Annotated in this window: 282 protein-coding genes (1 of these 282 cut by a window edge); 140 read left to right on the top strand and 142 right to left on the bottom strand. The window is 71.8% G+C overall.

Annotated features, from left to right (window positions below; translation table 11 throughout):
• From P1V51_02215 to P1V51_02185, 7 genes are all read left to right on the top strand, one after another.
• On the top strand, positions 1 to 2,867 hold a 2,867-nt coding region (locus tag P1V51_02215; protein ID MDF1561827.1), incomplete at its 5' end, for a multiheme c-type cytochrome.
• Positions 2,868 to 2,898: 31 nt separating this feature from the next.
• Positions 2,899 to 3,540, top strand: coding sequence for a hypothetical protein (locus P1V51_02210; protein ID MDF1561826.1), 642 nt, complete (start codon positions 2,899 to 2,901; stop codon positions 3,538 to 3,540).
• Between the two features lie 80 nt (positions 3,541 to 3,620).
• Positions 3,621 to 4,544 (top strand): hypothetical protein, encoded by a 924-nt coding sequence (locus P1V51_02205; protein MDF1561825.1) that lies wholly within the window; start codon positions 3,621 to 3,623, stop codon positions 4,542 to 4,544.
• Positions 4,545 to 4,570: 26 nt separating this feature from the next.
• A complete protein-coding gene (locus tag P1V51_02200) occupies positions 4,571 to 5,731 on the top strand; it encodes a M23 family metallopeptidase (protein ID MDF1561824.1) in 1,161 nt (386 codons plus the stop codon).
• Between the two features lie 187 nt (positions 5,732 to 5,918).
• Positions 5,919 to 6,776 carry a hypothetical protein gene (locus P1V51_02195; GenBank protein ID MDF1561823.1) on the top strand — a complete coding sequence of 286 codons (858 nt, stop codon included), beginning with the start codon at positions 5,919 to 5,921 and terminating at the stop codon, positions 6,774 to 6,776.
• A 2-nt stretch (positions 6,777 to 6,778) separates the two neighbouring features.
• Entirely contained in the window at positions 6,779 to 7,423 is a 645-nt protein-coding gene (locus P1V51_02190; protein MDF1561822.1) for a sigma-70 family RNA polymerase sigma factor, read from the top strand.
• Positions 7,420 to 7,689: a hypothetical protein gene (locus P1V51_02185; protein MDF1561821.1), complete on the top strand. Its 270-nt coding sequence runs from the start codon at positions 7,420 to 7,422 to the stop codon at positions 7,687 to 7,689. Before P1V51_02190 ends, P1V51_02185 begins: the two co-directional genes overlap by 4 nt.
• Here P1V51_02185 and P1V51_02180 read toward each other — a convergent pair whose 3' ends face one another.
• Positions 7,690 to 8,415, bottom strand: a complete 726-nt coding sequence (locus P1V51_02180) for a hypothetical protein (GenBank protein ID MDF1561820.1) — start codon at positions 8,413 to 8,415, stop codon at positions 7,690 to 7,692.
• A gap of 42 nt (positions 8,416 to 8,457) precedes the next feature.
• Here P1V51_02180 and P1V51_02175 point away from each other — a divergent pair, with 42 nt between their 5' ends.
• The gene (locus P1V51_02175) at positions 8,458 to 9,222 is read left to right on the top strand and encodes a hypothetical protein (protein ID MDF1561819.1); all 765 of its coding nucleotides are present in this window, start codon (positions 8,458 to 8,460) and stop codon (positions 9,220 to 9,222) included.
• A gap of 158 nt (positions 9,223 to 9,380) precedes the next feature.
• On the opposite strand, the gene P1V51_02170 is transcribed toward P1V51_02175, so the two are convergent.
• Genes P1V51_02170 through P1V51_02160 form a run of 3 tightly spaced genes read right to left on the bottom strand, consistent with a single transcriptional unit; the run spans position 9,381 to position 12,344 of the window.
• The gene (locus P1V51_02170; GenBank protein MDF1561818.1) at positions 9,381 to 11,015 is read right to left on the bottom strand and encodes a PPC domain-containing protein; all 1,635 of its coding nucleotides are present in this window, start codon (positions 11,013 to 11,015) and stop codon (positions 9,381 to 9,383) included.
• Positions 11,016 to 11,074: 59 nt separating this feature from the next.
• A complete protein-coding gene (locus tag P1V51_02165) occupies positions 11,075 to 11,674 on the bottom strand; it encodes a TetR/AcrR family transcriptional regulator (protein MDF1561817.1) in 600 nt (199 codons plus the stop codon).
• A gap of 52 nt (positions 11,675 to 11,726) precedes the next feature.
• On the bottom strand, positions 11,727 to 12,344 hold the full coding sequence (locus P1V51_02160) for a DNA alkylation repair protein (protein ID MDF1561816.1): 618 nt from the start codon (positions 12,342 to 12,344) through the stop codon (positions 11,727 to 11,729).
• A gap of 49 nt (positions 12,345 to 12,393) precedes the next feature.
• Between P1V51_02160 and P1V51_02155 the strand changes: the two genes are divergently transcribed.
• Genes P1V51_02155 through P1V51_02145 form a run of 3 tightly spaced genes read left to right on the top strand, consistent with a single transcriptional unit; the run spans position 12,394 to position 14,031 of the window.
• Positions 12,394 to 12,966 carry a hypothetical protein gene (locus P1V51_02155; GenBank protein ID MDF1561815.1) on the top strand — a complete coding sequence of 191 codons (573 nt, stop codon included), beginning with the start codon at positions 12,394 to 12,396 and terminating at the stop codon, positions 12,964 to 12,966.
• A 47-nt stretch (positions 12,967 to 13,013) separates the two neighbouring features.
• Positions 13,014 to 13,628 carry a nucleotidyltransferase domain-containing protein gene (locus P1V51_02150; protein ID MDF1561814.1) on the top strand — a complete coding sequence of 205 codons (615 nt, stop codon included), beginning with the start codon at positions 13,014 to 13,016 and terminating at the stop codon, positions 13,626 to 13,628.
• On the top strand, positions 13,615 to 14,031 hold the full coding sequence (locus tag P1V51_02145; GenBank protein MDF1561813.1) for a hypothetical protein: 417 nt from the start codon (positions 13,615 to 13,617) through the stop codon (positions 14,029 to 14,031). Before P1V51_02150 ends, P1V51_02145 begins: the two co-directional genes overlap by 14 nt.
• 24 nt (positions 14,032 to 14,055) lie before the next feature.
• Here P1V51_02145 and P1V51_02140 read toward each other — a convergent pair whose 3' ends face one another.
• Positions 14,056 to 15,141 carry a crosslink repair DNA glycosylase YcaQ family protein gene (locus tag P1V51_02140; protein ID MDF1561812.1) on the bottom strand — a complete coding sequence of 362 codons (1,086 nt, stop codon included), beginning with the start codon at positions 15,139 to 15,141 and terminating at the stop codon, positions 14,056 to 14,058.
• Positions 15,142 to 15,169: 28 nt separating this feature from the next.
• On the bottom strand, positions 15,170 to 15,802 hold the full coding sequence (locus P1V51_02135) for an SET domain-containing protein-lysine N-methyltransferase (protein MDF1561811.1): 633 nt from the start codon (positions 15,800 to 15,802) through the stop codon (positions 15,170 to 15,172).
• 383 nt (positions 15,803 to 16,185) lie between these two features.
• Between P1V51_02135 and P1V51_02130 the strand changes: the two genes are divergently transcribed.
• From P1V51_02130 to P1V51_02120, 3 genes are all read left to right on the top strand, one after another.
• Positions 16,186 to 22,026 (top strand): MG2 domain-containing protein, encoded by a 5,841-nt coding sequence (locus P1V51_02130; protein ID MDF1561810.1) that lies wholly within the window; start codon positions 16,186 to 16,188, stop codon positions 22,024 to 22,026.
• Between the two features lie 15 nt (positions 22,027 to 22,041).
• Positions 22,042 to 24,405: a penicillin-binding protein 1C gene (pbpC, locus tag P1V51_02125; GenBank protein MDF1561809.1), complete on the top strand. Its 2,364-nt coding sequence runs from the start codon at positions 22,042 to 22,044 to the stop codon at positions 24,403 to 24,405.
• 72 nt (positions 24,406 to 24,477) lie between these two features.
• Positions 24,478 to 26,190: a bifunctional diguanylate cyclase/phosphodiesterase gene (locus P1V51_02120; GenBank protein MDF1561808.1), complete on the top strand. Its 1,713-nt coding sequence runs from the start codon at positions 24,478 to 24,480 to the stop codon at positions 26,188 to 26,190.
• A gap of 2 nt (positions 26,191 to 26,192) precedes the next feature.
• Here the strand turns inward: P1V51_02120 and P1V51_02115 are convergent, their stop codons facing one another.
• Complete coding sequence (locus P1V51_02115; protein MDF1561807.1) at positions 26,193 to 26,879, bottom strand: toxin-antitoxin system YwqK family antitoxin; 687 nt, start codon at positions 26,877 to 26,879, stop codon at positions 26,193 to 26,195.
• Positions 26,880 to 26,961: 82 nt separating this feature from the next.
• On the opposite strand from P1V51_02115, the gene P1V51_02110 reads away from it, so the two are divergent.
• The 3 genes from P1V51_02110 to xdhB are packed head-to-tail and all read left to right on the top strand — an operon-like array spanning position 26,962 to position 33,221.
• Positions 26,962 to 29,397, top strand: coding sequence for a hypothetical protein (locus P1V51_02110; GenBank protein ID MDF1561806.1), 2,436 nt, complete (start codon positions 26,962 to 26,964; stop codon positions 29,395 to 29,397).
• Positions 29,398 to 29,454: 57 nt separating this feature from the next.
• Positions 29,455 to 30,912, top strand: coding sequence for a xanthine dehydrogenase small subunit (xdhA, locus tag P1V51_02105; protein MDF1561805.1), 1,458 nt, complete (start codon positions 29,455 to 29,457; stop codon positions 30,910 to 30,912).
• A complete protein-coding gene (xdhB, locus tag P1V51_02100; GenBank protein MDF1561804.1) occupies positions 30,912 to 33,221 on the top strand; it encodes a xanthine dehydrogenase molybdopterin binding subunit in 2,310 nt (769 codons plus the stop codon). Before xdhA ends, xdhB begins: the two co-directional genes overlap by 1 nt.
• Here xdhB and P1V51_02095 read toward each other — a convergent pair whose 3' ends face one another.
• The gene (locus P1V51_02095; protein ID MDF1561803.1) at positions 33,222 to 34,367 is read right to left on the bottom strand and encodes an EAL domain-containing protein; all 1,146 of its coding nucleotides are present in this window, start codon (positions 34,365 to 34,367) and stop codon (positions 33,222 to 33,224) included.
• A 215-nt stretch (positions 34,368 to 34,582) separates the two neighbouring features.
• Here P1V51_02095 and P1V51_02090 point away from each other — a divergent pair, with 215 nt between their 5' ends.
• Both P1V51_02090 and P1V51_02085 read left to right on the top strand, forming a co-directional pair.
• On the top strand, positions 34,583 to 35,098 hold the full coding sequence (locus tag P1V51_02090; GenBank protein ID MDF1561802.1) for an FHA domain-containing protein: 516 nt from the start codon (positions 34,583 to 34,585) through the stop codon (positions 35,096 to 35,098).
• A 33-nt stretch (positions 35,099 to 35,131) separates the two neighbouring features.
• Complete coding sequence (locus P1V51_02085; GenBank protein ID MDF1561801.1) at positions 35,132 to 37,093, top strand: ABC-F family ATP-binding cassette domain-containing protein; 1,962 nt, start codon at positions 35,132 to 35,134, stop codon at positions 37,091 to 37,093.
• Between the two features lie 375 nt (positions 37,094 to 37,468).
• On the opposite strand, the gene P1V51_02080 is transcribed toward P1V51_02085, so the two are convergent.
• The 3 genes from P1V51_02080 to P1V51_02070 are packed head-to-tail and all read right to left on the bottom strand — an operon-like array spanning position 37,469 to position 40,896.
• Positions 37,469 to 38,980, bottom strand: a complete 1,512-nt coding sequence (locus P1V51_02080) for an ATP-binding protein (GenBank protein ID MDF1561800.1) — start codon at positions 38,978 to 38,980, stop codon at positions 37,469 to 37,471.
• Positions 38,981 to 39,721, bottom strand: a complete 741-nt coding sequence (locus tag P1V51_02075; protein ID MDF1561799.1) for a response regulator — start codon at positions 39,719 to 39,721, stop codon at positions 38,981 to 38,983.
• Positions 39,718 to 40,896, bottom strand: a complete 1,179-nt coding sequence (locus tag P1V51_02070) for a protoglobin domain-containing protein (GenBank protein ID MDF1561798.1) — start codon at positions 40,894 to 40,896, stop codon at positions 39,718 to 39,720. Before P1V51_02070 ends, P1V51_02075 begins: the two co-directional genes overlap by 4 nt.
• A 302-nt stretch (positions 40,897 to 41,198) precedes the next feature.
• Here P1V51_02070 and P1V51_02065 point away from each other — a divergent pair, with 302 nt between their 5' ends.
• Both P1V51_02065 and hemN read left to right on the top strand, forming a co-directional pair.
• Positions 41,199 to 42,617, top strand: coding sequence for a sigma-54 dependent transcriptional regulator (locus tag P1V51_02065; GenBank protein ID MDF1561797.1), 1,419 nt, complete (start codon positions 41,199 to 41,201; stop codon positions 42,615 to 42,617).
• 440 nt (positions 42,618 to 43,057) lie between these two features.
• Positions 43,058 to 44,422 (top strand): oxygen-independent coproporphyrinogen III oxidase, encoded by a 1,365-nt coding sequence (hemN, locus tag P1V51_02060; GenBank protein ID MDF1561796.1) that lies wholly within the window; start codon positions 43,058 to 43,060, stop codon positions 44,420 to 44,422.
• A gap of 231 nt (positions 44,423 to 44,653) precedes the next feature.
• Here the strand turns inward: hemN and P1V51_02055 are convergent, their stop codons facing one another.
• The 11 genes from P1V51_02055 to P1V51_02005 form a co-directional block, all read right to left on the bottom strand.
• Positions 44,654 to 45,565, bottom strand: a complete 912-nt coding sequence (locus P1V51_02055; GenBank protein ID MDF1561795.1) for a transposase — start codon at positions 45,563 to 45,565, stop codon at positions 44,654 to 44,656.
• A gap of 101 nt (positions 45,566 to 45,666) precedes the next feature.
• Positions 45,667 to 46,593, bottom strand: coding sequence for an enolase C-terminal domain-like protein (locus tag P1V51_02050; GenBank protein MDF1561794.1), 927 nt, complete (start codon positions 46,591 to 46,593; stop codon positions 45,667 to 45,669).
• A gap of 9 nt (positions 46,594 to 46,602) precedes the next feature.
• Entirely contained in the window at positions 46,603 to 47,526 is a 924-nt protein-coding gene (locus P1V51_02045) for a 1,4-dihydroxy-2-naphthoate polyprenyltransferase (GenBank protein MDF1561793.1), read from the bottom strand.
• Positions 47,527 to 47,531: 5 nt separating this feature from the next.
• Positions 47,532 to 48,272, bottom strand: a complete 741-nt coding sequence (locus P1V51_02040; GenBank protein MDF1561792.1) for an alpha/beta fold hydrolase — start codon at positions 48,270 to 48,272, stop codon at positions 47,532 to 47,534.
• Positions 48,272 to 50,173 (bottom strand): 2-succinyl-5-enolpyruvyl-6-hydroxy-3-cyclohexene-1-carboxylic-acid synthase, encoded by a 1,902-nt coding sequence (menD, locus tag P1V51_02035; protein ID MDF1561791.1) that lies wholly within the window; start codon positions 50,171 to 50,173, stop codon positions 48,272 to 48,274. Before menD ends, P1V51_02040 begins: the two co-directional genes overlap by 1 nt.
• Positions 50,170 to 51,582, bottom strand: coding sequence for an isochorismate synthase (locus P1V51_02030; protein ID MDF1561790.1), 1,413 nt, complete (start codon positions 51,580 to 51,582; stop codon positions 50,170 to 50,172). Before P1V51_02030 ends, menD begins: the two co-directional genes overlap by 4 nt.
• Positions 51,579 to 52,607, bottom strand: coding sequence for a 3-deoxy-7-phosphoheptulonate synthase (gene aroF, locus P1V51_02025; protein MDF1561789.1), 1,029 nt, complete (start codon positions 52,605 to 52,607; stop codon positions 51,579 to 51,581). Before aroF ends, P1V51_02030 begins: the two co-directional genes overlap by 4 nt.
• The gene (locus P1V51_02020; GenBank protein MDF1561788.1) at positions 52,604 to 53,596 is read right to left on the bottom strand and encodes a polyprenyl synthetase family protein; all 993 of its coding nucleotides are present in this window, start codon (positions 53,594 to 53,596) and stop codon (positions 52,604 to 52,606) included. Before P1V51_02020 ends, aroF begins: the two co-directional genes overlap by 4 nt.
• Positions 53,597 to 53,763: 167 nt before the next feature.
• Positions 53,764 to 54,537 (bottom strand): Ig-like domain-containing protein, encoded by a 774-nt coding sequence (locus tag P1V51_02015; GenBank protein MDF1561787.1) that lies wholly within the window; start codon positions 54,535 to 54,537, stop codon positions 53,764 to 53,766.
• 57 nt (positions 54,538 to 54,594) lie between these two features.
• Entirely contained in the window at positions 54,595 to 56,559 is a 1,965-nt protein-coding gene (locus P1V51_02010) for a tetratricopeptide repeat protein (protein ID MDF1561786.1), read from the bottom strand.
• Positions 56,560 to 56,561: 2 nt separating this feature from the next.
• Positions 56,562 to 57,890 carry a nucleotide sugar dehydrogenase gene (locus P1V51_02005; protein ID MDF1561785.1) on the bottom strand — a complete coding sequence of 443 codons (1,329 nt, stop codon included), beginning with the start codon at positions 57,888 to 57,890 and terminating at the stop codon, positions 56,562 to 56,564.
• A gap of 203 nt (positions 57,891 to 58,093) precedes the next feature.
• Between P1V51_02005 and P1V51_02000 the strand changes: the two genes are divergently transcribed.
• A complete protein-coding gene (locus P1V51_02000) occupies positions 58,094 to 60,427 on the top strand; it encodes a sulfatase-like hydrolase/transferase (GenBank protein ID MDF1561784.1) in 2,334 nt (777 codons plus the stop codon).
• Here the strand turns inward: P1V51_02000 and P1V51_01995 are convergent.
• Both P1V51_01995 and P1V51_01990 read right to left on the bottom strand, forming a co-directional pair.
• The gene (locus tag P1V51_01995) at positions 60,416 to 62,389 is read right to left on the bottom strand and encodes a sulfatase-like hydrolase/transferase (protein MDF1561783.1); all 1,974 of its coding nucleotides are present in this window, start codon (positions 62,387 to 62,389) and stop codon (positions 60,416 to 60,418) included. The two genes, P1V51_02000 and P1V51_01995, sit on opposite strands and share 12 nt — an antisense overlap.
• A gap of 17 nt (positions 62,390 to 62,406) precedes the next feature.
• Positions 62,407 to 63,396, bottom strand: coding sequence for an alpha/beta fold hydrolase (locus tag P1V51_01990; GenBank protein ID MDF1561782.1), 990 nt, complete (start codon positions 63,394 to 63,396; stop codon positions 62,407 to 62,409).
• A gap of 90 nt (positions 63,397 to 63,486) precedes the next feature.
• Here P1V51_01990 and P1V51_01985 point away from each other — a divergent pair, with 90 nt between their 5' ends.
• From P1V51_01985 to P1V51_01925, 13 genes are all read left to right on the top strand, one after another.
• Positions 63,487 to 64,515 carry a glycosyltransferase gene (locus P1V51_01985; GenBank protein MDF1561781.1) on the top strand — a complete coding sequence of 343 codons (1,029 nt, stop codon included), beginning with the start codon at positions 63,487 to 63,489 and terminating at the stop codon, positions 64,513 to 64,515.
• A 52-nt stretch (positions 64,516 to 64,567) separates the two neighbouring features.
• Positions 64,568 to 65,143 carry a winged helix-turn-helix domain-containing protein gene (locus P1V51_01980; protein ID MDF1561780.1) on the top strand — a complete coding sequence of 192 codons (576 nt, stop codon included), beginning with the start codon at positions 64,568 to 64,570 and terminating at the stop codon, positions 65,141 to 65,143.
• Positions 65,140 to 65,886 carry a sugar phosphate nucleotidyltransferase gene (locus P1V51_01975; GenBank protein ID MDF1561779.1) on the top strand — a complete coding sequence of 249 codons (747 nt, stop codon included), beginning with the start codon at positions 65,140 to 65,142 and terminating at the stop codon, positions 65,884 to 65,886. Before P1V51_01980 ends, P1V51_01975 begins: the two co-directional genes overlap by 4 nt.
• The gene (locus P1V51_01970; protein MDF1561778.1) at positions 65,873 to 67,042 is read left to right on the top strand and encodes a DegT/DnrJ/EryC1/StrS family aminotransferase; all 1,170 of its coding nucleotides are present in this window, start codon (positions 65,873 to 65,875) and stop codon (positions 67,040 to 67,042) included. Before P1V51_01975 ends, P1V51_01970 begins: the two co-directional genes overlap by 14 nt.
• A complete protein-coding gene (locus tag P1V51_01965; GenBank protein MDF1561777.1) occupies positions 67,039 to 68,202 on the top strand; it encodes a glycosyltransferase in 1,164 nt (387 codons plus the stop codon). Before P1V51_01970 ends, P1V51_01965 begins: the two co-directional genes overlap by 4 nt.
• Entirely contained in the window at positions 68,199 to 68,648 is a 450-nt protein-coding gene (locus P1V51_01960; protein MDF1561776.1) for a DapH/DapD/GlmU-related protein, read from the top strand. Before P1V51_01965 ends, P1V51_01960 begins: the two co-directional genes overlap by 4 nt.
• 51 nt (positions 68,649 to 68,699) lie before the next feature.
• On the top strand, positions 68,700 to 69,713 hold the full coding sequence (locus P1V51_01955; protein MDF1561775.1) for a radical SAM protein: 1,014 nt from the start codon (positions 68,700 to 68,702) through the stop codon (positions 69,711 to 69,713).
• Positions 69,714 to 69,831: 118 nt separating this feature from the next.
• Positions 69,832 to 70,764: a GNAT family N-acetyltransferase gene (locus tag P1V51_01950; protein MDF1561774.1), complete on the top strand. Its 933-nt coding sequence runs from the start codon at positions 69,832 to 69,834 to the stop codon at positions 70,762 to 70,764.
• A gap of 44 nt (positions 70,765 to 70,808) precedes the next feature.
• Complete coding sequence (locus P1V51_01945; protein MDF1561773.1) at positions 70,809 to 71,720, top strand: lysylphosphatidylglycerol synthase domain-containing protein; 912 nt, start codon at positions 70,809 to 70,811, stop codon at positions 71,718 to 71,720.
• A 60-nt stretch (positions 71,721 to 71,780) separates the two neighbouring features.
• The gene (locus tag P1V51_01940; GenBank protein ID MDF1561772.1) at positions 71,781 to 73,214 is read left to right on the top strand and encodes an MBOAT family protein; all 1,434 of its coding nucleotides are present in this window, start codon (positions 71,781 to 71,783) and stop codon (positions 73,212 to 73,214) included.
• Entirely contained in the window at positions 73,189 to 74,220 is a 1,032-nt protein-coding gene (locus P1V51_01935) for a hypothetical protein (GenBank protein MDF1561771.1), read from the top strand. The genes P1V51_01940 and P1V51_01935 overlap by 26 nt, the downstream gene beginning before the upstream one ends.
• Positions 74,217 to 75,953, top strand: a complete 1,737-nt coding sequence (locus P1V51_01930; protein ID MDF1561770.1) for a hypothetical protein — start codon at positions 74,217 to 74,219, stop codon at positions 75,951 to 75,953. Before P1V51_01935 ends, P1V51_01930 begins: the two co-directional genes overlap by 4 nt.
• Entirely contained in the window at positions 75,950 to 76,171 is a 222-nt protein-coding gene (locus P1V51_01925; protein MDF1561769.1) for a hypothetical protein, read from the top strand. Before P1V51_01930 ends, P1V51_01925 begins: the two co-directional genes overlap by 4 nt.
• Before the next feature lie 4 nt (positions 76,172 to 76,175).
• On the opposite strand, the gene P1V51_01920 is transcribed toward P1V51_01925, so the two are convergent.
• The 3 genes from P1V51_01920 to P1V51_01910 are packed head-to-tail and all read right to left on the bottom strand — an operon-like array spanning position 76,176 to position 80,906.
• The gene (locus P1V51_01920; protein ID MDF1561768.1) at positions 76,176 to 78,011 is read right to left on the bottom strand and encodes a tetratricopeptide repeat protein; all 1,836 of its coding nucleotides are present in this window, start codon (positions 78,009 to 78,011) and stop codon (positions 76,176 to 76,178) included.
• Positions 78,012 to 78,024: 13 nt separating this feature from the next.
• Positions 78,025 to 79,377, bottom strand: a complete 1,353-nt coding sequence (locus tag P1V51_01915) for a sigma-54 dependent transcriptional regulator (protein ID MDF1561767.1) — start codon at positions 79,375 to 79,377, stop codon at positions 78,025 to 78,027.
• A complete protein-coding gene (locus P1V51_01910; protein MDF1561766.1) occupies positions 79,374 to 80,906 on the bottom strand; it encodes an ATP-binding protein in 1,533 nt (510 codons plus the stop codon). The genes P1V51_01915 and P1V51_01910 overlap by 4 nt, the downstream gene beginning before the upstream one ends.
• 565 nt (positions 80,907 to 81,471) lie before the next feature.
• Between P1V51_01910 and P1V51_01905 the strand changes: the two genes are divergently transcribed.
• The 9 genes from P1V51_01905 (at position 81,472) to P1V51_01865 (ending at position 92,144) form a co-directional block, all read left to right on the top strand.
• The gene (locus P1V51_01905; GenBank protein ID MDF1561765.1) at positions 81,472 to 82,137 is read left to right on the top strand and encodes a cytochrome c3 family protein; all 666 of its coding nucleotides are present in this window, start codon (positions 81,472 to 81,474) and stop codon (positions 82,135 to 82,137) included.
• 118 nt (positions 82,138 to 82,255) lie between these two features.
• On the top strand, positions 82,256 to 83,233 hold the full coding sequence (locus tag P1V51_01900; protein MDF1561764.1) for a peptidyl-prolyl cis-trans isomerase: 978 nt from the start codon (positions 82,256 to 82,258) through the stop codon (positions 83,231 to 83,233).
• A 47-nt stretch (positions 83,234 to 83,280) separates the two neighbouring features.
• A complete protein-coding gene (locus P1V51_01895; protein MDF1561763.1) occupies positions 83,281 to 84,276 on the top strand; it encodes a hypothetical protein in 996 nt (331 codons plus the stop codon).
• Positions 84,277 to 84,320: 44 nt separating this feature from the next.
• Positions 84,321 to 86,072: a hypothetical protein gene (locus P1V51_01890; GenBank protein MDF1561762.1), complete on the top strand. Its 1,752-nt coding sequence runs from the start codon at positions 84,321 to 84,323 to the stop codon at positions 86,070 to 86,072.
• 178 nt (positions 86,073 to 86,250) lie between these two features.
• Positions 86,251 to 87,111, top strand: a complete 861-nt coding sequence (locus P1V51_01885; protein ID MDF1561761.1) for a hypothetical protein — start codon at positions 86,251 to 86,253, stop codon at positions 87,109 to 87,111.
• The gene (locus P1V51_01880; protein MDF1561760.1) at positions 87,108 to 87,788 is read left to right on the top strand and encodes a cytochrome c3 family protein; all 681 of its coding nucleotides are present in this window, start codon (positions 87,108 to 87,110) and stop codon (positions 87,786 to 87,788) included. Before P1V51_01885 ends, P1V51_01880 begins: the two co-directional genes overlap by 4 nt.
• Before the next feature lie 76 nt (positions 87,789 to 87,864).
• Positions 87,865 to 88,989 carry a cytochrome c3 family protein gene (locus tag P1V51_01875; GenBank protein MDF1561759.1) on the top strand — a complete coding sequence of 375 codons (1,125 nt, stop codon included), beginning with the start codon at positions 87,865 to 87,867 and terminating at the stop codon, positions 88,987 to 88,989.
• Complete coding sequence (locus P1V51_01870) at positions 88,989 to 90,686, top strand: cytochrome c3 family protein (GenBank protein ID MDF1561758.1); 1,698 nt, start codon at positions 88,989 to 88,991, stop codon at positions 90,684 to 90,686. The genes P1V51_01875 and P1V51_01870 overlap by 1 nt, the downstream gene beginning before the upstream one ends.
• Positions 90,687 to 90,728: 42 nt before the next feature.
• Positions 90,729 to 92,144, top strand: a complete 1,416-nt coding sequence (locus P1V51_01865) for a 6-bladed beta-propeller (GenBank protein MDF1561757.1) — start codon at positions 90,729 to 90,731, stop codon at positions 92,142 to 92,144.
• A 23-nt stretch (positions 92,145 to 92,167) separates the two neighbouring features.
• On the opposite strand, the gene P1V51_01860 is transcribed toward P1V51_01865, so the two are convergent.
• The 4 genes from P1V51_01860 to P1V51_01845 form a co-directional block, all read right to left on the bottom strand.
• A complete protein-coding gene (locus P1V51_01860) occupies positions 92,168 to 93,478 on the bottom strand; it encodes an AMP-binding protein (protein ID MDF1561756.1) in 1,311 nt (436 codons plus the stop codon).
• 4 nt (positions 93,479 to 93,482) lie between these two features.
• Positions 93,483 to 93,944 (bottom strand): hypothetical protein, encoded by a 462-nt coding sequence (locus P1V51_01855; protein MDF1561755.1) that lies wholly within the window; start codon positions 93,942 to 93,944, stop codon positions 93,483 to 93,485.
• 32 nt (positions 93,945 to 93,976) lie between these two features.
• Positions 93,977 to 94,771, bottom strand: a complete 795-nt coding sequence (locus P1V51_01850) for a hypothetical protein (protein ID MDF1561754.1) — start codon at positions 94,769 to 94,771, stop codon at positions 93,977 to 93,979.
• Positions 94,772 to 94,906: 135 nt separating this feature from the next.
• Positions 94,907 to 95,206: a hypothetical protein gene (locus tag P1V51_01845; GenBank protein ID MDF1561753.1), complete on the bottom strand. Its 300-nt coding sequence runs from the start codon at positions 95,204 to 95,206 to the stop codon at positions 94,907 to 94,909.
• 59 nt (positions 95,207 to 95,265) lie between these two features.
• Here P1V51_01845 and P1V51_01840 point away from each other — a divergent pair, with 59 nt between their 5' ends.
• From P1V51_01840 to P1V51_01830, 3 genes are all read left to right on the top strand, one after another.
• Positions 95,266 to 95,808, top strand: a complete 543-nt coding sequence (locus P1V51_01840; protein ID MDF1561752.1) for a GyrI-like domain-containing protein — start codon at positions 95,266 to 95,268, stop codon at positions 95,806 to 95,808.
• 137 nt (positions 95,809 to 95,945) lie between these two features.
• On the top strand, positions 95,946 to 96,776 hold the full coding sequence (locus P1V51_01835) for a hypothetical protein (protein MDF1561751.1): 831 nt from the start codon (positions 95,946 to 95,948) through the stop codon (positions 96,774 to 96,776).
• Entirely contained in the window at positions 96,776 to 100,165 is a 3,390-nt protein-coding gene (locus P1V51_01830; GenBank protein ID MDF1561750.1) for a MopE-related protein, read from the top strand. Before P1V51_01835 ends, P1V51_01830 begins: the two co-directional genes overlap by 1 nt.
• Positions 100,166 to 100,181: 16 nt before the next feature.
• On the opposite strand, the gene P1V51_01825 is transcribed toward P1V51_01830, so the two are convergent.
• Complete coding sequence (locus P1V51_01825) at positions 100,182 to 101,249, bottom strand: hypothetical protein (protein MDF1561749.1); 1,068 nt, start codon at positions 101,247 to 101,249, stop codon at positions 100,182 to 100,184.
• 41 nt (positions 101,250 to 101,290) lie between these two features.
• Complete coding sequence (locus P1V51_01820) at positions 101,291 to 103,918, bottom strand: TonB-dependent receptor (GenBank protein MDF1561748.1); 2,628 nt, start codon at positions 103,916 to 103,918, stop codon at positions 101,291 to 101,293.
• Positions 103,919 to 103,967: 49 nt separating this feature from the next.
• Here P1V51_01820 and P1V51_01815 point away from each other — a divergent pair, with 49 nt between their 5' ends.
• The 8 genes from P1V51_01815 (at position 103,968) to P1V51_01780 (ending at position 110,893) form a co-directional block, all read left to right on the top strand.
• Complete coding sequence (locus tag P1V51_01815) at positions 103,968 to 104,732, top strand: glutamine amidotransferase (protein ID MDF1561747.1); 765 nt, start codon at positions 103,968 to 103,970, stop codon at positions 104,730 to 104,732.
• Complete coding sequence (locus P1V51_01810) at positions 104,729 to 105,799, top strand: PilT/PilU family type 4a pilus ATPase (GenBank protein MDF1561746.1); 1,071 nt, start codon at positions 104,729 to 104,731, stop codon at positions 105,797 to 105,799. Before P1V51_01815 ends, P1V51_01810 begins: the two co-directional genes overlap by 4 nt.
• A gap of 204 nt (positions 105,800 to 106,003) precedes the next feature.
• Positions 106,004 to 106,831: a TadE/TadG family type IV pilus assembly protein gene (locus P1V51_01805; protein MDF1561745.1), complete on the top strand. Its 828-nt coding sequence runs from the start codon at positions 106,004 to 106,006 to the stop codon at positions 106,829 to 106,831.
• A gap of 12 nt (positions 106,832 to 106,843) precedes the next feature.
• Complete coding sequence (locus P1V51_01800; protein ID MDF1561744.1) at positions 106,844 to 108,442, top strand: hypothetical protein; 1,599 nt, start codon at positions 106,844 to 106,846, stop codon at positions 108,440 to 108,442.
• Between the two features lie 11 nt (positions 108,443 to 108,453).
• Positions 108,454 to 109,569, top strand: a complete 1,116-nt coding sequence (locus P1V51_01795) for a hypothetical protein (protein MDF1561743.1) — start codon at positions 108,454 to 108,456, stop codon at positions 109,567 to 109,569.
• A gap of 10 nt (positions 109,570 to 109,579) precedes the next feature.
• Positions 109,580 to 110,425, top strand: a complete 846-nt coding sequence (locus P1V51_01790; protein ID MDF1561742.1) for a hypothetical protein — start codon at positions 109,580 to 109,582, stop codon at positions 110,423 to 110,425.
• Positions 110,426 to 110,441: 16 nt separating this feature from the next.
• Entirely contained in the window at positions 110,442 to 110,696 is a 255-nt protein-coding gene (locus P1V51_01785; GenBank protein MDF1561741.1) for a hypothetical protein, read from the top strand.
• On the top strand, positions 110,693 to 110,893 hold the full coding sequence (locus P1V51_01780) for a hypothetical protein (protein ID MDF1561740.1): 201 nt from the start codon (positions 110,693 to 110,695) through the stop codon (positions 110,891 to 110,893). Before P1V51_01785 ends, P1V51_01780 begins: the two co-directional genes overlap by 4 nt.
• Before the next feature lie 23 nt (positions 110,894 to 110,916).
• Here P1V51_01780 and P1V51_01775 read toward each other — a convergent pair whose 3' ends face one another.
• The 3 genes from P1V51_01775 to P1V51_01765 are packed head-to-tail and all read right to left on the bottom strand — an operon-like array spanning position 110,917 to position 114,529.
• Positions 110,917 to 111,390 carry a hypothetical protein gene (locus P1V51_01775; GenBank protein ID MDF1561739.1) on the bottom strand — a complete coding sequence of 158 codons (474 nt, stop codon included), beginning with the start codon at positions 111,388 to 111,390 and terminating at the stop codon, positions 110,917 to 110,919.
• Entirely contained in the window at positions 111,387 to 112,322 is a 936-nt protein-coding gene (locus P1V51_01770; protein ID MDF1561738.1) for a transglutaminase-like domain-containing protein, read from the bottom strand. Before P1V51_01770 ends, P1V51_01775 begins: the two co-directional genes overlap by 4 nt.
• Positions 112,319 to 114,529, bottom strand: a complete 2,211-nt coding sequence (locus tag P1V51_01765) for an efflux RND transporter permease subunit (GenBank protein ID MDF1561737.1) — start codon at positions 114,527 to 114,529, stop codon at positions 112,319 to 112,321. The genes P1V51_01770 and P1V51_01765 overlap by 4 nt, the downstream gene beginning before the upstream one ends.
• A 154-nt stretch (positions 114,530 to 114,683) precedes the next feature.
• Here P1V51_01765 and P1V51_01760 point away from each other — a divergent pair, with 154 nt between their 5' ends.
• Together P1V51_01760 and P1V51_01755 are read left to right on the top strand one after the other, a co-directional pair.
• Positions 114,684 to 116,111, top strand: coding sequence for a hypothetical protein (locus P1V51_01760; GenBank protein MDF1561736.1), 1,428 nt, complete (start codon positions 114,684 to 114,686; stop codon positions 116,109 to 116,111).
• Positions 116,112 to 116,120: 9 nt separating this feature from the next.
• Complete coding sequence (locus P1V51_01755) at positions 116,121 to 117,077, top strand: class I SAM-dependent methyltransferase (protein ID MDF1561735.1); 957 nt, start codon at positions 116,121 to 116,123, stop codon at positions 117,075 to 117,077.
• A 66-nt stretch (positions 117,078 to 117,143) separates the two neighbouring features.
• Here P1V51_01755 and P1V51_01750 read toward each other — a convergent pair whose 3' ends face one another.
• From P1V51_01750 to P1V51_01735, 4 genes are all read right to left on the bottom strand, one after another.
• On the bottom strand, positions 117,144 to 118,028 hold the full coding sequence (locus P1V51_01750) for a hypothetical protein (GenBank protein ID MDF1561734.1): 885 nt from the start codon (positions 118,026 to 118,028) through the stop codon (positions 117,144 to 117,146).
• A 9-nt stretch (positions 118,029 to 118,037) separates the two neighbouring features.
• Positions 118,038 to 119,459 carry an amidohydrolase family protein gene (locus P1V51_01745; protein MDF1561733.1) on the bottom strand — a complete coding sequence of 474 codons (1,422 nt, stop codon included), beginning with the start codon at positions 119,457 to 119,459 and terminating at the stop codon, positions 118,038 to 118,040.
• 136 nt (positions 119,460 to 119,595) lie between these two features.
• Positions 119,596 to 121,287, bottom strand: coding sequence for a hypothetical protein (locus P1V51_01740; GenBank protein ID MDF1561732.1), 1,692 nt, complete (start codon positions 121,285 to 121,287; stop codon positions 119,596 to 119,598).
• Positions 121,288 to 121,375: 88 nt separating this feature from the next.
• Complete coding sequence (locus tag P1V51_01735; protein ID MDF1561731.1) at positions 121,376 to 122,002, bottom strand: NTP transferase domain-containing protein; 627 nt, start codon at positions 122,000 to 122,002, stop codon at positions 121,376 to 121,378.
• 80 nt (positions 122,003 to 122,082) lie between these two features.
• Here P1V51_01735 and xdh point away from each other — a divergent pair, with 80 nt between their 5' ends.
• Both xdh and P1V51_01725 read left to right on the top strand, forming a co-directional pair.
• The gene (xdh, locus tag P1V51_01730; protein MDF1561730.1) at positions 122,083 to 124,722 is read left to right on the top strand and encodes a selenium-dependent xanthine dehydrogenase; all 2,640 of its coding nucleotides are present in this window, start codon (positions 122,083 to 122,085) and stop codon (positions 124,720 to 124,722) included.
• Positions 124,719 to 125,945, top strand: coding sequence for an amidohydrolase family protein (locus P1V51_01725; protein ID MDF1561729.1), 1,227 nt, complete (start codon positions 124,719 to 124,721; stop codon positions 125,943 to 125,945). Before xdh ends, P1V51_01725 begins: the two co-directional genes overlap by 4 nt.
• Positions 125,946 to 125,951: 6 nt before the next feature.
• Here P1V51_01725 and P1V51_01720 read toward each other — a convergent pair whose 3' ends face one another.
• The 8 genes from P1V51_01720 to P1V51_01685 all read right to left on the bottom strand — a co-directional run bounded on the left by P1V51_01720 (position 125,952) and on the right by P1V51_01685 (position 133,737).
• On the bottom strand, positions 125,952 to 126,533 hold the full coding sequence (locus P1V51_01720) for a hypothetical protein (GenBank protein ID MDF1561728.1): 582 nt from the start codon (positions 126,531 to 126,533) through the stop codon (positions 125,952 to 125,954).
• A 132-nt stretch (positions 126,534 to 126,665) separates the two neighbouring features.
• A complete protein-coding gene (locus P1V51_01715; GenBank protein MDF1561727.1) occupies positions 126,666 to 127,553 on the bottom strand; it encodes a hypothetical protein in 888 nt (295 codons plus the stop codon).
• A 39-nt stretch (positions 127,554 to 127,592) separates the two neighbouring features.
• A complete protein-coding gene (locus P1V51_01710) occupies positions 127,593 to 129,062 on the bottom strand; it encodes an outer membrane protein transport protein (GenBank protein ID MDF1561726.1) in 1,470 nt (489 codons plus the stop codon).
• 185 nt (positions 129,063 to 129,247) lie between these two features.
• A complete protein-coding gene (locus tag P1V51_01705) occupies positions 129,248 to 130,489 on the bottom strand; it encodes a hypothetical protein (GenBank protein MDF1561725.1) in 1,242 nt (413 codons plus the stop codon).
• A 184-nt stretch (positions 130,490 to 130,673) separates the two neighbouring features.
• A complete protein-coding gene (locus P1V51_01700) occupies positions 130,674 to 131,372 on the bottom strand; it encodes a hypothetical protein (protein ID MDF1561724.1) in 699 nt (232 codons plus the stop codon).
• A 108-nt stretch (positions 131,373 to 131,480) separates the two neighbouring features.
• Complete coding sequence (locus tag P1V51_01695) at positions 131,481 to 132,446, bottom strand: hypothetical protein (protein MDF1561723.1); 966 nt, start codon at positions 132,444 to 132,446, stop codon at positions 131,481 to 131,483.
• Positions 132,443 to 133,327, bottom strand: a complete 885-nt coding sequence (locus P1V51_01690; GenBank protein ID MDF1561722.1) for an MBL fold metallo-hydrolase — start codon at positions 133,325 to 133,327, stop codon at positions 132,443 to 132,445. Before P1V51_01690 ends, P1V51_01695 begins: the two co-directional genes overlap by 4 nt.
• On the bottom strand, positions 133,327 to 133,737 hold the full coding sequence (locus tag P1V51_01685) for an FHA domain-containing protein (GenBank protein ID MDF1561721.1): 411 nt from the start codon (positions 133,735 to 133,737) through the stop codon (positions 133,327 to 133,329). Before P1V51_01685 ends, P1V51_01690 begins: the two co-directional genes overlap by 1 nt.
• Before the next feature lie 194 nt (positions 133,738 to 133,931).
• On the opposite strand from P1V51_01685, the gene P1V51_01680 reads away from it, so the two are divergent.
• The 9 genes from P1V51_01680 (at position 133,932) to aroC (ending at position 143,011) form a co-directional block, all read left to right on the top strand.
• Complete coding sequence (locus tag P1V51_01680; GenBank protein ID MDF1561720.1) at positions 133,932 to 134,783, top strand: hypothetical protein; 852 nt, start codon at positions 133,932 to 133,934, stop codon at positions 134,781 to 134,783.
• Positions 134,784 to 135,468: 685 nt separating this feature from the next.
• A complete protein-coding gene (locus tag P1V51_01675) occupies positions 135,469 to 136,005 on the top strand; it encodes a F0F1 ATP synthase subunit delta (GenBank protein MDF1561719.1) in 537 nt (178 codons plus the stop codon).
• A 22-nt stretch (positions 136,006 to 136,027) separates the two neighbouring features.
• Positions 136,028 to 137,572, top strand: coding sequence for a F0F1 ATP synthase subunit alpha (gene atpA, locus P1V51_01670; GenBank protein ID MDF1561718.1), 1,545 nt, complete (start codon positions 136,028 to 136,030; stop codon positions 137,570 to 137,572).
• A 3-nt stretch (positions 137,573 to 137,575) separates the two neighbouring features.
• Positions 137,576 to 138,463 carry an ATP synthase F1 subunit gamma gene (atpG, locus tag P1V51_01665; GenBank protein ID MDF1561717.1) on the top strand — a complete coding sequence of 296 codons (888 nt, stop codon included), beginning with the start codon at positions 137,576 to 137,578 and terminating at the stop codon, positions 138,461 to 138,463.
• Between the two features lie 12 nt (positions 138,464 to 138,475).
• Complete coding sequence (gene atpD, locus P1V51_01660) at positions 138,476 to 139,915, top strand: F0F1 ATP synthase subunit beta (protein ID MDF1561716.1); 1,440 nt, start codon at positions 138,476 to 138,478, stop codon at positions 139,913 to 139,915.
• An 11-nt stretch (positions 139,916 to 139,926) separates the two neighbouring features.
• On the top strand, positions 139,927 to 140,322 hold the full coding sequence (atpC, locus tag P1V51_01655; GenBank protein MDF1561715.1) for an ATP synthase F1 subunit epsilon: 396 nt from the start codon (positions 139,927 to 139,929) through the stop codon (positions 140,320 to 140,322).
• Between the two features lie 137 nt (positions 140,323 to 140,459).
• Complete coding sequence (locus P1V51_01650) at positions 140,460 to 141,089, top strand: PKD domain-containing protein (protein MDF1561714.1); 630 nt, start codon at positions 140,460 to 140,462, stop codon at positions 141,087 to 141,089.
• A complete protein-coding gene (locus tag P1V51_01645) occupies positions 141,079 to 141,741 on the top strand; it encodes a hypothetical protein (GenBank protein MDF1561713.1) in 663 nt (220 codons plus the stop codon). Before P1V51_01650 ends, P1V51_01645 begins: the two co-directional genes overlap by 11 nt.
• 157 nt (positions 141,742 to 141,898) lie before the next feature.
• Positions 141,899 to 143,011 carry a chorismate synthase gene (aroC, locus tag P1V51_01640; GenBank protein ID MDF1561712.1) on the top strand — a complete coding sequence of 371 codons (1,113 nt, stop codon included), beginning with the start codon at positions 141,899 to 141,901 and terminating at the stop codon, positions 143,009 to 143,011.
• A gap of 10 nt (positions 143,012 to 143,021) precedes the next feature.
• On the opposite strand, the gene P1V51_01635 is transcribed toward aroC, so the two are convergent.
• Complete coding sequence (locus P1V51_01635; GenBank protein MDF1561711.1) at positions 143,022 to 143,870, bottom strand: NAD-dependent epimerase/dehydratase family protein; 849 nt, start codon at positions 143,868 to 143,870, stop codon at positions 143,022 to 143,024.
• Positions 143,871 to 143,970: 100 nt separating this feature from the next.
• Here P1V51_01635 and P1V51_01630 point away from each other — a divergent pair, with 100 nt between their 5' ends.
• The 3 genes from P1V51_01630 to P1V51_01620 all read left to right on the top strand — a co-directional run bounded on the left by P1V51_01630 (position 143,971) and on the right by P1V51_01620 (position 145,177).
• Positions 143,971 to 144,165 carry an RND transporter gene (locus tag P1V51_01630; protein MDF1561710.1) on the top strand — a complete coding sequence of 65 codons (195 nt, stop codon included), beginning with the start codon at positions 143,971 to 143,973 and terminating at the stop codon, positions 144,163 to 144,165.
• A gap of 96 nt (positions 144,166 to 144,261) precedes the next feature.
• Positions 144,262 to 144,624: a PilZ domain-containing protein gene (locus P1V51_01625; GenBank protein MDF1561709.1), complete on the top strand. Its 363-nt coding sequence runs from the start codon at positions 144,262 to 144,264 to the stop codon at positions 144,622 to 144,624.
• A 214-nt stretch (positions 144,625 to 144,838) separates the two neighbouring features.
• Positions 144,839 to 145,177: a PqqD family protein gene (locus P1V51_01620; GenBank protein ID MDF1561708.1), complete on the top strand. Its 339-nt coding sequence runs from the start codon at positions 144,839 to 144,841 to the stop codon at positions 145,175 to 145,177.
• A gap of 7 nt (positions 145,178 to 145,184) precedes the next feature.
• On the opposite strand, the gene P1V51_01615 is transcribed toward P1V51_01620, so the two are convergent.
• A complete protein-coding gene (locus tag P1V51_01615; protein ID MDF1561707.1) occupies positions 145,185 to 145,430 on the bottom strand; it encodes a hypothetical protein in 246 nt (81 codons plus the stop codon).
• 92 nt (positions 145,431 to 145,522) lie between these two features.
• Between P1V51_01615 and P1V51_01610 the strand changes: the two genes are divergently transcribed.
• The 3 genes from P1V51_01610 (at position 145,523) to P1V51_01600 (ending at position 151,568) form a co-directional block, all read left to right on the top strand.
• Complete coding sequence (locus tag P1V51_01610) at positions 145,523 to 147,757, top strand: radical SAM protein (GenBank protein ID MDF1561706.1); 2,235 nt, start codon at positions 145,523 to 145,525, stop codon at positions 147,755 to 147,757.
• 9 nt (positions 147,758 to 147,766) lie between these two features.
• On the top strand, positions 147,767 to 149,308 hold the full coding sequence (locus P1V51_01605; GenBank protein ID MDF1561705.1) for a radical SAM protein: 1,542 nt from the start codon (positions 147,767 to 147,769) through the stop codon (positions 149,306 to 149,308).
• 115 nt (positions 149,309 to 149,423) lie between these two features.
• Positions 149,424 to 151,568, top strand: a complete 2,145-nt coding sequence (locus tag P1V51_01600; GenBank protein ID MDF1561704.1) for a hypothetical protein — start codon at positions 149,424 to 149,426, stop codon at positions 151,566 to 151,568.
• 10 nt (positions 151,569 to 151,578) lie between these two features.
• Here the strand turns inward: P1V51_01600 and P1V51_01595 are convergent, their stop codons facing one another.
• Positions 151,579 to 151,998, bottom strand: a complete 420-nt coding sequence (locus P1V51_01595; GenBank protein MDF1561703.1) for a cereblon family protein — start codon at positions 151,996 to 151,998, stop codon at positions 151,579 to 151,581.
• Between the two features lie 9 nt (positions 151,999 to 152,007).
• Entirely contained in the window at positions 152,008 to 153,267 is a 1,260-nt protein-coding gene (locus P1V51_01590; protein MDF1561702.1) for a hypothetical protein, read from the bottom strand.
• Between the two features lie 302 nt (positions 153,268 to 153,569).
• On the opposite strand from P1V51_01590, the gene P1V51_01585 reads away from it, so the two are divergent.
• The 3 genes from P1V51_01585 to P1V51_01575 are packed head-to-tail and all read left to right on the top strand — an operon-like array spanning position 153,570 to position 157,885.
• Complete coding sequence (locus tag P1V51_01585) at positions 153,570 to 154,433, top strand: nitrogenase iron protein (protein ID MDF1561701.1); 864 nt, start codon at positions 153,570 to 153,572, stop codon at positions 154,431 to 154,433.
• Positions 154,434 to 154,439: 6 nt separating this feature from the next.
• Entirely contained in the window at positions 154,440 to 156,539 is a 2,100-nt protein-coding gene (locus tag P1V51_01580; protein MDF1561700.1) for a nitrogenase component 1, read from the top strand.
• Entirely contained in the window at positions 156,536 to 157,885 is a 1,350-nt protein-coding gene (locus tag P1V51_01575; GenBank protein MDF1561699.1) for a nitrogenase component 1, read from the top strand. Before P1V51_01580 ends, P1V51_01575 begins: the two co-directional genes overlap by 4 nt.
• Here the strand turns inward: P1V51_01575 and P1V51_01570 are convergent.
• From P1V51_01570 to P1V51_01535, 8 genes are all read right to left on the bottom strand, one after another.
• Positions 157,824 to 158,909, bottom strand: coding sequence for a chorismate mutase (locus P1V51_01570; GenBank protein MDF1561698.1), 1,086 nt, complete (start codon positions 158,907 to 158,909; stop codon positions 157,824 to 157,826). The genes P1V51_01575 and P1V51_01570 overlap by 62 nt on opposite strands.
• Positions 158,906 to 160,345 carry a class I SAM-dependent methyltransferase gene (locus P1V51_01565; GenBank protein ID MDF1561697.1) on the bottom strand — a complete coding sequence of 480 codons (1,440 nt, stop codon included), beginning with the start codon at positions 160,343 to 160,345 and terminating at the stop codon, positions 158,906 to 158,908. The genes P1V51_01570 and P1V51_01565 overlap by 4 nt, the downstream gene beginning before the upstream one ends.
• Positions 160,346 to 160,390: 45 nt before the next feature.
• The gene (locus P1V51_01560; protein ID MDF1561696.1) at positions 160,391 to 161,191 is read right to left on the bottom strand and encodes a U32 family peptidase; all 801 of its coding nucleotides are present in this window, start codon (positions 161,189 to 161,191) and stop codon (positions 160,391 to 160,393) included.
• 183 nt (positions 161,192 to 161,374) lie between these two features.
• Positions 161,375 to 163,264: a hypothetical protein gene (locus tag P1V51_01555; GenBank protein MDF1561695.1), complete on the bottom strand. Its 1,890-nt coding sequence runs from the start codon at positions 163,262 to 163,264 to the stop codon at positions 161,375 to 161,377.
• 66 nt (positions 163,265 to 163,330) lie between these two features.
• Positions 163,331 to 165,313 carry an aconitase family protein gene (locus P1V51_01550; GenBank protein MDF1561694.1) on the bottom strand — a complete coding sequence of 661 codons (1,983 nt, stop codon included), beginning with the start codon at positions 165,311 to 165,313 and terminating at the stop codon, positions 163,331 to 163,333.
• 35 nt (positions 165,314 to 165,348) lie between these two features.
• The gene (locus tag P1V51_01545; GenBank protein ID MDF1561693.1) at positions 165,349 to 165,798 is read right to left on the bottom strand and encodes a hypothetical protein; all 450 of its coding nucleotides are present in this window, start codon (positions 165,796 to 165,798) and stop codon (positions 165,349 to 165,351) included.
• Between the two features lie 11 nt (positions 165,799 to 165,809).
• Positions 165,810 to 166,268 (bottom strand): hypothetical protein, encoded by a 459-nt coding sequence (locus P1V51_01540; protein MDF1561692.1) that lies wholly within the window; start codon positions 166,266 to 166,268, stop codon positions 165,810 to 165,812.
• A gap of 48 nt (positions 166,269 to 166,316) precedes the next feature.
• Positions 166,317 to 166,928: a hypothetical protein gene (locus tag P1V51_01535; GenBank protein ID MDF1561691.1), complete on the bottom strand. Its 612-nt coding sequence runs from the start codon at positions 166,926 to 166,928 to the stop codon at positions 166,317 to 166,319.
• A gap of 86 nt (positions 166,929 to 167,014) precedes the next feature.
• Here P1V51_01535 and pruA point away from each other — a divergent pair, with 86 nt between their 5' ends.
• Both pruA and P1V51_01525 read left to right on the top strand, forming a co-directional pair.
• Entirely contained in the window at positions 167,015 to 168,652 is a 1,638-nt protein-coding gene (gene pruA / locus P1V51_01530; GenBank protein MDF1561690.1) for an L-glutamate gamma-semialdehyde dehydrogenase, read from the top strand.
• Positions 168,653 to 168,746: 94 nt separating this feature from the next.
• On the top strand, positions 168,747 to 169,334 hold the full coding sequence (locus P1V51_01525) for a CoA pyrophosphatase (GenBank protein MDF1561689.1): 588 nt from the start codon (positions 168,747 to 168,749) through the stop codon (positions 169,332 to 169,334).
• Between the two features lie 49 nt (positions 169,335 to 169,383).
• Here the strand turns inward: P1V51_01525 and P1V51_01520 are convergent, their stop codons facing one another.
• Positions 169,384 to 171,336, bottom strand: a complete 1,953-nt coding sequence (locus tag P1V51_01520) for a lamin tail domain-containing protein (protein MDF1561688.1) — start codon at positions 171,334 to 171,336, stop codon at positions 169,384 to 169,386.
• 1,775 nt (positions 171,337 to 173,111) lie between these two features.
• On the opposite strand from P1V51_01520, the gene P1V51_01515 reads away from it, so the two are divergent.
• On the top strand, positions 173,112 to 175,808 hold the full coding sequence (locus P1V51_01515; protein ID MDF1561687.1) for a penicillin acylase family protein: 2,697 nt from the start codon (positions 173,112 to 173,114) through the stop codon (positions 175,806 to 175,808).
• Here the strand turns inward: P1V51_01515 and P1V51_01510 are convergent, their stop codons facing one another.
• From P1V51_01510 to P1V51_01500, 3 genes are all read right to left on the bottom strand, one after another.
• The gene (locus tag P1V51_01510; GenBank protein MDF1561686.1) at positions 175,809 to 176,054 is read right to left on the bottom strand and encodes a hypothetical protein; all 246 of its coding nucleotides are present in this window, start codon (positions 176,052 to 176,054) and stop codon (positions 175,809 to 175,811) included.
• Between the two features lie 90 nt (positions 176,055 to 176,144).
• On the bottom strand, positions 176,145 to 176,363 hold the full coding sequence (locus tag P1V51_01505; protein MDF1561685.1) for a hypothetical protein: 219 nt from the start codon (positions 176,361 to 176,363) through the stop codon (positions 176,145 to 176,147).
• Positions 176,364 to 176,365: 2 nt separating this feature from the next.
• The gene (locus tag P1V51_01500) at positions 176,366 to 178,360 is read right to left on the bottom strand and encodes a hypothetical protein (GenBank protein MDF1561684.1); all 1,995 of its coding nucleotides are present in this window, start codon (positions 178,358 to 178,360) and stop codon (positions 176,366 to 176,368) included.
• 107 nt (positions 178,361 to 178,467) lie between these two features.
• Between P1V51_01500 and hemE the strand changes: the two genes are divergently transcribed.
• Positions 178,468 to 179,514 carry a uroporphyrinogen decarboxylase gene (gene hemE, locus P1V51_01495; GenBank protein ID MDF1561683.1) on the top strand — a complete coding sequence of 349 codons (1,047 nt, stop codon included), beginning with the start codon at positions 178,468 to 178,470 and terminating at the stop codon, positions 179,512 to 179,514.
• Entirely contained in the window at positions 179,511 to 180,938 is a 1,428-nt protein-coding gene (gene hemG / locus P1V51_01490; protein MDF1561682.1) for a protoporphyrinogen oxidase, read from the top strand. Before hemE ends, hemG begins: the two co-directional genes overlap by 4 nt.
• On the opposite strand, the gene P1V51_01485 is transcribed toward hemG, so the two are convergent.
• Positions 180,935 to 181,441 carry a 2TM domain-containing protein gene (locus P1V51_01485; protein ID MDF1561681.1) on the bottom strand — a complete coding sequence of 169 codons (507 nt, stop codon included), beginning with the start codon at positions 181,439 to 181,441 and terminating at the stop codon, positions 180,935 to 180,937. The genes hemG and P1V51_01485 overlap by 4 nt on opposite strands.
• 91 nt (positions 181,442 to 181,532) lie before the next feature.
• Here P1V51_01485 and P1V51_01480 point away from each other — a divergent pair, with 91 nt between their 5' ends.
• Positions 181,533 to 183,416: a histone deacetylase gene (locus P1V51_01480; GenBank protein ID MDF1561680.1), complete on the top strand. Its 1,884-nt coding sequence runs from the start codon at positions 181,533 to 181,535 to the stop codon at positions 183,414 to 183,416.
• A gap of 4 nt (positions 183,417 to 183,420) precedes the next feature.
• On the opposite strand, the gene P1V51_01475 is transcribed toward P1V51_01480, so the two are convergent.
• From P1V51_01475 to P1V51_01460, 4 genes are all read right to left on the bottom strand, one after another.
• Entirely contained in the window at positions 183,421 to 184,134 is a 714-nt protein-coding gene (locus P1V51_01475; protein ID MDF1561679.1) for an MBL fold metallo-hydrolase, read from the bottom strand.
• A gap of 207 nt (positions 184,135 to 184,341) precedes the next feature.
• Entirely contained in the window at positions 184,342 to 185,886 is a 1,545-nt protein-coding gene (locus tag P1V51_01470; GenBank protein ID MDF1561678.1) for a M20/M25/M40 family metallo-hydrolase, read from the bottom strand.
• Positions 185,883 to 187,019 (bottom strand): knotted carbamoyltransferase YgeW, encoded by a 1,137-nt coding sequence (locus P1V51_01465; GenBank protein ID MDF1561677.1) that lies wholly within the window; start codon positions 187,017 to 187,019, stop codon positions 185,883 to 185,885. Before P1V51_01465 ends, P1V51_01470 begins: the two co-directional genes overlap by 4 nt.
• A gap of 55 nt (positions 187,020 to 187,074) precedes the next feature.
• Positions 187,075 to 187,602 carry a gamma carbonic anhydrase family protein gene (locus tag P1V51_01460; GenBank protein ID MDF1561676.1) on the bottom strand — a complete coding sequence of 176 codons (528 nt, stop codon included), beginning with the start codon at positions 187,600 to 187,602 and terminating at the stop codon, positions 187,075 to 187,077.
• Between P1V51_01460 and P1V51_01455 the strand changes: the two genes are divergently transcribed.
• The 6 genes from P1V51_01455 (at position 187,601) to P1V51_01430 (ending at position 194,479) form a co-directional block, all read left to right on the top strand.
• On the top strand, positions 187,601 to 188,746 hold the full coding sequence (locus P1V51_01455; GenBank protein ID MDF1561675.1) for a VCBS repeat-containing protein: 1,146 nt from the start codon (positions 187,601 to 187,603) through the stop codon (positions 188,744 to 188,746). The two genes, P1V51_01460 and P1V51_01455, sit on opposite strands and share 2 nt — an antisense overlap.
• A 54-nt stretch (positions 188,747 to 188,800) precedes the next feature.
• Entirely contained in the window at positions 188,801 to 189,235 is a 435-nt protein-coding gene (locus P1V51_01450) for a hypothetical protein (GenBank protein ID MDF1561674.1), read from the top strand.
• Complete coding sequence (locus P1V51_01445) at positions 189,232 to 190,755, top strand: GMC family oxidoreductase (GenBank protein ID MDF1561673.1); 1,524 nt, start codon at positions 189,232 to 189,234, stop codon at positions 190,753 to 190,755. Before P1V51_01450 ends, P1V51_01445 begins: the two co-directional genes overlap by 4 nt.
• Positions 190,756 to 190,795: 40 nt before the next feature.
• A complete protein-coding gene (locus P1V51_01440) occupies positions 190,796 to 191,329 on the top strand; it encodes a hypothetical protein (GenBank protein ID MDF1561672.1) in 534 nt (177 codons plus the stop codon).
• Between the two features lie 7 nt (positions 191,330 to 191,336).
• Complete coding sequence (locus P1V51_01435) at positions 191,337 to 192,209, top strand: NAD(P)-dependent oxidoreductase (protein MDF1561671.1); 873 nt, start codon at positions 191,337 to 191,339, stop codon at positions 192,207 to 192,209.
• Between the two features lie 80 nt (positions 192,210 to 192,289).
• Positions 192,290 to 194,479: a hypothetical protein gene (locus P1V51_01430; protein MDF1561670.1), complete on the top strand. Its 2,190-nt coding sequence runs from the start codon at positions 192,290 to 192,292 to the stop codon at positions 194,477 to 194,479.
• Positions 194,480 to 194,489: 10 nt separating this feature from the next.
• Here P1V51_01430 and P1V51_01425 read toward each other — a convergent pair whose 3' ends face one another.
• The 6 genes from P1V51_01425 to P1V51_01400 are packed head-to-tail and all read right to left on the bottom strand — an operon-like array spanning position 194,490 to position 200,290.
• Positions 194,490 to 196,655 (bottom strand): radical SAM protein, encoded by a 2,166-nt coding sequence (locus tag P1V51_01425; GenBank protein MDF1561669.1) that lies wholly within the window; start codon positions 196,653 to 196,655, stop codon positions 194,490 to 194,492.
• A gap of 3 nt (positions 196,656 to 196,658) precedes the next feature.
• On the bottom strand, positions 196,659 to 197,441 hold the full coding sequence (locus P1V51_01420) for a hypothetical protein (GenBank protein ID MDF1561668.1): 783 nt from the start codon (positions 197,439 to 197,441) through the stop codon (positions 196,659 to 196,661).
• A 17-nt stretch (positions 197,442 to 197,458) separates the two neighbouring features.
• The gene (locus tag P1V51_01415; protein ID MDF1561667.1) at positions 197,459 to 197,989 is read right to left on the bottom strand and encodes a PEGA domain-containing protein; all 531 of its coding nucleotides are present in this window, start codon (positions 197,987 to 197,989) and stop codon (positions 197,459 to 197,461) included.
• A 37-nt stretch (positions 197,990 to 198,026) separates the two neighbouring features.
• Positions 198,027 to 198,605: a hypothetical protein gene (locus P1V51_01410; GenBank protein MDF1561666.1), complete on the bottom strand. Its 579-nt coding sequence runs from the start codon at positions 198,603 to 198,605 to the stop codon at positions 198,027 to 198,029.
• A gap of 26 nt (positions 198,606 to 198,631) precedes the next feature.
• Complete coding sequence (locus tag P1V51_01405) at positions 198,632 to 198,895, bottom strand: hypothetical protein (GenBank protein ID MDF1561665.1); 264 nt, start codon at positions 198,893 to 198,895, stop codon at positions 198,632 to 198,634.
• A 33-nt stretch (positions 198,896 to 198,928) separates the two neighbouring features.
• Positions 198,929 to 200,290: a CxxxxCH/CxxCH domain-containing protein gene (locus tag P1V51_01400; GenBank protein MDF1561664.1), complete on the bottom strand. Its 1,362-nt coding sequence runs from the start codon at positions 200,288 to 200,290 to the stop codon at positions 198,929 to 198,931.
• Between the two features lie 184 nt (positions 200,291 to 200,474).
• Here P1V51_01400 and P1V51_01395 point away from each other — a divergent pair, with 184 nt between their 5' ends.
• Positions 200,475 to 201,839: a hypothetical protein gene (locus P1V51_01395; protein MDF1561663.1), complete on the top strand. Its 1,365-nt coding sequence runs from the start codon at positions 200,475 to 200,477 to the stop codon at positions 201,837 to 201,839.
• A gap of 37 nt (positions 201,840 to 201,876) precedes the next feature.
• Here the strand turns inward: P1V51_01395 and P1V51_01390 are convergent, their stop codons facing one another.
• The 4 genes from P1V51_01390 to P1V51_01375 all read right to left on the bottom strand — a co-directional run bounded on the left by P1V51_01390 (position 201,877) and on the right by P1V51_01375 (position 220,838).
• Entirely contained in the window at positions 201,877 to 218,307 is a 16,431-nt protein-coding gene (locus P1V51_01390; protein MDF1561662.1) for an Ig-like domain-containing protein, read from the bottom strand.
• Positions 218,308 to 218,470: 163 nt separating this feature from the next.
• A complete protein-coding gene (locus P1V51_01385; protein MDF1561661.1) occupies positions 218,471 to 218,941 on the bottom strand; it encodes a YiiD C-terminal domain-containing protein in 471 nt (156 codons plus the stop codon).
• Positions 218,938 to 220,218, bottom strand: a complete 1,281-nt coding sequence (locus P1V51_01380; protein MDF1561660.1) for an MFS transporter — start codon at positions 220,216 to 220,218, stop codon at positions 218,938 to 218,940. Before P1V51_01380 ends, P1V51_01385 begins: the two co-directional genes overlap by 4 nt.
• The gene (locus P1V51_01375) at positions 220,215 to 220,838 is read right to left on the bottom strand and encodes a hypothetical protein (protein ID MDF1561659.1); all 624 of its coding nucleotides are present in this window, start codon (positions 220,836 to 220,838) and stop codon (positions 220,215 to 220,217) included. Before P1V51_01375 ends, P1V51_01380 begins: the two co-directional genes overlap by 4 nt.
• Before the next feature lie 52 nt (positions 220,839 to 220,890).
• On the opposite strand from P1V51_01375, the gene P1V51_01370 reads away from it, so the two are divergent.
• From P1V51_01370 to P1V51_01360, 3 genes are read left to right on the top strand one after another with little or no spacing between them, the layout of a single operon-like run.
• Complete coding sequence (locus P1V51_01370; protein MDF1561658.1) at positions 220,891 to 222,486, top strand: GMC family oxidoreductase; 1,596 nt, start codon at positions 220,891 to 220,893, stop codon at positions 222,484 to 222,486.
• Complete coding sequence (locus P1V51_01365) at positions 222,483 to 223,724, top strand: hypothetical protein (protein MDF1561657.1); 1,242 nt, start codon at positions 222,483 to 222,485, stop codon at positions 223,722 to 223,724. The genes P1V51_01370 and P1V51_01365 overlap by 4 nt, the downstream gene beginning before the upstream one ends.
• 7 nt (positions 223,725 to 223,731) lie before the next feature.
• On the top strand, positions 223,732 to 225,153 hold the full coding sequence (locus P1V51_01360; protein MDF1561656.1) for a hypothetical protein: 1,422 nt from the start codon (positions 223,732 to 223,734) through the stop codon (positions 225,151 to 225,153).
• 162 nt (positions 225,154 to 225,315) lie between these two features.
• Here P1V51_01360 and P1V51_01355 read toward each other — a convergent pair whose 3' ends face one another.
• From P1V51_01355 to P1V51_01335, 5 genes are read right to left on the bottom strand one after another with little or no spacing between them, the layout of a single operon-like run.
• On the bottom strand, positions 225,316 to 226,134 hold the full coding sequence (locus P1V51_01355) for an enoyl-CoA hydratase/isomerase family protein (protein MDF1561655.1): 819 nt from the start codon (positions 226,132 to 226,134) through the stop codon (positions 225,316 to 225,318).
• Positions 226,131 to 227,198: a thioredoxin domain-containing protein gene (locus P1V51_01350; protein MDF1561654.1), complete on the bottom strand. Its 1,068-nt coding sequence runs from the start codon at positions 227,196 to 227,198 to the stop codon at positions 226,131 to 226,133. Before P1V51_01350 ends, P1V51_01355 begins: the two co-directional genes overlap by 4 nt.
• Positions 227,199 to 228,920 carry a VCBS repeat-containing protein gene (locus P1V51_01345; protein ID MDF1561653.1) on the bottom strand — a complete coding sequence of 574 codons (1,722 nt, stop codon included), beginning with the start codon at positions 228,918 to 228,920 and terminating at the stop codon, positions 227,199 to 227,201.
• 55 nt (positions 228,921 to 228,975) lie between these two features.
• Positions 228,976 to 229,893, bottom strand: a complete 918-nt coding sequence (locus P1V51_01340) for an ADP-ribosylglycohydrolase family protein (GenBank protein ID MDF1561652.1) — start codon at positions 229,891 to 229,893, stop codon at positions 228,976 to 228,978.
• The gene (locus P1V51_01335) at positions 229,890 to 230,285 is read right to left on the bottom strand and encodes an NADAR family protein (protein ID MDF1561651.1); all 396 of its coding nucleotides are present in this window, start codon (positions 230,283 to 230,285) and stop codon (positions 229,890 to 229,892) included. The genes P1V51_01340 and P1V51_01335 overlap by 4 nt, the downstream gene beginning before the upstream one ends.
• Before the next feature lie 501 nt (positions 230,286 to 230,786).
• Between P1V51_01335 and P1V51_01330 the strand changes: the two genes are divergently transcribed.
• The gene (locus P1V51_01330; GenBank protein MDF1561650.1) at positions 230,787 to 231,302 is read left to right on the top strand and encodes a hypothetical protein; all 516 of its coding nucleotides are present in this window, start codon (positions 230,787 to 230,789) and stop codon (positions 231,300 to 231,302) included.
• Here the strand turns inward: P1V51_01330 and P1V51_01325 are convergent.
• The 3 genes from P1V51_01325 to P1V51_01315 are packed head-to-tail and all read right to left on the bottom strand — an operon-like array spanning position 231,288 to position 233,654.
• Entirely contained in the window at positions 231,288 to 231,872 is a 585-nt protein-coding gene (locus tag P1V51_01325) for a hypothetical protein (GenBank protein ID MDF1561649.1), read from the bottom strand. The genes P1V51_01330 and P1V51_01325 overlap by 15 nt on opposite strands.
• A complete protein-coding gene (locus tag P1V51_01320) occupies positions 231,872 to 232,393 on the bottom strand; it encodes a DUF2199 domain-containing protein (protein ID MDF1561648.1) in 522 nt (173 codons plus the stop codon). Before P1V51_01320 ends, P1V51_01325 begins: the two co-directional genes overlap by 1 nt.
• A gap of 13 nt (positions 232,394 to 232,406) precedes the next feature.
• Positions 232,407 to 233,654, bottom strand: coding sequence for an NADH:flavin oxidoreductase/NADH oxidase family protein (locus P1V51_01315; protein MDF1561647.1), 1,248 nt, complete (start codon positions 233,652 to 233,654; stop codon positions 232,407 to 232,409).
• A gap of 201 nt (positions 233,655 to 233,855) precedes the next feature.
• Between P1V51_01315 and P1V51_01310 the strand changes: the two genes are divergently transcribed.
• Together P1V51_01310 and P1V51_01305 are read left to right on the top strand one after the other, a co-directional pair.
• Entirely contained in the window at positions 233,856 to 234,332 is a 477-nt protein-coding gene (locus tag P1V51_01310; GenBank protein MDF1561646.1) for a hypothetical protein, read from the top strand.
• 137 nt (positions 234,333 to 234,469) lie between these two features.
• Positions 234,470 to 235,906, top strand: coding sequence for a thioredoxin domain-containing protein (locus tag P1V51_01305; protein MDF1561645.1), 1,437 nt, complete (start codon positions 234,470 to 234,472; stop codon positions 235,904 to 235,906).
• Here P1V51_01305 and glgP read toward each other — a convergent pair.
• On the bottom strand, positions 235,903 to 237,993 hold the full coding sequence (gene glgP, locus P1V51_01300) for an alpha-glucan family phosphorylase (protein MDF1561644.1): 2,091 nt from the start codon (positions 237,991 to 237,993) through the stop codon (positions 235,903 to 235,905). The genes P1V51_01305 and glgP overlap by 4 nt on opposite strands.
• A 123-nt stretch (positions 237,994 to 238,116) precedes the next feature.
• Between glgP and P1V51_01295 the strand changes: the two genes are divergently transcribed.
• From P1V51_01295 to P1V51_01270, 6 genes are all read left to right on the top strand, one after another.
• Complete coding sequence (locus P1V51_01295; GenBank protein MDF1561643.1) at positions 238,117 to 240,540, top strand: CHAT domain-containing protein; 2,424 nt, start codon at positions 238,117 to 238,119, stop codon at positions 240,538 to 240,540.
• Between the two features lie 38 nt (positions 240,541 to 240,578).
• Positions 240,579 to 241,406: a 2,3,4,5-tetrahydropyridine-2,6-dicarboxylate N-succinyltransferase gene (locus P1V51_01290; GenBank protein MDF1561642.1), complete on the top strand. Its 828-nt coding sequence runs from the start codon at positions 240,579 to 240,581 to the stop codon at positions 241,404 to 241,406.
• 61 nt (positions 241,407 to 241,467) lie between these two features.
• Positions 241,468 to 242,841, top strand: a complete 1,374-nt coding sequence (locus P1V51_01285; protein MDF1561641.1) for an MATE family efflux transporter — start codon at positions 241,468 to 241,470, stop codon at positions 242,839 to 242,841.
• A 122-nt stretch (positions 242,842 to 242,963) separates the two neighbouring features.
• Positions 242,964 to 243,626 (top strand): cytochrome c3 family protein, encoded by a 663-nt coding sequence (locus P1V51_01280; protein MDF1561640.1) that lies wholly within the window; start codon positions 242,964 to 242,966, stop codon positions 243,624 to 243,626.
• Positions 243,627 to 243,731: 105 nt separating this feature from the next.
• A complete protein-coding gene (locus tag P1V51_01275; GenBank protein MDF1561639.1) occupies positions 243,732 to 244,157 on the top strand; it encodes a hypothetical protein in 426 nt (141 codons plus the stop codon).
• Positions 244,158 to 244,220: 63 nt separating this feature from the next.
• Positions 244,221 to 244,901 carry a hypothetical protein gene (locus tag P1V51_01270; protein MDF1561638.1) on the top strand — a complete coding sequence of 227 codons (681 nt, stop codon included), beginning with the start codon at positions 244,221 to 244,223 and terminating at the stop codon, positions 244,899 to 244,901.
• Here the strand turns inward: P1V51_01270 and P1V51_01265 are convergent.
• Positions 244,883 to 247,642 (bottom strand): FlgO family outer membrane protein, encoded by a 2,760-nt coding sequence (locus tag P1V51_01265; protein ID MDF1561637.1) that lies wholly within the window; start codon positions 247,640 to 247,642, stop codon positions 244,883 to 244,885. The genes P1V51_01270 and P1V51_01265 overlap by 19 nt on opposite strands.
• 99 nt (positions 247,643 to 247,741) lie before the next feature.
• Here P1V51_01265 and P1V51_01260 point away from each other — a divergent pair, with 99 nt between their 5' ends.
• The 5 genes from P1V51_01260 to P1V51_01240 are packed head-to-tail and all read left to right on the top strand — an operon-like array spanning position 247,742 to position 253,412.
• Positions 247,742 to 248,686 carry an N-acetylmuramoyl-L-alanine amidase gene (locus P1V51_01260; GenBank protein ID MDF1561636.1) on the top strand — a complete coding sequence of 315 codons (945 nt, stop codon included), beginning with the start codon at positions 247,742 to 247,744 and terminating at the stop codon, positions 248,684 to 248,686.
• A 17-nt stretch (positions 248,687 to 248,703) separates the two neighbouring features.
• The gene (gene hemW, locus P1V51_01255; GenBank protein ID MDF1561635.1) at positions 248,704 to 249,849 is read left to right on the top strand and encodes a radical SAM family heme chaperone HemW; all 1,146 of its coding nucleotides are present in this window, start codon (positions 248,704 to 248,706) and stop codon (positions 249,847 to 249,849) included.
• A gap of 18 nt (positions 249,850 to 249,867) precedes the next feature.
• Positions 249,868 to 251,346: an ATP-binding protein gene (locus P1V51_01250; GenBank protein MDF1561634.1), complete on the top strand. Its 1,479-nt coding sequence runs from the start codon at positions 249,868 to 249,870 to the stop codon at positions 251,344 to 251,346.
• Positions 251,343 to 252,737, top strand: a complete 1,395-nt coding sequence (locus P1V51_01245) for a sigma-54 dependent transcriptional regulator (GenBank protein ID MDF1561633.1) — start codon at positions 251,343 to 251,345, stop codon at positions 252,735 to 252,737. Before P1V51_01250 ends, P1V51_01245 begins: the two co-directional genes overlap by 4 nt.
• Positions 252,738 to 252,752: 15 nt before the next feature.
• Positions 252,753 to 253,412, top strand: coding sequence for a PilZ domain-containing protein (locus P1V51_01240; GenBank protein ID MDF1561632.1), 660 nt, complete (start codon positions 252,753 to 252,755; stop codon positions 253,410 to 253,412).
• A gap of 16 nt (positions 253,413 to 253,428) precedes the next feature.
• Here P1V51_01240 and P1V51_01235 read toward each other — a convergent pair whose 3' ends face one another.
• The 5 genes from P1V51_01235 to P1V51_01215 form a co-directional block, all read right to left on the bottom strand.
• Positions 253,429 to 254,367 carry an ROK family protein gene (locus tag P1V51_01235; GenBank protein ID MDF1561631.1) on the bottom strand — a complete coding sequence of 313 codons (939 nt, stop codon included), beginning with the start codon at positions 254,365 to 254,367 and terminating at the stop codon, positions 253,429 to 253,431.
• 4 nt (positions 254,368 to 254,371) lie between these two features.
• Positions 254,372 to 255,775 carry a phosphomannomutase/phosphoglucomutase gene (locus P1V51_01230; GenBank protein MDF1561630.1) on the bottom strand — a complete coding sequence of 468 codons (1,404 nt, stop codon included), beginning with the start codon at positions 255,773 to 255,775 and terminating at the stop codon, positions 254,372 to 254,374.
• The gene (locus P1V51_01225) at positions 255,772 to 256,845 is read right to left on the bottom strand and encodes a sugar phosphate nucleotidyltransferase (GenBank protein ID MDF1561629.1); all 1,074 of its coding nucleotides are present in this window, start codon (positions 256,843 to 256,845) and stop codon (positions 255,772 to 255,774) included. Before P1V51_01225 ends, P1V51_01230 begins: the two co-directional genes overlap by 4 nt.
• A 74-nt stretch (positions 256,846 to 256,919) precedes the next feature.
• Positions 256,920 to 257,537: a sulfur transferase domain-containing protein gene (locus P1V51_01220; protein ID MDF1561628.1), complete on the bottom strand. Its 618-nt coding sequence runs from the start codon at positions 257,535 to 257,537 to the stop codon at positions 256,920 to 256,922.
• Positions 257,538 to 257,557: 20 nt separating this feature from the next.
• Positions 257,558 to 257,980, bottom strand: coding sequence for a thioredoxin domain-containing protein (locus P1V51_01215; GenBank protein MDF1561627.1), 423 nt, complete (start codon positions 257,978 to 257,980; stop codon positions 257,558 to 257,560).
• A 91-nt stretch (positions 257,981 to 258,071) separates the two neighbouring features.
• On the opposite strand from P1V51_01215, the gene P1V51_01210 reads away from it, so the two are divergent.
• On the top strand, positions 258,072 to 259,712 hold the full coding sequence (locus tag P1V51_01210) for a hypothetical protein (protein ID MDF1561626.1): 1,641 nt from the start codon (positions 258,072 to 258,074) through the stop codon (positions 259,710 to 259,712).
• A complete protein-coding gene (locus tag P1V51_01205; GenBank protein ID MDF1561625.1) occupies positions 259,709 to 260,074 on the top strand; it encodes a DUF2804 family protein in 366 nt (121 codons plus the stop codon). The genes P1V51_01210 and P1V51_01205 overlap by 4 nt, the downstream gene beginning before the upstream one ends.
• Positions 260,075 to 260,077: 3 nt before the next feature.
• On the opposite strand, the gene P1V51_01200 is transcribed toward P1V51_01205, so the two are convergent.
• A complete protein-coding gene (locus tag P1V51_01200) occupies positions 260,078 to 260,845 on the bottom strand; it encodes an ADP-ribosylglycohydrolase family protein (protein MDF1561624.1) in 768 nt (255 codons plus the stop codon).
• Between the two features lie 77 nt (positions 260,846 to 260,922).
• Between P1V51_01200 and P1V51_01195 the strand changes: the two genes are divergently transcribed.
• A complete protein-coding gene (locus P1V51_01195) occupies positions 260,923 to 261,804 on the top strand; it encodes a glycine cleavage T C-terminal barrel domain-containing protein (protein ID MDF1561623.1) in 882 nt (293 codons plus the stop codon).
• Here the strand turns inward: P1V51_01195 and P1V51_01190 are convergent.
• The 17 genes from P1V51_01190 to P1V51_01110 form a co-directional block, all read right to left on the bottom strand.
• Entirely contained in the window at positions 261,801 to 262,253 is a 453-nt protein-coding gene (locus P1V51_01190; GenBank protein MDF1561622.1) for a hypothetical protein, read from the bottom strand. The genes P1V51_01195 and P1V51_01190 overlap by 4 nt on opposite strands.
• 49 nt (positions 262,254 to 262,302) lie before the next feature.
• On the bottom strand, positions 262,303 to 263,235 hold the full coding sequence (locus P1V51_01185) for a FecR domain-containing protein (protein MDF1561621.1): 933 nt from the start codon (positions 263,233 to 263,235) through the stop codon (positions 262,303 to 262,305).
• A complete protein-coding gene (locus tag P1V51_01180; GenBank protein MDF1561620.1) occupies positions 263,225 to 263,809 on the bottom strand; it encodes an RNA polymerase sigma factor in 585 nt (194 codons plus the stop codon). Before P1V51_01180 ends, P1V51_01185 begins: the two co-directional genes overlap by 11 nt.
• A gap of 81 nt (positions 263,810 to 263,890) precedes the next feature.
• Complete coding sequence (locus P1V51_01175) at positions 263,891 to 265,693, bottom strand: serine/threonine-protein kinase (GenBank protein MDF1561619.1); 1,803 nt, start codon at positions 265,691 to 265,693, stop codon at positions 263,891 to 263,893.
• Positions 265,690 to 266,658: a hypothetical protein gene (locus P1V51_01170; GenBank protein ID MDF1561618.1), complete on the bottom strand. Its 969-nt coding sequence runs from the start codon at positions 266,656 to 266,658 to the stop codon at positions 265,690 to 265,692. The genes P1V51_01175 and P1V51_01170 overlap by 4 nt, the downstream gene beginning before the upstream one ends.
• A 97-nt stretch (positions 266,659 to 266,755) precedes the next feature.
• Positions 266,756 to 268,330, bottom strand: coding sequence for an Eco57I restriction-modification methylase domain-containing protein (locus P1V51_01165; protein MDF1561617.1), 1,575 nt, complete (start codon positions 268,328 to 268,330; stop codon positions 266,756 to 266,758).
• Complete coding sequence (locus P1V51_01160; GenBank protein ID MDF1561616.1) at positions 268,309 to 269,154, bottom strand: undecaprenyl-diphosphate phosphatase; 846 nt, start codon at positions 269,152 to 269,154, stop codon at positions 268,309 to 268,311. The genes P1V51_01165 and P1V51_01160 overlap by 22 nt, the downstream gene beginning before the upstream one ends.
• 25 nt (positions 269,155 to 269,179) lie before the next feature.
• On the bottom strand, positions 269,180 to 270,358 hold the full coding sequence (gene metK, locus P1V51_01155) for a methionine adenosyltransferase (GenBank protein ID MDF1561615.1): 1,179 nt from the start codon (positions 270,356 to 270,358) through the stop codon (positions 269,180 to 269,182).
• Positions 270,359 to 270,467: 109 nt separating this feature from the next.
• Positions 270,468 to 272,267 carry a phosphoenolpyruvate--protein phosphotransferase gene (gene ptsP, locus P1V51_01150; protein MDF1561614.1) on the bottom strand — a complete coding sequence of 600 codons (1,800 nt, stop codon included), beginning with the start codon at positions 272,265 to 272,267 and terminating at the stop codon, positions 270,468 to 270,470.
• A gap of 17 nt (positions 272,268 to 272,284) precedes the next feature.
• Positions 272,285 to 272,551, bottom strand: coding sequence for an HPr family phosphocarrier protein (locus P1V51_01145; GenBank protein ID MDF1561613.1), 267 nt, complete (start codon positions 272,549 to 272,551; stop codon positions 272,285 to 272,287).
• On the bottom strand, positions 272,551 to 273,426 hold the full coding sequence (rapZ, locus tag P1V51_01140; GenBank protein MDF1561612.1) for an RNase adapter RapZ: 876 nt from the start codon (positions 273,424 to 273,426) through the stop codon (positions 272,551 to 272,553). Before rapZ ends, P1V51_01145 begins: the two co-directional genes overlap by 1 nt.
• Complete coding sequence (gene hprK, locus P1V51_01135) at positions 273,426 to 274,391, bottom strand: HPr(Ser) kinase/phosphatase (GenBank protein ID MDF1561611.1); 966 nt, start codon at positions 274,389 to 274,391, stop codon at positions 273,426 to 273,428. Before hprK ends, rapZ begins: the two co-directional genes overlap by 1 nt.
• A gap of 3 nt (positions 274,392 to 274,394) precedes the next feature.
• A complete protein-coding gene (locus tag P1V51_01130) occupies positions 274,395 to 274,871 on the bottom strand; it encodes a PTS sugar transporter subunit IIA (protein MDF1561610.1) in 477 nt (158 codons plus the stop codon).
• Between the two features lie 63 nt (positions 274,872 to 274,934).
• Positions 274,935 to 276,413, bottom strand: a complete 1,479-nt coding sequence (gene rpoN / locus P1V51_01125; GenBank protein MDF1561609.1) for an RNA polymerase factor sigma-54 — start codon at positions 276,411 to 276,413, stop codon at positions 274,935 to 274,937.
• A gap of 34 nt (positions 276,414 to 276,447) precedes the next feature.
• Positions 276,448 to 277,203, bottom strand: a complete 756-nt coding sequence (lptB, locus tag P1V51_01120) for an LPS export ABC transporter ATP-binding protein (protein ID MDF1561608.1) — start codon at positions 277,201 to 277,203, stop codon at positions 276,448 to 276,450.
• Positions 277,200 to 277,706: an LptA/OstA family protein gene (locus P1V51_01115; protein ID MDF1561607.1), complete on the bottom strand. Its 507-nt coding sequence runs from the start codon at positions 277,704 to 277,706 to the stop codon at positions 277,200 to 277,202. Before P1V51_01115 ends, lptB begins: the two co-directional genes overlap by 4 nt.
• A complete protein-coding gene (locus P1V51_01110; protein ID MDF1561606.1) occupies positions 277,703 to 278,104 on the bottom strand; it encodes a hypothetical protein in 402 nt (133 codons plus the stop codon). The genes P1V51_01115 and P1V51_01110 overlap by 4 nt, the downstream gene beginning before the upstream one ends.
• A gap of 170 nt (positions 278,105 to 278,274) precedes the next feature.
• On the opposite strand from P1V51_01110, the gene P1V51_01105 reads away from it, so the two are divergent.
• The gene (locus tag P1V51_01105) at positions 278,275 to 279,594 is read left to right on the top strand and encodes a PLP-dependent transferase (GenBank protein MDF1561605.1); all 1,320 of its coding nucleotides are present in this window, start codon (positions 278,275 to 278,277) and stop codon (positions 279,592 to 279,594) included.
• 88 nt (positions 279,595 to 279,682) lie between these two features.
• Complete coding sequence (locus P1V51_01100) at positions 279,683 to 282,346, top strand: ABC transporter substrate-binding protein (protein MDF1561604.1); 2,664 nt, start codon at positions 279,683 to 279,685, stop codon at positions 282,344 to 282,346.
• 82 nt (positions 282,347 to 282,428) lie between these two features.
• Here the strand turns inward: P1V51_01100 and P1V51_01095 are convergent, their stop codons facing one another.
• The 4 genes from P1V51_01095 to P1V51_01080 all read right to left on the bottom strand — a co-directional run bounded on the left by P1V51_01095 (position 282,429) and on the right by P1V51_01080 (position 286,603).
• A complete protein-coding gene (locus P1V51_01095) occupies positions 282,429 to 282,980 on the bottom strand; it encodes a hypothetical protein (protein ID MDF1561603.1) in 552 nt (183 codons plus the stop codon).
• The gene (locus tag P1V51_01090; protein ID MDF1561602.1) at positions 282,977 to 283,855 is read right to left on the bottom strand and encodes an alpha/beta hydrolase; all 879 of its coding nucleotides are present in this window, start codon (positions 283,853 to 283,855) and stop codon (positions 282,977 to 282,979) included. The genes P1V51_01095 and P1V51_01090 overlap by 4 nt, the downstream gene beginning before the upstream one ends.
• The gene (locus P1V51_01085) at positions 283,852 to 285,597 is read right to left on the bottom strand and encodes an acyl-CoA dehydrogenase family protein (protein MDF1561601.1); all 1,746 of its coding nucleotides are present in this window, start codon (positions 285,595 to 285,597) and stop codon (positions 283,852 to 283,854) included. The genes P1V51_01090 and P1V51_01085 overlap by 4 nt, the downstream gene beginning before the upstream one ends.
• A gap of 76 nt (positions 285,598 to 285,673) precedes the next feature.
• Positions 285,674 to 286,603 (bottom strand): lysophospholipid acyltransferase family protein, encoded by a 930-nt coding sequence (locus P1V51_01080; protein MDF1561600.1) that lies wholly within the window; start codon positions 286,601 to 286,603, stop codon positions 285,674 to 285,676.
• Between the two features lie 137 nt (positions 286,604 to 286,740).
• Between P1V51_01080 and P1V51_01075 the strand changes: the two genes are divergently transcribed.
• Both P1V51_01075 and P1V51_01070 read left to right on the top strand, forming a co-directional pair.
• Positions 286,741 to 287,085, top strand: a complete 345-nt coding sequence (locus tag P1V51_01075) for a hypothetical protein (GenBank protein ID MDF1561599.1) — start codon at positions 286,741 to 286,743, stop codon at positions 287,083 to 287,085.
• A 41-nt stretch (positions 287,086 to 287,126) separates the two neighbouring features.
• Positions 287,127 to 289,133: an ATP-binding protein gene (locus P1V51_01070; protein MDF1561598.1), complete on the top strand. Its 2,007-nt coding sequence runs from the start codon at positions 287,127 to 287,129 to the stop codon at positions 289,131 to 289,133.
• Between the two features lie 2 nt (positions 289,134 to 289,135).
• On the opposite strand, the gene P1V51_01065 is transcribed toward P1V51_01070, so the two are convergent.
• Both P1V51_01065 and P1V51_01060 read right to left on the bottom strand, forming a co-directional pair.
• Positions 289,136 to 289,399: a hypothetical protein gene (locus P1V51_01065; protein ID MDF1561597.1), complete on the bottom strand. Its 264-nt coding sequence runs from the start codon at positions 289,397 to 289,399 to the stop codon at positions 289,136 to 289,138.
• Positions 289,400 to 290,568: 1,169 nt separating this feature from the next.
• Positions 290,569 to 293,871 carry a serine/threonine-protein kinase gene (locus P1V51_01060; GenBank protein ID MDF1561596.1) on the bottom strand — a complete coding sequence of 1,101 codons (3,303 nt, stop codon included), beginning with the start codon at positions 293,869 to 293,871 and terminating at the stop codon, positions 290,569 to 290,571.
• Positions 293,872 to 293,967: 96 nt separating this feature from the next.
• Between P1V51_01060 and P1V51_01055 the strand changes: the two genes are divergently transcribed.
• Positions 293,968 to 295,728, top strand: a complete 1,761-nt coding sequence (locus P1V51_01055) for an acetate/propionate family kinase (protein MDF1561595.1) — start codon at positions 293,968 to 293,970, stop codon at positions 295,726 to 295,728.
• A 199-nt stretch (positions 295,729 to 295,927) separates the two neighbouring features.
• Positions 295,928 to 296,389 carry a hypothetical protein gene (locus tag P1V51_01050; protein ID MDF1561594.1) on the top strand — a complete coding sequence of 154 codons (462 nt, stop codon included), beginning with the start codon at positions 295,928 to 295,930 and terminating at the stop codon, positions 296,387 to 296,389.
• 21 nt (positions 296,390 to 296,410) lie between these two features.
• Here P1V51_01050 and P1V51_01045 read toward each other — a convergent pair whose 3' ends face one another.
• The 5 genes from P1V51_01045 to P1V51_01025 all read right to left on the bottom strand — a co-directional run bounded on the left by P1V51_01045 (position 296,411) and on the right by P1V51_01025 (position 303,663).
• On the bottom strand, positions 296,411 to 298,381 hold the full coding sequence (locus tag P1V51_01045; GenBank protein MDF1561593.1) for a PAS domain S-box protein: 1,971 nt from the start codon (positions 298,379 to 298,381) through the stop codon (positions 296,411 to 296,413).
• A gap of 86 nt (positions 298,382 to 298,467) precedes the next feature.
• Positions 298,468 to 299,307 (bottom strand): hypothetical protein, encoded by an 840-nt coding sequence (locus P1V51_01040; GenBank protein ID MDF1561592.1) that lies wholly within the window; start codon positions 299,305 to 299,307, stop codon positions 298,468 to 298,470.
• Between the two features lie 25 nt (positions 299,308 to 299,332).
• Positions 299,333 to 299,998: an SDR family oxidoreductase gene (locus P1V51_01035; GenBank protein ID MDF1561591.1), complete on the bottom strand. Its 666-nt coding sequence runs from the start codon at positions 299,996 to 299,998 to the stop codon at positions 299,333 to 299,335.
• Positions 299,999 to 300,016: 18 nt separating this feature from the next.
• Positions 300,017 to 301,423, bottom strand: a complete 1,407-nt coding sequence (locus tag P1V51_01030) for an FAD-dependent oxidoreductase (protein MDF1561590.1) — start codon at positions 301,421 to 301,423, stop codon at positions 300,017 to 300,019.
• Positions 301,420 to 303,663: a cation:proton antiporter gene (locus P1V51_01025; protein ID MDF1561589.1), complete on the bottom strand. Its 2,244-nt coding sequence runs from the start codon at positions 303,661 to 303,663 to the stop codon at positions 301,420 to 301,422. Before P1V51_01025 ends, P1V51_01030 begins: the two co-directional genes overlap by 4 nt.
• A gap of 96 nt (positions 303,664 to 303,759) precedes the next feature.
• Between P1V51_01025 and P1V51_01020 the strand changes: the two genes are divergently transcribed.
• The 4 genes from P1V51_01020 (at position 303,760) to P1V51_01005 (ending at position 308,436) form a co-directional block, all read left to right on the top strand.
• On the top strand, positions 303,760 to 305,085 hold the full coding sequence (locus P1V51_01020; protein ID MDF1561588.1) for an amino acid permease: 1,326 nt from the start codon (positions 303,760 to 303,762) through the stop codon (positions 305,083 to 305,085).
• A 92-nt stretch (positions 305,086 to 305,177) separates the two neighbouring features.
• Positions 305,178 to 305,645, top strand: coding sequence for a YbaK/EbsC family protein (locus P1V51_01015; GenBank protein MDF1561587.1), 468 nt, complete (start codon positions 305,178 to 305,180; stop codon positions 305,643 to 305,645).
• Between the two features lie 253 nt (positions 305,646 to 305,898).
• A complete protein-coding gene (locus P1V51_01010) occupies positions 305,899 to 307,284 on the top strand; it encodes an endonuclease (GenBank protein ID MDF1561586.1) in 1,386 nt (461 codons plus the stop codon).
• A gap of 252 nt (positions 307,285 to 307,536) precedes the next feature.
• Positions 307,537 to 308,436: an aminoglycoside phosphotransferase family protein gene (locus tag P1V51_01005; protein MDF1561585.1), complete on the top strand. Its 900-nt coding sequence runs from the start codon at positions 307,537 to 307,539 to the stop codon at positions 308,434 to 308,436.
• Here P1V51_01005 and P1V51_01000 read toward each other — a convergent pair.
• Both P1V51_01000 and P1V51_00995 read right to left on the bottom strand, forming a co-directional pair.
• Positions 308,433 to 308,723, bottom strand: a complete 291-nt coding sequence (locus tag P1V51_01000; GenBank protein ID MDF1561584.1) for a hypothetical protein — start codon at positions 308,721 to 308,723, stop codon at positions 308,433 to 308,435. The genes P1V51_01005 and P1V51_01000 overlap by 4 nt on opposite strands.
• 256 nt (positions 308,724 to 308,979) lie before the next feature.
• Positions 308,980 to 311,499 (bottom strand): glycoside hydrolase family 31 protein, encoded by a 2,520-nt coding sequence (locus P1V51_00995; protein MDF1561583.1) that lies wholly within the window; start codon positions 311,497 to 311,499, stop codon positions 308,980 to 308,982.
• A gap of 72 nt (positions 311,500 to 311,571) precedes the next feature.
• Between P1V51_00995 and P1V51_00990 the strand changes: the two genes are divergently transcribed.
• On the top strand, positions 311,572 to 312,597 hold the full coding sequence (locus P1V51_00990) for an aldo/keto reductase (GenBank protein ID MDF1561582.1): 1,026 nt from the start codon (positions 311,572 to 311,574) through the stop codon (positions 312,595 to 312,597).
• Positions 312,598 to 312,692: 95 nt separating this feature from the next.
• The gene (locus tag P1V51_00985; protein MDF1561581.1) at positions 312,693 to 313,088 is read left to right on the top strand and encodes a DUF302 domain-containing protein; all 396 of its coding nucleotides are present in this window, start codon (positions 312,693 to 312,695) and stop codon (positions 313,086 to 313,088) included.
• Here P1V51_00985 and P1V51_00980 read toward each other — a convergent pair.
• Positions 313,085 to 313,702 carry a hypothetical protein gene (locus tag P1V51_00980; protein MDF1561580.1) on the bottom strand — a complete coding sequence of 206 codons (618 nt, stop codon included), beginning with the start codon at positions 313,700 to 313,702 and terminating at the stop codon, positions 313,085 to 313,087. The two genes, P1V51_00985 and P1V51_00980, sit on opposite strands and share 4 nt — an antisense overlap.
• Complete coding sequence (locus P1V51_00975; GenBank protein MDF1561579.1) at positions 313,699 to 315,831, bottom strand: PAS domain S-box protein; 2,133 nt, start codon at positions 315,829 to 315,831, stop codon at positions 313,699 to 313,701. The genes P1V51_00980 and P1V51_00975 overlap by 4 nt, the downstream gene beginning before the upstream one ends.
• Positions 315,832 to 315,962: 131 nt before the next feature.
• Between P1V51_00975 and P1V51_00970 the strand changes: the two genes are divergently transcribed.
• Entirely contained in the window at positions 315,963 to 316,358 is a 396-nt protein-coding gene (locus P1V51_00970; protein ID MDF1561578.1) for an OsmC family protein, read from the top strand.
• Positions 316,359 to 316,362: 4 nt separating this feature from the next.
• Here the strand turns inward: P1V51_00970 and P1V51_00965 are convergent, their stop codons facing one another.
• The 8 genes from P1V51_00965 to P1V51_00930 all read right to left on the bottom strand — a co-directional run bounded on the left by P1V51_00965 (position 316,363) and on the right by P1V51_00930 (position 325,938).
• A complete protein-coding gene (locus P1V51_00965; GenBank protein MDF1561577.1) occupies positions 316,363 to 316,803 on the bottom strand; it encodes a hypothetical protein in 441 nt (146 codons plus the stop codon).
• On the bottom strand, positions 316,788 to 317,306 hold the full coding sequence (locus P1V51_00960) for an HAD hydrolase family protein (protein MDF1561576.1): 519 nt from the start codon (positions 317,304 to 317,306) through the stop codon (positions 316,788 to 316,790). The genes P1V51_00965 and P1V51_00960 overlap by 16 nt, the downstream gene beginning before the upstream one ends.
• A complete protein-coding gene (gene kdsA / locus P1V51_00955) occupies positions 317,303 to 318,133 on the bottom strand; it encodes a 3-deoxy-8-phosphooctulonate synthase (GenBank protein ID MDF1561575.1) in 831 nt (276 codons plus the stop codon). The genes P1V51_00960 and kdsA overlap by 4 nt, the downstream gene beginning before the upstream one ends.
• Positions 318,130 to 319,779, bottom strand: a complete 1,650-nt coding sequence (locus P1V51_00950) for a CTP synthase (GenBank protein ID MDF1561574.1) — start codon at positions 319,777 to 319,779, stop codon at positions 318,130 to 318,132. Before P1V51_00950 ends, kdsA begins: the two co-directional genes overlap by 4 nt.
• Positions 319,780 to 319,788: 9 nt before the next feature.
• On the bottom strand, positions 319,789 to 320,541 hold the full coding sequence (gene kdsB, locus P1V51_00945) for a 3-deoxy-manno-octulosonate cytidylyltransferase (GenBank protein ID MDF1561573.1): 753 nt from the start codon (positions 320,539 to 320,541) through the stop codon (positions 319,789 to 319,791).
• A 75-nt stretch (positions 320,542 to 320,616) separates the two neighbouring features.
• Positions 320,617 to 324,066 (bottom strand): protein kinase, encoded by a 3,450-nt coding sequence (locus P1V51_00940; protein MDF1561572.1) that lies wholly within the window; start codon positions 324,064 to 324,066, stop codon positions 320,617 to 320,619.
• Positions 324,067 to 324,091: 25 nt separating this feature from the next.
• Positions 324,092 to 325,084 carry a cytochrome c peroxidase gene (locus tag P1V51_00935; GenBank protein ID MDF1561571.1) on the bottom strand — a complete coding sequence of 331 codons (993 nt, stop codon included), beginning with the start codon at positions 325,082 to 325,084 and terminating at the stop codon, positions 324,092 to 324,094.
• A gap of 11 nt (positions 325,085 to 325,095) precedes the next feature.
• The gene (locus P1V51_00930) at positions 325,096 to 325,938 is read right to left on the bottom strand and encodes a hypothetical protein (GenBank protein ID MDF1561570.1); all 843 of its coding nucleotides are present in this window, start codon (positions 325,936 to 325,938) and stop codon (positions 325,096 to 325,098) included.
• 239 nt (positions 325,939 to 326,177) lie between these two features.
• On the opposite strand from P1V51_00930, the gene dksA reads away from it, so the two are divergent.
• Positions 326,178 to 326,543, top strand: a complete 366-nt coding sequence (gene dksA, locus P1V51_00925; GenBank protein MDF1561569.1) for an RNA polymerase-binding protein DksA — start codon at positions 326,178 to 326,180, stop codon at positions 326,541 to 326,543.
• On the opposite strand, the gene P1V51_00920 is transcribed toward dksA, so the two are convergent.
• Positions 326,527 to 328,593 carry a TonB-dependent receptor gene (locus P1V51_00920; GenBank protein ID MDF1561568.1) on the bottom strand — a complete coding sequence of 689 codons (2,067 nt, stop codon included), beginning with the start codon at positions 328,591 to 328,593 and terminating at the stop codon, positions 326,527 to 326,529. The two genes, dksA and P1V51_00920, sit on opposite strands and share 17 nt — an antisense overlap.
• A 41-nt stretch (positions 328,594 to 328,634) precedes the next feature.
• Positions 328,635 to 329,804: a peptidoglycan DD-metalloendopeptidase family protein gene (locus P1V51_00915; GenBank protein MDF1561567.1), complete on the bottom strand. Its 1,170-nt coding sequence runs from the start codon at positions 329,802 to 329,804 to the stop codon at positions 328,635 to 328,637.
• 191 nt (positions 329,805 to 329,995) lie between these two features.
• Between P1V51_00915 and P1V51_00910 the strand changes: the two genes are divergently transcribed.
• A complete protein-coding gene (locus tag P1V51_00910) occupies positions 329,996 to 331,252 on the top strand; it encodes a hypothetical protein (GenBank protein ID MDF1561566.1) in 1,257 nt (418 codons plus the stop codon).
• 871 nt (positions 331,253 to 332,123) lie between these two features.
• On the opposite strand, the gene P1V51_00905 is transcribed toward P1V51_00910, so the two are convergent.
• Together P1V51_00905 and P1V51_00900 are read right to left on the bottom strand one after the other, a co-directional pair.
• Positions 332,124 to 332,252, bottom strand: coding sequence for a hypothetical protein (locus P1V51_00905; GenBank protein MDF1561565.1), 129 nt, complete (start codon positions 332,250 to 332,252; stop codon positions 332,124 to 332,126).
• A 34-nt stretch (positions 332,253 to 332,286) separates the two neighbouring features.
• Positions 332,287 to 332,616 (bottom strand): hypothetical protein, encoded by a 330-nt coding sequence (locus tag P1V51_00900; GenBank protein ID MDF1561564.1) that lies wholly within the window; start codon positions 332,614 to 332,616, stop codon positions 332,287 to 332,289.
• A gap of 90 nt (positions 332,617 to 332,706) precedes the next feature.
• Between P1V51_00900 and P1V51_00895 the strand changes: the two genes are divergently transcribed.
• The 11 genes from P1V51_00895 to P1V51_00845 all read left to right on the top strand — a co-directional run bounded on the left by P1V51_00895 (position 332,707) and on the right by P1V51_00845 (position 344,921).
• A complete protein-coding gene (locus P1V51_00895; GenBank protein MDF1561563.1) occupies positions 332,707 to 333,045 on the top strand; it encodes a hypothetical protein in 339 nt (112 codons plus the stop codon).
• Between the two features lie 562 nt (positions 333,046 to 333,607).
• A complete protein-coding gene (locus P1V51_00890; protein MDF1561562.1) occupies positions 333,608 to 334,564 on the top strand; it encodes an SDR family NAD(P)-dependent oxidoreductase in 957 nt (318 codons plus the stop codon).
• On the top strand, positions 334,561 to 334,686 hold the full coding sequence (locus tag P1V51_00885) for a hypothetical protein (protein ID MDF1561561.1): 126 nt from the start codon (positions 334,561 to 334,563) through the stop codon (positions 334,684 to 334,686). The genes P1V51_00890 and P1V51_00885 overlap by 4 nt, the downstream gene beginning before the upstream one ends.
• The gene (locus P1V51_00880) at positions 334,687 to 335,106 is read left to right on the top strand and encodes an AhpC/TSA family protein (protein MDF1561560.1); all 420 of its coding nucleotides are present in this window, start codon (positions 334,687 to 334,689) and stop codon (positions 335,104 to 335,106) included.
• Positions 335,103 to 336,143 (top strand): lysophospholipid acyltransferase family protein, encoded by a 1,041-nt coding sequence (locus P1V51_00875; GenBank protein ID MDF1561559.1) that lies wholly within the window; start codon positions 335,103 to 335,105, stop codon positions 336,141 to 336,143. The genes P1V51_00880 and P1V51_00875 overlap by 4 nt, the downstream gene beginning before the upstream one ends.
• A 29-nt stretch (positions 336,144 to 336,172) precedes the next feature.
• On the top strand, positions 336,173 to 336,454 hold the full coding sequence (locus P1V51_00870) for a hypothetical protein (protein ID MDF1561558.1): 282 nt from the start codon (positions 336,173 to 336,175) through the stop codon (positions 336,452 to 336,454).
• A 62-nt stretch (positions 336,455 to 336,516) separates the two neighbouring features.
• On the top strand, positions 336,517 to 337,395 hold the full coding sequence (locus tag P1V51_00865; protein MDF1561557.1) for a UTP--glucose-1-phosphate uridylyltransferase: 879 nt from the start codon (positions 336,517 to 336,519) through the stop codon (positions 337,393 to 337,395).
• On the top strand, positions 337,392 to 338,141 hold the full coding sequence (locus P1V51_00860) for a hypothetical protein (protein ID MDF1561556.1): 750 nt from the start codon (positions 337,392 to 337,394) through the stop codon (positions 338,139 to 338,141). Before P1V51_00865 ends, P1V51_00860 begins: the two co-directional genes overlap by 4 nt.
• A gap of 14 nt (positions 338,142 to 338,155) precedes the next feature.
• Positions 338,156 to 340,597, top strand: a complete 2,442-nt coding sequence (gene priA, locus P1V51_00855; GenBank protein MDF1561555.1) for a primosomal protein N' — start codon at positions 338,156 to 338,158, stop codon at positions 340,595 to 340,597.
• Positions 340,598 to 340,731: 134 nt separating this feature from the next.
• The gene (locus tag P1V51_00850; protein ID MDF1561554.1) at positions 340,732 to 344,331 is read left to right on the top strand and encodes a response regulator; all 3,600 of its coding nucleotides are present in this window, start codon (positions 340,732 to 340,734) and stop codon (positions 344,329 to 344,331) included.
• A 44-nt stretch (positions 344,332 to 344,375) separates the two neighbouring features.
• Positions 344,376 to 344,921: a hypothetical protein gene (locus P1V51_00845; GenBank protein ID MDF1561553.1), complete on the top strand. Its 546-nt coding sequence runs from the start codon at positions 344,376 to 344,378 to the stop codon at positions 344,919 to 344,921.
• On the opposite strand, the gene P1V51_00840 is transcribed toward P1V51_00845, so the two are convergent.
• From P1V51_00840 to P1V51_00830, 3 genes are read right to left on the bottom strand one after another with little or no spacing between them, the layout of a single operon-like run.
• Positions 344,918 to 345,832: a DMT family transporter gene (locus P1V51_00840; GenBank protein ID MDF1561552.1), complete on the bottom strand. Its 915-nt coding sequence runs from the start codon at positions 345,830 to 345,832 to the stop codon at positions 344,918 to 344,920. The genes P1V51_00845 and P1V51_00840 overlap by 4 nt on opposite strands.
• A 7-nt stretch (positions 345,833 to 345,839) precedes the next feature.
• The gene (locus P1V51_00835; GenBank protein MDF1561551.1) at positions 345,840 to 346,799 is read right to left on the bottom strand and encodes a glycerophosphodiester phosphodiesterase family protein; all 960 of its coding nucleotides are present in this window, start codon (positions 346,797 to 346,799) and stop codon (positions 345,840 to 345,842) included.
• 4 nt (positions 346,800 to 346,803) lie between these two features.
• Positions 346,804 to 348,429, bottom strand: coding sequence for a carboxylesterase family protein (locus tag P1V51_00830; protein MDF1561550.1), 1,626 nt, complete (start codon positions 348,427 to 348,429; stop codon positions 346,804 to 346,806).
• A 147-nt stretch (positions 348,430 to 348,576) separates the two neighbouring features.
• On the opposite strand from P1V51_00830, the gene P1V51_00825 reads away from it, so the two are divergent.
• The 4 genes in view from P1V51_00825 to P1V51_00810 are tightly spaced (at most 58 nt apart) and all read left to right on the top strand, a layout consistent with a single transcriptional unit that may run on beyond the window.
• The gene (locus tag P1V51_00825) at positions 348,577 to 350,769 is read left to right on the top strand and encodes a TonB-dependent receptor (protein ID MDF1561549.1); all 2,193 of its coding nucleotides are present in this window, start codon (positions 348,577 to 348,579) and stop codon (positions 350,767 to 350,769) included.
• Positions 350,770 to 350,780: 11 nt separating this feature from the next.
• A complete protein-coding gene (locus tag P1V51_00820) occupies positions 350,781 to 351,023 on the top strand; it encodes a hypothetical protein (GenBank protein MDF1561548.1) in 243 nt (80 codons plus the stop codon).
• Positions 351,023 to 354,238 (top strand): ATP-binding protein, encoded by a 3,216-nt coding sequence (locus P1V51_00815; GenBank protein MDF1561547.1) that lies wholly within the window; start codon positions 351,023 to 351,025, stop codon positions 354,236 to 354,238. The genes P1V51_00820 and P1V51_00815 overlap by 1 nt, the downstream gene beginning before the upstream one ends.
• A 58-nt stretch (positions 354,239 to 354,296) precedes the next feature.
• Positions 354,297 to 354,995: the 5' portion of a class I SAM-dependent methyltransferase gene (locus tag P1V51_00810; GenBank protein MDF1561546.1), read on the top strand. Its footprint extends 90 nt past the window's final position; only the first 699 of its 789 coding nucleotides appear in the window; it begins with the start codon at positions 354,297 to 354,299; its stop codon lies beyond the right edge, outside the window.

Raw genomic sequence — 354,995 nt, 5'->3', positions numbered from 1 at the left:
ACCCGGCCCTCGACTGTCAGCCCGGCACCGCGCCGGCCGTGGACGACGGGGTCGGCTGCACGATCGACTCCTGCGACGAGGCGACGGACACGATCGTCCACACCCCGGACGACACGGCCTGCGACGACACCCTCTTCTGCAACGGCGCCGAGACCTGCGACCCGGCCCTCGACTGTCAGCCCGGCACCGCGCCGGCCGTGGACGACGGGGTCGGTTGCACGATCGACTCCTGCGACGAGGCGACGGACACGATCGTCCACGGCCCCGACGACACCGCCTGCGACGACACCCTCTTCTGCAACGGCGCCGAGACCTGCGACCCGGCCCTCGACTGTCAGCCCGGCCTCACGCCGTCCTGCGACGACACCGTCTCCTGCACCGTCGACACCTGCGACGCCGGCCTGGACGCCTGCACCAGCACACCCGACGATCTGCTCTGCGGGGGCGGGCAGACCTGCGACCTCTTCCTGGGCTGCATCGGGGGCGGCGACAGCTGCGCGGCGCCCATCGTGATCCCGGGCACCGGCACCTACCCCGGCGACACCAGCACCGGCTTCGCGACCCACTCCGGCAGCTGCGGCGGGAGCGGCGCCGAGCTCGTCTACCAGCTCACCCTCGGCGCCGACTCGGACGTCTACCTCGAGACCGCCGGCTCGGCCCTCGACACGGTCCTCCACCTGCGGGCCGCCGACTGCGACACCGGCGCCGAGCTGCAGTGCCACGACGACGTCGACAGCGCCGACGCCACCTCCCGGCTGCTGCTCCCGGCGCTCGGGCCGGGCACCTACTTCGTCTTCGTGGACTCGGCCTCGGGCGGCGGCGCCTTCACCCTGAACGTCGTGGTCACGCCGGTCGGCATCTCCACCACGCCGGCGGTCTCCGCCGATCCCCTCCTGCGCCTGCCGGGCACCCAGCCCACCGACGGAGTGACCCTCGAGGCGGTCGGCCGCTGCCTCAACTGTCACGACGGCTACGACGCGACCGTCGAGCCCGGCAGCCACTGGAAGGGCACCATGATGGCCCAGGCCTCCCGCGATCCCCTCTTCTGGGGCACCTTCGCCGTGGGCCTGCAGGACTCGGTCTGGCTCATGGGCAACGCCAACGCCGGCGACCTCTGCCTGCGCTGCCACTTCCCCGCGGGCTGGCTGGAGGGGCGCTCCGACCCGCCCACCGGCACCGCCATGACCGGCGCCGACTACGAGGGCGTGAGCTGCGACACCTGCCACCGGATGTTCGACCCCTTCCACGAGGACACCTGGGCGGGCACCCGCGAGGGCAACGACTGGCTGAACTACTGGGACGAGACCAACGCCAGCCTCACGCCGAGCCAGGCGGCCGCCGATGCCACCCGCGCGGCCGACCGGACCGAGGCCGCCGCCCTCACCCTCTTCAACGGCAACCCCGCCTTCGACGGCACCAGCCACCCGGTGAACGCCGGCTGGACCGAGGCCAGCAGCGCCCAGATGTTCATCGCCGGCGTCAACGACAAGCGCGCCTCCTTCGCCGACGCCGCCGCCCGGCACGGGATGCAGTACAGCCGCTTCCACAAGAGCAAGTACCTGTGCGCCACCTGCCACGACGTCTCGAACCCGGTGCTGGCGAACCTCGCCTTCGCCGGGACCCCGCCGGGTGACGGCACCACGATCCTGACCACCGAGGCCCAGTCGGCGTCCTCCTACGGCCACGTCGAGCGGACCTTCTCGGAGTTCATGCTCTCGGCCTACGGCCTCCAGGGCGGCGCGGCCGGCACCGGCCCCTACGCCCCCGGCGTCTTCACCACCTCGAAGGCGAACGACTACATCTCCAGCTGCCAGGACTGCCACCTCCCCGACGGCGTCGGGAAGGGCTGCGACAAGAACGATGGAATCCTGCGGCCGACCGGCAGCGTCGAGCATCCGCAGTGCGGCCAGCCCGTGCACGATCTGACCGGCGGCAACGCCTGGGTGCCCTGGCTGCTCGCCAGCGTCGTCCCCGGCTCGCCCAACTACGATCCGGCCAACGAGGCCCTCCTCGCCCAGGGGCCGGCCGCCCTCACCCTCGACCTGGCCTACGGGCAGCCCCTCGACCCGGGCGATCTCCTCGCGGCCTCCAACCGGGCCATCGCCACCCTGCAGAAGGCCGCGACCGTCGAGAACGTCGCCTACGATCCCGGCACCGGCACCCTCGACTTCCGCATCGACAACCACACCGGGCACAAGCTGATCTCCGGCTACCCCGAGGGCCGGCGCTTCTTCGCCAACATCAAGGTCTACCAGGGGGCCACCCTCCTCCAGGAGGTGAACCCCTACGACGCCACGGTGGGCACCCTGAAGGGGCTGCCCGACCCCGGCAGCCCGGCCCTGGGACCCGGCGAGACCCACGTGGACGCCCTCGTCTACGAGAGCCACCCGCGCAGCAGCCTCACCGGCGAGGAGCACACCTTCCACTTCGTGCTGGCCACCGACCGCTACAAGGACAACCGCATCCCGCCCAAGGGCTTCCGCATCGGCGAGGCCGCCGCCCGGATGTCCGAGCCCGCCTGGCAGGGCAGCATCGACCCCGGCTACTTCACCCCGGCCGAGTACGCCGGCGGATGGGACGACGTGACCCTGTCGGTGGCGCCCGGCGCCGACCGGATCGAGATCCGCCTCTACTACCAGACCACCAGCCGCGAGTACGTCGCCTTCCTCCGCGACGAGATCCTCGGCGTCGGCACCAGCCTGCCCAGCCCGACCCCCTCGGGCCGCGCCCTGGCCTACGTGCTGCAGACCGACCCGGCCTTCAGCCAGCTGGCCGCCTGGGGCGACACGATGTGGCAGCTCTGGGACCACAACAAGGACGCCCCCGGCGCCGCCCCCATCGAGTGCGCCCAGGGCGTCTGGCCCTAGCAGCCCTGATCCGGAGTAGGCTCGACCCATCGTGGGGCTCTTCAGCAAGGAGAAGAAGTACAGCCGGGCGGCGCTGCTCGAGAAGGCGGCGAAGGCGCGCGCCAAGGGCAAGCACAAGGTGGCCGTCGAGGCCTACCGGGAGATCCTCGAGCACGAGCCCGCGGATCCCGAGACCATCGCCCGCCTCGCCGCCAGCCTGGCCGAGCTGAAGCACCCCGAGGCCTGGCCGCGCTTCCGGGCGGCCGCCGACGCCTTCCTGGCGAAGGGCTTCGACAAGAAGGCCATGGCGGTGCTGCGGGACGCGCTCGGCCACGACCCGCGCAACGCCGAGTCCTGGATGATGCTGGCCGAGCTGAACCTGCGCGCCTCGCGGAAGGCCGAGGCGATCGCCCTGCTCCTGGAGGGGAGGTCGTCGCTCTCCCGCCGGAAGGACCGGCCCGACGCCATCCTGATCCTGGTGCGGGTGCTCCAGCTCCAGGCCGGCAACCTCGACGCCGCCCTCGACCTCGCCTGGCTGCTGAAGAAGGAGGGCCGCCGGCGCGAGGCCCTCGAGCTCCTCGAGAAGCGCACCGGGATGCCCGAGGCGAGGGATCGGCGCCGGGTGCGGGCGGCCCTCTTCTGGCTCGCCCCCGGCTTCGGCGCCCTCTGGCGCTGGATCCGCGCGACGCCCTGAAGGGAGCGACGCCCCGGGGATGAGGCTGCTCCTTCCGGTGGTTCAGGCCGGAGTCGGGGTATCATCCCCTCGCGAGGCTCATGAGGCAGCACCTGATCGACGACAAGGAGGACACCAACCCGGGCTTCCGGCTCCGGGCGATGGGTCCGATCGGCACCTACCTGCGCTGGACGGGTGCCTTCGGTCAGTACCGCCGCCTCTTCGTCCCCCTGGGGGTGCTGGCCCTGCTCGCCCTGGGCGTGCACGCCGCCGCCGATCGCTTCGACGACTGGGCCTTCCTCCTCCTCGACTTCCTCGACCGCAAGCTGGAGGAGGGCTACGGCATCATGGCGCGGGCCTTCATGAGCCAGCCCGAGGAGCGCCTGCTCGCCTTCGCCGCGACGGTCGACCTCGAGATGAAGGAGAACGTCGCCCGCTGGATGGCCCTGGGCGTCGAGCTCCTGGTGGACCTGCGCCTGGGGTTCGGCGCCATCGCCGCCTTCCCCAAGGACGAGCTGGGCTACGTGCTGCCCGGCTCGAGGCTCCATCACCGGGTCTGGGCCATCGTCGGCCGGCGCCTCTACGAGCTCAAGCGGATGGGTGTTCACCTGGGCGCGTATCTCAAGCAGCCCTCGGTGGAGAAGATCTACCTGCCCCTGGCCGTCACCCTGGCGGCCCTGGCCGGCTCCCTGGCCCTCTTCGTCGCGGTGGACAACGCCCTCTTCGCCCTCTCCCGCCGCCTGCCCGCCGAGTGGGAGTCCTGGACCTGGCTCTCTCCCTGGCCGGCGGCCATCGCCTCGCTCACCGTGCTCTGGCGCCTGGGGATCCCCGCCATGCTCGGCGCGATGGCGAGGTGCCAGCACGTGGGTGAGCGCGACTGGGCCCGGGGCGAGTCCCTGCCCCGCCGCCTCCTGCGCGGGATCTTCGGCGCCGTGCTCATCCTCCCCCTCCTCGTCGCCGGGCTCTGGGCCGGCACCCCCCTGGGCCGCTGGGTGGAACAGATCGTCCAGCGCCCTGGTCCGTAGAAGGTACGGGACCCTCCGGTAGACGCGTGATTCATCCCAAGGACAGAGGACTGCTCGACTTCCTCACCACCACCGTGGCGGTGGTGGCGGTCTATACCGGCACGCCCCTGGGCGGGCTGATCGACCGCGGGGTGACCGCTCTCTTCGGCTTCGAGGCCGAGCACGCCTCGCTGCTCTCCTACTTCGAGGTGGCGCCCGAGGCGGCCCTGGATCGGGTGGCCGGGCAGGCCCTGGCCGACAAGGCGCTGGCCGAGCTGCAACCCCAGGACGAGTCCCTGGCGAGGGTCGGCCGCAGCGATCTGCGCCCGCCGCTGGCCCGGGCCTTCGCGGTGGTTGCCTCCGGGGGCACCGTCGCCCAGGATCCCGGCGGCACCCTCTGGTACGACCTGCGCTCCCTGCCCCACCACGCCGACGATCGGATCGCGCTGAGGCTGCGACCGGAGCGGACGCCGGCCGAGGCCGGAGACGAGGCCCTCAAGCTGCGCCTGGCCGACGCCCTCGATCTGCTGGCGGCGTACCGGAAGCGCCTCGGCGGGATCGACGCGGCGCTCACCGCCTACGCCCTGGGCCTGCCCGTCGCCCAGCGGGCGGTGAACCGGGCGAAGCTCACCGGCTCGGCCACCCCCGACCGCCTCGAGTCCTTCGCCTCCTACCTGACCCGCAAGGACGTCGAGCGGGCCACCCACTTCGTCTACGCCACCCGCTCCCTCGACACCGCCTACCAGATGCGCTGGCCCCTGGACGGCAAGTACGCCGTCACCTCCGCCTTCGGGATGCGCGATCACCCGACCCTCGGCCGCCGGAAGCACCACGACGGCGTCGATCTCGGCGCGCCCACCGGGACGCCCATCCGGGCCGCCGCCGGCGGCCACGTGAAGTACGCCCAGGTCGACGGCATCAATGGCCTCTACGTGAAGCTCGATCACGGCTACGGCCTCTCCACCGCCTACTGCCACGCCAGCACGCTGCTGGTCCGCGAGGGTCAGTGGGTGAGCCCGGGCCAGGTGATCGCGAAGGTCGGCTCCACCGGCCGCTCGACCGGGCCGCACCTCCACTACGGGGTCTTCGTCGGGACCCGCCCCGCCGATCCCGCCCTCTTCCGCCCCGCCAACCTCTCCCTGGACTACCAGCCGGTGGAGGAGGGCGAGTCCCCCTGGCAGGGCGCCGGCGTGCTGCCGGCGCCCTGATGGGGTCAGACCCCGACAATTGACACTTGGTCTTTGGACCGACTGGCTCGGCGCAAGTGTCAATTGTCAGGGTCTGACCCCGATCAGCCGAAAAAAGCGCGGGCCGGTGTCACGCCTCGGCGGGAAGGGGGTTCTCCCTCGTGAAGGCAGCAGATCGCCGCCCTTTCGAACCCGAAGGGAGAGACCGATGAAGACCACCTCGACCACCTGGCAGACCGCCAGGACCGCCCTCACCACCGTCTGGAACCACAAGATTCTCTGGTTCTTCGGCTTCTTCGTCGCCGCCGGCGGTAGCGGGGGCTTCCAGGCGAGCACCGACGAGGGCGCCGGCGCGGCCGGCGCCACCGGTGCCCTGCAGAGCCTCCCCACCTGGGCCTTCGCGCTCATCGGCGTCGGCCTCCTGCTCGGCCTCGCCGCCCTCGTGCTCAACATCGTGAGCGAGGCCGCCCTCATCGAGGGGGTCCGGGACAGCCGCCAGGGAGCGCGCCCGACCCTGAAGCAGGGCCTGCGTCAGGGCTGGCGGCACTTCGGCAGCCTCCTCGGCCTCAAGCTCCTCACGGCCCTGGCCTTCCTCGCGGGCATCGCGGTGATCGCCGTGGCTCCGGTGCTGGGAGCCCTCGAGGTCCTGCCCGTGGGCCTGGCCCTGGCGCTCGGACTGCCCCTGCTGCTGGTGGGGGTGCCCTACTTCCTCACCGTCTACTTCCTCTATCAGTGGGCCATGCGCTTCCTCGTCCTGGAGGACCGCACGGCGGGCGAGGCCCTGCGCGAGGCGCGCCGCTACCTCCCCGGGCGGCTGCGCGAGTCCCTCGAGCTGATGCTGGTCGGCATGCTGGGCCAGCTCGGCGCGGGCCTGGCCATCGTGGTCGCGCTGATCCCGGCGGCCCTCGTCGGCGGCCTGGTCTACCTGGCGGCGGGCCTGATCCCGGCGGCGATCGTCGGCGGGCTGGTGGTCTTGCCGGTGGGCCTCGCCGCCTCCGGCGCGGGCGGCGCCTTCCGCTCCTCGATCTGGACCCTCCACTTCCTCGGCCAGGAGCAGAGCGCCTGACCATGTGGATCTTCTTCTCGGCGCTGCTGACCGGCCGCCCCCCGGGTCACGAGGACGACCCGGGGGAGGCCGAGATCCAGCGCCTGGTGCAGGCCGCGGCCTCGGGGGACGAGGTCGCGGCCAACCGTCTCTACTCGCTCTTCGTCGCCCGGGTCTTCCGCACCGTGCGGCCCCTCTGCGTCGGCGAGGCCGAGGCCGAGGACGTCACCCAGGAGACCTTCGTGCGGCTGCTCTCGGCCCTGCCGCGCTACCGGCCCCGCGAGGGCGTCCGCTTCGTCTCCTACCTGCTCACCATCGCCCTGAACCTCGCGCGCAACCGCGCCCGCCGGCGGCGGACGCTTCCCACCGATCCGGCCGAGCTAGGGGAGCTGCGCGAGGGCGAGGGCGGCGCGCGGCCCGACGAGGGCGCCGAGCGCCGCCAGGCCGTCGAGCGGCTGCTCGCCGCGATGGAGCAGCTCTCCGAGCGCGACCGCCAGGTCGTCTCCCTGCGCTACGGCGCCGGCCTCGAGGCGGCCGAGGTGGCCGGGCTGCTCGGCCTGCAGACCGCCAACGTCCGGAAGATCTGCGAGCGCGCCCGCGCCCGCCTGCTCGAGCAGCTCGGGCTGGGCGCGCCCGGCGAGCCGGTCGAGGAAGGAGCCCCGGCATGAGCGACCTCACCCACCCCGACGATCGCCTGCTCCTCGAGGCCCTCGAGGCCCTCGAGCCCCTCCCGGCGCAGGTCGCCCGGATGCGCGGAAGGGTCCACGCCAAGCTCGAGGCCGAGCGCGCCTCGCTCCTCGGCGAGTGGCTGGCTCTCCTGCGCGTGCGCCCGGTGGTGCACACCGCCTACCTCTTCGCCGCCGCCGTCGTCCTCCTGGTGAGCACGCCCCTCGGGGCGCTCCTGCGCGCGCTCCTCCTGCCCTCGGCCTCCTGATCAGAGCTCGGGCAGGCGGACGCCGAGGGTGAGGGCCCAGGTGAGCTCGCGCTCGTCGTTGGTGGCGATCTCCAGACCCGGGATCAGCCAGGCCTCCTCGCCCAGCCAGAGGAAGGGCACCCGCAGCCAGCCGCGCCCGCCCACCAGGCCGAGGCTGCCGCCGAGCTGGATCGCCAGCAGCCGCTCGAAGGTCCAGAGCCCCTCCAGCCCCACGAGGCAGAGGGCGGGGTAGCAGCCGGGCTGGTCGAAGACCGAGAGGCGCAGGTGGCGATCGGGGGTACCCAAACGGATCGCGCCGGAGGCGAAGCCCATCAGCTCCTCGAACTGGTTCGTGTTCCCCAGCCAGGCGCCGAGGCTGATCCCCAGGTAGCGCGAGCTCCAGCCGATCGTCCCGCGGCCCAGGCCCGTGAGGCCGACCTCGCTCTCCCCGATCGAGTGGATGCGCAGGTCGCCCGAGGCCGTCCCCTCCAGCCGGTGCTGCCAGGGACCCGACGAGGGGCGAGAGCGCACGACGAGCTGGCCCTGGCCGCCCAGGAAGCCAGCGGTGTCACGGGGGTGGGGGCCGCCGCAGCCCCCGGGTCGGAGCAGAGGCATCCGGCCCACCCCCAGGCCCATCTCCAGGTCCATCTCGACCGGCTCGCCCCGGCTGTCCTGGCCGAGGAGGGGCGCCACCACCCAGGTGAACGCCAGCACGACGATGGTCCGGGTCGCTCGTCTTCCCCGCATGGAACGATTCTAGCGCCTCGCGTTCGCGGTAGGCTCGGGGCGATGGAGGAGATCCGGGAGAGTCCCTGTCCCGCGTGCGGGGAGGCGGTGCTGGAGGGAGAGGAGTTCTGTCCGGGGTGTCTGGCGTCGACCACGGCGCCCAGGGGAGAGGCCGTGGACGTGGACGTGGACGTGCACGGGGAGGTTGGCCCGGAGGCCGAGGTCTTGACGCCGCCCAGAGAGCCTCCACCCGCGATCGGACCGGACCCCGACGCCCCTCGCTGCGAGGCGCACCCCGACAAGCCCATCGCCACGACCTGCGCGCGCTGTGGCCGCTTCCTGTGCGTCGACTGCGAGCCGGGTCTGCTGCGCCGGGAGGAGGTCACCTGCCGGCGCTGCAAGGATCGCGTGAAGCTCGAGGGGGCGCCGGAGCGCCTGCGCCGGATCGCCCTGGAGCTGGCCGTGACCTACGGGGTGATCGGCGGGCTGATCATCCTCTTCGTGACGGTGATGCCGATCGTCACCGGCGCGGCGACCGCCGACGTGCCCGAGGAGGCGCAGGGGTTCGCGCGAGGCGTCTTCGTCGGGGTCGGGCTCTTCTTCTCCCTCCCCTTCTTCGTCACCGGCGCCATCGTCCTGCTCACCCGCAGCGTGATCGCGGCCTGGGTGGGCTTCGGCCTGCTGGTGATGGCGGGCCTGCTGGGCCTGCTCGTCGCCTTCGCGACGGCGCCGATGATGGGCCTCCTGCCCGTGCTGGCGGGGCTGCTGGCCCTCTTCCGCTGCATCGAGCTGACGACCCTCACCGGCCTCTCGAGGCGCTCGTCCTAAACCAGAGATCATGATTCCCGAACAGCGGATGGCGCCGCGGACGTGCCCGGATGCAAGGAAGGGTGAGGGAGCCTAGCCTTAGCTAGGTGACCGAGGCCTGACGCCGCAGGCGGGTGCGGCCTGCAAGCCAGGCGTGATCGGGAATCGTGATTTCTGGTTTAGCGCGGGCTGCCGACGAGCTCGAAGGTCGACTCGGCGGAGTAGCCGCGCACCATCACGTGGATGGTCGTCGGCGCGTCGAGCTCGACCACGCACTTCTCGTCGCTGCCCGTCTTGTAGGGGCGGCAGTCGAAGGCGCTGGTGGTCGGGGCGAGGCCGACCCGCACGTGGAGGTCGGCGTCGCCGGTGCCGGTCATCTCGAAGAGGTAGGCGCCCGCCGGGAGGGTGGGGGTCTCGAAGCGCGCCTCCTCGGCGCGAGCGAGGGTGCCGGACTCGGCGAGGCCGGACCAGGCCGGATCGCCCGAGCCGCCGCCGCCGCCGGGCACGTAGGTGTTGTCCTGCTCACCGGAGACGAGGACCACCTGGGTCGAGGAGATCTTGGTGAAGATCCGCTCGTAGGTCAGGGGCTCGTCGAAGGCGATCAGCGCCTCGACGATCGCCAGGGTCGAGTCGGACATGTTGCTGAAGAAGGAGGGCATCGCGTTGGTGACGATGTCCACGTACTTCGTGCCGACGTCGTCGTCGGGGTTCACCGCGGCGTGGGCGTCGAAGAGGGCGGAGTCGACGTAGGCGTAGGTGTCGCAGCCGTTCATGAAGACGACGGCGTACTGCCCCTGCGCCCAGGAGCCCTTGTTGGCCATGGCCCGGATGTTCGAGCCCAGGCCCGCGTGGCCGTTGTAGGTGATGAGGTCCGCGGTCGGGGTCAGCGCCTCGTAGCGGGCGTCGAACTCGGCGCCGGCGGTCCGCACGTTGTCCACCAGGAGGGTGGTGATGGTGATGGTCTCGCCGCCGGGGAGGGTCGCCTCGAAGACGATGTCGTCCATCGCGATGCCCGGGGCGTCGGGCACGTCGGCCGGGGTGGTGGTCAGCCCGTAGCCCGCGAGCGAGCGCTTCAGGTCGCGGACGAACTCGTTGTAGGCCGAGATGCCGGCGTCGCTGCTGGTCGTCGCGCCGTCCTCGTACTTGCCGAAGATGGCCACCACGTTGAGGGCCCGGTCCTGCCAGACCAGGTCGTACTCCGGGTACTTGCCGGTGGTGCCCAGGTCGCTGACGCTCACCGCGGCCGCGGCCTTCACGATGTCGGCGTCGTCGAGCGAACAGCCGCTGCGCTCGGGGCGGTAGTAGTACCACATGCTCCCGGGGGTCACGTCGTGGGCGCCCCAGTCGACGCAGGAGTGGGAGTACTTCTCGGTGAAGGCGTCCTGGCCGGCGGAGGTGTTGTCCCGGGGCAGGAGCAGGGCGTACTCGGCGGGCACGTCGTCGCGCTTGCCCCAGGCCACCGGCAGCACCGCGTGGTAGGTCGTCAGGAAGCCCGAGCCCTCCGAGACGGTCCGGACGTCGGTGAGCGTCAGCTTGTCGAGGCGGCCCACCGAGGTCTCACCGTTGAGCTGGCCGATCGTGTAGAGGAGCTGATCCTCGATCTGCTGCTCGATGCGCCAGCGCGACGAGGTGTAGACCTCGGCGTCGAACTCGAAGTCGAGGAAGACCGCCACGGCCGAGCTGTCCCACTTGCCGTCGGTCTTGGTGAAGTCGCCGTCTCCGAGCACGACCTGATCCGGCGTGCCCTCGCCGCCGCAGGCCAGGCTGCCGAGCACGAGCGAGAGACCGACGATGGCGATGATCCCGTTACGCATGGGGGCTCCTCCCTCCAAGAGAAACCACCATTCTATCGGGCGGGAACGCCGCCGGCGAGCTACCGGGCGTACTCGGTGAGGATGCCCCCGCCGACGAAGCGCAGGATCTCCCCGGCGAGGTGCTCGGCGTCGAGGTCGTCCCGGTCGTGCCACTCGAGGAGGACCTCCTTGACCAGGCCCAGGGCCATCACCGCGAAGAGGCCGGCGTCACCCTCCCGCACCAGGCCCATGGCCTGGCCGGTGGCCAGGGAGCTCTCGATGAGCTCGAGGACCGCGCCCCAGAAGGCCTCCAGCCGCTCGTCCAGCTCCGGGTCGAGGCCGGCGGCCTGATCCAGGGCCACCTTCAGCATGGCCGGGTTGTCCCGGGCCAGCTCGGTGGAGCGCACCAGGTTGGCGCGCAGCTGATCGAGGGGCGGGATCTCCGAGTCGATCTCGATCGTGTGCACCGCCTCGCGCAGGGCCGCGAAGAACTCGTCGACCAGGGCCTCGAAGACCGAGCGGCGGTCCTTGAAGTAGAGATAGAAGGTGCCGCGGGCCACGCCCGCGCGGCTGACGATCTCGTCGATGGTGGTCCGGGGGTAGCCCAGGTCCGCGAAGACCTGCCCGGCCACCTCCAGGATCTGCGCTCTACGGCGCTCCTTCTGTCCGATCTCCGGCATCGCCGGATCTTCTACTCCGCTTTTCCGGCTTTGACACGCTGCGGCGTGGTTTTCAGTCCCTCAGGGCCACTTTTTGCCGGTCGGAGAGCTTCTTCGTGCTCTCGGTGAGGGTCCGGCGGTGGATCTCGCCCCGGTGCGCCACCAGGAAGTCGAAGACGAGGTCGCTCCCGCCGCTGCGGCAGGCCTCGCGCAGGGCGAAGCGCCGCCGCCAGAGGTTCACCGAGGCCGTCCACTCCAGGAGCCGCTTCACCCGGGCCGGGGGCGCACCGACGAGGAACTCGCCGGCCACCGCCCCGGCGAGCTGATCGACCATCTCCCAGTCGACGCAGGCGTCCACCCAGCCGTCGATGGCCTCCCAGAGCTCTTCGTGCTCGGCGAAGCGCCGGACCCGCTGGAGGAGGAAGACCAGCACCAGGAAGCGCTCGCGGTGCGACCGACGGCAGACGACGTCCATCAGGGCGATCAGCTCCTCGACGGGCGGCTTCTCCCACTCGAGCCAGAGCTCCTTCGCGAGCTGACGGAGCTTCGGCACCTTCGCCCCGAGGATGATCGCGCTAGAGGGGACGAACCTCATCAGCCCCGCGCGATCCGCCTCGTTGCAGAGGGGCGCGATCCGCGCGTCGAGCTCGTCCAGCCTCGCCTTCACCTTCGCCGGGATCCGCTTCGCCATCCCCGGGAGAGTACGAGCGTGGAGGCCGGCGGGACGATAGGATGGGGCGATGCGGCGCCTCCTCCTCTCGACCTTGATCCTGTTGGCGATCCCCGGGAGCGCGGCGGCCGGGAAGTTCGATCGCTCCCTCGCCCCCCACCGCTACACGGTCTCGCTCTCACCCTCGGTGGCCCGGGTCCTGCCCTGGGGGAACACCACCGCCGGCGCGACCCTCGAGGTGGCCGGCGGCGGGCGCTTCGAGCTCGGCGGCCGCCTGGACCTCCACCCGCTGGTGGTGGATCAGCCGGGCAACCTCCTCGGCGTCCTGCAGGGCTTCCTGCGCCGCTACCTCCGGCCCTGGCCCAAGGGGATTCAACCGCGGGTCGATGTCCACGTCGGCCTGGGGATCGGCACCTTCTTCGGCAACGCCTGCACCACCGAGCACGCCTGCGGGGGCACCGCGCCCCGGATGGACCTCGAGGCGGGGGTGCGCCTCGGCCTCGCCGAGCACTGGGATCTCCAGGCCAACGCCCGCCTCGGGATGCAGACCGGCTCGGCCCTGGGCTACGAGCACGCCTTCTCGCCCACCTTCGGCCTGGCCCTGCGCTGGCGCTCCTCGCCCCGCGCCAACAACGCCCGCTGAGGGGTCGGAGAGATGACATACCCAAATCGGGAATGTATATTCCCAATATGGGTAAACCACACCAGGGAGACTCGGGCCTGGCCGGGGCGCTCTTCTCCTCGACCCAGCAGCGCCTCCTCGGGCTCCTCTTCGGTCAGCCCGAGCGCAGCTTCTTCACCTCCGAGCTGATCTCGATGGTCGGGGTGGGTTCGGGATCCGTGCAGCGGGTGCTCGAGCGATGGTCTCGCAGCGGGCTGCTGCGGGTCCACCGGGTCGGTACCCAGAAGCACTACCAGGCGGATCCCTCCTCCCCGATCTTCGAGGAGCTTCGATCCATCGCCCGGAAGACCCTCGGTCCAGCGACGGAGCTCCGGGCCGCACTCTCCACGCTCGAAAGCGAGATCCGCCTCGCCCTCCTCTACGGATCCCTGGCCCGGGGAGAGGATCGCGCGGCCAGTGACATCGACCTCCTCGTCGTATCCGACGGGCTCACCCTCGAGGCGCTCTTCTCGGTGCTGGCGCCGGTGGAAGCGCGCCTCGGCCGGAGTGTCAGCCCCACCCTCTATACTCTCGCCGAGTTTCGAAGCCGGCGTGCGGCCGGAAAGGCCTTCCTGACCCGGGTCCTCTCGGGTGAGACCATCCCCCTGATCGGAGAACCAGACGACCTCGATGAGCAGCGCTGAGCTCGAGAACCTGGTCCGGATCGGACAGCTCCACCCCGAGCCGCCCGACGATGATGAGCTCCGTGGACTGATCCACTCCGGTGCGGTCCGGCTGAAGGATGCTCGAAGTCCACGGCTCTCCGCCGAGAGCCGCTTCGATCTCGCCTACAATGCCGCCCACGCCTTCGCCCTGGCAGCGCTCCGCGCCCGGGGCTTCCGCGCCAGGAGCCGCTACCTCGTCTTCCAGGCTCTGCCCCACACTCTGGGCCTGGAGTCGAGCGATTGGCGAGTGCTGGATCAGGCGCACCGAAAGCGAAACCTCGCGGAGTACGAAGGTGAAGCCGAGATCGACGAGGCCCTGCTCGAGGCCTTGATCCGGGTCGTGACACAGCTCGAAGACCGAGCGAGGGCGCTCACGCCCTGAGGCTCGAAGCTCGCAGCTCGGAGCTCAAGGCCGCTGAACGGCGAGGCCGAGGGCGGCGGCGTATCGCGCGAGGGCCGCGTCGGTGGCCCGGGCGATCTCGGCCTTGCTCGTGCGGTGCAGTTCCGGGCGACCGGCGTCCTCCTCGTGGCGGGCGAGGACCTCGAGGCGGCCCCGGGCGCGGTGGGCCTTGAGATCCAGGCGGGCGACCAGCTGATCGCCGGCCAGCACCGGCAGGCAGTAGTAGCCGTACTTGCGCTTCGCCGCCGGCTTGAAGATCTCCAGGATCTGCTCGAAGCCGAAGAGGAGCTGCACCCGGGCGCGGTCCCAGAGGAGGGGATCGAAGGGCGAGAGGAGCACGCCCACGTCGCGGCGGGGGCGCAGGCGCCGCAGGCGATCGACCCGCTCGAGATCGGCGGGGAGGATCCAGCCGGCCTTGCGGCCGGCGCCGGTCTCCAGGTGGCAGGCGACGAGCTCGCCGCGGGACTCCAGCCTCCGCAGCGCCGCCACCAGCCCCTCCCGGTGGCGGGAGAGGCGCCAGGTCTGGACGAGGGTCGCGGTGCTCGCCCAGCCGTGGCCGCGCAGGGCCAGCAGGGCCAGGCGCTCCAGCGCCGCTCGCTCGCTCACCCGCTCGGCGCGCAGCGCCGCGGGGATCACCCGCTCGGTGAGGTCGAAGCTGCGCTGGAAGCCCACCCGCTCCCGGATGGCCAGCTCTCCCGAGGACCAGAGGGCCGCGGCGACCTTGCGGCTGACCTTCAGGTCCCACCAGCCCCGGCTGCCCCGGCCCTCCAGGTCGGCCGAGCGCAGGGGACCCTCCGCCTCGATGCGCTCCAGCAGGTCCCGGGCGAGCTTGCGATGCTTGCCGATCACGTCCCCCCACCAGGGGTGGTGGCGAAACGCCCGGCGTCGGAACTCGAAGACCGGGAACAAGCGCAAGGGAAGCCACGACGCCTCGTGCCCCCAGTACTCGAAGTGGGGCTCGCCGGGGCGCAGCCCACCCCCGCGCGCGCGCGCGGGAAGCCCCTGCTCCCCGGGCGCCAGGAGCCCGGCAGAGCAGAGGGCGAGGCGGCGGGCGTCCTCGCGATCGAGGACCTCCGCCCCTCGTGCGGTCACGGGCGAGCGTCGAGGCACGCCCGGCAGGCTACCACGCCGGGCTGGCCGCGCCGTTCTCGCCCCGGTGGGCCGCGCCGTTGGCCGCCACCACCCGGTGGACCAGGATGGAGGGCAGGCTCGGCGGATCGGCGATCCCCTTCTCGACGAGCTCCCGCTCCGTCACGAGGTCCCAGAGCGGCTGGGGCACGCGGCTCACGGCCGGGAAGGCGCGCCGCACCATCGCGTCCCACTCGGGGGCGAGGCGGACGAAGTCCTCGGGCTCGACCACTCCCCGGCAGCGGGGCGAGCCGCAGCGGCACTCGAGGCGCTCCTCCAGGTTGAGGGCGCCGTAGTCGCTGGTGAGCTGCTCGCCGACCTCGATGTCCCGGATCGCGATCTCGAAGTCGAGGCCGGGGCTGAAGGTGTTGGCCTCGCAGCTGTGGTTCATGTAGCGGCCGATGTCCCAGCACAGGACGCGCTGACCGCTGCGGTTGATGAAGGTGTACTTCTCCAGGGTGGCCCGGTAGTGCCCGGAGGGCAGCGAGCTCGCGTCGGCTGGCAGCAGCTGATCGAGCGGGTCCTGCACCCAGGTGATGGTTCCAGCAGGTAGCCGCTCGGTGACGATCACTCCGAAGCCGATCTGCTCGTCGATGAAGGACAGACGTGTCGCAGGGTGGATCATGGGATCCGGTTGCTCCTCGACGCGGCTAGATGACCCCGCTTGCGAAGGCAGGCGCGAGGACCTGCTTCCTGGGTGGGGGCCGCCAGGGCCGCAGCCGGGTCGGCAGCCATCAGTCTAGCCAGTCCGTGAACGGTGCACAGAGGGGGGCCGGTCGATTTTCAGGGGTCCGCCACCCTCTACGCCGGGCCCCCCAGGGGGTAGAGTCCCGGCTCGATGCCGGGGTTGGATCGATGCTTGCCTGATGACCGCTCGATGGCGGCGAAGAAGGCCAGATCCGGTGCCTCGCGTGGGCACCGGGCCACGATCCCTGTGTGCCTCCGGCAACGTGATCACCGGCGCGCGCGGTGGCCGCAGGTTCCTCACCCTCCGAAGGAGACGAAGCGATGATGGGCTGGCAATGGACGGGACGGTCCCTTCTCTCGATCTTGGCCCTGGTGCTCCTGGCGAGCGCAGGCTGCCCCGAGAAGAAGGAGGGTGGGGGCGAGGACGCTGCCAGCACCGAGGAGAGCGCCGAGGCGGCCGAGGAGGAGGCCTGGTCCGAGGGATCCGGCGAGGGAGAGGCCGGCGAGGCGGCCGTCGGGGAGGCCGGCGAGGAGGGCAGCGCGCCGGGTGAGGCGCCCGCGGAGGTCGTCCAGCGGCCCCTGACCGCCCAGGACCTCCAGCCGGTGATCCAGGCGGTCGGCACGCCGGGCCTGCCCCCGAGCAAGATCGAGATCCAGTTCGCCCTGCCCGTCGTGCACGGCGGCCGCCGGGCGAACGCCAAGGAGACGAGGCTCCTCATCCAGCCGAAGACCGAGGGTGAGCTGCACTTCACCTCCCCCTCGACCCTCACCTTCACCCCCAAGCAGCCCTTCGCGCCGGGCAAGCGCTACGAGGTCTCGCTGGCCAGCGTCGAGAGCCGCAGCGGGACGATCACCCCGCCCAAGCCCAGCCCCTGGGTCGAGAGCTTCGAGACCCCGGCCTTCGGCCTCGACCGGGCGATGGTCGAGCGGGTCGTCTACGGCCGCCGGCAGGCCTCCCTGAAGCTGCACCTCACCGGCCCCGCCATGCAGAGCGACCTGCAGTCGCGGCTCGCCATCAAGGAGGGCGGCCAGACCCTCACCCCGGTGGTGAAGGCCGAGCGCGGACCCTGGTTCACCCGGATGGGCGCCGACGCGCGATCCTCGGTCTTCAGCGTCACCCTGAGCGGCAGCGCCATCCAGCCGGCGCGCAAGCTGATGCTCGAGCTGGCCGCGGGGCTGCCCATGGCGGGAGAGCCCGAGGTGCAGGCGAAGGCGGCGAGCCGGGAGATCGTCCTCTACGGCGGCGCCTCGATGGACATCCGCGAGGTGGGGATCGCCGAGGGCGGCAACGGCTTCTACCTCGAGGTGATCTGCGACGACGACGCGGTGCGGGGCGATCGCTACTACTACGACCGCAACCTGGGCCGCTCCTACTCCAGCCTCTCGCCTCGCTGCGTCCTCGACGAGGACGAGGCCGCGGAGAAGATCCACATCACCCCCGCGGTGAAGTTCACCACCTCACCCAGCGGCGGCGGCTTCCGGATCTTCGGTGACTTCCAGCGCGGCAGCTACAGCGTGGCCATCGACGCCGGCGCCCGCACCCAGGACGGCGGCGTCCTGATGAAGGACCACCTCCAGACCTTCTCGGTCCCGGCCCGCAAGCCCCAGCTGCGCTTCGTCGCCAAGGGCCGCTACCTGCCGCGCTCGTCCTGGAAGCAGATCCCCATCGCCCACCTGAATCTGGAGAAAGCGACCCTCACCCTGCGGGTGGTGCCGGAGAAGAACCTCACCTTCTGGATGTCCGACTCCTCCGAGTCGGTGGACTACCGCGAGGGCGACCTCGTCGCCCAGCGCACGATCCCCCTGAAGGCCGCGCCGGACGAGCTGCAGACGACCTGGGTGGACGTGAGCGATCTGGTGCCGCCCGAGACCCGGGGCCTGATCGAGCTGCGCCTCGACGCCCCGCAGGTCAGCGACACCTCCCGGATGGTGCTCACCGATCTCCACCTGATCGCCAAGCGCACCGGCGGTGACGAGAAGCACCCCTGGGGCCGCAGCGTCTCGACCTGGGCGCTGGGCGCCGAGGACGGCCGCCTGCGCTCGGGCGTGCGCGTGCAGCTGATCCGGCCCAGCGGCAAGGTGATCGGCGAGTGCACCACCTCCAGCGAGGAGGGCTGCCGGATCGACCTGCCCGAGCCGGGGGTGGACAAGACCCAGCCCTTCGCGCTGATCGCCCGGCACGGCGACGACCTCTCCTACCTGAAGTTCGACGAGCTGAAGGTGAGCATCGAGGACGCCCAGGTCCACGGGGAGCCCTTCCGCTCCCGCCGGAAGTACCGCGCCTACCTCTACAGCGATCGGGGGGTCTACCGCCCCGGTGAGCAGGCCCACCTGATGGGCCTGGTGCGCAAGGAGGCGGGCACCGCGCCCAAGCAGGGGATGCCGGTGCGGATGTTCGTCACCGATCCGCGGGGCAAGAAGATCACCTCGCGGCGCCTGCTCACCGACGCGGCGGGCCTGGTCAGCCTCGACGTGCGCTTCGCCCAGTTCGCGACGACCGGCCACTACAACGTCAGCCTGATGGTCGCGAAGCGCCAGGTCGGCGCCTACGGCTTCCAGGTCGAGGAGTTCGTCCCGGAGCGGATGAAGGTCGAGGCCCAGGGCGCCCGGCCCGGCTTCCTCCAGGGCGAGCCGATCACCGTCGCGGTGGGGGCGCGCTACCTCTTCGGCGGGGTGCCCGCCGACCACCGGGTCGAGCTCTCCTGCAACCTCGTGCCCACCAACTTCTCGCCCGAGGGCGTGAAGGGCTTCACCTTCAGCCGCTGGCTCGGCAACGCCAAGGCGCCGCGGCCCCTGAACCTGGGCGAGTCCTCGGGCGTCCTCGACGCCGAGGGCGGCACCCAGCTCGACTGCCCCACCGCCGCCGAGGGCGGCACCATCGACGGGCCGGCCATGGCCCTGGTGCGGGCGGCGGTCTTCGAGGCCGGCAGCGGCCGCACCACCGTGGGCAGCGCCCGGGTGATGGTGCACCCGGAGAAGTTCTACATCGGGCTCGCCTCCAAGGTGAGCCGGGTCAGCCAGGGCAAGCAGCTCCCGGTCGAGGGCGTGGTCGTCGACTGGGAGGGGAAGCCCTATACCGACCTCGAGGAGATCACCGTCGACTTCTACCGCCTCGAGGACGAGTGGGGCTGGTACTACGACGAGGACGAGGGCTCGAGCTACCGCTACTGGCGCCGCACCGCCCGCGAGGCGCGCCAGCAGGTGAAGGTGGAGAACGGCCGCTTCAAGGTGGCCTGGACCCCGCCGGTCAACGCCCGGGCGTACCTCGTGCGCGCCCACGCCGGCGGCGCCCGCGCCGGCCTCGAGGTCCAGGGCTCGGGGGGCTACTGGTACTACTGGGGTCACGAGGAGAGCGACTCCACCCCGCGGCCGGACAAGCCCTCCTGGCTGGAGATCAGCGGGCCGCCCAAGCTGGAGGTCGGCGAGAAGGCGACCTTCGAGCTCACCGCCCCCTTCCAGGGCCGGCTGCTCTTCACCGCCGAGACCGACGAGCTCGTCCACCAGGAGTGGCGCGAGGTGAAGGCGGGGCCGCAGAGCTTCGAGCTCGACCTCGAGAAGTTCTCCCCCAACGTCTACGTCTCCGCCCTGCTCTTCCTCGATCCGCAGGTGCGCGGCTCGGACGCGCCGAGCACCCGCCGGGCCTACGGCGTGCAGTCCTTCACCGTGCGGCCCACCGAGTTCACCCACGAGCTCTCGCTGATGGCCCCCAAGGAGGTGCGCTCCAACAGCAAGCTCGAGGTCCAGCTCGACCTCGGGCCGCTCGAGGCGCCGGCCCACGTCACGGTGGCGGCGGTGGACGAGGGCATCCTCTCCCTGACCAAGTTCCAGTCCCCCGATCCCCTCCCGGCGATCTTCGTGCGCCGCGGGCTGGGGGTGCAGACCTACGAGACCGTCGGCTGGTCGATCCTCCTGCCCCCCGCCGGGCCCACGAGCAGCACCGGCGGTGACGAGGACGAGGAGGGCGGAGAGGGCGACCTGGGCCGGGTGCAGCCGGTCAAGCCGGTGGCCCTCTGGTCCGGCACGGTGAAGGTCGACAAGAGCGGCAAGGCCAAGGTCGAGTTCGACGTCCCCGAGTACCGCGGCGCCCTGCGGGTGATGGCGGTGAGCGCGGACCGGGAGCGCATCGGCCGGGCCGAGGCCAAGGTGATCGTCCGCGATCCGCTGGTGGTGCAGGCCACGGTGCCGCGCTTCCTCACCAAGGACGACCAGCTGAAGATCCCGGTCTTCGTCACCAACGTCTCGGGCAAGCCCCAGGACGTGAAGGTGAAGCTCGATGTCTCGCCCCTGCGGGTGCCGGGGCTGACCGCCCCCGAGGGAGACCAGACCCGGCCGGTGAAGGTGCTGGGCGACGGCCTGGCGAAGATGAGCCTGAAGGACGGCCAGGGCGACACCGTGGTCTTCGGCGCCGAGGTCCTGGCCGCCTCCGGCGCGGCCCACTTCAAGGTGATCGTCAGCGGCGGCGGGCACAGCTTCGAGCAGAACAACGACGTGCCCATCCTGCCCTCGGGCCCGAAGGTCCGGCGCCTGCAGACGATCGAGCTGGGGCAAGGCGAGACCGACCTGCGCCCCTACCTCGAGGGCTGGGTGCCCCTCTCCGAGCGCAGCACCTTCTGGGTGACCGACAACCCCTACGCGCCGGCCTTCGATCACCTCAAGCACCTGCTGCGCTACCCCTACGGCTGCATCGAGCAGACGACCTCCTCGGCGCGGCCGCTCCTCTACCTGGCCAACTACGTCGACCGGGTGGATCCCGAGCTGGCGGCCACGGCGAAGGCCGAGGACATGGTGATGGCGGGCATCGAGCGGATCTTCTCGATGCAGACCCCCTCGGGTGGCTTCGCCTACTGGCCCGGCGGGACCGATCCCCAGCCCTGGGGCACGGCCTACGCCATCCACTTCCTCCTCGACGCCAAGAAGCAGCGCTTCCCGGTGGACGAGGCGCGGCTGAACGACGCGATCCAGTGGCTCGAGAGCACCGTCGAGCAGTACGGCCGCTTCGATCCGCGGCGCAGCTGGCGCTACTACTGGGGCTACTACGACGAGCCCTACGTCCACTACGTCCTGGCCCTGGCGGGCAAGGGCAAGAAGGCGCGGGCCCAGTCCCTGATCACCCACGGCTGGTGGTGGGAGCCCTGGTGGTGGCAGGGCTCCTACCGGTGGCGCGTTGGCGCCAACGCCGAGGCCATGATGCTCCTGAAGGCCGCGGTCTACCTCTCGGGGGACCGCCGCTACGAGGCGGAGCTCAAGAGCCCCGACCTCACCCCCTACGACAGCGACTACCGCAGCCGGGGCTGGAGCTTCTACTCCGACCGCCGGGCGCGGGCGATCGCGCTGAACATCCACGCCGACCTCTTCGGGGACGACCCCACCGGCGAGCCCCTGGCGCGGGCGGTCTACCAGCGCCTCCAGAACCATCCCTCCGGCTACTACACGACGCAGGAGCTGGCCTGGTCGGTCACCGGCCTGGGCAAGCGGGTGCTGGGGCAGGGCACGAAGTTCGGCAAGCCCGAGCTGAAGGCCAACGGCAAGGTGCTGGGGGCGCAGCCCAGGCCGCAGGCGGACAGGTCCGGCGATCGCTCCTGGGCGGTCTACCGGGCCTCCGAGTACGACAGCGTGAAGCTCACCCTGCCCTCGAAGGAGGAGGGCAAGGTCTACCTGGTGCTCGCCTCCGAGGGCGTGCGCACCGACGAGAGCTGGAAGCTCGGCGGCGAGGGCCTGGCGGTGACCCGCACCTACTACGACGCGAGCGGCAGCCGGATCAGCGAGACCGCGCCCCGGGTGAAGCTCGGGGAGGTGGTCTACGTGAAGCTCACCCTCTCGGGCTCCTACCCCGAGGACGTGAACAACGTGGCCCTGGTCGATCGCCTGCCGGCGGGCTTCGAGATCGAGAACCCGCGCCTCGGGCGCGGCGGGGACCTCTCCTTCCTCGGCGACGCCAACCGCCGCTGGGCCGCCGACCACATGAACGTCCGCGACGATCGGATCGAGGTCTTCGGCACCCTGAGCCGCAACGCCCGGGTGGAGGTGGTCTACGCCGTGCGGGCGACCACCGCCGGGGTCTTCACGATCCCGCCGGTGGAGGCCGAGGCCATGTACGACCCGGAGATCTGGGCCCGGGCCGGCGGCGGCACGCTGGACGTGGCTGGCCCCTGGAGCGAGTAGCGAGCGATGCGGTGGATGGCGGCCAGCACCCGGCGCGGGCTCCTGGGGTGGGGGATCTATCTCTCCCTCGCCCTCGGGGCCGTGGTGCTCGCCGCCCACCTCGTGCCCCTGCCGCCGCGCCTCTCCCTGCCCTCCTCTCAGGTCATCACCTACCGCGACGGCCAGCCCGCCCACGTCTTCCTCTCGCCCGACGAGAAGGTCCGGATCGCGGTCCCCCTCGAGGAGGTGGACCCCGGCTACCTGACGGCGCTGCTGCGCCTGGAGGACAAGCGCTTCTTCACCCACGGGGGCGTCGATCCCCTCGCCGTCGCCCGGGCGGTGTGGGTGAACCTGCGGGCCGGGCGGGTCGTCTCCGGCGGCAGCACCCTGACCATGCAGCTGGTGCGGCTGGCCGAGCCGCGGCCCCGCACCCTGCGCTCGAAGATGGTGGAGGCCCTGCGGGCGGTGCAGCTCGAGCTCTTGCTGGAGAAGCGGGAGATCCTCGAGCGCTACCTGCAGCTGGTGCCCTACGGCGGAAACGTCGAGGGGCTGGAGGCCGCCTCCTGGGCCTACTTCGGGCACGCCGCCCGGCGGCTCTCGGCCGAGGAGATCGCGCTCTTGCTCGCGGTGCCCCAGGACCCCAACGACCGCCACCCCAGCGAGCGCAACGCGAGAAGGCTGAAGGCGGCGCGGGACGAGATCGCCGAGCGCCTCGCGCACCTGGGTGCGCTGCCCGACGGGGAGGGCGAGCCCCGGCCGGTGGCGCAGCGCCTCGAGGAGCTGCGGGCGGTGCCGGTGCCCACCCACCTGACCCCCTTCGCCCGGGAGGCGCCCCACGCCGCCTACTACCTGCGCCAGCGTCACCCCGATCGCGCGCGGCTCATCAGCACCCTCGACCGGGGCGCCCAGCGCCTCGCCGAGGACGTGCTGCAGGCGGCGCAGGCCGAGCTGGCCCCGGCGGGGATCCGCCACGGCGCGATCGTGGTGATCGATCACCGCAGCGGTGAGGTGCGGGCCCTGGTCGGCGGCACCCGCTTCGGCAGCGGCGCCGCCGGGGATCAGATCCCCGCCTTCGACGCGCCCCGCTCCCCGGGCTCGGCCCTCAAGCCCTTCATCTACGCCATGGCCCTCGACGGCGGGCTGGCCCTGCCCGAGCACCTCGTCTCGGACATCCCGGTGGACTACCGGGGCTACACGCCGCGCAACTACGACGGCGCCTTCACCGGCCTCACCCGTATGGAGGACGCCCTCTCCCGCTCGCTCAACGTGCCCTTCGTGAACCTCCTCAAGGAGGTGAAGGTCGAGCGCTTCGTGGGGACGCTGCGGCAGCTGGGGGCGCGGCACCTCGTCGATCACCCCGGCCACTACGGGCTCTCGGCCGCCATCGGCGCGGTGGAGGTCACGCCCCTGGAGCTGGCCGGCTTCTACGCCATGCTGGCCCACGATGGAGAGGGGAGGGTGCCGCGCCTGGTGGTGGACGAGGCGAGGCCCCTGCAGGCCCTCTCCTTGCGCGTCCTCTCCCCCGGGGCGGCCTACCTGACCCGCCGGGCCCTGGCGCGCCGGGACCGGCCCGACTTCCCGGGGAGGCGCCGGGTGAGCCTGCCCCGGGACGTCCACTGGAAGACCGGGACCAGCTACGGCCACCGGGACGCCTGGGCGGCCGGCAGCGGGCCCGAGCTCACCGCCGCGGTCTGGCTGGGCAACCTCGACAACACCCCGAGCGTCGCGCTGGTGGGCGCCGAGGCCGCCGGGCCCCTCCTCTTCGACGTCCTCGAGGGGCTCGCCCGCCGGGGCGTGCCCACCCCGCGCGAGGCCCCGCCCGCCGACCTCGCGAAGATCGAGGTCTGCACCTACTCGGGCCACCTGCCGGGCCCGGCCTGCGAGCACACCACCGAGGTCCTGGGCCTCTCGCGCTCCGTCCCCACCACCCCCTGCCCCTACCACGTCGCCGTGGACGTGGAGGTGAAGAGCGGCCTGCAGGTGCGGCCGGGCTGCCGGGAGGGGAGGGAGTACGTCACCCGCGCCTACCTGCGCTGGCCGGCCAGCGTGCGGCGCTTCCTCTCCCGCGCCCAGCGGGTCCTGCCCGAGCCCCCGGCCCTGGCGCCGGGCTGCGGCGAGGCGCCGGCCGAGAAGCCCCCGGCGATCCTCTCGCCCCCCGCGGGGATGACGGCGCTCCTGCGCCCGGATCTCCCCCTCGACGCCCAGGAGATCCCCCTGGAGGCCGAGAGCCCGGCGGGCGACGGCCTCCTCTCCTGGTTCGTGAACGGCGACTTCCTGGGCCAGGCTCCCGCCCGGGAGCCGGTCTGGTGGCAGCCCCGGGCCGGGCGCCACGAGATCCTGGTCGAGGACGGCCAGGGGCAGAGCGCCACCCGGACCCTCGAGGTCCGGCTGCTGCAGTAGGTCCAGAGATTTCCAGTGAGATTGTGACGCGCTCCCGGGAAACCACTATGATGGCGCTTGCAGGGAGCAGCCGTGGCATCCGGGAAATGCATCGAGAAAGCAGGGCTGGAGTCCGTTCAGGAGCATGAGGGCCTCGACGAGGGAGGCCGCCTGCGCCTGCGCGACGCGATCTTCCAGCACGCCGAGCACGGCCTGGTGATCGCCGACGCGCACTGGAACATCCTCGACGCCAACCCGGCCTTCGGGCGGATGATCGAGCGGCCCATCCCGGAGATCCTCGGCGCCGACCTGCGCTCCTTCCGCACCGAGCGCCAGGCGCCCGCCTTCTTCGAGAAGGTCGAGGCCACCCTGAGGGAGGAGGGCCGCTGGACCGGCGAGGTCTGGATGAAGGCCGACGACGGCCGGATCTATCCGGCGGTGGTGACCCTCTCGGCGGTGCGGGAGGAGGGCGCGGTCTGCTTCTACACGGCCGACTTCGCCGACATCACCAAGCGCAAGGGCCTCGAGGAGGACCTGGCCTTCGCCCACTCCTACGATCGCCTCACCGACCTGCCCAACCGGGGCGTCTTCCAGGAGCAGCTCGACGACGCCGTGCACCGCATCGCCGGCACCGACGACGCGGTGGCGGTGCTCTTCCTGGGCATCGACGACTTCCACCTCGTCAACGAGGCCTTCGGCTACGGGCTGGGGGACCGGGTGCTGCGGATCGTGGGCGAGCGGCTCTCGGAGACGGTGCGCCGCGAGGATCTGGTCGCCCGCCTCGGCGGCGACGAGTTCGTGGTGCTCCTGCGGGACGTCCAGCAGCGCGGCGCCGCGGCGGTGGTGGCCCAGAAGATCTCCCGGGCGGTGGGAGAGGCGATCCAGCTCCCCGGGCAGGAGATCTTCCTCTCCACCCGCATCGGCGTGGGCCTCTGCCCCGACGACGAGACCCACCCCGAGGCGCTGGTGCGCTGCGCCGCCGCGGCGATGACCCGGGCCAAGGACGAGGGCCGCCCCTGGATGTTCTACAGCGTGGATCTCGAGCACAGCCGCCAGGCGCGCCTGAAGCTGGGCTCGGATCTGCACCGGGCGCTGGAGCGGGGCGAGCTCGCCGTCCACTACCAGCCGATCTTCGACGCGAAGACCAGCGAGCTGGTCGCCTGCGAGGCCCTCCTGCGCTGGTTCCACCCCACCGATGGCCCCATCTCTCCGGTCCGCTTCATCCCCGTCGCCGAGGCCACGGGCCTGATCCGGCCGATCGGGCGCTGGGTGATCGACACCGTCGCGAGCCAGTGCGCGCGCTGGAGCGCCGCGGCGCTGCCGCCCTGGAAGATCGCCGTGAACCTCTCGGCGACCCAGCTGGGCGAGTCCGATCTCCTCGACTACGTCGCCCAGACCTTCGACCGGCACGGGGTCGCGCCCGAGCGCTTCGAGTTCGAGGTGACCGAGAGCGTGATGGTCGAGCAGGTGGACCGGGCGATCTCCCGGCTGACGGCGCTCAAGGAGCTGGGCTGCTCGCTGGCCATCGACGACTTCGGCACCGGCTACTCCTCGCTCTCCTACCTGAAGACCTTCCCCGCCGACGTGGTGAAGATCGATCGCTCCTTCGTGAAGGACATCGACCGGGAGGAGCACGGCGACGCCATCGCCGGCGCGGTCATCGCCCTGGCCCACGGCCTGGGCATGAAGGTGGTGGGCGAGGGGGTCGAGACCGAGGGGCAGCGCCGGATGCTGGCGGACCAGGGCTGCGATCGCCTGCAGGGCTTCCTCTTCGGCAAGCCCGGCCCGGCCCAGGAGCTGGGCTAGGTCTAGCCGCCCACCCGCTTGCCGGCCTTCCAGGTGATGCGCTCGATCTCGTTGCCGCTCTTGTCGAAGTGGAGCTCGACGCCGTCGCGCTTCCCGTCGACGTAGGTGCCGGTGATGGCCTTCTGGCCGACGGGGTGCCACGTCCACCAGGGGCCGTGGAGGCGGCCCTCCTCGTATTGAACTTCCTTCTCGGGGACGCCGGTCTGCGAGTAGAAGATCCAGTGGCCCGTGCGCTTGTCGGCGGCGAACTCCCCCTCGTGGGCCTTGGCGCCGCCGAGGGCGTGCTCGACCCACTTGCCCTGCCGCTTGCCCTGCGCGAACTCACCGGCCCGCCAGGGCGCGCCGTTCTCGAAGAAGGTCTTCGAGGGCCCGTGCTTGACCCCCTCCGCGAAGCTCTCGTCCCGGAAGACCTTGCCGTTCTCGTGGTAGGTCAGCTGCCGGCCGTGGAGCTTCCCGCGCGCGTAGCGCTCGTGGAGCTTGAGCTTGCCGGTCTCCCACCAGACCTTGCGCTCCCCGTGGCGCAGGTTCTCGCCCTCGCTCCCGACGATCTCGCACCAGACCTCGGTCCCCTTCGGGGGCGCCTCCCCCTTGAGCATTCCGTCGTCGGGGCAGGTCTCCTGGCACCCCCCCAGGGTGAGACCCGCGAGGGCCGTCAGCACCACCACCATCCCCGGACCAGACCTTCTCATGGCGGCAGTCTCGCACGAGGGCTCCGGAGGGGGCAAAGCCGCGAGCCCGCCCCTTTTGGCCGTGATAGAGTCCGGCGCGGCGATGGGAGGGTCACACAGAAGGGGGCTCGTCGGGGGGCTGAGCCTGCTCCTCCTCCTCTCCGCCTGCCCGGCGCCGACCCTCGACGGCAAGCGGGTGGACTGCGACCACACCCGCGACTGCGAGGAGCGCTTCGCGGCCGATCGCCCCGGGTCGCTCTGGCAGTGCATCCCCGAGGGGCTCTGCGTGGAGCTGCCCTTCTGCGCCGAGCCGCGCAACACCTGCCCGGCGCAGCTGGACTTCGATCCCGGCCTCGGCGCGCGCCCCCTCCCGGGCGTCTTCGAGCACGCCCCGCTGCTCCAGGGCGACCCGCGCAGCATCGAGCTCGAGAGCCAGGATCGGATCTCCTGGACCGCCGGTGCGCGGCTGGGCGACACCCTCCACGAGCGCCTGGACCTCTCGCGGGGCACGGTGCTGGCCTGGATCACCCCCGAGTGGTCGACGGCCGAGCTCCCTCCCGGCGGCGCCGGGCTGATGAGCGTGGCCGGCCTCGGGGTGAGGGTGCTGCCCGACGGCACCCTGCGCCTCGAGCGGCGCAGCGGCGTGCCCGTCGAGTTCACCGGCCTCGCCTCGGGCTGGAGCGCCGGGGAGACCCGCCTCCTCGTGCTGCGCTGGGGCGCGGCCTACACCTCCGGCACCACCGACTTCGTCGCCGACCTCGGCGCCGTGCGGCAGCGGGTCACCACCTCGAACCTCGTCGACATCGACCTCCCCGGTCCGGTGCAGCTGCTGGGCGTCGCCAGCGAGCAGCAGCCCTCCCCGGCGCGGGCCCGGATCGAGGGGCTCCACGTCTACCGGCGGCCCCTCCACGACGGGAGCACCGGCGAGGGGCTGGACCTGGGCCACGGCGACGAGCTCGCGGCGATCCAGGCCGGCCGGGATCCGGCCTCGGTGACCGGCAGCTGGGATCTGCTCTTCGCGCTGCCCACCCGCCAGCGCCCCGGCCGCCTCGGCCAGGAGGGCGAGGCCTACGCGCACCCCCTGGGCGAGGACCTCCTCGCCGGCCACGGCCTCTTCTCCTTCGGCTCCGGGATCCAGGGCTTCGTCATCGACGCCGGCGCGAGCTTCCTGCCGCCGGCCGAGCGCCGCCTGGGCCTCGGCCTCACCCTCACCGTCGCTCAGCCCGGCCAGGGCCTCTCCCACGGCCTGCCCCTGCAGGCCGGGGAGTCCTTCGTGGTGCGGGCCCTCTGCTGGATCCGCGAGGGCAGCACCGGCCAGCCCCGGCTGGAGGTCGCCGCCGACGGCGTGGGCATCGCCTCGATCGAGGGGGTGGGGCTGTCCGGAGGGGCGACGGCCGACGCGCCCGAGGTGCTGCTCTTCACCGGTGACGTGCCCGCGGGCACCGGCGAGGTGCGCCTCCACCTCGGGGTGGGCGACGGGATCGGCTCGATGGGCTGTCACGTCATCGAGGTCCAGAAGAACCTGCTGATCAACCCCTCCCTCGAGCGGGGGGTGGGTGACCCCTGGCAGCCGGAGGGGTGGCAGCACGAGATCGACGAGGTCGCCGTCGAGGCCCTCCGGGAGACCGCCGAGGTCCACTCCGGCCAGAGCGCCCTGCGCTACCTCGCCGACTTCAGCGGCACCGGCCGGGGCGGCTTCGCCCACCTGCGGCAGACGCCCCCCGGGCAGGTGCAGGAGGGCTACTACGCCGCCGGCGGCTTCTTCCGCTGGGTCGGCGGCCAGTCCCCCGGGATCAGCATCACCAACGGCAGCCTCTTCTCCCTCACCCGGCCGGTGAGCGAGGGGCAGAAGTTCTCGGTGAGGGTGAGGGAGCCGAGCGATGGGTGGGTGCACGTCGCCGGCGTCGGCCGCCGGTGGCAGGACTCGACCCTCAACGCCCACAACGACATCGTCCGCTGGGGCGCGCCCGAGCACATGAGCGACGCCGAGCTGGTGGTGGACGACGCCTACTTCCTCCCGCTGGCGGCGGTGCCCCTCGAGCTCTTCCCGGCCACGGTGGCGGGCTCCCATCAGGGCGGCTTCGTCCGCCTCGACGGCGACGACCGGCTCGGGGTCCCGGTGGCTCTCTCGGCGCGGCAGGGCTCGGTGGTCTCGGTCTACCGCCGCGGCCCGGTCCTCGGCACCCCGCTCGCAGGCCGGGAGGCGGCCTGCACCCTCCTCGAGGTCTGGGGGGGCACCGACGACGTCCTGCGGGTCGTCCAGCGGGGCAGTGATCTCGTGCTGGAGGGGACGCTCGGGGGCGCGCCGCAGGCCACCTCCCTCGAGGGCGCGGCGCCCGCCGAGGACGCCGAGCACCGCCTGGCGCTCTCCTGGGAGCGGGATCGGGCCTGGCTTCGCGTCGACCAGGGCGTCGTGCGGGAGGTGCGGCTCGCGGGCGCCCTCGAGGCGGATCCGAGCCTCCTGCGCCTGGGGGAGGACGCCGCCGGTCAGCGCGACTGCGACCTGCTGGTGCTCCTCCCGGGACCCTGGAGCTACTGACTCCCTTCTCTGGCGGCGGCCTTCCCGGTACTTCTCTTCCTTCGAGACGAGGCCATCATGGAGAAGCTGACCTTCTATCTGAACGATCGCCGGGTGGAGATCGACGACCTGCCGCCGACCACCACCCTCCTGGGTTACCTGCGCGAGCACGCCGGGCTGCCGGGCACCAAGGAGGGCTGCGCCGAGGGCGACTGCGGCGCCTGCTCGGTGGCCCTCCTCGATCCCGAGATGAGCGGCGGCCCCGGCTACCGCACCGTCTGCTCCTGCCTGCTGCTGCTGCCGATGGTGCACGGCCGGCGGATCTACACGGTCGAGGGGCTCGCCGGCGCCGACGGCGGGCTGCACCCGGCGCAGGCCGCCATCCGGGACGGGGCCGGCTCCCAGTGCGGCTACTGCACGCCGGGCTTCGCCCTCTCCCTCTTCGAGGCCACCTACCGGGAGGACCTCGACTCGGACGCGCGGCGCGACGATCAGCTCTCGGGCAACCTCTGCCGCTGCACCGGCTACCGCCCCCTGCACGAGGCCCTCGCCCGGGTGGCCGGCAGCCGCCCCGACGATCGCTTCCGCGAGCGCCTCTCCGAGGAGGCCGAGGCGGCCGCCGCGTTCAGCTACCGCGCCGGCGAGAACCAGCGCTTCTTCCGGCCCGTCGACTACGACGGGCTCTACGACGCCCTCGACACCAACCCCGACGCCCGCATCGTCTGCGGCGGCACCGACCTCGGCCTCGAGGTCACCAAGGGCGGGAAGCACCACCCCTGCCTGGTCTCGGTGGAGGCGATCCCGCCCTTCCGGCGCATCGTCCCCATCGAGGGCGGCCACCGCATCGGGTCGACCGTCCCGCTCGCCGACGTCGAGGTCTTCGCGAGGGAGGCGCTGCCCACGCTGGCGCGGATGCTGCGCTTCTTCGGGTCGCGGCAGATCAAGCACCGCGGCACCCTCGGGGGGAACGTCTGCAACGCCTCCCCGGTCGGCGACACGCCGCCGGTGCTCCTGGCCCTCGACGCCACGATGATCGCGCGCTCCCGCCACGGCGAGCGGCGCATCCCGGCCGCCGAGTTCTGGCCGGCCTACCGGACGACCGCCCTGCAGCGCGGGGAGGTCCTCGCCGCGGTGGAGATCCCCCGGCCCTCTCCCCGCAGCCTGCGCGCGGCCTACAAGGTGAGCAAGCGCCGGCAGCTGGACATCGCCACGGTCTCGGCCTGCTTCTTCGTCGACCTCGATCCGGAGGAGCGGGTCACCGAGGTGCGCCTGGCCTTCGGCGGGATGGCGGCGACCCCGGCCCGGGCGCCCCGGGCGGAAGGCCTGCTGCGCGGCGAGCCCTGGAGCTACGAGCGCGTGGCCGCGGCGGCGGCGGCCCTCGACGAGGACTTCACGCCCATCGACGACGTGCGCGGCTCGGCCTGGTACCGCCGGACGGTGGCCCGCAACCTCCTGCTCGGCTTCTTCGACGAGACCCGGGAGACCAAGGTCCCCCGGCTCCCCGATCGGCCCACCGCCACGGTGCAGGTGAAGTGATGAAGAAGGACCGCGCCACGCCCCTCCATCGCCCGGGCCTCCACGACAGCGCCGAGCTCCACGTGCGGGGGACGGCCACCTACGTCGACGACCAGCCCCTGCTGCCCGGCGAGCTCCACGGCTACCCGGTCGTCTCGCCCCACGCCCACGCGCGGATCACCGGCACGGACGCCGGGGCCGCCCGGGCCCTGCCCGGGGTGCACGCCGTGCTCTTCGGCGCCGACGTGCCGGGGCTCAACCAGGCCGGGCCCATCGCCCACGACGAGCCGCTCCTGGCCGACGAGGAGGTGCACTACGTCGGCCAGATGGTCGCGCTGGTGCTCGCCGAGAGCTTCGAGCAGGCCCGCGTCGCCGCGGCCCAGGTGAGGATCGACTACGAGGTGCTCGAGCCCTCGCTGGATCTCGTCGCCGCCATCGAGAAGGATGACTTCCTCGGAGGTCCGCTGAAGCTCGAGCGGGGCGACGTCGACGCCGCCCTCGCCGGCGCCGCCGAGGTCCTCGAGGGGGTCGTCGAGAGCCCGGGGCAGGAGCACCTCTACCTCGAGACCCACGCCGCCCGCTGCGTGCCCGGGGAGGGGCAGACCTACTTCGTCAGCGCCTCGACCCAGCACCCCAGCGAGTGCCAGGCCAAGGCCGCGGAGATCCTCGGCGTGCCCCGCTCGCAGATCGTGGTGGAGAGCCCCCGCATGGGCGGGGCCTTCGGCGGCAAGGAGAGCCAGGGCAACTACCCGGTGGGCCTGGCCGTCCTCGGCGCCCACGCCACCGGCCGCCCGGTGCGCATCCGCTTCGATCGCGAGACCGACATCCGGGTCACCGGCAAGCGCCACCCCTGGCGCTCGGAGTACCGGGCGGGCTTCGACGCCGAGGGGCGGATCCAGGCCCTCGAGGTGAAGAGCTACGCCGTCGCCGGCTTCAGCCTCGACCTCTCGATCGCCATCCTCCAGCGCTGCCTCTTCCACCTCGACAACGCCTACTTCGTGCCCAACGCCCGCTACCAGGGCTGGGCCGTGCGCCTGGACACGGTCTCCAACACCGCCTTCCGCGGCTTCGGAGGCCCGCAGGGGATGGTGGTCATCGAGGAGATCCTCTCCCGCCTGGCCGAGCGCCGCGGGGTCGACGCGGCCGGCCTGCGCGCCGCCAACCTCTACGGCGTCACCGGCGGCACCACGGTCTGGGGGCAGGAGGTCGACGATCGCCTGCCGCGGATCTGGCGAGAGCTCTCGGCCTCCGCCGGATACGAGGAGCGGCGCGAGCGCGTCGAGGCCTTCAACCAGAAGAGCCGCTGGCTCAAGCGGGGCCTGGCCTTCTCGCCGGTGCGCTTCGGCATCTCCTTCACCACCAGCTTCCTCAACCAGGCCGGCGCCCTGGTGCTGATCTACGCCGACGGCTCGGTGCAGCTGAACCACGGCGGCACCGAGATGGGGCAGGGCCTCCACGCGAAGATGCGGGCGATCTGCGCCCACGAGCTGGGCCTGCCGGCCGAGGCGGTGCGGGTGATGCCCACCGCCACCGACAAGGTGCCCAACACCTCGCCCACCGCCGCCTCGAGCGGCTCGGACATGAACGGCCAGGCCGTGCGCGAGGCCTGCGAGCGGCTGCGCTCCCGCCTGCGCCCGGTCGCGGCGGGCCTGCTCGGCCTGCCCGCCGGCCAGGAGGGCGAGGTGCGCTTCGCTGGTGGCGACGCCCTCGTGGCCGGCGAGCCCGACCGGAAGGTGAGCTTCGCCGAGGTGGCCCAGGCGGCCTACCTGCAGCGGGTCTCCCTCTCGGCCACCGGCTACTACGCCACCCCCGACATCGCCTTCGACTGGTCCACCGGGACCGGCCGCCCGGCGCACTACTTCGCCTTCGGCGGCGCGATCACCGAGGTGGAGGTGAGCGGCCTCACCGGCGAGTACCGCGTGAAGCGGGTGGACATCCTCCACGACACGGGCAACTCGCTCATCCCCACCCTCGACCTCGGCCAGATCGAGGGCGGCTTCGTCCAGGGGATGGGCTGGCTCACCACCGAGGAGCTCTACTGGGAGGAGGGCGGCCGCCTCGCCACCCTGGGGCCCTCGACCTACAAGATCCCCGCCGCGGGGGACATGCCCGAGCACTTCGAGGTGAAGCTGCTCGAGCGCGCCTCGCAGCCGGACGTGATCCACGGCTCGAAGGCCGTGGGCGAGCCCCCCTTGATGCTGGCCCTCTCGGTGGTCGGCGCCCTGCGCGCGGCGGTGCAGGCCTTCGGGCCCGCCGGCCGCGAGGTCGAGCTGGCCCTGCCGGCGACCGCCGAGGCCGTGCTGCGCTCGGTGGAGCGCCAGCGCGCCTGACTAGAGCTTCACCTCGGGGAAGGGCACCGCCGGCCGGGCGAAGAAGAAGCCCTGGAAGAGATCGCAGCCCAGCTCGGCCAGGGTGTCGCGCTCCTCGGCGCACTCGATGCCCTCGGCGATGATCTGCATCCCCAGGTCCGAGCAGAGCTGGGTCATCGAGCCCACGAGCCGCTGCTTGGTGGGGTGGGGGTGGACGTCGCGCACCAGCGCCATGTCGAGCTTCACCACGTCGGGCTCGAGGATCGAGAAGGAGTTGAGGCCGGCGTAGCCCGCGCCCAGGTCGTCGACGGCGATGCGGAAGCCCAGCTCGCGCAGGCGGCGGATCTTGCCGCGCAGATCGGGGATGCCGTCGAGGGAGTGGCGCTCGGTGATCTCCAGCACCACCCGCCCGGCGATCTTCGCCAGGGCCGAGTCCTTCCGGAAGAGCTCCTCGTCCTCCAGGTCCTTCACGTGGAGGTTCACGAAGAGCAGGTCCTCCTTCTCGGCGAAGGGGACCGGGGCGATCGCGCGGATGCGGCGGGTCAGCTCGAGGACCCGGGAGAGGCGCTCGGCCGCCTCGAAGAGCGCGCCGGGGTGGGGCATCTTCTCCTCGCTGCTGCGGACCAGCGCCTCCCAGCCGAAGACCTCCCGGGAGGACCAGCGGACGATCGGCTGGTAGTGGAAGAAGAGCGCGTCGAGGGCGCTCTCGAAGACGGCGATGAGCCCGGCCTGGTCGCCGATGCCCTTGCCGAGCACCCCCATCATCTGGAGGGCCTCCCGCTTGAGGCGGGCCATCTGCCGCAGGCGCACGGCCTTCTCGGCCGCCTCGATCAGGAGGGCCTGCCGCACCGGCTTGAGCAGGTAGCGCATGGCGCCGTACTCGACGGCCTGGATCGCCGACTCCATCGTCGGGGCGGCGGTCACCAGCACGATCGGAACGTCGAGGTCGATCCGGCGGATGCGCTGGATCAGCTCGACCCCGTCCATGGAGGGCATGGTCAGGTCGGTGAAGATGGCGTCGGTCGGGTCCGCCTCGAAGAGCTCCAGCGCCGTGGCGCCGTCGGAGCAGGCGGTCACCTCGAAGCCCGCGGACTCCAGGAGCGCCTGCAGGATGTCGAGCAGCGCCTTCTCGTCGTCGACGAGGAGAATGCGTCCCTTCGTGCTCACGCGCCCATCCTAGAGATCCGCCACCTTCAGTCCAGCTTTCCCGACCGGCCGCTCACCGGGTCCCGTCCCGGGGAGAGTCTGATCCTCGGCTGCCCATCATGCCACGCCCCCGGCCGCCAGGGCTCGAATATGGCCTCTCGAGGGGTTCTTTGATCTGTGATCACCGGCACTTCGCCTCGGGCCCGACCCGGTCTATCTTCCCCCCAGGTTCATCGATGAAGACGCTGGGTAGCTATTTCGAGGAGGTCGGCGAGCTCGACCGGGCGGGGTTCCTCGCGCGCTTCCCCCACCCCGTGCTCTTGCACCGGCCGGAGGGGATGCCGGAGCCGCCGGGCTTCCGCACCGACCTGACCGATCCCGGCGCGACCCGCCTGGAGATCGCCACCGACCTGGTGACGCACCCCGACCTGCGGGTGCTGCCGCTCGAGAAGCGCGAGGGCACGCTCTTCGAGCACCGGATCTGCATCGGCCGGACCCGCAACAACGACATCGTCCTGCCCTACGCGAAGATCTCGAAGTTCCACGCCTACTTCACCTGGAGCGAGACCGGCGATCGCTACTTCATCACCGACCCGGGCTCGACCAACGGCACCTTCGTCAACGGCAACCGCCTCACCCAGCTGGAGCGGATCGAGGTGAAGGATCGGACCATCGTCTCCTTCTCCCGCTATCACTTCCGCTTCCACACTCCGGACGGTCTCTTCGAGGCCCTGCAGTCCCTGATGGGCTGACGGGATCGGACCCCGGACGACGCTTCTTGCTCGATGCTCGCTCTCGACGCGATCGCGAAGGGTTTCGCGGATCGGACGCTCTTCTCGCAGGTGAGCTGGACCGTGCCCGTCCAGGGCCGGATCGGCCTGGTGGGCGCCAACGGCTCGGGGAAGAGCACCTTCCTGAAGATCCTCGCCGGGGAGGAGGAGGCCGACGCCGGCCGGGTGATCCGGCCGAAGGGCTTCTCGGTGGGCTACCTGCCCCAGGAGATCGACCGGGCCGGAAGGGGGACGGTCCTCGAGGAGACCCTCTCCGGTGGCGGTGAGGTCCCCCACATCGAGGCGCGCCTCGCGGCCATCGCCGAGGCGCTGACGGCGGGCGGCGAGGAGGGCACCACCCTCGACGAGCTGATCGGAGAGCAGGCGCACCTCCACGAGCGCCTCGAGGCCCTCGGCGGCTACACCCTCGAGGCCCGTGCCCGCCGCATCCTCCGGGGGCTGGGCTTCGCCGAGGAGGAGATGGAGAAGGCGCTCACCGAGCTCTCCGGTGGCTGGATGATGCGGGTGCACCTCGCCCGGCTGCTGCTCTCGGCGCCCGACCTGCTGCTGCTGGACGAGCCCACCAACCACCTCGACCTCGAGAGCCTGCAGTGGCTCGAGGCCTTCCTCGCCGAGTACCCGGGCACCTGGATGGTGGTGAGCCACGATCGCTACTTCCTCGACCGGCGGGTGACGACGATCGCCCAGCTGGGCTCGGCCGGCCTGCTGGCCGTGCCCGGCAACTACCAGCGCTACCTCGAGGTGAAGGCCGAGCGGGACGAGCACGCCCAGCGGCAGCACGCCAAGCGGCAGCGGAAGGTCGCCGAGAGCATGCGCTTCGTGGAGCGCTTCCGGGCCAAGGCCACCAAGGCCCGGCAGGCGCAGAGCAAGCTCAAGGCCATCGAGAAGCTGGAGGCCGAGCCCATCGAGCCCCTGCCGGAGTCCGAGGTCTCCGACATGGTCTTCCGCCTCCCGGAGGCCTCCCGGACCGGCGCCGAGGTGCTGAAGGTCGAGGGGTTGCGGAAGGCCTACGGCGAGAAGGTGGTCTACGAGAGCCTCGACTTCGTCCTGCGCCGGGGCGAGCGGATCGCCCTGGTGGGGGTGAACGGCGCCGGCAAGAGCACCCTCCTGAAGATCCTCGCCGGCGAGCTCGGCTACGAGGGCGGGTCGCGGATCGTCGGCCACAACGTCCAGCTCCACGCCTACGCCCAGCACCAGGCCGAGGCCCTGCCCGTCGACCGCACCGTGCTCGAGTACCTCTGGGGCCTGATGCCCCAGGAGAACGAGACCCGGGTGCGCTCCTCCCTCGGCGCCTTCCTCTTCCGGGGGGACGACGTCGACAAGCCCATCCGGGTGCTCTCGGGGGGGGAGAAGGCGCGCCTGGCCCTGGCGGCGATCCTCACCCGGCCCGTGAACTGTCTTCTCTTCGACGAGCCCACCAGCCACCTCGACCTGCGCAGCCGGGAGGTCCTCGAGCAGGCGCTCGCCGACTACGACGGCGCGCTGATCTGCATCTCCCACGATCGCTACTTCGTGAACCGGGTCTGCACCCAGGTGGTGGAGGTGTGGCCGGGGGGAGAGATCGCCCGCTACCCCGGCGACTACGACGACTACCTCTGGAAGCGGGAGCAGGAGGTCGCGGCCGGGCTGCGGGCCGAGGAGGGCGGCGCGGCGGCGGCGCCCGCAGGGGAGGCCGGGGACCGGGCCAGCGAGAAGCGGGAGCGGATCGCCCGCCGGGAGCAGGAGAAGGAGGAGCGCAAGGCCGCCGAGCGGGAGGAGCGCCGGAGGACCCGGGCGCTCGAGGAGGTGCAGGAGAAGATCGAGGCGGCCGAGGCGAGGATGGCCGAGCTCGACGAGCTCCTCTGCGACCCCGGCATCCACGCCGACCCCGGCCGCCTCGGCGAGGTCAGCCGGGAACGCGAAAAGACCGAGGCCTCGTTAGCGCTTCTTTACGTGGAGTGGGAAAAACTCGGGTGATATCGCCCACTTGGTGCACCTGCTGCGTGCGGTTGGCGGGGCGACGCAGAGTTTTCTCCGAGCGGATCGGTCGAGATCTTGATTATTCAATGATTTCAGATGGATAGATCGGTCGGAGGGGTGCGAAAAAAGCGTGGATCGCTTCTTGCTATGTCTGGGAGCTGAATACGTACCAGCGGGGTTCTTCACGCTCCCCGACGGCCAGGATCCAGCACCTTCCCTTTGACCGGCAAGGCCCCCACCAAGCGGATCGGGGTGAAGGTTTCCATAAGCGCCGTTGTGAAGGAACCTGCTCGCCCGTCCGCTCTCGAGCGGACGGGCGTTTTTCTTCCGTCGTCCGCCGATCTGCCAAGTGCCTGGCACCTAGTTGGGCACCTAGTTGGCGCCGGCGACCGTCGGCGGTGTCTCGGGGAGGAAGACCTCGACCTGGGTGCCCTCGCCCTGGCTGTGGACCTCGATGGTCCCGCCGTGGACGCTCACCAGGCTGTGGACGATGGCCATGCCCAGGCCGGTGCCGCCCGGCTTGGTGGAGAAGAAGGGCTCGAAGATCCGGCTCAGGTTCTCTTCCGGGATGCCCGGGCCGTTGTCGTTCACCCGCAGCCGCGCGCCTCCCTCGGCCTCCTCGAGGATCACCTCGACCTGCCCGCCCTCGCCGCGCATCGCCTCGACGGCGTTGTGCACCAGGTTGAAGAGGATCTGGTAGACCTTCTCCCGATCGGCCTCGATCTCGAGCGGCCCCTTCGGCAGCTGGAGGTTCACCGTGACCCCGGCCTCCTCGGCGGCCGGGCCCTCCAGGCCGACGACCTTGGTGGCCACCGAGCCCAGCTCGACCCTCATCGTCTGCAGCTCGCCGGGCCGGGCGAAGGTGAGGAACTCGTGGAGCAGCCGGGAGAGGCGGCCCAGCTCGTCCTGCACCAGCCCCAGGGGCTCGGTGAGGGGCTCGGCGGCCTCGTCCAGGCGCCGCAGCCCTCGCTCGAGCAGGCGCAGCTGCAGGGTCGCGGCGTTCAGCGGGTTGCGGATCTCGTGGGCCAGGCCGGCCGCCAGGGTGCCCACCGCGGCGAGCTTCTCGGTGACCCGCGAGCGCCGCTCCAGGCGCTTCACCTCGGTGGTCTCGATGCCGGAGGCGTAGATCCGCACGCCCTGACCGGGCTCGGCGTCCTCCTCGTGGAGGCGGGAGAGGGTCCAGCTGACCCAGCGCTCGCGGGTCCGCCCGCCGGCGGAGCTCACGATGCGGCTCTCGCGGTGGATCTCGGCGCCCTCGCCGGCGACCCGCCGCAGGAGGCCGATGGCCTCGCGCCACTCCTTCTCGGGGATGAACTCCTCGATCCAGTTGCGGCCGAGGAGATCGCCGCTGGTGATCCCCACCGCGTGGCAGGCGGCGGGGTTCGCCTGGAGGATCACCCCCTCGGGATCCATCTCGATGAGCAGGGCCTGCACCGTCTTGACCAGGATCCGCAGGCGGGCCTCGCGCTCGCCGAGGGTCTGGCGGAGGGTCTCGGCCTCGCGGGTGCTGCGGACCTGCCGCAGGGCGCGCTCGACGTCGACCAGCAGCTCGTCGGGGTTGAAGGGCTTGAGGACGTAGGCGTAGGCCCCGGCCTTCACCGCCTCGATGGCGTCCTCGATGGAGGCGTGCCCGGTGACCAGGAGGATCTCGGCCAGGCCGTCGCCGGCCGCCCGCAGCTTGGGCAGGAGCTCCAGGCCGGTCGCGTCCGGGAGCTTCACGTCGAGGAGCGCGACGTCGAAGGGGGTCCTCGCCAGCTCGAGGGCCTCGGCCCCGGTGCGGGCGTGGGCGACGGTGGCGCCGACCCCCTCGAGGATCTCCATGAGGTCCTCGGCGAGATCGATGTGGTCGTCGATCATCAGGATGCGAGATTCCGAGAGCGCCATCTAGAGGATCTCCTCGATCACCGCCAGCAGCCGCTCGGGCGGGAAGGGCTTCTCCAGGAGGTGGACCGCCGGCGAGGCGAGCACCTCCTGGAGCGCCGCGTCGAAGTCCCCCCGGTGGCCGGTGATGTAGACCACCTGCAGCTGCCCCTCGCCCTGCTGCGCGAGGAGCCAGGTGCCCAGGTCGAGGCCGTCCTCGTCGGGCAGGCGCAGGTCGAGGAGGGCCACCGAGAAGGCCCGGCCCTCGCTGGTCCGCCGGGCCTCGGCCCCGTCGGCGCAGCTGAAGATCTCCACCGGGCAGGTGCGGGAGAGGGCCTCGACCAGGGTCTCCCGCAGGTCGTCGTCGTCCTCCACCAGCAGCACCGGGCGGTCGGGGGGGCAGAGCTGGGCCACCGACTCCAGCAGGTCATCGAGGTCCAGGGGCTTGGAGAAGATCGCGTTCGCGGCGGCCTCGCCCTCGGCCGCCCGGGCCAGGAGGTCCTCCTGGGCGTAGGCGGTCATCAGGATCACCGGCAGCTCCGGCCAGTGGGCGCGTACCCGCTCGAGCACCTGTACCCCGTCGAGGCCGGGCATCTTCAGGTCGGTGATCACCAGGGAGAAGCAGTCCTCGGCCAGCCGGGCCAGGGCCCGGGAGCCGTCGAGGGCCACCTCGGCCCGGTAGCCCAGATCGCCCAGGATCTCGGCCAGGTTCTCGGCGAGGTCCTTGTTGTCGTCCACGATGAGGACCCGGGCACCGACGATCACGGCCGGCCCCCTTCCTGGCCCGCGGCGGCCCCCTCCCGGGGGAAGAAGAGGCGGACGCTCGCGCCGCCTTCCTCCCCGTTGAGGGCCCGGGCGTGCCCCCCGTGGCGCTCGACGATCCCGCGGGCGATGGCCAGGCCGAGGCCGACGCCGCTGCTGCGGCCGGTGACCAGGGGCTCGAAGGCCTGGGTCAGCAGCTCGGGAGGGAAGCCGGGGCCGTCGTCGCTGACCCGCAGCTCACAGCCCTCCTCCCCGGCGTGGGCCGAGAGGACGATGGTCCCCTTCGCCCGGCCGATGGCCTGGCGGGCGTTCGCCACCAGGTTGCAGAGGGCCTGGGTCGCCAGGCTCTCGTCGCAGACGAGGCTCGCGCCGGGCTCGATCTCCAGCTTCACCTCGAGGTTCTCCGGCAGCTCGGACTGCTCGAGGACCCCCGCGAAGAAGGCCTCGAGCTCCACCGGGCCCAGGGTGGGCTCGCGGCCGCGCACCAGGTCGAGGAGGTCGGTGATGATGCGGTTGCAGCGCTCGACCTGCCGGTGGATCTTCTGCAGGTGCCGGCTGGCCCCGTCCTCCTCGCTGACCTTGCGCCGGAGGAGGAAGAGGGAGGACTCGATCACCCCCAGGGGGTTGCGCAGGTCGTGGGCGATGCTGGCGGCGAGCTCGCCGATGGTCGCCAGGCGCTCGTGCCGGGCCAGCCGGGAGAGGCTGTCCTCGCGGTAGGTGTCGAGCATGATCGCCAGCTCGAGGTCGAGGAGGCGGTCGAGGGCCCGGGAGGTGGCGAGCCGCGCCTCGCCGGCCCCGGCGAGGGTCTCCTCCAGGATCTCCCGCAGATCCTGGCGCAGCCCGTTCATGGCCGTGACCATCAGGTGCTGGGGAAGCTCGATCTGCACGTGGACCCGGCCGATCCGGGCCCGCGCCTCGAGCCAGGAGAGGTCGTGGGGGCCCGAGAGGCCGGAGACGATCCACCGGACCATGGTCACCTTGAGGCGCTCGGCCCGGGCCTCGCTGCCCCCGAGGGTGGCGAAGGCCTCCTGGTCGGCCACGATCCGGCCGTAGAAGCGGTCGGCCAGCTCCCGGGCCCGGGGCTCCACCGCCGGCAGCAGCCTCGAGAGGTGGTCAGCGTCCTCCTGGGTGAAGCCGGTCTGGGCCATCAGGCGGGTCAGGAAGGCGGAGTCGGTCACGAGGACGGACCTTACTCCCGCCGTCCCGCCTCGCCCACACCTCTTCCGGGCCAAAAGGGCGTGAGATCCCCCAGGTCACGCAACCGATGCCTGCCCCCCCGGGTATCTGGAAATTCCTGCGTGAGTGTTTACCCGGTGATCACGTGGGACGGTTCTGAAAATCGCACGAATAACGTCGTGTTACATGGCAACCGCGACACGGCGCGATATCGGCACAAAGGATGCAGCAATTCTTGCGCTTAACCTTCCAGGGGAGCACCATGGCCGCACAGGACCGATTCTTCGAGCGGGGAAGGGACGGCATGTCGCTGGACTCACGCACCGATCATCAGGGAACGCATGAGGCGCGGGTGCTCGTCGTCGAGGACGAGGCCAACGCCCGCTCGGCGCTCGTCAGCCTGCTCACGGCGGACGGCTTCGAGGCCCTCGGGGTCGAGAGCGCCGAGGAGGCCCTCGAGGCGATCGAGAGCTTCCCGGCCGAGGTCTTCCTGATCGACGTGAAGCTGCCGGGGATGAGCGGGCTGGATCTGATCCCGCGGATCAAGGCGCGGGTCCCCGAGTCTCTCTGCATCGTCACCACCGCCTTCTCCTCCGTCGAGAGCGCGGTCGAGGCCATGCGCCGCGGCGCCGAGGACTACCTGGTCAAGCCGCTCAACCCCGACGAGCTCGAGCTGAAGATCGAGCGCGAGCTGCGCAACCGCTCGGTGGCCATCGAGGCCAAGCGCCTGCGCGAGCAGATCACCGCCCGGGAGGGGATCCCGGGCATGGTCGGCGCCAGCGTGGAGATGAAGGAGGTCTACCGCCTCATCTCCCGGGCCGCGCCCTCGCGGGCCAGCGTGCTGATCACCGGCGAGAGCGGCACCGGCAAGGAGCTGATCGCCCGCGCCCTCCACTCCCTCTCGCCCCGGACGAACGGCCCCTTCATCGCCGTGAACTGCGCGGCGCTGCCCGACACCCTCCTCGAGTCCGAGCTCTTCGGTCACGAGAAGGGCAGCTTCACCGGCGCCATCGGCCGCAAGGCCGGTCGCTTCGAGCTCGCCGACGGCGGCACCCTCTTCCTCGACGAGATCGGCGAGATGCCGCCGCAGACCCAGGTGAAGCTGCTGCGCGTGCTCCAGGAGCGGACCTTCGAGCGGGTCGGCGGCACCCAGACCATCTCGGTGAACGTGCGGGTGATCGCGGCGACCAACCGGGACCTCGAGGTGATGGTCACCGAGGGTCGCTACCGCGACGACCTCTACTACCGGCTCAACGTGGTGACGATCCACGCGCCGGCGCTGCGCGAGCGGCGGGCGGACATCCCCATCCTCTGGGAGCACTTCATCCGCAAGTACCAGGAGCTCGAGGGCAAGGAGAACGTCTCCACCGACCCCGAGGTCCTGCTCTGCCTCTTCGCCTACGACTGGCCGGGCAACGTCCGTGAGCTCGAGAACGTCGCCGAGCACGCCGTGGTGATGGGCCGGGGCGAGCACCTCACCCGGGAGAACCTGCCGCCGCGGATCGGCGGGGGCGACCCCGCCAAGGATCCCCTGGCGATCCGGGTGCCGGGGATGACCATGGCCGAGGTCGAGCGGGCCGCCATCCTGCGGACCTTCGAGGCCATGGATCACTCCACCCGCCGCACCGCCGACGCCCTGGGCATCTCGGTCCGGAAGATCCAGTACCGGCTCAAGGAGTACCGCGCCGAGGGCTTCCTGGCCGGCGTCACCAGCCTGGACTAGGGATCATCCCCCATCAGGCAGGCCTTGCCGATCGGGGTGGGGATCCCCCGGTAATTTCTGCGCTGATTCACGGCCCAGGGACGGGCGTTCGCCTCGTGGAGGCGTGAATACGGCCGCTTAGCGAATCGTCGGGACAGGGCATGGTCGTTGCTTTGGTTTCCCGGGTCCGATATTCGGGGACCCGGACGACCCGGAAACGCAGCTCGAGAGGTTTGACGATGGATCGGCTCTACACGGTGATGGCGCTGACGGTGCTGGCCGGCATGGCGGCAGCGGTCTGCGTGCCCCTCCTGCTCTCCTGAAGACCGGGACGAGCGCCCGAGGACGCCTGACGCGAGGACCCCCTGGCAGTCGCCGGGGTGGCCGATGGTGTCCTTAAGGGTCAAACTTGAGGTAGAGACCCCTGGGGCCCTGAAGGGGAATCATCCGGAGCATCCATCATGGTCGAGTTGACGCCAGAGCTGATCACCCGCCTGGACCGCCCAGGTCCACGCTACACCTCCTACCCCACGGCCAACCTCTTCAGCGAGGTCTTCACCGAGGAGGCCTGGAAGAGCGCGCTGACCGAGGCGGGCAAGAGCCGTGAGCCCTTCTCGCTCTACGTCCACCTGCCCTTCTGCGAGCAGCTCTGCACCTACTGCGCCTGCAACGTGGTGGTCCGGAAGAACATCCGGCTCGCCGGCGACCCCTACCTCGAGCGCGTCTTCAAGGAGGCCGAGATGGCGGTGGCGCTGGTGGGGGACCGCCCCGTCGGGCACCTCCACCTCGGCGGCGGCACGCCGAACTACCTCGAGAAGGATCAGATGGAGGCCCTCATGGGGGGCCTCAAGGAGCGCTTCAACTTCCTCCCCGACGCCGAGCTCGCCATCGAGGTCGACCCCCGGCACTTCGAGGAGGGGCAGCTCGAGTGGCTCCACGCGCTGGGCTTCCGCCGCGCCTCCTTCGGGCTGCAGGACGTCGAGCCCTCGGTGCAGGTCGCCATCGGCCGGGAGCAGACCGTCGAGCAGACCGAGCGCGCCTTCAAGGCCGCCCGCAAGGCGGGCTTCGGCTCGATCAACATGGACCTGGTCTACGGCCTGCCGACCCAGACCCTCGACTCCTTCCACCGCACGGTGAAGAAGATCGTCGAGCTGGGCCCCGACCGGCTGGCGATCTTCTCCTTCGCCTACGTGCCCCAGGTGAAGCCGCACCAGACCAAGCTCGACACCGGCGCGCTGCCGGCCGCGATGGAGAAGGCCTCGATGCTGGCCGACTGCGTGGCGACCCTCACCGCCAACGGCTACGTGCAGGTGGGGATGGACCACTACGCCAAGGAGGGGGACGCCCTGGCGACCTCCTTCAAGGACGGCACCCTCCAGCGGAACTTCCAGGGCTACGTGCCCGGCCCGCGGATGGAGATCCTGGGCCTGGGCGCCACCGCCATCTCCGACTTCGGCGGCGCGTTCGCGCAGAACCACCACAAGATCAAGGACTACGACGCGGCCATCGACTCCGGCCACCTGCCTCTGAGTCGCGGCTGGACCCGCACCTTCGAGGACGAGGTGCGCCGCAGCGCGATCCACGATCTGATGTGCACCTTCCGGCTGGACTTCGGCCGCCTGAAGGAGAAGTTCGACGTCGATCATGACACCTATTTTGCCGACGTGCTCCCCGGCCTCGACGCCGTGCAGGAGCAGCAGCTCATCGAGCGCGACGAGGCGGGCATCAAGGTCACCGAGCTCGGCCGCCTCTTCGTCCGCAACGTGGCGATGCTCTACGACGGCTACCTAAAGACCCGCCCCGGCAACTTCTCCCGGACCGTCTAGACCGGAACCAGGATAGTTTCGGGAAGGAGCCTGCCGGGCCGTGGGCTCTGCCGTACCAGGCGTCTATGCGAGCCCGATTCCTCTCTCTTCAGCGGGAGAAGGAGCGGAGTCGATCCGTTTTCGGCCAGTGCGACGCGGTGTCGCGGGTCTCCACCGGTCACAGAACGTACGGGACCCCGTTCCGCCACCCGGATGGGATACCAATCGGATCTGAAATCAGCGGGGCGGAACCTATCCGGTATCGGCACACGCGACGCCGTACCTGACTCGCATCAGCCAGGTGCCAGCGGGAAAGACCGCGCCGGTATGCCCCGAAAGATAGGCGGCCTTGGCCTCCCGGTAGGCTTCCAGGAAGGAGCGGAGTCGCGACAGCGTCTCGATTCGCTTCCACTTGTCGCGGCCTGCAGTGCGGGGGTTGATTCGAAAGCGCGACTCCCTGGAGTCGGGCCTGTCGAAGGAACTCTGGTCGCGAATGGCGCGTCTTCCCAGGAACTTCCTACCCTCTGCCGCGATCCGGGAACGCGCCGCATCTTCTTGGGCCTCGACAGCGGCAGCGATGCAGGAACGAGCATCCTCTCCGGACAGATCCTCAAAAGGAGGCAGAGCGATCTCGAGCGCGATCTCGGCCGGGAGAGCTCCGTCCTTCCGGAAGAACTGAAGAGGGCGCTGGACGACCAAGACTCGCGAACCGACATCTTCGGGCAGGTTTCGTAGGCCAGGCCACGACCTGCCCGTCTGCACCAGGCCGGCGGAGACGGGGTTCGCCAGGGTGTAGGCGATCTTGTCGATGATCGCATCATCATCGGGGAGCTCCACGGCGCTGTACGTGCCCTGGGCCCAGAACGACTCGAACCTCCCGAGGAGGGAGTTGATGGCGCGCGAGGTCAGCTGGTTGAGGAGGTGCATGAACAGAGGCAGCTCTCCTCGCTGGTCAGTGATCACGAGGTGATAGTGATTCGACATCACGCAGAAGGAGTGAACCGCGACCCCAAAGCGCTCTGCCGCAGCTGCCAGGCAGTAGAGGAAGACCTCGTTCACCTTCTTGGATGGCCGCAGCAGGAACATCCGCAGCAGGCATCTGCGGGAGACCATGTAGGTCTTGCCCGGAAGGACTTGGCGTGGCTTTCCCATGCCAGCGGCCATCAGCAGAACCCGTGCCGTCGTAGGGATCGGGGCAGGAGCCCCGGTGCAGGGGCATTGGGACCATGGCGTGGGGCCGAGATTCGGACCGTGCGTCCGCCAAACTATCCTGGTTCGGGTTGGAGGCCGCAGGCGAGGCGGAAGGGGGAGAGCGCGCGGGCGACCTGCCGGGCGTGCTCCAGCGCCACCGCTCCATCGGCGGCGTGGGTGATCACCACGTCGAGGCCCTCGGCCCGGGCGCGCATCGCCAGCTCGAGGGTGCGGTGGATGCCCAGGGCGCCGGGCTTGAGCACCCAGACCTCGGCGCGGTGGCTCTCGAGGAGCGCGTCGGCCAGGGCGGGGTCGGCCAGGGACTCGTCGGCGCCCAGGGGGATCGGTGACGCGGCGAGCTCGGGCAGATCCGCCGCGGGCACCGGCTGCTCGAGGTACTCGAGCTCGAGCGCTGCGAGCTGCTCGAGGAGGGCGGGCGCCTCGGCGAGGCTCCAGGCGCCGTTCACGTCGGCCCGCAGCTGCACCCGCGGGCCCACGGCCGCGCGCAGCGCCTCGAGCCGGGTGAGCTCCTCCTCGAAGGAGCGGCGGCCCAGCTTCACCTTGAGCGTGGTGAAACCGGCGGCGATCGCGGCGGCGGCGGCCGGGACGAGATCGACGTCGTCCGGCAGCAGCGCGTTGTGCTCCGGCACGGGAGGCGGATCGTCGTCGTCCTCGGGATCCTCGCCCCGCAGCAGCGCCCAGATGGGCCGGCCGGCCCGCGCCGCGGCCAGGGCGAGCAGCGCGCACTCCAGGGCGAAGGTCGCCACCGGGTAGTCGGGCCCGAGCAGCGCGTGCGCCTCCCTCGCCCGGGCGAGGGGATCGCCCGAGAGCTCCAGCGCCTCGATCCAGCCGAGGGCCGCGGAGAGATCCTCGCCGCCCCGCTCCACCAGGGGGAAGCCCTCGCCGACCCCCTCGGATCCCTCACCGTCGCGCGCGACGATCCGCAGGCCGGGGCGGGGGGTGTCGAGGGTGGTGACCTCCAGCTCGAGCGTTCCGGGCACGCCGGTAGCCTAGAGCATCGGGGCGATCAGCGCCGCCGCCAGCGAGAGGCCGTAGAGGGTGAGCAGCTTGCCGGTGGCGGCGAGCTCGGCGTTGAACTCGGGGCCGGTCTCCACCCGGCGCAGGCGCAGGTGCCGGCGGGCGGCGACGGGCGCGGTGCCCAGGGCGATGAAGGTCAGGGGCAGGTCGAGATCGATCAGGGTCCCGGCGGCGCCGTAGGCCAGCGTCAGCAGCAGGGCGTGCTCGAGGAGCGCGCCGCGGCGGCCGAGGAGGACGGCCAGGGTGTTCTTGCCGTTGCCGCGGTCCTCGTCCACGTCGCGCAGGTTGTTCACCACCAGCAGGGCGGTGGAGAGGGCGCCGACGCCCAGGGCCAGCGGCCAGGTGGTCGGCGGCAGGGTGCCGAGCTGCACGAAGACGGTGCCGCCGACGGCGACCCCGCCGAAGAAGATCAGCACGAAGAGATCGCCCAGCGCGTTGTAGGCCAGCGGGAAGGGGCCACCGGTGTAGGCGAGGCCGGCCAGGAGAGAGGCCACGCCGATGGCGATCACCGGCCAGCCGGCGACCGACACCAGGTAGAGGCCGGCGAGGGTGGCGAGGCCGAAGGCGACGCCGATGCCGGCGCGCATGGCGCCCGGGGTGATCACGCCGGCTGCGACCATCCGCCGCGGGCCCTTGCGCTCGGGGCCGTCGGCGCCCTTCTCGGCATCGAAGACGTCGTTGGCGAAGTTCGTGCCCACCTGGATGCAGAGCGCCCCGAAGAGGGCGGCCAGGGCGGCGCCGAGGTGCAGGCCTCCCAGCACGAAGCAGAGGGCCGAGCCCACCACCACCGGGACGGCGGCGGCGGGGAGGGTCCGGGGCCGCATGGCCTGGAGCCAGGCGTCCACCGAGCCCGCCGTCGGCAGCCCGGCGAGCTGCGTCTCGCTCGAGGTCTGCACGTCGGTCAGCTCCCGGGAGGCTCGGGGAAGGGCTGGTCGAGGAGGGCCGCCACGGCGGCGGGATCCTCGAGGAAGGGGTTGTGACCGCAGCCGGGAACGACGACGGCGCGGGCGGCGGGCATCAGCGCGGCCATCTCCTCGGCGATCCGCTGGAACTTCGTGTCGAGCTCGCCCGCGGCGAGCAGGGTGGGGGTACGCACCTCGCCGAGGCGCGGCCAGAGGTCGGGCATCACCGAGACGCCCAGCGAGCGCATCGCGCCCGCGAGGTGGAGGGGATCGTGCGAGCGCCGCAGCGCCCGCTGGGTCAGCCGCATCTCCTCACTCTGGCTCAGGAAGATCGGCTGCCGCTCCCAGGCCTTCACGAAGGCCTCGATGCCTTTGGTCTCCAGCAGGTCGACCCACTTGTGATCCCACTGGGCGCGGGCCCAGCGCTCGTGACCCTCGGGCATCCCCGGCCGGCCGCCCACCAGGATCGCGCGGGCGACCTTCTCCGGGTGGCGGATCATCAGGCCCAGGCCGAGGCGCGCCCCCTGGGAGTAGGCCATCAGCACCACGGGCCTCCCCGCCGGCAGGCCCGCGGCGATCCGGTCGACGGCCTCTTCGAAGGTGTCCACCGCGGGCTCGTCCCCGTGGCCGGGCAGGAAGGGGGCGAGCTCCTCGCGGTCTTCCGGGAGATGCTCGCGCAGGGCGTCGAAGGAGGCCGGCGTCTGGGAGAAGCCGTGGAGCAGCAGCAGGGGATGGCTCATCAGGCGCTTCTATCTCGAAGTGCCGCGAGAAAGTCACGGGCCGCGTGCGCCGGGACGACGGCCTCGACGAGGCGCGAGCCCCCGCTCGCCGAGAGGGCGCCGGCCAGGGCGGCCCGATCCTCGACCCGGTGGTAGGCGAGGCCGAAGTGCGCGGCGGCCTGCTCGAAGGAGCGCGCCCCGGGCATCACGAGGTGCTGCTCGACGGCGGCGGAGAGCTCGGCGCGGGTCCCGGCGGGGAGCAGCTCGAAGATCCGGCCCCCGCCGTTGTTCGCGACGACGATCGTCACCGGCGCGGCGCTGCGTGCGGCGAGGCCGAGGCTGCCCAGGTCGTGGGCCAGGGAGAGATCGCCCAGCACGCAGACCACCGGCCGCCCGCTCGCGGCGGCCACCCCCGCGGCGCCGGCCACGGTGCCGTCGATGCCGCTGGTGCCGCGCTGGGTGTGCACCCGGCAGCGGGCCAGCGCGCCGGAGCCGCAGAGGTCGGCCATCCGCAGGGTCAGGCTGTTGCCCAGGTAGAGCTCGGCGCCGGCGGGCAGGTGCTCCAGCACCGTCCGCAGGGTGGCCGCCTCGTCGAGGACGCCCCGCGCCAGCACCCGCGCGAGCTGCTCGCCGGCCTGCCGGTCCGCGGCTCGCCAGCGCTCCAACCACCTGGAATCAGGGGCCTCCTCCTGAACCAGGATAGTTTCCAGGGCGGCCAGGCTCTCGCCGAGCGAGCCCTCGACGATCCCCGCGCAGCGGTTCTCGCCGTCCGCGGCGAACCCCTCGCCAAGCAGCCAGACCTCGCTCTCGAGGCGCCCCAGCCAGGCCGCGAAGCCCAGCGGAGAGGGCTCGGCCCCCAGGCGCAGGATCAGCCGGGGCTCGAGCTCCGCGGGGATCCCGCGGGCGAGGAGCGCGGGGAAGTGATCGATCCGCTCGTCACGGGCCTCGCCGTCGAGGCGCAGCTGGCTGCCCGCCTCGGCGGCGACGGGGTAGCCCGTGAGCTTCGCGAGGCGCCAGAGCGCGTCGCGGGCCGGGCCGGAGAGGTCGCGCAGCGCGCCGGCCACGATGAGCCCGCGGGGCTGCTGGCGGCAGCGTGCGGCCAGCAGCTCGAGGGCCTCGGGCGCGGGCCGCGGCGCGCCGGCGAAGAAGCGAGGCGGCGGCGGCAGGTCGAGCAGGCGCATCGCCCGCGCGCCGGTCGTCGGCTCCAGGGGCTTGCAGAAGGGGGCCACCACGTGGACCGGCCCCGGGCGGGGCGCCCGGGTCTCGAAGAGGGCGCGCGCGGCGAGGTGCGCCACCCCCCGCATCGCGTCGGGGTGGGGATCGGGCAGGCCGAGGAGGTGGGTTGCCCGGCAGACCTCCCGGAAGAGGGCGCCCTGATCGATCGTCTGGTGCGCGCCGCGGCCCTGGGCCTCGGGCGGACGGTCGGCGGAGATCACCAGGAGGGGGAGCTCGGCGTGGGCCGCCTCCAGGACCGCCGGGTGGTAGTGGGCCGCGGCGGAGCCCGAGGTGCAGATCAGGGCGGGCGCCTCGCCGCTCGCCCGGGCGAGGCCCAGGGCGAAGAAGGCGGCGCTGCGCTCGTCGACGATGTCGTGCAGCACCAGCCCGCCGGCCGCGGCCCGCTCGGCCGCCGCCAGCACCAGGGGGGTCGAGCGCGAGCCCGAGGAGATCACCACCTGGCGCAGCCCGCTGCGCTCCAGCGCGCCGAGCAGTACGTGGGCGTGGTGGCGGGCGAGGTCGCCCGCCTCCTCGGGGGCGTTCGCGGCGCGCCCGCCGGAGAGGCCGAGGGCGAAGGGGGGCTGGTAGCCCGGCGAGTCGGGCTGGGGCTGCTCGGCGGCCGTCGCGGAGAGGGTGAGGCCCGCCGGCGCGATGGTCCGCGCCTTCGCCGGCAGCGCGCCGGGCTGCATGGAGATGGGGCGGGTCATGGCGCCACCCCCAGCGCCTGGCAGAGGGCGCGCTCCTTGAGGCGGGTCTCCTCGTACTCGGCGTCGGCGCGCGAGCCCGAGACCACGCCGGCCCCGGCGAAGAGGTGGGCCTGCCGGCCGCGCAGGAGCCCCGAGCGCAGCCCCACGCAGAGCTCGCCCGAGCCCTCGGCGTCGAACCAGCCGATCGGCCCGGCGTACCAGCCGCGGTCGCGGCCCTCGCAGGCGCCGAGGATCGCGCGGGCCTCCTCGGTGGGCGTCCCCGCCACGGCGGGCGTGGGGTGCAGGGCCGCGGCGACCTCCAGGAGGTGCGCGTCGCGGGAGAGCAGCCCCTCGATGGGGGTATGCAGGTGCAGCACGTGGCGCAGCTGACGGACCTCGGGCACCTTGGCGATCTCGAGGATCGGGCAGAGCGGGGTCAGCGCCTGGCGGATCGCCTCGACCACGTACTCGTGCTCGGCGCGATCCTTCAGGCTGGTGCGCAGCCCCTCGGCGGCGCGCTCCAGGGCGCTGCTGCTCGCGCCGCGGCCGGGCACCCCGGCGGTGCCGGCCAGGGCGTCGACCTGCACCCGGCGCCGGTCGAGGCGGACCAGGCGCTCGGGGCTCGCGCCGACGAAGGCCGCCTGGGGCGCGCCCTCGCGGCGGGCGCTACGCAGCCCGAAGCAGAAGCAGTCCTGATGCTCGGCGGCGAGGCGGGAGAGGATCGCCCGGGCCGAGAGGGGCACGGGCAGATCGAGGACGCTCTCCCGGGCCAGCACCACCTTCGAGACCACGCCGCTGCCGATCGCCGCCTGCACCCGGTCGATCCAGTGGGACCAGGTCTCGCGGGGCAGCCGCTCGATGTGCGCGGGCCACAGGCCCTGGGGCGCCACCGGGGCGTTGGTCTCGAGGGCCTCGCGCAGGTGAGCGACGCGGGCCTCCAGGGCGCCGGGGTCGTCGTCCGGCCGGCGCACCACCACCAGCCGCGCCTCGCGGGTGCCGGGCAGGTAGGTGAAGCGGGGCAGGACGAAGCGGGCCGGGCCGAAGTCCTGCCAGAGCGAGGAGCGGCCGCCCTCGGGATCGAAGGCGAGGCCGCCGATCAGGCGCAGGCTCCCCTCGAAGGGCAGCTCGAGGCCGGCGAGGAGCTCCCGGGCCTGATCGGCCAGGGACTGGAAGCGGCTCCGTCCTCCGGCGGTGATCGCCAGGGCCTCGCCGACGCCGGAGAAGCGCTCGCCCGAGGGCGCGCGCCAGAAGGCCGCCGGCTCGTCGGGGAGGGCCTCCCAGAGGACGAGGGGATCGGCGAGGGGGACGGGGTGGGCCTCGAGGACGAGGCCGCCCGCGGCGTGCCGCGCCCGGGCCGCGGCGGGGCTCGCCTCGATCGGCGCCGCCTTCGCGCGGGGCGTGGGCCGGGGGGCGTGGGGGAGGACGCTCACGCTGCACCTCCTGCCGCGCGCCGGGCGTCGGGCTCGTGCCGGGGCATCACCGCGGCGGCGAGCGCGCCGAAGCGATCGAGGGGCACGGCCTGGGGGCCGTCCGAGCGGGCGTGGGCCGGGTCGGGGTGGGTCTCGAGGAGGAGGCCCGCCGCGCCGGCGGCGAGGCCCGCCCGGGCGAGGGGGGCGATCAGATCGCGGCGGCCGGCCGCGTGGGAGGGATCGACCACCACCGGCAGGCCGTGGACCTCCGAGAGGAGGGCGACCGCGCCGAGGTCGAGGGTGAAGCGCTGGCTGGGCTCGAAGCCCCGGATGCCGCGCTCGCAGAAGATCACGCCGGGGGCGCCGTGGTGCAGCAGGTACTCGGCCGCCAGCAGCCACTCCTCGATCGTGGCGGCCAGCCCGCGCTTGAGCAGCACGGGCTTCCTCGCCTCGCCCGCCGCCTTGAGCAGCGGGAAGTTGTGCATGTTGCGGGTGCCGATCTGCACGAGGTCGGCGAAGAAGGCCACGACCGGCACCTCCTCGGGGGCCATCGCCTCGGTGACGACGCCGAGGCCGTGCTCGTTCGCGGCCTCGCGGATCCACTTGAGGGCGCGCTCGCCGTGACCCTGGAAGGCGTAGGGCGAGGTGCGGGGCTTGAAGGCGCCGCCGCGCAGCAGGCCCACGCCCTGGGTCCCGAGCTCGCGAGCCACCTCGTGGATGCGGGCCTCGGACTCGATGCTGCAGGGCCCGGCCAGCAGCACCGGCGGGCGGCGGGCGCCGAAGGTCACCCGGCCGACCTCGAGGACGCGGGGCATGGCGTCGAGGGCGGGGTGGGGCGAGGCCGCGTGGTGGACCTCGGCGACCTCCTCGAGGGCGGCAATGAAGGCGATCGTCTCAGGGCCGGCGTGGGCCGAGTGGGCCTCGACCTGCAGGACCGTATGCCGCGGCCCCGGCGAGGCCGAGGACCAGAGGCCCAGGCGGGCGAGCTCGCCCTGCACGCGCTTGGCGTCCGCCCCCTCGATCAGGGAGATGAGGAGCGCGCTCACGACAGCCGCTCCACCGCCTTCTCGGCGTGACGGGCCAGCTCGAGGCGGGCATCGCAGAGGGGGAGCTGCTCCAGGCTGGCCTTGGCCTCGTCGACCAGCTCGCGGGCGCGCGCCACGCAGGGCTCGACGCCGTGCTCGGCGACCAGCCGCAGGGCGTCGGCCAGGGTGCTCTCCGGGGCGTCGCCCGAGAGGAGCTGCGCCACCACCTCGCCGCGCTCGGGGCCGAGGGCGTCGAGGGCCTCGACCACCGGCAGGCTGGGCACGCCGGCCAGCAGGTCCAGGCCCGGGCGCTTGCCGGTGCGGGCCTCCTCCCCGATGACGTCGAGGAGGTCGTCGGCGATCTGGAAGGCCAGGCCTACCGACTCGCCAAAGGCGGCCAGGGCGGCGACCTGCGCCTCGGGGGCGCCGGCCGCGCGGGCGCCGAGCTCGAGGGCCGCGGCGAAGAGGGCGCCGGTCTTGGAGGTGGCGTAGTGGAGGTAGCGGTCGCGGTCCACGCCGGGATCGCGGGTCAGCTCGACCTCCATCGCCTCGCCCACCGCGACCCGCTCGGCCGCGCGGGCCAGGGCGCTCACCGCGGCCGGGTCGCCCGGCGAGGTGATGTGCATCAGGCAGCGGGCCAGGAGCAGGTCACCGGAGAGGACCGCCTCCTTGGGGCCGAAGCGCCGGTAGGCTGCCTCCTGCCCGCGCCGGAGGGTCGCGCCGTCGATGAGGTCGTCGTGGAGCAAGGTGGCCGTGTGGAGGTACTCCACCGCGGTGGCGTAGACCCCGCAGGTGGGCCAGCCCTCGGCGTCTCCGCCGCAGGCCTCGTGGGCGAGGTAGACCAGCTGGGGCCGCACCCGCTTTCCGCCCGCGGCGATCGCCTCCCGCGCCACCTCCCCGAGCACCCCCGGGGCCAGCGCGAGGTCGCGCCGCATGTGGTCCTCGAGGACGGTGAGCGGATCGGGCGGCGTCGGGGTCGACTTCGAGGCCTGGGCCAGGGCGGGGGACATGCTGCCTCCGGGAAAAGGGGTTCGCCCCTTGCCCAGAGCAAGGTCGGGACCACCCTCGTGCGCACGCACGCGCACGCGATCTCGCGCACTTGCGCGCCCCGCGAGCTCCTCCGCTGTCACCGCCGTCGACGGCGGGTGTCAACGGCGTTGACGGTTCCCCTGGGGGGCTACTGCGCCGCCGCCGTCGTGAAGCTCCAGCGGAAGGGCTCCGCGGGGATGCCCGCCTCGTCCTGGAAGTTCTTGAACCTCTCCGAGTTCAGCCAGATCACGTAGGTCTTCCCCGGCTCGAGCGTCGCCTCGATCGAGTTCTTCGTGAAGCTCTCGTCGAAGGAGGGCTCGCCGATCGGCGCGGGGAAGTCGGCCTTCGGCTCCATCACCCAGGACCAGCCCTTGTCCTTCATCTTGCGATCGAAGGTGGCGGTGAGGGTGGTCTTGCCCGGCGGGACGTCGACGGCGCCGTTGGCCGGCGAGGTGGCGGTGACCTTCGGGGCGTCGACCTTCGCGGCGGGCGCCGCGTCGGGGGCGCCCTCACCGGCCTTCGCCTCACCCTTCGTCCGGAAGGTCCAGCGCACCGGCACCAGCACGTTGCCCGAGACGTCGGCGAAGTTCGAGAACTCCTTGCTGTTGAGCCAGATGACGTACTCCCTGCCCGGCTCCAGCGTCACCGGCACCGTGTTGATCCGCCCGGTGGGATCGAACTTTGGCTCGCCGCCCAGCTTCGGGGCCGTCTCCGGGCTCTCCTGCACCCAGGACCAGCTGCTCCCCTTCATCGACTCGTTGAAGGTGACCTTCAGCTCCTTCAGCGCCGGATCCACATCCGTCGCCCCGATGGGCGGAGAGAGCTTCACCACCTCCGGCGGCGTCGTGTCGGCCTCCGGCCCCGAGGGGCAGCCGGCGATCAGCAGGAGGGGAGCGAGCAGGGCGAGCAGGTGGTGGTTCATCGGGAGACTCCTTGGGGGGCAGGTGTGCCCTCGCTTCTTCCCGTCGTCAATGCCTCATCAGGGTGAGAGCGCGGCGATCCGTTGCTGCACCTGGGTGCGGCATCGGTCGTCGGGGCAGAGCCCCAGGACGCGCTGGAAAGTCGAGCGAGCCTCGCCCTGCTGGCCGCTCTTGAGCAGCGCCAGCCCGAGGTTGTAGGTGATGCTGAAATTGGCTGGCTCGACGTCCAGAAGATCCCGGTAGAGGGGGATCGCCTCGGCGAAGCGGCCCGCGCTGTGTAGGCACAGGGCCAGATCACCCCGGAGTCGCACGGCGGCGGGATCGAGGGCGATGGCGCGCTGGAGCAACTCCACGCCCTGATCCGCCTGGCCCCGTGCAGTCGCGATCCGGCCCAGGCCCGCCAACACCCGGGCCGGGGGCTGCTCCATGTTCTGGAGGTAGGGCAGATAGATGGCCTCGGCCTCGGCCAGGCGGCCCATCTTCTCGTAGACCTCGGCGAGCTCGATGTTCATCTCTCCCTTCGAAAGGAACCGGGGGTCGTCGCTGTCGATGATGCGCTGGAGCTCCCTGGCGGCCAGCTCGAACTTGCCCTGCCGGTGGTGCAGCCGGGCCAGAACCGAGAGCCCACCGACTCGCTCCGGGCAGAGCTCGGTGGAGCGCAGCGCGGACTGCTCTGCTTCCTCGAGGCGCCCCTCGGCGGCCAGCGCCTCGGCGTGGCTCATCCAGCCGTCGCAACTCTCCGGGTGCTTGCGGGTGGTGTTCTCCCAGAGGGCAGTGCTGGTGCGCCAGACACCATTTTGCCCGAGGGTCACCACGAGCAGGGTCCCCAGGATCGCGCCGGAGCCGAGGCGGAAGGGGAGCGGGTTCGCCTCCCTCTCTCGCAGGCGGATCTCGAGAATCTGCAGGCTCGTCGCGGCGGCCAGGGCTACACCCACCATCGCCAGGTAGAGGCGGCGCTCGGCGGCCACCATGTTGAGGGCAATGAACGAGGAGGTGGGTGCCAGCGCAAAGGCGAACCAGGCCGCCCCGAGGGTCACCCCTGGCGCCCTGCGACGAAGCAGGAACGCACCGGTGATCACTCCGACGATCACGAGCGCCGAGAGGAGAAACACTCCCGAGGACACACTCTCGATGGCAGGCACGTGCCGGTAGAGGGCGAGGTCATCGGGCCAGACCAGCGAGCGCAGGTAGCCGGCAACCGCGACGGTTTGCACCAGCAGGTTGTCGCCCATGCTCCGCAGGCGTTGACCTCCTCCGGAGGAGGTCGAGGTGAAGCGCAAGGCGATGGGGACCAGCGATAGCAGGAGGATCGGCAGGACGAGGGGGAGGTCCCGACGCAGGCCGCGCCTCCAGGTGGCGCCGTCCAGGTAGAGGCCGGTGGCGATCAGCAGGCCCACGATCACCGGCGCGCTCTCCTTGGAGCCGAAGGCGGCGAGCGTGAATATCCACGAGAGGATCACCCAGCGGTCGATCCGGGGCCTTCCCTCGCTCGGCCGTACGGCTCGATGGCGCAGGTAGGCCAGGACGGCGGCGACCAGGAAGAGCGTGAGGAAGAGGGAGGAGCGGGCGTTGATGTAGTCGACCGCCTCCGTCTGGATGGGATGCAGGGCGAAGAGCAGGGCACCAGCGGCCGCCGGCCAGCGGGCGCTGGCTTCACCAGGCGCGCGGACCTGGAGGAGCGAGAGCAGGAGCAGGAAGACCATCGCCGAGGTCAGCGCGTGGGCGCCGACGTTCGTGAGGTGGTAGGGGCGAACCTCGAGCCCACCCATGGCGTGGTTCAGGGCGAAGCTGACCATCACCAGCGGCCGGTAGATCCGCGAGTCCTCCGAGGAGGAGGAGAGCCCGGGATCCACGAAGAAGCGCGGGAGGTTCCCGAGATCCCGGACGGCCAGATTGTCGACGAGGTGGTGACGGTCGTCGAGGTGGAAGGCCCCGTCCAGCGAGTTCGCATAGGCCACGCACGCCGCCAGGGCCACGCACGCCGCCAGCAGCCAGCGCCGGTCCGGGAGCACCGGCCCGGGCACGATCAGGCCTTCACCACCCGGGACCGCGGAGCATCGACGCGGGCCATGGCGTTGCGAGTGTCGACGACCAGCTTCGTCTCCGCGCCCACCAACCCGTAGTCGACGTCGCGGTGATCGGTGACGATCAGCACCAGGTCGGTGGCCTGCAACCGGGCTGCGTCCAGATCGACCGACCGCCGCTCCCGCTTGTGCTTCCGGGAGGGCTTCAGGAGCGCCACGTGGGGGTCGTGGAACTGAACTTCCGCGCCCTTCTCCTCGAGCAGCTTCATGATCGGCAGCGCCGGGGACTCGCGCATGTCGTCCACGTCGGGCTTGTAGGCCACGCCGAGCACCAGCACTCGCGAGCCCTTGAGGGCCTTGCCCTCGTCGTTCAGCGCGTCGGTGCAGCGGTCGACCACGTAGGCGGGCATGGCGTTGTTGATCTCGCCGGCCAGCTCGATGAAGCGGGTCGAGATCCCGAACTCCCGGGCCTTCCAGGTCAGGTAGAAGGGGTCAATCGGGATGCAGTGGCCGCCGAGGCCCGGCCCCGGCGTGAAGCGCATGAAGCCGAAGGGCTTGGTGGCCGCCGCGTCGATGACCTCCCAGACGTCCATCTCCATCTTGTCGCAGAGCACCTTCAGCTCGTTGACCAGGGCGATGTTGATGGCCCGGAAGACGTTCTCGTAGATCTTCGCCATCTCGGCGACCTGCGCCGAGGAGACCGGGATGACCTCGTCGAGGGCGAGGCGGTAGAGGGCCGTCGCGGCCTCGCAGGTCGGCGCGTCGAGACCGCCCACCAGCTTGGGGATCCGCTGGGTGTCGAAGTCCGGGTTGCCCGGATCCTCGCGCTCGGGGCTGTAGGCCAGGAAGAGCTCCTCGCCGACCTTCAGGCCGCTGCCCTCCTCAAGGAGGGGCCAGAGCAGGTCCCGGGTGGTGCCCGGGTAGGTGGTCGACTCGAGGATCACCAGCTGCCCCGGGCGCAGGTGAGGCGCCAGGGCCCTCGCCGTGCCCTCCACGTAGCTCATGTCGGGCTCGCGGTGGCGGGTCAGGGGCGTGGGCACGCAGAGCAGGAGGGCGTCGCACTCGCCGGCCCGGCCGTAGTCGGTGGTCGGGGAGAGCATCCCGGCGCCGACGAGCTCGCCGAGATCCTCCACCGGCAGGTGTTCCAGGTAGGAGCGGCCGGCCTCGAGCGCCTCGATCTTCTTCGGATCGATGTCGAAGCCGACGACCTTCACGCCCTTGCGGGCGAAGGTGAGGGAGAGGGGCAGGCCGACGTAGCCGAGGCCGACGACGCCGACGACTGCCTTGCCTGATGCGATGCGGGAGGAGAGTTCGTCTCGGGCGTGGCTCACGGGGGTTTCGTCCCACGGGGCCTGGGGCCGGTCAAGGCGATGAACGCGAGAGCCCGATACTCGGCCGTGGTGGCCAAGACGGTCCGGCCAAGCGTAGTCTCGGCCGGCCTCGCGGGGGGAGGCTGGAGAGCTTCGAGATGAAGAGACACTTCGAGAGCGGTTCGAAGGGAGCGCGGACGTGGCAGGCCAGGCTGGTGCTCGGGATGTCTCTCGTCCTTGCCGCAGGATGTCCTCGGGAGGAGAGGCCGGAGGCGACCCGGCAGGCGGCTCAGGAGGTCAGGTCTCCTGCCGCGACGAAGACACCCCGAGATATCCTCCTCGTCACCCTCGATACCGCCCGCGCCGATCACTTCGGCCACGCCGGCTCGGACGTCGCCACTCCGAACATCGACGCGCTGGCCCGGGAGGGGGTTGCCTTCCTCCAGGCGGTCGCACCGACGCCTACCACGCTCCCCTCCCACTCCTCGCTCATGACCGGCCGGATCCCACCGCAGCACGGCGTGCGGACGAACGGGACCTTCAAGCTCGGTGAGGAAGAGGAGACCCTCGCCGAGCGCCTGAAGGCGGCGGGCTGGAAGACGGGGGCCTTCGTCGCAGCCTCGGTGCTCGATCGGAAGTACGGGCTCGACCAGGGCTTCGACGCCTACGATGACGACGTGGGGATCGCCGGAGGCTCGGGGCTCTTCCAGTATCCGAGGCGGGACGGCCGGGTCGTGGTCGAGCGCGCCCTCACGTGGCTGGGGGCGCAGGCCGAGACCCAGCCGACCTTCGTCTGGGTCCACCTCTTCGATGCCCACGCACCCTACGAGGCTCCCGAGCCCGAGCGCAGCCGCTACCCGGGGCGCCCCTATGCGGCGGGGATCGCCTATGTCGATCGCGTCGTCGGCGAGCTCGTCGCAGGCTACCGCAGGCTCGGCCGCTACGATCGGGCCGCGATGGTGATCACCTCGGATCACGGGGAGAGTCTGGGCGAGCACGGTGAGGCCACGCACAGCGTCTTCATCTACGATGCGACCCAGAGGATCCCCCTGGTGTTGCGGGGTCCTGGGCTGCCGGGCGGCCGCCAGGTGGAGACGCAGGCACGCCTGATCGATGTGATGCCCACGCTCCTCGCGCTGGCCGGCCTCGAGGTCCCGGCGCGCGTTCGGGGTCGTGACCTGCGTGGGCTGATCGAGGGGTCGGACCAGGAAGAGCCGGCCTACATCGAGAGCTGGGTGCCGCGGCTGCAGTACGGATGGCACGAGCTGACCGGGCTGCGGACCGGTGGATGGAAGCTGATCTCCGGGAGCGAGGACGAGCTCTACGACCTGAAGGGCGATCCCCGGGAGAAGGAGAACCTCTTCAGCGTACAGAAGGAGAAGGGCGAGAAGCTCCGAGGCCTCCTGGGGAAGCTCACGCGGGCGCCAGCAGGAGAGGAGGCTGCGCTCGAGCTGGATCCGGGCACCCGCGAGGAGCTCGGCGCCCTCGGGTACATCTGGGTGGACATGTCCCAGGTCCAGGAGAAGCCAGATGCGCCGCTCCTGGATCCGCGGGTGGGGATCGTGATTCAGGGAAGGATGGACCGGGCCGACGGCCTGTACACCGCCGGGCGCCGCGAGCAGGCCTTCGAGCTCTACCGCGCGGTGCTCGCCGAGAACCCCGCCAACGACTTCGCTGCCAGACGCTTCGGCGATCTGCTGGTCCTGTCCCGTGGCTGTGAGGAGGCGGTGAAGGTCTACGATCGTCTCCTGGCCCGCGCCGGGTCCGAGGATGCGCGCGGGGCGCTCCTGAACCTCGGCCGGTGCTTCCGCTCCAGCGGCAGCCCCGATCGGGCGATGCGGTGGATCGAGCGTGCCGCCGAGGCGTTCCCGGACGATCGGGAGGTGCGCCAGGAGCGCTGGCTGATCCTCCGGGCCACCGGGCGAGATGCCGTCGTGGCGAGAGAGGCGCGGGCCGCCGTTGGAGAGGACGCGCTCGACGGCGCGGCACAGGCCGAGGTTGCGCTGGCGATCCTGACCGAGGAGGGAGAGGCGGCCATGGTCGCGTACCTCGAGTCAGCTCTCGAGAAGGCGCCGGAGAGCACGGAGCTGCACTTCCTCGTCGCCACTCACTTCCTGAAGGCGGGACGCCTCCCCGAGGCCGACGCTGCCTACCGGAAGGTGCTGGCGCTCAAGGCGGATCATGAGGGAGCTCTGATCTCCCTCGGGCGGATGCTCCTCGACGCGAATCGGATCGCCGAGGCGCACGCTCTCCTCGAGGTCCAGGAGGGCTCACCCCTGGCCACCGCGAAGGTGCTGGCTCAGCTCGCCGAGGCCAAGGCCCGCTCGAATCGGTTGGAGGACGCAGTGCCCGTCGCGAAGCGGGCCGTCGACATCGATCCGGGCTCGGTCGAGGCCTGGCGTGCGCTCGGATCCATCCAGCTCAACCGGGGTGCCGTCTCCGAAGCCATCGCTGCCTATGAGCGCGCGCTCGCGCTCGCTCCGAAGGACGAGACCACTCGCGCGAACCTCGCCACGGCCCGCAAGTTCGCGGCGGGTGCGAAGGCCTCAGGGCGCTGAGGCTTCGAGGGCGCGGGCGTCGGCCTCGCGCCCAAGGCGACGGTAGATCTTCACGAGGCCCTCTCGCAGGTCCGGATCCTCCGGATGTTCGATTCGGGCCCGCTCGAGGGCGGCCGCGGTCGCCGGCAGCCCCTTGTCTCCCTCTCGCGCGAGGATGAGGAAGAGGCGCGCCTCGCCGTCCTTCGGATCCGCCGCGAGCGCGGCCTCGGCCTCGGTGATGGCTGCCGCACGCCGGCCGGTGCTGAAGAGGATGTTCCAGCGATTGCCCCGGGCGGCATGGTGCCCGGGGTCGAGCTCCACCGCTCGACCGAAGGCTGCCTCGGCGTCCTCCAGCTGCCGGAGCTGGACGAGCAGCTGACCGAGGTTGTGATGGAGCGAGGCGTCTGGCGGGGAGAGCGTGATCGCCTCCCTCAGGGCTCTGGCAGCTTCCGGTAGCCTGCCCAGCGCACGCAGCGCGGCTGCTCTGCTGCGTGCGGCGATGGCATTGCGTGGCTCGGCCGCGAGGATCTCCTCGTAGATCGACAGGGCCCCGGCCCAGTTCCCCCGGGCTGCGGCCGAATCACCGTCGGAGAGGCGGTTGAGCGTTCCGATTCGATCCCGAGGATCGGCGAGGGGCGCCGTCTCGCTGGCCGGTCCGGGGTCGTGCCAGACATAACCGAGCGCCCCGAGCTCCTCCTGGGTGGCGGAATCCGGTGCCAAAGACTCCTCGGACGAGGGAGGACGGTGCTCGAGCTCGAGGTGGGCTCGCAGCTTCTCGGCGACCTCGGAGCCCTTCACTTCCAGCCCCTTTCGCTCCGCGGGATCCGCCTCGAGATCGTAGAGCTCTTCGACGGCGCCGCGCACCAGCTTCGACGTCCCGGAGCGGGCCGCGACCAGAGGATGCCAGCCATACTGCAGTCTGGGAGCGTAGCTCTCCATGAGGAGGATGCGTTCGGGGAGCCCCTCTCCCCGCAAGGCCGGGCCGAGGTCGATTCCGTCTGCGCCCTCGAGGCGCGGAAGCTCCAGGGCCGCGAGCAGGGTCGGTGCGAGGTCAGCGAGCTGGATCGGCGCATCGATGCGAAGACCACCGGCGGTGCCGGGCAGCCGCAGGATCAGGGGGACGTGCTGGGTCGCCTGATAGAGAAAAATCCCGTGGGTGCGCTCACCATGCTCACCCAGGCTCTCGCCGTGGTCGGAGGTCAGGGCGATCACGGCTCGCTGGTAGCGCCCCAGGCGCCGGTAGCCCTCCAGGAGTCGCCCCACCAGGTGGTCGATCCACTCGATGCATCGGCCGTAGTCGGTGGTGGCCCGGGAGATCCCTGGCGCCTTCGGACAGGCGTAGGGGTGGTGAGCATCGAAGAGGTGCACCCAGGCGAAAGTGGGTCTCTCCTCGGGCTGCGCCTCCAGCCAGCGGGCCGCCGCGGCGATCACAGCGGTGCCGGGACGCTGGGCGTTTCCCCAGACGCCGGCCTGGGCGTGGTCGCCGACCTCGTCGTCGTAGTGATCGAAGCCATCGTCCAGGCCGAAGCGGGCGTCGAGGACCGCCGCAGCGAGGAAGGCTCCGGTGGTGTAACCCGCCGCCTTCAGGCGCTCGGCCAGGGTGGGGAGGGCATCGTCCCACTGGTAGGCTCCATTGACCCGAAGGCGGTGGTGCTCGGGCAGGCGTCCCGTGAGGATCGTCGCGTGGGAGGGGAGGGTCAGGGGGACCGGCGCCTGGGCGTTGGTGAAGAGCGCACCCTCTCGGGCCAGGGTTGCGAAGACCGGGGTCGAGGCCAGGCGGGCCTCGGACGAGGTGGCGTCGGTCGAGAAGTGGTCGGCCCGGGCAGTGTCCAGGGTGATGAGGAGGACATCCGGCGCGCGCGATGCAGCGGGCGCCGGAGCCGAGGGTCCGGGGCTCCTGGAGGTCGGCTCGCTCTTCGGGCAGGCGGCCGTGGCGAGGAAGAGTCCGAGAAGGACCGAGGCGCGCAGAATCCTTTGAGGCATGGGTCTCTCCGCGGCTCTCAGTTCCGAGCACCCAGCAGCCAGTGCCCCAGCGGCTCGAAGACCTGGGCCCGGGCGTGATTCGAGACGAAGAGGTCGGCGTGAGCAAACCAGGTCTCGTCGTCCCCGACCTCCAGCAGCTCGACCGACCCGTGATCGACGATCTTCTTCACCGAGAGCGCTGCCTCGGGAGTGACGATGCCGTCCGCGTTGGCGAGGATGCAGAGGATGGGGAGCTCGAGGCCGGTGAGGGCCTCGGAGGCGTTCACGCCCTCGACCACCAGGTCTTTCTTCACCACCCAGCTGGCGATCTGCCGGTTGAGCTCCGGGTTGGGGTCCTCGACCGTGAGCACCAGCTCGTCGGCGGCCTCCATGTCGATGATCGAGGCGTTCATGTAGATCGCCGCGAGCTTCGGGAGGCGCTTGATGAGGGGCATCGCGGTGGCGGCCAGCTTGCGGGTGCCGGCCATGGGGATGCTGCCGACCAGCCGGGGGCTGCCGAAGGCGACCCGCAGCAGAGGGTGGATCTTGTCCCAGCGCAGGGGGCCACCCACCGCCACCATGCTCTGCAGGGGATGATCGTCCCGGTGGTGGGCGAGGTAGGCGTAGACCAGCGAGGCGCCCAGGGAGCAGCCGATGGGGGTGAGGGTGTTGGCCTCGGTCTTCGTCCGCTCGAGGACGGTCTGGAAGGTGACCGGCAGATCGGTCAGCGCCAGCTCGGGGAAGCCGTAGCGCCGCCGGCCCGAGAGCCGGGCGCTGCGGCCCTGACCCCGCAGGTTCGCGGCCCAGACCTCGAAGCCGCGGCCGCAGAGGTGCTCGGTGAGTGACTCGCCGGTGGGGTGGTAGGTCAGGGGGTGGGTGTTCATCCCGTAGCCCGGGATCATCACCAGGGGAGCGAGCTTCGGGTCGAAGGCCTCGGGGTCACGGAAGACGCAGAGATCCAGCAGCCATCCGTCGCCCGTATCCGGCGCGTAGCACTCGTGGGGGAGCTTCTCGCGGGCGTATCCCATCCGGGCAGCCTACCCCAAACGCGGCACCTGCTCCCCTGCTTCGACCAGGGTCCTTCGCTGACGCGAGTTTCTCGGATAGGTTGCCCGGCCGTGGACACCCCCACCGAACCTTTCGCACCCCTGAACGACACCGAGCTTGCCGTCCCGGTAGGCGGAACCCTCTGCGTCATCCTCCCGGCCCTGAACGAGGAGGCCACCCTCGGAGAGGTCATCGACCGCATCCCCGCGATCGACGGGCTCGAGGTGAAGGTCATCGTGGTGAACGACGGCTCCACCGACCGCACTCCGGAGATCGCCCTGGAGAAGGGCGCTCAGGTGATCTCTCACTCCCGCCCTCGCGGGGTCGGTGCGGCCTTCCACTCGGGCATCGAGGCGGCCCTCGAGGCCGGCGCCGACTACGTGGTCAACATCGACTCGGACGGGCAGTTCTCCCCCGAGGACATCCCCAAGCTGCTCGAGCCGGTACGCCGGGGTGAGGCCGACTTCGCCACCTGTTCCCGCTTCAAGGACAAGGCGCTCGTCCCCCAGATGCCGGTGGTCAAGCGCTTCGGCAACGCGGCGGTGGCCTGGATCGTCAGCAGCCTGATCGGCAAGCGCTTCTACGATGTGGCCTGTGGGTTCCGGGCGTTCCATGCCGATGCGGTGATGCGCCTCAACCTCTTCGGGGAGTTCACCTACACCCAGGAGACCTTCATCGATCTCGCATTCAAGGGCCTGAAGATCGTCGAGGTGCCCCTGAAGGTGAGGGGCGAGCGGGAGTACGGCGAGAGCCGCGTGGCCTCCAGCATCCTGCGCTACGCGAAGAACACCTCCCGGATCATCCTCTCGACCTTCAAGGACTACCGGCCCTTCACCTTCTTCTTCGCGCTCTCCGGGCTCTTCGGGACCCCGGGGCTGGGCCTGGCCTCCTTCTTCGTCTGGCACTTCCTCTCGACCGGCCACTTCTCCCCTCACCTCTGGGCGGGCTTCCTGTCGGGAGCCCTGCTGGGGACCTCCCTGGTCTTCCTGGTCATCGCCATCACGGTCGAGTCCCATGCCCGTCTGCGCCTGACCCTCGAGCGGACCCTCTATTTCCAGAAGAAGCAGTATTACGAGGGTTTACGGTCGAACAGGCCCTGATTTCGGATCAAATACCTGGACGACTAACGAGTAAGTTTGCTACTCGATAGCCGTGCTGGACGCGATCATCGGCTCCAAGACCCGCATCGGGATCCTGGTCAAGCTCTTCCTGAACCCGGCCACCCGCGCCTACCTGCGGCAGCTGGCCACCGAGTTCGACGTGAGCACCAACGCCGTGCGCACCGAGCTGAACTCCCTCACCGAGCACGGCCTGCTCACGAGCGAGAAGGACGGCCGGAGCATCTACTACCGGGCCAACCGGAAGCACCCCCTCTTTCCGGAGCTCGCCTCCGCCGTCCGCAAGATGACCGGCATCGACAGCCTGGTCACCTCGGTGATCGAGCGCCTCGGCGAGCTCGAGAGCGCCTGGCTGGTCGGCGATTATGCGGAGGGCAAGGACACCGGCGTCATCGACGTCGTCCTCGTCGGCCAGATCGACCAGCAACAGCTCCAGGACGTCATTGCCAAGACCGAGCGCTACATCCAGCGCAAGATCCGTCCCCTCATCATCACCGCGGGGGAGTTCGAGGCCTTCCGCGATCAGGGCACGCTGGGCAGCGTGATGTGCCTCTGGTCGAGGGAGTCCGGGACCGTCTCCGCCATCGACACCAAGGAGCAGGAGTCGTGAAGCTCAAGGGCATCATCCTCGCTGGCGGCCTCGGCAGCCGCCTCGACCCGCTGACCAAGGCCACCAACAAGCACCTCCTCCCGGTCGGGCGCGAGCCCATGCTCTTTCACCCCATCCGGCAGATGGCCTCGGCGGGCATCGACGAGATCCTGGTGGTCACCAGCACCGAGCACATGGGTGACGTCGTTCGTTGCCTGGGCAGCGGCGCGGTCTTCGGGGTCTCCCTCACCTACCGGGTGCAGGAGACCGCCGGCGGCATCGCCCACGCCCTGGCCCTGGCCGAGAACTTCATCGGCGACGACCGGATGTGCGTCATCCTCGGGGACAACGTCTTCGAGCGCACCATCGCCCCCTACGCCGATGCCTTCCGGAAGCAGGAGAAGGGTGCGCGGGTGCTGCTGAAGGAGGTCGGGGATCCCGAGCGCTACGGGGTCGCCGCCCTCGACGAGCACCAGGTCATCGAGATCGAGGAGAAGCCGGCCCAGCCCAAGTCGTCGCTCGCCGTGGTGGGCCTCTACTTCTATGGCGCCGAGGTCTTCGAGATCATCCGGGGCATCGAGGCCTCGGATCGCGGGGAGCTCGAGATCAGCACCGTGAACAACGTCTACATCGAGCGCAAGGAGCTCGAGTACGACGTCTGCCGGGGCCGCTGGACCGACGCGGGCACCTTCGAGTCGCTGGCCGAGGCCAACCAGATCCTCCTCTCGAACGCCAACGAGATCCTCCTCCATGAGCAAGCCTGAATCGAAGCCCGACTTCATCGTCTTCGGCGCGCCCCTCATCGGGGAGGAGGAGATCGAGGAGGTCGTCGCGACCCTGCGCTCGGGCTGGATCGGCACCGGTCCGAAGGTGAAGCGCTTCGAGGGTGAGTTCGCGCGCTACAAAGGAGTCGAGGACGCCGTCGCCGTGGCCTCATGCACTGCCGCGCTCCACCTCTCGCTCCTGGACGCCGGGATCGGGCCGGGGGACGAGGTGATCACCACGCCGCTGACCTTCTGCGCCACGGTCAACGCGATCCACCACACGGGGGCGACCCCGGTGCTCGTGGACGTCGACCCGGTGACCCAGAACATCGATCCGGCGAGGGTGGCCGAGGCCCTCACCCCCAAAACGAAGGCGATTTTGCCGGTCCACTTCGCCGGGCGCCCCTGCGAGATGGACGCCCTCACCACGCTCGCCGAGGACGCGGGGCTGCTCCTCATCGAGGACTGCGCCCACGCGATCGAGACCGAGTACCACGGCCGCAAGGCCGGCACCTTCGGGTCCTACGGCTGCTTCTCCTTCTACGCGACCAAGAACCTCTCCACCGCCGAGGGTGGGATGATCCTCGCCGCCGACCCGGAGCGGATGGCGCGCCTCCGGCAACTGGCCCTCCACGGCATGTCCAAGGACGCCTGGAAGCGCTTCGGCGGCGAGGGCTTCCGGCACTACCAGGTGGTCGAGTTCGGCTGGAAGGCCAACATGACCGACCTCCAGGCCTCCATGGGTGTCCACCAGCTGGCCCGCCTGGAGGAGTGCTACCTCCGCCGGCAGGAAGTCTGGAGCCGCTACGACCAGGGCCTGGCCGGACTGCCCCTAGGCACTCCGGCGCCTCCGGACGAGGACACCCGCCACGGCCTCCACCTCTACACGATCCGCGTCGACGAGGAGGCCTGCGGGCTCTCCCGGGACGCGCTCCTCGATGCGCTCACCGCGCGGGGGGTCGGCACCGGCGTCCACTACCTCTCGGTCGCCGAGCATCCGGTCTATCAGGAGCGGCTCGGCTGGAAGGCCGAGGAGTGGCCGGAGGCCCTGCGCATCGGCCGGCAGACCCTGAGTCTCCCCCTCTCGGCCAAGCTCACCGACAGCGAGGTCGAGCACGTCCTCTGGGCGGTGAAGGACGCGCTGGCCGGCGCTTGAAGTCGAGTGAAGTCGTGCACCTCTGCATCATCACCAGCTCCTACCCCCTGAACCCCGAGGACTCGCGGGCCGCCGCGGGGCTCTTCGTGCAGGACTTCGCTCTGGCCGTGCACGAGCTGGGGCACGAGGTGACGGTGCTGACCCCCGACAAGCGACCGGGCCAGAAGGTGAGCGCCCCGGGGATCAGCGTGGAGTGGTTCCCCTGGCTCGGCGGGGCCAAGACCCTCTCCTCGATGAAGCCCTGGCAGCCCCTCGACGCGGCCTCCATGGCGAGCCTCTTCCCCGCGGGGATCTGGGCGCTCGAGCGGCTCCATCGCGAGCGGCCCATCGATCGGGTGCTGGCCATGTGGGCGGTGCCCTCGGGCTTGCTGGCGAGCTGGCTCAAGCACCGGGCCGGTGTGCCCTACGACACCTGGTGCCTGGGCTCGGACATCTGGACCTACGGCAAGCTCCCGGGCCTCCGCCGGGCGGTCGCCGCGGTCCTGCGCGACAGCGACCGGGTCTTCGCCGATGGCCTGAAGCTCGGCCGGGACGCCGCGGCCCTCGGAGGGGTCGAGGTCGACTTCCTGGCCAGCAGCCGCCGGCTGCCCCGCCCCGAGGTGATGCCCGAGGAGAGAGAGGGCTTCGCCTTCGTCGGCCGCTATGCCGAGGTGAAGGGGGTCGACGTGCTCCTGCGAGCGATGCGCCGCTACCTCGACGCCGGGGGCACCCAGAGCCTGACCCTCCACGGCGGTGGTCCAGAGGAGGCTACCCTGCGCTCGCTGATCGACGAGCTGCGCCTGGGTGAGCACGTCACCCTCGGCGGCTTCGCCGACGAGGCCCGAGTGGTCGAGCTCTTCTCGTCGGCCCGCTGCGTCGTCATCCCCTCCCGGATGGAGAGCCTCCCGGTGGTCCTCTCCGACGCCGCCCAGCTCGGAGCACCGGTGATCGTCACCGAGGTGGGCGACATGGGTGAGCTGGTCTCCCGTCACGGAGCCGGAAGGGTGGTGGACGCCGAGGACGAGGCAGGACTCGCGGAGGCCATGCTGGAGATGGAGCGCGGAGATTCCGCCGACTTCGAGGCCGGCGTCGCCAGTCTTGCCGCCGAGCTCTCCATCGAGACCTCGGCGCGGAGTCTTGCTGGTCAGTGGTCTGCAAAGAACAAGGAGAGGGCCCAGTGAAGATCCTGTTCAGGAAGCTCAGGCATCTCGCCGGACTGAGCGCAACTCTCTGCCCCCTTCCGGGTCTCCGGATGCGGCTTTTCCGCTTTTCCGGCGTTCAGATTGGAGCGGACTCCTACGTGAACATGCAGGTCCGGATGATCCTCGATCTGGAGGCTGGAGCCACAGTGGTGATCGGCCGGAGAAATGGGATCGCGCCGGGCGTCGTGTTGGCGGCCTCCTCGAACCCCAACAAGAGCAGGGTGGCCGAGTTCATGCCAGGCAAGAGCGAGACTATCTGTCTCGAGGACGACGTCTGGATCGGGGCCAATGCCGTGATCCATCCAGGTGTCACGATCGGTCGAATGTCGGTGATTGGTTCGGGTTCTGTCGTGACCAAAGATGTGCCGGCCGGAAGTGTGATGGCCGGGGTTCCTGCCAGATTGATCCGGAAGTTGCCCATCTAGAGGCGGTTTCGAGAGGCAGTCAAACCGCACTTTGATGCAGGAGTCAGTTTCATGAAGATCACGGTCCCTCATTTCGTTCGGTTGCTGGAGTTCCGGCGAGACCTGCCGTTTCCCAAGACGGTCACGATCGACACCACGAACTTCTGCAATCTCAAGTGCTCGATGTGCGCGCACAAGGAGATGCAGCGGGAGCAGGGAAGAATGGAATGGGGGCTCTACACCAAGATCATCGACGAGATCGCGGCGAAGGCTCCGGATACCAGGGTGTTGCTGGCCTTCTTCGGCGAGCCGTTGTTACTGAGGAAGCATGATGAAGGTCGAGAGGACCTTCGCTCGATCGACTCGATGATTCGATATGCCAAGGATGCCGGGTGCGAGGATGTTGCCATCAACACCAATGGAGTGTTGCTCGATTCTGAGATGGCGCACCGTTTGACCGGGGCCGGCCTCGATCGAATGTACGTCGGTATCGATGCTACGACATCGGAGACCTACGACAAGGTGAGGGTCGGGGGGGTCTACTCGGAGGTCGTGGCTAACGTCCGGAACTTCCTGGAACTGCAGCAAAAGCAACCTGGAAATAGACGCTGCTATGTGCAGGTGCAGTTCATAGAGATGGACGAGAACGCCCATGAACTCGAGGGCTTCATCAAGTTGTGGAAAGGTAGTGGTGCTGACATCAAGGTCCGGAAGAAGGTGACCTGGACCGGCATGGTTGATGCGGTCTCGGGAGGTGCCGAGAAGGGGGACCGTCACCTCTGCTACTGGGCGATGAATACGTTGGCGATCACCCACGTGGGTGATGTGACCATGTGCTCGGCTGATCCGGAGGCCCGATTCGTTGCTGGAAACGTGCGGGAGCAGAGCCTCGAAGAGGTCTGGACAGGGAGAATGAAGGAGTTGCGACAGCAACACCGACGTGGAGAGTGGGGCGCGCTTCCTTTTCCCTGCAACGACTGCGACGACTGGTCTGTTTCGTTCGATGACGAGTATGAGATTGAACTGGGAATAGAGGGGTTGAGGCGGTTGATCGGGTTGGTCAGGCGGAAACTCGGCAGGCAATAGGCGGTCTCGCGTGAGTGATTCGAGTGCTTGGGCGATCGAGGTGGCATCGCCACGTGATTCGAGATGGGGGGGGTTGCTGGAGCGGGGCCCGCATCTGGTCTTCCATGAGCCGAGGTGGTTGGCGGTTCTGAAAGAAGGGCTAGGGGCGGAGCCTGCTGTTCTGTTCTTCAAGCAGAATGGAGAAGCGATCGGAGGAGTGGTTGGCTTCTCGAAGCGTATCCTCTGGGTGAAGCAGTTTTACTCGAGTCTCCCCTATGGCGGAGTGGTGGGTGTCGCCCCACCGGCTCAAGTGGTGGTCCGGTTACTTGAGTCGAGCCTGCGGGGGCGCGGATTCAGTCGAGCCCGGTTCGTGGATCAGCCCAACGGTGGAATGGTGCTGGAGCCTCCATTCGAGGCGATCGAGGGTGAGACCCATGTTCTCGATTTCGAGGGGAGAACCAAGGAGGAAGTTTGGGCCGGTTTTCGTCGAAACATCCGTCGCGATGTCAGAAAGGCCAGGAGGGGCGGTGTCGAGGTGATGGTGGGGTTGAGCGATCGGGACTGTATGGACTTCTATTCGCTGTACCTGGAGTCGATGGAGAGAAACAGGGCGATTCCGAAATACAGCTTGAACTTCGTGCGGGCGGTGCATCGTCACCTGTGTCGCGAGGGGCGCGGTGTTCTGCTCTTGGCCCGTCGGAACACACGTCCGATTGCCGGGATTCTCGCGGTGGACTCTCGATCCCGGCGGCACTATTTGATGGGTGGATCAGCGACCGAGGGCCTGGCGTGGTGTCCAAATGACCTTCTCCTGCACACGGCCATCGAGCAGGCCATCGATCGGGGTTTGCATAGTTTCGATTTTCTGCCCTCCGGGCCGGGAGATGCAAAATTGCAACGGTTCAAGGCCAAGTGGGGGGCCTCTCCTCAGTCTTGTCCGAGCTTTGATCTCGAGCTGCGGCGGGGACACATGAGGGTGCTGGATCTGGTTCTCCGGGCCGCGGGAACGGGACCTGGGCGGCGCATGGTGAAGACCCTGCGGGCGATCCAGAGCGGGTCGGCCAGGCCATGAGCGATCGGGGGAGCGGGGAGTCGCGCGGATCGACTCGGCTGCGAATGCTTGGAAGGATTGCGAAGCACGGCATCGCGGTTGCTGTCGTCGTCTTCGTGTCTCAGCACATTGCGGCCAATCTATCGGACCTCGAGGAGGGTGCATTCAATGTGGATCTCCCTGGATTGGCTTTTTCGCTCGTTGTGGTTTCGGTATCGGGTGTTCTCGGGGCGCCTATCTTGCGGGTCCTTTTCTTGGCCGTAGATGTGTCTGTTCCTCTGCGGAGTTCTGTAGTTCTCGCGACGGTTCCGATGCTGGGGAAGTACATTCCAGGCAGGGTGCACACGACGATCGGGTTCATCTGGCTTGCCTCCAGGCTAGAGGGGGTTTCGCCGGCGATCTCGTCCGTGACTGTGTTCTTCTACAGTGTGATCATCGTTGGTTCCTCGTCCATCACGGGGGTGCTGTTCCTGGGTGCGGTCGACTCCGGGAGTCCGTTGATCCTGCCGATGGCCGCTCTCTTCGTGGTGGCCGTGGCCGTCTTGGCGACTCGGCACTCCCTCCTGCCTCTGAACCTCCTCCTCCGGGCCTTGGGCAGGAATCCGATAGAAGCGATTCCCGATCGGAGAAGGCTGGCGGGGGCCTTCGGGTTGGCGATTGCTCAACACCTGGTTGCTGTTCTCGCGTTCGTGATCTTGGTCCACTCCCTGCTCGATGTGCCAGCCAGTCTTTTTTTCCAACTCGGGGGAGCGTTGATCGTCGCAGGGTTGAGCGGTGTCTTGGCCTTCTTCGCCCCCGCTGGGCTGGGTGTCCAGGAGGGCACCATGTTGCTCTTGCTCAGCAGTTGGATGCCGCCGGAACAGGCCGCAATGCTCGCGGTCGCAACCCGCCTTTGGCAGGTCACCATGAATCTGGCGGTGGCCCTCCTGGGCCTTCTCCTTCTGCCAAAGAGGGCGCCGGAAGACATGATGAACTGAACAACCACTCCGAGGAGTGGGCTCAGCGGTAGGGGCGCGTCTACAGCATTTTCCTCACGATTGGTTCGGAACTTGGTCTTCAACTCCTACACCTTCGTCGTCTTCTTCGCGGTCGTCCTGGGCCTGCATCATCTGCGGCTGCCCTGGTGGACCAGGAAGCTCAACCTGCTCCTGGCCAGCTACCTCTTCTACATGGCCTGGAACCCGCCCTTCGTGCTGCTCCTGTGGGTCTCCACCGTCGCGGACTGGTACATCGCCCGGGGACTCCAGCGGACCGAGGCGCCGGGCCGCAGGAGGCTCCTCCTCCTGGCCACCCTGGGAGTGAACCTCGGGCTGCTGGTCTTCTTCAAGTACGGCAACTTCGCCCTGGAGAACTTCACCTGGCTGATGGGGAGCCTGGGGGTGAGCTACTCGCCGGTGGCCCTCGATATCGTCCTGCCGGTGGGCATTTCCTTCTATACCTTCCAGACCCTCTCCTACACGCTCGACGTCTACCTCCGGCGCGGGAAGCCCTGGCACTCCTTCCTCGACTACGCCCTCTACGTCACCTTCTTCCCGCAGCTGGTCGCCGGCCCCATCGTGCGTTCCGCGCAGTTCCTCCCCCAGTGCGTCGAGCCTCGCCGGGCCACGGCGCACGAGCTGGGCTGGGGCCTGGCGCTCATGGTCCTCGGGCTCTTCGAGAAGGTCGTTCTGGCCGACGGCTTCCTCGCTCCGGTCGTCGAGGTCTACTACGACGCGGCCGTCCTCCCGGACGCTGCGGGGGCCTGGATCGGCACCCTGGCCTTCGCCGGTCAGATCTTCTGCGACTTCGCCGGCTACTCGACCATCGCCATCGGTAGCGCGATGTGCCTGGGCTTCGAGCTGCCCGACAACTTCCGCTTCCCCTACGCGGCGATGGGCTTCTCCGACTTCTGGCGGAGATGGCACATCTCGCTCTCGACCTGGCTGCGCGACTACCTCTACATCCCCCTGGGCGGGAACCGGCACGGGCAGGTCCGCACCTACGTGAACCTCTCCCTGACGATGTTGCTCGGGGGCTTGTGGCACGGGGCGTCCTGGAACTTCGTGGTGTGGGGAGCCCTCCACGGCCTCTATCTGGTACTCGAGCGAGGGTTGAAAGTCCTGCTGGTGAACGCGGGATGGGCCAAGAGCGGCCTGGCGCTATCGCTCGGCCGCATCGGGACCTTCGTGCTGGTCTGCTTCGCCTGGATCTTCTTCCGCGCCGACACCCTGCCGCGTAGCACCGGAATCGTCGCGGCGATGGTGGGATTGGGTGAGACCACCGCAGTCCTGCCCATATCGGATGCTGCCTGGCTCGGCCTCGGTGTCGCCCTGGGGGTCGTCGCACTCCAGTGGGCCATGAAAGACGCCACCGTCGAGACCGTGGCGGCGAGAACGCCCTGGTGGGCCCTGGCCTTCGGTCTGGCCATCATGCTGGCTGGCATCGTCATGATGCCGGGAGAGGATCGTGCCTTCATCTACTTCCAGTTCTAGACAGAGGGTCCCGCCGCTGCCGGCGTTCCGGCTCTGGGGGCTGACGGCCCTCCTGGCGCTCTCGATCCTCGGGGGCGCCGAGGCCGCCTGGCGCTCCGTCGGGCATCTGCCGACGGTCACCGACGATCCCGCGCTCTGGGCGGTCGAGCGCAGCCGCGTCTACGGGGAGAAGGTCGTGGTGCTCCTCGGGGCCTCCCGGATCCAGCTTGGTTTGGACCCGTCGGAGATGGAGCGGCTCCTGCCTGATCACACGGTGTTGCAGCTGGCGATCGATGGCTCGGCGCCCTTCGCCACGCTCCGGGATCTGGCCGAGGACCCGGACTTCAGGGGAACTGTCCTGGTGTCGGTGGTGCCTGGCGGCCTTCGCGCCGATCGGATCGAGAGCCAGCAGGCCTGGGTGAAGGCCTACCATGACCAGAAGAGCCCCGACGCCTTCTTGAATCGCCGGCTAGCCTCCCTGGCGCAGGAGCGCCTGACGGTCCTGAGCCCCAGCCTCAACCTCCGCCGGATCCTGCTCTCCCTCCTCGCGGGTGAGGGCGTGCCGGCTCCCTTCTATCTGCGCACCCTGGCCAACCGGACCCGCGAAGGGGACTACCGGATGATCGACCTCGCCCGGTACCGCATGGGCCGGATCGCTCGCGTCCAGCAGGTCTACGCCCAGCGGGGCCGGGTGCCCTTCGAGGCGTGGCGTGTGGCGGCTCGCACGGTCGCGCCCTGGGTGAAGGCGATCCAGGAGAGGGGTGGACGGGTGGTCTTCCTTCGCTTCCCGACCCAGGATCAGCACTGGGTCCTCGATCAGGCCTACTACCCCCGTGCGATCTACTGGGACGCCCTCGCAGCCGAGACCGGCGCCGAGACCCTGCACCTCTCCGACGTTCCCGCGCTGCAGCGCTACCGCCTGCCCGACACTTCGCACCTGGACTACCGGGACAAGCGAGAGTTCACCCGCGAGCTCGTCGAGGCGCTGCAGCAAGGAGGTCTCCTTGCCGGAGGAGCGGAGGAATGAAGCGGCCGGGCATCCTCTTCTGCGCAGTCCTGCTGGTGGTCGGGGTCGCCCACGGCCTGGCGCTCCAGGCTCCCTTCCAGTTCGACGATCTCCATCAGATCGCCGGCAACCCCGCCTTCCTGGATCTCGCCAGCCTCCCCCGCTTCTTCGTCGATCCCTGGTTGGGATCGACCTCGACCCACACTCCCTTCTATCGGCCCGTCCTCTTCACGACCTTCCTCTTCGACGGGTTGATCGGCCAGGGCGCTGTCTGGCCCTATCGCCTGACCTCGCTCCTGCTCCTGCTCTTCCTGGGGTTGGCGGCGGCCCGCTTCACGCGGCTGCTCCTGCCTCGGCTGATCTCCGGGGTCGATGACGAGCTGGCCCGGCGGGCGGGCTTCTGGACCGCGCTGATCCTCGTGGCCCATCCTCTCCTCTCCGAGTCGATCCTGCTGGCGACCGGGCGCTCGTCGCTCCTGATGGCGCTCTTCGGCCTGCTCGCGCTCACCGGTCTGCTCCGGTGGGAGGAGCTCGAGCGCAAGGCCAGAGTGCTCGTGCCCCTGTTGGTCCTCCTGGCGCTCCTCACCAAGGAGGAGGCCGTCGCCCTGGCGCTTCCAGCCCTGCTCCTGACGCAGCTCACCCGGAGGGAGCTCGTCTGGTGGAGGCGGCCGCTGGCGGCCTGGCCGGTGCTGTTGCCCATCGGGCTCTATCTCGTCTTCTTCCTCTTCCTGCGGCCGGAGCTGATCGAGGCGACGCGGCCCGAGGCGCTGGCCTCGGCCACGGGTGCCCGCGCGTGGAGTCAGAAGGCTCCGCTCTTCGACCGGCCGCCGCAGGGCGGTCTGGCCCTCCTCGGCCTCCTGCGCCTGGCCGTGGTGCCCTGGGGGCTCTCCCTGGTTCACGAAGTTCCACCACCGACCGGGCTCCAGGCTCTCGTGGGGTGGTCGGTCTGGCCGGCCCTGGCCGCGCTCTGCTGGGGGCTGCTCCGCCGCGAAGGCCTGGCGAAGGCGACCGGTTTCTCCCTGGCCTGGTTCTCGCTCTCCCTCGTGCTCATCCTCGTCTATGGCCTCAATACTCCCATGGCCGAGCACCGCCTCCCCCTGGCGATGGTGGGTGGCGTACTCGTCGTGGGTCTCGGGGTGGCGAGGCTCGAGCGAGGGCGCGGGCTGGCCGGCGGGGGCCTGGTGGGCCTGCTCGCGCTCCTCTCCCTGCTCCAGGCCCTGCCCTGGTCCGGGGCGAGGACACTCTGGGAGCACGAGGTGAAGGTCTCACCGAAGAGCGCCCGGGCCTGGAGCTTCCTCGCCCGGGCGATGGAGCTCGAGGGCGACCTCCGGGGTGCGAAGGCCGCGCTGGCGCCGGTGGTGGTCTCGAACCCGGATCATCCCCTCTACCTGGCGCAGGCGGCCTCCGTTGCCCTCGAGCTGGGCGAGGTCGCCACCGCGGGTGACTACCTTCGGCGATCGCTCGCGGTGGACCCCGCCCAGGCCGGCACCCAGGCCCTGCAGGCTCGGTGGCTGGCCACGGTGGGGCGGCTGCTCGAGGCCGAAGCGGCCGCGGAGCGAGCCGTCGAGCTGGCGCCGTCGAGCAGCGCCTACTGGAACACCCTGGGGACGGTCCGCTTCATGCGGGGCCTGCCCTCCGCCCACGAGGCCTATCGTCGGGCCCTCGAGCTCGACCCGGCCAACGAGGAGGCGCGCCACAACCTCGGTCTGGTCGAGAGGCGCTTCGGCCCGGGGCGTGCTAGATCGGCCCCATGAAGAAGGCCGCTCTCATCCTCGTGGCGCTCATCGGGCTTGCCGGTGGGATCCTCTACTTCACCAGCGACTACTTCCGGGCCTGGGTGCGGCGACCCGCCTACATGTACGACTGCAAGGTGAAGCAGGGGCTGCCCGACTCGGTCTGCATGGCGGGGGGTGCCCTCAAGGACTTCTTCGGTGCCCAGAAGAAGCAGGCCGAGAAGATGATCGGCGACTGAGGTGTCAGGGCGCTGCCAGGTTCCCAAGGCGGCGCTCCACCTCGGCACGCTGTGGCGCCAGCTCGGGGCCGGCCAGCCTCAGGAAGTGCGTCCAGGCCTCGCGGGCACCGCTCCGATCACCGAGGGCGAGCTTGCCGAGGCCCAGGTTGTAGAAGGTGGTGGCGTTCGAGGGATCGGCGAGGGCCGCGCGGGACCAGAGGACAACCGCTCCGGCGGTATCCCCCTGGAGGTGGCGATAGCTGCCCAGGTCGCCGAGCGCGCCGGCGTGGGCGGGATCGAGGGCCAGGGTCTTCTCCCAGTGGGGCCGGGCGTCCTCGAGCCGCCCGAGGTCGCGGTAGAGGCTGGCGAGCTCATAGTGGGAGGCCGGGTCGTCGCCCCGCAGCTCGACGACCCGCCTCAGCGCGGCCTCGGCCTCGGCGAGGCGACCCAGGCCGCGCAGCGCCGCCGCACGACCCCGGTGGGTCTGGAAGGCCTCGTCGTGAATGGCCAGCGCCCGGGCGAAGGCGGCCTCGGCCTCGGCGTGGCGTCCCTCGGCCATCGCTCGCTCACCGAGCTTGTGGTGAACCTTCGCCGATCCCGGCACGGCCCGGGCGGCCCAGGCGAAGAGCGTGGCCTCGCTCTCCCAGGCGGCGGAGTAGTGCAGGTTCCTCGCCGACCAGGCGAGCAGGAGGCCTGCCGCCAGCGCGAGGATCGCCTTGCCCCGAGGCCGGGCGATGCCGAGCTCCGCGGGGAGCAGTGCGGCCGCGGCCAGGGCGATGCCGGCGCTCGGGAGATAGAGCAGGCGCTCTCCGTAGATGGTTCCGATGACCAGCAAGAGGTTCGAGGTCGGGAAGATGGCTCCGGCCCAGAAGAGCAGGCCGGCGGTGACGGCGGGCCGTGCTCGCCAGTTGCGCGCCGCCAGCCAGGTGAGCAGGCCGAGGAGGAGGAGGCTGCCCACGAAGCCGGGGTCGAGCGCCGAGCGCACCACTGGCAGCGCATCGAAGGAGTAGTCGGGAGAGAGGGTCGTCGGCCAGACGAGGGCTCCCAGGCCCCGGCCGAGCACCGCCAGTGCGGTCATCCAGCGCCCGGTGAGGCTCGCCTCGACGAGGGGGTTGTCCAGGAAGGGAACCACGGTGGAGGCGAGCGCGCCGACGACGCTCCAGCGTGCCGCAGCCCAGCCGAGGGTCACCAGGGCGTAGGCGCCATAGAGGGCCGCGAGACGTCGCCACCGGACCGGCTCTCTCCGGTCGATGAGGAGGTCCTGCAAGGGCAGCAATCCGAGCCCGACGATCGCGTTCTCTTTCGAGAAGAGCCCGGCGGCGAGGAAGAGGGGTGCCAGCAGGAGCCAGCGCGCGTCGCCACCACGGCGCCACCGCGCGTGGGCCAGGAGGGCCGCCAGCAAGAAGACCGTCACCAGGACGTCCTTGCGGCCGGCGACGTGGGCCGCCACCTCGACGTGGATGGGATGCAGGGCGAAGGCGAGGCCCGCGAGACCCGCAGGGAGCGCAGGCAGCCGCCAGGTCCAGGCCAGCCAGAGCAGGAGCAGGGCGGCCAGCGCGTGGAGCAGCAGGTTCGTCAGGTGATAGCCGAGGGGATCGAGCCCCCAGAGGGCGTGGTCCAGAGCGTAGGTGGCGGCCGGAATGGGGCGATAGAGATCGGCCCGCAGACCGGCGCCCTCCCAGTGACTGGTGGAGAAGAGGCGCGCGAGGGAGCCCTCATGGACGACCTCGTTGCGGACCACCAGCACGTCGTCGTCGAAGACGAAGCCGTGGCCCAGGGTCGGCAGGTAGACCGCCACCGCTGCCCCGAAGACCGCCAGTGACCACCAGCGTCGCAGCTTCGTCTCGCGGTCGGATGTCATCGAGACCCCGACCTCACATCCCGTGCTTCTTCAACCGGTACCGCAGCGTGTCGCGCGAGAGGCCCAGCGCCCGCGCGGCCTTGGCCTGGTTGCCGCCGGCCCGCTCCATGGCGCGGCGGATGAGCTCGCGCTCGACCTCGTCGAGGGTCATGCCCTCGAAGGCGAGGGTGGTGGGGTCGGGCGCGGTGGAGGCGCGGGGGCGGGAGACGGCGACGTCGGAGGGCTCGATGCAGCGGCCGCCGGCGAGGATCATCGCGCGCTCCAGCACGTTGCGCAGCTCTCGGGTGTTGCCGGGCCAGTCGTGCTGGCGCAGGCGGGCGAGCACGGCCTCGGTGAGGGGCTCGCAGCGGGCGCCGAGCTCGGGGGCCAGCTCCTCGAGCAGGCTCCGGGTCAGGGCGGGCAGATCATCCAGCCGATCGCGCAGGGGCGGCAGGTGCAGGGGCACCGAGGAGAGCCGGTAGTAGAGGTCCTCGCGGAACTTGCCCTCCTCCACCCGCGCGGCGAGGTCCTTGTTGGTGGCGGCGACGACCCGCACGTCCACCGCGAGGGAGCGCACGCCGCCGACCCGGCGCACGACCCGGTCCTCGATCACGTCGACGAGGCGGGCCTGGCAGATCAGCGGGAGGTCGGCGACCTCCTCGATGTAGAGGGTGCCGCCGGAGGCCCGCTCGATGAGCCCCCTTCCCGCGGCGGCGGCCGAGGGGACGGCGGCCTTCTCGAAGCCGAAGATCTCCCGCTCGAGGACGTCGTCCTCCCGCCCCACCGAGGTCAGCCGCACGAAGGGCTCGGAGTGGCGGCGGCTGCCGAAGTGGAGGATGTGAGCGACGAGGCCCTTGCCGCTGCCCGACTCGCCGGTGACCAGCACGCCCCGGGCATCCGAGTCGGCCACCCGCTGCAGGAGCTGCCGCAGCTCCTCGGTGGCGGGTGAGTCTCCCGAGAGACGATTCACCTGGAAGGCGGCCTCGGCCTGCGCCTGCTGGCGGGCCAGCTCACGGGTCGCGACCCGCCGGTCGAGGGAGCGGGCGACGACGACCTCGACCTCGTCGGCGTCGAAGGGCTTCTTGATGAAGTCCTCGGCGCCCCGGCGCATGGCCTCCACCGCGGTCTCCAGATCACTCTGGGCGGAGATCACGATCACCGCCGCGTCGATCTGCCGCTGCTCGAGCTCCGAGAGGACGGTGAGCCCGTCCATCTCGGGCATCTTCAGGTCGAGGAGGATGGCGTCGGGCAGCTCGGCCTCGGCGATGCGCAGGGCCTCGACCCCGTTGGTCGCCTCGAGCACCTCGTGCCCGGCGCGGGACATGGTCTCGACGAGGGTCCAGCGGATCAGCTTCTCGTCGTCGACCACCAGGACGCGCTTCTTCATGAGTCTTCTCCCGTATCGAGCCCGCCCTCGTTCGCCACCTTCGCCTCGGCGACGGCGCGGGGGAGCAGGTCGATCCTGACGGTGGTGCCGACCCCGACCTCGCTCTCGAGGGTGAGCCGGCCGCCCACCTTCTCGACGATGCGGCGGGCGATGGCGAGGCCGAGGCCGGTGCCCCGGATCTTGGTCGTGTAGAAGGGCCGGAAGATCAGCTCGAGGCGCTCGGGCTCGATGCCCGGGCCCGTGTCGCGCACCGTGGCGCGCACACCGGGCCCGCTGGGCGGGCCGGACTCGCCGGAGGGGCTCTCGGGGTGCTCGACGGCCTCGGTGACGATGAAGAGCTCGCCGCCCCCCTCCTTCATCGCCTGCACGGCGTTGAGGCAGAGGTTGAGCAGCACCTGCCGGAACTGCTGGGGATCGAGGAGCACCTCGGGCAGCGCCTCCTCGAGCTGGGTGTGGATCGCGATCCTGCCCTTGCCGGCGAGCTGCTGCTCGAGGAAGAGGGCCACCATCCGGGCCAGCTCGTTGAGATCGGTGGGCTGGAGCTCGGGGTTCGACTGCCGGCCGAAGCGCAGCAGCTCGCGCACGGTGTTCGAGAGCCGCCGCACGGTGGCGTCGAGCTCCTCGAGGATCTCCTTGCGGTGGGCGAAGGCCGGATCCCGCGCGAAGACCTGCAGCGCCCCCGAGAGGCCGGCCAGGGGGTTCTGGATCTCGTGGGCCATGGTGGAGGCCAGCTCGCCCACCGTGGCCAGGCGGTCGGCCCGCACCAGGTCGTCCTGGTGGTGGTGCTCGAGCTGCCGCCGGGCCTCCTTCAGGTGCCGGGTCATCTCGTTGAACGAGGCGGCCACCTCCCGCAGCTCGGCCGGGGCCTCCAGGCTGATCTGGGTGGAGAGGTCGCCGCCGGCCACCGACTTCATGGAGGCGCCGAGCTCGGAGAGGGGCCGCAGGACCATCCGGCGGGCCAGCAGCCAGAGGACCCCGAAGATGAGGAGGACCCCGAGCCCCACGTGGAAGAAGACCACGATCCGGTTGGACTGCAGCTCTTGCACGGCCCGGGCGGCGTCGAGGCGCACCTCCATGATGCCGTTGACCTCCCCCACCGGGTGGCAGGCCCGGCAGCGGGGGGCGTTGGCGATGGGGGAGAGGGCGTCGGCCACCGGGCGGCCCCCCACCTCGCTCCGGATGACCCGGACCTCCCCGGGCTTCAGGCCGCTGATGTTGCGCAGGGGGGTCTGCTGGCCGATCTCGGCGCTCGCGGAGGAGTGGCGGACCCGCCCGGAGGTGTCGAGGACCCGCACGTGGTCGATCTGCGGGTTGTCGGCGGCCATCGTGAGGATCTCGTCCACCGAGGCCGGCGCCTCCTGGCGCATGGCGAGGAGCATCAGCTCGAAGGTCTGGCTGGAGAGGAGCTGATAGCGGGCCTGGAAATCGGTGCGCACCCGGCGCTCGTGGACGGTCTGCTCGATGACCAGGGTGATGAGGGTGATGGCCAGGAGGGAGGCCACCAGCAGGGCTCCGAGCCGTATCCCCACGGAATCCCAGCTTCTGGGTCGTTTTCCGGGCTTCTGGGGTCGATCAGTCAAGCTGCCCCGGCCTCGCGCATTTCATGCGTAAAAAAGTTTCGACAACGCAGACTCGGCACTTGCCCGGGGTGGATCGCTGTGCCTCCGGCCGGATCCAGGATGGCCTCCAGAACCCCTTCAGGATCGAAATTCGAGCTTTCCGCCCGGTTCGGGGTCATGGGTCGTCGGTGGGCCATATGCCCCACCGAGCGCAACGCACGTGCCACGGAGAGCCGGATCACCAGCCGCCAGCCTTACCAGCGCCAGATCGCCCGCGAATCAGCGATCGGGTGATATGCCCCTATTTTTCTCCCGCGGCTCCGGCTTGCCACAGTGCGTCAATCGGCGCGGCGCTCCGGGGCCCCCATTTCAATCACGCTGGACTCCTGAACCGCACCTTCGACCCGATCTGGCATGACCATTGCTTAGGGACAGGGTGCGTCGAGGGCCCGCTCCCGGACTCCTCGGGCAGTCGAATCGGAAGAAATTCCAAAAAACACCACGTAAAGCCCCGTTTTTCCGGGGAGGAAACACAATGAAGCATCTCAATCGCATCCTGGTCGCCGTCGCCGCCATCGGCTTCGCCACCTCCGCCTTCGCTCAGGACAACGTCGTCAACACCCCCCACAACCTCTCCTCCACCGGCGCGGTCAACAACTTCTACGTTGCCGACACCGACGAGGTCTGCGTCTTCTGCCACACCCCTCACGCCGCCGACATCAGCATCGGCGTCGCCCTGTGGAACAAGGGCCCGACCGGCGCGATCTACACCATGTACTCCAGCTCCACGATGGACATGGCCGTCGCCCTCGCTCCGGCGAACGAGTCCATGGCCTGCCTCACCTGCCATGACGGCACGGTCGCGATGGACACCCTGGTCAACGCTCCGGGCTCCGGTAACTACACCCTCGGCGGCGCCAACATGGCCTGGACCTGGACCGCGGGCACCGAGCTGCTGACCGGCGTCGCCAACGTCGCCACCGACCTGAGCAACGACCACCCGATCGGCATCACCTACGACAACACCCTCGACACCGCCTTCAACTCGATCGCGGCCGTGACCGGCGCCGGCATCCGCCTCTTCACCGGCAACACCGTCGAGTGCGCCTCCTGCCACAACCCGCACGAGGGCAACCTGCCGACCTTCTACCGGGTCACCAACGCCGGTTCCGCCATGTGCACCGCCTGCCACATGAAGTAGCGGCAGCACCCGTGGCGCAAGCCATGGACTGGCAGTTTCGGAGCGCCGCCGGGGTGTCCACCTCGGCGGCGTTCCTGTATTCCCCGGATTCCACTTCTTCGCCCCTCGGGAGCACATCATGGGAATGCGAGCACCGCTCTCCGGTCTCACTCTCGCACTGGCCGCCGCCTTCCTGCCGGCGGCGGGACGGGCGGCTCCGGCGGCAACGCCGGCCCTCGAGGTCGGAGCCCTGAAGGTCAGCGAGGAGGAGCTCCAGGGGGCGATCGCCCTGGACTTCACCCTCAACAGCTTCCACAAGACCCCGGACGCGGCGGCGGTGGCCGCGGCCCGCAAGAAGGTCGCCGGACAGCTCTCCGTGGAGATGCTCCTCGCCTCTCTCGCCGCTCGGAGGAAGCTGCCACTGGATGAGACCCGGGTGGCGGCCCGCTACGCGGCGGTGGAGAAGTCCTATGGCGGGGCGCGGGGCTTCGAGAAGCTCCTGACGCGGGCGAAGACCAACCCGGCCTTTTACCGCCGCCAGCTCGCCTGGCAGGTCCAGGCGGACGCCCTGGTCGAGGCCGAGGCCCGGAGGGCCGGTGAGCTCCCGGAGGCCCAAATTCGCAAGCACTTCGACGACAACCGCCAGCGCTACCAGATGCCCGCCTCCTTCCATGTGGTCGCGGCCCTGGTCAAGCTCGATCCCGGCCGGCTGAGCCAGCAAGGCTACCGGGACACCCTCCAGGCCACCGCGGCGAACATCGCCGAGCGGATGCGGGCCGGAGAGAGCATCGAAGCCCTGGCGAAGGACTACACCATGGCCGAGATCAAGGATCTCGGCTTTGCCCACACCGGCGCCCTCGTCCCCGAGCTCGCCGAGGCCGTGGAGAAGCTGGAGGTCGGCAAGGTCGCCGGCCCGATCAAGGCCTTCCAGGGCTACTTCGCGGTCAAGCTCCTGGGGAAGAAGCCGCCGCAGCCCCTCGCCTTCGAGCAGGTCCGGGGAGCCATCTCGGCCGAGCTCGAGAAGTCGCGCAGGGCCGCCTTGCGGCTCGCGCTGATCGAGGAGGCGAGGGCGAAGTTCGAGGTGAAGCAGTCGTCCGGGGAGCCGGAGGCTCGGTGAGTCCTCCGCGTTGGCCAGGGGGCTCACCCCCAGGGACAGCGCTCTGGTTGGCGGTCGCGCTCGTGCTGGTGCCGGGAGTGGTCCGGGCCGCCGCGACCCCCGCCGATGGGCGCGGCATCCTCTCCATCCCCCTGGCCGACACGGTCGAGAAGGGGCGCATGGAGGTCGGGCTCTGGTTCGCCGGCGTGATCGACGGGCGAGGCGGGGCGGCCGTCGGCGGTCCGATGGGGGCCGCGCTGGGCTTCCACGAGCGGGGCGAGGTCTCCCTCTCGACTCGCATGGATCCTCCGAGCAGCGACGAGCAGAGCTGGCGGGGTCCCGATGCGGTCCGCGCTGCTCTGAAGTGGCGCTACCTGGACGAGGAGGCGCTGCGGCCGGGGGTGGCCGTGGACTTCGGGCTCCGCTACGTCGCCGGCACCATCGACCTCGCGCCGCGGGTGGTGGTGCAGAAGAGCTACGCGCCCTTCCAGGGCGTGGTCTCCCTGGGCTACGACGCGGCCACCGGGCGCCTGGGGGATCAGCGCCGGGGTCTCACCTTCGGGGTGGGCGCCCAGGGGACCTTTCACGAGTGGCGGCCCCTGGCCGAGGTGGGCTTCCGTCTCTCCGAGAGCCAGCGCTACGGTCTCGGCGCCCTCCACTTCAGTGCGGGTACGGCCTACGAGGCGGGTCAGGGCGTCCAGCTCTCCCTGGCCCTCACCGGAGGGATCGGACCCGAGGCGGCGAGCTTCCGGGTGAGCGTGGGCCTGATCTACGGCACCGCGAAGGAGCGGGAGGTCGACCACGACTCCGACGGAGTGGCCGACCTCATCGACCGCTGCCCCTTCGAGCCCGAGACGATCAACCGGATCGATGATGAGGACGGCTGCCCCGACGGCCAGCCCGTGATCGATCCCGAGACCGGCGAGTCTCGGATTCCTCGCTTCACCACGCCGACCCCTCGCTTCCGGATGCGCATCCGGCCCACCTGGTCCGGTCAGGAGGAGGCGCCGCCCCCGGCCGCCAAGGAGAAGGCCGGGAAGCCCGCGCGGGAGGGAGTCGAGTGAGCGGCTTCCTTCCACGAGCTCTCCGCACGCTCAGGCCCGCCCTGGTGGCGGCCCTGGTGGCGGCCGGCGTCTGGCCCGCCCCCGCCAGCGCCGCCGGGTCTCGCCGGAGCGAGCGGATGATCGAGGGCTTCAGCGCCAACGGCGCGCTGCGCCTCTCCCTCCAGGGCTACGAGACCCGGCTGGGGCCGAACCGCTCCACCAGCACGCTCCTCTCGGAGCTCGCCGAGGGGAGCGGGCGAGGCTACATCTGGCGGCCCCGCTTCGCCCAGGTCCGCCTCGGCCTGGAGGCGGGGACCCTCCAGCGCTTCTCCCCGGACCACTATGCTCCCGGCCGGCTGGCGAGCTTCGAGGCCGAGCTGGCTCTCCTGCCCGTGAGTGTCTTCCCCCTCCGGCTCGAGTTCGCGAGCCGCCAGCGCGTCCTCTCCACCACGACCCTCCCCGGGCAGGACTATCGCTCGCGCACCCTGGGGCTCTCCTGGAAGTTCCTGGCGCCCCGGCTCTTCCCCCGGCTCTGGCTGAACCTCGCCGAGCACAGCTTCGTCATGCACTCCGACTCGGTCTTCCTGCCCGATCAGACCGGCCTGCGCCGGGGGCAGGACTTCGCCGGCCGGATGCGCCTCGGCTCCTTCGAGTTGATGCACAACGACGCCGCCTCCCGGATCTTCGCGCAGTACCGCATCCGGGAGCGGAAGGAGGATCGGGTCAACTCGCTCACCGGGGCGGTGGAGAGCCGCACCATGGTCATCGAGGCGGTCAACCTGCAGGGGGCGGCGAACCCGAGCAGCCGGCTGCGCCTCGCCCTCGACGGGAACCTGCGCAACACCCGGATGGAGGGCTTCGAGAACCGCCGCTACAGCGCCCGCGCCCACCTCCGCTACGAGCCCGAGGAGCGCTTCTTTACCAGTGCGAGCTACGCCTTCCAGGGCGAGTCCCTCTTCGGCAGCGCCAGCCACAACGCCAGCGCCTTCGGCGGCTACCAGTACTCCGACGCCTGGAGCTTCCGGTCCATGCTGAACGTGGATCAGAGCCGCTTCGCGGAAGGGGCCCCCTTGCGCTCGCGCACCCAGGAGGTCCTCTCCCTGGGCACCTCCTGGAACGAGAGCTTCGGCGCGCATCGGACCTCCCTCTCCGAGACCTTCCGGGCGGGCGTCGCCCAGGCCGATCCGGGAGAGGCCGGGATCATCGTCTCGAACGGCCTCCATGCCAACCACTGGATGCCCCTGGCGAGGGGGCACGACCTGGCCCTGAACGCCGGGATCGAGAACGCAACCGATCGCTCGAGCTTCGGCAGCACCACGGCGGCCTACAACCTGGCGGGCAACTGGACCGGGCTCCTCCCGGCCCGGATCCAGGCCTACGGCACGACCCGCTTCTCCCACTCCAGGCGCAGCGGCGGCCCCCAGGGCTTCCTCCCCGACCGGCAGTCTCGCTTCGACACCTGGGTGGGGGGGAGGAGGGACTTCCAGTACGCGCTCAAGCTGAACGGCCGGTTGGGGTGGTCCACGATCCACTCCTCCCGGGCTGCCCAGACCACCAACACCGCCGTCGCCTCGGCGGGCCTCTCCTGGCTGCCCTACCGGACCCTGACCCTGGGGGGGCAGCTCGGCTGGCGGGTGGTCCTCGTGGGGGCCGGGACCCGGACCTCCTTCGACACGACCCTTTCCCTGCGCTGGCGGATCCGCTCCCTGGTGCTCAGCGCGGCCTACCGGCTCAGCCTCACCAACCAGCTGGGACTTCCCGGCCGCACGCAGGTGCTGTTGATCGATCTGCGAAGGAGCTTCGGTGCTTCCTTCTAGCTTCGAAACCGGCGCTCGACGCCTCCTGCTGACCTTCGCGTTGTTGCTGACCGCTTGCGGTCACGGGCGGATGCCCGAGCTTCCCCGAGACCGGTGGGGGGAGGCGCCGGCCTGGCCGAAGCCCCCCGCGAAGGCGAGGATCGTCCAGGTCGGAAGCCTCCGCTCCTCCGAGGAGATCGTGGCCTCCAGGGGGGCGCTGGACTGGCTCGGCAGGGTCTTCCTCGGGAGCAAGGAGCCCCAGACGCTCGTGCGCCCGGCGGGGGTGGCGGTCGACGGCCGGGGAACCATCGTCGTGAGCGATCCGGGTCAATCCGCCCTGTTCATCTTCGAGACCTCTCTGGGGAAGGTGCGCAGGATCGAGGCGATCGGCACGCACCGGCTCGTCTCCCCCATGGGGGTGGCCCTGGACCGGCAGGGACGCCTGCTCGTCACCGACTCCAGCCTGGGGCTGCTGGCCCGGATCGATCCGGGGGGAGAGGGAGAAGCCGAGGTCCTCGAGTCCTTCGAGCGCCCGACCGGAGTCGCGGTCCACCCCCGGACCCGGGAGATCTTCGTCGTGGACACGCTGGCCCATCAGGTCTTCGTCCTCGGGGACGATCTGAACCTGATCCGGAGCTTCGGGTCCCGGGGGAGCGAGCCCGGACAGCTGAACTTCCCCACCTACCTGGCCTTCGATCCCGATGGGGATCCCTGGGTCGTCGACGCCATGAACGGCCGCATCCAGCGCTTCGACCTGGAGGGCGCCTTCCTGGCTTCGGTGGGCCGGCCGGGGGACAGCGCCGGGACCTTCGCCCATCCCAAGGGCATCGCCTTCGACGAGGAGGGGCACCTCTTCGTGGCCGACGCGCTCTTCGGGAACGTGCAGATCTTCGAGCGGGACGGCACCCTCCTCCTCTACTTCGCCGAGACCGGCTCGGGGCCGGCGCAGCTGGATCTGCCCTCGGGGATCGCCGTCGATGGAGAGGGGAGGATCTTCATCGCCGACAGTGCTAATCAGCGAGTCCAGATCTTGCGCTATCTGGAGATCCACGACCCGTGAGTCACCTCCGCCTCATCCTGACCTTCGCGGCCCTCTTGGCCGTCCCGGCAGTCTTGCGGGCTGGTCCGGCCGCGATCGCGGAGACCCGTCACAACCTCTCCGTCAGTGGTCCGGGCCCGATCCGGGCCACCAACGAGACCCGGATCTGCGTCTTCTGCCATACGCCGCACACCTCGAAGGCCGAGGTGCCCCTCTGGAACCGGGACCTGCCCGACAAGCCCTTCCTGCAGTACACCTCTCCCTCGAGCGACGCGGAGGACCGCGAGCCCGTCCGCCCCCTCACGGGGACCAGCCGCCTGTGCATGGCCTGCCACGATGGGACCATCGCCCTGGGGGCCGTCAAGAGCCAGCGGGAGACCATCTCGATGATCGGGACCGAGGCCGGCCGGATCCCCTCCAAGTCGGCCTCGGCCCTGGGGCATGATCTCTCGGGCTCTCATCCCGTCTCCATGCAGGTCACCCCGGGGCAGATCTCGGCCAACAACGCCCGGGACAGCCTGCTCGTCCCCCTGGAGTCCATGAAGGCGGACTCCGAGGTGCGGCTCGATGGGAGCGATCAGCTCCAATGCACCACCTGTCACGACCCCCACGACGACTCGAACTTCGCGGGCAGTGGCGTCCACTTCTACCGGAAGGCGAGCTTCTCCGATGTCTGCACCGTCTGCCACAAGCTCTGATCCGCTCCGGCGAGACGGCTCCGGGTGGCCGAGGGGCGTCCTCCTGGCGTTGCTCGGTGGGCTGAGCCTGTCGTCGATGCCTGCCGCGGCCGAGAAGGGAGAGGCACCTCACCTGGACGAGCGGGTGCTGACCCGGGGGTGTGGAACCTGTCATCGGGGGCACGGGCGGTCGGGAACTCCGATGCTGATGGAGAGCACCGAGGAGACCTGCCTGATGTGCCACGGCGGAGTCGATCCCCGGATGCGAGACCACATCGCGCCGGAGTCCCTCCGTCGGCTGAAGGATCTGAGGCCGCAGTTCGAGGCCCCCTATGGTCACAAGCTCGGGACCGCCGAGATCCACCGGCGGGGCGAGGAGCTCCCCGAGGTCGATCCGAACCTCGCCCGCCACGTCACCTGCCTGGACTGCCACGACGCCCACCGGACCCTTCGTTCGCCCGCGCGGCTCGAGGGCTCCAATGACCAGGCGCCGAGCACCCTGAAGGACGAGGCCTTCCTCCACGACGTGTGCCTGCGTTGTCACGGGGACAGCGCGAACCTCCCGGTCGGGGCACGCAACATCCAGAGCCTGCTCCATCCGGCGAACCGCTCCTACCATCCGCTCCTGGGGCCAAGACGGGGCATCGTGGACTCACCCTCGCTGCGGGCCCCCTGGAGCACCGGAGGCCAGCTCTCCTGCCTGGACTGCCACGGCAGCGGAGATGATCGGCCGGGCGCCCACGGCTCCCAGAACCCGAGCTTGCTGCGCGAGACCTACCACATGGTCGATGCTGCCGGAGAGAGTGAGCTTTCCTATCGTCTCTGCTATCGGTGTCACGCTCGGCAGAGCATCCTGGCCGACGAGAGCTTCTCCATGCATCGCCTCCACCTGACCTCACCTCGGGCCCAGACCTCCTGCCGCACCTGTCACAACGCTCACGGCAGCCGGGAGTACGATCACCTGATCGAGTTCGATCCGATGATCGTCCGGCCGACCCGGGCGGGCGAGCTGGAATACGACGGCACCGGCGGCCGGCAGGGGACCTGCCGCCTGACCTGCCACGGTTTCGAGCACGCTCCGGGGCGCTACTGCCCGCCCGAGACCCCCTGCGATCACGGGAAGGTCGTGGAGGTCGGCGAGTCGAGCGGGGCTCCACGCCCCTTCCCCGCCGACCGTCCCATCGTCCCGGACTTCGGACCGGGGTGGGGAGGCGCTCCCTGATGGCCAGGGGGCTCAAGGGGGCCATCGGTGCCTGGGTGATCCTCGGGGCGATCTTCGCACCGGCCGAGCTTCGGGCTCAGGAGCGAGGCTGCGCCGATCAGGGGTGCCACGCGACCGTCCTCCTGCAGGTCCACAAGCACACGGCCCTCGAGGATGGGGACTGCACGGACTGCCACGATGGCAACGAGGACGCGTCCGCCCGGTGCGGCTCCGGGCTGGTCTTCGAGCGCCACGAGGATCCAGACGTCTGCCTCGGGTGTCACGACGATCCCCGGATCGAGGGCAAGACCCACGCGGCCCTCCTCGACGGTTGCATGAACTGCCACGGACCCCATGGGGGCGAGAACGCCTTCAACCTCGAGAAGTCGACGGTCCAGGACATCTGCGCCAAGTGCCACGATCCCTTCGAGGGCGACTCGACCCACAAGCCGGTCGACGAGGGCCGCTGCACCGGCTGTCACAACCCCCACGCCTCCGAGTTCGCACCCCTGCTGCGCGCCAGCCGCAAGGAGCTCTGCTACACCTGCCACGAGGTCTCGACCCTGCGGCCCACCTCCGAGAGCGGCTACGTGGTCAAGCACTACCCGGTGGAGGGAGGCGGCTGCCTCTCCTGCCACAAGCCTCACACGGCAGACGAGAAGCCCCTGCTGCGGGAGACGGGGAACATCCTCTGTCTGAACTGCCACGCTGCGAACAAGACCTCCGCCGAGACCAGCCTCAAGGGGATCCGCAACGACGCCGAGGTCGTTCATGAGGCCCTCGAGGCAGGGACCTGCTCGAACTGCCATGGGCCGCACGGCGCGGGCCAGCCGGCCCTGCTCAAGAAGAAGCGCCCGGAGCTCTGCTACGAGTGCCACGACGAGATCGAGCGCACCTTCCTTCACTCGGCCGTGCGGACCGGGCGCTGCAACGAGTGCCACGATCCCCACGGAGAGGACCGGGAGACCCTACTGAAGGCCGACGGCTCGGGCCTGTGCTTCCGGTGCCACGAGGACGACCTCACCGGCCGCCCCTTCCAGCACGCCCCAGCCGAGGCAGGCGCCTGCATGGCCTGCCACGATCCCCACGGCGCGAAGAACCCGATGCTCCTCTCCCGCGGCGAGGGTCAGGAGACCTGCCTGAGCTGTCACGGCGCGGAGGGGGAGTCGAAGCTGAAGTTCGCCTTCGAGGGGCAGAAGCACGCCGCCATCGATCGCTTCGGCTGCACCATCTGCCACGACCCCCACGGGGGGGACAATCCGAAGCTCGCCCCGAAGGAGCCCAACTCGGTCTGCATCGGGTGTCACGAGAAGCAGAAGTCGGGTTCGCACATCTTCACCAGCTTCTCGGGCCAGCCCCATCCGGTGAAGGGACCCAGGGATCCGCAGCGTCCCGGTCAGGCGCTCGGCTGTGTCTCCTGCCACCAGCCCCACGGCAGCCCCTACCCCAACCTCTGGTGGGGGGGCGAGCGCCGGGATGCGATGTGCAAGCGCTGCCACCAGGGCGGCCGGGTGCTCTACCTGAACCCCGAGGTGGACGAGGATCCGAAGGCACCCGGCGGCGAGATCGTGACGGCCTCCCGGGACGAGAAGAAGAAGGATGGGGGCGCCGGAAAGGCCGACGCCAAGAAGGCCCCCGCCAAGAAGACCGACGAGAAGAAGGGGGAGCCCGCCGCGAGCAAGACCAAGCCTGGCGGTACCCCCCTCTCCTCCAGATAGGGAAATCACGAAGAGCTCGGTGGAGCTCTAGGGAGCGAAGAGATGTTCGATGTCCGGTGGAAGCTCTGGGGGGTCCGGAGCCTGAGTGCCATCCTCCTGATCACCCTCATGGGGGCCTGCGCGGGCAAGCAGAAGGTCGAGGAGGAGGTGCCAGAGGCGCTCACCTGGCCGCCCCCTCCGGAGCCCGCGCGCATCCGCTTCCTGGACAGCTACCGGACGGATCTCGACGTCGCCAAGGAGAAGTCCTTCTGGGACAAGGTCAGTGACTTCTTCGCCGGTCAGAAGGCACCAGTCGCCTTCAAGAAGCCCCTGGTCGTCCACGGGGACGCCAGGGGGAGGATCATCGTCGGCGACAGTGGCTGGGACCGGCTGCACGTCTTCGATCCGGAGAAGAGGGAGTTCGCGATCTGGGGAGAGGGCGGACCCGGCACCCTGAAGCTGCCCACCGGGATCACCTCCGACTCCGAGGGCCGGATCTACGTCGCGGACGGCGTGCAGGCCCGGGTGGTCGTCTTCACCCCGGAAGGAAGGTTCGCGACGGCCTACGGGATGGTGGGCGACCTGAAGAAGCCGACCGGGGTAGCCATCGACGAGGAGCGCAAGCGCCTCTACGTCGCCGACACCGGGAACCACGCCATCGCGGTCTTCGAGCTCGGGAGCCCCGGGAAGAAGGAGACCATCGGCCGACGGGGGGCGGGACCCCGGGAGTTCAACTACCCGACCCACCTGACCATCGATCCTGAGGGCAATCTCTACGTGATGGATGCGATGAACTTCCGCATCCAGATCCTCTCCCCTGACTACGATCTGATCCACAAGTTCGGGGAGAACTGCGACAAGATCCCCTGCATGCCCCGGGGCAAGGGGATTGGCCTCGACTCGGATGGGAACATCTACGTCGTGGATGCGGCCTTCAACGCCGTGATGATCTTCGACAAGCAGGGACAGCTCCTCCTCGTCTTCGGGGGCACCGGTCGGGATCCCGGGAGGATCATGTTGCCCGCCGGGCTCCACGTCGATCAGTGGGATCGGGTCCTGGTTGCGGACCAGTACAACGCCCGGATCACCCGCTACGAGTACGTCTCCGAGAAGGCCGCACTCGGAGTCGATCGCAAGCCGCTGGTGAAAGAGGACGAGGAGGTCGAGGTCTCGGAGGACGAGACGCCGCCGATTCCCTCCGCGGACGATGAGGTCGAGGACGCCGACGACACCGTGGAAGACGGTGAGGCGGAGGCCGGGGACGAGGCTGCTCCGGAGGAGACGCCGGACATCCCCTCGGCCGAGGAGAGCGCGGAGGGCGACGCCTCTGCCGATGAGGGCGCCGCAGCAGAGGCCGACGCCGACGCCGAGGCGGAGGCGGCTCCGGAGGAGACGCCGCCGATCCCCGAGGCCGAGCCGGAAGAGACTCCGGAGGAGACGCCGCCGATCCCCGAGGCGGGGGCGGACGACTCCGAGTAGGCGGTGAGCCGCGCTGGCCGGGGTCAGGCCTCGGTCAGCAGCTTGCGCAGGGCCGGCCGATCGAGCTTGCCGCTGGGGGTCAGCGGCAGGCTCTCGAGCTGGACGAGGCGGCGGGGGCGGCGGTGGCCGCCGAGGTGCTCGCGCAGGTGGGCCTCGAGGGCCTCGGCGCTGGTGCCGGGGCGCGCCACGACGGCGGCGGCGACGACCTGGCCGTACTCTGGATCGGGGAGGCCGACGACGGCGGCGGCCTCGATGGCGGGGTGGCGCAGGAGCACGGCCTCGACCTCGTGGGGGTGGACCTTCTCGCCGCCGGTGACGATCACCTGGTCGGCGCGGCCGAGGACGTGGAGGTTGCCTGCCTCGTCGAGGCGGCCGAGGTCGGCGGTGACGAGCCAGCCTCCGGTGTCGAGGGGAGGGTCTCCGTCCTCGGGCAGGTAGCCCTGGAAGAGGGTGGGGCCGCGCACCCGGAGCCGGCCCTCGGGGGTGAGGTCGACCTCGAGGCCGGGTAGCGGTCTCCCCGCTCCGTTGCTCGCGTCGGGGGGCGTGCCGGGGGTCACGGTGCAGACCTGGCCGCAGGTCTCGGTGAGGCCGTAGGTGGGAAGGACGGGGTAGCGGGCCTCGCCCGCGGCCTCGAGGGTGGCCGGATCGACGCCGGCCCCGCCCAGGAGGACGGCCCGCAGGTGCGAGGGCGGACGCCAGCCGGGCAGCCCGGAGAGCAGCCGGTGCAGCAGGGTCGGGACCAGCGAGGCGAGGGTCACCCGCTCGCGCTCGACGGCCTCGGCGAAGGCCTCCACCTCGAAGCGGGGAAGCAGCACGCAGGGGCGGGCGGCGGCCACGGCGCGCAGGGGGATCGAGAGGCCGCCGAGGTGGGAGAGGGGCAGGGGGCAGAGCCAGACGTCCTCGGGCAGGGTGCGCAGGTGCGCGGCCGAGGCGCCGATCGCGGCCTCGAGGGCGGCGCGGGTCAGGCGCACCCCCCGGGGGCGGCCGGTGCTCCCGGAGGTCGGGACGACGAGGGCGGTGGGCTCGCTGGCCGCGGGGAGCGGCCGGACGGCGCCGAGGTGCGCGGCGAGCTCGGCGCGCTCGGCGGGTTGCAGCTTCTCCGAGAGGAGGAGGCGAGGCTGGCCCCGCTCGAGGCTCGCGAGGAGCTCGACCACGGTCTCGAGGGAGGGCTCGGCGACGAGGGTGCGCAGGCGATCGTCGCGCTCGAGCCGGGCGCTCACCCCGGCGACCTCGGCGGCGAGTTCCCGGTAGGTGAGCCGGCGGCCGCCCGGGCCGGCCTCGATCAGGGCGGGCGTGTCGGGGGCCTCGCGGGCCGCGCGGGCCAGATCGATCATCGCCCTACTTCTGCAGGTAGCTGACGAGGGTGACGACCGCGGCGGAGATGGCGAGCAGGTGGTAGAGGACCAGCACGGCGCGGCGGGCGGCGTCGTGGCCGCCGCGGCGGGCGCGGCCGCCGATTAGCTTCGAGCCCGTCACTCCGAAGCCGGAGAAGAGGGCGAGGGTGGTGAAGAAGCCGGCGGCCTGCACCAGCGAGGGCGGCTCCTTCCAGAAGATGGTCCGGTAGAGGACGAGGAGGACGCCGGAGGCCAGCAGGCTCGAGAGGAACGAGGCCAGGTAGGCCTTGCGGGTCAGCAGGGCGGCGGCGAGGCCGTTGGCCACCGGCACGGCGAAGAGGATCACGCCCCAGTGCAGCTCGCTGCCGCCCAGGCGCACGAGCACCAGGCTGGCCTGGAGGTAGGCGACCACGAGGACGGTCCCCACCGCGAGGAGGAAGACGGGTAGCTGGAGTCCCTTGCGCATCGGCGTGGCGCAATCTGCCACGCCCGCGGAGGTCAGTCGATCCAGTTGGCGGCGGGCGAGAGGCTGGCGACGGAGAGGCGGCGCAGGAGGAGGCCGGCGGGCAGGAGCGCGCGGAGGCCGTCGGCGGCCCGGCGGGCGGCGGCGGCCCGGGGGGTCCAGGGGATGCCCGCGCCGTCCAGCTCGGCGGGAAGGCCCCGCTCCCCCCGGGCCTCGAGGGCGAGGCGCAGGGCCGCGGCGGCGTGCTCGGCGCCCTCGTGGATCAGCTCGGGGAGCGTGGTGCCCTCCTCGACGCCCGGGAAGGGGAGGATCTTCGCCAGCCCCTCCTCGGGCTCGGCCTCGAGGCGGGAGAGCTCCCAGCGCCGGCGATCGGTGGACTCGGCGGCCCCGGCGGCCCAGGTCGCGAGCTCGGCGGCCCAGGTGAGGAGGGCCCGCGGAGAGGGGTGGTGGCGGTCGACCTCGTCCTCGAGCTCGTTCACCGCCTCGAGGAGGTCCCAGAGCTCGTCCATCCCCACCTCACCCCGCAGCCAGCCGGGCAGGCGCTCGAGGAGCTCGGCCAGGGGGGCGGGCAGCTCGAGGCCGGCGGCGGCCTCGGAGAGGGCGGAGAGGAGGACCCCCACCAGGACCCGGCGGTCGGCGCCGAGGAGCCAGGCCAGCCGCAGCATCCACTCGGGCCGGCCGCTGCTGACCCAGGCCAGCTCGATCCGGCTGCCGGCCGAGGTCAGGGCCGAGATCTCGTCGGAGCCGGCCCCGCTCTGACGCATCAGCTCGAGGGCGGTGGGGAGATTACGGGTGTTCGACGTCGGGAGAATTGCGAGGGGGTTGGCCATGTGGGGGACCCTAGCAAGGGGGTCTGACATGGCGGTGTGCACCCAGGGAAAGGCCGTGAACGTGTACGTGCACGTGTACGTCGACGGTCGTGCACGTCCACGTACACGTACACGGGTGTTCCCCGGGCTCGACGTTCAGGGCGCCCCCAACCCCCCCTGCACCGTCGCCATCCACATCAGGAGCAGCGCCAGCCCGCAGAGCAAGAGCGCGATCGCCGAGGCCCAGATCGACCACCGCCCCATGAAGACCCTCGCAGGAGGAGGAAGCTCCTCGGCGGCTGGCTCGCCCTCCTCCGGCAGGACGGCACCTCGCCTCCGCCTCCGCCTCCTCCCCGACGATCCCCCCGCCACCTTGTACTGGTAGTAATTCGCCAGCCCGAGGAAGACGGCGAAGAGCACGACGATCAGGATCGTCTTCTGGAAGGCGGCATCCATCGGCTTGTCATCGTGGTGGCGACCTGCCTACCCTACTTCCGATGGGAGGGGAAAAGACGATGAGACTGCTCGCTTCCGTCCTGCTCGTGGGCCTGCTCCTCTTGCCCGGCTGCCCGAAGAAGGCGAAGCCCGACGAGGAGCCCACGGCCACCGGCCTGAAGGTGAAGGTCGTCGAGGAGGAGGGCTGGGTCGCGGTCGCCCGCCCGGTCGAGGACGATGCCTCGGTGGAGGCGGGCCTGGGCATGGCCCTGCGCGAGGCCGTGGAGCTCAAGCTGGCCCCCGACGGCAACCCCCTGGTGGTCTACGAGGGGGAGGGCCACCGGGTGATCGCCTTCCCGGTCGCCGGCCCGGCCCGGCTGGAGCGGCCCTGGTTCATGCGCAACGTCGAGGGGGGGCAGTACGCCTCCGCCGAGGTCGAGGGGGGGCTGATGGCCGCCGCGGCCCGCAACGAGGACTTCCTCTACGAGATCCGGGCCAGGGGCCTGATGATCATCGGCCCGGTCTACCACCGCATCCTGGACGACCCCCGGGTGACGGCGCCCGAGGAGATGCGGGTGCAGCTGCTGGCGCCGATCTCGCCGGTGCCGCCGGACGAGGAGTAGGCCCCCCTCGGATGTGATCTCCGCCCTATCGAGGGGGCGGGCGGCCTTTGCTAAGCTCTGCCGGTGGATCGGGCCTCCTTGCAGGCATCCGGTCCCGAGAGGGAGAGACGACACAGGCAGGAATCAGAGGGGTCGCGGTGGCGACAGGACTGGCGGTGCTCTGCGCCGCGCTCCCGCAGGGCCTCCGCGCCGAGGAGAAGGCCAGGGAGGCCGCGCGGATCCGCATCGCGGTCACCGACTTCGCCATCCGGGCCGACGACCCCTCCAAGGGCCTCGAGGGCCTCGGGCTGGTCGTCGCCGCGCACCTCGAGTCGCGGACCGGCGCCGAGGTGATCACCCCCGCGGACGTCGCGGCCCTCCTCGACCTCGAGGGGCAGCGGCAGATCCTGGGCTGCGACGACTCGGCGGCCTCCTGCCTGGCCGAGATCGGCGGCGCCCTCGGCGCCAACTACGTCCTCTCCGGGCAGATCGCCCGCATCGGCAGCAAGTACGTGGTCAGCCTCTCCCTCATCGACGTCGCCGGCTCCACCATCGCCGGGCGCACGACGAAGACCGCCAACGACGAGGACGGCGTCCTCGACGCGGCCTCCGCGGCGGCCGACGAGCTGGCGGCGGTGATCGTCCCGGGCGCGGGCGTGACCCGGATCGACCCGGCCCCGCCGAAGCGCCGCGGCGGCCTGCTGCGCACCGGCTCGATGATCGGCGGTGGGGCGCTGGCCCTCGGCGGCCTGGCCCTGATGGGCTCGGGCTACGCCACCTACGCCGGGCGCGGCACGCCCGACGCCCCCGAGGTGACCTACTCCCAGGCCCAGGCGGCCGACACCCGCTGGGGGGTGGGCATCGGCCTCGCCGCCGGCGGGGCGGCCCTGCTGGTGGGCTCCTTCCTGATGCCCAAGGGCGAGAAGGGCGCGGCCATGGGCCTGGCGCCGATGCCCAACGGCCTGCTCTTCGTGGCGGAGGTCTGGTGATGCGGCGGCTGCTCTCGATCGTCTTCCTCGCGTCGCTCCTCTCCTCCGCCGGCTGCCTCTTCTCGGGCACCGAGGACTTCGCCTGCAGCAGCAGCGACACGGCCTGCCCCAACGGCCAGATCTGCGACGTGACCCTCGGGCGCTGCGTCCCCGCGGGGGGCAGCGACGGCGGGGGCTGCGTCCCGACCGCCGGGGACTGCAACGGCGAGGACGACGACTGTGACGGCGCGACCGACGAGGCCGACGAGCTCACCGGGGCCCCGGAGTGCAGCCGCACCCAGGGCGTCTGCTCCGGCGCGGTGAAGCGCTGCGAGGCGGGGGGCTGGGTGGACTGCGACGCGGCGGGCTACGAGCCCTTCGAGACCCTCTGCGACGGAGAGGACAACGACTGCGACGGCTCGATCGATCTCGGTCCCGGCGGGGCGCCGCTGCGGCAGGCCTGCGGTACGACCGGCGGGGTCTGCAAGACCGGCACCGAGGAGTGCCTCGGGGGGCTCTGGGGCGCGTGCAGCGGCGTCGAGCCGAGCGACGAGCTCTGCGACGGCCTCGACAACGACTGCGACGGCCAGACCGACGTGGGCGTCGATCCGATCGGCTGCTTCTTCAACCTGGGCGTCTGCGCCGGGGCGCAGGTCGCCTGCAACCAGGGCGTGTTCGGCTCGTGCATGGAGGCCTACGGCGTCGACTACCAGCCGGTCGAGACCCTCTGCGACGGGAAGGACAACGACTGCGACGGCCTCACCGACGAGGACGCCGACGGCAACCCCCTCACCCGCCTCTGCGCCAACCAGAAGGGGGTCTGCGCCGGCTCGATCACGGCCTGCTCCGGCGGGGGCTATCCGACCTGCGACGCCAGCAACTTCACCGCGAACAGCAGCGACTACGATGCCACCGGCGACGCCACCTGCGACGGGCTGAACAACGACTGCGACGATCTGACCGACGAGGACTACGTGCCCACCACCGGCTGCCACGCCCTGGGCACCGACGGGGTCTGCGCCGACGCCGTGAGCGTCTGCGCGGGCGGCGTCGTGACCTGCCCCGACCCCCTCAACTTCGAGGCGGACGAGACCTCCTGCGACGGGCTGAACAACGACTGCGACACCGAGACGGATGAGAACTGCGGCTGCACCGTCGGCGACCCGGACCAGGCCTGCGGCAGCGACGAGGGCGAGTGCGTCGCCGGGACCCAGGCCTGCGTGGCCGGGACCTGGGGGACCTGCAGCGGGACCGGGCCGGCGGCGGAGGCTTGCGACGGCCTCGACAACGACTGCGACACCCTCACCGACGAGACCTTCGAGATCGGCAATCCGTGCACGGTCGGGGTGGGCGCCTGCGCCAACACCGGCGTCTGGCAGTGCGTGGCGGGGGACCCCACCGCCCGGGAGTGCACGGCCGTGGAGGGCACCGGCTCCAGCGAGACCTGCGACGGCACCGACGAGGACTGCGACGGCGCGACCGACGAGGACCAGAATGGTGACGCGCTGGTGACCGCCTGTCCGTACCCCGACGGGGTCTGCGCCGGCAGCACCACCACCTGCGCCGGCGGCGCCTTCCCCGACTGCATCTACCCGGGGACCTACCAGACCGTCGAGCAGACCTGCGACGGCCTCGACAACGACTGCGACGGGCTGACCGACACCCAGGACGCGCTCGTCGAGCCCTGCGACAACCAGAACGGGGTCTGCCTGGGCAGCACCAAGGCCTGCGGCGGCGCCGGCGGGTGGCTCACCTGCGGCGAGAGCCGCTTCTCGGCCAACAGCAGCGACTACGAGCACGTCAGCGAGCTCTCCTGCGACGGCCTCGACAACGACTGCGACGGCCTCACCGACGAGAAGTCGGACAGCACGCCGCTGACCCAGGCCTGCGCCCAGACCCAGGGGGTCTGCGCGGCGGCCTACCGGCAGTGCAGCAACGGTATCTATGGCAGCTGTGTCTACCCCTCGACCTACGAGACCACCGAGACCACCTGCGACGGCCTCGACAACGACTGCGACGGGCTGACCGACGACGCCGACCCCGATCTGAGCTGCGCCTGCCTGGTGAACGACGTCCAGAACTGCCCCCTTCAGCAGGGGGTCTGCGCCGGCGCCCAGCAGACCTGCGACGCCAACGGCAACTGGTCGAGCTGCGCCTACGGCACCGACTACCAGACCACCGAGACGGCCTGCGACGGCAAGGACAACGACTGCGACGGCGTCACCGACGGCACGGTCGACAACGGCACCCTCAGCCGGACCTGCCCCAACCAGGACGGGGTCTGCGCCGGCACCCGCGAGACCTGCACCGGGGCGAACACCTGGTCGGGCTGCGACTACGCCACCCAGGTGAACGAGTACGAGCAGCCCGAGGTCTCCTGCGACGGGCTGGACAACGACTGCGACAAGACCATCGACGGCCTCGCCGTCAGCGCCGCCTGCCCCCAGGGGGGGCTCTGCGAGTACGGCTTCTGCCAGGGGGCGAGCTGCCAGATGGCGAACCGCTCCTCGGGCAGCAGCTGCGGCGTGGGCTGCCAGTGCGGCTCCAACGGGGTGGCCCTCGAGACCGGCTGTGTCGATGGCGTCGACAACGACAACGACGGCCTGACCGACTGCTACGATCCGAACTGCGCCTTCGAGTTCGACTGCCAGCTCCGCTGCGGTGACGCCCGCTGCAGCGCTCCGATGGAGTGCAACAAGTGCCAGGAGTGTGCGCGCAGCGACCTCTGCTCCAACGTGACCTGTGGGGACGGCTACTGCGACCTCTTCGGCGGCGAGTGCGGGGTCTGCACGGCCGACTGCGGCTCCGGCGGCACCAGCGTCTGTGGGAACGTCACCTGCGCCCTGGGGCAGTGCCGGCCGGACGACGGCATGTGCACGGCCGGCTGCTCGAGCTGCGCCTCGTCCGCGGCCTGCCAGCCCTCGAACAGCTGCACCGACGGGGTCTGCAACGTGGTCTCGGACGAGTGCGATCGCTGCTCGCAGCTCACGCAGGACTGCCCGCTCTTCGTCCCCCGTCCGGCGGTCTGCCAGGCGCCGAACTGCTACGACGGCGTCTGCGCCGCCGAGATCGGCGAGTGCCGGATCTGCAAGGATACAGGCCAGGACTGCCAGAACCACCCCTACTGCAGCGGGACCAACTGCGGTGACGGGATCTGCAACGTCGCACTGGGAGAGTGCACCTTCTGCAACACCGTCGGGGACGACTGCGTCGTTCCGATGTCGAGCAACCTGGTGGGCGCCTGCGTGGGGGCGAAGGACTCCCCCGCGAACTGCGCCGCCAAGGTCGACGGGGACGGCGACGGCCTCGCCGGCTGCGAGGATCCCGACTGCGAGGGCGCGACCTGCGGCACGAGCTGCGGCTGCAGCAACGGCCGCTGCGAGACCCTCCAGGGCGACGCCTGTCCCTGAGGCGGGCCCGCCCGCTTCAGGGCCCGACGGTGATCTTCAGGCGAGTGAAGTCGACGCCGCCGCGGTTGTCGCGGAGGACGACCCAGAGCCAGTGCACGCCCATCTCCTCCGGCTCGGTGGGGGCGCTCCAGTCGGTGTAGGCGCCGAAGTCGCGCTCGGGGACGGTCTGGGAGAGGGAGAAGTCGCCGGCGGTGGAGAACCAGTTGAGGACCAGCAGCTCCTCGTAGTCGTTGACCACGATCTGCTCGGTCGACAGATCGATGCCCAGGGTCTGGTAGGCCTCGACCGCGTCGGCGTCGATGTCGGGGTGGATGCGGATCGTCGTGCCGGCCGCGACCTCGAGCCCCTCGGCGGGCACCGGCGTGGGATCCTCGCCGTTCTCGGCCTCGCGCATCCCCTGCCAGGAGAGGGAGGTGAGGACGGGGTTCGAGTTGGGCACCTTGGTCCGGTACTCCAGGCAGCCGGCGGGCTGGCCCTGGGCGTCGCAGATGGGGATGCCGAGCTCCCCGAGGGCGACGCGGTAGAAGACGTCGGGGTAGGAGATCTGGAGGCGCTTGAAGGCGACCTCGTAGTGGCTCTCGAGGGTCGGCGAGTCGACCGAGAGCTCGAGGGCGGGGCGGGCGCCGGCGATGCCCGCGAAGCCCACGTCCTCGATGAGGCGGTTCATCGTCGCGGCGGGGTAGGCCCGCAGATCGGTGGGGAGCAGCTCGGGCGCCCCGGGCTCGGCGGGGAAGGCGAGGCGCTCCCGGCGCTCGGCCATCAGCGGCTGGTAGAGGGGATCGGAGGCGTCGGCCGGGCTGCTCTGGCAGGCGCTGGAGGAGGGGCTCGGGCAGCCCCGGAAGGCGAGCTCGATCTCGCCCCGGGCGGGGTCCACCACCAGCGCGGTGGAGAGCACCTCCACCGGCGGCGCGGCCGGATCGAGGGGCACCTCGATCTCGGGGGGCTCCATCTTCATGGCGAGGACGCGGAGGTCGTGGACGTGATCCTGGCGGTCCGAGGGGCCCGGGAAGCAGGCGGAGAGGAGGGTGATCAGAGCGAGCCCGATGAAGATCTCGAGGCTGCAGATCTGTCCGACACGGCTCACGGCTGACGGCTCACGGCTCACTGCTGCTCGCTTTGCTCGCATCAGAACTCCCCCCGCACACCGAGCACCGGGAAGATCGGCAGCCCGTAGAAGTTCACCTTCTCGCGCTTGCGATACCCGTACTGGAAGTCCTCGGCGTTCTTCGCGTTGTAGGCGTTCAGCAGATCGAGGAAGTAGGAGACGGTGAAGAGGTCGTAGGTGGAGGTGTACTCCGCCCGCAGGTCGAGCTGGTGGAAGGTCGGCATCCGCTCGGAGTTCGGCTCGCCGCGGATCGAGGGCCAGCCGAGGGTGTCGAGGTCGTGGGAGGCGCCCTCGATGGGGGTGTAGGGGTTGCCCGTGACCAGGCGGAAGCGCAGGCCCACCTCGAAGGGCCGCCAGGGCCGGTAGGAGCCGATGACGGTGAGGATGTGGGTCTGGTCGTGGTCGGTGACGATGAAGGGGTCGCCGGGGTGGCTGCGCTCGGTGGAGCGCATCAGGGTGTAGGCGACCCAGCCGAAGAAGCGCTCGGAGAGCTTGTGACGCAGGAGGAGCTCGGCGCCGTAGGCGCGGCCGAGGCCGTCGTTGTTGTAGTTCTCGACGATGGCCTCGCCATCGACGATCTCGACCCGGTTGGAGCTGACCACCCGGTGGAAGCGGTCGTTGTAGAAGAGCTCGAGGTTCAGATCGATCAGCTCGGTGAGTTGCTGCTCCCAGCCGACGACGTAGTGGAGGGCCGCCTCCGGCTCGATGAGGGGGTTGCCGGTCTGCTCACCGATGGCGAAGACGTCCGGGGCCTGGCGGTAGTGCCCGACCGCGAGCTTGGCGGCGCTGCCCTCGCGCACCTTCCAGCGGACGGCCAGGCGCGGCTCGAGGGTGGGGTGGGTCTTCTCGGGGAAGAAGTAGAGCTCGGTGCGCAGGCCGGGGGTGATCGACCAGTTCTTCGACGGCTTCCAGGTCGCCTCGATCCAGAGGCCGTCGCCCATCCCGTCCTCGTCGACCCGGAACTCCTGGTTCTCGGAGAGGGGCTGCTCGGGGGCCGGGAAGGCGATGATGTCCCCGCCGATGGGCGCCTCCACCACCGCCCGGGCGGCGAGGTAGTAGAGGTCCAGGCCCGCGCGCAGGGTGAGCCGGTCGGAGAGCTCGTAGGTCAGCCGCTCGCGCAGCCCCGCCTCCCAGTTGGTCAGGCGCAGCTCGATCTGCAGCCCACCGCCGGTCTGGCCGACCTCGCCCCCGCCGACGCTCTGGAGGGTGACCCCGACCCAGGGGCGGCTCACCAGCGTCAGCTTCGGAGAGAGGCGGTAGACGTGGCTGCCCATCAGGCGGTGGAAGCCGATCCGTAGCTTCAGCTCGAAGCCGGCGTCGCGCTCCTCCTGGGGGGCGATGACCTTGAAGGTGTCGTTGCTGCCGAAGAGGAAGAAGGAGACGTCCTGATCGGGGGCCGCGTCCCAGTCCACCTTCAGCTGGTAGTCGGTGTACTGGGGGGCCAGGGTGATGCCCTCGGCGCCGGCGGCCTTCAGGAAGATCGGCAGGAGGGCGTCGACGTAGGAGCGCCGGAAGGCGACGCCGACGGCCACCTTCTCGGTGATCGGCCGCCGGTAGAAGAGGGCGGTGTCCATCAGGTCGATCTTCACCGACCCCCGCGCCAGCTTGCCGGTGAGGCGCCGGCTCTCCACGTCGACCACGCCGGCCGTCGCCCGGCCGTACTCGGCGCCGAAGCCGCCGGGCTGGAAGTCGATCTCCTCGATGAACTCGGCGTTGACCACCGAGGTCAGGCCGCCGAAGTGGTAGAGGATCGGGATGCCCACCCCGTCGAAGTAGACGCCGCTGTCCTCGGGGTTGGCGCCGCGCACCAGGAGCTCGCCGCCGATGATCCCGGAGCGGGCCATGCCCGGCAGGTTCTCGAGCACCCGCAGGGGGTCGCCGAAGGTGCCCGGCACCTTCTGGAGCTCGGCCCGCGCCAGGACGACCTGCGAGACCTCCTTCTTGGGCTTGGGCGCCCGGATCACGGTCTCGTAGGGCGTGCCCGAGCGCTTGAGCAGGTAGTAGGTGACCTCGGTGGCCTCGCCCTCGACGATCGTCTCCTTCGTCTCGAAGTCGAAGAAGCCGGGGGCCTTCACCGTCACCGGGTGGTCGCCGACCGGCAGGGGCAGGGCGAAGGCCCCCGCCGCGTCGGTCTGGGTGGAGAGCTCGCCGCTGACGACGAAGGCGCCCTCGAGGGGGGTGCGTCGGCCGCGCAGGCGCACGACGCCGCGCAGGGTGTCGGGGGGCGGCGGCAGGGGCTCGTCGGCCTCGGGAGGCGGCGGCTCCGGGACGCTCAGGGTGAAGGCGAAGCGAAACGCGATCTGCACCGGCGAGGGCACGTGATCGACCTCGGCCGGGCTGAACTTCAGCCGCAGGCCGGCCTGCTGGGCGTTGGTGTCGAGGTGGGGGTGCAGGCCCTCGAGGACCACCGCCTCGCTGACCTCGCCCCGCTCGTCGATCGTCAGCTGCAGCACGACCTCGCCGGCGACGCCCTCCGCCTGCATGTCTTCCGGGTACTCGGGGTCGACGAACTCGAGGAGCTCGGGGGCCTTCGTGAGGACCGGGACGTGCTCGGCCGCGGCCTGCTCCTGCTCGGCGTCCTCCCGATCGGGCTGGACGCCGCCGATCTGCCCGGCCAGGAGCAGCAGGATGAGGGGGGAGACGCTCACGGCAGCAACGGTCTATCACGATCGAGAGGGCCGTTTTAGATTCGCGGGCATGGCGAGCGGCCCCATCGTGATCCTCAAGACCGGCGAGACGGTGCCCGAGGCGCGGGCCATCGCCGGCGACTTCCCGGAGATCTTCCAGCGCGCCCTGGGCGACTGGCCCGGGGGCTACCGGGTCCTCGATCCCACCCGGGGCGAGCTCCTCCCGCCGGCCCGCGGGGTGGCCGGGATCCTGGTCACCGGCTCGGCGGCCTCGATCACCGAGGATCCCGGCTGGATGGGGGAGGCCGGGGGCTGGCTGCTGGGCGCGGCGCAGCTGGGGGTGCCGGTGCTGGGCATCTGCTTCGGCCACCAGCTCCTGGCCGACGCCTTCGGTGGCGTCGTCGAGCGCTCCCCCGCGGGCCGCGAGTCGGGCACGGTCGAGGTCGCCCTGAGCGAGGCCGGCCGGGCCGACCCCCTCTTCGCGGGCCTCGGCGAGACCCTCCTGGTCCAGCAGGCCCACAGCGACGCGGTGACCACCCTGCCGGCGGGCGCGGTGGTGCTGGCGAGCAACGCCCACACCCCGAACCAGGCCTTCGCCCTGGGGGAGAGCGTCCGGGCGGTGCAGTTCCACCCGGAGTTCGACGCCGCGCTCTCGGCGGCCTACGTCGAGGCCCGCGCCGACCTGGTGCGGTCCTCGGCGGAGGGCCTGGGCGAGGAGGGCGAGGCGGCCCTGGCCAGGGTGCGGGCCTCGATCCGGGAAAGCAGCGACGGCGCGCGGATCCTCTCGAACTGGAGGTACTATTATTTGGAGTCCGGCGAGAGGAGATCAGCGTGACCGAGCAACAGCTGCAGGGCATCCTGGAGACGGCCGTCCGCAACCAGGCCTCCGACGTCCACTTCGAGGTGGGCTACCCCCCGGTCTTCCGGGTGCTCGGAGATCTGGTCGCGGTGAAGGGCCCGGCGCTGACCCCGGCGGACACCACGAGCGTGGCCCGCTACGTCCTGGCCGAGGAGGGCGAGGGCGAGCGCCTCGAGAAGATCAACGAGCACGACACCTCCTACGCCATCCCCGGCGTCTCCCGCTTCCGGGCGAACGTCTTCCGGCAGCGCGGCGAGCTCGGGGTGGTGATGCGGATCATCCCCTTCCACATCCGCAGCCTCGAGGAGCTGCAGCTGCCCCGCGTGCTCACCGACATCGCGCTGATGCCCCGGGGCCTGATCCTCGTCACCGGCGCCACCGGGATGGGCAAGTCCACGACCATCGCGGCGATGCTGCAGCACATCAACCAGAGCCGCCGGGCCCACATCGTCACGATCGAGGATCCGATCGAGTTCCTCTTCCCGGCCTCCCGGAGCCTGGTGGTGCAGCGGGAGGTGGGCTCCGACACCGACAGCTTCCAGCGGGCGCTGCGCTCGGTGCTGCGGCAGGACCCGGACAACATCATGGTGGGCGAGCTGCGCGATCGCGAGAGCGTGGACATCTGCCTGAAGGCGGCCGAGACCGGCCACTCGGTGGTCAGCACCGTGCACACCGTCGACGCCCGCCGCACGATCACCCGCCTGGTCGGCCTCTACCCCGGCGACGAGCAGTCGAGCGTCCGCCTGCGCCTGGCCGAGTCGCTGATCGCGACGGTCTCCCTGCGCCTGATCAAGGGGGCGCAGGGCGGCATGATCCCGGCGGTGGAGATCATGCGGACCACCCGATCGATCCAGGAGTGCATCAAGGACCCGGAGAAGCTCGACGAGCTCGAGCACCACATCTCCCAGGCCTCCGAGCTGGGCTGCCAGACCTTCGATCAGCACCTCTACCGGCTCGTCCGGGAGGCCCGGATCACCGAGGCGACGGCCCTCCTCCACGCCTCCCGGCCCGCGGATCTGAAGCGAGAGCTCTCTCTGGGCTGATCCGGACCCGATCCCCTCTCTCCGGCCCGGGGGGTGGGTGAATGTAGGTGTTTTCCCACCCCGGCCCACCGCTCGGTCCACCTGACCGATGGGTCGCGGGGGGACAGGCGGTACACTGGAACTGCTCGAATTCCGGCCAGAAGACCCGATTGTGGATCGGGTCGACGGCGGCGGGGATCCAAGGGGAGTTCAGCGATGAACTGGATGCGAAAGAGACGAGGTCGCGCGCGGGGTGAGGACGGCCAGGCGATGGTCGAGTCCGCCATCGTCATCCCGATGTACGTCTTCTTGATCCTGGGACTGCTCCAGCTGGGGCTCATCCACCAGGCGCGCCTGATGACCAAGTACGCCGCCTACAAGGCGGTGCGGGCCGGGGCGGTGCACAACGCCAACGTGCGCGAGATGCGCCGCACGGCGCTGTGGACCCTGCTGCCCCTGATCTCGAAGAGCAGCAGCGGTACCGAGGTCATCACCCCGGTCACCGAGCCCTCGGACTACCTGATGAAGTGGTTCAGGCACGGGCTGCTCGACGGGATGATGCTCGACGCGCCGATCTTCAAGCACGTGGAGGTGGCCATCTGCGGCCCCACCCAGGCGGCGATCCAGTGGAAGACGAACGAGGTCGACTTCGACGATCCCCAGATCAACACCGCCAACGTCGCCAACCGTGACGACGCCAACTGGAAGAAGTTCGACCGCACCAAGCTGCGGATCCAGGTCACCTACAACTACCGGATGCCGATCCCCTTCGCGAACCAGATCTTCCACAACATCGCCCTGGGCAAGGACATCTCCCGCGCCCTCTACATGGGCGGTGAGACCGCCATCGACCGGATGCGGGGGATGCAGCGGCGGATGAAGGCCTGGCAGGACGGCCTGATGATGTACGACATGCTCGGCGAGATGGGCATCTACATCTGGCCGATCCGGGCGTCCTATTCGATGCGAATGCAGTCCAACCTCTACAAGAGCAATCTGCCGGCCAACGACAGCTCGGGCATCAACGGCGACTGCGAAGCCCGCTGGCTCTAGGGGGGAATGAAGATGCTGAAGAACGCACTGCGAGATCCCAGGGACGGCCAGAGCGGACAGGCGCTGGCCCTGGGCGCCGGCTCCATGCTCGTCCTGGCCCTGATGCTGATGTTCTCGTTCAACATCAGCCAGGCCATCCACGAGAAGATCCGCATCCAGAACTACGCCGACGCCCAGGCCTACTCGATGGCCGTCCAGGAGGCGCGGGCCTTCAACTACATCGCCTACACCAACCGGGCGATGGCCGCGGCCTACGTCTCGGCGATGAGCCTGCACGCCTACATGTCGGCGGCGAGCTCGGTGCCGGCGATGAGCCAGCGGGCGGCCTACAACTTCCTGATCATGGCGGCGATCGAGTTCGGCCTCTGCTGTGCCTGCACCTACTGCTCCTGCGTGCAACACTGCATCGAGGGCATCGAGGACATCGGCATCGCCTTCGACTACTTCGACATGGCGGACGAGAAGGCGGACGACGTCAAAGACCTCGAGAGCTCCTTCCGCTTCGCCATGCAGATGCTGGAGTTGATGATCAACGTCATCCACTTCTCCCAGCTCTCGATGCTCACCCGGACCTCCGACGTCCTGCTGGGCACCGACGGGACGATCTCCTTCCAGTCCAAGCTCAAGGGACAGACGGGGGCCGAGCGGGACACCGACGAGCAATACGCACCCCACGCCTCCGAGCTGCCCATGGGCGTCGGCGCCTACAACGTTCGGGAGCTGGCCTGCGCGGTCGAGAAGCCGCCCCTCCTCGACATCGCCGCCATCGGCTGCCCCTCGGTCGACGACGAGAACCGGGCGAAGGTGATGGCCGAGGTGGCCAACGGCACCCGGCCCGAGTGGCCCGCCGAGCGGCCCTTCCTGCCCCTCCTCTTCCTCTCGCCGACCTGGAACATCGACTTCATGACCGACGTCCCCGACGACGGCATGTCGATCGCCCTGATGCACGACGGCACGGCGAAGCTGATCGACAGCAAGAGCACCGGTCAGCTCCACGACGGCCGCTCGATGCGCAAGGGCACCACCATCGGCGCCGACGACCACGGCTGGGTCTTCTCCTGGAAGGACCACGCCGCGATGATGCTCCCCTACGAGGCGTCGATCTTCTCGGACGAGAACGGCGGCGACCACGACCCGAGCGACGCCCACGAGGACGACCACGACTTCGACGGGGTGAACGCCGGCGGGGGCTTCTCCTGCCTCTTCCAGAACAACTGCTTCATCAAGTTCCGGGCGAACGACAAGAAGAGCGCCGACTGGGGCCAGCCCTCGGTCTACGCCTACACCACCCAGGATCTGCGCCTGCGGGGCATCGGTGAGTCCGCCGCCAAGCCCTGGGAGATCACCGACTCCGGTGAGCTCACCCTCACCCACGGCGCGCAGGGCGACGCCACCGTGCGCCTCGCCCCGGGCACCGGCAGCGCGATGAGCAAGGCGCTGGTCTACTACCACCGCCTGGGTGACTGGAAGGAGCAGCCCAACCTCTTCAACCCCTACTGGCGGGCGAAGCTCCACCCCTTCGACACCCTCGACGCGGCCATCGTGCTGGCGGCCGCCGGTGAGGTCGAGTGGGCCATTGTCTCTGCCATCCCCACCGTTCCCAAGAACTAGGAGAGACGATCATGCGATACCTTCCTCTCCTCTCCCGCTTCACCGACGAGCGCGGCGGCGCGATGGTCGAGATGGCGATCTCGATGATCGTCTTCGTGCCGATGATCCTCTACGCGCTGCTCCTCGACGACCTGCTGCGCTACAAGCTGAACCTGCAGGAGACGGTGATCTCGGCTCAGTGGGACCTGACCGCCCGCGACTACGAGAAGGGCAGCAACCACGCCAACAGCGTCGGGGCCGCCAACCGGCTCCTCTACTGCGATCACAGCGCGGCCTACAACGCCTACTCCGCCGGCACCGACTGCGACGACGAGACCCACCACCTCGCCCTCTCGGCTCACCAGTGCTGGCTGCAGGGCGGGGGGTCGGCCAACCAGGTCGCCTGCGAGCTGACCGACGACAGCTTCGCCGCCGACGTGCCCATGGACTTCCTGGGGCCCTCGGGGGCGCTGATCGGGGAGATCCAGAACGGCGCGCACGGAGGCTTCTTCACCTGCAAGGCCCAGCTCTCGGTCATCAACGACCGGATCTCCTCGAAGTTCATGCAGCAGTTCTCGCAGCACGACATCCTGGAGGGCGACGACAAGGGCGCCGGCGGGCTCTCGGAGGTCCACCACGTCAACAACGGTCTCCAGGGTGACGCCCACGGGGTGAGCGGCGGCTTCTTCCAGTACCCGCCCTACCGCACGGCGATCCTCACCGACACCTGGGCGCTCAACGACGTGGCCGACCAGGACCAGGAGAACGAGTCGGGGAACTTCTTCGACCGGGTCGACAAGGCCTACACCGGCAGCATCATCTACTGGGGCTACTTCGGCGGCTCCATCGCCTTCCTGGCCCAGGCCTGGGGCAACGAGCTCCTGATGCCGGGCTACGGCTGGTTCTTCGGCGACAACCTCTTCGAGGCCGACCTGGCCGTCCGCCACGGCCAGCTCAAGCAGCGCTACGGCGTGGGCTCGGGCAGCAGCTCGCAGACGCCCAAGAACAACGTCAGCGAAGAGGGACAGAACCGGAAGTACTTCGTCACGCCCTGGAAGGACGGCGACGGCGACAAGTACGAGAACACCTACAAGAACTCGGACCGCGGCAAGTGGTACATGGGCTGCAAGGACGCGGAGAGCTGCTAGCAGGGACGTCATGCCGGGCTGGCTTCGAACCATTCTCCTGGCCGCAGTGGCCGGCACCGTCCTCGGCGTGGGGCTCGGCTTCCTGCGCTCGGAGACGGGGCCCGCCGAGCTGGAGGTCCTGGAGGTCGGCGCCCTCGAGCCCCTCGACGTGCCCCCGCGCCCCATCTCGGAGAAGGAGAGCGGCATGCCCGCCTACGCGGACGCACAGCTGAGCGCCTTCAGCGATCAGATGAACGTCCAGGGCGTCCCCATGTCCACCGGATGGTTCACCGCCCCCGACCCGATCGAGGTGGTGCAGCAGTTCTACGAGACCCGGCTCTCCGAGGCCGGGATGCAGCTGGTCTCCAAGCGCTTCGAGAGCGGGATCGGCTACGTGGGCTACCGCGAGAAGATGACCGACCTGCAGCACACGGCCACCCTGATCCCGCAGGGGGACGACTCCACCCTGGTCTTCGTCTCGACCTCCAGCGCCCCGGACGTCATGCGGAGCATGCAGGAGGCCCGGGTGCCCGAGGTCCTACCCCACCCGCCGAGCGCCACCCACACCGCGGTGATGGGCGCCGGCGTCGAGGGGATCGGCCAGCAGTGGGTGACGGCCACGGTGCCCGATCTGACCCTCGGGCAGCTGATTGAATACTACGAGGCGGCCTTCGTCGAACGAGGCTGGCAGCGGCCGAGCGTGACGATGGGCAAGGACGGAAAGAACGCCTGGATCAAGGCGCGGAAGAGCCAGCTGGAGGCGCAGGTCAGCCTGCGCCACGACCCGCTCTCCCAGCGTCCGGGCATCCAGGTCTTCTCTCTGCTATCCGATCACAGCAAGCCCGCGGGGGCCGCGCCCCCGGCGGTGGCGAACTGAACTCCTGGAGGAAGGTATGAAGACGATTCGAGCTCTGGCGATCTTTGGCCTCCTGGCCGGCGCACTCGTGCTCCCCGGCCAGGCGATGGCCTACGACGACGTGATGGAGTGCGAGGTCCGCTGCGAGGAGCGCACCGAGAAGTGCGAGGAGGCCTGCGACGAGTACGCGGGCCGCGGCGCCGGCAAGTGCAAGGGCGCCTGCAAGACCGTGGAGGCGAAGTGCAAGCAGAAGTGCTCCTCCAAGGGCAACTGCCAGGGAGAGCAGCCGTGATCTCCCGGCTGCGTGAGCTCTGGCGCAAGGCCGGCGCGGCCGTCGAGGCGGGGCAGGCCTCCTCCGAGTACGCGATCATCTCCGCGATGATCCTCGGGGGCGGGGCCCTCTCCTGGCCCTTCCTGATCGACCTCCTCGAGGCGATGAACACCTACTACGGGTCGATCTACGCGGCGATCCAGTGCCCGATCCCCTGATCGGGCCGGCCTGACGACGGCCTTCAGTCCGCCGGGCCGCCCGCCTTCAGCGGCGCCCGCCCGAAGGGGTGCCGGGGCAGGTGCTCGTGGGCCCAGATCGCCGGGCCCGCGACCAGGGAGAAGTCGGACTCCCGCAGGACCCGCTCGCCCCGGGACTCCGCGAGCTCCTCTGCCCGGGAGAGGCGCCGCGCCTCGTGGTCGACGATGATGTTGCCGTCGTTCGCCCAGCCGACGATCCCCACCCCGGTGAGGGAGAGGACCAGGAAGAGGGGCAGGTAGACCGAGAAGAGCCCCCGGGCCCGGGACATGCGCCCCTCGGCGTAGATGAGGAGGGCGGCGAAGAAGAGGATCGGCAGCCACCAGGAGAGGCGCAGGAGTCCGTCCACGATCCCCAGCGGATCGGCCGCGGCCCGGTAGCGCAGGTAGAGGGCCGGGACGAAGAGCAGGGCCGAGCCGGCCAGGGCGATGCTCATCAGGGTGTGGGCGATCGTCTTCATGCCTGGAAGCGCCCCTTGCGCCGGGCCATGGCGGCCTCCTGCTGGAGGGCCTGGTAGAGCTTGCCGGTCCGCGGGCCCAGCTCCAGGCAGTGCTCGAGGTCCAGGGCCGCCAGGGGGTGGGCCCCCAGCCGGGCGTAGAGGCGGGCCCGATCCCGCAGGGCGGGGATCGAGTCGGGGTTGAGGGCGACGACCCCGTCCTGGGCCCGCAGGGCCCGCACGATGTCGCCGGCGAGGAGGTGGCTGCGGCGCAGGTTGAGGTAGAGGCGGGTCAGCACCTCGAGCTCGGTGGCCGGCTCGAGCATCGCCTCGTCGAAGGTGTGCTGCCCCTCGGTGATCTCCTCGAGGAGCTCCTCGCAGTCGGCGCGGTCGAGGAGGCGCCCACCGTTGAAGGGGTCGATGACCAGGAAGCCGTCGTCGAGCTCGCAGCGGACCAGGAAGTGGCCGGGGAAGGCGACGGGCTGCGCCTCGATCCCCACGCGCCGGGCGACCTCGACGTAGACGACGCAGAGCAGGAGGGGCAGCCCCATGCCGGTGGCCATCACCCGGGGGAGCAGGGCGTTGTCGATGGCGTAGTAGTCCTCGTGGTTGCCGCAGAAGCCGGCGTCGTCGAAGAGCACCTGGTGCAGGGCGGCGAGGCGCTCCGGCGACGAGGCCCCCGGGGAGAAGGTGTGCCGCACCCGGGTCGCCAGGTGGTCGAGCTCCTCCAGGCTGGCCGCCTCCTCGTCCTCGTCCAGGTCGCCGTCCAGCTCGTCCCGGGTGATCAGCAGGCAGGCCTGCGCCAGATCGATGGCGGCCTTCGGACCGTCCATGAGCGCGACCAGCTCGTGGCGAGCCTCGGTGCGGGTGGTCAGATCCAGCACCTCGATGGGCTCCTCGGGCCCGCGCACCTCGCGAAGGAGAATCTCGCTCTCGTGCCTGGGGCGCTTGCTCATTCCACCCGCGATCCTAGCCCGTTTTCCTCCCCGGCGGGGGAGTCGCTCGCCGGAGCCCGCGGGCGGTAGGCCAGGTGGAGCAGGGCCGGCAGCAGGGCCAGATCGGCCACCAGCGCGAGGCCCAGGGTGAGGGCGGCCAGCGCCCCGAAGCGCGCGGTGAGCATGAAGGTCGAGGTCGTGAGCACCAGCATCCCGGTTCCGAGGACCACCGAGGTCAGGACGATGGCCTGGCCGGTCCCCTGCATGGCCCGCTCGAGGGCGAGGGTGGGATCCTCGCCCTCGCGGCGCTCCTCCTGGAAGCGGGCGATCACGTGGATGGTGTCGTCCACCGCGAGCCCCAGGGCGATGGAGAAGATCACGACGTTGGTGACGTCGAGGTCCAGCCCCCACAGGCCCATCACGCCCAGGGTGACGATCAGGGGCAGGGCGTTGGGCCAGACCGCGAGGAGGGCGAGGCGCAGGCTGCGGAAGGCCACCAGCAGCACCACGAAGATGAAGCAGCTGGCCAGGGAGAGGGAGCGGAAGAGGTCGCCGATCAGGGCGGTCATGTTCCGCGACGCGACGTAGGCGTCGCCGGTGAGGGTCACCTCGACCTCGCTGGCCTCGCCGAAGATCCCGGCGGCGAGCTCCTGGATCCTCCCCTCGAGCTGGCCGGCCCGGCGGCCGCCGATGTCGGCGGTGCGCAGGAAGATCCGCACCAGCCTCCCCTCGTCGGCGAGGTAGCGCTCGAGGGGCAGGGTCTCCGTGCCCATCTCCGAGAGCAGCCACTCCTGGGCGAGGAGCTCCCGGGTCCCGGGCAGCTCGGCGGAGCCGGGGCCGGCGCCGGTGAGCGCGCGGTGGAGGCCCGCCACGAAGTCGACCACGCTGCGGGCGTGGGTCACCCCGGGGAGGGCCTCGACCTGCTGCTGCAGCGCCTGCACCTGCTTCAGGCGCTCGGGATCCCGCTCCGCCTCCGCTTGCGGGAAGCGCACCAGGAGGTCCATCGGCAGCACCCCTCCGAGGTGCGTATCGAGGGTCGCCTGCAGGGTGCGCACCGGGTGCTCGGGCCCGTAGACCTCGGTGAGGCGGACGTTGGGGTGCACCCGCAGGAGGCCGATGGTGGCCGCGCCGAGGGTGAGTAGGGCGCTGGCGATCACCGTCGCCCAGGCGTGGCGGATACAGAAGCCCGCGGTGCCGGTGGCGAGGAGGGAGGCGAAGCCCACCGCCGAGGTGATGCTGGTCAGGAAGCAGGCCGCCGCGATGCGCCGCACCGCCCGGTCGAGGCCGACCTTCGGGTCGACGCCCCCGGCCGTCTCGGCGTGCGCCCGGGCCATGAGGTGGAGCCCGTCCGAGAGGCCGATCACCAGCAGGAGGGAGGGCACCACGTTGTTGATGATGTCCACCGGCGTGCCGGTCAGCGCCATCACCCCCGTGGTCCAGACCACCGCCAGGCCCACCGTGGCCAGGGGCAGGAGCATCCGGGTGACGCTGCGGAAGATGAAGCCGAGCAGGGCGAGGAGCACCGCCAGGGTGATCGGCATGAACTTCAGCTGGTCCGCCCGCAGGGAGTCCGCCACGTCCACCCGGATGTAGGGGATGCCCGCGAGGTGGACCCTCGCCGGCGCCGGTGGGGGGTGCGCCTCGAGCCAGGCGGCGACCCCCTCGACCATCGGCCGCAGGTCGTCGACCTGCCGCCGGCCGGGGTCGAGCTTCAGGAGCGCGACCGCCAGCTTGCGATCCTGCGAGAAGAGGCTGCCCCGCAGGATGGGGTCGTTCGCCAGCTCCTCGGCGTCGAGCTCGGAGGCGTCGAGGACGTCGAGGGACTCGCCGTCGCCCCGGATGGTGGTCATCCGGGCGATGGAGCTCTGCTCCACCACGTCCGGGTTCTCCTCCATGGCCTCGGCGAGCTCCCCCAGCCAGGCTCGGTGCTGATCGTCGAGGACGTCGGCGGCCTCACCCAGGGGCCGCAGGTCGAGGACCACGAAGAGGGTGAGGTCGTCCCGGCCGAAGATCTCGATCGTCTCCTGCCACACCCGCCAGGCCGGGTCCTCGTCCACCGTCTCGAAGAGCTGCTGGGGCGAGAAGTCGAAGCGCAGCTCGCTCGACGCGTGGGCCAGGGTGATGCTGGCGGCGAAGAGCACCAGCAGGATCGGCACCCGGTAGCGCAGCAGCCAGGAGAGGGAGCGGCGATCGACGCCCTCGTATCCGTCCTCCTCGTGGCCCCGCATGGCGCGAGTATAGCTCCCGGATGGGGTCAGACCCCGACACTTGACACTTGGCAGCCCGGAAGTCGCTTCGATACCAAATGTCTAGTGTCGGGGTCTGACCCCATCAGAGGCGCGTGGCTGGCGCTGCCGGTGGGTTCGTGGTCTTTGATCGGCCATGCGCTCGATCTTCCGCCGCCTGCCCCCCCTGATCCTGGGGGTGGCGCTCGCCGCCGGCCTCGGCGCCGGCGGGCTGCGCCCTCACCCCGGGCTCGGCAAGCTGCGCTGGGTCGGGCTGGGCGGTGGCTCGAGCCCGGACTCCAACCAGCTCTCGATCGAGCAGGATCTCGAGCTGGCCCGTGCGGTCCTCGGGGAGCCGGTGGCGCTCCTCTACGCGGGAGGCGCCGGGACCCGGGCGGTGCAGGTGCGGGATCCGGAGGTGAAGGGCGATCCCCTCGTCGCCCGCCTCGGTCACCTCTTCGCTCCCCGCGGCGGCCGCGACGCCCGCTACCAGCCCACGAGCCTGAAGCCCAGCGGCCCGGCCCGGGCCGACGATCTGGAGGAGGTGCTCGCCCTGGAGCTGAAGCGGGAGGGCACCACCACCCTCTACGTCGCGGCCCACGGCGAGAGCAGCGAAGCCCCCGCCGACGCGCTCATCCGCCTCTGGGGCGGCTGGTCCGTCGGGGTGCCGGACCTGGCCGCGGTGGCGGACGCGGCGCCCGAGGCGGCGACCCTGCGGCTGATCCTGACCTCGTGCTACTCCGGGGGCTTCTCCGAGGTGCTCTTCCGGGAGGGCGACGCGGCGCAGGGGCCGGGGCCGGGCGCCCTGCGCTGCGGCCTCTTCGCCACCACCTGGGAGCGGCAGGCCTCGGGCTGCGATCCCGACCCCGATCGCCGGGTCCACGAGGGCTACGGCATCCACTTCCTCCACGCCCTGAAGGGTGAGGACCGGGAGGGCAAGCCCCTGGAGCCCGGGCTCCTCGACCTCGACGGCGATCGCCGGGTCTCGCTCCTCGAGGCCCACACCCGGGTGCGGCTGGTCTCGAAGACCCTCGACGTGCCCACCACCACCAGCGAGCGCTGGCTACGGCAGGCCGCCCCCGAGCGCGGCCCCTCGAAGGAGGTCGACCTCCCCGAGGAGCGGCGGGTGGTGAAGGCCCTCGAGGCCTCCCTGGGCCTCGACGCCCGCGCGGCCTCCCGGAAGCTGGAGGCGGCGCGCCTGCAGCTGCAGGCGCTGGAGCTGCAGGCCGAGCGGGCCCGGCAGGAGACCGACGAGGCCTGGTGGGATCTCTCCGGGCTGCTCCTCTCCCGCTGGCCGGTGCTGGACGATCCCTACCACCCCGCCTACCCCGCGCTCCTCGCGGAGGAGCGGGAGGCGATCCTGAAGCTCCTCGACACCCACCCCCTCTCCCGGGCCTACCAGACCAAGCGGGCCGTAGAGCGGGGCGTCGACGCGAAGATCGACGCCCTCCTCCTCGAGTCGGCGGGCTGGGAGCGCCTCGCGCGCGCCGCCGAGAACCTCGAGCTGGCCGGCCGCCTCGCCGCGGCGGGCGGCGAGGACTGGGAGCACTTCCAGCGCCTGCGGGCCTGCGAGCGAGGACTCTAGATGGAGAGGATGGACGACTTCGTCGGCCGGCTGCGCAAGCAGCAGAAGAAGCTGCGCAAGTGGGCGAAGCGCACGGGGACCGACGCCTGGCGGGTCTACGATCGTGACATCCCCGGGCACCGCTACATCGTGGAGTGGTACGCGGGGCAGGTGCGCCTGCTCTGGCTGCCCTCGGGTCAGGAGCGGCGGGGCGTGCCCACCGGGGGCGAGGCGCCGGCCCGGGAGGCGATCGCGGCCTGCGCCGAGGCGCTGGAGGTCCCCGAGGAGGCGGTACACCTCGCGATCAAGGCGCCGAAGGCCTGGCGCCAGGAGCAGTACGAGGTGCGGGCCCGCACCGGGAGGCGCCACGTCGTCACCGAGGCGGGCCTGAAGTTCTGGGTGAACCTCGACGACTACCTCGACACCGGCCTCTTCCTCGATCACCGGGAGACCCGGGCGCGGGTGGGCGCCGAGGCCCGCGGCAAGCGGGTGCTCAACCTCTTCTGCTACACCGGCAGCTTCTCGGTGCACGCGGCGGCGGGCGGGGCCCAGCGGGTGACCTCGGTGGACCTCTCGAACACCTACCTGGACTGGGCTGAGGACAACTTCGCCCTCAACGATCTCCCCACCGAGACCCACGACTTCCTGCGCTCGGACGTCCTGCGCTGGCTCTTCCAGGGGACCGACCGCTACGACCTGATCGTCCTCGACCCGCCGGCCTTCTCCGCCAGCAAGAAGATGGAGAGCGACTTCGAGGTGCAGCGCGATCATCAGGCCCTGCTGCGGGGCGTGCGCCAGCGCCTGGAGGGCGCGGGCACCCTCTACTTCTCGGCCAACTACCGCAGCTTCGATCCCGCCGAGGGCGCCTTCGACGACTTCGAGATCGAGGAGCTCACGCCGGGGAGCATCCCGGAGGACTTCCGGGACAAGAAGATCCACCGCTGCTTCCGCGGCACGCCGAGGAAGAAGGCTGGGGTCAGACCCTGACAATTGACATTTGGAGCTGCTCGTCCGGTCTCGACCCCAAATGTCAATTGTCGGGGTCTGACCCCATCAGAACAGGGTGAGCGCGAGGCCGGCGGCGGGGAAGACGGCGAGGCCGCCCAGCTCCGCCGCCTCCCCGTAGACCGTGCTCGGCGCATACGCGTAGCCGGCGTGCACCTCGACGTAGAGCCGGACCATCTTCGGCCCGAAGGCCAGCCCGCCCATCACCCCGCCGTAGTGGAGGGTGCCCTTGAGGTCCTCCTCGTGGACGAAGGGAGCGGCCGGCGGCGGCAGGGTGTAGGTGAGGGTCAGGGGCAGGGAGTAGATGCCGACCCGGTACTCGAGGGCGGCGTAGGGGACGAAGAGCTTCGCGATCTTCCCCGAGAGGAGCAGGCGCAGATCGAAGTCGTGGCGCTGGGGGCTGTCCAGGCTCACGTAGTCGAAGATCATCGAGATGTCCTGCTGCAGGTACTGGTCGAGCTCGAAGAGGCGCACGTCGAAGGTGTAGAGCTCGTAGCCCGCCAGCAGCGCGACGTGGACGCCCTTCCCCTCGCCGCCCCGCAGCCGCAGCTTGCCGTCGATGCGCCAGGAGGAGGTCGACCAGGCGAAGCCCACGTCGAAGCCCTCGGCCAGGCCGAGGCGCAGGCCTCCCTGGGCGACGGGGGCCGGGGTGAGCACGGCGAGGGAGGCGGCCAGCTCGATGATCCGCCGCTGAGTGGCCGCGTCCGGGGGCGTGCCGCCGGTGCCGTCCTGCACCGCCTGGAGGTTCGCGGCCTCCTCGTCGGCCAGGGCCTTGGTCTCCTGCACCTGCCCCACCGGCAGGTAGATGCCGCCGCCGATCGCCGGCCGCACCTGCATCGGCTTGAGGGTCTCGGCCGACTGCAGGGTCGAGAGGTTGGTGGCGCAGCCGGTGCCGGCCAGGAGGAGGGCGATGGACGTGAGGAGCCGACGCATCCCCTCAGTCTAGCGCGCCTCGGCGACGTGCGCCGGTGTCAGGCGCTCGGCCCGGCGGCCGCCGACCCACACCCCGACGATGCGCCGGGTGTCGGTGATGTTCTCGAGGGGGTTGCCCTCGACCAGGAGCAGATCGGCGAGGTGGCCCCGCTCGACGCGGCCGCGCTTGCCCTGGGGCTCGAAGAAGGCCGCCGGCCGGGAGGTCGCCCGGCGCAGGACCTCCAGGGGCGGGAGGCCGAGGGCCACCAGCGCCTCCAGCTCCCGGTGCAGGGCCGGGCCCTGGTAGAGCCCCGGCACGCTGGCGTCGGTGCCCACCAGCTGGGGGATGCCGGCCTCGAAGAGGCGGAGGAGGTTCTCCCCCAGCCGGCGGTCCCAGACGGCGAGCTTCTCGAGGTACTCCGGCGAGAAGACCTCCTCCCGGTAGCCCCGGGGCTTGGGCCCCAGCCGCGCGAGGCGCTCGGGGTCCGCCACCGCCTGCTCGAGCTCGAAGGGGTCGAGCTCGCCGCGCACGGCGCGGTCGACGGAGCCCTGGATCTGGGAGGTGGTGATCACCGGGGCGCCACCCTCCTGCAGCGCCAGGAGCACTGTCTCGGTGAGCTCCGCGGTCCAGGGGGTGTGCATCAGGAGGTCGGCGCCGGCGGCGGCCGCCTCCTTCGCCTCCCGGGGGGTGCCGACGTGGACGCCGACCCTCCGCCCACCGGCGTGGGCGGCCAGGATGAGCGCCTCGAGCTCCTCGAAGGAGAGGTGCGCCGCGTCGTCGGGGATCGAGTTGTAGACGATCTTCACCCAGGGGGTCTGGCTGCTGGTGATCTCCCTCGCCACCGCCGGGCCCGCCTCCTCCACCGAGTCGATCTCCCGCACCGAGCGCTTGATGCCGATGGACGAGACCGGCCAGGGGAGGAAGGTCCGGATGAGGGGGATCGGGTGCCCCTCCTTCTTGGTGAGGACCCGGGAGAAGGAGATCAGGTGGGGGCCGACCACCTTCCCGCGGCGGATGCGCCGGTGGAGCTTCTGGACGTCGAGGCTGCGTCCGGCGTCCACCGCCGAGGTCACCCCCGAGTAGACCAGGCCCTCGAGCTGACGGCGCAGGTCCGGCAGGCGGGCGTCCCAGGGCAGCTCACCCTGCGCGCCGCCGAGGTGGAGGTGGCTGTCCCAGAGCCCCGGCAGGAGGGTGCGCCCGGCTCCCGGGATCCTCGTCGCGCCCTCGGGGGGCGGCACGGTCCCGGCGGGGCCGACGAAGGCGATCTTCCCCTTGCGGACCAGCACGTCCTGCGGTCCCGGGAGGAGATCCTCGCCGTCGAAGACCCGCACCCCCTCGAAGAAGATCGTCCCCGGCTCCTTGGCCGGGAGCTTCACCAGGCGGGGCAGATGCCCCGCGCAGCCCAGGGTCACGAGGAGGGGGACGAGAGCGAACAGGCGGGCACCGATCATGCTCCTGTTCTACTCCTAAGCCTCCGCCTCAGCCTAAGCCTCAGCGGTTTCTCCCTGGTTCCCCGGACGCATCCGGGCACACCATGGAAAAGCCGCTGAGGCGGAAGCGGAAGCGGAGGCTGAGGTCGGCTCGCGCCTAGTTGCGACTCGCGTCGAAGGAGCCGGTCACGGGCTCGGCCGAGCCGTCCACGGTGATGGTGCCGGTCCAGACGCCGTTCTGCAGCTTGTCGACCAGGAGGTCGGCGTTGAGATCGACGATCTCGGCGGCGCCCGTGAGGCTGACGTTGCTGTTCACCGAGTTGGCCAGCTGGTCGAGCTTGCCGTCGATGACGCCGCCGACCGCCGAGAGGCCCTGGCCGCAGTAGCCCTCGAGCTGGGCCACGGAGAGGGTGGTGACCACCACGTCGATCTGCCCGTCGTCGTTGCCGTCGACCTCCTCGACCCACTCGGCGACCGCGTTGCAGTCGATCGCGTTGGCGAGGATCTGCCCCGTGCCGGTCGCGCCGGGGACGAGCTCCGGATAGACGACCTGCAGCAGGAAGAGGTGGAAGAAGCGGGCGTAGGGCACGCTGCGGGTGTGCTCGCCGGCGCGGAAGACCAGGTTGTCGCGGGTCACCGCGTAGGTCATCGTCTGCTCGCCGATGCGGGTGTTGCGCAGGGCGATGCGGCGCTGGTCGCAGAGCGGCGAGGTGGCCGGATCGCACTGGCCGCGCCACTGGAAGACCACGTTCTGCCAGACCTCGGTGGCCTGCAGGCCGCCGCTGCCGTCGTCGGCGATGGTGAGGGTGCCCTCGACGGTGAGGTTGGTGACCACCCGGGCGGCGTCACCGATCCAGGTGAGCCAGTTGAGGAAGGTCTCCGGCAGGTAGGAGGTGATGAGGTTGTTCACCGCGTTGGCGGCGGCGTCGATGATCCACCCGGGGAAGTCGCCCGGATCGGCGACGAGGTCCTCGATCTTCAGGACGATGTAGAGCCCGGGGTCGCTCGAGATGGCCGCGACCTCGCTGACGATGTCGCCGAAGACGCCGGGGATGGCGTTCGCCATGTCGAACTCGCTGGTGTAGTCGTAGGTGCCCTGCAGGCGCAGGGTGCGCGCCGCGAGGGTGACCATCACCGGGTTGTCCTGGCCGAGCACCACGTCGGTGGCGGCGACGCAGCCGTCGGCGACCTCGGCGGAGTTCACGTTCTTGCCCACCGCCAGCACGGTGACCTGCTGGCCGCCCTGGACGTCGGTGAACACCACGCTGCTGGTGATGTTGCTGAGGACCTGGGAGGAGAGGGCCGTCGGCGGGGTCGCCGCGTTGAGGGCGTCGCAGGTGACCGTGCCCTCGTGGATCGAGATCGTCGCCGTCTGGATCGGCTGGGTGGTCTGATCCGGATAGGCGATGCTCACCGTCACGGTGGTGCCGGTGTTGTTCGCCGCGCGCACCTGCACGTCGGCGTACATCAGGTTGGTGTACTGGCTCTCCATCGCGATGCGGAAGGTCGCCTCCTCGGCCCCCGCGATCACCTCGACCGAGGCCTCACCGGTGCCGGAGGTCGCGGCCCGCAGGGCGCCCACCCGTCCGCCGCCGCTGGCGCCGTCCACCGCGAAGGCCACGTTCGCGCCGGCCACGCCAACGTCCTGGCGCGTCAGGCGGACCGTCAGCAGGCCGGTGGTCGAGGTCTGCAGGACCATCGGCATCGGGGTGACGATCTCGAGCTTGTAGCCCTCACCGTTGTATTCGGGCTTGTCCCCTCCGGGGATGTCGACGAGGCCGGGGTCGCCGCAGGCGGCGGCGAAAGCGAGGACGAAGATCGGCAGGACGCGAGAAAGTCGCGTGGTCATCACGGGGTCCCTCCAGACGAGAAAGCGATTCGATCGAAGGATAACCCGAGGCGCGGGGCGCTTGCCACAAAGCCCCCTCGCGATCTCTTCAGTCGTGTAGGTCGAGGTAGGCTCGCCACGCACCCTCGGTGTTCAGATCGAGGAGCACGTCTCCGTCCGGGACGGCCAGCCGCCGGACGGCTCCGCGCCCGGCCCAGGCCGAGAGCTGCCGGTCGAGGCGGGCGTCGGGCCCGTCGGCGACCGCCAGCAGGTTCTCGGCGATCGGCCGGGGCAGCCAGACGGGGTGCCCGCCGCGGCCCTGGTGGGTGGGGATGGCCGCGTGGGTGCCGCCCCCGCCCTCGCGCAGGATCTCGAAGACCCGGCCGCTCGGCACCGGGACGTCGAGGGGCAGGACGAAGAGCCCCCCGGAGAAGCCGCGATCCTTCAGGCAGAGCTCGAGCCCGCACTGGAGGGAGGAGAAGGGACCACGATCGGGATCCGGGTTCCGGACGATCCTCGCCGCCGCCCCGGCCAGCGCCCCGGCGTAGGCCTCGTGGTGGAAGCCGGTCACCACCACCGGCATCAGCCCCAGGGTCCGCAGGGCCTGCACCTGCCGCAGGAGGAAGGGCACCCCGCGCAGCTCGACCAGCCCCTTGGGTCCCAGCAGCTCGCCGGTCCGGCGCGAGCGTCCACCCGCGAGGAGGATCGTGAAGAGGGAGGGGGCCGAGCCGGGCATCTCTACCCGGATATTCTACCACCCGCAGATGAGGGAGGCGCCTGCCCGCCCCGACCATTGTTGGTAGAGTCCCACCCACCTTGGCGATCCACTTCGAGCTCAACGGAACGAGGCAGGAGGTCGAGCCCCGCGAGGGCGAGTCCCTCCTCTCCCTCCTGCGCGATCGCCTCGGCCTCTCCTCTCCGAAGAACGGCTGCGAACCCCAGGGGCAGTGCGGCTGCTGCCTGGCCCTGATCGACGGCCAGCCCAAGACGACCTGCACGATCCCGGCGCAGAGGGCCGACGGCAAGGCGATCGTCACCCTCGAGGGGGTGCCCGAAGAGGAGCGGCGGCTGCTCGCCCGCAGCTTCGTCGCGGCCGCCGGCCTGCAGTGCGGCTTCTGCATCCCCGGCATCGTCCTGCGCACCCACCACCTGCTCGCGCAGAGCCCCGATCCCTCCCGGGAGGAGATCGCGAAGGCCCTCGACGTCCACCTCTGCCGCTGCACCGGCTACCTCAAGCTCTTCGAGGCGGTGGAGCTCGCCGCCCGGGCGCTGCGCGGCGAGGTGGACCCGCAGCCCCTCGCCGCGGGGGGGGTGGGCGAGGCCGTGGCCCGCCACCAGGGCGAGGCCCTGGCCCTCGGCGAGCGCCCCTACGTCGACGACCTGCGCCGCGAGGGGATGCTCTTCGGCGCCGTGCACCTCTCGGCCCACGCCCGGGCGACGGTGCGCGCCATCGACACCCGCGCCGCCGAGGCGATGGAGGGCGTCGTGCGGGTGGCCACGGCGGCGGACGTCCCGGGCGAGCGCTTCCACGGCCTGCTGCACCAGGACTGGCCGGGCTTCGTGGCGGTGGGCGAGACCACCCGCTGCGTCGGCGATGTGCTGGCGGTGGTGGCGGCCCGCGATCCCCAGACCGCGCGCCGCGCCGCCGCCGCGATCGCCGTCGACTACGAGGTGCACCCCCCCGTGGTCGACGTGCACGAGGCGATGCGGCCCGACGCCCCGAGGGTGAACGATCGTCACCCCGGAAATCTCCTCTCGATCTCGAAGATCGTCCTGGGCGACGCGGAGGCCGCGCTCCGGGGCAGCGCCCACCGGGTGGAGGGCACCTGGCGCACCCAGCGCATCGAGCACGCCTTCCTCGAGCCCGAGGCCGCCTTCGCCGAGCCGCGCGAGGACGGCACCCTCTACCTGGCCACCCAGGGCCAGGGGATCTTCGACGACCGGCGGCAGGTGGCGGCCTTCCTCGGGGTGCCCGAGGCGGAGGTCTTCGTCGAGCTCTTCCCCAACGGTGGCGCCTTCGGCGGCAAGGAGGACCTCTCGATCCAGCCCCAGACGGCGCTGCTGGCGCGGCTCACCGGGAGGCCGGTGAAGCTCACCCTCACCCGCGAGCAGTCCATCCGGATGCACCCCAAGCGCCACCCGATCGAGCTGCGCTACGAGGCCGGCTGCGACGCCGAGGGGAGGCTGACGGCGGTGCGGGCGAGGCTGATCGGTGACACCGGGGCCTACGCCTCGGTGGGGGAGAAGGTCCTGCGCCGGGCGGCGGGCCACGCCTGCGGCCCCTACCGCGTGCCCACCCTCGACGTGGAGGCCGCCGCGGTGATGACCAACAACCCGCCCTGCGGGGCGATGCGGGGCTTCGGGGTGAACCAGGCCTCCTTCGCGATGGAGGGCGTCCTCGACGCGCTCGCCGAGGCCGCCGGCCTCGACCCCTTCGAGCTGCGCCGCCGGAACGTGGTGGAGGTCGGCGACACCCTCACCAGCGGGCAGCGGCTCGAGAAGTCGGTGGGCATCGGCGAGTGCCTCGAGCGCCTGCGGCCCGCCTACGAGGCGGCCCGGGCGGCCGGCAAGGCCGTGGGGGTCGCCTGCGGGATCAAGAACAGCGGCATCGGCAACGGCGCCGTCGAGCACGGCCGCACCCGCCTGCGGGTCGAGGCGGACGGCACCGTCGCCCTCTACAACGGCTTCACCGAGATGGGGCAGGGGCTCTCGACCCTGCTCCAGCAGTTCGCCGCCGAGGTGACCGGGCTGCCCTCCTCGCGCTTCGTGCCCCGCACCGACACCTCCTTCGAGCTCGGCTGCGGCCAGACCACCGGCTCGCGGGGCACCCTCCTCTCCGGGAGGGCGGTGATCGCGGCGGCCGAGCAGCTTCGCGACGACCTCGCCGCCGGGGCGACCCTGGAGAGCCTGGCCGGGAAGACCTACCGGGGCGAGATCGAGATCACCGACACCCACCCCCTGGGCAAGAAGGTCGAGCGCCCCAAGACCCACACCACCTACGGCTTCGCGGCCCAGCTGGTGATCCTCGACGCCGAGGGCCGGCTGGAGAAGGTGGTGGCCGCCCACGACGTCGGGCGGGTGGTGAACCCCGACCTCTGCGTGGGTCAGATCCAGGGCGCGGTGCACATGGGCCTCGGCCACGCCCTCTCCGAGGAGCTCCCCTGCGTGGACGGGATGCCCATCGCCACCCGCCTGCGGGAGATCGGCGTGCTGCGCGCCCGGGACATGCCCGAGGTCGAGGTGCACCTGGTCGAGGCCCACGAGCCGGAGGGCCCCTTCGGCGCCAAGGGGGTGGGGGAGATCGGGCTGGTGCCCACCGCCGGCGCGGTGGCCGCGGCCCTCTTCGCCTTCGACGGGGTGCGGCGCCGCACGCTGCCGATGAAGGACTCGCCCGCCGGGCGGGCGATCACCGTGGGGAGGATCCGCGCGCGGATCCCCCGGGAGGAGTGGAGATGAGCGAGCGCTACCTCGATCTCGGCGCGGGCCGGGGTCTGCACCTGAAGGACGGCGTCATCGCCGCGGTGGACGTCTTCGTCCCGGGCCAGGGCTCGAAGGTCGAGATCCTCGACGCCCGGGGCGGCGCCCTGACCGCGGGAAGGGTCTGCGCCCACACCCACCTCTACTCCGGGCTGGCCCCCTTCGGCCTGCCGGCGCCCGAGCCGAAGCCCGAGAGCTTCGTGCAGATCCTCGAGCGCCTCTGGTGGCGGCTCGATCGCGCCCTGGACGCGCCCAGCCTCCGGGCCTCGGCCCGCTACTACGGGGCGATGGCCCTGCTCTCGGGCACCACCACCCTGATCGATCACCACGAGTCGCCGGCCTTCATCGAGGGCTCCCTCGACGTGCTGGCGGACGCCTCCCGGGAGCTCGGCTTCCGCCTGCTCACCGGCTACGGCGCGACGGATCGCAACGGCGGCCCCGAGGAGGGCGCCCGGGGCCTGGCGGAGTGCGCCCGCTTCTTCCGCGCCGTCGAGGGCGAGGATCGCCTGGTGGGCACCGTCGCCCTCCACGCCTCCTTCACCTGCAGCGACGAGACCGTCCGCGCCGCCGGCGAGCTCTGCCGGGAGCTCGGCGCGGTGATGCACGTGCACCTGGCCGAGGACGGCGCCGACGTCGAGGACGCGAAGGCCCGCGGCCACGCGGGCGTGCTGCAGCGGCTGCTCGCGCTCGAGGCCCTGCCGCCGGGGTCGATCCTCGCCCACGGGATCCACCTCTCGGAGGAGGAGGTCGAGCAGGCCGCGGAGGCCGGCTGCTGGTTCGTGCAGAACCCCCGCTCCAACGAGGGCAACGCGGTGGGCTACGCGGCGAGCCTCATCGCGGCCGAGAAGGTGGCCCTGGGCACCGACGGCTACCCGGCGGTGATGGGGGAGGAGGAGGAGGCGCTCCTGCGCCTGGCCGCCGAGCAGGGCGAGGAGGAGGTGGGCGAGGCCCACCTGCGGCTGGAGAACGGCCAGTGGCTGGCCTCGGAGCTCTTCGGCGGCACCTTCGGTGATCTCGCCGAGGGCGCCCGCGCCGATCTCGTCGTCTGGGAGGACGATCCCGGCGGCGCGGTCCGCCACGTGCTGGTCGCCGGCGAGCCCGTGGTGCTCGACGGGCGCCTCGTCGGAGCCAAGCTCGAGGCGATCGAGGAGGAGGCGCGGCGCGAGGCCGAGCGGCTGTGGGCGCGGATGCGAGCGCTCTAGGGGCGCCTATGCGCCGCCGTCGGTGGCCTCGTCCTTGCCGCCGCCGCAGACCAGGCCGCCGACGTTCACGTCCACCTGGAAGCGCAGGCTGGCCTCGATGGTGGTGCGCTCGCGGGGCCGGCGCCCCTGGACCTGGGTGGTGATCGCCATGGAGGGCGCGGTGACGTAGGGGGCGAGATCGACGTCCTCGACGTCCAGGTTCACCGCGGTGAGGTCGGCCGCGAAGGGGCCGCCCGCGGCGAGGAGCTCGGTGGGCAGGCCATCCGACTCGACGAAGAACTCCAGGCGGTCGATGAAGGTGAAGTCCTGACCGGAGGGGGGAGCGGTGATCTGCAGGGCGAGCTCCTGGAGATAGACGTGGTCGATCTGGTGCTTCTCGATCCCCTGGTTCTGGAGCTCCTGGTTCTGGGAGAGGTCGAGGGTCGCGAACTGGGAGAAGCCGAGATCGCCGACCAGGTTCTCGAGGAGGGTGCTGGGGGGGATCTCGGCGGTCGCGGTCTCGCGGATCCGGATCCGATCGATGCCCCCGCAGGTCGCGGCGCCAGTGGCGAAGATCAGGAAGGCGAGGGTCAGGGGGCGGATCTTCATGCGGGGAGTCTGTGATCCCGGGCGCGTACTTGCAAGCGGACGCCCGGCCCGGAGAAGCAAAGAGCCCGGCTCCCCTCTCGGGGAAACCGGGCTCTCGCTCGCCGCCGGGTGGCGGCGGATCGTGCCTCGGGCCTACTGGCAGACGAGCATCACGACGAAGACGCTGCCGGCGGCGGTGGCGGCCTGCTGGCTGGCGCAGGTCATGCCGGCGATGTTGCCGCCGTACTCCTGCAGCGGGGCGCCCTCGACGAGGAAGATGCCGGCCGGGGAGGTGTTGCCGTCGGTCTCGGTGCCGACGATGGCGCCGGTGGTGCCGTCGACCGCGAGGTAGTGGATGCCGGTGGTGTAGGGGGCGCCGTTGCCGTCGACCAGCTCGACGCCGTCGATCGGGGCGCCGGCGGCGGTCACGAACATGCCGAAGATCCAGCCGGCGTCACGGAGGTAGCCCGGGGCCTGGCCGATCTGGGTGGAGAAGTAGGCCTCGGTGGTGGTCGCCACGGCGAAGGCGGGGGTGGCCACGGTCAGGTCGGCGGTCTGCGGGCCGCCGGCGAGGCCCATGGTGGTCTTCTCGTAGCTGGCGCCGGCGATGTCGGCGTCGTCGAAGGTGGCCACGAGGCCCAGGGCGATCGCCGAGGTGTCGACGTCGGCGAACGCGTAGTTCGCGGTGGTCTCGGCGCCGGAGTTGGCGGTGAGGGTCACCGTCGCGGAGGTGCAGTCCGCCTTCTCCAGGGTGCCGTCACGGCCGGCGAGGACCTGGACCGGATCCTCGAGGGTCATCGAGACGTTGTTCATGGTGAGGGTCGGCTCGATGGCCGCGCTCACGGGGTGCACGGAGGCGACGCCCGAGACGGCGATCAGGGTGTCGCTGCACTCGGCGTCGCAGGCCGCGGTGTCCAGGCAGCTGGTGCTGCCGTCGCTGCCGCCACCGTCGGGGGTGTCATCGCCGTTCTCGCCGCAGGCGGCGGTGAAGGAAAGGCCCGCCATCAGCGGGAGGATCATGAGCCAGGTGAGCTTCTTCATCGTTCGTTCTCCAAGAGTGGGAGGAAAAGAGAGAGAGGATCAGTCCGCGGCGAGGAAGTGACCTTCCACGCCGAGGATGAAGAGGGTGTAGTTCGCCGCGTAGGTGCCGTTGCCGACCATCGAGCCCTCGTAGGGCGGGAAGCCCGGCGGGGGCGCGGCGACCTGGGGGACCTCGGAGGTGGTCACCTCGACGGTCTTCTGGAAGATGCGGGTCGCGGCGGCGTTCACCGTGATGGGCCCGAGGTCGTAGCTGGCGCCCAGGGTGAGCTGGTTGCGGGGCGCGGAGATGAAGTCGAGGGCCATCGTGGAGTCGGGGATGGCCCCGGTCTCGAAGACGTAGCCGGCCCGCACGGTCAGGGGCAGGTCCTTGCCGAGCAGCTCGCCGAGGGCGAAGGCGCCGCCGAGGCGGAAGGAGAGGGTGTCGTCCCAGTTCTTGGGGATCGAGATCGGCGGGACCTCGATCTGCTCGTCCCCCATCCAGACCACGATCTCGTCGGTGGTGACGTCGAAGGCCTCGACCCGGGACCAGCCCTCGTAGGTGCCGCCGATCTCGGCGAGCCAGCCCTTGCCCCGGTAGGCGACGCCCAGCCGGATCACGTCGGGGAAGTCGTTGTAGAAGGTCGTGGTGTTGCCGGTCTGCTCGAGGTCCTGACCCAGCAGCTCGGCCAGGCCGGCCAGCCCGTCGGAGAACTGCAGATCGAGGGTGCCGTCGGAGGCGACGGTGAAGCCCGGCCGCCAGCTCACGCCGACCGAGAGCTCGTCCAGCGGGTGGACCTGCAGGCCGAGGATCGAGGTGAAGGTGGGCCGGGCCTTCACGTCGAGGGAGCCGATGGCGTCGCTGGCCGGATCCTCACCCGCGGCGAGGCCGGCGTAGAGGGCCATCGAGAAGGAGGTGCCGCCCATGAGGGCCTGGCCGGTGGCGCCGAAGGAGACCCACTTCACCGGCCGGTAGGCCACGGCGATGGAGGGGAAGGCCAGGAGGATCGAGGAGTCGATCAGGTTGTAGCGCTGGGGCGCGCCCTGCTCGGTCGCCGTGTAGTCGGTGGGATCGTTGCTGTAGTCGCCGTCCCAGGCCGTGGGCTGGAGGTCCCGGGGATCCGGGTAGCGCTGCCAGGCGAAGGCGGAGGGCCCGTAGCCGGCGATGCCGACGGTCAGCCCGTCGAGGACCTGGTAGCTCACCGCCCCGAAGGGAGCGACCCAGGGGTTGCGGGAGTTGCTCACCTGCTGGCCGACGTTGACGAAGTTGCCGCTGCCGTCGTCCGCCTTGCGCTGGAAGGAGGTGCTCATCAGGGCCAGCTCGCCGTCGAGCATCAGCTGCAGGCCGTCGAGGTCCGCGAGCCCGGCCGGGTTGTAATAGATCGCCGAGGTCCCCTCGGTGGCGGCGACCGCGCTGCCCCCCCGGCTCATGGCCGTCGCGGCGTGGTCGGGGAACTCGAAGCCGCCCGCGCTGGCCACGGTGGCCTGCAGGCAAAGGGCAATGATCGCGGTCCGAAGCGGAGCCTTCCGCATGCGTCCTCCCGGCTGTCCCCGGCGGTCTCTCTTCTTCCGCGCCCTCCCCGGGGCGGAAACTCGCGACAGCCTACACCAGCGGGCCGCAGGAGCAAGATGCCGTGCCCTGCCCGGAGAACCAAAGGAAGAGCGCGGTGGACCGGGTCGATCCACCGCGCTCCGGGACCCCTTTCGGGGGGAGGAAGCTAGTTGCCCTTGGCGGGGGTGGCCGGCTCGAGGCGGATCTTCGCGCCCTTGGCCGGCGACTCCTTCTTCTTCTTCAGGCCCTGCGCCTCGCGCTCGTCCTTGTCACCCTGCTTGGCCCGCTCGGCCTTCGCCGGGCCGAGGTGGCGCACGCCACCGCTGCGGGCCGGGGTGGTCGCCGTGCCGCCGGTGGGATCCTGCGGCTGGCGCCAGCGGGGGTCGACCCGGTTGCCGGGCTGGGAGACCGGCGAGCGGCTCTGGTCGACCGGGGTGGCGCCGAAGGTGGGGCGGGGGTCGGCGCGGGTGGCCGAGGGCGGCACGGGCTGCGCGCCGTAGTTGGGGCGGGCCGGGACGGCGGTGCGGTCCTCGTTCACCGGGGTGGCGCCGTAGGTGGGGCGGGGATCCGCCCGGGTGGCGGCGGGGGTCACGCCCGAGGCGCCGTAGGTCGGACGGGGGTCGGCGCGGGTGGCCGCCGGCTGGGCCGGGGTCGCCGGGATGTAGGTGCCGCCGCGGTCCGAGGCGGTGCCCAGGTCGTAGGAGGGGGTCTCCCCGTAGCGGCGCACCGGCGCGGGGTTGGCCCGCGGCTCGTGGCCGACGCCGTTGCTGTGGCCGGGCTGGTGGCCCTGGCCGCGGGTGTTCGAGTGCCGGTCGTCGGCGGGCGCGGGCTGGCCACGGGGGGCCGGGGTGGCGGCGTGGCCGGTGGGGCCCATCGCCGTGCCGCGGACGGGCTCACCGCGGGGGTTGCGGTCGGCCCAGGCGGGCTCGGCCGGGTGCGGGTCGCGGCGGGGGCTGCGGTCGTCGTACCAGTAGTAGCGGCGGCTGCGGTGGTACTGCCAGCCGCTGCGGTTCCCCGGGTGGTAGCGGTGGACGTGGCGACCGTGGAGGTTGCACCAGCCGTGGCCGTGGCCCGCGGGGATGGGGTGGTAGCCGTAGAAGTAGAAGCTCACCGGCCCCTGGTACTGGTAGTAGCCGCCGGCGTCGCCGTAGTAGCTCGGGTAGTCCGGGGCGTAGCCGTGGTGGTGCTGGCCGGTGACGAAGCACCAGCCGCCGCCGTGCACGTCGGGGATCACGTGGCCGCCGACGTAGGCGTAGCTGGTGGTGTAGACCGTCCGGGTGCGCGACTGGGTCTCGTAGAAGTCGTCCCGGTGGTCGTAGGTGTGGATGATGCAGCCGGAGCTGAAGAGGACGACGGCGATCGCGCCGCTCAGCTGCCACACTCGATTGTTTCGCTTCTGGTTCTTCATGGTCCGTCTCCCTGTTCGGGGGAATCACTCACCTGATTGGACAGCAAGCGGGATGCCAGATTCAAGAAAAAGATAACCCGCTGGAATCATTGAAGACTCCAGCGGGTCTCGGGGTGTGGTGATCGGCCTCCAGGGGCACCCCCCTGTGAATCGGAGGCACGATCGGGCCACCCGGCCCGGTGGATCAGCCCCCGGCGGCGCCGGCGGCGGCCTCGAGCACGTCGAGCCGCACCTCGGGCTGCAGGGTGGTCTGCACGTGGAGGAGGCCGGGCAGGTTCTGCATGGCGCTGTCCGGGAACTCGACCGTGGCGGCCACGTCGGCCCGCACGGCGGTGCCGTTGTTCACGCCGTCGACCATCTTCTGGAGCAGCGCGCCGGAGATCTCCTTGCGCACCGGGCCGTTGGAGAGGGCGAGGATGTCCTCCCGGGTGAAGAGGTCGGCGCCGTCGACGTTCACCGAGAGCGAGGTCAGCCGGGTCTCGATGTCGATGGCGGCGTCGTTCTCGTCGGTGAGGGAGAAGTCCTTGATCAGCAGGGCCGCGCTCTCGAGGCCCTCGATCTGCATGCCCTGGAGCTTGGCGCTGGCCTGGCGGGCCTCGGCCTCGTCGAAGAGGACCATCTGCGGCTGGACGAAGGCCATCTGGCAGCCACCGGTGGTCTTGGTGATGTTCACCGTGAGGGTGTCGCCGGTGCGCTGATCGGTGATGTTCCGGGTCCCCTCCGGGCAGGCCTCGAGGGCCTGGGAGCCGATGGGGTACTCGCGGTCGATCTGGAACTCGGGGATCTCGCCGTCACCGAGGGTGATGGTGGTGAGGTTCGAGAGCGCGCCGCAAGCCGCGAGGAGCAGCAGCGACAGGGTGAGAGCCGACAGTGACTTGAGCATCTTCCCCTCCAGGAAGCAGGTCGATGAAAGGCGTCCGAAGCCTCATTAATAGCACGCCCGATGCGAGCCGGGTGTGCGCTGGAGCACAGGATGGCCCGGCCCCGGCCTTCAGGCCACGGTCTTGACCATCAGCAGGACCCGCGGGCCCGGATCGGCCTCGCCGCCGCCCTCCGCGGCCGCCTTCAGGGCCGAGAGGAGGCTGCGGATCAGCTGGGCATCCGGCTCGTAGCGGGCCTTCCGGGCGACCTCCAGCTGGTGGGGCAGGAGGGGCTCCCCCGGGGGCGGGACGGTCCCGATGGCGGTCTCGAGCTCGGGCTGGAGCACCTTCACCCGCCAGAGGGCGGCCCGGGCGCCCAGGGCGTCGGCGCCCCCGACCTCCTCCAGGCCCTTCTCGAGCAGCCGGAGGCGCTCCCGGGCCTCCCCGGCGTCGAGGACCACCGGATCGCCGAAGAGGGGGGGCAGCACGCCCGGCAGGCCCAGGCCGGCCAGCATGGCGCCCACCCCGGGGCCGGGGTCGGTGCGCCCCTGCACCCGGATCACCGCCGAGGTGCTGGCGCCGGGCTTCTCGAGGTTCTGGATCAGGATGCGGGTGACGTGCTTGGGCAGGCGCCGGCCGCTGGGGTTCGCGCCCTGCAGGGCGGCGGCGGCGGCGGCCGGGGAGAGGACGAAGAAGCCGTAGGCGATCCGCTGGGGCACCGAGAAGGGGAGGGGCTCGGGCTCACCTCCCCCGGCCGGCTTCGCCAGGGGCTGGGCCAGAGGGTCGTGCTGGCCGGTCAGGGCGTCGTTCATCTGCTGCAGCATCGCCAGGGTCTGCTGGGCCTGCTGCTGGAGGCCCTGGGCCGCCGGGGGGGTGCCCGGCGCCGCCCCCGCGTCGTCCGGGTCGTCGTCGGCCGGCAGGGTGCCGGTGGGCAGGTTCCAGGAGCGGGAGGGATCGGCGGCGCCGCCGCTGCCCGCGAGGTCCTCGACCTGCCGGGCCTCCTGCTTCTTCGCCTCGAGCATCAGGAAGACCGAGGCGATGGAGAGGAGCATCCCCAGCACCATGGCCCCGATGGGCCACCAGCGGGGGAGCTTCATCGCGCCAGGCGCAGCTCCACGCCCTCCCGGGCGGCGAAGACCTCGAGCTCCTCGCTGCCGCGCGCCGCGCGGGCGCGGCAGTCCTCGACGATGTTCTCCACCTCGCTGTCGGTGTGCATCGGGTCGTGGTGGTAGAGGGCCAGGCGCTTCACGCCGGCGCCGAGGGCCGCGTCCACGGCGGTGGAGGCCCGGGGGTGACCCCAGCCCACCTTGAAGGGGTACTCCTCGTCCGTGTACTGCGAGTCCATGATGAGGAGGTCGGCGCCCCGGGCGAACTCGAGGAACGCCGGCCGCACCGGCCGCAGGGCGTTGGGCTCGCGGGAGGGCAGCTCGGTGTCCTCGAGGTCCTTGTCGAGCTCGTGATCCGTCGCGTAGACGATCCGCACCCCGTCCTTCTCGAAGCCGTAGGCCCAGGAGGCGCCCGGGTGGGTCTGCTCGAAGATGGTGACCGCGATCCCGTCCACCTCGAAGTCGCCGGTGACCGCGTGGTTCACCAGGGTGGCGCCCAGGTCCCGGAACTCGACCGGGAAGTAGGCCGCCTGCATCTGGTTGCCCAGGAGCCCCTCGAAGCCCCGGCTGTCGCCGGAGGCGTCGTAGATGTGGATGGTCGAGCGGGGGTCGTAGACCGGCGGGAAGAAGGGGAAGCCCTGGATGTGGTCCCAGTGCATGTGGCTGAAGAAGAGGTGCGCCTCGACCGGGCCGCCGCCCCGGCGCTGCAGGTCGATGCCCAGCTCGCGCAGGCCGGAGCCGCCGTCGCAGATGAGCAGGGTCTCGCCGAAGCGGATCTCCACGCAGGAGGTGTTGCCGCCGTAGCGCCGGGTCCGGGGTCCGGGGGTGGGGATGGAGCCCCGGGTCCCCCAGAACTTCACGAAGATGCCCATCAGCGGGTCTCCCGGAAGAAGAAGATGACGCTCCCGAGCTGCAGGACGTCCCCGTCCTGGAGGGTCGCGGAGGCGATCAAGGTGCCGTTGAGGTGGACCCCGTTGCGGCTGTCGAGGTCTTTGCAGTGGTAGAGGTCGCCGTCCCGGTAGAGCAGCATGTGCTTGCGGGAGAGGTCGGCGGCGTCGATCTGGATGTCGGCCTCGGTGGAGCGGCCGACGATCGTCTGGTCGCCCACCAGCATGTGGTCCTGGGGGGCGTCCGGGCCGGTGTCCTGGTGCAGGACGAAGATCCGCGCACCCGTCCGGAGCTGGCCGAGGTCGAGACCGTTGTTCGTCGCGGTCTGGTCTTCCCAGCTCTCGTCCGGGGCCTTCTTGCCGTCCCCGGGATCGTGATCCCCGCCCATCGCCATGGAGTGAAGAGAATACCCGAATCCGCCGGTCGGGAAACAGGCCCGGAGTGATGGGGGGAATCTGGTAGACTCGGGGCGAACCTGGCGAGACGGGAGGGCTGCGTGGATTGGATTCGTGGGTCATCGGGGGGGGCAAGTGGCATGCCAGGTTCGGGCCGCAGGGAGTTTCCTCGAGAGCCCTGGGTTTCCTCATCGTGCTGCTTGCGACCACGAACCTCACCTGCCTTCGGCGAGAAGATCCGCCGCCTCTTCCAGGGTCGGCCCTGGAGTGTAGCGAGCTGCCGGTAGAGGCCTTCCTGTCCAACGCGGCCTGGAACTTTCTGGGCGTCGAGCTCTCCGCGCTTCCTCCGGGAGCGAGCGTCGATGAGGCGCTGACGAGAGCGCTGGGTCTGGGGGAGATCGCCCCGCAGGTCATCGCCCTCGATGACGATCTCCGGAGCGGCTCGCTGGATGCCTCTCGATGGCCATCGCTCGCTGGCCTGCCCGTGGGCGACGCGGAGCGAACCCTGGTGGCGGCCGCCATCACGCTTGCCACCGATCTGGAGTTGCGCTGCGAGTACCTGCGCTACCTACCGGATGGGTCCCCGAGGACCGTCTTGGAGGTGGCGCTCCTCGTCAACGCCAGCCAGGGTCACCCCGTGCCGGACATCGATCTCGTCGGGCAGCGGTTCGCGAAGAAGGGGTTGTCCTGGGAAATCGCCTGCGCGGTCCAGGAAGCACTCGGACAGCCCTCCTGCGGCAGTGGCACGAGCCTCCCGCTGGAGATCGGGCCGCAGACGATCATCGAGTCGCCGGTATTGCAGCTCTACGCCGCGTTCCGGGGAGCACATCGAGCCCAGTGGCCGCCGCAGGAGTCGAAGGACCTGGTGCTCATCGACCCTGGGCCTACCGACCTTTTCATCGCTCGCAGGCCCGCTTCGACGCGCTCACGATCCTGCTCGGAGCCCCCCCCGCGGCAGTCGGCATCATCGGAAACGCCGGCGGTGTCGTGGAGGCCAGCGGGGCCGCGGGTGGCGCCACGGTCACGGTTCCCCCTGGTGCCCTGAGCGAAGAGGTCGCCCTCTTCCTCCGGGTTCCGTCCGACGGTCCCCGACTGGACGAGGACCGGAAGGGCGTGGGGCCCTTGCTGGAGCTCGGTCCGGGAGGCATGGAATTCTCCAGCTCGGTGACCCTGGAGCTGGCCTACTGGCCCGAGCTCGCCCGCTCCCTGCTGGTTCCCGTTTCGGGCGTGCGGTTGGCCACCTTCGACGAGGCCGCCGCCCGCTGGGCGGACCTCGAGTCGGAGACGACGCCTCTGCCGGGGGTGACCGCCGAGGTCTCTCACTTCTCCTACTTCCAGCCGATCGTCCATCAGGAGGTCGCTGCTCGAAGATCTCGGATGGGAGGGGTTCCATCCCGGAGCTCGAGAGCCTCAACTCGTTGCGGGTACGATTCGGCTTGCCCCCGGTTGCCCAGGTCGAGGTCCCCCCCTTGGATCTCGCGAGGTGGCGGGAGGCTGATCATCGGTCTTGGTTGCCGCCTCCGGGCGACTACAAGACCGTGGCCGAGCAGATGGAAGAGTCGCAAAGGACCCGGCAGGGCAAGTAGGGGCCAGCCAGGAATCGCCCCGGATCCGGCGTTCGGGGCTCGTCTTGACCCCTCAGGAGGGCCATGTTACTTGGGCGGCCCCCGAAGGGGTGCGAGCTGCGCCCCACAGGCGATTTTCCTCTGATTTTCAGCAGGTTACGCATCATGCCGATCAGCATCGCTCGACGCTATGCCCGCGCTCTGCACGCGGTGGCGAAAGAGGCCTCCGAGGTCGACGCCACCCTGAAGGCGCTCGAGACCCTCAGCGACGCCATCGCCGAGTCCAGCGACCTCGCGGGAGTGCTCGAGAGCCCGCAGATCACGCGGGATCAGCGCCGGGCCGTCCTCCTCGAGATCGCCTCGAAGGCCGGCTTCGGCCCGCTGGTGCAGAACTTCCTCCAGCTCCTGGTCGATCGCGACCGGACGCCGGAGCTCCCCTTCGTCGCCCGCCTCTTCCGGGAGCTCGCCGACGAGACCGCCGGCCGGGTCCGGGCCGAGGTGACCACGGCCCTGCCCCTCTCCGACGCCGAGGCGAAGGAGCTCGAGGCGGCGCTGGCGAAGGCGACCGGCAAGACGGTCGTCCTCACCCGCCGCGAGGACCCCGAGATCATCGGGGGCCTGGAGGCCAAGGTGGGTGACACCCTCTACGACGGTTCTCTCAAGACTCAGCTCGCCCGGATGCGCACCCGCGCGCTGGGCTGATTTCCACCCTCTGGGAGCATTCATGAGCATTCGCGCAGACGAGATCAGCCGGATCATCTCCGAGCAGATCAAGGACTACGGCAAGAAGATCGAGGTCGCCGAGACCGGCACCGTGCTGTCCGCCGGCGACGGCATCGCCCGGGTTCACGGGCTCTCCGCGGCCCTGGCCGGCGAGCTGGTGGAGTTCGACGGGGGCGTCCGCGGCCTGGTGCTGAACCTCGAGGAGGACAACGTCGGCGTCGCGATCATGGGCGAGTACGAGCACATCCGTGAGGGCGACACCGTCAAGCGCCTCGGCGAGATCGCCGCGGTGCCGGTCGGCAAGGAGCTCTGCGGCCGCGTGGTCGACGGCCTGGGCAACCCCATCGACGGCAAGGGCCCCCTGAACGCCAAGGAGACCCGCCGGATCGAGCTGAAGGCCCCCGGCATCGTCTACCGCAAGAGCGTGCACGAGCCGATGCAGACCGGCCTCAAGGCCCTCGACGCCCTGGTGCCGATCGGCCGCGGCCAGCGCGAGCTGATCATCGGCGACCGCCAGACCGGCAAGACCGCCGTGGCGATCGACGCGATCATCAACCAGAAGAACACCGACGTCTTCTGCATCTACGTGGCCATCGGTCAGAAGCAGTCGACCGTCGCCCAGGTGGTGGACAAGCTCACCAAGCACGGCGCGATGGACTACACCATCGTCGTCAGCGCCTCCGCCTCCGACCCGGCGCCGCTGCAGTTCCTCTCGCCCTACTCGGGCTGCACCATGGGCGAGTACTTCCGCGACAACGGGATGCACGCGCTCATCATCTACGACGACCTCTCCAAGCAGGCCGTCGCCTACCGGCAGCTCTCCCTGCTGCTGCGCCGCCCGCCGGGTCGTGAGGCCTATCCGGGCGACGTCTTCTACCTCCACAGCAGGCTCCTCGAGCGCGCCGCGAAGCTCGACGACAAGAAGGGCGGCGGCTCGCTGACCGCGCTCCCGATCATCGAGACCCAGGCGGGCGACGTCTCGGCCTACATCCCGACCAACGTCATCTCGATCACCGACGGGCAGATCTTCCTCGAGTCCGACCTCTTCAACGCCGGCGTGCGGCCCGCGATCAACGTCGGCATCTCGGTCTCCCGGGTCGGCGGCTCGGCCCAGGTCAAGGCGATGAAGAAGCTGGCCGGCTCGATGCGCCTCGAGCTCGCGCAGTACCGCGAGCTGGCGGCCTTCGCCCAGTTCGGCTCCGACCTCGACAAGGCCACGCAGGAGGCGCTCGCCAGAGGCGAGCGCCTGGTGGAGGTGTTGAAGCAGGGCCAGTACGTGCCGATGCCCGTCGAGCTGCAGATCATCCAGCTCTACGCGGCGACCACCCGGAACGCCGAGGGCGTCAACTGGATCCGCAAGGTGCCGGTCGCCGAGGTGCCCCGCTACATGACCGAGCTCCTCGAGTTCGTCGAGGCACGGCACCCCGAGGTCGCCAAGCAGATCGCCCTGAAGAAGGCCATCGACGACGAGATCGAGAAGGGCCTGCAGAAGATGCTCACCGAGTTCGCCGACGTCTTCCAGTTCGAGGCGGCCGACGCGGCCTAGGTCATGGCGAACCTCAAGGACATCCGCAAGCGCATCGCTTCGGTCAAGAGCACCCAGCAGATCACCCAGGCCATGAAGATGGTCGCGGCCTCCAAGCTGCGGCGGGCCCAGGACGCGATCACCCAGGCGCGGCCCTACGCCGACCGCCTGGAGACCCTGCTGGGGAACCTGGCCGGAGCGAACGAGGGCGGCGACGGCCCGGCCCACCCCCTCCTGCAGCGGCGGGAGCGGGTGCGGGTGGCCGAGGTCCTCGTCCTCAGCTCCGACCGCGGCCTCTGCGGCGGCTTCAACTCGAACATCCAGCGGCGGGCCATGCGCTTCGTCGCGGAGCACCAGCGCGACTACGACGAGATCCGCATCTCGGTGGTCGGCCGCAAGGGGAACGACTTCCTCAAGCGGCGCAAGGGCTTCACCCACGGGAAGTACCACTCGGACCTCCTCGGTGACGTCCGCTACCCCCGCGCTCACCACCTCGCCGAGGATCTCTCCAGCCGCTTCCTGGCTGGTGAGCTCGACGCGGTCTTCCTGCTCTACAACAAGTTCCAGTCGGTGATCTCCCAGGAGGTCACCCTGCTGCAGCTGCTGCCCATCGAGCCGCCCGAGGCGAGGGAGGTGGAGGACGTGCCCCAGGGCGTCGACTTCCTCTTCGAGCCCAGCCAGGACGACGTCCTGACGCGCCTGGTGCCGGCCTACCTGACCACCCAGGTCTGGCGGGCGCTCCTCGAGTCGGTCGCCTCCGAGCAGGGCGCCCGCATGAGCGCCATGGACAGCGCCACCCGAAACGCCGGCGACATGATCGACCGGCTCACCCTCATCGCGAACCGCACGCGCCAGGCCGCCATCACCAAGGAGCTGATGGAGATCGTCTCGGGCGCCGAAGCCCTCAAGTAGGAAAGAAACGACATGGCATCTGCTACCGGCAAGATCACCCAGGTGATGGGACCCGTCGTCGACGTCGCCTTCCCCACCGGCAACCTCCCCGAGATCTACACCGCCCTCAAGGTGACCAACGCGGCCGTCTCCGATGACGAGTGGAACCTCGTCCTCGAGGTCGCCCAGCACCTCGGCGAGGACACCGTCCGCACCGTGGCGATGGACTCCACCGAGGGCCTCGGCCGCGGCCAGCCCGTCCTCGACACCGGCGCCCCGATCAAGACCCCCGTGGGTGACGCCACCCTCGGCCGGATCATCAACGTCGTCGGCGAGCCCGTGGACGAACTCGGCCCCGTCGAGGCGAAGGACCACTGGCCCATCCACCGCCCGGCGCCGAAGTTCACCGACCAGGACGTGGAGACCCGCGCCTTCGAGACCGGCATCAAGGTCGTCGATCTGCTGGCCCCCTACGCCCAGGGCGGCAAGATCGGCCTCTTCGGCGGCGCCGGCGTGGGCAAGACCGTGCTCATCATGGAGCTGATCAACAACGTCGCCCTGAAGCACGGCGGCTACTCGGTCTTCGCCGGCGTGGGCGAGCGGACCCGTGAGGGCAACGACCTCTGGCACGAGATGGCCGACGCGGGCGTCATCACGCCGGGCGACACCAAGAAGTCCAAGGCCGCCCTGGTCTACGGCCAGATGAACGAGCCGCCGGGCGCCCGCGCCCGGGTCGCGCTGACCGCGCTCACCGTCGCCGAGTACTTCCGCGACGAGGGCGGGCAGGACGTGCTCCTCTTCGTGGACAACATCTTCCGCTTCACCCAGGCAGGCTCGGAGGTTTCGGCGCTCCTGGGCCGGATCCCCTCCGCGGTCGGCTACCAGCCCACCCTCTCCACCGAGATGGGCGAGCTGCAGGAGCGGATCACCACCACCCAGAAGGGCTCGATCACCTCGGTGCAGGCGATCTACGTCCCCGCGGACGACCTCACCGACCCGGCGCCGGCGACCACCTTCGCGCACCTCGACGCGACGACGGTGCTCTCGCGCTCGATCGCCGAGCTGGGCATCTACCCCGCGGTGGATCCCCTCGACTCGAACTCCCGGATCCTCGACCCGCAGGTCGTCGGCGAGGAGCACTACGCCGTCGCCCGGCAGGTGCAGTCGATCCTCCAGCGCTACAAGGAGCTGCAGGACATCATCGCGATCCTGGGCATGGACGAGCTCTCCGAGGAGGACAAGCTCATCGTGGCCCGCGCGCGGAAGCTGCAGAAGTTCCTCTCCCAGCCCTTCCACGTCGCGGAGACCTTCACCGGCTTCCCCGGCAAGTACGTCGAGCTGGCCGACACGATCCGCGGCTTCAAGGAGATCGCCGAGGGCAAGCACGACGACCTGCCCGAGCAGGCCTTCTACATGGTCGGCGGCATCGACGAGGCCATCAAGAAGGCCGAGGAGCTGGCCGCCGCGGCCTAGGGGGAAGAGCGATGGCAGAGAAGATTCATTTCGAGTTGGTCACCCCGACCGCGAAGCTCGTCAGCCGAGAGGTCGACGAGGTCCGCATCCCCGGCGGTGGCGGTGGCTTCGGGGTCCGGGCCGGGCACGCCGGCCTGCTCTCCACCCTCGGGGCGGGCACCCTCACCCTGGTGGACGAGGGCAAGGCCGAGCGCTTCGTGGTCATCGGCGGCTTCGTCGAGGCCGGCCCCTCCTCGGTCGTGGTGCTGGCCGCCGAGGCCATCCCCGAGACCGAGGTCGACGCCGCGGGCGCGAAGGCCGAGATCGACTCGGCCCTCGGTGCGTTGGCCGGCCAGGCCGTCGGGTCGGAGGCCTACGGCCTCGCCGACGCTCGCCTGACCCGCGCGCGCGCGATGGCCAACCTCTAGGCCCACGCAGATGGGGTCAGACCCCGACACTTGACACTTGCCGCCGCGGTGCGAGCGAAGTGAAGTGTCAAGTGTCGGGGTCTGACCCCATCCTGGCGTATCGCGGCGCGGATCGCTGGGGTACATTAGCCCGCGAGATGCGCCGCTTCCTTCTCTGCTCGCTCCTCGCCGGAGCCCTCGCTTCCGCGGGCTGCCCGGGCGTGCCCCCGGAGGAGACCCCCGAGAACGTGAGCCCCCGCGCTCGCTTCGTCTCGCCGGCCTGGGTGCAGGCCGGGGCCGCGGCCTCCTTCGACGCCTCGGAGAGCTTCGACCCCGACGGCACCATCATCGCCTACCGCTTCCTCTTCGGGGACGGCAGCGCCGAGGTGGTCAGCGCCTCGCCCCGGGTGGAGCACGTCTACGGCGCGGCCGGCACCTACACCGTCTGGCTGAGCGTCGAGGACGCCCAGGGCGCCGAGGGCCGGGCCGCTCACGGGCTCGGCGTGACCCTCGATGCGCCGGTGGCCTGCGTGGCGGAGGGAGACTGCGGCGCCGGGGAGACCTGCGCCGCCGACGGCCTCTGCTACCGCACGGGCCCCGGCGACGCCTGCGCCGCCGACGAGGAGTGCGTGGGGACCGGCTTCACCTGTCACGGAGGGGTCTGCACCGAGGCCGACTGCGAGAGCGACGCCGAGTGCGCCCCCGCCGAGGTCTGCCGGGTGGGCCGCTGCCAGCCGACCGGCCTGGACGGCGGCGAGGCCGATGGAGGGAGCAGCGATGCGGGCTGAGCGGATCTTCCTTTCAGGCGCGCTGGTGCTCGCGCTCGCCGCCTGCCCCCAGCCCGAGTCGCGGGTGGGGGACGTCTCCCTGGGCGAGTACGACGTGCGGGCGACCCAGGAGATCGCCGACTGCGAGATCGGTGACGTGGTCCAGGACGGAGACTTCGACTTCCGGGTGCGCCTCTCCGGCGACTCGGGGACCGACCGGGTCTACATGATCGTCTCGGTGCCCCCCTCCTACGTCGAGCAGGCCGTCGTCACCGGCCAGGTCGAGTCCGGGGCGCTGGTCTTCTCCGGCCAGAACGCCACCAGCCTGCCGCTCTGCGGCTGCTCGCCCATGGTGGAGGAGCGCTTCGTCTTCGAGCCGCTGCGCGCGGCGGACGGCGGCGATCCCACCGATGGCGGGACGCCGGCCGACGGCGGGGTCGACGACGGGGGCGTGGACGACGGCGGGATCGACGACGGGGGAGCGAGCCCCGACGGCGGCGCGGGGGAGGACGTCCTGGGACTTCCTCCCCTCAGCGAGATCGTCGGCCTCGGCGGCTCCCTGAACTACGCCGTGGACACCGCGCCGGCCTGCCAGGCCCGCGACGCGGACGCGGGCACCGGCTGCACGCTGCCCTGCACGATCCGCTACCTGCTGGCGGGGAACCTCCGGTAGAGCGCCGACCGGTTTGATTGACCGAGCAAGGCCGCCTAGTTACGAGTAGCGCAAGGCGGACGACGAAGACGGGGTTGGGCCCCGTCGAGGAGGACAACGCAGCGATGCGAAGGAAATCGGCGGTCTTGCGACCGAAATCAAGCCGGTCGGCGCTCTCGTGAACACCTTCGGGCGCCTCTTCCGGGTGAGCACCTTCGGGGAGTCCCACGGGGCGGCCCTCGGCTGCGTGATCGACGGCTGCCCGGCCGGGCTGGCCCTCGACCTCTCCGCCCTGCAGGCCGAGCTGGATCGCCGGCGGCCGGGGCAGGGCGCCGGGGCCTCGCCCCGCCAGGAGGGCGACCGGGTCGAGCTCCTCTCCGGGGTCCACGAGGGGCTCACCCTCGGCACGCCCATCGCCGCGCTGATCCGCAACGAGGACGCGCGGCCCAGGGACTACGAGGCCCTCGCCGGGCTCTACCGACCCGGCCACGCCGACTACACCTACGAGGCCAAGTACGGGCACCGCGACCCCCGCGGCGGCGGCCGGGCCAGCGCCCGGGAGACCGCGGCCCGGGTGATCGCCGGCGCGGTGGCCCGCCAGTGGCTCGCCAGCCTGCTGCCCCTGGAGGTCGTCGCCTGGGTGCAGGCCGTCGGCGAGGTGGAGGCCACCGGGGTCGATCCCGAGCGCGTGAACCAGCACGAGGTCGACGTCAGCGAGGTCCGCTGCCCCGATCCCCTGGCCAGCACCCAGATGATCGACGCCATCGACGCCGCGCGCGCCGAGCGGGACTCGCTGGGCGGGGTCGTGGTCTGCGTCGCCCGGGGGCTGCCCCCCGGCCTCGGCGAGCCGGTCTTCGACAAGCTCCCGGCCCGCCTGGCGGCGGCCGCCCTGAGCCTGCCGGCGAGCCGCGGCTTCGAGATCGGCGAGGGCTTCCGCGCGGCCCGGATGAAGGGCAGCGAGCACAACGATCCCCTGGCCTTCGAGGAGGGGAGGGTGCGCAGCCTCCCCAACCGGGCGGGCGGCGTCCTCGGCGGGATCAGCACCGGCGAGAGCCTCCTCTTCCGGGTGGCCTTCAAGCCGGTGGCGACCATCGGCCAGCCGCAGAGCACCATCGACCGCGAGGGGGTGGGCGCGACCCTCGAGGCCCGCGGCCGCCACGACGCCTGCGTCCTGCCCCGGGCGGTGCCCATCGTCGAGGCCATGACCTGCCTGGTGCTCGCCGACCTCGTCCTCGAGCAGCGCGCCCGCGCCGGCGGCCTCGGCCCGCTGGGCGGACCGGGCGCCAGCTGAAGCCGGACGATCAGGGGGCCGCGGCCATCCCCTCCCGGTAGGAGGGGTAGCGGGGCGCCCAGCCGGTGCGCTCGCGCAGGCGCGCGCTGCGGACGAGCTTGCTGCCCTGCAGGGTGAGGGGGGCCTCCTCCAGCGGGGCCTCCGGGGGCAGGGGTAGCTCCAGCCGCTCGCAGAGCCAGGTGACGATCTCCCGCAGGGTGCAGGGGTGGTCGTCGGAGAGGTTGTAGACGCCCGCGGCGTCGGCCGGCGCCTCCATCACCGCGAGGATCGCGCCGACGATGTCGTCGACGTGGATCCGGTTGAGGAGCTGCTCGCCGCCTCCCCAGAGCCGGATCCGGCCGGCCTCCAGGCTCCGGTGCAGGCCCCGGCCGTGGCCGTAGATCGCCGGGAGGCGCAGGGCGAAGAAGGGGGCGCCGGCGCGCTCGCAGGCGCCGGCGAGGGTCGCCTCCATCTCCCGCCGGCGAAGGGCCGCCGGGGTGTCGGCCAGAGGGCTCTCCTCGTCGACCTCGCCGCCCCCGACCTCGGCGTAGACCCCGGTGGAGGAGAGCAGGATCACCCTCCCGGGCCGGGCGAGCTCCACGGCCTGGGCGAGGGCCCGGGCGCGCAGCCCGGAGCCGTCCGGGGGGAGGGTCACCACCAGGTGCTCGCCCTCTTCGAGCAGGGCGCCGAGGGAGGCGGCCCCGGCGTGCTCGTCGAGGTCCAGGGGGACGCAGTAGAGGCCGGCGTCCCGCAGGAGATCGGCCCGCCCCGGATCGCGCACCGTGCCGCGTGCGGGCAGACCATCGGCGCCGAGGGTCTCGAGCAGGCGCCGGCCGACGTGGCCCACGCCCAGGACCCGGGTGGAGGGGGGGGTCGTCATGGGGGCGTCCCGAGAGGATAGGACGGCTTCACCCCTGGCGACGAATCCTTTCTGCTCCCGGCGGCTCTCGATCGTCACGATGGTCGAGTGGATCCAGAAGATGCCGTGGGAGTTCGTGGTCGTGGCCTGCCTCACCCTGGGGCTCGCCCCCTTCGCGCCCCCCCACATCGTCGAGAAGCTCCAGATGCTCTTCAAGGGCACCCTGAAGCGGCCCATCGACGTCTTCGACCTCCTCATGCACGGCATCCCCTGGGTGATCCTCATCGCCAAGGCCGCCCTCACCCTGCGCAAGTAGGAGGGCGGGGACGGGAGTGGGAGCGGGGCCTACCGGGCGGCAAAAAGTTGACCCGGTCCGATCCGCTGCGAGCATGGGCTCGAAAGGAACGGACCCATGGACGCGACCCTGCCCTTCGAAGATGCCCTCCAGACCCGCACCTCACGCCCCTCCGGCTGGAGGGGCCGCCCCCCGCGCGTCGGAGGGGCGCTCCGGGTCCGGGTGCCCACCCGCCGCGGCGAGCGCGAGCTCGAGGCCTGCAACCTCTCCCTGACCGGCGTCTACCTCACCGGGGTGAAGGCGGCGGTGGGGCAGGTGGTCCCCCTCACCCTCACCATCCCCGAGCTCGACGACGAGCTTCGGCTCTCCGGCCGGGTCGTCCGCTGCGACGAGGAGGCCCCGGGCGTGGCCCTGACCTTCTCCCGCATCGGCTGGGAGGACATGCTGGCCATCGCCCGCTTCCTCGCCCCCCGCCTCTAGGGCCAGGCCTTGGGCGGAAGATCCCGTTTGCGATCCCGATTCGCGGATCCCTACAATGAGCCCATCCGGGGGGTCCTCCCCGGAGGTCGTAGGTAGTGTGAACAACCGAGCAGCAATCGATCGGGGAAGCACGGCCCCTCGGTCCCACGAGCGGGTCCTCAGCCGACGTGATCTGATCGGTGGACTGCTCGGCGCCGGCTCGGCCGCGATCCTGGTGGGTGCCCTGCAGCTCGAGTCCCTCGGTCCAGCGGCGCTCGGGGCGCGCTCGATCTTTCGCTGGCGGCGCCTCGCCCGGCAGCGGCCACGGATCACCGCGGAGCTGCGCGTCGAGCGGATCTCCGCCACCGAGGTCGAGGTCTCGACCGCCGCGGGCGCCCGCCTGCGGCTCAACGAGACGGCCCGGGAGATCCTCGAGCTCTGCGACGGTGAGCGCAGCGTGCGGGCGCTCGGCGCTTCGCTCGCCGGCCGCTACGAGGTCAGCCTCGCTCGCCTGCGGCCGCAGGTGGCCGACACCCTGGTGCTGCTGCGCCGGGCCGGCGTCGTCGCCTGGTGACGCCGCGTCAGTTGCGGGGCCCGCAGCCCGCGGGTCCGCAGCTCGGGGGCGGCATGACCGGACCGCAGACGTTGGGTCCGCAGCCCTGGAGGTTGGGCGGGCAGCCGGCCGGTCCGCAGGCGGGGCTGGCCTGGAGGGTCGGCAGGGCGAGGGTCCGGATCTTCGGCGCGAGGTAGCGGCGCAGGCGCTTGCCCCGGCGCACCGGGTCGGCCGCCTCCTCGGTGGGTGGCTTCAGGTCTTCCTTCTTCGCCAAGGGGTTGGGTCCTCTCTCCAGCCGAAGATGACAGGCTTTCGGGTCGTCCTGCAACCGCATCCTGCCGACGGCGGCCTATACTGCCAGGTCGTATGAGGGCGGGATCCAGCGCGCCGGCAGGGCGCGGCGAGGGAGGGCTCGAGTTCGCCTGGCTCGAGCTCACCCACGCCTGCAACCTGCGCTGCGAGCAGTGCTACACCCACAGCACGCCGGAGACGCCGCACCGCAGCCTGCCCACCGAGCGCTGGCTCGAGCTCCTCGACGAGATCGTCGCCGCCGGCGGCAGCTCGGTGCAGTTCACCGGCGGCGAGGCCACCGCGCATCCCGACTGGCGGCGCCTCGTGGAGCACGCCAGCCGGCGCGGGCTCGCCATCGAGCTCTTCACCAACGGGACCCGGCTCTCCGACGACGACCTCGCCTTCCTCGCCCGCCACGGCGTCGCCCTGGCCATCTCGCTCCACTCCGCCCGCGCCCCGGTGCACGACGCCGTCACCGGGGTCGAGGGCAGCTTCGAGGCCACCGTGGAGACGATCCGCCGGGTCTGCGCCGTGGGCCTGCACCTGCGCGTCGCCACCGTCCTGACCGAGGGCAACGCCGGCGACGCCGCCGCGGTGGAGAGCCTGGTGCGGCGGCTGGGGGTGCTCACGCCCCTCTCGGTGGATCCCGTCCGTCCGACCGGGCGAGGGCGCACCGCCTCCCGGCCGGGGGACGTGCCCTCCTGCACCGCCTGCCGGGACTCGGCCTGGGCCACGCTCCACGCCCCCGGGGGCAACGCGGCGCAGGCGACCTGCTGGGACGGGAAGCTCGCCATCGACCCCTCGGGCCGGGTCACCCCCTGCATCTTCTCCCGCTCGGCGGTGGTGGGAAACGTGGCCGAGACGCCGCTGCCGCGGGTGCTGGCCGAGGGGCCCCTCGCCGGGCTCTGGGCGCTCACCGTCGACGACGTCGAGGACTGCCGCGGCTGCGATCGCAAGGCCCAGTGCTTCGACTGCCGCGCGCTGCCCCTCACCGAGCTCGGTGACGCGAGAGCGAAGAACCCCCGCTGCGACTACCTCCCGCCCGGCGAGCCCGGAGCGCCGGCCCCGGAGGCGGCGCTCCACCTCGCGCCCGGCGTCGAGTCCTTCGACTGCGGCGAGGAGCGGCTGCTCCTGCGGCGGGGCGCCGGCAAGGTCCACCTCCTCAACGCCACGGCGGCCGAGGCCCTCGAGCACTTCGCCGCGGGGGAGGGCGTGGAGGCCACCGCCGCCCACTTCGCCCGGGCCTACGGCGAGCCCGGCGGCGAGGCCGCCTTCCACGAGGATCTGCGCGAGGTCCGCTCGGCGCTGACGCGCGAGGGCCTGCTCCTGGAGCAGGCGCCGCCCGCCCCGGAGGCGCCGCCCGCCCCGGAGGCGCCGCCGCGGCGCTGGCCCCTCGGCGAGCCCGGGGAGCGCCCCCTGGACGCCCCGCCCGCGCGGCCCGGGCTCTTCCTGCGCGAGTCGCTCGGCGCGGGGGCCGTCCTCTCGGCCCTGCCGCAGCTGCGCGGCCAGGTCTACCTGGAGGCCAGCCCCGAGGCCTGGGCCCTCCTCTCGCCCTGGCTCTCCGCCCACCTCCTGCCCGAGGCGGCGGACGGGCGCGGGGAGATCCTGGGCTGGATCCAGGTCCACAGCCGCCGGCCCTCCCCCGAGGCGCTGACCCGCCACTACCTCCTCGTCGACGGCGAGCCGGCGGGCGACGCGAACGCCTCGAGCGCCCTGCGATCCCTGGTGGAGGCCGCGTGGTGCGGGCTGACCGGCGCCGGGCGCGAGCCCCTCTTCCACGCGGCCGCGCTGAGCGGCCCGGCCGGCGCGGTGGTGATCCCGGGCGTCAGCGGCGCGGGCAAGAGCCTGCTCTGCGCGCACGCGGTCGCGGCGGGCGCCGGGTACCAGAGCGACGAGCTGGTCGCGCTCGACCCCGGCGGCGAGGTGCGGGGCCTCTCCAAGCCGGTCACCGTGAAGGGGGAGGGGGAGCGCCTGCTGCCACCCGGGCTGCGGCTGGAGCTGACGGCGCGCGACCCCGCCGACCCCGACGCCCTGCGCTGGCTCTCGCTCCCGGCCGAGGGCCCGGCTCCCCTGCGGGCCCTGATCCTCCCGGACCGGACGCAGGCCGGGGGCCTCGAGGCCCTCCCGGCCGCCGAGGGTGCGGCCGCGCTCCTGCAGAGCTGCCTCGAGCTGCCCTCCCTCGATCGCCCGGACCTCGAGGCGCTGATCGCCCGCTGCGAGCAGGTCGAGGTCTTTCGCCTGGGCACCGCGGACCTGCCGGCCGCGGGCGCCGCCCTCGCCTCGCTGGTCCACACCCCGAAGGGAGACTAGAAGGTAGCCATGGAGCCGACCCGCCAGGCCGAGATCCAGCTCGGGCACATGTGCAACAACCGCTGCGTCTTCTGCGTCAGCGGGCAGCGCACCTCCTGGGGCGAGGCGGGGCCGATGCCGGTGGAGCCGATCCTGGAGCACATCGAGGCGGCCCACGCCCACGGCCTGCGGAAGATCACCCTCCTGGGCGGTGAGCCCACCCTCCAGCCCGGCTTCAAGGCCGTGCTGCAGCGCTGCGCCGCGCTGGGCTTCGAGGAGGTGGTCCTCTTCACCAACGGCGTGAAGACCGCGCGGGGCAGCTACATCGACGAGCTCATCGCCCTCGGCGCACCGCTGCGCTGGCGGCTCTCGCTGCAGGGCGCCACCGCCGAGGCCCACGAGGCCACCACCCGCCGCCCGGGCTCCTTCGGCCGGATCCTCGCCACCCTCGAGGGCCTGCGCGAGCGGGGGGAGCGGGTCTCGGCGAACATGTGCGTGGTGAAGAGCAACGCCGCCTCCGTGCAGCACTTCCCCGAGCTGATCGAGCGCTACGGGATCGACCAGCTCCACCTCGACATGATGCGGCCGCGGGACGCCGGGGTGCGCGAGGAGGAGGAGCTGCGGGCGATCCTCCCGAGCTACGCCGAGCTGCGGGGGCCCCTCACCGCCCTGGCGCAGGGCGTCGCCGGCGACTTCGATCTCAACATCGGCAACCTGCCCTACTGCGTGGCGCCGCACCTCGCCCGGTGGATCCACCACGACGGCGAGATGACCTACACGGTCTCGGTCGACGGTGACGACGCGCTCTCCGCGCCCTGGGACAAGTACGAGGACAAGCGCACCGACAAGCTCAAGACCACCGGCTGCGCGTCCTGCGTCTTCACCGCGCGCTGCTCGGGGACCTTCGAGACCTACCGGGACTTCTACGGCCTCGAGGAGCTCGAGCCGGTGAACGTCGAGCAGCTGCGCGAGGCCGACCCGAACCGGCGCGTGCTCTGGCCCCACCTCTGGGCCGCCGGTCAGCGCGCCGCGGCCCTCGGCCCCCTCGCCGCCTTCGGCGCGGCGGCGCCTTCGCTCACCGCCGACAACGAGCTCGAGCTGCACCTCGAGGGTGAGCCCGGGGAGCTCGTCTTCGCCCTGCGCCCCGCCTCCGAGGTGGGCCTCTGCGGCTTCGCCGACTTCTCGATCCACCTGCGCTCGGCGCCCGACGACGAGGCGGGGGTCTACGAGGCGCTGCTGGCCCTCTTCGAGGGGCTGCTCGCCGGCGGCGAGCGGCCGGTGCACCCGCCGGGCCGCGATCTCCTCGGCCGGGGCGAGCGCCGCCTGCGCGGCCGCCTCGGCCGCCTGCGCGCGGCGGCCCCCTTCGGCGAGCTGCGCTGGACGGCCCTCGAGCTCTCGGTGGACGGCCAGCGGGCCGAGCTCTCCCTCGAGGGCCCCGAGGGCGCGCGGCTGACCTTCTGGCTGGCGCAGGAGCGCAGCAAGCCGAGCGGCGGCTACCGCGTCGAGGGCGGTGAGCCGGGCCCCGCGACCGTCGAGGGGCTGAAGATCCTCATGGGGGTCCTGCGGGGCTGAGGTCAGGTGGTCGGGGGAGAACCCGTGGACGTGTACGTGCACGTCCACGTCCACGTACACGTCCACGGCCTCTCCACGGGAGCTCGGAGGGGCTGCGATGCGCTATGGTTCTCCGATGACTTGGCTCGACCGGGGGATCGCGCTCTCCATCCTCTCGCTCTCGTTCCTGCTGGGTGGCTGCCCGAAGGAGCCGCTCCCCTGCGACTGCACGCAGTGTGTCGTGGGAGAGGTCTGCTACGAGTGCGAGTGCGTGCCGGGCTGCACCTCGAGCAATGACTGCCAGGGGTCCCGCCCGAACTGCGACACTCGCTTCGGCGTCTGCTTCGCCGCCTGCGCGGTGGCGGCCGACTGCATCGATCCCGCCACCCCGGTCTGCGATCCGGTCGCGGGTCTCTGCCGGCCCCCCTGTCCGATCTGGCCCTGCCCCGGCTTCGAGCCCAACTGCGACGAGGCGGCCGGCGTCTGCCTGGCGCCCTGCCCGCAGACCTCCTGCGCCGCCATCGGCAAGGCCTACTGCGGCACCGACGGCCGCTGCTACGATCCCTGCGCGGATCACCTCGACTGCCCGAACGCCGACCTGCCCAACTGCAACCCCGACACCACCGAGTGCCAGGGGCCCTGCGCCCGGGACGCCGACTGCCCGCCGGCCCTCCCGGTCTGCGACCCCGGCACGGGCCTCTGTCAGGGCCGCTGCCCGGGGGCGGCCTGCCCCGACGCCCTCCCGGTCTGCGAGCCGGTGAGCGGCCGCTGCCTGCCTCCCTGCCGCACCAGCAGCGAGTGCCGGGACCTCACCCTGCCCAACTGTGGCCTCGACGGCCGCTGCCACCCGCCCTGCGCCGCCCACGCCGACTGCGAGCTGGCCGACCGGCCGAGCTGCGATCTCGATCCGGCGAGCCCCACCTCCGGCTTCTGCATGCCCCCCTGCGGGACCGACGCCGACTGCCCCGACGGCGCCCCGCGCTGCGTGGCCGAGCTCTGCGAGCCCGGCTGCACCTCGGACGGGCACTGCGCCGGCGGCGAGAGCTGCCACCTGGCGAGCGGGATCTGTCTGCCCTCGAGCTGCGGCGCCGACGCCGACTGCGCGCCGCCGCGCTTCGTCTGTCAGGGCAGCGCCTGCGTGCCGGGCTGCACCTCCCACGCCGACTGCCCGGCGGCGCAGCGCTGCCTCCTCTCGGGGCCCTCGGCCGGCCACTGCGAGGCGCGCGACTGCCTCTCGGACGCGGCGTGCAATCCGCCGAGCACGGTCTGTGACACCGACGGCGGCGGGCTGCCCGAGGCCGGCGGCTACTGCGTCGCGGGCTGCAACCGCGAGTACGACTGCCCCCACGGCCAGACCTGCGATCCCGGCAGCGGGCGCTGCTCGGCGGTGGACTACGGTGACGTGGGCCAGCCCTGCCCCGGCGGGATCTGCACCGCCTGCGCCTCGGGGCTGGGCGTCGACGATCTCGGCGGCGGGACCCTCTGCAGCGCGCAGTGCTGCCGCCAGGCGGACTGCCCGGCGGGCTGGGTCTGCCGCCCGGAGAAGGACCCCGACGCCGCCTGCTCCGGCTGCATGCTGCGCCTCTGCCAGCCCGACGCCGCCCTGGGCCTGGCCGCCCGGGCCCACGCGCCCTGCATCGCCGACGCCGAGTGCCGCAGCGGCGTCTGCGAGGGCGGGGTCTGCAAGGAGAGCTGCTGCACCGGCGCCCACTGCCCGGGGGAGGTCTGCTCGGTGGTCTCCGGCGGGCGCCTGGCCTGCCTGGCCGGCGCGCCGGCGGACGACCTGGGCACCGCCGGCTGCGCCACGCCCCCGGCCGCGCCCACCCAGAGCTGCCGGGCGGGGCTCTGCTCGGCGGTGGTCTCCTACGACACCTCCTGCGCCACGCCCGCGAGCTGTCCGGCCGACGCCAACGCCTGGTGCGGGGACTACGACCGGCAGCAGGACGCCAACGACTGCGTCCTCGACTACTGCACGCTTCCCTGCTGCACCGCCGCCGACTGCGCCGGCGCGGTGAACGGCCGCCGGCACTTCTGCGGCAAGCAGAACTACGGAGCCTACGGCGACTTCGACCTCTGCCTCCTGGCGCCGGATACGGCCACCGGGGTGGTCGGCGCGCCCTGCACCCACCCCGCCGAGTGCGCCTCGGGGGTCTGCGACCTGGGCGCCGGGGTCTGCCTGGCCCGCTGCTGCGTCGACGCCGACTGCAGCGGGGGGCGCCACTGCAAGGTCGAGCCCCACGAGGTCTTCGGGACCACCCGCTACCTCTCGGTCTGCCGCTGAAGCTCGGCCTTCAGGCCTCGGGGGCGTCGCGTAGCTCGGTGATGCGGGGGACGATCAGCCCGAAGAAGCTCCCCTCGCCGGCGAGCTGCTCCCAGTGCCAGCCCAGGTGTCCGCCGCAGCCGCCGCAGTGGGCGTAGCGCCAGGCGCGGCCCGGGAACCAGGTGGCGGTGCGCTCCGCCTCGCCCCGCAGGACGCAGCCCGGCGCCCGGGCGAAGCAGGCGAAGCGGAAGGCGTAGCCGAAGGGGTTCACCCGGACGTGCTCGTGCTCGCCCTCCACGGGGATGCGCTCGCTCCCGCGGGTGAGGACGTGCAGGCAGCCCGCGCAGACGATCCGCGGGCCGGTGGCGCCCGAGAGCTCCGCGGGCTCGAGCTCGGTGGCGGCGCCCGGTGCCCCCTTTGAGCCGGGCCGCTCCTCGAGCAGGCGAAACACCGTGCTCTCCTACACGCAGCAGCCGCCGCCGCAGGCCAGGGGCAGGCCGCTCGCGGGGACGTGCACCCACTCGCTGCAGCCGGCGTCGCCGCAGGCCCTCACCACCATGTCCACCACCAGGCACTGCCCGCCGGTGACGATGGCGGTGTTCTCCAGGATCACGCTGGTGCCGGTGGTCGAGTGGGCGGTCGGGGCGGTGCAGACCCTCGGCGGGCTGCTCCCCACGCAGACCAGGGTGAAGTCGCAGTCGGCGTCGGTGGAGCAGCCGTCTCCCTGGTAGGAGCCGCTGCAGAACCAGCCCACCTCGTAGGAGGTGGCGTCGGTGACCGCGTCCCAGAAGACGCCCCAGCTGCAGACGTCGCCGCTGGCCCGGACCCCGGTGGGGGCGGGCAGGGCCGGGTCGCAGCCGTCGGGGCGGCCGTTGCCGTCGAGGTCGATCCGGTCGTCGAAGCCCGGGCAGGCGTCGCAGGCGTCGGGGACCGTGTCACCGTCGGTGTCGACGCCGTTGGGCCCGGCGGGGCAGAGGTCGCAGTCGTCGGGGATCCCGTCGGCGTCGGCGTCGGTCCGGTCGTCGAAGCCCGGGCAGAGGTCGCAGCCGTCCGGCGCGCCGTCGAGGTCGGCGTCGATCGCGTCGTCGAAGCCGGGGCAGGCGTCGCAGTCGTCCGGCACCGAGTCGCCGTCGGTGTCGAAGGCGGAGCTGCAGGTGTCGCAGCCGTCGGGGATCCCGTCACCGTCGGAGTCGACGCCGTCGTCGAAGCCCGGGCAGAGGTCCACGCTGTCGCAGACCCCGTCGAGGTCGGAGTCGCCGGTCGTGTCGTTCGGGCAGAGATCGCAGGCGTCGGGGGTGCCGTCGCCGTCGGAGTCCTGCCGGTCGTCGCCGCCGGGGCAGACATCGTCGCTGTCGCAGCGGGTGTCGCCATCCGAGTCGTCGGGGTTGTCGAGGGGGCAGCGGTCGCAGTCGTCCGGCATACCGTCGCCGTCCCCGTCGAGGAGGTCGGAGTGGCCGGGGCAGAGGTCGTCGACGTCGCAGGTGCCGTCGAGGTCCGAGTCGTCGGGCCAGTTCAGGGGGCAGCTGTCGCAGTCGTCCGGCACTCCGTCCAGGTCGGTGTCGACCTTGTCGTCGCCGCCCGGGCAGGCCTCGTTCAGGTCGCAGACCCCGTCCTCGTCGGTGTCCGGGCAGACGCCGGTGCCGGTGTCGGAGCAGGCGGCGGCGAGGATCGTCAGGAGGAGGGCCGGGAGGACGAGGGCGAGGGAGAGGCGATGGTTCACCCGGCGATTGTAGCGCATCGAATGGAGGGTGATCTGCTGGGCACCGGGCCTCCGGGGCCCCATACTAAACCAGAAATCAAGATTCCCGGACGCCTCTGGCTTGCAGGCCGCACCCGCCTGCGGCGTCAGGCCTCGGTCGCATAGTTAGGGCTATGTTCCCTCACCCTTCCTTGCATCCGGGCACGTCCGCGGCGCCAGCGACTGTTCGGGAATCATGATCTCTGGTTTAGGATGACCCGCTCCCGGGGAGGCCGGGTGGCCTCGTCGGTGGACGAAACGACCCGCGGATCGGAAAAGGAAGCGTGCGAAGGATCATCCTCTTCGGCAAGGGAGGGATCGGGAAGTCGACCCTCTGCTCGGGCCTCGCCTCGGTGGGCGCGAGCCGCGATCTGCGGGTGCTGCAGGTGGGCTGCGATCCGAAGCACGACTCGACCCTGGCCCATCACCGGGGGGAGCCCGTGCCCACGGTGATGCAGGAGTTCCTCCGCCTGGTCGGGCGGATGGGGCCCGAGGATCTGCAACGGCTCATCGTCTCGACCCCCACCGGGGTCGACGTCATCGAGACCGGCGGGCCCGAGCCGGGGACCGGCTGCGCCGGCCGCGCGGTGAGCCTGGTGCTGGAGATGGTGCGGGAGTCCATGGAGCTCGAGCGCACCTACGACCTGGCCTTCTTCGACGTCCTGGGGGACGTGGTCTGCGGTGGCTTCGCCACGCCTTTGCGGGAGGACATCCCCTCGGACGTCTTCCTCATCACCTCCGCCGAGTACATGGCGCTCTACGCCGCCAACAACATCGCCCGCGGCGTCGACAACCTCTCCGACATCGGCCAGGCCCGGGTCGCCGGGATCATCGGGAACAAGGTGCGAAGCCCGGAGGAGCTGCGCCTCCTCGAGCGCTTCGCCGAGGCCCTGCAGACCCGCCTGGTGGGTCACCTCCCCTTCTCCGAGGAGGTGGTGCTCTCGGAGCTCGAGGGCGAGCCCCTCTTCCGGAGCGGCGAGGGGGCCACCGGCGAGGCCAGCGGAGCGCTCGTGACGATCTTCGAGGCGATCGCCGACGAGGCGGCCCTCGAGCGGATCGTGCCCACCCCGCTCTCCGACGTCGAGCTGCGGGCCCTCTTCCAGGAGCACGCCCGGGCCGCGCGGTCCGGGAGCCAGCGGGGGTCGTGAGCCCAGATGTTCTCGGCACCGCCGCCCCTGGACTCGGTCCTCTCTCACCTCGCCGAGAAGTTCGGCACGCGCAGCGAGGGCCCCGCCCGGCTGCGGCCCACCGCCGAGGGCAGCCTCGAGCTGGCCTGGGGTGAGGGCAGCCACCGGCGGGCGATGATCCTCGAGCTGGCCGGCGCCGCCTCCCGGGAGGGGCCGGTCCTCGGGCTGGGGGCCTGGCGCCTGATCGGCGGCGAGGGCCTGCCCCGGGGGGAGGCGAGCCGCCGCCAGCTGGAGGCCTTCCACCGCCGCCTGACGCAGGCCCTCGAGGCGGGCTTCGCTCCCTGGCTCGCCCCGGAGCTCCCGGGAGAGCCGATCCCCTTCACCCCCGAGGCGATCGGCGACGCCATCGCCGGGCTCCTGCCCCTGGGCCGGCCCTTCTGGTCCGGCTGGTGCTTGAGGGCGCTCGAGGAGGCCGAGGGGGAGGCCGTGCGCTTCCTGCTCGAGGACGAGGGCGGCGCCGCGGGAGAGGTGCTGCTGCGCGAGACCGGAGAGGAGAGCGAGGGCTTCGCCCTCGCCGGTGGCCGGCTGATCCCGCAGGGGCCGCTCGAGGCGGAGGTCTTCACCGCCCTCACCTTCCTGCTCCTGCGCACCCTCGGCGGCCGCCAGGGCTGGGCCCGGGTGCCGAAGGACGATCCCCCCGAGCCGCCCGCCGGCCCACCCCCCGAGGCGCCGGCCAGCGAGCCCTCCCCGGAGTCCGGGGGAGAGCCCGCGCGGCAACGCCAGAGCCTCATCTCGGCCTGCTACCGGGCCGGCGTCGATCCTCACGCCAGCAGCCGCTTCTTCTCCGCCTGGGGCGACGCCGACACCTTTGGCCTCACCGCCGAGGCGAACTTCCTTCGCGACAGCGACCCGATGGTGCTCCACGCCTCGCGGGAGTGCGCCATGGGGACCGGCGCCCTCGGACGGAGCATCGAGACGAGCTTCCGCCCCTGGCGGGGTCACGATCCCCGGGAGCGCATGGAGATCGAGCGGGTGCGGGTCACCGGGCTGGACGAGACGATCTCGGTCACCGGCGGTGAGCGCACCCTGGCGCAGATCGTCGATCAGACCGTGCGCCGCTTCCCCGGCACCCGGCCCCGGGTGATGGAGGGCTGCGAGTTCCACATGGTGGGGGACGCCCCCGAGGCGGCCTGCCGCCGCTGCGTCGAGCCCGCGGCCAGCGACGCGCTCTTCCTGGAGCCGGTGCTCGCCGGCTTCGAGGAGCCGCAGTCGCGCAACTGGTGGCACAAGTTCCTGGAGCGGGTGCAGGCGCAGGAGGGCGCGGCGGCCGCTCTGCAGGGGGCGCCCCGGATCAACCTGGTGGGCTACGGCCCGGCCGAGGCCCCCTGGATCGCGGATCTGGCCGGCACCCTCGAGCGGCACGGCCTCGCCCTGGGGGAGGTCGTGCTCCCCTACCGCGGCGCGGACGCCGAGGCGCGCTTCGGCCAGGCGGCCCTGACCCTCGTCTCTCCCTGGGAGCCGATCCGCCACACCTTCACCCGCTTCCTCGAGGGCTTCGAGCTCCCCTACCTGGAGCTGGCGCTACCCTACGGGCCGCGGGGCCTGCGCCGGTGGCTGGAGGCGATCCATCGCTTCCTCGGCCGCGACCTCGGCGGCGAGGCGGGCGCGGCGAGCGCGCTGCCCGGGCTGCGCGCCTCGGAGCAGCCCATCCGGATCGGCGTGCTCTTCGATCAGGGCAGCTTCGAGGAGGTGCTCGATCCCCGCTTCTTCTACGGCGCCTCGGTGGAGGAGCTCCTGGACTTCCCCGGCGCCGAGCTCGTCCTGGTGCAGCTCGGCGGCGACGACGAGCCCACGGACGCCTCCGGCGGAGGGCCCCGCCGCCTGCGGGTCGAGGACGAGGTCGAGCTCGCCCGGCTCGTCGCCGACGCGTCCCTCGATCTCGTCTACTGCGATCACAACGCCGGCCGGGAGATCTGGGCGGCCGGCGCGGCGCCGGTGGGCATCCAGCTCCTGGAGATGGGGGAGGCCGGCCATCGCCGCGGCCACGGCCGGCTCCGCGGGCTGCTGCGGCGGCTGGACTCGCGCCGCAGGCTGGCGGCCTTCCGCGGACCGGAGGTCAGGACATGAGCGAGGCGCCACCCCGGGACGACACCCTGCGCACCACCCCCTCCTTCATGGACGGGGTCTTCATGGTGGCCGGGGCGATCCCCGACGCGCTGCTCCTCTACCGGGGCTCGTCCTGCATCGAGGAGGCCTTCCGGGCGCAGATGATCGATCACGACCTGCGCCAGACCCTCACGCGCCCCGACGCGCCGAACCGGCTCTGGGTCACCCGGGACCCCTACACCCAGATGGTGATGGGCACCGAGTCCGAGGTGATGAGCACGGCGGACGGCGCCTTCGCCCGGATCGCGCCCTCGCTGGTGCTGCTCTCGGAGCTGCCCCGCTACCTCCTGGCCGGGGAGGATCTGCGAGCGGTCGCCCGGGCCCTGCAGAAGCGGCACGGCGTGCCGGTGCTCGCCGCCCGCACCCGCCACCTCGACCGGAGCTACGAGGACGCCTGGGAGGTGCTGCTGGCGGAGCTGGCCGGCGCCTGCGCCGAGGCCCCGGCCGTCGAGCCGGACACCCTCGGGCTGCTGGGCTACCTGGCGCACCGCAGCGAGGGCGACGTCGAGGGAGACCTCCTCGAGCTGGCGCGCCTGGCCGGGCTCCTCGGCCTCGAGCTCCTTCCCCCCTGGCTCTCGGGCGCGCCCTGGCCCGAGCTGCAGCGGGTGGCGGCCTGCGAGCAGCTGATCGCGCTGCCCGGGGCCCGCAAGGCCGCCCAGCGGCTGCGGCGGGCGAGCGAGACGGCGGCGCTCGAGCTGCCCCTGCCCCTCTCCCTCGAGGGGAGCAGCGCCTGGCTGCAGGCGCTGGGTGAGGCGCGGGGGAGGGGGCCCCACCTGGCCGAGCTCATCGGCCGTGAGCAGGAGCGGATCCTCGAGCGCCTCGAGACGGTCGCCGATCGCCTGCTCGGCCGGCGGGTGATGATCGCCGCCACCCGGGAGTGGCTCCCGGGGATGGTGCGCTGCCTCACCGACGATCTCGGCCTCGAGGTCGACACGGCCTTCTGCCGCAGCCGGGGAGGCCCGGAGGGGCTGCCGGAGCAGGAGCTCGTCGAGGCGCGGGTCGAGCGCCTCCTCTTCGACCCCAGCGTGGAGCGGCTCCAGGCGGCCGTGGAGGAGGCCGAGACGCGGGGTCCCCTCGATCTGTTGATCGGCAGCGCCTGGGAGGCGCGGGCGATCGCGGGCCGGGCGCCCGAGCTGCCGGTGCTCGAGTTCGGCTATCCGCAGGTGGACACCCACCCCCTGCGCCCGAGGCCGCACCTCGGCTTCGAGGGCGTGCTCACCCTGGCCGAGCGGGTCCTCGAGCGGCTCAGCGCTTCCAGTGCACCTCGAGGGCGGCCTCGTGGAGGAGCTCGTAGAGCTCGGTCGTGAGCCGGTCGTCGAGCCCGAGCCTCGTGCCCGCCTCCCGCCAGCTCTCGAGCACCTCGATCATCCGGGCCCGCTGGAAGGGCGTCACCCGCTCCCCCTGCTTCAGCCGGGCGATCTCCTCGACGATGCCGAGCCGGCGGGCCACCGCCTCGAGGATGGCGGCGTCGGCCTCGTCGATCGCCGCCCGCAGCTTCTCGAGCTCGCTGCCGAAGGCCGGCGCCGGCGATTCCGGCCGGCGCAGGATCAGCTCGCCGAGGAGCCGGCCGAGCCCGGGCGGATCGAGCTGCTGCTCGGCGTCGCAGAGGGCCTCGTCCGGCCGGGGGTGGACCTCGAGCATCAGGCCGTCCAGGCCCAGGTCGAGGGCCATCTGCGCGACCTCGCCGACGAGCTCGCGGTGGCCGGCGAGGTGGCTGGGGTCCGCGAAGATCGGCAGGTCGGGCAGGAGGCGGCGCAGCGCCAGGACCAGGCGCCAGCGGGGGCTGAAGCGATAGCGCTCTCCCCGGGGCTGGCCCTCCTGGGAGTGCATCAGGAAGCCGCGGTGCATCCCGCCCAGGCGCGTGAGCCCGGCGCGCTCCAGGCGCTCGAGGGCGCCGAGCCAGAGGCCCAGGTCGGGGCTCAGGGGGTTCTTCACCAGGAGCGAGACCTCGCCGCAGCCGGCGAGGGCGTCGGCCAGCTCCTGCACCGCGAAGGGGCTGCCCACGGTGCGGGTGCCGATCCAGAAGCAGTCGATGCCGGCGGCCAGCGCCTGCTCCACGTGCCGCGGGAGGGCGACCTCCAGGCAGGGCTCGAGCCCCAGTTCCCGGACCTCGGCCAGCCACGCGAGGGCCGGCTCGCCCGCGCCCTCGAAGCTCGCCGAGCGGGTGCGCGGCTTCCAGACCCCCGTGCGAAACCACATCAGCCCCGGCGTCCCCGCCAGCGCGCGGGCCGCCTCCAGGACCTGCTCCCGGGTCTCGGCGGCGCAGGGGCCGGCGATGAGGCGAGGCGTCGAGGCGGCCGGGGTGAAGCCCTTGAGGGGGGTGAGGCTCACGCGATCCTCCGGAAGAGGAAGTAGTTGAACTGCTCGACGCCGGAGGCGTGGGCGGCGCCCTCGTAGGGGACCACCTCCTCCAGGGAGAGGGAGGGCCCGAAGAGCTCACGGGCGTGGGCCTCCGAGAGGCCCCACTCGGGGAGGCCGCCCGGTACGACGAAGACGGGGGCCTCGGGGGCGTGACCCTCGGGGAGCCGGCGGGCGAAGAGGAGGAGGCGGCCCCCCGGGGCGAGGGTGGCCTTCACCCGCTCGGCGTAGCGCCCCCAGCGGGAGGGGGCGAGGGCATGGAGGCAGCCGTAGTCGGCCACCAGCGCGTGGGCGTCGTCGGCCAGGGGGAACTCGAGCACGTCCCCGAGCACCGCCTGCACCGCCGGGTGGTGCTCGCGGAGCAGGGCCAGGGCCGCCGGCGAGCGCTCGATCCCCAGCACCTCGAAGCCCAGGTCCTGCAGGGCGGCGGCGTTGCGGCCGGTGCCGCAGCCGAGCTCCACCGCCCGGGCGTTCGCCCCCTCGAGGGGAGGCTCCCGGCCGGCGAGCTCGAGCAGGAGGGGGTCGGCCTCGGCGTGGTTCCAGGCGACCTCGAGGCCCTGCTCGCGGTAGGCGCTGTCCCAGGCGGGCTCGGCCTCGTCCGGCGGCAGGGAGGCGAAGACCGGCGGGCGGGGGAGGTGGACCTCCCGGTCGAGGTTCCAGCCCTCGGTGTCCTCCGGCTCGGCGTGGTTGGCGTAGAAGAGGCTGGCCCCTCGCGCCTGGTAGGAGGCCCAGACCTTCGTCGAGCCCACCTGCTTGAGGGTGCTCACCTCCAGCTGGGTCTCCTGGCAGTGCTCCCGGCAGCTCCCGTCCCGCCAGAGGAGATCGGTGTTCCCCTCGCTGAAGTTCAGGCCGCAGCGGCGGGTGACGGCGGCCGAGACGTAGGGGCGATAGAGCGAGGTGCGCAGATCGTCGGGCAGGTCGAGGTCGTAGCCCTGCTGCACGTTGTCCAGCTCGATGCGCTGGATGCCCAGGGAGCGCAGCAGCGCCTGGAAGGCGTGGTTGGTCACGTTCGACGCGCGCAGGTGCGCGGCCAGGCCCGGGTGCTCCAGATCCTCGGCGCCGATCCGGGGGTCGCGCTTCACCTTGAGCAGGATCCTCCCCAGGAGGGGGTGGTGACCGGCCTCGCTCACGTCGGGGATCAGCCCCAGGTCGTTCACCACGACCTCGCTGCCCGGCGGGAGGAGCGCGAGGAGGGGGCGGACGCGCTCGAGGCCCACCTCGGGGAGGACGGGCGTGACGAGGGTGAGCGGCAGGCCCTGCAGCTTCGCGAAGTCGAGGGCCGAGCGCAGCTGGAGGGGGCTCGGCATCAGCCAGTGGCAGACCTCGACCCCGAAGTAGATCCGATCGTAGCGCCGCGTGTGGGCGTGTCGCAGATCGTCCAGGCAGGAGACGAAGAGGGCCTGTTCCATCGAGCTACCGTCGCTTCCGGGGTGAGCGGCCCTCGAGGGGTCCGATCAGGCCGCGGGCTCCTTGGCCTCACCCTCGCCGGGAAGGTAGCACTGGTCGGGGGTGCAGGCCCGGCCGAAGGTCTCGGCGTAGCGCTCGCGGGCGAGCGCGTGGAACTCGCCGGCGGGGAGGGGGCCGGCCGCCAGCCGCTCGAGGAGCCCGGCCAGGAAGCTCACCGCCTGCCGCTTGTTCTCGAGCCCCCGATCCCGGCCGACGATCTTCAGGTGCTGCACGCCGGCCTCTCGCAGGGCGTGGAGGGAGCAGGCGCCGCAGGCGTCCTCCCGGAAGCGGAGGGAGAGGTTGAAGTTGCCGGGGCGCTGGTCGGGACCCGTGGCGCCGTCGAGGCGGACGAAGCGGCACTGGTTGGGGAAGTGGGTCTCACCGACCTCCCAGTGGACGAAGTTGCAGAGCCCGTCGACGTTCGGGCAGCGGTCGTTCATCACGAAGGTCTCGAATTCGACCTCGGGGCAGCGCTCGACCAGGGCGGCCATCTCCTCCAGGTGGAGCATCCGCGGGAAGACCACCCGCCGGATGCCGAGGCGGCGCACCAGCTCCACCGCGCCGCTGTTGGAGAGGGCGAGGCCGGTGCTGGCCACCAGGATCAGCTCGGGGAAGCGCTCCGAGAGGAAGCGGGCGAGGCCGAGGTCGGCGACGATGACGCCGGTGAGCCCCGGGCTCGAGACCAGCTGCTGGAGGAGGGCCTCGATGCGGTCCACCACCTCCGGCGGGTTGCTGTGCTCGTTGAGGGTGAGGAAGAGGGATCTGCCCGCGGCGTGGAGCTGGCGCTGGGCCTCGAGGAAGTCCTCCACCCGCTGGAAGTTGTTGCTGGGGTGGGCACGCCGGCTGACCAGGCAGCTCGCGGGATCCGCCGCGGCGTCCTCCCCCCCCGGGGCGAGGCAGGATGAGGCCGGCGTAGAAGGAGCCGGCGCCGGCCTCGACCAGGGGGCCGACCTCGTCCACGGCCTTGAGGGGCACATGGAGGCGGGGGCCGCTCACGCTCCCTCCTCTTCGCCCTGCCGGGGGGGCGCGATGCCCTCGAGGAGCTCGGCGATCCGGTCGACGATCCCGAGGTCCGGGAAGGCGCCGCCGTAGGAGAGCTCGTAGCGGGAGGTGGCGCGGTAGTAGGGCTCGCCCGAGGCCGAGCGGCGCAGGACGAGCTGGGCCGGGCCGCGCTCGGGATAGAGGGTCAGCGCGATGTGCTCCTCGCCGAAGCTCACCTCGACCCCCGGCGGCCAGGTCTCGGCCAGCAGGCGCATGACCTCGTCCCCGATGTCGTTCCAGTCCACCGGGGGAGGTCGGCCCGTGTCCGGGGACTCGAGCTCCGGCTCCGGCTCGGGCTCCGGTTCGGGCTCCGGCTCGGGTTCGGGTTCGGGTTCAGGCTCCGGCTCCGGCTCGTACTCGGGCACCGGCTCGGAGGGGGCCAGCTCGGGGAGGGCCTCGCGCAGGGTGTCGAGGGCGATCGCCTCGGGTTCGTCCCCGGCGGCGATGCGGGCGATGAAGTCGTCCACCAGCCCCGGGTGGGCGCGGTACCAGCGCAGGAGCCGCTCGCCGGGGTCGAGGGGAGCGGAGCGGGTCTCGATGATCTCGAGGACCCGGGCGAGCCCGGTGACCGTCCACACCGAGTCCGGCGCCGCGCTGGGGGTCCGGTAGCAGTAGTAGGGCGGGGCGGAGAGGTGCTCGAGACCCCAGCGGTCGGCGTGCTTCGACATCGAGGTCCCCCGCAGGACCATCAGCGGGAAGATCTGGATCCGGAAGTAGCCCAGGCGGGTCAGGGAGCGCACCAGCTCGAGGAAGGTCTCCGGGGTCTCCGCCGGCATCGGGTAGACGAGCTGGATCGAGATCAGCGTCCGGAGGTGGTCGTCCACCCGGGCCAGGTGCTCCAGGGGATCGGCCGCCCAGGGCCGGTTCACCGCCAGGAGGGTCTCGGGGTTGCACGACTGCACGCCGACGCTGATCCGGCCGACGTTGAGGCGCTCGGTGAGGAGCTCGACCGGCGCCGCGGCCAGGTGCTCCGCGGTGGAGAAGAAGTGGAGGGGGGCGCGGCGGTGCCGCTCGAAGAACTCGATGAAGGTGGTGCCCAGCTCCGGCTCGTTCTCGAAGACCTCGAGGAGGTCGTAGTCCCAGATCGAGAGGCTGTCGACGGCCTCGGCCGAGAGGATGGTCTCCAGCTCGGCGAGGATCGTCGCCGGAGAGCGGGCGCGGAAGCGCTGCTTGGCCCAGAGGCAGTAGGTGCAGGCGAAGGAGCAGCCCCGGGTGGTCATGTAGTTGGCCTGACCGTAGAGCTGCTCGGGGTGCTCGGCGTAGAAGTTGGGGATCTCGTCGAGGTCGAGGGTCTGGAGGTTGGAGCGGTTGTGGACCCACTCGCCCCTCGCGTCCCGGAAGGAGAGGCCCTCGATGCCCTCGAGGGGGGGCTCGCGCTCGAGGAGGGCGTGGAGGGTGCGCTGCAGGGGGAGCTCGCCGTCACCCTCGAGGAGCAGGTCGAACTCCGGGTAGCTCTCGACGAAGCGGGGCCGCTCGTAGATCTCGGGACCCCCGGCGAGGAGGAGGCGGTCCGGGCGCATGGGCCGCAGCGCCCGGGCGAGGTTCAGGGCGCTGTCGAGGTTCCAGACGTAGAGGCTGAAGGCCAGCACGTCGGGGTCCCCGGCCAGCAGCGTGCGCAGGGTGTCGATGTAGTAGGCGTCGCAGTCCTTGAAGCGGCTCTGCCCCGGCTCCTCGATGAGGCGGATCTCCAGCTCGTAGCGCTCCTTCAGGACCGGATCGCTCTCCAGGTAGGCCTTGAGCTGGTAGATCGCCGTGGAGAAGAAGAGCGGCGAGCGCCGGCTCCCCTCGGTGGTAGGCGAGAACTGGACGAAGACCAGCCGTCTTTTTCCCGGCGCGCTCAACAAGGGCCAATCTACTCCTCGCCGTGGCGACGGGCCAGCGAGGTGCCCCGAGGAGCTGCGGTGGAGCTAGGCCAGGAGTGCGTCGGGAGAGACGATGTGGCCGGCGATGGCGCTGGCGGCGACGACGAGCGGCGAGGCCAGGTAGACCTTGCCGGGGCCGCTGCGGCCCGGGAAGTTCCGGTTGATCGCCGAGACGCTCACCGTCTCCTCGCTGTAGGAGACGCCCGGGCCCGCCCGGATGCAGGCGCCGCAGCTGGGGTTGATCAGCTGCGCGCCGGCCTCCTCGAAGACCTCGATGTAGCCCTTCTCCTCGGCGTACTTGCGGATCTTCTGGGAGCCGAACTGGATGAAGAGGTCCACGCCCTCGGCGACCTTCTTCCCTTCGGCCAGGGCGGCCTTGAGCACCGAGGCGTAGAGGTCCATGTCCTCCATCTTCCCGCCGGTGCAGGAGCCGCCGTAGGCGATGTCGATCTTCACCGGGCCGCCCTCGACGGCGTCGAGGGTGGAGAGCGGGATGCCGTTGCGGGGATCGCCGGGGGTGGCGACCATCGGCTCGATGTCGCCGAGGTCCAACTCGACGGTGTGCACGTAGGAGGCGTCCTCGTCGGAGGCGACGATGCCGGCGCGGGCGGCCTCGAGGTCGACGCCCGGGCGGATCCACTGCAGCCACTCCAGGGTCTTCTCGTCGGCCTCGCAGATGCCGGTGAACCCGCCGGCCTCCACGGCCATGTTGGTGAGGGTGGCGCGCTCGTCCATGCCGAGGTCGGCGAGGCCGGGGCCGCAGAACTCGAGCACCTGGCCGATGCCCTTGCCGCTCTTGATGTAGTCCTGGGCCATCACCAGGAGGATCACGTCCTTGGCGGTGACGCCCTTCCTCCGCTGGCCCTTCAGGTGCACCTTGATGGTCTCGGGCACCTTCACCCGGACGTCGCGGGTGTACCAGGCGTTGGCCATGTCGGTGCTCCCGACCCCGAACGCGAAGGCGCCGAACGCGCCGGCGGTGCAGGTGTGGGAGTCGGTGCCCAGGATGATCTGCCCGGGCAGGCCGATGTCCTCGAGGATCGCGTTGTGGCAGATCGCCTCGGAGCCGCCGCCCTCCACCTCACCGTAGAGCTTGATGCCCTGCTTCTCGGCGAAGCCCTGCTGGGTCGTCGCCAGGCCGTCGGCCCGCTCGAGCAGGCCCATCTTCCGCTGCTCCTCGGGCATGACCTGGCCCAGGAAGGTGAGGTGATCCCGGAAGGCGAAGACGCTCTCGGGCTCGCTGACCCTCGCGTCCTCGCCGAGGGACTGCAGGAAGAGGGAGGCCGCCATCGGGGTGACGTACTCGTGGGAGAAGCGCACGTCGGTGCGCACGAAGAGGGCGTCACCGGGCTTCACCGCGGGGATGCCGAGCGCGCCGGTCTTGGCGTCGGCGATGGCGTGCCGGGCGACGATCTTCTCGACCATCGTCATCGGCCGGGCGGCGGTCTCGATCTTCGGCGGGGCGATCTCACCGGCGAGGCGCGCCTCGTTGTAGGGGAAGAGGCCGCCGTGCTCGACGATGGCCGTCGAGATCGGATCCATCCCCCTGGTGAACTCGGAGAGCGGGATCTTCTCGCCGGCGAGGATGCGGGGGACGAGCCCGAAGTCGGTGCTGGTGAGCAGGCCGACGTTCACCGAGTTCTGCCCGTAGATCTTCTCGATGGTCTCGGCGATCACCAGCTTTACGCCTGCCCAGACCTCGGCGTAGGGGGCGGTCTCGCGGGAGGAGCCGCAGCCCTTGGAGAGGCCGGAGACGACGACGTCGGCGCCGAAGGACTTCACCTGATCCTTCTGGACCGCCTTCTCGCGCATCCCCACGTAGACGTACTCGCCCAGGGTCTCGTCGTAGTAGAAGCAGACCCACCCCGGGGTGATCTCGTCGGTGGAGATGTTGTCCATCCGGGGCCGCGCGGGGTCCCAGGGGAGGGTTTCGCCGGACTCGAGCTGCTGCCTGACGAGCGAGGGATCGCCGGTCAGGTAGAGGATGCGGCCGGAGAGCTGGATCTCGGTGGGTCGTCGGTTGGCCATAGCGGAGCAATATGGATCAGCCGACCCGCCTCGCGCTAGGGCTGCTGGACCAGCTCCAGCGGCGTGCTGGTGGTGCAGGCCTGCATCGGGATGTCGAAGACGACCTGACCCTGCACCACCCAGCCGTCCCGGGCCGGGACGAAGAGCCCGGTGAGGCTGAGGAGCACCTCGCCCTGGGCGGTCTGGAGGTAGTGCTCGGGTCCCAGGATCAGGCTGTCGTCCTCGTAGAGGGTGCCGTCGAGCTCCATCCAGCCGCTGGCCGTGAGCTGGGAGCCGGCCTGGGTGATCAGCAGGCGATCGTTCACGCCGGGGAAGGCGACGGCGCCGCAGGGGTTGTCCGGTCCGCCCCCCGAGAGCCCGTCGATGGGCTGGGCCCGGATGAGGTACTCCCCGGCCACCTCCAGGCAATCGGTGCAGGGCTGGATGGGCGGGCAGCCGGCGAGGAGCGGCGCGAGCAGCAGCGCGAGGAGGAGGGAGACGCGCACGGGGGTGCTCGCTACTGGACCTCGGTCATCGTCAGGACCGACCAGACGTCGCAGTCGTGCTCCTGGATGTCGAAGCGCAGGCGGCCCTTGATGATCTTGCGGCCGTTCTCGGGGGCGAAGTTGGCCGAGATGCGCGCGGTGACGGGGCCGACCGGGGTCTCGCCGAAGTCCACCCGGTTGAAGGCGAGGGTGTCGTCCTCGTAGAGGGTGCCCTCCATCGAGAGGTAGCCGGTGAGCTGGAGGGCCGAGCCGCTCTGCTGGAGGATCACCAGGTCGGTGACCCCCGTGTAGTAGACCTCGTTGCAGAGGGCGAGGTTGCCGTTCTCCGACTCGACGGTGGTCTCCTGCGCCACGAACTCGTAGGTGCCCGCGACGTCGGGGCACTCGGTGCAGGGCTCCAGGGGGGCGAGGCAGGCGGTGCTGGCCAGGGCGAGGAGGAGAGCCAGTGGGAGCGGGGAGAGGCGCTTCATCCGGTGAGCATAGCAGCTGTGAGCTGCGAGCTATGAGCTGCGGGCTCTTCAGTCCTTGCGGGTGTACCAGGCGATGGTGGTGCCGGGGTGGCCCATCACGTCCACGGCGTTGACGGCGACGCTGAAGCCGGCGCCGATGGCGACCTCGTCGAGGGGGAGGGTGCAGGCGTAGCCCCCGGAGTCGGGGAGGGCGAGGGCCCAGGCCGTGTAGGTCGGCAGGTTGCAGCTCACCTCCTGGATCGGGAGGGACCCCTCGACGATCTTCACGAAGAGGACCAGGGGAGAGGAGACCGCGGCGTCCTGCGCCGGCTCGAGGATCTCCACGGTGGGGGGGACGCAGGGATCGGGGCAGGTCCAGCCGGCGTCCTCGCCGCCCCCGTCCGGAGCGCCGCCGTCGCTCCTGCCTCCATCCCGATCGCTCCCGCCGTCGGCGTCGGCGCCGCCGTCCCGGCCTCCATCGCCGCCCCCGCCGCCATCCTCCTCGACCGGGGAGGAGGGGACGCAGAAGCCCAGGGAGGCGCAGGTGGCCCCGCCCTCCATCCAGGCGCAGTCCGCGTCGCTGCTGCAGTCCACCGGCTGATCCTGGAAGGTCGGCGGCGAGATGCAGCCGGCCGCGCCGAGGAGGAGGGTCAGGAGACCCAGACGAAGGAGGAAGGTCACGCGCTCCCCAGCCTGACAAATCGGCGCCGGCCGCGTCAATTCGGCCCCCGTTGATCGCTCCCCCCGAAGCGATAGACTCCCCGGCCATGATCGACGCACGCGTGAAAGTCCCCCACCCCGTGAACGAGCCCGTGCTCTCCTACGCGCCGGGCAGCCCCGAGCGGGCGGCCCTCAAGGCCGAGCTCGCCCGGCAGTCGGGCGAGGTCCTCGAGATCCCGATGGTGATCGGGGGCGAGCGGGTGACGACCGGCGAGCAGCGCGACGCGGTGATGCCCCACCGCCACGCCCACGTCATCGGCCGCTACCACTGGGGTGAAACCTCGCACATGGATCAGGCCATCGCCGCCGCGCAGGACGCGCGGGAGGCGTGGATGGCGATGCCCCTGCGGGCCCGCTCGGCGATCTTCCTGAAGGCCGCCGACCTGCTGGCCGGCCCCTGGCGCCAGCGGATCAACGCCTCGACCATGCTCGGGCAGTCGAAGACCGCCTTCCAGGCCGAGATCGACGCGGCCTGCGAGCTGGCCGACTTCTTCCGCTTCAACGCGGCCTACGCCGAACAGATCCACGGTGACCAGCCCGGCTCGGTGCGCGGCCTCTGGGATCAGGTCGACTACCGCCCGCTCGACGGCTTCGTGCTGGCCGTGACCCCCTTCAACTTCACCTCCATCGCCGCGAACCTCTGCGCCGCGCCGGCGCTGATGGGCAACACGGTGGTCTGGAAGCCCTCGCTGCTGGCGATGCACAGCGCCTACCAGCTGATGCTCCTCTTCGAGGCCGCCGGCGTGCCGCCCGGGGTGATCAACCTGGTCACCGGCGACCCGGCCTCCCTGGTGGACCGGGCCCTCGAGAGCCCGGACTTCGCGGGCCTGCACTTCACCGGCTCGACCGCGGTGCTCAAGGCCCTCTTCGGCAAGATCGGCGAGCGCCTCGATCGCTACCGCGCCTACCCGCGGATCGTCGGGGAGAGCGGCGGCAAGGACTTCATCGTCGTCCACCCCTCCGCGAAGGACGACCTCGACGCCGTGGCCACCGCCATCGTCCGGGGCGGCTTCGAGCTTCAGGGGCAGAAGTGCTCGGCGGCCTCGCGCTGCTACGTCCCCCGCTCGATGTGGCCCGCCCTGAAGGCGCGGCTGATCGAGATGGTGGCCAGCCTGAAGATGGGCGACGTCGCCGACTTCCGGAACTTCATGGGCGCGGTGATCGGCCGGGCGGCCTTCGACCGCAACGCCGCCTACCAGGAGCACGCCCGCAGCTCGAGTGGCATCGAGGTGGTCTGCGGCGGCAACGCCGACGACTCGGTGGGCTACTTCGTCGAGCCCACCATCGCCCTGGTCGAGGATCCGCAGGACAAGCTGATGGCCGAGGAGATCTTCGGGCCGATCGTCGGCGTGCACCTCTACGACGACGACGCCTACGAGGAGACCCTGGCGCTCTGCGACGCGACCTCCCCCTACGCCCTGACCGGCGCCGTCTTCTCCCGGGACCGGGGCGCCATCGAGATCGCCCTGCGGATGCTGCGCCACGCCGCCGGCAACTTCTACATCAACGACAAGCCCACCGGCGCGGTGGTCGGGCAGCAGCCCTTCGGCGGCAGCCGGGCCTCGGGGACCAACGACAAGGCCGGCTCGGCCCAGAACCTCCTGCGCTGGGTCTCGCCCCGGACGATCAAGGAGACCTTCGTGCCGCCGGTGGCGCCCGGGTACCCCTTCATGGATGCCGAGTAGTCAGAATGGGCTGCGAGCTACGAGCTGTGAGCTGTGAGTCCGTCGTGAAGATCGTGCAGTGCATGGGGGCCTTCGCGGGCCCAGACTCCTGAAGATGCGTGAGCTGCTGCGAGAGCGCCTCGAGGAGCGGGAGGCCAGGAAGATCGATCGGGAGAGCCACGCCGCCGTGCTGGTGCCCATCGTCTCGACCCCGGAGGGGCCCGAGCTCCTGCTGACCCGCCGCACCGAGAGCGTCGGCACCCACCGGGGGCAGGTCGCCTTCCCCGGCGGCAACGCCGAGCCGGGGGACGGCAGCCCCGAGGTCACCGCCCTGCGGGAGGCCGAGGAGGAGATCGGGCTGCCCCGCGCCTCGGTGGAGCTCCTCGGCCGCCTCGACGCCTTCCCCACCGTCACCAACCGCACGGCGGTCACGCCGGTGGTCGGCTGGGTCGAGGCGCTGCCGCCGCTGACACCCCAGGACGACGAGGTCGCCCGGATCTTCTCCATCCCCTTCGCGAGGTTGCGAGAGGCGAAGGGGTGGCGCAGCCAGATGGTCGAGCACGAGGGGAGGACCTATCCCCTCTACTTCTTCGACTGGGATGGCGAGGTGCTCTGGGGACTCTCCGCCTACATCACCCTGGCCTTGCTCGATCTCACGCCCGAGGGCGCGCCCTTCGAGCTGCCCCAGGCCCGGATCCGCTAGGTCTCAATCACGTGCACGTTCACGTACACGTGCACGTGCACGGCCTCTCCTAGGGACAGCTGCTATTCGGGGCCCCCGGCGTCCCGAGATCTCCATCACCGTAGGGCGTGTCCGCATCACACCAGGCAGTGAAGCCGTCGTTCGACGCCGGATCACCGGGGGTGAGCGCGCCGGCCTGGAGCGCCGCACCGTTGCTGAAGGTCCAGGTCCCATCCCAGGTCACCGCATCCACCGTCAGGGTGCTGCAGCTCAAGGTGAGGCTCCCGCCGGCCGGGGAGAGGGTGAGGGCCGAGCCGAAGGCCTCGGCGCCGGTGATGCCTCCGTTGAGGGCGGGGTCGTCTCCGAAGGCGAGGACGTGGAGCGCCCCGGGGGCGAGCAGCAGGGGGGCGCCGGGGGAGAGGGTGTGGCTGCCGGTGCCGTCTCCGAGGATCCAGCCCGAGAGGTCGAGGGTCTCGGCCGAGGTGTTGGAGAGCTCGATCCACTGGCCGTCTGGCACAGGGGCAGCCACCGGCGAGAGCATCAGCTCGCTCACCATCACGTCGCCGGGCTTCACCACCACCAGGCGCAGGGTCTCACAGACCGTCGAGGTGCCGTCGCTGGCGCAGAGCTGGTAGTCGGTCGAGGCCGAAGGGCTGACGACGTGGGTGTCGGCGGTGCCGAAGGAGGCGGGCGAGAGGCGCCAGCCGGTGTTCGAGAGGCCGCCGGGCGCGGCGGTGTTCACCGAGATGGCGTGGCCGGTGGTGCCATCGACACTCTCGACGCCGATCGTGGCGCTGCTGCCATCGGCGGCCGCCTGGTTCGAGGCCGAGGTCATGGTGCCGTAGCGGACCTCGATGCTCCCGTCCTCCCAGATCCAGACCTGGAAGTTCAGGTCGCCGTGAGGCGAGACGGACCAGAGGAGGTAGTTCGTCCACTGGACGACGAAGTAGTTGCCGTTCGCATCGGTTCCAGATTGCGTGTAGAGGGTGCCGGGGGCGCCCGGCGTCGCGCCCCCGTCATGGGCATCCAGATCATCCCAGAAGGGAGCGATGAACCCACCATGGGGGGCTCCCGTGCTCGGAAAGGTCGAGGGGTTGGTCGCGAGAGGATCCGCGAGACCGGCGTCGAAGGCGAGGTAGCCGTTGGTGGTGACGACTACCTGCGTCAGGCTTTCACCGTAGAAGGGGAAGGCGAAGGGGAGACTGACGAGGGAGACCCCTTCGTCCCAGTAATCCAAACTAAAGTCGGAGGTCGTCAGGTTCGTGACCTCGGTGCCGGTGGTCGAGATGTCCTGGAAGGCGCCGGTGGGCGCCTCGAGGAGCATCCCCGGCGTCGGGTTGACGCTCACCGAGGTGGCCTGGCTGCTGGCCTGCCAGGAGAGGGTCGCGCTCTCGCCGGCGACGATCTGAGCGGGGGCGAGGCCGGTCGAGATGAAGCCCAGCTCGTCCACCCGCACCGTGACCTCGGCGGTGGTCGTCGCTCCGGCCGCGTTCCAGACCTCCAGGCGGTAGGTGGTCGTCGCGGTGGGCACGGCCTGCAGGCCGAAGGCCGCGATCTCGCCCGGAGTCGTGCTCTGCCAGAGGGCCGGTGAGATCGAGGCGCCGCCGGCGTCCAGCTCCCAGAGCCAGGCCGAGGCGCCGCCCTCGCTGGTCCAGGTGATCATCGAGCGATCGATGCCGAGGATGGTGTCTAGCAGCGAGGGGCTCGCCTCCAGGGAGAGGATCCGGGGCACGGGCGCGACCACCACCGTGGCCGTGGCCGACGCCGCCGTCGTGCCCGGGGTGTCGGCGGTCAGGGTGAAGACGTAGGTGCCCGGCGCCGAGGGCGTGAAGCTGTAGCTGTCGGCGTTGGCGTTCAGCGCCGAGACGTCGTGGGTGCCCCCCTGATCGTCGGTGAGGGTGAGGGTCGGCGTCACGCCGGAGGCGTCGTTCTGCACCGTCCAGGCGAGGTCGATGGGATCGCCCAGGGTGATGAAATCGGCGGATGCGGTGAAGCTCCCGATCCTCGGGCCGGCGCTGACCATGAGTGTTGTCTGGGAGGTGGAGGTCCGGCCAGCCGGGCTAGTGATGATCAGCTCGAGAGTCGCCGGTCCTGCGGTCTGCGGTGCGGCAAAACTGCAGCTGTTCGAGGCGGCGCGGCCGACATGGGAACCGGCGCAGATGATATTGCCATCCCGGGTCAGGCTGTAGCCCAGCCCTCCCCGGGCATCCCACTGTCCAGCGACGACCCCGCCGGGAGGGATGGTGGAAGGGACCGCCTCGAAGCGATCGATGACCACCAGGGTCTCAACGGACACCGCTGCCGAGGCCTGGCCCACATCGTTGCTGGCCTCCAGAGTGAAGGATGTGTCGAGGGGGATCGCCACCGTCCTGCCGCTGTCGAGATCCAGGGTGGTGTCGGCGAGGACGCCTCCGGTGCCGTCGAGGAGCCGTACCCTGTCGGCATTCGTCGTGGTCCATTCGAGGAAAATGTCGCTTCCCGGATCGATGGGGGACCCAGGGGAGAAGGTGAACGAGTCGATTATCGGGAGCGGATGCACGGTGACGGTCACCTCTCGCGTGGCGGTTCCACCTGGCCCCGTGCCCTCGAGGGTGTAGAGCGTGGTTTCAGTGGGGCCGACCCGGTGGTTGGTCACGAGGGAGGGTGAGCTCGTGAGGACCTCGCCTCCTGCGTCGTCCAGAATCCGAATCGTATCGATCTCACTGGTGGTCCAGCTCAGGGTGACCTCTGTGCCGGGGGCCACAGGAAGGGAGGGGTCGGCCTCGAAGCTCTCGATGGTGGGCGGCCCGAAGGCGTCGAGAGAAAGAGTGCGGGTTGCGGTCGCCAGGGAGTTGATGGCCTCGAGCTCCCAGGAGGCGGCCCTCGCTGCTGACGTCGTGTACGTGCCCGTCGTCTCGGTGGCCGAGTCCACTACGATCGTACCGTAGGGGTCGCGCAGGACAACCCGGTCGGTGAAAGCGGTTTCCCAGGAGATCACGACAGGTGTTTCCAGCAGAACTGGATCCGCAGGTGACGCAGCGAAAACGAGGATGTCAGGTGCTGGATCGACCTCAACCAAGACTGTGGCAGATGCCATCCAGTCGGACTGACCGTAGGCTTCGAGGGTGTAGGTCTCGTCGGCGGTGGGTGAGAAGGAGACCGTCCCTTCGGCGTCATTCCGTCGAAGAATCGCATCCCCAGTGCTGTCCCGGAAAACCACGGAGGTCGTGTACTCGGCGCGGTATGTCAGAGTCACCGGCTGGCCCTCGGCAATACGGGGGGGCTGGGCCGAAAACTCGAGAATCCTGGGTTGCCCGACCCCGCTCACTGAAACCGAGACCACGGCGGGCTTCGATCGCAGGCCCTCGTCGCCGATTCCGATGAGGGTGAAGGAGAAGGCGCCGTTCTCGTCCAGAAATGCGGTGACCCGACCGTCCCCTGGCAGAGCCATTCCGGTGTCGATGGCACCGCTGGGGCCCATCAACTCGAGGGAGGTGGCATTTCGGGTGATCCACCTGAGCGTCACGCTTCCCGCGCCGACGCGTTCGGTTGGGTCGGCAGTGAAGAGCAGCACCTCTGGCGTCCGGTCGATCTTGGTCGGGCAGCCGGCAGCGGCGAGGAGGGAGAGGCCGAGCAGGGTGGGCAGGAGACGGCGCAGCATGGGAGACCCTCGGATTCGAAGGGGCGGCGGGGGGCCGCTAGGTGAGCCTGCAATCTATGCCGAACGGGGTCGTTGACCCAGATCGTCTGGGGGTCCGGCCCGCCTTGCCGGATCGGGGGCCGGGCGGGAGAATGCGCCGCCCTCGAAAGGAAGCCCCGATGAAGAAGACGCTCCTGCTCCTCGCTCTCGCGCCGCTTTTCGCCACCAGCCTGGCCGGCTGCAGCAAGGTCAGCTTCAAGGCGCTCGAGCCGGAGGAGGAGATCCTCCTGCCGGGGATCGCCCACGAGGTGGAGGTCCTGCGGGACGAGTGGGGCATCCCCCACATCTACTGCCGGGAGGATCTCGAGTGCGTCACGGCCCAGGGCTACATCCAGGCCCGGGACCGCTTCTTCGAGATGGACCTCTTCCGCAACTACGGCAAGGGCACCCTCGGCGTCCTCTTCGGCGCCAACCCCGCGGTGCGCTCGGTGGACCGGGAGACCCGGCGGGTGATGACCCACCCTTCCGACGGCCGCCACGTGGCCGAGCACATCGTCGAGTCTCTCGACGCCGACCTCCTGGCCTACCTCGAGGCCTACGCCGCGGGGGTGAACGCCTACCTCGACGAGATGGGCAGCGCCCGGGCGCCGGTGCCCGGGGAGTACGACTTCGGCCTGGTCCTCGACGGCGCCGAGGAGCCCGCGGACTGGGCCCCGGTGGACACGGTGGCCATCGGCCGCCTCTTCTCGATGATGCTCTCGGCCCAGCTGGACGTGGAGCTCGGCGGCGCCGCCATGGCCGCGGGCCTCGACGCCCAGACCTTCGCCGATCTGGCGCCCTCGGCGCCCCTGGATCCCACCTTCGCCCTGCCGGGCTACTACGGGAGCGGCGCCCTGGGGAGCAAGTGGAGGCCCGACGCCGCCCTCCTCCAGCGCCTGCGCCAGGCGGCGCCGGCGATCCAGGCGGCCCTCGACGCGCGCGAGGGCCCCGAGTACCTCCACCGCTTCTTCGGCGCCGAGCCCGGCTCGAACAACTGGATCGTCTCGGCCGAGCACACCGCCGAGGGCAGGGTGATCGTCGCCGACGATCCGCACCTGCCCCTCTGGTCGCCCTCGGTCTGGCACGAGGTGCACATCGACGCGACCTCGCTCCCGAAGGCGAAGGGCGAGATGAACCTGCGCGGCGTCGCCTTCCCGGGCACCCCCGGCATCATGATCGGCCACAACCAGCAGATCGCCTGGTCGGTGACGACCATGGGCTACGACGTCTCGGACCTCTACCAGGAGACGGTCACCGGCGTGGACACGGTGCGCTTCCAGGGCAGCGACGTCGCCGTCCAGAAGGTCACGGTCCGCTTCCCCCGCGGCCCGCTCGACGGCGACGGCTTCGACGAGGAGAAGCTCTGCATCGTGCCGCACCACGGCCCCCTCTGGTCCTCCGAGGGCTTCAGCGCCCAGGAGCTCGCCGATCCGGACCAGCCCTGCGTCGACCCGAGCCGGGGGGCGACCGCGATCTCCGGCCGCTGGACCGGGATGGAGGTCAGCAACGAGATCGGCGCGGCCCTGGGGATCATGAAGGCCGGCAACGTGGCCGAGGCGAAGACGGCCTGGCTCGACTTCGAGGTGGGCGCCCAGAACCTGCTCATCGGCGACATCGACGGTGAGGTCGCCTACTTCCCCTACGCCCGGGTGCCCATCCGCGACGGTGACCTCTCGGCGAGCCCGCCCTGGCTGCCGATGCCCGGCGAGGGGACCCACGAGTGGAAGGGGGACATCCCGGTCGACGAGCTGCCCCAGGCGGACAACCCCGCGAGCGGCTTCCTGGTCACCGCCAACAACGACATCGTGGGCACCACCGCCGACGGCAACCCGGTCAACGACGCCCACTACCTCTACTACACCCGCGACCTCGGCCTGCGCGCCGGCCGGATCACCCGGCTGCTGGAGGAGGCCCTGGCCGAGGGGCCGGTCACCCTCGAGCGGATGCGCGAGATCCAGACCGACACGAAGAGCGACCTGGCCGCGGCCCTCCTGCCTCACCTCCTGGACGCGGCCGGCGCCCGGGCGGACCTGGTCACCTCCCTCGGCATCGGCGACGCCCTCGCCCGGCTCACGGCCTGGGACTACAGCCAGCCCACCGGCCTCTCCGATCACGACACCGACGCCGCGCCGAGCAGCGACGCCGCCGAGCGCGAGGCGGCGATCGCGTCCAGCCTCTTCTCCTCGTGGCTCTTCCAGGCGATCGAGGCCACCTTCCGGGACGAGCTCTCGGCGGCGGGCGCGGCCGTGGCCGGCCGGGCCGGCCGGGCGGACCAGGCCATGCACAAGGCCTTCTTCTTCGCCCTGGAGGAGGACCGCAACCACTACTTCGACAACGTGAACTCCGCTGGCACGGTCGAGACCCGGGAGGAGATCCTCCTGCAGGCGCTGGCCGACGCCGTCACCGAGCTGCAGGGCCGGCTGGGCAACGATCCGGAAGAGTGGCTCTGGGGCCGGATCCACCGGGCGCACCTCCAGTCCATCTTCGGGGTCTTCGGGGTCCCCAACGCCTTCGACCTCGGGCCCGTCCCCGAGCCCGGCGGGCTGCACACCATCAACGTCGCGGGCTTCAACCGCGACTACACCAGCACCCACGGGCCCTCGCTGCGGATGTTCACGGTGATGGACCCGGAGGGTCCGCGCAGCGAGCAGATCATCCCGGGCGGGACGATCGACGAGCTCGATCACCCGAACCACGGCGATCAGCTCGTCCCGTGGCTCGAGGGCCGCTACAAGGTCATCGCCACCGACCCCGAGGCGGTGCTCGAGGCCGCCGAGGCCCGGCAGGCCGCGGGGATCACCCCGGGCGGCCGCTGGCTCTTCTCGCCCCAGGAGTGATCAGAGCTCGTCGGCGACGTAGCGCAGCAGCGCCTCGAGGGCGTCGATGCGGCGCTGATCGTCGAGGGGGAAGGCCGAGAGGTTCACCGCGTGGGTGGCGACCCCGTCGGGGTCGAGGATGATCACGTCCCGGTAGATCACCGACCAGCTGCCCCAGGCGTCCACGCTCTCGAGGTCCTGGAGCAGGGGCAGCGTGCGGCCCTCGACCATCAGGGCGTTGGCGGACTCGTGGCCGGCGCCGTTCACGCCGAAGATCTGGATCGGTCGGGAGGCCGGCTCGGCGTCCAGCTCGGCCTGGATGTAGTCGAGGGAGCCGAACTGGCCCCGGCAGTAGCTTCAGGTGCTGTGGCCGAAGTACCAGGCCGAGACCTTCCCGCGCAGGTGGCTCGGCCCCAGGCTGAGCCCGTGGCTCGCCGAGGCGGGGTTCACGTCCTCGAGGGCGAAGTCCGGGAGAGGATCGGCCAGGGGCAGGCGCTCGAACTCCTCCGGCGCCGGCGGTCCGCAGGCCGCCAGGAAGAGGAGGGCGAGGAGGGACGAGGGGGCCGCCGCGCGCATCGTCAGGGTCCTCCCAGCTCGGCGAGCTGCTCCCGCGACTTGCGGTTCCACTCGCTCCCCGGCGGGGTCATCTTGAGCACCAGCTGGAAGCCCCGGCGCGCTCGCTCGGGCACCGAGGGCTTGTTCACGTAGGCCTGCAGGTAGAGCTCCTTGGCCTTGGCGTCCAGGTCCTTCAGCCCGCGGGAGAGGTTGGCGTCCGAGGGGTCGAGGCGCCCGCCCTGGGACCACTGGGCAAAGGCCTCGGGCCACTTCTCCGCGTTGAAGGCCGCGCGGCCGGCGAGGTAGCGGGTCCGCACCGCGCCCTCGAGGGCGGTCTGGGTGGGGGTGCCCCCGGCGTCGATCTTCCGGGCCGCCTGGTGGGCCTGGGTGTAGTGGGTGGCGGCGCTCGAGAGGTCGCGCTGCTTCTCCGAGCGCTGGGCGGCGGTGATGGAGCGCTGGTAGCGGGGGAGGGCGTCCCGCGCGGCCTTCACCGCCCGGCGCACCTCCGGCAGATCGTCGGCCCGCGCGGGGCCGGCCTTGAGGATCCGGCCGGCCTCGCCGAGGGCGCCCCGCTCGAAGGCCGCGCGCGCCGGGCGCAGGGTGCGCTCGATCGCCTCCTTGATCCGCCGGGCCTCGGCGTCCTCCGCGTCACCCTCCAGCTCTCTGATCTCGACCTTCTTCAGGCTGATGGCCGTCGTGATCGCCTCCCGCCGCGCCTCGAGCTGGCGCTGGGCGACCCGCACGTCCGCGGCGTCGGGCGCGCGCTCCCGGGCCAGGGTGAGCTGCTCGGCGGCGGCGTCCAGCGAGATGGCCTCGAGGGCGGTGAGCTCGCGACGGGCCCGCTCGAGGGCCGGCTGCCCGGCGGCCGCCTCGAGCGCCGAGAGCACCGCCATCGGATCGGTGCCCGCCAGCGCCTCGTGGAAGACGTCGAGCACGCCGGCGAGCTTCACGCCGTCGATGCGCTTCTGCAGCTCCTCGGCCTGTCCGGCGAGGATCGAGTCGCGCCGCACCCGGGCGAGCGCGGTCGTCGCCGCAGCGAGGTCTCCCTGCTCGAGGAGCCGCGCGGCGTCGGCGAGGGCCAGCGCTGCCTCGCGCTCACGCCGGGAGGCGTCGAGGTAGTCCTTGGCCTTCTCGTGCCGGGGGTGGAGGGAGACCGCCTCGGCGAAGGCCGCCTCCGCCCGCTCCCACTCCTCGGCGCGGAAGGCCTCCATCCCCGAGACGTAGATCTGCTCGGCCCGGGCGTGGCGCTCCTGCAGCTCGGCGTGGGGATCGACGGTCTCCCGGCGGGTGAGGGCGAAGGCGGCGAGGAGCACGGCGACGCCGCCGAGGGCCGCCAGGGCGATGATGACGCGGTCCGAGGGGCGCCGCTGGCGGCGGCTCTCGCGCAGCTGCGCCAGCGAGGGCACGGCGGTGTCCCCGGTCGCCGGCCGGGCAGCGGGGGGCACGCCCCGGAAGGTGGGCTCGGCGTCGGCCGGGGTGGGGTCGGTGGACGCCGCGGCCTTCGGGGCGCGAGACGTGGGAGGTGCCTCCAGGCGGGTGGGCTCGATGTTCGCCGGGGTGGGGTCGGTGGAGGGAGCCTCCTTCGGGGGCCGGGAGGTGGGAGGAGCCTCCAGGCGGGTGGGCTCGATGTTCGCCGGGGTGGGGTCGGTGGAGGGGGCCTCCTTCGAAGGGCGAGAAGTGGGGGGAGGCTCCAGGCGGGTGGGCTCGATGTTCGCCGGGGTGGGGTCGGAGGAGGGGGCCTCCTTCGGGGGCCGGGACGTGGGGGGAGCCTCCATCCGGGTGGGCTCGGCGTCGGCCGGGGTGGGGTCGGTGGAGGGGGCCTCCTTTGGGGGCCGGGAGGTGGGAGGAGCCTCCATCCGGGTGGGCTCGGCGTCTCCCGGGGTCGGATCGGTGGAGCGGGCGGGCGCCGGGCTCCCGGGGTCGGTGGCCTCCGGGCGGCGCTCGGGCCGCTCCGCCCTCGGATCCGTGCGATCCGGGTCGGTGACCTCTTCCGGGCTGGGCCGGCGTTCGTCGGACATCCCCTCTCCCTCTCTCGCGAGAGCCCATCATAGCCCAAGGCGGCGACGCCGATCTCGTGCCCCATGTGCCTCCCCGGTGGCGTCCGGCTGTGCTATCCCTCCCCCCGATGAGAGACCCAGTCACCGAGCCCGCACATCCCTTCCTCCGCGCCGCTTTTGGCCTCCCCACCGAGTTCACCCCCATCTGGATCATGCGCCAGGCGGGCCGCTATCTGCCCGAGTACCGGGCGATCCGCGAGAAGGTGAGCTTCATCGAGCTGTGCAAGACCCCGGACCTCGCGGCCGAGGTCACCGTGCAGCCGATCGACCGCCTCGGCGTCGACGCGGCCATCCTCTTCTGCGACATCCTCGTGCCCTGCGAGGCGATGGGCCTCGAGCTCTCCTTCGAGGGCGGGCCGCCGAAGATCACCCCGCCGGTGCGCTCCCTCGCGGCCGCCGAGGCGCTGGTGGTCCCGGACCCCGTCGAGACGATGGGCTACGTGATGGAGGCGATCCGCAAGATCCGCGAGCGCCTCGCCGGGCGGGTGCCCCTGATCGGCTTCGCCGGCGCGCCCTTCACCCTGGCCACCTACATGGTCGAGGGCGGCGGCTCGAAGGACTTCCTCAACCTCAAGCGGATGATCCACGCCGAGCCGGCGACCTACCGCCTGATGATGGAGAAGATCGCCGACACCACCGCGCTCTACCTCAACGCCCAGATCGAGGCGGGCGCCCAGGCGGTGCAGATCTTCGACTCCTGGGGCGGCGCCCTCTCGCCGGCCGACTTCCGCGAGTACGAGCTGCCCTACGTCCAGCGGATCATCGACCAGCTGGCCTGCGAGGACATCCCGGTCATCTTCTTCGTGGGGCAGTCGGCCTCGCTGATCGAGGTCATGCTCGAGTCCGGCGCCGACGTCCTCGGCATCGACTGGCGGATCCCCCTCGACGACGCGCGCCGCCGGATCGCCGGCCGGGCCGCCGTGCAGGGCAACCTCGACCCGATGACCCTCTACGCCCCGATCCCCAAGATCGAGGAGAAGGTGAAGGGCATCCTCGACGCCGCCGGCACCGCGCCGGGCCACATCTTCAACCTCGGCCACGGGATCACGCAGTACACCGAGCCCGAGCACGCCGTGGCCCTCGTCGAGGCAGTGCATAGACTGTCCCGGCGATGAAGATCGTCATCATCGGCGGCGGGATCTCGGGTCTCGCCTCGGCCTACCGGGTCCAGGAGGCGGCGCGCGCCGCCGGCGTGAAGCCCGAGATCACCCTCCTGGAGCGCGACGCTCACCTCGGCGGGAAGATCCGCTCCGACCGCCACGAGGGCTGGGTGGTCGAGACCGGCCCCAACGGCTACCTCGACTCGAAGCCGGGCACGGTGCGCCTGGTGAAGGACCTCGGCCTGGAGGACAAGACCCTCCCGGCGGACGAGGCCTCCAAGACGCGCCTGCTCTACCTCGACGGGAGGCTGCAGGCGCTGCCGACCTCGCCCCCGGGCTTCATGACCTCCTCGGTGCTGCCCCTCGGCGGGCGCCTGCGGATCCTCCTCGAGCCCTTCCAGAAGGTCGGCCCCGAGGACGAGACCCTGGCCGAGTTCGGCCGGCGCCGCCTCGGGAACCACGCCGTCGAGCGCCTCCTCGATCCCTTCGTCACCGGGATCTTCGCCGGTGACCCCGAGCGCCTCTCGGTGGCCGCGGCCTTCCCCGCGGTGAAGAAGCTGGAGCTCGAGCACGGCGGCCTCATCAAGGGGATGCGCGCCCGGGCGAAGGAGCGGCGCCTCGCCGCCAAGCGGGGCGAGGTGCAGCAGTCCAGCGGCGGCGCCGCGGGCCCCGGGGGGCACCTCACCTCCATGGCCGGCGGCCTCACCCAGCTCATCGACGGGATCGCCGAGGCCATCGAGGGTGACCTGCGCACCGGCGTGACCGTCGAGGCCCTGGCGAGGAACGGCGCCGGCTGGAAGGTCCACCTGGTCGGTGAGCCCGGCGAGACCCTGGAAGCCGACGTGGTCGTCCTCGCCACCCCGGCGCCGGCGGCCGCCTCCCTCCTCGAGGGCGTCGACGCCGAGAGCGCCGGCCTGCTGCGCGGGACCCCCTACGCCTCGATGACCGTGGTCGGGCTGGGCTTCCCCAAGGACGCCATCCACCACGATCTGCGCGGCTTCGGCTACCTCATCCCCGGGCGAGAGAAGCGCAAGATCCTCGGCTGCCTCTGGACCTCCTCGATCTACCCCGGCCACCGCGCCCCCAAGGGCTACGTGCTGATGCGGGTGATGGTCGGCGGCGCCCGGGCCCCCGAGCTGGCGGCGCTGCCGGACGACGAGCTGCTGGCCCTGGTGCGCTCCGAGCTGGAGCTCACCATGGGGATGCGCTGGGTGCCGCCCAGCCACCAGCGGATCTTCCGCTGGCCCCAGGCCGTCCCCCAGTACCCGGTGGGCCACCTCGTCAGCATGGGGAAGGTCCTCGAGCGGCTCGCCGGAGCCCACCCGGGCCTCTTCCTCACCGGCAACCACCTCTACGGCATCGGCATCAACGACTGCACCGCGGACGCCGAGCGGATCGCCGGGCTCTTCACGGAGTTCGTGAAGAGCAAGGGCACCTAGGTCAGCTTCTTCCTCTTCTCCGCCTCGAGCTCGCCGGCGTAGACCGAGCGGTGCAGGGCGCCCTCGGGGCCGGTGAGGTAGGTGCGCAGGCCGTGCATCACCAGGCCGATGCCCCAGAGGCCCGCGAAGACCACGGTGCCCACGGCGATGCCCGGCGCCCCGAAGAGGGTCACGAAGTAGTCGATCGCCATGAGGCCGCCCACCACCGGGATGTAGGTGAGGAGGTGCTTCCAGAAGCGCATCTTCCGCTTGGTGCGCTTCAGGGCCCGCGCCCGGCGCGCGTCGGCCTCGGGGATGGCGGCCAGCAGCTGCTCCTGGGGGATGCCCAGCTCCCTGGCCAGCTCGGTGAGCTCGCCGAAGCCCAGGGTGTCCTTCGGGGGGGTGGCCAGGGCCGCGTCCCCCACCCTCACCAGGGAGGAGGCGGTGCGGATGACCTCGCCGACCTCCTCGACGGTGTAGTCGCGCTCCTGGACGGTGAGGGTGGCCCGCTGCTTCGTGCTCATCGCGCTCCAGTGTAACCGCGATGCGGGCCGCGACCACCCCCCGCCATCGGCCATCCCCGTGAAGGGAAAAGGGGGTAGGCTCCAGGGCGCGATGATCGCCTCCTTCCTCGACCGCCGCCGGGCGCGCAGGCGCCTCGCCCGCGAGGTGAGCCTCTACTACCACCCGGGCTACGGGGCGGAGGCCCTCGGCGAGACGGCCCGGGCCGTCGGGATCGACGCCTTCCGGGGCGAGACCCTCCTGGGCACCCTCGCCCGGGAGAGGCTGGTGCGGCCGGAGGACCTGCGGGTGCCCCGGGCCATCAGCCTGCCCTCCCTGCGCAAGGTCCACTCCGAGGCGCACCTCGAGGCGGTCACCCACCCCGAGACCCTCGCCCGGATCTTCGGGCTGCCGACCGAGATGGTGCGGGTCGACGCGCTGCTGCGCTCCGCCCGCCTGGCCTGCGGGGGGACGGTGAGCGCGGCGCGCTCGCTGATCCACACCGAGCGGACGATCGCCGTGAACCTCGGCGGGGGCTTCCACCACGCCGAGCCCGAGCAGGGCAGCGGCTTCTGCATCTACAACGACGTCGCCGCGGCCATCCACATGCTGCGGGATCGGGCGGGGATCGGCCGGGTGGCCATCGTCGACCTCGACTACCACCAGGGCAACGGCAACCTCGTGGCCTTCGCCGCCGACGAGGAGGTGCTCACCCTCTCGGTCCACGGCTCGGTCTGGACCCACGTGGAGGCCGTGGCGGATCTCTCCCTCGAGCTGCCGCCGGGGACCGGTGACGCCGCCTACCTCGCGGCGCTGGAGGAGGTGGTCCTGCCGGCCCTCGAGCGCCACGCGCCCGAGCTCGTCTTCTACATCGCGGGCAACGACGTGCTGGCCGGTGACCGCCTCGGCGACTTCGCGCTGACCCTGGACGGGGTCTTCGAGCGCGACCGGCGGGTGGTGGAGTGCTGCCGCCGCCTGGGCCGGAAGCTGGTGATCACCCTCGGGGGCGGCTACCAGCGGCTGGCGGTGGAGGGCTGGGCCCGGCTCCTGCGCTGGATCCTCACCGATCGGCCGGTGGGCCGGGAGGCCTCCACCGAGGATCCCCGGCAGCGCTTCAAGCGAGTCTTCCGCAGCCTCGAGCCGGGCCGGCTCCAGACCGAGGCCAGCTCCGGCCTCCTCGGCCTGCGGGGCCTCGACGCGCCCCTCCAGCTGGATCTCTCCGACGTCCTCGACGACCTCTCGGCGCGGCCGCCGGCCCAGCGCTTCCTCGACTTCTACACCCTCTCCGGCATGGAGTACGCGCTGGAGCGCTACGGGATCCTCGACCAGATCCGCGAGCGGGGCTACCGCGACCTGCAGGCCTCGGGCGACTTCGCGGATCGCGGTCACCAGATCCTGCGCCTGCACGGCGTGGGCAAGCGCGACCCGGAGCGCGCCCGCCGCCTGCTGGTCGAGCTGGTCGCCTACCGCGCCTCGCTCCCGGCGCCCCCGGGCGATCCCCAGCAGGAGCAGGGGCTCGAGGTGCTCTGGGTCGAATGGCTCCTCCTCCAGGATCCCATGGCCTCCTTCTCCCTGGAGCGGCCGCCCCTGCCCGGCCAGCAGCACCCCGGCTTGGGGATCAGCGAGGAGGTGCTCATCGCCCTCTCCGGCATCTGCGTCCGCCTGGGCTTCGACGGGCTGCTCCACCGGCCGGCGCACTACCACAACGCCCTGGTGGGCTCGCGGCACTTCCGCTTCCTCGACCCCGAGATGGAGGGGCGCTTCGCCGCCCTGAAGGGACTCCTCGCCGGCCTCGACCTCGGCGAGGCCTCCCGGGCCGTCGATCAGGGAGAGATCCGGCTCGGGGACGGCAGGCCGCTGGTCTGGGACGCGGCCCACTTCTACCTGCCGGTGAGCCGCCGCCTGCGGGAGTTCTTCGAGAGCGAAGCCTACCGGCAGCGCTCGGAGGCGGCCCGGGTGGCCCTCCTGGAGGAGGGCCTGCACCGCGTCGAGGGCTGAGCCCTCAGGCGCCCAGCCGCTGCAGGCGGGCGAGGTGCCCCTCGAGGCCGCGGTCCACCCGGGGACCGTGCCCGGCGCAGAGCACCTTCAGCGGCGGCCCCTTCGCCAGGAAGGCGAGGGTGGCGCGGTGGCAGGCCTCGACGTCGAGGCTGTACTCGGGCCGCGCCAGGCGCAGCCAGCGCACGAGGCGCTGCACCGGGATCCCCGCGAGGATCGCGTCGCCGGTGAAGAGAGTGCCGCTCGCCTCGTGGAGGAACATCACCGAGCCCTCGGTGTGGCCGCCCACGTGCACCGCCTCGAAGCCCAGGCCGATGCTGCCCGCCTCGAAGGCCTCGTCCACGGTGGTGCGTGAGGGGTAGCGATCCTCGAGGTGGCAGAGGGCGTCGTGGTGGATCGGGGCGCCGCGGCGGGCCAGGCGGGGCGGCGGGACCTCCCCCTCGAGGATCACCGCGTCGGCCCGGTGGCAGTGGACCGGCGCCCGGAAGCGCTCGCGCAGGAAGGCGGCGTTCCCGGCGTGATCCGAGTGGCGGTGGGTGAGGAGGATGGCGTCGAGGTCCCCGGGCCCGGCCACGCCGAGGCGGCGCAGCCCCCAGAGCAGGGTCTGCCGCTCGAGGGCGTGGCCCGCGTCGACGAGGAAGGTGCGCCCCTCCCCGTCCCGCATCACCCAGACGTTGGAGATGCGGACGGGGCCGACGAGGCTCGAGGTTGCGGTGGGCATCGAGGGGGCAGCATAGCGCGGTGTGGGGAGCGGCGCCGGTGAAGGGTGGGGCGGCATGCCGAGGGCTGTGAGCTGCGAGCTACGAGCAACTTGGTTCACCGCTGGGAAACAGGCTCCCGGGTGCCCGGTTCAGATCCGAACACCTGGTTGCTCACAGCTCACAGCTCGAAGCCACGAAGCTGAGCTCCGCGGCTCCGAGCCGCCGCCCTACTCCGCTCCGAAGAAGACCGACGGAAACCGAGCCAGGAACGCGATCGCTCGCTCCAGCTCCCGCGCGTCGACGCACTCGCCGATCTTGTGGGTGTTCTGCTCGATGCCCGGGCCGCAGCCGAACATCGCCGGGTGCTTCACCTCGCCGGAGACCACCCACTGCTTGGTGGCCGGCACGGCGATCGTGGTGTCGTCCTTGGGCACCGGGAAGCCGACGCCGTCGGTGGAGAAGATCCAGCGGTCCACCCGCGGCTCGCGCCGCAGGGTCGCGCCGGTCTGCGCGGCCTCCTCGGGGATCGCCGGCGTGACGACCTCCCGGTAGGCGGTCACCGCGGCCTCGATCGCCGGGTGCTCCTCGGGGGTCGCCCAGCCCGGATAGATCTGGGCGTTGCCCGGGCGGTAGCCCTTCCAGGTCGGCTGGTCGTAGGTGGGCACGGTGATGTTCACCGTCAGGCCCGCCTCCCGGGCAGCCTTCACCGCGGGCAGCCCCTCGACGTCGGCCACCGCGACCTCCGCGCTCTCGCCGACGGTCAGGCGGCGATCGAAGCGGAAGACGAAGCGCTCGGGCACGGCGCAGTCGCTCGGGGTGTCGAGCTTGGCCCACGAGGCGGTGCGGGTGCCGTGGCCCAGGAAGGCGTCGTCGAGGAAGCCCTCGCGGGCGTCGTAGGCCCGGGCCGCCTCGACCAGGATCGCCGCGCCGAACTCGAGGGGGTTCTTCCCCTCCCAGGGCATCGAGCCGTGGCAGGAGCGGCCGATCACCTCGACCTCGATCTGCATGCGGCCGCGCTGCCCCCGGTAGATGCCCAGGGCGCCCTTGTTCGCGTCGCCGGTGCCCTCGGTGAGGATCACCACGTCGGGGATGAGCTCGGGACCGGCGCCCGGCCACTCCTCCTTCACGATGTACATCGGGCCGCCGCCGTCGTTGTCCTCCTCGGCCGCCGAGGCGTAGGCCCGCACGATGCAGCCGCGCAGGGCGCCCTCGGGGGCGAGCTCGAGGAGGATGCGGGTGGCGAGCACCTCGCTGACCACGCCCGAGAGCTGGTCGGCGGTGCCGCGGCCGAAGACGAGGTGCTCCCACTCCCCGTCGGGGGGCAGGTAGCCCAGCTCGGAGCGCAGGAAGGCGCGGTCGAGCTTCTCGGGGTCGACCAGGCCGTCGTAGGCGTCGAGGCCGCCGCCGGTCTTCTGCCGCCACTGCGGGCGCAGGGCCTGCACGGTGTCGCTGTGGCCGTCGAGGTAGATCACCTTCTTCTCGGCGGCCGGGATGCCGTCGTCCTCGTCCTGCACCTGCCAGACCAGGTTGCCGAAGCCGTCGAAGAAGACGTCCTCCTCCCGGCGCACCGCGCCGATCTCGACGATGCGGCGCTTGAGGTACTCGAGGCGGGGGCCCTCGTGGTTGGAGAGGCCGCAGGCGGGATCGCCGCCCTCGTCCACCGGACGGTCGACGAAGTCGGCGGGGATCCGCACGACCTCGGCCAGGATCTCCACGGCCAGCGCGCGGTCGCGCGCGGCCAGCTCCATCACCCTCTTCGCGAGCTCGCTCACGCCTTCATCTCCTGCCGCAGGGCGTCCATCTTCGCCGCGAGGCCCGGGACCTTGGCGGCGGCGAGGAGGGCCATGATCACGTAGACCTTGCCGTTGGCCTCCTCGGCGAGGGAGACCCGGTACTGCTCGAGCACGCCGCTGGAGGCCTCGGCGCCGATATCCGCCGGCAGGCAGTGCATGTAGAGGGGGTCGGCGGCGGCCTTGGCCAGCCGCTCCTCGTTGCAGATCCAGTCGCGGTGGCGGGCGTTCTGATCCAGCGCCCGCGCCTCGATCTCGGCGAGGTCGGCGCGGTCCTTCGCGGCGAGGCGCTCCTCCATCAGCTCCATCGGACCCCAGCTCTTGGGGTAGACCACGTCGGCGCCCTCGAAGGCGGCGTCCATGGAGTCGACGATCTCGAAGCTGCCGCCGCCGGCCTTCGCGCCGGCCTCGGCCTTCTGCAGGGCCTCGTCCATCAGGCGGTAGCCCGGCGGGTGCGCCAGCACCACGTTGGCGCCGAAGCGGGGCAGCAGGGTGATCAGGCCCTGGGGCACCGAGAGGGGCTTGGCGTAGGAGGGCGAGTAGGCCCAGGAGACCGCGATCTTCTTGCCCTGCACGCCGCCGAAGCGGTGCCGCAGGTGGAGCAGGTCCGCCAGGGTCTGGGTCGGGTGATCGTAGTCGCACTGCAGGTTCACGATGGGCACGCAGCGCTTGTCGTCGGTCGCCTTCAGGTAGTCGCTGATCCCCTTGAGGATGTCGCCGATGAAGGCCCGGCCCTGGTGGAGGATCAGGTCGTGGCGCACGCCGAGGGCGTGGGCGTTCATGCCCAGCATCGCGCCGGTCTCCTCGGCGGTCTCGCCGTGGGCGACCTGGGTGCTGCTGCCGTCGACGATCACCGGCTGCATCCCGAGGCGGGCGGCGGCGCCGGCCCAGGCCGAGCGGGTGCGCGTCGACTGATCGAAGAAGAGCGCGTAGGCCAGCTCGTTGGGGCAGAGGGGCGCGCGCACGCCGGCCCGATCGAGGGCCCAGAAGGCGTCGGCGAGATCCAGGATCGCGCCCAGGGAGTCGGTGTCGAAGTCGCCGGTGACCTGCAGGCTGCGGCCCTCGAGGGCCGCGAGGAGGGTCGGGTTCAGCTCGGGAAAGGCGGGGTTTGCCATGGTGGGTTCCTCGAAGGGGGAAGGCACCGGGCTATACCACCGGACGCCGAGGAAATCAGCGGGCAGAAGAGGTGCCCGGGAGGGCGTAGGCCGGCAGGAGCTCCAGGTAGTTGAGGGCCCCCTGGACGATCTCCTGGCGGTCCAGCTCGGTGAGCTCCCGCACCACCCGGGCCGGCCGGCCCATGATCATCACCCCCTCGGGGAAGACCTTCCCCGGGGTGACCAGGCTGCCGGCGGCCACGTAGCTCCAGGGCGAGATCTTGGCGTCGTCCAGGAGGATGGACCCCATGCCGATGAGGCAGTCGTCGCCGACCTGGCAGCCGTGGAGCAGCGCCAGGTGACCCACGGTGACCCGGTCCCCGATCAGGGTGGGGGAGCGGCCCCCGGTGACGTGCACCACCGCGTTGTCCTGGATGTTGGTCCGGGCGCCGATCCGGATCGGGCCGACGTCGCCGCGGATCGACGCCCCCGGCCAGATGCTGCTCTCGGGGCCGACCACCACGTCGCCGGCCAGAAAGGAGCGCTCGTGCACGAACGCGCTAGAATCGACCGTCGGGAAGATGTCTCTGAAGGACTGCAGCATGATCGGGCGTTCTATCGCCTCTCTGGCGCTGGGGGGGAGCCTCCTGCTCGCCGTGGCCTGCCCGCACCCCCCCGAGGGGCTCTTCGAGCGGGTGCAGCGGGCCCGGATCCTCGCCGACCGGCCCACCTCGGTGCACGCGAGCGACCTGAACGCTGACGGCTGGCTGGACGTGGTGGTGGGCTCGGACTCCGACACCCCCATCTCGATGCGCACCAACCAGGGGGACGGCCGCCTGGGGATCGCCCTGCGCCTGCGCCTGGACACCAGCGAGCAGGTCATCGATCTGCAGGCCCTGAACCGCAGCGCCCGGGGGCCGACCGTGGCGGTGCTCCTCTCGTCCGGGGTCGCGCTCCTGACGGATCCGAGGGGCGAGGGCTTCTCGGTCCCGCCCGACGGCCGGGTGGCGCGCTGCCAGGACTGCGGGGCCTTCGTGGCCGGGGACTTCAACGGGGACGGGGATGACGACCTCCTGGTCGCCGGCGCCCTGGTGAGCGACCACTACCCCGGGCCGGGCCTGGACTCGGTCCAGCTGCCCCGTCCGCCCCGCCTCGGGGTGCCGCCGGCGCCGCGGGCGGTGGACCTCGACCGGGACGGCACCGACGACCTCATCGCCACCCGCGAGCTGCTCACCGGCACCGAGGGGGTGCTCCTCTTCGGCTCGGACACCGGGGCCTTCACCCCCCTCGCCCTGCCGCCGGGGATCGAGCTGGCCTCGGTGCTGGGGGCCGCCGAGGTGGACGGGGACGGCCTCCTCGACCTGGTCTTCGCCGCCCCGGGGATCCTCGGCGTGGTCCTCGCCGACGGCGGCGCCTACGACCAGATCTTCACCGCCTCGCTGCCCGAGCTCGATCCGATCAGCCTCGAGGTCCTCGACGCCGACGGCGACGGGCACGACGACCTCGCGGTGGGCTCGGCCGATCACCGGGTGTGGATCTACCTGGGGAGCGGGGGCGGGAGCTTCCTGCGCCCGGCGGACCTCGAGCTGCCCGGCCCGCCGGTGGATCTCCACCACGGCGATCTCGATCAGGACGGCCAGGACGAGCTGCTGATCGTGACCCCCACCGTGGGGGAGGAGCAGGCGCAGCTGCACGTCTACCGCGGCGGCGACCTCGAGGAGGACGTGACCCTCCTCCAGCTCTTCTGAGGTCGGACGCGCGTCTATCGCCGCGCGCGGGTCCCGGGTAACCTCGATCCTGCGATGGCGAGCACCGTCCTCTCTCGCGGCCAGCGCCGCACCGCCGAGGCCGTGACCGAGGCCCTCTTCGCGAGCGAGGAGGGGGCCCCGCCCCCCGCGCGGGTCACCTTCGTGGTCGATGCCCTCGAGGGCTTCCTCCTCGCCGCGGGCCCGAGCACCCTGCGCCTCTACCGCTGGATGCTGCGGGTGGCCGGGCTCGTGGCGCCGCTCCTGATCTTCCGCCTGCCGGGCCTCGCCCGCCTGCCCCTCGAGCGGCGGATCCACGCCCTGGAGCGCCTGGAGTCCGGCCCCCTGGCGGCGGTGATGTGGGGCCTGAAGGCCATGCTCTGCACCGCCTACTGGGAGGAGCCCTCGGCCGCCAGGGAGATCGGCTTCGACGCCCGCTGCCTGCTCGCGGAGGGGGACGAGGCGCGGCCGCAGGAAGGGGCGTCTCCGTGAAGGTCCACGACGGGCGGGCGCACGCGGGTGACCTCGAGCTCTCCTGCGATCTGGTGATCATCGGCTCGGGGGCCGGGGGCGCGGTGGTCGCCGCCGAGGCCGCCGAGGCCGGGCAGGACGTGATCGTCCTGGAGGAGGGCGGCCACGTCCCCGCCTCCGAGTACGCCGGCTACAGCACCCTCGAGTCGATGCAGGCGCTCTTCCGGGGCGGCGGCACCACCTTCGCCCTGGGCGTCGGGCGCTCCCCCTTCATCAACGTGACCATGGGCCGCTGCGTCGGAGGCTCCTCGGTGATCACCGGCGGCGTCTGCTTCCGCACCCCCGAGCACATCACCGACACCTGGGTGAAGGAGCGGCGCCTGAAGGGCCTGTCCTCGAGGGCCCTCGAGCCCTACTTCGAGGAGGTCGAGAAGGCGATCCACGTCGAGACGGTCCCCGAGGAGATGCGCTCGGGCAGCACCCTGCTCTTCGGCAAGGGCGCGGCCGCCCGCGGGCACCCCCTCGAGCCCATCCGCCGCAACACCGAGGGGTGTCATGGCTGCGGGCGCTGCAACTTCGGCTGCCCTCACCAGGCCAAGCGCTCGGTCGACCTGAACTATCTGCCGCGGGCGGTGGCCGCCGGCGCCCGGATCCACTCGGGCTGCCTGGTCGAGAAGATCACCCACGCCAAGGGAAGGGCCACCGGGGTGGTGGGCCGCCTCCTCGGCGGGCGAGGCGACGCGCCGCGGGGGCGCCTGCGCGTGAAGGCCCGGCGGGTGGTGCTCGCCGCCGGCTCCTACCACGGCCCCCTCGTGCTCCAGAAGAGCGGCCTGGTCGGGCCCTCGGGGCAGGTCGGCCGCAACATGACCCTCCACCCGGGCTTCCGGGTGATGGCCCGCTTCGACGAGCCGGTGCGGGGCTGGGCGGGCTCGCTCCAGGCGGCCTACAGCGACGCCTTCGAGCACGAGCGCTTCACCATGATCGGCCTCTTCCTGCCGCCGGGGGTGCTGGCGGCGACCCTGCCGGGGGTCGGGCCGGGGCACCTGCACCACGCCCGGCACATCCCCAACCTGGCGGTCTTCGGCGGGATCATCCACGACGAGGGCGGCGGCCGGGTGCGGCGGGGGTTGGGCCGCGAGCCCTTCGTGACCTACCGGATGGCGCCCGAGGACCTCGCGGTGGTGCCCAAGATCCTGCGGGAGATGGGCGAGATCTACCTCGCCGCCGGGGCGAAGGAGCTCTTCCTGCCCATCCTGGGGCTGGGGGGCGTCAGCCCCGAGCGCTTCCGCTCCCTCGACCTCGAGAAGGTGAAGCCCCGGGACCTCGAGTGCAGCTCCCAGCACCCCCTGGGCACCTGCCGGATGGGCGAGAGCGAGAAGAGCTCGGTGGTCGACGAGCAGGGCAAGCTCTGGGGCCTCGAGGACCTCTACGTGGCCGACGGCAGCATCGTGCCGAGCTCCCTCGGGGTGAACCCGCAGCTGACCATCATGGCGATGGCCCTGAAGGTCGCCCGGGGGATGCTGGAGGTTCCGCTCTCGTAGGTGGGTGCGATCTTCTCCGGGATCCGGTATGGATCGAGCGATGGTGCTCTGCAGCAGACGGCTCGGCGTGAGCCTCCTCCTGGCGATGACGCTCGCGCTGCCGCTCTCGGCCTCGGCCGCCGGCGGGAAGAAGGCGAAGCGTCCCCGGACCCAGGCCCCCAAGAGCCTCTGCGCCGAGGCCGGCCGCGCCTACTTCCAGCGCCTGCCGCCGGCCCCGGTCTGGCCGCGCTACGAGGCCATGGAGGTCGCCTTCACCGAGGGCAAGGGAGGCACCTGCGAGCTGCGCATGGTGACCACCCAGAAGGAGTCCCTCGAGCTGATGACCTATCGCGCGACCTGCACCAAGGGCCGCGCGGCCTACAAGTGTCAGGGCGAGGGCCAGAGCGGCACGAGCTGGTTCCAGTTCTCGGGGCAGGGTGAGGCCCGGCGCCTGATCTGGCACCTGTCGGATCCCGGCCTGACCCTGACCGGGCTGGGCAACCGCGACGCCACCGATCGACTCCGCACCTACCGGGGGACCATCACCATCGAGCTGGTGATCTCCCGTGACACCCAGGCCGACGGCCAGTCGTAGTTCGACCATGACGAAGGAAAGCGTCGCTCTCCTCGGAACCGGGATCATGGGCGCGGCCATGGGGCGCAACCTCCTGAAGGCCGGCCACCCCCTGCGAGTCTGGAACCGCACCCCGGAGAAGGCGGCCAGCCTCGCCGCGGACGGAGCCGTGGTCTCCGCCTCGATCGAGGAGGCCCTGGAGGGCGCCACGGTGGTGCTCACCCTCCTCGCCGACGGCCCGGCCACCCGCGAGGTGATGAACGCCGAGCGCGTCGCCGGCCTGGCGCCAGGGGTCCTCTGGATCCAGTCGGCGACGGTGGGGGTGCCCGAGGTGACCGAGCTCTCCCTCCTCGCCCGGGAGCACGGGGTCGCCTTCGTCGACGCGCCGGTCCTGGGCACCCGGGCTCCGGCCGAGGCCGGGACGCTGACCCTCCTCGCCTCCGGCGAGGCCTCCACGCGCGAGCGCGCCGCGCCGATCTTCGAGGCGGTGGGCAGCCGCACCCTCTGGGTGGGGGAGGCCGGCGCCGGCACCCGCCTGAAGCTGGTGGTGAACAACTGGATCGTCGGGCTCACCGGCGTCCTCGGCGAGAGCCTGGCCCTCGCCGGCGAGCTCGAGCTCGATCCCGCGCTCTTCTTCGAGGCCATCGAGGGAGGGGCGCTCGACCTGCCCTACGCCCGGATGAAGGGCGAGGCGATGCTGGCGCGGGACTACCCGACCTCCTTCCCGCTGCGCCTGGCCCGCAAGGACGCCCGCCTGATCGACGGCGCCGCCCGCCACGCCACCCTGCCCCTGCTGATCACCCGCGCGGTCGAGCACTACCTCTCGATCGCCCAGCAGGAGGGCCACGGGGACGCCGACTTCTCGGCCGTCTTCGAGGCCATCCGGGCCGCACGCAGCTAGCCCGACGCGCTCGAGGCAGGCTTCGCTTTTCTTTTCCCGCTGCTTCTGGTGAGGTGCAGGGGATGTGTTCCAAGGAAAGGATGCCCGGCACTGGGGAGCGCCGGCTCCTCATGCTGGAGTTCGTGACCCACGAGCGGTGGGTCTTCGACAGCCGGCTCTACCCCCTGATCAAGGGCGGCTTCGAGGCCTACGGCCAGGAGGCCCGCTGGCTCTGCTTCGGCGCCCAGATCTCCATCGTGAAGGTGGGGGAGAAGGAGGTCCTGCAGCTGATCGACCTCCCGCCCGAGGACCTGGAGACCCTGCGCCGGCACCTGCGCGAGCTCGAGCCGACCCACGTCCTGATGAGCCACCCGGTCACCGAGGCCACCCTGGAGGTCCTCCGGGAGGCCGGGGAGGTCGCGCTGGCCAGCGTCTCGGACCACTCGGCGCCGCCGGGGGTCGTGCCCCTCTGGCGCCCCGAGTCGATGGTCACCGAGGACCTCGACGCCCTCGGGATGAGCGACGCGGACAAGCGGCTCTACGAGAAGCTCGGCGGCACCCTCTTCAACTGGATGCAGAGCCGCACCGACTGGCTCCTGCGGTGGATGGGCGAGGACCCGGCCACCAACCCGGACTTCGGCAAGTACTTCCTGGGGACCTTCGAGCCCTCCTTCGACGTGATCATGGCGAACGAGCGCTCGCGCGCCTACGCCCCGCACCTCCCCCTGGTCGGCGGCGTCACCTGCGACCACTTCCGCACCGTGAAGGACAACCCCTACTTCGAGGGGCTCGATCTCTCGGACTGCCAGCACGATCACGGCTGCTCCTACTGCACCTGGTACCGCGGACCCACGAGCGACATGCACGCCGATCCGGTCGAGGCGGCCATGGTGCAGCTGCGGCGGCTGGTGGAGACGGGCGGCGAGGACGGCCGCCACCAGGGCTACATCGACCTCCTCGACATCCGCCTCTTCACCCAGCTCGAGCGCTTCGCCGAGCAGGTCTGCACGCTGCCCCTGCGGCCCACCACCTTCTGCTTCGAGCCGCGCATCGACCGGCTGGTGCAGGTCGAGCCCGCCCTGCGCAAGGCGCTGCCGAAGCTGGCCGAGAAGGGGCACGGGGTCCTCCTCTTCCGGATGGGGGCCGAGAACCTCATCGAGGAGGAGAACATCCTCTTCAACAAGTACGTCACCCTCCAGCAGATCGACGAGGGCAGCCGCTTCCTGCGGGAGTTCGCCGCCGAGTTCCCCGACAACTTCGAGTTCGATCCCACCTGGGGCTACATCACCTGCTCGCCCTGGACGACCCTCGACATGTTCGAGACCGGGATCGAGCGGGCCATCGAGCGCGGCTTCGAGCCCCTGGGGGTCTGGCTCTACACCCCGATCCTCTTCTACCGGGGCTCGCCGATCACCAAGCTCGCGGAGTCGAAGGGGGACATCCTCCAGACGCAGTTCGCCGACCTCTCCCTGCTCTACGAGGCCTCGGTGAACAACGTGTCCTTCGACACCTTCCTGCCCTGGCGCTTCCTCGATCCGCGCACCGGCTGGGCCTTCGCCCTGGTCGTGCGCTTCTGCGCCGCCGCGATGCGGGACAAGTACTCCGACTCCCTCTTCGATGGGGATGCCCTCTACGAGAGGATCTGCGGCTGGGAGGCCGAGGGCCTGCCCCTCGATCGTCCGGACCTCTTCGCCCTCGAGGCCATCGCCGCGGTCCGCGCGGCGAGCGAGGCCGCGGGGGTCGACGAGGCCCACCCGCCCGAGCTCGCGCCGCTGGCCGAGGAGGCGAAGGGGCCCTACCGGGTGAAGGTCGAGGCGGCCCTCGAGGCCGAGCGGCGCGCCTGGCGCACCGACGCGTCCGGGGAGGAGGCGAAGGAGGCCTCCGCCGACCCCGCGTCCGCCGGGGATCCGGATCCGGAGGCCGACCTCGACCCCGCCCTGCAGGCCGAGCTGCGGCGCGCGCGGGTGCTGCAGCGGGTGGCGCAGGCGGTGCGAGAGAAGCTCGGCCCGGTGGTGGCGGGGCTCGAGGTGCTCCAGGCCCTCCCGGTGACCGGCGAGGCGAGCGTGGCCCTCACGATCACCCTCGAGGGTCAGCGCTACGAGCTCCGGCTCGACGACCCGACCAGCGGGCGGCCCTGCTTCTTCCGCACCGAGCACTTCCTGGTCTCCTACGTGAAGGAGACCCCCCTGGAGAGCCAGGCCCACCAGCGCACCGTGAAGAGCTTCCTGCGCGCCGTCGACCGGGTGGCGAGCCGCCACGCGCCCTACGCGCTGCCGGGCTCGCCGGCCTGAAGCGCTCGCCTCAGTCGCTCCAGCGCAGCCGCCAGTCGAGGCGGCCGCCGACCCGCCGGGCGACGGAGGCCGCCTCCAGGCCCTCGGCCCAGCGCTCCAGCGTGCCGGCCCCCGGCGGGGTCCCGGCGAGCTCCTCCATGGCCAGGAGGATCGGCCCGGCGCAGACCTCGGCCACCTTGTCGTGGTGGTCGTGGCTGTACCAGAGCCCCAGGTCGCCCACCCGCTTGAAGTAGGACTGGCCCTGGAGGCAGCGGGCGACGTGGAAGCGGTAGCGCGGCTCGGGGCGCTCCTTCGGCGCGACCTCGATGGTCAGGGCGCCGGAGGGATCGCCGCCCCCGCCGCGCGCCTCCCGGCCGCCGCCTCCCTGCGCGCGCCAGCCCGCGCCCTCGTCCCGGGCGGCGAGGCCGCCCCCGGCGCCCTGCCAGGCGGAGAGGTCGCTGGCCTCGATCCCGAGCGCCGAGAGCAGGGCGCGCAGGTCCTCAGCGCCGGCGCCGGCCTCGACCTCCAGGCCGAGGGAGGGCGGCGCCCCGGCGCGATCGCCACCGTGGGCGAGGAGCTCGGCCTTCACTCCGCCCGGGCCCTCGAGGGAGAGGTGCAGGCCGCGATCCTCGTCCACCGAGAGGCCCACGCTGGCGAAGGGCCCCAGGCCGCCGAGGCCCGGCCAGAGCGCCTCGCCCAGGCGGGGCGAGAGCGCGGCGTAGAGGCGCCCGAGGTGATCGTCGAAGAAGGTGTCCTCGGCCCAGCGCTCGGGGGGCGGCGGCACCAGGGTGGCGAGGTGGCGCAGGGCCCGCGCGAGGAGCGCCGGGGGCGGCGCGTCGCCCAGGGGCCGCACGTCGAGGTAGTCGACCAGGGCGAAGGGCGGGCGCAGGGAGGGCACGCCGAGGTGGAGATCGAGGGGCGCGCCGTCGATCTCCAGGCGCACGACCAGCACCGGCGGGCCCTCGCTCCAGGCGTCGACGAGGCGGATCGACCCGGTGTCCAGCTCCTTCAGCGCGGAGAGGAGCTCCTCCTCCGGATAGCGCAGCCCGCCGAGGAAGGTGTTCAGGGCCTCGACCCTCCCCACCCCGTCGGTGCTCGCGCCGAGGGGCGCGAGGACCTCGGCCGCTCCCCGCCGCCGGGTGGGGAGGGGCAGGCCGTCGAGGGCCGCCGGGGCGACGCCCTCCGGGCGATAGGGGGTGGGGCGCTGCTCGCGATCGGGGCCGAAGCCCGGGTGATCCCAGTGCACGCGCTCGAAGCGGCACATGGGGGCCAGCGCGCAGGCGCGGCAGACCCACCGGTAGGGGTGCAGGCGCATCACCGACGCGAGGTCCCGCGTGATCGAGGCCGAGGCCTCGTCGATGGAGATCCGGTCGGCCTCGGCGTGGTTGAAGGTGAGGCGGGTGCCCTCGTAGACGTACTGGGCGTCGAGGGAGCGGTGCTCCTCCCCCTCGGGCAGGAGGCAGAGGGGCACCTTCACGAAGCCCAGGGGGATGCCCTCCGGCTGGCTCTCGACGAAGGCCGCGATCTCCTCTCGCCGCGCGGGCAAAGGATCGAGGACGCGGTCCAGGCCGATGTCGTAGGTCCGGGCCGGCAGGAGGCTCGCCAGGCGCATCCGCCAGGGGGCGCCCTCGAGGGCCTCGCGCAGGGTGTCGCGCATCTCCTCGAGGCGGCCGACGTTCAGCGCGAAGACGTCGGACTCGGTGGAGATGGGGAGGGGCCGCTCGGGGTGGGCGAGGTTGTAGTCGCGCACCCGGCGCAGGCCCGCGAGGATCAGCTCGAAGCCCTTGGGGCTGATCCGCGCGCCGCGGGCGAAGGTCTCCGCGTCGGGGAAGTGGAAGGAGACGGCCACCCCCGCGCAGCCAGCCTCGGCGAGCTCCTCGACCACCCCCTCCCGGGCCAGGGCCTGGCCGTTCGTGAAGACCACCGCCTTCAGGCCGAGGCTGGAGGCGTAGGCGACGATCTGCGGCACGTCGCGCCGCATGAGGATCTCCTTGCCGCAGAGGACCACCTGCTCGGCGTGGCCGGCGGTGGCCCGCAGGAGCTCCTTGACGCGCTCGAGGTCGGGCTCGGTGGCGTTGTCCCGGGCCTCCTCGTAGCAGAAGAAGCAGCGCTGGTTGCAGCGGTGGGTGAGGGTGATCTCGGTCCAGTCGACCACCCGGGGCAGCTCGCTCTCTGCGGGGCGCGGGCCTTCAGCCACCGGCTACTCCAGGAAGTCCAGGTCGACGGTGCCGCCGAAGAGGTTCTCGGCCTGGCCGTCGCAGGCCGCGTGGAACTCGATCGTCTCCATGTTGATCGAGATGGTCGAGCCGCTGCCGACCTCCTGGAGGGTCGCCTGACCGTCGATGGGGTTGAGCCGGCAGTCGGGGGAGATCACGGCAGAGGTGATCGCCAGCTGCACCACGTCGGTGCCCGTGACGCCCTGCTGGGTGCTGGTCACGGTCGTCGTGTCGTCGGAGGGGTCGTCGGGGGTGCCCGCGGTGTCGACCTCGAGCACGTAGGTCGACTGCGCGGCCACCGCGATCTCGCCCCGCACCTCGACGTCCTGACCCACGTAGCTGATGTCCACCCGGTCGCCCGTCTGGCTCACCACCACCGAGGTCGCGCTGACGGCGACGACGTCCCGGCCCTCGGAGGTGGCGTTCACGAACTGCGAGGTCATCGTGGCGCTGGTGGCGTCCGTCCACTGCCCGGTCACGCTCACCGTCCCGCTGGCCACCCCGCCCAGGGGCAGCGGGCAGCCGGCGCCCAGGTCGATCGAGACCTCGCCGCTGCAGGGGAAGGCCGCGCAGGCGGTGACGACGGTCGCGCAGGCCGAGCCGCCGTTCATGGCCTGGAGGGCGATGGAGGCGGTCTGGGCCACCGAGGTGCTCGAGGCCAGGGCCACCTCCAGGCTGCGGAGGTCCTCCTCTCCCTCCGAGCCGCCGGGGCCGCAGGCCGCCAGGCCGAGGGCGAGCAGGGGAGCGATGAGGGTGCCGTTGCGCATGGGATCTTCTCCTCGAATCAGGGGACGTCGGGCGGCGCCACCAGCGGGGGCGCCGAGAGCTCGGGGGGCGGCTCGAGGCCCTCCCCCGGGGGGGGAGCGGGGAGCGCCTCCACCGGGGCGGTGGGGGAGGGCAGGGGGGCGCCGGGCGGCGCGGCGGCCGGGTAGGGGCTCGGCGGCGCGGCGGCCGGCAGGCGGGGGCGCAGGTCGAAGTGGACCTCGTTGTTCTTGATCTCGAACATGCTGTCCGAGAGGTAGTCGACGCCCCAGCAGATGAAGTTGAAGAGGTTGCAGAAGGCCACGGTCTGCACCCGGCGCAGGACCCGCTGCGACTCGTCCTCGTAGCCCTCGAGGCGGATCTTCAGGGCGTTCGGCGTGCCGAGGTCCTGGACCACGAACTGCACGGGGGTCTGGCCCATCGGGGCGCCGTTGAGGAAGACCGAGGCGCCGGCGGGGGTGCTCGTCACCGTCATCGTGTGGTGGTTGTGGCCGAGGATGGTTGCGCAGCCGGCCTGGAAGAGGACGGCGCAGACCAGGATGTACCGCGGCATGTTTCCCCCGTGGGCGTGAACGAAGCGAACGAGACGGTCAGTGTACCGCCGCTTCCGCCTCTCTCGATAGGGCGGCCTCGATCGCCGCGTCGAGCGCCTCGCGGGGGACGGTGAGCCGCTCGCGGCAGCGCTCGAAGTTCTCCTCCAGGGCCCGGGGGGAGCGCTCGAGCTCGGCGAGGGGCGTGTCGAGGGTCGCGAAGGTGAAGCCCTCGTGGTGGACGCAGGTGCTCTCGATCACCGGCAGGGCCCCGCAGGCCATCGCCTCGAAGAAGCGGTAGGTCCAGACGAAGTCACCGTCGGGGCAGAGCACGAAGAGGCTGCGGCAGAGGGTGTCGTAGTAGTCCGGATCCCAGGCCTTCACCGGGAAGCGCCGCCCCCGGCTGGAGGCGAAGAGCGAGAGGCCCGGGTAGGCCATCGCCTCCGGGAGGAGGGGCCGGCGGCCGGCGAGGCGGTGAGACGCCGTGGCGAGCCAGCGGGAGGGGCCGCGCCGGGTCGCCGGGTCGAGGGCCTCGCGGTGCCGCTCGAACCACTGGCGCAGCGTCTCGTTGCGGCTCGGCGTTCGCAGGCCGGAGAAGGAGAAGTGCAGGTCCCGCTCCTCGCGCCACCGTGCGCGCAGGTGATCGAAGAGCGCCCGGGGGAAGATCAGCGGCCGGGAGAGCTCGCCCAGGGCCGTCCGGGGCGCCTCGTGATCGAGGGTGACGCCGCGCAGGGTGGGTGTCCCTCCTCGAGGGGCTCGACCGCGGTGGGGAAGAAGCGGTCGAGGTAGCGGAAGGTCGGCAGCGCCGCGGCGGGCAGGCGAAGGCGGTGCGAGGACTCGCCGAGGGCCTGGACGAGGCGCAGGGCCTGGATGAGGTGGAGGGGCAGGTCGACGGTGAAGTCGAGCCCACGCTCGGGACGCGCGCTCATCCCCGGGTCATGCCAGGAAGCGCGGGTCCGGCGCTACCTCCAGTACTCGAAGCCGTGGCAGGAGGGGTTGCAGGAGCCGCGCCCCGCCGGGTTCCAGGAGGACTCCGAGACGCTCACCTGACCGTCCACGTGGAGGCTGCGATCGTTGATCGTCTTGTCGGGGTTGGCCACCGCCGCGTGGCAGCGCGAGCAGGGGTAGTTGCGATCGCCGATGTGCTTCCAGTGCTCGCCCGAGAGGTCCATCTGATTCTCGGGGGTGGTGTTGTCGTGGTGGCAGGCGTTGCAGGCCGTCGAGGTCGGCGCGTTCCAGATCAGGGTGCGGTTCCGGGAGTGGCCGTTGCCGTGGCAGTAGACCGCCGAGCAGGTGGCCGTCGCGCGGGTGTAGCTGGCCACCGGGTTGAGGCCCCCGCTCTGGGGGTCGTCGAAGAGGACCTCGGCCACGTTGTCACCGTCGAGGTGGCCGGGGTCGAGGTAGTCCGCCCAGCGGGCCGGGTGGCAGGTGCCGCAGTCCCAGGCGAGGTGGAGCGCCGTGTCCTGGGTGTGGGAGCGGTGGAAGCCGACGCCCTGCGCGCCCGGGTCGACGTTGCCCGCGAGGTCACCCGGCGGATCGGCCAGGGTGCCGTCCCCGTGGCAGATCGCGCAGCCCAGGGCGCCGAGATCGAGGACGCCGTCGACGTGCCGCTCCGGCTCGAGGAAGCTGCGGTCGCTCGCGGAGAGGGTGGGGTGACAGACACCGCACTCGGCCACGGTGGCCGGGTGGGGGGCCGAGGGAGGCAGCCCGTGGCAGGTGCCGCAGTCCGCCTGACCCGCGCCCACGGCGGTCCAGAAGGGCTCGGTGTTGGTGCCGCCGGGGTGGAGGGTCGGTCCGTGGCAGTAGACCGAGCACTGTCCCTGATCGAAGGCCGGGGTCTGGCCGTCGGCCGAGGCCAGCGCCCCCCAGGTGAGCTCGGCGGGCTGCGGGGTGTCGATGTGGCCGACGTCTCCCACCGCGGAGGGGACGAGGTGGCAGTCCTCGCAGCGCACCTCCCGGTGCCAGTCGGTGCCGGTGGCGAGGTGCTGGCGGTGGGCGCCCACGCCCCTGCGGTCCGGATCGCTGCCGGCGCCGAGGTCGAGGGCCGGCGCCGGGTTCCCCTCGTCGCCGTGGCAGAGGACGGCGCAGCTGAGGACGGCCACGCCGCCGTCGCTGCCCCCGCCCCCATCGGAGCCGCCGCCGTCGCTCGTCCCGGCGTCGCCGCCCCCGCCGTCGCTCTGGCCTCCGTCCGGGGTGCTCCCGTCGGGCACCCCCGGGCCGGCGTCGGGCTCCCAGCGGGCCAGGGGCTCGGCGCAGCCCTCACAACCCGAGAGCGGGAGGAACAGCAGGACGAGGGTTCCGTAGAGGAGGGTGGAGCGCAGCATCTCGGCCTCTCTGGCGATTCGGGTTCATGCAGGAGAGAGAGGAGATTCCCCTCTCCGGCCCCTATCCGGCCATTTTACGGGCTTCAGGTGGAAAGTTGCACCTGGACGAGGGGATTCTCCCGGGACCCTGGTTTACACGGGAGGGCCAGGGCGAATAGATCTGTGCCCCATGGCTAAGGGGAAGATGAGACTGGGGGAGATGCTGGTGGAGGCCGGAGGCCTCTCCCAGCCGCAGCTCGAGGAGGCCCTGAAGGCCCAGCTGATCTACGGGGGCAAGCTGGGCACGATCCTCATCGAGCTGGGATTCGTGAATCAGGAGTTCCTCACCAGCCTGCTCGCGAGGCAGTCGGGCCTCCCCCCCGCGCCCATCGACTCGCTGGAGGACGTCTCTCCGCAGATCCTCAAGCTGGTGCCGCGAGAGCTGGCGGAGCGCTACACGCTCATCCCCTTCTTCAAGGAGAAGCGGCGCCTGCACGTGGCGATCCTCGATCCGAGCAACCTCTCGATGGTGGACGAGGTGAGCTTCGCCACCGGGCTGGACGTGCGCCCCTACGTGGCGCCGGAGCTGCTCATCTGGTCGCTCCTCGAGCGCTACTACGAGGTCAGCCGGCCCGAGCGCTACATCCGCATCTCCGAGGATCCGGCCCTCACCTTGACCAACTCGGCGGGCTACGCCGCCGCCTTCTCCGGCAACGAGATCGAGCTGGCGCAGCAGCCGTCCACGCCGCAGATCGACTTCTCGGCCCCCGCGCAGGCGGCGCCGGCCCCGGCGCCCGCCTCGATGCCGGTGGCCGCTCCGGCTCCGGCGCCCGCCCCGATGCCGGTCGCCGCTCCGGCGCCGGTCGCCGCCCAGGCGTCGGTCGCCGCCCAGGCGCCGGTCGCCGCTCCGATGCCGGTCGCCGCTGCCCCGGCCCCGGCCCCGGTGCGCAACACCGAGCCCCCCGCGCCGGTGCCTGCCCCGCTGCCCTTCGCGGCCGCGACCGCGCCGGCAGCCTCCCCGGCCGCCGCGCCGACGCCCGCGGGTGAGGAGCTGGGGCCGATCACCCTGCCGCAGGTCGTGCGAAAGCTGCTGGGGATCCAGGCCCGCGACGAGATCCTGGGCCTGGTCTTCCGCTTCGGTCAGACCTACTTCGAGAACATCGCCATCTTCATGCTGCGCGCCGACGGCTACCACATGCACGTGGCCAAGGGCTCCCGCGAGTTCCAGATGCGCTGCTACACCCTCACCGATGGGGTCTCCCCCGACTCCTTCGGCAACTGCTTCGGGCGGGCGGGCTTTCACCTGGGGCCGGTGGCGCCCGGCTCCGACGCCGAGGCGCTCCTGAAGTGGCTGAACCTGCCCAACGGTGACGACACCTTCATGGTGCCCCTGGTCTCCAACCAGCGGGCCGGCGCCATCGTGCTCTGCAGCGGCCCCATGGGCGGCACCTTCAGCAACGAGGACCTGCGGGCCTTCCAGATGTTCATGGAGAAGTGCTCGCTGGCCGTGCAGATGCTCACCATCAAGCAGCGCCTGCTGGTGCTGCCCGCGGAGATGGCCCGGGAGTAAGGGCCGGCCGCGGGGGCGGCCGACCCGAAGGATCGGTCTACGGTCCGACGGTCCCGCGCACGGTGATCCTTCCGTCGGGAGACAGGGGGAAGCCGTCGTCCCAGCTCGGCGAGCCGAAGAGCACGTCGTCGAGGCCGTTGCGGTCGAAGTCGAAGCCCGCGAGCAGCCGCTCGCCGGTGCCGGCGCTGGAGTAGCCCGCCAGCACCGTCCGGATCCGGATGGTCTCACCGTCGAAGACCTGGATCGCCGCGGTCTCCTCCTTGGCGCCGATCACCCAGTCGACGAAGCCGTCCCGGTCCAGATCGGAGCTGGCCACCTGGATGCCCAGCTGTCCCAGGAGGGAGGTGCCCATCTGGCGGTAGAGGATGTTGCCGCTCTGGCTGGAGAGCACCGAGACGCTGCCGCCCCCGTAGATGCCGCCGGAGCTGTCCTTGCCGGCGCCCACCAGGATGTCGCGGTAGCCGTCGTCGTCGAAGTCGCCGATCACGGCCAGCGAGCTGCCGAGGGTCATGAAGTCCCGGTCGCCCGGCCGGTCGAGGATGACGTAGCCGGCGGAGAAGCCGTTCCAGGCCCCGCCGAAGACCATCACCCGCCCGGCGTCGGTGAGGCCGTTGAGGAAGGAGCCGTCCTGGCCCGGGGCGCCGACGATGAGCTCGGGCACCAGGTCGCCGGTGATGTCTCCGTGGGCCATGGCGATGCCGAAGTCCTCGGGGTTGCTCAGGTCGGCGCCGGTGGTGGGCAGGGAGAGCACGCAGGGGGAGGCGGCGCGGCAGTCGGAGTCGCCCAGGGAGGGCGCCGCCCCGCTGACGAGCTGGTGGATGCGCACGTAGTTGGCGCCGGGCGCCGCCACCGCGAAGTCGTGGCCGAACTCGCCGTTCCACTGGCCGAGGAAGACGATGTTCTCGCCGAAGCGGTCCCCGGGGAAGTTGCCGTCGAGCTGATCGAGGTTCGCCAGGCTCGTGCCGGCGAAGAGGTAGACCCGGCCGGTCTCCGCCAGGACGCCGGGGGCGCCGACCAGGAACTCGGCGTAGCCGTCGCCGTCCACGTCCGAGACGCCGGCCACCGCGGCCCCGAAGCGGTCCCCGATGGTGTTGTTGGGCGAGGGGATCGAGGCGATCACGCCGCCGGTGGCGCCATCGTAGAGGTAGATCACCCCCACGGCGCCGCCGAGGCCCTGCCCCTGCGGCGCGCCGACCAGGAACTCCGGCACACCGTCGAAGTTCCGATCGCCGAGGATGGCCAGGGAGGCGCCGAGCTGGCCGCCGTCGTTGGGCCCGTCGGAGTTGCGGAACGCGCCACCGTCCAGCTCCGAGATCAGCGGGATCGAGAGCAGGCGCACCCGGCCCCGGGCGTCGGTGACCTTGACGGTGTCCACCCCCAGGCCGGTGCCGGCCCGGTAGACGCCGTCGGAGGTGACCGTCGGCTGGGGCTGGCCGCCCACGCCGGTGCCGTTGGTGTCCAGGAGGAAGGTGTAGGGCGGGGTGCCGCCGCTCACGTTCAGCTGGATCTCGCGCCGGGTGGTGGAGCGCACGTCGTTCGGGGAGATCGAGAGATCGGTGAGCTGGTAGACCCCCACCCAGCCCAGCATCAAGCCGCCGGCGTTCATGGTGTAGGGGGCGCCGACGACGATGTCCGGGATCCCGTCGTTGAAGACGTCGGCCACCGCCATGCTCCAGCCGAAGCCCGCGGTCCCCTGCGGGGCATCCTGGCGCAGCAGGACCCGGCCGCCGGCCTCGACGTCGAAGCCCCAGAAGGAGCCCTCGCCGCTCGCCGCGGTCCCGGCGGCGCCCACCAGGAGATCCTGGTAGCCGTCGGCGTCCAGATCGAACCAGGCGACCGACTGGCCGAAGATCGCGCCCGCCGGGACGCCGACCGGGGCGCCGATGGTCTGGTAGAGGCTGATGCCCGACTCGTCGACCTGCCAGACCTCCACCTCGTTCGCGTTGGCGCGGGGGACGGCGATCCAGTTGTAGCCGGTGCCGACCGACTGGACCCGGGTCAGGGGCGCGGCGCCGGTGATCGCGGTGGGGTAGTCCGAGCCGAGGATGGTCCCCAGCAGGGTGCCGTTGGTGCTGTCGATCACCACCACCCGGCCGTAGCTGGTGAAGCCGTCGCCGGTGCCGACCGCCGTCATCACGCTGTGGCCGCTCGGGCCGGCGAGGGGGACGGCCGGGGAGAGGTGCTGACCCAGGCGGTCCTCGGGCGCGGCGCCGAAGGTGCGGGTGGCGAAGGGCGCCGAGGAGACGCCGGAGTAGAAGCGGATCACGCCGTTGTTGCTGGCTCCGCCCATGGGATCACCCACGGCGTGCTCGGGGAAGCCGTCGACCGGGGTCTGGAAGGAGGCGTTGGCCAGGCCGGCGGCGGCGATGGCGTAGCCCGCGTTGCCGCCGGCGTCGCTGTCGGTCCAGGCCAGGCTGCGGTCCCGCCCGGAGAAGGCGTAGACCTCGCCGCCCTGACCGCCGACGAGGAGCTCGGGGAAGCCGTCGAGGTCGTTGTCCTCGGTGATCGCCAGCCCGCGGCCCCAGTTGGGGATGAGCAGGGAGCCCTGCGCCGGGCCGGCGTCGTGGACCAGCTTGCGGCCGGTGCGGCCGTCGAAGACGTTGACCAGGCCGTGGGAGCCTGCCCCGCGGGAGGCGTTCGGTGAGCCCACCACGATCTCGGCGAAGCCGTCCCGGTTCAGGTCTCCGGCGGTGAGCACCTCGCCAAAGTTCCCGCCGTTGACGGTGCCGACGAGCTTGCGCTCGAGCTGGAGGCCGAAGGTGGTGTCGGAGGCCAGCGCGCCGAAGTCGGACCAGCACTCGATCGCGTGCTCGCTGAAGGTGACGCTGTCCCGGGCCGACAGGCCCATGACGTAGGTCACCGACTCCTGGAGGTTGCCGGTCACGGAGGGGTTGCCCGGGAGGGGCTCGCCGTCCTCGATCACCACGTTGGCCGAGGGGAGCTGGGCGTAGTCGGTGCTGGCCAGGTTCGGGGGGGCGCCGTTGGCGTAGTAGAAGCGGTAGAGGTCGGCCGAGGCGACCAGATCCCAGTCGGCCTGCAGGCGGCGGAAGGAGGCCCGCACCCGGTTCTCCTCGAGATCGACCGGCGCGTAGAGCGGCCGGCCGAACTCCAGCCAGGGCCAGCCGACGTTGCCGACGGCGTCCACCGCCAGCACGTCGATCCACATCTCCTCGCAGTTCGCCAGGGAGGGGCCCGCGGGCTGGATCGTCACCGTCTCCACCTCCTTGGCGATGGTGGAGATGCCCTGCATCCCGGTGGTCTGCTGGTTCCAGCGGATCTCGTAGTGATCCACGTCGGAGGCGGTGACCGAGTCGGTCCAGTCGACCTGCATCAGGTGGTTGCCCGGGGTGAGGGTGATGCCGCTCGCCGGATCGGGGGGGATGGTGTCCAGGGTGATGGCCTGGGTCGCCTTGGTGCTGTTCCCCGCCTCGTCCCAGATGCAGAGGGTGAGGGTCTGCTCACCGTCGGCGCCGGGGAGGAAGTAGCTCTGGGGGAAGTTCGCCGCGTTGTAGGGGATCTGGCCCACGCTGGCGCAGTCCACGTCGCCCGGCTCGATCCCGTAGAAGAAGGCGTCGAAGGAGACGAGGGTGAAGACCACGTCAGAGAACTTCGTCCGGGTCGAGTCGCAGGTGCAGCTGTTCGCGTTGCAGTCGGTGCCGGAGGTGTCCCAGCAGTCGATGCCCGTCCGCCCCTGCAGCGAGAAGGTGGTCAGGGAGGGCGGCGTCCGGTCGTAGATGATGTCGGCGTAGGTCTCGGAGGTCTGCCCCGACTCGTCCCGGAAGCAGGCGTAGATCCGGAAGCTCCCCTCCGGGCTGGCGAGGACGTAGGAGGACTCGCGGACGAAGGCAGTCCAGCCGAGGGGGTCGATGTCGCAGTTGGGATCGACCTCGGTGAAGGCCATCTGAGTGGCGCCCGAGGGCACGTCGGAGGTGATGGCGACGACGTCGTCGGTGGTGTACTGCGCGCCGTCGTCGAGCCAGATCCACCCCTGGGGCGGCTGGAGATCGACGACGATGAAGTCGGTGGCCAGCGCCGCGTTGCCGGCGTTGTCCTGGAAGCAGATCGCAACGGAGTTCACCTGCTGGTCCTCGCCGCCCAGGGTCCAGGGGAGGGTGCCGTTCGGGTTGCCGGCGGTCCAGCCGGCGGCCAGGGCGCCGCAGTCGGGGGTCTGCTCGTTGACGACGTAGTAGGCGGCGACGTCGGCCGAGGCGGAGATGAGCAGGTCGACGCTCTGGCTCCAGGCGTAGTCCTGGCGGCCGGTCTCCTGGATGACCAGGCTTCCGGCCGGGGGAGTCAGGTCCAGGGTGATGGTCTCGGTGATCGGCGCGGCCGTGTAGTTCCCGGCGTAGTCCTTCAGGCAGAGCGAGATCGTCTTCTCACCGTCGCCGCCGGTGAGGGTCAGGGACTTCGAGGGGCTGAAGGGCTCGTAGACGGCCGAGTTGCACAGGAGGGCGCCGGTCTGGCTGACGGCCATCTTCTCGACGTCCGTCGAGGTGACCGTGATCTCGAGCTGGATGGTCCGGCGGATCGTGTAGGTGGGGTTGCCCTCGGCGTAGATGACGAAGACTCCGTCGGGGCTCGTCCGGTCGACCTCGATGGTGTCGAAGGCGGCGTAGGTGTTGCCGGCGGCGTCCTTGAAGCAGACGCCGACGCTCACCATACCCACGCCGGCGATGGCGAAGTTCTTGGTGGCGGCGACGCTCTCGTAGGTTCCCACCGAGCAGTCGAGGGCGACGGTCTCCTCGATCCGCATCTGGGTGACGTCACCGGAGTAGGTGAGGGCCAGGGAGAGGGCGGTGGCGTTGGTGGGCTCACCGTTGGTGATCGTGACCGTGCCGGTGGGGGGGCTGTTGTCGATCACCAGGGGGGTGACGGTGGTGGAGGTCGCCGAGCGGTTGAGGGCGGCGTCCCAGGCCACGACCTTGGCGTAGTAGGTGCCGTCGAGGGGGACGGCGAAGTTCTGGCTGCGCGGCCCGGGGGTGAAGCCGTTCGCCCAGGGGATCGTGGCCGAGGCGATGACGGTGACCTGGTCCTGAGCCAGCAGAGAGACGTCGTAGCCGTACTCGCCGGAGTTGGTGACGTCCTCCTCGGCGGTCCACTGCACGGTGGCGGTGACGCCGCTGGTGGGGTTGGCGCCGGCGAAGACCAGGCCCGAGACCCCCGAGATGGGCCCGGACTGATCCGAGCGCAGGCTGGTGTCGCCCAGGCCGTCGGTCACGCAGTAGACCGGCGCCGAGACGTTACCCGCCGAGTCCACCGCCTCGACGCTGAAGCGGTAGAGGTCACCGTCGGTGAGGCTGCTGGCCGAGGGCAGGGAGAAGACCACGCCGAAGGTGGCGGCGCCGTCGATGCCGGTGATGGTGGAGTCGGCCTGCCAGGCGCCGGTGACCCAGCGCTCGATCTCGAGAGTGTAGGAGGCCGCGCCGGCGACCACCTCCCAGGTGAACTCCGGGGTCGGATCGGCCAGGGCGTTGGCGTAGGAGGTGAGGGTGGTCAGGGCGCAGCTGGACGGAGCGCTCGGGGCGCTGGTGTCGATCACGACCTGGAGCGAGGCGGAGGGGGCGCTCTGGAGGCCCGCCGCGTCCTGCACGATCACCCGGGCGTACCAGGTGCCGTCGGTGAGAGCGCCGGGCACGGCGTAGTCGCTGTCCTGGAGGTAGGCCCGGGGCGCCGGATCCTCGCTGCGGATGAGGGTGATGGGCACCGTCCCGAAGGTGGGATCCTGGGACCACTCGATCCGGTAGATCTCGGCGTCGCTGACCGCCGACCAGGCCAGGTCGGGGCGGGCGTCGGAGGTCGGGCTGGTGAGGGGCGAGAGCGAGGTCGCCGAGGGCTGGGTGGTGTCGACGGTGAAGCTGCGGGAGTTCGCGGCGGTGCTCCAGTCGTCGGAGACGTTCCCGGCCAGGTCCACCGCGCGGACGCGCCAGTAGTAGACGCCGTCGCCCAGGGTCTGGTTCGAGAGGGTGTTGGTCACCGTCGTGTCGACCACGACCTGGTTGGAGAAGTCCGAGGCCTGGCTGATCTGCAGCTGGTAGTGGGAGAGGTTGGTGTCGGTGGAGGCGGTCCACTCGGGGGTCACCGTGCTGGCGGCGATGATGTAGCCCGGGTTCGGCTCGTCGGGCGGGGCCACGAAGCCCGGCGCCGTCGGGTTCACCCGGTCCACGCCGAAGCTCGTGGCGCTGGTCCAGCCGGCGGTCGCGACGCTCGGGTTCCCCAGGGTGTCGAGGGCGCGCACGCGCCAGTACCAGGTGCCGTCCGCCGGGATCGTGCTGATCGTCACGCTGGTCGAGGGCGAGGTGACGGTGCCGCTCGTCTCCAGGGTGGCGAAGCTCGAGCTGCTGGAGACCTGATACTGGTAGGTCGCCGCCCCGCTGTCCGACTCGTCGCTCCAGCCCAGGGTGTAGCTGCTGTCGGCGAGGCCGACCCAGCCCGGGGTGGTGGTGACGGTCGGCCGGTCGGGCGCCGTGGTGTCCACGGTGAAGCTCGCGCCGGTGGCGCCCGGCGCCGGGGTGCTCTCGTTGCCCACGGCGTCGAGGGCGAGGACCCGCCAGTGGTAGGTGCCGTCGGGGAAGGAGATCGTCACCGAGACGGTGGGGTCCAGCGTCGTGGCCTGCCAGGCCAGGGCGGTGAAGTTGGAGTCGTAGGCGATCTCCAGCCGATAGCTCGAGGCGCCGCCGGCCGGCGCGGTCCAGGAGAAGGTGACCGCCGAGGCGTTGCCCGAGCTGCCGTCGGCCGGGCTGGTGTTGGTGGGCGGGCCCGGCGGGGTGCTGTCGAGCGCGAAGGTGTCGGTGGAGGACCAGGCGCTCGAGTTCCCGTGGGCGTCCTGGGCCCGCACTCGCCAGTACCAGGTGCCGTCGCCCAGGGTGGTGGCGAAGCTGGTGCCGCTGGTGCTGCCCGTCGCGTCCGGGCTGCCGAAGAGGGAGTCGTCGTCGACCTCGACGGAGTAGAGGGTCGCGCCCGAGGCGGCCTGGGAGTACCAGCGCAGGGTAGGCGAGGCGCTGACGGTGGCGCCCACGGGGATCAGGTCGGGGGCGGTCGGAGCGGTCGTGTCGATCGTCAGGCTCTGGCCGCTGGCCGCCGAGACCCAGGCGGAGACGTTGCCCGCCGCGTCCTCGGCCCGCACCCGCCACCGGTAGGTGCCGTCGGCCAGTAGCACGGTGGCGCTCTCGGTCGCCGGCGTGTCGTTCACCAGGAGGGTGAGGAAGTCGCTGGCCTGCGCCACCTGCAGCCGGTAGCTCACCGCGGTCAGCGCGTCGGTGGAGGCATCCCAGGAGAAGTCGACCGAGCCGTCGGTGTCGGCCGCGCCGCCGGCCGGGAGCGGGTTGGCGGGCGCGCTCGGGGCGCTGAGGTCGACGATGATGGTCTGGGAGGCGCTGTAGGCGCTGGTGTTGCCGGCGCCGTCCCGGGCGGCGACCGAGATGGTGTGCGAGCCCTCGGCCAGGTTCGAGGCCGGGGTGTAGGTGAGGGCGGCCAGGGTGGTGTCCACCGCGTCGATGCGCAGGAGGTACTGGGTGGCGCCGCTGCCCGACTCGTCGCTCCAGGTGAAGGTGGGCGTGCCATCGTTGGTGGGCGTGGCGATCGCCGCGAGGGTCGGGGTCGACGGGGCGTTGGCGTCGACGGTGACGCTCCAGATCGTCGCCGAGGCCGGCGCGGTCTGGTTGCCCGCGGCGTCGGTGGCCAGCACCCGCCAGTACCAGACGGCGTCGGTGAGGGTCAGATCGGTCGACGTGGAGGAGAGGCCCGCGAGATCGTGGACGATGGTCGCCAGGGTGGCGTCCGAGCCCACCTGCAGGCGGTAGCTCGCGGCGTCGCCCACCGAGGACCAGGAGAAGGAGACGGTGACGCCGGTCGCGGTGGCGCCGTCGGCCGGCGCGATCAGCGAGGGCGCGGTGGGGGTGACGGTGTCGACCAGGAAGCTGTCCGGCGACGAGGGCGCCGAGGCGTTGCCGAGGGCGTCCAGGCTCTCCACCCGCCACGACCAGGTGGTCGCCGGGCTGCCGGTCAGCGGCCCGATCTCGAGGCTCACGTCGGAGGTGGTCGCGAAGGAGGAGGTGAGGAAGCCGTCGTCGCTCCAGCTCACCCGGTAGGTGTCCGCGTCGGGGACGGTGTTCCACTGCACCGTGGGGGTGTTGTCGGTGGTGGGATCCGGGAAGTAGGCGATGAGGGTGGGCGCCGCCGGCGCGGTGGCGTCCACCACGAAGACCTCGGTGGGGGCCGCCGGTCCCAGGTTGCCCGCGGCGTCGCGGGCGGCGACGGTCCAGGTGTGGTTGCCGTCCCCGAGGGCCGACGGAGTGTGGGTGAGGGTGGGGGAGGTGACGGTGGTCGTCGAGCCGTCGAGGGTGACCACGTAGCTCGCGGCCCCGGTCACGGCGGACCAGGCGAGGGTCGGCGTGGTGTCGTTGGTGGGGGTGGTCACGGAGGTCAGCACCGGGGCGGCCGGGGCCACGGTGTCCACCTCGACGCTGCGCACGGTGGCCGTGGCGGTCGGCGAGACGTTGCCCGCCGCGTCCCGCGCCAGGACCCGCCAGTACCAGATGCCGTCGGGCAGGGTGACCAGCTGGCTGGTGCTCGTGCCCTCGCTGCGGTCGTAGGTGGCGAAGGTCGGGGAGGTCGAGCGATCCAGGAGGTAGGCGGCCGCGTCGGCGACGCTGCTCCAGGTGAAGGCCACGGTCGAGCTGGTGGAGTAGCTGGCGTCGGCGGGGGTGGAGGGCGCCGGGTTGATGGGCGCGCTCAGATCGATGACGAAGGCGTCGGGGCTGGAGAAGGCGCTCTGGTTGGTGGCGTCGTCGGTGGCGCGGACGTGCCAGTACCAGGTGCCCTCGGCCAGGGGGCCGACGCTGTGGCCGGGCGAGGAGACCGTGGCCTGCCCGCCGGCGCCGTTGGTGAAGCCCACGTCGGTGTCCCACTCGACGGTGTAGCTCAGGGCGTCGGCGACCGCCGACCAGGCGAGGGCGACGGTGGTGGTGTTCCGGGGGTCGGGGCTCACCGGGGTCAGGACCGGCACCGCCGGGAGGGTGGCGTCGACCTCGAAGACCTGGGCCGAGGAGTAGGCGCTCCGGTTGCCCGCGGCGTCCACCGCGGCCACGGCGAAGCTGTGGGGACCGTCGGCCAGGTTCGAGGCCGGGGTGTGGGAGGTCGAGGCCACGGAGGTCACCGTGCCGTCGAGGTCGAGGCGATAGCCGACCGCGCCGCTGGCGCTCTCGTCACTCCAGCTGAAGGTCGGCGTCGCGTCGGTGGTCGGCGAGGTCAGGGCCACCGGCGTGGGCACGTCGGGCGGGGTCGTGTCGACGGTGAAGGCGTTGTCCGCCGCGCCGGCGGAGAGGTTGCCCGCAGCGTCGACCGCGCGCACCCGGGCCCACCAGGGGCCGTCCCCCAGGACGACCGAGCGGGAGGTGGCCGTCAGGCCGCTCTCGCGCGTCGGCGCGGTGAAGGCCGCGTCGGTGGAGATCTCGAGCTGATAGGTGGCGGCGTCGGCCACCGAGGACCAGCTGAAGGCGACCGAGTTGGAGGTCACCGCGCTGCCGTCGGCGGGGGTCAGCAGGGAGGGGTCGGCCGGGGCGGTGATGTCGACCACGAAGCTGCTGGAGGAGGAGAAGGCGCTCCAGTTGCCCGCCTGGTCCCGCGCCCGCGCGCGCCAGTACCAGGTGCCGTTGCCCAGGGCCGGGGCCGGCTGGGTGGTGGGGATGGTGATCGTGTTCGTCCCGCCCACACCGCCGGTGAAGAGGTTGTTGTCGTGCCACTGGACCTCGTACTGGACCGCGTCGTTCACCGGCTGGAGGGCGAGGGTGGGCTGGGTGACGCGGGAGGGATCCGGGGCGACGGCCACCAGCACCGGCACCGCCGGCGCCGTGGCGTCGACGGTGAAGGCCTGGGCGGTGGCGTAGGCGCTCACGTTGCCCGCGGCGTCGCGGGAGGCCACGGTCCAGGCGTGGCTGCCGTCGGCGAGGGCCTCGGCCAGGAGCAGGGTGTAGGAGGTGGCGCCGGTGACGACCCGGTCGACGCCGTCGATCTGCAGGAGGTAGGCGGTGGCGCCGGAGGCGGCCTCGTTGCTCCAGGAGAGCACCGGCTGGGTCTCGTTGATGAGGCTGGCCAGGCGGGTGAGGGTCGGCACGGCGGGGGCCGTGGTGTCCACCGTGAAGGCCGTGCTCGAGGCCCCGGCGGAGACGTTGCCGGCGGCGTCGATGGCCCGCACCCGGGCCCACCAGTTTCCGTCGGTGAGGACCACCGAGCGGGCCGTCGTCGTCTGGTTGGCCTCCACCTGGGCGGCGGTGAAGCCGGCGTTGGTGGCGATCTCCAGGCGGTAGGCCACCGCGTCCGCCACCGAGGACCAGCTGAAGGCCACCGAGGAGGTGGCCAGGCTGCTCGCCGCGACGGGCGTGAGGAGGGTCGGATCCGAGGGCGCCGTGACGTCGACCACGAAGCTGCCGGTGGTGGACCAGCCGCTCCAGTTGCCGACGGCGTCCCGGGCCCGGGCGCGCCAGTACCAGGTGCCGCCGCCGAGGGCCGACGAGGGCTGGGTGGAGGTCGTCGCGACGGTGTCGCTCCCGCCGACGCCGCCGGTGAAGAGGCTGTTGTCGTGCCACTCGAGCTCGTACTCGACGGCGTCGCTCACCGGCTTCACGGCGAGGGTGGGCAGGGTGTTCGAGGAGGGATCGGGGCTGACGGCCACCAGGCCCGGCACGCCCGGCGCGGTCGCGTCCACGGTGAAGGCCTGCGCCGTGGCGAAGGCGCTCACGTTGCCGGCGGCGTCGCGGGCGGCGACGGTCCAGGTGTGGGTGCCGTCGGCGAGGGCCTCGGCCAGCGGGACCGTGTAGCTGGTCGCGCCGGAGACCACCCGGGTGGCGCCGTCGATCTGCAGGAGGTAGGCCGCGGCGCCGCTGGCGGCCTCGTCGCTCCAGCCGAGCACGGGCTGGGTCTCGGAGATCAGGTCGGCCAGGCGGGTGAGGGTCGGCACGTCCGGCGCGGTGGTGTCGACGGTGAAGGCGTTGTCGGCGGCGCCGGCGGAGACGTTGCCGGCGGCGTCGATCGCGCGCACGCGGGCCCACCAGCTCCCATCGGTGAGGACGACGGCGCGGGCGGTGGTGGTCAGGCCGGACTCGATCTGGGGCGAGGTGAAGGCCGCGTCGGAGGCGATCTCGAGCTGGTAGCGGACGGCGTCGGCCACCGCGGCCCAGGTGAAGTCGACCGAGGTCGAGGTCACCGAGCTCCCCGCGGCGGGGGTCAGCAGGGTCGGGTCGGCCGGGGCCGTGGTGTCCACCACGAAGTCGTCCACGGAGGAGAAGGCGCTCCAGTTGCCCGAGGCGTCCCGGGCCCGGACGTGCCAGTGCCAGGTGCCGTTGCCCAGCGCGACGCTCGGCTTGGTGGAGGTGCCGGTGATCAGGGCGCTGCTCCCGGTGCCCCCGGTGAAGAGGTTGTTGTCGTGCCACTCGACCTCGTACTCGACCGCGTCCCCCACCGCCGCGAAGGCGAGGGTGGGCTGGGTGAGGGAGGTGGGGTCGGGGTTCACCGGCACCAGCACCGGCGTGGCCGGCGCGGTGGCGTCCACGGTGAAGGACTGCAGGGTGGCGTGGGCGCTGGTGTTCCCGGCGGCGTCCCGGGCGGCGACCGTCCAGGTGTGGACGCCGTCCGCCAGGGCTTCGGCCAGGGGCACGGTGTAGGTGGTGGTGCCGGAGACCGGCCGGTCCACGCCGTCCACCTGCACGAGGTAGGTCACGGCGCCGGAGGCGGCCTCGTCGCTCCAGGAGAGCACCGGCTGGCGCTCGGAGATCAGGCTGGGCAGGCGGTTGAGGGTCGGGACGTCCGGCGCGACCGTGTCCACGGTGAAGGTGATGAAGGTCGTCCCCAGGGAGCGGTTGCCGGCCGCGTCGGTGGTGATCACCCGCGCCCAGTAGGCGCCCTCGTCGAGGACCAGCGAGCGGGCGGTGGTGGTCAGCCCGGCCTCCACGATGGCGCCGGTGAAGCCCGCGTTGAGCGCGATCTCGAGGCGGTAGGCGACGGCGTCCGCCACCGAGGCCCAGGTGAAGGCCACCGGCTGGGTGCTCCAGGTCGAGGCGTTCGCCGGGGCGGAGAGGATGGCGTCGGCCGGGGCAGTGGTGTCCACCACGAAGGTGACGGTGTTGGAGAAGCCGGCGGCGTCCGCGTTGCCCGCGGCGTCGATGGTCTGCACCCGGGCGTACCAGGTGCCCTCACCCAGGGTGCTGGAGGTGAGGCTCAGCTGGGCGGTGGTCTGGTCGACCTGGATCCCCGCGCTGAAGTCGGAGGTCGTGGAGATCTGGAGGTGGTAGAGCCGGGCGTCGGTGGTCGCTGCCCAGGTGAGGGTCGGGGTCGTGTCCCGGGTCGGGCTGTCGACGAGGTCCAGGGTCGTGGGCCCGGGGGCCACCGTGTCGACCTCGAAGCGCTGCGCCGGGGTGAAGGGGCTGCGCAGGTCCGCGTCGTCGGCGGCCTGCACCCGCCACCAGTAGAGGCCGTCGGCCAGCGGGTAGGCGGCGGCGCCCGCGGCGTCGTCGATCGCGGTGTAGTCGAAGTCCGTCAGCTCCACCTCCACGAAGACCGCGCCGGGGCCGGAGCCGTCGAAGGACGCGCTGTCCGAGAGCTGGAGGAAGTGCCGGGTGGCGCCGGTGCCGCCGGTGAAGGAGAGGGCCGGTGAGGCGTCGGCGGTGACCGGCGGGACCTCGTCGAGCACCGGGATCTGTGGGGCCAGGGTGTCCAGGCCGATGCTGTCCGAGAAGACGCCCGAGAGGTTGCCGGCCGCGTCCCGGACGCGGATGTAGACGTTCTTGGTGCCGTCTCCCACGGTGAGGTTCCAGCCCACCAGCGAGACCGGGTTCGCCAGGGGCATGGCCAGGCTGGCCACGAAGCCCGAGTCGTTGGCGATGATCGCCGAGACCGCCTCGTCCTCCGCGAGGCCGGTGATGGTGGAGTCGATCCCCAGGGTGACGGTGGTGGTGGCGGTCCAGGCCGCCCCCAGGGACATGTCGGTGCCCGGGGAGGTGGGCTCGATGCTGAAGGCCAGGGAGGGGGGCGGCGTGCGATCGACGAAGATGGCGTCGCAGTCGGTGGGCAGGCTGGGGGTGCGCGCCGGCGGGCAGGTCACGGTGGTGAGATCGGTGACCGAGCGGTTGCCCGCGGCGTCGGAGACCTCGAGGTAGAGCTGCCGGTCGCCGTCGGCCCCCGGGGTGAGGGTGATCACCGGCACGGAGGTGAGGCCCTCCTTGAGGCTCACCAGCACCGGGTTGGTGTCGGTGGTGCTGCGGAAGATGCGTCCGCTGACCACCCCGGCGACCGCGCCGCCGGCGGCGACGCCGGAGAGATCCTCCTGGGCCGCGACCAGCGCCGAGACGTTGAGGGAGGCGGTGTAGGCCTCACCGTCGCCGACGACCAGATCCCCGGAGGTGGTGCTGGCCGTGGGGGAGATGACGATGTTGCCCTGCGGGGCGACCCGGTCGAGGACGATGTCGAGGGGGAACCACTCGGAGACGAGCCCGGAGGTGGTGTCCTGCATCTTCACCCAGACGACCTTCTGGCCGTCGCAGATGGCCACCGGATCGCCGGGGTCGGGGCACTGCGACTGGGAGAAGGTGAAGGGCAGGGGCTGGAAGGCGTCCCCGGGGAGCTGGGTGATGGCCCGCCAGGCGCAGTTCCCGGTGGAGAAGGTGTCGGGGTCGCCGCCCAGGAGGATGTTCGGGCTCTCGCAGATCCGCACCTGGTTCACGCCGGGGAAGGAGCCGCCCACCTCGATGGAGGTGAGGTTGGTCGCGGCGCCGAGGACCGCCCCGGCGGGGGTCTGCAGGAAGGCGTCGCCGATCTGCGGGGTGAGGACGATGGGCGTGGTGGTGAGGTCGGTCGTGCTGTTGGCCGAGACCACCACCGGGGTGATCAGCTCCTCCCCGTAGCCGTCGAGGCGGGCGACGAGGGTGTAGCTGTCGGCCGGGACCGAGGCGAAGTAGACGATGCCGTCGGGCGGGGAGAGCTGGGTCAGCACGGAGGTGCCGCTCTGCTCGAGGATGATCGCCACCCCCGACTCGTTGCTGCGGTCGGAGATGTCCACCGCCACCCGCAGGGCCCCGGTGGCCTTGGCGAGGGTGACCGGGGTGACGGTCACCGGCGTGTTGGGCGGCACGACCACGCCCTCGGCGGTCGCGGCCTGGTACTGGGCGGTCTGGAAGACGAGGCGGTAGGTGCCGGCGGTGAGCGAGGGGAAGGAGTAGGTCCCGTCGGCGAGGGTGACCGTGTTGTCCTGCACCGGCGTGTCGCCCACCGTGGCGCCCTCGAGGAGGACGTCGATGCCGCCGTGGGTGGTCTGGCCGGAGCGCAGGGCGGTGCCGGCGATGCTGCCGGGGATCGGCTGGAGCACGAGGGGGTCGGCGGTGACGCGCTGACCCTCGAGCACGGTGGCCGGGGTGGGGGAGGCGGCGCCCTGGAAGGCGTCGTCGGCGGTGGCCGAGACGTAGTAGTCGCCGACGGGGAGATCGGTGAAGAGGTAGCTGCCCGCCGAGTCGGTGACGGTGGTGATGCCCGGCGCCGCCTGGACGCGGATCCCCTCGTGGCTGCCCTCGCCCAGGAGGGTGGCGGAGCCCTCGAGCTCACCGCGGGCCAGCTGGAGGACCACCTCGCCCAGGGTGCGCACCGCGCCCTCGGTGAGGATGAGGCCGTCCATCACCCGCTGGCTGAAGCCCGGGTGAGAGAAGACCAGGCGGTAGTCGCCGGCCGCCAGCCCGGAGAGGCTGAAGGCGCCGTTCACGGAGGTGGTGGCCGTCAGGGCCGTGTCCACGTAGTCGCCCGCGCCGCCCGCCGCGCTGGCGTCCCAGAGCCAGAAGGAGACCACGGTGCCGCTGTGATCCGCGCCGGCCTCGAGGCGGGCCGCGCCGGCGATCATCCCCGAGCGATCGAGGAGCACGTCGACCGGGTACTCCTGGGTCACGTTGCCGCAGTCGTCCCGGAAGCGGGCGACGACCGTGCGCAGGCCGTCGGCGCCGGCGGCGAGCTGCCAGGAGAGCTGCTGGCTCGGGGGCAGCGCCACCCAGGCGCTGCCGTCGAGGCCCGCCGCGTTGCCGACCTCGACCCCGGTGGCGCCGGTGACGTCGAAGGTGAGCAGGACCGAGAGCGAGCGCACCGTGCCGCTGCCGTCGTCGATCCGCAGGATGGCGCCGCCGGGCTGGGGTCCCACCGAGTTGATGGTCACCGTGCTGGTGGTGGGCGCCGAGGTGTTGCCCGCCGCGTCGCGCAGCTCGAGGGTGATGTCGTGGGTGCCGTCGCCGGGGAAGGCGACGATGTCGCGGGGGAGGTAGTCGACGAAGGTCTCGGTATCGAGGGTGCCGTCGGAGACGACCCGCATCTGGTAGAGGCCGGCGCAGCTCTGGTCGGCCGCGCAGGGATCCTCGCCCGGGAGGTCCATCGTGACCTGGGCGTCGTTGGAGCAGCTCGAGCCGCTCGCAGGCGCCGGCGCCGCGGCCACCGGCGGCGTGGTGTCGAGGATGATGCTGGCGACGAAGGTCGGAGAGAGATCGCAGGTGGGCGCCCGGAAGCGCAGGAAGAGCTGCTGCTCCCCGTCGCTGGCGCCGGTCAGGTCGAAGAGGGTGGAGGTGGCCGGCGTGGACCAGTCGGCCACGTCGCCGAAGTCGGGCATCAGCGAGAGCTGCATGCCGTTGTAGACCGGCGGGAGGACCACGTTGGCGGTGATCGTCGAGGCGGAGGTGGCGAGGCCCGCCGGATCGGCGTCGGGGTTCGCCGGGGCGGTGAGGGTGAGGATGCCCTCCCCGTCGGTGAGCTGCAGCGTGCCCACGTCGGTGACCCCGTCGGTGAGGACCTCGACGCTCTGGGCGACGACCGCGGGCAGGTAGCCGTCGAGGGAGGCGATGACCACGAAGGGGCCGACGGCGAGGTTGCGCTCCTCGAAGGTGCCGTCCGCGCGGAGGCGGGCGCGGACGGACTCCTCGGCGGCGAGCTCGGTGCAGGAGGTGTCGGAGGGCGTGGCCACCGGGGAGCCGAGGCGCAGGAGGGTGACCTCGGTCTCGAGGGGCGCGGGGCGATCACCGGCTGGATCCGGGATCACCACGCGCCCGGCCAGGGTGCCTCGGCCGGCCAGGAGATAGAGCTCGCCGATGTCCTGATCCTCGCCCGTCGCCACGAGCACGCCGGTGCGCTCGTCGGCGCGGAAGCCGGGGACCTCCGCGCGGACGAGGTAGGTGCCGGCGGGCAGGAAGGTCGAGAAGGAGACGGGCGTCGTGGTGTCGTCGAGCTCCACCGCCACGTCGCGCACGGGGCTGCCCCGGGGGGTGAGCCCCTCGACGGTGATCGTCAGGCTCGCGGGGTCGAAGGCCGCCTCCGCGCTGACCCGCCCGGTGATCAGGCTGGTGACCTGCAACGCCGGAGGGGCGTCGGGATCGTAGGGGTTGTCGACGGCGACGTTCGAGTTGCAGGCCGTCATCAGGCCCAGGCCCACGAAGCAGACAACGATCCAGCGTTGCATGCGATCCTCCCAGCCTCCCGGACCGCGTCCGGCATGAACGCAGTCGGAAAGCCCAAAGAATAGCCGCCCGCGCAGCCTCGGGGCCATGCGACACCGGACTACCCGGGCCTACACCGCGGGGATCCACCCCAGGGCGCTCAACCCCCCGGAAACAGGAGCCGTTTCAGGCCGCCTCGCGCTGCCGGACGTAGAGGGTCTTCTCGATCTCGGCGACGACCTCACCCTGCTCGTCGGTGACCTTCGTCCGGAAGACCGGAGAGGTCTTGCGGTGCTTGATCGCGTCGTGCCGGATCGACTCCACCTCGGCCGGGCTCACCGAGAAGCGGGCCCGCACCTTGCCGCGCCCGGGCTTCTTGAAGCGGATGGTCGCCTCCTGATCCCAGACGACGAAGCCCTCTCCGAGCGCCTCCATCAGGATCAGCATGAAGAAGGGATCGCACATGCTGTAGAGGGAGCCACCGAAGTGGGTGCCGACGTAGTTGCGGTTGAGGGGCGTGAGCTTCATCTCGACCTCCATGGTGAGGAGGTCCTCGGCGACGTGGGTCAGCCGGACGCCCGCCCCGAGGTAGGGCGGGTAGACGCTGACCAGCCGGAAGAAGGCACGCTTCAGGAGGCGCCGGTCGAGAGAGATCATGGTGTGGCCTCGGCGGTGGGGGTCCTCGGGATGCGGATGAGGACGAGCATACCGCCGCCGAGGACGATCAGTCCCGCCACCGCCAGGATCCCGGCCCGGGGGTCGCCGGTGGCCACCGCCACCCAGCCCATCAGGGTGGGGCCGATGACGGCCGCGTACTTGCCGACCATGTTGTAGAAGCCGAAGAGCTCGGCGCTCTGCTCGGCGGGGATCAGCCGGGCGAAGAGGGAGCGGGAGAGGGCCTGGACGCCACCCTGCACCAGGCCGACGGTGGCCGCGAGCACGTAGAACTCGGTGGCGGTCTCCATGCCGTGGGCGAAGGCGCAGACCCCGAGGTAGACGAGCAGGGCCAGGAGCACCCCGCCCTTGGCGCCGATCCGCTTGCCCAGGGCGCCGAAGGCGATGGCCGCCGGGAAGCCCACGAACTGGGTGAGCAGGAGCGCGGTGATCAGCGCGGTGTCCGGCAGGCCGATGGCCAGGCCGTAGTCGACCGCCATCCGGATGATGGTGTCGACCCCGTCGATGTAGAGCCAGTAGGCGACGAGGAAGAGGGCCGCGGTCTTCAGGCTGCGCAGGGTCTTCAGGGTCTGCAGCAGGCGGGCGAGGGCGGCGCGCAGGGAGGCCTCCCCCGCCTCGGCCGTGGGCGCCGGCTGCCGCACCCAGCGCAGGAGGGGGATCGAGAAGATCGCCCACCAGATCGCGCAGGCGGCGAAGCCCACCCGCACCGCCTCGGCCTTGCCGGGCAGGCCGAGGAGCCCGGGGTAGAGGGTCAGGCTGATGCAGCCGGCGAAGAGGATCCCGCCGCCGAGGTAGCCCAGGGAGAAGCCCAGGGCCGAGACCCGATCGAAGTCCGGCTCGTCCGCGACGGAGGTGAGCAGGGCGTCGTAGAGCGCGTTGGCGCCGGACCAGCCCAGGGTGCCGAGGGCGTAGAGGAGGAGGGCCAGCTCCCACTGCCCGCGTCCGGCCAGCGCCAGCCCCAGGGTGCAGACGACGCCGGTCGCCGCGTAGACGATGAGGGCGCGCTTGTGCCAGCCCGCGCGGTCGGCCAGCGCGCCCACCAGCGGCGCCAGGATCGCGACCGCCAGGGAGGCCGCCGAGGTGGCCAGCCCCAGGTAGAAGGTCGACCGGGTGACCGGGAGCTCGGCGGCCCAGTAGGTCTTCAGGAAGACGGGGAAGAAGCCGGCCACCACCACGGTGGCGTAGGCCGAGTTGGCCCAGTCGTAGAGGGCCCAGCCCAGGACGCCGCGGTCCTTCGGCGCGGGAGGCGTGGCGCTCACTCCTCGGTGGGCCCGTCGTCCGGCGAGGGCGCGGCGGGGCTCGAGGGGGTCAGGATGAAGGACTCGACGAAGTGCCGGTAGGCCTCCTCCGAGCCGCCCTTCTCGGTGGTGACGTAGGAGAGCTGGATCAGCTGCGGGCCCACCACGAAGATCCGCCCCCGGTAGAGCATCTCCTGGGGCGTGCGCATCACCAGCTCGAGGCCCGGGGCGATGGAGCCGTCGGGGGCGAAGAGCTGCAGGTCGCGCTGCTCGAGGATCTCGCCCGAGATGTTGGAGGCGGCTCCGTCCCGGGCGCCAGCCAGGACCTCGGCGGGATCCCGGGTGTCCATGAACCCCTCCGGGTAGCGGGCGCTGGTGACGTTGTAGGCGGCGCCCCGGGCGTCGTCGGCCAGCAGGTACATCACGATCGGCAGCGGCCCGGCCTCGGTGGGGACGTTCTGGCGCTGCACCTCGGGCGGATCGGGCATGGAGAAGGAGAAGCCCTCGTCCGCCTGCGTCTCGTACCACTCGCCCGTGGCCGGCGTGGGGTCGGGGATCGGCACCCGCCGGGGGCAGGCGGTGACGAGGAGGAGCGCCGGGAGGGCGAGGAGGGCGAGGTGCCGCAGGTGGGCGTCGAGCATGCGGCGGTCTTAGCACAGATGGGGTACTCTCGAATCGACAAGCGGGGTCGCCATGAGCTGGGATTACGTCATCATCGGGTCGGGCTTCGGGGGTAGCGTCAGCGCCCTGCGCCTCGTCGAGAAGGGTTACAAGGTGCTGGTGCTCGAGAAGGGGCGCCGCCTGGAGGCGCGGGACTTCCCGAGCTCCAACTGGAACCTGAAGCGCTGGCTCTGGCTGCCGCAGCTGGGCTTCCGCGGGCTCTTCAAGATGACCTTCCTGCCCAACGTCACCGCCCTCTCCGGGGTGGGGGTGGGCGGGGGCTCCCTGGTCTACGCCAACACCCTGCCGATCCCGAAGGACGAGTACTTCACCGCCGACTCCTGGGGGCACCTGGCCGACTGGAAGGCCGAGCTGATGCCCCACTACCAGCGGGCGCGGGAGATGCTCGGGGCGACCGAGAACCCGGCCTGGACCCACGCCGATCGGGTGCTGGCCGACGTGGCGAAGGAGATCGGCCGCGAGGATCACCACCACCCCACCACGGTGGCCGTCTACTTCGGCGAGCCGGGTCAGACGGTGCCCGACCCCTACCACGGGGGTGAGGGTCCCGACCGCACCGGCTGCATCCTCTGCGGCGGCTGCATGATCGGCTGCAAGGAGAACGCCAAGAACACCCTCGACAAGAACTACCTCTACCTGGCCGAGAAGAAGGGGCTGACCATCCAGCCCGACAGCGAGGTGGTCGACCTCCTGCCCCTCGAGGAGGGGGGCTACGAGCTCGTGGTGAAGCGCGGGGCCAGCCTCTTCGGCCGCAAGACCCAGCGGGTGCGGGCGCCGAAGGTGATCCTCGCCGGCGGCGTCCTCGGTACGGTGAACCTGCTCCTGAAGCTCAAGGAGAGCAGCCTGCCGCGGCTCTCGGATCGTCTCGGGCACTTCGTGCGGACGAACTCCGAGGTGTTGATGGGCGTCACGACCCAGGATCGGGACGTGAACCTCTCCGAGGGCGTGGCGATCACCTCGATCCTGCACACCGACGAGCACTCCCACCTCGAGCCGGTGCGCTACCCCCACGGCTCCGGGGCCTTCCGCACCCTGATGTCGCCCCACAGCCCGGGCGGAAATCCACTCTCCCGGCTGGCGCGGGGCTTCCTCTACGCCCTGCGCCACCCCTGGCGGACGCTGCGGGCCTACCTCGTCCCGGACTGGGCGCGCTACACGATGATCCTCCTCTACATGCGCACCCTCGACGGGCACCTGCGGATGAAGCTCGGGAGGCACCCCTTCACCCTCTTCCGGCGCGGCGTCACCACCGAGGTCGGGGGCGGGCCGAGGCCCACCGCGGCCATCCCCGAGGCCTCCGAGCTCGCCTACCGCATCGCGAAGCGGATGAACGGCTACCCCGGCTCTCTGATCACCGAGACCCTCCTGGGGATCCCCACCACCGCGCACATCCTCGGCGGCTGCGTCATCGGCAAGGACGCCAGCGAGGGGGTCATCGATGCCGAGCACCGGGTCTTCGGCTACGATGGGATGTACGTCATCGACGGGTCGGCGATCTCGGCCAACCCGGGCGTGAACCCCTCCCTCTCGATCTGTGCGCTCGCGGAGCGCGCGATGACCTTCATCCCCCCGAAGGACGAACCCACCGACCCCGAGGCCGAAGGATGAACCGCTCCCTCCCGCTCGTCTTCGCCCTGCTCCTGGCTCCCGCGCTCGCCAGCGCCGTCGAGATCGACGTGCGCTCCAAGCACGAGGCCACCCTGATGGTGGACGGGGACACCCGCAACTACTTCCGGGTCGTCGCGGGCAAGTCCCTGGGCTTCGTGGTGAAGGGTCCCGAGGAGCTCTCCATCGCCGTGCGCCAGGACCTGCAGGGCGACGAGAAGGCGGGGGAGGTCGAGACCGAGTTCATGGTCTTCCAGGACGGCTTCCGGATCCGCCGGATCACCCTGAAGGAGCCCGACGGGGGCATGTACCTCACCGACATGGAGTACGTGCCCAGCGAGAAGAAGATCCTGAAGATCAAGGTGCCCGAGGGCATGCACGCCTATCGCTTCGAGCTGGTCACCCGCGGCCGCTCGATCGCCGTGTCGGTGATCGCCGCCTCCGAGGATCTGGAGGCGATGATGGCCGTGGGGCTGGTCGAAGAGGAGCCCGCGAAGCAGCCCGCGCCGAAGGAGCCGGCGATCGAGCTGGTGGCCTTCGAGGACAGCAGGACCGATCCCGTCCCGCCGCCGCCCGCGGCGCCCCCCGTCGTCGCGCCGCCCCCCGTCGTCGCGGCGGTGGAGGTGAAGCCCGCCGAGCCGGAGAGCGGGGGCGAGGTCGCCCTCGCCAGCCTCCCCCCCCTGCCCGATCACCTGAAGCGCCCCGAGCCGCCCGCCGCGCCCGCCGGCCCCCGCCGCCGCTACCTGAAGCTCGGGCTGCGGGTCCTGGCCGCCGCCAGCGGCGTGGGCTCCCCCGCGATCGGGGGTGGCGCCCACGCGCTCTACCGCACCGGCCTCCTGAAGGACGGCCTCGACCTGGGCCTGGCGGTCGACTACCTGCCCGCCTCCAGCGCGGGCACCGACGCCGCCGGCGAGCCGCGCCGCCTGGACTGGCAGGGGCTCTCCTTCGGGCTCGCCCTCCGCCTCCAGACCCCCTCCCTGCGCGGCCTGCGCTGGCAGGCGCAGCTGATCGGCGGCGCCGCCTTCCTCTCGGCGAGCACGGCGGGGCGCTCGGCCTCGGGCATCACGCCGGCGCTCGGCGTCTCCCTCGGCCCCTCCTTCGCGCTGGGGCCGGGGGCCGTCACCCTCGAGGCGCAGACGACGATCCTCTTCGGCGGCCCCGAGGACGACACCGGTGCGCTCTCCGCGAGCTCCCTCCTCGGCGGCCTCGGCCTGACCGTGGGCTACCAGCTCGCCCTCTAGCCAGCCGATGCGATCGCCGACGAGAGGCTCCCTGCTCCTCGCGCTCCTGCTCGCCTCGGCCTGCGGCACGCTCCCCGGGCGCGGGCGGGTCGCCCCCCTGGGACGCCACGCCGGGATCCGCAACGTCCGGGCGACCGGGGAGGGCCCGGTGGCCGGGCCGATCGCCGCGGCGGCCGGGCCGGCGCTCGCCGAGGCCGCCGGCCTCACGAGCGAGGCAGGGGAGCCGGCCTTCCGGCTGGAGATCCGGATCCTGGAGGCGCGCTCGGTCCTCACCGGCTCGCGCTCCGACACCGTGGACCTCGTCGGCCGGATGGTGGATCACTCGCGCTCCGGCCGCCTCATCGTCGAGGGCCTCCTCGCGCTCCCCGACGGCACCCTGGTCGGCCGCAGCCGCTGGGGTGCGCCGGGCGCGCCCCCCGGCCAGGAGGCGGCGCTCCACGAGCGCGCCGGCCGGGAGCTCGGAAGGCAGCTCGGCCTGCGGGTCGGTCACGCCCGGACCCGCTTTGTCGCCCGCGACACCGGCGACGAGCGGATCCTCCTCTCGCCCTCGGAGCTCACCCTGCGCCCCGGCCACCTGCTCGTCTCCAACGACGAGCTCCTCCTCTTCCGGATGGCGATGGGCCTCTCGGATCGGGTTCAGCTCCAGCTCTGGCTCGGCGGCTTCCCCGTGCCCGGCGCCATCGGCGGGGCGGTGCCGGCGGGCGGGCTCATCGCCGGCGGCGCCGGCGGGCTGGCGATCTTCGGCTTCTTCGATCTGGGTCTGAAGGTAAAGATCCTCGACGAGCAGGCGAAGCTCCCGGGCGTGGCGCTGGCCTACGACCTCCTCGACCTCTTCGGCGCCGGCATCGGCGGCGGGGGCGTGGCCTTCCTCGGCAACGGGGTCGCGGGCGCGGGCTTCGTGGCCGTGGGCGGCGCGAACATGCAGTTCAACCTCTTCACCCTGACGGTGGGCAAGCACTTCGGCCCCCGCCGGCGCACCCACCTGGTGGCGGGCGCCTACCTCCTCGACAACCACCACCTCCTGCCCCAGTCCTTCTCCTTCCGCTCCGCCTGCGGCGCGGGGGGGCTGGGCGCGCCGGGCGTGGGGGGCGGCGTGGACGTCTGCGCCGGGGACGACCGGGTGATCGAGCGCATCCCCGTGCAGCTGCTCCCCTTCTTCGCGGCCGAGCAGCGGGTCGGGCAGCGCTGGAGCTTCGCGACCGAGCTGCTGCCCCGCGCCCCGTTTCGGGACACGATGCTCACCACGGGCTTGCGCCTGCAGATCGGCCCGGGCAGCGGCAAGGGCCTGATGGGCCCCGAGGCCTTCCGCCTGCGCCTGGGCTTCGCCCTGCTCTGGGTCTGGGCCCAGGACGCGGACACCGGCGAGGGCGGCAAGATCCTCCCGCTGCCCTGGCTCTCCCTCGGCGTCCACCTCCAGAGCGGAAGCTAAACCAGAGATCATGATTCCCGAACAGCGGATGGCGCCGCGGACGTGCCCGGATGCAAGGAAGGGTGAGGGAGCCTAGCCTTAGCTAGGTGACCGAGGCCTGACGCCGCAGGCGGGTGCGGCCTGCAAGCCAGGCGTGATCGGGAATCGTGATTTCTGGTTTAGCTACATCAGGCGCGACCAGAGGGGCCGCGTGCGCCAGAGCAGGAAGAAGGTCGCCGCCGGCGCCCACTTCTTCTTGCTCTTGAGGAAGCGGTACTGACCCTTCAGGAAGGGCGCGGAGAGGAAGGAGTCGGCCACCTGCACCGACTCCCGGGCGTTCACCGCCAGCAGCTCCTCCCGGCTCGTCCCGCCGCGGTAGCCGCGCTCGCGGCCCTCTTCGATCCACCCCTCGGCGATCTTCCGCGCCTCGGCCAGCAGCTCGCCGTGGGGCACCACCCACTGCACCAGGCCGATCTCCTTCGCCTCGGTGCCGGTGGGCTTCCAGCCCTCCTTCCCCAGGATGCGCTCGGCGGTCGCCGCGCCCATCAGCTTCTCGAAGAGCACGCTGGAGCAGCCCTCCGGGGGGACGCCCAGGGCGGCGAAGGGGGTGGAGAAGGTCGCCTCCTCCGAGGCGATGATCCCGTCGCAGAGGGTGGCCGAGGTGACGCTGGCGCCGATGGCCGGCCCGTTCGCCGCCACCAGGATCGGCTTTCCGAACTCGATGAAGCCGTCGAAGAGGGCCTGGTTGTGCTTCACGATCTGCGCGTGTAGCTCGCGGGGGTGACCCAGCTTCAGGGTGCCGCCGAGGTTCACCCCGGCGCTGTAGTAGGGGTCGGTGCCGGTGAGGATGACGACCTTCGTCGCGGCGTCCCCGGCGGCGCGCTCGAGCGCGGCGCGCAGCGCCTCCATCATCTCCATCGTCCAGCCGTTGAGGCGACGCGGGAGGTTCATCCGCAGGACGGTGACGCCGTCCCGGCTCTCGAAGACGACGAGCTCGTTCATGGGGTCTCGGAGGCGGCGGGCCGGGGGGCGAGGGCGTCGAGGGTCGCCTTGCCCACGGGCATGGCCCAGCCCCGCTGCAGCGTCCGCGCGGTGTCGTAGAAGCAGGTGGTGGGGATCCGCAGGGCCTCGCCGCGCCGCTCGACGGCGCCGCTCTTCAGGCGGGTGACCTTCACCCCGGGCGCGAGCTTGCCGGCCATCTTCGCGATGGCGGGGGGCGTGCCGTCGACGGCCAGCAGCCGCACCTCGACCTCGGGGTGCTGCTTCGCGAAGCGAGCGAGCAGCGGCAGCTCCTTGCGGCAGGGCTGGCACCAGGGCGCCCAGAGGTTGAGCAGCAGGGGTCGGCGCTCCTCGCCGGCCTCGACCAGCTCCGCCTCCTCCTCGGGCAGATCCTCCTTCAGGGCCGCCAGGTCGCAGGTGGCCGGCGCGGTCTCGACGGCGCTCCCCCCCAGCACGAGGGGGGCAGGGCGGGTGAGCACGCTGAGCTTCGCCTCGGGGTAGCGCCGGACCTCGACGATCGCCCCGGGCACGAGGGCGTCGAGCTTCACCTGCTCTCCGCCGGGCCAGCGGACCTTCAGCTCGGTCTTCCCGTCCTCGCCCAGCGGGACGAGCTGCCGGTAGGGGTCCTGGGCCAGGAAGCCCTGGCCGATGAGCATGGGGATCTTGGTGGTGGCGTCGCCGCTCGTGACGAGGATCGTGGCCGAGGCGGCGTCCCGGCTGGTGGCGAAGCGGACCTCGGCGGAGGGGCCCGAGGGCCCCTCATTGCGGTAGACCCGCAGCTTCCGGTTCGGGCCCTCGGTGCGCAGGATCAGGTCGAGGTCGCCGTCTCCATCGAGGTCGGCCTTGGCCAGGCTGCGTGAGTCGGTGACCGAGTCGGTGCCCAGCACGAAGCCGACGTCCAGGTAGAAGGGCTCCCCCTCGCCCACCCGCACGAAGTAGCGATCGCGCTCACGCCCGGAGAGGGTCGTCGTCCGGGTGTCCTTGCGGATCATCGGGGTCTGGGCCACCCGCTTGAGCTTCCCGGGGGTGTCGGGCTCGGACGCCAGGACCAGGCGCCAGTAGGGCACTCACCCGTCGTCGAGCTCGGGTCCCGTCAGGAAGCCGCAGGGGGAGGCGAGCTCGGAGCCCCCGTGGAGATCGAGGTCGACGAAGCGGATGCCCCAGGCCCATCCCCCGTCGGCGACGCCCCAGGGCACGCCGACCTCCTGGAACTTCATGTCGCCCTTCCCCAGCCAGAGGGTGTTGCCCGCGGCCGCGCGGTGGATGCGGCCGGAGACGTCGTCCTTCCGGGGGAGGAAGTTGCCGAGGCGAGTGCCGGCGTTGGAGTGCATGTTGGCGAAGTAGAGGTCGAGGTGGCCGTCTCCGTTGATGTCGGCCACGTCCACGCCCATGCCCGAGGCGCGCTCGAAGCCGACGCCGGAGGCCTCGGAGAGATCCTCGAAGCGGCCCTCGCCGGTGTTCCGGTAGAGGCGCTTGGGGCCGAAGTCGTCGGCGATGGCGAGGTCGAGGCGGCCATCGTCGTCCAGGTCGGCCAGGGCCGTGCCGTAGGTCCAGAAGCGGTCGGCGACCCCCCACTCCTTCGCGCGGTTCACGAGCTGGATCTTTCCGTCCTTCGTCTCGTTGATCAGGAGGAGGTCGGGAAGCCCGGTGGGATCGAAGAGGAGGCTCTCGGAGCCGCGGACGTCGGAGCGCCCGTAGTTGGAGACGTGCAGATCGAGATCACCGTCTCCGTCGACGTCACCCGTCGCCATGGTGCGGAAGTGGTTGGACTGGCCGAGGTCGATCTTCTGCACCAGGGTGAAGCGCTCGCCCTCACGCTGGTAGACCATGATGCCCCCGCGGCCCTTGCGATGGACCGCGTTGGCGATCACCAGGTCCTCGTCCCCGTCACCGTCGAGATCGACGAAGTGCATCGAGCGCGCGGCGCCGGTGTCGCCCAGGCCGTAGCTCTTCGCCTTCTCCTCGTAGGTCCCGTCGCCCTTCGCGAGGAAGAGCAGGTTCGCGTCGGCGCGGCCGATGTAGAGGTCCAGCCAGCCGTCGCCGTTCACGTCGTCGATGGCGATGCTGCCGCGGTCGGGGCCGTCGAGGGAGAAGTTGCTCTTCCGCTCGGAGAAGACCGGCGGAAGCCCGGCCGCCTCGGTGACGTCCACGAAGCGCGGCGCCTCGGCCCGGATCCGGTAGACCTGCTCGAGGTGGAGCCGGGAGATCCGGGGGGACTTGCGGCTACCGCGCAGCTCGTAGCTGGCCTCGACGCTGTCCATGATCGGCCTGCCCCGGGCGTCCCGGCTGCCGAAGGTGAGGTGGAAGCGACCCTGGGCCAGGAAGGGCTCTCCCCGGACGATGATCGAGGTGTGGAAGCCCACCGAGCAGCGGCTGCGCTCGGCGTGGGGCCCGAGCCAACCCTCGAGGGCCGCGCCCACGCCCTCCCGCCCCAGGGTCTGCTCGGGGCCGGGCGCCAGCGTTCCACCCTCGAGCCCCAGGAGGTGCACCTTCAGGGGCTGCTCGGTCTCCGTGGGCAGGACTAGCGAGGCTTCCTCGTCGAAGAGCGCCGCGGCCGCCGCGCCGTGCTCCTTGAGGGCCGGGCAGAGCTTGCGCTTGAGGAAGAGCTCCACCGTGTAGGTGCGGTCCTCCCAGACGTTCATCTGGGTCTCCACGACCCGCCCCTCGGGCAGGGGGAAGGGCGGCTCCGCGGGCGCGCCCGCGGCGGAGGCCAGCGCCGGGAGCGCTGGCAGCAGGGCCAGGGCGAGGACCGTCAGGCGAGGCAGCGGGGCGTGGAGCAGAGCGGACAAGGTGCGTGGGAGCATCCCGCACCTCGCGCCTCGCGTCCACCGCGCGGCCGGGTCTTCAGGCGAAGGTGGCGGCGAGGCCGGCGGCGGCGGCCTCGAGGCGCTCGCGCTGCTCGAGCAGGCCGAGCAGCTCCCCCGGCAGCTCCCCCGCTCCGTTGTGGGCGCCCCAGAGGGCGCCGGCCATGGCGCCGATGGTGTCGACGTCGCCGCCGAGGAGGGCCGCGAAGCGAAGGAGGTCGGCGAAGTCGAGGTGCAGGAAGCGGCCGGCCAGGTAGAGGGCGGTGACGCAGGAGTCCACCGCCGCGATGCCGTTGCCCAGGCTCTCCCGCACCTCCCGCGGCGAGGGCTCGTTCCCCTGCGACAGCCGCAGCCAGCCGCGGGCGATCTCCAGCCGCATCGTGAAGGGGGCCTGCTCGCAGGGCGCCGTCGCGGCGTCCAGGAGGGCCTCGGCATCGACGCCCTCGAGCGCGGCGGCGGTGGCGGCGGCGATCATCACCGCGCCCTCCCTCGCCAGGGGGTGGGCGTGGGTGATGCTGGCCTGCTCGCTGGCGGCGTCGGCGAGCGCCTCGGGCCGGGCGGCGAAGGCCAGCCCGATCACCGGCGCCCGCATCGCGCCGCCGTTGCCGAAGGAGCCCTCCGGGTAGACCGAGCGGCTGGCCTCCCGCCAGTCCATTCCGCCGCGCACCCGCTTGAGCAGCTTCGCCGCCCCCGGGCCGTAGCCCCGCGACCAGCGGTAGCTCGCTCCGAAGCGCCGGGCGAGGTCGTCGAGATCGAGCGCGCCGCGCTCGACGAGGGACTCGGCGAGGTCGAGGGACATCGTGGTGTCGTCGGTGAAGCGCTGCTTTCCCTCGCTGCGGCCGATGGCCCGCCAGAGCAGGCGCTCGATGGGGCCGCCCTCGTGGGGAGCCCCGAAGGCGTCCCCCAGGGCCAGGCCGAGGAGGCCACCCTTGATCCGGTCGGTGCGTTCGGCGCTCATGTGAGCCTGGCCCGGACTTCCATCAGCGCGAAGCCCAGGAGGTTCTGGCCCGGCCAGGCCTCGGGCCGCTGGGCGTCGGGGTCGTCGGCCGCCAGGCCGAGGGCCCTGGCCTCCGCCGGGCTGCTGGCCTCGTGGATCTTCGCCAGGGTGATCCCGTCGTCGAAGAGCCGGGCCTTCTCGGCCATCATGAAGTGCTCGGCGGTGGCGTAGGTCAGGCCATCGACGACGAAGGGGGAGGGGTACCACTGGGAGAGGCAGGCCTTGTCGGCCACGCCCGCCTGGCGGGGGGTGTGGCCCCAGAAGAGGAGGTACTGCGCTCGGGCGCCCCCGGCGAGCGCCTCCCGCAGGGTCTCCACGTCGCGCGCCTCGATCGGCTCGGGGAAGTCCTCCATGCCTCCACCATTCTAGCCGAAGGGCCGCGCTGGCTCGATGGCGGCCCCGGAGTACCTTGCCCCTCATGCGCAGCCGCTGGTTCCACGCTCCTCTCCTGCACTCCCCGGCCCTCGGCCTGGAGAAGAAGCCGACCTGGCTCGAGCTCTTCTACGACCTGATCTTCGTCGCCGCCTTCATCCAGCTGGGCAACGGCCTCTCGGCCGACGTCTCGGTCGGGGGCTTCGTGGCCTTCGTCGGGGCCTTCGTGCCCCTCTGGGTCTCCTGGACCGGCTTCACCTTCTACGGGAACCGCTTCAACATCGAGGACTTCCTCCACCGCACCCTGGTCCTCCTCCAGATGTTCGCGGTGGGCGGGATGGCGATCTCCGCCCCTGCGGCCATGGCCGGCCGGCACGCCCCCTTCGCCCTCGCCGCGGCCGCGGCCTGGGGGCTGGTGGCCGTGATGTACGGGCGGGCCTGGAAGCAGACCCCCGACTCCCGGGACTTCGCCCGTTACTGGGGTGGGGTCTTCACCCTGGGCGCCGGCCTCTGGCTGGCTCTTCTCCGAGCCGATCGTCCTCACCCGGATGAACGGGAAGGACGTGCTGATGTTCCGGGTGGGCAACGCCCGGGGCAACGAGGTCGTCGACGCCAGCGTGAGCGTCTCGCTCCTGCGGGACGAGCTCTCCCCCGAGGGCCACCACTTCCGGCGCATCCACCCCCTCGAGCTCTCGCGCTCGCGCTCGCCCCTCTTCACGATGACCTGGTCGGTGATGCACGAGATCGACGAGGCGAGCCCCCTCTTCGGGATCGACCTCGAGGATCCCGCCAGCGGGGTGATGGGCTTCATCGCGACGCTCAAGGGCCACGACGGCACCTACGGGCAGACCACCTACGTCCGCCACATCTACCGGCTGGAGGACCTCAAGGCCGGTCACCGCTTCGTGGACGTGATCAGCGAGCTGCCCGACGGCCGCCTGATGATCGACTACGCCCTCTTCCACCGCACCGAGGAGGAGCGGTCAGCCCTCGCGTAGCGACCAGCGGTGCACGCGGGGAGGATCGCCGGGCAGCTCGAAGCAGAAGCCGTCCTCCCACTCGAAGCGGTAGCCGGGTTCGCCGAGGGTGAAGATCACGGTGAGGGTGGCCCCCTCACTCCGGTAGACCACCTCCAGCTCGCGCCCCTCGCCGTTCACCAGCCACATCCGGCGCGGCCCGCCGGGGGGCGGCGCGAGCAGATCGTCCCCGGGCTCGCCCCGCTCCCGGTCGTGGGCCTCGATGGCCCGCATGAGGGCAGCGTGGTGCTCGGTGAAGAGGCGCAGGGCGTCCGGCCCGGCGCCGGGGCTCAGGTCGAAGGAGGGGGGCTCCTCCTCGGGGGGCAGGGTCAGCCCCGGGACCTCGGCGAGCCGGGCCTCGAGCGCGTCCCGGGTCAGCTCGTGTTCGATCGAGACCCAGTGGACGCGCCGCTCACCCTCCACCTCGTGGCCGAAGGCCAGCTGCTCCTGCGCCGGCAGGGCGCCGGTGGGCCGCGGGTCGGGGCCGGGCCAGGGGGCCGGCGCCGCCGCGGGGGGCGCCTTCCTCTTCTTGAACCAGTCGAAGAGGCCCATCAGCCGCCGCCCCTCCCCTCGCCGCCCATCGTCGCCATCCAGCCGGCGACGGTGTGGGCGTCGACCCCCTCCCGCAGGAGGGTGGCGAAGGGGTGATCGGCCTCCGGGGCGATGACGAGCTCGGGCCGGGTGGCCGGCCCGGTCAGCCGCAGGTGCACCGGCAGCCCCACCGTGGGGGGGTAGCCGGGGATGGTGTTGGCGAGCTTCGCCTCCATCGCCGGCAGCCGCTCCTGCGCCGGGTCCTCCCAGTGATCCACCACGCGCTCGAAGTCCTCCTCCGAGACCTCCGCCCAGATCCCCCACATCAGGACCTCGTCCCGGTCGTGGATCCGCACCGGCAGGACGCAGCGCACGTAGTACCAGTGCCGCTTCCCCTTCTCGGCGGCCCGGATGGCGCAGAGGTCGTCGTCCTCCTTCACCCGCTCGGCGCGCTCGCCGGGGGGCATCAGCACCACCGCGTCGGGACGCCGGAAGGCGGGGTCCAGCAGGGCGTGCTCCTCGCCGCAGGTCTCACACCTCATCGCGGCCCTCCTCTCATCCGCGGGCGCGGCGGGGGCGCAGGGCGTGGAGGCCGTGGTGGCCGAGCAGGCCGGCGGCGACCCGCCAGGGGGAGAGCCCGGGGTCGGGCTCCTTGCCCGCGGCCATCCGGGAGAGCTGCGCCTCGTAGTAGGTGACGGAGAACATCAGGAGGGTGTCGAGGGCGCGCAGGCCGGTGCCGACCCGGGCCGGGACCGGCACGGTCGCCTCCCCCGCGAGGAGCTTCCTCGAGGCGTCGGGATCCATGGCCAGGGGGCGCGCCAGGCCGACGAGATCGATGGCTCCCGAGGCGAGGGCCTCCTCCATCACCGCCGCGGTGCGAAAGCCCCCCGTGAGGGCGAGCGGCGCGGCGGTGGCCTCGCGGGCCTTCCGGGCGAAGTCGAGGAAGTAGGCCTCCCGGGCCCGCGTGCTCTCGGCGATCGGCTCCTTGCGGCGGGAGCCGGTCATCGCCGGCGCCTCGTAGGTGCCGCCGGAGATCTCGATGAGATCGATGCCCTCCTCGCCCAGGCGGGCGACGACCTCCAGGGCCTCTTCCTCGCTGAAGCCGCCGCGCTGGAAGTCGGCCGAGTTCAGCTTGATGGTCACGGCGAAGCCGCGCCGCACCCGCGCGCGGATCGCGCGGAAGATCTCCAGCGCGAAGCGCATCCGGTTCTCGAGCGAGCCGCCCCACTCGTCCTCCCGCCGGTTGTGGCGGGGCGAGAGGAACTGACTGACGAGGTAGCCGTGGGCGCCGTGGATCTGCGCGCCGTGGAAGCCTGCCTCCTCGGCCAGCGCCGCGGCGGTGGCGAAGCGCTCGATCTGCTCGCGGATCTCCGAGGCCTCGAGCGCCCGGGGCACCGGGAAGGCCTTCTTCAGCGGCCCCTCGAAGCCGATGGCCGAGGGCGCGACCGGATCGGGGTTGCGCAGGGGGAAGGCCTGCTTGCCCGGATGGTTGAGCTGCATCCAGACCTTCGTCTCATCCGCGCTCGCCGCCTCGGCCCAGGCCGCGAAGGCCTCCAGCGGCGCGCCCGCCTCCAGCACCACGTTGCCCGGCTCACCCAGCGCCCGCGGATCGATCATCACGTTGCCGGTGACCAGCACCCCGGTGCCGCCCTCGGCCCATCGGCGGTAGAGGCGGCCGAGCCGCCCGTCGGGGAGGTGCCCGCGGGCGCCGAGGCCCTCGCTCATGGCGGACTTCAGCAGGCGGTTCTTCACCTCCTGCCCGCAGGGCAGGGTGAGGGCGTCGCCGAGCCTCGCGCCGCTCACGCGACCACCTCCCGGGCCAGGCCCTGGCGCCGCCCGGGGGGCAGCGCACCGACGATCTCGAGCTTCAGGATGGGCATCGGGGGTCCTCTCGCGGGGCGTCGCGGCAGCATAGCCGATGGCCGCGAGGTGGCGAGCCTCACCGGGAGATCCATACTCTCCTCTCGACCCCCATCGAGAGACCCCGGATTGAGCAGCTTGAGCTTGCATGAGGCGCTGGAGGCCCTGATTCGCTTCGAGGAGCGGGTCTCCTCGTTCTACGTCTGGCTCTCGGCGGAGCTCATCGAGGACTCGGAGGCCGCCCAGCTCTTCATCACCCTCGCGGCGCAGGAGCAAGGTCACGCCGAGCGGCTCCGGATGGAGGAGCGGATTCTGGTGGAGGACGAGCGGGAGCTCGAGGTGCACCCGGACGTCTCCCAGGCCGTGGAGATCAGCGTGAAGGCGATGGACGGCTTCATGGCGAGGCCCGAGCCGCCGGGCTCCATCGAGGCGCTCGGCTTCACCCTGGATCTCGAGTCGAGATCGGGGGAGCAGCTCGGCCGCGCGCTGCTGGCCGAGGCCGTCCCCGAGCTGGCCCGCACCCTCGGGGCGCTGGAGCGCGAGGACGCGAGGCACGCCGAGATGCTCCAGGAGGCCCTGGCCTTGCGCCTTCGCCGCCGCCGGGCGGCCAACGAGCTCTGATGGAGGCTTGCCTCGAGGCGGGCACCCGGGTGAAAGAAGAACGAATGAAGCTCATTTCGCGTCCCCTCGCCCGCTGGCTCGCCGCCCTGGTGGCGGCCGCCTGGATGGCCCCCGCCCCGGCGACCTGACCCGGCTGAGTGAATCCCAACCTCCCGGTCGGGGGGTCAGCCTTCGAACTCGAGTCGGGTCTGCAGAGCGCGGCGCCCGAGAACCTCACCCTCTTCGGCTTCAGCCTGCGGCTGGGGCGCTACGACCGGGAGCTGGAGGGCTCGACCCCCGTGGGCGAGCTCACCGGGCGCTCGCTCTCCTCCGTCCTCTCGGTGCTGGCCCTGCGCCACTTCTTCGGCGAGGGCCTGGGCGCCGAGCTGGAGCTGCCGGTGGGCACCATCCACTACGTCGACGGCGTCGAGCGGCCCACCCAGCGGCTCTCCGGCGCCGGCGATCTGGGGCTGGGCCTGCGCTACGATCTGGGCCGGCTCTGGAGCGCCGGGGGCTACCGGCCCTCCGTGACCCTGAGCGCGGGCCTCTCCCTCCCCACCGGCGAGCAGGCGGGCTTCGGCGAGGAGGGCACGGCCTTCCCCCCGAACCTCCTCTCCCTGGGCATGGCCTCCTACACCCTGAACACCCGCCTCGAGCTCTCGCAGTACCTCCACCGGCGGGTGGCGCTGCGCGCCACGGCGGTCTACCGCCAGCCCCTCGACGCCACCGAGGGCGGCGTGCGCTTCGGCCCCGTCGGCGGCGGCAGCCTCGGCGTGGCGGTGGTCCCCGCCGCGGGGTGGGTGGTGATCGGCAACCTCGATGCGTTGGGGCGGGCTCCCTCCCACGAGCTGCCCTCGGTCGCCGGGCACGATGAGATGCCCATGCCGGGCTCCGACGACGGCCACGGCGAGGAGATCGGCAACTCCGGCGGCTTCTGGCTGGCCGGAGAGCTCTTCCTCGGCCGCTCGATCAGCGATCGGGTCACGCTCGGGGTCGGGGCCCGGGTGCCGATCTACACGAAGGTGAACGGCCGCCAGCTCACCGAGTCCTTCAGCGTGATGAGCCTCGTCTCGGTGCGCTTCGGCGGAGACGAGGACGATCACGAGGGTCACGACCACGGCGAGCACGAGGAGCACGAGGCGCACGAGGCGCCGGCGGCGAAGCGGGAGCCCCCGGCGGAGGCGCCCGCGCCGGCCGTCGAGCTGGCCCCGGCGCCGGCCGCCGCCGCGCCGGCCGCGGGCAACGTCCGCGATCTCGCCACCGGCGGCGAGAGCTTCGACGCCCGCGCCGTCGGGGTGCCCGGCAAGATCGTGGTGGTCGACTTCTGGGCCGAGTGGTGCGCCCCCTGCAAGAAGGTCGACGGGATCCTGCGGGAGCTGGCCGCGGCGCACCCCGAGGAGCTGGTCGTCCTGCGGGTCGAGGTCCCCGACTTCGACGCGCCGGTGGCCCTCGAGCACCTCGCCGACGCCGAGGGCCTGCCGACCGTCTGGATCTACGGGCGGCGGGGCGATCGGATGCGGGTGATGAACGCCCGGGGGCTGCTGGACAACCTCCGGGCCACCGTCCTCGAGACCCTCGAGGGGACGGCCGACTAGCCGACCCAGTCCGCGCCGGCCGCCGGGAGGTAGGCCTGGTGCAGGTAGTCCCGGACCATCCGGCTGGCGGAGAAGCGCCAGGCGCAGGTGGTCAGGCCGCGCTTCATCCGGGAGACCCAGGCGTGGGGCACGCCGTCGGAGCCGCGATCGTAGAAGAGGGGGACGACCTCCTCCTCGAGGACCCGGTAGAGGCTCTCGGCGTCCCGCTCGTCCTGGACGTCGACGTCGCGGTGCACCCGCGTCCCGCCGATGGCGAAGCCGTTGGTGCCGTCGTAGGCCTCGGCCCACCAGCCGTCGAGCACCGAGATGTTGAGGCCGCCGTTGAGGACCACCTTCTGGCCGCTGGTGCCGCAGGCCTCCAGGGGGCGGCGGGGGTTGTTCACCCAGGCGTCGACGCCCCGCACCAGCGCGCGGCCGACCCGCAGATCGTAGTTCTCGAGGAAGACGATCTTCCCGTCGAAGCGGGGGTCGTGGGAGAGCTCGTGGATGCGGCGGATGAAGGCCTTGCCCGGCTCGTCGTGGGGGTGGGCCTTGCCGGCGAAGACGATCTGCACCGGGCGCTCGGGGTCGCAGAGCAGGCGCTCGAGGCGCTCGATGTCCGAGAGCATGAGCACCGCGCGCTTGTAGGTGGCGAAGCGCCGGGCGAAGCCGAGGGTCAGGGCGGAGGGGTCGAGGATGCCCGGCCGGCCGGTCCGGTTGCGGGCGAAGTCGACCAGCCGGTTGCGCATGATCTGGTGGCCTTCCCAGAGCTCCCCGTCGTCGATCTGCGCGACCGGGGCCCAGGCCTCGCGCTGCCAGAGGCGATGCTCGAAGTCCTGGGGCAGGTGGCGCTGGTAGATCCGCAGGAGCTGAGGGGCGATCCAGGTCGAGACGTGCACGCCGTTGGTGACGTGGCCGATGGGGATCTCCTGCTCCGGGCGGTCGGGCCAGAGCTCCTGCCACATCTGGCGGGAGACGTGGCCGTGGAGCGACGAGACGCCGTTGGCCTGCCGGGTGGTCTTCAGGCCCACCACGGTCATGCAGAAGGACTCGCTGGGGTCGGCGGGGTTCACCCGGCCGAGGGCGAGGAAGTCCTGCAGGCTGCAGCCGCACCCCTCCCGGAACTTGCCCAGGTGCTGCTCGACCAGCTCGGGGCTGAAGCGATCGTGGCCGGCGGGCACCGGGGTGTGGGTGGTGAAGACCGACATCTGCGAGACCTCGCGCAGGGCCTCGGCGAAGGAGCAGCCGTCCTCCTTCACCCGCACCCGCATGGCCTCGAGGGTCGCCAGGGCGCTGTGGCCCTCGTTCATGTGGATGACGCTGGGGTGGATGCCCAGGGCCACCAGGGCGCGGTGCCCCCCGATGCCCAGGAGGATCTCCTGGCGCAGGCGCAGGGACTGATCGCCCGAGTAGAGGCGGGCGGTCAGCGAGCGGTTCTCGGGCGTGTTGCCCTCGACGTTCGAGTCTAGGAGCAGGAGCGTGTTGCGCCCGACCGGGGCCTTCCAGATCTCGGCGTGGAGTGGCCCCTGGGCGGTGTCGACGGTCACCCGCAGGTTCTCGCCGTCGGGGGTCTGGGCCCGGTGGATCGGCAGGCTCTCCACGTCGATCTCGCCGTAGGCCTCCTGCTGGTAGCCGGTCTCGTCGAGGTGCTGACGGAAGTAGCCTTCCGCGTAGAAGAGGCCGACGCCGACGATGGGGATCCCCAGGTCGGAGGAGGCCTTGAGGTGGTCGCCCGCCAGCACGCCGAGGCCGCCGGCGTAGACCGGCAGGGACTCGTGGATGCCGAACTCGGCCGAGAAGTAGGCCACCGGGCGGCCGAGGATGGAGGCGGCGTGCTCGTGCCCGTAGGAGCCCTCACCGGAGAGGTACTCCTCGAGGCGCCGCAGGGCGTAGACCACGCGGCTCTCGATGGTGCGCCGCTGGGCCCGGTCGGCGATGACCTCGGGGGCGAGGCGCTTGAGCAGCAGGATCGGGTTGTGGTTCACCTCCGACCAGAGCTCGGGGTCGAGGTCCCGGAAGAGATCGGAGATCTCCGGCTCCCAGGCCCACCAGAAGTTGCGGGCCAGCTCGTGCATCCGCTGGACGATCTCGGTCGTGCTGCCGGTCATGGCGAGGCTCCCTTGGAAGAGGAGGGGTCGTTCGGCGACTTCGAGGGCCGGGAAGTACACCCACTCGGACGGGAACGAAAGGGGCCCTGCCGTGGCGCACTGCGCTATGCTGCGAGAGCTGACATGACGGGGAAGAAGGACGACGACCTGCAGGCGCTGCTCGAGGAGCGGCAACGCATCGATCGCGCCCTCGAGGCGCGGCACCGGGGGGAGCGGGTCATCCTCTTCACCGACATCGTCGGCTCCACCGAGCTCTTCGAGCGCAAGGGGGACATCGAGGGCCTGGCCTTCGTGCAGCGCCACAACGACCTGCTCTTCCCCCTGGTCGAGGAGCACCAGGGCCGGATCGTGAAGACGATCGGCGACGCCATCATGGCGGTCTTCGAGGCGCCCGCGATGGGCGTGGCCTGCGCGGCCCGCATGCAGCAGGTCCTGCGCGAGGATCGCGCGGCTCACCCCGAGGCCGACGCGATCCACATCCGCATCGGCGTTCACCTGGGGGCGGTGATGCTCGCCGACGGAGACGTCTTCGGGGACGCGGTGAACACCGCCGCGCGGATCGAGGCCAAGGGGCAGGCGGACGAGGTGCTGATCTCGGCGAAGCTCTTCGAGGCGCTCCCGGCGGGCAGCGTGCAGGCCGAGCCCTGCGGGGGGGTCCCCCTCAAGGGCAAGGCCGAGCTGGTGCCGGTGATGGCCCTGCACTGGGGGGAGGGCACGCCGGCGGCCCGGCGCCTCGACCCCGGGCCTCGCGAGGCCGCCCCCGCCACCCCCGAGATCACCGGGAGCACCCAGGCGCTGCCGCCCCTGCTCGTCCTCGACCTGATGGAGGGGGGCAGGGGCCTGAAGGCCGCGGTGATGGACGGGGAGCAGGACAAGGGGCCGGTGCGCACCTTCGCCGAGGGCAGCTGGGGCCGGGCCGACGCCGACAAGATCCTGCGCCGCTTCGACGCCTTCCTCGGCGGCAACGCCTCGAGCTACGCCTCCAAGGTCCGCACCCTGGGGGAGCTGCTCTGGAACGGGGCCCTGCCGGCGAGCGTGCGGGCGCGGCTGGAGACCACCGAGCGCGGCTTCCTGCGCCTGCAGGTGGACGAGGCCTTCGCCGACGTCCCCTGGGAGCTCCTCCACGACGGCCGCACCTTCCTCGGGCTGCGCTTCGCCGTCGGCCGGGTGATCGCCACCTCGGCGACCGGCAGCGCCGGCCCGGGGACCGCGGCCGAGGCGGAGGGCGCCGCCCTGATCGTCGCCGATCCCTGCGGCGATCTCCCCTCCGCCCGGGAGGAGGGAGGCGCCGTCGCCGGGCTGCTCCACGAGGGCTTCGGCGGAGAGGTGGTCCACCTCACGGGGCCCGTCACCCGCGCCGATCTCCTCGGCGCGCTCTCCGGGGTGCGGGTGATGCACTTCGCCGGCCACGTGCGCTGGCAGGAGGGCGCCCGGGGCCTCGCCATGGCCGACGGAGTGGTCGGCGCCCGGGAGATCGTCGAGGCCTGCGGCGAGCGCCCCCCGAGCCTGGTCTTCGCCAACAGCTGCCACAGCGGCGGCCAGGGCGAGTGGCGGGGCGGGGTGGAGCGCGAGCGGGGCCTGGCCTCGGCGCTCCTCCTCTCGGGGGTGCGCCACTACCTCGGCCCGACCGGGCCGGTGCGCGACGCCGACGCGCTGCGCTTCGCCCTGCGCTTCTGGGAGGCCATGCTCGCCGGCGAGCGCTACGGCGAGGCGGTGCGCCTGGCGAAGCTGCGCCTGGTCGAGGCCGATCCGAAGAGCCTCTCCTTCGCCCGCTACCAGCTCTACGGCGAGCCCCGCTCGGCCCTGCCGCCGGCGCTCGCCCGCAAGGGAGAGGGGGCCACCCGCACCGCCGGGGGGACCTCGACCTCTCTGCCCGCGGCGCACCCCGACTTCGCCGCCCCCGAGGTGCCCTGGTACCGGCAGAAGTGGCTCCTGGCGGGCCTCGGCGCGGTGCTGGTCGCCACCCTCCAGTTCTGGGTTCGCCAGGCCTGGCGCAGCTGGGAGGAGCCCATCGATCCCGGGGTCGCCGCCACCGCCGCGGCCACGCCCCCTTCCTCCGAAGGAGGCGCCGCCGGAGGGGCGCCGAAGAAGGAGCCCGAGGCGGAGGTCCCCCGCACCGGCCCGATCAGCGTCATCGTCGTCCCCTTCAAGGATCTCGGGGGGACGGGAGACTTCGCCTTCCTCGCCGACGCGCTCGCAGAGCAGGTGATGACCGACTTCGGGGCCCACGAGGAGCTCCACCTCTACGAGAAGCCTCAGCTCGACGCGCCCAAGGAGGTGCTGCAGGACTACCAGACCTCCTGGTACGACCCCGAGCACCGGGTGCCCATCGGGAAGTTCTTCTCCTCGGAGGTGGTGGTGGTCGGCAGCTTCCAGAGCTTCGGCGGCAAGCTGCGGGTGCTCTCCCGCTTCGTGCACGTCGAGACCGGAGAGATCCTGGAGACCGTGAAGGTCGACGGCGCCGGTGACGATCCCTTCACGCTCCAGGACACCTTCGCGGCCGAGGTCTCGAAGATCGCGCCGCGCCTGGTGGAGAAGCTGCGCTAGCTGGCCGCGGTGGCCCAAAGGGGCTAGGTTCCGCCGCCATGAGCGAGACACGCGAGCCCCGGGAGATCATCGAGCGCGCCTTCGACGACCGCAGCCTGGTCCACGAGCCGGAGGTGGAGACGGCGGTGAAGTCCACGATCGCCGCGCTGGATCGGGGCGCGCTGCGGGTCGCGACCCGGGGAGAGGACGGGGAGTGGACGGTCCACGAGTGGCTCAAGAAGGCCATCCTCCTCTACTTCTCCATCGCCGAGATGCGGACCCTGGAGGTCGGGCCCTTCGAGTTCCACGACAAGATCCCCCTGAAGACCGACCTGGCGGCGCAGGGCGTTCGCCTGGTGCCGCCCGGGACCATCCGCTTCGGCGCCCACTGCGAGCGCGGGGTGGTGGTCATGCCCGGCTACGTGAACATCGGCGCCTACGTCGCCACCGGCTCGATGGTCGACACCTGGGCCACCGTCGGGAGCTGCGCGCAAGTAGGCCAGGGCGTGCACCTCTCCGGCGGGGTCGGCATCGGTGGGGTCCTCGAGCCTCCGGGCGCCCGGCCGGTGATCATCGAGGACGGCGCCTTCATCGGCTCGCGCTCGATCGTGGTCGAGGGCGTGATCGTCGGAGAGGGGGCGGTGCTGGGGGCCGGCACGGTCCTGACCGCCTCGACCCCCATCATCGACGTGCGGGGCGAGCAGGAGGTCGTCACGAAGGGGAGGGTCCCGCCGCGAGCGGTGGTCGTCCCCGGCTCGCGCCCCAAGGACTTCCCGGCGGGCACCTACCACATGCCCTGCGCCCTCATCATCGGGGAGCGCTCGGCGAAGACCGACGAGAAGACCTCGTTGAACGAGGTGCTGCGGGAGTTCGCCGTCGAGGCCTGAGCGCCCACCGCGCGCGGGCCCGGGCCCGCGCCCGCAGGCGCCCGCTGCCCCGGTCTCCCCGATGTCCAGCTCCGCTCCGAGCCAAGGCAAGCTCACCGAGGGCCCGGTCCGCGAGCACCTCGTGCGCCTCGTCGTCCCGATGATGGTCGGGATGGTCTCGGTCATCACCTTCAACCTCGTCGACACCTACTTCGTGGGGCTGCTCGGCACGACCGAGCTCGCGGCGATGAGCTTCACCTTCCCGGTGGTCTTCTCCTTCGGGAGCTTCACGATCGGCCTGGGGGTCGGGGTGATGAGCCTGGTCTCCCGGGCCATCGGCTCGGCGCAGACCGAGCAGGTCCGCCGCCTCACCACCGACGCCCTGTTGCTGGCCCTCGTCCTGGTCGCCGCCTTCTCCGTCGTCGGCTACCTCACCATCGATCCGGTCTTCCGCCTGCTGGGGGCCACCGACGCGGTGCTGCCCCACATCCGCGACTACATGGAGGTCTGGTACCTCGGGATGGTCTTCCTGGTCGTGCCGATGGTGGGCAACTCGGTGATCCGCGCCACCGGCGACACGAAGACGCCGGCCAAGGTGATGGTCTTCGCCGGGCTGATCAACGCGGTCCTCGATCCCCTCTTCATCTTCGGCCTCGGGCCCCTGCCGGCCTTCGGCCTGAAGGGGGCGGCCATCGCCACCGTGATCGGGCGGGCCTGCACCCTGGTCGTCGCCCTCTGGATCCTCGTCGGCCGGGAGCACCTCCTCGATCTGAGGCCGGTCCACCCGGCCCGCGTCCTGCGCTCCTGGGGCGCGGCCCTGGCGATGGGGCTGCCCATCGCGGGCTCGAACATCGCCGTGCCCCTGACCACCGGCTTCGTGACCCGGCTGGTCGCCGAGCACGGCGAGGAGGCGGTGGCGGCCTTCGGCGCCGCGAGCCGGATCGAGGGCCTGGCCCTCCTGCCCCTCTTCTCCCTGGGGGCCGGCCTCGCCCCCTTCGTCGGTCAGAACTGGGGCGCCGGACAGATCGACCGGATCGACGAGTCCATCGCCCTCTCCCGCCGCTTCTCCTTCTGGTGGGGCCTCATCGCCTGGGGAGGGCTCTCGGTCCTGGCCGTGCCCCTGGCCTGGCTCTTCCCCGACACCCCCGGGTTCTTCCGCGAGTTCACCCACTACCTGTGGATCGCGCCGATCGGCTACGGCCTCTTCGGCATGGTGCAGGTGGCGGTCTCGAGCTTCAACGCCATGGGGCGCCAGCTCGTGGCCAGCGCCCTCACCCTCTTCCGGGCGCCCCTCCTGGTCGCCGCGGGCACTCTCCTGGGCGGCTGGGCGCTCGGGATCGATGGCGTCTTCGCCGGCCTCGGCGTCGCGAACGTGGCGGCCGGCGCCACGGCGATCTGGGCCATGCGCCGCGCCTGTGCCGCGCGGCGAGCGAGCCTCGCGGCGGCCGGCGCCTGAGGGTCGGTTCGCATCGACTCCCGGGGCGAGGGTAGAATCTCTCCCGCGTCCACGCGTCATGACGGGCGTGAGTCGAGGCTCCCTCGCGAGGCTCCTAGCACCGAAAGGATGGTTTGCGATCGATGAGGACGATGTTCGGGACGATGGGGATGACGCTGGCTTTCCTGCTGATCGTCGGCTGCAGCGCCGACCAGCCCACTGAGCCCGCCGCCGAGGGGGTGAAGGCCGAGGAGGCGGTGGCCGAGGCCGAGGCTCCCGCCGCCGAGGCGCCCGCGGCTGAGGCCGCCGAGGCGGAGGCCGAGAAGCCTGCGGTCGAGGCGGAGGCTGAGGCGGAGGCGGAGGCGGAGGCGCCTGCGGCCGAGGCTGAGGCCGAGGCGGAGGCCGAGGTTGAGGCTGAGAAGCCTGCGGTCGAGGCCGAGGCGGAGGCTGAGAAGCCTGCGGCCGAGGCCCCGAAGGTCGAGGAGCAGCCCAAGGGCGAGGAGGGCAAGGAGACCACCAAGCCCGCCAAGCGCTCGCCGGGCCCGGCGAGCCTCACCTTCGCCGCCGGCACCAAGGGCAAGGTGACCTTCCCCCACCGCGATCACCAGAAGGCCGGCCTGGGCTGCAACAAGTGCCACCACACGGCCGAGGCCCGGGCGACGCCCGCCGCCTGCCGCTCCTGCCATGGCAAGGCCGCCGACGCGCCCGCCATGAAGGACGCGGCCCACAAGAGCTGCAAGGCCTGCCACGCCGAGCAGGGCTCGGGCCCGACCAAGTGCCCCGACTGCCACGTGAAGGAAGGCTGAAGAGGCCAGATTTCCAGGCTTGGCAGCCGGGCCCCGTTCGGACTGGCCGAGGCCCGACCTGCCGTCTAGAATGATGTTCCCCCACACTCGGTGAGGAGATCGATCATGAAGGGCTGCTCCTTCCTTCCGCTGTGCCTCGTGTTGACCGTCCCGATGCTGCTCTCGGGTTGCGCCGCCTCTCAGGTGCCCGACTCCGAGACGGCCGCCGAGGCCGCGCTGGATGAGGCCGGCGAGGCGCCGGCCGAAGAGGCGATCAGCGAGTCCGAGCGTGCGGCGCGCGAGTGGGCCGAGTCCGACGAGGGCAAGGCCGCCGAGAAGACCGAAGCGCCGAAGAAGTCCGGAGGCGGACTGGTGGTGCTGCCGCCGGTCGAGCGCGAGGGCGGCGACGACGAGGAGGCCTCGTCCGAGGGCGAGCTCGACGCCGGGGACGACGGGGGTGGCGGCTCCTACGAAGATCAGCCCGATGACTCCGTGGGCGCCATCGACGTGGACAGCGGCGCCGACATCGTCGAGGGCGACGAGGACGAGTAGCCAGCGGCCCCGGCCCCGGCGGCCGGCGGGAACAGGCGGGGCGCCCCGGGTGTCGATCCCGACATGAGGCACCGGCTCTGCGCGCTGCTCCTGCTCGCCCTGCTCCTCTCCCCCGGCGTCGCCCGGGCCGAGGGGAGGGCGCTCGTCGATCCCACCCAGCCGAGCCGCAGGGTGGTGGTCGTGCCCCTGGGCAAGGGGGACGACGCGCTGGCGCGGATCACCGCCGAGGCGATCGAGAAGGCCTTCGACCTGGAAGTCGCGATCACCGCGCCGGTGCCCCTGCCGAAGACGGCCTGGTACGAGCCCCGCAAGCGCTGGCGGGCCGAGAAGCTCCTCACCTACCTCGCGGCCCTCGACGTGGGCCCGGCCTGGAAGGTCCTGGGCATGACCACCCGGCCCATCTCCACCACCAAGGGTGATCGCTACGACTGGGGCATCGCGGGCCTGGCCTCCCTCGACGGCCGCGCCGGCGTGCTGACCTCCTTCCTCTTTCGCCGCTTCCGCGCGAAGGCGCCGGAGCGCTTCCGGCGCTACGTCGAGAACCTCGTCCTCCACGAGCTGGGTCACAACCTGGGCCTCGACCACTGCCCCCGGGAGAGCTGCATCATGGCCGACGCCAAGGGCAACGCGATCCGGGCGGCGCGGCTCTCCACCAACCGCTACTGCGACGCCTGCGCGAAGGCGCTGGCCCCCTGGCTCCGGCTCGAGGGCTTCGCCGCGCCCCTTCAGTCCCGGGGCCAGTAGCTCATCATCACCGCCCGGCCGGGATCGTCCGGGTAGCGCTGGAGGTGCGCCTCACCCAGGGCGCGCGCCTCCTGGAACTCGCCGAGCTCGAAGTGGGACTCGACGATCTTCCAGCTGGCCGTCTTGAGGGCGCCGGAGACCCGGTAGTCCTCCGAGCCCTCGAGGCTCCGGTGCCGCTCGAGGAAGTCCTGGCAGTAGCGGCGGCCCCGCAGGTGGAGCCGGTGCTTGATGAGCTCCGCGCAGCGCTCGCCCTCCAGGGCGATGCGGGCGCCCTCCTGCCGGGCCAGGAAGGGCGGGAGGCGCTCCTCCTGCTTGGCCTTCTCCTTGGCCAGCTTCTCCTCGAGGCGCTCCGCGTTGCGGACGACCACGGCATGGAAGTGCCCCTTGGGGAACTCTGCGGCGTAGCGCTTGCCCATCGCGATCACCTGGTCGGGCTGCTTCAGATCCTCGTAGGCCTTCTGCATCCAGTAGACCGCGTTGGCGCGCAGGGTGTCCCGGTACTCCTCGGGCCAGGTCATCTCGTCGATCCGCCGGGCCAGGGTGAGGAGCTCGGCCTGGTGGGAGGTGCGCTCGAGCAGGCCGAAGAACTCCATCATGTCGCTGCGGCGCCGGGAGGGGTTCTCCCCGCTACCGAAGCGCTCGCGCAGCGCCTGCTCCTGCTCGGCCCGGGGGAGGTGGGCGAGGGCCGCGTTCCGGGCGGCCTTGAAGACCAGGGCCGCGAAGTCGTTGCGGGCGTAGGCGAAGCCCGGGTCCTCCTCCAGGGCCTTGTCCAGGAGGCCGAAGCGGGTGGTGTCCGAGCCGGTGATGCTGAGGTTGTAGAGGCGGTAGGCGGCCTTCGGGTCGGGCTTCTTGCCTCCCCGGAGCGCCTGGGTCGCGGCCGCGCGCTTCGGCGGCAGGAAGCGATCGCCGAAGAGGCGCTTCAGGATGCGATCCTGCAGGGGGAGCACGTCGTCGCTCCGGCCCTCCACCTTCACCTCGCCCACCACCGTCTTCTTGCGTACGTCGATCTTGCGGGCGTGCACCTCGAGCTCCTGCTCGTTGGCGACCGAGTAGGTCCCGATCACCACCACCTCGGCCTCGAGGGCCTCCCCGATCGCCGCGGCCTCGTCGATCGTCTCGATCTCGCGGCCGCGCCGGGGCGTGCGCTCGAGGTGATCCTGCAGGCGATCCCAGTCGACGACGGCCTGCCGCCCGCCCCGCTCGAGATCGAAGGCCATGGCCCGGGGCAGCATCAGGCCCAGGCGCAGGGTCTCCCTGCCGTCGCTCTTGCGCACGAAGGGCAGGAGCAGGGCCCGCCCGCCCCCCGCCGGCGGCCGCCGGGGGTCGTCACCCGGCTCGAGGAGGGCGGCCCCCGGCCACCGGCGCATCCGGTGGGTCAGCGCCCGGCGCTCGGCCTCCTCCGGCTGCTTCTCCCGGAAGATCGCCGCCAGCCGGCGGGCCTCGTCGAAGCGGCCGAGCTCGAGGTGGGCCTCGAGGTGGAGCCAGCGGGCCCGGTTCAGCTGATGGACCAGCGCCGGCTCACCCTCCCAGGCCTCCACGAAGCGGCCGCAGCGCTCGAGGGCTTCGGCCCAGGCCTCGTACTCGGCGTGCTCCTCGCAGGCCTCCGCGTCGAGCTTCGCCTCCTTGACGTCGATGGCGCGGAGCGCCTCGTCGATGGAGGCCTTCAGGGCCTCCTCCTCCCGGCGCTGCTGGAGGAGGCGGGCCATGGTCGCCGAGACCTGCGCCCGATCGAGCTCCTGGGGGTACTGACGGAGGAACTCCTCACCCACCGCGAGGGCCCGGTCGGTCTGGCGCAGCTGCTGGTGCGCGAAGAAGACCAGGAGGAGCCCCTTGACCTTCGGGTCCGGGAGCATGCCCGCCGGCCAGGACATCTCGTGGACCTCGCGCCCCAGGCCGAGGAGCGCCCGCGGGTGACCGTTGGTCTGGAAGTAGCGCTGCAGCTCGGTGGCGGCCTGCCAGCGCAGCGCGGGATCGGCCTCGGGGTCACTCAGGATGGCCCGGTACTCCCGCGCCCGGGCGTCCATCGCCGCCTCGGCCCGGGCGTCCAGCGCCTTCAGGCGCTGCTCGAGGGCGTCGAGCTCGTCGAGGGCGTAGGAGAAGTCCGGCTCCTCGGCGACGGCCTCGCGCAGCAGCTTCGCCTGCCCCGCGTCGGTGGCGGTGGTCATCGCCATCGCGTAGAGGCGGTAGGCCTTGAGGGTCTTCTCGGTGGCCGGGGGCGGCTTGCGCGCCCGGGCCTGCTTGTTGCGGCCGGAGGAGAGGTCGAGGAGCTGGTTCACCAGCCGGTCCTGGAGGGCGAAGACCTGCTTCGCCTGGCCGGTGACCTTGGCGGTGTCCAGGACGAGGCCGGTCTCGGTCTGGACGAAGCGGGCGTTGAGGCGCAGCTGGCTCCCGGCGCGCTGATAGCTGCCCAGGACGATGGTGCGGGCGCCGACCAGCTTGCCCACCTTCACCGCGTTGCTGGTGCTCACCTCGCCGTCCTGCTGCAGCGCGATCTCCGACATCGCCCGCTCGATCTGATCGCGCTCGACGACGACCAGCTTGCTGGTGCGCTTCAGGTCCGAGACCAGGGTCTCGGCGATGCCCCGGGCCATCCACTCCTGCTCCGGATCCCGGTTGAGGTTCTTGAAGGGCAGGACCGCCACCGGCCCCTCGGCCTTCGGCCGGGCAGCGCGGCTCGCCTGCGGGGCCCCGAGGACCACCGGCAGGAGGAGTGCGACGCCGAGCTGGAGTGCGCGCTTCACGAGGCATAAGCCTAACCCCGGTCGCCGGGTCGCGGCGAGCGAGGCGCCGTTACGCGCGCGTTACCCCGCCGGCGCCCCGCTTCCTCCACCCTGGGGGGCATGAGACAGACGGCGGGTGGAACTCCGAGAGAGGTTGCGCTCCTGCGCCTCCTCTTCCTGACCCTCTTCGTGGGCTGCGGCGCCCACCTCTCCGGGGACGCGGCGAGCGAGGCGTCCGCCGAGCAGAACCCCTACCTGCGGGGGACCCCCCTGCCCCTGCCCGACCTCGCCTCGGTGGTCCCGGTCTGGCCGGCCCGCGCGGCCCGGCCCCGCCGCCTGCTGGGCCCCGGGCCCTCGCGGCCTCTGAGGGTGATCATCGATCCGGGCCACGGGGCGCCGGGGAACGTGGGGAACATCTCGAGCTTCTGCCGCCTGGAGCAGGACACCATGCTCGAGCTGGGCCTCGAGCTCGGCCGCCACCTCGCCCGGCGCGGCTACGAGGTGCGGCTGACCCGGACCTTCGCCGGGGAGCTCCCGCGCTACCAGGAGCGGGTGCGCGAGGGGCAGGCCTGGGGCGGGGAGGTCCTGATCTCCCTCCACTCCGACATCCGCGGCTGGCCGCTCGGGTGGAGGCCCCGGGAGGCCGGCGGCGAGCGCTGCCTCTTCCGGGACCTCGCCCCGGGCTTCGCGCTCCTCTACGCCGACAACGGGCCGGCCGACCGCCTCTCGCGGCGGGAGCAGCTGGCCCGCCTGCTCTCCGCCCGGCTGGCGGACGCCGGCTTCCACCCCTACGACGGCTGGGACTACGAGGGCCTCTACGAGGCCGACGAGACGGTGCGCGGGACCTTCATCGACCGGCACCTCCCGGGCAGCCGGATCTACATGCTGCGCCACCCGCCCATGGCCTCGGTGATCATCGAGACCTTCAACGCCCGCAACCGCCTGGAGTCCGAGCGCTTCCAGGAGGGCGCCACCCGCGAGGCCTTCCACGCCGCGGTGGCCGCCGCCCTGGCCGACTACGCCGCCATCGACTGGCCCCGGCCGCGCAGGCCGAGGTCGATCTGATGATCTAGAATCGGGGGATGCTCGGGGTCTACGTCCACTTCCCCTTCTGCCTGGCGCGCTGCCCCTACTGCGACTTCGCCTCGCAGGTGGCCGAGGTGATCCCTCACCGCCTCTACGCCGACGCCGTGATCGCGGAGCTCGACCTGCGCCTGGCGCAGGGCTGGCCCGAGGTGCCGGTCACGAGCATCTACTTCGGGGGCGGCACCCCCTCGCTCTGGGAGCCCGCCGAGCTCGGCCGGGTGATCCGGGCGGTGCGCGAGCGGCGCAGGATCCTCGACGACGCGGAGATCACCCTGGAGGCCAACCCCGGCGCCAGCGAGAGCGAGCGCCTCGCGGCCTTCCGGGAGCAGGGCGTCAACCGGGTCTCCTTCGGCACCCAGTCCTTCCAGCCGCGGGTCCTCGAGGCCCTGGGCCGGTGGCACAGCGCCGAGGAGAGCGCCTCGGCCGTCGCGCGGGCCCGCGGCGCCGGGATCGAGAACGTCAGCATCGATCTGATCTACGCCGCCGCCGGCGCCACGCCCGAGGAGACGGTGGAGGACGTGCGCCGGGCCGCCGCGGCCGGGCCCGATCACATCAGCGCCTACGCCCTGACCCTCGAGGCGAAGGTGCCCATGGCGCGGGCCGTCGCGGCCGGCGAGGTCGTCCTCCCCCGGGAGGAGCTCGCGATCGCGATCGAGGACGCCCTGCTCGGGGCCCTCGCCGAAGCCGGCTACTGGCGCTACGAGATCTCCAACCACGCCCTCCCCGGGCGGGAGGCGGTCCACAACACCCTCTACTGGACCGGCCACCCCTACCTCGGCCTCGGGGTCTCGGCCTCGGGTTTCCGGCGCCTGCCCGACGGCAGCGGCGAGCGCACCACCAACGCCCGGACCGCCGATCGCTACCTCGAGCACCTCGAGGCGGGCCGCCTCCCCGAGGCGAGCCGGGAGCGGCTCGAGCGGGGGACCCTCCTGGGCGAGCGCTTCTTCTGCGGGCTGCGGCTCCACCAGGGCGTCGACCTCGACGAGCTCTCGTCCTGGTCGGGTCTCGACGCCCAGGCCCTCCACGGGCGGACCCTGGAGAAGCTGGAGCTGCGGGGGCTCGTCGAGCGGGAGGGCAGGCGGATCCGCCCGACCGCGCGGGGCCTGCGCTTCCACGACGATATCTCGCTGGCCTTCGTCTAGCCGGTTACCCTGGGGGGGATGGGAGCCCCTCCCCAGAGGTCGACGATCCGCCGGCTGGTGCTGGGCTACGCCCTCCTGCTGGTGCTCTTCGCCGGCGGGACGGCGGCGGCCCTCTTCGGCCTGCTCGAGGGGAGGGAGTCCCTGCGGCGGATCCGGGACGAGGAGCGGCAGGTGCGGGCGGTCCTGGAGGTCGCCACCACCCTGCGCGATCAGTACGCCCACGAGGCGCACATGGTGATCCTGGGAGACGACTCCCACCTCCACATGTACGAGATGGCGCTCAAGCGCCTGGGGATGCTCCACCAGGAGCTGGAGGCGGCCGGCACGAGCCCGGAGGTCGCTCACACCCTCGACTCGATCCTGGCGAGCTCCCGGGAGCTCGACGGCCTCTTCCGCGAGAAGGTCCTGCCCGCGATCCGGCGGGGCGACGGCACGCACACCCTCGACGCCCACTCCGCGAGCCTGCAGCTGGTGCTGCAGGTGCAGGCCCGCGCCGATCGCCTCGCCGCGCACCTCACCGAGGACATCGCCGAGCGGGAGGTCGAGGCGGCCCGAGTGCGCCGCCGCACCACCTGGGCCATCGGCTCGCTCCTGGGCCTGGCGGTGATCCTCGCCCTGGGGCTGGGCCGCTTCGCGGTCTCGGCCCTCACCGCGCCGCTGGAGCGGGTGCGGGCGGCGGTCTCCCGCTGGTCCCGGGGAGAGCTCGACGCGCGCATCGCCCTGGATCGGCCCGACGAGCTGGGCACCCTCGCCGCGCAGCTCGACGAGATGGCCGGCGCCCTCGTCCGCCACCAGCAGGAGCGGCTGGCCCGCGAGCGCCTGGCGGCGGTGGGCCGATTGGCCGCCGGCGTCGCCCACGAGATCAACAACCCCCTCGGGGTCATCCTCGGCTACGCGAAGCTCCTGGCGAAGGAGGCCGAAGGGGAGCAGCGCGCCGACCTCGAGGCGATCGTCGAGGAGGCGGGGAGGGCCCAGGCCATCGTGCAGGGGCTCCTCGACCTCTCCCGCCCCTGGCCGGTCGGCGACGAGGCCTTGGCCCTCGGCGCGGCCGCCCGGAAGGCCTGGCAGCGCCTCGCGGAGAGCGGGCAGGTGGGGGGCCTGACGATCGAGGTGGAGGGCGAGGCGACGGTGCGGGGCAACGCCCTGGGCCTCGAGCAGGTGATCCACAACCTGCTCAAGAACGCCGCCGAGGCGAGCCGGGACGCGCCCGGCGCCCGGAGGGTCCGCGCCCGCGTGCAGAGCGCGGGGGGTCACACCGAGCTCGAGATCACCGACGAGGGTCCGGGCCTCGACCCCGAGATCGAGGGGCAGCTCTTCGAGCCCTTCGCCACCCGCCGGGAGGGAGGCACCGGTCTGGGGCTGGCGGTGAGCCGGGCGATCGTCGAGGCCCACGGCGGCAGCCTCCACCTCGGCGCCTCGCCCGGGGGCGGCGCCTGTGCCACGGTGCGGCTGCCGATGCAGGATCGATCGAAAGAGGGCGGGGAGGAGACCCCGTGAGCCGGCCCCGGATCCTCGTGGCGGACGACAACGCCAACCTGCGCCGCCTGGTCGCCCGGGTGATCGGCGAGCTGGGCGAGGTGGTCGAGGCCGCCACCGGCTCCGAGGCCATCGCCCGCCTGGCCGGCGAGCCCTTCGAGCTGGTCGTCACCGATGTCCGGATGCCCGGCGCCGACGGCTTCGCCGTCCTGGAGGCCGCGGTCGCGGCCAGCCCCCGCCCCGAGGTGGTGATGATGACCGCCTACGCCACGGTGGATCGCGCGGTGGCGGCGATGAAGCAGGGCGCCTTCGACTACCTGCAGAAGCCCTTCGACCCCGACCGCGCGCGGGAGGTGATCGAGGCCGCCCTCGAGCGAAGACAGCAGCGCGAGGACGCCGGTCGCGGGTTGGGCCGCCTGATCGATCCTTCCGCCCCGGCCGGGATGATCGGCCGCAGCGAGGCCATGCAGGAGGTCTTCGCCCTCATCGAGCGCGCGGGCGGCCTGGACCTCACCGTGCTGGTCACCGGCGAGTCGGGCACCGGCAAGGAGCTGGTCGCCAGGGCCATCCACGAGGCCTCGGATCGGAAGGGCCGCCCCTTCGTGGCGGTGAACTGCGGCGCCCTGCCGGCCGAGCTGGTCGAGTCCGAGCTCTTCGGTCACCTCAAGGGCTCCTTCAGCGGCGCCGACCGCGACCGTCCCGGGCTCTTCCGGGAGGCCGACGGCGGCACCCTCTTCCTCGACGAGATCGGCGAGCTGCCCCTCTCGATGCAGGTGAAGCTGAACCGGGTGCTCGAGGAGCGCAAGGTGCGCCCGGTCGGGGCGACCCGGGAGGCGGCGGTGGACGTGCGGGTGATCGCCGCGACCTTGAGATCGCTGCCGGAGGAGGTCGCGGCCGGCGCCTTCCGGGAGGATCTCTTCTACCGCCTCAACGTCTTCCCCATCGCCCTGCCGCCCCTGCGCGAGCGGCGCGAGGATCTGCCCCTGCTCGCGGCCCACTTCGTCGCCACCCAGGCGAAGGTCCAGGGGAGGACCCTCCGGGGGCTGACCCCCGAGGCCCTCGGCCTCCTGGCGGCCTGGCCCTTCCCCGGCAACGTCCGGGAGCTGCGGAACGTCATCGAGCGCACCGTCGCCACCTGCGAGGGCGACACCATCGGGGTGGACGATCTCCCCAGCGGGCTGCGCGAGGCCCGGCCCGGCCTCGGCCCCCTCGAGGCCCTCGCGGCCCTCCCCTACAAGGAGGCCATGCGGATCGCGAAGGTGCAGGGGGTGCGCGCCTACCTCGACGCCCTCCTGCGCCGCCACGAGGGCAACGTCAGCAAGGCCGCCCGGGCCGCCGACATCGAGCGCGAGAGCCTCCACCGCCTGCTGAAGAAGCACGGGCTCAAGGCAGAGGACTATCGCCAGCTGTGACGTATACTCGGGCCGATGGGTCGCGAGCGAAGAGTCCACGCGCGGGTCGAGACCGCCTTCGACTGCGAGCTGATCACCGACCGGAACCTCTGGCCGGGGCAGGTCGTCGATCTCTCCTACGGCGGCGCCCGGGTCCTCGGCCCGCCGGGGATCGCGGAGGTCGGCGACCTCATGCGGGTGGCGATGAAGCTGCCCATGGACGCGGAGTCGGTCACCGTCCTGGGCGAGGTCCGGCTGGTGACCGAGGTCGACCCGGGGCGCGTGGCCTACGGCCTGCGCTTCTCGCAGGTGGAGCCCGCGCAGCGGGAGAGCCTCACCAGCTTCATCGAGTACCTCCTCGCCGGTGCGGGCGTCGGCTTCCGGGACAGCCCGCGGATCGCCCGCCGGCTGGAGATCCTCTGCCGCTCGAAGCAGGAGTTCCGGGCGGTGATGCGGGACATCTCCCGCAGCGGCCTGGGCCTCGAGTGCGACCAGCCCCTGCTCATCGACGAGCAGGTCACCCTGGAGATCCGCGTCGAGGCGGTGGACGACCCCCTCGTCGTCACCGGCAAGGTGGTCCACACCCGCGCCGTCGGCGGCGATCGCCACCACGTGGGGCTGCGCCTCGGCTCGCACTCGGCCAGCGAGAAGCAGGCGATCGAGGACTTCCTCCGCAAGCTGATGAGCGGCGCGTAGCGGCCGGCCCTCGGGCTCACTCCAGGGCGAGGAGCCCGGCGCCGATCAGGCCGGCGTCGTCGCCCAGGCGCGCCGGGTGGACCTCGAGGGTCTTCCCCACGCTGCGGGCCACCCGCGCCAGCACCAGCTCGCTCACCTGCTGGCGCAGGGCCGGGGCGCCGCGCAGGACGCTGCCGCCCAGGAGGAGCCGCCCGGGCGCGAGGACGGTGGCGAGGTTCGCCAGCGCCAGCCCGAGGTGTCCGGCGGCCTCGTCCAGCAGCCGCTGGCAGTCGGCGTCTCCCTCCGCGGCCGCCTCGACGATCCGGCGGGCATCGAGGACCTCGTCGTCCTCGCCGATCCGCGCCCGCAGGCCAGGGGCCGCGCCGGCCTCGAGCAGCTCCCGGGCGCGCCGGGCCAGCGCGTGACCGCCGGCGTAGGCCTCCAGGCAGCCCTCCTCCCCGCAGCCGCAGCTCCGCCCGCCGGGGATCACCTTCACGTGCCCGATCTCCCCGGCGACCCCGCCCGCGCCGGTGTGGAGGCGGCCGCCGACGTAGAGGCCGCCGCCCACGCCCGAGCCGACCGAGCAGAGGAAGACGGTGTCGCAGTCGACCCCGGCGCCGACGCGCGCCTCGGCGAGGACCGCTGCGTCCAGATCGTTGTGAACCTGCACCGGGGCGCCCAGGGCCCGCTCCAGCGCGCCGCGCAGGTCGACGTCCTGCCAGCCCAGGTTGGGGGCGACCCGCACGAAGCCGTCGCGCCGGAGCATGGCGGCGATGGCGACGCCGATGGGCAGCGACTCGGGGGGCGTCTCCAGGTAGAGCAGCGCCCGCCGCAGGTGCTCGGCGACCGCCGGCAGCTCACTGGAGGCGAGGCGCTCACGGTGGGTGTGGAGCAGCTCGCCCCCGGCGCCCACCAGGGCCACGCGGAGGTTCGTGCCTCCGATGTCGGCGGCGATGGCCGCGGGCTGGGTCGTCATCGCGCTACTCGCCGCCGGCCCCGAGGCGATCCGACTCGATCTTGGCGACGGCGGTCAGGGCCTCCTGCAGGGCCTGGGTCACCTCCGCCTGGATCGCGTCGCGCCGGGCCTCGCTCTCGGCCTCGAAGCGCAGGACCAGCAGGGGCTGGGTGTTGGAGGCGCGCAGCAGCCCCCAGCCGTCGGGGTGGATCACCCGCACGCCGTCCACGTCCACCACCTGGCGGTGGCTGGCGAGCAGGTCGCGCACCAGCTCGACCACCCGGAACTTCACCTCCTCCGGGCAGGGCACCCGCAGCTCGGGGGTGGTGAAGGTCTCGGGCAGGCCCTCGAGGAGCTCGGAGAGGGGCGCGCGGGTGTGGGAGAGGATCTCCAGCAGCCGCAGGGTGGCGTAGCAGGCGTCGTCGAAGCCGTAGTAGCGATCGGCGAAGAAGATGTGGCCGCTCATCTCGCCGGCCGCGACGGCGCCGGTCTCCTTCATCTTGTCCTTGATGTGGGTGTGCCCGGCCTTCCACATGATGCCGTTGCCGCCGAGGCGATCGATCTCGTCGTAGAGCACCTGGGAGCACTTCACCTCGGCGACGAAGGTCGCCCCGGGCCGCCGCTCGAGGATCGACCGGGCGAAGATCACCATGAGCTGGTCGCCCCAGAGGATCTCCCCGCGCTCGTCGATGACCCCGACCCGGTCGGCGTCACCGTCGTAGGCCACGCCGAGATCGGCGTCCGAGGAGATGACCCGGGCGCACAGCTCCTCCAGGTTGGCGACCACCGTGGGATCGGCCTCGTGGTTGGGGAAGGTGCCGTCGGGCTCGAGGTAGAGGGCCTCCATCTGGAAGCCGAGGCGCTCGAGGATCGGGGCCGCCGTCAGCCCGCCCACGCCGTTGCCGGCGTCGACGACCACCTTCGGGCGGTAGGGTCCGAGCTCGAGGTTGTTCTCCAGATAGGAGAGGTAGGCGGGGAGGGGGTCCCAGCTCTCGACCTCGCCGGGCCCGTCGGGCTGGAAGAAGTCGCTCGCCTCGATCCGCTGGCGTAGCGCCTGGATCTTCTCGCCCCCCATGGTCCGCCGCCCCAGGCCCAGCTTCAGGCCGTTGTGGTCGGGCGGGTTGTGGGAGCCGGTGATCATCACCAGGCCGCCGACGGCCTCGCGGAAGTTGGCGGCGAAGTAGCACAGGGGCGTGGGCACCACCCCGAGGTCGATCACGCTCGCGCCGACCTCGGTGAGCCCCGCGAGGAGGGCCGCGTGGATCCGGGGACCCGAGAGGCGGGCGTCCCGGCCGACGACGACCGGCGCACCGCCGGCCTCCATCAGGGCGCTGCCGAAGGCGCGGCCGATGTCGGTGACGACCTCGTCGGTGAGGTCCGTGTCGGCGATGCCGCGGATGTCGTAGCTGCGAAAGATCTCGGGCTTCACAGGAGCTCCTCCCGGCCGGCGGCCTCGAGGATCTCGACCACGTCCCGGATCTCCTCGACCCGATCCCGGGGCGCCACCAGCACCGCGTCCGGCGTGTCGACCACCACCAGGTACTCGCCGCCGAGCACCACGACCGGCCGCCCACCCTGGGCGTGGATCAGGCAGTGCTTCGACTCCGGGGCGAAGGCGTCACCCAGGAGGTGGTTGTGGGCCTCGTCCCCCGACGAGAGGGAGAGGGCCGCCGGCAGGGAGCCCACGTCCGACCAGCCGCAGTCCACCGGCACGCAGGCGGCGCGGCGGGTGCGCTCCATCACACCCTTGTCGATGGAGATCGACTCGACCTCGCCCCAGGCGGCGGCGAGGGCCTCGCGATCGTCGAGCCTCCCGGCCAGCGAGCGCAGGGGCGCGGCGACGCCGGGGAGGTGCTTGTCCAGCTCGGAGAGCAGGGTGCCGGCCTGGAAGACGAAGATCCCCGCGTTCCAGAGGTAGTTGCCGGAGCTCAAGAGCGCGAGGGCCCGCGCCTCGTCGGGCTTCTCCTCGAAGGCCGCCACCTCGTAGGTGGGCAGCGAGTCCGCGGAGGCCAGGGTCTCGCCGCGCTTCACCCAGCCATAGCCGGTCGCCGGCCGCGTCGGCTGGATGCCGAGGGTGACGATGTAGCCGGCGCTCGCCGCGCCGGTGGCGTACTCCAGGCCGAGGCGGAAGGTCTCCTCGTCCTCGACGTGGTGATCGGCCGGCAGGACGGCGAGGATCGCCTCGGGATCCCGCGCCGAGACGTGGTGGCAGGCCAGGGCGATGGCCGCGGCGGTGTTCCTCGCGGCGGGCTCGACGAGGATCTGGTCGCCGGGGATCGCGGGCAGCTCCTCGCGGACCGCGGCGGCGTGCGGCTCGCCGCAGACCACCCAGGTCCGCTCGGCCGGGATCAGCTCCTCCACCCGATCCACCGTGGACTGGATCAGGGAGCGATCGCCGAAGAGGCGGAGGAACTGCTTGGGCCGGGCGCGGCGGGACAGCGGCCAGAAGCGGACGCCCGAGCCGCCGGCCAGGATCACGGCGTGGAGGTGGCTGCTCATGGCACCTGGATCGGTCAGGCCTGCCCGCCGGTCAAGGGGGGAAAGCGCTGGTGCAAAGCGCTGGTGCCGGGGGCCTAGCTCACCGGCTCCTGGAGGAGCTCGCCGAGGTGCTCGATCAGCGCCTCCTTGGTCAGGCCGGCGGCCTTGGCCTCCGCCATGGCGGCCTCGGCGGAGACGCCCTCGTGCCGGTAGCGGGCGAGGGCATAGAGGGCCGAGGCGCGCCCGCCGGTACGGCAGTGGATGACGATCTTGCCGCCCCGCTCCCGGGCGGTCTTCAGGGCCTCGTGCAGCTTGGCGGCGTTGTCCTCGTCGACCCCCAGGACCCCGGGGACCGGCAGGTGGACCGCGCCCGCGCCGAAGGTGTTCCGGGCGACGGCGAGGACGGTCTCGGCCCCCTCCTCGCTCTCGCTCTGGAGGCTGATCACCGTACGGTAGCCGGCCGCCTTCAGGGCTTCGAGCTGCTCGGGGGTGGGCTGGCCGCCGATCAGGAGATCGTCACCGATCTGCTTGCCGTTCGGGAGCAGCTCGGTGGGCTCGGCGGAGGCCGCGGCGCCCGCCTCGGCCTCGAGGGAGGGGACGGCCTCCTCGACCGAGGGCTTCGCCTCCTCGGTGGAGGGCTTCTGCGGGCCGGCGCAGGCCGGGAGGAGGAGGAAGGAGACAGCGAGGAGCGAGGGGAGCGATCGAGTGCGCATGTCCGGTCCTGAGGCGTTGTTCAGGCTGCCGGCGCGTCGGCCTCACTCGAAGAGGGGGTCTTGGGCTCGATCAGCGGCAGCAGCTCGTTGTCGAGGTAGTCCTTGTGGTAGTGACCCGCCCGGAACCCTACGACCCTTTCCCTCACTTGTCCCTTGTAGAAGTAGATCACGGTGGGGGTGCCCCTCACCCGCAGCTTCTTGGCGGTCTTGGCGGCGGTGGCGGCGTTGAGCTCGGCCACCTTCACCCGGCCGTCGTACTCCTGCGAGAGCCGGGAGATCACGGGCTCGAGGTGCTTGCAGGGCATGCAGTTGGGGCCCCAGACATCCAGCAGGACCGGCAGCTTCGACTTGAGCACCTCGGTCTTGAAGTTGGCGTCGGTGACGTGGACCACGTTCGGGGGGGGCAGGTCCGAAAGGCCCAGCAGCTTCTTCATGAATCCCATGGGGTTCTCCCTCGTTGAGTCGCTTCGGGGGGTGGGAGCCAGCCCGGGCCAGGATCGGTTCACGAGAGGGGCGGCGTGCTAGCATGCGGGCATGCGGACCGGCCGGATCAGCCTCTCGCTCGCGCTCTTCTGTCTGCTCTGGGGGGAGGCGGCCCTGGCGCTCCCGGGCACCGTCAGCCGCTCGGACACCGTCGACGACGCCATCATCACCCTCACCATCCGGGATGCCTTCATCCTCGGGGACGCGCGCTCCTTCTGCGAGGTGCGGATCCAGGTGGGCAACTCCGACGTCGCCTTCACCAGCGGAGACACCGTCGAGGTGAAGGTCATGGAGTCGGAGGGCGCCGGTGGGGTCGGCGACGACCAGCTCTGGCGCACCATCTTCAACGTGAGCGCGGCGCAGGTCTCCGGCGGCGTGGATCAGACCTTCGACTGCACCACCGACTTCCTCGACGACACCGGCTCGACCTCCGAGATCTACGCCGAGGCCGAGGTGCTCAAGGACGGCTGCGGGACCTTCTGCCTGCAGGATCGTCCCTCGACCAGCGCGATCGACGTGGCCGAGCTCGACGACGACGGCATGGAGGAGAACGACAACTTCGGGGCCGCCAAGACCCTGCCCAACGGCGCGCTCCCCTCGCGGATCGCGAGGGACGCCGACTGGTACGTCATCGACGCCACCGGGCCGATGAGCATCGACGTGAGCGCGCTCCACCGCCCCGGCGAGGGCCCCATCGACTTCACCCTCCACGACTCCTTCGGCAACCCCACCGGTGACGCCGGCGTGGACGGCGCCGACCGCAGCCGGCTGCAGGTGGCCAACCTCTCCCTGGGGACCTGGTACCTGCGCGTCCTGCCGCGCACCGCCACCGACTTCGCCTTCTACGATCTCGAGTCGACCCTCACCGACCTGACGACCACCTGCACCCCCGGCGACCAGTCCTCCCGGGACTGCGGGCGTTGCGGCACCGAGACCCGCAGTTGCAACGGCTCCGGCGAGTGGGATCCCTATGGAACCTGCACCGGCCAGGGGGTCTGCTCCCCGGGCGAGACCGTCAGCGAGGCCTGCGGGAACTGCGGCAACACCACGACCCGCTGCGACGACAGCTGCACCTGGGTGACCGATCCCACCTGCACCGACGAGGGGCCCTGCGTCCCGAACGTCACCGAGGACCAGGCCTGCACCGGCGGCGGCAGCCAGAGCCGCACCTGCCAGAGCGACTGCACCTGGACCCCCTGGGGTGAGTGCAGCGCGCCGCCCCTGGGCTCGGCCTGCACCACGGACGCCGAGTGCGGGGCGGGCCTCTACTGCGCCACCGAGGGCGGGCTCTTCCCCGGCGGCTACTGCACGCAGGTGGGCTGCACCTCCGACGCCGACTGCGCCCCGGGCCGCTGCGTGCAGGCCTTCGGGCAGTCCTGGTGTTTCTCCGCCTGCCCGATGGGGACCGAGTGTCGCGCCGACTACCTCTGCGTCGACGCTCCCACCGGCAAGGCCTGTCAGCCTCCCTGCCGGGACGATCTCGACTGCTGGGGGCAGACCGCCTCCTGCGGGGCCGACGGCCTCTGCACCGGCGGGGGCGGCGGCATCCCGACCGGTGACGGCGGCACCACCTTCGGCGCCCAGGGCGGCTGCGGCTGCGCGACGCAGCGGGGCCTCGATCCCGCGAACGTCGCGCTCTTCGCCCTCGCCCTCGGCCTGATCTTCCTGCGCCCCCGCCAGGCGCGCCGATGACCGGGCAGCTCCGGATCACCGAGCCCCTCGACCTGCTGCAGCCCGACGGCACCCTCACCCGCGCGGGGTGGGCCACCCGCCCCTTCTGGCGCTACGGGCGCGCCGCGATCCGGGCCGGCTGGCACCGGATCAAGGAGTGGGACTACTACGCCGTCCTCTCCCAGGAGGGCGGGATCGGCCTCACCCTCACCGTGGCGGATCTGGGCTACCTGGGCCTCGGCCTCGGGCCTCCACGAGGGGCGCCCCATCGGCTGGAACCTCGGCTACGGCTTCAGCGATCGCGGCCCGGCCAGCGAGAACCTGCTCCTCTTCGAGGGGCGGGCGCACAAGCTGGGCGAGGTGGTCTTCGACTTCGATCGTGACGACTACCTGAGACCCTGGCGCCTCCACGACGCCGAGGGCCGCCTCGGCTTCGCCGAGGACGTCCTCAACTGGTGGTGATCCGCCCGGGGCAGGCCGCCCCAGAAGGCCTCGGCGATGCCGCCGGCGATGGCCGCGAGGGTGTCGGCGTCGCCGCCCAGGGAGATGGCGTTGCGCAGGGTGCCCTCGAGGTCGTCGGCCTCGAGGAAGGAGAGGATCGCCTCGGGGACGCTCCCCTGGCAGCTGACGTCGAAGCGGTAGCCCGGCCGGATCTCGTCGACGCTGCGCGTGAGGTCGTGGCCGAAGTCCCCGGAGATCCGCAGCCGGATCTCCTCCTTCGACGCGCCCTGCCGGGCGAGGAAGACGGCGAGCGCCACCGCCTGGGCGCCCTTGATCCCCTCGGGGTGGTCGTGGGTGATCGCCGCGCTCTTCTCGGCCTCGCGCAGCACGCTCGCCTCGTCGGTGAAGGCCAGCCCCACCGGGCTCACCCGCATCGCCGAGCCATTGCCCCAGGAGCCGTAGGGCTGCGGGTCCTCTTCCCGGAGCCAGCGGCGGAAGCTGCCCCCGTAGCCCGCGCCGGGGTGCTCCCGCCCGAGCCGGAGCACCTCGTCCCGATAGGCAGTGCCCTCGAGGATCGCCCGGGCGACGGCGACCGTCAGCACCGTGTCGTCGGTGAAGGTGCAGGCCTCGACGAAGAGGGGGAAGTCTCGGGTCTTGGTCCGGGCGTGCTCGTGGATCGAGCCGACGACGTCTCCAGCGATGGCGCCAAGCATGGGTGGAGTATGCCTCGGGGGTGCGACACGAGGGGACACGGCTTGATCTCGGCCGCCACCGGCGCAGGATCAGGGGCATGAGCGACCCCGAGCCCCGCCGTCACGAGAGCGAACTGGCCTGGACCGAGGTCCGCGGCGCCGACCGCGTCCGCTTCCTCCACGCCCTGATGACCAACGACGTGCTGGGCCTCGCGGCGGGGGAGGGGAACCAGAACCTCCTGCTCACCGACAAGGGCAAGCTCCAGGCGGCCTGCCTGCTGCTGGTCGAGGAGGAGCGGATCCTCCTCGGCGCTCACCGCGAGGCGCGGGAGGGGCTGCTCGCGGGCCTCGACCACTACCTCGTCGCCGACGACGTCGAGCTTCGCGCCCTGGACCTCTCGACCGAGTGGATCCTGGGCCAGGCGCCGGCCTCGCTCGCAGCGCCGGAGCGCCCGCTCGCCCACCACCGGATCGGCGAGGCGATCGTCGTCCACCACGACCTGGGCGCCACGCCCGGCCTGCTCGTCCTCTTCGAGGGTTCGCCGCCGTTCGAGCTGGCCGCCCTGCCTCGAGGGGAGCCAGCAGCGCTGGAGGCCCTCCGCGTCGCGGCGGGGGTGCCGGCCTGGGGCCACGAGCTCGGCCCCTCGGTCTTCCCTCAGGAGGTCGGGCTCGGGGGCGCGCTGCACGCCACCAAGGGCTGCTACCTCGGCCAGGAGACCATGACCCGCATCGCCACCCAGGGTCAGGTGCGCTGGCAGCTCGTAGGCCTCGAGCTGGCGTCGCCCGCCGCGGCCGGCGACGCGCTCGCGCACGAGGGCAAGGAGGTCGGCGCGATCACCAGCGCCGCCCTCCTGCCGGCCACTGGGCGTCCCGTGGCCCTGGCGCGCCTGCGCGGCGAGCACGCGACCCCCGGCACGCCGCTCGTGGTGCGCGGCGCGGCGGGCGAGCAGGCCGCCACGGTCGCCGCGCTGCCCTTCTAATCCTGGAGGTCGGTGACCGCGCCGAGGATCTCGCTCGTCGTCGGCAGCACCTCGCCGGCCCACCCCTTCACCAGAGAGAGGGGGACCTCCTCCTTCTCCATCAGCTTCCGCAGCTTCGGCATCACCCTCTTCTCGGCGTAGCCCTCGTCCTCGGAGGTGGCGAGGAAGCCGGCGAGCAGGACGAAGACCACCGCCGAGGCGATGGAGAGGAAGACGAGCTGGGCCAGGAAGAAGCCCAGGGTGAGGAGGGATCCCCCGACCAGGCTGGCGGTGAAGCCGGGGCCCCAGCGCTGGGCCAGGCGCTTCTGCTGGGTGCGGAAGAAGGCCGCGAAGACCGCCTTCGTCTCCGGGCTGTCGGCCTCCCGGAGGTAGACCGAGCAGTAGGGGCAGCGCCGGTGCCGGGAGAGCGACACCTTCGCTCCGCAGTTGTTGCAGCGATGCTTGCTCACGAACCCTCCGTGAGCCCAGCCTACCCTCGACCGCGCCGGAGGGGAGCGGCTAGCGCATCAGCTCCTGCACGCTCTGCAGCAGCTCGTTGAAGCCGTCGACGATGGACTGCCAGATCCGGGACCAGTCCATGCGATCGCTGCGGGGATCGTAGCGGGTCGGGGGCTCGGGGGCGGCACCCCGGGCGATGCGGGTGCGCTCGAGGGCCTGCACCTTCACGGCCTTGCCCTTCGCGTGGACGTCGACCACGCCCTTCATCACCCGGACCTCGGTGCCGCTCTCCTCCTCGTGCTCGACGACGAAGGAGGTGCCCACCACCCGGGCCTCCCCCTCGGGGGTCTTCACCTTGAAGCCGGCGGGGCCGGGCTCGACCCGGCTCCAGACCCGGCCTCGCTCCAGCTGGACCTCCGAGGCGTCGGTCAGCACGAGGGTCGTGCCCGGGTAGATCCGGAGGCTGCCGCTGGCGCCGCCGGCGCGCAGCTCGAGCTCTCCCGCGCCCTTGCCGGCGGTCTCCAGCCGATCGCCGGCGCGCAGCGCGAGCGGCCGGGTCCGGTCGACCGCCTCGCCGTTCACGGAGAGGTGGCTGCCCGCCTTCATCATCGCGACGATCGGGGCCGGCGCCCGCAGGCCCCAGACGAGGAGGAGCGAGGCCGCCAGCGCGAGGGCGGCGCCCCCGCCCAGGAAGGCCCGGCGGGGGAGGAGGACGAGCGGGTCCGTGAGCGGCACGGGCTCGAGGGCGACGAGGCTGGCCGAGCTCGGCTCCTCGCGGCGCACGGCCGCCAGGGCGAGGCGGGCCATCCGCCGGTCGTCCTCGGCGGTGGCGGACTCGGGGTCGCCGGTCAGCGCCCGGCGCCGCAGGATCTCCTCGTCGTGGCGGGTCCGGCAGCGCTCGCAGAGGCGCAGGTGACGGCGCAGGGCCGCGGTGGCGCGCTCGCCGAGCTCTCCCTCGAGGTAGCGGGCGATCATCCGGAGGTCAGGATGCATGGAGGACCTCCTGGTAGCGGCCCAGGGCTGTCCGTAGCGAGGCGGAGCTCCGGGCGCGCGAGAGGAGCACGCGCTTCATGTATTTGGTCCGGTGGACCGGGACCGAGAGCCGGGCGGCGGTCTCCTCCTGCGTGAGACCCTCCACGAAGTGATGCCGGAAGAAGTCACTGAAGTCGGGACCGAGCCCCTCGAGGAAGGTCTGGACGGCCTCGCCGAGGGCCAGCTTGCGGGCCCCCACCTCGGGGTCACTCTCGGGGCCGGCGGGGGCGGGGACCTTGAGCTCCTCCTCGGGCTTCACCGGCACCTGGCGGCCCTGCCGGCGCAAGAGGTCGATGCACTTGCTGCGGGCGAGGGTGCGGATCCAGCCGCCGACCTGCTCCAGGCGCTCGGGATCGAGCTGCTCACGCTGGCGGAAGAGGTGAAGCCAGATCTCCTGAGCGGCGTCCTCTCTTTCGAACTCGCTCTTCCAGAATCGGCTCACGACGGACCTCACGACTCCGGCATGGCCGAGGACGACCTCTTGGAAGGCCGCGGAATCACCTTCGCGGAAGGCTCGGTAGGTCGCCTCGGGCACGCTCACGGCTTCATTCTCTGATTACGAGGCCTCTGCGGGAAACGACCAATGTTTCGGTCTTCAGGCCCGGGGAGGCCGAGATCAGTCTCCTGCGGCCTGGATCTGCTCGATCGCGCTCTGGGCGGCGGCCTGGCCGCAGGCGAAGCGGGCCAGCAGGCCGTCGCCGCGCTCGGCCACGTAGGCCTGCAGGGGCTCCAGGGCCCGAGCGTCGCCCAGGGTCCCCAGCTCCTTGATCGCCGTGCGGCGGACCTCGCAGGCCTCCGCCTCCAGCGCCTCGATGAGGAGGGGTACCCGATCGAGGGATTCCCCCAGGCGCTCGGCCAGCGCCGCCGCTCTCAGGCGCAGGGCGAGGGGCTGCCGCTCGTCCTCGCTCAGGTCCTTCAGGTGGTCGCCCGCCCGGCCCTCGAGCCTCAGGAGGAGGGTCTCCGCCTGGTCGCTCGCGGGGCCCCTCCGCTCGAGGAGGGCGGCCAGGGCGGCGAGGTCCTCGTCGGCGAGGGCGTCAGGGTCGAAGCCGATCGCCAGCCGGAACTGCTCGAGGGCCGGCAGGGGGGCCTCGGCGGCGACCAGCGCCCGGCCGAGGGTGGCCCGCAGCCGGGCGACGGCCTCGGGCTCGGACTCGGCGGCGATGGCCTCCTCCAGGCGCTGCCGCGCGGCCGGGATCTTGCCGGCGGCCAGCAGGGTGTTGCTCTCGGCGACCGCCGCCGGCTCGCCGCCGCCGAGGGTCAGCGCCAGCCCGAGGCCGAGGACGAAGACCAGGGCGCCGCCCGCGGCGATGGGGATCACCTGCCGGAGGGGCCAGCGATCCCGCCCGGGGGCCGGCGCCGGGGCAGCGCTCGCGCTCGCGCTCGCGGCGGCCGCGAGGGGCGCGGGAGCGTCGGGGGTGGTCGCGGCGGGGGCCACCGGCTGCTGCTGGCTGGCCACGGTCGGGGCGGTCTGGAACTTCTGCTCCCCCGCCTGGAACATCGGCCGGGTGCTTCCGGCGGCGGGCAGCTCGCCGGTCGCGGCCGGCGCGTCCTCGCGAGAGCGAAGCGAGGTGGGCAGCTCGCCGAGCCCCTCGAGGGCCGCCTGGAGCTCGGCGGCGCTCGCGAAGCGCGCCCCGGGCTCCTTCTCCATCGCCCGGCGCACCAGGAGGGAGAGCCCCGCGCTGTCCACGCCGAGCTCCTCCAGGGTGGGGGGGGTCTCGGTGACGTGCGCGACGAGGTACTCGCCCGCCGACTGCTTCCGGAAGGGCGGCCGCCCGGCCAGCATCCGGTAGGCGATCAGGCCCAGGGAGTAGAGGTCGGTCCGCCCGTCGATCGGCTTGCCGGTGGCCTGCTCGGGCGAGACGTACTGGGGGGTGCCGACCATCATCCCGGCGGAGGTGAGCTCGGGCTGGGACTGGGCGTCGTCTCCGATCACCATCCGGGCGATGCCGAAGTCGAGGATGCGCACCCGCCCGCCCTCCTCGAGGACGATGTTCTCGGGCTTCAGGTCGCGGTGGACGATGCCCGCCTCGTGGGCGTGGCTCAGGGCATCGCAGATCTGCACGAGGATCGCCTTCACCTCGGCCGGCGCGAGCTGGCCCCGCTCGCGCAGGTGCGCCTCGAGGGTGCGACCCTGGACGAGGTCCATCACCAGGTAGGGGCAGCCCTCGTGCACGCCGTAGTCGTGCACCCGCACGATGCCGGGGTGGTCCAGCCCCGAGAGGATCTTCGCCTCCCGGTCGAAGCGCTGCCGCATCTGATCGTCGGTCGAGACCTCCTCCCGCAGGAGCTTCACCGCGACCGTGCGCTCGAGGGAGAGCTGGGTGGCCCGGAAGACCTGGCCCATCCCGCCGTCGCCCAGGAGGCTCTCGAGGCGGTAGCGGCCGTCGAGCTCGGTGCCCTCGAGATCCGTCCGACTCATCGCAGCAGGTACCCGATCAGGATGCCCAGGCCGAGGAGCAGCGCCGCGCCGGCGACGAGCAGCACGCCGCGCCCGGGGAGGAGGGGCGGGGCGGGGGGGGCCGGGCGAGGCGCCTCGGGGCGCACGGAGGGGAGGGCGAGGGTGGGATCGACGTGGAGGAGGCGGTGCGCCACGATCAGCTCGTCGAGGCCCTCCACCGAGCGCTTGCCCACGCGCTCGGCTCGCACCCCCGAGGTGCCCAGGTCCTCGACCACCTCGGACGAGGCGAGGACCTCTCCGGCCCCGGCGCTGGCGCCGAGGGTGACCGCGGTGCGGAAGGCGGCGCTGGCCTCGGCGGCCTCGCTCCCCTCGGCGTCGCTCCCGAGGGGGCCCCGGGCCAGGCCGAAGCGAGCCGAGATCCTCCGCTCGGGAGAGAGGCTCCGGCCCTCGGCCTCGAGCTGCTCGAGGAGCTCGAAGGCGGCGCGGGCGGCCTTCACGGTGGAGCCGGCGGCGTAGACCCGGCCGCCGGTGGCGCGCAGGGGATGGCCGCCCAGGAGCTGATCGAGGCCCTCGAGGTAGGCGGCCTCGGCCGCGGCGGGATCGCCCGCGGCGTGGAGGCCGAGGCCCGTGAGGGTCACGTGGAGCACGGTCTTCGTGCCGGTCCAGCGTCCGCTGCCGGCCTCGGCGTCCCGATCGCCGGCCCCGAGGGGCGGGTCCGCCCTGCGGTGCGTGCGGGCGCCGGGGGTGGAGGGCCGCAGGGGAGGGGGCACCTCCCGCAGGGTGTCCTCTGGGCCCTCGGGATCGAGGAGGGCCACCATCTTGGTGGGGGCCTCCGAGTCCCGGGTGCCGATGTGCTCGGCCTCCACCGAGACCAGCCCCACCTCCTCGGTGTGGCCTTCCCCGTCGCCGGGCTCGGGGATCGTCGGCTGGACGATCGTGTCGTCGGCGCCGCGCCCCGCGTCCTCGCTTGTCTTCTCGTCGCTCATCCTGAAGCGTCCCCGTCGAGCAGGGGATCGTACCGCAAGCCCGGGGAGGATGCAGTTCCCATCAGCCTCTACGCCGGGAGGGGCGCCGAGCGACGAATCACGCCCCCGGGGGAGGGAAGGGGTAGGCGGCCAGGGCGGCCTCCTCGGTGGCGGTCACGCCGTAGGCGGCGCGCACCAGCGCCTCGGCCCGAGCCCTGGCCGCCTGGTCGCCCTCTCCGATGCGCCGGTAGAGCGCCTCGACCCCGGCGGGGGGCTTCCCGGGGGGCAGGGGCAGGCCCTCGAGGGTGCGGCCGAGGAAGTGGAGGTGGCCGCCCGCCTTCCGGGTTCCGCCCCAGAGGTGCTCGTAGAAGAAGTGCATCAGGTCCGATTGCAGCACGAGGGCCAGCCACTTCAACCCGCGCACGCCGCCGCCGCGCGGGCGCCCGTGGAGGAAGGTGTCCTTCAGCACGTGGCCCTCGGTGTCGACCGCGCAGCGCAGGCGGCGGGCGTTCTGACAGATCACCAGGGCGGGCCCCTCGAAGAGGCCGAGCGGGGGCAGGGGGTTCTTCGCCGCCCGGGCCCGCGCCTCGTCGTAGTCGATGTGGGCGCCGCGCCAGGCGATCCGGCAGGGCTCCACCTCGCGGTTCCCGGAGAAGCGCTGGCCCCCGAGGAAGGGGCGGGCGTGGGGGCTCGCGGGGTGGCCGGCCTCGGGCGGGGAGACGAAGGCGTCGCGCAGGCCCGCGCGGTGAAAGGAGACCGTCCAGCGGATCTCGAGGGCGTCGGCGAGGCGCGGCAGCGTCTCGTCGTCGCGCAGGCGCCGGAAGAGCTCGCGGGCCGGGCCCGGGGGAGGGAGGATCGGCAGCACCGCCTCGCGCCGATCGCGAGAGCGCGCCTCGGGCGCCGCGCGCGCGCGGGCCTTCCGTCGCCGGCCGTGGATCACCACCGGGTAGACCGCGGCGTCCCCGAAGACCCGCTCCCGGGAGAGGTCGGTGATCTCGAGCTCGTAGCGGGCCTGCAGCTCCCGCCGCAGGGCCGCGGCGTTGGCGGTCACCAGGAAGCGGTTGGGCAGGAGGAGGGAGAGCTCCTCGGGCTCGGCCTCCAGGGTCAGGGCGACGAAGGCCCCGTAGAGATCGAAGGCCCCGGTGGCCGCGGCCGGGAAGCGCTCGCGGATCCGGGCCTTGAGCGCCTCGGGCATCCGCTTCGACTCGAGGTAGGGGGGGTTCCCCACCACGCAGGCGGGCTGGAGGATCGGGGTCTCGAGGGCGTCGCGGTGGTGGAGGCGCGGCATCAGCAGCATGGGCAGGCCGTAGCCGGCGATGGTGGCCGCGAGCCCGCGCCGCGCCTCGCGCAGCGCCTCCGGGTCGAGATCCCAGCCCGCCAGGGAGACCTGGTCCAGATCCTCCCGGGAGAGCCGCAGGCGGGCGATCTTGCGCAGGGCCGCCTCGAGGAAGACGCCCTCGCCGCAGGCCGGGTCCAGGAGGGAGCCACCGCCGGCCGGCCAGCGCACCCGCTCCAGCATCGCGTCGGCGACCTCGAGGGGAGTGTAGAACCTCCCGTTGAGCTTGGCGGCGCCGATGGCGCTGCTGACCTGGTTCTTCCGGCTGTCCGGGCCGGGCTGCAGCGGGCGAGGGGGTCGAGGTCCCCGCTCCGCCGGTGGCGAGCGCCGCTCGCCTACCCGCCCGCGAGTGCCCATCCCAGCACCGCCAGGCCCAGGGGCCAGAGGTAGTAGGCGAAGACGCCGAAGCGGCCCCGGTCGACCAGGACCAGCAGGAGCCGCAGGGCGAGGTAGCCGCTGATCGCGGCGGCGAGGAAGCCCGCCAGGAAGACGCCGGCCCCGGCCTCGAGCGCGCCCACGCCGTCCTTCAGGTGCAGCACCAGCGCGCCCAGGATGGCGGGGATGGAGAGCAGGAAGGAGAAGCGCGCCGCGAGGGAGCGGTCGATCCCCAGGATCATCGCCGTGGCGATCGTGGTGCCCGAGCGGGAGATGCCGGGGGTGATGGCGATGCCCTGGGCCACGCCCACGATCAGCGCGTCGCGCACCCGCAGGGACTCCGGGCCCCGGGCCTCGCCCTGCTGCCGGGCGCTGATCCTCCCGGAGATCCAGAGGAGGAGGCCGGTGAGGAGGAAGGCCGCCCCCACCGCGCTGAGGCTACCGAAGAGGGACTCGAAGAGGTCCTTCAGGGCGACGCCCATCAGGCCGGTGGGGATCGTGCCCAGCACGATGAAGGCGCCGAGGCGCGCCTCGGGATCGGCGATGCTCTCGGCGAAGCGGCCCTGGAAGAAGGCGGGCAGCGCCCGCAGGGAGGCCAGGAGGATCCGCCAGAGGTCGTTGGCATAGACCGCCAGCACCGCCAGGAGGCTGCCGGCGTGGACGACGACCTCGAAGAGCACCCCGCCGCCCTCGCTCTTCAGGCCCAGGGCGTGCTGCCCCACCACGAGGTGGCCCGAGGAGGAGATCGGCAGGAACTCGGTGATCCCCTGCACCACGCCGAGGATCACCGCATCGAGGATCGTCACGTCCGTCTGGTGCTCGACCCGAGGGTCAGGACGCCTTCTTCACGCCGGCGTCGGCGGCGAGGGCGCTGGCCTTGTCGGTGCGCTCCCAGGTGAAGCTCTCCTCGGTGCGCCCGAAGTGACCGCCGGTGGCGGTGATCTGGTAGATCGGCCGCAGCAGGTCGAGGCCCTCGACGATGTCCCGGGGCTTCAGGCCGAAGTGCTTCCGGACGAGCTCGGCGATCCGGGCGTCGTCGATGGAGCCGGTGCCGAAGGTGTCGACCATCACCGAGACGGGCTCGGCGACGCCGATGGCGTAGGCCAGCTGGACCTCGCAGCGCCGGGCCAGGCCCGCCGCGACGACGTTCTTGGCCACGTAGCGGGACATGTAGGCGGCCGAGCGGTCGACCTTCGAGGGGTCCTTGCCCGAGAAGGCGCCGCCGCCGTGCCGGCCCATGCCGCCGTAGGTGTCGACGATGATCTTCCGGCCGGTGAGGCCTGCGTCGCCCATGGGGCCGCCGACCACGAAGCGGCCGGTGGGGTTGATGTGGACGGCGGTGCCGTCGTGCATCAGCTCCGCGGGGAGGATCGGGTCGATGACCGACTCGCGGATCTCCTTGCGAAGCTTCGCCATGTCCATCTCCGCGTGCTGGGAGGAGATGACGACCGCGTCGATGGCGACGGGCTTGCCGTCTTCATAGCGGACGGTGACCTGGCTCTTCCCGTCGGGGCGCAGGTAGGGGAGCGTCCCCTCGGCGCGCACCTTGGTGAGCTGGGTGGAGAGCTGGTGGGCGTAGTGGATCGGCGCCGGCATCAGCACGTCGGTCTCGTCGCAGGCGTAGCCGAACATCATGCCCTGGTCGCCGGCGCCCTGCTCCTCGTGGTCGCCCGCGCCCTCGTCGACGCCCATGGCGATGTCGGGGCTCTGACCCTCGACGGCGCAGAGCACCGCGCAGGTGGCGGCGTCGAAGCCCATGGCGCTGTCGGTGTAGCCGATCTCGGTGACGACCCGGCGCACGATGGCCGGGTAGTCGATGGTCGCGCGGGTGGTGATCTCACCGGCCAGGGCGACGAAGCCGGTCTTCAGGAGGGCCTCACAGGCGACGCGGCTCTTGGGGTCGTCCTTCAGGGCGGCGTCGAGAACGGCATCGGAGATCTGGTCGGCCATCTTGTCGGGGTGACCCCCGGTGACCGACTCGGAAGTGAACAGGAAGCTCTTGGCAGGCATTGCGGGCATACCCCCACGGGATCAGGGAAAACAGGGACTTTAAGAGGGCGCAAAGTACGGCCCCGAGGCTGAGCGGTCAAGCCGCCGGGCGCTGGGCCCGGGACGGCGCTCAGGTCAGCAGATCCGGGAAGCGGGCCTGGACCTCGTCCCGGACGAAGCGCTCGATCTCGTCGACCGTGCCCAGGGCGCAGGCCTGCTCCACCAGCTCCTTGCACTCGGAGAGGGAGACCGAGCGGACCACGTGCTTCACCAGGGGGATGGTGGCGGCGGTCATGGAGAGGCGGTCGACCCCCAGGCCCAGCAGGATCGGGGTCAGGGCGGGCTCACCGGCCATCTCGCCGCAGATCGCCACCGGGATGCCGGCGTCCTTGCCGGCGTCCACCACCTGCTTGATCATCCTGAGCACGGCCAGGTGGAGGGGCCGGTAGAGGTAGGCGACGTCCCGGTTCTGCCGGTCGATGCCCAGGGAGTACTGGATGAGGTCGTTGGTGCCGATGGAGAAGAAGTCGCACTCCCGGGCCAGCTGGTCGGCCACCGCCACCGCCGAGGGCAGCTCGATCATCGAGCCGACCTTCACCGCGGGGGAGACCTCCTGGCCCTCCTCCTGGAGCTCGGCCCGGAACTGGTCGACCAGGGCGAGCGCCCAGCGCAGCTCCGAGAGGCCGCTGACCATCGGGAACATGATCGAGAGGTTGCCGTGCACGCTGGCCCGGAGCATCGCCCGGAGCTGGGTGTGCAGGATCTCCGGCTCCTTGAGGCAGAGGCGCAGCGCCCGCAGGCCCATGGCGGGGTTCGGCTCCTGGCGGCGGCCGGTGTAGGGCACCTTGTCGCCGCCCAGATCGAAGGTCCGGATGGTCACGGGCCTTGGCGAGAGGGCGGTGAGGATCTCGGCGTAGGCCCGGTAGTGCTCCTCCTCGGAGGGCAGATCGCGCCGGCCGAGGTAGAGGAACTCGGTGCGGTAGAGGCCGATGCCCTCGCCACCGTGATCGCAGACCACCGGCACCTCGGCGGTGAACTCGATGTTGCCGTAGAGGTGGACCCGGTGGCCGTCGGTGGTCTCGGCCGGGAGGTCCCGGTTGGCGAGCAGCGCCTTCTCCTGCGCCAGGTGCTGGTTGCGCGCCCGCCGGTAGCTGTCGATCTCGTCGGGGGTCGGGGTGACGATCGCCACCCCGTGGGTGCCGTCGACGACCACGACGTCGCCCTGGCCGGCGCGCTCGGTGATGTCGCCGCAGCCCACCACCGCCGGGATGCCCAGGGCCCGGGCGACGATCGCGCTGTGGCTGGTGGCCGTGCCGACGTCGGTCACGATCCCCTGGATGGGGAAGCGGCCGAGGACGACGGTGTCGGCCGGTGAGAGGTCGTGGGCGACGACCACCGCGTCCTCGGGGGGGGCCTCGTCGACGTCGACCACCTGCCCCATCAGGTTCCGGACGATGCGGTCGCCGACGAAGTCGACGTCACCCCGCCGCTCGCGGAAGTACTCGTGGTCGATGTCGTCGAAGATCTTCTTGATCTTCCGCACCGTGCGCCGGATGGCCCACTCGGCGTTGATGGCGTCCTCGTGGATGAGGTGCCGCACCGTGGTGACCAGCATCTCGTCGCGGAGCATCAGCCGGTGGGCCTCGAGGATCAGCAGGTGCTCCTCGCCCGCGGCGCCGTCGGCCTTGAGCTTCTCGTAGATGTGATCGAGCTGGTGCTCGGAGAGCTTCAGCGCGGTCTCGAGGCGCAGGATCTCTCCCTCGATCGCGTCGGGCTCGAGGTGGTACTTCGGGGTGCGGACGCGGCGGCGATCGACGATGAAGGCCCGGCCGACCGCGATGCCCGCGGCGGCGCCCACGCCCTGATAGTGGCGATCGTGGACGCCGTCGCTCTCGAACAGCTCCCGATCCTCGTAGTCCCCGGCCGACATGTTCTCGTCTTCGTCTCCTAGTCTTCGCCGAAGCCGCTGCGGAAGACGGCCTCGATGGCCGAGAGGGCGGCCTGGGCATCGGAGCCCTCGCAGCGGACCTCCACCGAGGTGCCCTGGGCTGCGGCCAGGGTGAGCACCCCCATGATGCTCTTTCCGTTGACCTCGTTGCCATCCCGGATCAGGAAGACCTCGCTCTCGAAGCGGTTGGTCTCCTTGACCAGGGTGGCCGCAGCCCGGGCGTGCAGCCCGAGCTTGTTGATCACGTCGAAGGTACCCTTTGCCATCATGGTGTCGCTTTCATGTCCCGGTGTCGCAGGGTGATGGGAAGCTGGCGAGCCGCCAGCCGCTGGGCCAGCCGCTCGGCCATGGCCACCGAGCGGTGCTGCCCGCCGGTGCAGCCGATGGCCACGGTCAGGTAGCGCTTGCGCTCGTTCTGGAAGAAAGGAAGCAGCCAGCCCAGCAGCGCGTCGAGGCGCTCGAGGAGCTCGCCGGCCTCGGCCTTGTCGAAGACGTAGTCCGCCACCTCCGGGTCCTGGCCGGACTTGGGGCGCAGCTCGTCCACGAAGTAGGGGTTGGGCAGGAAGCGGCAGTCGAAGACCAGGTCGGCCTGGGGGGGCAGGCCGTGCTTGAAGCCGAAGGAGAGCACCGTGACCCGGGGGCCCTCGTGGGCCTCGGAGCTGCCGTGGCGGTCCTGGATGATGCGGCCGAGCTCGTGCACCGAGAGGCCGCTGGTGTCGATCACCTCGTCGGCCAGCTGCCGGAGGGCCTCGAGGGCCTCGCGCTCGGCGGCGATGCCGGCCTCGACCGAGCCGGCGGTGGCCAGCGGGTGACGGCGGCGGGTCTCGGAGAAGCGGCGCAGCAGGACCGGATCGGTGGCGTCGAGGAAGAGGACCTCGACCTCGTGGCCCTGGTGGCGGGCCTCCCGCACGATCTCCGGGGCGTCGGGGAGGAACTCGGTCTCCCGGGCGTCGACCACCAGCCCCAGGGACTGCACCGTCTCGGAGGTGTGGCTGCCCAGCTCGAGGAGGCGGGGCAAGAGGACGATGGGGAGGTTGTCGATGCAGAAGAAGCCGAGGTCCTCCAGGGCCCGCAGGGCCGTGGACTTCCCCGACCCCGAGAGGCCGGTGACGATGACGATCTGGGCGAGGTTGGCGCCCATCACTCGACCTCGTCCGCGGTGATGGCCTGGGCGAAGCCGGCCTCGGCGATGGCGCGGTTGAGCTGCTCCTGGAACTCCAGCGCCGAGTGGTGGCCCTGCAGCTTGAGGAGGTGGTTGCGGGCGGCGACCTCGATCAGGGTCGTGATGTTCCGGCCGGGCCGCACGGGGATGGTGAGCTCGGGCACCGTGATGTCGAGGATCTCGAAGGTGTGGTCCTCGACGCCCAGGCGGTCGTACTGCACGTGGGGATCCCAGTCGACGAGCTCGATCACCATCTCGATCTTCTTGCGCTCGCGCACCGCGCCGACGCCGAAGAGGTCCTTGATGTTGATGATCCCGATGCCCCGGATCTCCATGTGGTGGCGGATCAGCTCGGAGCCCTGACCGAAGAGCAGCCGCCGCAGGCGCTTGATGTCGACGATGTCATCGGCCACGAGCCGGTGGCCGCGGCGGACGAGGTCGAGGGCCGCCTCGCTCTTGCCGATGCCGCTCTTCCCCAGGATGAGCACCCCCACCCCCAGCACGTCGATGAGCACCCCGTGGAGGCTGGTCGAGGGGGCGAGGGCGTCCTCGAGGAAGGCGGTCACCCGGGTGATGAAGGCGCCCGAGAGGAGCGGGGTCCCCAGGATGCAGATCCCGGCGTCGTTGGCGGCCTTCACGAAGACGGGCGGCGGATCGAAGCTCTTGGTGATCACCAGGGCGGCCACGCCCCGGCCGAAGAGGGTCTCGGCGGCGCGCTCCAGGCCCTCGTGGTCCAGGCTGCGCACGAAGGACATCTCGGTGTTACCGAAGACGGCCAGCCGCTCACTGTGCAGGCCCACGTCGTGGCCCACCAGGGCCAGCCCGGGCTTCTGGATCCGGGTGGAGGCGATGCGCCGCGCGGTGCCCCTCTCTCCTCCAGCCAGCGGCTCGAGGCGCAGATCGCTGGCCTCCTTGAGCAGCTGGGAGATGGGCACCGAGGACATGCGCTAGAGCCTCTGCTCCAGGGCTCTCACGGCCTGGTGGAGGGCCTCACCGGTCTCGCAGCCGAGCAGCTCGGCGCGCAGCTCGGCGCCGCCGAGGATGCGCGAGACCCGGGCCAGGGCCTTCAGGTGGAGGGCCGGCTCGCCGCGGGGGGTGAGGAGGACGAAGAAGAGCTTCACCCGCTCACCGTCCACCGCCTCGAAGTCGACGCCCTCGGGGCAGCGGGCCAGCGCCGCGAGGACCTCGGGCACGTCGATCTTCGCGTGGGGGATGGCCACCCCCTCGCCGACGCCGGTGCTGCCGAGCTGCTCGCGCTCGAGCAGGCTCTGCAGGGCCGCCTCGCCGTCGAGGTCGGCGTGCTTCTCGGCGAGGGCCGCGACGATCTGGCGGAGGACCGCGTCCTTGGCGCCGGCCTGGAGATCGGGAAGGAGGGCTCCCCGGTCGAGGAGATCAGCGAGTCGAATGGAGCCGGAATCAGCCATTTCAGGAGGTAGGGGCCGTTCGGTCGAGGGCCCGGGGGTGAGAGGAAGGGAGCGCGTGCGGCGCTAGTAGAGCCGGCGCCGTTTGGAGGAGGGGAGGATGCCGAGCTGGTCGCGGTACTTCGCCACCGTCCGGCGCGCGATCTCGATGCCCTGCTCCTCGAGGATCGCGACGATCCTCTGGTCCGAGAGGGGCTTCTTGAGGTCCTCTCCGGCGACGATCTTCTTGATCTTCGACTTCACGGCCTCGCTGGCCAGATCCTCGCCACCGGTCCGGGTGATGGCCGAGTTGAAGAAGAACTTCAGCTCGTAGATGCCCTGGGGCGTGTGGACGTACTTGTTGGTGGTCACCCGGGAGACCGTCGACTCGTGCATGCCGATGTCCTCGGCGACGTCCCGCAGGATCAGCGGCTTGAGGTAGCCGATGCCCTGGTCGAAGAACTCCTGCTGGAACTTCACGATCGACTCGGTGACCTTGTAGATGGTCCGCTGCCGCTGGTGGATGGAGCGGATCAGCCACTGGGCCGAGCGCAGCTTCTCCTGGATGTACTCCTTGGCGGCGCCGGCCTCCCCGCTCTTCAGGGTGCGCCGGTAGGCCGCGGAGACCTTCAGCTTGGAGAGGCCGTCGTCGTTGATGACGGTCACGTACTTGCCGCTGATCTTGTGCACGTAGACGTCGGGCGTGATGTAGACCGGCTCGCTCCCGGTGTACTGGCGCCCCGGCCGAGGCTCCATGTCGGTGATGATCTTCACCGCCTCGGCCACCGCCGGGATGCTGACCTTGAGGGTCTTGGCGATGGCCGGGATGTTGTGGGCCTCCACCTCCTTGAGGTGGTGCTGGATGATCTCGCCGACCAGGGTGTCGTCCTCGCCCATGGCCCGGGCCTGGATCATCAGGCACTCGCGCAGGTCGCGGGCGGCGACCCCCAGGGGATCGAAGTTCTGCACCTTGCGCAGGGCCCGCTCGGCCACCGTGAGGCTGACCTCGGCCTCGTGGGCGCAGCGGATGAGGGGGTCACCGTCGTCGTCGGGGAGGCGGAAGTAGCCGTCGTCGGAGAGGCTGCCGATGATGAAGAGGGCCGCGCGCTCCTCCTCCTCGGTGAAGTTGGAGAGGCGCATCTGCCAGACCAGGTGGTCGAAGAGGGTGTCGCTCTGGCTGAGGGTCTGCTCGACGCCGGGCAGGTCCTCGTTGGGGCGCACGCCGGGGCCCGCGGTGGAGCCGAACTGCTGGTAGTTCTCGAGGTAGCTCTCCCAGTCGATGTCCTCGGAGGCCTTCTCGGCCTTGGGGTCGTTCTCGGGCACGGTCTCCCGGGGGTTCTCGACGTCCTCGTCGCGCTGCTTCCGCTCCGGGGCGTCGGCGGAGCGCTCGCGCGGTCCGTCGTCGTCCTGCCCCTCCTCGAGGAGGGGGTTCTCCATCATCTCTTCCCTCACGAGGTCGACCAGCTCCATGCGGGAGAGCTGCAAGAGCTTGATCGCCTGCTGCAGCTGGGGCGTCATGACCAGCTGCTGCGACATCCTCAGCGATTGTTTCAGCTCCAAACCCATGGGTCTCGTCGTTCCTGACTCTCGGAAGGGGTGTTCAGGAGGCCAGGCGGTCCCGGGCTCCATCGAGCGAGAAGGCGTCCCCAAGATACACCGCCCTCGCACTCGGATTACCAGCTATCTCCTCGGGTGATCCCACGGCGAGCAGCTTCCCGTTGGCCAGGACGGCGGCCCGGTCGCAGATCCCGAGGGTCTCGCGGACATTGTGATCGGTGATGATGACGGCGATGCCGCGGGCCTCCAGGCTGCGGATCAAGGTCTGCAGCTCGCCCACGGCGATCGGGTCCACCCCGGCGAAGGGCTCGTCGAAGAGCACCACCGAGGGATTGGGGATCAGGCAGCGGGCGACCTCCACCCGCCGCCGCTCTCCTCCGGAGAGGGTCCCGCCCAGGCTGTCGGCGATGCGGGAGAGATCGAAGTCCTCGAGGAGGGACTCGACCCGCGCCTCGCGCTCGGGCCGGGGGACCCTGCTGGCCTCGAGGATGGCCAGGAAGTTCTCCCTCACGGTGAGCCGCCGGAAGATCGACGCCTCCTGCGGCAGGTAGCCCAGGCCCTTGCGGGCCCTCCGGTACATCGGCAGCCGGGTGATGGCCTCCTTGCCGAGGTAGACCTCTCCGCTCTCCGGGCGCACGCGCCCGACGATCATGTTGAAGGTCGTGGTCTTGCCCGCGCCGTTGGGCCCGAGCAGGCCGAAGACCTCGCCGGCGTGCACCTCGAAGCTCACCCCGTCGACGACCTTGCGCCGGCGGTAGGACTTGGTGACGCCCACGGCCTGGAGGACCACGTCGCTCACGGCCGCTTGCCCCCTTCTGCCGGCGCGACCCGCTCGAGCTCGACCCGGGCCTCGACCTGCTGCACCTCGACCTCGTCCCGCTCGAGGTCGTAGCGCATCACCTCGCCGCGGACGAGGTTCTTGCCCTCCTCCATGACGGGATCGCCGGTGAGGGTCAGGAGGTTCTTGCGGTTGTCGAGCTCGGCCCGCTCGGAGCGAAGGTGCCGCGCCTTGCGCACCATGTGGACGCTGCCCTCGGCGACGAAGGTCTCCACCGCGCCGCTCGCGTCGTAGGAGACCACCAGGCGGGCGCAGTCGAGGCGATCCTCACCGCGGGTGACCTGGATCGGCTTGCCGGGCTTGCCGGTGAAGACGGCGCGGTTCTCCGCCCCCTTCACCTTCATGGTCTCGGCGACGATCCGCACCGCGGGCAGGGCGCGGCCGGCCGGCGCCTCGGCCCGGGCCGGTGCGCCGAGGCCGAGGAGGAGGAGGGCGAGGCCCAGGTGGAGCGAGAGGCGGCTCATCGGCCCGGGGTCTCCACGCGGACCGGCGAGGAGATCACCAGCTCCTTGCTCCGGGCCGAGAGGGTGAAGCGCCCGCCGGTGGCCCGGAAGCCCTGGCCCTCGAGGATGACCTCGTCCTCGCCCGCTCCCTCGAGGGTCTCCAGATCGATCCGGGCCCGGGCCGCCTGGAAGGTCAGCCCCGGGCTCACCAGGTGCATCTTGGCGCCGCGGAGCTCGGCGAGGGCGAGCCCCTCCGGGAAGTGGGCGCCGGCGGCCACCACGCTGGCCCGCAGCTCGGTGCCCTGGTGGTGCCAGGCCGCCACCCCCTTCAGGTCGATCCCCTCGGGGGGCGGGGAGGCGTCCGCCGCCGGTCGCGGGCCGCCACAGGCGCAGAGAACGCAGGCGGAGAGGAGCAGCACGCCGGGACCCACGGCGCCGCGGCGATCTGGCCCAGGTGTGCCAGTATCTGAAAAGCACCGTGATTTCATGCATTTGAGTCCAATTCTCCAATGAGTATAGCCGTGCGCTCCCGCCTGATCAACCATGGCATGAGGATTGCTATTTTCAAGCTGGTAGCCAAGGAGACACCATGACCGACAAGAAGCCGCTCCCCGGTCCTCCGGACATCCCCGAGGGAGTCGACGTCCAGTCCTTCCTCATCCACGGCCGACACTTCACCGAGAAGTGGGACTTCAAGCACCACATCATCCCGCCCCAGTCCTCGAGCGTGACCTACCGCCTCGACGACACCCAGCGGGGCGCCAAGGGCTTCGCCGAGTACGCCAGCGGTGAGGGCAGCAAGGCCGAGCCGATCTACATCTACGACCGCCTCGACGAGCCGACCCGCGGCATGCTCGAGGACGAGCTGGCGGCCGTCGAGGGTGGCGACGTCGCCGTCGCCTTCGCCACCGGCATGGCCGCCATCAGCGCGGCCCTCGGGGTGGTGCTGCAGTCCGGAAACTCGGTGGTCGCCCACCGCACCCTCTACGGCTGCACCTACAGCCTGCTCACCGGCTGGTACCCCAAGCTGAACATCGAGGCGCGCCTGGTCGACGTGCGGGACGCCGCGGCCCTGCGGGGCGCCATCGACGAGACCACCCGGGCCGTCTACTTCGAGACCCCGGTGAACCCCACCCTCGAGCTGATCGACATCGGCGCGGTCCGGGCCCTGGTCGACGAGATCAACGCCGGGCGCGCGGAAGAGGAGCGGATCTGGATCATCGTCGACAACACCTTCGCCACGCCCTTCTGTCAGCGCCCCATCGAGCTGGGCTCGGACATCATCGTCCACTCCCTCACCAAGAACATCGGCGGCTACGGCACCGACATGGGCGGGGTGGTGATCGCGCCGCACGCCCTGGAGGGGCAGCTCCTCCTCTATCGCAAGGACTTCGGGGGGGCCCTGGCGCCGAAAAGCGCCTGGCCGATCCTCGTCTACGGCCTGCCCACCCTCCCGATGCGCCTCGAGCGGCAGATGAAGACCGCCTTCGAGGTCGCCCGCTTCCTGCGCGGCCACCCGAGGGTCACCGTCCTGCGCTACCCGGGGCTCGAGGACCACCCCGACTACCAGCTGGCGAAGAAGCAGATGCGCGACCCCCACGGGAACTTCGCGCCCTCGAACATGATCTACTTCGAGATCGCCGAGGAGGACGCCGCCGATCCGAAGAACACGGTGAAGGCCGTCGACTGGATGGCGAAGCACGCCTACACCCTGACCCTCGCGGTCTCCCTCGGCCAGCTGCGCACCCTCATCGAGCACCCCGGGGCCATGACCCACGCGGCCATCGACGCCGAGGGCAAGAAGAAGGCGGGGATCCCCCCCAACGCGGTGCGGCTCTCCATCGGCATCGAGGCCGCAGCGGACATCATCCGGGACCTCGAGCAGGGCCTCGCCCAGATCGAGAAGTAGCGGGGTTCGACAGCGGGCGTCCTTCCCTCTAGTTTTGGTGCCGGGACGCATGAAGATGGAACCGAAGAGGAGCGCCAGGAGGATCCCGGTGAGGATCCTGCTCTTGCTGGCCCTGCTCGCCGCCGTGCCGGCGAGCGCGTGGGCCGGGGGCGCGCCCACTCCCGTCCGGCTCCAGCTGAAGTGGTTCCACGCCTTCCAGTTCGCCGGCTACTACGCGGCGAAGGAGCGGGGCTACTACCGGGAGGCCGGGCTGGAGGTGGAGATCGTCGAGGGCGCTCCGGACCGGCGGCCGATCCAGGAGGTGGCCGGGGAGGAGATCGAGTTCGGGGTGCACGACGGCGGCGATCTGCTCTACGCCCGCCTCACCGGCGCCCCGGTCGTGGCGCTCGCGGCGGTCTTCCAGCACTCGCCCTACGTCATCCTCTCGCTCCGGGAGTCGGAGATCCGGACGCCGACCGACCTGGTGGGCCGGACCCTGATGGACGAGAGCCACGGGGCGAGCCCGCTGCTGGCGATGCTCAAGCGGGAGGGAGTCTCGGTCAGCACCGAGCCCTCTCCTTCTTCCGTCCAGGTCCTCCCACACACCTGGCGGGTCGACGATCTGGTCGAGGGGCGGGTCGACGCGATGACCGCCTACGTGATCGACGAGCCCTTGAAGCTCAAGCGCCGGGGCATCGAGGTGGCCCTCCTCGATCCGGTCGACTACGGCGTGGACTTCTACGGCGACACCCTCTTCACCAGCGAGGCCCTCCTCGAGCGCGAGCCCGAGCGGGTCGAGGCGTTCCGCGCCGCCTCCATGAAGGGCTGGGCCTACGCGATGGCGCACCCCGAGGAGCTCGCCGAGCTCATCCGGAGCCTGCCGACCCAGCGCCCCGAGCCGCTGACCCGCGTGGCGCTGCTCGAGGAGGCCGCGGCCATGAAGCGGACCGTGATGCCGACCCTCGTCGAGATCGGCCACATGAACCCCGGCCGCTGGGGGCGGATGGCCAGCGAGTTCCAGTTCACGGGGGTCACGGCCGACATCGACCGGATCGCCGGCTTCGTGCCCGATCCGGAGGAGGCGGCCCGGCGCCGCCAGCGCCTGCTGGAGCTGCTGGGCTACGGCCTCGGTGCGCTGCTGATGATCGCGCTGGCCAGCCTCGTCTGGGCCCAGCAGCTGCGCCGCCGGGTGCGCCAGCGCACGGAGGCCATGGTGGAGGCGATCGCGCTGCGCGAGGAGCAGGCCAGCCGCCTGGCGCTCCTGGCCGCCGCCGTCGAGCAGGCCGTCGAGGACATCGTGATCACCGACGCCGAGAGCGTGATCCAGTACGTCAACCCGGCCTTCGAGGCCACGACGGGCTACTCGAGCGAGGAGGTCGTCGGGAAGCGGCCCTCGATCCTCAAGAGCGACCTGCACGAGGAGGCCTTCTACCGGGAGCTCTACGCGGCGCTGGCCCGGGGGGAGATCTGGCACGGCCGCTTCCACAACCGGACGAAGGAGGGACGGATCATCCTCCAGGACGCGACCATCGCCGCGATCCGGGATCCCGAGGGACAGACCCGGGGCTACGTCTCCGCCCGCCGGGACGTGACCCGGCAGGTCGCGCTCGAGAGCCAGGTGGAGCAGTCCCAGCGGATGCAGGCGATCGGCACCCTGGCCGGCGGCATCGCCCACGACTTCAACAACGTCCTCGCCGGCGTGGTCGGCTACACGGAGCGCGCTCTCCTGCGGGAGGGCAACCCGGCCGAGACGGTGGGGGATCTCGAGCGGGTGCAGCAGGCGGCCGAGCGGGCGGCCGACCTGACCCGCCAGATCCTCGCCTTCAGCCGGCGGCTGCCGGACGAGGCCGGCCCGCTGAGGGTCCAGACCCAGGTCGAGGAGGCGCTCAAGCTGGTGCGGGCCACCATCCCCACCTCCATCGACGTCCGGCTCCAGGGACGGACCGCCACCCACGTCCGGGTGGCGCCCGGAGACATCGAGCGGATCGTGGTCAACCTCTGCACCAACGCCTCCCTGGCCATCGGCATCGCCCCCGGCCGGATCATCCTGGAGCTCGAGGATCTCGCGCTCGACGCCCCGGCCGCGGAGCGGCTCGGCCTGGCGGCCGGCGACCACGTGCGGCTCGCGGTCATCGACAACGGCAGCGGGATGAGCCCCGAGGTCCAGCAGCGGCTCTTCGAGCCCTTCTTCACCACCCGGAAGGCCGGAGAGGGGACCGGCCTCGGGCTCTCGGTGGTGCACGGGATCGTCGAGAGCCGGGGCGGGACGATCAGGGTCTCGAGCACCCCGAGCGAGGGCTCTTGCTTCGAGGTCTGGCTCCCCGCCTGCGAGCCCGAGGGGGTGGGGGCCGTCGAAGAGCAGCCGGTCCTCGGGAGGGGGAGCGGGAGCATCCTCCTGGTCGACGACGAGGAGATGATCACCTCCGTCTTCCGGGCCACCCTCGAGGAGGCCGGCTACGAGGTGGAGGTCCACAACAGCGGCCTCGACGCGCTGGAGGCCTTCGAGAGCGCGCCCGAGGCCTACGATCTGATCATCACCGACCTGGCGATGCCCCGGCTGCGAGGCGACTATCTCGCCGCGAAGATCAAGGCGATCCGGGCGGACGTGCCGGTGCTGCTCTTCACCGGGAACGATCTCCCCCTGGCCCAGTCCGCCATCGGCCCCGGGGGCGTGGACCGGGTGCTGCAGAAGCCCCTGAAGCTCGGGCAGATGCTGGCCGAGATCGAGGCGCTGCTCGGCGCGTCCGACCGGCCGGTCGAGGGCGTCGCCTGATTCAGTCCCCCCCGGCGGCCAGCTCCAGGGTGAGCTTCTCCAGGGGGATCCTCGCCAGCAGCGGCGGCGCTGGCCAGGGTCCTCAGAAGACCCAGCCGAGGGTGAAGCCCCAGGCGGGCCGGAGGATCGTCAGGCCGGCGGTCCGGCCGTCGAAGATCAGCGAGCGCTGGAGGACGGCGCCCACGAAGATCGTCGCCACCGGCCCGAAGCCGGTCAGCAGACGGTAGCCGCCGAGCGCGGTGAGGCCGAAGGCCAGGTGGCTCCCCACCTTCTCGCCGGTCGTGGCGCGCAGGCCGCTGCCCTCGAGGTCGAGGGCCAGGCCGAGGTAGGGGCCGGCCATGACCTCGGGTGCCGGCTTGAAGGCCACGAGGCGCTGCGCCGGCCAGAGTCGCAGCTCGGCCCCGGCCGAGAGGCCCAGGCCCCGGAAGTCCTCCCGGGCGGCCGAGCGCAGGCCCGCGCGCAACGCGAGGGAGAGGTGCTGCTCGGGCAGGGCGTAGCGCTCGTACTCCAGCATCCCGCCGAAGGCGTGGATCGCGAGGGGCGGGAGGTGGACGGCATCCCGCGGCCCGTAGGGGTCGGCGGTCGGGGCGCCGGCCGCGGCGCCGAGGAGCAGGAGGAGCAGGGCGGCGTTCACGGGGCGCCCACCGTCTCCGCGAGGAAGTCGAAGATCGCGAGGATGGCCTCCGGGGTCTCGACGCTCTGCTCGACGGCCCGGTCGGTGAAGCCCGCCCCAGGGCCGGTGCTGTGGCCGCTGCCCGGCACCACCAGGAGGCGGGCGTCGTTGCCCGCGGCCCGCAGCGCCGAGAGCATGCTCCGCTGCTGGCCCAGCAGGGGGTCGGTGGTGCCGGCCACCATCAGGAAGGGGGGCTCACCGGCCTCGACGTGGTTGATGGGCGAGGCCTCCGCCCAGGCCTCGGGCAGCTCCTCGATGCTCCCCCCCATGAAGTTGGGCACGATGAAGGTGTCGCGGGTGAGGTCCGTGTCGAAGTCGTAGACCCCGGCGCCGCCGATGACGGCCGCCGGCGCGGGGGTGCCGCCGGCGGCGCAGTCGGGCTGGATCCCCGGCAGGTCGGGCGCGACCCCGATGAGCGCGGCGAGGTGGCCGCCGGCCGAGTAGCCCAGGACCGCCACCCGATCGGGATCGAGCCCGAGGCGGCCCGCCTCGGCGCGGAAGAAGGCCAGCGCGCAGAGGCTGTCCTGGGCCGCGGCCGGATAGGGGTGCTCGGGCGCCAGCCGGTACTCGATGTTGGCGGCGACGTAGCCCGTCCGGGCCAGCCTCCGGGCCAGATCCCTCATGTGGAAGCGGCCGCCGTTGCGCCAGCCGCCCCCGTGGATGAGCATCACCCCCGGGCGGCCGGCGCCGCCCTCGCCCGGGAGGTAGAGGTTCATCACCGTCTGCTGGCCGAAGCGGTCGTCGTAGGGGACGTCGCGCTCGACGATCGCCCCGCCGCAGGCGGTGATCAGGAGGGAGAGGACCGCGAGGAGCCCCCCGAGGCGAGCCCGCCTCAAATCACGTCCCAGATGTAACCCTCGTGCTCGTAGGCGAAGTCCGCGAGCTCCTTCATCAGCTCGTCGGTGTTGCGATCGATGTCGTTGAAGGCCTGGACGCAGCGCCGCTTCACCTGGCCCGCGAAGACCTTCGCGATCTTCACCTCGGGGGCCGCCTTCTCGGCGCCCTTCTCCTCGATGGCCTGGCTGACCCGGGAGAGGGTGCAGGCGAGCATGAAGAGGTCGATCATCACCTTCGCCATCCGGCGGGTGGCGAACTGCTTGCCGATGATCTTCTTGCCGTGCTTGCGCAGGAGGCGGTCGGCCATGGTGGCCAGCTCGCGGGTGAGGGACTCGAAGAGCACGGCCTCGGCCCGCAGGCTCTCGTGGACCCGCTCCATCCTCGGCGGGTCGAAGGCCTGGATGCCGGTGGCCCAGCCGGCCCGCTTCCGGGCGTACTCCTGGAGCAGCCCGAAGCCCTTGATCGGGTGATCGAAGATGCCCTTGAGGCTCTTGGACATCTCCTTGAGGCCCTGGCCCACGTCGTTGAGCGCCGTCAGGGCGATGAAGAGGTGGAGGATCTCGTTGGCGCCCTCGAAGATGCGGTTGATCCGGACGTCCCGGAGCACGCGCTCGTAGGGGTACTCCTTCATGTAGCCGGTGCCGCCGGCGATCTGCAGGGCCTCGTCGGCCGCGCGCCAGAGGGCCTCGGAGGCGAAGACCTTGGTGATGGCCGCCTCGACCGAGTAGTCCTCGTACTCCTCGTCGGAGAGGTGGGCGACGATGGTGACGGCCGCCTCGGTGGCGTAGCAGTCGACAACCATGTTGGCGATCTTCTCCTTGATGGAGCCGAAGGTGCCGATGGGCTCCCCGAACTGCTTGCGCTCCATGGCGTAGGTCGCGCTCTTCTTGATCAGCATCTTCATGCCGCCGACCGCGCCGCCGCCCAGCCCCGAGCGGCCGCTGTTGAGGATGGCCATGGCCACCTTGAACCCGTCGCCCTTCTCGCCCAGCAGGTTCTCCTTCGGGACCTTCACGTCCTCGAAGTAGACGGTGACGGTGGAGGAGCCCCGGATGCCCATCTTGTCCTCGTGGGGTCCGGTGGAGACGCCCTCCATGTCGCGGGTGACGATGAAGGCCGAGAGCTTGCTGCGCCCGTCCTTCTCACCCGTCTTGGCGAAGACGGTGAAGAAGTCGGCGAAGCCGCCGTTGGTGATCCAGATCTTGGAGCCGTTGAGGAGGTAGTGGTCGTCCTTCTCCTCGGCGGTGGTCTTCACCGCGGCGGCGTCCGAGCCGGCGCCGGCCTCCGTGAGGCAGAAGGCCGCGATCATCTCGCCGGTGCAGAGCTTCTCGTAGTAGCGCGCCTTCTGCTCGTCGGTGCCGAAGAGCTTCAGGCCTCGCATGCCGATCGAGGAGTGGGCGCCCACGGTCACGGCGACCGAGGCGTCGTGATGGGAGATCTGCTGCAGGGTCCGGGAGTAGGCCATGTTGCCGAAGCCCATGCCGCCCTGCTCCTCGGGGATGATCAGGCCGAAGAGGCCGAAGGCCTTCATCTCCTCGATGAACTCCTCGGGCATCTCACCCGCGACGTCCCACTTCGCGAACTCCTCGGCCTTGGGGCCGAGCAGGTCGTCGACCGAGGCGATGACGCCCTGGACCAGCTCCCGCTCCTCTTCCTTCATCTTGGGGAAGGGGAAGATGACCTCCTCTTCGATCTGGCCGGCGCAGAGAGAGCGAATGAAGGAGACGGATTTGTCGGTCATGGTGGGCTCCGTGGATCGAAGGAGACGGGATCTCGAGAGAGGGACCCCGGCATCGTCGGCACCGCCCGGCCCGTCGTCAATCGCCGACGGTGCTTTCTTCCCCCGGCCGGCGGTACCAGCGGCGATGGAACCAGACCCACTGCTCCGGCGCGGCCCGGATGGCCTCCTCCAGGGTCGCCTGGATCTCGGCGGTCAGCCGCAGCACGTCGGCCTCTCGATCCCCGGTGGGCTCGACGGCCAGCTCCCGGATGGAGATCCGGTGGCCCTCCCCCGGGGCCTCGCGGTGGATCCAGCCCACCAGGAGGTGGGCGCCGCTGCGCAGCGCGAGGTCCGCCGGGCCTCGGACGCTGCGGGCGTCGCGGCCGAAGAAGGGGACGTAGACGCTGCGCTCGTCGAGGTCCTGGTCGACGAGCACGAAGAGCGCCGAGCCCCGGCGCAGCGTGGCCAGGATCTTGCGGGCGTTGGCGGGCTCACCCCGGTAGATCAGCTCGACGCCGCCCTCGCGGCGGAAGCGCTCGAGCAGCGCGGCGATCCCGGCGTCGTGGCTGCGGCGAGCGAGCGCGGTGACCGGGAAGCCGCGGCGGCACAGAGCGCGCGCGGCGAGCTCCCAGTTGCCCAGGTGGCCGGTGCAGAGCACCACGCCCCGGCCCGAGCCGTAGGCGCGCTCGAGGATCTCCTGGCTCTCCGGATCGAGGGTGACCCAGGTGTTCAGCCGCCGCTCCACCCGGCGGACGACCAGGTCCTCGAGGAGGTGCTCGCCGAGGCTCTCGAAGCAGGCGCGGGAGAGGGCCTCGCGCTCCGCCTCCGAAAGCTGGGGGAAAGCCTGCCCCAGGTGCGTGAGCGTGAGCTCCCGGCTCCGGTGGGCCAGGCGGTGGACCCACCTCCCGAGGAAGCGGCCCGCGCGGAGCGCCAGGCCCACCGGGAGCAGGCCCAGGAGGGCCACCAGCAGCCGGAGGAAGAGCGCGCGCAGCGCGCGGCGCAGCCGCTTTCGCAGGGGGACGGGCATGGCAGGCGGCAGCATAGCGCTCCTTCCCGCTGCGCGCCTGCCTCCGGCAGACCCGGGAGAAGCGCCCGCGACGGCCGCAAGAAAAGGGGTATGATTGTGGCTCGGGCGAGGCCCGAGAGACCGGAGCCAGGGGAACCATGAGCGAGCGCGTCAGCACCCTCGTACACGAGGGGAAGTCCATCCTCTTCATCGATCTGAGCGGCCTGCGAGGCGAGGCGATGATGCCCGTGCTCGAGGAGGCCAAGCGCCGGATGCAGGCGCTGGGGGACGAGCCCCTCCGGGTGCTCACCGACGTGAGGGACGCCTACTTCACCAAGGAGACGAAGGACTTCTCTCGCAGCCTGGTCCGCAGTGACAGGAACGGACGCAGCGCCCTGGTGGGGATCACCGGGGTGCAGAGGATCATCGCCAGCGCGATCTTCCGCGACAACTACTACGCCAAGGACCTCGAGGACGCGAAGCGCTGGTTGGTCGAAACCTAGCAGTGGCCGACGAGAGCCGGCCGACCCCGGGGGACGAGGTCATGGCCGAAAAGAGAAGATGCCTCTGGCAGGCGCACCTGCACCGCCGGATCTTCGAGCTGGAGCTCGAGCGGGTGGAGCAGATCCTTCGCCACACCGAGCGGGAGGCGTTGCTGCCCGCCCTGGGCGCGGCCTCGGAGAGCGGCGCCCTGGCCTTCGCCGTCCTCGCGGGAGAGGTGGTCCTCTTCTCCGACCCTCGCTTCACCGAGGCGCTGGGGCAGCCCCGGGCGGCGCTGCAGGGAGCCGATCTCCCGCGCCTCGTCTCCCTGATGGACGAGGACTGCACCGCCGCGCTGCGGCGGGTCGCCTCGGGTGAGGCCCGGCGGGATCACTGCCTCGGGATCGTGGCGGCCCGGCCGGGATCGGATCGCCACTACGAGCTGCGCGTGCAGCGGGTGACCGGGCCCGGGGAGGGCGCCTCCTTCGTCTTCCTCGCGCTCTTCGAGCTGATCGGAGACGAGCCCGAGGGCGAGGCGGAGGAGCCGGGGAGCGACGCGGTCCTCGATCCGGGCCGGATGCTTCAGCTGGTCCTCGACTCCATCCCGGTGCGGGTCTTCTGGAAGGATCTCCGGGGGCGCTACCTGGGCTGCAACGCGCTCTTCGCCCGGGACGCGGGCAAGCTGCACCCCGAGGAGGTCGTCGGGGTCGACGACTTCTCGCTGGGGTGGCGGGATCAGGCCGAGCTCTACCGGGCCGACGACTTCGCGGTCATGCGGGGGCAGGTGGAGAAGCTCGGCTACGAGGAGCCGCAGACCACCCCGGACGGCCGGACGATCTGGCTGCGGACCAGCAAGCGGCCCCTGCGCGGCTCGGAGGGCGAGGTCATCGGCGTCCTCGGGACCTACGAGGACATCACCCTCCAGAAGCGCCTCGCGGAGGAGAGCCTCCACAAGGAGAAGCTCGAGGCCATCGGCCGGCTCGCCGGCGGCGTCGCTCACGACTTCAACAACATGCTGACCGCGATCCTCGGCTCGCTCGATCTCCTCGAGATGAGCCTGGAGGCCTCGAAGGACACGACCGAGCTGCTCGAGGCGATCCGGGAGGCCAGCTCTCGCGCCACGGACCTGACCCGCCAGCTGTTGACCTTCGCGCGCAAGCAGATCATCGAGCCCAAGCCCATCGATCCGAACGACCACATCCGCCGGATCGAGCGGCTCCTGCGCCGCCTCCTCGGGGAGCAGATCACCCTCGAGGCCAGCCTGGAGGAGGGGGCCTGGACCATCCTGGTGGACCCGGGTCAGTTCGAGCAGCTCCTGGTGAACCTGGCGGTGAACGCCCGGGACGCCATGCCGGCCGGGGGCACCCTCACCTTCGAGACTCACAACGTGGTCCTCGACCGCTGGGGCAACGGCCTGCGCAGCGCGGGGCCCTATCTCCAGATCGTGGTGCGGGACACGGGCGAGGGCGTCGACCTCGACACCCAGCAGCACATCTTCGAGCCCTTCTACACCACCAAGGGCGAGCGGGGCGGGACCGGCCTCGGCCTGGCCATGTGCCACGGCATCGTCAGCCAGAGCGGCGGCTTCATCGAGCTCGAGAGCCGGCCGGGCGCGGGGACCACCTTCGAGATCTACCTGCCTCGGCATCGGGGAAAGACGGACGCGGAGGACAGCGAGGGAGAGGTCCCCCTCGAGCGCCGGGGGAAGGAGACCCTCCTGGTGGTGGAGGACGAGCCGGCGGTGCGGAAGGTCTGCGTGGCCACCCTCGAGGGGCAGGGCTACCGGGTGCTGGAGGCCGGGAGCGTGGCGGAGGGGCTGCGGGTCAGCCTGGCCTTCGCCGGGCCGATCGATCTCCTGCTCTCGGACGTGATCCTCCCCGACGGCAAGGGCCCGCAGCTGGCCCGCGAGCTCCAGGCCGCCCGGCCCGAGATGAAGGTCCTCTTCACCAGCGGCTACACCGAGGAGATCTCGGCCTCGGACGGCAGCCTCGCCGCGGGGCTGCACTTCCTCCAGAAGCCCTACCGGACCCAGGAGCTCTGCGAGGCGCTCGCCCGCCTCCTCGACGAGTAGGACTACATCCAGGCGTCGAGGCTCTGGTCGCCCTCGTCCTCGGGGAGCTGGCCGAGGAAGTAGCGCGCCCGCTCTCCGCCCTCCGGGCTGTCCGCCATCAGCTCCAGGATCTTGCGCACCTGGGTCCCCACCACCTCCGGGGGGCCCACCAGGTGGAGGGTCCAGGCGAAGTAGGCGTTCCAGAGGCCCTGCGTGGGGTCGAGATGGACGGCGTCCCGCAGGAAGGGGAGGGCGCCCTCGTAGTTCTCCCGCTCGAAGAACTCCATCCCCTGGCGGAAGAGCCGGGCCGCGCGCTCCTTGCGCTCGGCGTCGGTCTGGATGCGGGGCTCGGGAGGGAGGGCGTGGGGGGGGCTGCTCGAGCTTCGGCTTCGGGACCTTCGGGTCGGGCTTCGCGGAGGGAGCGGACTTCTCCCTTCCCGCCTCGGGAGGCGCGGCCTTCTTCGGGGCGGCCTTCTTCGGGGCGGCCCTGGGAGGTGCGGTCTTCGGGGCCGTGGGCTTCGTGGGCGCAGGGGTGCTCGCCTCCTTCGCCGGCGCCCGTTCGATCCGGGTGCCCACGTTCGGGGTGTCGAGGGTGGCCGGGGCCGGCAGCAGGCGGAGGCCCCGCGAGTCATCCTCCTCGTGGTGGGGAACCAGGTCCACGATCTCGTGATCGACTCCGATGGCGGCCACCAGGTGGAAGATCGCCAGGGAGGCCACCAGGGCGAGGACGTGCTCGAGCGGGAGCCCCGTCCTTCCGGCGATGTCCTGGACCTCGTTGCGGCCGTCGAGGTGGGCGATGGCGCGGGCCTCGTCGGGCTCGAGCTCGAAGAGCTCGATCACCTCGGGGGCCTCGACCCGCAGGCAGAGGAGGGTCGAGCCGAGCTCGTCGAGGATGTCGTGGAGGAGGGGCTCGGCCTTGGGCTCGAGGAAGGCCTGGAGCACGGCCATCCCCGGCCGCACCCGGATGCCCTCGGTCCAGACCGGGTACTCGACCTCCTCCTCGAGGTGCCACTCGCCGTCCGGCAGGAGGAGGAGGGCCGCGGCGCAGGAGAGGACCTGGCGGTGCAGCCCGATCTCGAGCTGCTCCTCGCTGATCGCGCCCATCTCCACGAGCACCTGCCCCTGAGGCACCTGTGCCCGGGCGATGATCGCGAGCGAGGCGTTGAGGGCCTCGATGTCGATCATCCCCGACTCGAGGAAGGTGATGCCCAGGGGCTTGAAGCGCCCGTAGACCATGGCGCCCACCAGGTAGCCTCTCTTGAAGTAGGCGCGAGAGAGCTCCTCGCCCCGCTTCACGATGAGGGCACCGGTGAACCTCTCGCGAGCCAGGCGCGCGAAGAGTTCCGCCAACACCCGTCCACGAATCGCTCCGCCTTCCCCCGTTGCGATCGTCATGGTGACTACAGCTTAAGACCGCGGGGCTCGCGGCGCATTGGGGATCCGCCCCCAGGGAGTCCTACGGACTGGACCCCCGAGCGCCCTCCGGGTGGCTGGACAGCCAGGACAGCATTTTGCGGTACTCCTCGTGTTCGGTCTGGCCGAGGGCGACGTAGCGCTCGGCGGCGTGCAGGGCGAGGGCCCGGGCCCTTTTCCGCTGGACCTTCTGCGGCCAGAGAGCGCGCGCGTGTACGAACTCGGCGTCGGCGAGCACGGTGGGATCGAAGTCGGCGGGGGCCTCGCGCGCGAGCCGGGCGGCGCGCTCGCTGACCGCCAGGGCCTCGGCGTGCTCCCCCAGGCCGAGGTGCGCCTCGCCGATGGCCTGGAGCTGGTAGATGTGGCGCGGGTGATCGGGGCCCAGGGCGACCTCGGAGAGGGCCAGGGCCCGGGAGAGCGCCTCGATCGCCTCCCGGTAGCGCTTCAGCGCTCCGTAGATCGTCCCCAGGCTGTGGAGGGGGAAGATCAGATCCGCGTGGTCGGGGCTGCGCGACTTCTCGACGATGGCGAGCGCTCGCCGGGAGTGCGCGAGCGCTCCCTCGAAGTCCTTCTTCTTGTTCTTCGCGTCGGAGAGGCCGATCAAGGCGGAGAGCAGCCGGGGGCTCTCGGGGCCGAAGGCCTTCTCCCGGATCGCCAGGCCCCGGGAGTAGGCCGTGATGGCCGCGTCCAGGTCGCCGGCCGCCTCGTGGGTGGTGCCGATGTTGACGTAGACCGAGGCGAGGGTGGGGTGATCGGGATCGCCGTAGAGCTTCTCGTAGATCGCCCGGGCCTGCTCGTAGCCAGCGAGCGCCTCGGCGTAGCGCTTGGCCTTGCGGTGCACGCCGGCGAGGTTGTGGATCATGTCCGCCGTCATGCTGTGCTCGGGGCCGTGGACCTCGCTCACGATCTCGAGGATGCGGCGGTAGAGGGCCTCGGCGCGCTCGAGCTCGAGGTCGGCGAAGGCGATGTTGGCCAGGGAGTTGAGGGCGATGGCGGCGCCGAGGGTCCGCTCGCCGCCGGTCCGCTCGTAGATGGCCACCGCCGCCTCGAGGGTCTCCCGGGCCAGCTTCGCCTGGCCGTTGTGGTGCTGGGCGCGGCCCAGGCTGGCCAGGGCCAGCGCCAGCCGGGGGTGGTCCTCGCCCAGCTCCCGGCGGATCGCCGCGGCCACGCCCTCGAAGATCTTCACCGCCTCCTCCACGCTCCCCGAGCGCTCGAGCGCGTTGCCGAGGTCCTGCTCGAGGTCCGCCAGGGTGAGGGGGTTGGCGCCGGCGGCGCGGGCCAGCTCGAGGGCCCGGCGGTGGTGCTCGACCGCCTCCCCGAAGCGGCCCTGCCTCGCCAGGAGGCTGCCCTCGGTGGAGGCCAGATCGGCGCGCTCCGGGGTGACCTCGCCCAGCCGCTCCACGGAGGCGCGGGCGTAGCGCAGGGCCTGCTCGGCCTCCTCGAGGCGATCGCGCTCGATGAGGGTGCCGGTGCGCAGGAGGGTGGCGCGCGCGGCGCGGAGATCGTCGCCGGCGCCCTGGGCCAGGAGGGCCGCCTCCTCGAGGACGGCGCCGGCGTCCTCGTAGCGGGCGGCCGCCTCCAGGGCCTCGCCGCGGAAGAGGAGCGCCTCGGCGACCAGGGGCGGGTAGCCGAGCGATCGCGCCTCCTCCACCCGGCCTTCCGCCTCGGCGAGGGCGGCCTCCGACTCTCCGGAGCGCAGGCGCGCCTGCAGGGCCAGCAGGGCGTCCCGCAGCTCTTCGACCCGGGCGGCCAGCGCCTCGTCCGCGGGAGGCGGGAGGGCGGCCCGCAGCCGATCGACGTCGGCGCAGTGGCGTAGATCCGGCAGGCCGACGATGGCCGGCTCGGCGCGCGCGACCCAGCCCTCACCGCCAGCGAGCAGGCCGCCGAGGGTCAGCTCGAGGGACCGGCGGCTCTGGCGCAGGCAGGCCATCCGCAGGGTCAGGAGCTCGTCGGACTGCGCGCCCTCGATGCGGGTGGCGCGGCAGGCCGCCTGGTGTCCGCTCTTCCAGTCGCTGGCGTAGCGCTCCAGGCGCTCGAGCACCCGCCGGCCGACCGCCGCCGCCCAGGGGCTGCCCTCCGCGGCGAAGGCGGCCTCGAGGGCCTGCCTTCGTTCGGCGCTCCAGCTTCCCGCCAGCTCCTCGCCGCCGCCCCGGCACTGGCTCGCCCGGTAGGCGCGCACCCCGGCGAAGGTCGCCAGGGTGAGGGTCAGGGAGAAGATCGCGCTGGCGAGGATCAGCCGCCGCTGGCGGCGGCGGCGCGGTCCCTGGTCGAGGGCCACCAGCAGCGCCGACATCGAGGGGAAGCGCTCCTCGGGATCGAGCTGCAGCCCGGTGGTCAGCAGGCGCCGCAGCCAGGGCGGCAGCCGGCGCTTCTCCTCGCCGGGGGGGGGCAGCGGCGCCCCGGTCGCGACGGCCTCGAGCCGATCGAGGCAGAAGGGGCGGGCGCCGTGGAGCGCCTCGTAGAGGGAGACGCAGAAGCTGAACTGATCCGAGAGGGCGGTGGCCCGGGCGCCGCCGAGGAGCTCGGGGGCGATGTAGCCCGGCGTGCCCACCAGGGCGCCGGTGCGGGTGAAGAGCGCCTCCGCGTCCGGGGGGGTCTCCACCGAGACCCCCGAGGCGCGGACCCTGCGGCTGCCGGTGTCCTCCTCGAGCGCCGGGCCGGCGATGGTGGCCAGGCCGAAGTCCGAGACCCGCACCCGGCCGTCGTCGCCGACCAGGACGTTCGCCGGCTTGAAGTCCCGGTGGACCAGGCCCGCGCGGTGGGCGGCGGCCAGCCCCCGGCCGGCCTGCACGAAGACCTCGAGGATCTCGGCGAGGCTCCGCTCCTCCTGCTCCAGCCAGGTCGAGAGGTCGGGGCCCTCGACCAGCTCCATCGCCACGTAGACCTCGTCCCCCAGGGTGCCGCTGTCGTGGACCGCGACGACGTTGGGGTGGGCGAGGCGGGCGGCGCTGCGGGCCTCCCGCAGGAGGCGGGTCTGGAAGGCGGGATCGGCCGAGACCAGCTCGGGGTGCACCACCTTGAGCGCGACGCGGCGCTCGAGGCGGGGGTCGAAGGCGGCGAAGACCCGGCCCATGCCCCCGGCGCCGAGCTCTTCCTGCAGCTGGTAGCGGCCGATCTTGGCGGGGGCGCTCCACCCGGCGGCGATGCTCGCCGCGCGGTCGCGCACGAGGGTGTCGCTCTCTCCCCGGGAGCCCGCCTCGCGGCCCGCCTCGACCAGGGAGAGGATGCGCTCGCTGCAGACCTCGCAGGCACGCAGGTGCTCGCGCCGGGCGAGCCGCTCCTCTGCCGGCAGCAGCTCGCTGCCCAGCTCGACCATCTCCTGCAGCTCGAGACACCGACCGGCCATCGGCGGGGGGGAATCGCACGTTGCGGGCTCCAAGGGAAGGAGCGAGCAGAGTCGGGGCTTTTCTTCGGGCGCCGGCTCACCCCACAATGCCGGACCATGAAGATCCTGGTGCTGAACTGTGGCAGCTCGAGCTTGAAGTGGCAGGTGATCGACCTCTCGGCCGACGAGGTCATCCGGGCGGGCAAGGTCGAGCGCATCGGAGAGGAGAAGACCCACCCCGCGGCCATCGCCGAGGTGGTCGAGGCGGTGGGGCCGGTGGCCCTCGACGCCGTCGGGCACCGGGTGGTCCACGGAGGTGAGACCTTCGTCGACGCCGTCCGGATCGACGACGCCGTCGAGGCCCAGATCGAGGCCTGCGTCCCGCTGGCCCCCCTGCACAACCCGGCGAACCTCGCCGGCATCCGGGCGGCCCGCGAGGCCTGGCCCGAGCTGCCGCAGGTGGCGGTCTTCGACACGGCCTTCCACGCCCGCCTGCCCCGGCGGGCGCGCACCTACGCCCTGGACCAGGACCTGGCCGAGCGCCTGCACCTGCGCCGCTTCGGCTTCCACGGCACCTCGCACCAGTACGTCGCCGCGCTGGCGGCGGCGCACCTGAAGCAGCCCCTGGAGTCCCTGCGCCTGATCACCCTGCACCTGGGCAACGGCGCCTCGGCCTGCGCCGTGGAGCTGGGTCACTCCACCGAGACCAGCATGGGGCTGACCCCCCTGGAGGGGCTGGTGATGGGGACCCGCTCGGGCGACCTCGACCCGGGGGTGGTGCTGGCGCTCCTGCGCTCGGGCGAGCTGGACGTGGACGGGGTCGACGCGCTGCTCAACCGCCGCTCCGGGCTCGCCGGCCTCTCCGGGGTCGGCAACGACCTGCGGGACATCGAGGCCCGGGCCGCGCAGGGGGACGACCGCTGCCGCCTGGCCGTCTCGGTCTTCGCCCACCGGGCGCGCAAGTACATCGGCGCCTACGCCGCCGCGATGGGCGGCCTCGACGCGGTGGTCCTCACCGGCGGCATCGGTGAGAACGGCGCGGCCATGCGCCAGCGGATCCTCCAGCGCCTCGACTTCCTCGATCTGGTCCTCGACGAGGACCGCAACGCCGACGCCCGGGTCGACGCCGCCTCCCCGGTGGCCGAGATCTCGGCGGCGCACTCCCGGGTCCGCGCCCTGGTGGTGAAGACCGACGAGGAGCTCAGCATCGCCCGCCAGGCGGCGGCCATCGTCGAGGCCCGCACGGAGGTGCAGAACCCGGCGCCGATCCCGGTGGCGATCTCCGCCCGTCACGTCCACCTCGACGAGGCGACCTTCGCCGCCCTCTTCGGGGAGGGCGCGACCATGACCAAGCTGCGCGACATCTCCCAGCCCGGGCAGTTCGCCTGCGAGGAGAGGGTCGACCTCGTCGGGCCGCGCAACACCCTCGAGGGGGTGCGGGTCCTCGGGCCGATGCGCTCGAAGAACCAGGTCGAGATCGCCCGCACCGACGAGTTCTTCCTCGGGGTGGACGCGCCGATCCGCGACTCGGGGCAGACCGCGGGCAGCGCGCCGATCACCCTGGTGGGGCCGGCGGGCACCGTCCACCTGAGTGAGGGGCTGATCTGCGCTCGCCGCCACATCCACATGACCCCCGAGGACGCAGCGGCCTACGGGGTGGAGGACCGGGACGAGGTCGAGGTCGCCCTCGAGGGCGGCCCGCGCTCGCTGATCTTCGGCGACGTCCTGGTGCGGGTGAGCCCCAAGTACAAGCTCGAGATGCACATCGACACCGACGAGGCCAACGCCGCCGAGCTCTCTCCCGGAGCCGAGGCTCAGCTCACCTACACCGACGCGCGGGTGGGGGCGGTGCTCGAGAAGAAGCGGGCGAAGTCCTGACCCTCCGGGCCCCGGCCCGAGCTCCCCGCTTTCCGGTCCACGCCGTCCCGGATCCAGGACGGGCGGGGCCGCCCGGCCCCCAAGAGACCCCCGGGATCGGCCGATCCTCGCCCCCCGGACGCCGCCGGCGGCTGGCATGGACTCTGCACAAAAGCGACGCCGCCCGCTCCCCCATCGTCGCTCCGAAGGACACCTCACCATGGACCTCACCCCCCGGCAGCTCGACCCCTCCCGCCCCCTCCGGCTCCAACCCTCCCGCCGGCTCCTCCTCTACTCCATGAGCGAGGAGCGCCGCAGCGCGATCGTCGCGCACTTCCAGGCCCACGACTGGGAGGTCGCCTGCGTCGGTGAGATCCCGACCGACCTGGCCGCCCCCGGTCGGGGCGCCTTCGACGCGGTCCTCCTCGACGTCCGCCCGGCGGTGGTCGCGAGAGAGATCGACCTCTCGGTGATGTTCCGCCTCCACGCCACGCGCCGCGTCGGCCTGGTCGTTACCCTGGTCGACCCCTTCGCCCGGGACGTCTTCCGGCGCGTGTCGCCCCTCGAGGCCGTCCTCTTCCTGGACCGGGACGCCTCCCTCGAGCGGATCCGCCGGAGCATCGAGGACCGCCTCCTGCAGGGCCGCCCGGCCGCCGCCGAGCCCTGCCAGCCGGCAGCCTGATCGGGAATCGTGAACCCCGGTCTAGACCGGGACCACGGTGTTCAGCGCCCGGATGAGCTCGTCCAGCGTGAAGGGCTTCTGCAGGAAGCCGACCGCGCCGGCCTGGAGGAGCTCGTCGGGCTTGCCCTCGACCGTGTGGCCCGACATGAGGACGACGGGCAGGTCGGGGTGGCGGGAGTGAATCAGCTCGAAGGCCTCGATGCCATCGAGCCTGGGCATGACCAGGTCCAGCAAGACCGCCACGAAGTCACCCTTGCGGAGCCGACAGAGATCGACGGCCTCCTGCCCGTCGGCTGCGTCATAGACCTCGAAGCCCAGGGTCTCGAGGTGGGCGTGGAGGCTCTCGCGGAGGAACTGCTCGTCTTCGGCCACCAAGATCGCGCCGCCGGCAGGGCGAACCGGGGGGCGCCGGGAAGCGGGCCGGTCACCTGCCCCGGCCCTGGCGACCGCGCTGGAGGGCAGGAGGATCGTCACCCGGGTGCCCTCGTCCAGCTGGCTCTCGATGAGGAGGGCGCCGCCGTGGTTGCGGGCGACGCCGTCCACCATCGAGAGGCCCAGGCCCGTCCCCTTGCCCATCGCCTTGGTGGTGAAGAAGGGCTCGGTGACCTTCTCCAGGAGGTCGGCGGGGATTCCCGCCCCGGAGTCGCGCACCGCGATCGAGGCGTAGGTGCCGGTCTCGAGGCCTCGCGCCAGGGCCGGGTGGCCTGGCTCGAGCTTCACCTTCGTCAGCTGGACGGTGATCGAGCCCCCCCCGGGCACGGCGTCGACGGCGTTCACCAGGACGTTCATCAGGGCGGAGGTCAGCTGGTCGGGATCGCCGAAGACCTCGATGCCTTCCTCCTGGATCTCGACCGTGGTCGTGATCGTCTTCGGGGTCGCGCGGCGCACGAGATCGGCGACCTCCTCGACGATCGGGGCCAGCGCGGTCTGAGTCCCCACGTGCTTGCCCTTGCGGGCGTAGCCCAGCAGGTCCCGGGTGAGCTTCCCGCCTCGCTCGCAGAGCGAGACGATCCGCGAGAGGTCCTCGCGCACCGAGGGCTCGAGGAGGGTCTGCTGGCCCATGCACTCGGCGAGCATCAGGATGCTGCCGAGGATGTTGTTCACGTCGTGGGCGATGCCGCCCGCGAGCCGCCCCACGGCCTCCATCTTCTGACTGTGGTGAAGCTGCTCCCGGAGCTGGGCCTGGGTCTCCTCGGCCCGGCGCTCGGCGGTGACGTCCACCAGGCAGATCAGGTCGGCGGGGCGACCCCCATGGATGACCGTGCGCGAGTATTGATCGACCCAGCGCGTCTCACCCTGCTTGTTCAGGATCCGGTAGCTGTAGTGGGTCCTGGCCCCGGCCTCGTTTGCCTGCTTCTTGCGGGCCTGCTCCACCGCGAAGGCTCGATCTTCGGGGTGCACCGCCTTCGCGAACTCTCGTGCCTCCCAGGCCATCATCTCCTCGACGCTGTAGCCATTGATGTGGGCGACCTCGGCGTTGGCGAAGACGACCTTCTGGTCCTGGATGACGGCGAGCCCGAAGAGGGACTGCTCGGCCATCATGCGGAACTTGGCCTCGCTCTCCGCGAGGGCTCGCTCCGCCGCGCGCTCGGCGCTCACGTCCCGCCCCAGGACGCAGATCGCCGGGCGGCCCTCGTGGTCCTGGATCAGGACCGCGTCGTAGGAGAAGAGCACCCCGCGGCCATCCTTGGTGCGGAGCATGGCTTCGACCCGGGTCTGGCCCTCCTCGTAGATCTCCCGCAGCGCGCCCTTCAGCTTCTCGACGTCCTCGTCGGAGTAGAAGGCAGAGCTTGCCCCGGGCATCTCTGCGAGCTCCTCATCGCTGTAGCCCGAGATGGCGCTGAGCGCCGCGTTCCAGAAGAGGGGGCGTCCCGTCTCGGGATCGAAGACGTAGAGGGTCTCGTTGATGGCCCCGAGCACCGTGTCGATGCTGATGTCGGAGACGACTCTTCCGAGAGAGCGGCGACCGCCGCCGTCCTGACGCGTGGTCATGGCTCGGTGCCCCTGTCCTTCTCCCCCCGGAGGTCTCTATCGGCTGTGGCCCTCACCCGGAGCGGTGCCCGGCGCCCTCTCCCGCTCTATTGCTGGTAGATGAAGAGGTCGTCGCCGTCACTCACCGTGACGTAGACGATGGTGTCCGCCTTGAGCGCGGGGTCCACCAGGTCGAAGGCGGTGACCAGGGAGTCGGCGTGCTCCTGGCCGTAGGCGATGAAGTGGAGGATCTGCTTCACCCAGGCGTCCCCGGCGCTGACATTGGCCGAGGAGGCGATGACGCCCGCCAGCTTGTCCTCGAGGCGGGCCTGGGCGACCGAGACCGGGAAGGGATCGTCCAGCGGCCAGATCATGGCCCGGGTGACGCTGACCCCGATCTTCTGGCCGTCGATGTTCACCAGGATGTCGGTGATGGCGCCGGCGGTGTCGTAGACGATCTCGGTCTCGGTCTTCAGCAGCGCGGCCCCCTCGCAGCGGGCGAGGACCTCGTAGGAGAAGAGCTCCGAGTACTCCGAGCTGCCGCCGGCGTTCTGGGTGTCGATGATCACCTGCCCGCCCGGGGTCAGCTGGTCGTAGTCGGCGGGGTGGTCGTAGGGGTCGAGGGCGAAGTCGAGGTGGTTGACGTGGATGGAGGGGGTCGGGTCGGTCAGCTCGGTGTCCAGCACCCAGCAGTCCCCGGAGAGGCCGCCGAAGCCGGCCAGGGGATCGATGGGGCCGGTGCCGCCGTCGTCCGCGCCGCCGTCGGGGTCCCCGCCGTCGGGGGTGCCGCCGTCGTCCGCGCCGCCGTCGGGGTCCCCGCCGTCGCTCTCCCCCGCGTCGCCGAGGGCGGCGTCGGGGCGGCCGCCGTCGAGCGAGCCGTCGTCGGTGCCGCTGGGGCAGGCGGGGAGGAGGAGGGCGAGGAGGAAAAGCGGGATCAGGGTGCGCATCGGGATCGAGGGTAGCAAATGAGGCCTACCAGGGGAGGGGCTCGCCGCTCATGTGCCAGAAGGAGCCGCTCGCCTCGAGGGTCAGCGCGTCCATCCGGGCGATGAGCCCGGCAGCCGACTCGTCCGCGTCGATGAGGCCGCTGCCGCCGGTCATGTCGGTGCGGACGTAGCCCGGGTGGAGGAGCGCGACGGCGATCCCCTCCTCGCGCAGGTCCTCGGCCAGGCTCTTGCCCGCCATGTTCAGGGCGGCCTTCGACATCCGGTAGGCGTAGCTGCCCCCGGAGGTGTTGTCGGCGATGGAGCCCATCCGGCTGGTCACCAGCCCGATCCGGCCGCCCCGCGAGAGGAGGCCGGCGCGGTGGAGGGCCTCGACGACCCGCAGCGGGCCCACGGCGTTGGTGTCGAAGACCCGGCGGACGGCCTCGAAGTCGAGGTGGCCGAGGCTGCTCTCCTCGAGGACCCCCGACACGACGTGGACGCATTCGAGCGTCTCGCCCTCGAGGGCCTCGATCAGCCGCGCGACTTCCTCCCCGCGGGTGAGGTCCACGCCCCCGACGGCGCGGACCCCCAGGCCCTCGAGGCCTCCCGGCGACCCGCGGTAGGTCGCGATCACCTCGTCTCCGCGGGCGTGCAGCTGTCGCGTCACCTCGAGGCCGATGCCCCGGTTCGCGCCGACGATCAGGGTGCTCATGGGCTCTCCTTCTCTCGTTCAGACCGGATCCCCTCGCCGGCCGCTCACGAGGCCGAGGCGCCGGCCAAAAGAGCGCAGGGCCCGCCGGTCGGGTGCCTCGGGGTAGCGCCGGTAGAGGGCGTGGGTGGCGAGCATCCGGGCGAGGGCGCCGCCGAAGAGGGTGGCCGCGGCGGGGGAGCGAGCGGCGCCGCCGACGAGGGCCGGCAGCTCGAAGGGCCGCGGCAGGGGCATCCGCTGCTCGAGGGCGGGGCGGGTGGTGCCGGGGGTCATCAGTCCGACCTCCAGGAGGTGGCGGACCTCCTCTCCCCGCAGGCCCTGCACCGTGCGGCGGAAGACGTCGTAGGCGGCGTTCACCGCGCCCCGCTCGCGCTGGAAGGCGGCCGAGTAGGCCCAGGTGGCCGCCTCGTCCCCGGGGTCGCTCTGCCCCACGAGGGCGTCGGCGAGGAGGCGGGCGGCGATCAGGCCGGCGCCCACGCCGCTGCCGTGGGCCGGGAAGGTCTGGCAGCCGGCCTCGCCGATCAGCGCCGCGCCCGGAAAGCCGAGGCGATCGTAGGGGCGCCGCACCGGGATGATCGCGGCGCCCGCGAGGAGGGGCTCGCCGATCCACGGGTGGGCGGCGGCGAAGGCCTCGAGGCTCCGCGGCCCGCCGGAGGGATCCACCTCGACCATCATCCCGGTGAGCAGGTCGATGCTCTCGAAGCTCGGGTCGATCCGGACGACCTGGGTGGAGTAGCCCCCGTGGAGGCCGGACCAGACCAGGAACTCGTCGGGGCGAGCACCGAGGCGCTCCAGGAAGCGGGCGGCCCCCTCCCGGTCGGTGATGGCGCGGATCTGCTGGGCCGCGCTGACCCGATCCGAGGGCGGCGGGGACGGGCAGGCCCGGGCGATCGCCGGCGTCCGTTCGCGCAGGGCGCCGGCGAGGCCGCTGGCGTCGACGAAGAGCGCGGCGCGCAGCGTGAGCGTGCGCGCGAGGCCCCGGGCGCCCTTGCGGCGCAGGCGGACGCGGACGGGCCGCTCGCCCTCGCACTCCACCTCCTCGAGGCGGGTGCCCTCGAGGAGGGTGACGCCGGCGGCCTCGGCGCCCTCCTGCAGGCGCTGCACGAGGCGGCGGCAGTCGATGCCCCACATCGGGCGCTCCTCGAGGGTGAGCCGCGTGCGATCCGTCTCGCCGAGCATCCGCATCCGGCGGCCGCCGAGGTGCTTCTCCGGGCTCTCGGGGAGGGCGAGGCCGGCGGCCTCGAACATCCAGGGGGGCACGTCGTTGATCCAGCTCGCCCCGGCGGCGCTCCGGGCGCGGGCCTCGACGAGGGCGACCCGGAAGCCGCGGGCCGCGATCATCCCGGCCGCGGCGGCTCCGGCGGTGCCCGCGCCGACGACGACCACGTCGAAGCGCTCGGGCGCGGAGGGGCTGCCGCCCGGACTCATGCCTCGGGCGGCTCCGGCCGCGGCTCGCCGGCGGCCCTCGCGGTGGTCTCCACCTCGACGGTGGGCTCCGGGAAGAAGACCGCCTCGAGCTCGGCGCGGTCGTGGGCGTCGAAGAGCCGCTCCCGGTTCTCCTGATCCATCACGAAGCGGGAGATCTCGGAGAGTGCGTTGAGGTGCTTGCGGGGCTGATCCCGGGGCGAGAGCACCAGGAAGACCAGGCGGATCTCTTCACCCGAGTGCCGGCACTGCAGCGCGGACTCGTGCCGCGCCACCAGCACCGCCGAGTCGTCGATGCCATCGACGTAGGCGTGGGGCAGGGCGACGCCGAAGCCGACGAAGCTGGAGAACTCCTTCTCCCGGGCCACCAGCTCCGCGTGGAGTGAGGCGGTGTCGAGCTCGGCGTAGTCGTCCTGGAGCGGCTCGAGGAGCTCGTGCAGGACCTCCTCGATGGTGCCCGCCGAGGTGTAGACGATCCACTCGGGGCGCAGCCGCACGTTGAGCGAGACCTCGAGGGGGTGGTGCTCCAGGACCTTGCACTCCCCCCTCGCCCCCTCGGGGACGAAGGGGGTCAGGGTCTCGCCGTCGAAGCAGAGCAGCACGCGCTCGGGGTGGTTCATCGTCTCGACGTTCACGGTCTTCACCACGGTCCGGGGGCCGGCGGTGGGGGTCTCGAGGCCCTGGAGGTCCTCGCGGCGGAAGCTGCCCCAGACCCGCTGGCCGGCGAAGACGTTGGGCAGCAGCTCGTGCAGCGCGGCCTGATCGTCCTGGGACCAGCGGTAGAGCCGGGCGCCGGGGGTCTCCCGGTGCCAGCGCTGGCAGAGGAGGGTGTTGAGGTCCTGGTTGCGGGTGATCGCCAGGACGTGGCCGATGCCGTAGAGCTCGGGGTGGTTCTCGCTCTCCACGACGAGGGCGTTCTGGGCCAGGGCGGTCAGCCCCTGCCGCTGGGCGAGGTTCACGCCCCTCACGTTGGTGTCGAGGATCGTCGCCGAGAAGCCGCAGCTCTCGATGAAGCGCGCCACGCTCCTCGCCAGGGGGTGGACGCCGATGACCAGCCAGCTGGTGGGCTGGGGCTCGAGCACCCCGAGGAGCTTGCCCACCCAGCCAGCGGTGAAGCCCTGGAAGAGGACGGTGCCGGCGATCACCGAGTAGGTGAAGGCCTCGAGGAAGGGCGCGGTCTCGGCGTGACGGGAGGTGCCCTCAGCCAGCCGCATGGCGAAGAGGGAGGCCATCGAGGCGGCGACGATGCCGCGCGGGCCGATCCAGGAGAGGAAGAGCTTCTCCTTCGTCCCCATGCTGCAGCCGAAGGTCGAGACGAAGACGTTCATCGGCCGGACCACCAGCATCACCACCGCGACGGCCGAGAGCAGCGGCCAGCCGTAGGTGAGGAAGCTGGAGAGGTCGAGCTTGGCCGCCAGCAGGATGAAGAGCAGGCCGATCAGCAGCTCGGTGAGCTCGGCCTTGTAGACCCGCAGCTTGTCGATCCCCGGGACGTCGAGGTAGCCGACCACGAAGCCGGCCACCGTCACCGAGAGCAGCCCGCTCTCGTGGACCAGGGCGTCGGAGGCGGCGAAGACCGCGATGGCGCAGGAGAGGGTGAAGGTGTTGAGGCTGCGCTGGGGGACGATGCGGCTGCGCAGGACCACGGCGATGAGCGCGCCGGCCAGGGGCCCCAGGGTGAGGCCGACGAGCACCCGGGTGAGGAAGACCGTGATCGCCTCGAGCCCGCCGCCGATGATCCACTCGTAGGTGAGCAGGGCGATGAAGACGCCCACCGGATCGATGAGCACCCCCTCCCAGTGGAGGGTGTGGTGGATCCGTTTCTGGACCCGGATCCGCTTGAGGAGGGGGCCGATCACCGTCGGGCCGGTGACGATGATCAGGCTGCCGGTGAGGAGGGAGAACTCCCAGGAGTAGTCGAAGAGGATCCGCACCGTGGCGGCGGTGGCGACCCAGGTGATCAGCACGCCCTTGGTGAGCAGCCCCCGGATGGCCTTGCCCGCACCCCGGTAGCCGGCCGGATCGAGGGTCAGCCCTCCCTCGAAGAGGATCAGGCCGACGCAGATGGCGATGATCGTCCCCAGCCCGTCGCCGAGGGTGGCCGGCTGCACCAGCCCCAGCCCCTCCGGCCCCACCAGGATGCCGCCGATGAGCAGCACCGAGATCGCCGAGATGTCCAGGCGCTGGGCCAGGATGACCAGCGAGACGCCGACGGCGACGGCGATGCAGAAGGTGACCATCATGAGCTTGGGGCTCCGGGCGTGAGAGCATAGCCCAACCCCCGTCTCGGTGCCGGTCGGGCGTTTCCCTCCCGCCCCGGATCCGATAACCCTCGCGCGGTGAACGACCCCCGGACAACAGGCGGCGAGGGGCCGCTGGAGCGCCGCTTCGGGCTCCTCACGGCGACCGGCGTGGTGGCCGCCAGCATGATCGGCACGGGGGTGTTCACCACCACGGGCCTGCTGTCCGCCCAGCTCGAGGGCGGGGGGACGGTGCTGCTGGCCTGGCTCCTCGGCGGGCTCTTCGCCCTCTGCGGGGCGCTGGCCTACGGCGAGCTCGCCGCCAGCATCTCCCGCAACGGCGGGGAGTATCGCTTCCTGGCCGAGGCCTACCACCCGGCGGTGGGCTTCGCCGCGGGCTTCATCTCCCTGGTGGTGGGCTTCTCCGCGCCGACCGCGGCCTCGGCGGTGGCCTTCGGGAAGTACCTCGAGGCCCTCGTGCCGGGCCTCCCGGCGTCGGCCTCGGCGGTGGTGCTGATCCTCGGGCTCGCCGCGCTCCACACCGCACGGGTGAAGGTCGGCGCCGCGGTGCAGGACCTCTTCGTCGTGGTGAAGATCGGCCTGATCCTGGTCTTCCTGGTCGGCGCCGCCTTCCTGCTGCCAGCGCAGCCGGTGGGTGACCTCACCCTCTCGGGTGAGGCCCTCCTCGGCTCGCCCTTCGCGGTGGGCCTGATCTTCGTCGCCTTCGCCTACAGCGGCTGGAACGGCGCCGCCTACCTGGCCGGCGAGGTGCGGGAGCCCGCCCGCACCCTCCCGCTCGCGCTCCTGCTGGGGACCGGGCTGGTGACCCTCCTCTACCTGGGGCTGAACCTGGTCTTCCTCCTCGGCCTCGAGCCCGCAGCCCTGAAGGGGACGGTGGAGGTCGGCCACCTGGCGGCGGTCTCCCTCTTCGGCGAGGCGGCCGGACGGCTGCTCTCCACCGGCATCGCCCTGGCCCTGGTCTCCTCGGTGAGCGCGCTCCTGATGGTCGGCCCCCGGGTCTACGAGGCGATGGGCGAGGACCACCGACCCCTGCGCTTCCTGCGCCTGCGCCCCGACGGGGGAGGGCCGGCCGCCTCGATCGTCCTGCAGGCGGCCCTGGCGCTGGTGCTGGTGCTCACCCTCTCCTTCGACGCCCTGCTGATGTACATCGGCTTCACCCTCTCCCTCTCCGCCGCGCTCACCGTGGCGGGGGTCTTCGTGCTGCGCCGGCGCCAGCCCGACCTGCCCCGCCCCTACCGGACGTGGGGCTACCCCCTGACGCCGCTCCTCTTCGTCGGCTTCGCCCTCTGGATGATCGTCTGGTCGGTGGGGCAGCGGCCCCGGGAGGCCCTGCTGGGGGTGGCGACGATCGTCGTGGGCCTCCTGCTCCACGCCCTCCTCGCCCGGGGCGGGCGGGCCCGGTAGCCGTAGCCGCAAGCGGATCCCATATTGTGGGCAGCGGTCGATGAGTGAGGCCGCGAGGAAGGTCCCCGCGGCCGGCCGCCAGGAGGTGTGCCATGGCCATCGTCAGGAAGCTCCGGACCTACCTGGATCGGTACGGGATCCACTACATCATCCTCTCGCACCACGAGCGCTTCACCGCGCCCGAGATCGCCCAGGCGCTGCACGTGCCCGGGCACATGATGATGAAGGTGGTGCTGGTGAAGGCCGACGACCGGGACATCCTCGTCGCGCTCGACGCGAACAACCACATCGATCTCTCGGCGCTGCGCGAGGCCGTCGGGGCGAAGATGGTCTCCCTGGCCACCGAGGAGGAGATCTGCGAGCGCTTCCCCGACTGCGAGGTCGGCGCCATGCCTCCCTTCGGCAACCTCTACGGGATGCCGGTGGTGGTGGACGAGAAGCTCACCCACGACGAGGAGATCGTCTTCGAGGCGGGCAACCACCACGAGGCCATCCTCCTCGCCTACGCCGACTTCGATCGGCTGGTGCATCCGCAGGTCGCGTCCTTCGGCGTTCGCTGAGCTGTCGCTCCCGGTTTCGCGCTGGCAAGATAGAGGGCCGTGAGGCACCTCGAACGACACCGGGCGGCGATCGGCGCCGCCATCGCCCTCCTCTGCGGCCTGCTCCTGACGGCCTGCCCCTCTCCCGGAAGCGGGACCCCGGACGGCGGTGAGCCCGACGGCGCGATCACCGACGGCGGCGAGCCCGACGGCGGCGAGCCCGACGGGGGCGCCAGCGACGCCGGTCCCGACGGCGGCCTCGACGCCGGGACCGATGGGGGGGGGCGGCGAGGACGGCGGCAGCGACGGTGGCCTCACCGACGGCGGCTCACCCTACGCGGCCCACCCGCCGATCTTCTTCTCGGCCTTCGGCCTCTCCTACCTGGGGCCCGTCGCCGATCAGGGCGACACCTGGGTGGAGGTCACGGTGGCGGACCCCGAGGGGCTCGCGGCCCTCGAGGCGGCCGGGGGCTGGAGCTACAAGGCGGCGAACCACCGCTACGTGAACCACGAGCTCTCCTCCACCGAGTTCGAGCTCCCCCTCGAGGTCGGAGACGTGATCCGGATCCACGGCGCGACCTACCCGGGGGGCACCGACGTCCAGAAGACCGACAACAACCCGGAGGTCTGGGACGTGACCTCGGTCGAGCCCTTCGGGCCGAGCTTCAAGCACGGCGTGCTCTGGCTCGAGGCCCACGACGGCACGATCCTCGACGCGGTCCTCTACGTCACCAACATGAACCAGACCGACTGGCTGGAGCTCGACGCCCTGGCCGCGGCCGAGGCGGTGGTGGCCCAGGGGCAGTGGCCGGGGAGCGCCGAGGCCGACGCCCTGCGCATCGCGGACGTCGATCGCGACTGGCCCCGCCTGCGCAACCCCTACGCCGAAGGGCGCGATGCCGGCAGCTGGCAGATCGTCGGCGAGACCCTCGAGACCTACTACGAGCGGGCGATGGGCCTGACGGGCGACGCCCTCAAGGCCGCGCTCAACACGATCATCCGGGATCACGTGATCGTGCCCTACTCGGAGGCCTCCTCGGTCTTCCACGCGACGGACGTGGACCCCGCCGACTCGAGCGCGGTGATCCAGTTCTACACGGGCCGCTCGACCACCGCGGACTTCAACAAGGAGCACGTCTGGGCCAAGAGCCACGGCGGCTTCGGCTACGACGGCTGGGCCGGCTACAGCGACCTGCACGCCCTGCGGCCCACCCGCCCCGACGTGAACAGCGTGCGCTGGCACCTCGACTTCGCCGCCGGCGGCGACCTCTACTCGGACACCGAGTGCCGGATCGTCCCCGACTACTCCTTCGAGCCCCCCGACTTCGTGAAGGGCGACGTCGCCCGCGTCCTCTTCTACATGGCCGTGCGCTACGAGGGAGATCCCGACGATCACCCCATGCCGGACCTCGAGCTGGAGGAGGTCATCCCCTCGCTCCTCAACGCCCAGGGGGTGCCGGACAACAACCAGCACATGAGCACGCCGCGGCACGGCAAGCTCTCCGAGATGCTGCAGTGGCACCTCCTCGATCCCCCCGACGCCCGGGAGGTCCAGCGCAACGAGATCATCTTCCGGGACTATCAGCGTAACCGGAACCCCTTCGTGGATCACCCGGAGTGGGTCCACGAGATCTGGGGAGGCCCGCTCTGGACGCCCTGAGCCAACGCCGCTGCTCGCGGTGGCCCGGCTCCAGGGGCAAAACCAGAAATCACGATTCCCGATCGCCTCTGGCTTGCAGGCCGCACCCGCCTGCGGCGTCAGGCCTCGGTCGCATAGCTAAGGCTAGGCTCCCTCACCCTTCCTTGCATCCGGGCACGTCCGCGGCGCCATCCGCTGTTCGGGAATCATGATCTCTGGTTTAGCGCCTCGAGGGCGATCCTTCCACCGCGAGGGGGTAGTCTTGGCGCCGCGATGAGCGACGCGAACGACCATCACGGGAACGGCACGCCGCCGGCGGAGGTGGAGATCGACGAGGCGCTCGTGCGCTCGCTGCTGGAGGAAGAGCAGCCGGAGCTCGCCGGCCTCCCGCTCACCCACGTCGAGAGCGGCTGGGACAACGCCACCTGGCGGCTGGGGGAGGAGCTGGCGGTGAGGGTGCCGCGGCGGGCCATCGGCGACCTGCTCCTCCGGCGGGAGCAGGCGTGGCTCCCGGTGCTGGCCCCCGGGCTCCCCCTGCCGGTGCCCGCGCCGCTGCACCCCGGCGAGCCCACCGAGCGCTACCCCTGGGCCTGGAGCGTCGTGCCCTGGCTGCCGGGGGAGGCGGTGGACCGCAGCCCGCTCCGCGCCGATCAGGCCGAGGTCCTCGGCGGCTTCCTGCGGGCCCTCCACCGGCCGGCCCCCGAGGGGGCCCCGACGAGCGAGGTGCGCGGCGTCCCGCTCTCGGCGCGGGTCGAGGGCGTGCGGGAGCGGATGGAGCGGCTGGCGCGCACGACCGACGCGATCACGCCGCGGATCCGCTCCGCCTGGGAGGAGGCGCAGGAGGCGCCGCTCGACCGCTCGCCCACCTGGCTCCACGGTGACCTCCACGCCCGCAACGTGCTCGCGCGGGAGGGCGCGATCACCGGCGTCATCGACTGGGGCGACCTCTGCGCGGGCGACCCGGCCTGCGACCTCGACGCCCTCTGGATGCTGCTGCCCGACGCGGCCGCGCGCCGCGCCGCGCGGGAGGCTTACGGCGAGGTCTCGGAGGCGACCTGGGCCCGCGCCCGCGGCTGGGCCATCCTCATCGGCGTCGTCCTGCTCGACACCGGCCTGCAGGACACCCCCCGCCACGCCCGGATGGGCGCCGAGGTCCTGCGGCGTGCTGGCTAGGACTCGGCCTTCTTGAAGGGGGCCTCCTTCTTGGCCTCTTCCTTCGCCCAGTGCTTGGCGATGAGCTTCTTCGCGGTCCCGCCGCTGGCGAGCTTGTAGTTGCTCTCCACGGTGCCGTCGTCGAAGACGTGCTCCTTGCCCTCGGCGTCGAGCAGCTTGCGCTGGCCGGTGCCCGGCACCCAGTCGACGTAGAGGGCGATCTCGGGGAGCTCCTCGCGGCGGCGGGTGCGCTGGAGGACGGATCGACGGGGATGGAGTCGCTCGAAGAACTGGCTGCGGATCGGCATGGCCCGCAGCCTATCCCAATAGGGTTCGCCGTTGGCAGCACGCCCGTTTTCGAGGGCAGAGCCCGAGAAAAGGGGCCCGAACCCGGAGGGTTCGCTAAACCAGAAATCACGATTCCCGATCACGTTTGGCTTGCAGGCCGCACCCGCCTGCGGCGTCAGGCCTCGGTCACCTAGCTAAGGCTAGGCTCCCTCACCCTTCCTTGCATCCGGGCACGTCCGCGGCGCCATCCGCTGTTCGGGAATCATGATCTCTGGTTTAGCGCAGCTGGAGGTCGAGGCGGGCGAGGCCGCTGCCGCTGACGGTGAGCAGGCCATTGCCGCTCGCGGCCCGGATGTCGATGGTCCCGGCGAGGGAGGTCGGGCCGAGGCGGGCGAGGTCGCCCTCGATGCAGTCGAGCTCGGCCGGGCTGCCGCAGGCCGGCAGGTCGCCGGCGCCGTTGAGCACCCGGGTGAAGGGGCCCGAGGTGATCGCCTCACCCTGCCAGTCGAAGCTCACCTCGGGCAGGCCATAGCCGCCGAGGGTCTGCTGGCCGCTGCCTCCGCCGACCACCATCAGCAGGAGGTGGTCCAGGCTCGCCGGCGCCAGGGTGACGTCGGCGGTGGGCTGCGCGTGCTCGCCGCGCGGGACGATCAGGCTCTCGTAGTCCTCGGGGAGCAGCGGGATCACCGCGCCGGTCCGCACCCAGACCGAGGCGTCCTCGATGGCGGTGGTGGCCTGCACGGTGCCGCGCTCGGCGGCGCCCAGGGGAGAGGCGAAGTCGCTCCAGCGCCGCCAGCGGCCCGGCGGGAGGGAGACGCTGCGCTCGGTGGCGCCCTCGGTGACGATCGGGGCGAGGAGGAGGTCGCCACCGCAGAGGACCTGATCCTCGATGTCGAGGAGGGTCTCCTCGCCCTCGTTCCCCCACCAGACCGGCCGCACGGCGGGCACGCCGCCCGCGACGGCCTCGCCGACCACGCCGGCGAAGTAGGGCATCAGCCGCTGGTGCCAGCGGGCGTACCTCCCGTAGAGGGCGAGGGTGGTGTCGTCGGTCCACCACTGGACGGCCGCGGCCGGGGAGGAGGTGTGGTGGGTGCGCAGGAAGGGGGTGAAGGCCTCGAAGGCCAGCCACCGCGCCCAGACCTCGAAGGTGCGCTCCTTGCCCGGCACGCTGGTGTAGCCGCCGACGTCCGAGTGGGTCAGGGCGATGCCCGAGAGGCCGGCCGAGAGGTAGAGGGGCAGGACCGAGCCGAAGCCGTCGTTGCGATCGAAGGAGGTGAGCTGGTCGCCCAGCCAGTGGATGTGGGTGTCGGCGGCGACGCCGGTGTGGCCGGAGCGGGTGAAGATCGCCCAGTCGTCGTCCGGGCGCTCGGCCCGCCAGTAGTCGGTGCTCTCCCGGGCCCACATCGAGGGGTAGGCGTTGTGGGCCTCCGAGCCGGGCCGGCCGTCGCCGGCGACGGCCTCGAAGGGGAACTCCTCGCCGTAGTCGGCCATCCAGCCGTCCACGCCCTTGGCCACCGCGCGCTGGAGGTAGCCGTGGAAGATCTCCCGGGCGCCGGCGCGGGTCATGTCGTAGTAGGCGGGGGGCTCGCCGAAGGGGAAGGCCAGCTCGATGACGCCGCCCTGCGCGTCCCGGGCCAGGGCGCCCGCCTCGAAGAGCGGGGTCCGGGTGCTCGCGTCCCGCGGGACGTAGGGGTTCAGGTAGACCAGCAGGCGCATCCCCGCGGCGTGGACCGCGTCGGCGGTGCCGGCCAGGTCGGGGTAGCGGGCGGGATCCTCCTCCCAGTCGTAGGCGAGGTGCTCACCGCCCAGCGCGTCGAGGGTGCCCACCCAGTCCTCCGCCCAGATCGCCGAGGTGGGGATGTCGCGATCGCGCAGGAGGGCGAGCGCGTCGGCGATGCCGGTGGGGCCGCCGAAGGTGTCGGCCCAGGGGGCGAAGGTCCATCGGGCCACCGGCTCGGGGCGGCCGGTGCGGGCGGTGAAGACCGCGTGGCTCTCGGCCATGGTCTCGCCGGCGGCGATCCACAGGTCGAAGTCGCGGCCCGGGCTGTGGCTCTCGATCCGGAGCCGGTCGGCGTCGTCGCAGAGGTCGAAGAAGTTGCGGTCGGTCCCCTCCAGCCAGATCCCCAGAGGCCGGGAGGAGAGGGCGAAGGGCACCGGCGCGTAGCTGTCGTAGTAGCGGCCGATGACGCCGAAGAGGGTCTGGGGCTCACCGCGATCGTCCTTGCCCACGCCCTGCTCGGTGGTCCAGATCGGCACCCGCCAGCCCCGGTGCTCGGCGCTGACCTGGGCGCCCAGGCCGAAGTAGCGCTCGTCGGGGACGCAGTCGAAGCTCATCGCCAGGCGGTCGCCGCGCGTCTCGGGCACGGTCCAGTGGATCTGGATCGCCCCGTCGTCGTGGATCGTGATCGCGCCGTCGCCGCCCCCCTCGAAGGAGAAGAGCATCCGGGCGCCGTCGACGAGGAGGTCGGTGGGCACGAGGGAGACGAAGGGCTCCACGTCCTCGTCGAAGTCGTGGAAGCCGTAGAACTCCTCGACCTCCAGGAAGCTGGTCTCGGCCAGGGCGAAGGGGGCGAAGGCGGCGCCCCGGCGGTTGCGCTCGTCGAGGGTGGGGTCGGCGCTCGCGGGGGAGCCGAGCAGCAACGTGTCGCCGCGCATCACGCGCAGGCCGCCCTCCTCCGGGAGCTCCACCGAGAGCTCACCCGAGGTGACGGTGCGGGAGCTGACCTTCTCTCGACAGCCCACGAGCGAGAGCAGGAGCAGGGCGGGGAGCGCGGCGCGGAGCAGGGTGATGGGCATGGTCCCTCCTTGACCCGGGGGTGCCGCAGGACCATACACCGAGGCAACCCGATCGTTGAGAAGGGACGAGCGATGGAATACCGGCAGCTGGGACGCAGCGGGGTGAAGGTCTCGAGCCTCTGCCTGGGCGCGATGACCTTCGGCGAGGCGGACGACCAGAGCTTCATGCATCAGGTCAGCGCGAGCGAGGGGGTCTCCTTCGAGATCATGGACCGCGCCCGCGAGGCCGGGATCAACTTCATCGACGTGGCCGACGTCTACGGGCAGGACGGCCTGGCCGAGAAGGTCGTCGGCAAGTGGCTGGCCGACCGCAGCGCCCGGGACGAGACGGTGCTCGCCACCAAGTTCCGCTTCCGGATGGGCGAGGGCCCCAACGGCACCGGCGCCTCCCGCCGCTACATCAAGCGGGCGATCGAGGGTAGCCTCCGCCGCCTGGGCACCGACCACGTCGACCTCTACCAGATCCACATGCAGGACATCGAGACCCCGGAGGAGGAGACCCTCCGGGCGCTCGACGACCTGGTGCGCGAGGGCAAGGTCCTCTACCTGGGCTGCTCGAACTACGCCGCCTACCGCCTGGTGGAGAGCCTGGATCTGGCCGGCACCCACGGCTGGTCGCCCTACGTGACCCTCCAGGCCCAGTACAGCCTGGTCCACCGGGGCCTCGAGCGGGAGCACGTGCCCCTCTGCCGGCACCACGGCCTGGGGATCCTCCCCTGGTCGCCGCTGGCCAGCGGCTTCCTCTCGGGCAAGTACCGCAAGGGCGAGGTGGCGCCGGCGGGCAGCCGGCTGGAGAAGTGGGCCAAGCGCTACGAGAGCTTCGACGACGAGCGCAACTGGAAGATCATCGACGCCCTGCGCGAGGTGGCAGGAGAGACCGAGCACTCGCCGGCCCAGGTGGCGCTGGCCTGGCTCCTCCACCAGGACACGGTCAGCTCGGTGATCGTCGGCGCGCGGACCGTCGAGCAGCTCGAGGACAACCTCGGCGCCGTCGACCTCGAGCTCTCGGACGAGCAGCTCGGGCGTCTCGAGGAGGCCAGCGACTTCGAGCTGGGCTACCCCTACGAGATGCTGAAGCGCGTCCAGGGAAGCTGGTAGGCGAATCCTTCCGGGCCGGGAGCTGCTCTCACCCGCCAAACGACCCTAACGTGGAGGGAGCCCAGCGAGGCTGGCCCCCAACCGAGGAGAAGAACATGGAGAACATGGGAATCCGGCGGATCTTCGACGAGGACTACGAGGCCGTGCTGGCCCGCGTGCCCGGCGCGCTGTCCACCGAGGGCTTCGGCGTGCTCACCGAGATCGACGTGAAGGCGACGCTGAAGAAGAAGCTCGACGTCGACTTCCGCCGCTACAAGATCCTCGGCGCCTGCAACCCCCCCTTCGCCCACAAGGTGCTCTCCGCCGAGCTGGAGATCGGGCTGCTCCTGCCCTGCAACGTGCTGGTCTACGAGACCGACGAGGGCAAGACGGTGGTCTCGGCCATCGACCCGATCGCGATGATGGCCAGCGCCGGCGACGCCTCGCCCGAGATCGCCGCGGTGGCCGAAGAGGTCCGGGCGAAGCTCGTGGCCGCCGTCGACAAGATCTAGGGCGGGCTCGCCTCGGCGAGCTTCGCCTCCAGCTTCTCGATGAGCGCGAGCACCGCGGCGCGGTGCTTCGCGCTCTTGATCCAGGCGGGCAGGACCACGTCGAGGTTGTGGTGGTTCGGCGCGCGCTGCTCGCGCAGGTCGGCGGCCACGTAGGCCTTCAGCCAGGCCAGGTGCTCCCCGTTGAGCGCCCAGAGGTGACCGAGCTCCCGCTCGAGGGAGAGCCAGAGGGGCAGGCCGAAGAAGGGATCGGTGGCCCTCCCGGCGGGCGGGTAGCCGCCCAGGCCGTGGGCTCGCAAGGTGGCGCCGCAGGCGCAGACGAGGGTCTCGCGCTCGGGCACCAGCGGGAAGTGGGCCTCCTTCACCGTGACCTTCCGGCAGCGGGGGCAGCGGGCCCGCACGACGCCCTTCTCCTTCACCCGGCCGAGGGCCTCGGCGCTCGCCTCCCGGGAGTCGGCGCTGGCCCGGGCGTGCCCGCAGGCGCCGCAGGTCAGGCGGCTGCCGGTGTCGTCGCCCAGGCGGCTCACGGTGGCCGCCGCGGCGCAGCGGGGGCAGACGACCAGGACCTGATCCATGAAGTCGTAGAGGGTGGTGCCCTCGTCGATGAAGCGGCTCACGCTCCCTCCTTCGCGTCCAGGATCTCCCGCAGCTTCCCGGCGAGCTGCTGCACCCGGTAGGGCTTCTGCAGGAAGCCGGCGCAGCCCTTCGCCAGCAGCTCGGCGGCCGCCCCCTCGCTCGAGTAGCCGCTGGAGAGCAGGACCCTGGGGGGATCGGGGAGCCGCTGGATGCGCTCGAAGGTGGCCGCGCCGTTCACCTCGGGCATGACCATGTCGAGGATGACCAGCGCGAACTTCCCGGGGCTCTGCTCGGGGATCTCGATGGCCTCGAGCCCGCCCCTCGCGCAGGTCACCTCGTAGCCGAGCACCTTCAGGAGAGGAGTGGTGGAGGAGAGGATCAGCTGCTCGTCGTCCACCAGCAGCAGGGCCTCGTCCCCCCGGGGCAGCTCGTCGGCGGAGCGGGGGCCGGGCTCCGGCGCGTGCCCCTCCCGGGCCGGGAGCAGGATCCGGAAGGTGCTCCCCTCGCCCGGCGTGCTCTCCACCTCGATAGAGCCTCCGTGGTTGTTCACGATGCCGTAGGCCGAGGCGAGGCCCAGCCCCGTCCCGAGGCCCGGGCCCTTGGTCGTGAAGAAGGGCTCGAAGATCCGCTCCCGGATCGCCTCGTCCATGCCGGGGCCGGTGTCCCGGAGCATCACCTCCACGTGGGGTCCGGCGCCGAGCCCCAGGTCCCTGGCCTGCTGCGCCTCGAGCCGGAGGTTGCGGGTGGTCAGGGAGACCCGGCCGCCCCCGGGCATGGCCTGCGCCGCGTTCAAGAGCAGGTTCAGGAAGACCTGCTCGAGCTGGGTGCGGTCCACCTCCACCGACCAGATCGCCGCGGCGAGGTCGAGCTCGAGCTCGAGGTTCTTGTGGGTGCGGCCGAAGAGGTCGAGGGTCCGCTCGAGCAGGGCGTTGAGATCGGTGGCGCGGGTCTCGTACTTCCCTCCCCGCGCCAGCCCGAGGAGCTGGCGAGTGAGCCCGGCGGCGCTCTCCACGTGGGCCTCGATGGAAGCGAGGTGCCGCCGCTGGTCCTCGGAGAGCCCCTCGCCTCGCTCGAGGAGGGAGGCGCGCCCCTGGATCCCCATGAGCAGGTTGTTGAAGTCGTGGGCGATGCCGCCGGCGAGGGTGCCCACGGCCTCCATCCGTTGGGCGGCGTGGAAGCGGGCCTCCGCCTGCTTCTTCTCGGAGATGTCGATGATGAAGCCCCGCAGCCCCACCGGCCGGCCCTCGGCCACGATGGGGGCCGAGCGGATCAGCACCGGGAAGGTGGTGCCGTCCTTGTGCCGGGCGAGGTACTCCCGCAGCTCGAGGCCCTCGCCCCCCAGCGCCAGCTGGATCTGGTCCATCGCCCGCGGGTGCTCGCCGGGATCGAGCATGTCCAGGGCGGTGAGGCCCCGCTCGAGGTCCTCGGGCTCGTAGCCGAAGGTGGTGAAGGCCGCCTGGTTCGCGAAGGTCAGCCTCGCCTGGAGGTCGGTCTCGAAGACCGACTCGGGGAGCAGCTCGGCCAGCTCCCGGAAGCGCCGCTCGCTCTCCCCGGTGGCGCGCTCGGCCTCCCGCAGGGCCAGGTTGGCCACCAGCAGGGCGTCGGTCTTCTGGGTCTCGGTGTTCAGCGCCACCTCGAGCCGCCCCCGCAAGATCTCCGAGGAGAAGATCATCCCCAGGGCGAGCATGATGAAGACGAGCCCCGCGTTCAGCCAGGCCAGGCCGTCGAGCGAGGACGCGAGGGCCGAGGGCGGGGGGGTCACCAGGCCGCTGACGTGGGCGAAGCCCGCGGCGGAGATGGCGAGCACGGAGAGGACGACCAGGGCGAGCCCGCCCCGCAAGCCGAAGAGGATCGCCGCGAAGACCGAGAAGACCGTCACCAGTTCGATGCCGATCCCCGCCAGCCCCATCTGGAAGAGGGTCACCGCCCCGATGCCCATGCCCGCGATGAGGACCACCACCCCGCGCGGGGTGTAGGGGATGTGACGCCGGAGGAGGGTGCAGGCCAGGATCGAGAGGAAGAGCCCCGCGTAGAGGAGGGTGAAGAGCAATTCACCCGCCCTCAGGGTCATGTGGACGCCCACCAGGAAGGGCGCCGACCCGAGCACCGTGAAGAGGAGGAGGAGTCCGTGGAGCAGGCGCTCGCGGACCTCGGCGATCTCCGGGCGCACGGGACCCCGGTCTCTCAGGGTCTCCACGAAGCTCACGGGGGGGTGCTCATGTTCCGGGGGCTGGCGCGAGGGTAGCGGCTGCGGCGCCCTGAACCCAAATGTTTCTTCGCCGGCTCCCACCCGCCATGGAGATGAGAGTCAGCTTCCCGGGCGGAAAGCGCGTCGATGCCCACTTCGACGGGTTCACCATCCAGACCGACCAGAGCGTGGCCGGCGGCGGGGAGGCGAGCGCCCCCGAGCCCTTCGCCACCTTCCTGGCCTCCCTCGCCACCTGCGCCGGCATCTACGTCCTCGGCTTCTGTCAGGCCCGGGAGCTCCCCACCGAGGGGATCTCCCTGACCCAGACCACCGAGCGAGATCCCGAGACCAAGCTCCTCTCGCGGGTGAAGATCGACATCCACGTCCCGCCGGGCTTCCCGGAGCAGTACCACACCGCCCTCCAGCGGGTGGCCAACAAGTGCCTGGTGAAGCGGACGATCCTCGAGCCCCCCGAGTTCGAGATCGCGACCGTCGTCGATCCGGCTTGAGGCCTCAGCCCTCGGGGCGGCTCGCCCGCACGAGGGCGACGAGGAGCAGGAGGGCGAAGAGCCCCACCGTGAGGTGGTGGAGGAGGCTGACGCCCAGCAGGAGGGCGACGGTGGACTCCAGGGCCTCGCCGTAGGCCTCCATCGTGGGGGCGCCCTCCTCGGTCGGGCCATGCAGGGCGAAGGGAAGGACGCCGAAGCGCAGCAGCGCCGAGAGCGCGACCCCGCCCAGGGCCAGCCGCACGAGCGGCGGCCGGTAGAGGGGGACCCCCCGGCCCCGGCAGGCCGCGAGCAGGACGAGCGCGAGCGCGTCGAGGCCGAAGCCCACCCAGCCGAAGGTGCCGCCGGGCACCAGGAGGGCGTAGAGGATCCAGGGGCCGATGCAGAGCCCGGCCACCGTCGCCAGCCGGGGGGAGGCCTGGGTGCCGCCGCTCACCAGGGCGGCCACTGCCCGCGGGCCTTCAGGATCACCTCGCAGACCTCTCGCACCGCGCCCCGTCCTCCGCTGGCGGCGCAGACGTGGTGGACCAGCGCGCGGATCTCCGGCGCGGCGTCGGCCGGAGCGCAGGAGAGGCCCACCGACTCGAGGGCGCCCCGATCGTTGAGATCGTCCCCGATGAAGGCGACCTGGGTGAGCTCGAGCCCGAGCTCGCCGGCCATCTCGGCGATGGCCTCGGTCTTCCGGATGCAGCGCTCGACCACCTTGGTGAAGCGCAGCTCCTCGAAGCGCCTCTTCAGCAGGGGCTGCGGCCGCCCCGAGAGCACGGCGAGTTTCAGACCGCACTCCCGCAGCATCACCAGGCCGTGGCCGTCGCGCACGTCCATGGCCTTCAGCGCCTCGCCCTCGGGGCCGTACCAGAGGCGGCCGTCGGTGAAGACCCCGTCCACGTCGAGGACCAGCAGCTCGATCTTCGCCGCGCGCTCACGCACCTCCGGGGAGAGCTCGCTCACGGCTGCACCTCGCGCAGCGCAGCGCGGACGGCCAGCACCTCGTCGAGCATCCGCTCGAGGAGCGCGTAGGTCAGGGAGTTGGGGCCATCGGAGAGGGCCGCGTCGGGATCCTCGTGGACCTCGGCGAAGAGGGCGTCGATGCCGACCGCCGCCGCCCCGCGGGCCAGGACCGGGGCCAGCGTGCGGTCGCCGCCGGTGGCGTGCCCCTGCGCGGCCGGGCGCTGCACCGAGTGGGTGGCGTCGAAGCAGACCGGCACCCCCAGCGCGCGCAGCGTGACCAGCCCGCGCAGATCGACCACCAGGTCGTGGTAGCCGAAGGTGGTCCCCCGCTCGGTGACCATCACGTTCTTCGCGCCGGCGGCCCGGGCCTTGGCGATGGCGTGGGCCATGTCCTCGGGGGCCAGGAACTGCCCCTTCTTGAGGTTCACGGCCCGGCCGGTGGCGGCCGCGGCCTGGATCAGGTCGGTCTGGCGGGAGAGGAAGGCGGGCACCTGCAGCACGTCCGCCACCTCGGCCGCCTGCGCCGCCTGCTCCGGCAGGTGGACGTCGGTGAGGATCGGCAGCCCCAAGGACGCCTTCACCCGGGCGAGGACCTCCAGGCCCTCCTCCATCCCGGGGCCCCGGAAGCTCTCGGAGCTGGTGCGGTTGGCCTTGTCGTAGCTCGCCTTGAAGATCAGCGGCACGCCCCGCGCCCCGGCGATGGCCTTCAGGCGCTCGGCGATGCGCAGGGTGAGCCCGGCCTCCTCGACGACGCAGGGGCCGGCGATGAGCACCAGGGGGGCGCCGCCCCCGCAGGGGTGGGGGCCGAGCTGGATGGCCCCGCTCATCCGTGGACCAGGGTGGGGCCGCTCTCGCCCTGGCGGGCCTCCTGGGTGTCCCGGGCCGCGCCGACGAAGGCCGAGAAGAGGGGGTGGGGCAGGAAGGGCTTGGACTTGAACTCGGGGTGGAACTGGCAGGCCACGAAGTAGGGGTGATCGGGGAGCTCGACCATCTCCACCAGGTCCAGATCCGGGTTGAGCCCCGAGAAGACCATGCCGGCCTCCTCCAGCTGGGTCCGGTAGTCGTTGTTCACCTCGAAGCGGTGCCGGTGCCGCTCGGAGATCAGCTCCTTGCCGCCGTAGATGGCGCGGGCCCGGGAGCCCTGCTTCAGCGCGCAGGGGTAGGCGCCCAGGCGCATGGTGCCGCCCTTGTCGGTGATCTCCTTCTGGGCCTCCATGAGGCTGACCACCGGGTGGGCGCACGCCTCCTCGAACTCGACGCTGTGGGCGCCCTCGAGCGCCACCACGTTGCGGGCGTACTCGATGACCGCCATCTGCAGGCCGAGGCAGATCCCGAAGAAGGGGATCTTGTTCTCCCGCGCCCACTGCACCGCCGTGATCTTGCCCTCGGTGCCGCGCTTGCCGAAGCCGCCCGGCACCAGCACCCCGTCGACGCCCTGGAGGATGGCGGCGGCGCCCTCGACCTCGATCGCCTCGGCCTCGACGTAGCGCAGGTTCACCCGGACGTCGGAGGCGATGCCGCCGTGGGTGAGGGCCTCGTTGAGCGACTTGTAGCTCTCGATCAGCTCGACGTACTTGCCGACCACGCCGATCTCGACCTCCCCCTTGGGGTGCTTGATCTTGTCGACGATGGTCTCCCAGCGCTCGAGGCGCGGGGCCCGGCTCCAGATGTTGAGCAGCTCGGCGATGCGGTCGTCGAGGCCCTCCTTCTTCAGGGCCAGGGGCAGCTCGTAGATGCTCTCCACGTCCTGGGAGGCGAAGACGCTCTCGGGGCTCACGTTGGTGAAGAGGGCGATCTTCCTTCGCAGGTCCTGATCGAGCTCGCCCTCCACCCGGCAGAGCAGGATGTCCGGCTGGATGCCGATCTCCCGGAGCTTCTGCACGCTGTGCTGGGTCGGCTTGGTCTTCAGCTCGCCGGCGGCCTTGATGTAGGGCACCAGGGTGAGGTGGATGTAGAGGACGTTGTCCTCTCCGACCTCGTAGCGGAACTGCCGGATGGCCTCGAGGAAGGGCAGCGACTCGATGTCGCCCACGGTGCCGCCGATCTCGCAGATGAGGATGTCCTCGTCGTCGATGGCCTGGTGGATGGCCAGCTTGATCTCGTCGGTGACGTGGGGGATCACCTGGACGGTCTTGCCGAGGTACTCGCCGGCGCGCTCCTTGCGGATCACGCTCTCGTAGATGCGGCCGCTGGTGGTGTTCGAGCGCTGGGAGAGCCGGGCCTCGGTGAAGCGCTCGTAGTGCCCGAGATCGAGATCGGTCTCGGCGCCGTCGTCGGTGACGTAGACCTCGCCGTGCTGGAAGGGGCTCATCGTGCCCGGGTCCACGTTCAGGTAGGGGTCGAGCTTGGCGTGGGCCACCTTCAGGCCCCGGTTCTCGAGGAGCGCCCCGAGGGAGGCGCCGGCCAGGCCCTTGCCCAGGGACGACACCACGCCGCCGGTCACGAAGACGAACTTCTTCTTTTTACGTCCCATGGTTCTTGCTCACTCCTTGCGTGCGAGGGCGGCACGTGCGCGCTCGAGATCTTCGGGGGTGTCGATGCCCGCGGGCATCCACTCGGTGTCGGCGACGGCGATCCGTCGCCCGTGTTCGAGGGCGCGCAGCTGCTCGAGGCGCTCGGCCTGCTCGAGCGGCGTCGGGGCGAGCCCGGAGAAGTCGATGAGGGCCTCGCGCAGGTAGGCGTAGAGGCCGAGGTGCGCCCGGGCGAGGCTCTCGCCGGGCCGCTCCCGGTCCTGCCCGAGGGGGGCGCGGGAGAAGTAGAGGGCGAGGCCCGCGGCGTCGGTGACCACCTTCACCACGGAGGGGTCCGCGAGCTCTCCCGGCCGCAGGGCGCGGGCGAGGGTGGCGATGGGGGCCTTGCCGCCGCCGGCCTCCGGGGCCAGGGCGGCGCAGGCCGCGTCGATGGCGCCCGGCTCGATGAAGGGCTCGTCGCCCTGGAGGTTGACCACCGCGTCGAAGCGCTCACCCCGCGCCTCGAGCTGGCGGACGGCCTCGGCCACCCGGTCGGTGCCGGAGGCGCAGTCGCTCGAGGTGAGCAGCGCCTCGCCGCCGAAGGCCTCGACCGCCTCGAGGATCCGCGGGCTGTCCGTGGCGACCACCACCCGGGAGGGCCGGGAGGCGGCCGTCGCGCGGGCGTGGACGTGCTGGATCAGCGGACGCCCACCGAGGTCGAGAAGAGGCTTCTCGGGCAGACGGGTCGAATCTAGGCGCGCCGGGATGACTACGATCGTCTGCACGTGGGTGAGCGTTTCGAGTGAGGATCAGCCCGGGCCGGCACTATAGCCCTGACCCCCTGGCTTCACAACGCGGCGTCAGTCCATCTCGGCCAGCGCGGCGGCGAGCAGCCGGCTGCAGAGCCGCAGATCCGACTCGTGCTCGGCCGGGATCCGACCCTCGGCGTCCGGGGTGGTCGCCGCGGCCAGCTTCGCCCGGGCGGCCTCGAGGTGCTCGGAGGTCGCCCGGCCGTCGCCCCTCCCCGCGGCCTCCCGGGCCCGGGCCACGTCGAGGAGGCCCTCGAGGACCTCGAAGGAGTCATCGAAGAAGGTGGTGCCGGTGGCGTCCAGCTCCTGCCGCGAGCGCTCGAAGGCCTCCCGGGCCAGGCGGACCTTGCCCTGGCGGGCCTCCACCGCGGCGAGGTGGGCGCGGACCAGGCCGGTGAGCCAGGCGTCCCCGATCCTCGCCGCGACCTCCAGGGCCCGGTCGGCGTACTGCCGGGCGAGGCCGAGGCGGCCGGCGAGGTGCTCGAGGATGACGTAGTTGGCCAGGCAGATCGCCTCGCTCCCCGGCGCCTCGTGCCGCTCGACGATCGAGAGGATGCGCTGGTAGCAGCGCCGCGCCTCGTCGAGGTTGCCCAGGTCCATGTGGACCGTGCCCACGTTGTTGAGGGAGGAGGCCTCCGCCCGCCGATCCCCGAGGCTCACGAAGATGGCGACCGCGTCCTCGTAGTACTTCAGCGCCAGCTCGGGCTCCTCGTGCTGGATGATCAGCGCCAGGTTCTGGAGGTTGTTGCTGCGGCCGGTGGGGTGATCGGCCCGCTCGAAGAGCTCGACCGAGCGCTCCCAGTGGGGGCGGGCCTTCGCCAGATCCCCCGTCTTGGCCTCGACGATGCCCAGGCGGCCGTGGGCCAGGGCCAGGTGCGCCGGATCCTTCTCGTCCGCCAGGAGCTCGAGGGCCTCGTCCAGGCGGGCGCGGGCCAGCTCGAACTCCCCCTGCTCGCCGGCCAGGAAGCCGGCCAGGGAGAGGGCGTTGCCCTCCGTCTCCCGATCCTTCGCCCGGCGAGCGAGCTCGCGCGCCACGAAGGCCTCCTCCACCGCGTCGCTGAAGCGGCCGGAGAAGCGGATCGCCTGCGCCCGCAGGGCGTGGGCCCGGGCCAGGAGGCCGGGGTCGTCCGCGAGGCGCGCGGCCTCCACCGCCTCCGAGAGCAGCGCCATCCAGCGCGCGGCGGGGACGCCGCGGTGGAGCACCGGATCCATCGAGAGGAGGATGCGGCAGCGGCCGGCCTCGTCCCGCCCGGCGAGGTGCTCCTCGGCTGCCAGGAGGTTGTCGAGCTCCGCGCGCAGCCGGGGCAGCGCCCGCAAGCCCTCGCCGCGGTCCGCCACCGCGGCCAGGGCCGGCGCCAGCGCGCCGTAGTGGCGGGCGTGGCGCTCGCTGGCCTGCTCGGCCTGCTCGGGGGCGAGGTGGCCGCGGGCGTACTCGTGCACGCTCTCGTAGAGCTGGAAGCGGGGCTGGAGCAGCCGGTGGGCGGTGCGAGTGCGCAGGAGGGAGTGCTCCTTGAGGCTCTGCACCACGTCGATGATCAGCGGCGCCTCGGGGAAGGCGGAGAGGTCCAGGACGGCCTCGGCGGCCTCGAGGGTGAAGCCGCCGCGGAAGACGGTGGCCTGCGCGAGCGCGGCGCGCTCCCAGGGCTCGAGGAGCTCCCAGGACCAGGCGATGGTCGCGGCGAGGGTCTGCTGCCGGGCGGGCCCGGCGGCGCTGCCCGGGCGGCGCAGGAGGGCGAAGCGCGAGGAGAGGCGCTCCAGGATCTGCTCGGTGCCGAGGATGCTCATCCGCGCCGCGGCCAGCTCGATGGCCAGGGGCAGCCCCTCGAGGGCCTCGACGATGCGGGCGATGGTCGGCACCTCCTGGGGCTTCGGCCGGTAGTCCGGGCGGCTGCGCGCCGCGCGGTCCACGAAGAGGCGGTAGGCGTCGCCGAGCTCGGGCCGCTCACCACCGGTGGGCAAGGGCTCGAGCTCGAGCACGGCCTCGCCCCGGCCGTGGAGGGGCCGGCGCGAGGTGGCGATGACGTGGAGCCCCTCGGCCTGGTCCAGCCAGCGCGCCAGCAGCCCGGCCGCCGCCGGGGCGACCTGCTCGAGGTTGTCGAGGACCAGGAGCATCCGGCCGCGCCGGGCGATCGCCGCGCCGAGCCCCTCGGCCCACGCCTCGATCGTCTCGGCCCGCAGGGTGATCTCGAGGGTGGTGGCGAGGAGCCGGCAGATGCTCTCGGTGTCCCGGGCCTCGGTGAGGTCGCAGAACCAGACCCCGGCGCCGGGGGCCTGGTAGGCGCCGATCTGCAGCTCGGCGTGGCGCAGGGCCAGCCGGGTCTTGCCGACCCCGCCCGGGCCCACCAGGGTCACCCAGGCGCTGGGACCCCCCAGGGCCGCCTCCAGCCGATCGAGATCCGTGTTGCGGCCGATGAAGTCGGCGGAGACCGAGGGCAGGTTGTGGCGCAGGGCGGTGGTGCTCCCCAGCGGGCGCTCGATCTCTGTGCGATCCGAGACGTCGAGGGCGGTGGGCTCCACCGGTGCGTCGGGGGCCGGGGCCGGGGCGGGGAGCGCCTCCCCGGCCGGCTCCTCCCGGGGGCAGAGGCGCGCGACGAGGCGGCCCGCCTCGGCGGCCGTGCAGGCCCCGATCTTGGCGGCCAGCGCGTCGAGGGCGTCGGCGAAGGCCTCGCAGCTCTGCAGGCGCTGCTCGGGGCGGCGCTGCAGGCAGCGGCGCAGGAGCGCCTCGAGCGCGGGCGGGAGGCCGGGAGAGAAGCCCTCGGCCGGCAGCTGGCAGGAGGTGACCGCGTCGATGATCTCGGTCTCCGAGTCCCGGGCGAAGAGAGCCTGGCCGGTGCAGAGCTCCCAGACCACCACCGCCAGGGAGAAGAGGTCGGAGGTGGGCTCGAGCGCCTCGCCGGCGCTCTGCTCCGGCGACATGTAGGCCAGCTTGCCCAGGCGCAGCGCCTGCTGCGCCCGGCCGGTGGCGTCGAGGAGGCGGGCCACCCCGAAGTCGACGACCTTGGTCAGGCCGCTGTAGCCCACCAGCAGGTTGCTCGGAGAGACGTCCCGGTGGACGAGCCCGAGGGGCTCGCCGCCGGGCCCGACCCGGGTGTGAGCGTAGTGGAGGCCGTGCGCGGCCTCCGAGGCCACCCGCAGCACGAAGGGCAGGGGCAGGCCGCCGGGGTCGTCCTCGCGGCGCTCGAGGAGGGCGCGGGAGAGGAGCCGGCGCAGATCGGCGCCCTCGACCAGCTCCATCGCCAGGAAGTAGGTGCCGTCCTCCTCCCCCGCGTCGTAGAGGCTGACGACGTTCGGGTGGGCCATGTCGGCGGTGAGGCGGATCTCGTCGAGGAAGACGTCGACGATCTCGGAGCGCGTGGTCAGCTCGGGGCGGATCCGCTTCACCGCGACGTGCTTCACCATCCCCCGCAGGCCCGTCTGCCGGGCGAGGAAGACCTCGGCCATGCCGCCGCTGGCCAGCGGGCGGACCACCGTGTAGCGGCCGATGCGTTCGGGGAGGCTCATGCGGGCTGAACGATCTCCTCGGGGATCAGTCCGGGGCCGCGGGGAGCTCCGGTCTGGCGATGTAGTCCGCGGGCAGCTCGCCGGTGAGGGCCTCGAGGAAGGTCAGGAGCGACTCGACCTGGGCCTCGTCGAGGGCCTTCCCGTCCAGCCGCTCTTCCGCCATCCGGCGGACCATGGCCTCGAGGGAGGCGACCTCGCCGGTGTGCCCGTAGGGCGCGGTCTTCGCCACGTTGCGCAGGCTCGGCGTCTCGAGCTTCTCCGGCGCCTCTCCCCCCGGGCTGCGGGGCTGGAGGGAGGTCGCGCCGAGGGCCACCCCGTTGTGGCAGGTGGGGCAGCCCAGCGCGAGGAAGGTCTTGAGGCCCCGCTTCTCCTCGAGGGTGAGCGCCTCGGCGTCGCCGCCGAGGTAGGCGTCGAAGCGGGAGGGCGTCATCAGGCCTCGCAGGAAGGCGCCGAGGGCGAAGGAGACGTTCTGCGGCGTGATGGGCTCCTCCTCACCCGGGAAGACCGCGGCGAAGCGCTCGGCGTAGCCGGGGATCGCGCGAAGCGCCGCCACCGTGGCCTCGGGATCCGCCAGGGGCAGCTCGACGGTGCTCTCCCGGCCGTCCCGGAGCAGCCGGGAGTGCACGGCCGCGTTGTAGACGGACGGAGCGTTGCGCTCTCCCGTCTGGCCCGGGTGCCCCATGGTTGCCCGCACGCCGCCACGGGGATCGACGCCGTGAGCGTCGAGGGCGTGGCAGGTGTTGCAGGCGAGATCGCCCTCCCGGGAGAGGCGGGCGTCGAAGTAGAGCATCCGGCCCAGCGCGATCTTCTCCCGGCTGATCGGGTTGTCCTTGCGGTCGCGGCGCTTCGGCAGCTGGCCGAAGCTGGAGAGCTGATCCGCGGCGAAGGTGATGACCTCCACCGGCTCGGCGGGGCCGGCGTCCACCTCCGGCGGCGGGGCCGGCGGCTCCTTCCGGGAGCAGGAGAGGAGCCCGACCAGGAGGGCGAGCAGGAGCGGCGACCAGCGCTTCGAGATCATGCGAACCCCCTCTAGAGCACCAGGTAGATGCCCACCGCGAAGACCTGGACCCGATCGGTGCTGCGGATCGTCCTCGAGTAGGAGACGTCGAGGCCGAAGGAGGGCAGGGCGACCCCCAGGCCCAGGCTCCAGCGCTGCTGGTCGAGGACCTCATCGGAGGTGTAGCCGGCCCGGATGGGGAAGGACTGCCCCAGGTAGTACTCGCCACCGAAGTGGTAGGCCGCGGGCTTGCCCTCGATCTCCACGCTCTTGCGCCAGTCGAAGGCCAGGTTCAGGCCGGGGACGATGCGCAGGTTGATGCCGCCGCCGAACATCCGGGGCGCGGCGTTGGTCTCGGGCACCGGGTTGATGACGTTGTGCCCGGTGATGCCGATGGAGATGAAGCTGGCCGGCACGATCAGGAAGCCGGTGTCGCCGGTGACCCGGTTGACCTGCCCCTCGGCGGTCTGCAGGCCGTGGTAGTGCATCGTGATGCCGAAGAGCAGGAACTTGGCCAGCGCGTAGGACGAGCCCATGTCGACCCGGCTGCCCGCCCGCACCGAGCTCTCCTCGCCGACCCACTCGTAGGTGTAGGCCAGCCCGCCGGCGACCGGCCCCGACTTGCTGTCGATCAGCGAGATCGAGAAGAGGCTCGCCTTCGTCCCGCTGTCGTGGCGGAAGAAGCTCTCGATCACGTAGCGGGGCGCCAGGCTCATCCCCGCCGGGTTGAGGAAGAGGGTGTCGTTCCCCAGCCCCACGCCGCGGTGCGCCTCGCCCATCCCCAGGGCGCGCGGGCCTGCGACCTGCTGGGCGAGGGCCGGCGCCGCGGTGAGCGAGAGGGCGAGCACGAGGAGGAGTGGGATCGGGCGGAACATGGCGCGCGGCAGCGTACCTACTACCGGTGATCGCGTCACGACCCCGGTCGGCGGCCCCGGACGGATCCGTCTCTGCTAGGGCCCGGAGGTGATCTGTCAAGCGGCTTCTGGGCTTCCTGTCTGGTTGCAGTTGAAACGCTCGATCGCGGGGCGGTAGATTGGATCGCGTAGTCGCACCCGGGTGATAGCCCGGGGGAGCCGGGAGCGGGCCCGGCCCGGACCTTCAGATGGGAGGCGCGATGGACAAGCGGAAGCTGCGAACCTATCGGACGATCTTGAACGAGCGTCTCTCGGTTCTGATGGACGCCTCGATCGACACCGTCGATCACATGGGCACCCACCGGGCGATCCACGCCGACCCCGGCGATCGGGCCGCCACCGAGACCAACCGCAACTTCACCTTGCGGCTGCGGGATCGGGACCGGCGCCTGATCAGCAAGATCGAGGACGCGCTGCGGCGCATCGACGACGGAGAGTTCGGCATCTGCGACGAGTGCGGGGAGCAGATCTCCGAGGCTCGCCTGCGGGCCCGGCCGGTCACCACCCTCTGCATCTCCTGCAAGGAGGAGGCGGAGCAGATGGAGGCCCTCAGTAGCTCCAGGTGAGGCGCAGGGAGGCGCCCAGCCCCGCACCGTCGATGCCGCTGCCGTGCACCCGGTAGCGGGTGTTGCCCACGTTCTTCAGGGCCAGATCGGCGCGCACCTTCTCCGAGAAGGGCACGCCCACCCGCAGGTCGAAGACCACGTACCCCTCGGTGCCCTCGCACTGCGCGGGACCCGCCGGGCAGATCCTCGAGTCGCTGAGGTCCCGCGGCGCCAGGCGGCGCTGGGCGCCCGCCACCCGCACGACGCCCTCCAGCTCGGGCCCGCCCCCCGGCCGGTGATAGCGCAGCACCAGCTGGCCCAGCGGAGGTGAGACCCGGGAGAGGGGGGTGTCCTCGCTCAGATCGTCCCCCCGGGCGAAGGAGGCGCTGACCGTCGCCGAGAGGCCGCCCTCCAGCAGGAGATCGATCCGGGCCTCGCCGCCGAAGATCCTCGCCTCGCCGGTGTTCACCCGCTGGTAGACCGTGAGCAGCTCGCCGCCGTCGTCGTAGGTGCTCGAGCCCTCGTACTCGGCCGGGGCGCGCACGATGGCTCCGCGGAGCTGCTGGAGGAAGCCGGCGAGCTCGGCCCGCAGCACGCCCAGGCCCAGGCGGAGGCTGGCCTGGTAGGCCGTGGAGCGCTCGGGTCCCAGATCGACGTTCGGCACGTCGAAGCCGCCGCCGAAGGGGCCGAGGGCCGAGAGGTCGTCGAGGTTCGGGGCGCGGAAGCCCTGGGTGATCTCGAGATCCACCGAGGCGGGCTCTCCGGGGAAGAGGCGGAGCCCCGCGGCCCCGAGGGCCGAGAGGGGCGTCAGCTCCACCTCGCCGAAGATCGGATCGGAGGCCGTGGCGTGCACGAGCTGCAGGCGGCCGCCGGCGAAGGCCTCGACCAGCGCGTGGAGCCGGACGTCGGTGAGGAGGAAGGTGCCGGCCCCCAGCCAGCGCGCGCCGTCGGTGAAGCGCCCGCGCTCCAGGGTGAGCACGCTGCCGTCGGCGTAGGCGTGCTCGGCGCTGGAGCGCACCACGTCGGTGCCCAGGTCGGTGCCGAAGCGCAGGCGCAGGCGCTCGTGCGGAGAGAGCTCGGCCTCGAGGCGCAGCCCGGGGGAGTCGACCTCGTCCCGCTCGTGCTCCTCGCGCCCCGGCCGGATCCGCAGCCGCTCTTCGTGGGAGCGCTTGAAGTGAGCCCGGGCCTCCAGGCGATCGAAGGGGCCGAGGCTCGCCACCCACGCGACGCTCAGCTGATCGCGCACCTGCTCGTCCCACCAGCGGCAGTCGAAGGGGAGGCCGGCGTCGAGGTCCTGCTGGCTCGGGCAGCGGTCGGTGCGGGGCACGTTGAGCTGCCGGTTCGAGGTGTAGCTCACCTCGGCCCGGCCGGGCCCCACCAGGGCCAGGCCCCGCGCGGCGAAGCTGGCCGCCTGGTAGCCGGTGAAGGGGACGATGCCGTCGGGGGTCTCGAGGTCGTCGAAGTCGGAGTAGGAGGCGGCGAGGTAGACGGCGGCCCCGGGGTAGGCGGCCGAGAGGCGCAGGTGGCCCGACTTCTCCCGGGTGGGCGTGGCCACCTGCACGTTGCCCGCCACCCCGAGGGTGCGCCCCTCGCGGGAGAGGGAGGGAGGCATCAGCCGCAGGGCGATCACGCCGCCGATGGCATCCGAGCCGTAGAGGATCGAGCCCGGCCCTCGCACCACCTCCACCGAGTCGAGGAGGAAGGGGTCGATGGCCGTGAGGTACTGGTTGGGTCCCGAGCGGAAGGTGGCGTCGTTCTGCCGGACGCCGTCGAGGAGGATCAGCACCTGCTGGCCGGTGAGCCCGCGTAGGTAGGCCGAGCCGCCGCCGAGGTTGGTCCGCTGGACGCGCACCCCCGTGGCCTCCTCCACCGCCTCGGCGGTGGTGCCGATGGCCCGGCGGGAGAGGGTGAGCCGATCGATCCGCTCCCGGAGGCCGCCGCCGTCGAGCTCGGCCTCGGGCTCGGGGGCGGTGACGACCACCTCCTCGGCGGGCTTCACCTCGGGCTCCTCGGCGGTGACGCCCGTGGGGAGCGTGACGGCGAGGAGCAGCGCAGCGAGGCGGAAGTCCATGGGGCCCTTCCTAGCAGCTATCAGCTGTCAGCTGTCAGCTCTCAGAAGAGGACGACCATCGTGCCCTTCGCGAACCAGTCGTAGAGGCGAGCGATGTCGGCGTTGTGCATCACCACGCAGCCCCAGGAGAGGTGCGCGCCGCCCTCGCCCTCCCACTCGCCCTTCCAGCCGTGGAAGCCGATGCCGCTGCCCAGCTCGGTCTTCTGATCGGTGAGGCGGCGGGCCTGCCAGTCCTCCCGGATCTTCCGGGCGCGGGCCTCGTCGATCAGGCCCTGCTCGAGGCCCCAGGCGGCGTCGTGCGCGCCGGGGTAGTTCACCTTGATCCAGTGGCCGCCGTAGTAGGCCCCGTAGGCGCCGCCGAAGTCCTGCCGGGCCTTCGACACCACGTGGTAGACGCCGCGCGGCGTGCGGTTGTCGCCCCGCCTCCGCTTGCGCCCGGCGGCCTGGCCGAAGCCGACCTCGAGGGCCTCGCCCTCGGTCGCGACGAGCTTCCCGCCCCGCCGCTCGTAGAGGCGCATCCGGTAGCGGGCGGTGTCGACGAGCACCAGCCGGGGCTCGGCCGCCGGCACCGGCAGCGCGCGGCGCGCCTCGATGAACTCGCGGGGAGGCAGGTAGCGCCCGCGGATCCAGGCGAGGTCCCGGCCCTCGCTGGAGGGCCAGTAGGTCGTCGGCAGGGTGGCGTCGGTGCGCAGCTCGAGGTGGAGGTGGGCCCACATCGTGCCGGCCGGATCCTTGCCGATGGCCCCGATCGGCTGACGCCGGGAGACCTCGGCGCCCTCCGCCACGTCGATCCGCGAGAGGTGGGCGTAGAGGGAGCGCACGCGCTTCGGCGCGTGGCCCTCGAAGTAGAGGTGATCGATCACGACGACCTTGCCCCAGGGGTCGGGGAAGTCCCGGGCCACCACCACCTTTCCGCGGCCGATCGCGAGGACCGGCTGGCCCAGGTCGGTGTCGCCGCCGCCCCGGCCGTTCCAGTCCTCGCCCGGGTGGATCCCCAGGGCGTAGCGCTCCCCGAAGTGGGTCGCCACCCGCCAGCCCCGGTGCTCCTTGCCCGAGGCGTCCCGGTAGCTCCCGCCCCCCTCGCCGTCGCCCACCGGGAGGTCGAAGCCGTCGGCGGCCCGGGCCCCCTCCTCCACATAGGTGGCGAAGGTCGCGGCGGCGGCGGGGTGCGCGGCCGCCAGCGAGAGGGCGAGGAGGAGCGTCCCTTTCATCCTCCCCCCGAACCCGGCCCGCCGCGCCCGCATTCCATGGTTCACCGCGCCGAGAACCGGCCGCCCGGTCCAATCGCCGGACCGGATCGTCACCGGGAGCCTCGCCGAACCCCCCGAAATGACGAGGGTAACGATGGCGGCACGCCGAATGAAACTCGCGCCGCCTCTGCCCGAGTTGCAACGGCCAGCGGATGATCGAGACCGCCGCGCACCTCGTCGACCGGGTCCTCCCGCCGGCCCCCTACCGCCAGTGGGTCCTCTCCGCCTCGCCAAAAGGGCGGCTATTCTTCCTACTCCTCCCGACGGGGGCGTACTCGGTGGAGTTCCTGCGGGGGCTGCAGCGGGGCCTGTGCCTGGATCCGGTGATGTGCGCCTACGACATGGCGAAGGCGACCGGGGACTTCATCGGAGGGCTCGCGGACTGGTCGAGGCTCAAGAAGAAGGGCCTCGAGCAGGGGCTCTCGGACGAGGAACTCGCGCGATTCGAGGCCGGCCAGGCGCAGGTGGATGCTGTCTCGGGGTGGTTCAAGCGGCAGGAGGGGGAGACGGGCTTCGAGATGATGAGCCGGGTCCTGAACCCGGTCGAGGCAGTGCTGCGAGCCGGTCAGGGGCTATCGGAGGCGATAGACGAGGCGGAGCTGATGCGCCGAAGAGGCCTCACCCCCGGGTACGAAGAGGGGAAGAGGGTCGGCACGGCCACGAGGCACCTGGTGATGGCGGTCGGGGACACGGCGCTGATGGTGGCCGGAGGCCTCGGAGTCGCCCGAAGTGCGCTATCGACAGCGTGGCGGGCCGGAAAGGCAGGCTACGCGGCGGTACGGGCGCCGGTGGCAACGGGCCAGAGGGCCTGGGCTGCAGCGAGACAGGCGATGGCGGCTGGGGGTGCCGGGGCCTTCAGCCGGTCTTTGAACTTCGCGGATGAGTTCAACGCGGCGGCGGGGTCGGCGGTCAGAGGCTTCGAGGCGGCGCAGAGCGGGCGGATGGCGGCTGGGGTGCGGGGACTGGGCCGAATTGCCGGCAGGAAGCCAAATACGGCACCTTCGCTGGCTCAGGCGGGGGTGCGGCGGGTTGCCGCAAGGGGAGTGACTGGCCGTGTCGCCAGTCGCATCAATCTTGCGAATGGACCGACTCGGTTCACGCCGCTGCGAGCGAGCGGCAACCCTGTGTCGGCTGGTTGGCAGCACGTCGTCGAAGGGCACTTCAATCGCGCGGTCGCCAACAACAGGTCGGTGTTCTCTGTCGCACCGAGTGAGTTGCGCTCTATCTTGCAGAGTCCGCAGGTGGTTCGCTCACCCGTGAGTGCGCTCGGAGACGGCCAGTTCTTGAGAACTGTGGACGTGGGTCGAACGATTGGCACCTCATCGCTGAATAACGGAGGCGGGGCAACGAGCGTGTTGAAGGTGTTCACGGACGAGGCGGGAAACCTCATCACCGCGTTCCCGCATTGATTGGAGCCAGGATGCGAGTCGAAGGTTTGGTGTCCGATCTGCTCGGTCAGCTTGAGTCATCCTTTTCGCCAGGCGATCGACCTGGGCTATTGCAGTTGCTTCAGCGTTGGTTGAAGGCGCATCTCGCAGACTGGAGCGCGCAGTTGCGTGAGCGGTGGGGCCTAGACCGACTGGCCGCGATGGATCTGTCCCGCTTTCCGATTGAGGATTCGTCGCTCGACCCTGACGAAGAAGTCCGGCAGCTGACGGCGGTGCGGCCGACGTCCATGGAACTGCTCGCGATGCGTCTGCGAGACATTTTCTGGGCGGGCGTCACGATCGAATCGACGGTCGTTTGTCCACGTTGTAGCGAGACACAATTGCGCGTGCTTGAGGACCCGGATTCTGATTCGCTCGTGCTTTCGTGTGACCTGTGCGCCTGGAGTCAAACTACACAGGGTAAGCCGTGGAAAGGTCCAGCCCCGCTTCAACCCGCTGCTAGATCCCGCGTCCACGAATGGAGGAACGCTGGTAGCTGAGGAGCGGGCAGACGGATCCGTTCGCACGCCAACCCACGACCTGGACAGGATATGCGGGGAACAACCCTTGCCATCCCGCCAACGCCACGCCTTCATCCCAGACGATGGCGAACTACGCCGACGCGACCCGCACCCCACTGTGCTGGTCCACCGTTTTTGCGTGTATCAAAACGAGGCATCCGACCTGGTCGAATGTTCAGTTCATGATGATCTCTGATAACTGAATAGCCTTCGCCCGAAGGCGGGATTCGCGCCGATCGGGAGTCGAATCGACGCGACATCCGGCGCACGGCGCACCGGTCCCGCCCGGGTCGGTCCGGCATCGTCGCGATGCTCTCGGCTCCTGGCCGGAGTCAGGCGGCCTTGCGCTCGTCGATCAGCTCGACGACCGGCAAGTGCTCGCGTCCGCCCTGGTAGGTCACGACGAGCTTGAGCTCGCCTTCGAGCTTGCGGGTCGGCGGCCCCCGAAAAAGGTGCCACACACCTGGTGGGGGGCCGGGTGGCCCCGGAGCTCGCCTAGAGCAGGTAGACGCCCAGCACCCAGGAGACGAGGTTCACCGCCACCGCGAGGCCGAGGGCGAGCAGGCGCGACCGTACGCGCCCGGCGGTGGCGAGGGCGGCGGCTTCGATCAGGGTGACGCCGACCTCCATCGCCCACAGCCGGGTGCCGGGATCACCATCGAGGCGGGGGAAGAGCAGCCAGAGCCCGGGGTGGGTGACGAGGTTGGTCAGCAGGTGGGTGAGCAGCACCCGGCGTACGGGCTGGCGCAGGAGCCAGGCGGCGAGGGCCAGCAAGGAGAGCTCGCTGACCAGCGTGATCGCGAGGGCGCTGAGGTAGGTCACCATGGAGGGCTTCTACCTTGTCACCAGGCGGGGCGGCGGTGGAGACTGGTCCGCGGTCGCGTCTCTTCCGGAAGGGATGCGGGGAGGAAATCGATGCGTCACCTTCTCTGGCTGCTCCCGCTCGTCTGCATCCTCTGGGCCGCGCCGGCCCGGGCCAACGCGCCGGCGCCGTGGTGGGCCTGTGAGGACAAGGCCGCAGGTGACGCCTGCGACCTCTACCCCACCGGCACCGGCGTCTGCAGCCCCGTGAGCGGCTGCACCGACAACCCGGATACCCACGTCGACGAATGCCTCTACTGCGTCGAGGGCACGCCCCGCGACGACAAGGGCGGCTGCCAGACCGCGACCGCGCCCGGCGCGCTGCTCGCCCTGCTCGGCGTCGGCTTCCTCGGGGCCCTGGCGCTGCGCCGTGCGCGGGTTGGCGCCCCCTAGCCTGACTCGAACGAGCCCCGCCCTGGGTCTGATAACTCAGTCTACGTTCACTCCGCCTCGCCAAAAGGGCGGCTATTCTTCCTACCCCTCCGGGAAGTTCCTTTCTCACCCTGACACCCTTGCCCGACTTCGGTAGGGGCATGGATTGGTGCTCCGGTGCCGGGCTCGCTTTCGAGGTGTGTGGGTGACCGACACGGCTCACGGCTCACGGCTCACGGTGGTGCCTCGGTAGTCCAGGAAGGTGAAGAGGCAAGCCGATTCACCTCCCGGGCGCGCTGTCGACCTCGATGAGCCGTGAGCCGTGAGCCGTGTCGCGTCTAGACCAGCGCCTCTAGGACCCGAGCAGCTTCAGATGAAAGCTCTTCGGCCGGGTGAAGGCCTCATACCCGAGGCCCCCCTGTAGGCTAGGCTGGAGCCTCGAACGACTCCCTCCCCGGCAAGAGGCGGTCGTCCTTCCTGCCCAGACCCCTCCCTTCCTCCTCCTCCCGAAAAGGCGCCTGGTTCTCACCTTCCGGGGGGTGCCCCGGGGCCGGAGGGGGCTAGAGTGGTGGGAGGCCGGGACATGGGGATCTTCGATCGACTGCTCGACGCGAGCATCTACTACTCCTTCGATCGCACGGGATTCCTGCGCCATCAGCGCGCCTTCCATCCCGAGGATCTCCAGCGCTCGATGGCGGGGAAGGTCTGCCTGGTCACCGGCGCCAACAGCGGCCTGGGGCTCGCCGTGGCCCGCGGCCTGGCGGGCCTGGGCGCCCGGGTCCACCTGCTCTGCCGCAGCGCCGAGCGCGGCGAGGCGGCGCGCCAGGCCCTGATCGAGGAGACCGGCAACGGTGAGCTGCACCTCGAGGTGATCGACCTCGCTAGCCCCGCGTCGATCCGGGCCTTCGCCGCCGAGCTGGAGGGCCGGGAGGGCGACCGCAAGATCGACGTGCTGGTGCACAACGCCGGCCTGCTCCCGCCGGAGCGAGAGCTGACCGAGGAGGGCCTCGAGCTGACGCTGGCGACCCACGTGGTGGGGCCCTTCCTGCTCAACCACCTGCTGCGCGAGCGGCTCGCCTCCTCGCGGGTGATCTACGTCTCCTCGGGGGGCATGTACGCCCGGCGCCTGGACCTCGAGGCGATGCGCGCCACGGAAGGCCCCTACGACGGCGTGGTCGCCTACGCCCACACCAAGCGAGCGCAGGTGGTGCAGGCCGCGCAGTGGGCCGAGGTCCTGCGGGGCTCGGGGACCACCGTCAACGCCATGCACCCGGGCTGGGCCGCGACCCCGGGGGTCGAGCGCTCGCTCCCGGCCTTCTACCGCTTCACGAAGAAGCGCCTGCGCACGGCCGAGGAGGGGGCGGACACCGCGCTGTGGCTGGCGGTGGCCGAGCGGGTGGAGGGCGAGAGCGGCAAGCTCTTCTTCGACCGGCGAGTCGTCTCGCCCTACCTCCTGCCCGGGACGCGGGAAGCGCCCGCCGAGCGGGAGGCCCTCTGGCGCTTCTGCGAGGAGATCTGCGACGTGGAGGTGAGGCCTTGAGTGATCCGGCGAAGAAGCTCGCGGCGATCGAGCTGGTCGACGATGGAGGCGCGCCGGTGGTGGTGCGCTCGGCCTGGGAGCGGGGGCCGGTCCTCCTCGTCTTCATCCGCCACTTCGGGTGAATCTTCTGCCGCGAGCAGGTCGCGCAGTTGCGCGGCGCGCAAGCCGAGATCGAGGCGAGGGGCGTGCGGCTGGTGGTGATCGGCAACGGGACGCCGGACTACGCCCGCGCCTTCCGGGAGGAGGCGGGGATCGACTTCGAGCTCTGGGTCGACCCCGAGATGAAGGCCTACGCCGCCGCCGGGCTGAAGGCCGGCGGGGCCTGGGGGGCCTTCTCCCTGCGCAGCCCCGGGCACACCCTGCGGGCCCTCAAGGCGGGCTTCCGGCAGACGGCGGTGAAGGGTGACCCCTGGCAGCTCGGCGGGGTCTTCCTCATCACCGCCGCTGGCAAGACGGTCTACCAGCAGCGCAGCCGGGAGGCGGGCGATCACGCGCCCCTCGACGAGGTGATGGCGGCGATCGAGGGCCTGGCCGGGCGGTGACGGGGCCGCTGCCGATCGGGCGCCGGCGCGGCGAGACCCTCTGGCAGATCTGGCGCCGCCGCCTCCTCTCGATCCCCTTCGTGCTCTTCCTCTTCGCCCTCGTCTGGGGGCTGGCGCCGGCCTGGCTCCTCCTCGCCGGGCTCGCCGACCTCGCGGGGGCGGGGCGACGCCGGGCCGGGAAGCTGCGAGCCGTCCTCTTCTTCGGGCTCTACCTCGGGCTGGAGGCCGCCGGCCTCCTCTCCGCGGGCGCGATCTGGCTTCGGGCCCACGGGGGCCGCCTCGGCGGCCACGCCCGCTACCTCGAGCGCAACCGGATCCTCCAGCGCTGGTGGAGCGACCACCTCTTCGGCGGGGCCCTGCGCATCTACGGCATGACGCTGGAGGTGGAGGGCGCCGCGGAGGTGCTCCCGCCGCCCTTCCTCCTCTGGGTGCGCCACGCCAGCACCGCCGACACGGTGCTGGCCGCCTTCGTCCTCGCCAACCCCCACGACCTCCTGCTGCGCTACGTCCTCAAGGAGGAGCTGCTCTGGGATCCCTGCCTCGACGTCGTCGGCCGACGCCTCCCCAACGCCTTCGTGGATCGCTCCGGCCGGCGCAGCGAGGAGGCCGTCGCGGCGGTGGCCGGGCTGGGCCGGGACCTCGACGATCGCAGCGGGGTGCTCATCTTCCCGGAGGGGACCCGCTTCTCCCCGGCCAAGCGCGAGCGGGCGCTGGCGCGGCTGCGCGAGGCGGGGGAAGCGGCGCTGGTCGAGCGCGCCGAGGCCCTCCACCACGTCCTGCCCCCGCGGCTCGGTGGCGTCCTGGCGCTGCTGGAGGCGGCGCCAAAGACCGACGTGGTGATCCTCGCCCACACCGGCTTCGAGGGGGTGGAGAGCTTCGCCGAGTTCTTCGGGGGCGCGCTGGTCGGGCGGCGCCTGCGGGTGCGCCTCTGGCGGATCCCCGCCGCGAGCATCCCGGCGGAAGGGCGGGCCGCCTGGGTCTTCGAGCGCTGGGCCGAGGTCGAGGCCTGGGTCGCCACCTCGCTCGAGCTGCTGTAGACGTGGCCACCGAAGAGGAGGACCATCGAATGGTGCGCTACGAGCTGGAAGAGAAGCCGGATCACCTCGAGGTGAAGCTCGAGGAGACCGGGGAGAAGAAGGAGGCGCTCCTCGAGGCCTTCCAGGCCTGCCGGGAGGGGCGCTGCGGCTGCCCGACCACCGAGTACGAGAAGCTCGGGCGCCTGGAGGTCGAGGCCTCCGGGGATCGCATCGCCCTGCGGCTCGAGCCGAAGGAGGGCGAGCACCTCGACGCGGACGAGATCGCGCGCTGCCTCGACCACACCGTCGAGGCGGCCTCCAGGGACGAGTGAGCGGCGGGGCGAGGGCCTGCTCCCTTGTCCCCTCCGCTGCCCCCCGGTACCTTTCGAGCCCCATGCGCAACGCGACCAAGGCGGTGATCCCCGCCGCGGGCCTCGGCACCCGCTTCCTGCCGGCGACCAAGGCCATCCCCAAGGAGATGCTGCCCATCGTCGACGTGCCCACCCTCCAGCTGAACGTCGAGGAGGCGGTGGCGGCGGGGCTCTCGCAGATCGTGCTCGTCAACGGGCGGGGGAAGGGCACCATCGAGGATCACTTCGACATCGCCTTCGAGCTCGAGCGCACCCTGCAGGACCGCGGGAAGAGCGCCGAGTACGAGGCGGTTCATGCGGTGAGCATGATGTGCCGCCTCACCAGCGTCCGGCAAAAACGGCCCCTGGGGCTCGGCCACGCCGTCCTCTGCGCCCGCGGGCCGGTCGCCGACGACGAGTTCTTCGCGGTGATCCTCGGTGACGACCTGATGCGCTGCGAGGTCCCGGCCATCGAGCAGCTCAAGGTCGTGGGGGAGCGCGAGGGCAAGGGCGTCATCGCCCTGATGGAGGTCCCGGACGATCAGACCCACCGCTACGGCATCGTCGCCGGTCAGTGGGAGGGCGAGGTCTTCCGGATCGAGGAGCTGGTCGAGAAGCCGGCGCAGGGCCAGGCCCCCTCCAACCTGGCGATCATGGGCCGCTACTTCCTGCCCGGCTCGATCTTCGACCACCTCGCCCGCACCGGGCGGGGACACGGCGGCGAGATCCAGCTCACCGACGCCCTCCAGTCCCTCTGCGCCGAGGAGGGGATGCTCGGCATCGTGGTGAAGGGTGAGCGCTTCGACGCCGGGGACAAGCTGGGCTACCTGCACGCCAACCTCGCCTACGCCCTCGAGCGCGAGGAGCTGCGGGAGGGCGTGCTCGCGATGATGCGCGAGCTGCTCGAGAGAGAAGGATCATGAAGCGTCTGCATCGAAAGCACCTCCTCGCCGCGCTGGCGGCCCTCACCCTCGGCGTCGCCGCTCCGGCCCTGGCCTACGTGCTGCCCGCCACCGCGATCTTCGAGCTCTTCGCCAGCCAGCGGGAGAAGCTGAAGTCCGACAACCAGCAGGTCGGCGGCCGGCTGGTGATCACCGACGCGGCCGGGGTGCGGACGGTGCTGCCGGCGACCCACACCCTGCGCTTCCCGGGCGACTGCCGCTTCGAGATCGACGAGGACGGAGTGGCCGGCGAGCTCGGCGGCACCCACGTCATCGTGCGCGACGGCAAGCTCATCGCGAAGGCCGCCGGCAAGCTCGCGCTCCTCGACGAGCTGGTCTCCCTGGCCTGCCCGGTCCTCTCCATCAAGGAGCTCGGCGCCGAGAAGCTCGACGCCCTGGCCAAGCGCTGGAAGATCGACCTCGCCTACAGCGGCCTCTCCCGCCTCGATGACCGGATGGTCTACGTCGTGGGGGCGAAGCCGAGCGAGGTGGAGAAGCCCTCGATCTGGTTCGACAAGGAGAAGCTCCTGCCGGTGCAGGTGCGGACGAAATCGGGCGAGCAGCTGCTCGAGCTGCGCATGACCGGCTTCAACGATCCGGCCACCGGCGAGCTCCACCCCCGCGAGATCCAGCTGCGCGTCGACGGAAAGCTCCGGGCCCGCTTCGTGGCCGAGCGCCTCGAGCAGAACCTCGACCTCGATCCCAAGCTCTTCAAGCCCGCGAGCTAGGGAGAGGGCAGGCCTTGGCAGCGGGTCGCTTCGTCGAGGTCGCCGTCACCGTGCCGGTGGACGGCACCTTCACCTACGGGGTGCCCGAGCACCTCGCCGGGGTGCCGCTCGCTCGCGGGCAGCGGGTGCTCGTCCCCTTCGGCGGCCGCCGCCTCACCGGGATCGTCATCGAGCCGGAGGGGGCCACCCCCGAGGGCTACGAGGCCCGGGACCTGCTGGAGATCCTCGACCTCGAGCCCCTGCTCTCCGAGGAGCTGATCTCCCTCTGCGTCTTCGCCGCGGACTACTACCTGCATCCCCTCGGTGACGTCCTGCGCACCGCCCTGCCGCCGGGGATGGCGCTGCGGGGCTCCCGCTTCCTCGTGCCCTCGAGCCCCGCGCCAGAAGAGGCGCCCGCCCTCGGCAAGGCCGCCGAGGAGGTGCTCGCGCGCCTGCGCGAGGCGCCGGCCGGGCGCCTGCGGGTGGGTGGGCGCGGCGGCGTGCCCACGCCGGTGGCGGCGCGCCTGCTCGAGGCGGGGGTGGCCGAGGTGCGCGAGTCCTGGGAGGGGGTCCGCGAGGGCCGGCGCGCCGTGCCGGTCACCGTGCGGCAGCTCCACTCCCTGGACGACGCCCGGCTCGAGCTGGAGCGGGCCCCGGCGCAGCGGGCGGTGATGGAGTGGCTGGAGGCGCGGGGCGAGGCGAGCCGCCAGGAGCTGATGGCCGCCGTCCCCGGCGCGGGGCCCCTGCTCAAGAAGCTGGAGGAGCGGGGCCTGGTCGCCCTGGAGGAGGCCCCGGAGTCCGGCGGAGGGGTGGCCGTCGAGGCCGATCCCGGCCGCCCCGGAGAGCTCACGCCCGAGCAGGGACCGGTGGTCGAGGCGCTGGTGGCCTCCCTCGGCGCCTTCTCCGCCCACCTGATCGAGGGGGTCACCGGCAGCGGCAAGACCGAGATCTACCTGCGCCTGATCGATGCGGCCCTCGAGCGGGGGCTGGGCGCCCTGGTGCTGGTGCCCGAGATCGCCCTGACGCCCCAGCTCGTCGGACGCTTCCAGGCGCGCTTCGGGCCGACGGTGGCCCTGCTCCACTCCGGGCTCTCGGACGCCGAGCGCCGCGAGAGCTGGTGGCGCCTGCACCGCGGCGAGGCGCGGATCGCGGTGGGGGTTCGCTCGGCGATCTACGCCCCGGTGGAGCGGCTCGGCGTGGTCGTGGTCGACGAGGAGCACGACGGCTCGTTCAAGCAGGAAGAGGGCCTCTGCTACAGCGCCCGAGATCTGGCGGTGGTGCGGGCCCGGCAGAGCGACGCGCTCCTGGTGCTGGGCTCGGCCACGCCCTCCCTCGAGTCCCTGGCGAACGTCGAGCGCGGCCGCTACGCCCACCACCGCCTTCTGGAACGGGTCGCGCGGCGCTCGCTGCCGGAGGTGCAGGTGGTGGACCTGCGCCAGCAGCGGCCGGCGAGCTTCGAGGGCGGCGGGCGCGAGGAGGTGCTGCCCCTCCTCACCGGCACCCTCATCGGCGCCCTCGAGGAGACCCTCGGCGCCGGCCAGCAGGCCATCCTCTTCCTGAACCGGCGCGGCCAGGCGCCGGCCCTGCTCTGCCCGAGCTGCGGCGAGACCCGGCGCTGCCCGAACTGCGACATCAGCCTGACCTTGCACCGCTCGCCGCCGGTGGTGCTCTGCCACTACTGCGGCCACGACGCCGAGATCCCCCGCCACTGCGAGGGCTGCGGCGGGGAGCTGCAGGCGGCGGGGGCCGGCACCCAGGCCCTGGAGCACGAGGTGCTGCGGCGCTTCCCCGGGGTGCGGGTGCTGCGCCTCGATCGCGACGCCACCCGGCAGCGCGGCGCCCTGGCCGAGGGCCTCGCCGGCTTCGCCTCCGGCCACTTCGACGTGATGGTGGGGACGCAGATGGTGGCGAAGGGGCACGACTTCCCGGGGGTGACCCTGGTGGGGGTGGTGCTCGCCGATCAGGGCCTGTGGATCCCCGACCTGCGCGCCGCCGAGCGGGCGGTGCAGCTCCTCTCCCAGGTGGCCGGGCGGGCCGGCCGCGGAGAGGATCCCGGGCGGGTCATCCTCCAGAGCTGGCAGCCCGATCACCCCGCGATCCAGGCGGCCCTGGCCGGGGACTACGCCGGCTTCGCCCGCCGTGAGCTGGTCACCCGGGAGGAGATGCGCTGGCCCCCCTACTGCCGCCTGCTCCTGGTGCGCTTCGACGGTGGGAGCCCGCGGAAGGTGGAGCTGGCGGCCCTGGCCGCCGGGCGGGCCGCCGAGATCGCCGCCATGGAGAGCCCGGAGGCCGACCTGGAGATCCTCGGGCCGGCGCCGGCGCCCCTCTCCCGCCTGCGCAACAAGGCCCGCTGGCAGCTCCTGGTGAAGGCCGGCAGCCCGGCCGCGGTGCGCTGGCTGGGGGGCTACCTCGCCTCCCTGCCGCCGCGCAGCGGGGTGCGGATGAGCCTGGACGTGGATCCGGGCAACATGCTCTAGCGCACGTCTCCCACCGCGGCTAAGCGGCCGAAAGTCGGGCTCTTTGGCGGCCGCTTCTTGGATCCGATCCGGGAGCCGGTGCTAGAGTCGAGCGACCTGCCAGGCCTCCTTCCTCGCCTGCCCTCGAACTCTTCATGCCCAAGCGCATCCTCGTCATCGACGACGACATCGCGTCCGTCTCCGCGGCCCGGCGAATCCTCAAGGAGGGTGGCTACGAGCCGGTCGTCGCCTCGAACGCGGCGGACGCCGAGGTCGTGATCGAGCACGACGATCCCGCGCTGGTGATCCTCTCGCTCTCCACCGACGAGCACTCGGGCCTGGAGATCTGCAAGACGATCCGGCAGCAGGCCAAGGATCCGATGCTGCCGGTGCTGATGATCGGCGACGGCCAGGGCGAGGTCACCGACGCGGCCTCGGCGCTGGCCAACGGCGGCGACGGCTTCTTCCGGCGGCCCGTGCCCTGGGCCGAAGTGGCCGCCAAGGTCGACGCCTACCTGGGGATGGACCGCGACCGCGAGCAGACCGCGGTGACCGCCGTCCCCGACCTCCCCGACCTCCCCGGTCCCAGCGACGAGGAGGCCTCCGAGTTCCTGGCCGCGATCAGCGGGCTTCCCGCGGCGCCGCCGCCGGTCCCCGCGATGGACGACGGCGCCACCGACCCCGGGGCCTCGGTCTCCTTCATGGCCTCGCCCCTCGACGAGGACGAGCACGAGCCGCTCACCGATCCTGGCGCCCAGGCCCTCACCGCGACGGGGGCCGAGGAGGCCTTCGCGGCCGCCGGGGGTGGGGCCCCGGCCCCCGAGGAGGAGGAGCGGGGCTTCACCGGCGCCTGGGAGGTCACCGAGCCGGGCCGCTCCGGGGAGCTGGCCGACGAGCTCTTCGGTGACATCGGCTCCGAGATGATGGGCGACGCCGAGGCCGGCTCCGACGACGACGCCGTCACCGCGGCCTCGGCGGGAGAGGTGGCCGACGCCCTCGAGCGCCAGCGCACCGCCGACCTGGAGCGGGCCGCCCGGGAGATCGCCGCCGGCGCCGAGGCCGCCAGCCCGGAAGAGGAAGAGGCCCTGGTGAAGGAGCGGGCCGAGGCCGAGGCGAAGCGCCGGGCCGAGGCGATGAAGCAGCGCGCCGCGGCGGAGGCCAAGAAGAAGGTCGCGGCCGCGCGCAAGCGCCGGGAGGAGGAGGACGCCAGGGCGCGGGCCCTCGAGGAGGAGGCCCGCAAGGCCGCCGAGGAGGCAGCGCAGAAGGCGGCCGAGGAAGAGGCGGCGCGGCTCGCGGCCGAGGAGGCAGAGCGTCAGGCGGCCGAGGAAGAGGCAGCGCGGCTCGCGGCCGAAGAGGCGGCAGAGCGTCAGGCGGCCGAGGAAGAGGCGGCGCGGCTCGCGGCCGAAGAGGCGGCAGCGCAGAGGGCGGCCGAGGAAGAGGCGGCGCGGCTCGCGGCCGAGGAGGCAGAGCGTCAGGCGGCCGAGGAAGAGGCAGCGCGGCTCGCGGCCGAAGAGGCGGCAGCGCAGAAGGCGGCCGAGGAAGCGGAGCGTCAGGCGGCCGAGGAGGCAGCGCGGCTCGCGGCCGAGGAGGCGGAGCGTCAGGCGGCCGAGGAGGCAGCGCGCCGGGAGGCCGAGGCCGAGGCGGCGCGGCTCGCGGCCGAGGAGGCTGCCCGCCTGGCCGCGGAGGAAGCCCGCCGTGAGGCGGAGGAGCTGCGCCGCAAGGCCGAGGCGGAGGAGGCTGCCCGCAAGGCGGCCAAGCGCGCCGCGAAGGAGAAGGCCCGCGAGGAGGCCCGCCGCCTGGCCGAGGCCGAGGCCGAGCGGGCTGCCCAGGCCGAGGCCGAGCGCCGGGCCCAGCAGGAGGCCGAGCGCGACGAGGATCTCGAGGACCTCGAGTCGATGCTCGAGGACGAGGCGCTCCCGGACGAACCCGGCGCCGGGCCCATCGAGGTGGCGGCCACGCCGCCCGAGCCCGAGCCCCCGGCGCCCGCCCCCGCACCTGCTCCGGCGCCACGGCCCGCTCGCTCGGCGGTGGTCGAGGGAGGGTGGACCTCCTTCGAGCGCGAGGTTGCGCCGACCCGGGCCTCGGGCTGGGGCGCCGGCGGTCCGACCACCTACGAGCTGGAGTCCCTGCAGGGAGAGCCCGTCGAGCGCAGCAGCCGGCTGGCGATCGATCTCGATGCGCCCGACCCGGAGCCCGAGCCTCCGATCCCGGCCCCGCCGGCCGAGGTCGAAGAGGGCTCGATGCTCCTCGATCCCTTCGGGGGCGGACCCGAGATCGAGGCCAGCGCCGCCGCAGGCTGGGGTGCCGCCGAGACCGCCACGGAGGAGGGGGTGGTGGAGGGTGCCGAGGGGCTCGACCCCGAGGCCCTGGCCGCGCCCACCTGGGGGGGCTACGAGCCCCCGACGCCTGCCCCGCCACCTCCACCGCCTCCCGCGCCGATCATCGCCGTACCGCCGCCGCCCCCGGCGCCGATCATCGCCGAGCAGCCGCCCCCACCTCCGCCTCCGCCGGCACCCTCCTACGGAGGCCTCGCCGCCCCCGCGATGGCGCCCGCGCCCGTCGCCCCGGCGCCGGTGCAGCAGGCCGCGCCCCCGCCGCCGCCTCCCGTGGAGCCGCCGCCCATGCCGCAGCCCCTCCCGCCCCGCAACCCCGCGCCGCCGCCGGCGCCCGCGCCGCACTCGCCGGCGCCCCAGGACATCCAGCCGAACCCCACCGGCGCGCCCTTCCCCGAGGAGGGCGATCTCCTCGAGCGGGATCTGCCGCGGCTCCTGGCCGACCTCTACCGGGCCCGGGCCACCGGCGTGCTGGAGATCCACGGCGCCGCGGTGAACCGCGCCGTCTTCGTCGAGCTCGGCCGGGTCGTGGGCGCCAGCTCCACCTCGGCGGCGGAGCGCCTGGAGGAGGTCGCCTGCCGCCTGGGCCGGATCACCCGCCAGCAGGCGCGGCAGATCCGGGCCGAGGGCGATCTGCTCCCCCGCCAGGCGGCCGTCGCCCTGGTCGAGGCCGGGCAGCTCAAGGCCCAGGAGCTCTACGACACGGTCCGGGCCCAGGCCCAGGCGGCGCTCTTCGGGGCCTTCTCCGAGGAGGAGGGGCGCTGGCGCTGGATCCAGGCCGTCTGCCCGGAGGACGCCCGGGTGGCCCTGCCCGATCATCCCTTCGCGCTCGTCGCCGAGGGCATCCGCCGCAAGTACACCCTCGATCGCATCCACCGCTGCCTCGGCGGGCCGGCCACCGTGCTCGCTCCCACCGAGACCGCGGGCGACTGGCAGGTCTTCGGCTTCTCGGCCCGCGAGCGGCGGGTGGCCACCAGCGTCGATGGGCTCCACTCCGCCGAGGAGCTGGTCTTCCTCTCGGGGCTCGGCGAGGAGCCCACCTACCAGGTGCTCTACGTCCTCGAGTCGACTGGTCAGGTCTCCGTGCGCGTGCGCGGCGCCATGCCCGAGGGCCGGGCCTCGACTCCCGAGGAGGCGCAGAGCCAGGCGGTGATCGACCGCACCCGCATCGAGGAGAAGTTCCGCCAGGCGCTGGACGCCGACTACTTCGAGATCCTCGGCGTCACCCGCGACGCCACCGCCTACGAGATCAAGGAGGCCTACGAGCGCCTCTCCCGGGAGATGCAGCCGGCCCGCTACGCCGACGTCATCTACCAGGATCTCTGGGGCAAGCTCGAGGAGATCCGCCGCGGCCTCGACGACGCCTACGACGTCCTGCGCGACGAGGGCCTGCGCGCCGACTACCTCTCCGCGCTCGTCTGAGGGCGGCCACGGAGAGAGCGGCCTGGCAGATGGAGGGAGTCGGCATGACGCGGTACGGAGTGACGTCGCTGTTGGTGGTTCTCTTCCTCTGCGCTCCCTCGGCTCACGCTCGGGCCGACTCGAGCGCGGCGCAGGCGGAGGTCCAGAAGGAGCACCGGCGAGTCGATGGCACGGTCCTGCTCTCCGCGGGCGGCGCCCTGATGGTGGCGGGGGGGCTCTCGCTGGCCTTTCCTTGCTGGATGGCGAGCCCGGGTGACTGTGCTCCGTGGTCCTACACGACGGGCATCCTGCTCGGTGGCGCCCTGACCGCCGGAGGCTTCCTCGTCGGGCTCGCCGGCTGGTCGCTCCTGGAGCTGGGGCCGGTGGGCCCCGCCATCGTGTTCGGCCTCGCCGGCGCGACCCTGGCGGGCTTCGCGCTCTACCACGGTGAGCCGGCCCTGGCGGGCGTGGGCTTCGGGGTCCTCGCGATCGGCGCGGCCATGATCGCCCAGCGGCTCCTCTCGAGGCGCCGCCGTCCGGCCGAGGTGGTCGTCACGCCGCTGCTCTGGCCCGGTGGTGGCGGCGTGGGTCTGACGTACGTGCCTGGCTAGGCCGAGAGCAGGGCCAGGGCGGCGACGCCGACGACGGCGACGAGGGTGCCGGCGGTGGGGCGCAGATCGGGCAGGCGGCGCTGCTCCGCCGACTCGACCAGCAGGCTGAAGATCGGGGTGGTGCCCAGGAGCACCGCCGCGATGGCCGCGGGGGCGAAGGCGATGCCGGCCATCATCAGCATCATGGCGAGGTAGGAGCCCAGGAAGGTCGCCGGCATCACCCGCTTCACCGAGGGGCGGTGCGTCAGCAGCGCGCGGGTGCGCCCGAGGCCGCCGCCCGGGATCGCCAGGAGGAAGAGGCCGAGGGCCGCCGCGCCGAGGCGAAAGGTCGCGGCGGGGATGACGCTCACCTCGCTCATGCCCTCCTTGGCGAGCACGATGCCGAAGCCCTGCCCGAGGGCGGCCAGCACCGCGAAGGCGACGCCGAGAGAGAGGGGCGCCGGGTGGTCGGCGCCGTCCGCCTCGACGCTCTCCCCTCGCGAGGGGGCGACGACCAGGGCCACGCCCACCAGGATGACGACCGCCGCGAGGAGCTGAGGGCCGGTGGGGATCACGCCCTTCCAGCCCCAGGCCAGCAGCGCGGTGAAGATCGGGGCGGTGGTCTGCAGCAGCAGGGTGCGGTGCACCCCCAGCCGGTGCACCGCCGCGAAGAGGGCGTTGTCGCCCAGGGAGAGGCCGACGACCCCCGAGGCGGCGAGGAAGATCAGCGCCGCGGGGCTCGCCCCGGTCAGGGCCTCGAGCTGGCCGAGGGCGAGGGTGGTCCCGCCCAGCAGCAGGGTGGCCACCGCGCACTTCACGAGGTTCACCGCCACCGAGCCGTGCGCGGCGATGGGCCCCCGGAAGAGGGTCAGGGAGAAGGCCCAGACCGCCGCCGCGCCCAGGCAGGCCAGCTCGCCGAGGAGGGTGCTCAAGGTTTGCTCAGAGAGGACAGCAGCCGAAGCCGCCGTGGCCGTTGAGGAGGCGGTCGATCGTGGCGGGGCTCTCGGTGCCGAAGCCGACCAGGCCGAGCTCCCGGTAGTCCATGAGGGTGGGGCGGATGGTCTCCTCGAGGAAGGCCTCGTACTCCTCCTCGCTCAGGGTCTCGGCGGCGAGGGAGATCCCCACGTCGAGGTCGAAGACGTTGGCGTAGGGGCGCACCTCCAGCTCGGCGAAGGTCTCGCGCATGGCACCCAGCCAGCCGGTGTCGCCATGGAGCCAGGAGAAGCTCAAGCCCGAGGTGAGGAAGGCCTCGGTCTCCGGGACGTTGGCGGCCCGGGGCATCAGCTGCAGCTCGGGGAGGCGCACCTGCATCTCCCGGAGGGTCGCGAGGCTGGAGTCGAGGAAGATCGTCCGCCGGCTGTCGGGGTGGCCCGCCTCGAGGGTGGCGGCGATCGCCTCGAGCGAGCCGCCCTTGTAGTCGAGGAGGAGCACCGACTCGCGGGTGGAGGCCAGGGCCTCGGCCAGGGTGGGCACCCGGCAGCGGCGGGGCAGGGCGCTCGCGGCGGCGTGGCAGAGGGGATCGTCGATCACCAGGGAGCGCAGCTCCCCGGCCGTGAGCTCGTCGACCGAGGTGCGGCCCGGGAAGCGCAGCTCACCGTCGGTGGTGCGCTCGACGTCCGCGTCGTGCATCAGGAAGACGACCCCGTCGGCGCTCACCCGCAGGTCGAGCTCGATCAGCGCGATCCGCCGCTCCTCGCAGGAGTCGATCGCGGCCAGGGTGTTCTCGGGGACGCCCGCCGCGCACTTGCCGCGGTGGGCCGCCGGCCACGACCACATGGTGTTGTACCGCTCCAGGAGGCCGGCCGGCGTGAAGATCTCACCGGTCGGATCCTGGCAGGCGGTGAGGGCCAGCAGCAGGGCGAGCGTCAGCCCCCATCGGGTGAGCGAGGCGAGCGACATCGCTTCAGGGCGCCCGCACCAGGCCCAGCCCCTCGAGGCCGTCGCAGCGGCCACCGCGGATCTCGGTGGCGGTGGAGGGGGGATCGGCCAGCAGGCCGATCTGCGGCGCGGCGCCGGTGGTCGTGAGCCAGGGCAGGTCGGCGAGCGGCGTCCGCCCGTGGGCCAGGTCGGTCCAGGCCTCGCGCAGCATCAGGGAGACCCGCTGGTCGGCGGCGGTGGCCGAGTAGCTCGGGAAGGTGTCGAGGGTGTCGAAGAGGTACCAGAGCTCGAGGGCGTGGAAGCTGCCCCAGGAGGAGGCCAGGCCCGTGAGGGTGTGGGTGAAGTGGTAGCTGTAGGCCTCGCCGCCGCCCTCCCCGGCGGCCTCGGCGAAGGAGAGGGCGGGGCAGATGAAGGCCAGGTCGGAGAGGAGCGCGTCGTAGGCGTCCTTGGGCGAGGCGAAGGCCGAGGCCGGATAGAGGGCGAGGACCTCGTCGGCTTGCAGGGGGAGCACCGCGCGCACCGTCGACTCGTAGGTCGCGGTGTCGGGGATCGAGAGGCCCTGGGTGAAGGTCTTCCCCTCGTCGGCGTTCGCGCCGGAGACGATGGTGATGGTGCTGCGCTCACCGCGCCGCACGCGGTCGAAGGGGGCCTCGGAGAGCAGGACCTGATCGATCACCGGTCCGAAGTCGGCGAGGCCGAGGTTGTTGGCGGCGCCGGAGAGGCCCGCGTCGATCACGGTGGTCGCCGGCAGGGCCCGCAGGCAGGCCAGGGCGTCGCTCGCGTTCTGGCAGCCCGCCTCGGTGATCACGTTCTCGGCCTGGCTGATCGCCGAGACGTGCACGACGGTGGGCACCCGCAGGCGCTGCATCCCGTAGCAGCCGGTGCCGCTCTGGACGATGGCCCGGGCGTAGAGGCCGTCGCTGCTCGGCGCCCCGAGGTGAGCGCAGACCGAGATGCCGCCGGCGGACTCGCCGAAGATCGTGACCTCTCCGGGGTTGCCCCCGAAGAAGGCGGCGTTGCGCTGCACCCAGTCGAGGGCGAGCTGCTGATCGCGGATCCCCTGGTTGCCCGCGCCGCTCTCCTCGGTCAGGAGCGCGTCGTCGACGAAGAAGCCGAGCGCCCCGAGGCGATACTGGAGCGTCACCACCACCACCTCGCCGGTGCGGGCGATGGAGGCGCCGTCGTAGACCGGGAGGTTCGCGCTGCCCTGCAGGAAGGCTCCGCCGTGGATGAAGACCATCACCGGCCTCGGCGCGCCGGCCGCGCGCGGGGCCCAGATGTTGACCGTGAGGCAGTCCTCGTCGCCCACCATCGCGCCGGTGTGATCCCGCTGCACGCAGGGCGGCCCGAAGGCCGTCGCATCTCTCGGCGAGGTCCAGGGGCTCACCGGCACGGGCTTGCGGAAGCGCAGCGCGCCCACCGGCGCCTCGGCGTAGGGGACGCCCCGGAAGATGACGAGGTCGCCGTCCTCCACGCCGTGGATCGGGCCGCTGTCGATCGTCAGGTCGGCCTCCAGGTCCGAGGACGTCCCGCCGTCGCACTCGCCGCAGGGCGGCTGACCCCCGTCGCCCCCACCGGCCTCGCCTCCACCGCAGGCGGTCAGGGTGAGGAGAGCGCAGAGGGCGAGGGCGTCGATCTTCGGGGCACGCATGGCGGCGCAGCATACCTGCTTCGATCCCGGATCGAACACCGGCGCCGAGCGCGTTTCAGGGGGGCACGGCCGGAAGCTGTCCAAGCCCCCGGCGCTCGAATAGGATCGAGTCCGGCAATGTCACTCGAGCGTGTGGGTCGAATTCGAGTGGGGGGACTGCTTGCCGTGCTCTGCTGTGCGGTGGCGCCCGGTGAGGTGCGCGCCGCCGAGGAGGGCGTCCCCGAGGAGGCGCTGATCGACGAGGCGGCCCTCGAGGCGGCCTTCGACTTCGAGTCCCTCGAGGATCTCGACATCAGCGACGAGTTCGCCCTGCTGGTGCAGGAGGACATCGTCGTCTCGGCCTCGCGCCGCGCCCAGCGGATCGACGACTCGCCCTCGGCGATCACGGTCATCACCCGGGAAGACCTGCGCCTGATGCCCTTCGACAACGTCGCGGACGTCCTGCGCACGGTGCCGGGGATGGACGTCTGGCTCCTGACGATCGCGTTCCCCTCCAGTGGCTCCCGCTCGGGCTCGAGCAACGAGGGCTCGAACATCCTGGTGCTGGTGGACGGGCGCGACGTGCTCCTGCCGATCTTCCAGCTGCCCCTCTGGCTGGCGATGCCGGTCGACCTGGCCTCCATCGAGCGGATCGAGGTCATCCGGGGCCCGGCCTCCACCCTCTACGGGGCGAACGCCCTGCAGGGCGTGGTGAACATCGTCACCCGCCGGGCCGAGAAGGGCCTGCTGACGGTCGAGGCCGAGCTCTCCGGCTACCGCCCCGAGACCCTCTCCGGCAACCTGAAGGCCTCGGGGACGAGGGGCCGCTTCAGCTGGTGGAGCTCCTGGGGCTACGACCGCCGGTCGCCCTTCCACGAGCCCGGGCGGGTGGGGGCCTGGTTCTTCCGGAGCCGGAACTGGCTGCGCTACGAGGGCGACGAGGTCGAGGCGACCCTCGAGGTCGGCGGCGGCGCCGAGCGCGGCGACATCGTGACCTTCGCCGGGAACGGGGACGGCTACTACGAGCACCTCTACGTGCGGGCCGACGCCATCGTCCACGACTGGCGGCTGCGCTTCTTCTTCGATCTCCTCGACACCGAGCTGACCCTCGACCTGAACCTGCGCATGCCGAACGACCCGTCGATGGTGATGGCGCAGCTCCCCCAGCCCGTCTTCCACCCCACCCGGGCCTACGTGGCCGACGCCGAGCGCATCTGGAAGCTCTCGGACGACCTGCGCCTCCTCACCGGGCTCTCGACCCGGCTCGTCCACCACGGCGAGGGATCGTTCGTCACCTGCCCCGAGAGCGCCCCGACGGCCTTCGATCCGGCCGCCTGCGAGCCGAGCGTGCTCTTCGAGGGCCGCGTCGAGGGCTTCACCCAGCTCGAGTGGCGGGTCGCCTCGTCGCTCGAGCTGAACGCCGGGGTCCGGGCGGGCTACAACACCCTGGTCCCCGAGCCCGGCTTCTCTCCCCGCCTGACCGCCGTCTACCGGCCGATGGAGCACCACACGGTGCGGGCCTCGGTGGCGCGCGCCTACCGGCAGCCCTCCTTCTTCGAGCAGAAGGGCCACCTCCTCCTCGAGCCCGGCACCCTGCAGGACCAGGATCTCTTCCGGCGCATCCAGCACATCTTCGCGACCGGCCTCGGCGGCGAGGAGCTGGTCAACACCAAGGTCGACATCGCCGAGCTCGGCTGGCGGGGCCGCTTCCTCCAGGAGAAGCTCCGGGTGGAGGTCGAGCTCTATCTCTCCCGCTACCGGGACGAGATCGAACTCGACGCCTCCTCCCTCTGGGACGTCCAGTACTTCGCCGGGCTGCCGATCATCGGGGACGAGGTGAAGCTCGTCTTCGAGTCCTTCCCGAGCAAGAGCTGGTCGGCGGGCGCGGAGATCGCCGCGTCCTGGCGCCTGCCGATCGAGGGGCTCGAGCTCGACCTCGCCTACGGGCTCGATCAGGTCTACGAGCGGGTGGAGCTGCCGGGCGGCGAGGTGGAGCAGCGGAGGAACAAGCGGGAGCCCACCCACCACCTGATCCTCGGGGCCCGCTACGGGGGCGAGGGTCTGCGCCTCTCCGCCTTCGCCTTCTGGACCTCGGGCTTCTGGGGGGGGCACGTCTCCCCCGACTCCATCCTCTCGCCGAACCGCAACACCCCGCTGGCGGCGAACACCCTGGTCTTCGCCCGGGCGGGCTGGGCCTTCGGGCTCGGCGGGACCGAGTGGGAGGCCGGCCTCCAGGGTCACACCCCGATCCTCGGCCTGGAGATGCGGGAGACCTCGGGCGAGTACCTCGAGGACGGCAGCAACTACTACGGCCACCCCATCCTGCCCCGCCTCCAGGGCTACCTGCGCAGCCGCTTCTAGGAGATCTCCTGATGACCGATTCGCCACGCCCTCCCGACGAGGTCGAGGCCCTCTCGGGGGAGGAGCTCGCGGCCGCCGGGATCCACCCCGGAGAGACGCCCCGCCAGTTCTTCCTCGGCCTCGGGATCGGCACCGCCGGCTGCGTCGTGGTCAGCGGGATCCTCCTGCTGGCGCTCCTCGGGCTGGTCGTCCTGATCGGCCAGGTCTTCTTCGGGGGCCTCGAGCTCTTCATCGACGAGGTCTGGGGGCACTGATGGTCGGGCTGGAGGGAGCCACCGGCGCGAGCGACCTGCGCGACTGGCAGCTGCGGCTCTCTCGCACCGCCTATCGCCTGGTGGTCGGCGGCCTCGTCCTCATCCCCCTCGTCGCCGTCTTCTGGCTGCCGCGCACCTATCTCCCCTCGGTCGGGATCGCCTTCGGGGTCGGCCTCCTCGGGGTGCTGCTCCTGCGGGCTCCCGGGGTCACCCAGCGGCTGCGGAGCTGGTACCTGGTCAGCAGCCTCGCGCTCGCCCTCGTGGTCTTCATCCTCCAGCTGGGCTGGACCCCGGTGAACACGGCGACGAGCTTCCTCCTGGTCTCCCTCGCCGTGCTGCTCCTCGGACGGCGGGCGTTCTACGTCGTGGCCGCCGGGATCACGGCGGCCTTCCTGGCGGGGGGCGCGCTGATCCGGGCCGGGGTCCTCGACATCGACGGCCGGGCGATCGACCCCACGGTGCTGGATCACTGGCTGCGCTCGGGGACCCTCTTCCTGCTGATCACCTCGGTGATGGTCGCGATGCTCCGCTTCGCGATGACGAGCATGCGCCGCCTCCATGCCTCGACCCGGGAGCTCCTCGAGGAGACGGCCGCGGAGACGATGCGATCGGAGGCGTTGCGGAGCGAGCGGGCCGCGCGGGAGGACGAGCTGCGGGACAGCTACCGCTCCCAGGCCATCCGGCACCTCGCCCACGGCCTCGCCCATCACTTCAACAACATCCTCACGGTCGTGCGCTTCGCCGTGGACGAGCTGCGCGCCGAGGCGACGCCGGAGGCGGCGCAGCGCCTCGCCCGGCGGATCCAGCAGATCACGGAGCAGGGCGTCACCCTGCTCTCGGACCTGACGGCCTTCAGCCGTCGCGACCCGGTCGAGCCGAAGCGGGTGGACGTGGGGGCGGAGGTCCTCGGCCACCGCGAGGGGCTGATCAGCGCCCTGCGGGAGGACGTCCGGGTGACCATCTCCGCGGACGAGGGCTGCCTCGCCGAGCTCAGCCCCGAGGGGCTGCGGCAGGTCCTCCTCTCCCTGGTGCTCAACGCCTCCGACGCCGTGGAGGCGGGCGGCACGATCGAGGTGCGGGTCCAGCGCCGGGAGCTCGCGGAGACGCCCCTCGATGCCATCACCCCCATCCCTCCCGGGCGCTACGTGGAGGTCTCGGTGCGAGACACGGGAGAGGGGATGGAGGAGGAGGTGAGGCGCCGGGCGGTCGAGCCCTTCTTCACGACCCGGAGCCCCGAGAAGCACTCGGGGCTGGGGCTCTCGACCGCCATCGGGCTGGTCGAGGCCTTCGGCGGCACCCTCGCCATCGAGAGCGAGGTGGGAGAGGGCACGAGGGTCCGGGCTCTCTTCCCGGATCTGGAGGCGAGCGAGGCGCCCGCCCGGGAGCCCGCCCCCCTCGCCGGGATCCCCACCCCGGCCGCGGTCGTCTCGCGAGGGCCGTCGATCGGCGCCGCTCCTGCCGAGGCCACCCCCGCGCCGCTCCCCGGGCCGGTGGCCCCCGCCGCGCCCGAGGATCTGGACGACTGGTCCCACCGGCTCGTCCAGAAGATGCTGCGGGTCTTCACGGTGCTCTACTTCGTCGCGCTGGCCCCCTATCCCTTCATCCAGTTCGATCGGGCGGTGCTGCTGCGCTCGCTCTTCGGCGTGGCGGGCGCCGCGATCCTCGGGGCCATCGGCGGCTGGGTGCCGGGGCTCGGCCGGGGAGTACGCAACGGGCTGCTCTACGCGAGCATCCTCTGCGTCGCCGCGCCGCTCCTGGTGTTCAACAGCTTCCTCTCCGCGATCTCGGTGGCGCTCCTGAGCCTGGTGGCCGCCCTGGCGGCGGTCTTCAGCCGCCGGTGGATGATCGTCTCGCTCCTGGCCCTCTTCGCCCTCCTCTTCCTCGCCGGCGGCCTCCTGCACCAGCAGGGGATCTTGTCGGTGCCGCTGGAGGACTTCTCGCCGGTCCACGCCCGCAACTGGTTCAGGGTCGCCTTCATGCTGGGGACCGCCTTCACCTGCAGCGGCGTGCTGACCTTCGGGGTCTTCCGGGGAGCCCAGCGCACCATCGAGGACATGACCCACGCCATCGCCGATCTCGAGGCCGCGCAGGCCCTCCGGGAGGAGGAGGGCGAGAAGGTCGAGCGGCTGCAGCAGATGGAGGCCCGGACCGCCCGGATCGAGGACATGGGTCAGCTGGCCGGGGCGGTCGTGCACGACTTCAACAACGCCATCCAGACCCTCGTCTCCAGCACCTGGATCCTGGAGCGCTTCGAGATGCTCGACGAGGCGGGCCGCCGCCGGGCTGTCCTGGATCTCGAGATGGCGGCGGACTACGCGGAGACCCTGGTCGAGCAGTTCACGACCGACTCGGACATCGTGACGGGGGCCGACGAGGTCGTGGAGCTCTCGTCCACGCTCCAGCGCGCGCTGCGGCTGGTCGAGCGGCGCGCCCCCCGCTCGATCGAGCTCGACTTCGAGCTCGCGCCGGGCTGCCACGTCCTCTCCCAGGTGCGGGATCTCAACCGGATCGTCTTCAACCTCACCCAGAACGCGATCCACGCCATGCCGGCGGGAGGGCGGCTCACGGTCCGGACCTCGCGGGACGCGGAGCGCGTGACCCTGGTGGTCGCCGACGACGGCGTGGGGATGGACGCCCGGACCCTCGAGCAGGCCTTCGAGCCCTTCTTCACCACCAAGGAGAAGGGGCGGGGCACCGGCCTCGGCCTCGCCGCGGTCCGGCACCTGATCGATCGCAGCGGGGGGAGCCTCTCGGTGCAGAGCGCACCGGGGGAGGGCACCCGCTTCGAGGTCCGCTGGCCGCTCCAGAGCGCGCCGGGCAGCCCCGCGCGGGCGCCGGCGCCCAGCTCGGGGGAGCGCCGGGGGAAGGTGCTGGTCGCCGAGGATCACGAGCTGGTCCGCAGCGTCTTCTGCGCGATCCTCCAGGAAGCGGGCTTCGAGGTCCTCCAGGCCGCCGACGGGGACGAGGCGCGGCGCCTGGTGGAGCTCCACGCCGACATCGATCTCCTCTTCACCGACGGGGTGATGCCCGGCTATCCGAGCCACCGGCTGGTGGCGGACTTCCGGGAGCGCTACCCGGGGCGCCCCATCGTCGTCTGCTCCGGGTATCTGCCTCGCGAGCTGGATCCCGGCCTCCTCCGCCAGGAGTTCAAGCTGCTGGCCAAGCCGGTCCGCAGCGAGGATCTGCTCCGGGCCGTGGCCGAGGCGCTGGGCTGAGCAGCCGGGGATCCCCGGTGCTACCCTGACCGCCATGGACCTCGCCGATCCGCGAACCATGGCGCTCTTCCTCCGGGTCTACGGGACGCTGCCCCGGGCGGGTCCTGGTGCGGACGCGCACACCCGCCGCGCCCTGGCGCTCGTCCCGGGTGAGGCGCCGGCGAGGGTGCTCGATCTGGGCTGTGGCCCGGGGGCGCAGACCCTGGCCCTCGCGGCAGCGCTCCCCGGCGCCGAGATCCTGGCCCTCGATCTCTCGGCGCCGCTGGTGGCGCGGGCTCGCGAGCGGATCGAGCAGGTCGGCCTCGCCGGGAGGGTGCGGGTCGAGGTCGGGGACATGGCTTCCCCGCCGGTGGAGCCCGCCAGCCAGGACCTGATCTGCTCGGAGGGAGCGATCTACAACCTCGGCGTGCGGGTGGGGTTGGAGGCCTGGAGGCGGCTGCTCGCTCCCGGAGGCGTGGTGATCTTCACCGAGGCGATCTGGCGGGTGCCCGATCCCCCGCCGGAGCTCCGCCGGTGGTGGGAGGCCGAGTATCCGGCCATCACCGACGAGGCCGGGGTTCGCGCCGAGATCGAGGCGGCGGGCTACGCGTCCCTGGCGTCCTTCCCTCTGCCTCCCTCGGCCTGGTGGGACGAGTACTACGCGCCCATGCGGCAGAGGATCGAAGAGCTCGTGCGCGACCTGCCGGAGGATCCGGTGGCCGGCGAGATCGCCGCCACGGCCCGGGAGGAGATCGCGCTCTTCGAGCGCTTCTCCGAC

Source organism: Deltaproteobacteria bacterium (genome assembly GCA_029210625.1).
GTDB lineage: Bacteria > Myxococcota > Myxococcia > SLRQ01 > SLRQ01 > JARGFU01.
Note: the sequence above shows the minus strand (reverse complement) of the source record. Positions and strands in the feature narration are given on the sequence as shown.

Coding starts and splice junctions, on each gene's coding strand:
- P1V51_02205 (MDF1561825.1), top strand. CDS start 3,621: ATGAGGCAGCACCTGATCGACGACAAGGAGGACACCAACCCGGGCTTC.
- P1V51_02195 (MDF1561823.1), top strand. CDS start 5,919: ATGAAGACCACCTCGACCACCTGGCAGACCGCCAGGACCGCCCTCACC.
- P1V51_02190 (MDF1561822.1), top strand. CDS start 6,779: ATGTGGATCTTCTTCTCGGCGCTGCTGACCGGCCGCCCCCCGGGTCAC.
- P1V51_02185 (MDF1561821.1), top strand. CDS start 7,420: ATGAGCGACCTCACCCACCCCGACGATCGCCTGCTCCTCGAGGCCCTC.
- P1V51_02180 (MDF1561820.1), bottom strand. CDS start 8,415: ATGCGGGGAAGACGAGCGACCCGGACCATCGTCGTGCTGGCGTTCACC.
- P1V51_02175 (MDF1561819.1), top strand. CDS start 8,458: ATGGAGGAGATCCGGGAGAGTCCCTGTCCCGCGTGCGGGGAGGCGGTG.
- P1V51_02170 (MDF1561818.1), bottom strand. CDS start 11,015: ATGCGTAACGGGATCATCGCCATCGTCGGTCTCTCGCTCGTGCTCGGC.
- P1V51_02165 (MDF1561817.1), bottom strand. CDS start 11,674: ATGCCGGAGATCGGACAGAAGGAGCGCCGTAGAGCGCAGATCCTGGAG.
- P1V51_02160 (MDF1561816.1), bottom strand. CDS start 12,344: ATGGCGAAGCGGATCCCGGCGAAGGTGAAGGCGAGGCTGGACGAGCTC.
- P1V51_02155 (MDF1561815.1), top strand. CDS start 12,394: ATGCGGCGCCTCCTCCTCTCGACCTTGATCCTGTTGGCGATCCCCGGG.
- P1V51_02150 (MDF1561814.1), top strand. CDS start 13,014: ATGGGTAAACCACACCAGGGAGACTCGGGCCTGGCCGGGGCGCTCTTC.
- P1V51_02145 (MDF1561813.1), top strand. CDS start 13,615: ATGAGCAGCGCTGAGCTCGAGAACCTGGTCCGGATCGGACAGCTCCAC.
- P1V51_02135 (MDF1561811.1), bottom strand. CDS start 15,802: ATGATCCACCCTGCGACACGTCTGTCCTTCATCGACGAGCAGATCGGC.
- P1V51_02130 (MDF1561810.1), top strand. CDS start 16,186: ATGATGGGCTGGCAATGGACGGGACGGTCCCTTCTCTCGATCTTGGCC.
- pbpC (MDF1561809.1), top strand. CDS start 22,042: ATGGCGGCCAGCACCCGGCGCGGGCTCCTGGGGTGGGGGATCTATCTC.
- P1V51_02115 (MDF1561807.1), bottom strand. CDS start 26,879: ATGAGAAGGTCTGGTCCGGGGATGGTGGTGGTGCTGACGGCCCTCGCG.
- P1V51_02110 (MDF1561806.1), top strand. CDS start 26,962: ATGGGAGGGTCACACAGAAGGGGGCTCGTCGGGGGGCTGAGCCTGCTC.
- xdhA (MDF1561805.1), top strand. CDS start 29,455: ATGGAGAAGCTGACCTTCTATCTGAACGATCGCCGGGTGGAGATCGAC.
- xdhB (MDF1561804.1), top strand. CDS start 30,912: ATGAAGAAGGACCGCGCCACGCCCCTCCATCGCCCGGGCCTCCACGAC.
- P1V51_02090 (MDF1561802.1), top strand. CDS start 34,583: ATGAAGACGCTGGGTAGCTATTTCGAGGAGGTCGGCGAGCTCGACCGG.
- P1V51_02085 (MDF1561801.1), top strand. CDS start 35,132: ATGCTCGCTCTCGACGCGATCGCGAAGGGTTTCGCGGATCGGACGCTC.
- P1V51_02080 (MDF1561800.1), bottom strand. CDS start 38,980: ATGGCGCTCTCGGAATCTCGCATCCTGATGATCGACGACCACATCGAT.
- P1V51_02065 (MDF1561797.1), top strand. CDS start 41,199: ATGTCGCTGGACTCACGCACCGATCATCAGGGAACGCATGAGGCGCGG.
- hemN (MDF1561796.1), top strand. CDS start 43,058: ATGGTCGAGTTGACGCCAGAGCTGATCACCCGCCTGGACCGCCCAGGT.
- P1V51_02055 (MDF1561795.1), bottom strand. CDS start 45,565: ATGGCCGCTGGCATGGGAAAGCCACGCCAAGTCCTTCCGGGCAAGACC.
- P1V51_02040 (MDF1561792.1), bottom strand. CDS start 48,272: ATGAGCCATCCCCTGCTGCTGCTCCACGGCTTCTCCCAGACGCCGGCC.
- menD (MDF1561791.1), bottom strand. CDS start 50,173: ATGACCCGCCCCATCTCCATGCAGCCCGGCGCGCTGCCGGCGAAGGCG.
- P1V51_02020 (MDF1561788.1), bottom strand. CDS start 53,596: ATGTCCCCCGCCCTGGCCCAGGCCTCGAAGTCGACCCCGACGCCGCCC.
- P1V51_02015 (MDF1561787.1), bottom strand. CDS start 54,537: ATGAACCACCACCTGCTCGCCCTGCTCGCTCCCCTCCTGCTGATCGCC.
- P1V51_02000 (MDF1561784.1), top strand. CDS start 58,094: ATGTCTCTCGTCCTTGCCGCAGGATGTCCTCGGGAGGAGAGGCCGGAG.
- P1V51_01995 (MDF1561783.1), bottom strand. CDS start 62,389: ATGCCTCAAAGGATTCTGCGCGCCTCGGTCCTTCTCGGACTCTTCCTC.
- P1V51_01990 (MDF1561782.1), bottom strand. CDS start 63,396: ATGGGATACGCCCGCGAGAAGCTCCCCCACGAGTGCTACGCGCCGGAT.
- P1V51_01970 (MDF1561778.1), top strand. CDS start 65,873: ATGAGCAAGCCTGAATCGAAGCCCGACTTCATCGTCTTCGGCGCGCCC.
- P1V51_01955 (MDF1561775.1), top strand. CDS start 68,700: ATGAAGATCACGGTCCCTCATTTCGTTCGGTTGCTGGAGTTCCGGCGA.
- P1V51_01945 (MDF1561773.1), top strand. CDS start 70,809: ATGCTTGGAAGGATTGCGAAGCACGGCATCGCGGTTGCTGTCGTCGTC.
- P1V51_01930 (MDF1561770.1), top strand. CDS start 74,217: ATGAAGCGGCCGGGCATCCTCTTCTGCGCAGTCCTGCTGGTGGTCGGG.
- P1V51_01925 (MDF1561769.1), top strand. CDS start 75,950: ATGAAGAAGGCCGCTCTCATCCTCGTGGCGCTCATCGGGCTTGCCGGT.
- P1V51_01920 (MDF1561768.1), bottom strand. CDS start 78,011: ATGACATCCGACCGCGAGACGAAGCTGCGACGCTGGTGGTCACTGGCG.
- P1V51_01915 (MDF1561767.1), bottom strand. CDS start 79,377: ATGAAGAAGCGCGTCCTGGTGGTCGACGACGAGAAGCTGATCCGCTGG.
- P1V51_01905 (MDF1561765.1), top strand. CDS start 81,472: ATGAAGCATCTCAATCGCATCCTGGTCGCCGTCGCCGCCATCGGCTTC.
- P1V51_01900 (MDF1561764.1), top strand. CDS start 82,256: ATGGGAATGCGAGCACCGCTCTCCGGTCTCACTCTCGCACTGGCCGCC.
- P1V51_01875 (MDF1561759.1), top strand. CDS start 87,865: ATGCCTGCCGCGGCCGAGAAGGGAGAGGCACCTCACCTGGACGAGCGG.
- P1V51_01870 (MDF1561758.1), top strand. CDS start 88,989: ATGGCCAGGGGGCTCAAGGGGGCCATCGGTGCCTGGGTGATCCTCGGG.
- P1V51_01865 (MDF1561757.1), top strand. CDS start 90,729: ATGTTCGATGTCCGGTGGAAGCTCTGGGGGGTCCGGAGCCTGAGTGCC.
- P1V51_01860 (MDF1561756.1), bottom strand. CDS start 93,478: ATGATCGATCTGGCCCGCGCGGCCCGCGAGGCCCCCGACACGCCCGCC.
- P1V51_01855 (MDF1561755.1), bottom strand. CDS start 93,944: ATGCGCAAGGGACTCCAGCTACCCGTCTTCCTCCTCGCGGTGGGGACC.
- P1V51_01850 (MDF1561754.1), bottom strand. CDS start 94,771: ATGGCCAACCCCCTCGCAATTCTCCCGACGTCGAACACCCGTAATCTC.
- P1V51_01845 (MDF1561753.1), bottom strand. CDS start 95,206: ATGGATGCCGCCTTCCAGAAGACGATCCTGATCGTCGTGCTCTTCGCC.
- P1V51_01840 (MDF1561752.1), top strand. CDS start 95,266: ATGAGACTGCTCGCTTCCGTCCTGCTCGTGGGCCTGCTCCTCTTGCCC.
- P1V51_01830 (MDF1561750.1), top strand. CDS start 96,776: ATGCGGCGGCTGCTCTCGATCGTCTTCCTCGCGTCGCTCCTCTCCTCC.
- P1V51_01815 (MDF1561747.1), top strand. CDS start 103,968: ATGGCGAGCGGCCCCATCGTGATCCTCAAGACCGGCGAGACGGTGCCC.
- P1V51_01805 (MDF1561745.1), top strand. CDS start 106,004: ATGCGAAAGAGACGAGGTCGCGCGCGGGGTGAGGACGGCCAGGCGATG.
- P1V51_01800 (MDF1561744.1), top strand. CDS start 106,844: ATGCTGAAGAACGCACTGCGAGATCCCAGGGACGGCCAGAGCGGACAG.
- P1V51_01795 (MDF1561743.1), top strand. CDS start 108,454: ATGCGATACCTTCCTCTCCTCTCCCGCTTCACCGACGAGCGCGGCGGC.
- P1V51_01790 (MDF1561742.1), top strand. CDS start 109,580: ATGCCGGGCTGGCTTCGAACCATTCTCCTGGCCGCAGTGGCCGGCACC.
- P1V51_01785 (MDF1561741.1), top strand. CDS start 110,442: ATGAAGACGATTCGAGCTCTGGCGATCTTTGGCCTCCTGGCCGGCGCA.
- P1V51_01775 (MDF1561739.1), bottom strand. CDS start 111,390: ATGAAGACGATCGCCCACACCCTGATGAGCATCGCCCTGGCCGGCTCG.
- P1V51_01770 (MDF1561738.1), bottom strand. CDS start 112,322: ATGAGCAAGCGCCCCAGGCACGAGAGCGAGATTCTCCTTCGCGAGGTG.
- P1V51_01765 (MDF1561737.1), bottom strand. CDS start 114,529: ATGCGGGGCCACGAGGAGGACGGATACGAGGGCGTCGATCGCCGCTCC.
- P1V51_01760 (MDF1561736.1), top strand. CDS start 114,684: ATGCGCTCGATCTTCCGCCGCCTGCCCCCCCTGATCCTGGGGGTGGCG.
- P1V51_01755 (MDF1561735.1), top strand. CDS start 116,121: ATGGACGACTTCGTCGGCCGGCTGCGCAAGCAGCAGAAGAAGCTGCGC.
- P1V51_01750 (MDF1561734.1), bottom strand. CDS start 118,028: ATGCGTCGGCTCCTCACGTCCATCGCCCTCCTCCTGGCCGGCACCGGC.
- P1V51_01745 (MDF1561733.1), bottom strand. CDS start 119,459: ATGATCGGTGCCCGCCTGTTCGCTCTCGTCCCCCTCCTCGTGACCCTG.
- P1V51_01740 (MDF1561732.1), bottom strand. CDS start 121,287: ATGACCACGCGACTTTCTCGCGTCCTGCCGATCTTCGTCCTCGCTTTC.
- P1V51_01735 (MDF1561731.1), bottom strand. CDS start 122,002: ATGCCCGGCTCGGCCCCCTCCCTCTTCACGATCCTCCTCGCGGGTGGA.
- P1V51_01725 (MDF1561729.1), top strand. CDS start 124,719: ATGAGCGAGCGCTACCTCGATCTCGGCGCGGGCCGGGGTCTGCACCTG.
- P1V51_01720 (MDF1561728.1), bottom strand. CDS start 126,533: ATGAAGATCCGCCCCCTGACCCTCGCCTTCCTGATCTTCGCCACTGGC.
- P1V51_01715 (MDF1561727.1), bottom strand. CDS start 127,553: ATGAAGAAGCTCACCTGGCTCATGATCCTCCCGCTGATGGCGGGCCTT.
- P1V51_01710 (MDF1561726.1), bottom strand. CDS start 129,062: ATGCGGAAGGCTCCGCTTCGGACCGCGATCATTGCCCTTTGCCTGCAG.
- P1V51_01705 (MDF1561725.1), bottom strand. CDS start 130,489: ATGAAGAACCAGAAGCGAAACAATCGAGTGTGGCAGCTGAGCGGCGCG.
- P1V51_01700 (MDF1561724.1), bottom strand. CDS start 131,372: ATGCTCAAGTCACTGTCGGCTCTCACCCTGTCGCTGCTGCTCCTCGCG.
- P1V51_01695 (MDF1561723.1), bottom strand. CDS start 132,446: ATGAAGCTCCCCCGCTGGTGGCCCATCGGGGCCATGGTGCTGGGGATG.
- P1V51_01690 (MDF1561722.1), bottom strand. CDS start 133,327: ATGGGCATCTTCGTGAAGTTCTGGGGGACCCGGGGCTCCATCCCCACC.
- P1V51_01685 (MDF1561721.1), bottom strand. CDS start 133,737: ATGGCGATGGGCGGGGATCACGATCCCGGGGACGGCAAGAAGGCCCCG.
- P1V51_01675 (MDF1561719.1), top strand. CDS start 135,469: ATGCCGATCAGCATCGCTCGACGCTATGCCCGCGCTCTGCACGCGGTG.
- atpA (MDF1561718.1), top strand. CDS start 136,028: ATGAGCATTCGCGCAGACGAGATCAGCCGGATCATCTCCGAGCAGATC.
- atpG (MDF1561717.1), top strand. CDS start 137,576: ATGGCGAACCTCAAGGACATCCGCAAGCGCATCGCTTCGGTCAAGAGC.
- atpD (MDF1561716.1), top strand. CDS start 138,476: ATGGCATCTGCTACCGGCAAGATCACCCAGGTGATGGGACCCGTCGTC.
- atpC (MDF1561715.1), top strand. CDS start 139,927: ATGGCAGAGAAGATTCATTTCGAGTTGGTCACCCCGACCGCGAAGCTC.
- P1V51_01650 (MDF1561714.1), top strand. CDS start 140,460: ATGCGCCGCTTCCTTCTCTGCTCGCTCCTCGCCGGAGCCCTCGCTTCC.
- P1V51_01645 (MDF1561713.1), top strand. CDS start 141,079: ATGCGGGCTGAGCGGATCTTCCTTTCAGGCGCGCTGGTGCTCGCGCTC.
- P1V51_01635 (MDF1561711.1), bottom strand. CDS start 143,870: ATGACGACCCCCCCCTCCACCCGGGTCCTGGGCGTGGGCCACGTCGGC.
- P1V51_01630 (MDF1561710.1), top strand. CDS start 143,971: ATGCCGTGGGAGTTCGTGGTCGTGGCCTGCCTCACCCTGGGGCTCGCC.
- P1V51_01625 (MDF1561709.1), top strand. CDS start 144,262: ATGGACGCGACCCTGCCCTTCGAAGATGCCCTCCAGACCCGCACCTCA.
- P1V51_01610 (MDF1561706.1), top strand. CDS start 145,523: ATGAGGGCGGGATCCAGCGCGCCGGCAGGGCGCGGCGAGGGAGGGCTC.
- P1V51_01605 (MDF1561705.1), top strand. CDS start 147,767: ATGGAGCCGACCCGCCAGGCCGAGATCCAGCTCGGGCACATGTGCAAC.
- P1V51_01600 (MDF1561704.1), top strand. CDS start 149,424: ATGACTTGGCTCGACCGGGGGATCGCGCTCTCCATCCTCTCGCTCTCG.
- P1V51_01580 (MDF1561700.1), top strand. CDS start 154,440: ATGTTCTCGGCACCGCCGCCCCTGGACTCGGTCCTCTCTCACCTCGCC.
- P1V51_01575 (MDF1561699.1), top strand. CDS start 156,536: ATGAGCGAGGCGCCACCCCGGGACGACACCCTGCGCACCACCCCCTCC.
- P1V51_01565 (MDF1561697.1), bottom strand. CDS start 160,345: ATGGAACAGGCCCTCTTCGTCTCCTGCCTGGACGATCTGCGACACGCC.
- P1V51_01550 (MDF1561694.1), bottom strand. CDS start 165,313: ATGGCCAACCGACGACCCACCGAGATCCAGCTCTCCGGCCGCATCCTC.
- P1V51_01540 (MDF1561692.1), bottom strand. CDS start 166,268: ATGAAGCGCCTCTCCCCGCTCCCACTGGCTCTCCTCCTCGCCCTGGCC.
- pruA (MDF1561690.1), top strand. CDS start 167,015: ATGATCGACGCACGCGTGAAAGTCCCCCACCCCGTGAACGAGCCCGTG.
- P1V51_01525 (MDF1561689.1), top strand. CDS start 168,747: ATGCGTGAGCTGCTGCGAGAGCGCCTCGAGGAGCGGGAGGCCAGGAAG.
- P1V51_01520 (MDF1561688.1), bottom strand. CDS start 171,336: ATGGTCAGCGCCGGCCCGAGGATCGGGAGCTTCACCGCATCCGCCGAT.
- P1V51_01515 (MDF1561687.1), top strand. CDS start 173,112: ATGAAGAAGACGCTCCTGCTCCTCGCTCTCGCGCCGCTTTTCGCCACC.
- P1V51_01505 (MDF1561685.1), bottom strand. CDS start 176,363: ATGCGCGCGGCGGCCCCCTCGTCCCTCCTCGCCCTCCTCTTCCTGGCG.
- P1V51_01500 (MDF1561684.1), bottom strand. CDS start 178,360: ATGTCCGACGAACGCCGGCCCAGCCCGGAAGAGGTCACCGACCCGGAT.
- hemE (MDF1561683.1), top strand. CDS start 178,468: ATGAGAGACCCAGTCACCGAGCCCGCACATCCCTTCCTCCGCGCCGCT.
- hemG (MDF1561682.1), top strand. CDS start 179,511: ATGAAGATCGTCATCATCGGCGGCGGGATCTCGGGTCTCGCCTCGGCC.
- P1V51_01485 (MDF1561681.1), bottom strand. CDS start 181,441: ATGAGCACGAAGCAGCGGGCCACCCTCACCGTCCAGGAGCGCGACTAC.
- P1V51_01480 (MDF1561680.1), top strand. CDS start 181,533: ATGATCGCCTCCTTCCTCGACCGCCGCCGGGCGCGCAGGCGCCTCGCC.
- P1V51_01475 (MDF1561679.1), bottom strand. CDS start 184,134: ATGCCCACCGCAACCTCGAGCCTCGTCGGCCCCGTCCGCATCTCCAAC.
- P1V51_01465 (MDF1561677.1), bottom strand. CDS start 187,019: ATGGCAAACCCCGCCTTTCCCGAGCTGAACCCGACCCTCCTCGCGGCC.
- P1V51_01455 (MDF1561675.1), top strand. CDS start 187,601: ATGATCGGGCGTTCTATCGCCTCTCTGGCGCTGGGGGGGAGCCTCCTG.
- P1V51_01460 (MDF1561676.1), bottom strand. CDS start 187,602: ATGCTGCAGTCCTTCAGAGACATCTTCCCGACGGTCGATTCTAGCGCG.
- P1V51_01450 (MDF1561674.1), top strand. CDS start 188,801: ATGGCGAGCACCGTCCTCTCTCGCGGCCAGCGCCGCACCGCCGAGGCC.
- P1V51_01440 (MDF1561672.1), top strand. CDS start 190,796: ATGGTGCTCTGCAGCAGACGGCTCGGCGTGAGCCTCCTCCTGGCGATG.
- P1V51_01435 (MDF1561671.1), top strand. CDS start 191,337: ATGACGAAGGAAAGCGTCGCTCTCCTCGGAACCGGGATCATGGGCGCG.
- P1V51_01430 (MDF1561670.1), top strand. CDS start 192,290: ATGCCCGGCACTGGGGAGCGCCGGCTCCTCATGCTGGAGTTCGTGACC.
- P1V51_01420 (MDF1561668.1), bottom strand. CDS start 197,441: ATGCGCAACGGCACCCTCATCGCTCCCCTGCTCGCCCTCGGCCTGGCG.
- P1V51_01415 (MDF1561667.1), bottom strand. CDS start 197,989: ATGCCGCGGTACATCCTGGTCTGCGCCGTCCTCTTCCAGGCCGGCTGC.
- P1V51_01405 (MDF1561665.1), bottom strand. CDS start 198,895: ATGAGCGCGCGTCCCGAGCGTGGGCTCGACTTCACCGTCGACCTGCCC.
- P1V51_01400 (MDF1561664.1), bottom strand. CDS start 200,290: ATGCTGCGCTCCACCCTCCTCTACGGAACCCTCGTCCTGCTGTTCCTC.
- P1V51_01395 (MDF1561663.1), top strand. CDS start 200,475: ATGAGACTGGGGGAGATGCTGGTGGAGGCCGGAGGCCTCTCCCAGCCG.
- P1V51_01390 (MDF1561662.1), bottom strand. CDS start 218,307: ATGCAACGCTGGATCGTTGTCTGCTTCGTGGGCCTGGGCCTGATGACG.
- P1V51_01385 (MDF1561661.1), bottom strand. CDS start 218,941: ATGATCTCTCTCGACCGGCGCCTCCTGAAGCGTGCCTTCTTCCGGCTG.
- P1V51_01375 (MDF1561659.1), bottom strand. CDS start 220,838: ATGCTCGACGCCCACCTGCGGCACCTCGCCCTCCTCGCCCTCCCGGCG.
- P1V51_01370 (MDF1561658.1), top strand. CDS start 220,891: ATGAGCTGGGATTACGTCATCATCGGGTCGGGCTTCGGGGGTAGCGTC.
- P1V51_01365 (MDF1561657.1), top strand. CDS start 222,483: ATGAACCGCTCCCTCCCGCTCGTCTTCGCCCTGCTCCTGGCTCCCGCG.
- P1V51_01360 (MDF1561656.1), top strand. CDS start 223,732: ATGCGATCGCCGACGAGAGGCTCCCTGCTCCTCGCGCTCCTGCTCGCC.
- P1V51_01355 (MDF1561655.1), bottom strand. CDS start 226,134: ATGAACGAGCTCGTCGTCTTCGAGAGCCGGGACGGCGTCACCGTCCTG.
- P1V51_01340 (MDF1561652.1), bottom strand. CDS start 229,893: ATGAGCGCCGAACGCACCGACCGGATCAAGGGTGGCCTCCTCGGCCTG.
- P1V51_01335 (MDF1561651.1), bottom strand. CDS start 230,285: ATGGAGGACTTCCCCGAGCCGATCGAGGCGCGCGACGTGGAGACCCTG.
- P1V51_01325 (MDF1561649.1), bottom strand. CDS start 231,872: ATGGGCCTCTTCGACTGGTTCAAGAAGAGGAAGGCGCCCCCCGCGGCG.
- P1V51_01320 (MDF1561648.1), bottom strand. CDS start 232,393: ATGAGGTGTGAGACCTGCGGCGAGGAGCACGCCCTGCTGGACCCCGCC.
- glgP (MDF1561644.1), bottom strand. CDS start 237,993: ATGACCGGCAGCACGACCGAGATCGTCCAGCGGATGCACGAGCTGGCC.
- P1V51_01295 (MDF1561643.1), top strand. CDS start 238,117: ATGACGGGGAAGAAGGACGACGACCTGCAGGCGCTGCTCGAGGAGCGG.
- P1V51_01290 (MDF1561642.1), top strand. CDS start 240,579: ATGAGCGAGACACGCGAGCCCCGGGAGATCATCGAGCGCGCCTTCGAC.
- P1V51_01285 (MDF1561641.1), top strand. CDS start 241,468: ATGTCCAGCTCCGCTCCGAGCCAAGGCAAGCTCACCGAGGGCCCGGTC.
- P1V51_01280 (MDF1561640.1), top strand. CDS start 242,964: ATGAGGACGATGTTCGGGACGATGGGGATGACGCTGGCTTTCCTGCTG.
- P1V51_01275 (MDF1561639.1), top strand. CDS start 243,732: ATGAAGGGCTGCTCCTTCCTTCCGCTGTGCCTCGTGTTGACCGTCCCG.
- P1V51_01270 (MDF1561638.1), top strand. CDS start 244,221: ATGAGGCACCGGCTCTGCGCGCTGCTCCTGCTCGCCCTGCTCCTCTCC.
- P1V51_01260 (MDF1561636.1), top strand. CDS start 247,742: ATGAGACAGACGGCGGGTGGAACTCCGAGAGAGGTTGCGCTCCTGCGC.
- hemW (MDF1561635.1), top strand. CDS start 248,704: ATGCTCGGGGTCTACGTCCACTTCCCCTTCTGCCTGGCGCGCTGCCCC.
- P1V51_01250 (MDF1561634.1), top strand. CDS start 249,868: ATGGGAGCCCCTCCCCAGAGGTCGACGATCCGCCGGCTGGTGCTGGGC.
- P1V51_01240 (MDF1561632.1), top strand. CDS start 252,753: ATGGGTCGCGAGCGAAGAGTCCACGCGCGGGTCGAGACCGCCTTCGAC.
- P1V51_01235 (MDF1561631.1), bottom strand. CDS start 254,367: ATGACGACCCAGCCCGCGGCCATCGCCGCCGACATCGGAGGCACGAAC.
- P1V51_01225 (MDF1561629.1), bottom strand. CDS start 256,845: ATGAGCAGCCACCTCCACGCCGTGATCCTGGCCGGCGGCTCGGGCGTC.
- P1V51_01220 (MDF1561628.1), bottom strand. CDS start 257,537: ATGCGCACTCGATCGCTCCCCTCGCTCCTCGCTGTCTCCTTCCTCCTC.
- P1V51_01215 (MDF1561627.1), bottom strand. CDS start 257,980: ATGGGATTCATGAAGAAGCTGCTGGGCCTTTCGGACCTGCCCCCCCCG.
- P1V51_01210 (MDF1561626.1), top strand. CDS start 258,072: ATGCGGACCGGCCGGATCAGCCTCTCGCTCGCGCTCTTCTGTCTGCTC.
- P1V51_01205 (MDF1561625.1), top strand. CDS start 259,709: ATGACCGGGCAGCTCCGGATCACCGAGCCCCTCGACCTGCTGCAGCCC.
- P1V51_01200 (MDF1561624.1), bottom strand. CDS start 260,845: ATGCTTGGCGCCATCGCTGGAGACGTCGTCGGCTCGATCCACGAGCAC.
- P1V51_01195 (MDF1561623.1), top strand. CDS start 260,923: ATGAGCGACCCCGAGCCCCGCCGTCACGAGAGCGAACTGGCCTGGACC.
- P1V51_01185 (MDF1561621.1), bottom strand. CDS start 263,235: ATGCATCCTGACCTCCGGATGATCGCCCGCTACCTCGAGGGAGAGCTC.
- P1V51_01175 (MDF1561619.1), bottom strand. CDS start 265,693: ATGAGTCGGACGGATCTCGAGGGCACCGAGCTCGACGGCCGCTACCGC.
- P1V51_01170 (MDF1561618.1), bottom strand. CDS start 266,658: ATGAGCGACGAGAAGACAAGCGAGGACGCGGGGCGCGGCGCCGACGAC.
- P1V51_01165 (MDF1561617.1), bottom strand. CDS start 268,330: ATGGGCACTCGCGGGCGGGTAGGCGAGCGGCGCTCGCCACCGGCGGAG.
- metK (MDF1561615.1), bottom strand. CDS start 270,358: ATGCCTGCCAAGAGCTTCCTGTTCACTTCCGAGTCGGTCACCGGGGGT.
- ptsP (MDF1561614.1), bottom strand. CDS start 272,267: ATGTCGGCCGGGGACTACGAGGATCGGGAGCTGTTCGAGAGCGACGGC.
- P1V51_01145 (MDF1561613.1), bottom strand. CDS start 272,551: ATGGCAAAGGGTACCTTCGACGTGATCAACAAGCTCGGGCTGCACGCC.
- rapZ (MDF1561612.1), bottom strand. CDS start 273,426: ATGGGCGCCAACCTCGCCCAGATCGTCATCGTCACCGGCCTCTCGGGG.
- hprK (MDF1561611.1), bottom strand. CDS start 274,391: ATGTCCTCGGTGCCCATCTCCCAGCTGCTCAAGGAGGCCAGCGATCTG.
- P1V51_01130 (MDF1561610.1), bottom strand. CDS start 274,871: ATGGCTGATTCCGGCTCCATTCGACTCGCTGATCTCCTCGACCGGGGA.
- rpoN (MDF1561609.1), bottom strand. CDS start 276,413: ATGGGTTTGGAGCTGAAACAATCGCTGAGGATGTCGCAGCAGCTGGTC.
- P1V51_01115 (MDF1561607.1), bottom strand. CDS start 277,706: ATGAGCCGCCTCTCGCTCCACCTGGGCCTCGCCCTCCTCCTCCTCGGC.
- P1V51_01105 (MDF1561605.1), top strand. CDS start 278,275: ATGACCGACAAGAAGCCGCTCCCCGGTCCTCCGGACATCCCCGAGGGA.
- P1V51_01085 (MDF1561601.1), bottom strand. CDS start 285,597: ATGACCGACAAATCCGTCTCCTTCATTCGCTCTCTCTGCGCCGGCCAG.
- P1V51_01080 (MDF1561600.1), bottom strand. CDS start 286,603: ATGCCCGTCCCCCTGCGAAAGCGGCTGCGCCGCGCGCTGCGCGCGCTC.
- P1V51_01075 (MDF1561599.1), top strand. CDS start 286,741: ATGAGCGAGCGCGTCAGCACCCTCGTACACGAGGGGAAGTCCATCCTC.
- P1V51_01070 (MDF1561598.1), top strand. CDS start 287,127: ATGGCCGAAAAGAGAAGATGCCTCTGGCAGGCGCACCTGCACCGCCGG.
- P1V51_01065 (MDF1561597.1), bottom strand. CDS start 289,399: ATGGAGTTCTTCGAGCGGGAGAACTACGAGGGCGCCCTCCCCTTCCTG.
- P1V51_01060 (MDF1561596.1), bottom strand. CDS start 293,871: ATGGCCGGTCGGTGTCTCGAGCTGCAGGAGATGGTCGAGCTGGGCAGC.
- P1V51_01055 (MDF1561595.1), top strand. CDS start 293,968: ATGAAGATCCTGGTGCTGAACTGTGGCAGCTCGAGCTTGAAGTGGCAG.
- P1V51_01050 (MDF1561594.1), top strand. CDS start 295,928: ATGGACCTCACCCCCCGGCAGCTCGACCCCTCCCGCCCCCTCCGGCTC.
- P1V51_01045 (MDF1561593.1), bottom strand. CDS start 298,381: ATGACCACGCGTCAGGACGGCGGCGGTCGCCGCTCTCTCGGAAGAGTC.
- P1V51_01040 (MDF1561592.1), bottom strand. CDS start 299,307: ATGCGCACCCTGATCCCGCTTTTCCTCCTCGCCCTCCTCCTCCCCGCC.
- P1V51_01035 (MDF1561591.1), bottom strand. CDS start 299,998: ATGAGCACCCTGATCGTCGGCGCGAACCGGGGCATCGGCCTCGAGGTG.
- P1V51_01030 (MDF1561590.1), bottom strand. CDS start 301,423: ATGAGTCCGGGCGGCAGCCCCTCCGCGCCCGAGCGCTTCGACGTGGTC.
- P1V51_01025 (MDF1561589.1), bottom strand. CDS start 303,663: ATGATGGTCACCTTCTGCATCGCCGTCGCCGTCGGCGTCTCGCTGGTC.
- P1V51_01015 (MDF1561587.1), top strand. CDS start 305,178: ATGGCCATCGTCAGGAAGCTCCGGACCTACCTGGATCGGTACGGGATC.
- P1V51_01010 (MDF1561586.1), top strand. CDS start 305,899: ATGGGGGGGGGCGGCGAGGACGGCGGCAGCGACGGTGGCCTCACCGAC.
- P1V51_01005 (MDF1561585.1), top strand. CDS start 307,537: ATGAGCGACGCGAACGACCATCACGGGAACGGCACGCCGCCGGCGGAG.
- P1V51_01000 (MDF1561584.1), bottom strand. CDS start 308,723: ATGCCGATCCGCAGCCAGTTCTTCGAGCGACTCCATCCCCGTCGATCC.
- P1V51_00995 (MDF1561583.1), bottom strand. CDS start 311,499: ATGCCCATCACCCTGCTCCGCGCCGCGCTCCCCGCCCTGCTCCTGCTC.
- P1V51_00990 (MDF1561582.1), top strand. CDS start 311,572: ATGGAATACCGGCAGCTGGGACGCAGCGGGGTGAAGGTCTCGAGCCTC.
- P1V51_00985 (MDF1561581.1), top strand. CDS start 312,693: ATGGAGAACATGGGAATCCGGCGGATCTTCGACGAGGACTACGAGGCC.
- P1V51_00970 (MDF1561578.1), top strand. CDS start 315,963: ATGAGAGTCAGCTTCCCGGGCGGAAAGCGCGTCGATGCCCACTTCGAC.
- kdsA (MDF1561575.1), bottom strand. CDS start 318,133: ATGAGCGGGGCCATCCAGCTCGGCCCCCACCCCTGCGGGGGCGGCGCC.
- P1V51_00950 (MDF1561574.1), bottom strand. CDS start 319,779: ATGGGACGTAAAAAGAAGAAGTTCGTCTTCGTGACCGGCGGCGTGGTG.
- P1V51_00940 (MDF1561572.1), bottom strand. CDS start 324,066: ATGAGCCTCCCCGAACGCATCGGCCGCTACACGGTGGTCCGCCCGCTG.
- P1V51_00935 (MDF1561571.1), bottom strand. CDS start 325,084: ATGATCTCGAAGCGCTGGTCGCCGCTCCTGCTCGCCCTCCTGGTCGGG.
- P1V51_00930 (MDF1561570.1), bottom strand. CDS start 325,938: ATGTTCCGCCCGATCCCACTCCTCCTCGTGCTCGCCCTCTCGCTCACC.
- dksA (MDF1561569.1), top strand. CDS start 326,178: ATGGACAAGCGGAAGCTGCGAACCTATCGGACGATCTTGAACGAGCGT.
- P1V51_00920 (MDF1561568.1), bottom strand. CDS start 328,593: ATGGACTTCCGCCTCGCTGCGCTGCTCCTCGCCGTCACGCTCCCCACG.
- P1V51_00915 (MDF1561567.1), bottom strand. CDS start 329,804: ATGAAAGGGACGCTCCTCCTCGCCCTCTCGCTGGCGGCCGCGCACCCC.
- P1V51_00910 (MDF1561566.1), top strand. CDS start 329,996: ATGATCGAGACCGCCGCGCACCTCGTCGACCGGGTCCTCCCGCCGGCC.
- P1V51_00900 (MDF1561564.1), bottom strand. CDS start 332,616: ATGGTGACCTACCTCAGCGCCCTCGCGATCACGCTGGTCAGCGAGCTC.
- P1V51_00895 (MDF1561563.1), top strand. CDS start 332,707: ATGCGTCACCTTCTCTGGCTGCTCCCGCTCGTCTGCATCCTCTGGGCC.
- P1V51_00890 (MDF1561562.1), top strand. CDS start 333,608: ATGGGGATCTTCGATCGACTGCTCGACGCGAGCATCTACTACTCCTTC.
- P1V51_00870 (MDF1561558.1), top strand. CDS start 336,173: ATGGTGCGCTACGAGCTGGAAGAGAAGCCGGATCACCTCGAGGTGAAG.
- P1V51_00865 (MDF1561557.1), top strand. CDS start 336,517: ATGCGCAACGCGACCAAGGCGGTGATCCCCGCCGCGGGCCTCGGCACC.
- P1V51_00860 (MDF1561556.1), top strand. CDS start 337,392: ATGAAGCGTCTGCATCGAAAGCACCTCCTCGCCGCGCTGGCGGCCCTC.
- P1V51_00850 (MDF1561554.1), top strand. CDS start 340,732: ATGCCCAAGCGCATCCTCGTCATCGACGACGACATCGCGTCCGTCTCC.
- P1V51_00845 (MDF1561553.1), top strand. CDS start 344,376: ATGACGCGGTACGGAGTGACGTCGCTGTTGGTGGTTCTCTTCCTCTGC.
- P1V51_00835 (MDF1561551.1), bottom strand. CDS start 346,799: ATGTCGCTCGCCTCGCTCACCCGATGGGGGCTGACGCTCGCCCTGCTG.
- P1V51_00830 (MDF1561550.1), bottom strand. CDS start 348,429: ATGCGTGCCCCGAAGATCGACGCCCTCGCCCTCTGCGCTCTCCTCACC.
- P1V51_00820 (MDF1561548.1), top strand. CDS start 350,781: ATGACCGATTCGCCACGCCCTCCCGACGAGGTCGAGGCCCTCTCGGGG.
- P1V51_00815 (MDF1561547.1), top strand. CDS start 351,023: ATGGTCGGGCTGGAGGGAGCCACCGGCGCGAGCGACCTGCGCGACTGG.